The following is a 461,373-nucleotide window of genomic DNA, read 5'->3' as shown; positions in this document are numbered from 1 at the left end:
CGTATCGAATTAATTAAAAGCGCGCAAGCAATTGGCTTTACCCTGACTGAAATCAAAGACAGCCTCAATGATTATTATGATGGGCAGCTCGATATTGACTTACAGCTGAACATTACCCAGCAAAAACTGATCCAAATCAGAAAACAACAGACGACCATCAGTTTGATGATAGAGATGTTGACCGAACGCATTGATATTCTTAAGCATATGAAGGCTGATAGTGATTATAAGCTCGACATTGATGTGTGTAAAAAGACACTGCCTTTATCCTGATAAAGAAACCTCGATACCAAACCGCATTTATTATTTGTTATTGTTTTAAATCTCAAATAATAAAAGCTGCTAATATTTTTTAAGATTAATTATAAATACGCTGCATGATTAGCGCGTCGACTGCTGGTTGATGCGCTGCTTGATAGTAGCTTTTACGTGTATGAATCACAGTAAATCCTTGCTGCTCATATAACGCAATCGCAGCAGTATTGTCTGCTCGCACTTCTAATAAAAGACTCTCTACTTGATTGGCCTTTAACGCCTCATCTAGTCTAATAAAAACTCGTGATGCTATACCTTGACGCTGATAATCAGGATGAGTACCAATGCGTAAAATCTCTGCTTGCTCAAACAATAATTGGTATAAGCAGTAGCCAATCAATTCGTTTGCAGAATTATTAATAACAATCATCAGATTGATATTCTCCTGTTCTAGCAGATCACCTATTGTTTGAGATGTCCAAGGGTCGTGTAGCTGAACCATGACTTCAATAGTAGCCACTGCTTCGACCATTTCTGTACGCTTATCTGGTTCATCTAATAGCATTTTTATATCAAACATTTGCGCCCTCTATTTGTTGGCTTTAATATCAATTATATTATCGTTGATTGTCGATACTGTCATTCTATTAGCAAACCATTCACCCACAAAAAAGCCACCCTCTTTCAAGGATGGCCTTTGACTAACTTATTAACGAAGATCAGATTACTCTGACAGCGTTAATTATTAGTTTAATACGTTAGCAACAACACCAGCGCCTACTGTACGGCCGCCTTCACGAATAGCAAAGCGAAGACCTTTGTCCATAGCGATTGGGTGGATAAGCTCTACGCCCATCTCAACGTTATCACCAGGCATAACCATTTCAGTACCTTCTTGTAATTGGATTGCGCCAGTTACGTCAGTGGTACGGAAGTAGAACTGTGGACGATAGCCGTTTAGGAATGGTGTGTGACGACCACCCTCTTCTTTTGACAATACATAGACTTCAGCGTCAAACTTGGTATGCGGCGTGATTGAACCTGGCTTAGCTAGTACTTGGCCACGTTGTACGTCTTCACGCTTAGTACCACGTAGTAGTACGCCACAGTTTTCGCCTGCACGACCTTCGTCAAGCAGTTTACGGAACATCTCTACACCAGTACAGGTGGTTTTTTGAGTGTCACGGATACCAACGATTTCGATTTCGTCGCCAACGCGTACGATACCAGATTCAACACGGCCAGTGACAACAGTACCACGACCTGAGATTGAGAATACGTCTTCGATTGGCATTAGGAATGCTTTGTCGATGTCACGCTCTGGCTCTGGGATGTAGGTGTCAAGAACGTGTAATAGTTCTACAACCGCTGGTTGACCATATTTTTCTTGTGAGCCTTTTAGGGCTTCAGTCGCAGAACCATGGATGATTGGGGTGTCATCACCTGGGAAGTCATAGTCGCTCAATAATTCACGAACTTCCATTTCTACTAGCTCTAACAATTCTTCGTCATCAACAACGTCGCACTTGTTCATGAATACAACGATGTACGGTACGCCAACCTGACGTGAAAGCAGGATGTGCTCACGAGTTTGTGGCATAGGGCCGTCAGTTGCAGATACGACTAGGATTGCGCCGTCCATCTGGGCTGCACCGGTGATCATGTTTTTAACATAATCGGCGTGACCTGGGCAATCAACGTGAGCGTAATGACGTGATGGGGTGTCATATTCTACGTGTGAGGTGTTGATGGTGATGCCACGTGCTTTTTCTTCTGGTGCTGAGTCAATAGACGCGTAGTCTTTGGCTTCGCCACCTGAAGTGATTGCAGCTACGGTTGCGATTGCAGCGGTAAGGGTGGTTTTACCGTGGTCAACGTGTCCGATGGTACCGACGTTAACATGTGGTTTTAGACGTTCAAACTTGGCCTTTGCCATGGGTATTTCCTCTTTTTTTGGTGAACATTTATCAATCAAAGATCGGTAAATAACAGTTTGACGGCTTATGATGTATGACCATCAAACTGTTGGCACTGTGTTTTTTCTATTAAACTAATATCTATTAGAATACTAGCTATAACGCTATACTATCTCTGTATTCGATATTTTAGCTGTTAAGCGTATAAATAGAGGCATTATACGTGCTTTTCAATCTGTTGAACATGACAAGTTAATATACAGTACGGCTATTGCACTACTTTATCTAACTCTTATTCATTTAATTCTTTATACAGCTCATTTATCAGTCAAAAATAACACCTACCAACAAACTGACAGCGCAAAAAGGCAACACCTCAGTGTCACCTTTGAATTATTCTCTGCCACACTGTATGTATAATTTTCGATATTTTATAATTTTGATACCAATACTGAGCTATGGACAAGCACTAGCAAAGTGAATATGAATAATATAACAATAAATGGAGCTCATATTGAGAATTGAACTCAAGACCTCTCCCTTACCAAGGGAGTGCTCTACCGCTGAGCTATATGAGCATGCTTTTAACAACTACAGTAGCCAACCACTAAGTTGCACTAAAAAAAATATCACGATACAGCAATAATAACTGACTGTCGTGATGAGTATTGATGATCTGTGCAATAGTACATATATGGAGCGGGTGGCGGGAATCGAACCCGCGTCATTAGCTTGGAAGGCTAAGGTGTTACCATTATACCACACCCGCATTTACTCTTATCTGGGTTGATTCTGATAAAGAATCATTGATTGATAGAGAGTATGCTTGGCGTTAAGACGAACTTAGAAAAATATGGTGGTGGGAGAAGGATTCGAACCTTCGAAGCTTTCGCGACAGATTTACAGTCTGTTGGGTTTGACCGCTCCCCAATCCCACCTTAGGTTGCTTTAAACAAAAATGGCTTTAGTTTAAGACATATTCATAAAAAGCTACTTTGAGAGAGATGGTGCCGACTGCCGGGATCGAACTGGCGACCTACTGATTACAAGTCAGTTGCTCTACCAACTGAGCTAAGTCGGCTTGTTCTCTCAAAGTGGTGGCTATTCTATCAAATATTTTGAGATGCGCAAGCCCTTTTTTAGTATTTTTGACTTTATTTTAATAAAAAATCTCAAGCACCTGATTATAAAGGGTTTTTGTTTTTTGAAAATAGATACTTTTACTGCTCTTATTCCAACGATCTATCTTTTAGTCAAAAAACCTAGTCACTTAAATTCTGTGGGTTGGTTATTCATTGCTCCAAACATTCAATAATTATGTAAACCTGCCAAGCGCTAATACTTATCAGCGGCAGAATTTTTAAAAGATACCGTTAAAAATTGTGATTCCTGCGATGCTAAGATAAAACTTGTTCGCTATAAAATTACTATTTAAAGCGATACAAAATTTATCCTAACATAGCCCTAATCTCTTAAAGCAAAAATACCTTAAAGCCAATCAACTACAATTTTTTCCAGTTGACCAATTTATTATTTAAATAAACAAAGATAGCCCTCTTATCAAAAATTGGCTATACCATGCCTGTATTGAACAACCACAACGCTAAGCCAATAATAATAATCGCGACAAACACCCATATAAACCAATTACCACTCGGTTTCTTTTCAACTCCTCCAGTAGTGGCAGGGTTATCCAGTGCTTGATCCATCGCATTATTGCCTGTAGTACCCAAATCGCGAGATTGACCTAGATTGGCTGTGCCCGAAAACTGTGAAGTGGCTGCCTGTTTAGCACGCAGTACATCTGGATCTGCTTCTTCTTGTAAGGCCGTCTTAGTGGTTTTGTCACGCTTTGGCTCAATGGCTGCTTCAACGACTGGCGCCTCACTTACAGGAGGCGTATCTGAAAGGGTTTCGGATACAGCGTCTTTATATAGCAAAGGCTCATCAGATAAGACGGGCTGCTCTACAAGTGACTCTTGATGAGCAGAAGGCGTTGATGTAGTTTCGGTCAGCATAGTCTCTGTCAATGCGACTTTTTCTGGTGTAATTTCGGTCAGCGTAGTTTCTATTACTTCGGGCTCAGCAGCCACGCTGACACTTGAAGTTTCAGTAGGACTATATTCTACTTCGCTCAATACAGGTTCAGCTTTATCTGCGGCGGATAAGATGTCAGTGATGCCTGTTTCTTTCATTACTGACTCATCTGTTTGAGCGGCGCTAACAATCGGCTCTGCTTCGACAATAGGCGCAATCTCAATATCAGGGCTCAACATTAACGTTGGTTTATCAGTCTCTACTTGCTCATGAATAACAGTAGCAGCCACTGGCTGGCTTACCTGAAAAATAAAGCTTGCAAACCCAAGCGTATCTTCTGCTGCTAACTGCTTAGATTCATTGGCGGCGATACGCTCATCATTAATAAAAGTGCCGTTTGACGACTCTAGATCTTTTACGTATAGCTGACCGTTTAAGACACTCAGTTGTGCATGGTTGCGTGAAATTTGCTTGCTACCTAGTACCAGATCATTATCACTACCACGGCCTACAGAGAGGCTGTCAGTGACTGTTAATGTCAGATCACCAAGTGCCTCTGTCAAGGCTTTCAACTGCCATGCGTTGGTCGTTGCGGTATTCATATTATCGATATCGTTTGTCATGCGATGACTCCTTATTTATTATTAAATATTCATGATGATCATTAGCTGATCCATTCTATTGTATCTGACGTTTACAGCTATATTATTTAGGGATAAAGCGCGGTTGTATAATACCGCTAAGCTTACTATAAGGAATGCTAAGCACTGGCATACCATAGGCATAGGGAGCAATAGCATAATGCTGATAACGAATATCAACCCCTTTATCTGTCAATGTGACGTTATCACTTAAGGTAAATGGCCAATTTTTTTCGTAGTTTTTCACATCTTTATCGATCGTTTTCACCCATTCTTTATAAGTATTGTAGGCAAGTGCCTTAAACTGTGGATTTTTACCGCTTTGCAGCATATCCGCCAGTTTTATTTGCTTTCTCGTCTTTTGGTCAAACACTAGATATTCGCTATACGGCATTCCATGTGCGCCGCCAGTAAAGACATATGAGCTTATCTCGAACATCTCAAAATCATTAATATGACCCACATACTCAGGTGTCACCATTAGGCTATAGGTAAATGCACTGTCACTCGGTAGCTCATTAAATTGCGAGGCAGCAAAACCATCAAGCGCACTTTTGACAGTAGTTGAAGTGGCCTTGGTAGTGATAGGCGCAGATTCAGAGGGTCTACTATTTACAACCAGCATATTGATACGTTGATTGGTGATATCATTTATCCACTTATGATTGGTTTTAAGATATTTAACTTCAATCTCCGGACAGTTATCACGCGCCGTGCAGGTTTCTTGTAATTTTTCGGGTAACTGATAATCGAGATACTCTGTGCTACTAAAAAGGCTACCGGCATATGCTGAGAAGCTTAACGTGCCAAACAGCAACGCACTACTTACTATTGACAATAAACGCAGCCTACCCACATCCGTAGAAGATTGCTGGACTGATTGTGACTCAATAATAGGACGTTGATTAGCAGTTTTCATATAGCCTCTTTAATATATCTATAGGATTTACTGATATTCTACCGTAACCTTTATCTTATATTGTAGGAACACTGTTCGTGTTTTTTCTAGAATCATAGGGATTAAAATCAATAATACGCTATTTGATAAGCTAATAAAAAAGACACGATAACGTGTCTTTTAAGATGAACAAAGTGGAATGATGGATTTTAGTGCTCACGCGTATTGCTAAACGACACTTCTGGATAGCGATCTTGCATCAGCTGCAAGTTCACCCGTGATGGCGCAAGATAAGTCAGATGACCACCGCCATCTAGCGATAGTTGGTCATGGGCTTTTTTCTTAAACTTCGCCAGTGCCACTTCATCATCGCAATGTATCCAGCGTACCGTCGCAATCGATACCGGCTCAAAGATACACTGTACTTTATACTCTTCTTTGAGACGATGGGCGACCACTTCAAACTGTAGCACACCAACCGCGCCTAAGATCAAATCATTATTAATCTGCGGCATAAATACCTGTGTTGCACCCTCTTCACTCAACTGCTGTAGACCTTTCTGCAGAGCTTTTGATTTAAGCGGATCTTTTAGAATAACACGGCGGAATAGCTCAGGGGCGAAATGCGGGATACCGGTAAAGTTGAGCTCTTCACCTTCAGTGAAACTATCGCCGATAGAGATGGTGCCATGATTGTGTAAACCAATTATATCACCCGGATAGGCTTCTTCTAACGCTTCACGGTCACCTGCCAAAAAGGTCAAGGCATCAGCAATACGTACATCCTTACCCAAGCGTACATGCTTTAATTTCATACCTTTTTCGTACTTGCCTGAGCAGACACGTAAAAATGCAATGCGATCACGATGACGCGGATCCATGTTTGCCTGAATCTTAAAGACAAAACCACTAAACGTTGTTTCAGTCGCAGCTACTTCACGTTCATTAGTCGGATGCGCTTTTGGTGGCGGCGCATATTTGATTAAAGTATCAAGTACCATATTGACGCCAAAGTTACCCAGCGCTGTACCGAATAATACGGGTGTCATCTCACCGGCTAAAAACTCGTCAACATCGAAGTCTTCTAGCGCCATTTGTACCAACTCTAGTGACTCTTCAAACGAGGCAAACATCAAAGCGCCCAAGCGCTCACGGATATCAGGATAATCATAGCCTTCGCGCGTCTCGGCGACCGTCATATCACCGCCATGACCTTTCTCATAAAAATAGGTTTTGTTTTCGGTTAAATGATAGACGCCAACGAAATCCTGTCCCATACCGATAGGCCAAGTGATGGGAATACATTTAATCTTTAATACTGCTTCGATTTCACTCAATAGCTCAAGCGGCTCACGAATCTGGCGGTCAAGTTTATTGACGAATGAGATGATGGGCGTATCACGCATCCGACAAACCTCCATCAATTTGATGGTACGTTCTTCGACACCTTTTGCGCCATCGACCATCATCAGCGCACTGTCTACAGCGGTCAGAGTACGATAGGTATCTTCACTAAAGTCAGCGTGACCCGGTGTATCTAGCAGGTTGACCATATGTTCTTTATAAGGGAACTGCATGACCGAAGTGGTAATAGAAATACCACGCTCCTGCTCCATACTCATCCAATCAGATGTCGCATGGCGGTCGGTTTTACGACCTTTGACCTCGCCCACTACTTGAATCGCTTTACCCCATAACAGCAGCTTTTCGGTCATCGTCGTCTTACCAGCATCAGGATGCGAGATGATGGCAAAGGTGCGGCGTTTGGCCACTTCTTTATTTAATTTCTTTGGATCTACGCTCATAATGAATAACTTATCGTTAAATTTTGGAAGAAAAAACAAGAATTTATAAAAGGTTTAACAGTAAATGTGATGGATTTTGGTGCACGTATTGTAGCGGATTTATGGTTAAGATACTATTCATCCCTTAGCTTGCAACAGCCTTATTTACACCGTTTATCTAGATCCATGATTTTTACAAAACACTCATTTAATTGTATAAGAAGCCTGTTTGACAATCAAAACACCATCATACAACATTGATTAATCAAAGATTTTTATTAAAAGAGATAAACACAATCCTATGTTAGTCATTGTAAAACTATTAGAAGGAAACGGTTATGTTGATTGAAAAGATTAAGACACCTGGGCTTGCCCATCTATCTTATCTGGTAGGGTCAGGTGGTCAAGCTGCAGTGATAGATCCTCGCCGTGACTGCGCGATTTATGTAGAAAAGGCACGGGCACAAGGGTTAGAGATCACTCATATATTCGAAACTCATCGTAACGAAGACCTTGTTTCCGGTGCTCCGATTCTAGCAGAAATGACCGGCGCCAGTGTTCTTCACGGTCCGAACCCAGAACAGCCTATCGTCTATGCCCAAACGGTGCGCGATGGTGATTGCTTTACCATTGGTCAGCTTGAAATACGTGTTTTAGAAACGCCCGGTCATACTGATGACCATCTTGCCTATGCTCTATTTGACACAGCTTACCCCGATAAAGCTGTAGCGGTCTTCACCGGAGATGCCCTATTCGTCGGTGACGTCGGCCGTACTGACTTCTATCCTGATAGAGCTGAGGAAGTCGCAGGTCTACTCTATGATTCGCTACAAAAAATCTTAGCACTAGGTGATCAGGCAATTATACATCCTGCACACGGCGCGGGCTCTGTCTGCGGATCAGGTATAGCAGAGCGTGAATTCTCTAGCGTCGGTCACGAAAGATTGAATAACCCACGTTTACAATTCACAGATCGCGACGCCTTTATCCGCTTTAAGATCAGCGAAAACCATTATCAGCCGCTTTATTTCAAACTGATGGAGCGCTTGAACATGGAGGGTGGTACTGCACCTCCGTCTGTCATTCGACCGCGCAGTCTTTCGCTACAGCAGTTGAAAAGCTGCGATGCCGATCATCTGATTGATATTCGAGAACCGATGGCTTATGCTTCCGGCCATTTACCGGGAGCGATGAGCCTACCTGTGAGCATGATTTCCGCCTTTGCCGGGTGGTACATCCGTGAAGGCGAAAGCTTGGTATTAGTTGCCTCCGATGAGGCACAGCTCGCTACTGCTATGGAACATCTGGTGCGGATTGCCCTTGATAACGTATTAGGTGGCTATGTCGGCGTGGTTCCCGCTGCTGCGAAAGGTGAAAAAATGCAGCAAACCCCTATGGTTGATACTAGCGAGGTTGAATCTCGTCTAAAGAATAATATTGAAGGTTGGACACTTCTCGATGTCCGTGATGCCGATGAACGAGCGACTGTTGCAATCGAGGGATCACAGCACATATATGTTGGTCATCTTAATAAATGTTGGCGTGAACTTGATAAGAAGCATCATTACACCTTGATGTGTGCTAGCGGAGCGCGGGCCACAATAGCCGCAGGATGGCTTGCAAGTCAAGGTTTTGAAAACATCGATATTTATCTTGGTTCGATGGGCGCATGGCAAGCGGCTCATAAATAAATCTATAGATACAAGCTATTTTTATGAGCAACGATTTGTTTTGACTCAATCAGTCTTATCGCTTTCACTTTACCGTAACGACTATTGATAGAAAGTTAGTTATAATCTAATTTTACTGAAAAAACTAACTTACAAATTCACAGCATACTTTTACTACCGCTATATCAAGCGTGCCTATTGCTCTGTTATGCTAGATGGGCTATTTAGAAGTTAGCTATAACAAGACTTACAAAATACTATCTAGAAATGATAGAAAACAATTTATATAAAAGGATACATTATGGAAACCCTATATTCGACTAAAGCCTCTGTCACTGGCGGTCGTGCAGGTTGTGCTAGCGTGCAAGACAGCGATTTAACGATCAATATGGTGGCACCTGGTTCTGGTAAAGACGGTAATAACCCAGAGCAACTATTTGCTATGGGCTATGCTGCTTGTTTTGATGGTGCACTTGGTGCCGTCAAAGGGGTAGAAAAAGCAAAGTTTGATTCTACTACTGAAGTATCAGTAGATTTAAAGAAAGGCGAAGGCCTAGACTTTAAATTGGCCGTTAAAATCCATGTCATCGGTGAAAACACAGAGCTGTCAGCGGATGAATTCCAGCAATTGGTTGAGAAAGCCAATAAGGTCTGCCCATATTCTAAAGCTACACATGGTAATGTTGATAGCGAAGTAACCTCAGAAGTAAAATAAGCTGTTAATAACAACGACAGTTGCCATAAAAAAAGAACTCAGTTGATCTGGGTTCTTTTTTTTATAGATTATCATTAGAGCGCAGACAACGTGGCTTCTTATTACGTTATTCATTCTATTGGTTCATCATCCATTCGGCACGTGGTAGTTTTATCGTTATAATGAAGGTATCTTTTTACCCAATACTTGCTACCCCACATTTAATAAGTGACTTTTTATGACTGCCAACGATCACAACTCTCACTCGCCTATTAATCCCAATACGCTACCGAATTTTGCAACGATGCCCAATGTGGCGACAATGGACACCGCGCATGTGGACAAAAACCAGCCACCTTTTATCTTGGTCGATGGCTCTTATTATCTGTTTCGTACCTATCATGCGCTGCCAAAAACCATGCAAAACTCGCAAGGGCTAGTCACCAATGCAATACGTGGCACCCTCAATGCGCTACTAAAGCTCATGCGCCGCTATCATCCAACCCATATGGCAGTTTGTTTTGATACCAAGTCCCCGACCTTTCGTCATGCGATGTCAGAAGAGTACAAAGCCAATCGTCCAAAAATGGATATCGAGCTTGCCGAGCAGATTCCTTATATCCACAGTTTGGTTGCTGCCCTAGGAATCCCGTTATTACGTATCGAAGGCGCAGAAGCGGACGATATTATCGGTACGCTCGCCTATCGTGCAGTTGCCGAAGGTCATCATGTGGTTATCTCAACTGGCGATAAAGACATGATGCAGCTGATTAATGACTGCGTGATATTAGAAGACAGCTTCACGGGCAAGATTACCGATAGTGCTGGTGTGGTTGAAAAATTCGGTATCAACCCTGAGCAGATGATAGATTTTTTAACCTTGATGGGCGATTCCTCTGACGGTATCAAAGGCGTGCCCGGTATTGGTAAAAAGACCGCCAAAGACTTGCTAAATGAATATGGCACTATCGACAATATGCTCAAAAATGTCGCCAATATCAAAGGGCGTGCTGGCAAAAACTTGCTCGAATATGCTGATGATATTCCGATGAACGCGCAGCTGGCAACCATTGTCACTGATTTAGAAGTGGGGCAAGACTGGCAAGATTTAAAAATAAACACTGATCCTTGTGCCTACATCGATGAGCTACGTGAGCTATATAGTGAGCTTGAATTTAGAAATGAGCTAGCCTCGCTCGATCACCCTAATCATCCCGCCAATGGTAATGGGCATGGTACACAAAGTGTTGCTCATAGTCAGGCTGATGCTGAGTCGCAAGCGCAAATCGCTAAATCCCTACAATCAAGCACCATCGGTGATATTACCGATAGCAAAAGTCGTGATAGAGCATGGCATACTATCTTAGACGAGCCTGCCTTTGACAACTTAGTTCAATTATTAGCCTCTGCACCGCATTTCGTCATTGATACTGAAACCACTAGCGTTTATTGGCGTCAGGCTGAATTGGTTGGCTTATCTTTTGCTGTGCAAGCACACGAAGCTTATTATGTTCCGCTGACTCATGCGCTAGAAGGCGATGAATTAACAGCAAAACAGCTAGACCGCGATACCGTATTAGCGCGCTTAAAACCCCTTCTGGAAAACCCAAACATCGGTAAAATCGGTCAACATTTAAAGTACGACGCCCATATTCTCAGTCATTATAATATCGACTTAGTAGGCAGCATTCATGACAAGCCCAATAATTGGGCGATGGATACCATGCTTGCCAGTTATGTAATTAATGCTGCCATTACCCGTCATGGTATGGATGATTTAGCACGGCATTACCTGCAAACGCAGACCATCAGCTTTGAAGATGTCGCTGGTAAAGGCGCTAAGCAAGTGAGTTTCGATCAAGTGGCGATTGATATTGCTAGCGACTATGCTTGTGAAGATGCTGACATTACTTATCAATTATTTGAGCTGTTTAGTCAAAAGCTTGTTGATGATACCAATAACGCTAAGCTGCTACATGAGCTTGAGATTCCAACTGCAGAGATACTGTGCCAAATGGAAGCAAACGGTATCTTAATTAGGCGTCCATTTTTAAACGAGCTGTCTAAACGCTTTGATGAAGAAATCATTGCCCTAGAAAAACGTGCGTACGAAGTCGCCGGTGAAGAGTTTAATCTTGGCTCCCCTAAGCAGCTTGGAGAGATGTTATTCGATAAGCTTGGCGTCGTGGGTGGCAAAAAAACCAAAACCGGTCAATATTCTACTGGCGAAGCCGTCTTATCAAAAATCGACCATCCTTTGGTCGATATTACTCTAGAATATCGCGGACTCTCTAAGCTTAAAAGCACCTATACCGATGCGCTGGATAATGTGGCAGATGGCAAGACTGACCGTGTGCATACCAGCTACCATCAAGCATTGACCAGTACTGGGCGTTTATCGTCTACCGATCCCAATTTACAAAACATCCCTATTCGTACCGCCACTGGTCGCTTGATTCGTCAAGCATTTATCGCACCAGAAGGTCGGGTGATATTGGCCGCCGATTATTCACAAATTGAGCTGCGTTTGATGGCGCATTTCTCAGGCGATAAGAACTTAACGCATGCCTTTAATGAAGGTTTGGACATTCATGCGGCCACCGCCGCTGAAGTGCTTGGTAAAGAGGTTGCAGAGGTTACAGCAACCGAGCGCCGTAATGCCAAAGCCATTAACTTTGGTCTGCTCTATGGCATGAGTGCCTTTGGACTTGCCAAACAGTTACAGATGAGCCGTAGTGAGGCGCAAGACTATATCGATATGTATTTTGAACGCTATCCTGGCGTCAAAGACTATATGATCAATACGCGTGCCAGCGCTTATGAGCACGGCTATATCGAGACGATATTGGGTCGTAAGCTTTATACCCCTGATATCAATCACAGCAATCGTATGGTCAAACAAGGCGCTGAACGCGCTGCGATTAATGCACCTCTCCAAGGCTCAGCCGCTGATTTGATTAAGCTTGCTATGATTGCCGTCGACAAAGTACTGCCTAAAGAGCAGGCAAAAATGCTACTGCAAGTACATGATGAGCTAGTGTTTGAAGTCGATGCAGATAAAGTTGATGAAATCAGCCAACTGATTACCGATGCTATGCAAGATGTGTTGACAATGACAGCTGCCCAAAAAGGCTGGCACGTTGATTTTGCTGTGCCGTTATTGGTTGAGACTGATAGTGGTCAGAATTGGGATGAGGCGCATTGATTGCTGACCTAAATTGACATAGAAGTGCAATGAGCAGATTTTCTAAGTTCTCGTAGAGTACAAAGATAAAACGAATCTGCCCATTTTCAAACGGTATTGCCCACATTAACACTCACTTGTAACCAACAATCACTTGTAACCAGTTGAACAAATTAACTAAACACCTAAAAGTAAAATTGGCGTTATAATAGCTTATCATTAAACTGTGTGTGATTGGACTGTGCATGTTTGGATAGTATCGATCTACTTACTGTGAGCCTTAGCGCTCACTTTTTTGTTTTTTAAAAATGAGGAGATTTTTATCTCAACGTCATATGCCATCGCAGAAGCCCTCAGTGCTCTGATTTTATTCATCTGCCTGCTGCGTTGCGGGCAGTATGCGCTGCAGAATCCGATCAAAAACGTGCGTGTTTTCTGGTTAGCAGCCGTACTGGTGTTTTTTGCCGTGATACGCCGAGAATTAAATCATTTACCCGACTTATTTATTCCCAGTGACTTTATGTTGCTCAGCCATTCATATGACTGGTGGGAGGATGCCGTTCTGATGGTTGTTTACTTACTGATTGTTGGCTTGCTTGCTTATTCTAGACATTACCTATGGGCAGTATTAAAAAAAGTACCGGTATCGTTATACTTAATATTGGCGGCATTGGCTTTGTTGCAGTACATGGGTGAAAACGCGATTGTGTTTTCCAAAGACTTTGGCGTCATCGTCGAAGAGCTGACCGAAACGGTGATTTATGTGATTGCCTTAATATATTTATGGCGTTTCAAACCGCTTATGTTTGAAAGACGCTTGCCACCTAATAAGCACCATTCATCATGCCAAGCGTAGCAATCACTGGTCATGATAGCAACAAACTGTCACGGACTCACTATCCCATTGGCTTCCCCGCTAAAATACTGTATACAGCATCGCAAGTCGCACCTGACTCATTAATACGCTTTGTCAATAGTAAAATCGGTACTAAATAAATTTATATTATAAAGTTCAAAAGTAACATGACAATATTTAAACGGCTACCAAGATTTGGCAGCCGTTTTTTTACGGTTAAATAAGCAACCTTCGTACATATTTTTAACATCCTGTGACACCTTACTACTAGAGGCAAAGATGATAAGCGGACAAAATAGCTATACGACCACCTTTGAACCCTAATAAGCTTGTTAACTACAAAAACTAAGGAATACAGTATGGAACACTCAAAAACCCCGCTACCAGAAGAGATGAATCACATCGAAGTTGATGAAAATATTGATAATGATATCGATGAAGATAACCAAGGTAACCAAGAGGTCGATTTGGACAATCCTATGCTGCATGTTATCAACAATGATGACTTCGACGATGAGGCAGGATTTAATAATTCGCAAGTCGGAAGTGATGCAACTCAAGGTCTGACCCCCATACATCATCAAAATATCGATGAATCCCGTATTGATGAGTTGCTGGTTGAAGAGAATTTAGATGATAGCCACTACCCCAGTATTGCCGACATTGCTGACAAGGACGCAGCAAAACTAAGCCATGACAATGACTTTTAAACAACTTTTAGAAAATTATTGATAAAAAAATACCGAACGCGATGCTCGGTATTTTTTTGAATATTCATTTGATATTAAAAACGTTTATGCCCAACCATCCAAAGTCCCTGCCCAACCTTTTACCAATGGCGCACTCATGGCTTCTAACAAATCTATATGTGCTTCATCAGCGTTGAGGGCTGGAATATAATGGTATTCTTGCCCGCCAGCATGCAGGAAAGTCTCGCGGTTTTCGATAGCCAATTCTTCCAAGGTTTCTAAGCAGTCTGCCGAAAACGCAGGACTAAGAATCTGTACCGAACGCACACCCGACTTACCCCAGTCTTCAAGCACCACATCGGTATAGGGCTTAATCCACTCCTGCTTACCAAAGCGTGACTGGAAACTGATAATCCATTCATCTGATTTTAGACCAAGCTCATGAGCCACTTGTGCCGCCGTACATTTACAGCGTTTTGGGTACGGATCGCCTTTATCAGCATAAGGCTGCGGAATACCATGAAAGCTAAACATGAGCTTTTCAGGCTTGCCATGTACCGCTTGAAAACGACGGATGCTATCTGCTAATGCTTTAATATATAAAGGATGAGCAAAGTAATCTTTAACTATCGTTATATTGGGCAAATTACGCTGCTTCAGCGACCACTTAGTAATCGCATCATAAACCGCACCTGTTGAAGTCGCCGAATACTGCGGAAACACGGGTAACATGACGAAATGGTCAACCCCTTCGCTACGCAATTGATCCATGACATCAGGCAAACCCGGATTACCGTAGCTCATCGCGGCATGAACAGACACACGAAATGGCGCAGCACGGTCAGCCAAACGCTTGTCTAACATCTCAACTTGCGCGTTAAGAATATTGCGCATCGGCGAATCACCATCCCAAATACTGGCATATGCTTCTGCTACCCGTTTCGGGCGACTTGGCAACACAAATAGATTGAGGATAATCGCCCATAAGAATTTTGGGATTTCAATCACACGCGGATCGGACAAAAACTGTTTAAGATAACGACGGACGGCAGGCGCAGTCGGCTCATCTGGTGTACCAAGGTTGACAAGTAATACAGCAATACGGGGAGGCAGTTCAGGTTTCATAGCAGCACTGTTTTATAGTTGAGTTGATGAAGGAGGCTCTACAAAAAATTGTTAAGACAGTATTCAATGAGCACGCCGTTAGTGTAGCATTTTAACCCTTGATAACGCATGGCAAAAGTGTGCTTGTACAATTTGACACGCAGTTATCATTACTTTCCTACGTCGATAGCGCCTAAAACTTGTAGCAATGACCCAGCATTTTTTTCGATTGGCTTAATAACATAAAAACTAAGTATGAAAGGCTGCGCTTGAAGGTTGTACTCATATGCGCATCGCCCTACAATAGGCAAGCACATGGTCAAAAAAAACAGTGTAGATAAAACGCTTTTAGTAAACCATTTAAAAATATCGGCAAAACGAGTTGTCGATACAGTGTCCTTCTTATTTTATTGATGATTGTTGTCTTGTGAGGTAGCTTTGAACGCACGCCCTGATAATACCAGTGACCAGTCCGCCACAGATAAAAGCAATGCTAAAGGCAATGCTAAAAGCTCAATCAACACTGAGGAATTATTGAACTCAGTCGGAGTCGTCACGCCCCAGACTCTTCATTTCGCTGAGCCATTAACTCTAGAGTGTAATCGCACTTTACCATCATTCGATTTGATTATCGAAACCTATGGTACGCTTAATAGCGACAAGTCAAATGCTGTGCTGATTTGCCATGCCCTATCAGGCAGTCATCACGCAGCAGGCTTTCATAGCGATGAAGATCAAAAAGCTGGCTGGTGGGACAATATGATCGGACCCAATAAGTCCATCGATACCAATCGATTTTTTGTGGTCTGCGTCAATAATATTGGTAGCTGCTTTGGCTCTACTGGCCCCACGACAATAAATCCAGATAGCAGTCAAGCACAAGTATATGGACCTGACTTTCCTCTGGTCACTATCAAAGACTGGGTCAAGACCCAAGCCATGCTTGCAGATCGCTTGGGCATTGACATTTGGCATGCCGTCGTCGGCGGTTCAATGGGTGGTATGCAAGCACTGCAATGGTCAGTAGATTACCCAAACCGTTTAAAACGTTGCGTGGTCATTGCCAGTACGCCCAAGCTCTCTGCCCAAAACATCGCTTTTAATGAGGTGGCACGCCAGTCTATTTTATCAGATCCTGACTTTAAAGACGGGCGCTATCTGTTAGCAGGTACTTATCCTCGCCGAGGGCTTATCCTTGCGCGAATGGTAGGACACATTACCTATCTGACTGACGATGCGATGAAAGCCAAGTTTGGCCGTGATTTAAAGTCCGGCAAGTTTATGTATGGCTATGATGTTGAGTTCCAAGTCGAAAGCTATCTGCGCTATCAAGGTGAGCGCTTTAGCGAAAATTTCGATGCCAATACCTATTTGCTCATGACCAAAGCGCTAGATTACTTTGACCCGACACGGGATTATCCATTAGAGTCTGCTATAGATTCGTCGCCAGAATCTTTAGCCTCGTCCCTTACTGAGTCTGTAAAAGCGGACAGTAGCGAAGATGAGCTAGCAAATACTTTAGCGGACAGTGCGGATATCGACCACATAAGTGCAAGCAATCATCAAGAGCTGACCGCATTGAAAGCCGCCTTTGCCCATACTGAATGCCAGTATCTGATTGTGTCATTTACCACGGATTGGCGTTTTGCTCCCGAGCGCTCACAAGAGATTGTCGATGCGCTGATGGCGACTGGTAAACCGGTCAGCTATATCAATGTCGATGCGCCGCACGGGCATGATTCTTTCTTATTTGATATTCCGCGTTATATGGGCGCTGTCAAAGGCTTCCTAAACGCACCATTTATGACTGATAACCGAGACCCAAACAGCCAAAAAACATTAGGAGCGCGCTCATGAGAATGGATCATCAATTGGCTGAGCGTTGGATTGCCCCACATTCACATGTACTTGACTTAGGCTGCGGTAATGGCGAGCTGCTCGCGCATTTACAGAAAAATCGCGGCGTAACTGGGTATGGACTTGAGATTGACGAGGACAAGATCAATGAAGCCATCGCTAATGGTTTATCCATTGTTGAACAAGACTTGAATGATGGCTTGGCGCGTTTTGCTGATAATAGTTTTGATACTGTAGTAATGGCACGTGCACTACAAGCAGTCAAATCGCCCGATATACTGTTGCTTGATATGCTGCGCGTCGCTCGTGAAGCGGTTATTACTTTTCCTAATTTTGCCCATTGGCAGAACCGAATACATTTGGGTTTGAAAGGTATTATGCCGGTCTCAGAAGCGCTGCCTTATGAGTGGTACAACACCCCAAATATTCATCTATGCACCTTTAAGGATTTTGAGAAACTGTGCGCGCAGCATGATATTCATATTATCAATCGTTTTGCCGTCAGTGATTCTGAAAAAGGGCATTCACCGTTGATGACAGCATTGATAAGACAAGCACCAAACCTACTGGCAGATGTCGCTATTTATCGCGTCACCAAACAAAGACCTAAATGATATTTGCTAGCTCTTATTAAAAGGAATATTGACACCTATAAGTACAACCTTAACCTTAATAGAGTCTTAATCTATTCATACGCATAAGTAACTCTATGATTTTATTGAGGACAATGGGGTATAGATAGACAGTAAATCGTGTAATTAGTATTTGAGTTTCGTAAGTTTGGGTGTTAAGCTAGCGAAATAGTGTCAACTGCACCCTGATTAATACCGTTTGTCGGTTTTATTGGAATCTATTGGCACATGATAACGATTAATTATATTGCTAATAATTAGGTAAGTTGGTCTTGCAAGATGTCGCCTAATTGTTATCGCCGTCTAACTGTCTTTTGCGAGACAATGTTTAGCGGGACAATTTTTTTTGCTTATTAACTGCCTAATTTTGGAGCTGCTATGAAATTATTAAAAGCTGCGTTGTTTACTGCCATTTTTTCTTTTGCAGGTTTTGCCAACGCTGAGTTGATATCAAACGTACCACTTGATACGTCACGTTTTGAGCTAATGTCTGTCAGCGAGTTATCTAGTCGCGCCGCTCAAGGTAATGACCACGCTCAATTTTACCTAGCCAAGCGTTTACAAAAAGGCGAAGGTATGGCCCAAAACACTCAACAAGCCGTTCAGTGGTATACCAAAGCAGCTCAGCAAGGCGTTGCCCCTGCTCAGCTTAATTTAGCTATCATGTACTTGCGCGGTGAAGGCGTACAGCCTAACTTGCAACAAGCACGCTCTTGGTTGGAAAAGGCCGCTATGCGTGGTGATAACCGTGCCAGCTATACGCTTGCCTTATTAGATGAAAAGCAAAAAAATCTCGTCGATGCCTATAAATGGTACGACTTAGCTGCCCGTGACGGTATGCTAGATGAAAAAGTACGTAACAAAGCACGCGGTAAAATCGGACAATTGGCATTGAACTTATCAAGCTCAGACATCGCTAGCGCTCGTAGCAAAGCCGATACTTGGTTTCAGAGTAAATAAGCTTTAATTTACTTTATACAATGAATATGCAAAAAGCTCAGTATTTTACTGGGCTTTTTTATTGACTATTTTTATCATCGCCTATATCTGACTTAAGAAGGATAAAACCTCCAAAATATTCCTAAAATTTGTTACACTATGCTCGCATTAGCCAATTCCACAATCGTGCTAGTGTTATGAATCTTACCAACTCATTCTAATCGTTAATGATAAAAAGCACCTTAACCCAATGCACTAGGTTTGCGACCTAGCCAGCAGGAGAAAAACATGAGTACCAATCAAGATAGCAATGCCAAAAATAGCATCCAAGAAAGCACTGCAACTAATAGCAAAGCGGCGCCTGCTTACGACAGCGTGACCAATAATATAGTCGTTGCCGCTCTTTATAAGTTTACGCGCTTTGCTGACTTTGAAGAGTACCGCGACCCAATTCTAAATACCATGCTCGAAAATGAGGTCAAAGGCACCTTACTAATCGCCAGTGAAGGCATTAATGGGACCATTTCTGGTAGCCGTCAAGGCATCGATAACATCCTTGAGTATCTACGTGGTATCGAAGCGATTGGCAGTTTTACTTTTAAAGAATCTTATACCGATGCCCAACCTTTTTATCGCACCAAAGTAAAGCTTAAAAAAGAAATCGTCACTATGGGTGTTGAGAATATCGACCCATTACAATCGGTTGGGCGCTACGTTAAGCCAAGCGATTGGAATGCGCTTATCTCAGATCCTGATGTGATTCTAATTGATACGCGTAATGATTATGAAGTAAAAATTGGTACGTTTCAAAATGCTGTGAATCCGAATACAGAAACCTTCCGTGAGTTCCCAGCATATGTGGCAAAAGAGCTAGACCCCGCTAAGCATAAAAAAGTCGCCATGTTCTGTACGGGCGGTATCCGCTGCGAAAAATCAACGGCATTTATGCGCGAGCAAGGATTTGAAGAAGTTTATCATTTAGAGGGCGGCATTTTAAAATATCTAGAAGAAGTACCAGCCAGCGATTCTATGTGGGAGGGTGATTGCTTTGTCTTTGATAACCGTGTCTCAGTCAATCACAACTTAGAAAAAGGCAGTTATGAGCAGTGTTTTGCCTGTCGTATGCCGATTACGCAAGATGAGATGAAAAGCCCTGCCTACATAAAGGGTGAGTCATGTCCGCACTGTATCGATAAAGCGACCGACGAGCAAAAAGCACGCTTTCGTGAGCGTGAGCATCAAATGCAATTGGCACAAAAACGTGGTGAAGCCCATATCGGTAGTGACGTCATTGATGTCATCGAGAAGCGCAAAGCAGCTAAGGTTGAAGCCCGCCGTCAAGCAGACGCAGCCAATAAAACTAAAGCTGGCTAAGTTTATGCCTTAGAAATATGTAAAATACGATAAAAAAAGAGGCTCTTATGAATAGAGCCTCTCTTTTATATCATTTGCTATTTATAGCAACAATTATAAATTTAAACTATTAACACAAAACTTAAAACAAAATACGTACACGAATCGTTTCTTGAACGTCTTTTAGCTGATCTAACGCAGCGGTTGAGTCGTTATAATCGACATCCATAACGAGATATCCAACATCGCCCTCCGTCATCAAGCTCTGCGCCAAGATATTGATATTTGCTTCAGCAAACAGACGGTTAATCTGTGACAGAACACCTGGTACGTTTTTGTGTATATGCAGCAGGCGATGCGTGCCTTCTTTAAATGGAATCGATACTTCTGGGAAGTTGACCGCCGTTGCCGTATCACCTTGGTCAGAATATCGCACAAACTTATCTGCAACTTCTAGTCCAATATTTGCCTGCGCTTCTTGGGTTGATCCACCGATATGTGGAGTCAAAATAACATTATCGAACTTACGCAGTGGTGACTCAAACTCTTCATCAGCAGATTTTGGCTCTTTTGGGAACACATCAATTGCTGCACCCAAGATTTTGCCAGATTCAAGCACGGCAGCAAGATCATCAATCTCGACGCAAGTACCACGTGCGGCATTGATAAAGTAGCTGCCGTCTTTCATATGTGCAAACTGCGCCGCGCCCATCATGTAGCGTGTGCTTGGCAAATCCGGTACATGCAAAGTCACGATATCAGCAGTAGATAATAGCTCTTCTAAGCTACCTACTTGTACTGCGTTACCTAGTGGCAGTTTGGTTAAGACATCATGATAGATAACCTTCATACCAAAGCTTTCGGCTAATACAGATAGCTGCGAGCCAATGGAGCCATAACCGACGATACCGATGGTTTTGCCACGTACTTCATGTGAGTTAGTCGCAGACTTACCCCAACCACCGCGATGGACAGTGGCATTCTTTTCAGGGATGCCGCGATATAGCATGATGGCTTCAGCCAATACCAACTCAGCAACCGAACGGGTGTTTGAGTACGGTGCGTTAAAGACGGGAATACCGAATTCACGAGCAGCATCTAAATCTACTTGATTGGTACCAATACAAAAGCAACCAATGCCGATAAGCTTATGTGCATGCTGAAGTACTTCACGCGTCAGCTGCGTGCGCGAGCGAATACCGATAAAATGAGCATCTTTAATCTTTTCAATCAGCTCATCTTGATCCAATGCATGACTAATATTTTCAATATTTTGATAACCAGCATCTTTTAATACTTTTAAAGCATTGTCGTGCAGACCTTCAAGCAATAAAAACCGGATTTTGTCTTTTTGGAGTGATAACGCCATGTGAGAACTGTCCTATAATTGTCTTATAAAAATCATCTGAGGGATAAGCTTGGATGAATGAAACGAAAAGAGTCCGGATATCTTACACAAAATTGGGCAACGATGTTAGCAGATTAGATGAATTATTGGTTATCAATCCTGAAAACTTTTTATGCTATAGTGAATCTTGCTATCCAGATGAGCAAGTACCGTTTCTTTATGCTATATACGCATATACAAAGGCAAACTAATAACACTCTATGATTGCGACGACTATTAAATTGCAATAATATACATCGTTAATATTCCCTTAATAACATACACCATTAAACATGTTTAGTTATAGCCATTTGGTTATATGATAATTCCCATAATAATCCCCTCTATGCATAGCACTCACGTTGATACCGAGATTTGACCATGACTTCTTTATCTAGCCAAACCCTATCTGAAACCCATGCAGCTGCTGTTCAAACCATCCTCAGCGCTCTGCTTGCTACCCACCATTTTGATGCCAGCCAAATCAAAACTGACAGCGAGAGCTTAGAGCATTGGGGCAAAGACTGGACCAAGCATTTTGCGCCAGCTGCTTCTGCTATCGTCTTTCCAAAAACCACCGAGCAAGTACAAGCGATTGTACTGCTTGCCAATGAGCACAATGTGGTCTTGACCCCAAGTGGCGGTCGTACCGGTCTGTCTGCGGGTGCCGTCGCCGCCAATGGTGAGATTGTGGTCAGTATGGATAAGATGAATCATATCGGACAGTTTTATCCTGCTGATCGTATGGTTGAAATTGAAGCGGGTGTGGTCACTCAGCAATTGCAGCAGTTTGCCGAATCAAAAGACCTATACTACCCTGTCGACTTTGCCTCAGCTGGCTCCAGTCAAATCGGTGGCAATATTGGCACCAATGCTGGCGGCATCAAAGTTATTCGCTATGGTATGACCCGTCAATGGATTATGGGGCTGACTGTCGTCACTGGTAAAGGGGATATCTTGCAGCTCAATCGCGGTATGGTCAAAAATGCCACTGGATATGACTTACGTCAATTGTTTATCGGTAGTGAAGGTACGCTTGGTTTTGTCACCCATGCACAAATCAAGCTTGAACGTCAGCCGCAAGACCTAAACGTCATGGTGCTGGGTATGGACAGCTTTAATGATGTCATGAATGTGCTCTCTGCCTTTCAAGCACAAATCGATTTGACCGCGTTTGAATTCTTTGATGACGTAGCGATTGATAAACTGATGGCACATGGACAAGTTCAAGAGCCGTTTGAGTCACGTACCAAGTTTTATACCTTGCTAGAGTTTGAAGCGCCATACGAGCCAATCATGGATAAAGCCATGGCAATATTTGAGCATTGCATGGAGCAAGGCTGGGTGGTCGATGGTGTCATGAGTCAAAACCTCACTCAAGCGGCAGAGCTGTGGAAGCTGCGTGAATATATATCTGAGACCATCTCAGTATTTACCCCTTATAAGAATGATGTCTCGGTACTGATAAGCTATGTACCTGAGTTTATCGCTGAGATTGACCATATCGTCAGTAGCAACTACCCTGACTTTGAAGTTTGTTGGTTCGGTCATATCGGTGATGGGAATTTGCATTTAAATATCTTAAAGCCTGAAAATATGAGTAAAGATGACTTCTTTGCAGAGTGTCAAATCGTGAACAAATATGTGTTTGAAACGGTGCAAAGATATGGCGGTTCAGTCTCTGCTGAGCATGGCGTTGGTATGACTAAAAAGCCGTATCTATATTATAGCCGTAGCGAGACTGAGATTGAATATTTGCGCGAGGTTAAAAGAGTCTTTGATCCCAATAATATTATGAACCGTGGTAAGATTTTTGATATGTGATTGATTACTTATCCAATGTATTAAAAGCTTAATCACACAAAAAAGACGCTAAACGTTTAAGTCTAGCGTCTTTTTTATAAAGGCAGTTTTATCATCAATAATAAAACTATACCGTATGTTTTATGATCTTCATCATGTAGCTTATAAATATAATAACATCAGTCCTATAGCCAAAAGCACACTCAAAAAACCCTGAACAACTAAAAATGCTTGATGCGGCGCAGCGACATGGCGCACCATATTACCTAGCGCATTGTAAGTGATGCCCGCTGCATTGATATGAGGCGGCGTATCAAAATTTTTGATCACTTGTAAGAATAATTCGGTATGATCGGGTCTCCAATCGTGGGGCAAAAATGGCAAAAACGGTGCTAGCTGTGCCGCTTGTTTTTTGGTCGCAGGTGACCATAACCAACGTTCCAAAAACAGTAAGCGCATACGCCAATCAGAAAAACTGCGCTGCTTGATGACTTGCACTAATAGCACTTGAATGTTTTTATGACGTGTATCGACATATATACGCTGAATTAGCGTCAGTACTCTGGCTTTTTCACCTTCAATGCACTGCAAAAAATGCCCATTACCATAACATAGAGTACCTGTGATACCCTGCTGCTGATTATAATTACGCGCATGACTTTCCACTTCTTCGAATATCGTCGTACTAAAACGCGAACTAAGCGTCATGCTACTGACGTACACCAATTGCATCAGTGCAGTATCTTCAATTTTATCTAATGTTCTAAAAGCAGCAGTATGAATTTCAGGCGTCATTAAAAATTCCTAACGGGTTAATATCAAATATGAGCAAGGAAAAACAGCCAAATAAAATTAAGTATAAATTTATCAAATGATGTCTCAACGAGGCAGAAAGACTCACAAAAACCTAGCAAATCTTTACGACGTTTGACTGTCATTAGCTGGCGAGCTTGATATCATACCAGTCGACATGTACTTCAATAAAACTATAATCAGCAGTCAATGTACGTTAAAAGGTAGTCAAAGCACTCTTGAAGTGCGATAGAACCACTTGCAAACTTATAAAAATGCCTCATTAAAATAGATCATATGAGAAACGATCCTTATAACTTATTGTAAATACACAGATAAATGATTGTAACGATTCTCACAGCCTATTGGTATATTTTTCTCGACATTGTTATGCCGAAACCTTGTCCTTAAGTTTGCCATTATTTCGCCCACTTATATAAAAATTAATCGCAAGATGTGTCGTACTTTCATTTATCAATATCTCTTATCAACACCCGCATACAGAAACGACAGACAGGAATTTTATGAGTAAGATAGAAAAACCAGAAGACTTTCATTTAACAATTGCTGAGATTAAGAAAAAAGACTACCCGCAACTAAAAGCCTTAATGGACCGTGTGTATGTCAATTTAGGCGGTGCATGGTCAAAGACTACCATTAATACTTTGATTGATGCCTTTCCAGAAGGGCAGATTGCCTTATTCGATCATGACCAGCTGATTGGTATTGTCCTCTCTATGCGTGTTGATTATGCCAAATTCTCTAATCCGCACACGTATGATGACTTGATTGGTCATAAAGAGATTATCAGAGACAACCCTGAAGGCGATGCTATCTATGGCTTAGACGCTCTCATTGATCCTGAATATCGTGGTTATCGCTTAGGTCGCAGGCTGTATGATGCACGTAAAGAGCTTTGTCGTCAGTTGAACTTTCGCGCTATTTTGGCGGGTGGTCGTATCCCTAACTACCATAACCATCAAGATTTGACCCCGGGTGACTATATTGATGCGGTTGCAGCACGTGAAATTCATGATTCTGCGCTATCTTTCCAGTTATCCAATGGCTTTATCGTCAAGCGTATTTTGACCGCTTACTTACCAGATGACAAACAGTCTAAAGGCTTTGCAACCTTACTTGAGTGGGCAAATATTTATTATGAACCCAAAGACTATAAGCCCAATACGCGCAAATCTGAGGTGCGCATTGGCGGTATCCAGTGGCAGATGCGTGAAGTTGAGTCACCAGAAGAGCTATTGCAACAGGTTGAGTTCTTTGTCGACGTTATGGCGGATTACAACTCAGACTTTGCCTGCTTGCCAGAATTTTTTAACGCGCCATTGATGGGTTTGTGTGAGTCAACGGATCAAAACATTGCGATTCGCTTTTTGGCAGGTTATACCGAGTGGTTTAAAAACGAAATATCGCATTTAGCGGTCAGCTATAACGTTAACGTTATTATGGGCTCCATGCCATTTCTAGATGAAGACGACACGCTGTACAATGTCAGTTATCTATGTCGCCGCGATGGAACGGTTGAAGAACAGCGCAAGATTCATATTACCCCTCATGAGCGTAGCGCTTGGGTCATCGAAGGCGGTGATGAGGTCAAAGTATTTGATACGGATGCTGGTCGTATTGGTATTTTGGTCTGTTATGATGTTGAATTCCCTGAGCTTGCCCGCTTGTTGGCGCTCGACGATATGGATATTTTGTTCGTGCCTTTTTGGACAGATACCAAAAACGGCTATTTACGCGTACGTCACTGCGCTCAAGCGCGCGCTATTGAAAACGAATGCTATGTGATGATTTGTGGCTCAGTTGGTAACTTACCGCAAGTTGAGAGCTTAGACATTCAGTACGCGCAGTCGTCTATTTTTTCACCGTCAGATTTTGCATTCCCGCATGACGCGATTATGGCAGAAACGACGGCCAACACTGAGATGGTTTTCTTTTCAGATGTGAATTTAGACAAGCTCACTCACGTTCGTAACGAAGGTTCGGTACATAATCTGCTGGATCGCCGTGATGACTTGTTTAGCTTAAAATGGAAGAGAAAGTCTAAAGTATCTGCCAGTAAGCTGAGCGATGATGAGCTCAGAGAAAACTCTGGTAGCGTGCTGCTAGGTGACCCTTTACAAAACCGTGCGCAAAAGTCTTAATCATCTCGACTAAAATCTTTAATGTATTGAATAATACGGCTGACCATTCAGCCGTATATTTTTATCTATTAAAAACGACTTATAAAAACCACCGAGCAAAAAAGTAGTTCCTATGACCACCAATATTGATAAGATGAATGAGAAACCTAAAAAGACGCCTAGGCAAAAAACACTGTCAATTATTAAAACTGTGCTGCTCTACGGCTTGGTATTTGCCATTATTTATACTACTGTTAACTGGTGGCGACAACCGGTCATGCCAGTCAATCCACAGTTGAAATTGATGGATTATCAAGGGCAGAGTATTGATTTGGCAGCAATGAGTACAGATGAACCCACGCTGGTCTATTTTTGGGGAACATGGTGTCCGATATGTAGCGTGACCTCGCCAACTATTAATACGTTAGCAGCAGAAAATAACTATCCAGTCGTTACAGTCGCTATAAAGTCCGGCTCTGACCAAGAGTTACACAGCTATCTTAAGCAAAACAATTATAGTTTTAATACTGTAAATGATGAAGAAGGCGCTATCTTTGATGATTGGCAAGGGCAAGTCACGCCCTCTTATGTCATATTAAAAAATGGCGAGATGAGCCAAGGGCTTACAGGTATTCAACCACTATGGTCATTAAAACTAAGACTGTGGCTGTCGTCAGTTTTTTAGGGCTGAAACTAGCTGTAGTCTTAGTTTAGCACCTCACGCAAAAACCCTATAGCAGAGCTCACTGCTATAGGGTTTTTGTCTAAACATTTGAACAAATTAGGACATGAAACGCTGTGCAGCAGGCATCTTTAACATCAAGATCCAATAGATAGCGCCTGCTGGAATTAAGCTTGCATACCAAGAGATACTTGAGAAGAGTAGAGCGACTACAATCCCCACTACCATAGCGATAACAGCTGCCATGTTGACGCCCTTATAGGGACCATTCTCATCATATAGCTTGTCAAGATCCAGCTTTTGCTTACGTAAGAAATAGTAGTCAACGACTAAGATGGCAAAGATAGGACCCAAAAATGCTGAGTAAGTTTGAATAAATAAGTTTAGTCCCGCAGCAGATTCATCTTTTACTAACTCCCAAGGGAATGTTCCAAAGGCAAGCAACCCAACAATAACTGCAGCGGTTTTATACTTAATTTTGAAGATATCCATTAATGCATAGGCAGGCGGTACGACGTTGTTTAAGATATTGGTAGTGACCTGCGCAAAAGCAATGAAAAGCATCGTAATGATTAATAAAGGCTTGTTATCAACGGCGCTAGAAAACACCTTGATAGGATCAACTTCACCAGTCGCACTGGTCACCATCACACCAATCAGACCCATAAACAATGTTGCAGGTAGGATAGAGTTGGCATAAATGGCTACTTGACGAAAAAGACCAACATCTTCTTTTAGTTCACGCGAATAGTCAGAGACGTTAAGCATCATCGTACTGTAAACGCCTAAAAACAGCATGGTTGCACCCCAAAATGGCGCTCCCCAAGTCCCTTCTGTATTGATAAGATTGGTTGAGATCACATCACCATATTTATTAATCACACTAATAAACATGTAAATCAATGAACCAATAATAAAAATTGAGCCAATGTTCTCAAGCCATTTGATACCATGAAAACCCAAAACGGATAGACCAATTTGTAAAAACTGAAAACCAACAAAGAAAACGATTATATTGCTGTATCCAAACAAGGCATCAGACACCAGATTTAGTGCACCGGCACCAATCCAGCTCTGAAAGCCAAACCAAACAATCGCAGGTACAGAGCGCACCAATGCTGGTATGCGACTACCAGTAAAACCAAAAGATGAACGGCTTTGCACCATAAACGGGATGCCATATTTATGACCTGCGCGACCGTTAATCATGAGCGCTGCCCCAATAACCGTACAACCAATGGCGATTGCTAGCACTACTTGTAATAAGTTAAGGGTACCAACCAAACCTGACCCAACGGTGAAGGTACCAATGGAGACACACCCACCCAACCACGTAAACAAATAAGACCAAGAACCCATAATTCGTGTGGTTTGCGGCGCTAGGCTCTCTTCACCAACCCCTTTATGCTCTATTGTTTTTACACCTGCCGTAGCAACGGCTCCTTGAATATTGTCCATCACCTTCTCCTTCCTTGAGAATGTTGAATATTTATTGGTTGATAGCTGTTTCGTCCATCTCTATTTATTTAATGTGGGATAGGTGTTGCATAGGCGCCAATTTTACTGGTTTTTAGACCACAGCCAACCAGTGCCTCAATCATACGAGTAGCCACAGTCACACCATCAATCACAGGCACACCTGTTTCTGCAGTCAGCCATTCTGTTAGGTCTGCCATCCCAGCACAGCCCAAAACTACCGCTTCGCAGTTGTCTTCACGCACTGCACGTAAAATTTCATCACGAACTTTTTCACGGGCACCAGAGCCAGCTTCCTCAAGAGCAAGCACGGGTATGGCAGCAGAGCGTACTTTTCTACAGCGATGAGATAAACCATAACCATGAATCAAATCTTCAATCACAGGTACAGAACGTGGCAAAGTGGTGACCACACTAAAAGAGGTTGAAATCATACTAGCGGCTTTGACCGCCGCTTCACAAATTCCAATAACTGGACCTGAAAACACTTCGCGGCAAGCACCAATACCTGGGTCATCAAAGCAGGCGACGACGACACCATCAATTCCTTCTTGTTCCGCTTGTTGTAAGCGTTTAATCAAACCAGGGACAGAGAGCGCTTCATCATGATGCCCTTGAATAGATGCAGGCGAATCCGTTCCAGAAGCGCCAATAATGGTCGTACCTGCACTGGCTTTTTGACGCGCGCTTTCAACGATTTTATCGGTCATAGAAGTGGTCGAGTTTGGGTTCATCACTAGAATTTTCATAGAGCCTCGCTATTCATAGGTTATCGTCATTATTCACAGATCAGCAGCATTTTATATTTGTTAACAATCATTGTTAATCATTATTGTTAACAAAACAATCTATTTTTTTAATATTTGTTGTAGCGATAACAGTCGCACACTATAATTGTGTCTATGAAAATAGAGAAAACCAAACAAACAGTTCCTGCGCTCGACGAAATACCCGAGCAAACCATTATTAACTCCATCACTGCTGCGGTGTCAGAGCAACGCTTGCCTGCTGGAACAAAGCTTGGCGAGCAGATGCTGAGTGACTTGTTTAATTGCAATAGAGCCAATGTGAGGCGAGCACTCTCTACCCTTGCAACGATGCATGTGGTGCAATTACAGCCCAACCGAGGCGCTTTTGTTTCAACTCCGTCACCGAAAGAAGCCGGTGATGTGTTTGAAGCACGGCGCACGATTGAACGTACGCTTGCCCGTAAAGTAATCAAAAATGCCAGTCTGCAAGACATTGTTGACATGCGTGCTACGATAGCTGCCGAAGCTGAAGCGCGGGCGCAAGGTGATAAACCCGCGGAGCTGCGTCTATCGCGCACTTTCCATATGCAGTTGGCGATGATTTCAGGCAATACAGTTTTAGAGCGGTTTTTGAGTGAGCTTACATTACGTACCACACTAATCATTGGGCTATATAACAAAGTTGGCTCATCTAACTGCGCTGAAGACGAACATCTTGGCATGGTAAATGCCATTGAAAACCGGGATGAAGAAGGTCTGTTATTGCTGATTAATCAACATTTGAATCACTTAGAATCTAGCCTGGATTTTAAATGCGCAGCAAAACCTTTCTTTAGCTTAGCCGAGCAGCTGACTATCGTGCCTGCTTGAGTATTGGTAATAGAAATGCACTTGCAGCACCCTTTAAAGCCGTTTACATTAAAAAACCTGCCAATCATTTGACTGGCAGGTTTTTTATTTAAAATAATCAGCTGCGATAAAAACTAACCAACTAAAGCATCTATTTTTCTATACTGATAATCTAGAAATTCTGCTACGGCTTTATACGTCATATGACGTTGGGTGGTATTCACACCTTAACAAGCCCATCTTAGTCAGTGTATGTTTCATTTCTTTAAATCGAATTGAATCAGATATGATATGTGATGCAGATTGAAATCCATGAGTAAAAACAGTTAAATCAACAACGACCATCAACTACTGAAAGTAGGGATTATCTGACGATAGTGATATGATGCAGTCTTGCACATAAAGACAGCATGGACATTGATTGCTCAATTCATTATCACCTTTATTATCCTAGCAGATATAAAATAATTACCAATCGCTCGTTAAATGAATTTTGTGGCGGTTTTGGCGGACATAGAAACGATACTCGGCAGCTCTTCTTACCCCACTCTTTTTGTCATATAATAGCGAGTGTTATCTACTTTCAATCAAATTATTACTCTAACTTTTGTAGCCAGCTTTACACGCACTTTTTAATTCAATTTACCTTTTCATCACCATTCTAAAAGACGCCTTCTATGACTGATAAAAGTACTGATATGCCAAGCCAAGACTATAAAGACACCCTAAACCTTGCAGACACGCCGTTTGCGATGCGTGCAAACCTTGCCAAACGTGAGCCAGATTGGCTAGCAGCTTGGGAAGCAGATGATGTTTACGGTAAAATTCGTGCGGCACGTGCTGGGGCAACCAAATACATTTTGCATGATGGTCCTCCATACGCCAACGGTCAGATTCACTTGGGTCATGCAGTCAATAAAGTACTCAAAGACATTATCGTAAAATCAAAAACGCTATCTGGTTTTGATGCGCCTTATGTGCCCGGTTGGGACTGTCACGGTCTGCCTATCGAGCAAAAAGTCGAAGCCAAACATGGTAAAGTCGGTCAAAAAGTTTCTGCAACCGAATTCCGCGGTCTCTGTCGTGAATACGCTCGTACTCAAATTGAACTGCAAAAGGCGGATTTTAAACGACTGGGTGTGTTTGGTGATTGGGACAATCCTTATCTAACGATGAACTTCCATCAAGAAGCCAATATCGTGCGCGCCCTTGCCAAAATTTATGACAATGGTCATGTGACTCGCGGTATGAAGCCGGTCAACTGGTGCTTGGACTGTAGCTCTGCTCTGGCTGAAGCTGAAGTTGAATATCAAGATAAAGTTTCAGACGCCATTTATGTCAGCTTTGATATTGTAGACCGTGACAAAGTTGCGGCATTGGCTGAAATAGACGGCAATATCGCTGCCGTTATCTGGACGACGACGCCTTGGACATTGCCTGCCAACCAAGCTATTGCAGTGCATCCTGAGCATGACTATAGCGTGGTCGCTACTGAAAACGGCAACTTGCTACTGGCGACTGATTTGGTTGAGTCGGCGTTAAGTGAATTTAAACTTGAGAATAAAGGTGTCTTAGCTACCGTATCAGGTCGTGAGCTTGAAGGTCTACATGCTCAGCATCCACTGATTGAAGCGCGCCAAGTGCCATTAATCTTAGGCGATCACGTAACGACTGATAGTGGTACTGGCTTGGTCCATACTGCACCGGGTCATGGTCTTGACGATTATATTGTCGGTCTAAAATATAATTTGCCTGTTGAAAACCCAGTGAGTGGTACAGGTGTTTATTTAGAAAGCGCCGCGGTATTTGCCGGTGAGCACATCTATAAAGCCAACCCTCAAATCATCGCTGCCCTGCACGAAAACGGTCATCTGGTTAGCCATACCAAAATTGAGCACAGCTATCCGCACTGCTGGCGTCATAAATCGCCAATCATTTTCCGAGCCACGCCGCAATGGTTTATCAGCATGGAAACACAAGGTTTGCGTGAGCGCGCACTTGCTGATATTCCAGCGGTTCAATGGACACCAGCTTGGGGTCAAAACCGCATTGAGTCGATGATGACAGGTCGTCCAGATTGGTGCATCTCTCGCCAGCGTACGTGGGGCGTACCGATTACTTTCTTTACCCATAAAGAAACGGGTGAACTACACCCAAATACGCTTGAACTGATGGAAACAGCAGCACAAAAAATCAACGAAGGTGGCGTAGAAGCATGGTTTGATGCCAGCTGTGAAGATTTTTTAGGCGCGGAAGCTGCTGATTATGATAAAGCGACTGATACGTTAGATGTTTGGTTTGACTCTGGCACCACGCATTTTGCCGTACTTGATCAACGCGACGAGCTGACCAACCCTGCTGATATGTACTTAGAAGGCTCTGACCAACATCGTGGCTGGTTTCAGACGTCATTGCTGACCTCAGAAGCCATGTACGAGCGCCCACCGTTTAAGCAAGTTCTGACCCATGGTTTTGTGGTTGATGAAAACGGTCGCAAGATGAGTAAATCACTGGGCAATATCATAACCCCGCAAGAAGAGATCAATAAAACGGGCGCAGATATGTTGCGTTTATGGATTGCATCGAGCGACTATCGTTATGAGATGAGCGCGGGTAAAACTGTCTTTAAGGGTGCAATCGATATGTATCGCCGCATTCGTAATACCCTACGCTTCTTGCTTGCCAATACCGATGATTTTGATCCTGCTACCAATAGCGTTGATATTAATGAGCTGGTGAGCCTTGATAAATTTATCATTGAGCGTGCGCAAACAGTACAAGCACAAATCATCAGTGCTTATGATGCGATGGACTTTCACCAAGTCACGCAGCATATCACCGCGTTCTGCTCGCAAGACTTGGGTAGTTTTTATTTAGATATTATCAAAGACCGTCAATACACCACCCAGACTGACGGTCAGCCGCGCCGCTCTGCGCAAACAGCTATTTATCATATTGCTGAAGCATTGATTCGCTGGATTACGCCGATTTTATCATTTACGGCCCAAGAAGCATGGGAAGTATTGCATGGTGCTGATAGCTATGTGTTCACTGAAGAATGGTACAGCTTCCCAGAGTTTAAGCTGAGCGCTATTAGCAACGATGACTGGCAGCGTATCATGCTAGCAAAGGATATGGTCAATAAGCATATCGAAACGGCACGCGGTGAAAAAATCATCAATGCCAACTTATCCGCTGACGTCACTCTATATGCTGATGGCGCTATGCATGAAAGCTTAGATAAGCTTGGTGAAGAGCTGCGTTTTGTCCTTATCACTAGTAGCGCAACTTTAAAGCCTTTGAGCACTGCCCCTGCTGATGTAGTAAGCACAGATGAACAAGCGGACAGTAATAGTTCAGCGGCAGATTTAGTCGTCGAAGTAAATGCTGCAACCGGCACCAAGTGTGTGCGCTGTTGGCATATCCGTGATGACATTGGCATAGATAGCGCACATCCAGAATTATGTGCGCGCTGTGCAACCAACGTCAGCGGTGATGGAGAGGTGCGCCACTATGCCTAACTCAACACCTAATCCCACGAACTTACCGGATGATAAACAGCCGCCTATCGACGTCGAAAGTTCACCTAAACCGGCTCATGCCACTACGGGTAGCTCATCGACGCCGAAGAGTCGATTGAACAAGACACCAAAGATGATTGCTAATGGTCGCCTTGCGTTTAACTGGTATCTGTTGTCACTGGTCGTGATTATCCTGGATCAATGGACAAAATGGCTTGCAGAAACCAATCTGACCTTTCTTGAACCGGTGCCTGTGATTGAGCCGTTTCTAAACTGGACGCTCGCTTACAACTACGGCGCTGCTTTTAGCTTTTTGGCAGATGCAGGCGGTTGGCAAAAATGGTTTTTTTCAGGTTTGGCGCTGGTGATGTCGCTGTTTTTGATGGTGTATTTGATTAAAGCGCCTCGCCAGGCTAAGCTACTCTCTATCGGTCTGGCTTTAGTGCTTGGCGGTGCCATTGGTAATTTAATCGATCGCTTATTACATGGTCATGTGATTGACTTTATCCATGTGCACAATGCCGATGTTTGGCATTATCCGATTTTTAATATTGCTGATATGGGTATCAGTATTGGTGTCGCGATGATTATCATTGATATGCTGTTTTTAGAAAAGAAGCGTGAAGTTTAACGCGTCTCAAGGCATATCGCTTCATTAATGGAAAAGGTGGATTGCATTTTCGTAAATCCACCTTTTCTTTGGCTTTTATTCTCACCATCTAAAATCTATAACAATCCTTCTAGAAAATCCAAACCGCCACCTGCCAATATAAATAGTAACCCTGCCATGTTAATGACGACAGTCAAATAATACGCAATACGGAATTCAGGCTTTTGTGACTTATGACGCAAGTAGGTTTGTGCGACCATTGCTCCGACCCAGCCACCAAGCGCACTTAAAATATGTAATGTCATCTCAGGTGTTCGCCAGTCGTTATTTTGAGCAGCCGCTTTGTCTTTAGCATATATGGTATAGGTTATGAGTCCTAAAGCCACATACCAACCAACAACCAGCCAGCTTAGCTTATTCATGACCGCTAGTAATAGTAAGACACCATAAAAACCAATACCGAGGAACAAACGCTTCTTTTGTCCTTCCTCAAACTCTGCTTGCGCACTGCGTCTATGATTACGCTGTCTAATTTGTTTGTTTTTTTGCGCCATTTTTTGTTGGACGAAGCTTAATTCTTGTACCTCTTTTGCTTGCAAGCGTCTTTGATTATCATAGCCAACCGTAAAAACAACCTTTTCGCCGATAACAGGACGACGCTGCGCTTTGAATTCGCTGACATGAAAAAACACCGACTCGCCCGCTTCGGTTTCAATAAAGCCAAAGCCTTTATCATCTTGCCATTTTGTGACTCGACCTTGTTGTCTGTTTGCCATCAGTTTTGCCATAAATGCTGCACTCACTTTTAGATTCGCCAAATATATTACACTATTTACGTTACACTATTGGCGCTTACAACCTTTTCTAGATGACTTATCATTTCTTATATTAATGTCCACCTAACTTCCTACTCCAGTAATAGGTAAATTTTCCATGACCGACTCACAATTTATCACACCCAATGAAGATGTACGTATCACTTTTGGCAGCCTAGTTAAGCTGCATTTTGAAGTGTCGCTCGAGAATGGCACCGTAATTGATTCAACCTTTAGCCGTGATACACCCGTTACTTTAACTATAGGTGATGAGAGCTTATTACCTGGCTTTGAGCAAGTGCTGATGAATCTGCGTGCAGGCGATACACGCTCCGCTCATCTTGAGCCAGAGCAAGCATTTGGTGAATGGAATCCTGACAACATTCAACGCTTTAGCCCTACTCAGTTTGCGCTTATCGCTGACAATCCTCAGATTGGCATGCTAGTAGAATTTGAAGATAAAGGCAAAAACACTCTACCCGGTACGATTAGCGCCATTACTGATGACGAAGTAGAAGTAGACTTTAACCATCCACTTGCGGGACAATCCGTGCTGTTTAAAATTAAAATCTTTCAAGTGACGCCGCCGGGTGTCACAGGTATCAAGCTCATGTAATATAAAAAATTGCTTTAGAATAAAATAAAAAAGGAAGAACATATGCAATATCAAACACTGCCACAGCTCAATGAAAAAGTCTCCAAAATCTGCTTGGGAACGATGACATGGGGACAGCAAAATAGCGAAAGCGATGCCCATGAGCAGATGGACTTAGCACTCAGTGAAGGCGTAAATTTCTGGGATACTGCTGAGATGTATCCCTCACCGCCAGAAAAAGACAAGCAAGGCAATACTGAGCGCTTTATGGGCACGTGGTTCCAAAAGACCAAACAACGCGATAAAGTTGTTCTTGCCAGTAAAATATCGCCAATGGACTTTTTGCGTGACGGGCAGACACGGTTTAATGCCAAACATATCAGCGCTGCGATCGATGGCAATCTTGAGCGTTTGCAAACCGATTACATTGATATCTACCAACTACACTGGCCTGAACGTCAAACAAACTATTTCAGTCAGCTCGGTTATACTGAAGCAATGGCAGCACAGCCGCTCGATGATTTGACGCCTTTTTTAGAGACCATCCAAGCGTTAAATGATGAGATTAAAAAAGGTCGTATCCGTGCTTATGGATTATCAAATGATACTGCTTGGGGATTGATGCGCTACTTATGGGAAGCGGATAAACATGGTTTGATCGCCCCTATTACGGTACAAAACCCTTATAGTTTGCTGAACCGCTTATATGAAGTAGGTATGGCAGAGATTGCACATCGTGAAAATGTAGGTTTACTTGCTTATTCACCACTAGGCTTTGGTGTGCTATCTGGTAAATATCTGGACGGCAAACGTCCCGCTGGTGCTCGTTTGACCATGTATGATCGCTTTGCCCGTTATACCAATAAAGAAGCGCTATCAGCCACCGCTCAGTATGCCAAAATCGCAGATGACGCCGGTTTAGATATGGCGCAGATGGCATTGGCTTTTGTTAACTCACGCTCGTTTGTAACCAGTAACATCATTGGCGCGACCACTATAGAACAGCTGAAGTCTAACATTGATAGCATTAACTTAACCTTAGACTCAGATATACTAGACGCTATCGAAGCGGTACATACTCAACAACCTAATCCTTCACCATAATTTTGCGTGGTCATAGATTGATATTGTTCAGCTTTCAACAATCTGAAGTTCAGGTATTTGCATAGCAAAGAAAAAGGCGCAAGTCGTTAGTATTAACTACTAAGATTTACGCCTTTTTTATACACGTTTAAATAACCAATTTAAAGCGTATATAATTAAACTTTCGCTATTTTTGTCAATACACGCGAATGTAATTCAGCTAAGCCTTCTTGCATACGTGCTTGCAATAAATCTGTCAGCTGACTTTTGCTCAAACCTTTAGGATCGATCGCTTCTAGTGGTAAGACGTAAGCTGTGACATCTTTACTATCTAAAACCTTTTTCAAACTGTCTTTCATCGTCAGCTTACCGTAATAAGGCAGCTCTTCACTCAACGTACCGTCTTTATTGACATACGCAATTACTAGCGGGCGCACAGGTACATCAGCATCTATCGCCGCTTGTAGCAAGGTGCCATGAATACGTTTGATTTTTTTGCCATCTGTAGTGGTCGCTTCAGGGAAAAAGATAACCGAGAAGCCTTTGGTCAAAAAGTTAGCAATCTGCGCCGCAACTGAGCCGACATCACCGGAACCACGCTCGATAAATACTGTGCCTGCTGCGTGTGCCAGCTTACCAAAGATAGGCCATTCACCAATCTCGGCTTTGGATAAGAAAAAAGCGGGGCTCACTGTACCGACCACAGGGATATCCATCCATGATACATGATTAGAAACCCATAGCCCATGATGTTGCTCTACGCGCTCAACGGCGATAACCTTGACGCCAAAAGAGCCTGCCATTTTGCGACAAAAAGCTTGAATGTAACGCGGCAGTGTTTCGCGTGGTGGTTGTTTAAATGCCCCGATACGTTGGGCAGCGCGCAGCCCACCAGCGATGGTGGTGGTCATACCAGCAATCTGTTTGCCTCGCCCCAATTGCTGTTTGATTGAAAAGCCTGTCTTGGATTGGCTCATCTGTGTCCCTCGTAATTAAAACTTATGATTATATATGGTAAACAAACGCAATGAGTATAACAAAGTTTATGCAGTCAGTGACGACTTGTTCACTGAGTTATGGATAGGTTTTGTGAGTAATTTGCTGCTAATGTCTTTAACTGATTCAGTTTAGAAAGAATATTACGCTGCCAAGATAAAATCCTACTTAATGAACGCTGTAACATAAAATCATCGCTAATTGTGTGAATACGCTTTAATATCAACTGATAAGACCACATATAAATGGTTATCTGAACGCAACTATGCTGATTATTCTATTTAGATAAGCTTGGTAATTTATTCAATGTATTGAATAAAACCCAAATATTTAGAACTGGTATTTAGAATAGGCAGCGTCGCGATTTATTTACTTTATGGATAGGTGATACTCTTTGGAATATTTTGAAAGACATACCGGTGGCGAGCGCGCCATCATCGTACATTTAGACATCCGCCAAATTCAAGATCCTGATGATTTGGGTGAATTTGAGCTATTGGCAGACTCAGCAGGCGCAGATCGCTTGGCACTGGTCACAGGATCACGTGCCCGTCCTGATGCCAGATATTTTGTTGGTAGCGGCAAAGCAGAAGAGATAGCAGAACTGGTGCGTGAGCATGATGCAGATATTGTCCTGTTTAACCACAGTTTGTCACCTTCACAAGAGCGTAATATTGAAGCCTTGGTACAGTGTCGTGTGCTTGATCGTACAGGTCTGATTTTGGACATTTTTGCGCAGCGCGCCCGTACTTATGAAGGTAAGCTGCAAGTAGAGCTTGCACAGCTTAATCATTTGTCGACACGTTTGGTGCGTGGTTGGACGCATTTGGAACGTCAAAAAGGTGGTATCGGTCTACGTGGACCCGGTGAAACCCAGCTTGAGACGGATCGTCGCTTGCTACAAGTACGCGTTATGCAGCTCAAAAGCAAAATTGAGAAAGTCAGACAGACGCGCGCACAGGGTCGAGCCCGCCGTCAAAAATCAGATGTGCCGACTATCTCGCTTGTGGGTTATACCAATGCTGGCAAATCTACCTTGTTTAATCGCTTGGTCGATGAAAACATCTATGCGGCCGATAAACTGTTTGCGACGCTTGACCCGACGTTACGCCGCTTAGACTGGCAAGGTGTTGGACGCGTAGTATTGGTCGATACAGTCGGTTTTGTCCGTCATCTGCCGCATGAGTTGGTCGAATCGTTCCATGCGACACTAGAAGAGACACTTGAAGCAGACCTATTGCTCCATGTCATCGATTCTTCGAGCGAAGATATGCATGAGCAAATTCAGGCGGTGAAAGACGTACTGGCTGAAATTGATAACGACGTGCCTGTGCTCAATGTCTATAATAAGATTGATTTGACCGATGAGCCTGCACGTATCGGTTATGCTAGCGAAGGTCAACCCAACCGCGTCTATGTTTCTTCTAGAGAAAATTTAGGCATGGAAGAGTTGTCATTAGCCGTGCAGCAGTTACTGACTGGCACACTGACCACCTTTGATTTGACACTACCTTATAGCGCAGGGCAGCTAAAAAATGCTTTGTATGAGCTCGGCGTTATTCAAGAAGAAAGCTATGATGACAATGGTCATGAGTGCTTAACGATTCGCTTGCCAAGTGATAGACTGAGACAGTTTCTTGGTCAAGCCAACTTAGAGCCTCTAGATGTATTGCCATTAGCGCAAGCAACATTGCTGATGCCCATACTTGAAGAGTTTGAGCAGCCTGATGATGTGGAAGAACAAACGATGACGGACGCTGAAGAAAAAGCGTTTGCTGAATTTGAGGCGTTAAATGCTGAAAATGAAAGATTAGCAGCAGATTCAATGGAAGATGGTCGAACATCTGAATCACAAAAATAAGTCATCTACTTAACGTATTTTGAATAACATTAAAAATACGTTAAAAAGGACGCTACCATAGCGTCCTTTTTTGATGCCAGATCAATACAGCACAAAGGATAGGCTTGTACCAGTAACAGCTATACATCGACATATCGATTTTATTACTTACGGACTATAGGGTCACTATTGACCGATACGCTTTATTAGTTGCGACACTCTATATATAATCTTTTATATACTGCACTCGTGAGTCTCCTCTCAATCATCTTTTTACTCTTTTATTTATCCCTGACTTGGTCCACTTGCTTATGAAGTCTACCCATTCTTCAAAAATGCCCTTATGGATGGCATTGCTCCTGACGCTCACCATTGTCGTTACTGTGCGTGAGTCGGCAGTATTTGTCTGTCAGTTGGCGGGTATTGAAAAAGCGGCCAATATCGTCGGCTTACTGACCATGTTTTTTATTCTGATGATTTGGCGATTTATCAAAGGTATTCCAGGCTGGCTTACCCAAGCGAGTAATACTTTACTTGTCGATAGTGGCTTTGCTTTTTTGCCAGTTTCAGCCGGTGCAGGCTTGCTGTTATTTGCGTTAGGGGATGAGCTATGGGGCTTTATGCTTACCATCATGATTAGTACGCTGATCCCGATTTGGGGATTTGCCGTGTTATCCAATCGTTGGCTGAGCCGTAATAATGATATGAACGGCAACACTACTATCAATGAGCAAAAATGACAGACTTGAGCGGTATTAATAGAGGAATCTTATGAGTTTTGATAATATGTTTGTGGCAACCTTTGCGGCGATATTCCTGACTTTAGCAGCCCACGTAATTGCTCGCATATTGGCACGCAAACTTTCATGGTTACCGATGGTCATTACCGCACTAGTATTGGTCGTTATATTTCTATTTATTTTCCAATGGGATTACAATCATTATTACGCCGTAGCCAAACCCGTTTTTGACCATCTATTAGGGTATGTCACTGTCTTATTGGCAATACCTTTGGCTGCCATGAATTTCAAAGGTTTACCCATCAAGAAACTTGTCTTGATTGTGGCGATGGCGAGTTTGATTGGCGCATTATTACCGATGTCATTGGCATATCTATTTTCACTCAGTCACGATACGATACTAGCCTTTGCCAGTCGTTCAGTGACCACACCGATTGGTCTGAGCATTGCAGATTTAATCAAAGCACCGCTAGCGATGGCAAATCTGATTATTATCGTCTCAGGTCTCATTGGCGGGACATTAGCGCGTTTCTTATTTATTGGCATTGAAGATGACCGTGCCAAAGGCTTAGCGCTTGGCTTAGTCGCTCATGCGTTCGGCACCGTAGAAGCATGGCAAATCAGTCATACAGCAGGCAGATATGCCGCGTTTGGCTTAGCAGTGAATGGTTTGGTCACTGCTGTCTGGGTACCTATATTTGTCACAGCATTGTCTGCTTAATGGTCCTTTAATATAGCACTGCTATTCTAATACGGCTGCGAATATTTAGATTCATCGTGTATTTCGATGCTTTTTGGCAAATATTAATGATAATAGCCCTCTTCTATTTTGCCTTCATTATAAATGGTCTGTAACTAATTCTGACCTCGCACTCAATAAGGTACACTGCAATACCATATTGATTTTATTAAAAATTTTTACAATTTAAATGTTTGTTTGGCCAACTTGTCAGGGCAATCAGATGTAGTAAAAAGTTATTATATGTTATAGTAAGCAACTATTATTTTTTGTATCTATTGCAATTGGTTCTGTTAACCGTGGTTCTGCGTCGTAGCCCTTAATGTTGGTGGCTATATAGTGTTATGAAATATTGCAGATAGGATAACCGCTTTATTGCGCAAACCAATGCGTCCATAAGCAAGGCAATTTGCTACTACTCGATAAAAAGTGATAACCCTATGATAAATGTTGCACCTTTCATGACCCACTGCTTGTCTCCCGTTTTACTTACTGCCGTCGCCCTATCTAGCTTATCTATTGCTGCTCAAGCAGGCAATATGTATATCTATAAAGACAAAGGCGGACAAGTACTTCTCACCAACGTCAATCCCAGTGGCAATTTTGATAAGTTCACTAAAAAAGTAAAAGTTACTTATTATAAAGACTCTAATCTATATAATAATGGTAGCAGTAACAGCAATAATAACTATGGCAGTAGCTCAGCTAGTAACAGCGGTACTCGTAACTCTTACGATAGCTATATTTTGGCTTCAGCGCAGCGCCACGGTGTCGATCCAGGGCTTATGAAAGCCATGATGCATACTGAGTCAGCCTTTAACCCCAATGCTCGCTCGCCAGTCGGTGCGCAGGGTTTAATGCAGCTAATGCCAGCTACAGCACGTCGATTTAAAGTAAGTAACCCTTGGAATCCTGCTGATAATATTGAAGGTTCTGCCAAATATATCGCTTGGCTGATGAAGCGTTTTAAGAACAATGTAGAATTTGCCGTTGCCGGTTACAATGCGGGTGAAGGTAACGTCGATAAGTATAATGGCATTCCACCGTTCAAAGAAACGCGTAACTATGTCAAAAGTGTGATGAGCCGCTATCACAGCCTATATAAAAATGATTCAGGGTTATCTGGCAATACGATGAATGCCAATAATAGCAATACCAGTAATAGCAGTGGCATGCAAAACGTCAGTTATGGCACCAGTAGTAACAGTAATAGCGCAAGCTATGCCAACTCTGCTTATTTGGCATTGCGTTAATCCAAAATAAAAACCCCAGACCTAAAAAAGCCCGTTAAATAAATAACGGGCTCTTTTATGCTTGATTGCTTATTATGTCAAACAATCTATAAGTACTGAGCAAAAACAAACTCAGTACTTACTGCATTTTAAAACTTACTTGTTAGCTAATGCTTGAGTTGCAGCAACTTCAGCAGCAAAATCTTCTTGCTTCTTCTCAATGCCTTCACCGACTTCTAGACGTTTGAAGCCAAGTACTTTTACGCCTTCAGCTTTTAATACGTCACCAACTTTTTTCTCATTGTCCATAACGTATGGCTGACGTAATAAAGTAACTTCTTCTAGGTACTTACGTAGACCACCTTCGATCATTTTTTCAACGATGTTGTCAGGCTTGCCAGACTCACGTGCTTTTGCTTCAATGATGTCTTTTTCGCGCGCTAATAGATCAGCAGCGACGTCTTCATCAGCAACAGCAACAGGGTTGAATGCAGCGATATGCATAGCAAGGTTTTTGCCAGTTTCTGCACTGCCACCTTCATAAGATACTACTACGCCGATACGTAGACCATGGCGGTATGCAGCAATGTTAGCGCCTTCAAGTACTTCAACACGGCGAATTTGGATATTCTCACCGATTTTTTGTACCAAAGATACGCGAGCTTCTTCAATAGTCTGACCATTACCATATGGCAATTCAGCAATAGCAGCGACATCAGTCACATTGTTTTCTAATGCAAGGTTCGCTACTGTTTCTGCAAAGGCTGCGAAGTTTTCATCTTTTGCAACGAAGTCAGTTTGGCAGTTAACTTCTAACAAGAATGCTTTGTTATCGCCTTGAGCGATGATGATAGCGCCGTCAGCTGCGATGTTACCCGCTTTTTTAGCTGCTTTTGCTTGACCAGATTTACGTAGGTTATCAATGGCAGTTTCGACATCACCGTTTGATTCTTCTAACGCTTTTTTACATTCCATCATGCCAAGACCAGTACGGTCACGCAATTCTTTTACCATTTTGGCAGATACTTTTACTTCTGACATAAGAGTTACCTTTTATTATGTAGGTGAGTATTATTATATATGGGAGTGCACGATATCTAAACGCACTTAAACTCTGTATAGCGGCTTAACAACGCCACTTTAACAAATCCGCTTTAACAATAAGGCATGACGAGTAATACTACATCATGCCTATTGTTTGTCTTTATGCTGTCTATACTATAAGTCATGTTATATGGCTGTTAATAGAAAAACTATCAAGGCAGCCTTATAACATCAAACCATATCACTCAGCGATTTATTCTGCTGGAGTAGCAGCTTCTTCAGTTTGAGCATCAGCTGCTTCTTCAGTAGCAGGTGCTTCTTGCTCAGCTTTACCACCAGCTTGAGTTTGTGCGTATTCTTTACCGGCGATGATTGCATCAGCCATAGAAGTTACGTACAAAGTCACAGCACGGATAGCATCATCGTTTGCTGGGATGATGTAATCAACGTTATCAGGATTAGAGTTAGTATCAACGATACCGATAACTGGGATACCTAGGTTCTTAGCTTCTTTGATAGCGATTGCTTCATGATCTACGTCTACAACGAAGATTGCGTCAGGTAGACCGCCCATGTCTTTGATACCGCCCAATGAACGCTCAAGTTTTTGCATATCGCGAGTACGCTCTAACGCTTCGCGCTTAGTAAGCTTGGCGAAAGTACCGTCTTCTGCTTGCTTCTCAAGCTCTTTTAGACGATTGATTGACTGGCGTAGTGTTTTCCAGTTAGTCAACATACCACCTAACCAGCGATGGTCAACGTATGGCATGCCAGCGCGTGCTGCTTGCTCAGCGATAACGCCGCTAGCTGCGCGTTTAGTACCAACAAATAATACTTTGTTTTTCTTAGCTGCTAAGCCGTTTGCGAAAGTCAATGCTTCGTTAAACGCTTTTACTGTGTGTTCTAAGTTGATGATATGAATCTTGTTACGGGCACCAAAGATATATGGTCCCATTTTTGGATTCCAAAAACGTGTTTGGTGACCAAAGTGAGCGCCGGCTTGTAGTAGGTCGCGCATTTCGATTTTGGTTGGATTCTTTGTAGCCATGTTTACTGTCCTGTTGGTTGGGTTATGCCTCCACATCACAAAAACTGCCTATCTAGCGACACGCATCTGCTAGGAGTTAGATGAAATAAAGCACCTAACTGTGCAGCAAATTAATCAAGTCGCCAAACACCCAGCAATTTTTTGCCATGATGTGTGTGTCATTGGTTGATGGGTTGGTTAAAAAACTGAGCTACGATTTGAACGTACAGAATACTATATGATAAAAAATAGCTGGGCTGTATTTTATCATATAACGCTTAGAGACTGCTAGCGCTATTATAGTCAGGGAAAAGCAATATCGATACATAACGTACTGCTGATATTAATTTTTCTTGCTTGCTGTGCCTACGCAGACAGAGGCTGCAAAAAATTTATACCAGCAGTACCGTAGCGTTTTTAAGGTATTTTAACTATATAAGGTTTAAGTGGATGATAATGCATAAAAAAAACGACGTTGCGACGTCGTTTTTTTAACCATTTTAGAATAAGATTAAGCGATACTGATACCGATGACTGCTTTATAGCCTCGCCACGTAAATGGCGTGACATAGCTTTGGCGGTCTTTTGGCAGATAAGGAATACTGGGTATCCCTTCAATAATCTTAGGAGGTGAGATAATAAAATCAGCACCAAACTCGGTACGGGCATTGCCTGAAATGGTATTTGCCATCTCACCCAACAAGTCTTTCATCATCGTCATAGATGAGTCAGGCTCGCCCATCACCTTGATAACTTCACGCAACATGTTGCTTGGAGCGCTGACATAGACACAGCCTTCAAGCGGTCCAGATATTTTAATCATGCCGCTATAATCATAGCCAACAGCATTTTTATTACTGTTTAGGTAAGGCGTATCAATGACCACTGCCTCAGCATCAATCTGTGCAAAAAATGCACTGATTGAACTTAAAAAGACGCCTAATTTTTCTACATTAACCATAATTGTTCATCGTCCATAGTTATCATCACGGGGTTGTGTATTCAATCTTGCAAACAAACCACAATCTCTCCGATTTGACTGCGCCAACTCACTGGAATGATAAAAGAACGTCCACTTTTAGGCAAAATGATACTTTGCGGCGAGCCTTTAAAGACAAACGGGACAGAGATATGAAATTCTGGACCAAACTCGTGACGAGCATTACCCGAAACCGTATTGGCAACCTCGCCTGCTAAATCGACTAGATTGTCCTCACTTTTATCTATCTCGCCCATACTGTCTAAAATACTGCTCAATAGCGCCGTAGTCGCCGTAAAATAAACCACCCCTTTTTGCACCCCTGATATACCAATGACGCCCGTATAATCATGGACTTTTGGCTGTTGGTTTTCTAACAAGTAAGGCGTATCGACAACCAACTCATCATTACCAAACTGAGTAAAATAGTTGGTAATGATACTCACAAAAATTTGTAAATTTTGCTCTTTCATAATATGTGTTCTTTAATAAGGTATTTATTAAAATTATTGGACAATATTAGTCTTGTACCAACTCATACAAAGACTCTACCAGCTCTTCTTCTGAAAAAGGCTTGCACAAGAACCCACTCGCGCCCAATGATAACGCTTCAATGCCAGTAGATTTGTCAGACAAGGCTGAGACCACCAAGATACGAACGTCAGGGTCGATAGCAATGATTTTTTCAATACATTCAAGACCGTCCATTTGCGGCATGGTCAAATCCATGGTCACCACATCTGGACGATGAATATTGAACTTTTCAAGAGCTTGAACGCCGCTGGTTGCTGTAGCAACCAACATGAATTGACCTGAGTCATAAGCGCGCTGAATACGGTTTCGAATGATATTTGAGTCATCGACGATCATTAATTTATACATAGATTTTTTATTATCCTTAATTACGCAGCAGGTAAGGTGATGACAAAACGGGTCATTTTTCCAAGCTCAGTATTTACATTCAGCTTACCGTTGTGCTCTTTGACCAACGCCTTGATAACGTCTAAGCCCACACCGCGACCGCCATCTTCATCGGCATGTTCTTTGGTTGAGAAGCCAGACGCAAACAGAGTTTTAAGCAGATCACCATGAGTCATCTGACTCGCCTCTTCTTGCGTGAAGCGACCGTCAGCAATCAGCTTATGACGAATGCCTTCATAATCAATACCTTGACCGTCATCTTGCAGTGCGATGATTAAGTTTTGATCGTCACGTTGCATCTCTAAGTCGATACTACCGATGGCAGACTTGCCCGCTGACTGACGCGCTTCAGGTGATTCGATACCATGTACCACGGCATTACGTAGCAACTGAATACTGATTTCTTTGATCGGTTGTTTGAGGCGTTCAGGGATTTTTATATGGGCTAAATTATGACCGTTGAGCTGTATCTTCTTGCCTTGTCTGATAGCAATGTCTTTAGCAAAATCTTGGTAATAAGATAGATGCTCGTCATCTGATTCATCGCTCAAATCGATTTCATTACCGCCATCGACATTTATGTTAGTGGTAGCAGCATCTGCTACTTGAGCTTGGACAACACTTGGTTGTGGCGCAGTCTTTACTGGCACTACAGGTTTTGCATTATTGTTAGCTTTTGGCGCTGCCTGATTGATACGTTCACCTAGCGTTTCAATGGTATTCGATAGGCTTAATAAGTCATCCAAATGCACGGCGAGCGGTAAGAAGTTATTACCCGACAGCTTGCCTTGATTTTGCAGCGCATCAAGCTTATCTTCAGCATCTGATGCGATTTTGGTAAAGCTATGCAGTTTAAGGGCAGATGCTTCACCTTTTAGGCTATGCATTTCACGATAAATCGCTTTTAGCTTACCTTCTAACTCAAATTGCGAGCTACCAGGATTTTTCAAGATATTGTTCATTTTATCGATGTGAGCTTTAGTATTACTAATAAACTCATTAATAATTTTTGGATTCACGTTTAAGATGGTCGTCAACATCTCAATCTGCATATCATTTTGCGAGCGTTCTTTTTCTAGGCGCTGCTCTAAATAAACGGCATCTGAGACGTCATTGACGTTGACCAAAATACGAGCAATATCTTTATCTTCATAGACGCGTGAAAACTTAAAGTCTAAGAAGCGACTGGTCGTACTCTCTTCTCCAGACGCATTGTGTAGCATGACTTTATGCAAAGGATTCAAAGAATCAACCAGTTTTTCTTTTACGCGTGGGTTGTACAATTGCTCGATAAACTGACGGGTGGTTCTCAAATCCTTGTCTGAGATACGACCACGTAAGACATCGGCAAAGTTTTCCCCTGCCAATCTATCCTCACCAATAATGCCGTTTAACGCGCGCGAATGCTGCTGACCAATATTCAAATCCTTATCCAACAAGAACAGGCCGGTATTAACCGTTTCCATAATTTCTTGCGTCTCACGACGAGCGGCAAACGCTTCAGCATCGGTATCACGCAGACGACGTACAAAGAAAAATACGAAAATTAGGAAGTAAGCAAAAATAGCTGCAACCCCTAATATCTGAATTAGGCGGATAGTGTCTGCTTGGCGTTCAGCGTTAATAAACACCTCATCGGTGAGCTGGTCTAACGAATCGTTAATTAGTAGACTCGATGTTTTTGCCTGTTCAACCGCTTGAATCAATTCATCAGATGAATCGACCATGATGTTGTCAGCGTCTTTAAGGTAAGTCTGAATCTTAGGCTCTAAAAGCAACCACTGCTCATTCGCCGCAGCGACTTTGGTTTGAGAGTTATTATTAATCCTCGGTAAGTCATAGCTCTTACCATCGACATCGGTAATTTCACCACCCTGTTCAATGGCAGTGATAGAGCTAGTAATAAGCGCTGTATTTTGCTCTAAACGCTCTAATACTCGTTGTATATGCGGTGAATTGGTGTCTTCACCGTAACTGCTGTCCAAGTCAAATAAGTCTTTAATTACCGCTTGGGCGCTATTAGCAACTTGGTTGGTTTTATCAATTAAAACCGTGTTTCTTTCAAGCAAGCTTGAGGTATAAAAAGTAAACGCCAGCAAGGCGCCAATCAAAGATAAAAATAATGCAATCGAAATAATCAGACTGCGATAGCGCTTATTATCGACATTGTGTGTGGTTGCCATCTCTATAGTCCCTTAGCTCGATTGCTGATTATTTGAAGTACTTTTGGTCGCAGGCTCAGTCGCACCCAGCCATTTCTCTTCAATCTCTTTAAATGTGCCTTTTGCTTTTAGCTTGGTAATGCCTTCGTTTACGGTATTAATCAGCTTAGCATTTCCCTTTGCCATCAATACCACTTGCTGTGCCGAGGGATTATCTTCCCCCTCGTATGGTACGATTTTGACTTCATATTCTGGATGGTTCTTCGCTGTGTACTGTAGAATAGGTAAATCATGTAAGATGACATCGACTTTACCTTGCAAAAGATCTTCATATAATAAGAAAGCAGTCGCCTTGGTTGTTATCTCGCTATATTTTCCCATTTGTCTAAGCTGATCATCCTGCTTTGAGCCTTCCATAGCCGCAACATGCATACCTTGTAAATCTTCTATACTATTAATATCTACTTTGCTTTTTACATACATGATAGACGATGGATTGAAGAAATAAGGAGCAGACAGACCGTATTTTTCAGCACGATCATCTTTATAAGAGATGCCAGAGATTGCTAAATCGCGTCCGCCTGAAGCCACGCTATCAAACATATTTTGCCAAGTTTCTTTATAAAACTCGACCTTAAAACCTTGCTCCTCGCCAATAGCACGAATTGAATCGATATCAATACCTTGCATATTGCCATAATCATCTTGGAACGAAAATGGAGGCATAGTGCCGGTTGTCGCTACTTTTACCACTGGCGCTGTAGCAGGCAACTTACTGACAAAATTGTCTTTATTTTCTGTTGTTGTACTAATTGCATTGGTGTTGTCTTGAGTAGAGGAGTTACCACACCCAAACAAGCCTACACTCAATATAATCGGTAACACTCGATATAATTGCTTCATCTATTATCCTTAAGCCTCAATTTTATTCAAAAAAATCAGTTATAAAAACAATTCTGTAAGTTTAAGCAAGTGATAGAAAACACTTGATTACAGAAAATTACCTTAGATAATAATTGAGCAACTCAGCCATTGCAATCACTTTGTTTTGACGTAATAAACAATTGTTTATTAATTTTTATATATGTATATACAATATATAAATTAGCTTTGAAATTGTTATCTATAAAGCTAAGTGTAATAAGGCGTGCACCAAAAATAGAGGGTATTAACAATGAATAAAAAAAAGTGTAAAAAAGCATTCAGACGATGAATACGTACTGAATGCTCTTTTAGCGACCAATATTAATAAATAGAATTTGTCCGTTAATTAATCTGCATTATCTAAATCCAGATTACGGTCTATCTGCCAAATTAAATAGCAGCCAAGACTCATCAGTGCAAACATTGCGATACCGATTTTCAGTACTGGATTGACGGGGAATAAGTTTAATAACAATCCACCAAAGATACCTACTGAGAACATAAGCGAGCCTTGTAGCGCACTGGCCATACCAGCACGGCGCTTTTGAAAAGCGAGCGCAATCGCTGAAGCGTTGGGCTGTGTCAAACCTAGACCTGAGATACAAAAGAAAATACAGACTAAGACCAATGGCAACCAAGCATCCGTGCCAAACACAATACCGAGGGTAAATAGAGCCCCCGCTGAGATGACCTGCATCATTGCACCAAAACGTAAAATACTCAAAATACGGAAGCGATTGGTCAGCCATTGGTTAAGCTGCGTCAATGCCACAAAGCCTGCAGCATTCATACCAAAGAGCCAGCCAAAATGTGTGGCTGACATACCATAAGTATCCATGATAAGTTCAGAGGCTGAGCTGATATAAACGAACATTGCGCCCATCAATAACCCGCCACCAATCGCCGGATAGTTAAAGGTAGGATCTCTAAGCAAATCCCAATATTGACTGAGTATCTCTTTGGCAGGACGCACATTGCGGTTTTCTTCGCTAAGGGTCTCAAAAAAGAAGAATTTGGTCAGTAATAAATTTAACGTGCCAAAAGCCGCCAAAAACCAAAAGATAGAATGCCAGCTAAAATACTGCAAAAATACTGCGCCAAGTGATGGTGCTAATATCGGTGCTAACCCCATTACCAAAATCATGATAGAAAACGCTTTTGCCGTTTGCTTAGCGGTTAGACGGTCTCGAATCGCAGCACGAGTAACCACTGCCCCTACGCAAGCACCTAGTGCTTGCAAGGTTCGACCAGCGAACAACACGTATTCATTGTTGGTGGTTGCACAAATAATAGAGGCAATCACATATAAGACCATGCCGATATATAAAGGTTTGACGCGGCCAACGCGGTCACTAAAGGGGCCATAAAACAATTGACCAAATACCAATCCGACAAAGTAAGCAGGTACAGAGTTTGCCATAAAGGCTGTCGACACACCAAAGTCATCTGCCATCGATGGTAACGCGGGCAGATACATATCAATAGATAAAGGTCCTACCGCAACGATAAGACCCAGCATCATAATCCATGCGACAGGTAAATCAGCAGAGCGCACGCGGTCAGCAGCAAGCGGTTTATTAGGAAGGGGGGATTTTGGAGCAGACATAGTTAAACCATTTGATCTAGTGATTGTTATTTTATTTTTATCGACGAACCGCTACGCAGGCAGACAGACAGACAGACAGACAGACAGACAGACAGACAGACAGACAGACTTATATCGCACTGTCTGCATATATTTCAATAGAGGTATCACGTTAATAAAACAAACTTTAATCAATAAAACAATGGTTCGTTAGAGATAAAATGAAGTCATTTAAAACAATAAGCTATCTAAACTGTATTAACGGAATTGGCGCTTGCCAAATACAGTACTGGCTTGCTTCGCTTTTCTAAGGGCAAGTTTACGATTGCGCCCGAACATCATCTTTAATTGCCAGACTTTTTCTATATATAAAGTAGTCGCAGATTGTTCAAACATGGCATTGATAACGCGTTTACTTGCCAGCACGGCATCAGGTGAGCGTTCAGCAAATTCAGCGGCAAGTTGCTGCGCTTGCTCAAGTGGCGTCTCACTACAATGACTGACCAATCCTAGCTCTTTGCCCTGCTCTGCACTAACGATACGGGCTGTCATAGCCAACTCTTTTAGGATATCAGCGCGTACCACACCAAAGCCAGATTGCGTCAAGCCCATATCAGGTACTAGTCCCCACTTTGCTTCCATAATAGCCAATTTACAATCAGGATGGCTGATACGAATATCACATGCTAGCGCCAGCTGTAAGCCTGCGCCAATACAATAGCCTTCAAGCACGGCAATGACAGGTACTGGGACATCACGCCATACCAAGCACACGCGCTGAAATGAGCTTTGCCAAGGTTTGATCAGCTCCCATAGCGCAAAAACTTGGTTTTTGGGGTGATTTAAGTCGCCCAAGTCAATCCCAGCGCAAAAGGTTCCTTCAGCGCCATTTAAAATCACTGCACGTATCGTTTTGTCTTTACTAATGCGCCCTGCTACTGCTATCAGCTCTTCGACTACTTTGAAGCTCATGGCGTTTTTTTTCTCAGGTCGATTGATTGTCACGGTTAAAATAGCATCAGTCACGCTAACTTGCAGTGTTTCATATTGGTAGGTGGCGATAGTGTGCATAATCATCCTTAATAATTGAAATAAGAGCTTATATAAAGTGATATTAACAGCCTTGCCTATTTTCTACCTTATCAATAACTGACTGCCACGATATCGTTACCTCTTAGTATCATAAAACTTTTCCTTAAATCATTTTCCAAGTCATATCGTTCTCACTTAGACGATGGTAATGAAGCTGCGGATAAGCAGACAAATCAAGCGTTTGCAAATTGTTCAAAGCGGTTAATAAAGCCTCATAGTAAGGTGCTAACATCGCAAACTGCGCAGGCGTGGTATGCTGGATATTTAATAGGCACTTATCTTCTAAATCTTGGCTGGCTTGCCGCAGTTGTGGCACGCCCGTATAACGACTGCCGCCCAATATCCGATGAGCGATTTGCGCGAGCATACTGCGATTCTGTGCCGCCCACGCTTGCGTCAATGCTTGTTTTTCCTCATTAATGGTATCAATCATCATAATGATTAACTTGGCAGCAAGATCTGGCTTATTGGCTGATCGCGTCAATGCATCTTGCCAATCTAGAATATCCAATGTATTAGATACAGAAGCATTTAAGCTATTGTCATTTTGCAGATACACAGTACTGACTGATAGTTCATCTTTATTATCATCAAGCGTTTGAATAGAACGCGTGCCAAATGCCGCCTGTCCTTGTTCTTGAAAACGCAGGCTTTCATAGCGTGGCTGCGGTTCGCGCAGGTTTTCACGTCGATAGTCTTCACGTGGTTGACTGTCACGCAGGTAGTCATCACGGATTTTTTTCAGTGACAGAGGTCGCTTCACTCTTTTCTCATTGCTCATCTTGGTAGGTTTATAACTCTGAACCTGCTCGCCTCGAATCATTTGATAGGTAGGCGGCGCTGCATTTTCAGGCGCAGATGAGGAAGGTTGCAGCATCATATTTGGTACATCAGAATTTTGCGCGTCAATGGTTTTTGACTGTAATATTTGTAAGTCACCTGCTATGCCAAGACCTTGTGGATGCTCATCATTTTCTGCGGTTAATGGTGATAACGAGGCACTACGCCCAAGCCATTTTTGTAATACTTGTAGCAGCTGTGGCTGGCTAATAGGCTTACCGACATAATCATTGATACCACTAGCGACTAATTTATCCCGCTCGTCTGCCAGCCCATGCGCAGTCAGTGCAATAATGGGAATATGACTATCTGCTGCTTCAATCTTACGGATTTGTCGCGCCGCCTCATGCCCTGACATACGTGGCATTTGAATATCCATAAAGATAAGATCGATCCTATCTTTAGGTTGTGCGTTACCCTTTTCTTCTGTCGTTACGTCTTCGATATGTAACGTGCTAACCGCTGATTTACTGACATCATCGCGCGTGACCGCTTTCGAGATTTGCGTTTTTTTCGATAGGCTTTGTTCTTCAGTTTTGGCAGCTTTGATATTTTTTGCTTGTTGTTTACTGATTAGCTCTATCGCATCAAATCCGTTACTGGCTGTAATAACATGAATACCAAGCTCGCTCAGCAGCGCATCAAGCACCAGTAAGTTTGGCAAATGATCGTCAACTGCCAATACGGTGATGCCTTTCCAACGTGGTTCTGTAGTACCAGTAGGTACACTACGCTTTTGCGTATCTAGCATGGCATACAACTGCCTCTTGTCTAATGGCTCATACAAGATATTGGCATGGTAACGATTGAGTAGAGCTTGATCAGCGGCAACTTGATAACCAAAGACGGCTAGTTTACCTTGATAATGTAGACGGATTTGCTTAAGCAGCGCCATCATATCGTCTTGGGTATCATCATCAACGATGACCCAGTCCCAATAGTTACCGCGCTCTTTTAACGACTCAAGCAAGCCCGGTAATGAGTTGGCTTGGGTTAGCTTAATAGGCAAATGATGCAAGCTAGCTTTTAGTACTTGTATAGACGCGGTATGGTTAATCCAAATAAGCACATTAAATTCATCAGTCGCACTTGCCAATGGTGCCAATACGGGTAGCTCAATGGTTTGTCCTGTCGCTGCCTCTACTACATCAACATGGGCGGGCATACGAAACCAAAACGTTGCGCCTTGATTGGAGATATTCTCTTGTATATTGTCATAAAAACCAATATCGCCGCCCATCAGCCGTGTTAACTGTTTAGAGATGACCAGACCCAATCCTGTGCCACCATATTGACGCGTGATGGATGGGTCTCCTTGACTAAAGCTTTGAAAGAGCATCTTTTGATCAGACAGCGAGATGCCTTTACCACTGTCTTGCACGCTAATCATCAAATAATTGTCTTGATAGTCATCTAAACTGACGCGCACCACCACATCACCGCTATCAGTAAATTTAATCGCATTACCGACGATATTAGTCAATACTTGTTTGAGGCGCAGCGCATCACCATTGATACGCATTGGCACATCGTTGTAAAACAGTACCGCCATGCGCAGACCTTTTTCTGCAGACACCGGCGACAGCATATCGACCACATCATAGATAGTGTCATAAAGATCAAACTCATGGCGGTCTAGTACCAACTTGCCCGCTTCGATTTTAGAGAAATCAAGCACATCATTGACCAATGCCAATAAGTGCGCAGACGATTTGCGGATGGTCTGTACATACAAGTCTTGTTCGGGATTAAGCTCACCGTGACGCGCGAGCAAATTAATAAAACCATCAATACTATTGAGCGGCGTACGCAGTTCATGACTGATATTGGCTAAAAACGCTGATTTAGCTTGGCTGGTTGAGATTGCCGCATCACGCGCATTACGAATAGAGATGTTTTGCATCTCCATCTCATCAAAAGCAAGACGCAAATCATCTTCGGTCTGCTCCGCATGCTCTTTCAGCTCTTGAAAACTGACATATAAACGGCGCAACGTTCTCACCAAGTCTTGTTGTAATAGATTTAGCTCACCATCTGATTCAACCGGAATGGGCTGATAAAGATTATCGACGTGAGTACGCTGTAATTGCAGCCGCAGCTCATAAATCGGCGCAATCCAACGTTTTGAATAAATGTTCAAACTTAGTAGTAGAATTAATAACGTAAACAAACCAGTAATCACCAGTGCCATAGCGATACGATAGCGCGCAATATAAAGCGGCTCACTATCCATATCGACTAATAACCACAGTGTTTGACCCTCAAATTCACCTAATATACTGCCGTAAGCGGTACCGATAGGAGTGGATTTTTGCGCTAAAAAACGCTCTGATGGATCGATGGCAGGCCATGCCTCTTCCGTACCATAGCCAACTGTCGCGAGTATGTCGTTGCTCTGATTGACAATAGCGATACGCTGAACATGTTGCTCTGCTCGCATACGCCTGAGTTTGTCCTGGATGCCTTCTAACTTTGCAATCGCAGCTTGCGAGACTTTATTACTGTCATTAGCGTTTTCATTATTATTTTCTGAAGTCTGTATCTTGGCAGCATCTTGCTCTAACAGCTCAGGTATTAGCTCTGCAATCGTAGGAGAATAACGGATAAGCACTGCCTCAGCCAACACTGCTTGCTCTGAATTACTGGCACGCATGGTTTCATAAAACACCAAGATACCGCCCACTGCTGCGAGTAAACAGATGGGCAAAAATACCAATATGACCAGCTGACCATAGGCACTACTGGTATCAAAACGTTTTTTGTAAGCCATACTGGGCACCATCTCCACTACTGTTTTTGTTACTGGCATTTTACAATGCTTTTACTGACCGCTTAAATATCATCTATTAACGACTATATAGCTTGCAATTATCTTAACAGGATTCCATTAGCCGCTGTTAGACAATCATCGATAAAGCTATCTGCTTTAAGCGCCATCAAAACCAAGATGATACAATGTCGCAAAATTTTATTTTCCACAATAAATACCTGACAGTCACGATGTATTGACTTATTATTGACGCATTTATAAAAACATGGTTATTTAACACTTTAATACCATAATCTTATCAAATAATAAAAACGCTGCCGTTACCTCAAAATATTGCCGAATATATAGCGTTAAACTACTTTAAAAACAGATACTATTAAGGATACTTTATGTCCGCTACAGCTCAGTCAAACGCCAATTTTATTACTCAAATTACCGACCTTGCTGATTGCGTCGGTCAAACGCCGTTGGTCAAATTGCAGCGCTTACCTGAACAAGAGCAGATTGACAATGGTGCTATCATGCTAGCCAAGCTTGAAGGTAATAATCCTGCTGGTTCTGTCAAAGACCGCCCTGCTTTTAATATGATTTATCAAGCGGAGCTACGCGGTGATATTAAGCCAGGTGACATGCTGATTGAGGCAACCAGTGGCAATACTGGTATTGCATTGGCCATGGTGGCGGCGATGCGAGGCTATCCGATTACCTTGTTTATGCCAAGCAACTCAACCCAAGAGCGTAAAGATGCTATGACTGCTTATGGTGCAACTTTGATTGAAGTAGAAGAAGGGATAGAAGCCGCGCGCGACATGGCATTACAAATGCAAACGGACGGTAAAGGTATTGTCTTAGATCAGTTTAATAACCCTGATAATAAACAGGCACACTATCTGACTACTGGTCCTGAGCTATGGGCGCAAACAGATGGTAAAATTACCCATTTTATTAGCTCTATGGGCACCACCGGCACCATTACTGGCGTAGCACAATATTTAAAAGAGCAAAATCCTAATATACAAATCATTGGTCTACAGCCTGATGAGGAAGCAGCTATCGCAGGTATCCGCCGTTGGCCTGCCGCTTACATGCCAGGGATTTTTGATGCGGATTTAGTCGATGAGATTATGGATATCGATCAGCGCGTCGCTGAGGTATATATGCGTAAGCTTGCCAAAACCGAAGGGATTTTTGCGGGCGTCTCATCAGGTGCTGCAGCATGGGCAGCCACACAAGTCGCTAAGGCAAATCCTGACGCGGTTATCGCTTTTATTGTTTGTGATCGCGGTGATCGTTATTTATCGACCGGATTATATAATGTTGATGATAGCGTTGATGATGGGGCTGATGACAGCTTAGATAACGTAAAGTAAGATAATCTGTATATAATACGATAAATGCATTTAATATAGCTTTATCAACCCATAATTAGGCAGAAACCTCTATGTCACAAGCTTTTTCGTCTGACCCTATTTTGGTCTTTGATATTGAAACAGTTGCAGATACCGATGCTGCCCGCCGTATCTATCCGCAATTGGCTAAGCTCAATGATGCTGATACACTCAGTGCGTTAACTGCCATCCGCATACAAGAATCGGGGCATGATTTTATGCGTTTGCCATTACAGCGCATTGTCTGTATCTCTGTACTTTATATTAAGGATGGTACGTTTTCATTATTTTCCCTCACTGCAGACAAATTTAGCGAAGAAGAGATTCTTGCCAAGTTTTTTCGCGCCTTTAATGATATTGCAAAACTGCCTAAATTGATTAGCTGGAATGGTGCAGGTTTTGATATTCCCGTACTTATTTATCGTGCCATGCAATATGATTTGGCAGCACCTTGGTTATTTGAAGAAGGCGCGCGTATCAAAAACATGCGTTTTGATAACTATGTCAATCGCTTCCATACGCGCCATATTGACTTGATGGATCGATTTAGCCAATACGGTGCCAGTCGCCGCGAGGCTATGGATGTCGTTGCTAGTCTATATGGTTTACCCGGTAAGACAGATGTTGATGGCAGTATGGTCGGCAAGCTTGTCAGCGATAATGACTGGCAAACGCTGTCGATATATTGTGAGTCTGATGTGATGAATACTTGGCTAATATATCTGCGTTGGCTGCGCCTGACCGGTCAGCTATCTTTACCTGATTTTGCCGTTTGGCAGCAGCAAAGCCGTGAGTATTTAACCAAATTTACCCAAGTAGATGGCACACCACGTCATCAGGCGTTTTTGAATGACTGGCTTATCAGCTAGCAATTTTAGCCAGTTGATATATTGATGAACGATACATGTAAGCGGTGATTATATTTTTATAATCACCGCTTTTTTACTTTGTGAGCGCCTAATACCTGAGTCGCTTTATATGTTAAAATTGCTATTATTTTTAACACCTTCATTTTATAGGCAGGTTTATGCAACCCACCGATTCAAAGACGCTTACCAACGTAGATGCGACCGAACAGACAAATGAGACGCAAACCATTACGATTCCGCCTAATAAGAAAAGATCCAAGCCATCATCAAAGACGCGTCGTCGTCTAAAAGATACTGAGCCACTCCCCTTTACTATCGATGGCTTGTCACATGATGGGCGTGGCGTTGCTGTATATGGTAATGGCTTTGGTGAAACTGACGGTCATATCACAGACAAGCATGGCAAAAAAATCTTTGTCAGCTTTGCCCTGCCAGGTGAAAGTGCGTTGGTCAAGATTACCAATAGCCGCACAAGCTTTGAAGAAGGCGATGCGGTGAGCATCACTGCCAATCCAAACCCTGAACGCGTGGTACCACCCTGCCCACACTTTGGTGTTTGCGGTGGCTGTAATTTGCAGCATTGGCAGCCAGATGCACAAATTACATTTAAGCAATCTGTCCTTGCTGAGATGTTGGTTCATCAAGCCAATGTCGCACCTGATCACTGGCTTGAGCCAGTAGTTGGTGATCGCCTTGGTTATCGTACCAAAGCGCGACTGGGCGTACGTTATGTGGTCAAAAAAGAAACGGCTTTGGTCGGCTTTCGCGAGCGTTCAAGTAATTTCTTAGCAGAGTTAAATGAATGTCATATCTTAGATCCACGTATTGGCTTTGAGATTGAGAACTTAAAAACCCTTATTAGCACCTTAGAGAGCCGTAACAAAATTGCTCAGCTTGAGTTGGCAATGGGCGAGCATTTACCAGAACTGCCTGATGGCGATCAGCCAGTCGCGCTGATTGTGCGTAATCTTGAACCGCTATCAGATGGCGATATTGATAAGCTAAAAGTATTTTTTGCGGCGCGTAATTGGCAGCTGTACCTACAATCTAAGGGCGCTGACAGCATTCAGCGTATTGCTTTGACTGAAGCAGATGATTTGAGCGAGCAATTTGGACGCTTATACTATCAATTACCAGAGTATGATTTGACGTTTGAATTTATTCCTACCGATTTCACCCAAGTCAATTTGTCAGTGAATCGTCAGATGACCAAGCTTGCTTGTGACTTGCTTGATTTAAAAGCAGGTGAACGCGTTTTAGATTTATTTAGCGGTTTAGGTAATTTTAGCCTACCTCTTGCTCGTTTGGTTGGTGAAACCGGTTCGGTCGTTGGCGTTGAAGGCAGTGAAGCTATGACTGCACGCGCCGCTGATAACGCGCGCCGTAATGGCATTAATAACACTGAGTTTTATAGCCAAGATTTGACGCATGACTGTACGGACAAACCGTGGGCTAACCAAGGGTTTGATGCGCTGCTTATTGATCCACCGCGTTCTGGCGCGTGGGAGATTATGCAATATTTGCCTAAGTTTAACGCCGAGCGGATTGTCTATGTCTCCTGTAATCCTGCTACACTTGCTCGCGATACCAAAGCATTGCTCGAACAGGGTTATCGTTTGACTCACGCTGGCGTCATGGATATGTTTTGTCATACTGGTCATGTTGAGTCCATCGCGCGCTTTGAAAAAGTATCTGCTTAAACCCTATGTAATGGCAAAATGTCGTATTAACCTATAGTTTTTAGAGGCGTTAATAGCCGCAATTTAAGAATGATATCTGCGTTACTCGCATATCCGGCTAACGCTATCATTACAGAGCCTTGCTTGATTTGTCATCGCAACATGCGATAATAATAGTCACTGTTTTTATTATTTATAAAACATAGTGAGTCTAAGCGCTCATAATTCTATGCAAGATCCCTATAATTGATTTTATAGCTGCTAAAAAATGGATTTTTTAGCGGCTGTATTGATTTATAACTGACCATTTATCGATAGCAAGCTCATGTTTAGCTCTAGCATTGTAGATGGCGTTATCATCAAGTCAAAATAGCTAAGAGGAGTGGGCAATGGTAAAAATTCGTGAAGGATTACCGCTGGTAGATGGACAAACCACGCAAGCCGACAGTGCAGCTTTGGCAGCGCAACTGGTCGCGAGTCAACGCTCGCACCAGTCTGCCAATAGCTATGCTCAAATCCCACTAGATATCAAGTATCAACTTGCCACTCATAAACTCTATACTACCTTTGATCGCTCTGTTAATTACGCCTACTACAGTCATGACTCAAATCTTGAAAATGACTTTTTAAGGGATAAAATCCTTGATGAATCCGAGGCGTTTTCACAGCAAGAGCTTGAAGCGTTAGATTTAAATCAAATCAATATTGATGTACCTACTTGGCTTGATAATGTTGCAAAGCGTATTGGGCAAGATTCAGTGCCCAATCTTAGCGCTGCCTGTGCATTCGTCCGCAATCACATGAATACCAGTGAATCGGAGCGTTCGGGCGCCTACGTGACTGGTATCGGCATGACTGATATCTTAACTTACCTTTATCAAGATGAAGATGCCCTTGTCGCTGCCATGCTCTATCGCAGTGCGCGCAAATCGATTATTAGTCTTAGCGAAATCGAGAAAAAGTTTGGCACTGATATCTCAACCTTGGTTAAAGATACCTTGGCGATGGGACAACTGTCTGAGATTATCGAAAGCAATAAGCGCTTAGAAGATCACTTTGTAAATAATCAGCGGGATCAATTATCAAATATTTATAGCATGCTGATCTCAGTCACCAACGATGTCCGAGTAGTACTGATTAAGCTTGCTGAACGCACTTTTGCTATGCGCGAGCTGACCTTTTCCAATGAAGTTCGGCAAACTCGCGTGGCGCGTGAAGTCATGACTATTTATGCGCCATTGGCACATCGCTTGGGTATTGCCCAGCTGAAATGGGAGCTTGAAGATTTAGCCTTTCGCTATCTTGCCCCTGATCGGTATAAAGAAATTGCTAAACTATTATCAGAAAAGCGTAGTGAGCGTGAGTCTTATATCCAGCGTGTACAAGATAGACTGAACGAGTCCTTAGCAGAATCTGGTATTGAGGCCGAAGTTTCAGGGCGCGTCAAGCACATTTATTCTATTTATCGAAAAATGAAGCTTAAAGGATTGTCTTTTGATCAGCTGTACGATATCCGTGCGCTGCGAGTATTGGTGACCACTCCTTCTGACTGTTACCACGTGCTAGGATTGGTACACGGGTTATGGCGTTATATTCCTGAGCAATTTGACGATTATATTACCAATCCAAAATCTAACGGTTATCGCTCACTCCATACTGCGGTCATCGCTGAAAACAAATCACTTGAAGTACAGATTCGTACTCAAGAGATGCACTTTGAAGCTGAGCTTGGCATGTGTGCCCATGTCAACTACAAAGAAGGGCTCAAAAACAAAAAGGACAATTACCTTAATCAGCGAATCAGCTCTTTACGTCAACTACTGTCTATCAATAATCAGCCGCGTTCATCTTTATCAACCGGAGATGAATTAGAGGAAGTGGAGTATGATGACGAAGAGCAATTGGTTGATTTTGATGAGCTCGAACGTATTTACATATTTAGTCGTGATGGTGATATTACGGAGTTGCCAAAAGGCGCGACTGTGCTGGATTTTGCCTATTATGTTCATACGCAGGTCGGTAACCGCGCCCAAGCAGCGCGTGTCAATCAACGTTATGTGCCGCTGACTTATCAGCTCAAAACGGGCGAGCAAGTTGAGATTATTACCAAATCCTCACGTGAGCCCAATCGCGACTGGCTAGTGGCTTCACTAGGCTATATTCATACCAATCGTGCCCGCTCAAAACTGCGTCAATGGTTTAACAAACAAGATCGCGATAAGAATATCGAAATCGGGCGTCAGATGCTCAGTAAAGAGCTTGAACGCCTATCGGTGCATCCGAATAGCATCGATTTAAACGATTATACGCAACATTTTAATGTCAATAATACTGACGATATCGTGGTTGGTTTGGTTACGGGTGAAATTGGTCTAAATCAGCTTACCAGTCATATCTCTCGTCAGCTGCATTTAGAACCTGAAAGATCTGAAGAAGATTTTGCCCCTATTATCGATAAAAGAGATTCAAGTAAGCTTGATGCGTACAAAATCCAAATAGATGGCTTGGATAATATTGAAGTTGGCTTGGCAGGCTGCTGTCACCCTGTGCACGGTGAGCCTATTGCGGGCTACATTACTTTATCGCGCGGTGTCAGTGTCCACAATCGTGGTTGCCCTGAATATCTACGCCTGATTGAACGTGATCCTGAACGCGAAATCAATGCTGTTTGGAAGATTAAATCTGGTCGCTATCAGCCGGTTGATATTCATATAGAAGCCTATGATAGACGCGGGTTATTGCGTGATTTAACCCAAATCATTGACAAAGAAAACGTCAATATTCGTCAAGTTCAAACCCTGAGCAATGATGATAATATTGCCTTTTTAAAGTTTCATATTGAAGTGTCGGGGCTGGCACATTTATCCAAGTTACTTGCCAAGCTTGAACAGCAGCATGGTATTTTGCACGCTCGCCGCGCCGTTGCCTGATCATACATTTAATTCTTAATAGAGATTTTATAAAATATTATGCCTGAGTTGCCAGAAGTAGAAACGACAAAAACCAGTCTGACGCCTTTATTAGGACAAAAAGTCACCAACGTACAAGTCTTTCAACCAAAGCTGCGTTGGTCTATGCCTGATAATTTAGCAGATTTGATTGATTATACATTGGACAGCATTGAGCGACGGGCAAAGTATCTAATCCTAAATTTCATCCCATCAGCTGGCAGTAATACCTCTTCTACTCAATCGACAGCTTTACAGCCTAGACAGCTTTTGGTTCATCTTGGTATGTCAGGTAGCTTGCAACAACACAGTCACGCAAGCGATAAGCGCAAACACGATCATTTGGTTATGAGTTTTATCGGCGCTGACGATATTCAAACTCAGCTACATTATTATGACCCCAGACGATTTGGCTCTATCTTATGGCTTGAGGATTACGGTGATAAACTACTAAACCATTTAGGACCTGAGCCACTATCAGATGATTTTACGGCAGACTATTTGTATTGTCTTATCCAACGGAATGAACAGTCTATACAGACTCAAAGCAGCAAATCGATTAAAAACCAGTCTATCAAACGAGCCATCAAGTCAGTCATTATGGAGCAGCAAGTCGTCGTCGGCGTGGGTAATATTTATGCCACTGAAAGCTTATACCTCTCAGGCATTCATCCTGCTACTCCAGCCAATCAAGTGTCATATGAGCAAATAATAATTTTGGTCGCTCATATCAAAACGATTCTACAGAAAGCTATCAAGCTAGGTGGTTCCACACTACGTGACTTTACGGTTGCTGACGGTCAAACAGGTTATTTCCAGCAAACCTTGAATGTCTATGGTAGACAAGGTAAAACTTGCCCGCACTGTGATTCAGTTTTAGAGAATATCAAGCTCAATGGACGTGCCAGTGTCTACTGCCCTGTTTGTCAGCCAATTAACTAGATCTGGATTTTCCCATATTAATTTTTTTATTCAATATTCGCTTCAGTAGACCAGTTTGCCGCTCTTCAACTACTTGTCATTAAAATAGGGCAATTCATAAGCACATCCTGATATGCTGCGCATTTTTGTTGCTTATTGATCCACATATTGCTTTAATAGGGCGTGCACTTACATAAATAGTGCAAATCATTTGTTTATCTGTAATATATAAGCTATTTCTGGTTGCCGCGATATCTATATTTCTGTTGAGAGATAGCAACAGCCATTTATCATTCTATTTATGAGTTTTAGGATATCATTATGACTGCTCAAGCTAATACCAAACGCACCGCAAAGTATAAGCTATTAACTGTATTAATAAGTACCAGCTTAGCTTTTGCAAGTATGCAACCTGCTTTGGCAGCGATAGAGATTGATGAAACAGATTTCGGTCCCTCTTATGAGACTATGGCTGTAGATACCGTTGTCGGCAAGCCATTACAGTTAATAGCAGCTGTTGCAGGTACAGCCGCTTACATCGTTAGTTTGCCCTTCTCTTTGATCGGCGGTAATGCTGACCAAGCACAGCAGAAGCTCTTTGTTGAACCATGGAATGCCATGAGTCGCTGCTTAGGCTGTACGGTTGCCGAGGACAACTATTACAAATCGCAAATCGTTGATAATAACGTTGTGCGTATCGTCGTTGATCAACCATCAGAGATTATTATTAATACCAATGACTACGTTGTCGTTAGACCCTAAATATAACTACCATTAAGTAATTATAAAAAATCCAATAAAAAGAGGCTAACATGACGTCAGCCTTTTTTATTTTTTAATCTGACGGTCAGTAAAATGTGTTTACTTATTAATATTACCAAGCTTAGCGCTAATTTCACGAAGCAATTGCACTTCTTCTGACGGCTCTTCTATTGCTTCTTCTATTGCTTCTTCTACCTCGTCTTCACGGCGCAATCTGTTGACCATTTTTACCATCATAAAAATAATAAATGCCAAGATTAAAAAGTTAATCAATACAGTAATGAAACTACCGTAAGCCAATACAGGAATACCAGCAGCTTTGAGGGCATCATAGTTTCTTGCCACGCCTTCGGGCGCATCACCCAGTATCAAAAACATATTCTTGAAATTAATTTCGCCGCCGACGATAAAAGCAACAATAGGCATGATCACATCCTCCACTAAAGACGTTGTGATTGTAGCGAATGCTCCACCGATGATCACACCAACGGCCAGATCCATCACATTACCTTTTAAAGCAAATTCTTTAAACTCAGATACCATACTCATGATTTATCTCCTCAAAAATCTTATTGATCATAAGATAAGCGTGTAAATGATGCATCCAACTTAGGATTTTAATAATAACCGTAAGATTACTCGTTTTTTTTAGTAAGTGACATTCGACTATTGTCTTTCTATTCTATGTAAAATGCAACACAAAAAAAAGCAACATAGAACAGTGGTATACCAACTATTCTATGTTGCTCACTAGATATCTTTAATGCGAAACCAAATAATGGATAACCACTATTTATTGTTCAATATTACGCACCTTTCTTACGACCATAACGTTTACGCTCACTTTCAGTCAAGTAGCGTTTACGAATACGTATCGCTTTTGGCGTTACTTCTACCAATTCATCATCTTGGATGAATTCAAGTGCTTGCTCAAGCGTAAACTTAACCGCTGGAGTCAGTGTCAATGCTTCATCAGTACCACTAGCACGAACGTTGGTTAACTGCTTACCAGTCGTCGGGTTAACTGCCATGTCATCATTACGTGAGTTAAGACCAATAATCATACCTTCGTAAACTTCAAGCTGCGGCTCAGCAAATAATTTACCGCGTTTTTGTAGGTTAAATAAAGCAAAACCTAAGCAAACACCTTTTGCCATAGAAACCAAGACACCGTTTGAGCGAGCACCCACTTCACCAACTTTCTGTGGACCATAATGTGAAAAGCTTGACGTCATGATACCTGTACCTGAAGTCAGGGTTAAGAACTCAGAGCGGAAACCAATCAAACCACGGGCAGGCATTGTCGCTTCAATACGCATACGACCTTTACCATCAAGCTCCATATTGGTCATCTCGCCTTTACGCAAGCCAACCTGCTCCATGATAGGACCTTGATGCGCATCTTCGATATCGAAGACAACGTTTTCATACGGCTCTTGTAGCTTACCATCAACTTCTTTGACAATAACTTCTGGGCCTGAAACGCCCATCTCGAAACCTTCACGGCGCATGTTTTCGATAAGTACAGATAGATGCAGCTCACCACGACCTGATACTTTAAATTTATCAGGAGATTCTGTATCTTCAACACGTAATGCTACGTTATGAATCAATTCACGCTCAAGACGCTCACGAATATTACGTGAGGTTACAAACTTACCATCACGACCAGCAAAAGGTGAGTTGTTTACTTGGAAGTTCATAGAAACGGTAGGTTCATCAACCGTCAATGCTGGTAACGCTTCAACGGTGCTTGGATCACAAATCGTATCTGAGATGTTAAGCGCATCAATACCAGTAATACAAACGATGTCACCCGCTTGTGCATCTTCAACATCAATACGATCAAGACCATGATAGCCCATAATTTTTAGAATACGGCCATTACGGGTATTGCCATTTTTATCAATGACAGTTACTTGTGTATTTGTTTTTACTTTACCACGCTGAATACGACCAATACCGATAACACCAACGAAACTATTGTAGTCAAGACTTGAGATTTGCATGCGGAAAGGTGCATCTGCATCAACCTGTGGGGCCTGTACAACATCAACAATAGTTTTGAACAGTGGCGTCATGTCATCAGCTAAATCATCAGCTTCTAGACCTGCAATACCATTCAATGCTGAAGCATATACCACTGGGAAATCTAATTGCTCATCAGTTGCACCTAAATTATCGAACAAATCAAAAATTTGATCCATTACCCAATCAGGACGTGAACCAGGACGGTCAATTTTGTTGATAACAACAATAGGCTTTAGACCTTGCTCGAACGCTTTTTGCGTTACGAAACGAGTTTGTGGCATTGGACCATCAACAGCATCAACCACTAGAAGTACGCAGTCAACCATAGACATTACACGTTCAACTTCACCACCGAAATCGGCGTGACCAGGGGTGTCCACAATATTAATACGATATTCAGTACCGTCAGTGTTATCTGTCCAACGAATGGCTGTATTTTTCGCCAAAATAGTAATACCACGTTCTTGCTCAATATCACCTGAATCCATTGCACGCTCAGCAATATTTGCACGGTCGCCAAAAGTACCAGACTGATGTAATAGCTTATCAACCAAAGTTGTTTTACCGTGATCAACGTGGGCAATAATTGCAATGTTACGCAGGTGTTTGATATCGTTCGCCATATAAAATGCTCGTTTCGTCTTAAAAAAATGCAGTAGCAGTAAGCACCGCTGGATAAACTTTTGCCATTAACCAGATAAGTAGTATTACGCTATGATTAAGTAACCATACAATAGGTACAGCTAGATAATTAATAGAAGTAAAACATAGACTTATGGTGATGAATCCATCGTACAGATAGCTATGCTAATTACACTTTGTCAGTTTACAAAGTGTTTGGGTGGCTAGTATAGCATTATTACATCATAAATTTATGTAATAACTTACTTTTCTCGATACATAAATAAAAAAAAGCCACCCATTGGATGACTTTTTTTGTAACTAATTAGCTTATTACATAATTAGTATCTATTACTTATTGAACAACCATATCTTTAGTTTGTTCAACAGTCATTGTTTTGTCACCAGTGATGATGGCATAAACACGACGGTTCATAGCACGACCTTCTTCAGTGTTGTTGTCAGCGATTGGTTGGTCATAACCATAACCAACGGTTGATAGACGGTTTGGAGCAATACCAAATTCGTTAGTCAACATAGATTTCACAGCAACAGCACGGGCTTCAGACAGACGTTGGTTATAACGTGCTGATGGACCAGTTTTAGAAGCATGACCTTCAACACGAGCGGTAGAGTTAGGATACTCGCGCATCTTCTCTGCTACTTTAGCGATTTCAGGTTTGTACTGAGTTTTGATAGCTGATTTATCATTATCAAAGAATACACGTAATTCCATTTTCAATTCATCAGTAATATCTACTGGTACTGGGCAACCACGTGCGTCTACAACGACATTCATTGGAGTGCCTGGGCATGCATCGATGCTATCAGGTACGCCATCGCCGTCTGAATCAAGATCAGATTCTACAACAACGATCGGTGGCGTTACTACGCTAGGCTCTTCCATTGGTGGAACAGCTACTGCTGGTGCTAAGTGACCACCTAGTACTACTTCTAGACCGGCCAAAGCCATGCCTTCCCACCAGTTTTCATCAAAGTTATGAATCGCACGAGCTTCACCACGTAGGCTTAGCGCATCATTGATACGATACATAGCACCTAAACCTAGGTTACCGATAGTATCTTTAGAACCAGTAACGAAGTTACCAGCATCATTTTCAACTTCAATCTTAGACTGACCAGCACCAACCAATACATATGGCTTTAATGCATTGTCAGTGTAACCAGTAAACTGTTCAGTACCGATCAAGAAGTTACCAGAAATAGTTTCTTGTTCAGCATCACCAACTACAGTGCCAGCAGTATTTAAAGCATCAGTATTAGACACACCATACTCTACTTGAAACTGAGTAGAAGGAGTAAGCTCGATACCTAATGCGGCACCAGTATATAAACCGTCTTCTTGATAAACACCCATTGTTTCAACTTGCTCTTTATCAGCGCCTTCGCTGTAATGATAACCAAGTAATAATGGGCTGATAGTGACGCCAGCGTTAGCTGCTAATGGGGCTGCTGTGATGGCAAACAAAGCCAAAGCAATTTTATTTAATTTCATGAAACTTTCTCCAAAGGATAATTTTAGTAGTGCATTAAGCAAAACTCTTGCTCAAAAACTAACATCACTTACGAACTTAAAATTACGAAGCAAAACCAATTAAGACGTAGCTTAGCGATTATCAATTCAGTTTACAACTTTTTTCGTAAACCAGCTACACATTATTACACGATAATGTCATAACTAAAACACATTAGCCCGCTTAACTTACTGAGCGCTAACACACTTTACACTCTTTATCTTTTGTATGTTAGGTCGCAATAGATGATGAAACGATTCCTACCTATTGTTGCAACTCATTTTAATACAAGTAATTAATTTTCTCTATTGTTAAAAGCATCTATTCACGAATTGAAACATTCTTTGACAGTAGACATATATTTGGTTTATATTTACAATTACGGAAATAAACAATATTTTACTTATTCCGTTTAATGGCTCTTTTTACTCTTCGCTATATTAATAATGTAACTTGATAAAACAAATAGTGACACGAATGATAGATTTAAAATCACAATGAACATTTAAAACCATCTTAGCTATCCCTTTTACACAGGTGGCAGTGCATTATGGCTATATCATATAGAACACGTTTAATCTGCTCGAAGGATTCTAGACGCCATGATGAACATGGGTTTAATTTGGTAGAATTAATCGTAACCATTGCTATCTTAGCTATTATATTAACGATTGCCACACCTTATATTTTGACTCAACTGGCAAGCATGGAAGCCAGACGTATTGCAAGCCAGATAGACACTACTTTGACTTTGGCAAAAGCTGAGAGTTATATTAGAAGACAAGATTTGCTGGTTTGTTTGTCTAATGGTGGTGGTCTTTGCCATAGAGACAGCTTTAAAAAGTTATTATTATTCTCGGATAAAAATAATAATAACAATTTTGATGTTGGTATTGATGATTTGTTAGAAGACCAAGCGCTGAACCCAAGATACAGTACTTTATATTTACGGGTCGGTAATAAACGTCACTACACTAAATTTTGGGGCGATAGCGGCAGTCCTCGGGGGCATTTTGGACATATTAAATACTGTCCAACCTCAACCTACAATCAAACTATGTATCAAATATCATTTAGTCAAAGGGGTACTATTACCTATAAGCCCCATGAAGATCACCCAACCGGATGCGGCACTTAATGAAATAGTCATATAGGCTAAACATTAACTATCGTAACTAGCGATGCATAGCTGTTTTCATCATAATAACCGCCTGCTCTATCCCCATAAATAGCGCATCCGCTATCAAGGCATGACCAATATTTAGCTCATATATACCGTCAATTTGGGCAATCGCATGAACATTATCACGGGTCAAACCGTGACCGGCATTGACCAACAGCTTATCATCCATTCGTTTAGCGGTAATCACTGCATTTTTGATGCGTTCAAGCTCTACATTTACTTTATCTGTATTACCTTCCAAACCTGCCTCAGCGTAAGAACCTGTATGTAGTTCGATAGCGTCAGCACCACAAGTAACTGCCGCCTCAATCTGCTTGTCTTCTGGATCAATAAACAAAGAGACTTTGATACCTGCTGCTTGTAACTGACTGACATAATCTGTCAATGAAGCTAGCTGCCCTGCCACATCAAGACCACCTTCTGTGGTTAGTTCAGCACGTTTTTCTGGCACTAAACATACCCAATATGGTTTAACTTGGCAGGCTATCTCTAGCATCTCAGTCGTTGCTGCCATCTCTAGATTCATTCTCGTGGTCAACTGCCCTGCCATCTCGTATACATCGGCATCTTGAATATGACGGCGATCTTCACGCAAATGAATAGTGATACCGTCAGCACCTGCTTTCTCACACAAAAGGGCTGCCGCTAGTGGGCTTGGATAGCTCACACCGCGTGCTTGACGTAAGGTTGCCACATGGTCAACATTGACACCTAAGAGTGCTTTTTTTGAAGTATTTTGTGGATTCTGCTCTAATATAGTCGGCAAAATCTGCGCTGTATCCGTCATAAAAAATCCTTTTATTAATAGTTAGATCATTTACTAAAAATAGCTTATTGATGATAAGTAATGTATGACCATACGCTATCGTTAGATATGCTTCATAATTGATAACGCTGTTGCTGCTGCCAAAGCAGACGACTTTGTAGCGGTTGATAATCAAGCATATGATCAATCAACTGCCGATGTAAACGCGACCATACGTTCAGGGTACTAACGGACAACCCTTGCTCTACCATTATCAAAATATCATTCCCTTTAAAAACCGTATGACCTACCACACTTTCGCCATCTTCTGTATGCAAAGTCGGCACTAAGCCCATATCGGGAAAAAATCGGTAAGTCTGTTCAGGCTCAATAGGGTTTTCAAAGCTGTCTTGATGTAACGTCAGTGAAAATCCCAACTCAATAAATAGATAGCCCTCAAACTGGCGCAAGCACAAACGTAGCTCGTCAGTGGTTAGGGGTTTTTTGAGCGCATCTAGGCTATTTTGATAATGCTGCCATAATATGGGCATAGGATCTTCAGTAGGTAACAATCGCCACAATATCTCGTTCAAATACAAAGCTGCATATTGATGCTGACCTGTAATGCTTTCTTGATGTCGTATATCTACATTTGCTGCATTATTATCTTGGACAGCTTGTGTATGGACTGAACTAAAAGAAGCTATAGTGATTTGACTGAATGTTTTGAGATCACGTTTGCCAGTAGCAAAGAGTTGTAAAGGCATAAATAGTGGCGCGCCTCTTTTACCAATACCATGTATCACCCCGTGCTGCTGAGAAAATAAATAATATAAGGCACGCTTTTCTTGATAAGGGCGCTGATGTAATAAATAACCGATTAACGCTTCGTTACGCATGATTATTACCTCAGCTATAGTTCACTCAACATAAAAGAGAGTGGCTATTAATATTTTTAATAGCCTAAACTGGTCAAAGCTCGCTCGTCATCAGACCAACCACGCTTAACTTTTACCCATAGCGTTAGCATGATTTTTTTATCAAACAGTTGCTCCATATCTTTACGGGCATCCATACCTACTTGCTTGATACGTTGCCCTTTATCGCCAATCACAATCGCTTTTTGACCACTACGTTCAACATAAATAGTCGCATCGATAAAGGTACAGGCTTTACGTGGACGACCAGTTTTTGGGTCAATATGAGCCTCTTCATCTTTAAAGCCGTCAATTTGTACGGTCAAATCGTAGGGTACTTCGTCACCGGCACTGCGCATGATTTTTTCACGAATAATTTCACTGGCTAAAAAACGCTCTGAGCGATCGGTGATTTGCTCTGTATCATAAATTGGCGCAGCGACTGGCAAATGTGAGGCGATCACTTCTTGCAGACGATCTAAGTTTTGATTCTTTAATGCAGAAACGGGGACGATATCGGCAAAATCAAAACTGTCGTTAAAGGTTTCCATTAATGGTAAAACGCTGCCTTTATCTTTTAAGGTATCCGCTTTATTAATCACCAAAACCACATTTAAATTGGTATCGCCAAGCTTTTGTAGAACCAGTAAATCATCGTCACGCCATTGATCAGAATCAACAACAAACAATACTAAGTCAACATCTACCAGTGCAGAGACGGCCGCTTTATTCATGCGCTCATTGATAGCTCGTACTTCGTTGCGATGAATACCCGGGGTATCAACAAATACTGCCTGCATCTCATCATTAGACAAAATACCATGGATACGATGACGCGTCGTTTGTGGTTTACGCGAGGTAATAGACAGCTTTTGACCCAATAAATGGTTCATCAGCGTTGATTTGCCGACATTTGGACGACCAACAATGGCGACATAGCCAGTTTTAAAGCCTTCAGCAGCAAGCGCACCATTATTTGGTGAAAAGAAATCTTCGATTGCTGCATCGTTATCTACTGCATTGTTTTCTGTTTCGTTGATTTCTACTACATTGTTTGTACTTGTATTTAGGTCAGTATTTTCGGTCATATTTGTGGCATTATCTTCATTGTTTAATGGCAAGTCAGTGTGATTGCTCATAGGGTAATCCTGTGGAGTTTGTCATCAGTTAAACTGCTGTATGCGCATATGACATAAATAGCAGCACTGTTATCAAGTTATGAATATTTGATGTTGCAATACCAATCCGTTAAAGAATGAGCATTTTTTAAAATATGGAAATGATAGTCTTGAAGGCGTTACTGTCAAGTCAGCAATATAAAACTAGGGTAATTTTACAAAAATCATTGGCTGCGTTTTTTAGGGACACTTGGCAACTTATGAAGTTGATTAATCATCAATTCAGCCGCTTTTTGCTCAGCAATACGGCGGCTTTCACCGGATTCGGTAATATCAGGACAGTTAAGAATGTTTACCTGACAGCGTACCACAAATATCTGATGCGGGGCATTACCGCGTGTTTCCATCAACTCATAATGTGGTAAGTCAAATTGCTTCGACTGCAGCCATTCTTGTAGGCGACTCTTGGCATCTTTTAGAGCTTTTTGGTCATTAACATTATCAATCAAATCACCGTACCAAGACAATACACATTCTCGTGTGATATTCATATCTTGACTGTCTAGATAAATAGCACCAATCAAGGATTCGACGGCGTCCGCCAATATAGAAGCACGATTGCGTCCGCCACCTTTACGCTCACCCACACCCAATATTAGCTGATTAGACAGCTCTAGATTTTGAGCGATAATAACCAGCGATTCTTGCCTCACGAGCGTCGCTCGCATACGGGTCAGACGACCTTCATTTTGGGCTGGATAACGATGATACAGCGCTTCACCAACTATCATACCTAGCAATGCATCACCCAAAAACTCTAAGCGTTCATAGTTCTTCTTACTATCAAACGAGCGATGCGTGAGTGCCAGCTTAGGTAAACTTAAATCATTAAACACATAACCCAACTTGCGCGTTAATACTGCTAAGCGTTGAATAAATTCTGAGCTAATAATAAGCGTGTCATCAGACAGGCTATTTTTTGGTGGATTAGGAACCGCCTGAGGATACTGCGAAGTTGGTTTCATGCGTGGCTTATGATTATCCCTTTTGTTGTACTATTTAAGGTCATTAAATAGCAATGTTTAAAAATATTAAATACAAAAAACCAGCTCATAAAGAACTGTTTTCTAGCGTACTGGCTTGTTGGATCGTTGCTGCTCATATTTAGAAAACCCAATTACTCTGCCAATGTAGGATCGATATCGCCTTCAAAGCGATTCACAATATCAATATTTCCAAAGAGCGTATTGGTTTTTTCATATTTTTTATAGATAGCCAACTGACCTGCTTTTTTATCTTTAAAGCTAAATACATCCTCTGCTTTGGTATCGTAATCAGCGTTGATAGACAACTGCTTATCAACACGCTCGACGAATTGCTTGGCGGTCTCTTTCTTGTTATTAGACTCTTGAAGCTGCGCACTCAAGGTTTTAGTCAGTTGATAATCGCTAATTTGTGCTGGCACAATGGCAACAATCAATTTAACAGCAACACCCAAAGCGATGATAATAAAAACGATACTCGTGACACTAGCACCGCGCTGTGTAGATAAGCCAGATAACTGTTGCACCATAATACCTCTCAACGAAAAATAGCTATATTTGTAATGTATCTGGCTTAGAAAACACTGTTTCTTAGTGAATGTTTACAAGCTACATATCATTGCATTAAATAGCCAAAATATTAGCATAAAACGTTTGTAGGTAAATATATCTATAGAACATTGATGTCATTAATCGATAGCACCATTACGTTTAAAGGTAGGTAGCTGTAGACCTGGCGGCTTATGCATCCAAATATATACTGCTTTTCCTGCTAAATTATCATCAGGTACAAAGCCCCAAAAGCGTCCATCTGCACTGCGATCACGGTTATCGCCCATGACAAAATACTGACCTTCAGGCACATTGATACGCCATTGATTGCCTTCTGAGCTCACCACTTCTGGCGACTGTTGCTGTAAAAATGGCGCATATTGCGAGCTGTTCAGACCCTTCAAATAACGAACAACATACTCATGCTTACCTTGAGTTTCTTTAAAATATCTTGCGTCGCCTTCTTCTTGCTGACCCATCGCAGCAGCATTCTCTTCTGTCAGCATTTGACCGGGAGCAACTTCCCCTGACGAATATAACTGTGACGTCAGCTCTGCATTGGCGTCAAAATCAATGGCTTGAGTAGCAACAGGCACGTCATTAATCGCAATTGTGCCTTGGTTATAACTAACTGTATCACCCGGCAGGCCAATGACGCGCTTAATATAATAAATACTTGGGTTTTCTGGATAACGAAAAACGGCAACATCGCCATGTTCAGGCGTGCCAGTATCGATTACTTTATTATAAGCCAGTGGCAAACGGACACCATAAGCATACTTATTGACGGCAATAAAGTCGCCCGTATATAGCGTTGGCACCATCGAGGACGACGGAATATTAAACGGCTCAATTAAAAACGAGCGCACAATTAATACTACCGCCAGCACGGGGAAAAAATCATATGCCCAGCGTACCAGCAAGCTCTCTTTACCGCGACCCCGTGTTTTACGTTGTTTAAGTGTCAGCTTATCTAATAGCCAAATAATACCCAAACCTATGGTTAATGGCACTAAAATCAAATTGAAATCAAAATCCATACTTAATTGCCTATTAGCGAGCTACTTATCCAATGATGACATCCGTAAAAACAGCAATGATGATTCATTTATCAATAATCTAATCTACTTGCAATACGGCTAAGAAGGCTTCTTGTGGAATCTCGACGTTACCCACTTGCTTCATGCGTTTTTTACCAGCTTTTTGCTTAGACAGTAGCTTTTTCTTACGTGAGACGTCACCGCCATAACACTTAGCCAAGACATCTTTACGCATGGCTTTCACAGTACTACGTCCAATAATTTGGCTGCCAATTGCCGCTTGAATAGCGACATCAAACATTTGACGCGGAATCAACTCTTTCATTTTGGTCACCAGTGCGTTACCACGGTAGCGCGACTGAGTTTCATGGACAATCATAGCAAGCGCATCGACTTTGTCACCGTTAATCAGCACGTCAACTTTAACCAATTTATCGACTTGATAACGCTCAAAATTATAATCAAGTGACGCAAAACCACGTGACACTGATTTTAGGCGGTCAAAGAAGTCCATGACCACTTCACCCATCGGAATATCAAAAATAAGCTGCACTTGGCGACCCATAAAGCGCATATCGACTTGAACTCCGCGGCGCTCAATACAAAGCGTCATCACGTTACCGAGATAATCCTGCGGTACTAAAATCTGACAACGAGCGATCGGCTCACGGAATTCTTCGATATTATTCGGTTCAGGCAGTCTTGATGGGTTATCAACATAGATAATGCTGCCATCTTTTTTCGCAATCTCATAGATAACTGAAGGCGCAGTAGTAATCAGATCCAAGTCATACTCACGCTCTAAGCGCTCTTGGATAATCTCCATATGCAGCATACCGAGGAAGCCACAACGGAAACCAAAACCTAGCGCGTCTGAGGTATCCGGCTCAAAGAACAATGACGCATCGTTAATCTGCAGTTTTTGCAGTGCTTCACGGAACTTTTCAAAGTCGGTAGATTCTACAGGAAACATACCAGCATACACTTGCGGCGTAATCTGTTTAAATCCAGGGATACGATCGACGTCAGGCGTACTGGCATGAGTAATCGTATCACCAACTGGCGCGCCTGCAATGTCTTTAATACCCGCAATAATAAAGCCCACTTCACCCGCTTCTAAGATACCCGTATCTAAAGGCTTCGGAGTAAAGACACCAATTGATCCGACTAGATGCGCATCTTTAGTCGATTTGATATAAAGTTTATCACCTTTTTTTATCGTACCTTGGCGTACACGTACTAATGAAACCACGCCTAAATAATTATCAAACCATGAGTCAATAATCAACGCTTGCAGCGGTGCGTCACGATCACCCGTTGGCGCAGGAATAAATTCAACCAATGCCTCAAGCAGTTTATCAACGCCGAGACCAGATTTTGCCGATACGCGTGGCGCATCAACGGCATCAATACCAATGATATCTTCAATCTCTTGAATCACACGCTCAGGTTCAACTTGTGGCAAGTCAATTTTATTTAAAACTGCCATGACTTCAAGACCTTGGTCAACAGCGGTATAACAATTAGCAACCGACTGTGCTTCCACGCCTTGCGCCGCATCAACGACTAATAGTGCACCTTCACAAGCTGCTAAGGAACGAGAGACTTCATAAGAGAAATCCACGTGACCAGGCGTATCAATAAAGTTGAGCTGATAACGCTCACCATTTGGATGATCGTAATACAGCGTCACCGACTGCGCTTTGATCGTGATACCGCGCTCACGCTCAATATCCATCGAATCGAGGACTTGCGCCTGCATCTCACGATCTTGTAGCGCGCCACACATTTGAATAAAACGATCGGCAAGGGTCGACTTGCCATGATCAATGTGGGCAATAATAGAAAAGTTACGAATATTGGCTAATGCAGTCACAAAGCGCCTACTAAATAATGGAGGATTGAATAACGAATATAAATGCTGTCAGATGGCAACAATAGAATACTTATTCATAGTTAATATCAGTCAATACACCAATATCACTACATTAAGCAAACCGTATTGTAGCAAGTGAAGTGCCTACAGCGCTGATTATTAGTTATAACTACGCACAGGCATGTTAGGGTATTCTAGCAGTTTTCCACTATAAAGTAAGTGGATTTTGTCAGCAAGATTTGGTTTTATAAATGAAGGTAGACAAACAAGCTTTAAATCAAGAATATTTACTTCGTTAGATCTGATATAGATTCTATGAGTAGCTATTTATTTTCAGCCATAAAATAGGCAAAAAAAAACCAATCAAATAATGATTGGCATTTTTAATGTTACAGGTCTTGCTAAAAATGGTGGCGATGAAGAGACTTGAACTCTTGACCTCACGATTATGAGTCATGCGCTCTAACCAGCTGAGCTACATCGCCATTTTAGGCTCGGTATTATGCCGATATGAGTGACTTGCGTCAACCCCTAATTGGCTATTTTTGCAAAAAAAATTGAATTATATTCAAGATAAGCGCAATTTAAAAACACCAAGCCGGTACTGTTATGCTTCTTTAAAGATTGGCTAATAAAGAAACATGTTTAAAACATTGCTAAAAAGGTTGGTAAACCGATAAGCCGGGTTCTGTCGTGGACAATCATTCCTCTAGGCGTATCATCGCTAATACGCTCAAGCAACCTACCCGCATCGAACGCGGGCCGCGCCATGCCGATGCCTATTTGGTCTTGCTACGCGTGGAGTTTACCATGCCGTGAGATGTTGCCATTCACGCGGTGCGCTCTTACCGCACCCTTTCACCCTTACCGATAGTGTCAGACACTAAAGGCGGTCTACTCTCTGCTGCACTGGTCGTCAAGTTACCCTGCCCAGCCGTTAGCTGGCACGCTGCCCTATGTAGCCCGGACTTTCCTCCCCTGCATGTCTGTTACCAGTGTGCAGCGGCGATTGCCTAGTCTACCAAGCGCGCTAGTATAGCAAAATTCATATTGCTTTCGGAAAGTTTTTTTGGCTTATTTTTAGCGCTGATTTATACAAAGTTTTGAGGGAGTATAAAATCTACATGACTAAAGCCATTATCCTCTTGTATCGGTAAAGATAACCAATACGTATTTGGATAATATTGAGCCAAATGATTTTGCAAAAATTTTATCGTACTAGTTGCTATCTGTTCATCCGTCTGAGCAGCATTGTCGTGGATATGATTATAAATAACGCTATGCACGTCTAGACCACGCGATTTTATCGCCTCTAAACTGAGCAAAGTATGATTGATACTGCCCAAACGACCGGAAGTGACCAAAATAACAGGATAGCCTTGCTCAGCAATATAATCCAAGGTTAATAGCTGTTCAGTGATGGGCACAAGTAAGCCGCCCGCTCCTTCTAATAACACCACCTCATAATCCGCTTGCAGACTTAGTGTGGCGCTCGTAATAACATCAGGATTTAACACTTCATTAGCAAGCGCGGCAGATAAATGCGGTGAGGCAGGTTTCTCATAGCGATAAGCACAAGTGGTGTTATCAACATCACACGGTTGCAGCGCAATACCCATCAATTGACGATGAGTAATAATATCATCAGCAATGCCCATCTCGCCGCTATCTGCATTTATCGCCACGCCGGTCTGCACTAACTTTTGAGTAATGACATTAACGCCTTGCTGCATCATCGCTTTGGCAAGTAATCCTGTGGCATAAGTTTTGCCAATATCGGTATCGATACCTGAGATAAACAGAACGCTCATAGTTATCCTTGCTATTCTTTTGTGGTCAAAGAAATTTGACTTAAATAAGTACTGACTACTTTTAATAACGCTTGGCAAAGGGTAACCAGTTCGTCATCGGTAATCGCATATGGCGGCATGATATAAACCAATTTACCAAAGGGTCGCACCCAGATGCCGTTTTCAATCAATAAGGCTTGGAATACTGACATATCAACCGCATCGTTTAGCTCAATGACGGCAACTGCACCTAAACAACGTACCTCAGCAACACCATCCAATAGCTCTGCTGGCGCGAGCTGCTGTTCCATTACAGATTGCATATTTGTAGTACGCGCTTCTATATCATAAGATAGGATCAAATCAATCGAGGCACAAGCAACGGCACATGCCAGCGGATTACCCATAAAAGTCGGACCGTGCATCAATGCCGGATAATCACTTTGGCTAATCGTATCAGAAATGGTACGCGTACATAAGGTCGCGGCAAAAGTCATATAGCCTCCAGTCAGCGCCTTACCAATCGTCATAATATCAGGGCTAATAGCGGCATGCTCACAAGCAAATAACTTGCCACTACGCCCAAAACCGGTGGCAATTTCATCGGCAATCAATAGTACATCATGCTCATCGCACAGCTTACGTAACAGTTGCAAATACTGAGGACTATAAAAGCGCATGCCGCCTGCGCCTTGAATAATCGGCTCGATGATAAATCCAGCAAGCTGGTCGCTATTCTTGTCAAAAAATTCCGTTAATTCATCATGCTCAGCTGCCGTCAATTCGCGCTCAAACCCTAATGGCGGGGCAGGTACAAAATACTGCATCGGTAATTGCTTGCCATAGAGACTGTGCATGCCGTTGATAGGATCACAGACACTCATCGCATGCCATGTATCACCATAGTAACCTGAATGGGTCGAGGCAAACTGCTGCTTGGTTGGGCACTTGGCGGCAATTTGATATTGCAATGCCATTTTTAGTGCTACTTCTACCGCGATACTGCCACTATCGGCATAAAATATCGCATCCAGTCCGGCAGGGACAATTGACAGCAGTTTTTTGCCCAAGTTTATCGCTGGCTGATGGGTCAGACCGCCAAACATTACGTGCGCCATTTTGCCCAATTGTTTAATCACCGCTGCATTCAACTTAGGATGATTATAACCGTGTACACTCGCCCACCATGACGACATACCATCAATAAGACGTGTACCATCTTCAGTGACGATATAGATACCTTCGGCATGGTCGATTACGATATTGGGATAACTGGGTGGCAAACTGGCATAGGGATGCCAGAGATGTTGCTGGTCAAAATCGTTGGTTGATGCAGTTGTCATATTTTATTGACCAGTAATGCGTTTGTATTTTGACATCAAATCACTTTCGGTTTCGATATGATTTGGGTCATGAGGGATGCAATCAACGGGACAGATGACCACACATTGCGGCTCATCGAAATGACCGACGCATTCGGTACATAAATCAGGGTCGATGACATAGATATCATCACCTTCTGAGATGGCTTCGTTTGGGCAGGCAGGCTCACACACATCGCAGTTGATGCATTCATCCGTAATTAACAACGCCATAGACTGCTCCTTTTTTTCTATCAGGCATTTCTATTTATTAAGAAATACGCCATCTAACACAGATACGCGACCTATTTATTACCGAGCTTTTGAATAAAAGCTTCAGATACACAAGGCGGCACAAATTTGGTCACATCACCGCCAAGTCTGGCAATTTCACGAATCATCGTTGATGAGATAAAAGAGTAGTTTTGTGACGGGGTTAAGAATACTGCTTCAAAATTCTCATCAAGCTCACGGTTCATATTGGCGAGTTGAAACTCATATTCAAAGTCTGACATCGCACGCAAACCACGCAAGACAGCAGTGGCGTTTTTTTCGCGCATAAAATCGACCAACAAACCTTCAAAGCCAATCACCGAAACTTGCGGTAAATCAGCGAATACCGTTTCGACCAAAGCCACACGCTCTTCAAAGTCAAACAATGGCTTTTTATGATGTCCTGAGGCGACAGCGATGACCACCTCATCAAACAGTTTCGTCGCCCGTTTAACCAAATCGACATGACCATTGGTAATGGGGTCAAAGGTGCCAGGGTATAAAATCTTAGTATGCAGTTTTGAGGAAGTAGCAGAAAGGCTCATAACAGGGCTAATATGATTAATAATAATGGCCTATATGCTAGCAAATTTTATCCAAACTTAATACTTATCTGCTACATTTGTCCTAACAGCGCAGCTACATTTGCAGCGGCGGCTTTGTTACAATAGCCAGTTCGACTCATCCCTTTTGCTATTTGGTAAAAATAATCTCGTTAAGGGGCTAGGATGAGGAATTAGTAAGACTAGAAAACTAGGGACAAGATATATTTAAGCAGTCCTTATGGAGACGTTATGTCAAAAAAATCAAAAAAACCGGAAAATCAAATTTGTGCCAATAAAAAGGCTCGTCATGAGTACTTTATTGAAGAGACATTTGAGGCAGGATTGTCATTACAAGGTTGGGAAGTCAAAGCCATTCGTGCTGGTAAAATGACCATTACGGAAGCTTATATTATTTTTCGTAATAATGAGGCATTTCTATTTGGCGCACATATTCAGCCGCTACTATCTAGCTCGACACACGTGAGCCCCGATAGTATCCGTACGCGTAAGCTCTTGCTCAATCGCCGCGAAATCGAAAAGTTAATGGGTGCAGTCAACCAAAAAGGTTATGCCTGCGTCCCATTATCCTGCTATTGGAAAAACTCGCTGGTGAAATGTCAAATTGGTTTAGCACTCGGTAAGAAACAGCATGACAAACGCAAAACGCTTAAAGACCGTGATTGGGAACGTGATAAGCAGCGTGGTTTTAAGAAGGATTTAGATTAAAGCCCTCTTTTCAAAAGATTGGTGTTAATTCTAAAAAAAACGGACGATTCAGCATAATGCTGAATCGTCCGTTTTCATTTATTCGATTACTCTTATTTATTAATTTTCACATAACTGGTGCGATTTTTGTTATTTGCGATTGTTGATGAGCGCGGCGTAATTGACGTACACCATGCGCAATCAGACAAGCTATCCCGACCCAAATAAGACCATAACTATAAATCATCGCCGATTCAAAAGGATTGCCCAAAACGGTTATTGCTAAGATAAATAGTAACGCTGGCTCCAAATAACTCATCATACCATAAACATTCATTGGCAGCATTTGACTGGCATCGACGTTGGTTTTCATGGCCAGCACGCTCATAACGCCGAGTCCTACTAGCATCGTAATAAAGAACCCAGAGCCGCTGACTAAACTTAAACTACTTGGGGCAATGAAGAATAAGTACGCCAAAGCAAATGGGGCGAATATGGTTAAATCAACCAACAACCCAGTAACTGCACCAATACCTTGCAAACGGCGCAAAATATAATAAACAGGATAAGTACCGCACACCCATAGCGTTGCCCATGAGACACTTTGCGTACGTATAATCTCACTGCCGACTCCAACTGCAGCAAAAGCAACCGCCAACCATTGTAAGCGACTTAATTTTTCACCGAACAGTACGCATCCAAACACCACCATCATAAGCGGAAATAAAAAATAACCCATCGCTGTCTGTACGCCCTGTCCATTGACGGGTGCCCACATAAACAGCCAAAACTGACTTAAGAATATCGGTGTAGGCAATAACAACCAAGCCCATTGTCTAACAGAGCCTAATGATTTGAGCTTATCAATATGTAAACCCAAACGCCCGCTGATAAGCAAATAGCCTATCAGTGCGGCCCACATCGCAAGCATCCGCCAGATAAAAACTTGTGTCCCTGATAACGGCGCTAAAAAACTGCTATAAGCATACAGTACGCCAAACAATACGTTGGATAAGACTGCTAGCGCTACACCCATCATTAAAGTGCGCTGCTGTACGCTGCCTTTGGCCCACATTGCTGGTATCGGGAAACGCGACAAAGTCGACGCTACAGTATTGGATAGGATTGAAGTAGACATAAAGCACCTTTGTTTGCATGAGCAGTGAGAATACTATTTGATAGAGATTATTACTGTTCTCTAATGAATAAGGCTTAGTTTATAGCTAGTGATGGTGAAAAAATCTCTATATTTATCTTAATATGAATATATTTATCTTATAATTGCTTATATTACTAATAATTTATTACTTTATGATTTATAGTGATAATACTTCCATAGTAAGTGATTGTAATCATCCTCTATTAATGTCTTCAAATTAAAGCGAAAACCTATGAATCAGCCATTAGATAAGACCGATAAGTCCATTTTGAATTTGATGCAAGATGATGCGTCATTGCCTTTAAAAACCCTTGCAGAACATGTCAACGTGTCTATCGCTACGGCTCAACGTCGTGTGCAAGCGCTGATAGACCATGGGGTGATCACTAAGCAAGTCGCTATAGTAGACCCTCATAAGGTTGGTTATAGCTTGACGGCGGTGGTGATGGTAGAGATGGAGCGCTCCAATAACTCTATGCAGCATCGATTTGAGCGTTTGATGAATGCACAGTCGCAAGTGATGAGCTGCTACGAAGTCTCTGGCGATGCTGACTTTATGCTTATGGTGAGTGCTAAAAATATGAAGGATTATCATCAGTTCACTCGCAATTTGCTTACTTACGAAAATAATGTACGTAATTTTAAGAGTCAGTTTGTGATGAACTTTACCAAGTGTGGTACGAAGATTTATTTAGATTGATATCTGCTTTTTGCCTAATCACTATCCATAGATTACTCTGCGCTATCAATAACTTATCGCTAATACGTTTATTACATCATGAACGTTATTCATGTTAAAATGAGCGCCTTTAAATTAGCCATCAACTACCGTTATCTATAATGGCTATTATATATGCATTTTTTCTGATTAAGGTTATCCCATGTCTGCCGATACCATCGCCCGTACTGCCTTTAAACAAGGCACCAAACCTCTTTACGACTACGACAAACATTGGGCAAGCTGCTACGAGCCTGCGCCTTATTTGCCGATGAGCCGCAAAGAGATGGACGATCTGGGCTGGGATGCCTGTGACGTCATCATTATCTCGGGCGATGCTTATGTCGATCATCCAAGCTTTGGTATGGCCATCATCGGTCGCCTGCTAGAGTCGCAAGGCTTTCGCGTGGGTATCATCGCCCAGCCAGATTGGAAGAGCAAAGACGCCTTTATGGAACTGGGTAAACCTGTCTATGCCTATGGCGTGACCGCGGGCAACATGGATAGCATGATTAACCGTTATACGGCTGATCGTAAAATCCGTAGTGATGACGCCTACTCTCCTGGTAATGTCGCGGACAAACGTCCTGACCGTGCTGCTATCGTCTATAGTCAGCGCTGCCGTGAAGCCTATCCTGATGTGCCGATTATCTTAGGCGGTATCGAAGGCAGCCTGCGCCGTATTGCGCATTATGACTATTGGTCAGATAAAGTACGCCGTAGTATTTTGCTTGATGCCCGTGCCGATGTTTTATTGTATGGCAATGCTGAGCGCGCCATCGTCGATGTGGTACATGGTCTATCAAAAGGCTATAGCTTTGAGCAAATGAGCAATTTGCGCGGTACAGCGTACTTGCTCACGCCGACGCGCCGTCATTGGCAAGCGGGCATGACCGAAGTTGCCAGTAATGATGTCGATACCGTTGGTCGCGTTGATCCGATTATCAACCCGTATGTGATGACCGAAGATCTTGACCAATGCTCAATCGAACAAGATAAGCCTAGCGCCTCTCCTGTCGGACAATCAATGTCAGGAATGTCAGGGCAATATCCAGGATTCGTCTCTGAACCAGTAACCAATAAAATCTTGAATCCTGACCAAGTCGATGAAGAAACGCAAGTCGTACAAATGCGCGGCTTTACTAAACCGATGACAGCACGTAAGCATAAAATAAAAATGCCACCGCGTGAGAAAACCGTCATTCGCTTGCCTGATTATGAGCACGTCAAATCTGACCCTGTTCTTTATGCTCATGCTAGCCGTATCTTGCATCTTGAGACCAATCCGGGCAATGCACGCGCATTGGTGCAGCGTCATAGCAGTGGCGCCGGTAACTCACATACCTCTATCGATGTGTGGCTCAATCCGCCACCGATTCCTTTATCGACGGAAGAGATGGATTACGTGTTTGACTTGCCATACGCACGTTTGCCGCATCCAAGTTATGGCGATGCACGTATCCCTGCTTATGACATGATTAAATTTTCGGTCAACATTATGCGTGGCTGTTTTGGTGGTTGTACTTTTTGCTCTATCACCGAGCACGAAGGCCGTATTATCCAAAACCGCTCGGAAGAATCTATCCTACGTGAAGTTGAAGCGATTCGTGATACCGCGCCGAACTTTACCGGCGTTATCTCTGACCTTGGTGGTCCAACTGCCAATATGTACCGCCTCAGCTGTAAAGATGAGACAATTGAGAAGAACTGTCGTAAGCCTTCTTGCGTCTATCCTGATGTCTGCGAAAACCTGATTACCGATCATAGTAACTTGACCAAGCTGTATCGCAAAGCACGTGATATCAAAGGCGTGAAAAAAATCCTGATTGCTTCAGGCTTGCGTTATGACTTGGCAGTAAAAGACCCTGAATATGTCAAAGAATTGGTCAGTCATCATGTCGGCGGCTATCTAAAGATTGCGCCTGAGCACTCTGAAGAAGGCGTGCTATCGAAAATGATGAAGCCTGGCATGGGCAGCTATGATAAATTCAAAGCCATGTTTGAGCAGTACAGCTTCGAGGCGGGTAAAGAGCAGTATCTGATTCCTTACTTTATCGCCGCCCATCCGGGTACCAAAGATGAAGATATGATGAATCTTGCGCTATGGTTAAAAGGCAATGGCTACCGCGCTGACCAAGTACAGGCGTTTTACCCAAGCCCAATGGCGACCGCGACCACCATGTATCATACCCATAAAGACCCACTGCATAAAATCAGCCGTGACGAAGGTGATATGGATATCGTCAAATCAGGTAAGCAGCGCAAATTGCACAAAGCCTTCTTACGCTACCATGATCCAAAGAACTGGGTAATGCTGCGTAAAGCTCTGCAAGATATGGGGCGTGGTGATTTGATTGGTAAAAATCGCGGCTGCTTAATCCCGCCATTTAATGCCAGCTTAGAAGGTCGTGATGCGGCGCAAGACAGCTATCAGTCGGCGCGTAAGAAAAACAGCCGTCTAGGTAATGACTCGGTGAAACGCAGCAATAAAACAGCTGATAGCTGGTCAAATAAAGGGACTGCGGGCAAAAATACTGGTGGCAAAAAGCCAGTGAGTAAAGGCAACTTCCAAACTCAACATACCGGTCTACCACCCCGTAAAACCAAGTAATCAAATCATTATTAATCTGCTGTCATACAGTAGATCAACAGTATCTATTGGCTAATGCCTAAGTAGATAAGCGCCTATCAGCCACACGTTGATAGGCGTTTTTTTATTTGATGTTAAGGCTGCTTGCTGCTTGCTGCTTGCTGCTTGCTGCTTGCTGCTTGCTGCTTGCTGCTTGCTGCTTGCTGCTTGCTGCTTGCTGAAAGTAAGCAAATCAGAAATTCATTAAGCATCCTTAAATCAATCGTTACAGTAAACAGTGTTTAAGTAACCAAGTGAACACGTAACAAACAATTTCTAACATTCTCCCGCTATGGTTTTGGCTACCATATGCATCATATGCTTAATGCATTATTAAGAACCTATACATAAAAACGAATTTACTTTGGAGAGATCTATGAACACATTAGCCAAAATTGCGACTGCTCTACCTGCCCTTGCCCTACTAAGCGCCTGTGCGACCACCGCGCCTACCACGCCAAATGCTTCAGAAACGCCTGTCAAAGACAGTATGCCTGATGCAGCTTATGACCGTATGGCAGCAGCCCCTTACACCTGTACTGACAACAGCACAATCATGGCAAAGCAGTCTATTAATAAAAAACAAGCCATGGTGAATGCGACTTTGCCAAAAGTAAAATGGGCAGAGCAAAAGATCGTCTTAAATGGCGGTGTGCAAGGTGATGTCGCAAGCTATGTCAACGACTCAAACCCAGAAGCGACCTATGCATGGCACATGAAAGGCGACAAAGGCATCTTCGCTATCAAGTGGGCAAATGGTAAAGAGTACCAAGTAAACTGCCAAGTAGGTAGATAGTTATTTCGGTTTAATCATTCATCTATAATGATAGATGTATCATTATTAAACTGAGCATTAGCACAAACAGTCATCGAAAGAGGGCTGTTTTTTTGTGCCTCCTCTATTAAACGGTTTATAGAAAACTCGTCTTCTTATCTACCTTACTAGAATAAGAAATTGATAGAGTGAAAAACATCCTTTTTTGCATTTCGCTAGAGAAGCACACAGAAAGCTGTCAAAATAGCCCCTCTATCAGAACATCTCATGACTTATCATAAATAGGATACCTCGATGCCAAAGCGTCTTATAACTATGCTCATTATTACGACTGCCAGTATGTGGGCGCTTTCAGGTTGCGATAATAATGCGGATACTACGGCTAAAAAAACGGATGCACCAGTATCGACAACGGGCTCAGCAGTAGCAAATACTATAGATTGGTCAGTTATGGATAGTGGCGAAAAGCCAGCCGATCTCGCTAATTATCAATATCCATTTGCGCTCGATAGCCAAAATGTCCGCGATTATGCAGAGTATTTCAAGGTAGATAACGCCACCGCTCAGCACAATCTGACCGTAAGTATGGCGAGTAATGAGGCGCTATCTAAAGCCTTGGATCAGCTCAGTGAAAGCTATGTCTCGCATGAGCTGACTGATGATAAAGATATGAAGATGATCATTCATACCACCCCTGATATCGCTGCTGGAAGCTATGATTATGTATTGGCTGGTGAATTTGCAAAAGGATTGGTATTACCGATTGAGATCAAACCTGATGGTAAGAAAGGTGATGTGAAGGCGCATGGAGAGGTGGCGGAGTAGACTGTGGCTTGATGATCTTATTGGCACAAGCACATCGTAGGGTGCGCCTAGCGCACCGGATATACGTTTGGTATAGAAGATAAAATGTCACAATATATTCGCTCATATACGAAGGGTGCTACCTATTTTTTTACTTTGGTTGCATATAACCGAAGAAAAATACTATGTGAAAGCGATTTCTTACAAGCTTTTAAGGACAGTATCAGACAAGTTCAACAACAATATCCTTTTGAAATTATTGCATGGGTGCAACTACCCGACCATTTACACTGTATTTGGAAAATGCCTATCAATGACGCTAATTTCAGTATGCGTTGGTCTCAAATAAAACGTCTAACCACTCAAGCTTGTCCACAGTACCATTTATCGATAGATGAGTTGAGCTACTCAAAGGTAAAAAGAAATGAAAGGGGCATCTGGCAGCGTCGATTTTTTGAGCATCAAATAAAAGACGAAGCAGATTTTATTAGATACATGGATTATCTACATTACAATCCTGTCAAACATAGATTGGTCGAAAAAATTTCAGATTGGCCATATTCAAGCTTTCATCGTTATGTGAAGCAAGGTCTTTATGCGGAAGATTGGGGTAATGATTCAATTGGTTTTTCAGAGAGTTTTTCAGATAAATTAGAGTAATTTGTTTTTATTGGTGCGCTGGGCGCACCCTACACTGACTTTACTGAACGAAATTCACGAAACTTGCCTATAACTCATTATTAATCTTATTTATCCAAAAAGTATTATTGTTAAGATTATAGAAAGACTCGATCTGAATAGTAATATTATTAATCGTAATATCTAGGAGTTTCTCTAGTTCTTCAAATGATAAACCTCCACTTAAAATATATATAGCCTCTTCACGAGTATAATTATCCGGCATTCTTTTAAGCTGTTTGTTGTCAAGTAAGTAATGAACGAATAGGTTTCGAAGGGAGCTCTGTGTCAAAAGCCACTTAATATTTTTATTACTAAATACAGTTTTAAAAAACATTATTTCATTGTCAGTGGGTGCTCCCTTCATCACTAAGCTTTGAATTTTAGTTAAGCTTTGACACGCATGATAAATATTTATAAATTTTAATCTTATCAAAGTATGGCTATTTTTTGAAAGAAACTGGGACGTTATCATTTTGGTATAGTTTAATCGAACCAATATCAGTATTAATGCTGGCGCAAACCTCTTATTGCTCTCTTGAAAATTACTACGTTTAAATAGACTCTTGCTTTTAATATCCAATATTTGGTAATCATTTTTATTAAAAATATAGTCACTATTAATACTAACTTCATCTATTTTAAAGTTTTCAATAATAGTCTGAAGATAAATACCAATAACCTCTCCTAGACTATAGTCAGCTGACTCCAAAAATGTTATAAAGTAAATCAACTAAACGATTATCACTATAAATGACCATGACTTACTCCCTAGATTATCGCAAACAAGTCCTGAAAAGCTTAGATGAGGGCATGACCTTTGCTGAAGCTGCTGTTTTCTATGATATCAGTCCCACGACTATCCAGAAGTGGAAGAAGCGTCTTCACAGTAAAACCACTCGAGATATTAAGCCCTACAAAATAGAGGATGAAGCCTTAGCTCAAGATGTTAAGGATTACCCTGACGATTACCATTATGAGAGAGCTCAGCGTTTTAAATGTAGTCCAACGGGTATTAGTAAAGCCTTAAAGCGTATTGGTATTAGCAAAAAAAAAGACACTTGAGCATCCCAAAGCTTGTCCAGTAAAGAGAGCTCACTACCTAAAAAAACTTAACCACTTCATCTCTCAAGGCTTTGCTATTGTCTACATATACGCGCGTGGCTTTGAGAGTGAAACAATGCGCCCTTGTGGCTATGCACCCATTGGTAGCCCTTGTATTGACAGTTATAACTGGCAAGCTAAAGATCGAACCAATGTCATTGGTGCCCTATATGACAAAATGCTCTTTGCACTCGATTACTTAAAAACAAACATTAATAAAGGGATTTTCTATAACTGGTGCAAGTTCATACTAATACCAAAGCTTAAAAGAAAATGCGTGATTGTGATGGATAACGCTGCCTTTCATAAAAATAGGCGTATTCAAAAACTACTCAACAGACATGGCCATCGTATTCTATGGCTACCACCCTACAGCCCTGATCTAAATCCTATCGAGAAGAAGTGGGCTCAAGTGAAGTTCCTACGACAAGGCTGGATGGAAAATGACTTATCTAAGTTGTTTTATGATATTCATCCAAATCATAACTCTTTTGTAGTACAGTGACTATATAAAAATACTCTGATTCGATTTTTGCATCCGGCCCCATATCGAATACGGTCGAATGAGTCGTAGTAATAAAATGTCCTTTATATTTAGTTATACCCATATCAGGTTGAATAAATTGCTTTAATTTAGACAATAAGCCTGTGTGATGTATTTGAAAAAATTTTAACTGTTTAATATCAATCAAACTTAAGTCATCCAACCCTGAATTAATATCTTTTGTATATTCAAGAATTTTTGCACGATGTCTTGATTTTCTTAGCGCTTCTATTGAGATGGTGTCGAACAGTAGTTTTACTTCAGGAGCTATTTTAACCAAGCAATCATAGCTTTCAATAATGAACATTAATACTTCAGACATAAAGCCATTGATAAGTAATCCACATTCTTTCAGTTCAGAAATCTCTAAAAGCATATTTCTAAAATAAATAGCATCTGTAAAACAGGCTTTTAGTGCTTGTAACTCATTAACGGTGAACTCATCCTTCACATCACTTTACCTCTTCATAGTTAACGGTTTAAAACTGGCTACAATGAGCAGAAATCCCTGCGCTAAACTCAGACTAAATCACTATAATGAGCATCGTAGGGTGCGCCTAGCGCACCGAATGTACTATTCAAAATCTATGAATTTTTCAACATCGCCAAAAACTCTTCTTCACCCACCACTTTGACGCCCAGCTTTTCCGCTTTAGCCATCTTCGAGCCAGCTTTATCACCTGCCAGTAGCGCCGTGGTTTTTGCTGAGATGCTGCCCGAGACTTTGGCACCGAGAGCTTGTAGTTTAGCTTTCGCTTCATCACGCGCCATGCTATCAAGTGCGCCCGTGATGACCCACGTTTGCCCATCGAGCGGTAATCCCTCTGATGCGACTTGTTCGACATTATCCCAATGGATACCAGCCTCTCGTAATGCGGTGATAACTTCGATATTGTGCGGTGCGCGGAAGAATTTATAGGCAAGCTCAGCAGTAATAGTGCCCACATCTGGCGTAAGAAGCAGTTTTTCGATATCCGCTGTCATTAGGCTATCAAGGTCGCCAAATTGCTGCGCCAGATTCTGCGCCGTCGTCTCACCGATACCGCGAATACCAAGCGCATAGATAAAGCGCGCGAGTGTCGTCTGCTTACTGGCTTCAATGGCACTGAGGATATTTTGTACGGATTTTTCGCCCAGTTTCTCAAGCGCAATCAGCTCATCCGTATGCTTGTGCAATTGATAGATATCAGCGACTGTCTTCACCAAGCCATGCTCAAAAAAGCTAATCAGCCAACTCGCGCCAAGCCCATCGATATCCATCGCGCGGCGCGAGACAAAGTGAATAAGCGCCTCGACCTGCTGCGCGGGACAAAATAGCCCGCCGGTACAACGCGCCAACGCTTCATCTTTGGGTAATACCACAGGCGAGTCGCATACTGGGCAGGTCGATGGCAAAGTGACAGGTTCAGAGTTTTCTGGACGCTGATCTGTCCAAACGCGTGTGACTTTGGGAATGACGTCGCCTGCACGGTGGACGCTGACCATATCGCCTGCGCGCACGTCAAGGCGCTGAATCTCACCAAAGTTATGCAAGGTGACATTACTGACGGTGACGCCACCGACTTTGACAGGTTCTAATTTGCCAACAGGCGTAATCGCGCCAGTGCGTCCGACTTGCCAGTCAATGCTATGCAAACGCGTCATGACGGTTTCAGCAGGGAATTTATAAGCCGTTGCCCAGCGCGGCTCACGCGACAAAAAGCCTAACTGCTGCTGTAATACAAGGCTGTTGACCTTCATCACCATGCCATCAATCTCATAGGACAATTGGTTGCGCTCTTCAATCGCCTTCTCGTAATAAATCTGTGTCTCTCGTGGAGTATCAACCACCCTTAATGCGCTGACCGTAAAACCAAGGGTTTTTAGCCACGCGAGCGCTGCGGATTGGGTCTCAATAGTCTCAGGCAAACCTTGATTGACCGAATAACCATAGAACGCCAACGGTCGACTGGCGGCGATGGCGGGATCAAGTTGTCTTAAACTTCCAGCGGCAGCATTACGCGGGTTAGCAAAGACTTTTTGGTTCTTTTCACGGGCGATACGGTTTAAGCGCTCAAAACCTCTCTTTGTTATCAAGACTTCCCCACGCACTTCTAATAGCGCAATATCAGCCGCTTCGGGTAGCCACTTCGGTAGGTTGTGAATGGTTTTGACATTTTTAGTAATGTCTTCACCCGTTTGCCCATCACCACGCGTGACCGCTTGCACAAACTTGCCGTGTTCATATTTCAATGATACCGCCAGACCATCCAGCTTTTGCTCCATTACATACTCAGGGTTTTGCTGCGAGACGCTGAGACGGTCGTTAATGCGGCGCATAAAATCGCGCAAATCATCGTACTCAAAGACATTGCCCAGCGACAGCATCGGAATGTCATGCGTCACTTGGGTAAAGGCCGATAGCGGCATGTCGCCGACTTGGTTGATCGGACTGTCGGGCTGTACCAAATCTGGATATGCCTCTTCCAACTCAATCAATTCCTGACGCATTTGGTCATATTCGCTGTCTTCCACAACTGGTCTGTCCATCACATAATATTGATGATTTAGTATTTTCAGAGCGTTGATGAATGAACGCATTTGCGCGACAATCTCTGTACTATTATTAGTACTATCATCGGTCGAACTGGATATATTAGAGGTCGCAAGTGCTTGGATTTCTACTTGAGCAGATAGGTTTTTAGAATTATTTGGTGAGGTAGAGTCAGTCATAATCGGCGTCTTTTTTTGCAATTCAAGATGTCGATATGATAACAAGTTTACAAGATACTCGGATAAACTTTTACCAAAAATCAGGACAATTGAAAAAGCAAAAAGGCAAATAACCTCATCGCTATTTGCCTTTTTCAGTACTGATATTATTTATCGATTTTAATCAACTTTGGTAGCGATCAACCTGCATAATCGCGCACTTGGTTGCGTAATTGTTGCTTGTATTCAGGCGTGATTGGGTCGTTCTCTTCATCTAGCATCACAGCGTCCAAATCGCTTGCCATCATGTAAGCGATGCTCATCATACTGTCAAAACTGCGCAGCGCTTGAGGATGCGGCAACGATAAGAAGACCACCACGCCGTTATAGTTATTGGTCGCCACGCTATGCGGATCAAAAGGCGCGATACCACTATCGGTAATCCCCATCATACTAAACCAGAGCATGCCGGTACCGTCTTTTTGCTCATAGCGATGGAACATATTCATCGCGCCATAACGCAGACCATATTTATCGATCAATGCCAATAAATCACGACCGCGAATCAACGCTGCCGGACGGTCACGGTATTGGTGCGGCAAAATGGTGATATTGATATTGTCTTTGGCATTGATAAGTGGTGCATTTTGCGTATCATCGACCGGCTCTGATAAATGCTGATCAAGTATTGGGCTATTATCATTGAAACTTGGCTCTTCTGCCGTATCAATGGATGGCATCAGGCTGTCAGTTGCCGATACCAAGCTTGAAAACGCATCAGGCTCTTGTTCGATATTCATTTGCTCAGCAACAGAGGTAAATTCGCTATTATCGTTATGCTGCTCTGCCTGCCAGCGCGCATAATCTTCATCATTTACTTGGCTATAGCTATCGTTTACATCGCTGCTGACATTATCGTATCCAGACATCAACTGTGCATCGTCGTCTTGCTGACGCGCTTCACTCAAAGGTGCATCTTCAACGACTGCATTCAGATAACTGCGGTCAGGCGTGATACTGGTTTTACCAGCGATCGTGTCGTCTAAATCTGGCTGGTCGACGATATTGCGCTCATGACGCGGTATGATAGGAATACCGTTTTTGTCATAATTGATCGCGGCAGCTTCTGCATTTTTGCGCCGCTTAAAGCTACGCATGACCATAATTAGCCCGGCAAGCACAATCAATGCAGCAATGGCGATCAATATAAACTGAATAGCGGTCATGAGAAATAATCCTAATCTACGACAAAAGAGAATACATAAGGGGGAATAAATGGCAATAGTCTAGCATGGCTAATTAACGTCGTCACCATATAGTCATCGTTTACCGCGAGGCTGACACACTTGCGTGACCTTCTACCCTGACCCCTAACTATACCACTGACAATCGCTGCCAGTTATCACTATTTTTGCGACTCAGTCATGCTTTTAATCAGCAAGGTAACCTGCCGCCTCATCGAGCGAGACGCTGACCAAGGTAGAGACCCCTGCGCTTGGCATGGTAACACCTTTTAATTCATCAGCAATTTGCATGGTTAATTTATTATGGCTAATAAAGATAAACTGCAAATCGTCTGCTAATTCATGAATGAGACTGGTAAAACGAGCGACATTAGCATCATCAAGCGGCGCATCTACCTCATCAAGCACGCAAAATGGTGCAGGATGCTGCTTAAATATCGCAAAGATTAAGCTCAGCGCGGTCAGGGTTTTTTCACCGCCTGATAACACGGCTAATCGACTATTACGCTTACCTTTTGGCTGTGCCATCAAAGTCAGCCCTGCCCGCCATTGTTCTGATTTTGGCGCATTAGCAGGCATATCGTCAGTATTTAGGGTTAAGCTTGCTTGCCCGCCGCCAAAGACTTTGGCAAATAAGTTGGCAAGCTCGCTATTGACCGCATCAAGCGTCTGCATAAATAGTGTTTTAGTCGTTTCATCAATCGAGGCAATCGCTTCTGTCAATGTTTGCATACTAGCCGCAATATCTGCGGTCTGCTGCGCCAGTGGCTCTAAGCGTTCATTCACCTCCGCCAATTCTGCCACCGCGGCGAGATTAACTGCGCCAATTTTGCTTAATTGCTGCTCAAGCTTATTACGCTCAGATTCTAATTCTGCGATTTTGTCTGGACGTACACGGCGATCATGAGCGATAAAATCTGCCAATAAGTTTGAGACGCTCATCGTTTGTGGCTGCTGAGATATATCCGACTGCGCTTTATATTTATGACTTGCATTAGAGTACGCATCTAGCGCTTCTTGTGTATGGCTGCTAGCATCCTCTAACCTCGCCGCGCTTAGTGCCAGTTCAGTGGCAAGGCGAGCAAGCTCACTTTGTTGAGTTTGCAATTTATGTTGCAGCGTATCTAGCTCGACCTGCTGCTGATTATACTCTTGCTTAAGCGCCGTTAATGCTGTCTCACGCCCTGTTAATAGTAACTGCTGCTCATCACGCGCCGTTTGCACTGTTTGCAGGGCTGCTTGCAGTGCTGGCAGCTTACTTTGATGCTGTTTATAATTTGTCTGTAAAATCTTCTCGCTTTGTAGCGATTTATCAAATTGCGCGCTTGCCCGTGCAAGGCTGCTAGCACTATGTTCTACACGTATCTCGCTCTGCTGGATACGAAGCTGCAATGCTTGCCAATCATCATCGTCTGCCTGACGGGTGCGACTTAACTCACTACGCTCAGCTTGTAATTGCTGCGTTGTTGCTCGAGCATCGATGATTTGTGGCGTTAGCGCCGCTATTTCGCTTTGGATGTTCTGTAGCTCATTATTAAGCGTTTGTTGTTCTTGCTTAAGCTCTTGCTGCTCTTGCTCAAGGGCTATTTTATCAGTGCTTAAGCGTTGGCTGTCCGCTTGTAGGCGCTCAGCATTAGCGCGTTGAGTGGTGAGCTGCTGCTGATATTTATGCTGGTCACGGGTCAATTGCTCAGCTTGCGCACGGGTTTCTTCTAAGCTGACCGTTAGTGCAGCATAGTTACGCTGGTTATTAGCAATAGCCGCTTGCTTATCTTTTATTTTGACCTCAAATCCATCAAGCATATCTTCTAATACTTGCAAACGGTTACGCTGCTGCAAACGCTGGGTTAGGAATTGACTATTGCTATCAGTTTGACCATTTTGCGCGCCAGCAAACTTACTTAGATTAATCGTCCCCTGACGACTAATGAGCCAACCATCAGACGTTAGCAAAATGGCTGATAGCGGCAATGCCTTTAAAATATCAGCAAGCACTTCTAACATTTGCTTATTATTTGTCTCAGGTTGCGCAGTATATAAATAACAGTGCTGCCAAAGCGCTAAGTTCGGTGCGCTAATCAGCTCTGATAGAGGTATTACTTCATCACTTAGAGTATCTGCCAATTTACTGGTAAATGGCTTTGTAGCTAACTCATTTTGCGTAGCAGATAGCCATAAGCTGTGACCCGTATCTACTGACGATTTATCTTCATTAGTGATAAGCTGGTTCTGTGCCATTTGATAAGTAAATAGATTATCCAAATCGTATTCAAGCGCTTGCCATAAGCTTTTCGCTTCTTGAAAACCTCTGGTGTGTTGCTGATTAGATACCTTATCAGGCAGCACATGACTATCCAACCATAATGCCAATACGCTATCGAGTAGTTGCGCATGTTGTTTGCCTTTCTCGCTTAGCTCAATCTGCTCGCGCAAGGTAGTAATGGTCAATTGGTTATAGTCACTGACTATTTTGCTTCCTAAATCACTTTTAACATCAGCAGTTTTTGCATGAACAAGCGGTTGCGATTTTGGAATAGGTTTAGGATGCAGTATCTGGTGTAGGGTATCGTACTCACTTGCCAATACGGCATGACGTTTTTCATATTCATTCAACTCGCGCTGCTGCATGTTTAAACGCTGTTGTAAATCATGCGCTTGCGGTTGTAGCTCTGACAGACGTTCATCAACGCTATCTTGTTGACGCTCAGTCTGTTGTAGCTGTTTATTTAGCTCAGTCACTTGCGTGTCTAATGTGTGCTGTAAATTGTTTGCATCAGCCGATTCTTGCTCGTCAGCACTATTATTTAGAGATACAGACTGTTTTAATTGCTGCCAGAGATTTTGCCAATTTTGTTGGCGGCGCTGCCACTTATCCTGGTTTTGCTGCTGCCGTTTTTGTGCTTGGCTATTGATCGCTTGCTGCTGTTCAAGCGAGCGCGCAGTATCTTGCAGCCTTAATAGCTGATTTTGCGCGTCATGGTAGGCGCGCTGCAATGGTTGCTCGTTGCGTTTATGCGCTTCACGTTTATTCGTTAATTCAATAAGCTTCGGACGCAATAATTCTAGCGCCTTCTGCTGCCCATCTTCATCAGATTTTAAGCGCTCAATCTCCTCGACTAATTGCTCACGCTGTTGTTCCAAGCTGGCTAGTTGCTGGTCAATGGTGGTCAGCTGTGACTTGACATCACTGAGCTGGTGCTCTACTTGTTGCAGCTCAAGCTGCTGTTGATAATGGCTGCTTTGGGCATCGTCTTTGAGCCATTGCTCCTGATTGATATGGGCAGCAAGCTTATCTTGTTTGGCTTTTAGAGTGTCATAGCTTGCTTGTAATGTGGCAACCTCAGTGGCACTACGCTCATGAGCGATTTTCTGCTGCTGTTGATTGTGTTTGGCTTGATATAATTGTTGAATGGCAAGTTGTTGTTTAATATCAACAAGTGTTAACGCCAGCTCTTCGTAACGCTCAGCACTGGCTGCTTGTTTAGACAAGCGTTTTTGTTGGCTGACCAGCTCGCTTTGCATATCATACAGACGTGCCAAATTATCTTGTGTTTTCTCAAGCTTTTTTTGCGTCTCTTCACGGCGCGCTTGATAGCGCGAAACACCCGCCGCCTCTTCGATAAACTCACGTAGCTGCATGGGGCTAGACTCGACAATCCGCCCAATCATACCTTGTTCAATAACCGCATAACTGCGCGCGCCAAGACCCGTACCCAAGAATACATCGACCACATCACGACGACGGCAGCGCGTGCCATTGATAAAATAATCCGAACGCCCATCCTTATTTATCTGACGGCGAACAGACAACTCTTGATATAAATTAAACTCATGGCGAATGCCCGTCTGCTCGTCTTGGGTATGCTCAAAAGTCAGCTCAACACTGGCGACACTCTTAGCGGCTTTATCTTGCGTACCAGCAAAGATAACATCACTCATCGCCCCGCCGCGTAATTGCTTGGCTGAGGTTTCTCCCAGTACCCAGCGAATGGCATCGATGACGTTGGATTTGCCGCAGCCGTTTGGCCCGACAATGGCGGTGATGCCATGACGGAAGGTAAAAGTCGTGGGATTGGCAAAGGATTTAAAGCCTGCCAGCTTGAGAGATTTTAGGCGCATGAAGAATCGATAAACTTAGCAAAAACAGGCGGCTATTCTACCTGAAATTGTGCGGCTTGTGGTTGTGATATGAGCCTGTTAAATCACCCTAACCCCACTCAATAATAACTGCTCACCCACGCGCAGTCTTGCAATCAAAAACCATACATATCACATTATAAAATCTACCTTTTATCGTGTGCTTAATTGCATTTGCCAAATCGCACACTGACCTTTATCCTATCTACTCTGTATTGACTACTTGTGACCCTTGCTCAGTATATCAAAGATTACCCCTGCCACATTTATCACATTTGCTCTATTAACCACAGCGAAAAAACCTATGCTGCCACTCGACTCTTTATCTGCCTGCGCCTCTAAGTCATACCTACTTACTCATTTGCCAGAGCTTAACCATCGGCATTTATCTAGCAGTGTCTCGACCAACAGCGAGCTTATTGCAGCAGTACAGGATGGCACGCTCAATGCCCGCGAGATGCATCTACTGACTGCCAAAACCCAAAGTGCAGGTCGTGGACAACATGGGCGTTCATGGCAATCACCACGTGGTAATGTTTATCTGTCGTTATATTATCCAGTGCACATGCCCATTAGCGGTTTATTGTCTTTAATCATTGGTGTTGAGCTGGCAAAAATGCCTATTATTCAAACATTAAATGAACAACTAGATGCGCAAGGATTGCCGCCTATAGGGGTAAAATGGGCGAATGATTTGGGATTTTATCAATCTCTCTCTGAAGCAGATGAAGCCGTATCGGGTACGAAAATTATTCAATTTAGCAAGCTTGCGGGCATATTGATTGAGCCGGTTACCCAAGCGGGAAAATTGGTCGGCGTGGTGATGGGGGTGGGACTAAACGTACAGGCAACGCCCACCCTTACCGCCCAAACCTGTGAAGGTATGAGCTATCAAGCCATTAGCTTGCAAGATATCGAGCAGCTGTTAGCGCCAGATAAATCCGCAAGTGCTGTGCCAACTCTACGAGCGCTTTATCAACAAATGAGCAAAGCACTCATGGCGGCGATGACACGTTTTGAGCACTTAGGGTTAGAAAAGCCGACCGGTCAAACCTATAATTTAGACAGTTTTTTGCAGCAGTTTGACGCGATGGATGCCCTAGCGGGTCGGCGCTTACGCATTAGCCAAGAACACAACGGTCAGTCAGAGATACTGACGGGCTATGCTTGCGGTATTGATACACATGGATGTTTGCAATTGCGTCAAGATAACGGTAATATTTCTGCGCTTTTTACCGGACGCATCGACGTTATTGATAACGCTTAAAGCATTTACTGAATGCGCTCTATCTAAAGGGAATTTTATGCTTTGGCTTGATCTCGGCAACACCCGCCTTAAATACTGGCTGACCGATGATATCGGACAGATAGTCTCACATGATGCCAAGCAACATTTGCAAGCACCTGCCGAATTACTCATGGGTTTGACTGACCGCTTTGAGCGTTATGCCCCTGACTTTATCGGTGTCTCATCAGTGCTCGGTGATGGTCTCAATGTCAAAGTCTCAGAGACGCTCAGCCGCCTGAATATCCCCTTTGAATTTGTCCATGTCGATGCCAATCATCCGCTGATGAAAAGCGCTTATAATGACGAGCAGCTCGGCTGTGATCGCTGGCTACAGATGCTCGGCGCAGTGGATAGAACCAAACGTCAATGTGTGATTGGCTGCGGTACAGCAGTGACGATTGATTTGATTGACCATGCGACGCATTTGGGCGGTTACATTTTCCCTAGTATTTATCTGCAGCGCGAGTCGCTATTTTTAGGCACTAAGCAAATCACCATCTCTAACGGCACCTTTGATAGTGTCAGTCAGGGTATCACCACGCAAGATGCGGTACATCGCGGCATATTACTGTCTATCGTTGGTGCTATTAATGAGATTAGCACACGTCATCCTAATTTTGAAGTCATCATGACTGGCGGTGATGCAGCTATTATCGCCCAACACGTCAACCGCCCCGTGCGCCTGCGCGATGATTTATTATTAAATGGTCTGGCACGCTATTTTGATCATAGCAAACAGACATATAGTTAAAATATCTCAAAAACGCTACAGTGCTGCTGGTATAAATTTTTTGCAGCCTCTGTCTGCGTAGGCACAGCAAGCAAGAAAAATTAATATCAGCAGTACTTGATGTATCGATATTACTTTTCCCTGACTATAGTAATTTTCACGGCTTCATCAGTTAGAAACAAAAAAGGCAGGACGTTTAAAACGTCCTGCCTTTTTTATTTTAGTAACTACTGGATAAACTTTACAGTATTTTTTACTTAGTCTCATTAAACAACTCACGACCGACTAGCATACGGCGAATCTCACTGGTACCTGCGCCAATCTCATACAGCTTGGCATCACGCCAATAACGACCTAGTGGATACTCGTTGGTATAGCCATTACCACCAAAGATTTGAATACCCTCGCCTGCCATCCAAGTGGCTTTTTCAGCACACCATAAAATCACACTGGCACAATCTTTACGCACTTCACGGCTATGACCAGCACCGCGTTGATCCAGCATATCGAGGTTTTTGCCAACGGTGTATAAGAAGCTGCGCCCTGCTTGCAGGATGGTATACATATCCGCGACTTTACCTTGGATAAGCTGAAACTCACCAATCGCTTGCCCAAACTGCTTACGGTCATGGATATAAGGAACAACATTATCCATGACCGCTTGCATGATACCGATAGGACCTGCGGCTAATACTGCACGCTCGTAATCCAGTCCACTCATCAACACCTTAACGCCTTCGTTTAAGCCGCCTAAGATATTCTCTTTAGGTACTTCAACATTATTAAAAATCATCTCACCGGTGTGGCTACCACGCATACCAAGTTTGTCGAGCTTTTGCGCCGTCCCAAAGCCTTCCATGCCTTTTTCGACGATAAAGGCGGTCATACCTTTGGCACCTAGCTCTGGATTGGTTTTGGCATAAACCACCATCACATCAGCATCAGGACCATTGGTAATCCACATTTTGCTACCATTTAGCACATAATGACCGTCTTTTTCTTCGGCTCTTAGCTTCATGCTGACCACATCTGAGCCTGCACCGGTTTCACTCATGGCTAGAGCACCGATGAACTCACCACTGATAAGTTTTGGCAGATATTTTTGTTTTTGTTCCTCTGAACCATTACGTTTGAGCTGATTGATACACAAGTTAGAATGTGCACCATAACTAAGTGCCACAGAGGCAGAAGCACGGCTAATCTCTTCCATCGCGACCATATGGGCGACATAGCCCATGTCAGAGCCGCCATATTCTTCAGGTACGGTGATACCATGTAGACCAATATCGCCCATCTTTTGCCACAAATCCATTGGGAACTCGTCGCTACTGTCAATCTCGCTTGCACGTGGGGCAATTTCATTAGCCGCAAACTGTTGTACCATGTCACGTAAGGCGTCGATATCTTCGCCAAGCTGAAAATTCAATCCAGGTAAACTCATAACCATTCCTTGTATTTTGATGTTTAATTTTTTACTAGCGCTGTGTCAATTTAAAAATAGATGTATGGCTGGGACAAATTTTCCTCGCTTGCTGTGCGACTTCGTCACTCCAGAGGCTTCAAAAAATTTGTCCCAGCCATACATCTCTGTATTCCCTTAGTTTATGACTCACTATATTTTCGTGTAGTTAGTTAAGACTAACGTTTATGAATCAGTGCTCGTGCTACGTTTGAGCCATTAGGACGACCTAAAAATTCACTGATACGCTCACCTGCCATCACCAATTTATCCAAATCAATACCAGTACTGATACCCATGCCATGCAGCATATAGACGACATCTTCAGTAGCGACATTGCCCGTTGCGCCTTTGGCATAAGGACAACCACCAAGTCCAGCGACTGAAGTATCAAATTCACTCACACCCATTTGTAGTGCTGCTAAGGTATTACTTAACGCTTGACCATAAGTATCGTGAAAATGTCCCGATAGCATACTGATATCAGCGTACTCTAACGCTGCTTGTAACGCACGCTGTACCTTAAGCGGCGTACCCACGCCAATGGTATCTGCAATACCAATTTGCTCAGCACCAATCTCAATTAATCGCTTGGTAACATACGCTACTTGGCTTGGATCAATTTCGCCTTCATAAGGGCAACCGACGGTACAAGAAATAACGCCGCGTACTTTGATACCTTTTGCTTTGGCAGCAGCGGCAACGGGCGCAAAACGTTCGATACTTTCATCAATACTGCAGTTGATATTCTTTTGGCTAAAGGTTTCGCTTGCTGAACCAAAAATAACGATTTCATCAGGACGATGCACGATAGCATTTTCAAAACCGCGCATATTAGGCACGAGTACCGAGTAACAAATGTCCGCTTGCCGCGCTGGCGCTAACGCTTCGAGTAGCGCGCTATTATCACCCATTTGCGGCACCCATTTAGGCGATACAAAGCTAGTAGCCTCAAGTTTTTTAATCCCTGCGGCAATCAAGTCATCGATAAGCCTTTGCTTAACCGCAGTCGGCACTGTCATGGCTTCATTTTGCAAGCCATCACGTGGACTGACATCGACGATGGTAACGTGTTTTGGGTACGAGATGCTCATACTGATTGTCCTTTTTACTGATTATCTGCACTGTCGATACGCAGCAGCTCATCACCATCAGCAACCAAGTCACCCGCGCCAAATAACAACTCTGCCACCACGCCATCAGTCGGTGCGGTAATAGTATGTTCAATTTTCATGGCTTCGATGATGGCAAGCGGCTCGCCTTTTTTGACGCTGTCACCCACCGCCACTTTAAAGGCCACTACCTGACCGGGCATGGGTGATTTTAAGCTACCAACCGCTGCCGTATCCTCGCCCACATGCGCCATGATATCAATGAGTGTGATCTCATCACGTCCGCTATTGGTGAACACATAGACCGTTTCATTGTGTGTCCAACTTTGGGCACTGATGCGCGCGCCATCTAGCCATAGCGTATGATTGTGCGCATCACCGCTGTCATAGCTGACCTGCCCTTCATAAACTGTTTCGGTTTGAGCCGCGACATTTACATTATCTTGACTGTTGTCATTAATAATTTCTTGTTCGATAACAAGCTCAAACTTACTGATATTATCACTACCTTTTTTGCCATTGTTACCACTGGCATTGTGCCAATTGCTGATACGTGCACGGTAAGAGCGTTCATCATAAACCAAGCTAAATGATCTGGTATAGTCGCTATAAGCACGGAATCCTGTCGCTTTACCAAAAGGATCTGCATTTAAATGCTCTGCTGCCGCTTCACTGGCAAGCTGCTGGACAATAGCGGTCACGCCCAGCGTCGATAAGCTAAGCGGATGCTGATTGAACAGCACTTCACTTTCGCGCTCAATCAATGCGGTATCCAGATTGGCTTGGCTAAACGACTCAGTATTAAGAATATAACGCAAAAATGCCACGTTATTTGGTAGACCGACGATACGCGTTTGAGCGAGTGCACGGTCAAGTTTGGCTAACGCTTGCTCGCGAGTAGGCGCATGGACGATAAGCTTGGCAATCATAGAATCATAGAACGGGCTAATCACATCGCCTTCACGTACCCCGTCATCAATACGCACACCTGTACCATCTTTATTGATGATAAAGGTGCTATGCTCAGGCTTTTGATACGTGAATAAAGTACCCGTGGCTGGTAAAAATCCATTGTCAGGATTTTCAGCACAAATACGCGCTTCAATCGCATGACCGTTTATCGCTAGCTCGTCCTGTTTTTTCGGTAGTGGCAAACCTGCCGCGACCAATAACTGCCATTCAACCAAATCTACACCAGTGATGGCTTCGCTGACTGGATGCTCCACTTGCAAGCGCGTATTCATTTCCATGAAATAAAAATTCATGGCACCTTCGCGCTGCTCAACGATGAACTCGACCGTCCCTGCACCGACATAATCAACCGCGCGTGCGGCTTCAATCGCCGCTGTGCCCATCGCTTCACGCATGGCGGTGTCTACACCGGGCGCGGGCGCTTCTTCCAATACTTTTTGATGGCGGCGCTGCACGGAGCAATCACGCTCAAACAGATGCACATAATTGCCATGCGTATCACCAAACACTTGGATTTCGATATGGCGCGGTTTTAAAGCGTATTTTTCGACCAATACTTGATCATTACCAAAACTGGTAATCGCTTCACGGCGGCATGAGTCTAACAAGTCCATAAAATCGCTACTTTGCTCAACGATACGCATGCCTTTACCGCCGCCGCCCGCGCTCGCTTTGATTAAGACTGGATAACCAATAGCATCTGCTTGCTGCTGCAAAAACGCCGCATCCTGATTGTCGCCATGATAACCCGGTATCAATGGCACGCCAGCAGCTTCCATCAAACGCTTGGATTCAGACTTGCCGCCCATGGCACGAATAGCGTCAGCTGAGGGACCGATAAAGACCAAACCAGCATCCTGACACGCTTGCGCAAAGTCCGCGTTTTCACTTAAAAACCCGTAGCCCGGATGGATCGCCTGTGCGCCAGTCGCTTGAGCGATGGCAATGATAGCATCGCCTTTTAGATAGCTGTCTTTGGGCGCTGAACCACCCAAATATATGGCTTCATCACAGACTGCCACATGCTTGGCCTCGCGGTCAGCATCAGAATAAACCGCGACGGTACTTACACCTAAACGCTTGGCAGTCGCGGCAACTCGGCAAGCGATTTCACCACGGTTGGCGATCAAAATTTTAGAAAACATAACTATCCCTGTATCTTGTCGTTTTATCGTTGATAAATAATCAAACGGTAAGCTGATATTCACGTATGACTGTCTACGCTAAACTGGTTTTATTACTAATTGGCAATTTAGCAAATATATTTTTTATCTATATTCTTTATTGCTACTCTGCTACTAGCCAATTGGGCTGACGCTTTTGCAAAAAAGCTTGTATGCCCTCGCGACCTTGCTCTGATGAGCGTATATCAGCGATGCCTTTGACGGTATCTGCAATCAGCTCATCGGTAATGGCTGCACCCGCAACTTCATGCAATAAACGCTTGCAGGTTTTGACGGCCTCAGGGCTATTTTTAACGACTTTTGCGCAAAATTCCGCAATCGCATCATCAAGCGACTCTTCACTGACGCGCTCATGGATAAAACCAAGCTGACGGGCTTTTTTGCTATCAAACACCTCAGCACTGAGAAAATAACGCTGTGAGGCTCTGGCACCTAAGGCTTTAATCACATAAGGGCTGATAGTCGCTGGTGCTAAGCCCAAACGTACTTCACTAAGACAGAAATTGGCAATTCTCACCGCGATTGCTACATCACAAACCGCAACCAAACCCATGCCGCCTGCATAGACGTCACCTTGTACCGCCGCTATCGTTGGTTTTGGACACTCATAAATAGTCTTGAGCATTTGTGCCAGTTTATCCGCATCCGCTAGGTTCTCCTCATAGCTATAATCCGCCATGGCGCGCATCCAATTCAAATCTGCACCCGCGCAGAACGCTTTACCGGCAGCCGCTAAAACGATAACGCGTACTTGCTCATTATCTCCAAGTGTCTTGAAGGCATGGGTCAACTCAGCAATCATTTCATCATTGAAAGCATTACGTATCTCAGGGCGATTCAAGGTGACTGTTGCAACGTGCTGTTCAACGTTAACCAATAGACTTTTATAATGATTCAAATTTTGTTGCATAACCTTCTCTATATTTTATGTATTTACGAGCGCCAAATGACTGGCGATATATCGTTCAATACTACATTCTAAAGACACCAAAGTTTGTCTCTTCAATCGTCGCATTATGAGCGGCGCTAAGTGCTAATGCCAACACATTACGAGTATCAGCAGGGTCAATCACGCCATCATCCCATAGACGAGCGGTGGCATAATAAGGATGACCTTGCTCTTCGTACATCTCACGAATCGGCGCTTTAAATGCAGCTTCGTCTTCATCACTCCATGCTTCGCCTTTACGGTCAAAGTTATCACGCTTCACAGTTGCCAATACTGAGGCTGCTTGCTCACCGCCCATCACAGAAATGCGTGCATTTGGCCACATCCATAAGAAGCGCGGACTATACGCACGTCCACACATGCCATAGTTACCCGCACCGAATGAGCCACCAACGATAACGGTGAATTTAGGTACTTTAGCATTCGCCACTGCCATCACCATCTTAGCGCCGTGACGAGCAATACCTTCGTTCTCATATTTACGACCGACCATAAAGCCGGTGATGTTTTGTAGGAATATCAAAGGAATTTTGCGTTTACAACACAGCTCAATAAAATGCGTGCCTTTTTGTGCAGATTCACTAAATAAGATGCCATTATTGGCAATAATACCCACTGGCATACCTTCAATATGAGCGAACCCACAAACCAGCGTCGTGCCAAAGCGTGCTTTAAATTCATCAAAGGCACTGTCATCAACGATACGGGTAATAATCTCTCTAATATCAAATGGCTTGCGCTTATCAGTTGGAATAACACCATACAGCTCTTTGGCATCATAGCGCGGTGGAAGTGGTTTGATTTGATTCGGAATCTGTTTAGCAGGACGATTTAGATGGCTGACGATATTACGCGCTATTGATAACGCATGAGTATCGTTTTGCGCCAAATGGTCAACCACACCTGACAGACGCGTATGCACATCGCCGCCGCCCAAATCTTCTGCTGTGACTTCTTCACCTGTTGCGGCTTTCACCAATGGCGGACCGCCCAAAAAGATGGTTCCTTGATCTTTGACAATAATAGATTCATCGCTCATCGCTGGCACGTATGCACCGCCAGCGGTACAGCTACCCATAACCACCGCAATCTGTGGAATGCCAGCGGCACTCATATTCGCCTGATTAAAAAATATACGCCCGAAATGCTCTTTATCAGGAAATACTTCATCCTGATTGGGCAAGTTTGCACCGCCAGAATCAACTAAGTAGACACAAGGCAAGTTGTTTTCTTGCGCAATTTCTTGGGCACGTAGATGTTTTTTCACCGTCATTGGATAATAAGTGCCGCCTTTTACGGTGGCATCATTACAGACAATCATACACTCAGTGCCGTTAATACGACCGATACCAGCAATCACGCCCGCCGCTGGAATATCTTCACCATACATGTCATGCGCCGCCATCGGAGCCACTTCTAAAAATGGCGTACCGACATCAAGCAAACGCTCGACACGCTCGCGAGGCAAGAGTTTGCCACGAGCTAAATGCTTGGCGCGTGCACGCTCTGAGCCACCTTGGGCGACTTTACGCAGGTGCTGATACAAGTCATCGACGACCTCTTGCATGGCAGCACGGTTTTGCTGAAAGTCGCTTGCGTTTGGACTCAGTTTACTGGTTATGATAGCGCTCATGATATCCCTTCTCTTTAATGCGTAAATGCGAGTAGCTTGTTATGCGAATTATTTTGACTACTGGTTATTTTAGTTTTTACCAATATGAGTTATTAGTAAAATAAGAAGTAAAACGGCTCAATTTTTATAAGCCTAACTCTTCTCTCATTTGCTCGATAATCTTATATTTTTGAATTTTACCAGTAATGGTCATTGGGTATTCGGTCACAAAACGATAATAGGCTGGCACTTTATAATGGGCAATATGCTCACTACAGAACTGACGTACTTCTTCTTCCGTTAAGCTGCCCTCTTCCTTGGGGATGATCCAAGCCGCCAATACTTCACCATACTTTTCATCAGGAACACCAACAATTTGCACATCACGAATTTTTGGATGACGGTATAAATAGTTTTCAATTTCTACCGGATAGATGTTTTCGCCGCCGCGAATGACCATGTCTTTACTGCGCCCAACGATTTTGACATAACCATCTTCGTCCATCGTTGCCAAATCACCCGTATGCATCCAGCCATCTTGAATGGCTTCGCGCGTTTTAAAGCGACTGCCCCAATAGCCTTTCATCACTGAGTAACCGCGAGTGAGCAACTCGCCCGTCTCACCTAACGGTACAATCTCACCTGTTTCTGTGTCGATGACTTTTACTTCAAGTGCTGGCTGCACCAGACCCACGGTCGCTACTTGCTTTTCAAGAGGCGTATGCTCATTGGTCTGGCAAGAGACCGGACTGGTCTCTGTCATGCCATAAGCAATGGTCACTTCACTCATGTGCATCTTATCAATGACGCGGCGCATGACTTCGATTGGACAACTAGAGCCTGCCATTATGCCGGTACGCAAGGTCGATAAATCAAAATTATCAAATTCAGGATGGTCAAGTTCGGCAATAAACATCGTCGGCACACCATGCAAACCAGTACACTTTTCGTCTTCGACTGCTTGCAAAACAGTCAATGGTTCAAAGCCATCATTCGGATAGACGATACAACCACCGTGCGTTAGGATGGCCAAATTACCAAGTACCATACCAAAACAGTGATACAACGGCACAGGAATACAGAGTCTGTCCGTCTCACTGAGGTTCATTGCCTCACCAATAAAATAGCCATTATTTAAAATATTGCGATGGCTTAAAGTTGCCCCTTTTGGCGTGCCCGTCGTACCACTGGTGAACTGCACATTGATCGCATCCGTGTTTTTAAGCTGGGCTTGACGCTCCGCTATTCGTGGATCATTGGCATCGCCCTCCGCCATCCATGCCGAAAACTTTTGCATAAAGCTAAACTCTTCATCGCTGTTTGGCTCATCAATCCAAATAATACGCTCAATAGTCGGAATCTCGACCAAATCTAACTGCGTGTAGTTTTTATGATAAATCTCAGGACACAGCTCGCGTATCAAACTGGCGTAATCACTGCTTTTAAAGTGACGCATCAGAACCAGTGCTGAGCAGCCCAGTTTATTTAAGGCATATTGCAGCTCAAAGACACGGTAAGCTGGATTAATATTGACTAAAATAATACCAACCTTGGCCGTTGCCAATTGCATCAATAGCCATTCAGCATTGTTGTGCGACCAGATACCGATACGATCACCAATCTCAAGCCCCATCTCAATCATACTGCTTGCCAGCTGATTGACTTGCTGTTGCAACTCTCGGTACGTCCAACGGATATTTTGATGGCAGACAACCAGTGCTTCGCGTTCAGGATATTTGGAGACGATGGCATCAAAGAAATCACCGATGGTCGCTTCAATCAGCGGCACCTCAGGACCTTTATCATAGCTTTGAGTCAATGGCGCATTTGCTGAGCGCGCGCCCATATTGATAGAGGGAATATTATTTAGAATGCTATCAAAATAGATATTTTGAGTCATAACGAGTCCTTTCGTTTTACTTTTTATAATGCTTATTAGTCGCCTGCCACCCATTCATTCTTCCTTGAACAGGTCTCGACTAGCGTTAGCTACTATACCGCCTTAAATCGAATGCTGTCAATAATAGTAATACAATATGTATCATTTAATTAGGATGTAATGGTAATGATTTATTAAAGATAGCATAAAAATATGGCAGATATTTGACACAAAAAAGCCAGTCACGCTATGTATAGGTGGCTGGCTTTTTTCAGCACTAAATTTTAGAGTGTTTTCAATTTAAAAACATGATGCATGTTTAGCAATCTAAGACCATAAACTACAGGCAATTTAATAATTACTATGCTGATACAATTGGCGGCGCTTTAATAGTCACGGTTGCGCTGACCTCATTATTATCATCGAGCAAATTCATAATAAGCTCATCATCCGTTTCGGTGGCTACTTGCCAATTGCCGTTTGCTTGCGGCACGCCTGTTACCATCACCGAAATCGCTTTATTTTTTAGGCGAATCATCGGTGGTTTATGCTCATAACCGCTATGCTCTAAACCTAATACATCATCAGCAATCGTCGCTGCCTGCGCACGTAGTGGCGCTACATAGCGGCAGGCAACACCATTGATAGACATACAATCACCAATCGCATAGATATTATCGGTAGTGGTACGCAGCGTTGGTGCATCTACCTCGATACCCGTACGGCGATTAAAATCAACCCCAGCGGCACTTGGTAATGTAGTGTCAACGGTCAAACCCGTACTGGCAATCACATGGTCAACGATCAGTACGCCAGATTGCTTAGATTCTGTAGGTTCTGTAGGTTCTGCGTTAGAAGCAAATGGCTCATAGCTGACTTGCAACTTACCAATAGTGTTTTCCTCTTCATTACCCTCACTGATACGAACAACATCCGTAACCAGATAACCGCCTAAAAAGTTAATACCTTGTGATTTAACGGCCGCTGCAATACGCGCTGTCGCTTTTGGCGGTAGCATTTGTGATAGTGGTGCATCGTTCAAATCAATGAGTGTCACCTGATGACCAGCTTTAAGTAAGTCTTCTGCAATCTCCGTCCCAACCATGCCCGCGCCAACAATGGCAACGTGCTGACTGCCTGTTGCTAGCTTTTCTTGTAGCTGTCCAAAACGCTCAATATGATTGACATGCCATACCAAATCTTGTGGCAAGCTCTTAGGGAAAATAGGGTGAGCGCCCATGGCTAAAACCAGCTTGTCATAACTGATGTTCGCATAATTGGTATAAACAGGATCTGAGCGTAGCACTGAGATAAGCTGTACCGTTTGGGCAGCAGCATCGATATCCGTGACTTGTGTATTTGCAAGTAAGGTCACTTGTGCCGCTTTTGCTGCATCAGCGCCAGTCGCGCGTACCAAGTCTGATGCCTGCTTGTTTTGGCTGATTGCCATGGTAAGCATCGGTTTATGATAACGATCGCCATTGTCTGTGGTGATCAAAGTAATCAACACGTCTTTGTCTTTGGCGCGAATGGCATCAATCACGTGCCAGCCAGCCAAACCTGCACCAATGATGACAATACCTTTGGCGTCTGTCGCTGTAGTAATAGGAAATGTAGTTTCTGTGCTCATACTGACTCCATAATAGATGAGAGATTATATTGTTTTTATGATAGTGGCTGCCATTGTATCAGTAAACAGGTATTCACTCACGTATTCAGTCACATAGGCGTTTATAGAGTCGCTTATATGGTCGCTCAAATAAAAAAAGCGCCTACTAAATAGGCGCTCTAGATACATCAATTCTAAATGACTGCCTTAATGATTGAGAATCTTTGATAAGAACATTTGCGCGCGGTCACTTTTCGCGCTTTCAAAAAACTCATCCTTGCTACAGTTTTCAACGATATGACCTTCATCCATAAAGATAATCCGATTGGCAACCTGACTGGCAAAGCCCATCTCATGGGTAACACACATCATCGTCATGCCCTCACGGGTTAGCTCAACCATAACATCAAGCACTTCTTGAATCATCTCAGGGTCAAGTGCTGAAGTTGGCTCATCAAAGAGCATTGCCACTGGATCCATTGCTAACGCACGTGCAATCGCGACACGCTGCTGCTGCCCACCGGACAGCTCAGCTGGATACTTTGCTGCTTGCACCGTTAGCCCGACGCGGTCTAGATATGCCATGGCTTTTTGCTTGGCTTCCGCTTCTTTACGTCCCAATACTTTGATTTGTGCGACAGTCAGATTATCGACAATCGTCAGATGCGGGAACAGCTCAAAGTGCTGAAAGACCATACCGACACTACTACGTAATTTTGGCAAGTTGGTTTTTGGCGCGCCAACGGAGATACCGCTGACTATAATCTCGCCTTTTTGAAAGGGCTCTAGCCCATTAACCGTTTTTATCAAGGTCGACTTGCCGCTGCCTGATGGACCACAAACGACGACGACATCGCCTTTATGCACATGGGCACTACAGCCGGACAGTACTTGAAAGTCACCATACCATTTACTCACATCACTCATTTGGATGACGATTTCATCGCTTGCATGACCAGTGTTAGTGACCAGTCCGCCAAATTCATTTATATACGTGTCAGTATTATTCCTTACTGGCTCATTCATCACTGGCTCCTAACCACATTATTTTCATCATTATTAAATAAAGCTCTTAACGTACAGGTGTCGATACGAATTTATTGAAGATCATTAGAATCTTAAACGCTTTTGTACTTGTTGTACGCCAATAGAGGCACTCAAACTGATAATAAAATAAACAGCGCCTGCTCCTAATATATAAGGCGTTAATAAACCCATGAGCTCACCGCGTACATAAGCGGCACGGAAAAAATCCGTCAAGCCGATTGCAAAAACCAATGTCGTATCTTGGAATAAAATAATACATTGCTGCAAAATCAGCGGTAGCATCTTACGAAATGCCTGCGGCAAAATAATCAAGCGCATCGTTTGTCCATAGGTCATACCGAGCGCTTTGGCAGCATTGACCTGCCCACTACCGATAGATTGGATACCCGCACGTACCACCTCTGAAAAATATGCCGCTTCAAACATCATAAAGGCGACCACACAGGAGGTAAAAGCTGTATCGAGTTGCAGGTATTTGCCAGCAACCCAAAAATAAATCATCGGTACGGCAAAATAAAACCAGAGCAACACCAGTAGCAATGGCACAGAACGGAAATAATTGACGTATAGTTTTGCAGGTATCTCAAGCGCTTTGATACCAGACAAACGCATCAAAGCCAATACCGTCCCTAAGCTGAGACCGCCTAAGATTGCTAAAAACAATACTTTTAAAGTCGTCAGCATGCCACCCATCAAACCGGGATAGGCAGTTGCAAGTTCGGTCATATTCATTTTTGACTCCCTGCAATTAGCCCAGGCACACGCAATTTACGTTCAATTAGCCCCATAATGGCAATTAAAGACAGATTAAACACCAGATAAACAATGGTCGCATAGGTATAAATCTCAAGACTGTTTTGGGTATATTCACTGATGGTTTTGGTCTGACTGATCAGCTCCATTACCCCAACCAAAGACGCAACTGAGGCGTTTTTAAAGCAGTTTGTCAGCTCTGAGCTCAGCGGCGGTAAGATAATCCGAAACGCTTGTGGCAGCAGTACTTCTTTATAGGCTTGCGGGATACTAAAGCCAAGCGCATAGGCAGCATTGATTTGTCCTTGAGGTAGTGACTCGATACCAGTACGTACTTGTTCAACAATACGAGCTGCGGTAAATAAACCAAGACCGATACTGGCTGACAGCATGGCTGAGGTATTAGGAGACAAGTCTTTATACCACCACTCTTGTATGGATGGTGTGAGCCAGCCTGGGGCGATATAAAACCAGAAAAATAATTGTACCAATAAGGGAATATTACGGAAAAACGTCACATAAGCAGTACCGATAGCACGTGCGCCTTTATTCGGTAAGGTACGCATGATGCCAAAAATAGTACCAACCACCATGGCGATTGCCCATGCAATACTGCCAATCAATAACAACCAACCAAGACCAGTAATCATCCAATGGATATACAGCTCGCTACCGATACCGGTCTGCTCAAAGAGCACACCCCAGTTCCAGCTATAATTCATAATTGTCTCTCCGAGCAACGGTTGAAAAGCCCACGCGTTCAGACTGCTATCAAACTATTTGACAAACAATCTGAACGTATGAGCATGCTATGTTGAGGGACAAGAAGCGTTATTGCGCAGTCGCTACTTTTGGCTGATCGCTATCATGTGGATTGGCAATCAATGCTTTTAAGTTATCTGACATCTCAAAGTTTAGATTGACATTTTTTGGTGGAATTGGATTTAAGAACCATTTGTCATAGATGCTATTGATCTCGCCTGACTTAAAGACATTGACCAGTGCTTCGTCGACCACCGCTTTAAACTCTGGATCGTCTTTACGCATCATACAACCATAGATCTCAAACGATTGTGGCTCACCAACAATGACCCATTCATCCGGATTTTTTGCTTTGGCTTTTTCACCTGCTAACAATACATCATCCATCATAAAGGCATCGGCACGACCGTTCTCTAGCATCAAAAAACCTTCGCCATGGTCTTTTGCTGAGATGACATTGATATCCATCTTTTTGTCAGCGTTATATTCACGAATATAACGCTCTGAAGTTGTACCCGCAGTCGTGACCAAGGTTTTACCCTTTATATCATCAAAACCCTGGATACCTGAATCTTTTTTGGTCAATAAACGCGTACCGATTTCAAAGAAGCCGTTAGAAAAAGCGACTTGTTTCTGACGTTCTTCATTATTGGTTGTTGAACCACACTCAAAATCCACTGTGCCATTTTGTACCAATGGGATACGTGTTTGTGAGGTGATAAGGTTATAACGAATTTTTAAGTCCGGCATATTGAGCTTTTCTTTTACCGCTTCAACCACTTTCATCTCTAAATCGTGTGCATAGCCGATTGGCTGATTTGGGTTATCAGCGATATATGAGAACGGAATAGAGGAGTCACGATGACCGACGACGATGGTGCCTGATTCTTTGATTTTATCTAAGGTACCATTGGTATTTGCGGGCGCTTCAGCGGTCGTACCATCTGCTGATGTCGCCTCGGTGCTGGTTTGACTGCTATTATTACAGCCTGCTAGAGCTAGTGCCATAAAAGCAACTAACGTTAATGGTTTGGATATAGAGGTAGAAAGAAAGTAAGTCATGAGATATGTCCTTTTATCACATTGCCACAAGATTGGAATGACATTTAAGTGCGATGGAAACCGTAAAAAAACGCTATAAATTTGCGTTTATAGGCCCTATTGCTATGCATCCTTGCTGTTGCTGTTGCTGTTGCTGTTGTTTATCACTATGCAACTTAATGTTACTGTACAACAAATTGACTGACGAAAGTAAACTTTTTTTACTCTCTTTACTCTTTTCGATTTTTAATTTATCTAAGACAATAATCCCTAAATAAAACAAGCTCTAACGTCATTAATATAGGTACATATTTGATAAGACTGATAGAGAAATTCATTTTTCATAAACGTCATTTCTTACGTCAAAAATCTACTATAGTCAGTTTTAAATACAAAAAATACAAAAATTATATGGCGCTACTGGTATCAATTTTGCTTGCTGACTGTGCCTATGTAGACAGAGGCTGCGAATATTAATCCCAATAGCGTTGTATTCTTTTAAAAGTGTATCTACTATAGATACGATTGATAAATCCGAACCCATCCCCATAAAGCTAGCAACTTCTTAATCTTATAAATGACCTATGACCCAAGATACCCAGACTCCGAATGCTCCTGAACAAAATACTGATCTGATGCAAGATAACGACATTCGCCAACGCTTTTTTATTGAAGACTCTCCGGTGCGCGGTGATGTGGTACGCTTATCGCGTAGCTATGCGATGACCATTGCGCAAAAGCCTTATCCTGAAGCACTAAAACGCTTACTCGGCGAGATGTTGACGGCTGCAAGTTTGCTGATTGGTACTGTTAAAATCAATGGTCGCTTGTCGATTCAATTGCAATCATCAGATAGCGATAGTTTGCTGAACTGGGCGATGGCTGAATGTGATCAAAACGGTATTATCCGCGCTCTTGCCAGCTGGAAAGCTGATACTGAAGAGCACGTGCGAGCATGGAGTAATATGCTGCATGCTAAAGAAGCGTTTGCTGAACTCGGTGCTACTGGTCAGGGCGTATTGTTTATCAATATCCAACCAGATGGCGGCGAGCCGTATCAAGGTATTGTTGAACGTAGCCATGACAATTTGGCAGATTGCTTGGCGCATTATCAAAAGCAATCGGCACAGATTCCAACGCTGATTAATTTGGCATCTGATGGTTTACAAGCGGGTGGCATCTTGGTGCAAATGCTGCCACGTACCGCTCAAGAAACCTACGAAGTTGAACAAAATGAAGATGCTGGTATCGATGATGACTTGTGGACACGGTTGTCTGTATTGACGCGTACACTGAAAGCAGAAGAATTGACCACGCTTGATACCAATGAGATTTTGTATCGCTTATATCATGAAGAAAAAGTCGTTGCTCCTGAGCCTATCTCGCTATCCTTTGGTTGTACGTGTTCACGTGAGAAGTGTGAGATGGCAATCGAGCAAATCGGCGAAACAGAAGCATTGGATATCGTTGCAGAGCAAAACGGTACCTTTGAGATGGATTGCGGATTCTGTGGTGAGATTTACAAGTTTAATAAAGACGATGTGGCAGCGATTTTTGCTGAGTAGTCTTTTATCTGATTGATTTAAGCTTTTAGTCATAAAAAAACCCTCAAGTGTGATGCTTGAGGGTTTTTAGCATTAGTCTGATTATTTTGTATCTCTTATTCTAAACCTCATAGGTTTCTGGATAAGAATAAATACGCGGGTTCAGCGCATATTTTGCTTCATGTGCATCGCCTAATCCATCATCCAAAAGCCAAGCAATGATTTGCTGATGCACTCTATCGCTGTAGATTAAGTTCATATGGTTTACCCCATAAAAAATAGCTTTGTGTCCCTCTGGTACTGCCAGCGTATGCTCTTCAGTATGCTCACCCAGTGCTGACTCTACCGAAACCAGTCCATCACCCAATAAACTTGTGGTCTTAAATTCAAAATGGGTCTCAACCATCACTGCTGCTACCAGATAGGTATTCACATGCAATGGCAAGTGCGTAGGATGACGAAAATCTGCTGGTAGCACACTACGCCCCTCTAACGCTTGCCAGTCAGCATCTCGAATACTACCGTAACGCAGATCAATGATACCCGCACTGCGCATATCACCAAGCTTTGCCAATGACCCAGCAAAGGGCAATTTAGCGATTTTATCTTGGACAAAATGCCCAATCTGCTCCAAACTTGCGCCATGATGCGGCGACCCTAAAGTCACCAGATTACTCACCCTTTTGACCCAGCTAAAACCTTGCTCTTTGCCATAAAACAGTGCGCTACGGCTTACCAAACCGCCCATACTATGACCGACCAAATCAATCTGGGTGATGTCAGGATTTTTTTCAACCAAATCTTGCAACACTTGAGCAAAGCTACGTCCATTACTTGAGATACGTCGACCTGTATTATAATTTAAGTACAAGACAGTCGATGATGGCAAGCTACACATGAGCGCTTTTGCCAGATTATTCTCACCAGATATCGTCCAGCTTAAGTGGCTTAAACAAAGTCCATGGCATAAAATAATAACGCGCCCTGACAACACAGCGCTTTGCACCCGATTATTGGTATCATACAGCACCATCGATACTGCTAATGGATTTTGATGCGTAATCAGATGATCGCCCATCACTCCGTTTAGGATATTGACCATGCGCCGCAAGTTCTTTGGTAATAGTCTGACCTTTTTGGGTTTTAAAACAGTATTATAAAGGTGCAGACCTGAGGCTAAATTATTACCAATCAGCTGCATCGCCTGACGTACCGTACCATAAATGCGTCCCGTGATACCCTGTTGCCAGCGCTCGACATTTCCTTTATTAAACCGCCCTAAAGGACGCAGTAATATCTCACGGTGGATGGCTTCTACAATGTCAGTCACCTCGACCACACCCGTAGTCGCAAGCTGTGCCAATCCTTCAAAAAAACCAACCAATGAGAGCGGCTGATACGATTGAACGTCACTATGATTCACGCTTTTTTCAGTCAGCTCATCCACATAGATATAGTCAAGCTTATCCAGTTCCTCATAGACATCGCCTTGAAATCCTATATCGATAGCAGATTGCTCATCAGAAGGACGCCGAGTCGTTGCAAATAAATCATGGATAGTTTCTAAAGGTTTTGGACTGAGCATAATATTGACATATCAAACAGTTAAAGGAATTTTCCATACTATCCTGTAATGGTCATAAACAGAAGAGAATGATTTAACTATCAAGTATCTTTATTGTCAAAAAGACATGTAATTATTCAATATCAAAAATTGCACACTAGTAACTACCGCCTAAAACACAAAAATCCCAAAGCCATGACCTAGGATTTTTATGTTTGTTAAGACGCATCATTACTAATGCAGATGTCTATCTAGACAAAAGACTCTGCCAATATGACACCGCCATCTTCTTTAGTAATCATCACCGTCGCTGAGCGCGGTGTGCTACCACCAGCGACCGCACCCCAATTTTCTGGATGTTGAACGTTGATAAATAGGGTTTTAAAGTCAGGAGTCAAGACGATACCCGTCACTTCGCAGCCTTTAGGGCCAACAAAAAAGCGTTTGATATTGTCGTTACTGGCAGGCATACCGACGCGTGTTTGTTGTCCTGCTGAGGTAGTCACAGTTGTGCCATCGCTGACTTTACCTGGTAGTGCGGCCAGTAACATACAGCTGCTGGTATCAGTATAAGCGCCGTCATCCGTCTGAATCCACAGCACGCCACGTGGGTCGAAATACAGACCGTCAGGAGAAGAGAAGTCATTATTTTGACTCAATTGTGATAAATTTTCTGCTGATAAGTCATTGGGTGCGGCAAACAGATAAATGTCCCACTCAAAGCTTGTCGCTGCGTGATCACCGCCCGCTTCTGCCCAGCGAATGATATGACCATTTTCATTACCGCTTCGTTTGCCATTCTCCTGATAACTACGTGGGTTAGAGGCTGAAAGTGGTTGATCCTCTCTGACACCGCGATTGGTATTGTTGGTTAAGGTTATATATACCTCGCCTGTAATAGGGCTCACTGTTACCCATTCAGGACGGTCCATCTTAGTTGCCTTAACCTTATCAGCAGCAGCACGGGCAAAGACCAATACCTCATCTTGTCCATTGAAAGGAAGTACGCTATTAGAAGCGTCCAAGCCATTTTGACCATGGACGAGCGCTTTCCATTCGCCACTACCATCTTCATTGAAAATAGCAGCATATAGTGTGCCCTCATTTAGGTATTTGTCACCCGCTTTTAAACCACCACCGATATCACTGTTTGACCACATCGCTTTGGAAACAAACTTGTAGATATATTCGCCGCGAGCATCATCACCCATATAAAAGACCACGGGTTTGCCTTGTTCAACTGGTGCATAGGCACAGTTTTCATGAGCAAAACGTCCCAACGCTGTACGCTTTTGTGAAATAGATTTTGGGTCAAAAGGGTCAATCTCTGTGATATAACCAAAAGTATTGAAACCATTACGGTAATCGTCAGTGGCATCTGCCCCAACAGCGGTCATATCCCAGCGTGAAAACTCATCTGCTGTTGTGGCATCTTTGGCATCAGGAGTATGCCATAGATACTCCCAGCCAGGGAAATCCAGTTTTGCCCCGTAGCGCACCCGACCGTAGTTTTGCCCAGCGCTTAATTGACTGGCATCTTGGCCACGGGCAAATACGCCTAAAAAGTTTTCTTCGCAGGTCAAGTACGTGCCCCAAGGCGACAGTCCTGCGCCGCAGTTATTATTGATGCCGCGAGTCTGGTAGCCTGTCGGATCAAACTTGGTCTTCACCAAATCAGAGCCAGCAACAGGCCCTGTCAGCTGCGCGAGCGTACTACTGGTAACACGGCGATTATATTTGGAATTTAGCACCATCTCATAGCCCATGCCATCTGCTCGGCGGGTCATCTCAACCACCGAAACGCCATGACAGTTGACTTCACGGCGCACATCACTGGCAAGACGACGATTTTTAAAGATAGGCGCGGCATCAGCGTCTTGAATGACGTGATAACCAAATGGGCTTAACTCTTTACTGTTCACATATTCATGATTCATCACCAGCAGACCGTTATCTGCGGCTTTGACATCATAGGCATTGCCTTTTTTGCCAAAGAACCACATGCCATCATGATTGTCACCCATGCGCCACTCAAATGACTCTGCCGATTGCTCACGATTGTCTTTCCAATCCTCAATACCAGACATGAGTGGCATGCCTAGCGGTAAGATCATTTCCGCTTTATAGCCTTCTGCTACAGTCATCGTATCGGCAGTTGAGTGCGCCACTGCCTTGAACTTCAAAGTTTCAGGACGTTTTAAATCACCTTGTGCAGGGATCGCAGCATCATTGCCATTCTCTACAATAGGACTGCTATTATTGTCATCATCGTCACTACAACCAACCAACGGCAGCGCACCAAAAAACGCCGCCGCCGTCAATCCAGTGCCACCTTTTAAGATGCTACGGCGATTTAGACGACGACTAATGATGGTCTGAAAGTCAAGATTATTGGTTGGGTTTGAATCTTCAACGATTTCGTGAGCAAGTTCTTGCTTTTTATTTAATAATGTCATTGTCAGTCACCTTGCTGTTAGGCTGGATTGGCATAAAAGGTCTGGTTATGGCTATATAGCTCTAACCACCAGTGTACGAACTATGCCTAAGTCTAATGCCAGTTTGTGACAGTACGTTGACATTTTGAAATTGTGCTAACGAAAAGCGATACGAGGAGAAATGCGTTGACATAAAAAATCCCAAACGCTCATTGGAGACATTTAGGATTTTTGATCAGATTTGTTTGAAACCATAGGGTATTGAGAAGCTAGAAACTTATCGAACCTGTGCTTGCCACTCATGCTCACCCAACTTTAATGTCAGCTTATCATCTGCTTGCAATATACCAACGCCGCTTGGCGTACCAGTCATAATCACATCGCCTGCTTGTAAGCTAAAAACATGACTAATCTCTGCCAGTAACTCATAAACTGGAAATAACATCAAAGCGCTATCACCATCTTGTCGTAGTTCATCATTGATGATAAGTTGATATTGAACATGGCTAAAATCCCCAAACGCTTGTGGCTCAAGCCAATCCGCCAGTACACAAGCACCATCAAAACACTTAGCGCGCTCCCACGGATGGCCTTTTGCTTTGAGCTGACTTTGCAAGTCACGTAAAGTCAAATCAAGCCCCAACGTCACACCACCAATTGCCAGCTTTGCTTGTTCAGCAGTGGCCGCCGATAGATCCGCTGCCAGCTGAATACACAGCTCCGCTTCGTAATGGGTATCACCATATACCGCTGGATTGGGACGAACAATATCGTGGCGTACACTGACCACTGACGAGGCAGGCTTCATAAATAAGATGGGTGAATTGGGGATTTCATTTCCCAATTCGCGAGCGTGCTCAGCATAATTACGGCCAACGCAGACCACCTTGCCGATGGAAGCTCTGACACTATCATCAAAATTGGCGATACTCGCGTCATCCTTGACGCTGGCAGCAATTGTATCGACTAAGGATTTAGATGGTGATTGGCTCATACTAGGCGCTCACAACAAATGATTGATATTTTAAAAAGCGAAACATACTGCACTATTTATCACAACGTTTATAATAAGTTTTATTCATGACAATTCATTAACCGACGGTATGCGTAGTCACATCTGGTGGTACATAACTTGCGTGACGATTCATGCGCTTTTCAAACATTCTAAAGCTAAATAAAATCACCCACGACAATAACAGATAAACGATACCGGCAGCGAAGAACAGCTCCATTAAGGTATAGGTCCGCGCACTAATAGTACGAGCGACACCTGTGATGTCCATCAGCGCAATGGTTGACGCCAGCGCACTGCCTTTTAGCATAAAGATAACTTCATTACTGTATGCTGGAATCACAATACCAAAGGCACGAGGCAAAGTGATGCGCGTCAGCTTCTGCCACTTCGACATACCAATCGCGTCCGCAGCTTCCAGCTCGCCCACTGGAATCGTTTGAATCGCGCCGCGAATAATTTCTGCCAAATAAGCACTGGTATTTAGAGTAAAGGCAATGATAGCACACCAGTAAGCTTGGCTAAGAACTGGCTCCCATAAGAACGAATCACGTACCGCTTCGAACTGCCCAAGACCATAGTAAATCAAAAATATCTGTACCAGTAGCGGTGTACCACGGAAAAAGAAGATATACAGAAAAGGGAGTATCTGTACCAACCAGTTTTTTGACAGCCGTAACAGCGCCAAAACCAAACCAAAAAATAAGCCAATAATACCCGAGAACAAAACCAATTGTACGGTCAATACCGCGCCACCGAGTAAGTCTGGGATATGATCAAAAATAACCTGCCAATTCCAATCCATAGTATCTTCCCCTTTATCCTATGGTCGATTGACGGTGAGTGGTTTGACGACTGAGCTTTTTAGCATAACGCGCCGCCGGATTGGCACGCCATTCAAGCCACATCATAAAACCAGTAATCAGCATGGTCAAACCTAAATAAATTATTGCCGCTGCCATATAAAAGGTAAATGGCTGCTGTGTTGATTGCGCGGCGCGCGAGGACTGGTACATGATATCTTTGAGACCTACAACCGACACCAGCGCCGTATCTTTAAGCAAAACCAAAAATAGATTACCCAAACCTGGCAATGCAATCTGCCATACTTGCGGTAATGTTATGCGATAAAAAGTCTGAAAAGGACGCATACCAATCGCCTGCGCCGCTTCTCGCTGCCCTATAGGAATCTCTTGAATCGACATACGGAAGATTTCAGTCGCATAAGCACCAAAAGCGATAGACAGTGCCATCACGCCGCCCCAAAAAGCGCTAATCTCGACATAGTTGTTATAGCCGAACTTCTTGAGGATGCTCATTAGCAGTATAGAGCCGCCATAGTAGATAAACAGTACCAATAACAGCTCAGGAATACCGCGCATCGTGGCGGTATAGACAGTCGCAATTTTGCGTAGCAGCCAGATATTAGACAGCTTTGCTGTGGCACCGAGCAAACCTAAGAACATGCCGATGATTAGACTGGTCATGGCAAGCTGTATGGTGACGGTAGCGCCGCTCAATAAAAGCGCGCCAAATCCTTGTAAGTCAAACACGATTATCCACTCAGTCTCTTTATATTAGCAAATTGCAAAATATGAGTTAAAAAAATCAGCATCAATAGCTGAATACAGTTAATAAACGTACTTTAGATCTAATAAATATGAGTCATGTGCGTCATATACTGACGCTAGATTGATACGATTATTTTCGCGATACTTGACACAGTAGAAATGAGCGCTGATTTTATCATATTCATTCGCCGCTATGTTAATACTGACGTGTAAAAGCACCGCCTAAATAGACATTTATCTCTTTAAAAATTTGATAATTTGGTCAAATAACAGCAAATCTGCTGGTTGATAATGCCCACAATAATAGCGTGACTGTAAATCAGGACGCAAGAAAAAGGACATCACCATAATGGCGATGTCCTCATGCTTATTAACACAATATGAATGCAGTCGTGAAAACAGACATACTACTGAGCCTTTACTGTGTAGCACTATCTATAGCTGGTGCTTCTGTTAGTGTCGCACTTGCTGGCACAGCAAAATATTGTTGATTGATCTTATCATAAGTACCATTGGCTTTAATATTGCTCAATGAGGTATTAATTTTTGCTTGTAGAGCTTTATCATTCGGACGGATGGCAATCGCAAAGTTATCATTGATATCAATCTCCGCGCCTTTCAACACATAATTGCTACCGGACGTCGAGCTGAGCCATTCAATCGCTGGCAGTTTATCCGATATCATGGCATCGACGCGACCGGCACCCAAGTCTAAAAATGCATTACTCAATGTATCATATAGCTTCATATCCGCTTTTGGATAAGTATTTTCTAACCACTGTGATGAGATAGTGGACCGCTGAGCGGCGATAGAGTTGGCATTGATATCAGTTACCTTAGCAGGGTCAAAAGTGCTATCTTTTTTGGCCAAAAACACTAGCGCATTGCTAAAATACGGATCCGTAAAAGCTACTTGTTGAGCACGCTCAGGGGTGACCGACATCGCAGCGACAATAGCATCATATTTACCAGCCTTGAGACCGGGGATGATACCGTCCCAATCTTGCGCCATAATCTCACAAGTTACTTGCATATCTGCACAGATAGCATTAGCAATTTCAATATCAAAACCGCCAAGCGTGCCATCTGCATTGGTATAGTTGAAAGGTGCATACGCCCCTTCAGTAGCAATACGCAATACCTCACCTGTCGCCGCTGTATCTTGAGTGACCGTATCATTCGCATCATCCTGACCATTACTACAACCTGTCAACGCCAAAAGCATCGACACCGCCATTACAGGTACTGAAAAACGGTGTGCCTTTGCCTCATTACTGACTGTGTTATTAGTGATTGTACGGTATTGGTCAAAAGATTGGTTCATGATCGTCCTTGGTGTTTACCTGTGAAAATAAAGCCCATCGCTTTGGTTGGGGCGTGTAGTTTAGGTTGATCTTGTTACTTTAATTAACGGCTATAGATAAATACCCATAGCCGTTAATCCCATCGTTTACAGCAATAAACTGTACTATCAGTTAGTGGCTGTTTCTGCTTGCTCTTCTGTGGTGCTGACGGCATCACCTTCAACTGCCACGACTTCTTTTACGTCAGTGGTTGCCACGGCTTTTTGCGCAGCAGTGGTTGAGCTGGTACCAAAATAGCTACCCGTGATTTGATCATAAGTGCCATTGTCTTTTAGCTCAGCCAAGGCTTTATTAAATTTGGCAACCAATGGATCACCTTTACGGAAAGCGATACCCATCGCATCATCATTGGTGCTGATTTCTTGACCTTTGACTTCATAGTCTTTACCAGCTTCTGTTTTTAGCCAGTCAATACCAGTCACTTTATCAGACATCATTGCCCGCACACGACCTGACGTTAGATCTAGATACGCATTGTCTTGGGTATCATAAAGTTTGATATCAGCATCAGCATGTTTATCTTGTAGATATTGCGAGGCAACGGTCGAACGCTGTGAGGCAATTGGCTGACCTTTTAGAGCGTCAACACTAACATCGTCGCCTTTTTTACCGATTAAGATAATGCCGCTATGAAAATAAGGTTCGCTAAATTCGACCACTTCTTTGCGCTCAGGGGTGATTGACATACCAGCGATGGCAGCATCAAACTTCTGCGCATTTAAGCCTGGAATCAAGCCATCCCAATCCTGGGAGATCACTTCGCATTTGGCTTTCATTTGCGCACATAGTGCATCAACCAATTCAATCTCATAGCCGATTAACTTGCCATCAGCATCGGTATAACTAAAAGGTTTATAGCTTGATTCTGTCGCGATTTTGATATTTAAAGGCGTATCAGTTGCAGCAGCTGTTTCAGTGCTTTCTGTCGGTGCAGAGCTGTTGTTACAGCCAGCTAGCATCAGCATGGCAGCGCTTAGTGGCGCTAACCACAAGGCTTTTTTGGTGATTGACGAGGTCATTGAAATGATCATAGTGGTTATTCCTTAATATATTTATCAGCCGTATATATATCCGCCACTTAAGACGGATATAAACAATCGACGCTAATGATTACCGATTATTGACCAAAGTTTTGCTGCTCAAGACGGGCAAGCTCACCGTTACTGCGAATTTCACTCAGCGCTTTATTAAAGTCTTCTTTGATGGCATCGCCTTTACGGACGGCAATCGCAATATTGTCATCATTGTCAATCTCATCACCCACGATACCGAAGCCTTCAGGGTTGTCTGCTAACCATGATTTTGCTGATACTTTTTCAGCCAATACGACATCACTACGACCAGACTTTAGGTCCAAATAAGCATTGTCATAATTGTCATAAAGCTTAACGGTATTGCCGTCTTTGCCTTCATAATTGTCTTGTAAATAAGCACCCGGTGTCGTCGAACGTTGACCACCAAGCGTCAGATTTTTGATGACTTTAGGATCAAAGCTACCTTTGGTATCGGTCAGCCAAACCATCGTATTGGCAAAGTAAGGCTCGCTGAAATCGACTTTTTCTTGACGTTCAGCGGTAATAGACATACCAGCGATAACAGCATCGTATTTTTGCGCCAATAAACCCGGAATAATACCGTCCCAATCTTGAGCGACAATTTCACATTTGGCTTGCATCTGCTCACATAGAGCATTGGCAACATCGATATCGAAACCTGCCAAACTGCCATCGGCATTGGTATAGTTAAAAGGAGGGTATGCACCTTCAGTCGCAATACGAATGGTCTTGCCAGCGGTTCCTGTTGCCGGTGCATCTGCATTGGTATCAGCAGCGTCATTGGCAGGCTGACTACAAGCACCTAATATGAGCGCGGCAGTAACGGTCATCGATGACCACAATAGGCGAGAATTCGACATCATACATTCCTTAAATTCTGATGGATTTTTAAGATGATTTTTAATCTCTAATTTTTAATACAGCGTTCTGAAATATTTTCTCTGACGTCCCTGCCAGATAAGTCGCTCAGATTCAGGCAACTGGATATTCAAGCTGTGAGATATTTAGGCTGTGAGATATTTAGATATATGGATAAGTGCTATGCATACCCGCTCACAGGTCTTTTGATAATACCTGAGTGGAATATCAAAAACAAACGTTTTGCATACTGACTGTGATTATTGAGTAATAAAAGTATGAATAGACTTACTGATGTGCAATCTTAGCGTTTTAAACAATGATTGCTAAGATTGCCATTCTACTAGATTGAAGCAATGGATCAATTTTGACGATGTGAGGCCATAAAATCTTTGACGCGTTCAGACTTAGGGTTATCAAAGACTTGTTCAGGTGTACCAATCTCTTCAATAACGCCTTGGTGTAAAAACACCACTTTACTGGAAACGTCACGAGCAAAACGCATCTCATGGGTCACAATCAACATCGTGCGTCCCTCTGCTGCTAGCTCGCGCATAACGGCAAGCACCTCATTGACCAGCTCAGGGTCCAAAGCAGAAGTCGGTTCATCAAATAATAATACCTGTGGCTGCATAGCAAGAGCACGTGCAATAGCAACACGCTGACGCTGACCACCAGACAAATTGGCAGGATAAGCGTCTTTTTTATCGAGCAAACCCACTTTATCAAGCAGCTTCTCAGCATCGCTAATGGCTTGGTCTTTTTTTATTTTTAAGACTTGTATTGGCCCCTCGATGATATTGTCAATAATCGTTTTATGTGGCCATAGATTGAAATTCTGAAAGACAAAACCCACGCGTGCGCGCAAGTGTTCTAGCTGTTTGATATCAGCCGCTTGCAATTCGCCTGACTTAGCTGGCTTTAGCATCAGCTCATCTTTACCGATGATGATGCGACCTTGATTGGGCTTTTCAAGCAAATTGATACAGCGCAGCAAGGTCGACTTACCTGAGCCAGACGAGCCTAAAATAGAGATAACATCGCCATCATAGGCAGTTAGAGATACGCCTTTCAGTACGGCCAATGAGCCGAAACTTTTATGGATATCTTGTAAATCTAAAGCGATAGGTCGAGTCGGATTATTTGCAGTATCAAGCATGGTTTAGCAGACTTCCAATAAATATGAATGAAAACATGACGTAAGAGGGCGCTTAGAATTAAAAAGCGTTTGGCAATAAATTACATTTATAAAATAAGGCCCATAATATACAGTCAATTATGGGCCTTATTTTATCATCTTAATAGCGTGAGCGCTGTTTTATCTGCTACATTAGTAGCTTGAGATATGCTCTTCGCTTTCAGTACCGTCCATCATCTCTGCATCATCCGCAGTTGCTACGGCCACATCATCCGTGGTCTTGACAGCCATATCATTATCAGCGGTTGCTACCGCAACATCATCAGCACTGCCGGCAGTAGCCACACCCGTTGCTTCATCTTCTACTGCAGTCTGCGCATCGACTACTGGCGCGGTCTCTACCGGTGGCTCGTCTTTTTTACCACAAGCACTTAGCGTCAATGCCGCTGCAACCAATCCAACGCCCAACCAGTTTTTGTAAGCGCCAGATTTTTGAATTTGTTGTTGATCAATGGTCATGTTTATTCTCCAATATTTTTATTTACTATCATTAATTTCTACTATGAATAGTTATCATGTGGCCGAGCGAATTTAAAAATAGCGTATTAAAGCTAAAACAAAACTCTTGCTGCTTAGCGCTCACTATACAGACGATGCATAGAGACTACCTTAGTAATTGCAGTCTATTTCTGTTAAAAATACGTAACCATCAATTCAATGCTCAATCATGACTCTATATAGAAAGACAAACGACTTCTATTCAAAAAATCGGCTTTACTATCGACCTAATCTCCTCTATGTTAAATAGCAGAGTGCCATTAGAGCACTAATGAACCCTGATTGTTCTCTATTTATAACTATAAGGAAGAATTTTTATGAGTCAAACCAATACTATAGACATAACTGCCTATATGCAAAATGTCGGTAAAGAGGCGCGCGCCGCATCCAGAGCACTGGCTGCTGCCAATACGGGCGATAAAAACGCCGCACTGATGGCGATTCACGATGTATTAAAGAACGCTAAGCAAGATATCTTAGCCGCCAATACAGTTGATATGGACAATGGAAAAAAGAACGACCTAGATGCTGCGCTGCTTGATCGCCTGGAGTTAAATGACGCCCGCTTTGATGGCATGTTACAAGGTCTAAAAGACGTTGCGGCATTGCCTGACCCTATTGGAGAGGTTACAGACATGAGATATCGTCCGTCGGGTATTCATCTGGGCAAAATGCGCGTGCCACTTGGTGTGGTCGGTATGATTTATGAGTCGCGTCCTAACGTTACCCTTGAAGCCGCTTCTTTGGCACTAAAATCAGGTAACGCCATTATCCTACGTGGCGGTTCTGAAGCATTTGAGTCCAATCAAGCAATTGCCAAATGTATTTTAGAAGGACTAAAAAACGTTGGTATGTCTGAGTATAGTGTCCAAGTACTAGAGACCACTGATCGTGCTGCTGTCGGTGAGCTTATCACCATGACAGAGTATGTCGATGTCATCGTACCACGCGGCGGTAAAGGACTGATTGAGCGTATCAGCCACGATGCACGCGTGCCTGTGATCAAACATCTAGATGGTAACTGTCATACCTTTATCGATAGTGATGCTGATCCCAAGATTGCCATTGACGTGAGTGTCAATGCCAAAACCCATCGCTATGGGACTTGTAATACCATGGAAACCTTGTTGGTCGATGAAGCCATCGCTGATGAGCTGTTACCAAAAATTGCCGAAGCCATCGTTGAAGCCGATAATGCGATGCAACTACGCCTTGATGATAAAGCGCAGGCTATTTTAAGTGATAATGCCATTCTTAAAGGTCATCTCTCAGCTGCCACCGCTGAAGACTGGGATACCGAATATCTTGCCCCTATCCTCGCGATTAAAATCTTATCAGGCTTAGACGAAGCAATTGAGCATATCAACACCCATGGCAGTCATCATACCGATGTCATCATTACGGATAACTATACCAAGTCGCAGCGATTTATTCGCGAGGTTGACTCGGCAAGCGTGATGATCAATGCTTCTAGCCGTTTTGCTGATGGTTTTGAATACGGTCTTGGTGCCGAAATTGGCATCTCAACCGACAAGATTCACGCGCGTGGACCAGTCGGACTTGAAGGTTTGACTTCACAAAAGTGGATTGTTTATGGTCATGGCGAAACGCGTGCCTAATTTATTACGTCTTCACTACAATCTATAATGTTGTCTGCAGTATAATTGTTACAGAACGTCAGCTTAATTGCTGACGTTTTTTTATTAGGGCGTGTTGAACATTCATAATTTGAGCCAAATATAAGCACAAGCGAGCGCCACCGTATTCTCATAACTCTGCTTGAGCTTATCAAATCTAGTGGCAACCGCCCTATACTGCTTTAGCTTAGCAAAGGCATTTTCTACTAAGTGGCGTACTTTATACAAGTCCCAGTCCATATGATCATTAGAGGACTTCGTGTTTGATCTTCTAGGGATGTTATCATGCGTCCCTGCTTGTTCAATATGGGCTCGTAGTGCATCAGAATCATAGCCTTTATCGGCACATAAAACCTCTGTATCGCTTAAATCTATCTTGTCTATTAAATCAGGTGCGACCTTAACATCATGGGTGGTACCATCTGATAAAATAAAGGTCAGTGGATTGCCATGAGCATCAACGGCTAAGTGAATCTTGGTCGCGCGTCCTGCCACACTTTTACTAATGGCTTGGGTGTTCTCATTACCACCACTACTGTGCTGATGCGCTTTGATATGAGTACCATCAATAAATACCCATTCACAGTCAGCGTCTTTGATTAATAAAGCAAACAGCGCAATCAGCTTATTACTCTTAAACCAGCGCTGGTAAGCTTTGTATATTGTATTAGGCTTGCCAAAGTAAGCTGGCAGATCCCGCCAAGGACAGCCAACACGCATACGATAAAGCACGCCTTCAACTGTATTTCTAAGATTTTCTTTGTCATAGATCTTAAGTTCTAGTAAGATAGGTTTCAGTCTTGTCCAGTGTTCATCTTTGAGCATAGTGCGAGGCATAGCGAACGATATCTTTTTTGTGTCAGAACTTAAAGATTAACCGTTCGCTATTTTTTTTGCCATCAATTTCTATCCAATGTTCAACACGCCCTAACCGTTCGCTATTTTTTTTGCCATCAATTTCTATCCAATGTTCAACACGCCCTATTAATAAATATGTTGTATACCAAATATAGCCATTATTTTACGTGATAAAAACCTATCGATAGGACGAGGATGCTCATGCAAAGTGGCAAGATTAAGCATTGGAATTCCGATAAAGGCTATGGCTTTATCGACGTCGACAATCAAAGTGAAGATGTATTTTTTCACATAAAATCCGTGCGAATGACGCAGCTTATCAGCGAAGGGCAACGTGTCTATTTTAATAGTGAACGCAATGACAAAAACCAGTTGCGCGCCACCGAAGTCACATCAGATGAATTGAGTATTTTAGAGACGCCAGCATCCAATTCAGTGGCAAATTCAATGCATCGCAGCTCAGATAATGTTAGTCAGAAAAACAATCGAAACCACATTAGCAAAAATAATCGTAGCAGCCAAAATAAGAAAAGCAGCTTCTCTACCCTATTCAGTTTGATTGCCATTATCGCTGTTGCGGTTTATTTCTTTGCTGATTTGAAATCCAGTTTTTTTGCCGATAGCGCGCCATCTACCACTCTATCGCACAATCATATTGAAACTGCCAGTAATTCAAATGCAGCAGCTATCACTGGTGATGCGCAAATAGATCAGACGCTTATGCTTATTCAGCAAGGTGGACCCTTTCCTTATCCTAACAAAGACGGAACCACTTTCTATAATCGCGAAGGCAAGTTACCAGCGCAGTCGCAAGGCTACTATCGCGAATATACTGTACCCACACCTGCCGTTTCGCATCGCGGTGCACGGCGTATTGTCACTGGTGGTCATCCACCGACCATTTATTATTTAACCCTTGATCATTACGACAGCTTTCAAGAACTGGAGGTGAAATAACATGACTCAAGCTATTTATTATGTGAATCAAAGCAGCACTAGGCAAAACCTTGTTAAAGGTAAAAGCAGCAGAACGTCTGCTACTATTCCTAAACAAGCAATCGCTATACCTATAGAAAAGCGATTAGATAAAGAAACACTCTTAAGTAGCTTAGCGCAAGCCTGCGATTTCCCAAATTGGTTTGGTCATAACTGGGATGCAGCGTGGGACTGCTTAACAGACAGTGATATCGAGCATTTGATACTTGATTTAACAGCGGTTAAAAATATTAACACCGAAGATTTTAATGTCTTCAAAAGTATTATAGAAGATGCTTTTAAAGAATTTGGCAAACCACAACTGTGGATTGTCGTGGCGTCTGATGATTTGTCTTAGTCGCCAGTAAGAGAAGAATCTAAATTCGAGATAAAAACAGATTTATCCCGAATTCAGGTTAATTACTATTTATAGAAAGGATTAACATATGGAAATCACCCTAAACGGCTATTACACCCTGATATTAGCCACATTAGTACTTTTGCTTGGACGCTTCTTAGTCAAAAGAATTAAGTTTTTAGAAGATTTCAATATTCCAGAACCAGTCGCAGGCGGTTTGGTCGCAGCGATTGTCGTTTATATTCTTAATATGGTTTGGGGCTATAGCTTTAATTTCCATCAAGGACTGCAAACAGCGACCATGCTAATGTTTTTTGCCTCTATTGGGCTTAGCGCTGATTTTGGTCGGTTAAAAGCAGGTGGCTCACCCTTACTGATCTTCACCATTATCGTGTCTGTTTTTATCATTTTGCAAGACATCCTTGGTGTTGCAATGGCAAGTGCACTTGGGCTTGATCCTTTGCTTGGCTTGGTGACCGGTTCAATCGCTTTGACTGGTGGACATGGTACTGCTGGTGCTTGGGGCATTACTTTGGAGGAGCAGTATGGTGTCGTTGGCGCGACGACTCTGGGTATCGCAGTTGCCACTTATGGTTTAGTGGCAGGCGGTATTATCGGTGGTCCTGTTGCCCGTCGCTTGATTAAAAAGCTCGGTCTCAAGCCTACTGCAATCAATCCAAACCCAAGTGATGTCGAAAAACTGGCAAGTGAGCAGTCGCTCTATAGCACCAAGCACAGCGAAGAGGAAGTTCACAGCAATAAGGAGATGTTTGAAAAACCGGATAATATCCGTCTGATTACGGCATCGTCTACCATTGAATCATTGGCACTGTTTGCCGCAGCATTGGCATTTGCTGATCTCATGACTTTGATAGCACAGGATACATGGTTTGAGTTACCGACCTTCGTATGGGCATTAGCAGGTGGTGTGATTTTGCGCAATACATTAACTATGGTATTTAACTTTGATATGTTTGACCGTGCGATTGACGTCATCGGTAATGCTTCTTTGAGTCTTTTCTTAGCGATGGCATTATTGTCATTAAAGCTGTGGCAATTGACAGATTTGGCAGGTCCGGTATTGATCATCTTATTGTCACAAACTGTTCTAATGATTGGCTATGCTTACTTTGTGACCTTCAAACTCATGGGCAAAGACTATGATGCAGCTGTCTTGTCAGCAGGACACTGTGGTTTCGGTATGGGTGCAACCCCTACAGCGATTGCCAATATGCAAGCAGTCACTGATCGTTACCTACCATCACATAAGGCATTTTTGATTGTACCTATGGTTGGTGCATTCTTCGTTGATATCGTTAACGCAACAGTCTTGCAGATATTCACCAAGTTGCCATTTATGTGATTTGATAAATTAAAAAGCTGATTCATATACTCGCAAAAAAAACCGCTTAGTAAAAGCTAAGCGGTTTTTTCATATCTGACTTTTAAAACCAATTAATTAGAATTACTGGTTTTTAGCATAGACAGGAAGCTCTTTGCAGATTGCTTCAACTTTGCCACGGACTTCAGCAGTCACTGCTTCATCGCCACGGCTATCTAGTACGTCACAAATCCAACCTGCCAAGTCACCTGCTTGTGCTTCGTTGAAGCCGCGAGTGGTAATCGCTGGTGTACCGATACGGATACCAGAAGTCACGAATGGTGATTTTGGATCGTTTGGTACGGCGTTTTTATTGACCGTAATGTGTGCGTCGCCAAGCCATTTATCCGCTTCTTTACCGGTCATTTCTTGCTTCACTAGGCTGATAAGCATCAGATGGTTTTCAGTGCCACCAGAGATGATTTCATAGCCGCGATCTTGAATGACTTTTGCCATGGCTTGAGCGTTTTTAACCACTTGCTGCTGATAAGTTTTGAAGTTATCTTCTAATGCTTCTTTAAAGCAAACTGCTTTTGCCGCGATAACATGCATCAACGGACCGCCTTGGTTGCCTGGAAATACTGCTGAGTTTAGCTTTTTAGCAAGCTTCTCATCACGAGCAAGAATCATACCTGAACGTGGACCACGTAAGGTTTTGTGCGTCGTCGTGGTAACCACATCAGCAAACGGTACTGGGCTTGGGTAAACGCCACCAGCGATAAGACCAGCAACATGTGCCATATCCACTAGCAAGTAAGCGCCTACTTCGTCAGCGATTTCACGGAAACGTGCCCAATCAACTACTTGTGAATACGCTGAAAAACCAGCGATGATCATTTTAGGCTTATGCTCTTTTGCCAAGCTCTCAACTTGGTCATAATCGATAAGACCAGTGCCTTCAACCAAACCATACTGCACTGCATTGTAGTTTAGACCTGAGAAGTTGATATGTGCGCCATGCGTTAAGTGACCACCAGCATCTAAACTCATGCCAAGCACAGTATCATTGGCTTCAAGCAATGCTAAAAAGACAGCAGAGTTTGCTTGGCTACCAGAGTGTGGCTGTACGTTCACATATTCTGCACCAAACAATTCTTTTGCACGGTCAATAGCCAGTTGCTCAACGACGTCAACATGCTCACAACCACCGTAATAGCGCTTACCAGGATAGCCTTCAGCGTATTTGTTGGTCAAATCAGTACCCTGCGCTTCCATCACTGCTTGTGAGCAGTAGTTTTCTGAAGCAATAAGCTCAATATGGTTCTCTTGACGAACGCTTTCAGCAGCCATAGCTTCAGCAAGTACTGGATCAAAATCTTTGATAGAGATATCTTTAAACATAGTAAAGTCCTAAGTGGTGACATTTATTAGTAATAACGGTCGTTGAAAGAAGCGAGTAGCAAAAGAAGTTTGAAATAGGCAAGCAAAAGGCGTGAGCTTATCATTAGCTTGCAGTTTTAAGGATAAATTCGATACTCTTTTGCATCGATATTCTCGCTAAAGTTTAAGTGTAACATGAAAATTTATGTTGCGAGCGCAAAAAAATATCGCCTTATATTGAGTGGACGAAAGGGCAAAACTCTCTACATTTAAATCTATTTTTTTCAGTAACTTATCAATGTATCCTCTAAATAGAAGGAGTAAATTCATTAAAATCTATTCACTAAAAACTTATCTGAATAATAAAGTGGAAAATAGTTGGCTAATTAATTGGTTGTTTTAATTTTTTGATAAAGCACTTAAATATTCAATTGTTTTTCACATAACCGTGGCAAAAAGGTCTCACTAATGAGTAAAGGACGACCATGCCAATCATAAAGCGTCTGCCGTTGCCAGCCATCTGCCGTATATTTGATACAGCGCTGATTGGGCAAGGTACGACTGCGATTAAACAATACATAGCCTATGGGTGTGCTTTTTAGTTGCTGTAGACGTCTGGCACTGCCTTTTAGACTTGATAACGGAAACAGGCTTTGCGCTTGCACCCATGGTAGCTCATCATTACCGTATAGATATACCTCACGGACCCACGCCAGCCGTGGACGACTAAGCGTTGCCCCTTTGATACCCAATTGCTTTTTTTGTGCTAAAGACAATAATCGATAACCCTCAAAACTGCGCTTGACGCGTAGCGGCTGCCCGGCTTTTACCTCAAGCAAGGCAGTAAGAGAGCCTTCGGTATTTAACCAAGGTAATAGCTCAGTTGGAGGTAATGAATTGGTTGCGCAAGAAAAATGAGAGGTCATAGTTTACGGCTAATATGTACTTTATTAAGTAGAAGATGGTTAAAAGATAAGGTTATTCATTATTATCAAACATTGGCATATTATCAATATTAAACGGCAAAGCTTCAAACGCTTGCTCTCGATATTGCGACATCTGTAGCCGATCTTTGCGGCAAAAATCAGCAATCGCTGGCACAAAACGCGCATCATAAATACGGTGCAAAGAGTGAGTAGCTATTGGAATAAAGCCACGAATCAGCTTATGCTCGCCTTGCGTTCCTGGGTCGAAATAGTGCAAGCCTTGCTCGATGGCAAACTCAATACCTTGATAATAGCACAGCTCAAAATGCAAGCTATCATACTCACCAAGAGCGCCCCAATAACGACCGTACAAAGTTGCCGTTTTACTATCAGACTTATCATATAAAAACAAACTGCTCGCGATAATCTCACCGTTAGCATCAAGTGCTTGTGCGAGCATTAAATGCTCAGCCATATGTTGCGCTAATGCTTTAAAAAAATCCATGGTCAAATAAGGCTGCTGCCCACGTACCGCATAAGTCATTACATAGCAATGATAAAAAGTCTTCCAGTCGGACTCGGTAATATCATCACCGCATTTTCGCTGGCACATGATACCTTGCTCAGCAACCTTACGGCGCTCAGCTCTGATGGTTTTGCGTTTTTTGGCTTTGAGCGTGGCCAAAAATGCTTCAAAATCTGTAAACAGCTGATTATTTTGAGTTAAATTTTTATTTTGCCATAAAAATTGGCAACCTTGACGCTCAAGTATCGGTAACTCAATCGGTTTTGACGCTACACTATTTGCTTGGTTTTTAAGCGCCATTTCTATATCAATATCAGTCGGCAGTGATGCGTTAGCCATAGCAGCCATCTCAGGTGTGACAAATAGCCCATGCCAACCTGAGGCATCTACTTGCTGCGCAATATCATCAACACCAGCGATGGCGGTCTTTATAATGTCAGCATCGAGCGTCACACCCTCTGCCAACCATAAACGCTGCCCAGTAATAGGCGTATAAGGGGCGCTAGTTACCAAACGCGGATAATAGTCGAGACCATACTGCGCATAAGCTTGCGCCCATGAATGGTCAAATACAAACTCCCCTTGGTGATGACCTTTAATAAATACGGGCATTACGGCAACCGGCTGCTTCACCTTTATAGAAACTTCTACAGAAGCCAAATTTTGCTGTACGACAAAATCATCATCGGCATCTACACGGTGTACCAATATATAAATAGGTAGCCAGCCAGCCTCCTCGCCAATCGCACCAGTGTCACTAAGCGCTTGCCAAAAGTCAAATGACATAAAAGGGGTGTCTGGCGTTTGCCACTTGCTTAAGCTTTGCCAACTGGTATCGTTCAGTAACGCATATTGTAAATTCATAATCAGTACACTGTTTTTTGATGACTTTTCTTGATCATATAGCGTATCAAATTGGCATTTTTTTGCTGTCACAATTTGCAAGAATTTTACATAACCGTTATAGGATCAGTGATATCGTTTAAGAAACGATGCCGTATAGTGTGATAGAAAAAAATTTTGATGCCATACGTAATAAAAACTGCCATTAAAAACAGGTAAATTGCATGGAAAAGATGATATCAATCTTGATGACTGATAGAATAAGAGTATTATTAGCTTAATATAATTCATATAGATGAGATATGAGCGAAATAGTATACTTAGTTCAACATACGAGATTGACATCATATCGGATTTATAGTGGATGAACTATAATATATCGACTGTCATGTATCGTCAGGCGATGTTACCCAATCGTTCAACCCCTCTTTTGGCGGTAAGTTTGTCATAAAGGTTAAAACAGCTTCCAAAAGATAGTTTTGCAAAATAAGGTCAACAGGCAGTCTCAAAACTATTTAAATGCGTCAAACTGTTTAAATATATCTTTGTATGATTGCAAAAGTGATATTTGATGTGCTTAATTTAGCGCCATCACTCATTATGGTATGAAGGCTATATAAAGCGATTAAATAAGATCCGAGCCTTACTCCCCTTATTAATGACAACATAAAGGAATACTCTACTACAATGTCAAAAATTATTTATACAAAAACCGACGAAGCCCCAGCGCTTGCAACCGTATCATTCTTGCCTATTGTCAAAGCATTTACTCAAACAGCAGGCATTGAAGTTGACACCAGTGATATCTCAGTTGCTGCGCGTGTATTGGCTGAATTCCCTGAGTTTTTAAGTGAAGAGCAACGCGTTCCTGATAACTTGGCTGAGCTAGGTCGTCTGACACAAGATCCAAACACCAACATCATCAAACTGCCAAATATCAGTGCTTCTGTTCAACAGTTGAAAGCAGCTATTAAAGAACTACAAGGTAAAGGCTACGCTATTCCTGATTTTCCAGATGACCCAAAAACTGACGAAGAAAAATCGATTCGTCTGCGTTATGGCAAAAGTTTAGGCAGCTCAGTAAACCCTGTACTTCGTGAAGGTAACTCAGATCGCCGCGCACCAAAAGCGGTCAAAAACTACGCACGCAAACATCCGCATTCTATGGGTGAGTGGAAACAATGGTCACAAACGCATGTATCACATATGCACAGCGGCGACTTCTATGATGGCGAGCAATCTATCACTTTAGATAAAGCACGTACTGTACGTATGGAGATTTTGTCTGATGATGGTATCACCAAAGTATTAAAACCTAAGGTTTCTTTACTTGATAAAGAAATCATTGATTTGATGGTGATGAGCAAACAAGCGCTATTAGAATTCTACGAGCGCGAAATGGAAGATTGCCGCGAAGCTGGTATCTTATTTTCATTGCACGTAAAAGCCACCATGATGAAAGTATCGCACCCTATCGTCTTCGGTCATGCGGTCAGAATATATTATAAAGATGCTTTCCAAAAGCATGGCGCATTATTTGATGAGCTAGGTATCAATGTCAATAACGGCATGGCAAGCCTATACGAAAAAATTGCCGAATTGCCCGCCAGTTTGCGTGAAGAGATTGAGCGTGATTTGCATGCTTGCCAAGTACATCGTCCACGTTTGGCAATGGTTGATTCATCAAAAGGCATCACCAACTTCCATTCGCCAAGTGACATCATCGTTGACGCATCTATGCCAGCCATGATTCGTAATGGCGGCAAAATGTGGGGTGCTGATGGCAAACTATATGATTGCAAAGCCGTCATGCCTGAATCTACCTTTGCCCGTATTTACCAAGAAATGATCAATTTTTGTAAATGGCATGGCAACTTTGACCCAACGACGATGGGCACGGTACCTAACGTTGGTCTAATGGCACAAAAAGCGGAAGAATACGGCTCGCACGATAAGACTTTTGAGTCTAGCGATAGCGGTATTGCCCGTATTGTTGACATCGATACTGACGAAGTATTACTCGAAAAACGTGTTGAAAAAGGCGATATCTGGCGCATGTGTCAGGTTAAAGATGAACCTATCCAAGATTGGGTCAAGCTTGCAGTACGCCGTGCACGCGAATCAAATACACCAGTTATCTTTTGGTTAGACCCGTATCGTCCACACGAAAACGAGCTGATCAAAAAAGTAAAAATGTATCTAAAAGATCACGATACCACTGGTCTACATATCGAAACCATGTCACAAGTTCGTGCCATGCGTTATACCTTAGAGCGCGTTGCTCGTGGTCTTGATACGATTTCTGCTACTGGTAATATCTTACGTGATTATCTCACTGACTTATTCCCGATTTTAGAATTGGGCACCAGTGCTAAGATGTTGTCAGTGGTTCCATTAATGAAGGGCGGCGGTTTGTTTGAAACAGGCGCTGGCGGTTCAGCACCAAAGCATGTACAACAACTGGTTGAAGAAAACCATTTACGTTGGGATTCTTTGGGTGAGTTCTTGGCATTGACCGTGTCGCTAGAGCATTTAGCACAGAATGATAACAACCCTAAAGCTCAAGTATTGGCTGATACCTTAGATAGAGCAACTGAAAAGCTGTTATTGAATGACAAGTCTCCATCACGTAAAACCGGTGAGCTTGACAATCGTGGCAGTCATTTCTATCTTGCTATGTATTGGGCACAAGAGCTTGCTGCTCAAGATCAGGACAGCGAGCTAAAAGCGCAATTTACCGCACTTGCGCAAAATCTTGAGAGCAATGAAGCAGCTATTATCAAAGAGCTAAATGATGCTCAAGGTAAGCCTATGGATCTCAAAGGATATTACCTAGCGGATGAAGCATTGGCTGAGCAAGCAATGCGACCTAGCACTTTGTTCAATAACGCCATTGCTTCATTATAATTAACTCATCTTATAAAAGTTAATTTATAGAAGTGACATTAGTGTAAACAAAACACCCCAAATATCTTAGATTTTGGGGTGTTTTTTGTCTTTTATTAATGAGGAATTTTTATGTCAGAAACTATTTATAGTTAAAATATTTCAAAAACGCTACAGTGCTGCTGGTATAAATTTTTTGCAGCCTCTGTCTGCGTAGGCACAGCAAGCAAGAGAAATTAATATCAGCAGTACTTGATGTATCGATATTACTTTTCCCTGACTATACAAGACAGCATTTTCTTACCCATTCATATGTTTGATGATTGCTTTACCAAACTCAGAGGTACTTAGTAAGGTGGCATCCGGCATCAAGCGTTCAAAATCATAGGTCACGGTCTTATTTTTGATAGCATCTTGGATACCTTCGATGACCAAGTCAGCGGCCTCTGTCCAGCCCATATCACGTAGCATCATCTCAGCTGATAAAATAAGCGAACCCGGATTGACTTTGTTTTGTCCGGCATACTTTGGCGCTGTACCATGTGTTGCCTCGTATACAGCAATAGCGACTCCTTTATTAGCACCCGGAGCAATACCGATACCACCGACTTGTGCAGCTAACGCATCAGAGATGTAATCGCCGTTTAGGTTTAATGTCGCAATCACTGAGTAGTCAGCTGGACGCATCAGGATTTGCTGCAAAAACGCATCCGCAATCACATCTTTAATCACAATCTTATGACCTGTTTTAGGATTTGTTATCGTCATCCAAGGGCCACCATCTAATAATTGAGCACCAAAGTACTCAGTAGCAACCTCATATCCCCACTCTTTAAAAGCGCCTTCAGTGAACTTCATGATATTGCCTTTATGCACAAGCGTCACATTGGGCAAGTCATTATCGATGGCGTGCTGAATGGCTTTACAAATTAAACGCTGTGAGCCCTCTTTTGATACTGGCTTAATACCAATACCACAATCTTCTGAAAAGCGAATCTGTGTCACGCCCATCTCTTCTTTTAAAAACTTAATGACTTTTTTGGCATCCTCACTGCCTGCTTTCCACTCGATACCGGCATAGATATCTTCTGAGTTTTCGCGGAAAATAATCATATTAGTCAATTCAGGATGTTGGACAGGACTTGGAACGCCTTCGAACCAACGTACAGGACGCTGACAAACGTACAAATCAAGCTCTTGTCGCATTGCCACGTTCAGCGAGCGCATACCACCGCCAACTGGCGTGGTCAGCGGACCTTTTATACTGATGATATAATCACGCAACACATCAAGCGTCTCTTCTGGCATAAATTCGCCGTCATAAATTTTAGAGGCTTTTTCACCGCAATAGGTCTCCATCCAAACGATGGACTTTTTGCCTTTATAAGCTTTTTCAACTGCTGCATCAATCACTTTAATCATGACAGGTGTGATATCAACGCCGATGCCATCGCCTTCGATAAAGGGAATGATCGGATGGTTTGGAATATTGAAAGATAAATCAGCATTTAGGGTTATTTTTTCGCCGTTTATTGGTACGATAACCTTGTTATAGGACATGAGGTGATACTCCTTGATATATATTATGTGTTTTAAGCGTCCTTGGCATTCTGTTATGCTAACTGTTTTATCATGGTGATGACAGCGTTATAACTATTTGTACAATACGATAAACTTAAGGTAGAACACACCTCTACCTTTAGTCTTTGCTCGTATATGTATTCTTATAATATATGTCCTGCTATCCGCCATTTTATTCTTGGGAAACGCTATTTTATGTCCAGCTCTAGCCTGATTTTGTTTAATAAGCCTTACGGAGTACAAAGTCAATTCCGTGATGACAGCAATAATGACCATACTACTCTATCAGAATATTTCACGGATAAATCACTCCGTATCGCTGGTCGGCTTGATGCTACCTCAGAGGGGCTGCTGATTTTGACCAGTGATGGACGTATCAATAAAGCCATTACGCAGCCACCATCTGCAAAGGGTTTTGCGCAAAACAAACAAAAACAAGGTAAGACTTACTTGGTGCAAGTAGAAGGCATGGTCACTGCTGTCCAATTAAAGACGTTGGCGTCAGGCGTGGTGTTGAAAGACGGTAAGACATTGCCTGCCTCTGCAGTATTGGTAGATGAACTCGACTTGCCGATTACACTATGGGAGCGCGATCCGCCTATTCGTGAGCGTAAAAATATCCCAACGTCATGGTTGATGCTGACTATTTATGAAGGCAAAAATCGCCAAGTGAGGCGTATGACTGCGCACGTAGGGCTGCCTTGCTTACGCTTGATACGCTGGTCAGTAGCAGGATTTGAGCTTGGAGAATTGGGCGTTGGTGAGTTTGTACGCATTCATTTAAATAGTGAGCAATGCCGCAAACTTGGTGTCATAGGTTAGCTATCATAATACCTAAGTAAAGCTATACTTAAGATAGCTTCTTTTATTTAAGCTCACTATATTACGACATCTTAAATATAGCGTCTCGAAAGAATAATATTTATCTGTTAACATTTAGCTATGTGCTCTATATACTTTTCGCTAAGCTTCTTGTTCGATTTATGGTAAGAATATGTCATGACTGCTGATACAGCCTTTGCAAAAAGTATGCTTGGGCATCATCGTGGTGCAGTAGACATGGCATTTGCACGTGGTATGCTGCCTTATCATCGCGGTGCGGTAGATATGGCAATGGTACAGCTCCAATATGGGACTGATAAGGCAATGCGTAAATTGGCACAAGCCATCATTGATGCCCAGCAGCCTGAAATTATATGGTTATAAGAGTGGATTACAAAAACGTTAGTTAATGCAGAAAAAGATGTAGGCAATGCTACCGATCAAGATACTTCTGCAAACGAGAAAGAAGCCGTAGAGGTTGCCAAAACCACAAAACCTAATGCTTAAATTTTAAGCGTACAACACAAAGCCCATACTAAACATCATTGTTTAGTATGGGCTTTTTAATAGTTACTAATTTTATAGTAGCCACTGTCTTTGTAGAGCACTCGGATGGTCTCCAACTACGTGTGATAGCCAAATGACTATGACTGAGCACCCTTCATCACATCTAACCAAGCACTTTCTGTTTTTAAGTTACTTATCTTACCTTCACGATCTTCATTAGTCCTCGCCAGACGCAAGCTAATACTATATGGAAATACTTGATCCGAACCATAAATATCGTCTGTATCAACTTTCGGTACGACCTTGACCGTCATCAGCTCATCACGGCGAAACAGATGGCACTCAACATCGTGTGATGCACCATTAAATAGTGCTAGTTGTTTATTATCTGCTTTGATACCATCAATTGCGATAATAACATCATGTGCTGAGAGTCCAGCTTTGGCAGCGGCGCTCGCTCGCGCTACCTTACTGACCTTGAGTCCCATTGGCGTTTCAGTACATCTCATGCCCCACGGTACATGTTTGTCAGCAGTCTCTTTGGTATTGCTATGTAACTGAATACCGTTAGCAGCTAACAACGATTTCAGAGGCAATTCTTTAACGCCATTAACATAGCTGCGCTCAAAATCTTCCCAATCCGTTACTGGCATAAACTGCCCGATGACAGTCCCCATATCCACACTATTGATCCCGACGCGCTGATTATCATTTTGCTTCGCTTGCTCATAAAAAGCTTTGACCACATCAAATAAACGATAACGTCCCCCGCTCTTTTCTAGTAGCGTTAAATCCAGACATAACGCCACTAAAGCTCCTTTATTGTAGTAACTGATACCAGCATTGCCAGTATTTTCATCGTTGCGATACAGCTTAATCCACGCATCAAAGCTCGATTCTGCTACACTTTGCTGCGCGCGACCCGGCGTTTGGTGATAGCGATTAATTTGTTCTGCCAATAACTTCAGATAGCTTGCCTTATCAATAACCCCTGAGGCTTGCAGCATAAAATCGTCGATATAGGAGGTAAAACCTTCAAACACCCAAAGCAGTGGTGTAAAAGCTTCGCGGCGTAAATCCACATCTAACATCACATCGGGACGAACTGTCTTGACCCACCACGCATGAAAATACTCATGACTACACAAGCCTAAAAATCGCTGATAATCACTACTTGGCACTGCAGGCTCATTGATACGAGGTAAATCACGTCGCGGGGTAATCAAACTGGTCGAATTGATGTGCTCCAAGCCGCCATAATCTTGCCCACTAGCGTAAGTCATAAAAGTATAATCATTAAATGGCGCGTCACCCAACCAGTCAAGATACGTCTGGCAGATTCGAGTTAGGTCTTGCTGCAATCGTCCCATATTGGCATTATGCTTACCTGCGAGGAAAAATTGATGGCTCAGCGTCTGATGCTGATTATCTTGAATGATAAAATCAAATTTCTCTTGTATCGCAATCTCAAACGGATAATCAATCAGTTCATGATAGCTGTCCGCTTGCAAACCATATAAATCTTGCTCATCGCTTTGTAAATTTGTGGCTTTAAGTCCGCACGCCAGTAATACTTCTTCTTTATTTTTATCCATAGAAAAAGCTTTAGGTACCATCAAACTGACTTGGACTGGTGATTGCTCTTGCCCAGCAACTGCCAATGCCAGTGAGGTAAAATTGCCGTACAAGCGCTGCTGATCGACATAAGCGGTACGTACAGATAAATCATAACAATATACTTCGTAATATACGCTTATCGTTTGCCCTACTTTTGCGTGTGGCAATTGCCATGTGTGTTTATCAGTTTTTTGCGCGCGATAACACTTAGGATCTTTATGATTCGTAAGCTGGTCATCCGATAACTCTTTATCCAATATCTCGTAATGTACAGCGGTGATATTTCGAGCAAATTCACGCATCAAATAACTGCCCGGTATCCATGCTGGCAACCATAAGCTTGGCGAGTCTTTATCTGCTGTAAACCTAAGCGTAACATCAACCAGATGCTCTAAAAAACGCTCAAAGTCGAATTGGTAGTTAATATTAGATGGGTTATTATCAGCAGCATGAGCGATAGAAGTCATATTTTTTATCCTTATAGTTATTGCTATGGTAGAAGTCATTGCTCAAAAACGCAACTGGCGAACACAAGATAAGCAAGACGGTATTTAGTAAATATACTAAAAACATGGATTATTCTGTTCAATTACACGATTAATTGGCATTTTTTGTTGTTTTAACCTTGAAAGTGATGTGAGTTATCGCAATTAAAGAGGCTAACTGCTAAAGTTACCCTAATAAACTGATGATAATTAACTGATGACGTAGCTATTTGGCTGGCTGATTGGCTTTTTTAGGTTTATTGCAACCGTATTTAATTTTTAATATCAACATATTTAGGATAATTTATGACTACTATCGCAAAAGACACTGCCGTCAAGTTCAACTACACGCTAAAAGACGACGAAGGTAATATCCTTGACCAATCTCCAGAAGGTCAACCACTTGCTTATTTGCATGGTCACAGTAATATCATCCCAGGTCTAGAGCAACAACTAGAAGGTAAATCTGCTGGCGAAAGAGTCAATGCTGTTGTTGAGCCTGCTGATGGTTACGGCGAATACCAAGAACAAGCGGTACAACATGTACCACGTGACAACTTCCAAGGCGTTGAAGATATCCAGCCTGGTATGCAATTTCAGTCAGAAGCTGGTGGTCAAGTGATGCTGGTTACTGTGACTGCCGTCAGTGACAAAGAAGTGACTGTTGATGCAAACCATCCACTAGCTGGCAAGCGTTTGACTTTTGATGTTGAAATCCAAGAAGTACGTGCTGCTACTGAAGATGAACTAAACCACGGTCATGTACATGGCGCAGGTGGCGTTGAACACTAATCTCTTAGAGATTATTGTGCTAGATGCATAAGCAATGAGTGATGAAGTCCATCCTTTGTTGCAGAGGGTCAGTAGATTTTTCTATTGACCCTTTTTTATGGGCGAAGTTAAAGGTTTTTATCTGCACTTACTTGGAATTAAGACCTTTTAAATATCACAAAGCCCAGACGTAACAAAGCCGCATAATGACTAGCATTAAGCGGCTTTTATTACCAACCATCCATGTTACTGTCATTCAATACTTAATCCCGAAGTATTTTATAACGGTCGGGCATCCAGCCCTATCATCCCTAATCAGCAAACTACCCATCCCTTATGCGACTTTCCAGATACCAATCCCTAGTACCTCTGAACCTTTCAGTTCAATCGTGCCGTAGATGTATAATCGCAGATTGACCCATACTAAGTAAGAGGTCTAAACGTCAATCCTTGTAAGCATATGCTTACGTGCAATTTGCGTAGGGTTTGCATAGCTAAATAAATAATAGTTTACAATAACTTTTATAGCTCTTCCTCAGGACTGCTTAGCTTTGTTGGCTCAGCACTGAGCATAATATAAGCCGCTTCATTAATAAAAGCTTCATCTTCTGGTAGCTCTGGACGCTCAGCAGCCTTCATCTGACTCCGCTCTTCAAACTTCGCATCCATTGCCGCTTGATAAGTATTCCAGTTGGCATAAGGACGCTCACCAGTTGCAATCTGACGCTTGTTCTCAGCCTCTAGGGAGCGTTTTTCTATTAACTGCATTTTGGCGCGACGTTTGTTGATATCGAGCGCAACTGGTTTTTTCTCATCTTCAATATTACGGATATCATTGAGCGTTGATAAATAAACAAATTGCGGATTTTTTTGTTGACGGATTTTTGATTGCTGATTCAGTGTCGCTAAGGTATCCGACGTAAATTTACCTTCAGGCTTATAAGGCGCCGTCTTTATGGTATCCCAAGGCAGCGCTTTTTTCTGCGCGCGCTCGCCAAAGGTTGCATCGTCATAGATATTGACCAGTTCAACATCTGGTACCACGCCTTTATTCTGCGTACTGCCACCGGTAATACGATAGAATTTACGCTGCGTTAATGTCGCAGAACCAAGCGCCAAGCTGTCTAATTGGATTTGCGCTGAGCCTTTACCTGTTGTAGTACTACCGACTACCAAGCCACGTCCATAATCCTGAATAGCGGCGGCAAAAATCTCACTTGCTGACGCAGATGCAAGATTGGTCAAAACGACTACCTTGCCATCATATAGCTGCTCACCACCGTCCTCATCACGGTAAACTTGAATATTGCCACGATTATCACGAATCTGTACTAGCGGACCACTCTTAATAAAGAAGCCAAGCATTTTGGCAACTTCATCTAGTGAGCCCCCTGGATTATTGCGCAAATCAACGACCAAGCCATCGATATTCTTTTTATTTAACTCTTTCAATGCTTTTTCGGTATCGATACTGACACTACGATAATCTTCACCATTACGGCGGGCTCGGTAGTTCAAATAAAAGCTTGGTATTTCAAGAACACCGATACGTTTCGGAGTTTTATCGATATTTGGACGCTGAACTTCAACGACACGATGAGTGACGCCTGATTCTTCTTGTGCAATAATATCTCGAACCACAGTCACATTACGAGCACTGGCATCAGGGGTATTAGGCTGACGAACTTTAATCGTCACCGATGTACCGCGTTTACCACGAATCAAACTGACGATTTCACGCGTTGACCAACCAACCACATCGGTCATGGTCTCGCCATCTTTGGCAATACCAATAATTAAATCGTTAGGCTTAATTTGACCGGATTTTGCTGCCGGACCGCCATCGACTAGGGTCACAATACGGGTATAATCTGGGTTTTTACGGTCAGGGCGGATAGATACCCCTATCCCTTCTAACTGTAGGCTAGACTGTATTTGCAGCTCATTTGCTTGAATGGGCGCATAATAATTACTGTGAGGATCGTAGGTCAGCATCGCCGTGTTTAAGATGGTTTCCATAATCTCATCATCTTTGAGACGGGTAAACTGCTCTTGCTGACGAGACAATCGATTCAATAGAATCTCACTTGGCGTGCGTTCATCATTACGGACTAAATCTTGACCGCGCGTGATATCTGGATTGTCTAAAAAGACTTTTTCTTTTGCCTTCTCATCTTCTTTACCCAAGGTGATGCTCATCAGCTGAAACTTTAATTGTTTCGTCCAATAGTCACGCTGCTCTTTTTTGGTCTTAAAGTGATTGAGCTTTTCGCGGTCTAACACAATGGTATCTTTGCTGGTCAAATCAATATCGGTTTTTAGCATCTTCTTTGCCATGGCAAAATACTCATTTGAGCGTTTACGATAGCGCTCAAATACTTCTACCCCAGCAGATAAGTCACCACGCTTTAGACGCGCACCAAATTCATCGGCATACTTTTTCTTAAACTCATCGACATCAGATTGCAAAAACAACGTATGATTTGGATCGAGGCTATCGATATACATAGACAAAATCTCGCTACCAGTCGCTGTATCCAGTGGCTGATTAAGATAATGACTGCGATCCAGCAATGCCGCTACTTGGCGCGTGGTAACCTGTTGCTCAGGCGTCTGTTTAAAACCTTCGGTATTGGTATCAGCTACTGCGGTGCCATAGCTTTGGGTAAGAATTAAACCTGCGATGCCCACTGACGCTGCACTGAGTAACCACTGTGCTGGTTGTTTTTTCATCATATCTACCTAATTATTTTAAGTGAAAAGTATGCTCTGTTTTTAGCAAAATTAGAAAACTCTATAAATGGCTGTCCATAAAATCCAGCTATTTTTACTCTCTTATATTTAACACTAAACCATGCGTTACGCTAGCACTAAAAGCCTATATCTGCATAAGCACTATGTTGGCTTTATCGTTAAAAAACCGTTCAATATTAGCATGGTCATAAATATAGCTCTGTCTCAAACTGTATAAACAATCTTACACGCGGCGCATGCTCATACCAAGTTTCTTACTACATAAACCAGACGACTGTATTTAACGAATCTCGGTCAATGTATTAAAATATCTTCAAATGAATTCCCGTGATACATTATGCTGGACTCGCAATTACTGTCATAATAAGCCTCTGATAGCGATGAATAATAGATGTCATGTCTTATGACTTTTTAGTTTACCGTAGCATATAACAATATATAACCTCATAAGGATCACCCAATGTATGGCGTTTTAATGATTGATATCGATAGTACCGTGCTGACGGCTGAAGATGTCAGCTTAATTAGACAAGCACAAGTTGGTGGGGTCATTTTATTCGCCAGAAACGTCGCCGATGCGGCCCAAGTGCGCGCGCTGTGTGACGATATACGTTGTCACAATGCGGACATTCTGATTGGGGTCGATCAAGAAGGCGGGCGCGTTGCCAGATTGCGTAATGGTTTTACGCCATTGCCAGCGATGGGAAGACTTGGTGAGTTATTTAACCAAGACCCCAATCGCGCTCTAGACTGTGCCTATGATTGTGGCTATTTGATGGCAGCCGAAGTATTGGCTGTTGGGATTGATTTGAGCTTTGCACCGGTGCTCGATAGGGATGGTATCAGCCAAGTTATCGGTGATCGCAGCTTCCACCATGAACCGCAAGCTATCATTGCTTTGGCAGCACAGTTTATGCGTGGTATGAAAGCCGCTGGCATGGCAACCACGGGTAAGCATTTCCCTGGTCACGGTGCAATAGCCCCCGACTCGCATGTTGCAGAAGCCATCGATGATCGTAGTTTAGATGAGATTATGAACAGTGATATGCAGCCATTTGCGCAAACGTTGCCTTGGCTTGATGCTTTGATGCCAGCGCATGTAATTTTCTCGCAAGTAGATAATAAACCGGCAGGGTTTTCTAAGACTTGGCTCAAAGACATCATTCGTGACCAGCTGAATTTTGACGGGGTATTGTTTTCTGATGACTTGTCTATGGCAGGGGCAAAAGCTGCGGGTGATGTCAGTGCACGTGTCAAAGCAGCGATCGAAGCCGGTTGCGATATTGCTTTGGTTTGTAATGATCGCGTCGCGGCTCATGAAGCAGCAAAAGCGGCGCAAGAGCTGCCCTATCCCAATCAAAAACGCATCAAAACCATGTGTGGACAGATACCCGCTTGGCAAGGCGACCTTGAATCGACCTGTCAGCAGTTTGACTATTGGCAACAAGCAAAAGAGAATATCTCACAGACGTTTTTTCCTATTCAATTAGACTCTAAGGCATCCGCTAATCTTGAGTTAAAAGACCCAACCAGTTACATCTAATAAATGGCAATCAAGTTAATTTAATATAGAAGAACAGACAAAACAAAAACCGCACCTTGATTAAGATGCGGTTTTTCTGATTTATAGTTTAATTCAATGTATCTTAACGCTTCGCTTAATTGGTTGCAGCTGGATCCAATGCCGTACCACGGCTAGCATCATCAGCATCTGGCATTAAATCATCGTTGTCGCTGTCTAATGGATTTAGGTCTGGATCAAGCGCATCACTATTAATCGCTAAGCCATCATTGGCCGTAGTCGTTTCGTCATAGACCACAAACTCGATACGGCGGTTACGGAAACGACCTTGGTCTGTCGTATTGTCCGCTATAGGATCAGTCTCACCCATACCTTTGGTCATAAGCTTACTCGGATCAACACCTTGCGCGACCAAATACGCCTTCATAGCCTGCGCACGCTCTTCTGATAGCTTTAGATTATAAGCAGCATCCGCTGTTTTGTCAGTGTGACCAATAATCATCAGTGTCATATTGGGCACTTGCTCCATTAGCTTCACAGCGCGATCTAATAGCGGTTTATTGACGTCAGGAATCACCGCTTTATCTACTTCAAAGTTGACCACTTGTAGACTTAAGGCGCGAGCGACATCACGAGGATCTGGGTTCTGACCCAAGTTATCCATTGCCGCCTCAGACGCTGTTAAGCTATCAGCAATCTCAGTTTGCTCATTCAGTGGACCTTCTGCAATAACTGTCATCGCTGGCGCAGCAGCTTGTAAATCAGATACCAATTTGGTTAAGGCGGCAGTATCAGCAGCATTGACCGTAATGGTATCGCCTTTGACCAACATACTGGCATTTGGGACATTTTTAAAAATAGGTAAAATAGTGGCAAGCTGCGCAGTCGCTGGCATATCTATTGAGAAATTATCATCGACATCTGCACGGCAATTATTGGCGGCATCACCAAACACGCCAGTCAGCGCAGTCATGACAGTGCTCTGTAGCGTGTCATTACCCACATTCATACGGCATGCATATAGCTCACTGTTTTCACCAGTAGCAATACGCAAGGATGCTGGTGTAATATCACCTGCAACTGCCTGCCCATCACTATCCGCGGCTTGCTGCTCTGTCACAACAGGCTTGCCAACCGGCTCAGGCTTATCTTGACAGCCTCTTAGTAGCGCCCAAGCTAAAGCCCCTAAAATAATCAATCCAATAATAGGTAACAGCGCCTTCATAAAGCTGCCATCTTTTTCTGCTTCGCGCTGTAGCGGCGCGGTGCTCCCAGTATCTGATATATGCGTACCAGCAGAAACAGGAGCAGCAGCAATCACGCCAACAGGCAATACAGCCGTTGCCCATACAGGAATATGATGCTGATAACTGTCAATATTTTCGTTTAAAAATTGCGGTACTGGCGTCGTACCTGCCAAACTTTTGATTTCATGATAAGCAAGCGGTGCGGCCGTAGCAATTAAGCCACGAGCAGCCGCAACATCGACGTTATGCTTACCGGCAAGCTCGCGAGCGATTTGATCGCGATGTGCGTCTTCTGTCCATACACGATCATAAAAACCTTGATCATCACGAGCAATCGTTTCATTGGCAAAACGGTCATGGGTCTGATTGTCTGCTAGACGGGCCGCAAAAATGGCATAAAACTGTTCAAGTAAATTTTTCTTGACAGGATTGTAATCGTCTCCAAGTACCGCTGGACTGACTGTCCGTGTCAAATGACTAATAATATCCATAGCATCCTTCCTCAATTCATCATTATTTTATGTGGCTTGTTTTATATCGTTTACGCACTCAAAAAAAAGCGCATTATGTTAGTGCTAATCTACAACAGTAGTAATCTAAAATTTAATCGTCTGAAATAACACCTAGCCACGCCATAAAGTGAGCAATGACCAGATTCAGCTTTCGTCATTATAAAAGTATTAAGAAGGCGTTCACAATCAACGCGCTGTTGTGCAAATGCTACAATAGGTAATATTTCAGTTGTTACTCGTAACTACGATGCCTATAAAGTAAAAATTGTGAATCTATAGTCGGTGAAAAGCAATATCGATACAACACGTACTGCTGGTGCAAATTTTTCTTGCTTGCTGTGCCTACGCAGACAGAGGCTGCAAAAAATTTACACCAGCAATACTGTAGCGACTTTAAAGTATTTCAACTATATATTCAGCTCAACGTTAAATCTCAATATTAGAACAGTACCAATCAAATATTGCCTAAAAAACTGATTATTATGGGAAACAAAAAAGTGCCTTATAAAATATAAGACACTTTTTAACGTTACACAGTCTTTAAAAATATTGGTGGCTTATCATCTGACTTGAGCAGGTTCAACCACAATGACATTGTTTGCCATGTCGTCAACTTCAGATAAAGAAATAGAGCCATTTGAACTTGAAGGCGCGCTATTAAAATTATTAGTATTATTATTTCTGACAGGTGCTGGCATCACACTATCGTTAGTCTCATCGTCTGGCGCTTGATATTCCACATTATTAGCATTGTTATTGGCAGGCGCATTCTCAAATTGATTATTAAAATTATTGGTCGACATACCTTGTTGCTCCACGATACCATTATTCATATCATTAGGGTTGCTAGGTAGTGGTAGTGGTGCAGTACTCTCAATCATCATCGATGGTAGCAATGTACGCATATCTGTCGTTAAGCGCTGTAGCTGCATAGCATCAGGCGCCTCTACTGTGATGCGATCATTCTGTAATTGTAAGCGCGCAAACGGCGCTGCTCTCAATAATGTCAGCACATTAGGTAATATCTCTATTGGCATATTGGCAACGCTGCTTGCAACGCCTTCTTTGACTGTTAACTGACACATCCCTGCCTGCTCACCAAAGCTAGTATTGAGCGCCTGTTGTAATAGGCTTTGTAGCGCGACATCGCCCACTGACCCACTACAAGTATAAAGACTGCCATTGTTATCCACCCCAACTATGAGCTCAATTGGCGTTACCACTTGTACGGGCGGTTCAATCACAGGCGACACGACAACAGGCGTTGTCACCGCAGCTTCTACTGGCGGCGTGTCGTTTGGCTTGATTAATAATGCCCACACAAGTCCAATAGCGGTCACTGCCCCTAGTAATACAAATGTCCATAGCAACATGTCATTACGTTGATTACGGGTACGTGTTTTTTCTCGGCGTAGGCTGCTATTTTCTGCCAAATAATGCTCTGCTGGACTGACATGAATCGAATCGGTGCTGAGACGCTCATCCAAAGTTGGTATCGGCGATTCTGCTGTGAAACTCGGTGAAGCGATAATATCGACAGCGGCGGGCTTGTAATTATTTAAAGCAACAGCTGGTATCACAGCCCCTGCCAATACTCTCTGGCTCCGAAACAGCTCATCATCAGTATGCTGCGGCGCACCAATGATAGGTGCGGACCATATCGGCAAATAAGGGCGTAATGAGGCTTGTTCACCTTGCAAAAAGGCTGGCAAAAATTGTCCATTTGCCAGTATTTTTAACTCTTGATAGGCCAATGGCGTGGCATTTATCAGCAGCTGCATCGTCGTAAACTCATCAATATGATGGGTCGATGCCAGCTCCTGAATCATCAACCGACGTAAGCTTGCGGTTTGCCAAAGTTGCTCAAATAATGGCGGTTGTGCGACATTTTCAGTGATAACGGTGGCATCAATACGCAATAACTGTGAGTAGATATGTGGCAATGCCAAACGCGATGCCAAAATCGCATAAAATTGTTCCAATAAGCTGACATGGGAGACGCTACCATTGTTACCCAATATAGCTGGGGTCACCGTTTGCTCTAGTTGATCGATGATACTCATAAGTTACTGCCTCTGTCAGCGTTAATGTTACATATATAGTCGATATATTTTGATTGGTAATAGCATCAGTCGTTACTGTCAGTATACGAAGCATTACTCACTGTCACTCGTACGATGTTATATTATTCAATATAAACAAGCATTAAAGCACAATTTTGTCGCATATTGGTTTTTGCATGATAATCGCTGCTACTATTGTTAAGATGAATACGTAACTGTTTATTATTCATATTTGGATGACAATAACCAACACAACCTATGGTATAAGTATTGCCTTACTTATCATTGCTATCTATCAGACCCAACCTAAGGACTATTCTTTGTTTAACCAGACGACGCTTATCATTATTATTACGGTTATTGTCAGTCTATTGGCGTGGCAAAACAAAGCAGTGTTTAATCGACTGATTTTTTATCCCCCAGCAGTGAACAATGGTCAATGGGATCGCTTTGTGACTCATGGATTTATCCATGCTGATAGCATGCACTTACTTTTTAATATGTTCACTTTATACTTTTTTGGTCGTGCCATTGAGGGCTTATACCAAAAGTTTTTGTTTGGCTATGGCTTTTTGCTTTTTTATATACTGGCTATTATTGTTGCGATGATTCCAAGTTATATTAAGCACAAGCAAAGTGCCAGCTATTTAAGTCTTGGCGCATCAGGCGGTGTCTCCGCTGTATTGTTTGCGTTTATATTGCTTGCTCCTTGGGAAAAAATCTATCTGTTTGCGATCATTCCTATTCCCGCTATCTTATTTGCGGTGGCCTATGTCGCGTACAGTATCTATTCTGATAAACGCGGCGGCTCAAACATCAATCATATGGCCCATATGTGGGGCGGCGCGTTTGGAGTGATAGCCACGATTGTTCTAGAGCCGCAAGTCCTGCCGCATTTCCTAAATGCGCTGTTGTCACCTGGATTTTAAAAATACTTGACGGAAAATAACAGTAACGAATCAGGAAAACACGGACAACAGTGGCTATCATTTTCACAAAACCGCTTTTTACGCCCTTTTGTATTTAAGATTTGAAACTTTATTATGATTATAGATGTTATCGGCGATATTCATGGCTATGCAGACAAACTGGTTGGGTTGCTACAGCAATTGGGTTATATGCATAATGGTCAGTACTTTGTGCCGCCAGCCGGTCATCGTGCGCTATTTATTGGGGATTTGATTGATCGCGGCTCACAGCAGGTAGCGACATTAGAAATCGTTTTTGCTATGCTCGATGCTGATGTCGCTGATGCGGTGATGGGCAATCATGAATATAATGCTCTCGCCTTTGCCACCCTCGATCCTGATGATACCAGTCAATATCTGCGCTCACATAATGAGATACATACCCGCCAGCATGAGGCGTTTTTGGCAGAAGTGCCATTTGGTTCAGAAGCCCATCAGTACTGGCTACAGCGCTTATATGAGATTCCTTTGTGGCTTGAAACCGACTACGCCTGCTTTGTGCATGCTTGTTGGGATGTCGATAGTATGGCGATACTACAGCCATTCTTAACAGAGAATAATTGCCTAACAGCACATGGGCTTATTGCAACCTCTAGAGAAGGTACTGCAACGTTTGATGCATTAGAGCGCGTGTTAAAAGGCGTTGAAACGCCGCTGCCTAATGGCTTAGTGATGGTCGATAAAGAAGGCACCAAGCGTACGCGCGTACGAGTACGCTGGTGGCTTGATAAGTTGAATACACGCAGTCTTTATGAAGTAGCGCGCGCACCTTTATTGGCATTGGCACAAATCCCTAAAGATGTATTGGCTGAAAATATTGACTTCACTCTGAAAACCCACAAACCTATATTTGTCGGACATTATTGGCTAACGGGTGACCCTGAGCCGCTAAGTTCACAAGTGGTCTGTACCGATTATTCAGCAGCCGTCGATAGCGGTTATCTGACCTGTTATCAGCTCGATAGTGAGCAGCCTTTACCGTTAAAGACCATTCGTTTTGTACAATATCATCATGATTAAGAGGCTCGGATACTTGGCTATCTCTGAGATGTATGATGTTTTATATGCATGATTTGGCATTAAAGGGCAAACTTGGCTTTACGAATACAGCAAAATTTTTGTATGATGGTCTTTTTGAGGATATCAAAGCATGAGCATCATCTCAGCGCCGGTTAAAGCTACTGATCAGAACGCACCTATCACCTCCCCTGTTGGTCAACCAAAAGTTGGCATTATTATGGGTTCGCAGTCTGATTGGGCAACCATGAGTGCAGCAGCGCAATTGCTTGCAGACTTTGATATCGCCTTTGAATGTGAAGTGGTTTCAGCACATCGTACGCCAGACAGATTATTTGATTATGCCAAAAGCGCAAAAGGTAATGGCTTGCACGTGATTATCGCTGGCGCTGGCGGAGCAGCTCATTTGCCTGGTATGTGTGCCAGTCAAACGCCATTACCTGTCTTTGGTGTCCCTGTAAAATCCTCTATGCTGAGTGGTTGGGACAGCTTACTGTCTATCGTTCAGATGCCCAAAGGCGTGGCAGTTGGCACATTAGCCATTGGCTCAGCAGGCGCTTATAATGCTGCACTGCTTGCGATTCAAGTGTTGGCATTACATGATGAGTCGATTGCGACTAAGCTGGACAATATGCGTCAAGCGCAAACTGACATCATTCTTGCCAGTCCAACGCCCGGTATCATTAATGCTTAGTATTTAAGTTAAGCGACTGAAAAATAATTATTATATTTATCGTTCATTTTAAATATAAGCGGGTTTCCTTGATATTTATTTTTAGATAAGTTTTACTAAATACAAGGTGCATACAATGCACCTTTTCCTATTTTAACTCGTTAGACTTTTATACCCTTATGCCTTTATATTTTTATATATTGAAGTATTTAACCCCTTGTTTATTTGAATCAAAGAGCCTGCCATGACCATAGCGAACGCTTACCCTGTTACTCAAACCATCCGCACCATTGGTATTTTAGGCGGTGGTCAGCTTGGCATGATGCTGGCACAAGCGGCTATGCCATTGGGCTATCACTGTGTGTTTTTGGAAGACAGCGCTGACTGTCCAGCCAGTCTATATGGGCGCGTTTTTAGCAGCGAGCAATTGGACGCCTTTATCGAAGCGGCTGATGTCTTTACCTTAGAGTTTGAAAACACTCCGACTGCTACCGTTGAGCAACTAGCAAGCTTATCAAAATCTGGCAGCAAACAAGGTATGTTTCCGCCAACGATTGCCCTAGATATCGCACAAGATCGCCTAAAAGAAAAGCAGATGTTTAATACGCTTGATATCGCAACAGTACCCTTTATGTCTGTTAGCTCAGAGACGGAGTTACAGCAAGCTTGTCATGAGCTTGGATTGCCTATTGTCCTAAAAACCAGCCGAGGCGGGTATGATGGCAAAGGTCAGTTTGTGATCAGACAAGACGGTGATATCAAAGCCGCTTGGCAAGAGCTAAAAGATGCAGTTAGTGGTAAAGGCACGCTGACGCAAACGCCAGCGCCATTGATTGCAGAAGGTTTTATTCACTTCAGTCGTGAGCTTTCTATCATCGCCGCACGAGGTCAAAACGGTCAGGTACGCTGTTATGATTTGGTCGAAAACCATCATCATCAAGGTATTTTAGCCAAAACCCAAGCGCCAGCTATTGGTACCAGTCATTTATTTACGCAAGCGACCGATGCTATTACCAACGTAATGAATCATTTGGGCTACGTTGGCGTGATGGCACTTGAGCTATTTGTGACCAAAGATGCTCGCGGCAATGACACTTTACTTGCTAACGAGATAGCGCCGCGCGTGCATAACTCTGGTCATTGGAGTATTGAGGGTGCTGTCACCAGCCAATTTGAAAATCATATTCGTGCTGTGGTTAATCTGCCACTAGGCGACACTGACAACGTCTATCCAGCAATTATGATTAATGTCTTAGGGCAATATCCTGATATCAGCGAAGTGCTCAATATTGATGGCGTTCATTATCACAGCTATCATAAAGCGGAGCGTAACGACCGTAAAATTGCCCATATTACCTTAATGCCAAACGATGTCGCAGACTTAGAGCCTGCATTGGCAAAGCTTGTCGCCATACTACCTAATAAAGTCGGTCTTGATAAAAAGGTAACGCTCATCAATGATTCGGTAACGGCAGAAGATAACTTAACGACTGCTGACATAAAAGCTGATGCTGCAAATAAAAAAAACTTAATCAATGATGATAATGAGCCGCAAATCACTGAGTCAGCCGACATAAAAGCTGAAAAGGCTCAGAAATAATGCAGATTTGGGTAGATGCAGATTCAGTGCCTTTGATCGCCAAAGACTTGATTATTAAGACCGCTGAGCGCACACAAACGATGGCGATATTTGTCGCCAATCAGCCAATCAAACTGCGTAAATCGCCGTTACTGGTGATGACTGTCGTGCCCTCTGGCTTTGACAAAGCCGATGATTATATCGTTGAGCAGATTCAAGCGGGTGATTTGGCGATTACCAGTGACATCCCTTTGGCAAATGATATTTTAGACAAAGGCGGTATGGTGCTGACAACACGCGGCGTGGTCTATGACAAAAATAACATTAAGCAGAAGCTTAATATGCGCGATTTTATGGATACCATGCGTGGTACTGGCGTGCTTGAGCTGCAAGAGATGAGCGGACAAAAACCTTATGGCGATCGTGATAAAAAAGCCTTTGCTGATGGGCTAAACAAGTTAGTACGCTAAGTCCAAACAGTTTATTTTTGGTTTTGTATCTTTTATCACCTTGCAAATCGGATACACTCTATAACCAAATACTATGCAATCGGCACGCTTCATAACGAAGCGTGCCGATTTTTCTTGTTACGCTATATTCGATGTGTAAAAAAGTCCGTTTTTCAAACGACGATAACGTAAATAAAAACAGGAATAATTATGAAGATTTTAGTAATTGGCGCAAGTGGTCGAGTGGGCAGTGATTTGGTTAAACAGCTATTAGCAGATAACCATCAAGTGATCGGCACTACCCGTCAAGAAGAAAAATTATTTCAAGATAATAATTATAGCCAATTAGATTTGGATATCACTGCGAACAAGGATGCAATTCAACAGCAAATTAATCAAGATATCGATGCTGTGTATTTCGTTGCTGGGTCTGGCGGCAAAGACGTCTTAGAAGTAGATTTACATGGGGCAGTTAAGACTATGCAAGCCGTACAAGATAAAGGTATCAAACGCTATATTATGCTAAGCACCGTCTTTTCATTAGACACCAGCAAATGGGACAATCCAAATATTGAAAATTTAAAAGAATACTATATCTGTAAGCATTACGCTGATCAGTGGTTGATTAATAACAGCAGTCTTGATTACACCATCGTACAAGCAGGGGCGTTAGAAGAGCGAGCTGCTACTGGCAAGATTACGGTAAATGATGACAATTCCGGGGAGAACTCAATCGAAGATGTCGCAACTACGCTAGCTGCTGTACTTAATGCAGACAATAGCATTAATACCATATTTAGTATGCATAATGGTGAGACAAACATTGCTGAGGCTATTGCAAAATTATAGTGGCTACCCGTACTACCTAGAGTTAAAATACCTTAAAAATGCTACGGTACTGCTGGTATAAATTTTTTGCAGCCTCTGACAGCAACGGCACCGCAAGCAAGAAAAATCGATGTGAGCAGCACGTTATGTGTCGATATTGCTTTTCCCTGACTATAGGTGGCGCCTACGTTAAGTCTGTCGAAGAGCGACTAAGCCAAACCACTAGGGAAAGGTATTGCTTCTTCTAAGCTCGTTGCACCTGTCAGCACCATCAGCAGCCTATCTAAACCGACCGCAATCCCGCTACAAGGTATCAAATCATCAGACGCTGCTATTAAGTGCTCATCAATAGGCATTTGTGGCAAGTTATGACGCGCTCTCAATTGGTTGTCCTGCTCAAACCGCCCTCTTAACGCCTGCCCGTCTGCTAGCTCATCATAAGCGTTGGCAATCTCGATTCCTTTTATATACAGCTCAAAACGTTTGGCGACTGTATTACCCTCTTTATCAAGAGCGGTTTTTGCCAATGCGGCTGTCGCAGGCGGATATTCAATCACCAACGTCGGTAAATCATGCCCCAAATTTGGCTCAACAGCATGGCTAAACAATAAATCTAGCCAGCTTTGACGACGGTCTTGTTCGCTATCGCAGCTCTCTGCACTATTAAAATCAAATCCTATCAGACCTTTGTCTTCTGCCACGGCTTGTAATGCTGCTAGACTGGCGGTCAGCGGATGAATACCAACAAAGTCCATAAAAGCATCAACGTAGCGATAATGACTCATGATTATCGGATGACCATAGAGCAGCTCTAATAGCTCGCCAAGCTCAGCCGCCATCTCATCCAGACTATAATTTGGCTGATACCATTCAAGCATTGTGAATTCGATATTGTGCCGCGTCCCGATCTCATTATCTCGAAAGACTGGGCAGATTTGATAAATGGGTACCTGCCAGCTTGCAAGCAAACGCTTCATGGCAAATTCAGGTGACGTATGCAGATAATAAGTACAAAGTTTGTCTTGATAAGTGACCTGTGCGGCTACAGATTGCAAAAAGGTATCGGTATTGCCCGCTTGCGATAATAGCGGCGTTTGCACTTCTAATACTTGACGCGTGGCAAAGAACTGACGAATGACATTTATTAATTTCGCACGCTGCTGCGCCATTGCAAGGGTCATCGTTGGGCCATAGCTCGGCTTAGACAAAGGCTGATTATTGGCTTTACTCATGACTGGTTACAGTGCCTCATAAATTATAAAAACAAATAGTTAAATAGTCACACTGATTGTTTGTGCTTGCCACTCACGGCGTAGATGGTAATCACGGCGTAATTGATCAAAATCTACCCCTTTAACTTTACCGTTGGTTACTTTATCTCTTAATGCCGCATCGTCTTTTCTAATATCATAAAACTTTTGCAATCGGTCTGGATGTTCTTTTAACTCAAACCATAGATAAGTATTGAGTGATAGTAACTGATGCATCGATAATACAGGTAGTACTGCCAATTTTTCACACAAGGCATCATAAATAATTTGCGTGCCACGCAGCTTGCCTTCTAAGGTATAACCAGCAATATGCGGAGTGCCAATAGCAAGCCTAGATAGCAAACTCTCAGAAATCTGCGGCTCATGTTCAAACACATCCAATACCACTTGGCGTTCAGTCGCATTGATATCGGCTTCGAGGGCAGCGGCATCAATCACAGGTCCGCGCGCACTATTAATCAGCATAGTATGCGGCGACATGAGTGTCAAAGTTTCTGCATTAATTAAATGACGCGTTGGATAGTCGCTGACATTATTGCTAATGCTAATGCTGTTGCTAATTGCACCTTGCGCATCCGTATCTTTTTTATCCGTTAAAGGTACATGCAAGCTAATCACATCACTTTGGCTCAATACCTGCTCAAGACTGGCATTATTGATATCGGATGTGGCCAACAAAGGGTCATAACCCAATATTTTCCAGCCTAAATCATTGGCATACTGAGCTAGCGTACTACCGATATTACCAAGTCCGATGATGCCTAATGTTAATGGCTTTGTGGATTGCTGCCAATACTGTGGACGTAAAGTTAATATAGCAGTCACTACGTATTGTGCGACTGAATGCTTGCTACAGCCAGCGGCATTGGCGAAGGTAATATTGCGTTCTGCCAAATATTCTTGATCGACATGGTCAGTACCAATGGTCGCAGAACCAACGAATTTGACGCTATTATTATCACTTAATAGTGACTCATTTATTGAAGTGACAGAGCGTATCAACAAAACGTCAGGCTGCACATCTGCCATTAATTGTGCGTTGATATCACGACCAGCAACACGTATGACCTGCACCTGTTGCTCAGTATTTTGACCCAGCGCTACAGGATTAAAGAACTCATCAAGGCTTGCGATATTACTATCAGCCACAATAGTGAGATTTTTCATCGTATCTACCTTGTTTTTCATCGTATTCGCTACCGTCTCATTGAATATGGATAATCTTATATATAATTTTAAGCACTCTAGATGATGGCTTTACTATAAAAGCGCTTATAAAAGTGTGTCCTGGCTCGGCTGATCCACTTTAATCAAATTTTTACCTTGATCCAGCTCTTCTTGTTGGGCAAACAGATCATTTTTATGCTGTGATATCCATTCACGCCATACCGCAAGTCCGATTGCTAGTACCACAGGACCAATAAATAAACCAACAAAACCAAAAGCTGTCAGACCACCCAATACCCCAATGAAGATAATAATAAAAGGAATTTTGGTCGCACCACTAATAACGATCGGACGGATAAGGTTATCAACCCAGCTAATCACTAAAATACCCCACAGTGCTAAGCCGATACCTTCAACCGTATGCCCTTGGCTTAATAACCAAAGTGAGACACCGCCCCAAACAAATGGCGTACCAAATGGAATGAGAGCAATGATAAACGTTACAATCGTCATTAAGATAGGACTCGGTGCACTGGCAAAATAATAGCCGATACCAGCAAGCAATGCCTGTGCTAATGCTGTCAGACCGATACCGTAAACCACCGCACGCGTGGTAGTGCCGACAGAGTCAATATAACCGTCGATACGATTACCGATAATATTACGCAGCGCTTGTCGAATTTGGCGAACCAAACTGGTGCCATCGCGATAAAAGAAGAACAACGTCATAAGCGCCATACCAAGTTTGGCAAGACTGCTGAACACGACGTCAAAGGCAATTTTTCCGTAGTACAGATGCGACTGTACCCAAAGACGAAAAGCCTCTAGCGTCCCTTCAGGATTTTTATTGATGCGCCAAAGCACATCTTTGACCTGCTGTCCTATTATCGGCAAATCTTTGACAGAGTCAGGCACGTCCAGATAACCCACTTTAATACGATAGACCAAATTACTGATCAGGCTTAATGCTTCTTGCTGTAAGATAAAAATACCGGCTACCAAGGGCACGCCTATCATCAAAGTAATACTGACGGTCATAATCGCTGCACTAAAATTTGAGCTAAATCTGACTCTTTGATGAAAAAAGTTATAAATAGGAAAAGTCACATACGCCAAAATCGCTGCCCACAATGCCGGTACAATAAAAAACTGCACCACCTGAAAACACAGCACAAACAGCACGACCAATAACGTAATTGCCAGCAAACGCTGAATAATAAATTCTTTTGTCCAGTTTTCAATCATAGCGTGCAAACCAAGGGTGACCAGCAGAAACCTAATACGGCTCCACTATAAAATTTATAAATGGGTTGTTTAAATCACAGATTATGTTTGTAATTTTCATCCATTAGCGAAGATTTTGAGCCGTACAGATTTGGATAAAATATCTGCTTTTATAAGGTTAATTAGGCTAACAGCAAAAAACTATTATGCAACAAGATTATCCAAATAAATAACGCTATGTTGTAACCTTTACTTACAACTTTCTTGGGAGCAAATTTGTTAGTGCCTGTATCGTCATGACTGTTGATTGCTAAAACCTATGGAACATAATTATCTTAACAAAAACATCATCAATATGCGCTTTTTAAGCAATTTTATATCTGCCATCTAGAAGGCTAAATCACTGGCTGGTTCTATTAGTAACATCAATTGATGTTATACTAAAGGGATTGATTTATGCTTTTAAATGACGCTCTGTTGGTTTGGCTTTATTACTTTTATTAAGGTAAACCCTTAGCGTCTATAAAACACCTCTCGTCTGTGATCTTACTCTAGATGGTATTTAGCAGTATTTTTAGAGCAGTTCTGCATCAATTGAGAGGGCACATCTGCATGACATTCATGCCTATACATGTTTGATGCTCATGATACTGATGCACTATTTAAGCACCTTATTTTGAGTAAATGATTTTAAATACCTATTTTGAGTCGTTTTCGGAAACATATTTTTATTTGGTTTTATTTGAAACCAAAAAATATATAACAGATTTAAATAACCTATTGATAGGAACAATAACAATGTCAAAAGATACTGACAACCCCAACCTTACCACTTCCAATAAGGGCAACCAAGCTTCAAAATCGCAAGATAGCGTCACCTTTGCTTTAGCCCAATCACACTTCTTAGTAGGCGATATCAAGGCCAACGCTGAAAAAATGCGCACTTTGGCATTACAAGCTCGTGAGCAAGGCGCCGATGTGATTGTCTTTCCAGAGCTTGGATTATTGGGCTATCCGCCACAAGATTTATTGCTGCGTCCAAGCCTATCAGGTCGTATCAAAAGCGCATTATCTGCGCTAAGCGATATTGATGACATCGTCATGATTGTAGGCTACCCGCATGTCGACCATCATGGCACCTTTAACTCCGCTGCTATCTTGCATAATGGTCATCAAAAAGGCTTTTACCATAAGCAACTCTTGCCGAACTATGGTGTGTTTGATGAGCGCCGTTACTTTGACAAAGGTCGCAACCAAGTCTTATTTGACTATAAAGGCATAACCATTGGTCTGCTGATTTGTGAAGACTTATGGGAAAAAGGTCCTATTTCTGAGCTCAAAAAACAAGGCGCTGACTTGATTGTAAGCTTAAACGCCTCACCATTTGAGATTGAAAAGCAAGATGCTCGCAAAACTATGCTGGCCAAGCGTAGCCGCGAAAACAATTTACCGATTATTTATGTGAATGCCGTTGGTGGTCAAGATGACTTGGTATTTGACGGTGGTTCTATGGCGATTCAAGCTGACGGTAGTGTCGCGCATGAAGCTTCACGCTTTATGAATCAGTTGCTACTCACAAGCTTCGATGTGAAGACGGCAAAATTTGACAGCCAAGCAAAAGCACCACTGTCATTGAGCCGTGAGTCTGAGATGTATCAAGCATTGGTCGTTGGTTTGCGCGATTATGTCAATCTTTCAGGCTTTACTGGCATCATCGTTGGTCTGTCAGGTGGTATTGATTCAGCATTGACACTCTGTATCGCAGTCGATGCACTAGGTGCTGACAAGGTCTATGCAGTCATGATGCCTTATGAATATACCTCTCAAATCAGTTTAGAGGACGCGCAAGCCCAAGCACGCCGTCTCAATGTCTCTTATACTGTTTGTCCTATCTTTGATGCGGTCGAAGGTATCCGTCATACACTTGCGCCACTATTTAACAAGTCTCCTGCTGATACCACTGAAGAGAACATCCAAGCACGTGCACGCGGTGTGGTACTTATGGCGTTGTCTAACAAATTTGGGCATTTGGTCATCACGACTGGTAATAAATCAGAGCTAGCTGTTGGCTATTCAACCTTATATGGCGATATGGCAGGCGGTTTCGACGTCCTAAAAGACGTGTATAAATCACAGGTTTATAAATTGGCCAGCTATCGTAACCGTTTAGAAGATACGCCTGTTATTCCTGAGCGCGTCATTACGCGTCCACCATCTGCTGAGCTACGTCCTGATCAAAAAGACCAAGATAGCTTGCCTGATTATGATGTATTAGATGGTATCTTAATGTCATATATCGATGAAGATATGAGTTATCAAGATATTGTCGATAAAGGCTTCGATGCTGATTTGGTCGCCAAAGTCATCAAAATGGTCGATGGTAGCGAATATAAGCGCGCACAAGCACCAATTGGTACTAAGATTAGCCATAAAGCCTTTGGTCGTGAGCGCCGTTATCCGCTCGTCAATAAATGGTCAATAAAAGGCTAAGCCTTGATACTGAATTTATCAAAAAACCTTTTAGAGCCCTTTTTTAAAGGCTTGATAAATTTAAGTTTTTATCTAATATCATAAAATTGCTTTATAATTAGCTGGGTGCTTGCCCAGCTTTTTTAGTTTTTGTGCCTAAATAAATGCTAATAACTCAATGTCTTTTACCTCAAAACCTACCAATTATTATCTTCAACCATTACTGTAAATCTATCTACCTTACCTATTTCTATCCGAGTATGTCATGAGCTTGCTAACCGCTGGTGTGTTTATTTTTATATTAATTGCGCTAAGCGCTATCGTTTCCAGTTCGGAGCTGGCGCTTGCCTCCGCTCGCAAAATCAAGTTACAAGTCATGGCCAAGGAAGGCGAAGTACGGGCACTCGATGTGCTCAATATGCAAGAGCAACCTGGCAGCTTTATTACCGTGGTACAAGTGGCGCTCAATGCGGTGGCTATCTTAGCAGGGGTCATTGGCGAGTCAGCCATTAGTCCATATTTACAGCAGCTTTTTGGCAATGACACTGCCGCGTCCGTGGTGTCATTTATCTTAGTTACCAGTGTGTTTGTGTTGTTTGCAGACTTGATGCCCAAGCGTTTGGCCATGTCCAACGCTGAACCTATCGCGGTCAAGATGGTTCGACCTATGATTTTCTTTATTTTCATCTTTAAACCGATTATTTGGATATTTGATGGGGCGGCAAACCTACTATTCAAACTCATAGGCGTGTCAACCGTACGACAAGATGAAATGACGTCAGAGGATATTTATGCGGTGATGGATGCAGGTGCAGAAGCCGGCGTCATTAAGCATCAAGAGCATCATTTGATCGAAAATATTTTTGAGATGCAAGAGCGAACCGTAACCTCAGTCATGAATCCGCGCGAGCATATTGTCTATTTTGATACTAAAGCCAGCACCGAAGAAGTGGTTGCTGTGATGATTAAGCAGCCGCATAATAAATTCTTGGTCTGTAATGACGATGACTTGGAACATATCATCGGTTATGTAGAGTCGCGCAGCTTTCTAGCCTCAGTACTTGAGCAGCAAGAAGTGTGTTTAACAGACAAAGCTTTACTAAAACCTGCCTTGTTTATTCCCGATACATTATCCTTGTTTGAAGTACTGGAAACATTTAAATCAACGGGTGCAGATTTTGCCGTTATTGTGAATGAGTATGCATTAGTGGTTGGGGTCATCACGCTCAAAGACGTAATGAGCATCGTGATGGGCGAGCTTGTAACGTTAGAAGAACAACCGATTGTCCAGCGTACTGACAACTCTTGGCTGATTGATGGTATGACGCCCATTGAAGATGTCATTCGTTCGTTGGGCATGGTCAATTTACCACATAGCCAAAATTACGAAACCATTAGTGGTTTTATGATGTATATGCTGCGTAAAATTCCTAAAAAGACAGACTGTGTCGAGTATGCCAATTATCGTTTTGAGATTATCGCCACTGACAATCTTAAAATAACTCAGCTACTGGTGACAAAGTTTGATGATGTGATTTAATTTATTTAATACGTAATATAATTTATGAGTACTGTCAGGGTTGGCTTTATAATAATTTTTACCCTCAAGCATGCATACTATATTCAATTCCAAATAAAACAGATACGTTATATTCCAACGCAGTACTGGTATAAATTTTTCTGGCGTGCTGCGACTACGCTGACAGAGGCTGCGTAAGATTCATCCCAGTCCTACTGTATCGTTTCAATACTGAGTTCACTATACATCAAGCACGTACACCAAATATCGCAGTACCAACACGCACCATGGTCGTGCCACTAGCAATCGCATCAGTCATATCAGCACTCATACCCATACTCAGCGTATCCCATTGACTCAGCTCAGGATGGGTACGCTTAATGTCGTCAAATAGTTGTTTGGTGCGCTTAAAAGCATCTGTGTTTGCCTTAGCAGGAATAATCATCAATCCGCGCAATTGCAAACGCTCATAATTTTTAATTGCTGTTAACAATTCTGGAAGCTGCTCTGGCAGACATCCCGACTTACTGTCTTCATTATCAATGTTAATTTGGATCAAGATGTTTAAAGGTGGTAGCTCAGCAGGACGTTGGTCGTTAAGACGCTTGGCAATAATGTCACGCTCAAGCGTTTGTACCCAATCAAAATGCTCAGCAATATCACGGGTTTTATTACGCTGAATGCTTCCAATATAGTGCCAGACAATATGCTTACATTCTACTTGCTCACGTAGCAACTGTATTTTTTCAATGGCTTCTTGTAGATAATTTTCACCAAAATCATGCTGGCCTTGACGCGCCAATGTCGCCACCATCTCAGCAGATTTGGTTTTGGACACCGCAAGCAAAGTTACACTGCTCGGCGCTCGCAACGTTTGTTCGCATGCCTGTACCACTTGCGTCTTTACCTGCTGCCAGTTTTCAGTTAGATGTTGAACTTCTGCTTCATCATTATTGCTAAGATTGATTGCGACATTTTTAAGTACTTGCTGAGAAGACATATTCATAAAAACTCTTGTTGATATAGTGAGTTCGAAATAAAAGACAGCTGATTGTATCGATGCTTTATCACTATGCGAAAAACCAGTCAGTCTATTTTTGCATTTTACGCAGTTAGTAGATGGTTAAATCAGTACAGTCTTGTTATGATATTGTTACATGGTTTAACATATGCTACTAAAAGCTCTAGTAATAGTAACAATTATGGTGACGCCTAACCTATTTTAATGAGGTTGGCTCCAACAATGTCATAGAACCTAGCTTATCGCCTGCTTTCTATGTTGATTTTGGCACACTTTATTTATTAATAGGAATATCTGATTATGGCTGAACAAAATTTAAGCATTGAAGACTTGCTGCGTTTTACTGTCAAGCATAAGGCTTCAGATTTACATATTTCAGCCGGTATGCCTGCGATGATTCGAGTTGATGGTGAGATGACTCGGATTAACATGCCAGAGATGAGCCATAAGGTAGTTCATCAGCTCATTTATGACATCATGAATGATAGACAACGTGCCGACTTTGAAGAGTTTTTTGAGACGGATTTTTCTTTTGAGATTCCAAATCTAGCCCGTTTTCGGGTAAACGCATTTAATCAAAATCGCGGTGCAGGCGCCGTCTTTCGTACGATTCCCTCCAAAGTTCTAACGATGGAAGATCTAGGTATGGGCGAAGTATTTAAACGTGTTTCAGACTTTAAACGGGGCGTGGTATTGGTCACTGGTCCAACCGGCTCAGGTAAGTCGACCACGCTAGCTGCCATGATTGATTATATCAATGAAACCCGTAAAGAGCATATCTTGACTATCGAAGACCCGATTGAATTTGTTCATGAGTCCAAAAAAAGCTTGATTAACCAGCGTGAAGTCCATCGCGATACCTTGGGGTTTGAGCCAGCATTGCGATCAGCGTTACGTGAAGATCCGGACGTTATTCTGGTTGGTGAGCTACGAGATCTTGAGACCATACGCTTAGCGCTCACTGCCGCTGAAACCGGTCACTTAGTTTTCGGCACTTTGCACACCAGTTCCGCTGCCAAAACCATTGACCGTGTTATTGACGTCTTCCCTGCTGCTGAAAAAGACATGATTCGAGCGATGCTATCAGAGTCACTACAAGCCGTTATCTCGCAAACATTGTTACGTCGTCAAACAGGCGGGCGAATTGCCGCCCATGAGATTATGTTAGGTACGCCCGCTATTCGTAACTTAATACGAGAAAATAAAATCGCTCAAATGTACTCTTCTATCCAAACGGGTGCTGGTGATGGCATGATTACCCTTGATCAAACCCTTAAAAATCTTGTAGCGAGAGGCACAATTAGTAAAGACGTTGCAAGACCTTACGCTAAACAGCCTGAAGCATTTTTATAATGTAAATGATATCAGTAATTCTTTCTAAATGAATATAGTACTAATTGCAGATTTTGAGTAACCATCTTTTACATTAACTGTCATTTTTCGAAAAAAAGTTTATTGAAGCAGGTTTCACTCTATTTATTGCACATTTTATTGCACATATAGGTACGTTATGGACATTGATAAACTTTTACAATTGATGATTAGTAAAAATGGCTCTGATCTTTTTATTACTGCCGATGTTGCCCCTTCCATGAAAATCAATGGCAAAATACTGCCGGTTGGTAAAACGCCTTTAACTGCTGAGCAGACTATGAGGCTGGTTAAAGGCGTCATGACAATCAATCAGCAAAAAGAGTTTGATGAGACCAACGAGTGCCAGTTTGCGATTACTGATCAGGCGCAGCAAGCACGTTTTAGGGTCAGTGCCTTTATACAACGTGATATGGCAGGGATGATTTTACGGAAAATCGAAAATAATATCCCTACTGTCGAGGAGCTACGCCTGCCCCCCTCTCTAAAAGAGCTGGCAATGAAAAAGCGTGGTATTATTTTATTAGTAGGTGCAACCGGTACGGGTAAATCAACCACCCTTGCGGCAATGATAGGACACCGCAATCAAAACTCGCATGGTCATATTATTACCATAGAAGATCCTATTGAGTTTGTCCATAAGCATCGTGGCTGTATTATTACTCAGCGTGAAGTTGGTATCGATACCCACTCTTTTGAAGCCGGCCTGAAAAACACTCTACGCCAAGCGCCAGATGTGATTTTGATTGGTGAAATTCGTAACCGCGAAGTCATGAGTTACGCGATTCAATATGCTGAAACAGGGCATTTGGTATTTGCAACCTTGCACGCAAATAATGCCAACCAAGCAATCGACCGTATTATTCACTTTTTTGAGACCAGTCGCCATAATCAATTGTTTATGGATTTATCGCTCAACTTACAAGCTATTATTGCGCAGCAGTTAATTCCAACGCCTGACGGCAAGGGACGCCGCGCTGCTATTGAAGTTTTATTGAACTCACAACTGATTAGCGATTATATTCGTAAAGGCGATGTGCATGAAATCAAAGATGTGATGACGCGCTCACGTGATAGCGGTATGCAAACCTTTGATCAAGCGCTGTTTGATTTATATGAGCACGGTGAGATTACATATAAAGAAGCGATTCTTCATGCGGACTCTCCCAATGATTTGCGCTTAAAAATCAAACTCAGCAGCAAAAATGGCGTGGCAAACTTGGATGAAGGCGCGGACAGTTTATCGTTAGATATTACCTAACGACGTATTTTTAACCATAATTATTATTCTTTATGCCCAAGAAACCGTTATAAAAAAGCCCTCATCATATATAAGGGCTTTTTTAATTTTATCTCATCGATAAGTTAATGCTTACTTGACGCTGTCCCTACAGGCTTGGTCATCACAGATACCATATAGTACCAATGAGTGACCTGATAACTTAAAGCCATGCTCTGCTGCTACTTTAAGCTGTTCTTCTTCAATCACTTCATTATGAAATTCGATAATCTTACCGCAATTGTCACAAACCAGATGGTCGTGATGCTCTTCTTGAGTAATTTCAAACACGGATAAATTGTTTTCAAAGTTGTGACGCTCGACAATACCTGCCTGCTCAAACTGAGTTAGCACACGGTAAACAGTCGCTAAACCCACATCTTCGCCTTGCTCAATTAGCGCCTTGTAGACCTCTTCTGCGCTCATATGATGCAGCTTTGCACTCTCAAGCAGCTCTAGAATTTTGATACGCGGTAACGTTACTTTTAGACCCGCTCTACGTAAGTCTTGATTGGTAAAAGAAGCCATAATATCCCTTCTGACTATGAAAGTCTTAGCAAATAAGTTCAAAAAACATAAGGTAAATAATCATTAGTAGTGATGAATAAGTAATTGTAAAAAATCATCCTCATACAAAATCAGTCACTATCAAATGTATTTCCAGTACATTTTTTCTAAAAAATATGATTATAAGTATATGAATTTAAAATATTAATAATAAATGATGCCAGCGCACATTTGGTAAATAATGTCGTAAGTGGTAGGCAATTGCAAGTAAATGACGTATCATTTATCCAAGATTGTCGGTAAGACCAGTATCTACTGTGCTTAGCCGTACCTAACCCATTTTTTATGAGTCATCTTATCATGATAAAGACCCTAAATTTACGTCCGTTTCATTCTTCAAGCGCATTACGCAAGATTGTCATTACCAGCATATTGGGCGCCGCTGTTACCATGTCTGGCTGCTCGTTACTAAGTGTTTATAAGATTGATTTGCCACAAGGGACGCCCATTACTCAAACCCAAGCACAAAAATTACAAGTGGGTATGAGTCAAAATCAGGTACTTTATCTTCTTGGTAGCCCAGCCATTAGAGATACCTTAGAGCCGAACCGTTGGGACTATATTTATGACTATCAAGCAGGGACTGAAGGTCAACGTAAAGGTATCGCTGATGTCAAAAACGCCAGTCAACATCTAAAAGTCTACTTTGATAATAATGGCATAGTGACTCGCATTCAGGGTTTAGAGTCTCTACCTAAATAATCGCTTCGATAGCGAGCTTTAACCCTCAAACTCGAGATTTGCTTTTGCGCTGAGACATAGGATCAGCGCTTAAGCTTCTATATACCTCTATCCGATCAAAAGGCTGCAATTGATAGTTAAGTGGCTGTTTTTGCGCATAGATGCCGACATGCCAACGTTTGGCTGTCGGCACTGCCACATCAATCACCTCATCGCACCATTTTGCTAGTCCTTCAAACTGTATCAACCAACCAGCTTGCTTTAATGCTGCATACAAAGTTGTGCCATCAGCTACTGACAAGGTTAGATAATGCTGACTCTGTGCATCTTCAGCATAGGCTAAGTATACCGTTATCATGGCACCTTGTGGGGTAACAGTGTCTTGGAGCATGTTACTCTTATCATCAGCTGTTAGCTTAACCACTGCATCACCCAACCTATCAAGGCTAATAAAAGTGCTACTGGCACAATCAAACGTATCGCCACACGCCATAAATTATAAAAAGCTTCATTGCCAAAATTCAAAGACTTGCGCAAGTGACTGATTTTCATCTGCCATCCTGCAAAAACTGACAATAACAATACAGCTATCGTACTGATAATAACCAGTATACCTACCAGCCAAATAGTCGGTATGGCAATAACCAACACTATCGCTATGACAGCCGTTATGACCAAACTGACTAGCAGTCCAAACTTATGCGCGAGCTGCTGCGTACTATAATGTAGCAAGTAACTGGCGACAAAGATTACCCCTGCCCAATACAGTAGCTGTCCGATTGGTGGTAGCGTCATACCACTGATAAATAAAGCCACCATCCCTACCAATAATTGTAATATCCAAATCGGTAGCACCAACTTGGTTGCTCGATATTCGCTTGACGCCTGAGTACGAGAGGCATTTTGAGCATAATGATTGTCTACGCCTACTGCTGTTACTGCTTGCTTAGTAATACGGTTTTGACCAAACCAATATAAGCCTGTACCTGCGCCAACACTGACAAGTGCTAGTGCAACTGCTCGTGCCCATTCTCCTAAGCTGATATTGGTCATCGCAAAGGTAATATTTGGCAAACCGTTTGCTACCCCAAACATCAATCCAATAAGCATTAATCCCAAACCAATCGGTAAGGGTGTCACACCTAACAAGCTTAACAATGCGGCAATGACCATCAAGCCTGCGGCAACCGCAAAGCTTGGCACTTCAGGTGCGCTATTTAAGTCTGTAAGTGCAGTCAACATACCAGTGCTAGCACCGGATACCACAAGCGCTGCAATGATTATGGCTACGAAGGCAGCAAGCCAACCAAACCCACGCCATAAAGCGCTAGCATCTGCTTCTCGGGTGAGCTTTTGCATACCCGCCAAAGGTGCCTCAGCGCTACGATAAGCCAATGCTATCTCAGCATAAATGACCGGTAGCGAGACCAGCACCATAGCCAATAGCCACAACAGCCAAAAATCAATCTCGCCTATCGATGCCGGTGCAAACCAGCGAAATAGCAATAATGGTAGCAGCGCTGCAATAAAATAAGAAGCATAGCGAATCATCATAATTTACATCCAAGCGATTCAAGGTGAATAACATTGAGTCATGCTAGTTAAGCATAAATAGCTTTTAAGCTGTTAATCATCAAATTGATATATAGTCGATTTAGTTTGAAAAAATAAAGTATTAACAATATGCCATTATATAAGGACTGACAGTTATAAAAAAACCCCGAAATCGGGGTTTAATAGTTTAATCAAAATGAATGTAAACGGCACTTTTATTAAGAATAGCAATAAAGAACACCGACTTTATCTGATATTAGTGAATAGCACTCACATAATCTGACAAGATACGGATATCACGATCTGACAGTTTAGAAGCAACGGTCTGCATCATGCCCATTTCGCCTTCTTTTGCCGCATCGTTGACACGCTTTTGCTCGTCGCTATCAACATCATCTACGCGACCAGCGGCACGGAAAAGCTTGAGCTGGGTGGCAATATATTCAGCATGCTGTCCACCTAAACGTGGAAATGCTGCCCATACGTTACCCGCTGCGTCTGGACCATGACAGCCCGCACAACCGATGACACCGCGCGACTTATCACCACCTAAAAACAACTTGCTAGCTTCTTGCGTGGTTGCAGGATTACCAAACGCCACACCCCAAGGTTTCTGGCTTGAATAATAACCTGAAACGTTGGCTAAATCTTGCTGCGACAAATTGGCCACTTGCGACTGCATGATACCGTTTTTGCGGTAGCCTGCTTTAAAATTGACCAACTGCTTATATAAATACTTAACATTTTGACCACCAAGATTTGGCTGGGCAGGCACAGGGCTCACACCATCAACACCATGACAAGCAGCACAGACAGTTTCTGCAATTTGTTTGCCGGCATTAAGATCATATTCAGGAACAGTGATAGCAGCTTGTACGCTGAAACTTGCAACACATAAGCTGGCGGCAGCGATTAACTTTTTCATTGATACAAATCCTACTAACTCGATGTAAGCATTGTTTAGAGTGATTGCATTATGTAGACGCATGATATTTACAAAGCCATTATTTAGTCGCTAAGCCGTATATTCTATCGTCTTTATCACAAACAGCACGAAAGTACTTACTAATATCAGGGTTTATTTTGGATTATTATAGCAAGACTTTTTACTATTTGCCTACTTAATCGTAGCATTGGGTAGTTTTCCCTCTCACTGACTCAATCTCTGGTTTATAAAGGGCAAAAAGCGCAAAAGATTCTAGACCCTTGCGCCTTATTTATATGTCTTAGCAAATAACTAATAAAGATTTAATAGATATTTAGTTAATTATTCGCTCATATACTCAATCAGCTTACGATAGTCATCATTGCTACAATCTTCGCACAACCCACCAGCTGGCATCTGAATCATACCATTTTTGACCGAACTAATAAGTGCAGGCATGCCTTTTTGTTTTATTAGCTGCTGCCATTTGGCACTATCGCCTTTTTTAATCGCATTCAAGGCACCGCTGTCATGACACGCAGCGCAGGACTCATTATAAGTCGTTGCAGTACTAGCCGCCCCTGCACCAGTTATCATAGCTGCACTAATGATGAGCGCGCTAACACTGCTGGCTAAAAAGCGATTGCCTTTGGCAAAAATCATGGTCATTGATAACATAAGACACCTCCATTGGCTCATTCGTCCAGACGTTTGCTTCATTGCTTCTGTGCCTTAACATCTGTGAATAAACCTATTCTGATAGAGATTGTAACAATATATGTCAAATTAATATATATGAATATAGTTTAACTTTGTTAATACGCTTGAATAAAGAATCGAAAAATGAGTTATTAGCCGCATATCAATTACATCTCTACTGTAATTAATATGCGGCTAATAACCGTTATTTCAATAACTAAGCGCATTAATAGTATAGAATAGTCAGTAATTTAAAGCCCTTATTTTATGAAAGATTGATAGTTGGTTATTAGTAGCCAAAGACGCTGTGCTATTGACCGAGCAATTGCAAAATCTTTTACTATTCTATCTAAATTTAAGTATCTAAATTTTAACCGTAATGAGTCATTTATGAGTACCCCGTTCAACGATGTCGCCGCCAAGCATGCGGCTTTTAATACCAAAGCCCGTCAGCGTATTCAGCAAACTGAATTTATGATGTCAGCACCAACCTTTCGCCTGTGTCCTGCAGATATAGGCTTAGAGGTGGCATTTGCTGGTCGCTCAAACGCTGGTAAGTCCTCTGCCATTAATGCGCTTACCAACCAGCGCCAATTGGCACGCTCATCTAAAACGCCTGGTCGTACGCAGATGATTAACTTTTTTAATGTTGGTGATGCTGATAGACGATTGGTAGATTTGCCAGGTTATGGCTATGCCGCTGTACCGCTTGAGATGAAAAAAGAGTGGCAGGTTGAGCTAGAAGAATATTTGGTGTCGCGCTCAAGCCTTGCAGGTCTGGTGCTGATGACTGATATCCGTCATCCATTGAAGTTCTTTGATGAGCAAATGCTACGTTGGGCAAAAGATGGTGAACTGCCCGTTCATATCTTATTAACGAAAGCAGATAAGCTAAAGTATGGTGCCTCTAAAAATGCGTTGCTTAATACCCGTAAAAGACTGAAAGAACTGGGTCTGAACTGTAGTATTCAGCTGTTTTCAGCCTTAAGAAAAGAAGGTCTTGATGAATTAGCAGGCGTTATGGGTAACTGGTATGAGTATCAGCTTGAAGCCGACAAAATTATCGAGTCCTCTTTTGCGTTGCTAGAAGGCGATGAGTTAGAAGACGCAATCGAACAGGATGCGCTTCAAAAAGACAGCTCTCAAGAAGACAGCTCTCAAGAAGACAGCAAGTAAATCTCACATCCTTCAATAAAAAAGGGTTTATCGTTATTATCGATAAACCCTTTTTTTGTTATCATTTTTTACCATTTATGAAGATTATCATTTACGCCGATTTATATTTGAGCGCATAATAATTGTGCTAACGCTTGTGGCGTGTCCACCTGATATGTAGGCTGCTGCGCGGCAAGCTCGTCGCTGCTGGCGGTACCATAATTAACTGCAATACTGGTCATGCCCAGACAGTTTGCCATTTGAATATCATAAATGCTATCACCGATAAATACGGCGTCAGAGATTTGCTGTTTGGTATATTGCAAAATATCCGTCAGCATTTGTGGGTTAGGTTTGGAGCCTGCTTCATCCGCACATCGCGTCATAACAAAATAATGATGGCTATCTGAAGCGTCCAAAACACGATCTAGACCCTTACGTTTTTTACCTGTCGCAATTGCAAGCTGACGATTTTGCTGCTGCAAGGTTTGTAGCATATTTTCTATGGGCGCAAAGAACGGTGTACGCTGGCTGTTAGCAATATAATAATCTGCGTAACTTTGTTGAATGAACAGTTTTTGCTCATCGCTTGAATGCGGATATAAAATCTCAATGCCCTTCATTAAACTTAACCCGATAATATCTTTGACTGCCTTATCGGTTGTCTTGAAGCCATGTGCCTCACCTGCTATATGCATAGCCTCAACAATCAAGCCAATCGAATCCATTAGCGTACCGTCCCAATCAAATATGATTAAGGTCTTATCGGCTAAATGATGCAGGTTTGCTGACTGAGAACTCTGAACAGGGATCATTGTAGTAGTTTGGCTCATAAATAGACCTTCATGAATAATGATAATAAATGGCAGATAGCAAAACGTCACGACGTCTTATTATTTATAGGACATCGTGACGTTTTGGATGAAGGCTCAATCTATATAGATGGCATCTACTGTAAAGCGCGTATCACTAGCCGCTTATTTAGGTAAATTGGCTTTAATATCTTCTGGCATCCAATCGAGCATCTCATCTGGTAAAGGCGCAGTGATGGTCTCATAACCAGGAATATCCAAACGCCACGCATGTAAGCACAGACGATGAACGCCAGATTTGTCATGTACATGATACTTATCATCACCCAAGATAGCATGACCAATGTGCGCCAAATGTACACGAATTTGATGGGTACGTCCGGTGCGCGGCTTGGCTTCAATCAAGCTAACAGGCTGCTCAGCAATCATAAAACGACCATGAACGACGATATCAGTCTGACTCTCTTTGGTTTGCAGGTCTTCTACATCCACCTTGACGCGGCGCTCACCGCTTGCCAGTGTATAACGCAACAATGGCGCATCGATACGTTGTTCGTTAAGTGCAGGCTGACCTTTTGCAATACATAAGTAATGCTTTTGAATGGTTTTGTCAACCAGATGCTGCTGCAATACTTTAAGCGCAGAGCGTTTTTTAGAGATCATCAATAAGCCTGAAGTATCTTTGTCGATACGATGCACCAGCTCTAAATACTTCTTACCTGTGACTTCACGCATGGCTTCAATGACACCAAATGCAAGACCACTACCGCCATGAACCGCAATACCTGATGGTTTATTAAGTACGATCAAACCTTCATCTTCATAAACCACACGCGCCAATAAGCTTTTGGCAAATTCGGTACTGATGATAGGTTTTTCACGAGTGGCAAGTACCACTGGCGCAATACGTACCACGTCTTCACGCTGCACTCTATCATGAGCCTTGCAGCGCTTATTATTGACGCGAATCTCATCTGAGCGAATCATTTTATAGATATGCGGTTTTGGCAAACCTTTTAAGCGATTAAGCAAAAAGTTATCCAAGCGCTGGTCGTGCTGATGACGCGTGACTTCAAGGTAATTGACCTTGCTAAAATTGCTAATCTCATCGTCAGCGCTTTGTGGGCGCGTTTTACTATTAAAGATAGCTGGCGCTTCGTGGATAGGTTCGTCGTTTGTCATTTTTGAGTTCGTCATTTTTAGTTAGGCAATTACATAAAGATTTGCTATAGTTTAACATGTTGAGCGCCAATTAAGCAGAGGTTGAGACAATAATTCATTGCTAATTGATTGTTGTTTTAGGTGGAAAATATCGATTTTATGACTGGCTAATCACTTGTCAATACAATCGGCTGATTCATACAACCTATGCAAGCTCGGCGCTTCATCTGATTTTAAAGGTGTTATAGCAACAGATATACTTTATAATACCTAATAAATTTGAAGAACATGACTGATATTTATCAGTAAAAAATTATTTTTTAGTAAAAACTATTTATTCTTATAAAGCATTTCTTACAGAATATTATGACAATAGATAGTATCGACTTGATAAATATGGCATTAGCCTTTTGTTAAGCGATAACCAACCATATACCTTTTACTCACTACCCGCATGATAACGACTTGATTTGATGATTTATTATCTAACAGTCCTTTAGTCGCGTGCAGTTGAGCAAGTATGGGTCGTTGAGAGTGCAATCGAGTATTACCCTGTAAACCTCGATAACTGCCTGAGTATTGGCGGTCAAACAGAGGACGATAAGTAGAATAGACATGAGACACCGTGCCGATAAGCCGGTCATTTATTCTGTTTGCCAAGTACGCCCCGCTGATGACTAACGCAGCAAGAACTCGCTTTGAGACGCCCAAGATATTATTAACATTATATCCAAAAGAACGATAAATAAAGAATGACTAATTGCTTAATCTGGACGGATAACCGCTGAATTGTAATTTATACAGTCAACAGCGATATGATTGCTAGACCTTGATTGATTATGTGTCAGCACGATGCTTTTTTGGCATCAGTAATACCTTTATATATCAGTAACCATCCGCCACTATGACGAAATGACAAAGTGCGCTGACCACCAATATGGTTCAAAATACTGATAATAAACGATCACTAACCTGCTTATGTATTAATCGCTATAACAAGCCTGCTTATATTAAGACATAGACTTACACTCTATGCCTTCTATATTGAAGTTACTATCACTGGTCCAAAGTTAAGCTTTCAAAACGCGTTTCTGCGCTTTATTAATGCCATGCTTTATGTTCTTTCGTTAATTTATATCTGCTTATGCTGATTTTGTTATTAGCAAGTACTTGCCACTTTACCCTAAAGCCTGTCTTTTCGTTATTATGCGTACTCATAGGATACTATTATGAAACGCATTTTAATCAACGCCACCCAAAACGAAGAGATTCGTGTTGCCCTCTGTAAAGGCAATCATCTATACGATTTCGATCTCGAAAACCGTACCCGCGAACAAAAAAAATCTAATATCTATAAAGGTCATGTGACCCGTGTCGAGCCCTCGCTTGAAGCGGTATTTGTCGAATATGGTTCACAGCGTCAAGGCTTCTTACCGATTCGTGAAATCTCTGCCGAATATTTAAGTGGAAATCCGCGTGATGAGAACATCAAAAAGCTAATCAAAGAAGGTGACGAGCTCATCGTCCAAGTTGAAAAAGAAGAGCGCGGCAATAAAGGCGCTGCCCTTTCAACTTATGTGTCATTGGCTGGTCGTTATCTGGTATTAATGCCAAACAATCCTCGCGGCGGTGGCATCTCGCGTCAAATCTCAGGCAAATTGCGTGAAGATATGAAACGTATGCTCGGCAGCTTAGATCTGCCAAAAGGTATGAGTGTTATCATTCGTACTGCTGGTATTGGTAAAACCCAAGAAGACTTGCAGCACGATTTAAATCATTTGCTAAACATCTGGCAAGCCATTCAAGAACAAAACCAAAAATATCCATCACCGCGCCTAGTGCATCAAGAAGCGGGCGTCGTTACGCGTGCTGTGCGTGACTATCTACGTGATGACATCTCTGAGATTTGGATTGATAACGAAAACGCTTATATTGAAGCGGCGGGCTTTATTGATGCTGTGATGCCAAAACAGGCTGAAAAACTACGCAAATATACCGATTATGAGCCGATGTTTTCGCGCTTTAATATTGAAAAACAGATTGAAACTGCTTATCAGCGTGAAGTTCGCCTACCATCAGGTGGTTCAATCGTTATCGATCAGACAGAAGCATTGGTATCTATCGATATCAACTCTGCTAAGTCTACCAAAGGTTCAGACGTTGCTGAAACCGCTTACCACACCAATTTAGAAGCCGCCGATGAGATTGCCCGTCAATTGCGCCTGCGTGATATGGGCGGTTTGATTGTCATTGATTTTATTGATATGAATGACAACAAGCATCAAAAAGAAGTTGAAAAACGTCTGATTGATGCCACCAAATATGACCGTGCCCGCGTCCAGTTTGGTGATATTTCTAAGTTTGGTTTGATGGAAATGAGCCGTCAGCGCCTGCGTCCGTCATTAGAAGAGTCAACCGGTTATATCTGCCCACGCTGTCATGGTAATGGCATGATTCGCGACCTGCGTTCATTGTCATTATCTATCATGCGTCAGATTGAGCAAATCGCGTTAAAAGAACGTCAAGGTGAAGTTCAAGCAGAAGTACCGACTGATATCGCAGCATTCTTACTAAATGAGAAACGCGACAGCTTGGTCTATCTTGAGCAGGACAGTGGTACACGTATTACCATCTTGCCGCACGCGCATTTAGAATCGCCAAACTTTAAACTTCACTTTAATCGCGATGGCTTTGCCCCATCAAGCTATGAGCGTATCACTGATACTCAGCTGCAAGAACATAGCGAGCTTGGCTACAACGTTGACTGGCAAACGGCTGAAAAAGAGCGCCCTGAACAGCAGCCAACTCGACAGCCACGTCAAGCTGCGGATAAAAATAGCAGCGATCAAGTGCAGGCTCGTCCTAACGTCCAGCAAAGTACGTCTACGCAGCAGCAACAGAATAGCACCAGTCATAGCAATGAACATCGCAGTAATAACAATAATAGCAATGTAACATCAGCACGTGCGCCACAAGCTCAAGAGACTCCAAGCGCTCAAAACCCTCAGAGCCCTCAGAGCCCTCAAAACATTGTGACCCCATCAGCGCCAGTAGCACCACAGCCTGCGGTTATTGCCGCTGGGCAGCCGCAAGCAGTTGCTTGGTTGTCTAATTTATTTGCGCAAGCGCCGCAAGCTCAAACCACATCAAGTGTTAGTAGTCGTGACGCTGCTGAAGCTATCGAAGCATTGGTTAATACCGGAGCGCAAAGCCTAGGCTCATTTGGTCAAGTGGATAGTACAGCTTTAGCGAACAATGACAATAGCCAGAGTACGGCAGCGCCTCAGCCAGCAACTAATCAGCAAAGTAGTAATGAGCAGAATCGTCAACTGACACGTTCTGCTGAGAGTAGTACTGATGATAGCAGCGACGCTGAAGAAAGAAGAAGACGTAAACCGCGCAAATCAAGACCATCTAAGCCGCGTCAAAGAAAAGATCAGGCAGATGATGTTGATAGTAACGCTACTAGCAATACAACTGACGGCAGCGCGACGGTCACTGAAGATAAAGCCAACAACCAAGATAAGCGTCAGCAAGATAACAGACGTCATAGCGACCGTAATCGTAACAACCGTCAAGACAATAATCGTAATACAAATGAAGACAACGCTAATCCGACCAGTGTTAATGCAACCAGTGTCAGCGACAGCAGTCGTTCTGACAGCTCTGATAATGTAGTAGAAGAGCAAACTCGTACTAAGCGCAAATCGAACAGTCAACGTGGATCACGTGGCAAGCTTGAGCGTGGTGAAACTTTAACGGCAGCTGACTCTAAGCAAAATAATCAGCAAGCCTCTAAAAATGCTAACGGTAGCAGAATCCAGTCTAATGCGCGCCGTAATCAAGATCCTAATGAAGTAGTATTACAGGTGAATGAAGCGGTCAGTGAGCTCAAATCGCCAGAAGTGGTACATTTGTCATTAGATGATAGCAAGTCTGCATCACGCCAAGCGACTCACAAGCAAGCAGTAATTGAAAGTGATACTGATGCTGAAAAGGAGCGTTCAGAGAATAATAATGAGCAACGTGCGGATAAGCAAAAGTCAGTCGATAACAACCCAGTTCAAAAAACTGCTAAAACGATCGATACCAGCAGCGATGCATCTGATAACACACAACAAAGTAGCCTCCAAGCTGAAACTTCTGAAAAATTCTCTGCACAAGTCAATGCTACTCAGATCGATCAAGTAGAAAAAAGCGCTAATTCCGATAAAGTGGATCAAACTACTTCGAAAGAAAATGATAAAAGCGGCGATAAAATTAGTAGCCACAAACCTGCTGTAGATGAAAGAGCTAGTAAAAAAAGTAGCATGGGCAGTAAAGCCGAGAATACTGCATCAACTCAAGAAGTGGTAGCGGTACAAGTAGAAAAGGCAGCGGCAATCGAAACCACTCAGAAGGCTTATATTTCTGAAAATACTGCCGAAGAAAATGTGGTCGTGGATCCTAACGAAGTTGCTGCTGAGGATAGTAGCAGTCAGGCAGTACTTGAGCTTAGCCGTGATGCTTTATTTGCTGAACGCTACGTTGCGGCAAATAAGTTTGGTCAAGCCAGTAATGATCCACGTGTCGTACGTCTTCAACAGATCCAAGCATCATTTGCTAAAGCGTCTCATGCAAATAAGCAAGATGCGCAAGTTAGTAAGCACGCGTCTACCATTCGTGGTACGGTTGGTGAATTTATCCGTGCAACGTTAACAGAGGCAGAAAACCGCTTAGCGACAGACGGTGTCATCAGCTGCTTTAATGCTGCTATCGCTAAGCATCTAGAGCAGACGCTAGTTAAAGACAGCGCTGACAAGCAAGTGGCTATTAAACCAGTTGCTCATAGCGACTTTGATTTTAGCAATTATGGCTATCAGCCTTTAGCAGCGGACTACATTGCACGTTTTGAGTCGATGACAAAAGCGGTCAGTCAGTTTGCAGCGGTCCAAGGTAAAACATCAGTTGTGCCTCGTGCTATCAGTAAACGTGCTAGCAATGATCCACGTGGTCAGCATCCTGATTATAAGGAATCAGCGGTATTGGCGGTTACTGATACGGCAAATAACGAGCCCGTTCAAACGGGCGTCGATATTGATGTGCATGAAGTAGAAGCCGATGCTCTGACCACTCAAGCTCAAACAGAGGCTGTCAGTGATCAAAGCAAGCACTTATTAGATGCTGAGCAAACATTAGCAGAAGTAGATATAGTGCAAACTAATATCGAAAGCACTGATATCGAAAGTATCAAAAGTGTCGAAAATGATGTAGCTGAAATCAAAATGACCGACATCGACGCTGCTGATGTTGCAAACGTTACTGTCGAGCAAAGTGACACTGTACAAGATGCTGAATCAATAGTAGCGCCTTCTCTTAAAGACGACAGTCAAGCAGCCAAGTCAAAAACGACCATAGCCAGTTATAAAAACATGATTGAAAATGTGGCAGAGCAATTATTACCACAAAAAGGCATGTTTAATTTAACCACACCAAAAGTACCAAAAGCACGTAGCCGTAAGCCAAAAGCTGACCATAAAAAGCCGACGCAAGCTGAAAAAATTGAGTCAGATGATACTGATAGTGAAAGCTAGTCCATAAGCCAAAAGCAAAAGCCCCAAAGTTGCAATCAACTTTGGGGCTTTTTTTGGATTTAATATAAGACGTATTAACTGTAGTCGGTGAAAATGAATATCGATACAACACGTACTGCTGGTGCAAATTTTTCTTGCTTGCTGTGCCATTGCTGCCAGAGGCTGAAAAAAATTTGCACCAGCAGTACTGTAACGACTTTAAAATATTTCAACTATAGAATAAACAAAAGCCATCGGTCAGTTAGTGTGCAGAAGACGCTTTGTCGTCTTTACCACCAATCTTGCCAATGACAGTCAAAATAGCCACGACTGCGGCTCCAATAATAAACCCAACAACACCATTCAAAATCGCGGTAGTCACGCTCTCAAAAATACCAGTTAAATGGGCAATATCTTCTACTCCGTGATGTAAAAAGCCAATGCCATGTACCAAAATACCACCGCCGACTAAGAACATCGCTAATGTACCAGCGATCGACAAAAACTTCATTAGCTTAGGCGCAGCAGCAAACATAAATTTACCAAGATTTTGTTTGAACTGCCCTTCTTGTTCCATCAGATGCAGACCTGCATCATCTATCTTGACGATACCAGCCACCAAGCCATAAATACCAATAGTAATACCAATGGCCAAAATAGACAGTACCAAGCTTTGCTCTAGCAAGGTGGCACTTGCCGCTGAACCCAGTGCAATCACAATGATTTCAGCTGACAGAATAAAATCGGTACGTATCGCACCTTTGATTTTTTCCTTTTCAAATGCCACCAAATCGACCGTCTCATCAGCATTGGCTTTGCGGCGCGCATTTTGTTCTTCATCATGCGGCAAAGCATGTGGCCAAAAGCGGTGAATGACTTTTTCAGCGCCTTCATAGACCAAATAGAGACCACCGCACATCAACAAAAAAGTGACCAGAGGGGGATAAATAGCACTAATCAATAACGCCGCTGGTACTAAAATAAGCTTATTAATGAATGACCCTTTGGCCACTGCCCAAATGACTGGAAGCTCACGATTGGCTTTTACACCAGAGACTTGCTCCGCATTCAACGCCAAATCATCGCCCAATACGCCAGCGGTTTTTTTGGCAGCGACCTTGGTCATGACGGAAACGTCATCCAATATCACACTGATATCATCAAGTAGGGCTAATAAACTGGCACCTGCCATAGTTGCTCCTTAAGCGAACATTGCTTCAATAAGTAAATTTTCAAATAACAGATAACTCTGTCATACAAGTGGGTCTAGCAAAAAATACAGTTATAAGCAGTAGCCTACCTAGACATAAAATGATATGAAATAGTACAAATGTATTTTATTTATATTTTATTAACGAATAGCTACAAACTGTGTATTTAATAAGACCGTTATACAGGCTTTCACGGTTATTTATAAAAATATGCTAATATGAGGCTGATTATTAGTTATCTTTTGTTATCAATGAACTGTAATAATTTATTACCTCTTACGGGTCGATCTAGTCATTATGTTAGATCAAAATTCCAAAAAATCTTCATTACCTTTTTGCTATCAAAATATTGACTAGGCATGACTGCCTAAAGGAAACATCCTATGTTCTTAGCGCCTTTTTCTAAAACCCATCTCAACCGTGATGCCTTTTCTCGCAGTCCTCTTACCCGTGTTATGAGTGCTGCCTTGCTGGTTGTCGTTGCAGCTGGCTGCTCTAATAATGCCGCAGATGCGACCAGCAATACAGATCTTGTCAATAGCAGCAAAGCCAAAATGAGTACTGCTGCGGTTTCTAAGGACAGCGACGCTAAAGTAGTAAAGTCTTTGCAAACCAATTTAGAGGCTTCTGGTATTGAAGAGACTATCCTCTCAGCTGTACCAACCGATATGACTGGTATTTATTGGGTGACAGCTGAAGGGTTGCCTTCTTTTTTTACGGATAAGGCGGGCAAACATATTATTCAAGGTCAAATCATCGCGGTTGGTGCAGCCGAACCTGTGGATATTAGTGCCGCGTTGTTGGCCAATACTGCCCAAGAAGCGTTAAAAGCAGTCGACAAAAAAGACATGATTATCTATCCAGCAAAAGGTGCGACTAAAGCTGTGGTTTATGCCTTTACAGATGCAGACTGTGGCTATTGTCGTAAATTGCATGAAGAGATGGATGATATTAATACACGTGGCATTGAGGTACGTTATTTGGCATGGCCACGTAGCCAAGAATCAGTGCCAAAAATGGAAGCTGTTTGGTGTAGTCAAGATCGTAATGCCGCCATGAATCAGGCAAAAATAGGCGACAATGTACAAGCACCTAGCTGTGTCAATCCGGTACAAGAGCACATGGCTTTAGGGGCAAAACTTGGTGTGCGAGGTACGCCCGCTATCTTTACTGAAGCAGGACAGCAAGTAGGCGGCTATCTACCTGCAGCTCAATTGGCAGAAGCTGTTGGGGCTAATTAAAGACGGTTATATGATTTAAGTATTCTTGATATGTATGACGTTGGCGACATTGTGTAGACGTCACAACTGCTTATCGGTATGATAGGATAAAGCGCTAGGCAGTCTTAGCCATATAATTTCTATATAAGCGCTTATTTATGTTAGTGATTCTTGTAGTTTCAAGATCTTTCATAGCAGCGTTTTTTATCCCACTATTCAATCTCTTGAGGATCCTGTGAGCAAATCCATCAAACTAGCGATACTTGGTTTAGGCACCGTCGGAACGGGCGTGGTCAATCTAATCAATGATAATTTAGATGAACTAAAACGTCGTAGCGGCCGCGACATTGTGATTACCGAAGTCGGTATTCGTCGTCAGCGTGATGACATTAATCCTAATATTATGCAAAACAGTGATCTGATGGCAATCGCTGCCAGTGACAATGTCGACATCGTAATCGAATTAATTGGCGGTACGACCCTTGCAAAAGACGTTATTATGCATGCCATCAAAAATGGCAAGCATGTCGTGACGGCTAATAAAGCGTTACTGGCTGAGCATGGCAACGAGATTTTTGCTTTTGCTGAGCAGCATAACGTCCATGTCGCCTATGAAGCGGCTGTAGCAGGTGGCATCCCGATTATTAAAGTCATGCGCGAGGGCTTAGCTGCCAATAAAATTGATTGGCTAGCAGGTATCATTAATGGTACGGGCAACTTTATCATGACAGAGATGCGCGATAAGGGTCGTACGTTTGCCGATGTACTGAACGAGGCGCAAGCGCTTGGCTATGCTGAAGCTGATCCTACGTTTGACGTTGAAGGTATCGATGCCGCGCACAAGCTGGCGCTCCTTGCCTCTATCGCCTTTGGTATTCCATTGCAGTTTGATAAAGTCTACTGTGAAGGTATCACGGGTATTACTTTGCAGGATGTCAATTACGCTGAAGAGCTTGGCTATCGTATCAAGCACTTGGGCTTTGCTGTTCGCCGTGCGGGCAATGGCAGCGGTGACGACAGCGCTGGTATTGAGCTACGTGTACACCCAACGCTCATTCCACAAAACGCCCTACTTGCTAATGTTAATGGCGTAAAGAATGCCGTACTGGTTAACTCTCACCCTCTCGGTCAGACGTTATATTGCGGTGATGGCGCAGGTGCAGGCGCAACGGCTTCTGCAGTGATGGCAGATGTGATGGATTTAGTGCGTGTATTAGGGTGTAAAGATGCTGATCAACAAAACAGCAATGGTCATCATGTCCCGCACTTAGCTTTTATCCCTGAAAAATTGTCAGATACGCCAATATTGCGTGCTGAACAAATGATTACCGGATATTATTTACGTGTACATGCCTATGACAGTCCTGGAGTATTGGCAGATATTACCCGTATCTTGAGTGATGCCGGTATCAATATCGATGCTATTTTACAAAAACCGGCGCATAAGCTTGGGCAAGTGCCAGTGATTATTTTAACGCTTCCTGTGGTTGAGAGTCAGATGAATCTTGCCATCGAAAAAATCGAGAAGTTAGACACCATTACTGATAAAGTAGTACGTATACGTTTAGATGAGCTGGCATAAATACGCTCTTTAAACAGACCCTCTTTAATCAGTCAAATATATTGGATTAACATACTCAAAAAAGGAAATAATAATGACACATGATGCAATTGTAATCTTAAACGGCGCTCGCACCCCAATGGGCGGCTTCCAAGGCGCGCTAACAGACGTAAGCGCCACAGATTTGGGCGCAGCGGCTATCAAAGCAGCCGTTGCGCGTTCAGGCGTTAATATTGATAATATTGATGAAGTCATTATGGGTTGTATCTTAACCGCAGGTTTGGGTCAAGGTCCTGCGCGTCAAGCGATGCGCAAAGCTGGCTTGTCTGATGCAACGGGTGCGGTTACCATCAATAAGCTGTGCGGCTCAGGTCTAAAAGCAGTTATGCAAGCTCATGACGGTATCAAAGCCGGAAGCTTTAAGGTTGCCGTTGCTGGTGGTATGGAGTCGATGACCAATGCGCCTTATATCATGCCAGGTTCGCGTGGTGGCTATCGCATGGGACATAAAGAAGTCAAAGATCATATGTTCTTAGACGGTCTAGAAGATGCCGATACTGGCAAGCTAATGGGTCAATTTGCACAGGAGATGGCGGATGAAAAAGGCTATACGCGCGAACAAATGGATGATTTTGCTATTGAGTCTCTAAATCGCGCACTTACAGCGATCAAAGACAATCATTTCAAAGATGAGATTGAACCAGTTACGTTCAAAACTCGTAAAGGCGAACAAACCGTTGATACCGATGAGCAGCCTGCCCTTGCTAATGCTGAGCGTATCCCTACTTTGCGTCCTGCCTTTGCAAAAGACGGTACCATCACCGCCGCAAACGCCAGCTCTATCTCAGACGGTGCTGCAGCTGTTGTATTGATGAAAGAGTCACAAGCCAAAGAAGAAGGTCTAAAGTATCAAGCGCGTATCGTCGCGACCGCCTCTAATTCTCGTCATCCAAGCGAGTTCACTATTGCTCCTGTTGGCGCAATTGAAAAAGTATTGGCAAATGCTGGCTGGTCAGTCTCTGATGTCGATTTATGGGAAATCAATGAAGCATTTGCTATGGTTACGATGGCAGCAATGGATGAGCTAAACATTGAACATGCTAAAGTAAACATCGAAGGCGGTGCTTGTGCCCTTGGTCATCCAGTGGGCTGTTCAGGCGCTCGTATCCTAGTGACGCTTATTAACTCTCTAAAGCGTACTGGTGGCAAAAAAGGCGTTGCTACACTATGTATCGGTGGCGGCGAAGCAGTAGCAGTAGCAATCGAATTGGCTTAAGTTATTTTAAAATAATCGGTATGCTACAAAGTTTTAGCTTATTATTAGAATTTAGAACCGCGTCGCTTTGAGCAATGCGGTTTTTTTATGTCAAAATATTAATACCCGTCTGCTTAAATGTATTAGCGTAGGAAAGCCTTAACTTAAAGGTTATATAGTGATTATGCTCTTTACAGCCTATTACACATTTTTACGTCAAGCGCACACTTTGCTACCTTGCTTATATATCTCGTGCCAGATCGTCCTGTTACGATAACAACAAGTCGAGATAGCGACTGGCTATAATAAATACTATTGCTTGAACCGTTTATGTAATAACAGTTCATATAAAATATCAATAAATCATTTTATAAAAAGAAATTTACTCATACAAAAGGAAGATAATAATGAGCCAACTTATTCGTTTAAGAGATATCCAAGCAACTCACCGTGATCTGTTCAGTGATGATTATTATGACCCAACTGGCAAGACTGCTTTTGGTGTCAATGAAGAAAAAATCGGTAAAATCGAAGGCGCATTGGTAGAAGATACTACTGGACGTATTCGTTACTTAATCGTCGATGCAGGTGGCTGGTTTAGCTCAAAAGAAGTATTGGTACCAGCAGGTTTAGCACGTATCGTTGGTGATGACGTATTCTTTGATAGCTTGACCAAATCGCAGGTTGAAGCCATGGAAGTTTATGACCATGATTATCAATATAGCTATAAAGAACAATATGAAAGAGACCGTCAGTCATTTGTGGCTGACAGCATTCCAGAATCTGAGCGTATGGAAATTGCCGATCATAATTACGATGCACCAAATACGTTAGAGCTGTTAGAAGAACGTCTGACTGTTAATAAAGATCGTATTGTGGCAGGTTTGGTAAAAGTCGGTAAGCATGTCGTGACTGAAGAACGTAACGTCAATGTTGACTTGGAAGAAGAACATGCCAACATTGAACGTACCAACGTTAATCGCCCAACTGAACGCCGTATCGGTGATATCGATGGCAATCAGACGATTGAAGTTGAGCTAGAAGCTGAGCGTGCTCATGTCAATAAAGAGACCTATGTTACAGAAGAGGTGAATGTTGGTAAAACGACAGAGCGTCATACTGAGACTATCGTAGATACCATTCAACGTGAAGAGCTAGATGTCGATAACAATGGTAACGTGATTGATCGTGATGGCAATTTGTTTACTCGTGATGATATCAATGCTGAAGATGTACGCCGCGCTCGTGGTATGTAATAGGCTAGGCATTCGTATGGTTTTATAATCTAAATAGTATTTTTGATATTGTTATATACTATTTAAATCAATACTATATGATAGCCATTAGCCACTGAGTGATTTGCTCAGCAGATAAGACCAGAGCTCGTCTCTGGTCTTTTTTTATATACAAAAATAAGGACAATAACCATGAATGCTAATAATGAAAATAACTATCCTAATACCAACTATCCTAATACCAACTATCCTGACTTTACCAATAATACCGCTATTGGCACGCAAAATGATTTAACCTCATCTGACTTATTATCATCTGATCATAGTCAAAAGCAAGCAACAATAAGCAATCAACAAGAAAATATGTCAGAAAATCTAAGTGATATCAATAGCAATAATGGTGGTTATCTAGAATTATTAGAAGAGCGCCCAGTGGTCAATAAAGAGCGCTTGGATGTTGGTAAAGTAACTGTCACTAAGCATTTTCGGACCAAAACCATTCAAGTGCCTATTGAGCTAGTAGAAGAGTACATCACGGTACGTACCGATTATCAGGATGCTGAAAGTCAGGATCTATTGTCAGGGAACTATGACGATAAAGACATATTGCGTCATGTGGAGCCTTCATTAGACAGTAAAGCCGTCGTTACTATCAATGGCACACAAGTTGAGATTGGCGATGCGCCTATTGAGATTGTTTTATCGCGTCAAATCGCAACCATTACGAAGGACACTTATGTGATCCAAGAAATAGCCATTGAAAAAACCACACACACACATACAGATAGCATCGAAGTCGAACTCAAACATGAGGAACTCGACGTTATTGAAGAAGGGTTTTTGGCACATGAGCAAAATACGGCTCATAAGAGATAAGCTGTCGAATTCCTGATTTTATGGCAATCTAATATAAAAAAAGCAACGCGAACGTTGCTTTTTTTATATTAGATTGCCATCAACGTGTTAGCCATTATTGAGTCTTTTTACATTCATAAGTAGTGACGTTAGTGGTGTCAGTGCCAGCGGTACGCATTACACCTGTTTCGCGGTCTTTATGGGCTACGCGCCATTGTACGAAGCCTGTCGTACCATCGATAGCCGTTGCGCCCTCAAATACTTCAGGATTGCTGGCTTCATTGGTTTTTGTCAAAGTGACTGACCCTTTAGCAGTCGCAAGCATCACTTGGTTAGTATCTTTATAAGTCGCTTCGACTTCTAGCTCAGGAGAGCACAAGTACGTTATTTGATTGACGCCAGTATTGACCGTAGCTACGGTATCATCTGCGACTTCGCTGGCGGAGGCATCTACGACCACATCACTTGGCTCGGCAGGTTCGGCAGACATAGGCACTGCCTGCTCTTCACTGATACTCTCTTCTAAACTTGGCTCTGTTTCTTGCTTTGGCTGACAGGCTGTTATAGACAAGGCTCCTGCCAATAATGCCGTAACAACCAAAGAGTGACGCCACTGTTTTAATAATGCTACATTCATCATGCTCTCCCAAATAATTATGCTAAACACTATAGCCTGTCCACAAATGCGCGCCTACATTGAATTTGTAAGTAATCAATATAATGTAGATGATAGTTTTATTCAACCATCAATCCCCAGTGCATAAAAAAGTCCCTATCTATGATAGATAAGGACTTTTTAATTAGGGAATGTTAGCTAGGTTTATATTTTGCCATGACATTGCTTATACTTAAGTGCTGAACCACAAGGACATGGGGCGTTACGGCTGATGTTCATACCAGCATATGGGTTTGGCTCATTTTCATTATTGCCATTACCTGCCATAGCACCAGCTGCCGCAGCACCGCCAACGACATTACGACTTTGCGCTGCTGCTCTTTCCACACCGCCATCCATATTATCGATATCACTGTGTTCAAACTGCATTTGCATATGGGCTGCGTTTTCACGTTGTTGAATTTCTAATGCTTCTAGTTCTTCTTTGGTCGGGATATGCACACGTGATAAGTCTTGTACCGTTTCAGACTTAATCGCGCCAAGCATCATTTGGAACAGCTCAAATGACTCGCGCTTATACTCTTGCTCAGGATTTTTCTGCGCATAGCCACGCAGATGAATACCTTTACGTAACTGATCCATCTGAGTTAAATGCTCTTTCCAATGCTTATCTAAGCTTTGTAGCATAAAATGACGCTCAAGCTGGGCAGCATCTTTTTCGCCCATCTGTTCACGGCGACTGTGATAGCGATCGATGGCCGTTTGGATAATTTTGGCGCGTAAGCCCTCTTCATCTAAGCGACGATCTTCATCAAGCCAATCATTAATCGGCATTGCAATCTTGAATTCGTTCTCAAGCTCATCCTCTAACCCATCGACATTCCATTGGTCATCGATAGAGCCTGGTGGAATAAACTGGTTAATCATAGCGTTGTAGACTTCTTGATGCATGATGTTGATAGCTTCAAGCAAATCCATCTCTGCTAATAAATCATCACGCTGACCATAGATAACCTTACGTTGATCATTGGCCACATCGTCATATTTCAATAGATTCTTACGTGCATCAAAATCGCGGCTTTCTACTTTACCTTGGGCGTTTTCAATCGACTTTGAAACCATCTTATGTTCAATAGCTTCGTCTTCTTTTAGTCCCATTGCACGCATCATATTCACCACACGATCACCGGCAAAGATACGCATTAAGTCATCTTCAAGTGATAAGAAAAAACGTGACATCCCAGGGTCACCTTGACGACCCGCACGACCACGCAACTGGTTATCAATACGGCGTGATTCATGACGCTCAGAACCAATAATGTGCAAACCACCAGCCGCCACGACTTGGTCATGCTTGATTTGCCATTGGGCTTTTAGGCGCTGCATCTCTTCAGGACTGACCGACTCTGGATCTTCGATAAATGACTGCCAGTTACCGCCAAGGATAATATCGGTACCACGACCCGCCATGTTGGTAGCGATGGTGACCGATTTTGGACTGCCTGCCTGTGCGATGATTTCTGCTTCACGCTCATGCTGCTTAGCGTTTAGCACGTTATGCTTCACGCCTTCTTGGTCTAGCAGATAAGACAATTCTTCACTGGCTTCAATGGTCGCTGTACCGACCAATACTGGCGCGCCTTTTGCCTGAATCTCTTGAATCTCGCGGATGATGCCTTTATATTTGCCTAACTTCGTTAAGAAAATTTGGTCATCCATATCGACACGAGCAATTGGCTCATGCGTTGGAATCACAATGACATCTAAGTCATAGGTTGACTTAAATTCTGCTGCTTCAGTATCAGCGGTACCTGTCATACCAGATAGTTTGTCATACAGACGGAAAAAATTCTGGAATGTGGTGGTTGCAAGCGTTTGATTCTCTGCTTGGATCTCAACGTTTTCTTTGGCTTCGATTGCTTGATGCAGACCTTCTGACCAGCGACGACCAGGCATGGTACGCCCAGTGTTTTCATCAACGATGACGACTTCACCATCATCAACAATGTAATGGATGTTTTTGACAAAGACATGATGGGCGCGAATCGCCGCTTGTACATGAGCCAATAATGGCAAACGACTTGGGCTATAAAGACTTTCGTTTTCGCCAAGCTCACCCACTTCGATTAAGAAGCGCTCAATTTTCTCATAGCCTTTTTCGCTAATCTCAATCTGGCGGTTTTTTTCATCAATCCAAAAATCTTCTTCTTCGTTATTCTTATTGGCTTCTTCGTCTTTTGAGCGAATTAGCACGGGAATAATGGTATTAATCAGCGCATACATGCGTGATGAATCTTCAGCTTGACCCGATATAATCAATGGCGTACGAGCTTCATCGATTAAAATAGAGTCAATTTCATCGATGATACAGAAGTTTAATGGACGCTGCTTTTTCTCTTTTAAACTAAAGACCATGTTATCGCGTAGATAGTCAAAACCGTATTCGTTATTGGTGCCGTAAGTGATATCCGCTTGATAAGCATTGATCTTTTCTTGTGGTGGCTGCTGCGAGTAAATCACCCCAACGGTCATGCCCAAAAAGCCAAATAAGGGACGGTTTAATTCCGCATCACGTGCCGCCAAATAATCGTTGACTGTCACCAAATGTACGCCTTTGCCGCTGATGGCATTAAGGTACATGGCCAAGGTGCCCATCAAGGTTTTACCTTCACCGGTCTTCATCTCAGCGATTTTACCTTCGTGCAAGGTGATACCACCGATCAGCTGCACGTCATAGTGACGCATACCATTCACACGTAGCGACGCTTCACGGCAGACCGCAAACGCTTCTGGCAACAGGGCGTCTAAGCTTTCGCCATTTTGGTGTCTTGCTTTAAATTCTTCGGTTTTTTGCTGTAATTGTTCATCAGATAGAGCTTGTATCGCAGCCTCGTATGCGTTTATTTTGCTGACCACTTTGCGCATGCGTTTAAGCTCACGCTCATTTTTGGTGCCAACGACACTGCCTATAATCTTTGATAACATAATTTTTTGACCTATGGAAATATTCGATAATTAGTGCGCATGACGACGCTTTACTCGCTGTTTTTTTAATTATTTGGCTGGTTACTGTCCAATTTAAGACAGTCCAATAAAATATCGCCCAATTAAGTGTGACGTCATTATATATGGTTATGACGGCGATGGATACAAGGGCAGTTAGCAGTTATTTGCCGACATAAAAAGGGGATAGGACGTGTTAAAATAACAGTTACAAACCTATGTTTTTCAATTCTTTTGCTTGTTATCAACATGCTTTTTAGGTGACCTACTTTATTTTGAATCGATTATTATTAGCCCCTATATCTAAAGCCTTTTATCTAGCCAAACTTATTTAAACACCCCTATCCAATAAATAAAAAAGACAACTTAAGAGATTCTGCATGCCAGTTAAACCTTTTGCTCAAAAGAACAATCTTAGTAAACCCACTTCAAAATCTGTGCCAGTTGACTCTGACTCATTGGTCATAGGTGATGCCATTTATCACTTGGCAGATCATACGCCGATGATGGTGCAATATCTCAATATGAAGGTTAACTATCCTCAAGCTTTACTGCTGTATCGGATGGGCGATTTTTATGAGTTGTTTTTTGATGATGCCAAACGTGCGGCGCAGATATTGGACATTACGTTGACCCGCCGTGGGACGGATAAAGCGGGCAACACGATTGCGATGGCAGGTGTACCCTTTCATGCAGCCGATAGTTACATGGCAAGATTAATTGCCGCTGGGCAAACAGTGGTGGTCTGCGAGCAAATAGACGAATCAGCCACTGGTAATGCGAGTAACCCATCCAATACTCCTACAATGGGCGATAAGCAGAAGAAAGATAAGAGCAAATCGGCTGCTGGCACTATTATGCGCCGTGAAGTGGTTAAGACTCTAACTGCTGGGACGATTACCGATGATGCACTCATTGCGCCCAATCACACCCCGACCGTTGTCGCTATTGATATCGAAACTCCTAAATCGAACAGCAAGCAATCTGTGCAAGCTGCCATTAGCCAAATGGACTTGGCTGCTGGCACGTTGACCACACAAACACTTAGCGCAAATCATAGTGATATTGAAGGTTTGCAAACTCAAATGCTCACGGTGCTGGCACGCTTTGCGCCCAGTGAATGTATCATTAGTGAAGCACTGAGTGACAGTAGTGATGATATCAGCGCAGACTGGCTACTGTGGTTACGTCAAAATCTCGACTGCCCTATTATCGAAGTGGCGGCTAATGACTTCCATCGTGAGCATGCCAGCGCAACCCTTTGCCAACAGTTTGAGGTTCAGCGTCTTGATGGGCTTGGTATTAGCGATGCACCACTTGCCCAGTCTAGCTGCGCGGCGCTTATTCACTATGCACGACAAACCCAGCAGCGCCATGTACCACAAGTTAACCAGCTCATCGTCGAATATAATGATGACTATTTAATCATCGATGCCAATAGTCAGCAAAATCTTGAGCTGTTTACACCCGTTAGCAGCAATGGTACGTCATTGATATCTGTCCTCAACCATTGTCAAACGCCGATGGGTCGACGCTTACTTATACAGCAAGTGAAACGCCCACTGCGTCAGCATTCGCGTATTAATTTGCGCCTAGACGCGATAGCCAGTTTGTTAAATATAGATAATTACTTTGTCGAAAACAAAAATATTAATCAAAATCTAGAAAATAACTCATTGATTACAAGCTTACGTGAGACTTTAAATGCCATCGGCGATATTGAGCGTATCAGTAGCCGTATCGGGCTGATGAGCGCCAAGCCGCGTGACCTGCGTAAGCTTGCAGACGGTATTGCTAGTAGCGCCCAGCTAACTGCCCTACTGACGGAGGCTGGCATTGATCATGAGCAGGCAGGACTTTTGCCCATGCTGATGCAGCAATTGCCTGCCCAGCTACCAGCCGTGCAATCCATAGCCGAGCTGATTGAGCGCGCCATTATTGTAGAGCCACCGGCACATATCCGTGATGGCGGTATGCTCGCTGCTGGCTATGATGCAGAGTTTGATCGCTTGACTCATTTGCATGACAATATCCAAGTGACATTGGATGAAATGGTAGAGCGTGCGCGTCAAGAGAACCAATTGCCCAGCTTAAAAGTCGGCTTTAACAAGGTCAGTGGCTTTTATTTTGAATTGCCCAAAATGCAGGCGAAAAATGCCCCTGCTCATTTTATCCGTCGGCAAACGCTCAAAAGCAGCGAGCGCTTTATCACGGACGAGCTAAAGGAAGTCGAGACCGAATATCTAAGTGCGCAAACCTTGGCGTTGACTCGAGAAAAACAGCTGTATCAGGAGTTGATGATATTATTAAGCAGTCATTTAGCCGAACTGCAACAGCTGAGCGCTGCTGTCGCACAAATAGATGTGCTGAGCAACTGGGCACAGCTTGCTCTTACTTACAATTGGCAGCGACCAGTGATGAGTAATGACTCAAAAGATAATAGGAGCTTAGAAAAAAGTAGCTCAAAGAATGACAGCCAAACCAGTATCGACATCAAACAAGGTCGTCACGTTGTCGTTGAAGCGGCGTTAAATCCAGTGAATGCAAGCAATACCGTTAAGCAAAATAGTAATAATATGCATAACAGCCATTTCGTTGCCAATGATTGTACGCTCGGCAGCGATGTACATCCTGAGCGCTTATTAATGATTACTGGTCCCAATATGGGCGGTAAATCAACCTATATGCGCCAGACAGCATTGATTGTCCTGCTTGCCCATTGCGGTAGCTTTGTCCCAGCAGCGCAAGCTCGTATCGGTGATATCGATCGCATCTTTACGCGTATTGGCTCAGCGGATGATTTGGCAGGTGGTAAATCTACCTTTATGGTGGAAATGATTGAGACTGCTAATATCCTCAATCAAGCAACAGCCAAATCGCTGGTGCTGATGGATGAAGTCGGACGCGGTACGGCGACCACTGATGGCTTGGCAATCGCTCATGCTTGTGTCAATCGGCTGGTAGAGATTGGCTGCCTGACATTATTTGCCACCCATTATTTTGAGCTGACAAAATTGGCGCAAAACCCTAAAGAAAATCGTGGCAGCAATGACAAATCTATACGTAATGTGCATGTCGCTGCTAGCGAAGTCGACGGTCAACTGCTATTACTGCATCAAATCTGGGAGGGTGCAGCAAGCTCTAGCTTTGGACTACATGTGGCAAAAATGGCAGGTATACCGATTCAAGTGCTTAATGATGCCAAGCGCTATTTAGCAGATAACTTAAACATCGATAACCTACAAGCAGGCAACCGAACAACGGATAATGACAAAACCCTTGATGACAAAAATGAATTAGCTAAGTCAGTAACGGATAAAAGCCAACAGGCGACTCAAAATACGCCAGAAAAAACTACTATCAGCCATGTTGATAAAAATCAAAGTACTGCCGATATTCCACAACAAAATCAGTTGTTTAGCCTACAAGACGAGCTACAGGCTATCGATCCTGACAGCCTAACGCCCAAGCAGGCACATGATTTACTCTATCATCTTAAGAAAATCATTAGTTATTAAAGGGAATTGTTAAATTATCTCAAAGGCGTTAAAATACGCCTTATTATAAATCTATTTTATTCAGCCTTAAGCCAATAACAGGTAGACAGTACTATGACCTTTGTCGTTACAGATAACTGCATTCTTTGCAAATACACCGACTGTGTGGAAGTCTGTCCTGTGGACTGCTTTTATGAAGGACCAAATTTCCTCGTCATCGACCCTGATGAGTGTATCGACTGCGCGCTATGCGAGCCTGAATGTCCCGCTAATGCGATCTTCTCAGAAGATGAAGTGCCAAAAGGGCAAGAGATGTTCACTCAGCTAAATGAAGAGCTGGCGCAAAAATGGCCAAACATCACTGAGATGAAAGAGCAAATGCCAGAAGCGGCTAAGTGGGATGGCGTCGAGGGTAAGATTCAGTATTTAGAGAAATAACCTTCTCTTTGAAGTATCTATATATCATTTCCATAAAAAACCACCTAATAGCGAGATGCTGTTAGGTGGTTTTTTATGATGCCAACTTCTGTCAAGGTCGTAAATCGACTATTCCTATAATGCGCTGCTCAGTTTTATTAAGCAGTACTACTGCATCTGACTCGTAGCCTTTTAAGGGTAACCAGCTGTCCGCTTCTGAGTGATTAGCGATTATATTATCAACCTCGTTTTCTTTATTATTCTTCTTGAGTTGATTTAATGGCTTTGCTTGCTTGCTCATAATTGACCATTGATTATCTAATGGTTCATATAAATTCGGCTGCATACTTGGCGCAACGCCAGTTTCCAGCTCTACGAATAATCTATCGTTTTTTTGCTCAATACTTGTTGTAGGTTTGACTGCTATAAGTTTTGGCTTTCCCCACCCTAAGCTATTGTAATCAGCTGACGCTTGCTCCAGACTTTCTACAGGTATGTTATTTGCCTGCACTACTTCAAAGCGACTGGTGTCAAAAGCGATATATACGGGTCTACTGATAGCGATATTATAGATGCCGTAGGTGAATGCAGCGAGCTGCAAGACAACAATCACTCCCAAATCTAACTTTAGAGATTTTTTGCCTTTTTTAGCAATTATTAATGTTAATAAAGGTCCTAAAACAGCATCGATACCTAACATCATCATAAATATATGGGTCACGCCTACTGCTTTAGCTAAAGGCGCTGGGTGCCAAACCATGAAGACTATATATAAGCTGACTAAAGCAATGAAAAGAGAAACGACCAAATGATAGCCAAAGGCTCTAAGACGAAATTTTAACGATGAATTTAGCATGGTTTATATCAATTTTTTGGGTGCGTCTAATTCAAAGATAGAACGCTTGTATACAGTTTATGAAAGTCTCAAACGAAGATGTAGTAGTATAATTAGTTTTAATCCTGACAACTTGCTGGCAGTCTATCCGCCCCGACCGACCCACTACACACCCATTTAGTAACTTGCTCATTAGTATTAAGATTAATCTCAGGAGTGAGTATCAATGTTTTACCAGCGATATTCCCTGAGTCAAAAGTAACCGTAATGACGCCTGTGTTAGCAGCGACACTAACGCCATTTTGCTGAACATACTTACCGTCTAGCTCGTTTGCTTGCTTGCCAATATTACCAGTGGTTGCAACTGTGGCGGCACCAGGAAAGGCTTTATGCTCCCACACCCATATAGCTATTTCACTACGTAGTCCCTCTGATACCGCAAGCCCTTCAATCGTTTGTGTGCGCCCGACATAGCTCATATAGTTAGGTATTGCGATAGCTGCTAGTATACCAATAATAGCAATGACGATCATTAATTCAATCAAGGTAAAGCCTGAATGAGAGCTACTAATAGTATTAGAATGGGCTATGGTATGCATAATGGTTCTCTCATGGAACAATATAAGTACAGGACTATAGTCTGTGAAAAGTAATATCGATACAACACGTACTGCTGGTGCAATTTTTTTCTTGCTTGCTGTGCCTACGCAGACAGAGGCTGCAAAAAATTTAAACCAGCAATACTGTAGCGAATTTAAAGTATTTCAACTATATCTATAAATATGTTATTGCACACAACGTACCATTATATCCGATGGACAAAAATGCACAGATAGGAGGCACTACCCATAAAAAAATCATAAATATAGGTCAAAAACTGACAAAAAAAAGCCCTAACATAAGCTAAGGCTTTAAAAAATTTTACTTATTAAACGAATAAACTATTACTGACAGCTAGAAGGTAGACGTGACTTATCGATACCGGCAGTTGTATGTGGAGCACATTTCCAACCAGAAACCTGACCTGTTGCTGCAATAACTGTTGGTGTCAATGTCATCGCTTTAGCAGCGTTAGCACCAGCATCAAATGTAATGTCAATAACAGATGGAGCTGTTGGCGTAGTAACACCAGCTGCATCTCCACCCGTAATTTTTACGCCGCCTGGCGCAAAGTATTTACCATCAAGCAGTAAAGCCTGAACACCAACACTATCAGCAGCTTGTGGGAAACGACTTTGATCAGAGATAAATGTAGCAATATCAGACTGTACGCCTGAAGTTGCTTTAAGACCTTCTGATGCTTGAGCACGAGCCGTATAGTCTTGATAAGCAGGTAGAGCGATCGCAGCTAGGATACCGATAATAGCGATAACGATCATTAGTTCGATTAAGGTAAAACCTTTTTGAGCAGTGTTCATATGAACTCCTTTTGGGGTATATAAAGATAAATGCTAATAGTGCATTTTATCTTTAGGGATATAATCTATTTTTCTCTTACTATAGATATTGCATTTACCATGCCAAAATTACAGTTAGCATTATCTTTTTAGCTAAATATCTAATTATCATCGCTATTTATTATTAACCGTTCTCTGCTTTTATTTTATCTAACCTTAAATGTTACGCCCAAGCCACTAAAAACTGTCAGTCTGCCTATCTTGAGTAACGAAAGGTAAAGATAACTGACGTTTTTTGTCAGATTCTCAACATTTCTATTTTATTTATCTTATTTTGTCCATTCTTCACCAGTACCACAGACACTGCCTCGACATTTAATACCTTGATAATTAAGACTCAGATCACCATCGCTTGCCATCTGTGTGCCTGTTTTTGGGCTAGCAGTGATTTTCCATTTAGCAGTCAATGTATTATTAGGCGGTGTTAAAGGTTCTGGGTTAATAGTTACATCATATAGCTGAGTACCCTGCCTTGGATAAGCGATAGCAAAGTCTGTTTTGACACTTGCACTAATATTACTATAGCTGCCTTGTGCCAGTTTACGACTCTCAATCTCTGAGGCAATGTTTTGCATCTCAGTCATCATATCAGTACGTTTTGTCTTAATGACATATCTTTGATAACTGGGATAAGCAATCGCCGCAAGTATGCCAATGATGGCAACGACGATCATCATCTCTATAAGGGTAAAGCCGCGCTGCTGTATCAACGGCTTGTTTAATACATTGTTAAAAACTAACATTACCAGTCCTCTTGTCCAGTGCCACAGTTAGTAGAAGCGATGGTAACTGTCCTATCCTTACTTTTACATTTCACACCCGTACTACTTATCATCACAATATGAGCATTTGAATTTTTAAATGAAGTATTTGGCTCTGCCAGCATCCGCCATGAGCTGCCTGCGGTAGAATAGCCAGTGCCTGTAGGCGCTAAGGTATTACCTGTACTACCATCTACCAACGTAATCATATAACGGTAATTAGTGCTATCGCTACCTTTAGGGACGTAGATAGTCTTATTGTCAGTTGCATCGTATGCGTAACTGATATCGCCATTACTTGCTATCTTTTTGGGTCTGAAGCCTTTATAAGTTAGAGCACTAGCGCGCCAGCGGTTCAGCTCTATATCAAGCTCTTGCATTCGTGCCTGTGCTTGTGATTCAGCATTACGCACGACGAACTGCCGATAAGATGGGATCGCAATCGTTGCTAAAATAGCCACTATCATAATGACTATCATCAGCTCTATGAGCGTAAAGCCTACTTGTCGTTTTAACGCTTTTATATTCATGCGACCATCCTATCAGTCTACTTCGTACCACGTTTTCGGCTGTAGCGTAAAGCGCTCATTAAATATCATATCAGGCGCTGTACCGCTACCCAAAATTAGGTCAGCAGCTGATAATGATTGATTCAAACCTTCAGGTTTCGTCACTGCATTAAACAGGCCTTTATCACTATCAGAACCAAAGTTGACTCGATCATTTGCACGCTCAGCTAACGTTCTTGTGCCGATTAGTAAACGTTGATTGGAGAGCGTTGAGCTACGTGGACCAAGCGTAAGCTCTTGTATCCCTTTACCTGCTCTAATGAAGCCCCCCAAGCCATTCTTAGAGGCATTATCAGCACAAATACCATAAGGCAAACAATACAGTTGACGCTCTGAACCACCGGTGATCTTAGCAGAACAAGAATCCACCGTTCCATAATTCATATCTGGATTATAGACGGTAGTATATAAGAAGCTATCGATCACTGCAGACTTGCCCACACCTTTGGTATACCTGACATTGCCGTAACCGTCAAAGTTCGTCAGAGGAACGTACCAACCATGTTTTGTGCCACCTTGTAATACTGATATGGTCGCGTTTTTTTGTACTGATGTATAACCAGCAGCGCTTGAAGCCCCGATAGCATCAGGCAGCTTGACTAGATTGCTGTTTGCTGAATCATTGGCTGTCAAGTTGGCGATTTTTTGACCGTTAGCATTACTTGCTGTGGTAAAGTTGCTCGCATAAAAGATGTTATCAGCCTTTGTGACATCGGTATCCATTATGCCATACAGCCTATCAGCCTTATTAAGATCGCGTATCTTAGATAAGGGTGAGCTGCGATCCCCTGATATAACATTTACGAGTGCAAATAAACTATTACTAACGGGGTTTCGATAGAAGCTGACGACTGGGCGCTCATAAAAACGGTGGTTATATCTGGTATCAATGCCAGTATAAGTACTTTGAAGAACTTGAGTGACTCGAGTATTAGTAAAAGAGGTTTCAGGTGCGGTATTTGCCATTGCCGTTGCAGAAGGCTTTACAAACCCTGCATTGGTAAAATCAGCACGGAACACTTGACCCCCTAAATCTGCAAAATAGATATGATCCATAAAGCCATCATTGTTGCGATCAAGCGTGGTCACCTCGGCGACGATACTATTTTTTATAGTAGGTACTGTAGTTGAGGCGCTCAAGTCACTAGAAGCCGACCAGATTAATGCACCTGTTTTGGCATTAATGATGTAGACGGCGTTACCTTTTGCCGGTGATGTCGCTGTCAGCGCACAGCCACCCAATATAGAGTCAACCAAACCCACTTGAAAACTTTCATTTTCATAGCACATATCATAGCCACCACCGAATACCAATACATCAGTACCAACATCTGAAGTACTTGTTTTTATTTTAGCTTTGGTAGGTTTTGCCCAAATTTGCCCCATACGACTAAAGCCTGCAGTGGCTGGCGTAATCGTAAACATCATACTCGGATTATCATTATCATTGAGGTTTAGCCCGTAAAATGCTTCACCGCCCATACGCAGCCCACCATAAGCGAATACACCCTTACCCCCTGTCTTATTGACGTTTACCCTATTATTGGACAAATCGTACTTATAGTCAGCAGTGACTAACCAAGGCGCATCAACGCCAAAGTTCGGTGAGCCTACATTAATCTTGGTAGCATCTTTGACAAGAGCTGCTGATTTTTCTGGATCTATCAGCATCTCTCTTGGAATAATAACAAACTTCTCTTTACCCCCATTACCGTTGGTAGTAGGGTCATCCGCATTAACCAAATGCAGACCGCCCTCTGATGAACCAAATAGCACATAGTCATCACGGGTATTGTTGACTCTACCATCAGCATCTAAGTTTGCTGAATAGGACACTGAAGCTGGAGTTGAATGTATCGTCGCTCCTAATACCTTGATAGGTTGGGTCGCATTGGCACTGGTCAACGTCATATCTCTAACACTGACAGTGGTCGCGGGAAGATTGGTAAAACCTAAGAAATTGAGTAGCTTTCTTAGCGTCTCTTGATTGTAGGTAGCCGTATCATTGAAAGAGGTAATATTCAATATGGCATTGTTTACCAACATCTTACCTGCACCATTGACGCTGACTTTTTTCAAGACAGGCGATCTGTCTGTTGTACTGGCCCAATCCTCTACGTATAAATTTCTAACAGAAGCAATGCCAGTAGTAGGCGTGCTCAGTTGCGAGTAGAAACCACCAGATTCTACCTTATCGTTGGCTCCAGGATAGTTTTGATCCGACCACAGATCTTGTGCCGCTGGGTTCAACTCCCCTGCTATATTTTTGAAGAGTTTGGTATTATTCTTACCATAGAGGGTGCCTTCATTTAGGCTGTATTTTTTCATATTGCCTTCCCAAATCACAGCATTGTCAGCGACTTTGGGTTGTATAGTGGGGTAGTAAGCAACAGCGAGTTGACTGTCTGCACGATAAGGATCATCTGGGATGATAATAGTCCCTGACGGCGTAGACGGTAATGTTTGATTCAAGTCACTAACGAAGGTTGTGATACTACTCACAATGTCCTCTGTAGACTGCGCTGAATAAAAGCCGCCTTCACCGAAGCCACCTACCCCTGGCAATGCAGCAGTTGACTTCTCCCCCCAGTTACAGGCGTTTTTTGCATCGGTATTATCAATCTTTTCACAATTATAGAAATCACGATTGGCAGTGATCCCTGTTCTTGGGTTGGTATAAGGCAGATTACGGATGACACGATCGGCTGGAGATCTTTCTGCATCTGCCACTCTATTAACATTAAAGACTGAACCAAATCCAACAACAGCGGTATAAATTTCTCTATCTGTACCTAGAGGATTGATCGTAGGGTCACGCAATGCTTTGGCAAATGCGCCAACTTCAGCCATACCATTGCTATTTTGGCTCCCATTCGGCAGCGTGGCTGTAGGCACACTAAAGGAGGCAGACCCCAAAGCTGACCTCATGAGAGGCAGAGGATTAGGAGAGCTGTTTGGTTCACCATCGGTTAAGAAATAGATACCACGTCCATCACAGCTAGAAGGCGAGGAAAGTGGACTGATATAATTGGGTAGGGATTTTGAGCCAGTGACAGATTTAGTAAAGCCACTAAAACCCCATTCCTCTGAACTTTGGGTTAGATTACTTACTAGGCAGTTATTATTGCTATATACTCCGCATCTTCTAAACGTATAGCCAAGTATTGAAGGAATAGATATTGTGTTATCAGTAAGACCGCTACATCTAGACACATCGGTTGTCTCATTCCAAGCGTTACACACCCGATATGAGCTTCCTCCTACACTGACGAATAATTCTCTTGGGCGAGTAATGGACGTCACTGTATTTTTGCCTAGCATATAGGCGCCAGCCTCGGCATAAGCATTGGCTGTCGGTGTGCCATTGTCCCCTATTAAGGGTGCAACGGCTGCTTTGATGGCGTTACGTTGGGTCTGATCAAGCAGTCTTGCAGGTACCAGTATCTTGCCACTCCTACCATCGGCACTAGTGGGGAGATTATTGCCACCACTTTGACTAGAGAACTGACCAATACCAATGGCCACTTTACTAGAGTCTATTTGGGTATTGTCCATCAACGTAAAAATGGCATCTTTGAGACGAGTTAAGCGATCATAGAATTTATCTTTATAATAATATCTATTGCTAGTACCGGAGGTTACCACGCTGTAATCGTTGCCGATATTAGGGTTATCTATCGCTGTACCGCAAATAGCAAAACTATAATCATTATTACCAGACCCATCGCTGTTGCCACAGCGATACCATTGATTATCAGGAGACAAACGATAAAAGTATCTATTACTAGTCTGACAATATCTTCTAGGATAGACTTGCGTAGAAGGGTCTTCAACCCTGATGGCAGTAGAGGAAACGCCAGATGGTAAATCACAAGCCGTGGCGCCAACAAAAGATATTGCTGAAGACATACTACCGGATGTATCTAACATCATTGTGATGGTCGTCTTACCACCTTCAGCTGCTTTATAAATCTCCAAATCACCGATTTTTTTGCCAGCTACATCAGCTTGCGCGACTGGCAAAGCAAACATAGTAGCCATGGCAACGACTAAGGGCTTCAAAGGTAACGTAACTCTGCCATTAATTGACGATACATTATTTAGTCGTTTCATGACCTTAATCCTCTGTATAATGATTGAACTGTTTAGGGTGTAGTTCTAAGTACGCATGCTGTATTTAGTGATCCTTTACCGAATGGCGTACATTTTGTAGAAGAAGAAACGTTTTCGACATCTGCTTGCTCATATAACATTTTACTAGGTGTACTGGCCTTTAGCAGACATTCGCTCAACGACCTACCCCCTACTGCCACGTTTAACTTGATACTGGTTTGTTCAAAGCATTTACTACTCCCTACTTTAGGCTCTTTATAAGCTGGTAGAGCAGACGTTGCTCGAATATCGAATTTAAACTTTTTGCTTGTTCTGTCCTCAACTTCTTTACCAATGACAACATGTTCAAACGCTTCTGCATTGGCACTAGGAGGAGTAATCGCAATACTCACCTGTGTCATAACCGCCTGCCTGGCACTAGTGTAATCAGCGGCATTTTCATAATTACATACACCGTTATTAATCCCATCGACATACCCACCAGCAGGCACCCTGACTGTTGCACTATTGGTTAAATATCTCTGTGTACGCGGATTAAAACAATAGATAAATTCATTAGCTTTATTATTTTCAAATAATAAAAAATGACCGAGTGCCCCTGTTGCACTTGTTACATCTCGGTATCCATTAGATGTTGGGCTACCATTTACCATGGTCTCTATTTTTTGATTAGCACTATCTGCTGATTGCAGTAATACTGTATTTATCTGATCACTTGTCGCAATCTTAAGATCTGTCGTACTTTGTCTAACTGCAATAGCACCTGCCAACATAATCAGCACTAAAAACAATAACACCACTATTAGCGTTGCTCCCTGCTCCGCTCTCCCGTATGCCAAACCCATATTGATATTTTTTTGTGTCGAACTTGATAAGTCACGATAGTGAATCACTTTTAGTCTCCTTACCAATAGGTTATAGGCTGGTATTTATATTGACTACACGAGCATTACGTAACAACGTTGTGGTTTCATAAGTACTACGGACTTTCTTTTTGCTACTAGTATCTGTCTTTAATTTATTCTCTGTTGACGATTGCCCTAACAAAGCAAATTCTGACTGTTCAGCACTTCCTATAATAGGTGTACTGCCATGAACAATTAAACCGATCTTGACAGAAGTGATTGCTGGCTTATCAGTTGTTAATGAATAGGCACTGCTCGGAAGATAAATGATTTGTCCTGCGTTAGTACCAGTCGTGTACTGAGCGCCTAATAACACCTTGAATTGATCGACATTGACAATAAATTCCTGCCCAGCCTGACCAAATTTTCTTGAATCAGTTGCTGGCATCGTATCGTCTACGCCGCCAGTTTGCTTAATACGCCCTGCATCACAAGCCAATACTAATTTTTTGATAGCGCCAGCACTGGTATCTCCTGTTGCCTGACGTATAAAATAACGCTCAATCACAATATCATTGACAGCAGCAACCGCCCCTTCACAATCTGTCATTGGAGCGCCTGTTATGTTGATATATTGAATCGTCAACTGATCGCTATTGGTATTGGTATTAGATATTCCTGTCCACCCATTCGCACCAACGGCACTATCTCCTGCACGTCTTGTCAGATATCCCGTATTAGGATAAGGATTCGGTTCATTCGGATTCGGAACGCCAATATTAAGACCCGTTAAGACAATTCCGCCATTGGGAGTGGTACCATCAATTCTGGTGGTTGGATTACCAAGGTTTGCTAGGCGAATACTTTTTTCTAATTGTTGTAATCCGAACACACTGGCATCCTGTAGCTCACTACCACTTGCCTGAATACTGCTTGTTTTTACATTGATAAGATATACTTGAATAGCGGCTGCAGATACGATCAAGCCAAGCACTAAAGAAATCATCAGCTCTATTAACGTAAAGCCTGCTTGATAATCATTCATATACTTATTTTTATGACTATATGACATCAGTAAGCCTCCATAATAAAGCACTCTGCGCCGTTTTTATAACTGCCATTTGCATTGGCACAAGCTTTAGCTTCAGTATCACTTAAACCAACTGTGGTGTCTCCCCAACTTGCTACAAAACACTGAAGTTCTTGATTACCTGATGTACCAGGACAGCCATTTGGAACCATACCAATATTGATGTCATTGGCGCTTGCATATGACTTTAATAACAATCCGTCACGTGTTGCAAGTTGGTCAATAGTACAACTGGCTGATGCTGCAGGTGCGGCATTATCACTTGTCAGACAACTGTCTTTAGTTATGCTCTTACTGTCAACACTAACCGTGTCTGAAGATCCATTTATTGCCGTCTTAAAAGCAGCAATACCGCTAGGGTTAGTACGCATCGTCTCTGCACCGCCTCGCATAATAGCTAAAGAACGAGTACGCATCAAACTTTCGTCTGTCGCTTTTATAGCGGACATTTGCATGGCGCTGAACCCTAATACAGCCACTGCTAATAATAGCAATGCGACCATCACTTCAATTAGGCCCACACCCTGCTGTGTGTTAACTGAAGTCATGAGCATACTCCTTCTAATCTTTTGCTAATAATGCCAATAGTACTTACGTTAATAGTTATAGGACTGGATGCATTATTGCTATCACAAATAGTAAAAACTCGCTCATCAGCAGTTTTATTGGGTTTAAATTCAATCTTGGTCACAGTCGCAGCATAACTATCAACTGAGCTAATCGTACTCTTAACATCATATTTATAACTTGCTATATTACTTTCCACCATACCTAAAACAACGAACTCAATTCTGATTACTTTCTTAATGTCATCAAAGCTTAGGGTTAATGGTTGACGCCGAATAACACTCTCAACTCTAGCCTCTTTTAAAGCATTCTCTAACGTCGCAGCAGTCGACTTTACTCTTTGATTGGCAAGCTGAGTACTGATACTAGGCGCGGCAATACTGACAATAATAGCAAGCACAGCAATCGTTACCATCAGCTCAATCAGAGTAAACCCTGAGCTACTTCTATGCAATTTCTGTGGTCGATGGTTAACCGATGCGTTCACGTCAGATTCCTATATAGCTGCTGGCATATTCAAGCAGGGCGGGCTTTACAGTTGTAGTGAATACCTAATATTTAAACAGGCTTTAATATAAAATAGTCAACTATAGCCATGCAATTTTTGTTCCATAAAACAAGTTGTCTAATCAGCTTAAACACTTTACTTTTCTATCTTTAAAGCAGGCTAGCTATTGCCTATTAACCGCCTATGTTTATAGTCTAAGTTATTGTCAATATAGCGTGGGAGTAAAATATTAGCAACATAATAGCAACATAATAGTAATTGCGAATAGATAAAGCTATGTATTAGGACTGGCTACCATGCGCCAATGCATAAGCACATAGATGATATTTATTATTGGAGTTAGAAGTTGTGGAAGGGTAAATTGATAGAATGCGAGCTAAGGCTTGTAAACTTGCTCCTGTAGTTGCCACATCATCAAATAAGATAAGGCGTTTAACAGGAGAAGTCTTTAGTAAAGTAAAGGCATTGTCTAAATTACTCAAGCGTTCGGCACGGGTGAGTCCTTGCTGACTGACCGTATTATCAATACGCTTGATACCTTGCCACAAAGGAATGTCCCAATGCTTAGATAAATGCGCGGCCAAAATACTGACAGGATCAAAGCCACGTTTAATGAGACGCTCATCGGTCGTTGGCATAGCGACAATCACACTATTATCATGATGGTAACCATGAGGCCGTGGTAGTTGACGTATCACATGCAACAATAACGGCAGCTTTGTCATATCCTCATGATGCTTAAAGGCTCTAATAGCTTGACGTATAGGATAGTCATAGTAAGTTGCTGCTTGAATGGTGAGCGTCATGCCAGTAGTAATATCAACTTTAAATGGCTTGGGCAACCACGCAATACTGTTATGGCAGCTGGCGCATAGTAGTCCACTACCAAAGCGTTGATGAAATTTCTCAATTATCTTGGCAAAAGATGAGTGCTGATTTGATAAGGAAGGACGTAATGATGAGTGACTTGGTGAGAGCTTTGCTTGGGAAGTACTACGATAAACGGCACATAACTGGCAGCGTAAGTTTATATACTCTGCCAGCCATAGTCCGGCTTGATAAGGCACTAAGTGACGCATGACTTGCTGTCACTATAGGCACCGATATTTAAAGCGCTAATATTACAACCCTTTCCAATCATTGAGTACGATACCAAAGCCGATAGAGGTATTCTCATAGTTATAATCTACGATAGATTCGCCATACCCTTGGAATACCTGCACAAAACCATTAACATTTTTCGATAACGGATAAATATAATCGATTTGCGCAGCGCCTTTATTGGTGCCTGGATTATAGCGCAACGTACCGCTTAGGCTTTGTTGACTCGGTAAATCATATAAGAACTTGATATCGCCATAACCCATGAAATCTTCGATATCTGAATTGTCTTCACTGCTGTCATTTTCATTGTTCACTCGTAACCAGAATCGCGGTATGACAGATAGCTTGCCCCACTCTGCCCCTGCCATCACATAGGCACGGTTCCACGAACGCGATAATGGATCATCTTGACCATTTGAATGATGAATAGCACCTGCTCCAAGCATGCGCAGTCGCCCACCAAAAGGCAGGTTTGCTGTCACAGGCTGGGTCAAAAATATCTCTGGCTGATAATCGGTTGCACGAAATGGTCGTGAATTGTCTTCATTATAAACTTGCCAATGCGACTCTTGAGTATAACCAAACCATAAGTCAGCATTGGTATCAAACAAATCTTCTGCAACTTTGGTCTTTAATGACAATTGAAACTTTAAATCCGTATTACGAGTGTCATTAGATGTAAAAGGCTTAGGATCACGTGATGGCGTACTAGGATTTAAATTGGGATCAAAGGTATAAAACAGCGGCATAAGATAAGTTGGACGATAAGATCTGACTGTCCATGTACCCCGTTCACTGTTTTTATCAAGATCATACGCCAAGCTTAGCGGCGTATATTTTTCAATATCTGCCTGAGTCACCCCAACACTTTCTAATACCTCCGCTTCTCTTTGCGTCAATCCAACCGTATCCAAACTTTCAGTCTCAGCGGGCGGGTTAGTTTCAATATCTTGAGGATAATTGCTCGAAACCTTTTTAGCAATGACATTGTCATTGGCAGTAATGGTACTGGTTTCTTCAGCCAGTATGACTTGAGGGTTGCCTGACAGCGTACTGATAACCGTTTTTGCCAAATCTACTGGCTGTTTACTTGTGACATAACTTGGCGTCTTGCCTTGTTCTGCAACCTTATCAAAGCACGCCAAACGGGCAGAACTGGTCTGTACTTGAGTACATTCAAAGAACAGAGCCGCCTGCTGAGCGATAAAATCTTTGCTTACTGCATCGCTATTTTGCACAGCGATACTGGTATTTATAGGCTGTAAGCTCTTAGCCTGATCTGTATCAGCAGCCTGAGCTTGTACTGTGAAACAAGTGAGCGCTATACCAACAGCGATATGTAGAGAGCACTTAGTCGCTTGAAGTGTTGTCTTTTTTGACATTTTAGGTTTATCTACCGATGGGCGCTGCGAAGTAATATGGGAAAACATAAATATCCTTTATTCCACTGATCATTACTGTCAATAGAATATATGAGATGATTGATATAACCATTAGCATCGACGCTAAACTGGCATAAAAAATCAATATAACTTGGAGATAAAGGGTTACTATTACGCTGAATAATGCGCATTTGGCAATGTTGCTTTATTGTAATGAAAACGTACATACTATACTAGCTTTATTGCTGCATAATATAGCGTTAAATAGATATAAGTAGCATAAAACCAAATGCTTATAATAAGCCTTTTTCTGAGAAAAAATTAAAAAAGCCAACATACTATGACAGTACGTTGGCTCTTTTATAGGAATTATATCAAGGCATTTAAAAGGATAAAATAATATTTCCGATACAACTATTATTTATTTAATGCCGTCAAAGTCTGTTCAAACTCTGCACGACCAATCTCACCCACTTGTTTTTGTACCAATTGCCCATCTTGGTAATACAATAAAGTTGGTGGTCCAAACAACTTATAACGCGCTAAAATTGCCTTAGAATCCGCTGTGGTTTCCGTAATATCGAGCCGTACCAATTGCCAGTCTTGCATTTGTACGGGACGATTGGTAAATAAATTCTTATCCATAATGCGACATTCAATACACCAATCAGCGGTCAAATCGACCAAGACTTTAGGAGTGGCAGCAGTGATAACATCCAATTCTGCCAACGTAGTGATATGCTCATCTGAGTTATTCGTCGCGTTATTTTGAGCGCCAGCTTGACCGTTAGCTGACTGCACTAACATAGGGGCGGCACTTAATGAAGCTAACGGATGTAAGCTATCATCATTACCAAGTGCGGCACCAATCACTAAAGTAGCAGCCCAAATACCAGCTATCAAGCCGATGGCTTGCGATAGCATTCGACCTTTACCACGCCAGCTCCATGCCCATGTTGCCACAACCATAAACCATAATGCCCATACCAGTAACATTACCGACGATATAAAGACGCGCTCTATTAATAGTAACGCTACGGCAAATAACAATAAGGCAAAACCTTGCTTGACCCAGTTCATCCACTCGCCCGCTTTTGGTATAATTTTGCCTTGGGTCGCACCAATCAAAATCAGTGGCGCTGACAAGCCAAAGCCTAGCATAAATAGGGCAGCAAAACCCAATAGCGGATTACCAATCGTTGAGACAGCAAGCAAAGCGCCAAATAATGGTGCAGAAACACAAGGCGATACTACCAATGCTGATAAAAATCCAGCAGCTAAACTGCCACCAGCGCTACCTAGTTTACTATCGCCTGCTTGGCTTAAGCCCTGCATCTTACTACTGATAAAATGCGGCAAACGAATGGTAAATACTTCAAGCATGTAAAGGGCTAACAAAACAAAAACGATTGCAAAACTAATGAGAATAATGGGATTTTGTAACCAGCCGATAATACCGAGTGACTCACCAAATATAGCAATGACAGCACCAAGTATTCCGTAAGCAATCGACACCCCAATCGCATAACTCGTCGTTAAAATGACACCTTTTTTAACCGTTGGATTTTGCTGACGGGCGACAATATTTGCAACGATAGGTAACATCGGTAGAACACACGGCGTAAGCGCTAAGCCAAGCCCTGCCAAGAATAGTAACCCTAATGCCAACCAAGGATGCTTGGCTAAGCCAAACGGATCGCCATCAGCCAAATTATCTGCGGTAGCTGGCGTATCATTTGTCGGAGCAACATTGTCTGCTAACGGTGTATCAGCGCCAGAAATCGTATTGGTGGCGCCAAGCTCTCCATCTAAAGCCTCATCTTCTAACAACGCATAATCAATCACCTCATCATCAGTCGGCGCTTGTTCTGCTGCCAGACTATCAGCAACCGCTGCATTTGACTCGGCGGTGTTTTCATTATCGATCAGACTATTGGTATTAGCAGCCTGTTGCTCAGAGGTACTGCTGCTATTTCCTGCCATTTGCGGCGTTGTAGCTGCGATATCAATCGTCGTTTTTATTTTTTCAGGTGGGTAGCAAAGTCCTGCTTTGGCGCATCCTTGCCAACCAATCACCACCGCTGCATTATCGATATTTTCGCCACTGCTTAGAACAGTCGTGGCTACCATATTAGCTTGATCAAATACTGGCACTTTACCAAAAGTGGGGTCATCAATTAGGACAGGCGTTTGACTAAAAGTAAATGGTGCTGCGCTAACGCCGGTAGGTAAAGTAAGTTTCAGCTGATTTTTATAAACATAGTGCTTTGGAGTGATATCAAAATTAATCGATAACTGAGTGCCAGCTTTGACAGCTTTACTGCTACTCGTGACTTGGAAGGCTTTATCCACTGACAGAAATTTCGATTGTCCAGCGCTTTGATTGCTACTAAAAAGATCGCCCAATCCTGCTGCCTGCGTTGCAGTCAATCCTACAAATAACGAACTACTCGCAATAGTTAGCGCCAGTAAATAAGACTTCTTTGGTACTTTATTTACAACTGATGACAAATTCTTTGAAGACTGATTTCTTGTGGAGACTGTTTTGAGTGACGAAATGCTTTTTGCTGTCTTAATGGACATAAAGGACTACCTATTATAACGACTATATAAATCAACCTACTTGCGCTATCTATTGGTGGCTAACGTTTGACTGCAATGTTTAACGTGGTTTTGATTTTTTCTGGCGGATAGCATAGTCCAGCTTTAGCACAACCTTGCCAGCCAATCATGACCGGCACATTCTTTGCCGCTTTACCATTTTTAGTCGTCATTATAGTCGTTGCTACAACGGTCTGTTGCGTAAATACGGGTACCTTGCCAAAGGTTGGATCATCAATAGAAACCGGCGATTGGCTAAAGGTAAATGGCGAAGCACTGATACCTTTTGGGAAACTCAAGATCAGCTTATCTTTATACACATAATGACCTGGTGTGATATCAAAAGCGATCGATAACTGCGTGCCTTTAGCCGTCGCTTTGGTACTACTAGTCACTTGAAATGCCTTGTCAACGGGCAAAAATTTTGATTGCTGAGCACTATTATTACTAAACAACTCTCTCAGACCTGCAGCTTGAGTCGCAACAGACGTCATTGACAAAGTAGTCATCAAAGCAGTCGCTGTTATAGCAAGCAAACAAGGCTTTTTAGTTGATTGTTTATTCATGTTGGTTGAGTTCGATTTTGATGTTTCGATAGACATATGATTACCTTAGATTACTAGAAGAACAGCTGTTTTTTTACAATCAATAGAAAATAGTCAATCGTTTTAATAATAAATAGTAGGGTTAAGATTCCGTTTATCTGAATTTAAAGTTAGTGATATTTATAGTTAGCGATAGTCATAAAAAATATCAACCAATAACGTCTTATTGGTTGATATATTAGTCTCATTAAAGATGCTTTTAGCGCCAAGGTATTTATCATGGTATCGCTTACAAACAATACCTAAATAACTGAGTAGACTAGAGCTTATAGCTGAGCATAAAGATCAGCATCCTGCCCTTCTCCGCCCTGTTCACCATCAGCCCCTAGAGAAAATAAATCATAAGGTCGACCTTCACTACCTGGAGCAACATATTGCAGCTCGTTTTCCCAGCCATCCGTTGGATACCCGCCTTTAATATAACCACCATCAGGATAGTTCTTAGCTTCCGCTGGTGGCGTGGTAAGTGCTTCTAGACCTTGAGCTGTCGTCGGATAGCGCGAATTATCTACTTTATACATATCTAGCGCATTTGATACTGTTGATAGCGCTGTTTCAGTGGTTTTAACCCGTGCTTTATCACTTTGTCCGACCACCTTTGGCACCACTAGACCAGCAAGAATGGCCAAAATCACAATCACCACCATAATTTCAATCAAGGTAAATCCTGATTGGAGATGGCTTACGCGCTGAGTGCTTGATAAAGCAACAGCTTTCTGACTTCGCGCTGCCGCTAAACACTCTGGCGTATCATCCATATCACTTGGTGAAATCGTACTTACTCGAATATTATCAGTCATAGTCATCGCTTCTGGCGTCGCTTTTCGCGTCAAGGTTATATAAATAATGAAAATGGCGTTTAAGTTACCTTTATCGTCACATTCACAATAGGCATATTTACAGTGTCTTAAGGAGCACTGAAACGATTATTACTATAAACCATGGTTTTACTTTTATCCAGCATTGAAGGCAGGTTGTCATTTGGATCAATGTGTTATTGATAATCTAGGATGACCAAACTTTTGAAATAGCGTTTGACTGTTACTTATAACGGATACTTACTATAATGCAAGGTTATATTTGACAACAGCAAAAGCGTTGGTCAGTCAATAATATACAACAGTAAGCAAAACTTAAGAAACGTAGTCACATTTGAAGTCACATTGTTAGAATATAAGTAAAAAAATAAACCAAAGCATCAGAAGTATATAAGCTGTATTTGAAAATAGAAAGTATGGGAACAGAAATGCCGTTAAGTATACGGATGATAAAACAACTGTTACTAACAGGACCATATATTTAAGGTTAATAAAAACTAGCCAGCCAAGTCATTCATATTCACAATTGGCAGCATCACCGCCATTACGATAATCATAACTACCACACCCATCAGTACCAGCATCAAAGGCTCAAGTAATGACAACAAGGTACTGATAAAATTGGTGGCTTCTGCCTCTTGCATATTGGCAGCACGGCTAAGCATGTTTTCAAGCTCGCCCGAGTTTTCACCACTTTTAATCATTTGCACCATCATCGGTGGAAAATAGGGTGATTTGTCTAATTGACTCGACAGACTTGAACCTTCTGTCACTCTATCCGCAGCGGTAATGATGGTTTTTTGAATATGCAAATTGGTGGTGACCGCAGCACCGATATGGAGCGCCTCAATCAATGGCACACCTGAGCGCACCAATATCGCAAGCGTACTGGCGAAGCGCGCCGCATTCAACCCTTTCGATAAGCGTGCCAGTATAGGCAATCTTAGCACGGCACTATCTATGGCAAGTTTGCCCGCTTGCGTCTGAGCGAAGCGATAGAATAAAAACGCTGTTCCTGCCAACACCAGCAGCATCAGCAACCACCACTGGGTGATAATATTTGATAAGCTAAGGACAATTTGGGTAATTAAAGGCAGAGCTTGTTCGGACTGCTCAAACACTTTGACAATTTTTGGTACTACAAAGCTCATTAGTCCCATAATTACGCCAACTGCCATCACCATCAGCACGATGGGATAAACCATAGCGCCTTGTATTTTTTTCTGTAAGGCAAAGCGATTTTCGGTGTAATCGGCAAGCTGGTTTAAGATCAAATCCAAATGACCAGATTTTTCTCCAGCTGCAATGGTAGCAATATATAGTGGCGGAAAGCTCGCCGCTTGCTGCAAAGCGCGCGCCAAACTGAGACCTTCTAGGACATGCGAGCGCACGGCAAGCATCAAAGATTTGATATGGGTTTTTGGCGATTGTTTGGCGACAGCTGCCAAAGTTTCCTCTAACGGAATACCAGCAGCAAGTAACACAGATAGCTGGCGGGTAAGTAGTGCCAACTCATAAGCAGAGGGTTTTTTATAGCGGCTTTTATGTTGACTTTGCCTATCATTGACGGCGTTGACTTCGACAGGCGTCCATTGTTTATCACGCAGCTGCTGCCGTACTTGCCGCGCAGAATCACCTTCAAGCAAGCCTTTTTGGATGCCGCCGCGATCGTCAAGCGCTTTATAATGATAAGCGGGCATAGCAGCGGATATCCTAAGACGGTCAAAAGTAAAAGAGGATGGATCAAGATTTGAAAAGTTGGCTTATTAAAAGAATAGACGACTTAAAGAAGCGGCGTAGAATCGTTACTATCCGGCATCAAGCCTTGCAATAATAGAACATCTAAATGCTGTTGTTGTAGCTTTTTATCAAAATCATTGACTTCAGCGATCAGCATACGCTCAATGCGCTTATCACTGGCAAACACACTGAGACGTGCACAAATGACCGCCAATTGATAAATGCGTTTTTTACAGTAACCGTCTAAACCTTGTAGCAATCTGACCATGTGCGGGGTTTCAAGGCTGGCATAATCATAGTCACTCACCACATCCTGACCAAGTGCTGTCACGCCATAAGTAATAGATAAATGGGCGCAAAAATAACAGCTGAATAAATAGCCAACCACATGTCCGATATAATAGCCACGATCGTAAGTAAAGCTACTGACGCCAAAGTGCCCGAGCACATAGCTGTTCAAACTGCCTTGATCAAAGATAGGTTTATTATGCTTCAGCTTGCCGACGGTGGCAAAGCATAATGGATTATGTCCATCCTGTGTTGTCAACTGCCAACCTGCAGGTTGCTGAGCTGGCATATGGCGTACAATATCTTCGATGATGTCATCGACCACATGTAGCTGCTGCCATAAGCGCTCAATGGCATCCGTATCCATCAAACCGCGTTTATCAAGCTGCTGTGCAAGCAAATATTGCTGGTATTCGGCAAATTGTGTTTTGAGGGTATGTACAAGATAGGTCGGACGGATAGCAGCAGAAGCCAAATATAATTGCTGCGTGCGCTCATGCTGAGCCCGATAAAGTGTCACGCGCTGAGTAGCAATACTACTGTCACTTGCAGAGATAGATGAGCTTTGGTTTATCAGAGTATGATTAGCAGTATTTATATTAGCGGGGCTGGCCTCTGTCAAGCTGCCCTCAGCATTTGGCAAAACAAATAACGCTAATAATGCTGCTTTATCAAGCCGAGTAGTCATACCTGCCTGTGCGCTAGTTCCCTGCTGAAGATTTGAGTCGTACTGATTATTGTTAGCTTTGGCTCTGCTATTAAGTTTGTCTTTATGATTAATGGACGCAGAAGAATCTTGTAGATCGTTTGATTCTACGCTTGGTTTTGCGGTCGGTTCAGTCATAAAACACCATCAGCTGCAAAAATAAACATCACCTAAGTCATACTATATTCTGGATAGACCATAATATATAAGCATAAAAGATAGGTCGCTAAAACACGGTCGCAACTAGGCGACTTATTACGTCATTGTCATTCCATAGTACCTGAACCTACACTCATTGTCAGCTGTGCAAGATCGAAATGCTAATGATGAAAAATTATTATCAAATAGATGCTGTTATATCACTGACTCAATTTAGAAAATATCACGCAGCTTGGATGACTATTTATGTGTGAAGTAGCAGCTAAGCAAGGTTTTGTTTTTGATATTGCTGGCGGTACGCTTTTGGCGATATGCCATACACGCGCTTAAAGGCTTGGCTAAAGGTTGAGTCTGAGGCATAACCCACCAGCTCACTAATACGGCTAATACTATTTTGCTGCAAGCGCAAATAACGTGCCGCCAGACGCAAACGGTAGTCAATCAGATAGGTCAACGGTGGCATACCAACCACGTCTTTGAAACGCTGCGCAAAACTCGAGCGTGACATACCTGCAACTTCAGCAAGCTCATGAATGCTCCAGTTTTGGCTTGGATTTTCGTGCATGGCAACCAATGCCTTGGTTAAAAACGGGTCTTTCATGGCTTGTAGCCAACTGTCCGTGGCTTCAGGTAAACTTTCGATATAAACCCGCAAACACTCAATCATCATAATACTTGCCCAATGATTGATGATCGCTGTCTTACCCATCCGCTCATGCTCAGCTTCTAACGTCAGCAGTCGAATCTCAACATCAATCACCTCAAACCGACCATCAGATTCATCGTTAATTTCAGGCAATATCGTTGGTAGCACTGATAATAAAGGACGAATCATCTCTTTATCGTACTTGCATTCAATCAGTATCAAAGATGATTGAGCATCACCATCGCCCTGAATATCAAGCACTTGTTCCATGCAATTAGTAAGCAACTCATCCAAAGGTTTGGCACTCTCACCATGATGGTTAAGCGCGTAACTGACATGATTGTGCGCGCTAGGTATCATGATAATATCGCCAGCATGCGCTTCTCTGAGTCCACTGCCCATATCAATACAAAAGCTACCGGACATCACCAAATAAAACACAATCGTATCTTGTCTAGTGAGTGAGTAAGACCAATTGCCTGTACCATTTAAGCGATAGTATTTCGTATCGAATAAATGTACATTTTGTAGTAACACACTTAATGCGTCCATTAACCATTTCCTCAATAACAGCTGCTCAATAACGCGCCACTTTAATAAAAAAATCGCATTACTATGAGGATCGATTTTATTTAAAAATATAGTACTACTGAGATGAATTTTTCTTTGACAGTACAGCCAATGTACCTTTATAAAGCCCTTACTACACAAGACATATCATAAGAAAAAATGATAACAAATGCCAGTAGACTGTTAGATCATGGACGATTGAAAAGCTTTAGGACTATCACAGAGGCAAAAGACATAAAATAGACAGGTACAAAAAAATGCCAAAAATGGCAGTGGCTTTTTTTAGATGATTTTAATATAGATATAGAATATAAACGGAAGGGATACAGCAAAAAAAATGGGGCGACTGATGGGACTCGAACCCACGACAACCGAGATCACAACCCGGGGCTCTACCAACTGAGCTACAACCGCCATAACTGTTGCCAAAATTCAGCAATATATGCAGGCTAAATGGTGCGCCTGGCAGGATTCGAACCTGCGGCCACCTCCTTAGAAGGGAGATGCTCTATCCAACTGAGCTACAGGCGCTCTTAGAGGACTTTTACATACTTTGGTCCGCTTAATATACGAGAAACCAAACTATTATACATAAAAAAAAGCCTGTAAGGCTCTTAAATAGATGGTCGGAGTGATAGGATTCGAACCTACGACCCTCTGGTCCCAAACCAGATGCGCTACCAAACTGCGCCACACTCCGAAATTCTCTATTAACACGATAGTTTGTTGATTAACAGGTTGTTGGCAATGCCACTAACTGGTTAACGTTCCTTGCTATCGAGGTGCACATATTAAGGGGAAACGCCGATGGTGTCAACACCTATTTTCAATTAATTTGAAATAACCGCTAAATTATTTCAAAAGGCTTATTTCTTATAAACTGAGTGTCGACAACAAGCGCTACTTAACATAGTGCCTCATGAGCTAGGCGCATATTATACTAAATCTTATGTTGGAAGCAAGTCAGTGTTTATCGTACCTGTGCGCACATTAAAAGGTATCAGCCATAACTGAGCATAGAGTGGATTTTCACTATTGTATATGTCCTGAGTATCTTGCTTTAATACAACCGCTCGTCTCTGATTGTCTTGTACCGGATATACCAGCCAGACTTGCTCTGCTTGATAAGCCTGCGCATAGCTGCTCAGTTGATAAGCATCGCTGGCACTAATGGCACTGGCATGCGCTAAAGGCTTCCATTTAATATCGATCACGTGACTATACTGACCTGCTTGTGTTTCTGGTGATGGATTTGCTCCCAAACTCTTTATTGGTAAAGCATCATCATGCTTGTCTTTACTTTCAGCATTCGAACGCACTTGGCGATAAATCAATAAATCAGGACGAATAGACAAACACGCCCGCCCTTCTGCATCATTAAGCCAAACACGTTGTGCTTGGAATAATGGTTTATAGTCGTCGCTCAATTGCTGAAAAGACAACGCGATACGCTGACTTGCCCATTGCTCAAATGCTTGATTCATATCTATCAGTAAACATAAGCGTGGCGGTGTAGACCTACTACCAAATGGTTTTGATGAATCAACGCTATGACCGATTTCCATATTTGATTGACTAAGCAGCCAATAAGCGAAATCTACCAGTTGCTGAGCGGCTTGTAATTGCTTTGCTTGCAGCGGCTGAATGGCAAGCTCACGCTTTGCTTGAAGGTATATCGACTCTAGCTGGCGTATTTCATGCTGATTTAGGACAGACACTTGCTGCCACGGCTGTAAATATAAAAGCAGATTTGATTGCGACCACAAAGGCATCAGCAGCGTTAATGCGCTCTTAATGACTCGATTGCCTAGCATGTCTTGACTCAGCATACTGCGCTCACAAACGAATTTATGTGGCTGCATACTGTTATGACGTAATTGCTCTTTTATGAGTAAACGTCCTTGAATTGCTGCTTGGTTATGGATTTGGGTTTGATACTGTTTGGTCGGTTGATAATTCGTTAAACGCTGCAAAATCTGCATACTGAGCCAATCGGATAAAGGCAATGTGGCGACTGGTAGAGTGGTTAACTGATTGCTGAATTGCCCAAAATTTTTGCTGTGAGGCGATTTGTTATCGTTACTATTCATTAGGTCTGACAGCATATTTTGTACCCAGTGACGGGTTTGTAAAATATCCGCATCTACTGGTGATACATTTGACTGATATAGCTTCTTAATAGAGTGGCTAGCAGTGTCTGCTATAAATTTTGGCAGTATCTCAAGAGTCATGCCACTAGGCAGTATAATAACGCCAATATAGTGTCCAACCTTGAGTTGCCACTGTCCTTGCTTGCGTTTAATACTAAATACTGACAGCTCTTGGGTTATCAGCCACTGAAAATCAGAGCCGTACAAGAAATTAGACGCTATTAAACGCTGATGTTCAAATACCGTCATGATATTCATTTCGGAGCTTTGAGTGTACTTATACTTATTTACCACCGATTAACATCCTCATGAATATAAGCGCTGATAGACGGCAGGCTGGGTGAACTTGCCAGTCTTGGCAATAAGGTCAGTATTAATTGCATAACTGCCGGCATTTATAGATTGAGTAAAATAAGATTGCTGTCCTGCAAACATGGAGTTTTGAGAAGCCATACCATTCTCGCTAGCCATTTGAGTGGACATACCGTTATGTATTAACGTTTGACTATCATGAATAAATTGCGCCGATATTGGCTGCTGTTCATCTCTAAAAATATACTGCAAGACAGCCACTTGCCCGCCAGCTGCTTGGGCTAATTGTGGAATAATTTGCTCAGTAAGTGCCATTTGTAACTGCTCAAGACTATGCACGGAGAATAAAAACGCATGACCCATTTGCGCCTCAATCCCTAACGTTTGGCTAATACGATGATTTAAACCCGTTAATACTTTGGCTAAATTGATAGACTCTGCTTCGTCGACTATTTCTAATCCTTTATTGAGGTTGATAATCGGTAATAGCTCAGGCTGCGGCGGACAGTTAATAAAGCGAAAACGACGACGCAGTGCCATATCTAGTGGTGCTAACGAATGATCTTGGGTATTCATGGTGGCATAGATATCAACATTGGCAGGCACGCTAAATGCTCGCCCAGAGTATGCCAAATTAACTGCCATCGCATTGGGGGTGTCCGCACGTTTATCAGGTTCAATAAGGCTGAGCAATTCACCAAAAACGCGTGAGACGTTGGCACGGTTAATCTCGTCAATCAGCATCGCATAACGCTGCTGAGGATTATTTGCCGCACGCTGACAGAGCTTTAAAAAGGCGCCATCAGTAATGGCGTAGCTCATTTGAGATGAGCTGTTATTCGACTGATTAGACGCTGCCATTACCGGACGAATGCCCTCGACAAACTCTTCATAGCCATATGCTTGATGGAAACTGACCATACTAAAGCGCTGTTGGCTGAAGCGTTGGGGTTGGCTGGCACTATTATCACGTTGCGCCTGCTGAAATTCTGACAATTGCTCTGACAATTCGCCTAATAGCATCAAGCTGTCAGGCAGTAAATACCACGCACCGCTAGGGTCTTTATCAAAATACGCTTGGCTGGCTCTATTCTTATATGCAACCGTCTGAGAGTTGGTTGGACTGTGCATTTGCAGTACAGACCACGCTGTATTACTTAAATTTTTCTCACGTGCGTTTTGTAATGCTTTGGCGATAAAAAACTCATGATTGACGATTTCAGGTACTTTTACTAAGTCCTGCTGTTGCGATTGAAAATCTAAAAATATCAAACACACCACATCACGCCAGTTCAATTCTTGCAATAACTGCTTGAGTAAATCCTCATCATTGGCTCTAGGCAGATAGTCCGTATATTCTTTAGCAATTTGGAGCAATCGGTAGGTTTTACCGGTACCCGCGACGCCCGTATAAATAATATTGGTCGGCTTATTATCGCACATATCAGGCATAACATTATCCAGCAAAAAAGTATAAAAAAGCGCTCACATTTTATCATTATAGTTACTCGCTCTACAGGGTATCAGTGCTTAAGGTACTAACGCCTAAGATGCCGTTACGTCACTGTTATTTTGTAAGCGCAGCAGTACATGGTAATAATAGTAGCGACTGAGCAGTTAATGTACCATAACTAAAATAGCTGCTAGCATAAAGCCTATTCGGTGACTCATTTATGACATGAGCCTTTTAACCCTAGTATCATTAGCATTGTAAATCCCACTTATATGAGGAATATTGTATGTCAGGATTATTAAAAAAACTCCCGATCAAACGGACCAATAAACTGCCAGCCAAAGTCTCTGAGAACACAAAACCTGCAGTCGAAAAAACCAATAGCACGCTTAAACCAATCAGCAATCAATTTAGCAAACTGTTATCTATCACCAAATATTTACCTGCTGGTGCACGTTCGAGCATTTTATCGAAAGCATTTGGTAAGGTGGTACCTTATGTGGGCACAACAGGTATCTACTATGAAATGGTCGAGCCAAACCAAGTGGTGGTCAGTTTAAATAATACCAAAGCGGTGCAAAACCATATCGGCTCCATCCATGCAGTTGCCATTACTTTGCTTGCTGAAACGGCAACGGGATTCATTTTAGGCTTAAATTTACCTGCTGATCGTGTACTATTGATTAAGTCTTATTCGGTGAATTTCTATCGACCGATTAAAAAAGGACAAATGGCTGCCATCGCAAGCTTATCTGATAAGCAGCGTTTAGACATTTTAAATACTCCGAAAGGCGAAATGGTTATTCCATGTGTCATTCATGACCGTGAGTCGGACAGTGATCGCGACCCAATCGTAGTCGAGATGACATGGGCTTGGATACCCAAGTCTGAGCTAGAAGCGCGTCGTCAAGGCAAAGCTAATGAAAAGTCGGCAGAGGCTGATACTGATACCAAAGTAGTAGAAGTAGAAACAGACGCAAAAGTAGAAACTGAACAAGACAATCAATCAGCTGATAATGATGAGGCTGTTTAAGATAACTCATATTTTAAGACTATGTAAAGTAGTGCGCTATCCATGTTAAAGCATTTTTATAGCGCTTTCTTTGGTCACGCGTAGCACTTCTTCTAACGTCGTACGTCCCGCGATTACCTTATGCAAACCATCAGCACGAATCGATGGTGTCTTTTGGCGGGCGTACTCTTCTAGCTCATACTCGGCGGTATTGCTATGAATCATGCGGCGCAGCGCATCATCAACGGGTACCACTTCATATATCGCTGTTCGCCCTTTAAAGCCTGATTGGTTACACTTATCGCAGCCGACTGCCCTAGGTAGCTTGATAGCTTTATCTGTCAGATTATCAGCAGCATTGTTAACTGCAATATTGTCAGACATTGATTGAATACCAATCTCAGTAAACAATTTGGCTTGTTCAGGGTCAGCCAGCTGCCAATCATGACAATGTGTACATAACGTACGTACCAGACGCTGGGCGACCACGCCTATTAATGATGATGATAATAAAAACGGCTCAACGCCCATATCTTGCAAGCGCGTAACCGCTCCAATAGCGGTGTTGGTATGTAGGGTTGATAAGACCAAATGCCCTGTCAAAGATGCTTGCACAGCGATTTCTGCTGTCTCTAAATCGCGAATTTCACCCACCATGACCACGTCTGGGTCTTGACGTAACATTGCACGCAAGCTCTTAGCAAAGGTCATATCGACTTTGTTATTGACCTGCGTTTGCCCAATACCATCAAGCTGGAACTCGATCGGATCTTCAGCCGTCAAGATATTACGGGTTTGATCATTTAAATCAGTCAATGCAGAATATAGCGTGGTGGTTTTACCCGAGCCTGTCGGTCCTGTCACTAAAATAATGCCATGCGGACGATGAATTAAGCGCTTAAGCTCACTATAATCATTATCAGATAGCCCCAAATAGGTCATATTCAGGCGACCTGCTTGCTTATCTAGTAAGCGCATGACCACACGCTCACCAAAACTTGACGGCAATGTCGATACCCGTACATCAACCTCGCGCCCCGCTAAGCGCAAGCTAATACGCCCATCTTGCGGCACGCGCTTTTCAGCGATATCCAGTTTTGCCATCACTTTAATGCGCGATACTAATAACGGCGCTAATTGACGTTTTGGTGTGATGATTTCTTTAAGCTCACCATCGACGCGAAAGCGTACGACCAAACGTTTTTCAAAGGTCTCAATATGAATATCCGAGGCGTTTAGACGTATCGCTTCGGACAATAATGCATTAATCAGACGGATAATAGGTGCATCGTCTTGTTGGTCCATCAAGTCTTCAGTTTCAGGCACGCTATCTGCCAAGCTATCAAGATCAGGATGGTCTTCAAGGCCAGCGGCGATATGCTGTGACTCGCCAGTGTTACCTGCATAAGCGGCATTCATGCGTTTGTCAAAATCGTCCGAGCTGACGCTTTCATATATTGGCACACCACGTATGCCTTGCTGCTGTAAAAATCGCACCGCTTCATTGATTGCTGAAAGCGGCGTCACCTTGGTCAATAGCAATGTCGGTGGCAGCTCAGAATCAATGGCTAGAATAACCAAAATCTGATGGCGTTTTGCAAAACTGTACGGCAGTTGCATCATAAAAACGACCTAATAGATAAAGAAAAACTCAGAAAAAAACTTGTATCAAAGCATGGTAAATGTATTATTCTTAGCTGGCTCAGCTCAAAAAGACTGCAAGTAAGATTGCCTGATTTTGTTATAATAGCATTTTGTTTTATTCGCCATTAGGATTTTCAGTTATGTCAGATAACACTAGCACTGCCACTCAATCGATACCCCTTTTGCAAGATACTTTTACGGTAGGCAGTCGTACTTTTTCTTCTCGATTATTGGTCGGTACGGGTAAGTATAAAGATATGACTGAAACGGGTGCCGCCATCGGCGCGTCAGCAGCAGAGATAGTGACGGTCGCTATTCGTCGTACCAATATCGGTCAAAATAGCAATGAGCCCAATTTGCTTGATGTTATTTCACCAGATAAATACACTATTTTGCCAAATACAGCGGGCTGTTTTGACGCAGAAACAGCGATTCGTACTTGTAAGCTTGCTCGCGAGCTATTAGGTGGGCATAATCTGGTTAAGCTTGAAGTATTAGGGGACGAAAAGACCTTATATCCTAACGTGATGGAAACACTCAAAGCGGCAAAAGTGTTGATTGATGACGGTTTTGAGGTCATGGTGTATACGTCAGATGACCCTATCATTGCTCAAGAATTAGAGAGTATGGGCTGTGTGGCAATTATGCCACTTGGTAGTCTGATTGGCTCTGGTCTTGGTTTGCTCAATCGTCATACATTAAGCTTAATTATTGAAAATGCGAAAGTACCAGTATTGGTTGATGCTGGTGTCGGTACGGCTTCTGATGCTGCGATTGCTATGGAACTTGGCTGTGATGGCGTACTGATGAACTCAGCCATTGCCAATGCGCAAAATCCTGTGCTGATGGCTCAAGCGATGAAGCATGCGGTATGGGCAGGTCGTCAAGCTTTCTTGGCGGGTCGTATGCCGATGCGCAAAATGGCAACTGCCAGCTCGCCACAGACGGGATACTTTTTTCAGTAGCATTAAAGGTTAGGTGATTATATTTTTCATTATAAAAGGATTTATTATGCGACTTCTTACAGCAGTCGACCAGTTGTTTTTACTTCTTGAGTCGCGGAAACAACCCATGCATGTTGGAGGTCTATTTTTATTTGAATTACCAGAAGATGCAGATATCAGTTTTGTTCATCAGCTTGTAAAGCAGATGCAAGACTCTGATGTACCGCCAACGTTTCCGTTCAACCAAGTGCTTGAGCACATGGTATTTTGGAAAAAAGACAAAAATTTCGATGTCGAGCACCACTTGCATCATGTCGCCCTACCCAAGCCCGCCCGTGTGCGCGAACTTTTGATGTATGTTTCAAGAGAGCATGGTCGTCTATTGGACCGTGCTATGCCTCTGTGGGAATGCCATGTGATTGAAGGTATTCAGCCAGAGAGCGAAGATAGTCCAGAGCGCTTTGCGCTGTATTTCAAAATCCATCACTCGCTGGTTGATGGTATCGCTGCCATGCGTTTGGTCAAAAAATCCTTATCACAATCGCCCAATGAGCCGGTTACTTTGCCTATTTGGTCATTAATGGCACGCCATCGCAATCAGATCGATGCTATTTTGCCCAAAGAGCGCTCCGCTTTACGCATCCTGAAAGAGCAAGTATCTACCATTAAACCTGTGTTCACAGAATTACTGGATAATTTTAAAAATTATAATGACGACAGCTATGTCAGTACCTTTGATGCGCCGAGAAGCATTCTAAACAGACGCATCTCAGCATCGAGGCGCATAGCGGCACAATCTTATGATATTAAGCGCTTCAACGATATTGCTGAACGTATTAATATTAGCAAAAACGATGTAGTACTAGCCGTTTGTGCTGGTGCTATCCGGCGTTATTTGATTTCGATGAATGCCCTACCTAGCAAGCCTCTTATTGCGTTCGTGCCCATGTCTTTACGAACTGACGATAGCGTCGCGGGCAATCAGCTGTCATTTGTCCTTGCCAATCTAGGTACTCATCTGGATGATCCATTGAGTAGAATCAAGCTAATTCATCGCAGTATGAACAATGGAAAACGCCGTTTTAGACGTATGAATCAAGCGCAAGTTATTAACTACAGTGTGCTATCTTATGCATGGGAAGGGATTAATCTGGCGACTGGTTTGTTTCCTAAAAAACAAGCCTTTAACCTGATTATCTCAAATGTTCCAGGCTCCGAAAAACCATTGTATTGGAATGGCGCGCGCCTACAATCTTTGTATCCTGCCTCGATTGTCTTCAATGGGCAAGCGATGAATATTACGCTGGCAAGTTATTTGGATAAGATTGAATTTGGTATTACTGCCTGTAGCAAGGCCTTACCTCATGTGCAAGATATGCTGATGCTGATAGAAGAAGAGTTGCAGCTGCTTGAAAAGGTTAGTAAAGATCTTGAATTCAATGGTATTACAGTTGAAGATAAAAGTGGCTACAAAGGTAATCGTAAAACAAAAAAGCTGGCTCCGTAACGGAATCAGCTTTTTATTTGTCATACTTAGCTATCTAAAAGGGGAGGATTAAAGCGCATCGCCCCATGCTGGCACAACCACTTGCATCAAAGGTTTTAGCAGTTTTATATTACAAGCAAAGATAGAGCCTGATGTCATCGAATTGTGTGCGCCGGTATGATCAACGACCACGCCACGTGCTTCGGTGACAATAAGCTCGCCTGCTGCGATATCCCAAGGCTTGATTGACATCTCAAAGTAGCCATCAAAACGACCAGCAGCCACATAACATAAATCAAGAGCAGCTGAGCCTAGACGACGGATTTGACCGCCCGCTTCAGTGATTTTTTGTAGGCTTTCGTAGTGCTCTTTGGCATATGAGATAACTTCGCCATTTCGCTTACGCTCAAGAGGATGTCCAGTAGTAAATAAACCACCATCGATCGTTTTACGCTCACTGACACTGATACGGCGTTGGTTTAAACGCGCGCCTTTACCACGGCTAGCAGAGAACATCTCATCACGAACAGGATCATAGATAACACCATGCTGAGTCACGCCTTTATGCTGTACGGCGATAGACACACAAAACTGTGGTACGCCATGAACGAAGTTTTTAGTGCCATCGAGTGGATCGATAATCCAGCACCAGTCAGCATCTTCACCGCGACCTTCCTGCATACCAAACTCTTCACCCAAATATGAATGATTTGGATAGCTGGCTTTTAGCGTCTCAATCGTCAGCTCTTCACTAAAGCGATCAATACGAGTAACCAGACCATCTAGTCCTTTTGACTCGATATCTAGCTCAATTTTATGACGGTTTTGATGCGCGTACAAAATTTCTTTACCGACTTTTTCAGCAGCACGCGCTGCGATGACGACCATGGGTTCCATACAATAACCTGCTTGTTTGATAAATGGATATTACTAGATAAATATTAATTGATAAGTACCAATCGATAGATACTTATAGCACCAACACTAATTATAAAATCAATGAAAAATAAAGCCACATAGCAAACCATAATATATGGTTGCTAATAGTCGCACCGCTCAAGTTGTCAAATAGTTCACACCTACGGCAAGCAGGCGATATCTTGGTACAAAAATACAGCTTTATTTTTTACCCAGCTATTTTATCAACTTTTTACGGACTATGGGTATTTATTATTTTTATAATGTAGCAGATAGAGGATTAATCGTTTTTTAAACCTTCATCCACATCAGTTAAGATAATAAGTTTTGGAGCTGATTGAACACACCTTCCACATCTAGTCCAATATCTGCTAGCTGCTCTGCTTGAGAGCCATGCGCAACAAACCGATCAGGGATACCTATATTACAGATAACTGGACGATGGATTTTAAAAGCAGCCGATTCATTTAATAAGTATTCATTGACCGCACTACCCGCGCCGCCCATGATCATATGCTCTTCTAAAGTCGCTATATGAGTAACACCTTGCTCAACTAGAGTTTCAAGTAAGTTAGTATCTAAAGGCTTCACCCAGCGCATATTGACCACATGCAGCTGATAGCTTGATGCTAATAACGGGAGTTTCGCTATCATTTCTGCGGCTTTCTGAGCGGTTTCGACCATAGTACCGAATGCTAATAATGCCAGTTTCTTGGGTGCATTGTCTGCCCCAAATACCGACTCTATAACCGCTTTACCAATGTTATAAGTTTGAGCAGGCTGCGTAATAGCAGCACCAGTACCGACACCGCGCGGATAGCGCACTGCGGTACAACCTTGATATTCATAACAAGTATTGAGGAGATGATAGCATTCGTTTTCATCTTTTGGTGCGGCAATCAGCATATTGGGCACGCAGCGTAAAAAAGCAAAATCGAATACGCCAGCATGGGTCGCGCCATCTTCACCGACTAAGCCAGCGCGATCAATAGCGAACATCACATCAAGATTTTGTAAAGCAACATCATGTATCAGCTGATCATAGCCGCGCTGTAAAAACGTTGAATAAATCGCTACGATAGGCTTTACGCCTTGGGTTGCCATGCCACCCGCCAACGTCACAGCGTGTTGCTCAGCAATTGCCACGTCAAAGAAACGCTCTGGAAATTGACGAGCAAACTCAATCATCCCCGAGCCTTCTTCCATCGCCGGAGTGATAGCGAGCAGCTTATTGTCCTTTTGCGCTTTATCACATAAAAACTGCCCAAATACTTGTGAGTACTTTAAGAAAGACTTAATCGCTATTATTTCTGGTGTCTCAGTTTTTGGTACGTTATCTTCAGCAGGTAAGCTATTAATAGCATGATAGCCGACTGGATCTAATTCAGCAGGCGCAAAGCCTTTACCTTTGGTGGTATAAAGATGGACTAAAACTGGACCTTTGACTTGCTTTGCAAGCGACAACACCCGTAGCAGCTCAGGAATACTATGACCATCAAACGGACCAAAGTAAGTAAAACCAATCGCCTTAAATAAATTGTCTTCTAGTTGCGGTACATCGCGCTGCTCTTTGTGGCGCTTACGTCGATCAAAAGCCTGCATATCAGGACGTTGACATAAGATTGGCTCGCCTGCATCAGAAATATCGACCTGATACCCCGACTCCCACAGCATCGCCAAATGTCGTGAGAATCCCCCAATTGAGCAGGATATCGACATGTCATTGTCATTTAGAATCACCATCAAATCAGCGTCTTGTTGCACCGCGTCATTCATTGCTTCAAACGCCATGCCACCTGTCATCGCCCCATCACCGATAATGCAAGCAACCGTTTGCGCGCGCCCTTGAGAGCGTAGCGCTAAACTCATGCCCAAACCGGCTGATATGGACGTTGAAGAATGTCCAACACCAAAGGTATCGTAGACAGATTCAGCCCGTTCTGGAAAAGCCGTTAAACCCGCTTTAGAGCGAATAGTTCCCAACTGCTCACGGCGACCCGTCAGTACTTTATGGGCATACGCTTGATGACCCACATCCCAAACGATCTGATCGTGCGGGGTGTCCAGCAAATGATGCAGCACAATCGTCAATTCAATCACGCCCAAATTGGCACCGAAATGACCACCGCTTTGACCGGCTGAATACAAGACAAACAGCCTCAGCTCATCGGCTAATGTAATCAGATCAGCACGGCTAAAAGTCTTGAGATCAGCAGGGCTATCTACTCTATCAAGCAAGGGTGTGTATGGACGCTCACGTGGGATTACTGCATACGTCTGTTGCAGGTTTGATAGCGGTACAGCAGAATCAACAGCTGACGCAGATAATAACTGAGACTGTGGGGAATGAGGTGACTGCTGCATAAAACGTACGATACCTACCAATCTGCTGACCAGATGCTACCTTAGACAAGGTCTAGCAATAGCAATAGTCTAAGTGGCTTTAATAATAGTCGATGCCATCCATTGTATCATTGCTAATACAATGGATGGCATCGACTATACAATTAGTGATACAGCTTTTGTCGCTGCAATAACCCAAAATACGCTATTTGATATAAAGATAATAACGTTCAATGACAACCCTAAAGACGGCTCTAATAGCTGTCTCAAAGGTCATAATAATGGCTATTATGCCTTATTATTTTGTATCCATACCGGACGTTAGTGACGACATAGTAATGTAAGGGCAAAGACTTGTCACTGTATCCATCAAAATAGTATGGCATAATAGCATTTATTTTTAATTGTCGCTTTAATCATCGTGCGTCGTCTGTGAACTTTGTGTGTTTTTATAATTTGTGGTTTTTATAACAAATATAATTAGCATACTATCTTGCAAACCCGCTAGCTTACAAGAACTTAGCCATTATAATAAAGCTATGTCAGACAGTTAGCACCACGATGATCAGCTTATGCAGGGCATTAATGTCATATCAATTTATTACTAGCGCCAAATTGCCTACTCGTCACGGCGAGTTTGATATTCATATCTTTGAGAATGATGAGGGTCAAGAGCATGTGATGCTGACGGTAGGTCTGCCTGTGTTTGATCAAACAGATATTGCCGACAGCATCTTAAATCAAAAAGATGATGCTTTAACAGAACGTCCTATTCCTTTGATAAGGATTCATTCTGAGTGCTTAACTGGTGACGCTTTTAGCTCCTTAAAATGTGATTGCGGACCACAGCTAAATACCGCTATGGATGCAATACAAAAGACGGGCTGTGGGGCGATTTTATATCTGCGCCAAGAAGGGCGTGGCATCGGTCTGACCAATAAAATCCGCGCTTACGCCTTACAAGATCAAGGTCACGACACTCTAGATGCCAACCTTATGTTAGGACTGCCTGCCGATGCGCGTATCTATGATATGTGTGGTCCTATGCTTGCTCATGTAGGCGTTAATGCTGTGCGCCTTATTACCAATAACCCCAGCAAAGTCGCTTACTTAACCGAGCATGGCATCGATGTCATTGAGCGGGTACCATTGGTCGTTGGGGTGAATGATATGAATGCTGAATATCTAGCGACCAAGCGCGATCGTATGGGTCATCTATTAGACACAGATTTTAATACCACCCTACACTTTAATAAATAGCAAATAATCAGATATTTTATGAGTATCCCAAAGATAGATAATGATATCAATGTGTCAGCGACCGATGCGACAATGCCAAGTCATCATGACATTATGCGTGTGCGTGAATTTTTAGTCGATTTACAAGCGCATATCTGCCAAGCATTAGAAGCTCAAGAGCAGGGTGGCTGCACTGATGCGCAAAAAGCTGCTACCTTTGTTCCTGATGATTGGGAGCGCCCTGAAGGCGGCGGTGGTCGCTCATGTGTGTTAGCAGATGGTCAGGTGATTGAAAAAGCCGGCGTGATGTTTAGTCATATACATGTCCAAAACCTGCCTGCCTCAGCTACGGCGCGTCACCCTGACATAGCTGGTCGTAAAGCACAGGCGATGGGCGTATCTCTTGTTGTACACCCCAAAAACCCCCACGTTCCCACTAGTCATGCCAATGTCCGCTTATTTATTGCTGAAGCAGAAGGCAAAGATCCTATTTGGTGGTTTGGGGGCGGTTTTGATTTAACGCCATTTTATCCTGTGCTTGCTGACTGCGTGCATTGGCATCAAGTCTGTCATGACCTCTGTGCGCCTTTTGGCGACAGCGTTTATCCCGATTTTAAGCAGTGGTGCGACGAGTATTTTAATTTGCGTCATCGTGATGAGCAGCGCGGTATCGGCGGCTTGTTTTATGATGACGTCAATACTGAAAGTCGCGGTTGGGATTTTGAAACTTGTTTTGAGCTCATGCAAGCGGTCGGTAATGGCTACCTTGAAGGTATCTTACCTATTTTTGAGCAGCGTAGAAATGTGCCCTATACTGAAGCAGAACGTGAATTTCAGCTCTATCGCCGAGGTCGCTATGTTGAATACAACCTCGTTTATGACCGTGGTACTCTATTTGGTCTGCAAAGTAATGGGCGTATCGAATCCATACTAGTGAGTATGCCACCACTCGCCAGCTGGCATTATCGTTTAGAACCCGCTGAAGGCACTCCTGAGTTTGAATTGACAGACTATTATCTAAAACCACGTGACTGGCTAGCGCTATAGTTTTATTGGCGCGATAGTTTTGTGAGTTTACTGCGTATAAATCTAGGGCGTGTCATCAATTAGATTATGAGCATTAAAATGAGATACATTGATGCTAAACAAGGAAAAATTCGCAGTGAATATGAACATATTGACAAGAATTTTGACACCGTTTAGCGAAAATTTAGCCATTTTAAGGCCATAAATTGCATCAATGTGCTAATTGATGACACGCCCTAATTACGTTAGAGATTGTTTTAAAGGTCAGCTATCATTGCTGGCCTTTTTCATGTCAGCGTTAATAATCTCGATAAATCTACAACTGCTGCAAATTTTACGAGGATATAACAACTATCTTAACTATTGTTGCGTAAATAATGGTTACAATGACATATATTTTTTGAAAAGTAGTTTAGGAGTGACTGCACTTCTAAATTAGGTTTAAGCGGTATTTTTATAATAATATTTTGAGATGAGGCCAGCGCTTCATAGCCAGCCTATCATCAGTCAAATTTAAAGGAGTAATTCACATGGCACAGGTTCATACCAAACAATCACTAAAGTCTATTTTCGGTATCACATTGATGGCAGCAGCTCTCGGTCTAACCGCCTGTAGCAGCCCTACTGATACTGATGTAAAAACGCGTCAAGACAGCATGAAAAGCTGGGGTGATGCCATGGGTGTCATGGGTGATATGGCTAAAGCACCTGATACGTTTGATGCTGCTGTGTTCAAAGAGCAAGCGGCATTTTTAGCAGAAGATGCGGCCTCCCCTTGGAGTCATTTTGAAAATCAAGAAGCCATGGGTAATGCCACTGAAGCGGTCTGGTCTAATGCTGATGGTTTCCGTGCGGAAGCAGACAATTTTCAAAAGGTCACTGCTGAACTAAACGCGGCGGCACAAAATGCGACTAGCATCGATGATGTTATGCCAGCCTTTGGTCAGGTGGGTGAAAGCTGTAAATCGTGTCATACAGAGTTTCGCGCAAAATCTGAGTAAATGATAATAGGGTGTGTGTGCTATTTAACACGTCCTACTTTGATGACATAAAAAAACCGCCCTATCGTTTGATAGGGCGGTTTTTGCTTCTGACACTTAGAGAATGTATAAAGTTCTATACAACCCTAACCCATCAAATCGGCTTGCACAATTTCAATCCAGTAGCCATCGACATCTTTGATAAAGGCAATATTTTTCATGCTGCCCTCTTCTGGACGTTTTTTAAACTCGACCTCATTTTCGTCAAACCAAGCGACCGCTTCTTCTAGATTTGGCACATTAAAGCAAATATGACCAAAACCTTGTGGCTCTTGATTGCCATTGTGATAGCTAAAGTCTGCTTTTGTTTCAGTGCCATAATTGTGGGTCAACTCCAAGATACCGCGCTGACGAAAGGCAAATATTTCCAAATCATCACCCCCAGGCAAGTTTTCGCGCTCGCTCTCAGTTAACTTCGCCAAAAAGTACAAATCAAAACCCATATCAGGGAATTTTTTGAGCGCCAGCAAAGTCATACCGAGCACACCTGTATAGAACGCCAAAGATTTTGCAGGGTCTTTTACACGTAGCATGGTGTGATTGAACGTAAAGCCTGTTGTCTGTGCAGAAATAGATTGAACGCCCTCTGCCTTAATGCTGCTATCAGGCTGAGTGATGATTGATTGTTTATTATTGTCGGTGGTTGCGTCCGTATTTGAAGTAGACATAATGATGGTTATCCTATTTTTTACCGCATATAAAAGTGAAAAACGAGCGAGCCATGAACGTCACGACTCGCTTGACCTCTCATCATAATAAAAATTGGCGCAATCATTGAGAAGGTTTTGTAAGAAAATGCGGTTGAAAACGTTAATATAAAACACAGACTAGCTGTCTAAAAATCGCACTTTTCCTGTCTCTAGATCATACTCTGCACCAACGACCAGCAATTGACCGCTATTGGTTAAGTCCTCTAGCGCCCGTGAACCATGTTTGAGCTGGCTCACTGACATACGCACATTGGCACGGATAGCACGATCAACCAACTCATCTGCATCGACGTCTTGACCATTGGCGGTCGCCAATTCGTGCAAGTTATAAACGCTAGGACGGATACGATCAACGATTGATTGCAAGTTGGGTGAGTAGTTTTGTTCAGGATTAATCAGTGTTTCTACGCAAGCCGTAACAGCACCGCAATGCGAATGACCAAGCACCACCACCAATTTGGTGCCGAACTTTTCGGCTGCAAACTCAATTGAGCCAATCTGAGAGGGTGCAACCACGTTACCTGCGACTCGAATGACGAATAAATCACCCAAGCCTTGGTCAAATACAATCTCAACTGGTACTCGTGCATCTGAGCAACCCAGAATGATGGCCAAAGGGTTTTGGTCTCTGACCAACTCTGGTCGCTTTTGCATCAAATCATCAGTACTGGTGAGGCTATCAACGTAGCGGGTATTGCCTTCTTTTAAAAGCTCAAGCGCTTCTTGACCTGTTTTTGGGCGTGTACCATGAGACATAATAAATCCTTTATCATTGATAATGTTAGGTTTTTAAGCGGCTTAAAATATATGAATGCAAATGTAGATTGGCTGAATAGTGTCCTAGCCATTTCTCAATAGTCAGGCTCACTATACGTATCAGCCACCGTGTAATTGTATAGGAATCAGGGTCAAAAAATGATAAAAAATTTTGTTTTCATATCATGGTACAAAGGCAACTATTATTAATAAGACAGAATTATAAGAATGAGAAAAATGTTAAAAAAGTCGCTATTACCCACAAAAAGTATAAATAAAGCTCGTTGTTAAGAATCCATCTGTACCATCGGATACTAATCGCGTAACTCATAACGAACTTGCACGGATTTATATTGAGGGTTTGTTATAATACGCAGCGACCAGACTGGTTTATATTCAGCGCTGATGCTCATCCCAAGCCACCTTGACAACCGTGTCTTAAATAAACAGCTGTAGTGAGATGTTGGACACCAATGTTGGATACCTAGGAATACATATTATGACCAACTCACCGCCAACCACGAACAGTAGCTTTGCTTCACCTCACAACGAACAAGTACTGCTGCAATTGACGGGTCTCAAAAAAACCTACGATCAAACTGACGTACTCAAAGACATCAATCTCGACATCAAGCATGGTGAATTTATAACATTGCTTGGCCCATCGGGCTGCGGCAAGACAACTTTACTGCGCCTCATTGCTGGTTTTGAGCAGCCAAACGCTGGGGCGATATATTTGGATGGCTTACAGATGGCGGGTTTGCCAGCGGATAAACGTCCGGTCAATACTGTCTTTCAGCAGTATGCTTTGTTTCCGCATATGACGGTCGCGCAAAACGTCGCGTACGGGCTGAAGCTGAAAAAAGTACCCAAAGATGAGATCAATACTCGGGTGCGTGAAATGCTCGCCATGGTACAGCTAGAGCATTTGGCCAATCGTAAGCCGCAAGATTTGTCTGGTGGTCAGCAGCAGCGCGTTGCGATTGCCCGCGCGGTGATTAATCGTCCCAAGCTACTGCTGCTCGATGAGCCACTGTCGGCACTCGACCATAAGCTGCGTCTAAAAATGCAGTCTGAGCTCAAACGCCTGCAACGTGAGCTTGGCATTACTTTTGTCTTTGTTACCCATGATCAAGAAGAAGCGCTGTCGATGTCAGACCGCATTGCAGTGATGAAAGACGGCAAGTTTCAGCAAATTGGCACGCCTATTGAAATTTATGAAACTCCTGCCAATTTATTTACTGCTAAGTTTATTGGCGAGACCAATTTATTTAAAGCGGAAGTCAAAGGTGTCTATCCTGAACAACCCGACCGTGATGGTCGCGTGACCAATGGTCGTATTGAGGTTGAAGTCTGTGAAGCACAAGCGCAAGAAGGCCCAACCACCTTACGCAATCTACGTCGTCCTGACTTTGCCAGCGACGTACAAGTGGGTGATATCGTTAACCTACTACTCCGCCCCGAAGATTTACGGGTGTATGACCCAAAAGATACAGAGCATCAAGGATTGCTTGGCCGCGTCATTGAAAGTAACTATAAAGGCAGCACGTTAGATTCGATCATTGAGCTGGCAAACGGACATGTTATCAAAGCCTCTGAGTTTTTTGATGAAGATGATCCCAGCTTTGATTATAAATTGAACGAAGCGGTTAAAGTGTCATGGGTTGATGGCTGGGAATGGGTGTTGCCAGAAGACCCTACGGCAGCACAAGATGGCACTGCGCAAAAGGATGCTAGCTGATGGCACGTCATAGCTTGAGCAATAAAAGTCCTTTTCGTACGGCAACGCTTTGGTTGATTTGGGGTTGGTTACTGATATTTGCCTTGTTGCCCAATATATTGGTCATCGCTGTCAGTTTTTTGACCCGTGACAGTAGCGCCTTTGTCAGCTTGCCAGTCAGCATCGATAGCTATGTACGGATGATTGATCCGCTGTATTTTGAGGTGTTTGTCCATTCATTATGGATGGCGGGTATTACGACGGTTATTTGCTTATTGCTCGGTTATCCTTTTGCGTGGCTGGTCTCTAAGGCGCAAGTACGCTGGCAGCCACTGCTGATGATGCTATTGATACTGCCCTTTTGGACCAACTCTTTGGTACGGACTTACGCCCTCAAATTGTTGTTTGCCAATAACGGTTTGATTAATACATCCTTATTAGCAATTGGTATCATCGATGCACCCATTGATATTTTATATACTCAAGGGGCAGTGATTGCTGGTCTTACCTATTTATTATTTCCATTTATGGTATTGCCGTTGTATGCGGTATTTACGGATTTGCGCAATGATATGTTGCTCGCCTCACAGGATTTGGGTGCATCGAAACCGCAAACCTTTTGGCATGTGGTACTACCATTAACGACACCTGGTATTATCTCAGGGGTGCTGTTGGTACTATTACCAGCAATGGGTATGTTTTATGTTGCCGATATTTTGGGCGGTTCACGCAATTTACTCGTTGGAAATATTATCAAGAACCAATTTTTAGATGCTCGAGATTGGCCATTTGGCGCAGCGGCTAGCGTGCTGCTGACACTGGCGATGGCGGTACTGTTACTCGCTTACCGTGCCAGTAGTCGCCGTATTGGCAAGACTGATTTTAATGAGGTGGCATAATGTCCAATCATCCACCGAACCATTCATCTACGAGCACACCGATCAAGCGCAAACGCTCTATTAAGATGGGTAGTATGATGGCTAAAGGCTATCTGGGACTGATATATGCGCTGTTGTATATACCCATTATTGTCTTGGTCGTCATGTCATTTAACAAATCAAAAATCGGCTATAACTGGGGCGGATTTAGCTTAAAATGGTATGAGTCGCTATTTAATAACCAAGCCATGCTTGATGCTTTTTGGCATTCTATTGTGCTGGGCTTGGTCGCGGCAACTGTCTCGACCTTGATTGGAACGCTGACCGCCCTTGCCTTACATCGCTATAAATTTCGCGGTAAAGGCTTGCTCAATGGGCTGTTATTTGTGTTGATGATGTCGCCTGAGATTGTTCTTGCTATCTCGTTATTGGCATTGTTTTTATTAATTGGTCTGCAATTGGGTTTTGTCTCGCTACTACTGGCGCACATTACTTTTTGTCTGCCGTTCGTGGTTATCACGGTCTTTGCTCGCTTGAGTAGTTTAGACGAGCGCTTGATGGAAGCCGCGCGTGACTTAGGCGCCAATGAATCAACGATGGTGCGTACGGTATTGATCCCTGTTATTTTGCCAGCGGTAATGGCAGGTTGGTTACTCGCCTTTACCTTATCGCTAGATGATGTGGTGGTGTCAACCTTTGTCACAGGGCCTAGCTATGAGATTTTACCACTGCGTATTTACTCTATGGTGCGAGTCGGACTCAAGCCAGAAGTCAATGCCATCGGTACGTTGTTACTGGTTGCCTCTTTGATATTGGTCATCATCTCGCAGCTGTTATTACGTCGGCGTTAGCTGACTAACGTTTATTCATCGTAATATTTGAATGAAAATCAGCGCTAGATTGATTATAATGAATTTTTCTCACCTTAGTGGTTAGGTTATATTATGCTAGAGCTTCGTCATCTCAATACGTTAACCGCACTACGGGCGCACGGCTCACTAGCGGCGGCAGCTGATGAGCTACACGTCACTGCCTCTGCGGTCTCACATCAGCTAAAAGAGCTGGAGAATTACTACGACATTAGCCTAGTCAATCGCCGCACACGCCCGCTCACTTTTACGCCAGCTGGCAAAACGGTTCTGGCATTGGCTGATAGCATCATGCCACAAGTGACTCGTACCAAATCTAACCTGAAACGCTTGGCGCATGGTCAAGCTGGCAGATTGCGCCTAGCTTCTGAATGTCACAGTTGCTTTGACTGGCTCATGCCCATACTCAATCATTATCGCCGCGAGTGGTCGGATGTGGAGCTGGATTTTGCTACGGGTTTTGAGCCTGAGCCGCATCATTTATTGATGGAAGGTGATATTGATCTGTTGATTACCACCAGTGATTTGCCCATAGAAGGGATCAGCTATCAGCCATTGTTTGAGTACGAAAGCCGCTTGGTGCTGTCACCCACGCACGATTTGGCCGCACAAGAGAGTATTAAGCCCAATGACTTGACTAAGGAGACGTTAATTGCTTATCCAGTTGAAGCTAAGCGCCTTGATATTATTGCCAATTTTATGACGCCAGCGCAGGTGAGCTTTCAGAGTATTCGTACGACAGAGTTGACAGCGATGCTCATTCAATTGGTTGCTAGTGAGCGCGGTGTGGCAGCATTGCCCGACTGGGTCGTGGCGGAATATGAGAAAAAAGGCTGGGTCGTCTCGCGGCCGCTAGGCACTGGTGTGCGCTGTCAGCTTTATGCCGCGACGCGCACCGCTAGCCAAGATACGGCTTATCTGCAAGGGTTTGCCAGTTTATTAGAAAGCATTGTAAAACCTGTATGACTAGGAATTGTTAGAAAAAAGAGCGGTATTAAAAACTAATATCGCTCTTTTTTATTACTGCATTTTTATTATTATAAAACCAACTTAAAGAAGTAAAATCCAAGCGCGGTTGCCAATAATGTCAGACCTACGTGTAGCCCAATCAGTCCTAAGCCCGCCAGCAACCTTCCTTGATGAATAAAGGTAAATACTTCAGCGCTAAACGTACTAAACGTGGTTAATCCACCCAAAAACCCAGTAATCACAAACAGCCTAATATTGGGAGACAGTTCACTACCCATACGCTCAAACCACACCAGTGCCAATCCTATCAGCAGTCCACCCAATATGTTGGCGCCAAGCGTTCCAAGCGGTATCCAGTGATGCAGCGGATTAAAACGTGCCAACCAGCCTCGCAGGCATGCACCAAGAGCAGCACCTAATCCAATCGCTAGCCACTGCATAAATCATCCTTATCAGGTGAAAGTTACTATAATAGATATTCGCTTATTAGTGACGATAATTTAAACCGCTGGCAGCTCAGTCATTGGCCAACGTGGCACGCAAGTGACCGCTAAATCATCGAACTGCCCTGCTCGCAAACGCTCGTAACCGGCATACGCAATCATCGCACCATTATCAGTACATAAAGCAGGAGGTGCATAATGCACAGTGGCATTTATTTTAGCAAGCTCCCGCTCGAGAGTTTCACGCAAATGACTATTGGCACTGACACCGCCTGCGATAACCAATCGGCTCATATTCACTTGCTTAAGCGCTTTGACGCATTTTTTCACCAAAGTATCAACGACGGCATGCTGAAAACTGGCAGCAATATCAGCACGGACTTGCGGGTCGCTATCAGAGCCATTTCCTGAGCCACCTGAGAGTGGCGTGTCTTTAATCAGATTATGTACCGCTGTTTTCATACCACTAAAAGAAAAATCCAAGCCGCGATGTAACATGGGACGCGGTAAGTCGTAGGCATTTGGATTGCCAGTTTCGGCCAATTTGGCGATATTAGGACCACCCGGATATGGCAAGCCCAACATCTTTGCCGCTTTATCAAAACATTCACCTGCCGCATCATCAATGGATTCGCCAAGGATTTCATATTGACCAATACCATGGGCAGCAATGAGCAGCGTATGCCCACCAGAAACCAGTAAGGAGACAAACGGAAACGCTGGTGGATTCGCACCCATCAGCGGTGCCAATAGATGCCCTTCCATATGATGAATACCAATCGCTGGAATATCTAACCCATAAGCCAAGCTACGACCAAACAATGCACCCGTCATCAAGGCGCCGATAAGCCCCGGACCCTTGGTATAAGCGATCGCATCAATCTCATCTTTAGTGATGTTGCATTGCTGCAAAAGCTCGTTAAATAAAGGCACTAACTTACGAATATGATCGCGACTAGCAAGCTCAGGCACCACGCCGCCATAAAGGGCGTGCAGCTCTATTTGTGAATACAATACTTGCCCAAGCAGACCTTTATTGTCGCTTGTCATCTGTTCGCTATCAAAAATCGCTAGACCCGTCTCATCGCAAGAGGTCTCTAAACCCAATACTTTCATCTATGTGCCTTTATATTTTGCCTTGTAGCGTGAATAAAAAACCGCCACTGTAAGCTTACAATGGCGGTCAGTTTAGCAAATTTCAATCAATAGTATTTAGCTAGCTGCAGCAACCATATAATCCACAGCCGCATGAACTTGCGCTTCACTGACTTCAGCGCTTGCCTGCGCGGGCATTTTGTTAAAGCCCTTAACAGAGTGAACATGTAATGTATCGATACCTTTGGCGATTCGTGGTGCCCACGCTTCTTTATTACCGAATACTGGCGCGGCTAATAAACCTTTTTCATGACAGACTTTACATTGTTTTTCATACAATGTAGCACCTGCATCAGCAGCCAACACTTCAGGCTCATCGGCAGCAGTACTTACTTCTTCCGCTTTTACTTCTGACACCTCAACTGCTTCTACTTCAACGACAGGCTCAGCTTTAGCAGGCGCTGCTGGCTCCCCAACCACAATTTCGGTTTCATTAACCACTGCAGGCTCATCTGTGGGAGTGTTATCACCACCGCTACAGGCGCTAAGTGTCAATAACATACTAAGACTTAGACCAGACAGCGCTAACTTAACAACTGATTTTTTCTTTATTACAGCTTGTTTAACAGTCATGGTTGTTTCCTCATCTATAGATGGTTAGTAACACCGCTCATTATTGAATACTGCCTTCAAGCAAGATTAATTGGTTGCAGGTTCAGCTGAATCCGTCGCCGGCACTTCAGTACTATTGGCAGTATCGGCAGTCGCCACAGCGGTATCAGAACTATCGGCGCTTACCGTTGCATCAGCTGCTGTTCCCTCTACTGCGACAGCCCCTTCTTCAGTACTCATCGTCGCATCTGTTGTCGCATCAGCTGCTGGCATTGGAGCTGTTACTGGGAAATCTATCTTTTCTGCTGCAGGTGCATTCGCGCGAGCAATTTCTGCTGCCTCATCAACACGATCGATGGCTAAAATGTGATCTGAATCTTCACCTTCTTTCTCACTACTACAAGCACTGACACCGAAACCAAGAGCGGCGATAAATGCTGTACTTAGCGCCGTATTGAGTACTGATTTTTTCATTCCAACATCCTTAATAAAGTGCACATAAAACGATTGATATTATGCAAATTATCATAGCATAAATTTGGCCCAAACCGTTATAGACAGTAGGGGGTTTATTTATACTGATGCTATTTAGTAAATATCCCGTTTATTCTTCCTAAAGAACGTTTAGCTATAAATAACTTACGACCCTTATTGCTGACAGCAGTTTGCAACTTAATGATAGTTATAGATTAATGAGTAAAAGCCTTTGACTTTATTGCGATTTTTTATTAAAATAGGCGCCCTTGTGCTATTGCGCAAGATTGTCCTAGTTTGAGCTGATGCCGGTAATCTTGAGATATTACGGCTAAATACTAACATACAGCCAAATTAATGCCCTTATATCTCATCCTAATCGAGGAGTCTTCATGCCTGCAGTTAAGGTTAAAGAAAACGAACCAGTTGATATCGCTATCCGTCGTTTTAAACGTGCTTGTGAAAAAGCTGGCGTATTGTCAGATGTACGTAAGCGTGAATTTTATGAAAAACCAACGCAAGTACGCAAGCGCAAAAAAGCTGCTGCAGTAAAGCGTTATAAAAAGAAATTACAACGCGAAACTATTCGTACCACTCGTATGTACTAATCGATCATACGATTAGCTAAGTACCAGCGCTACACTAACGCCACTGTTATCCAATGATATCAGTGGCGTTTTTTATGCTACAATTTTTGTTATTACTATCATTGGTTCTAACACTTTCTATTATAAAGCTTGCTCTGATTAATAGACTTTTTATACAAACTTTTTACCTATAATCATAAGGAATAACAACAATGAGCCAAATTAAACAGACGTTAACTGATACCATTAAAGTTTCTATGAAAGCACGTGAGATTGAACGGGTCAAAGTACTGCGTAACGTACAAGCGGTTATCAAACAAATTGAGATCGACCGTCGAATAGAGCTTGATGATGCACAAGTATTAGAGATATTACAAAAACAGCTCAAACAGCGCCATGAGTCATTGACTATTTTTACCGAAAACGGTCGTGATGACTTGGCAACCAAAGAGCAGTTTGAGATTGATATTATCAATGAATATATGCCAAAACAAATGGATGATGCGGAGATTACGGCCTTAGTAAACGCAGAAATCGCCGAGCAAGGCGCAACGTCAATGCGTGATATGGGTAGCGTGATGGGTATATTAAAAACGAAAACTGCGGGTCGTGCTGACCCTGCATTAATCTCAAAGTTGGTCAAAGACGCGCTACAAGGGTAATCGCTACAACATATTGATAAAATCAATGCCTTTTCTATATAGTGCTTTATAGCAGTTAGTTATCAGAGAACCGCCTAAGGCTTAAAGTCTTTGGCGGTTTTTACGGCTTTGATTTCGGCATTGATATTGGCAAGAAGTGGGCGAGCGCTATTGGCTTGAGCCGTATTTTGCAAATTTTCTGTCAATTTTTTGGCTTGCGTCAAAGAAGTCAGCGCGCCCTCGTAGCTTCCACTCCATAGTTGGTCATGACTGCGGTAGCGTAGTGCATTAATAGTGGCGATATTTTTTAGCGCTGCAGAATCAGTGGTCTTTGCCAATTTTTCATTGGCCAATTGCAAACTTTGCCAAGCATAGCGATCACTTGGTTGCTGCTCGGTTAAGGGCTTAAGCAATGCCTGCGCTTTGGTTGGTTGATTGCTATTGGTCAATGCTTCCGCCAAATACAGACGCAGGTCACGGCGCTCAGGATACAAGCGCTGCTGACTCTCTAATATTTCAGCAGCTTGTTGCCATTCATTTTGTTCTGTCAAAATCTGGCTTTGGGTAATGGACAATAATGGCTCGAGTACTTCGCGCTTTGTGACCGGCAATGCAGACAGCTCGGCAAACAAATCATTTGCCTCTTTAAAGCGCTGCTGCTCGCCATACCAATGCATCAGCGCAAGCTTTGCCCCGACGCTGTTCCTTGCTGCAGTCGTTAATGCGGTCTCTGAGGCATGCTTGCCAGTACTTTGTACCCGCCAATAGAGCAAATCAAACAAGGCTTGATGGCGCTGCTGTTGATTTAACGGCAATGTATTATAACGCTGCGCGCGGCTTTGAGATTCGCTCAAGCGCTCATTACTTAAGGGATGCGAGCGGATAAAACTTGGCAAAAACTGATTGGCGGTTTGATTCATCTGACTTTTTTGGTTCATGGTCGCAAAGAAGCGCGGCATCGCTCGTGGATCATAGCCAGCTTGGTTCATAATTTGCATACCGACCCGATCCGCTTCTCGCTCATTATTGCGACTAAATGCCATGCTGCTATTCATTGTCGCAGTCTGGCTACCCATCATGACTGCTGCTGCCGCATCACCATCGACGGTCGATGCAGCAATCGCGGCGAGCATGCCACCTATTTGCACCAGCAAGGCTTTTTTGCGCTCATCAGCGCCGCTTTCATAATGACGCTGACTGATGTGCGCAACTTCATGAGCCACAACGCTTGCCAGCTCATCCATGCTATTGGCAGCCAATATAGTGCCAGTATTGAGACCAATAACGCCGCCTGGTGCCGCAAACGCATTGATACTTGGATTGTCAATAATCACCAGACCAAGCGGTGCTTGCTGGCGCGCTTGGGCATTGAGCCGCCATGTCAGCTCTTTGAGAGTTTCTTGAATCCAAGGGTCGTGCTCCATCTTTACACGACCATTGATGTTTCTTAATGACCATTCACCAAGCAATTTATTTTGATATTGCTCATCAAAGCTCAGCCCCTGCCCGCGTAAACTGGGCAAATTTAGCTCTTCTGTACCAGTGGTTTGCCATGAATCATAGCTCAATGGCACCGCTTGGCTTTTGCTATAGGCGGCGCTTGTACAAGCCAATAGTATCGTTGACAGGGCTACCTTTAGTGCAAGCATTGGCGACAGATGATAGTTTACCTGCTTAGAGAATAACCCTGTCTGTATGCTTGCATAGTGAGTGATAGCACGTTTATTCCGTGAATTTATTAGCGGCTTATCAAGCATTGATTGTCTTTTAGAATAATCCAAGTGCGTACCCTATATGCATAATCATAACGTGCTTTGACTATACGACCTTGTCTATTGAACGTCAATTGCCGTCTGCCTATCGCTACCAATAGCTCCGCAGAGCGTCACTATTGCGCAACATGGTTATGTGAACCTATTAGATAACTCTAATATGAAGATCACTACTATTCAGTTGTTCTGATTGATCAAACGCAATGATGACCATATTCAACTGCAATTGAATACAGGCAATTTGCTATAATGGTTGCTTATAAAACCGTCGGCGTCGCAGCACAATCGCCATGTTGTATTAAGATAGTATTATCCATAAATATTGCAATTCTAAGCATTAGGCTGACACACAAAGTTTAATGCTAAATACGTGAAAGGTTTATTTTATGTCTGTTGATAGCCCATTCATCATGGTGCGAGCCTTTTATCTAATATCTTTGGGAGAGACCTTGTCTAAGAGCGAGCAGCAATCAATCAGGCAGCTCCTAGACTTATTACCAGCAGATAACAGTAACTTAAATGATAAAACAGATTTGAGTAAACCAGTACTTGTTATCAAAGATATGGTCGATGGTCGTGGACTTGCCTGCCCGATGCCACTGTTAAAGACTAAGGTTGCGTTACGCAGTGTCAATGCTGGTGAATCCTTGTATGTTGTGGCAACCGATCCGAACTCGCAAGCGGATATCATGGCTTTTTGTCAGCAAAGCTCACAAACAAAAGCCACTAACCCGCTATGGCTTAGTATTAATCAAGCTACTGTATCAAACAGTGAAGAATTGAGCGCCAGCCAATCTAAATATTCTGTTGATACAATATATCACTTTATCATTACCAAAACTGATAGCAACTAAGCGGCGCTATCCTTTACAATTACAACTATAAAGATTTTTATCTGACTGTTTGCTTATCTATTTAACCAAGGTCAAGAATATGGCTAATACCACTACTAACGCTGCAAATAATCGTGAAAAAGACAGCGCTGTTCCTGAAATAAACGAAGCGCGCGATGCAGCCCTGAAAGCGGCAGCTGAGCGTCCGCCTTATGATGCCAGTACGCTTGGCGATACCAGTACCCGTGATTTGGTACCTGCCATGCCGACGCATTTGTCCGCACCTGGAGTGAATTTGGGTGCTTATATTAATACCGTGCATCAAATCCCTATCTTGACTCTGACGCAAGAGCAAGAGCTTGCACATCGCTATTATGATGAGGGCGATGTAGAAGCGGCGCGTTTACTGGTCATGTCTCATTTGCGTTTTGTCATTCATATTGCTCGCAGTTATTCAGGCTATGGGTTACCGCAAGCAGATTTGATCCAAGAAGGTAATTTGGGACTTATGAAGGCAGTAAAGCGTTTTGATCCTAACAAAGGCGTACGTTTAGTATCATTTGCAGTGCATTGGATTAAAGCAGAGATTCATGAATTTGTCATCCGTAACTGGCGTATTGTAAAAGTTGCTACAACCAAGGCGCATCGTAAACTGTTCTTTAACTTACGCAGTTTAAAAAAGACTAACAATCAGTTGACCCTCGAAGAAGCCGATGCGATTGCCAATGACTTAAACGTTACTCGTAAGCAAGTGCTTGAGATGGAGTCGCGCTTGACTTCTTATGATGCGTCATTTGAGGCGCAATCAAGTGACGATGATGATGGACGTTATGCGCCGCAGCTATTTTTGGAAGATGGCATTGACCCTGCCGAGATCGTCGAAGAATCTGACTGGGAAGAAAATAATTCATCAGCCTTGATTGCTGCAATGGAAACCTTGGATGATCGCTCACGTGATATTGTTGAGCAGCGCTGGTTATCTGAGCAAAAATCAACCTTACATGAGTTGGCAGCGGTTTACTCTATCTCTGCTGAACGCGTACGCCAAATTGAGAAAAACGCCATGGATAAAATTCGTGAAGCGATGACCATCGACAGTGTGATTTTACCTGATGATATTCAATAAGGTGCCTATCGATAAGACGACTGTCTTTGCCTAGTAAGCATTTATTCAACAATACGAGTACAACCATGTTCAATTGGATAAGTATCGCGGCGATCAATATGGCTATCGCCGTTGCGTTAGGTGCATTTGGCGCGCATGGTCTCAAAGCTATGGTCAGCACTCAACAGCTAGAATGGTGGCAGACGGCAACCCTATATTGGTTTGTCCATTCGCTTGGATTATTACTTGTTGGTATTCTTATTCGCTTAAACTATGCAACCCAAACCGCCGCATGGTTATTACAAATTGGCGTCATTGTTTTTTCGGGTAGTTTATACGCCATGACACTTGGTCCGCCACGTTGGTTCGGTGCCATTACGCCTATTGGCGGTATGCTGATGATTGCAGGTTGGTTATGGCTTGCACTATCTTCTGCACGCTTAACAAATAACTGATTGCTTGATTTTAGTAGGAAATAATCTTATTTTATTCAGCTACGTTAGTGCTGGTAGTAGTGAAAAATAGTAAGGCTAAATAGGAATTTTGGATTATTAGGGAGCATGATTTATGAGCAGTATTAGTGTCAATGGTAAGAAGTTACAGACGACTCATCAAACGGTACAATTGGTTGTCAATGAGCTTGGGCTTAGTAGCGGTCGTTATGCGGTGGAAGTCGATGGTGAACTGATTCCTAAAAGTGAGCTTGATAAGCTACATATTGTTGAAGGCATGACCATTGAAGTAGTACAGGCTGTAGGCGGTGGCTAAGTTTTTTAGCCATTGAAATAGACAGTCGTTTTTGATACATAGCACTTTAGAAAATTACACTGTAAAACCTAATGTTTATAGCAGTTTCCTTTTTGAATTCATTATAAAAAAGACCTCAACGATTATTCGTTTGAGGTCTTTTTTTACTTAGCGTCTTAAATTTGCTGATTTTGAGCATGTTACGTATTCAAGTTACTTAGGAATACTGTCCAATTTAATAACCTTGCTATTTGTGCATTAATTTGTTGGCTAATAATTATTAAAATTTTATGTCACAGCAAGCTATCACTAAACTGCAGGCTCAGCTTCAGCCGTCATCAAATCTTCATAACGTGCATCACGCCCTGCACCCTGTGTTTTTTTGCTCTCCATTTTTGTTTTATACTTGCGTACTTGTCTATCAAGTTTGTCTGCCATCTCATTTATGGCTTTATACATATCATCATCAAGAGCTTGGACAAACATCTCTTTACCCGAGACTCGCATGATAGCTTCAGCCTTATGGCTCTTTTTAGCACCGCTGTTATCTAGCGATAGAATCACTTGAATACTTTGAATCTGATCAAAGTGACGCTCGACTTTTTCAAGTTTTTCGCGAACTGCGGTGTTCATGGCATCGGTAATACTGATATGGTGACCACTGATAGAAACATTCATATTATTGTCCTCTTATTAGTACTTACAATCAACAGATGAGGTCGCATCGCTGCTTTTATCATCCTGCCTTACCACAAAAAAATCTTGTATCTTTAGCCTTAGTGCCTTTAATAGCAGTGATTTTAATAAAATATCGACGTATCCTTTTATCGTCTTTTATCTCTTATCCCTAATGACTGACTACATAAATTTGCTAAATCGACACTTTGATTTTGTTGTTGGTATGACTCTAATTTGTCATGAAAACCCGCTAGTAGCAAGGCTTTATATTGTAAGTAAATGTAATAAAATCGGTTGTTTCTTTAATGTTTCTATATAATCAAAAAATTTTATTTTTTATATTTTTTATAAAATATTTTGATTACTAATCACCTCGTTAGATAACTTATTGAATTCAGAGCATTAATATTTTTGTTTGCGCTGTGTAGATGAGCCAATATTCATTGCTTCACGATATTTGGCGACTGTTCTTCTGGCAATATCGATACCTTCTGCTAACAAATAATCTTTTATCTTGCTATCAGACAATGGCTTTTTGGGCTCTTCATCAGCGATAAGCTGCTTAATCATCGCGCTGATAGCAGTTGATGAGATATCGCCATCGCTGCTGCTAACATGTGATGAAAAGAAATGCTTGAGCGAAAACAGTCCTTGCGGTGTCAAAATGGTCTTGCTAGTGGTCAGGCGCGAGACCGTTGATTCATGTAAATCGACTTCGTCTGCAATCACCTTTAAAATAAGCGGTTGCATAGCAGTGGCGCCATACTGCAAAAAAGATTGCTGGTAGCGCACGATGCTAGTGGCCACCTTTAAAAGGTTCTGATTACGCTCTTCGATACTGCGAATAAATAAGCGCGCATCGGTGAGGTTTTCACGTAGATATTGATTATCAGGGCTATTATCGCCGCGCTTAACAAGATTGGCATATTCTTGGTTGACTCGTAGTTTTGGCAAGGTTTCAGGGTTTAGACGTACCTGCCAGCCATCTTCTTGAGTAGAGGTGGTGGTGTTTTGATGAGCATCATGGCGACGGATAGGCGTCACCAATACATCAGGGATATCATAGCTGTCGGGCGACTGAGTATAATCCGGTTGGCAGCTTTGAAATAGCAATCCTGGTGAAGGATTTAAAGTACGCAACAGCGTAAGCGCAGGAGTAATCTCATGAGCCGTAAGTCCTGTGCGCTCAGTTAAGGCTTTAATATTATTACTGACCAGATACTCACTGGCAGATAAGAGCGCTTGGGCTTGTTGTAGATAAGGCGTGTCAGTGTCGAGCTTAGATAACTGAATCGCTAAGCATTCACTTAGATTTCGTGCACCAACCCCCAGCGGATCACAGGATTGAATCATGCGCAGTACTGCCATCACTTCATCCTGCTCAACGCGCTCATCCCACTGATAAAAGCTTGCAATGGTATCAAAGCTCTGTAGCAACTCCTCGATATCGAGCCGTACAAAACCCATGTCGTCCATAGAATCCATCAAATATTCAGCGATAAGAGTATCTGTCTCTGAGAGACGTTTAAAATTCAGCTGCCAACGCACATGGTCTTGAATCGTCGCATTGGTACTACCCTGATAGCGCTCAAAGCCCTCAGAATCTGGACGTATGCTGCTTGAACCACTACTGGCGGTGTTAAAACCGTCATAATCTGCATTAGGTCTATCATAATTTGAGCTTTCATAGCTTGAGCCTTCAAAGTCTTCAAGCGTATAACTGTCGATGGCATCCGTATCGAAACCGTCTTGCTGCAATTTATCTAGACTATCATGAGTAAAGCTATCGCTAGTAATGTCATCATAGTCAAATCCATCTTCATTATTTGATGAAGGAGATATAGAAAACGTGTCAGAAGCAGTACTCTGATTCCAGCTGTCTAACGTTAGTGGCTCGCCAAATTCATCTAATGCGTCTTTATCCATACTTTCATACTCATCTTCATCGTTTTCGATGCGTTCTAGTAATGGATTACTGTCCAGCTTCGCTTGAACCTCCTGCGCCAGCTCAAGACTAGAGAGCTGCAGCAATTTAATGGCTTGCTGCATTTGCGGGGTCAGTTTTTGTGAGATGCTTAGCGTGGTCGCCAATCCGAACGACATACTCATGGGCAGTTTATTACACTCCAGTCTTGGTAATATTGTCTTTGTAATGCTGATTAGTGAGCGGTTTACCCTTAACAGGACATGACGATAGCATTTTTTGCGACAATTTTGCTATGATAATTTATGCCCTTGCCAAATAAGTGAATGACAAACCTCTGTCCGTAGCTTTCTGGTAGCTTCTAAAGAATACTTTAATAAAAATTTATACCTGTGCATAGTTGCATAAAATGATTTGCGGAGTAAGGTTCAAGTAAACCATTAATAATGACAAACCTGAAAACGTTTTATGAGATATATAATATTAACAATATTGAGAAGCCTACTATGAATGAACATCTACATAACATACAGCTGACCGTTGCTGCCATCCAAATGAATAGCCAGCAGAGCATTGAAGACAATCTGTCGGATATAAAAGCCGCTATTATGGATGCTCGTGCGCAAGGTGCACAGCTTGTCGTATTACCAGAAAACTGCTGTAGCATGGGTAGACAGTTTGCTACCGCAGAGCAGTTCGATGCGCTGTCAGCGATGATAGCAGAGTATGCACGTACGTATGGTATATATGTACTAGCAGGCTCTCTGCCCTGCCCATATCGCCCTGACGGTATGATTGTGCCTGATGGTAGATTGCGTCAGGTCAGTCAGTTATTTGCGCCGGATGGTACACAAGTGGCGCGCTATGACAAGATTCACTTATTTACTGCGACTGTCGCCGATAAGCAAGGCAGTTATAACGAAGCGGCGACGTTCGAGCCAGGTACGCAGACGGTCGTGGCAGCGCTCGAAGTAAATGATGGTATTTATCAGCTCGGTATGATGGTTTGCTTCGATTTGCGCTTTCCTGCATTGGCGCAGCGTCTGCGGCAAGCAGGCGCAGAACTATTAAGTGCGCCATCTGCTTTTACGCATCTAACCGGACAAGCCCATTGGTCGCTCTTACTGCAAGCACGAGCTTTAGACAGTCAATGTATGGTAATTGGAGCAGCACAAGGCGGTGAGCATGCGTATAAAGACGGTCATACACGTCAGACGTGGGGACATACGACGATTAGCGCTTATGATGGAACTGTAATGAACAGCTATAATGATAGCGAATTGAACCCATCTTTGAATAAAGACCATAAAAATTATGCTTTGGTCTTAGCGACGTTAGATAGACAAGCGCAAAATCAGGGACGACAAAAGATGCCTATCTTTGATTGTCATCGTTTGGCATAAAATAATTTTTATACAAGCATTTTTAATAAAAGGTTTTTTCAATCAAATCAATTTGCGATGAAAGACACTTTTAAAATTAAAGGGTTGAATCGCAGTCTTTGGATGCGTGAGTGGCTCGGGGATGGGCGCGGTCGTAGACTTGGGTCAATTTAGCAAAATCGACATGGGTATAAATTTGCGTGGTACTGATATCGCTGTGTCCAAGCATCTCTTGGACAGCGCGCAAGTCGCCACTTCCTGACAACATATGTGATGCAAAGCAATGGCGCAATAGATGCGGATACATGTTTTGAGCAATTCCAGCACGAGTAGCAGCAACTTTGAGACGCTGCTGCACAGCCCGTGTTGATAAACGCGTACCCAGTTTTTCACTAATAAATAATGCACTGTCCATCTGCTCTACCCACAGATTACGGTGCGGTAGATAACGACGAATGGCGTCAGCCGCTTTTATTCCTAAGGGTACTAGGCGTGTCTTATTACCTTTGCCGATCACGCGAACGCGCAGATCAGCTAAGTCGACATCTACTATATCTAGCGCGACTAGCTCACCGACACGTAGACCACTGCTATAAAGCAATTCAAACATCGCCTTATCACGTAGCCACAAGCGTGCTTGTTCAGGTGTATCGGGTATTTCTTGGTCGAGCAATTGCGTCAATAAATCCACATCAGCGATAGAGGGTAAGGGTCTAGGGCTGCGCTTGAGCTGATAGCCTGTGGTTGGATTGATACGTGCCAAATCCTCTTCTATCAGCCAGCCATAAAAATGACGAATAGCTGATAACTCTTGCTGAACGCTGGCAAGGGCCAGCTTGTCTTCATCAAGGCGTTGGCTGATATGCTGGGCTAATTGGCGTTTATCACAACGCGTCCATGTCAGGCGTTTACCTCGCAGGAATAACGCTAACTGATTTAAGCCAGCAAAATAAGCCAGCAATGTATGCGGCGAGTGATTACGCACAGACAAGACACTTAGCCAACGATGTACAGGGGCTAATAATTTACTTAATGTGGTATCTGCTTCTATGGTGATTGCCAATTCTGCTGATAACCATGACGGTGAAACGGATTGTTTATCAGATTGTGCGTCTGTCACTTGAGATTTTTTATAAGACATCACCATATTGAAAACAACCCCATTACATATCCAATAAAAATAACTGTCATTTATGTTTTACTATTAACTTTCTGAATTGGGCTTGATACCGGCTTGTGCCATCAAGCCATCTGGACTAAAGACACCTTCATACACAAATGCGGTTGGTCCGGTCATCATGACTGAATAGCCCGGCTGCCATTTAATCACCATGCTGCCGCCATAGAGCTGAGCACGCACATCTTCGCCTTCGTCAAGCCAGCCTTCGCGTATCCCAATGGCAACGGCTGCACAAGCGCCCGTACCACAGGCTTGCGTCTCACCGACACCGCGCTCATACACTCGCAGACGAATATGACGCTGATTCATTATTTGCATAAAACCGACATTGACACGCTCTGGAAACGCTGGATGCGACTCGATGGCTTTACCCAAGGTTTCAATGTCAGCATCAAGCACATTGTCAACTTTTATCACCGCATGCGGATTGCCCATATTGGCAACATAAAGCTGCACCGGCGTACCATTCACGTCCAGATGATAAGCATTTTGGATTTTGGTGATGGCTCTTGGGGTAAATGGAATCTCACTTGGCTCAAACTTGGGCTTGCCCATATCAACCTCTACCCAGCCATAACGATCGGTCGTCAGCGAAATAATGCCGCTTGCCGTCTCAACACGGAGACGCTGTTTAAAGGACAACTTGCGCGCTTGCACAAAACGGGCAAAACAGCGGGCGCCATTACCGCATTGCTCAACCTCTGACCCATCAGTATTAAAAATACGGTAACTAAAATCGACGTCAGGGCGCATTGGCGGCTCAACGATGAGCAACTGATCAAAACCAACACCTAAATGACGGTCACCCAATAACTGCACCAAATCCTTGGTCAAATCCAAACGCTGAGTCACCAAATCGATGACCATAAAGTCATTGCCCAACCCATGCATCTTAGTAAATTCTATTAGCATATCCCTGATATCCTATCCTATTTTTATGTATGTCTTATATTAGCACGCTGTCAGTTACAATCATAACTATCACCGTTATCAAATGCCAAGTTATACTCCGCACTTATTATTCAGGTTTTTGATCAAAATTTGCCATAAAAAAACCCACTAGCATTACGATAATGGGTTAGATTTTTGAGATACTTTATGCTGCTTAGCAATTAACCTTGCCACAATACTTCGTCTTCATATAGCGCTTCGACGGTTTCGCGTTTGCGAATCAGCTGGTGGCGATCATCAGCTATCATGATTTCACTAGCGCGCGGGCGTGAATTATAATTGCTACTCATAGTAAAGCCATAAGCACCAGCACCCGTGATTGCGAGAATATCGCCTGTCGAAAGCGACAACAAACGATCTTTTGCTAAGAAATCACCCGTTTCACAGATAGCGCCAACGATATCCCATGGCTCAGTACTTTCTGTATTAATACCATTACTAGGTAAAACGTTTGGAATTACTGCCATTTCTGCTTGATATAAAGCAGGGCGAATTAAGTCGTTCATTGCCGCGTCAACAATCGCAAAATTCTTATGCTCAGTTGGTTTGAGCACGTCAACCTTGGTCAATAACACCCCAGCATTTGCCACGATACTACGACCCGGCTCAAAAAATACCGTCAAGCCAAGCTCACTAAGTTTTGGCAATAAAGCATTGGCAAATTCATCAATAGACACCGGTGTCTCATCAATATAACGCACACCCAGACCACCGCCCAAATCGATATGACGCAGCTCAATACCTGCTTTACGTAAGCTATGCACCAGCTCAATCACTTTATCCAATGCCGCAACGAATGGCTCAACTTCAGTCAACTGCGAGCCGATATGACAATCAATACCGACGATATCGATATGAGACAATATGGCGGCTTGTTGATAAACGACCAGCGCATCCTCGTGCGCAATACCGAATTTATTGTCTTTGAGACCTGTTGAAATATACGGATGGGTTTTGGCATCCACATCAGGATTGACACGTAGTGATATCGGCGCTGATTTATCAAGCTGCGCGGCAACTTCATTGATTAGAGTCAGCTCGCTAATCGACTCAACATTAAAGCAACCAATACCTTGGTTAAGCGCGTACTCAATATCGCCATAGGTTTTGCCGACGCCTGAGAATACCACACGTGCAGCTTCGCCCCCTGCCGCCAATACCCGCATTAGCTCGCCACGTGAAACGATATCAAACCCTGCGCCTGCTTGCGCCAATACACCAAGTACCGCAAGGTTTGAGTTTGCTTTTACCGCATAGCAAATCTGATGATTTAAGCTGGCAAAGCTATCGGTATACGCTTGGTAGACCGCTAAAATCGCCTTTTTTGAATAAACATAACATGGTGTACCATAGTGTTTAGCCACTTCGGTAATGCTGACTTGCTCCATATGTAGCGTATTATTTTGATAATGTATTTCAGGTAAATGGGCGGTTAAGGCTTCAGGATTGATGTACAGGCCTTGCTCAGTGTGGGTCGTGACTGACTGACTCATATAAATATCTCTAATATAATCAAGGTAACAATAAAGTATTGGGCTTGCTCAAAAATCGTTTGAACATTTACATTTTAATAATCCATGATTACTTATTAGTAATCGTTAGGATCGTTACTCGGTTCAGGCAGCTGAAAATTCTCTGTATTTTGTTGGTCGCTGTCAATCTTAGCAAAGGCGGTATCTTGTGGATTACTGCCACTATCTAATATTGCCGTGCTATCTCGCACTGCTTTACTACCAGCGTCTATAAGGTATAAATCGCCTTTTTGTCCGCAGCCAACCAACAATGCCGCTGAAGCTATCGTGATCGACGTACCAAGCATGATGTTACACATACTATGCCGAATAGTACTGCCCACTGTCTGAGAGTGCTTGGGTTTTGAGGTATATCGTGTCGTAAACATAGGATAGATAACCTGTAATCTTGCAACGGTGTACGCGATAAAAATCACTATCAGCGAAAACAACCAAGGCTGCAATAGGGAAAATAGGAAGATTTTTTAATCATAGCATTATTCTATAAAGCTGTGCGCCTATAGAATATGTTTGCGTAGTAAATTTGCTGAAATACAGTGATAATGAATCCAATATAAATATAAAACAATGTTATTGATTTAAAGGTAGACAAACTTACTTACAATTTTTATAAAGGCAAATTTTTACTTATTTTGTCTCATAAGCCCTCACTGTCTTCGGTGCACACCTGTAATCATCAATCAAGAACTGGCTGATTAAAACCTTAGAGTTACGTGGTGTCACTGCTAAAATATGATACATTATAGTCAACCCTTGTAGCTATAAGGCAGCGCTAGCAGGCGTTTGCTTTACATTTGACCCCTGCTAGACATAGGGATGGCTCAAGCATAACGAAAATCAGCGCGATAATGGTTTATGTTTCCAAACCGTGCCACCTATACCAGCACCGATATCGCTGGTTTTCGTTTATTCAACAGGTGATCGTCGAGATACGGCACCTTTTATAAAAGACAATCTAAGGATAGAGTATGAGCGCTGGCGTAAGCACCACTTTTGATGACAAACACCCTGAAGCATCGACCCTGACCAATCCTACTTTAGTATTGAACTGCGGCTCCTCTTCAATCAAATACGCTTTAATTAGTGAGGATGAAGGCACTCGTATCACAGGTCTTGCCGAAAACTTAGGTCTCGATACTGCCCGTATTAAACACACCACATTGAATGGTGAAAAGTTAGAAATTGCAATCGCTGGTGGTCGTCATGAACTTGCCTTACAAAAAATCCTTGAGCTACTTGAGCAGTATCACTTTATTGCTGTTGGGCATCGAGTGGTACATGGCGGTCGTGAGTACTCAGAAGCGGTGCGTGTCGATGCGCATGTGTTAGCAGAAGTCAAACGTCTAAAAGTCCTCGCCCCATTACACAATCCGGCAAACGCACTAGGTATCGAGGCGGTACAAGCGATCTATCCTGATATTCCGCAAGTGGTGGTATTTGATACTGCCTTCCACCAGACCATGCCACCCGTTGCTTTCCGCTATCCGCTACCAAAGGCACTCTATTCAGAACACAAAATTCGTCGTTATGGCTTCCATGGTACCTCGCATGCTTATGTATCAGAACGCGCCAGCCATATTACTAGCGCAACAGGACCACATGGTTGGTTAACTGCGCATCTGGGCAACGGCTGTTCAGCAACGGCTGTCTACGACGGCAAAAGCCTTGATACCAGTATGGGTCTCACCCCGCTTGAAGGTCTTATGATGGGTACGCGTAGTGGTGATGTCGATCCAAGCTTACATATTCATCTTAAGCGACAACTTGGTATGAGCTTAGAAGAAATCGATAAAATGCTCAATAGCGAAAGTGGTTTACTTGGTATCTCAGGCTTATCGAATGACTTGCGTACCATCGAGCAAGCAGCTAATGAAGGCCATGAAGACGCGAAGCTGGCTATCGAGATGTTCTGCTATCGTGTTGGTAAATACCTTGCCAGCTTAAGCTGCGCGCTCCCTGACTTTACCGGTATTGTCTTCACCGGTGGTATCGGCGAAAACTCTGTGACTACGCGGACGCGTATTTTGGAAGTCATGCGTCATTTTGGTATTAAAATAGATGCCGATAAGAACGCTGGCTTGGTCGGTGGCAATGAAGGCAGTTTTCATACTGACGATAGCAGTGTTGAGCTGTGGGTTATCCCAACTGATGAAGAATGCCGTATCGCACAAGAGACTCGTGCAGCCTTAGGTCTAAAATAAAACTAGGTCTACAATAAGGCTCATATGCCTGCGATAGGAATCACAAGTCGATTCTTATACGCTCAAGGATGACAATCTCTCTAAAAATATAATAAACAGTAGGATACATTATGCAAACTATTTTACTTGTGCCCGTTAGCCGCGGTATCGGTGTGACGTCAGCGGCGTTAGGCTTGATTCGTGCTCTTGATTACAACGGTATCAAAGCGGGTTTTATGAAGCCGTTTTTACAAGACGATACGCTGGATAAGCAAAACAGTCTAGACAGCTCAAGCGCATTAGCCATGCATGCCTTTGGTCTAAATCCACCTAAATCAATCAGCCGTCAACATGTTGAGCGTATGATTGGTGATGACAATCTTGATGACTTGATGGAAGAAGTGGTCGTTAACTACCATACTCTTGGTGATGATTACGATGTGGTGATTTGCGAAGGCTTAGTACCGACAACTGAAACATCTTATGCCTCACAGATCAACCGTGCGATTGCTCATGCGCTAGATGCCCGAATCATCTTTGTGAGCACCGCTGATACCAGCAAACCTGCCTATTTGGCCGATAAGCTTGATGTGCATGCACGTGAATTTGGTGGTATGGCAAGTGATCGCACGCTTGGCTGTATCTTGATGCGTATGCATGACTTGCCGAATACGCAAAGCACCTTAGAAAATCAAATCGTTGCTCCTGGTGAAGCGATTGTGAGCCTGAATAGTGGCTTTATACAAGAAGTGAAGCGCCTATCGCCGCACTTTAATACCGAACAATTCCGCTTAATTGGTGTCGTACCATTTAGTGACTCATTATCGGTGCCGCGTACGTGGGATATCGCTGCTGAACTTGATGCCACTTGGCTCAACGTTGGTGAGGCAAAATCACGCCGTATCAATCGCATTAGCTTGACTGCACGCTCAGTTGCGCGTGTCGATGAAGTGTTCAAACGTGGCACGCTTATCGTGGTGCCGGGCGACCGCGACGATTTATTATTGGCGGCGGGGCTTGCCTGTATCAATGGTATTCCACTAGCAGGATTGGTATTGACTGGCGGCGTTGTCCCCAGTCCAACCGTCGCTGAGCTTTGGCAATCTGCACTTAAAACTGGTATCCCTGTGATGAGTGTCGAAGATGACAGCTTTGAGACGGTACAAAGTCTATTACACATGAGTGCTGAAATTCCAAGTGATGACACCGAACGTGCTGAAGAAGTGGCGCGTTATGTTGCGGCGCATCTAGATCTTAGCTGGATTAAAGCGTATTTTAGCCAAAATCATGAGCCGCGCTTGTCACCGTCAGCATTTCGTCATCAAGTGGTTAAAAAAGCGCAAATTGCCAAAAAACGTATCGTACTGCCAGAAGGCTCTGAGCCGCGTACGGTAGAAGCTGCCTGTATTTGTCAAAGCCGCGGTATTGCAAACTGTGTACTGCTCGCTAAGCGTGCTGATGTTGAACAAGTCGCTAAAAACCGCGACTTAGTATTACCTGAAGGGCTTGAAATTATCGACCCTGATAGCTTAGATATGAGCAAATATATCGCCGCTGTGGTCGAACGCCGTAAAGGTAAAACCAGCGCAGAAGTGGCTGCTGAATATCTGCAAGATACCGTTTATTTGGGTACGACCATGCTGCTAATGGACGAAGTTGATGGTCTGGTCTCTGGGGCAATTCATACTACGGCGAATACTGTCCGCCCAGCGTTTCAGTTGATTAAAACGGCTCCTGAGTATTCACTTGTATCGTCAGTCTTCTTTATGCTGTTGCCTGAGCAAGTGGTGGTCTATGGTGACTGCGCCATTAATCCTGATCCAAATGCAGAAGAATTGGCTGAGATTGCCATTCAGTCTGCGCAGTCTGCTGCCGCCTTTGGCATCGATCCAAAAGTGGCAATGATTAGCTACTCGACGGGCTCATCAGGCACTGGCGCTGATGTCGAAAAAGTCGCCCGTGCGACCCAAATCGTCCGTGAACGTGCGCCGAATCTAAAAGTCGACGGACCGCTACAGTATGACGCGGCTTCTGTCATGAGCGTCGGTAAGCAAAAAGCGCCGGATTCACCTGTTGCTGGGCAAGCCAATGTCTTTATTTTCCCTGACCTAAATACAGGAAACACCACTTATAAAGCGGTACAACGTAGTGCCAATGTGGTCAGTGTTGGACCGATGTTGCAAGGCTTAAATAAACCGGTCAATGACTTGTCACGTGGTGCCTTGGTCGATGATATTATCTATACCATCGCCCTCACCGCCATTCAAGCACATAGCAACGTTATTTAAAATTTAAAAATGTATTCAAAAAAACCGTTCTTGAGCCGATTATCATAATGATAGTCGGCTTTTTTATGGCTTTTAAACGCTATAATTAGGCATAATATAGTTAAAATATCTCAAAAACGCTACAGTGCTGCTGGTATAAATTTTTTGCAGCCTCTGTCTGCGTAGGCACAGCAAGCAAGAAAAATTAATATCAGCAGTACTTGATGTATCGATATTACTTTTCCCTGACTATAAAATCGATAATCAGGATAAGTAAATAGTCACGTGCTATAGTCGATTTTAAATAAATCAACCACAACGTTCATCTGCATCAGTTTTTACTCACTCATTTATGTCAAATACTTCTAATAGTCATCAAAGCCAAATTTCTAAATCTGCCATCCGTGCTTATTTGGGTGGCTCATTTGATCCTGTACATAATGGTCATTTACAAATGGCAATGTACGTTTACCAGTGTTTGTTACCAATAGCTGAGCAGCAACAGCGCCCGCTGTATGTATCGTTACTGCCCAATGCGCGCTCGCCTTTTAAAGAAGATAGCACCGATCCTAAGCATCGTCTGGCGATGCTAAAGCTGGCAACACAAGAGTCGCCCTTACATATTAACGAGCTTGAACTGTGGCAAGCACCGCCTGTCTATACTATCGATAGTGTGCAGACACTGCGCGCACGCTACCCGCATGACAGTCTGATATTTGTCATGGGGATGGACAGCGCGCGTAGTTTAAAACACTGGAAAAATGGGCTGCAACTGACTGATTATGTCAGTCTATGGGTGTTTGTCCGTGAAGAAAATTTTGATAGCGATATAGATATTGATATCAAAATTGATAAAAACTTCTCTAACACTGAGTTGCACCACTCTCTAATACCCCAACTTCCAAAACTGCTACAACCTTTAACCATCGATTCTATAACTGAATTATTAGCCGCTAACCCCCGATCTTTAACAAACAGTTTTTGTGTAAAAAATAGCCATCAAGGTCATATTTATATCGACCCGCGCCCTGTGACAGCAATATCAAGCACACACATACGTCAGCAACTGCCGCAAGTGCCTCAATCATTAAATATAACTCACAGCACTGACATGCAAATTGCATCTTTACAACCAATAAATGATATCATAGGCAATACTGCACCCAATTCATTCGCTAAATGGCTAAATCCTGCTGTTTATCAATATATTATCGCCCATCAGCTATATTCTGCTGCTCAATTCCGTTAAAATCGCCTTATACTTTTAATTTTGTCCACTTTGATCATTTTTCCTCAAAAAACGTCTGCCCCTATCTGGCTCGTTAGAGAATGCATTGTGACGATTTACCATTTTATTTTTAATATTTACGATTCAAGAGATTAAAATTTATGACCAACACCATGACTGACGAACGCTTAAAAGAATGTTTAGATGTAGTCGAGAACGCGCTAGACGATATGAAAGCAAAAAACATCACCGTAATGGATGTAGCAGCATTGACAGACGTGATGGAGCGTATCGTCATCGCTGACGGTACCTCAAAGCGCCATGTACGCGCGATGGCTGATAGTGTAGGCGCTGAAGCGAAGCAAGCAGGCTTTATGCCACTTGGCCGTGAAGGTGGTATCGACTCTGACTGGACGTTGATTGATTTGGGCGCTGTTGTCGTGCATATAATGACGCCACAAGCCCGTGAGTTCTATGACCTAGAAGGTCTATGGTCATCACCTGAACAATTGGCTGAGCTGGTTGCTGTGCCGCGTGAGAAGAAAACTGCCGGTCGCCGCAATAAAAATAAATAAGATTATTTATTGCCAAAGCTGCTTAAGAAAAAGACCAGATATCTATTCTGGTCTTTTTTTGTTTAAAGTTTGGCAGCGCTAAACTTTAAAGCGCTAAGCCATATAATCCGGCGAATGATTAAGCTAATATATAGTTAAAATATCTCAAAAACGCTACAGTGCTGCTGGTATAAATTTTTTGCAGCCTCTGTCTGCGTAGGCACAGCAAGCAAGAAAAATTAATATCAGCAGTACTTGATGTATCGATATTACTTTTCCCTGACTATAATACCCGTTGATAATACTAACATTGCACCAACTATTCCCTAATAAATTAGAAAGTTCAATGAACATAGAACCTATAAACATAGAACCTATAAACATAGAGACAATAGAGTCCATCCTCCAAAAAAACGCAGCTGACTTTAACCAAACCTTGCCACTGCATATCGCCACTCTAACCTGCGTCCGTGCTGGCAAAGCCATGCCATTTACCCGTGAAGAGATGAGCGCCATTGATAAAGCACCAATTAACGCGCCCGTCGCTGTCAACTTTATGGGTCTCACAACTGATGAGCAAGCCGATAGACGTCATCATGGTGGTCCATTAAAAGCAGTACATCAACTAGCGACGGCGACTTATGACAAGATTAATGCAGAGTTTAGCTTAAAAGTGCGTGTTGGCACATTGGGTGAGAACCTCACTACAGAAACAGTAAATGGTTTGCTAGAAATGACGGAAGCGACGGTTTGTATTGGTGACGTTTTTCAGTATGGTCAAGATGAAGGCATTGATAAGAATGGTGGCGACAGCGTGCAATTACGTATCGTGCAACCGCGCCGACCGTGCTACAAAATTAATGACCAAATCGGACAATTTACCAAAGTGCCCAATATCGCGTCTTGGGTCAGCAAACAAGGCATCGCTGGTTGGTATTTTGAGGTCGTTCGTGATGGCATGATCAGCGCTGATTTACCGGTATATTTAATCGAACGCCCCTATCCTTTTGCGACACTTGAGAAACTGTGGCAGTTATCAAACTCAAAAGAGACATTTGCAGCAGAAGTTATCGAACCTTGGTTTGCGATTGAGTGTTTGGAAGAGAGCTGGAAGAAGATTTTGGCAAAGAAGATTAAAAAGGGTTAGCATTTCATGGCAAAAAATATCTTTTTAGCATTAGCGTGTGCCTTAACGCTGCCTTTAATTGGCTGCGCGACGACCACATCTCAAATAGCCAGCACTGAGAGCTACATTATAGATAGCGAAACCTACCAAGCCACTGGCAAGAGCGAGCGTATTAAATCCATCGTCCTGCACTATACGGTCTCAGATAATGCCAGATCGATAAAAACACTGACTACTGGAAATGTGAGTGCCCACTATCTGATCTTGGATAATAACGATAATAAGATTTATAACTTAGTACCGGAGGACGAACGCGCTTGGCATGCAGGCAATGGCGGCTTTGCTGGTAGAACCATACTCAACGATACCTCTATCGGCATCGAGATTGTCAATGCAGGCATTAAGCCTGAATATCGAGACGCCTTAAAAAACGGCGCGCTCGACTACCATCCGTATGAGCACTATGTTGAATTTGATGAGTTGCAGATTAAGAAAGTCGCGCAGCTGGTACAAGACTTGGCAAAAAGATATAACATCTCAGCAAAGAATATCATCGGTCATGCGGATATGGCACCCTCGCGTAAGATTGACCCCGGTGCGAAGTTCCCTTGGCAGCGACTGTATTTCGATTACGGCATCGGCGCTTGGTATGATGAGTTTGACAAGCAATTCTTTATGAATCAAGACGCGTTTGCAGCGGCAACGATACCTGAGATTAAGCAAGCGTTACGCGATTACGGTTATCAAATCAATGACACAAACGCGTGGGATAAAGCCAGTCGTAATGTCGTCTATGCGTTTCAACTGCATTTCAGACCGCAACATCCAACGGGCGAGCTGGATTTAGAAACTTATGCTATTTTAAAGGCGCTCAATAAGAAGTATGCTGGTCGTGATGACTTTTATTAATGGATAAAAATATTAGGAGACATAAGCCATGAGTGACTCACAATACAATGAGCAAAATGAGCAAGATGAGCTTCAAAAATACTTAGAAGAAAAAGCCAAAAAGGAGCAAGAAAAAGAGCAGGAACCTGAGCCGCTCTCTGCATATGAGGCTTGCGTGTTAAGAGAAAGTGCTAAGATTCATGAGTTGATTGCTGAGGCTCAGAAAGAAGGTAAAAAGTAACTATGGGCAAATATTATGATAAAACCCAATTTTGAGGTCATGGCAGCGTACAATGCACTTATGAACCAAAAAATATGTGACAGTATTTTAGCGGCTTTTAATGATCTCTTATGGGAAGACAAAAAGGCATTTTTTGGTTCTATACTCGGTACGCTTAATCACCTCATGGTTGGCGATTTAATTTGGCTGAGCCGCCTAAACCAGCATCCTAGTTATCCAACAGGGTTTGAGGCTTTAGATTCGTTAAAAAATTTCCCACTCCCCACCAAGCTCACTCAATTTTTATACGATTACAGACAGAGTTTTAGCGCAAATAGATAAACGCTAGATCAGATGATCATCGGATTAGTTGAAGAAACAGACGACAGCGACTATTTAAAAAACCTGACATATAAAAATACCAAGAATAAGACCTTTAATAAAGAGACCATCCCAGATTCTGTGTAACTGCCATTTAGATTAAATGCTTACTGATACGATCATCAAACATAATCATAAAGCGATTAAGAGCAGACGTCCAGTTACGAATGGGCATCGACCACTTTCTGGATGCCTGCTGGGTTGCTAAGTACACCACCTTAAATGCCGCTTGATCAGACGGGAACACCTTACGCTTATTCACCGCCGTCCGAATCACACTGTTTAGCGACTCTATTGCATTAGTGGTATAAATGGCTGAATCTAGTACAGAAGGCTGCTCATCTATCCGCTTAAATACTACCCAATGCCAAAAATTGATACCATCTTTCTCATGATACTTAATTGATAATAATGCAACATCGGGGGTGTAATGGACAAAATTCATGCTAAAAAGTAGAAGGTAGTCGCTAATGGACATAATTCATGCTATTTGAGAGACTTTGATGCTAAAAATTCTTTAATAAACCGTAACTTACGCTGCTCATTTAGACCGTGATGACTGTGTAATTGTCGCTTTAACTCACTGAATAATCCTTCAAGAGAATTGGTGGTGTTTGGTATGTCTAACTGCTCACATTCTTGATAAGTGAATAGCCAATCGCTATTGGTTCTGAGACTACGATAAGCACTTCTAAGACGCTTGTGGGTGTACCAACTTCTACCAGTATCTTCATTGATGCTACGCTCACTAATGTAGTCATCATGAGTCAAATACCACTGATCTAAGCGCTTCATGAAGTCCGCTTTCTCAAGCTTAGTTAAGTCTAAAGCAAGCCCTCTAAGCTCAATACTAGCGATATTCTTAGGTCGACGAGTGAGATAGCGAGTTACTATTTGTATTTGATGAAACTGGCACATCTGGCAAGGGGTGTGGGTAAATAACGTCCGCAGTCCTCGTCTACCATCGCAGGTAATGCTTTGTATATCAACGCCTAACGATGCTAGATGATCCACTCCTTGTTTGTAGGCACTGTTGGTTTCATGACTGACTATCGCGTAGTAAAGAACGGCTTTAGTGGTATTGTCCATAAAGACCATTAAACCGAACTTGCGACCAAAGTAGGTGGTGTCCATGATGATGTTAGCAGTCGTAGGACGTTTAATTTGATAGTCAATACTGATTGTGTCTAAGCGTCTTTGAATGGTTTTAAGACTACAGCTATACTTGTCAGCCAGTTGTTTGTAGGTCTGTTTTCCTTGGGTGTATTCAGTCCAAAGGGTTTGGTTATTGAGTCTTTTACCACCTAAAAACTGCCGTCTGCAAGCTAGACATTGATACTGTTGTTTACCAAGCTTGCGTCCATTCTTTTTGATGTGTTTATCACGACAAAAAGGGCAGTTTTTTGATTCATGGCGTTGATTCCTTGCAAATATAGACAGTATATAGCTTTAGGTCCTATCCCAGCATGAATTATGTCCATTACACCACATCGGGCAATATCTTCCAAGATTCAAAGGCAATCTCATTGTTAGACGTTTTAAATCCTTCATGATAGAGCATCTCTCGGACATACTGAGTATCTGACCATAGCGACTCATCAGAAGCGTAGATGTTCATGGTATTGGCTATTGTTTTCATTTCTGCATAGGTTTTGCCAACGATATTAGCCACTGAGGCTATGCCGCACCCTGTCGCTTCTTCTTGTATTACTGATATAAGCATTACAGTTCTCTCATTGTTCGCGCTAAAACGCTTTAGATATACCTATTGATTACTCAGCGCTTTTAACGCCAATAAAGCCTGTTCTGCTTGCTCGCTGGGCACAAAAACATGGTCATGATAGTAAGCAGCAATCACATTAGCACTGATACCTTTTATGGCAAGTGCGGTGGACACGGCTGCGGTCAGACCTACTGCCTCTAAACTCGAATGGACGGTTAACGTAATTTGTCTAAACACGCCCTCATAGTATAAACCTGCCTTATCTGCCTCATGTTTTGGTAAAACCAACGTCACTCCTTCAATCTCTCTAAATATTGCTATTGGCGCTAAAGCTACATATTCATCTAGTTGCGCTTTGACGGTACAAAATACAAATAACTCATCAATCAGTGTCGGCTGCATAGAGCCCAGCAGCTCGTTTATATCTGTGATACCTGACATATTTTTACTCCTAAGTGTATTTTGCGCTAGCGCTTAATGGTTATAAGGGCTATATTATCCCTTGATTGCAATGATAAGTCCGTAGAGTGCGCCCAGCGCACTAATAATACTAAATTAAAGTTCAGACTAATTTATCATAAAATGGTCATTCAAAAGCGCGTTTTAGCCCTGACTGTAGCGGTATATAGTTGAAATACTTTAAAGTCGCTACAGTGCTACTGGGATAAATTTTCGAAGCCTCTGGAGTGCAAAGTGCACAGCAAGCGAGAAAAATTGATACCAGTAGTACAGGACTATTGATGTATCGATTTTACTTTTTATTGACTATACTGCTAATTCGGGCCAGTTGCGATATCTAGGTTTTGGGGTGGAGACACGGAGCAAGCGACGACCCAAACCGTAGCTAGTGCCTCGCCCAGACTGGCAGATACAAGCAAAAAGCAAGATCAGCTCCCCTACTTTTAAAAAATCCAAACCCCAAGCACAAAAAAGGTGAGCTTTGAGCCCACCTTTTTTTATTTTTAAGACAATAGTCTAAACGAACTTAGTCTATCGCAACCAAGCGCGAGCGTTACGGAACATACGCATCCACGCGCCATCCTCGTCCCACGCTTCTGGTTTCCAGCTATGATTGTAGGCACGTAGCGTACGCTCAGGGTGTGGCATCATGATGGTGACGCGACCATCAGTGCTACACAGACCCGTGACACCGCCGACCGAACCGTTTGGATTGAGCGGATAGGTCTCGGTTGGATGACCTTGGCTGTCGACAAAGCGCATGGCGAGCTGACCATGTTTTGCCATACCATCGATTTCTGTGTTGTCTAGCGTGGCATAGCCTTCACCGTGCGCGATAGCGATTGGTAAGATACTGTCTTGCATGCCTTTGAATAGGATAGACTTGGTACGCTCGACTTTTACGTTGACCGTACGCGCTTCAAAGCGAGCCGACTTATTGGCGATAAAGCGTGGGAAGTTTTCCGCGCCTGGGATTAAATCTTTTAACTGTGCCATCATCTGGCAACCATTACAGACACCTAAGCTAAAGGTATCTGGACGGGCAAAGAAGCGCACAAACTGCATGCGCAATTCGTCATGGAACAAGATAGAATTTGCCCAGCCAGAGCCTGCGCCGAGTACGTCACCATAACTAAAGCCACCACAAGCGACCAAACCATCGAAGTCACGTAGATTGATGCGACCTTCTAGCAAGTCGCTCATGTGCACATCGACCGCTTCAAAGCCCGCTTGGGTAAAGCCTGCTGCCATCTCTGTCTGACCGTTGACGCCTTGCTCACGCAGGATTGCGACTCTTGGTTTAGTGTCACGGCTATTTAAATATGGCTCTTCAACTTTTTGATTGAGATCAAAGTTTGGCGCAGCGATAAGACCTTGATAGCTAGCGTCGCTAATCAAGTCATACTCTTGCTGGACGCAAGCTGGATTGTCACGGCGACGGGCAATTTGATAGCTGACCTGCGTCCATGCTTGCTGTAATTCAGCACGGCTAAAGCGTAAGGTGTCATCACCCATGAGCGTTGGCGTTTGGATTAGTAAGCTATCTTCTTCACTGCTTTGACCGACGAGGCTTAGCATCTCGCTGACGTTAAACTCTTCTGCCAATTGCATAAGAGCGGCGACGTTTTCTGGCAAGACTTGAATCACTGCGCCCAGCTCTTCACTGAACAGTTGACCGAGTAAGTTATCATCAGTCAATGACAGCTTGATGCCTTGACGGCTAGTGAACTGCATCTCTGCGATAGTTGCAAGCAAACCACCATCACCGATATCGTGATAGGCGCTGATGACGCCTTGCGCGTTGCCCGCTTGGATAAAGTTAAAGAAGTCGATCAAGTCGCTTGGCTGTGCTAAATCTGGGCAGTCGTTACCTAATTGGCTAAGCGTCTGCGCAAGGATTGAGCCGCCTAAACGTAGCTTGCCTTTAGATAAATCAATACGATAAAACGCGCTATCACCATTGATAAGCTCAGGCGTTATGGTTTTTGCCACATCGACAACTGGCGCAAAGGCAGTAATCACGAGGCTCATTGGTGAAACCACTGATTTGGCTTGGCTGCCGTTCTCGTCTTGGTCTGTCCAATTTGCACGCATCGATAGCGAGTCTTTACCAACTGGGATAGCAATACCGAGTGCTGGACATAATTCTTCGCCAACGGTATAGACCGCATCAAACAATGCTGCATCTTCGGTATCATCACCGCACGCTGCCATCCAGTTCGCTGACATGGTGATGTCAGATAGCTGAGTAATACGTGCGCCTGCGATATTGGTAATCGCTTCACCAACCGCCAAGCGTGCAGAAGCTTTTGGACTAATAAGGGCAACTGGCGACCGTTCACCGACACTCATCGCTTCACCAGTCATTGGCTGACCATCTAGCGCAATCAAGCCTGAAGCAGTAACGGCGCAATCAGCAACGGGTACTTGATAGCGACCAACGTATTGATCACGTACGACCATACCCGTGATAGAGCGGTCACCAATGCTAATGAGGAATGATTTACTGGCAACGGTCGGATGACGTAGCACGTCTTTGATTGATTCAGCTAGATTGACTTCGCCAAGCTCTAATGCTGGCAAAGTAGTTTCTTGACGCTCGAAGCTACGCTTCATCTGCGGTGTACCGCCAAGCAATACTTGCATCGGCATATCGACTGGCTGCTCAGGGAGCAATTCGTCATTAACAACTAACTGACGTACTTCCGTTGCTGTACCCAAAATCGCATACGGGCAACGCTCACGAGCACAAATCGCATCGAACTGCGCTTCACTTTCCGGGCGAATTGCAAGGACATAACGCTCTTGTGCTTCGTTTGACCAAATCGCCATTGGCGACATGCCCGCTTCTAGCGACGGAATTTTACGTAGATTTAGTATCGCGCCCATCTCATGGTCATTGACCAATTCTGGCATCGCATTAGACAGACCACCAGCACCCACGTCATGCAATGAGACGATTGGGTTGCCATCTTTGCCATTGTTGCTCGCATCGACGTCATTACTAGCTAAGGCCCAGCAGCGATCCATCACTTCTTGACAGCGACGCTCCATCTCAGCGTTATCACGCTGCACTGAAGCAAAGTCTAAGCCTTCATCTAGTGAACCGCTATCGACCGAAGATGCCGCACCGCCGCCTAGACCAATTTGCATGGCAGGGCCACCAAGGACGATTAATAAATCGCCTTGCTGAATGGCATTTTTTTCAATCAAGTTACGTTTGATATTACCGTAACCACCTGCCAACATGATTGGCTTATGATAGCCGCGCATTTCACTACCATCTTTTGCCGCTGAAGTATCTAATTGGAAACTACGGAAATAACCGCATAGATTCGGGCGACCAAATTCGTTTGAGAAATTGGCTGAGCCTAATGGTGCCTCAGTCATAATCTCAAGACTGGTTGCCATACGATCCGGCGTACCATAATCCTGTGTACTTAATTGACCTGACTGCTCCCATTTTTCCGCAAGCTCTGGAATGTGAAGATGTGAGACATGGAAACCCGTTAAACCGGCTTTTGGCTTACCGCCACGACCGGTTGCGCCTTCATCACGAATCTCACCGCCCGCACCCGTCGCTGCACCCGCATAAGGGGCTATCGCCGTTGGATGGTTATGAGTTTCGACTTTCATTAAGATATCGATTTCTTCTTGATGAAAGTCGTAAGGATGAATTGAGTTGGTATCCATCGCATCAGTAGGAATTGGATAAAAACGCATCCCTTTAGAACCTGCCATCACTGCAGCGTTGTCTTTATAAGCAGACAAGATGCCTTGAGGATTGGACTGATAGGTATTCTTAATCATTTGGAACAGTGACTTTGGCTGTACTGCGCCATCTACGGTCCACTGGGCATTAAAAATCTTATGACGGCAATGCTCTGAGTTTGCTTGAGCAAACATCATCAGCTCAACGTCGGTTGGATTACGCCCTAGCTCATTGACGTAGGCATTCATCAGATAGTCGATATCTTCGCTTGATAGCGCAAAACCAAATTCTGTATTGGCTGCTTCTAACGCTGCCTGACCTTGTCCGATGACATCGATATGATTCAGTGATGCGGGCTTTTCATCATCAAACAGTTTATTGACGTCATTCAAATCATAAACCAAGCTTTGCGTCATGCGGTCAAATAATAGTTGCTCAGCGGCTTTAGGTAACGTTGCATTCACTTCGCCGTCTGCTTTTCCATCGACGGTTAGCGTATAAACAATGACACGCTCAACACGATTAATGGCAATTTCACAGTTATTAAAAATATCGGTCGCTTTACTTGCCCATGGCGATATCGTACCAAAACGTGGACCAACGATAACTTGTAGTTGATTACTATTTGGGACTTCAAGGACAGTGCCACTGTCGACAGCAAGTAAGTCTATCGCTTTTTTATGCTCATCACCCTCAAGTTCTCGTGATAACACATATACTTGCTGGGTATGAATTTGGCTGACATTTAGCTCGGTTTTTTGCTGAAACTGACTGATGAGTTGCTGCGTCTGAAAATCGGTAAGAAACGGTTGTCCGGCGATGGTCATCATAAAGGCATATTCCATAGGATATAGGCAATAGCAGGCATCTCTGCCATGCTAAGTAAATGGTTCGCGTATTATAACAAGAAGCCCTGTAATAAGCAGGACAAAACCAAGATAAATTGCCACTTGCTTCGGTAATGTTATCCTAAAGCATTGAGCAAATACTGACGATTTGCTATCAAAACAGCAAGGTTAACAGCACAGCGTCACAATTTTTACCTAAAGCTTATAATCCTTACAAACCCTCACATCGCCTTACGGGCAACCTATATAAATAGCGCATCAGAAATCGCTATTCTAGATAGCAGTTATTGACGAGCCAGTTTTTATAAAACCAATTTTTATAAAATAAACGCTTTGTATGCGTTAACCTGTTAATGAGTATTTCCCTAACAACTATAAATTCATAATTTATTTACAATAATGAAAAAGGATATCCACCATGAGTAATATCAGTAAACAAGAGCAACTCGACAAAATCCAAGCCGTCATCAAAGACGTGAAATTTGCCATGATGAGTACCAGCAATAAAAAAGGCGATATTCATGCGTGGCCAATGACCACAACTGAGGTTAACCTTGATCATAAAGAAATTTGGTTTATCGGCGATAAATCCTCAGACGTCGTCAAAGATATTCAGGATGATGCAAGAATTGGGTTGACTTATGCCACTCAAGATGAAAAGAACTTTGTTTCTATTAGTGCTAACGCTGAATTACCGACAGACAAAGCTAAATTGGATGAGCTTTGGTCGCCAGTTTATAACGCCTTTTTTGCTAATGGCAAAGAAGATGACAACATTCAATTGATTAAAGTAATTCCTCATGGTGCAGAATGCTGGCTTAGCGGTAGTACCGTGGTGAATATGTTTAAGATGGCAGCGGCAGCCGTACAAGACGGCAAAACTGCTGAAGATATGGGCGAGACTTTTTCCGTTTCTTTATAATTTATCATTAAACTATCAAGTAGATAAAAGCAAAATTTTTATCATAAAAAACGCCAGTGGCTGATGCGACTGGCGTTCTTTATTGACTGGGCTTTATAGTTTTAGAATAATCTAATAAGATTTAACCGCTAGCTTTTAGCCGCTTTGCTTTAAATACGGCCACGCAGCTTTAAGATAAATCATCATCGACCATAACGTTAGAATCACTGCCGCTACCATCAATACATAGCCGATGGTTTCAAGCGATTCCCAATTTAACAAAAGCACTGTAATCGCTATCATCTGAAAGGTAGTTTTCAGTTTACCAACATAAGAGACCGCCACACTGGTACTTTTACCCAGTTCTGCCATCCATTCACGCAATGCTGATACAGCGATTTCACGTGAGATAATCACAATTGCTGCTATCGCCATGATGATATTGGGATGCCATTGCACTAAGATAATCAGCGCGGCTGCTACCATCAGCTTATCAGCAACTGGGTCTAAAAATCGCCCAAAGGCTGATACCACATTGAGCTTACGGGCAAAATAGCCATCAAGCCAATCGGTAATGGCTGCTAGTATAAAAACACCTGTTAATAACAAATGGCGTAATAGACTGTCGCTAAAGTCACTCATACCAACCTTTGCAATTACGTTGTCAGAGATTGCTGGCATGCCGATCCCCATGGCAGGTGGCCAATAGGCAATCGCAACAAATAGCGGAATCATCAAGATACGCGCAATCGTCAGGTTATTGGGCAAATTAAAAATACTTTTGTTATTCTGCGTACTTGACGGCTCCTGCGGATGCAAATGCGTGCTTTCAGTCATGGCAAACCCAGTTTAATGTTGACCTAATAATGACGGATAGCTTAGCATTTTTCAGCCAAGTCGTCATGCCCTCTATGTAGGTATCGTTTATGCCAAGCGTATATTTTTCTAATCGAGCAATTTTTATCCTAGGTGTAGCATATAGTCGATTCTAAATAAAACAGATACATTATATTCCAACGCTGAACTGGAATAAATTTTTCTTGCTTGCTGTGCCTTCGCAGCTCGATGCTGCAAAAAATTCATTCCAGTCCCGCTGTATTATTTTTATACTGAACTCACTATAGTTAGCCATTTTAATGAGTAATAGCTGGTTTTTATCACTGTTCTTTATCGCCATTTTTTGTAAAAATACCTCAATACTGTTGAATGCTCGCTGCCGTCGCCGTCCCTTTTGAGCCTTGTTCATTTTTAAATATCGCGCTGCCACCGATAAAACCCATGCCTGTGATGATGGCATACATGATTCTTGCCTCACCGGCTGAATCATAAATATCCATGCCTACGAGCATAAAAGCACACGAAGCAATGGTCACTAAAGGAAAAGTTCTAAGTCCAGCGCCGTTGTCTTTCATTTCACGGTTAAGTGCAATCGGCAAAGAGAGAATAAAAGCAATACTCAATTGGAAAAAATGGTATTGCATCAAGTCGATATCAATATCAAATTCAAACATCGCGTGTTACCTCCTCTGTATAGCACTTAACATGTTAATTTTTAATATCGGCTATGAGCGCATTTCATCAGCGCAAATCCTTGCTACTGTTTGTGCTGCCATTTGATAGCAGCTTTCGATGTTACCTTGTCCGCACCAATCGCCACTGACAATCCATTGATGCTGCTCATCCACTAAAATACCAAACTCTGTATTATCAAGCTGACTAAGGGTTGCTGCATAACGCCAACGATGACAGTCGATTTGGCTTGGCGTACTATTTTCATCCCAATTCAACGCATGCTTTGCTGCTTGTAGCAAGGTTGCCTTTACAGCTTCTATATTGTCATCGACATACTGCTCCGACCAATCGTTGCGAGCATGAATAGTGATACTGGGTAATAGACTGCTATGGTCAGGTTTTTGATGTTCAATAAAGATACGATCGAGCACCGAATCCTGCACATAAGCCACATCCCATAAAGGGGGTGACATGTTTAATGCAGGAGGTAAAAGCTGCTCTTTATTCCACCCAAGCATCAAGGTATAACAAGCCTGCATCTGTGCTTCGCTAATTTTTGCAAGCTCTTTAAAATTACTATCTGCCATCAGCTCTACAGCCTGACCATTGGGCGCTGTACAAATTACCCAATCATAGCTGCCAAGGCTGTTACCATTCTCATCAAACAGCTCAGTTTTATTATTAGCCTCATTTTGTTCTACAGAATCTTCTTTGCGTAATGGCGCCACACGAGTTTTAAAGTTTATAGTTGTATGCTTTAATTCATCAGCCAAGGCACGACCCCAACTGGTCATTTTGGGCGCGCTGATATAACGCGCTTGGGTACTGCTCCATTGCTCCTTGGCTTGTATGTCAGCATTCTGAGCGGCATCGTCAGAAGGGATTAAGTCCACCACATTGGCATACCATGGCTGCAATAAATCACTCTTTAGCCAAGGCTTGATAAACTGCTGAAAGTCAGTACTTTTGGCAGTAAAAAACTGGGCGCCAAATGCCCATTGCCAGTTTTTATGCGTTGCACTGTCCGTGCGATAGCGGGTTGCCAAACGACCAACGCTACGGGATTTCTCAAAAATAACAACGCTTGGTACGATCGACTGGTTTTTAAAATTAGCATTGTCTTGAGTAAACGCGCGCTCCAATAAAGTAGCCGTAAATAAACCAGTCAAACCCCCGCCAATAATCGCAATTTTAGGCATTGATTGTTCAGTAGTATGCAAAGCAAAATCAGTCATGATGACAATAAACCTTGTAAAATATTTGGCAAAATAATAAGAAATCAGATGATTATTTAAAAAAATATTAGACCTCTAAAGCCTACTAATATCAATGATATCTCGGTAAAAAGCCATGCTACCTTTATAGCATGGCTTTTTATTTTATAGCTTAGCGTACGATCATCTTCAAATACTGGTCATATTCAAAGCCCATTTATATTGAACCAGCACTGTTACTTTGTCCGTTCAGTTTTGACCACTTCGACCAGCTCATTGATGACAGAGCTATCAGCAAGGGTGGATAAATCACCCAGTCCAACATACTGCCCTGCCGCCAGACTACGCAAAATACGGCGCATGATTTTGCCAGAGCGGGTTTTGGGTAGTACATTGACCATATAGATGGCATCTAGATTGGCAATCGGACCAATCTCAGAGCGTACGTGACGGTTTAACTCCGATTTTAGTGATTCAGTTGCCGTTTCACTCGATTTTAAGATAACAAAAGCGCAAATTCCCATGCCACGTATGTCGTGCGGCATTCCTACAACAGCTGCCTCTGCCGTCGCTGGGTGTGCAACGATCGAGCTTTCAATCTCTGCCGTGCCCAGTCTATGTCCTGACACATTGAGCACATCGTCGACACGACCGGTAATCCAATAGTGACCATCTTCATCACGCTGTACCCCATCACCCGTAAAATAATAGCCGGGATACTCGGTAAAGTAAGTCGCTAAAAACCGCGCATGGTCTTGATAAAGGGTACGCATCTGACCGGGCCAGCTACTATTAATCACCAAATTACCCTCAGCCGCACCTTCAAGCGCAACGCCATCGGTATCAATGACTTCAGGGACGATACCATATAGAGGATTCATCGCCGAGCCCGGCTTCATTGCGACCGTCCCCGGTATTGGCGCGAGCATGATACCGCCAGTTTCTGTCTGCCACCAAGTATCGACAACCGGACACTTGCTGCCACCGACGACATGATAGTACCAGTCCCATGCTTCAGGATTAATTGGCTCACCAACTGTCCCAAGTAAGCGCAGACTTGAACGATCTGACTCACGTACAAAAGTATCGCCTTCTTTCATCATGGCTCTGATAGCGGTCGGTGCAGTATATAGAACGGTAATTTGGTGCTTATCGATAATATGCCCAATGCGCGCCCATGTCGGATACTCTGGCACGCCCTCAAACATCACTGTCGTGGTGCCATTGGCAAGCGGCGCATAAGTAGCATAAGTATGACCCGTCACCCAACCGACGTCTGCGGTACACCAGTACACATCCTCCTCTTTAATATCGAAAACATCACGAAACGTGGACAGCGCATAAGTGATATAACCGCCTGTGGTGTGCAACACGCCTTTGGGCTTGCCTGTTGACCCTGATGTATATAATAAAAATAGCGGGTCTTCTGCATTCATGACTTCAGGCTCGCAGTGCTGCGACTCACCATCGACCAAGCTGTGATACCAGATATCACGGCGACCACTCATCGGCACTGAGTTACCCGTACGATGGACGACGACAACATTGCTGACGCTGTCTGTGCCATCCATATCTAGAGCACGATCGACATTGGCTTTGAGCGGCGTACGCTTGTTACCACGGATACCTTCATCAGCGGTAATGACAAGTTTGGACTGACTATCAATGATACGATTACCCAAGCTCTCTGCAGAAAAACCGCCAAATACCACCGAATGTACCGCGCCAATACGCGTACACGCCAGCATAGCAACCACCGCTTCTGGTATCATCGGCATATATAAGGTAACGCGGTCGCCCTTTTTGACCCCAAGCTTGCGCATGGCATTACCTAAGCGACAAACAGCTTCATGCAGCTCTTTAAATGAGATTATTTTATGTAATGAAGGATGGTCCCCTTCCCAAATAATGGCAGGCTTATAGGGATTATTTTTGACATGGCGATCCAGACAGTTGACTGAAATATTCAGCTCGCCATCCTCAAACCACTTAATATGAAAGTCTTCTAAGTCGTAGCTGACATCGCTGATTTTGGTGGGCTTTTTTATCCAATCAATCAGCTCGGCACGCTCCGCCCAAAAGGCATCTGTCGCCTCAGCTGATGCAATCGATTGCTTATATTGTTCAGCATACTGCGCGGCGGTGATATTGGCTGCGGCGAGGAATTCAGGCGCAATGGGAAATGATTTTTGAGTCATGAGCTTCATCCTTTTTTAATCATTATGACCGGTAGCAAACATCGCTGATAGCGAGGAGTGGCACAGGCAATAAGGGTCATCTTCCATAATGGTGACACTCACAGACAGTTTGACAAATATGCCGAATGGTTGCAAGGCATCAACCACTAATCGCAACAATTGCATAGCACATCAGTATGTTTAACAGTGCAGATTCTATGGCAGATATTTTTTACCGCTATTTTTTTAAATGCAGTTGCAACCATGCTATTTAATCCTTGTAACCTGTTATAAAACATGGACAATAGCAATCTGATATCAAGCGCTATAATTGATATCGCCATTCTTTATATGACCACAGGCTCTATGAGCCTTATTTGCTCTTTTAAAATCAGGAACTACCGACCATGGACAATCACCGCACTGCCTCACAATACGCGCATTATGATGTCATCATCATTGGTGCTGGTGCGTCAGGATTATATTGCGCATTAACCGCCGGTCGCCGTGGTCGACGTGTATTGGTACTTGACCACGCCAATAAAGCTGGGAAAAAAATCCTCATGTCTGGTGGCGGGCGCTGTAACTTTACCAACTACTTCGTTGAGCCTGAGCATTTTATCGGTAGCAACCCGCATTTTTGTAAATCAGCACTGAGCCGCTATCCGAGTTGGGAGTTTATCGCTATGGTTGAGCAGCATAAAATACCCTATCATGAGCGCGAGCATGGTCAGCTATTCTGCGATGATTCAGCGCAAGATATCTTGACGATGCTGCTTAATGAATGTGCGGCGGTCGGTGTACAAGTTCGGCTCAATACCCAAATCGACAGCGTGCAAGCACTCGAAAATGATAAAAAGGCACGCTTCCAATTATTAACCAGTAAAGCACTGAGCAAAAAAGACAAACAAGAGCAAAAAGATTCGCCAAATCAAACCAAGCCTGTGCAATCCGGCTTTCGCTGTGAGTCACTGGTGGTGGCAACGGGCGGACTGTCCATTCCAACCATGGGTGCGAGTGGTTTAGGCTATGAGTTGGCACAGCAATTTGGTCATAGCCTGATAACGACTGACGCCAGCCTAGTACCTTTTACCTTTACCGATAAAACTGGCGAGTTGATTCGTACGCTTGCTGGTATTAGTATCCCTGTGATTGCCAGTAATGATCGTATCTCATTTAAATTACCACTACTATTTACCCATCGCGGACTCTCTGGTCCTGCCATGCTGCAACTGTCCAACTACTGGCATACAGGCGAAACCATCAGTATCAATCTGCTCCCCGATATTGATATGAACGAGCTATTGCTTGCACATAAAAAATCACACCCAAGACAGCTTATCCGTACGGTATTGGCTGATTATACGGATAATGCATTACCCAAAAAATTGCTTGCAGCTCTACAAACGACTCTGTGGGATGACATTAAAGACAAAGAGCTTGCCAATATTAAAGATGAGCGTTTAATTGAACTTGGTGAAACACTTAATGGTTGGCAGCTAAAACCTTCTGGCACCGAAGGCTATCGTACTGCTGAGGTCACGCGCGGCGGCGTTAAGACCGATGAAGTGTCGTCAAAAACCATGCAGAGTAATTATCAAGAAGGGCTATATTTTATTGGTGAAGTGTTGGATGTGACAGGCTGGCTTGGTGGTTATAACTTCCAATGGGCGTGGGCAAGTGGCTTTGTTTGCGGTGAGATAGCTTAAATCATATTGACCAAAACATAAAAAGCCACCTTGCTAATCATAGCAAGGTGGCTTTTTTATTGACCGTCAAACCATTATGCTTGGTTTAAAAACGGATAATCGGTATAGCCTTCTGTGCCGCCGCCATAAAAACTCTCTGGGTGCTGCTCATTGAGTGTCGCGCCTTCTCGGATGCGCTCAGCCAAATCAGGATTGGCGATATAATCACGGCCAAACGCCACAGCATCGATGTAGCCTGACTTGATGTTTCTTTCAGCCTTTTCCGCTGTATAACCACCTGCGGCAATGATTGTCTGATCAAAGGCATCGCGAACACGCTGACGGAACGCATCGCTATAAGGCGTTCCACCTGCCCAATCAGGCTCAGATAAATGCAGGTACATAATAGCGCGTTGATTGATTTGCTCAATCAACCAAATATTTTCGTCTTCGTTATATCCAGCTTCCACATTATTAAACGTACCAAGCGGCGAGATACGAATACCAACATGGTCAGCATCCCATGCGTCGACACAAGCATCAATCACAGCCAGCATCAAGCGCGCACGGTTCTCACGGCTACCGCCATATTCATCAGTGCGCTGATTGGTATGCTCAACCCAAAATTGATGTAATAGATAGCCATGTGCACCATGAATCTCTACCCCATCAAAGCCCGCTTCTCTGGCGTTTTTGGTCGCAAGACCAAAGTCAGCAATAACTTGCTCTATCTCTTCGAGTGACGCAGGACGCGGTGTGGTCGCTTCAACTCGAATGGCTTGGTTATTGCTATCGCGCAGTGAAGTACGTACTCCCACATGAACATCGGAGGCAGAGATCGGCGCCTTACCATCAGGCTGAACGCTTTCGTGCGCTACAAGACCAGTGTGCCAGAGCTGTACGACTATCTTGCCGCCTTTTGCATGGACATTATCGACAATGGTTTTCCACGCTGTCGTCTGATCTTCGGTATGGATACCAGGCGCGCCCGCATAGCCTTTTGCCTGAAAAGAAACCTGTGTCGCTTCAGCAATGACAAGCCCAGCACCGCTACGCTGTGAGTAATACTCGCCAGCAAGCGCTGTAGGAATATCACCGGGCTCGACAGAACGCAGACGCGTCAAAGGTGCCATAATAATGCGATTTTTTAGGGTTTGGGTGCCCATTTTGACGGGTTCGAATAAATTATCATGTGCCATAAAAATCCTTGTTTGCTGTTATAAAAACCTATTGCTAGATTTATTAAAATAAGTGAATAGCGCTTGATAGTGCGTAAACAACCTAATACAAGTTGCTCAGCCGCTATAGGTAAGTCGTGTTCTTTATAGGGGGCTAAGAAAGCGATTCCAAGCAAAATTTACAAACAAAAACACCAATATAGCGACTTCTTAAATTTTTCAATCACTATTATTCATGCAGTCTTATAGGCTTATTAAGGTAATAGAGATGGTCATCTTAGGCACATTGTTATAGTCATAACGATAGTAGAGTTTAGTAAATCAACAATTAGTCAGTTTAAAGTAAAAAGGATGTCTTAGGATTTAAGCATTTTTTTGATGGATAGCTCTAAAGACAAATACGTCCCAAACAGTATCACCATTGAGCCAATAATCGCAGGCGTATCCAATGCCTCACCAAGCAATAAATAACCCAAAATAATGGCAAAAATCGGAATCACCAAAGTAATACTAGTCGCCCGTACTGGACCAATGCTTTTAATCAACTGATTCATAAAAATCAGCGCAATTGCAGTCGAAAACACACCGATACAAATAACAGAAATCCAAGCAGTGAGACTGATGTTCTTGCCATAAGGGAACTCATAAACTGCCACAGGCAACATAATCACACTGGCAATGATAAGCGAGCCTGCGGTAATCGCTACTGGTGAAACATTTTCCAAATAATTTCGAGTGATATTTGCCCCAAGCGCGTAGCCAACACAGGCCAGTAATGCGTAGCCCATCGGCAATAACCTAGAACCTGACCCAACGCCCTGCCCGCCAAATAAGTTCTCGCTCATTAGAATCATCACGCCGATCACACCGATGACCAAACCGAGAATTTGCTTTTTTGACAGTCTGTCTTTAAAAAATACACTGGCAATAAAGCCGCTTATCATTGGCACAGATGCATTAAGCACTGCCAATACGCCAGCGTTTACCGAGCGCGCTGAAAATGCGAACAGGATAAAGGGCACTGCTGCGGAGAACAGCCCAACCAACGTTAATACTTTCCAATTTTCACGAATGCCTACTCTGTTTTTCTTTTTTAGTATTACAAACACCAACATCGTCAGCCCAGCCAAGACCACACGAAGGCTGGCGAAAGCCAGTGAGCCAAACTCAGGCACGCCAATACGATAAAAAATGAAAGACAGCGACCACATAAAGGATAAGGTGATAAAAATAATGAGGTCGCGGTTAGACATGAGGGTATCCTATCGAGCAGAAGACAGTAAAAAAACCTCGATGATAACTGCTTCATGGCTCAATAGGTGTTGTTTTTTCTATATTTACCTTACATTTTTCTATAAATCGACCTTATCCAAAATAAAATCGATGTTTTTATCGCCACGCCCTGACAAATTAACCAAAATCGTCTCGTCTACTGACATGTCTTTGGCGACTTTCATCGCATAGGCAATGGCATGTGCCGACTGTAAGGCAGGAATAATACCCTCAAGGCGCGACAATGCTATAAACGCTTCTAAATATTATGCATAAGTCGCCAGTTTTAAATCTCGCAGATGCGAATGCTGTGGTACAACCCTCGGATAATCAAGCTTTGAGGCAATCGAATGTACAGGAGCTGGCTCACCTTTTTCATCGACCACATCCCCATTGAAATCCAACCTCGCATCGGCAACAATGACAGTATCTATTTATGACATTCAATCTATAAAAACCATTCGAAAAAAAGGATAAATAATGAAACTGCGCATCTTAAAATCTAGCGTTACCAACCCTTGGTTTAACCTCGCGACCGAAGATTGGATATTTACTACGCTCGACCCTGACTCGCACACGCTATTTTTATGGCGTAATAGCGAGACCGTGGTCATTGGGCGCTCGCAAAATCCATGGGTAGAATGCAAAATCGATAAGATGGAAGCCGACGACATTTTTTTGGCGCGGCGTCAGAGTGGCGGTGGCGCGGTGTTTCATGATTTGGGCAATACCAACTTTACTTTTTTATCACCCAAAGACGACTACGACCAAGAAGCGAACTTTACCATCATCATTAATGCTTTAAAAAAACTAGGTATCGACGCAGATTTATCTGGTCGTAATGATATGCAAGTCGGTGATAAGAAAATATCAGGCAGCGCCTTTAAACATACGGCTGATCGCAGCTTTCATCACGGGACCTTATTGGTCAATGCCAACATGCAAAAGCTGGGCGACTATCTTAATCCGCATCCACTTAAGCTTAAAGCCAAAGGCATCAAGTCTGTACGCGCGCGAGTCGCTAATCTGGTTGAGTTTAATGAAGACACCAATCACGAGACTTTATCCGATGCGATTATCGAAGCGTTCTGTGAGTATCATGGCGACACTGCTCCTGTAGAAGAATTGGATGAAGCAAGCTTTGCCAAGCAGCCTACGTTGAATAAATACTACCAACAAATGGCAGATTGGGATTGGCGATTTGGCAAGACCCCTGAATTTAGCCATCATATTGAGACGCGCTTTGATTGGGGCATTATTGACTTGCATCTTGATGTAAAGCAAGCGGTGATACGCGATGTGGTCATTTTCTCTGATGCACTAAACGTTGAATTGATTGAGCTGTTAAAAGAGACGTTGACTGATATTAAATACGACAAGTATGAGATTAAAGCTAAGCTTGATGAATTAAGCAACGCATATACTGAATTGGCAGCGCAGATTGATAATGTATCTAAGTGGATGATTAGTGAAATGGAAGGTTAGATTTTCTACAAGAAAGTTAGGAGGCAATTAACCGCACTTTGGTAATTAATTGTCTGGTTGAGCAGATATAAAAAAACGGTAAGATAATTAATCTCACCGTTTCTATATTTTATCTAAACCATTCAAACTTTAAATCGCAGCCGCAACCTCAGCACCATCTCTTATAGCACGCTTAGCATCCAGCTCAGCCGCCAGCTTAGCACCACCGATAAGATGATACTGTGCATCAGGCGCATCACCGACATTTGGCATCAGCTCAACAACCGACTCTTGACCAGCACAAACGACGACGCTATCGACACGTAGTAACTGGCTTTGACCTTGGTTATTGGTGATCCAAATACCTTCATTGGTGATTTTATCGTACTTCGCACCTGATACTTGGATGACGCCGTGCGATTTAACATGAGCACGATGTACCCAGCCAGAGGTTTTATTCAGACCACTACCCAAGCGACCTTTGGTACGCTGAATCAAGTACACTTGGCGGATAGGTTTAATGGCTTCAGGCTTGATCAGTCCGCCCTCGGTTTGATAGTCGGTATCAGAAGTTACGCCCCACTCTTCACGCCACTCGCTAACTGACTGCGCTTTTGGACGATAGCTTGGGTCTTTTAGGAGTTCAGGAGCTAGCTCATCTAATGGCTGACCATGTTTGGCGGTCAGATATTCACTAACGTCAAAACCGATACCACCCGCTCCAATGACTGCAACGGTGTCACCGACGGATTTCTCACCAGAGAGCAGTTCAGCATAGCTCATTACTTGTGGTAAATCCGCGCCTTCAAGCTTGCCTGCGAGGCTTCTTGGAACAACACCAGTTGCGACGATAACGTGATGGAACTTGGCTTTTTCTAGCATGGCTTTATCAACTTTGGTATTTAGTTTTATCTCAACACCTAAATGCTCAAGCTCATTAATATAGTAGCGAATGGTTTCAAAGAATTCTTCTTTACCCGGGATGACCTTGGCATAGTTAAACTGTCCGCCTAAGATGTCTTTTGCTTCAAATAATGTGACGTCATGACCACGCAACGCTGCAACATGGGCGGCTGACATACCAGCGACACCGCCACCGATGACAGCAACCTTTTTCGGTTTTTTGGCTTTCTTATACACCAATTCCGTCTCATAGCACGCTTGCGGATTGACCAGACAAGTCGAGCGTTTATTTTCAAAGGTATGGTCGAGACAAGCTTGGTTACAGGCGATACAGGTATTGATGCGATCTGCCTGACCATTTTTGGCTTTATTCACCCAATGGGCATCAGCTAAAAATGGACGCGCCATCTGAATCATATCCGCTTGACCACTAGCGACGATGTCTTCTGCCGTTTCTGGCATATTAATACGGTTGGCCGCCATCATTGGGATACTGATATGTTTTTTAATTTCAGCAGTGAAATCAACAAAGGCCGCACGCGGCACACTGGTGACAATCGTTGGTACACGCGCTTCATGCCAGCCGATACCGGTATTCATGATGGTCACGCCAGCTTCTTCGAGCGCTTTAGCGACAGTGATGACTTCATCCATGACGTTACCGTCTTTGACTAAATCGATCACTGACAAGCGGAATAAAATAATAAAATCTTCACCAACAGCTTCGCGTACGGCTTTGACCACATCGACCGCAAACTTCATGCGATTTTGAATATCACCGCCATATTCATCAGTACGCTTGTTCACATGACGGGATAAAAACTGATTCAGTAAATAACCTTCTGAGCCCATGATTTCCACACCGTCATAACCAGCTTGCTTGGCAAGTTTAGCCGAACGGGCATAATCTTTTACCGTTTGTTGGATGTTTTTAATACTCATCTTACGCGGTTTAAATGGTGAGATTGGCGATTTAATCGGGCTCGCTGATACCGCAAATGGATGATAGCCGTACCGACCACTGTGCAAGATTTGCATGATTATTTTGCTGTCATATTTATGCGCAGCACGGGTCACGCGTTGATGGTTAATCACGTCAGCACGCGTATTCATGGTGCCACCAGCAGGCAGTAACCACCCTTCACGATTGGGCGAAATACCGCCCGTAATCATCATCGCTACGCCACCTTTGGCACGCTCTGCAAAATACGCCGCTAGTTTGCCATAGTTATAAAAACGGTCTTCAAGCCCAGTATGCATCGAGCCCATCACCATGCGGTTTTTAAGCGTGGTAAAGCCCAAATCTAATGGCTCAAATAAATGCGGATAGTGTTCGTTGGTGCTGGCGGTCTCAATAGCATTGGTAGGACGGCTGGCGGACATATCATTTTCCTTATGAATGGTTTATGAGAATATTTGTTAAGAGTGCTTTGTAAGAGTGCTTATATTGCTCGTGCTATAGGATTTAGCGTTACGGTATCGTACCACACCGCCATTATTATCAGCTATGCAGACAAGCGACTGATGAGTGAACACTAAATTCCTAATAGTGAAGAAACGCTTTTTCTAGAAAGCTGATTTTTTTACTGGATTAAATAAACGCCACAAAACCTGTCCAAGTTTTGCCTGCGACTGTCTATAATCATCAGACCCTGATACAGTTGATTGGCGACAGCAAAGCACCATTACTGCGTCATCGACTATAACAACATATGATAAAGGACTATCTAAATGACTGACTTCCACACCGGTCTTGGCAAAAATGCTGCCAACCATCAACCGCTTACCCCTATTGATTTTATTATCCGTAGTGCTCAGGTCTATCCTGACACAACCGCTATCATCTATGACGACTTAGAACATAATAACCTCACCCAAACGTGGCAACAGACTTACGATCGTTGCAGACAACTGGCGGATGGACTACGCAAATTAGGCATCGATAAAAATGACACGGTTGCAGTCATGCTGCCAAACACCCCAGCGATGGTTGAATGCGCTTTTGGCGTACCCATGTCAGGTGGCGTGCTTTGTACGCTGAACACCCGCCTCGATATCAATGCGCTTACCTTTTGTCTACAGCATTCAGAAGCAAAGGTCTTAATTTTAGACAGCGAGTTTGCTGAACATGCTGAAATGATCGATGAAACCTTTCCAAATCTAATTGTGATTCATGCGACAGATGCGGCGCTCGGTATTGAAGGTTTTGGACAAATGAGCTACGAAGCACTAATCGCTAGCTCTGATAATTTGGACAATTGGGAAAAACCATTAGATGAATGGGATGCTATCGCGCTCAACTATACCTCTGGCACGACGGGTAAGCCCAAAGGCGTGGTCTATCATCATCGTGGTGCAACACTCAATGCCGTCTCCAACATTCTAGATTGGGACATGCCCAAGCACCCCATGTATCTATGGACGCTGCCATTATTTCACTGTAATGGTTGGTGCTTTCCGTGGACGATTGCCGAACGTGCGGGCATCAACGTCTGCTTGCGTAAGATTGATGCTGATTTGATTTTGCAGCTGATTGCCAAGTATAAAGTCAGTCATTATTGCTCAGCACCCGTGGTGCACAATATGATTGCTGGCGGCAAGTCTGAATATAAAGACGCCATCAATCATGAAGTCAAAGGCTGGGTTGCTGGTGCGCCGCCGTCTGAAACCATGCTCGCTGCTATGGAAGCTATCGGCTTTCATATCTCGCACGTTTACGGTCTTACCGAAGTCTATGGTCCGGTCACCGTCTGCGCTGAGCAGCAAGAATGGGATGAGCTGGATGTCGCTACTCGTGCGCAAAAGAAGTCGCGTCAGGGCGTGACCTCGCATTTGATGACTGGCTTTGAGCTGTTTAAGCAAGGCACGACCGAGCCAGTTGCTGCTGATGGCGAAGAGATGGGCGAGCTGGCACTGCGCGGTAATATGGTAATGAAAGGTTATCTAAAAAGTCGTAAAGCCACCGAAGAAGCTTTTACTGATGGCTGGTTCCGCACCGGTGATTTGGGTGTCAAATACCCTGACGGCTATATCAAAATCATGGACAGGCTTAAAGACATTATCATCTCAGGTGGCGAAAACATTTCTAGTATCGAAGTCGAAAACGTCCTATATAAAATGCCAGAAATTCAAAGCTGTGCGGTCGTCGCCGCGCCGCATGATAAGTGGGGCGAAGTGCCGGTGGCATTTATCGAGATTCATGAAGGCAGCACCTTGCAGCGCGACCATGTGACGGAGCATTGCAAGCAGCATTTGGCTGGTTTTAAAGTGCCGAAATATATTATCTTTGCTGAAATTCCAAAAACCAGTACTGGTAAAGTGCAGAAATTTGAGCTGCGTCAAGTGGCTAAATCACTGGCGCATGAGACACCAAAAGTCACCGCTAGTATGAAATAAGTCTTTAAAATATGAGAGCATTTTGAATTATTAAATATAAAAAAGGTCAGTCTAACGAATGTCAGCTGACCTTTTTATTTAGGTTAATATGGTAAAAGCACACTATTTATCAATTAAGTTTAGGCTCAAGCCATTGATAAACTAGCATGCCGACTATCATCGCAGGAATAAAGACATAAGCCTGCCATTGTCCTGTGCCGAGCAGCACGATACCAGGACCTGGGCAAATACCCACCAAACCCCAACCGATACCAAACAACATCGCACCGATTAGCAGTTTTTTATTAATCACTGTTTTAGTTGGCATATCGATTGACGTGCCAATCCAACTGGTCTGTTGACGCTTGGCTAATTGGACACCAACGATGGCAACTATTAAGCCGCCACCCATTACTAATGCAAGGGAGATATCCCATGCACCAAAGACATCCAAAAAACCCTGTACTTTAACAGGATCAGTCATGCCTGAGATTAATAACCCAATACCAAATAGCAGACCTGCCAGTAACCCAATTATATTTTTTAGCATTATTGTGTCTCGCACTTCATTCGTGGATATAAGCTTTTATGAATCATATTCAACGTTGTCTTAGCAATATGTTGTTTAAATTAAGCCCAAGAGATGTCGACCAATATAAACCGTCACAATACCAAATAACATAAAGGTCACTGTCGCTGCCATCGACCGTGGCGACAGTCGCGCATTACCACAAATACCATGTCCGCTGGTACAGCCTGAACCCAAACGCGTCCCAAAACCAACCAGCAATCCTGCGCCAATAAGTAATGGCAAAGAGGTGCTAATCTCTATATCAGGCAACGGTCTAAATAAACTATGTAATAATGGCGAGAGGATCAGACCTGCAATAAATAACACCTGCCACATCTCGACGCGCTTGGGTTTAAGAAGACTTGAGAAAATACCACTAATACCCGCAATACGACCAATGCCCAATAGCAAGATAACGGTCGCTACACCTAGCATCAGCCCGCCTACCAAGGAGATCGGCGTAAAGGCTTGCCAGTCTATTTGTATACCCATAATGATTACCTAAGCTGATTTTTTACTAAAAATGGTTTTATATCTTCAATTGAGTTTAACAATGATATCTTACTACACATTAATTTATATAAATACATTATATCATAAAACATAATGAAAAAGTAAAAAAATACTGAACATTGCGTCACGCATTGCTCAGTATCTGTTTATTTGATGGCTGACTGGCTTAGTAAATATAGTCGTTAATAAACGAGTCAGCCTCTCAAATCATTTTGCTAAGACTGCATCAAGCGCTTTTTCAAAACGCTCTACCGCGCCGTCGATATCGGTCAATTTATCCAAACCAAATAGACCTAAACGGAACGTTTTGAAGTTCTCAGGCTCACCGACTTTTAACGGTACGCCAGCAGCGATTTGCAAGCCGGCTTCTGCAAAAGCACTGCCTTTATGGATGTCATCACGGTCGGTATAAGATACGACAACACCTGGAGCTTGAAAACCTTTGGCAGCAACGCTTTCAATACCTTTATCTGCCAGTACCTTACGGACGCGGTTGCCAAGCTCCCATTGTGCATCACACAATTTATCAAAGCCAATATTTTTTGCTTCCAAGATAGTATCACGGAATTGACGCAAGCTATCGGTTGGCATAGTCGCATGATAAGCGTGACCGCCGTTTTCGTACGCACGCATGATGGTTAACCATTGCTTTAAATCAAGGCTAAAAGAATTAGATTTCGTGGTTTCTACTTTTTTGATGGCAGCGTCACTGAGCATAACCAGACCTGCACATGGTGTGCTACTCCAGCCTTTTTGCGGCGCACTGATGAGCACATCAATGCCCAACTTTTTCATATCTAACCATACGCAGCCTGAAGCGATACAGTCAATAACCAATAAACCGCCAACGCTATGTACGGCCGCGCTTAATGCTTTGATGTAGTCTTCTGATAAGATAATGCCCGACGACGTTTCAACGTGCGGCGCATACACGACAGCAGATTTGTCTGCTTTAATTTTGGCAACGGCCGTTTCGATATCTACTGGCGCAAATGGTTTTGGCGCTTCCGTCTCTTCTGTACGCTCAGCCGTTAGTACCGTGGATGATTTGGCAAATTTTCCTTTTTCTAATATTTGCGTCCAGCGATAGCTAAACCAACCGTTACGGATGATGAGGCAATCTTCATCAATGGTCAATTGACGAGCGACTGCTTCCATACCATAGGTGCCAGAACCTGGAATAATAACCGCGGCTTCAGCGTTATAGACTGTTTTTAGGTTGCTGAGCAAATCATTCATCACCTCTTGGAAGGCTTTTGACATATGATTAAGGGCGCGATCGGTATAAACCACTGAATATTCTAATAAGCCGTTTGGATCAATATCCTGACGTAATGCAGTCATGTGACGCTCCTGTCTGTTGTAATATTTTTTAAGTATGAGTGATAACAAAATCTAGATACTGTCTTAGTCAATTTAGGTCAGCTATTATTTTAATCAAACATTTTTTGACCAACGTAATGTGATAGCCAGATACGTTTACAGATAGCATTCACTAAGTGCGAATATCGAGTAATAATTGAGAATATGACGCAGGGTGGACGATGTAGCACTTTATCCTAGCGCTATTGCCGTTGACGGTGGTATCTTTTACGTCATTGATGTCATCAGATATTGAGTGAAAGCGCTTAAGAGACGCAAACCGTTATCGTTGCTACGCGGCAGTAGGCTGATAACGGTAGTGATTGAAAATGATTGACTGGATAGATAAAATTTAAATAGCAGAAAGACGCTGATGTTGTAACGAATACCGTTCGAGTATCCTATAAACAGTCCCTATTCATCAATCAAGCATCATCACTTAATATTGTCATAACAGCTCGATATTAGCACTGATAATGCAGGTTGACAATGCTATGTTTGCGTTAAAACCATACTGATACAATTTCTTATTTTTAATGATAAAAGGCAACTATCAGTGATTCCGATGGGCGTCTTGTAAACCTGATACGACAAAATCGAGTAACTCATTGTCACCTTCGCGTGCCGCCTTACGCATGAGCTTGGAAGGCGCATGGGTCAAGTTTTGCGTTAAGCGCCGCGCGAGCTCAATTATAATATCTTCAGGGTTAGCACTATCGCTTTGCAGCTCTGCAATAGACGCCTGCAACAGTTTATTTACCTGCTCATGAGTACGCGCGCGATATTGCTGGATATCCTTGCCTACTTGGCGTACTTGAAAGCGGCGATCCATCTCAACCACCAATTGGCTAACGAGCAGCTCAGCGTCTACTGCCGCTTGCCGACGTTGTTCGATATTACCGGCTATCACATGTTGTAAGTCATCGACAGAATATAGATAAACGTCGTCTATCCGGCTGACAGTCGAATCAATATCACGCGGAACCGCCAAGTCAATCATCAGCATCGGCTGATAGCGACGGCTTTTCAGTGCCCGCAACGTCATGGTTTTATCAATCAATATGTCCATGCTACCGCTACAGCTGCTCACAATATCAGCTTCTGCCAATACTTGTGGCAGCTCTTGCAGCGTTCTGACTTCGATCCGGCGATTGGGATTGCGCAGCTCAGCCGCCAACGCTTCTGCGCGTTCAGGATTACGGTTGCAAATAATAATGCGACCGACTCCAAGACCTGCGATATGCGTCGCTACCAAGCGGTTCATCTCGCCAGCAGCTACCACCAGCAAAGTACGACTTGGCAAATCATCAAAGATTTGCGTCACCAGTTTGGCAGCAGCATAGCTAAGTGACACAGCTTGTGCGCCAACTTGGGTCTCATTACGTACTCGTTTTGCCGCTGCAAATACCTGATCGACAATCCAACCTAGCTGATTGCTCAGCGCTTTTTGATCTTGCGCCATATGCACAGCGCGCTTGATTTGACCCAGTATCTGCGGCTCACCCAATATCATAGAGTCAAGACCTGAAGCCACTCGTAGCCAATGGGTTAAGGCATGCGTATCTCGATGGAGATACAAATAAGGGTCAATCTCATCCAGTGATAATTGCTTAAAACCTGCAAGCCAAGTTTTAATTTTTAGGATGTGAGCGCTGATGATAGTCGATGAGAGGTTGGTGCTATTGTTAGCCGTCATACTAGACTCTATAACTGAAGTCTCTACAACTGCTGAGGCTGAATTTGGCAATAATGTGTTTGGTAATAATATGCTTTCTGGGACCAATGCATAAATCTCTGTCCGATTGCACGTGGAGACTATCACACTACCATCGCTAAAGCTTTGTAGCTGCGCAAGTGCGATATTGACCTCGTCACCGACAAGCGCCAAGCGCTCTCGTAGAGCGACTGGTGCAGTTTTGTGATTGACCCCAATGACCACTAATCTCATTATTGACAGACCATAAATATGATATTCACTCGCCAACCAAACACCTTTAGCGGTTTTTAAAAAGATTAAAATCCCGTTTTTCAAAGAAAACTTTCAACAAGATTTCTTTGAAAAACAGTTTTTAATAGGCAACTTTGAAAGTAAAATAATAAAAAGCGCTTATTATATCATTATTGATAGCTTTATTTAACACTCACCTCTATAAGCCAGCATTTTGTCTGTATCTGGGCGCAGTGCTTACAAATCAACTGCGATTACTGGCTTAACATTCAAACACTTGCATATAATTTTACTTAAAGCTAACAATGTTACCCTTAAATTCGGGTGCCGCTATAGTTGATCTACTTTTAAAACAATACAGAACTACTGGGGTTGATTATTCGCAGCCTCTGTCTGCGTAGGCACAGCAAGCAAGAAAAATTAACCCCAGTAGTGATTGATAACATTTGTATTTCTTTTATTTAGGACTGTCAATAGGATAAATTTGCCCTATTGCTGATGCCTGAGTAACACGGCTGCTATTGTGTATCCCTTCATGCTACTCTTATAATGTCTGACATCATTATTCGTCACAGATATCTGTTTTTAAAACGATTATAATACACCCAGCCTTCTATGCTACAAATCCTTTTACTAGGCATAGAAACAAGGTCAGAATAGGTGAATACTGCACGCTATGGTCTTTTTTGGCTCATCATTTAGACTACAATCCATGCATAATGCTCAATCTAGCCTTAGCGCTTTATTGCATGCTCTCATTGAGCGGCTATGCCAACGTTATAAGCTAGCGTTTTCGTTGGCGGTTTGTTTGTGCCTAGGATTCCCTGCCCATGCTGACCATGCCATTGTCTCACCAACCATAGCTTTGCCCAAAGTCTCTCTTGTTGACACTAGTAGTGCCACCATTACCAGAACCATTAATGCCTCTAGTCAAGTTATTAACAGTCACACACCAGTGACTAAAAGTATGGCTAATAAAAATTTGATAACTGATGCCTCGATAACCGAAAGTAGTCCGTCATCTGACCTCAATAAAACAAACGATGAACCAAGCTTGTATGCCTTATTAGATGCAGAATTTTCTGCAAATCGTGATGATACTGAGCGTGCGCTGGTCATCTATAAGCAGCAATCTTTTAAACAAGATGCCACAGCCGTATTTGAGCGCGCGCTGAGCTTATCATTACGTAATGACAAGGTCGAAGAATCTTTACAATTTGCTAAAGCATGGCAAGATGAAAACCCAGACCATGTGCCGGCATGGTTTTATGTTGCTCATTTGGCACTGCGAGCGCACGACTATGATTTGGCAGGCGAAACTCTAAATCGCATCTTGAGCTATGATCCTCGCGCCGACCTTAGCGAAATTCTGATTGGCATTTACCCAAACAGCGATGATGATAAGCGTGAATTACTCGCCGCTCTGCAACCTATCGCCAGTGAACAAAACGCCTCGCTGTCAGTCTTAAAAGCTGGCTTGCTTTATCAATTTAATGAACCTGAGATCGCCATCGTTCATATCAATCGAGCAGTTGAGCGCCAGCCGGATTATGTGCCTTTTATTACCTTAAAAGCAGATATCTTGCGCAAAATCGAAACGCCAGAAGCAGTCATTGAGTATCTCAGCCAAGCACGCTTGCGTAATGCTGACAGTAAGAATCTATACTTGTATGAGATTCGCTATTTGCTTGATTTAAAACAGAACGAGCAAGCGTGGCAGCTGTTGTTAGACGCTCATCAGCGCTTTACCGATGATGCTGAGATTACCTTGTTGGCGGCGCTGGTTAGCTTAGATATTGAAAAATATACTAGTGCCGATCAACTGCTTAATACGCTTGCCAAAAATCCCGCTTATTTAGATCAATCTTATTATTATCGGGGCATCAGTGCCGAGCGTCAGCAAAACTTTGAGCAAGCCAAATACTATCTCAATGCTGTCATGCAAGAGGACTTGGTATTGGAAGCCCGACGAAAAGTAGTCGCATTAGACTTACTCAATAATAATATTGATGCCGCTATCGCAACGCTAGAAAAGCTGCGTAAAGACTTTAGCGTCTTCGCTCCTGATAGCTTTGTGCTACAAGCCGATATCTTATGGCAACAGAATGAATCGGCAGAAGCCTTACGCCTATTAACTAAGGCTGCTCGTAAATACCCTGATAATGAGATGCTGCTTTTTGCACGCGTCCAGCTCCTTGATGATAAAGAAGACTATATCGTCAAGCGTACCTTGCTCAACCACTTGCAAGCGCTTGACCCCAGCAATCCTGCTTATCAGCTGAGTTACGCCCAGTTATTGCTGGCCAATGAGCGTGGTTCTGAGCAAGGATTGGCGTTGGCGATGACGATTATACAAATACGCTACGATAACCCTCGCTATGACAATGAGCTGCACTTGCAAGCCCTCAATGTACTGGCCAGTAATTCATTAGCCAATGAAGACTATCAACAGGTCATCGACTACCTACAAACGCCTTACGATGTGCTCCCTACTTTACGCTCAGGTACGTTGCTATTACGCGCTTATCAAGGCTTAGGCGACAGTGAAAAAGTTGACGATTTACTTGCCGACTTGCAGCAGCGTTTTTCGTTCGGACAAAGCAATATCAGTGACCGTATACAATTGTATTAATAATAAACAATATAATTAATAAGCAGTGGCATAGTGCTTCTCAGCCCTCAAATATTACGTCGTATTATTACAAGTCACTTATAAGAAGCTAACAGCCACGCATAACTGAGTAACAAATAACACTTAAGCTAACCTGCTCTCGAAACAATAATTTTGCAAATTTGTCCATTTTTGAGGAAACATCATGTCTACCCTGCGATCTTTTTATAAACCTAATAAATTGGCCCTATTTGCCGCTATGACAGCAGCAATGGTAGTTACCTCTGGTTGTCAATCTATGAAGACCGCCAACGCGACCAACCAGCCTAGCACAACCATTCAAGGTCAAAACGCTGATCAACCACAGAAACTTGAGAGCTTTAATATTACAGGTAAGATTGGTGTTACAACGGCTGCGAGTGATACAACAGGGGCTCAAGGCGGCAGTGCATTTTATGCATGGGGTCAACAGAATGATCGCTTTGCCATTGAACTCATTGGTGCGCTAGGCATTGGTAAAACCAATATCGAATACAATGGTCAATCTGCGACTTTAGTGAGCGAAAAAACTGGTACTTTGAATGCGGCTGACCCTGAAACCCTGCTTAAAAAAGCCACTGGCTGGCAAGCGCCTATTTCTCAGATGCCTTACTGGATTTCTGGACGCCCAGCGCCTTCAGACAGCGCACCGCAGCTTGATGCCCAAAACCGTCTAATTAGCTCAGTCAATGGCGAATGGCGTGCAAGCTTTAGCTACAAAGGCAATGATAAATTACCAAATAAGATCAGTGCCGTTCAATCGCAAGGTAATAAAGTTATTATGACAATCGATCATCAAAAATAATAGCGCCAATTAGATTTGATCGCCATTGCAAATAGCCATTTTTATAAATGGCTATTTGCATTTTAAAATTGCACCTGAGAATTGTGACCAGCATTTATGATTAAAAACGCTAAGAATTCATCTGTCATCACGCGCTTATCACCAGCAAAGATTAATTTATTTTTGCATATTACCGGTAAGCGCGCTGATGGTTATCATAATTTGCAAACGGTGTTTCGCCTACTCGATTGGGGCGATTATTTGCATTTTTCAGTAGCAAATGAATTAATGATTACTATTGATAGCGTAGCAGACAATGGCGCTGTAGATACTAGTAGCCTGTGTGGTCAGCTGCTCACGCTAAGTGGTGCCGACACCATAACCAGCAGCATAGAGGACAATTTGATCTTTAAGGCGGCTGATGCCCTACTGGCAGCTGCCATAGACTCAAATTCACTCCCTAAGAAACTACCGAAAGTATCAGTGAGGTTAGATAAGCACTTACCTATGGGTGCAGGCTTAGGTGGTGGCTCGTCCAATGCCGCGACGACATTATTAGTTTTAAATAAAATATGGCAGATTAATTTTGATCAAGATAAGCTTATAAAAATTGGCGTAAGCATTGGTGCTGATGTGCCGATATTTATTTTTGGACAAGATGCTATTGCGATGGGCATTGGCGAAGAGCTGACAGCCATTGATTTGCCTGAGCAGCAGTATTTAATATTGACTCCTAATACTCACGCTAATACTACCAAGCTTTTCGCGCACCCCAAGCTACAGCGAGATATCGCTCCGCTATCAATTAAGGCCATTAGAAACCAGACCAATGACTATGTGCAACATTTAAACACCCCTTATCAAAATGTCTTTACGCTAGTGGTCACTAGCCTTGCTCCTGCCGTCGATGAAGCATTACGTTATTTACAAGAGTTAGAGACTCAAGCACTTGGTACAGCACGTATGACTGGCTCAGGTAGCGCGGTATTTTTACCCTTGGATGCAAGTATGGCGACTGATAAGGCGATTTTGGCAAAGTGGGTAAAAGATGCGCCCTGTCCTGCCTACTTAGTTCGCAATTTATGAGTTAGATTTGAGCGATAATGTAAAAATAAGAGGACTATAAATACAGCATAAAAAGTTTTATGAATCCGATACCCGTTTTATTTTTGATCTATTTTTTAATAAAAGCTATAAAAAGGCGCAAATAGCTTGCAAAATCCAAATATTTATTTATAATAGGTCGCCTCAATAGGGGTATAGCCAAGTTGGTAAGGCATCAGGTTTTGATCCTGACATCCGTTGGTTCGAGTCCAGCTACCCCTGCCATTTTTCAGCTCAAAGCATTTGATGTGTACTTATTATAAGCAGTGTATAGACAGCCGCTTATCTTATTGACATTGACAATGTTATCCCAGTTTCGGTATAGTTCGCAATGAACACCGTTAGGGAAAAGTTATATTTTAGACGGTTTTTCCGTTTATCAGATAACGAACAGGTCGTGACGCTATTCTAATAATGACTGTTCAAAAAGTTAATTTTAGATATCGACGTACACAGCCTAGACATTACAGGGGTATAGCCAAGTTGGTAAGGCATCAGGTTTTGATCCTGACATCCGTTGGTTCGAGTCCAGCTACCCCTGCCATTTTATACTGTAATAGTAGTCATCAATACTTTTCACCACTCTTTTCTGAATTTGAGCAGTTTGACACTGCTTAGCGGTCGCTGCTTGAGTCAATCAATAGGACTTCTGTCATGCCTTATTTGGCGATTTTTACGGGCAATGCCCACCCAGAATTAGCAAAAACCGTAGCCGATCATCTCCATATACCTCTTGGTAAAGCTGACATCACGCGTTTTTCTGATGGCGAAATTGCCGTGGAAATCAAAGAGCACGTGCGCGGTAAAGATGTATTTATCATGCAGCCTACTTGTGCACCAACCAATGACAATTTGATGGAAATCATGATGATGGCGGACGCCTTGCGTCGCTCTAGTGCTGGTCGTATTACCGCAGTCATGCCGTATTTTGGTTATGCCCGTCAAGACCGTCGCCCTCGTTCAGCTCGCGTGCCTATCTCTGCCAAAGTCGTCGCTGACATGCTAAACATCGTCAGTATCGATCGCGTAATGACCGTTGATTTGCACTCAGATCAGATTCAGGGTTTCTTTGATATCCCAGTTGATAATATCTATGGCACGCCTGTGCTATTGAACGACCTACAAAAACAAGATTATGACAACCTCATGGTCGTCTCTCCTGACGTCGGTGGCGTCGTACGTGCACGCGCAATGGCTAAGCAATTGGGCGATACTGACATGGCGATTATCGATAAACGCCGTGCCCGTGCCAATGAGTCGCAAGTGATGCACATTATTGGTGATGTCCGTGACCGTGATTGCGTCATCGTTGATGACATGGTCGATACGGCTGGCACGCTATGTAAGGCTGCTGAAGCACTCAAAGCAAATGGCGCACGCCGCGTAGTGGCTTATATCACGCATCCTGTGTTATCTGGTAATGCGCTGAAAAATATCAGCGAATCGGAGCTGGATGAGATTGTGGTTACTGATACCATTCCATTGTCTGATGCTGCCAAAGCTTGTAGCAAGATTCGTCAAGTGAGCATCGCGCCAATGTTGGCTGAAAGCTTACGCCGTATTAATAACGAAGAATCTATCAGCGCGATGTTTGACGCTTAAGAATTATCGTAGATTGAAAAAAGCGCTAAGTTTCATTACTTGGCGCTTTTTTTGTTTAATGATTTTAATTAATGGTTTTGCGCTGTTGTTTGCATATAGTCAGGGAAAAGCAATATCGATACATAACGTACTGCTGATATCAATTTTTCTTGCTTGCTGTGCCGTTGCTGCCAGAGGCTGCAAAAAATTTATACCAGCAGTACCGTAGCGTTTTTAAGGTATTTTAACTATAGCCATTTTACGCAGGTCTTTCTTATTATTAGCTAATCACGTATAATGCGCGCCTGTGCCGACCGTTTTTATGATTTAAGACAGTAGGTATTATTAAAAGTGCTGATCACGTTTAAAATAATGATTTTCTTGATAATTTTTATGAAGGCAATCATTAGGTTAAGCACATGGCTAGATTTGATTATCGGCGTTTATCACGCACGACAAATATTAGCTATCATCACGTATTAGTGGATTGGTCGCAAATCCACTTTTTTATGACCAGACACTTCATCATTTTTTTATAGGATTACATCCATGACTATTAATCATTTTGCATTAAACGCAGTTGATCGTTCTGCTGAGCTTCAAGGTAAAGGTGCGAGCCGCCGCCTACGTAAGCAGAACCTAGTTCCTGCTATCATCTATGGTGGTGGTGAGCAGCCAACAGCTATCTCTATCAAAATCAATGAGCTAGTAAAATCACTTGAATTCGAAGCGTTCTTCTCACACATTTTGACTTTGAATGTCGACGGCCAAGAGCATCAAGTCGTTATCAAAGACTTGCAGCGTCATCCTGCCAAAGGCTTCCCAATGCATGCTGATTTCCAGCGCGTTGTAAAAGGTCAAAAAATTCACATGAATGTTCCTGTGCATTTTACTGGTAAAGAAGAAGCTCCAGGTACTAAAGCTGCTGGCGTTTTGTCAACATTAGTAACGGACATCGAAATCATCTGCATACCATCTCAACTGCCTGAATATTTAGAAGTAGACGTATCTGGTATGGAAATCGGTGATTTGTTCCGTCTATCAGATATCACTCTTCCTGAAGGCGTGGTTATTGCTGAGCTTGAATTAGAAGATGGTCATGACCGTACGATCGTAAACATGATGCCACCGACAGTTGAAGAAGTTGACGCACCTGTTGAAGTTGATGCAGCTGACGTACCTGCGACTGAGCAAGGTACTGACGAAAGCAAAGACGGCGAATAATAAACCAGCTTTACCTAGCGATCTATAGTCCGCTAGGCAATACCAGGTTCATTTAGTCGAAAAAAATAGCAGGTGATGCATATCTCCTGCTGTTTTTGTAAGTAAGGTTTGAGAAATCAGACCTTACCACTTATTTATTATAGACAAGCAGGGTGTTTTTATGGCCATAAAGCTTATAGTCGGTCTGGGTAATCCGGGTCAGGAATATATGTTTACGCGCCATAATGCAGGATTTTGGTTCGTCCTTCATTTGGCTCAGCAGTTTAATATCACTCTCGCCCCCGACAAAAAATTCCATGGAGTGACAGGACGCGGGCAAATTCATGGGCATGACGTACGTCTATTGATGCCGTTGACTTTTATGAATAAATCAGGTCAGTCGGTCGTGCCAATGGTTAAATTTTATGGCATTGATAATGACGAGCTGTTAATTGCCCATGATGAGCTTGATATTCCTGCTGGTAGCATCAAACTCAAAACTGACGGTGGTCATGGCGGTCATAATGGTCTGCGTGACATAACCCCCCATATTGGCAATGACTTCCACCGCCTGCGTGTAGGTATTGGTCATCCGGGTCACAAGTCTAAAGTCAGTGGTCATGTGCTATCAAAAGCTGCGCCAGATGAGCAGATTGCTATTGATAGTGCATTATCTGCTGCTTTTGACGCCCTGCCTTTGTTATTAGGCGGTGATGTCGAAAAAGCACGTTCGCAAATTAATGGTTTTAAATTACCTGAATGAATGGTGTTTCAATTATAATAGCCTTTTATTTTAGCAAGTTAATCCCCATTAACGTTTTGATTTGACTCATTTATATCCGTTACACCAAGGAAGCAATCTATGCTACTTAATATGCTCAAGTGCAAATTACATCGTGCCCGTGTTACTCATGCCGAACTTCACTATGAAGGCTCATGCGGTATCGACGGTGATTTGTTAGACCTTGCCGGTCTGCGTGAAAACGAATCTATCGACATCTATAATGTCACCAATGGCAAACGTTTTCGTACCTATGCTATTCGCGCTGAAGCGGGCTCTGGTATTATCTCCTTAAACGGGGCAGCGGCTCATATGGCAGACTTAGGCGATATCGTTATCATCTGTGCCTATGCCCATTTTGATGAAGTTGAAGCGTCAACGTATCAGCCAAGACTGGTCTATTGCAACGAAGACAATACGGTTAAAGACACCGCAAATATCATTCCAGTACAAGTGGCCTAAGAAAATTATTTAAGAACTTGTTACATAAACTATGAGTAAATACGTGGTCATATGGTTGCCATTTCTGTCAAAATCCCATTAAAATACTTGTACTTATATCGAAGCTGAATCCAGATTGTGATTCAGCTTTTTTTTATGCCATTTTTATATGACATAAGCTTGCTCAAAATCCAATATCTGGTTTGTATCTCTAACGAAGGAGTTATCTAAATGTGGTTAGCAGTTATTGCAATATTGATTGGTCTTGCGATTCTTGTTTGGAGTGCCGACATTTTTGTCGATGGCGCGACCGTCTTAGCAAAAAAACTAAACGTCCCTAGCTTTTTGATAGGTGTGCTGATTTTAGGCGTAGGAACCTCGGCACCTGAAATGGTGGTATCGGTCTTGGCAGCGCTAGAAGGCAGCCCTGATCTGGCATTAGGCAATGCCTATGGCTCAAATATTATCAATATTGCTTTAATTCTGGGCGTCACGGTATTAATCAGTCCCATTATTATTCATAAGAGTATTGTGAAGCGTGACTTACCTTTATTACTATTCATCACCGCTTTATCAGCGTGGCAGTTGCGTGATGGCGTTTTGAGCCAGTCTGACGGTATTATATTGCTAGTAGTCCTGGTGGCGGTATTAGGACTGCAAATCTTTATGAGCTTACGTGAGGGCAATCATGAACATGAAGATGATAACGTGATAGCAGATAGCAGCACTCATTTGCAGCACAGCTTAACTCGTGGATTGGTCAGCTTATTTATTGGACTATTGATGCTGGTTGCTAGCTCACGTGCGATTGTTTGGGGCGCTATTGAATCGGCGACATTTCTTGGCATCAGTGAGCTCGTCATTGGCTTAACGGTGGTGGCGGTTGGTACTTCATTGCCAGAATTGGTCTCAAGCTTATCAGCGGCGCGTAAGGGCGAGCATGATATGGCACTCGGTAACATTATTGGCTCTAATGTTTTCAATACATTAGCAGTGGTGGGACTGGCTGCTATTATTGCTCCGATTAACGCCAATCCCATCGTGTTAACACGCGATATTTTGGTAATGAGTCTGATTACTCTACTACTCTTTGCAATGTGCCTGTTTGCTTTTGTCTCCAAGCACAAATTTGGGCGCGCGTCAGGCGCTACCATGATATTGTTCTTTGTTGGCTACACTGTATGGCTGATCAAAACAGCTAATATGTAGTGTTTACTCTTTAGAGTAGCAAATGCTAAGCCCATGAAAATTTTTAAGCTTAGCTCATTAATACATTGATACATTGATACATTGATAACGTTATTGGTTTTTCTTGCGACTTTTAAAGCCACGCCATAACCCTTCATGCGCTACTTTTGGCATCTTTAGGGTAATGGTGTTGGATAGCATGTCTTGCACCGCTAAGCCGCGACGATTAAACAAGCAAAACACGTAGTTAAATATCAAACCCAAAAAAGCACTGGTTAATAATAAAGCGCGTGAGCCACCGATCAAACTGCCAATAATGCCAAAAAGTAACGGCATCAAACAAGCCGCCAATATCCGTTTAAAAGATTGTCCCCATGTCAGTAAGTGACCTGAGTTATTGACGGTTTTTAATCGCCATGTCTGCATACCTAGCGTTTGCCCACCGCGTCGCCAAAACAACCCATAGAATGCCACCAGCGTCAGTACAAAAGATGGCGTCATAACAGTGTTCTGATACCATGTTGGCAACGACTGTGCTTGCGATGACTGCGTGCCCATCTGCATAGTTAGCAGCGTACCAATCACGGTTAACACCGTCCCTACCAAGAATAACAAGGCCAAAATTAACATACCATCATAGAGAATAGCCACAACGCGAGTCGTTGGCTTGGCAATCGTAGGCTCTTCGTCAGGGATTTGCTGCATAGAGGGATTTCGCTGAGACTTTGACTTAATGGCAGATTTTGACGGGCGTTTAGGTAAACTCTTTGACATGTTACAAGCTCATAACCAGCAATGAATAATAGCGCTATTGTACCGTAATTCAGGTACTTATCGTACACTATACTCAGGATAGTCGATTGGACATGAAGAAATCGCAAACGTAAAAAAACCGCCAAATTGTCATAAGACAGGCGATTGATTTAGTAAATAAGTGATGATGTAAAATGGTGCGCTTGGAGAGATTCGAACTCCCGACCCCTTAGTTCGTAGCCAAGTGCTCTATCCAACTGAGCTACAAGCGCGTACTTTACACATCATTTACTGCCTTGTTAATAACAATTACAGTAAATTAGGTTGGTTATTATATAGATAATTTCGCTTGTGTCAACATCTTTTTTCGTTAAAATCAAATTAATTTTTGATTTGAAAAAACAGAAGATAATTAACGTTATTTTTGCGTGATTACTCTAATAACAACGAATAAATGGCGGTGAAGGAGGGATTCGAACCCTCGATACGCTTACACGTATGGTTCCTTAGCAGGGAACTGGTTTCAGCCACTCACCCACTTCACCTAACGATTTAAGACACTTATCAAAGTATTTTTTATAAAAACACCTCTTTAAACATAGTATTGATGCTAACAATACGTCTTATGCCGTGGGCGAGTATTATAGCAAAGCCAAAACGAATTGCAAGCATTGTCTGTCATTTTAATCATGCTTTTTGCATAATTATCGATTTATCGGTCTTTATGGCTTTTTTGGCAGAGGATGGCTATAGTATTTGCTACTTACTATAAAAGATCTCAAAGGATATGTTATGCGACCAGTCGTATTGTGCTTTTCAGGCTTAGACCCGTCAGGTGGTGCTGGATTACAAGCGGATATAGAAGCCATCGGTCAAGCAGGCGCTCATGCTGCTATCGCTTGTACGGCTATTACCATACAAAACTCACAACAGGTATTTGGCTTTGATGCGTGCGCGGCAAGTTTGGTCAAGGATCAAGCCAGCGCTGTACTTAATGACTTATCTGTCAGTGTCATTAAGTCAGGTATGCTTGGCACCACTGACAATATTGCTATGCTGACGGATTTATTTGCTGATGAGAGTGTCACTAAGGATACACCTTTTGTCTTAGACCCTGTCCTAGTCGCAAATAATGGGGGCAGTTTGGGTGATGAGCAGACGCTGGTCGCAGCCTTTAGACACCTGTTACCCTATGCTACCTTGATTACCCCTAACACTCATGAACTGCGCGCCTTGAGTGCTGAACAAGACTTACATATAGGTGCTCAGAAGTTATGTGCACAAGGCACTCATGCTGTACTGGTCAAAACCTCACACGACTTCGATAGCGGTGATATTGAGCAGTATTTATACATAAAAGGCGAGATGGTACATAAAAGTATCTTACCACGCCTAAAAGGCGAATTTCACGGCTCTGGCTGTTCACTAGCAAGCTTTATCGCCGGGCGCTTAGCGATGGGTGATGGGCTTATCGAGGCGGTAAAGGCGGCGGATAGCTGGATTATCAAAACACTGCGTGCCGCTGATGTACCGCACCCTGAAGATGCTAAAGCGCAATTGATACCCAACCGCTTTGTCCGCTTTTATAGTTAAAATACCTTAAAAACGCGACGGTACTGCTGGTATAAATTTTTTGCAGCCTCTGGCAGCAACGACACAGCAAGCAAGAAAAATTGATATCAGCAATACGTTATATATCGATATTGCTTTTCCCTGACTATAGTATTTAACTTTATATACACGACAAACATGAAAAAGGCGCTCTATCTTTGATAGAACGCCTTTTTGCTTGAATTTTTTATCACACAGTAAATCTTTTTAACTTAACTGGCTTAACCCAACATCGGCATAAAGCTTGATGCCAAACCACCGATGAAAATCTCAAGTAGATAAAAGGCAAAAAAGGCAATCATTGGCGATAAATCAATCATCCCTAAGTTTGGCGTAATACGGCGAAACGGTGCCAAAATTGGCTCTGCCAAATTAACAATAATACCGATAAGCGGATGCTGAGACTGTGTAAAAACTACAATCCAGCTAACGATGATAGAACCAATCACCAAGTAGCGACACATACGTAAAAAGTCTAAAACCAAGCTGATAGTACCGGTAAAAAACAATGGGACTGGCGCAATACCCTTATGCGTTAATGCTGCTTTTCCTGCGATATCAATCAGACGAATCAAAAACATCAGCACGATGGCAGCGATACTAATACGACCTTGTGCAACGGTTGGAAAAATACGTCCAAAGACATCGACGATATAAGTCGCTTTATAGGCAGGCGCAATCATAGGATTGCTAGCATCCATCCCTGCAAACTGCAGCATAAAACGAATAAATACCAACATCATGGCGAAGGTGGTGACCAAATCAAAAATTTGCAATAATATATTGTTCATGAAGCGCTACTCAATGTGACATTATTAACAGTTTCTAGGATGACGAATGTCATTATTAGGCATTTATTGTACCCAGTCAAAGGCAGCATTTTATAAAATACCGCTTCTATTATAAAGATGATTATTTGCTCATCTCTTCACTCAAGGCTTGGCTGCGATCGTAACACGCTTGCATGGCTTCACCAATTTGACGCCCAATGTCATTGGCTTGCATTGATTCAATCGCAGCTTGGGTTGTGCCATTTGGTGAGGTCACTTTATGACGTAGCTCGCTTGGCGCATCTTCGCTACCCATTGCCATTTTTGCCGCGCCCAACATGGTTTGCATTGCAAGCGCGGAGGCTTGCTCTTTATCCAAACCTAAAGCCACTGCCCCATCAATCATGGATTCAATGAAGTAAAACATATACGCTGGCGCTGACCCTGATACAGCAGTTACCGCATGCATGTGTTCTTCATTATCAACCCACATGACCAATCCTGATGCTTCCATGAGCGCAGTTGCCAATTGCTTCTGTTCAGCAGAAATATTATCAGTACCGTAAAGACCCGTTGCGCCCATCTGAATCATCGCAGGTGTATTTGGCATCGCGCGGACGATATTGTCATACCCACCCAACATGTCAGATAAAAGCTCAGTTGACAAACCTGCTGCCACTGAAATCACCAGCTGATTGTCTAAGACATCCGCAAAGCTACTGACTACCGCTTTCATCACTTGCGGTTTGACTGCCAGCACCACAATGTCAGCATCGATAACGGCAGCTTTTGCATCAACAGTTGGATCAACCGTGTTCAACCCTTTAGCAGCCAATTGCTCACGCGCCTCCCTACTAGGATCAGCAACAGTAATTAAACTCGGTTTGATGCCGCAGCTGACAAGCCCGCTAATCAAGGCCTGCGCCATATTACCGCCACCGATAAAGCTGATTTTCTTATTATCTAGTACTGACATACATGTCTCCTACTCAAAAAATGCAAAGGCATTCAAACTAACATAATGATAGGTAAAATGACACTCAGTTTACCATACTGCTACTGGTGCTGTTCAGGAAATTCAGCAAGGGAACCGTCGAATTTAGCTGCTGATAACCGCAATATCACACATCACTTCTCTATTATTTAGAGGAGATTACTTGATCGTAAATAGCTGTTCACAGTTGCAGCAAGATGCTTACTATCAGTATTAAACTTAGGATCTGATTTATCTGAGCCTAACACCCAGCGTTCAAAGGGCGATAATAACAATAAAGGCAGCTCTATCGTTATCTCGTCTTCTGCATTTCTAAACGTAACATGCACCACTGCCAAACTCTCACGCATCCATGATGGAATACCTAAGGTTTGATAGAGCTTTTTGCCCGATTGTGGACGCGACGCCAATGCGGTTTGCACACGCTGATTGCGATCTAATGACGCAAAAGTGATCTCAATCTTATCTTTATCGCTTTCCAATAGTGGTGTTACCTCATTTGGCGTAATCTGCACGTGCCAAGTAAATGTATCATCAATACGTAAGGTCATTGAAAATGATTCACTATCCGCTTTATAAGTATCAGCCACAGTAAGATTGAGTAAGGTTGGCTTTTGTTCAATAAGCGGGATTTTGAGCCATGCTAGCCAGTCATTACTAAGCCGATAAAGCTGCTGACGATAACGGCGAATAGTATATGACTGTTTGCGTCCTTGCCAAAGCAGTTCCGTTTGATGATCATGATCATGACGCTGGCTCAAGCTTAATGCGTTATCGACAAGCTGCTTAGCAGGCGGTAATGGCTCATCTTGACCAAGCCAATGATGCAATAATTGGCGCTGGCGATAAAGCGGCAGCTTTTGTAGTTCATCTATATTTAGCACACGCTGGGCAGATGATAGCTGTAATGATATTACCTCTATCTGCTTCAAATCCTTTGCCGCTTGAGCATTAACCGTTAATTGCGCATCGCCTAGTATCTGCGCGCTGCGCGCTATATTATCGATAACGTTAGGATTGTATTTCGCTAATACTGGCATGATGTCACGGCGCAGTCCACTACGCACATTATCACCGCCGTCATTGGTGGGATCATCGATATAAGGCAGCTTTAGGCGCTTAGTATATGAGCTAATACTGGCGCGCTGTATGATGAGCCAAGGGCGCCATAATATGATTCGATGTGCGTCTTGCGTTTGTACATGCCACGGCTGCATACCCGACAGACCATTTACTCCTGCACCTTGAATCAACCGCATCAACACAGTTTCAGCTTGGTCATCAGCATGATGGGCTAATAGTAATACATCATCTTGATTGAGTTGCGCACGCATCACATCATAACGTGCTTGCCGTGCGGCTTGCTCATCATGTCCATTTACGTGTGCTTGCAAAATAGTGCATGGTATCTTTTGAGCCTTTGCCCAGTTAGCAACATGCGCAGCCCAAATAGCGCTATCCGCTTGCAAGCCATGGTTGACATGCAATAGTTGCGGTAAAAATGGCAGTCGACCTTGCTGATAGAGTTGCACACATAGCGCTGCCAGTGCCAATGAATCACGCCCACCACTACAGGCCAGCCAAATTCGCCGACCCTGTAGCTCGCCATACTCAGCCATACTGGTCACTAATGCCTTTGCCAAATTATCGTCAATCGGCAGTTCAGCTATTGGCTCAATAGGATATGGTAGGATTGCACTGCTGCTCATCATTGACCTTATCTCATTAGTTATAGTCAAAGAACTCATAAATCGCCACACAGCCATAAGAAATAGAAGAACAAAGTATCAACACAATCTAACCGCCACTCTTTACGTTTTTGTTTGACCCAAGCCCACATCTGCTCGATAGGATTTAAGTCAGGACTATAAGGTGGTAACCATAAAATAGCGTGACCAGCACTTTCTATGAGTTCAGTTATGTCTTTTCGCTTATGGAATGTTGCGTTATCCATAATGATCACGCTGTCTTTCGGTAGGCTTGGTAGCAGCAGTTGTTCAATCCAACTATGGAATACATCACTATTGACACTGCGATCATAGAGTCCAACAGCGAACAGCTGGTTATTGTAAATAGCACCTATTGCATTGGTTTGGTTTTTAAGCTGCCAGTTGTATTGTCCAAAGCATTTTTTACCTCTCTCAGAGTAACCATGAGGTCTGTTCTCATGAGACTTAAAGCCACTTTCATCAAGGTAGATGACGGGTCTGCCCTCAAGCTCAAACTGTCTTAAGTGTTCAAGAAATATAAGACGTTTTTCATCATCCGCTTTTGGATGCATTAAGCTCTTTTTTTTGAGTGATGCTGATGCGCTTCAAGGCGATGCCTATCGCTCTTTGAGTGCAGTTAAAACGCCGAGCTCGCTCGTGCTGATAGTCATCAGGATGAGCGGCTACATCGGCTCTCAGTAACTCATCGTTTATCTTAGTTGGGGTAAATTGACGTTTTTTACGCTCAGGATATGTTTTCCAACGCTGGATGGTGTTGGTGCTAATTTGATACGCCTCTGCAAGTTGTCGAATGCTATAGCCTTCTTCAAGCTTGCACAGTATCAGTTGTCGGTAGTCTTTTGAGTATGCCATATTATATACTGTAGCGGATTTATGTTTCTTTTACTATAGTATATGAATTAATTGACACAAAAAAACGCGCCATAACATGACACGTTTTTATTTTAACATTAAGCGTAAGCCTCTAGTGCTAAAAGCTGATTGTCACCTATTTAGCCATGGGACATACTAGCAAGGCAACATGACTTCTGAGTTAAATGATTTGAATTTCTCATAACGTAGTTCACAACGCGTATGGGTATCTAAATCTTTCAGCTCATCCAGTTGCTCAACCAATAGAGCTTTTAATGCCGTCATTACTGGCTGTGGCTGAATATGAGCACCTTCACCTTCGTCGATGACCGCATCAATCAAGCCCATTTGATACAGATTGATAGCATTTAACTTTAAGGCTTCACTGGCATCTTGCGCTTTTTCGGCAGTTTTCCATAGAATAGAAGCGCAGCCTTCAGGAGAGATGACTGAATAAATACTATTTTGTAGCATATTCACTTTATCACCAACGCCAATCGCCAATGCGCCACCTGAGCCGCCTTCACCAATAATGGTGACGATGATAGGCACTTTTAAACTAGAAAACACAGCAATGCTTTCAGCAATGGCTTGTGCTTGTCCACGCTCTTCTGCGCCAATACCCGGATAAGCTCCTTGGGTATCGACAAAGGTCATAACCGGAATATTAAAGCGCTCAGCCATTTTGACCAAACGAATGATTTTTCGATAGCCCTCAGGGTTTGCCATACCAAAGTTATGCTCAATACGCTCGCGTGTGCTGCGACCACGGTGTTGACCAACAACCATCACTGGCATACCGTTTAGGCGCGCAAGTCCACCTAGGATTGCCTTGTCATCAGCAAAAGCGCGGTCTCCGTGCAACTCATCAAATTCGGTAAACAGCTGATTTACATAGTCCATAAACAATGGACGTTTGGCATGCCGTGCAAGCTGAACACTATCCCAGACGGTACTCATAGACGATTCCCTTTCTTAGTTATACTTAATAGAGCTATGTTCAATATGGTTATATTTAATAATAACATCGTTATCGGTTTTAGGATAATGAAAGTACAGTTGTAAACTGAATAAAAACTATAATAGCACATCTTATATGCCATAACATTACCGACAACACCGCTTTTGTTATGTTATTTCTAACCGCATTAATCAACCAATTTACTTACTAATAGTCTTAGCTAATAAAAAATTAAACCTCAATGATGCTTAGTTTGACGCCCCATTTGGCAAATTGTTCTATTTCAGTCTGCAAATCAGACAATAAGAAAGCATAGTGCTCGATACTATCACCAACCATGAGTTGCCAGTGATTGTCATCATCTACTTTTAATTCTAATGTCGGTAATTCATAATCACTGCGACTGTGATGTGCCAGTACTGCCAAACGTAGTAGCAGGCACAGATAAATCAGCTGATCGCCGCCGATAGTACACGTCTGCTCTAACATATCTGCTTTGAGCTTACGGCGATGATTGAGCATCAGCTGTGCCATACGTTTTTGGTCGACTTGTGAAAACCCTGGAATATCAGAATGCTCCATCAAATACGCACTGTGTTTGTGATAGCTACTATGAGCAATCGCCAGCCCTATCTCATGTAAAAATGCAGCTCGCCTGAGTAGATCGCCATCTTCTGTACTGAGTCCAAGTTTAGTTTGCACTTGCTCAAAAAGGTGGCGACTGGTTTTGACTACTTGTTTAGCCTGCTTTTTATCGCCTGAATAGCGCTTAATCAGTGCCAATACACTGCGGTCACGTACGTCTTCACTGGCAAATCGTCCAAGCATATCGTACATGACACCTTCGCGTAGCGCGCCATCTGAATAAGTAATAGTATCTACGTCCAACACCTTCATAACTGCTCGTAATACCGCAACGCCTGCTGGAAATACGGCTTTACGGTGCTCTTTGACGCCTTCTAAATCAATGTCGTCAATATTGCCAATTTTAAGCAATAATCTTTCTAACTTTTTAACACCTTTATAAGTGATGCGCTCTTGCTCGTCTGCCCAGCCTTTTGAAACAAGGACGTTACGTACCGCTTTAATCGTACCACTCGATCCAATGGCGCTGCTCCAGCCTACTTTCTGGTAGCGACCATTGATCGCAAGTACTTCTTTGCGCGCAGCCGATATAGCGTTGTTAAAGGCTTCTTTGGTAATTTGTCCATCAGCAAAATACTTCTGGGTAAAGGCAACACAGCCCATCTGTAAGCTCTCGGTCAATAAGGGATCAAACTCTTGCCCAATAATAAATTCTGTTGAGCCACCACCAATATCGATAACCAGACGCTTGTCACTACTGGCATTGGTATGTGAGACTCCTAGATAAATCAAACGCGCTTCTTCTCGTCCCGCAATAATCTCAATAGGCTTGGGTAAGATTTTATTGGCACGGCTGATAAAATCATTGGCATTTTTGGCTTGGCGTAAGGCGTTGGTTGCAACAATACGAATACGCTCCGGAGGCACCGAATCTAGACGCGCCACAAAGCGGCTGAGACAGTCTAAACCTCGCTGCTCCGCTGCTGCACCCAAAATATTATGCTCATCCAGCCCTGCAGCTAACTGAACTTTTTCAGACATAGACACCACTTTTCGCACTTCACCATGATCGAGGCGAGCAATGGCTAAATGAAAACTATTGGAGCCAATATCAATAGCTGCCATCAGTTCATCTTCTGCAAGTGGTGGATTTTTTAGGTTGTCTTTGGGCATAAGTAAGGTCGTTACCGTGTCAGATCAAAAGATAATTAAAAGGGTTTAGGCTTTTAAAATAGAAAGTACATTGGATTAAAGTAAGGACTACCATATACAAAAAAGATAATAATCATATAAACGATGGCAAGTTTTGCCATTAAAACATTTATGCCAAACGCTGGCAAGTAAGGCAGTACAGTAGCCAAGCCTCGGCTAACAACAGAATAGGCAACCTGTAAACTAAAAAAATATAGTCGGTGAAAAGTAATATCGATACAACACGTACTGCTGGTGCAAATTTTTCTTGCTTGCTGTGCCTACGCAGACAGAGGCTGCAAAAAATTTACACCAGCAATACTGTAGCGACTTTAAAGTATTTCAACTATATTGGCTTGCTACTCACGCTATTGTCTATATTATAATAGAGAACAGCTACTTACCAATGAGCTTTATGGTATCAAGCTATTTCATCCTACAAAACAGTCTCATCACGGATAGATGAGACATAATCTGCAAGGAAGTCAAATCGATGAATAACAGCACCACATCAACATCACCAGCTAAAGTCCCAGCAGCTAAAAAACTCAGCCAAACCAATCTGCTAACAATGGCCAGCTTAAACAAACCATCATTTTACGACTTTTATCTTGATGAGCATCAAAACATGGGGTGTCGTCGATTACATTTTGCAGGCAGTAGTTTTGGGTTAATCGGACTGGCAAAATCTGTTAAGAGCCGTTCAGTGAAGCCTCTGCTTAAAGGCGTTTTCGCAGGATATGGCTGTGCTTGGATTGGACATTTTTTCTTTGAAAAGAATAAGCCCGCCTCTTTTAAATCCCCATTAAAAAGTTTTGCCAGTGATTTTCGTATGTATGCGGATGTGCTGCGCGGTAATTTAAGCTTAATAACTAAGAAGCTCGATAAAATACGGACACACTAAGACTCGTATTTATTATCAATAAAAAAACCAGCATGATCTCTCATACTGGTTTTTTTAAGCATGTGAGTCTTAGATAAACCCGTTACGCTTTTGCCATTTCTGCAAATATCTCATCAGCGGCTTTAATAGACGCTTCGATATCTTCGTCACTATGCTTGATAGACATAAAGCCGGCTTCATAAGCAGACGGTGCAAGGTAGATACCGCGATCAAGCATACCGTGGAAGAAAGTGTTAAACACATCCATATCACACTCAGTCACGTCATCAAAGTTTTGCGGTACTGCTGTGTCAATGTCTTTGACAAAGAACATACCAAACATACCACCCAATTTATTGGTACGCATATTGATGCCATGCTTGTCAGCAGCCGCTTGGAAGCCCTCAACCAAATGATCTACTTTCGCTGCTAGCTCTTCATAGAAACCCTCGGCAGTTAAGTCTTCAAACATCGCTATACCAGCGCGCATCGCTAATGGATTACCAGATAACGTACCTGCTTGATACACGCCGCCAAGTGGCGCGATACAAGACATGACGTCTTTTTTGCCACCAAAAGCACCAACAGGTAGACCCGCACCAATGATTTTACCAAAGCAGGTTAAGTCAGGGTCGATACCAAAATGCGCTTGCGCACCGCCAAGTCCGACACGAAAGCCGGTCATCACTTCATCAAAAATCAATACTGCGCCATTCGCTGTACACTCTGCACGCAACGTATCATGGAACTCTTGGCTCGGAATCACCATGTTCATGTTACCAGCGATAGGCTCTAAGATCACGCAGGCAATCTCATTACCCCATTTCTCAAAACAATCTTTAATCGCTTGTGGGTCATTATAAGGAATGGTAATCGTGTGCTTGGCAAAATCTGCTGGCACGCCTTTTGATGTGGGCTCACCAATATCCAGCATGCCTGAGCCTGCTTTTACTAGTAGACTATCTGAATGACCATGGTAGCAACCTTCGAACTTGACGATTTTGTCGCGCTGAGTATAACCACGTGCCAGACGAATCGCACTCATGGTCGCCTCTGTACCTGAGCTGGTCATACGGATCATTTCAACACTCGGAACGATTTCACAAATCTTATCGGCAACGGTGGTTTCAAATGGCGTTGGCGTCCCAAAGCTTAGACCGTCATCAGCGGCTTTTTTGACCGCATCAATGACTTTTGGATGGGCATGACCCAAAATCATTGGGCCCCAAGAGCCAACATAATCGATATAAGCATTGTCTTCGGTATCATAAATCTTGCTGCCATTGGCGCGGTGCATAAAAATTGGCGTACCACCGACCCCTGCAAAAGCACGGACAGGCGAGTTGACACCACCAGGGATATGTTTACGGGCTTGCGCGAATAGCTGTTCGTTTTTAGTGCTCATCGTTATTCTCTACTTAATTATTTTTTATTTAGTGATTTGTATTATTTTATTAAGAGTAAATCTGCTGCGTCATTATTATCAGCTTTTAAATCAAGCTTTGTCATTTATGCCTTTTTAACCACAGATGATTTAAGCTTCATCGGACCATAGCCATCAAGTTTACAGTCGATATCGTGACCATCGGTAGCGTCTGGCAATAGACGAATGCTTTTTGCTTTCGTTCCTACTTTGATGATGGTTGAAGAGCCTTTGACTTTCAAATCTTTAATGACGGTCACGGCATCGCCGTCTTGCAATTCATTTCCAACGGCATCGCGAATGACCATATCTTGATCTTCAGATTGTGCTACATCGGTTTCTGCCGCTGTCCATTCATGAGCACACATTGGGCATACTAGTAACGCACCATCTTCATACGTATATTCAGCATCACATTTCGGACAATTTGGTAAGCTCATAATTCCCTCGGCAGCCATCATACATTAGGTTTATTCCAGAGCTTATATTGTACCGTAACTCGTCATCTTTAACCAATTTGTGCGCTTGAAAACCGCTGGCTGTGCCCAATTTAACGCGTGATAGCCATCTTAACGATGACGTTTTTTATGAGGGTGTTTTTTATGGTACTCTTCTTAACCTTATATGATTTTATAGTTGTCTGTCTTCTTACAAACATCTGATATACCACTTTAATCACCCTTACTTTCAATCTTTAACGATTTATAAAAAACCTCTTATTAGAAGGGTAATAACAATGACTCAATCTATCAATGCAGCGGTATTGCCGCAGTTTTCCCAATTGACTATCCAAGGCGAGGATGCTGAAAAATTCTTACAAGGACAATTAACTTGTGACGTCACCAAGCTCGGACTTAGTTATCAAGCCACAGCCATCTGTAATTTAAAAGGTCGCATAGAATTTGGTATCTGGATTAAAAAACAGGCTGAAAAGCATTTTGATGTGGTCATCAGTGCCGATTGCGCTGAAGCTTTCCAAGGACATTTAAAAAAATTCGGTGCCTTTTCAAAGTTTGATACCAGTGCTCCGACCCCTATTTATCCTTGTGTTATTGATAAAGTGCCGACTTTTAGCCATCAGGACGACCTCAATACATCTAAGAATAATCAAGCTTGGATGCAGTCTAGTATCACGACTGGTAACTATTGGATAGTAGCGGCAACGCAAGGCGAATTCCAACCACAAGAGTTGCGTCTGCATCAACGCGGCGGCATGGATTACGATAAAGGCTGTTATTTGGGTCAAGAAGTCATCGCACGTATTTATTTTAAATCAGCCCCGAAAGCGTTTTTGCACTATGTAAAAGGAACAAGTGTAAAAGGCTCAGGTATGACTCCTGCCGCTGGTGAAAAACTGGATAAAGTACAAGTGGTCAATGCGATTACTACTAGTGAAGGCTTTGAGGCATTGGTCGTGGCTCGTCCAGAACTGTTGGCTGAAAGTAGCCTGACCATATTGGATTTACCGCCAGCGTTACAAGCGGATGTTGCTCGCCCCAAGTAATACCAGATAACAACGCTCTCATCTAATTTCATCAATCGTAGCAGAGTAATCTATGACCCATATTGCGATACTCGGAGCAGGCGTGGTGGGTGTGACCACCGCATGGTATCTACGCCAAGCAGGCTATGATGTGACCGTGATTGAGCGTGAGTCAGCGGCAGGTATGCAAACCTCATTTGCCAATGGCGGACAGATATCAGTCTCGCATGCGACCCCTTGGGCAAATCCTACTGTACTGATAAAAGCACTCAAATGGTTGTTTCGCGAGGATGCACCGCTGCTTTATCGATTGCGTGCTGATAAGGCGCAAATTAAATGGGCGATGCAGTTTTTGCAAGAGTGCCGTGCAGATCGTGCTGATGCAAATTTGGTACAAATGGTACGCTTAGGATTGTACTCACGCGATGCTTTACAACAATTACGTACTGATATTGGCATTGATTATGAACAGCAAACGCGCGGTATCATGCATTTTTATACCAATCAAGCTGAGTTTAATGCTGCGATAGCACCTACAGAGCGTATGCAGGCGCTCGGCTGCGAGCGTTATGTGATTGACATCAATAATGCCGTTAGTCTCGAGCCAGCACTTTATCCCATTGCGCATAAGCTCAAAGGCGCAACGTATACCAGCCATGATGAGTCAGGCAATGCCCATTTATTTACCCAGCGTTTAGCGGAACGCTGCGCCGAGGCTGGCGTTAAGTTCTTATATGACACTGAGATTTTAGCAATTAATACGGATGCTGACTCTGCGCGTCCGCACGTACATAGCATTACCATTCGACCCAAAGGCGAGAACGCTCAAACCTTTAGCGCTGATAGTCATGTATTGGCGCTTGGTAGTTATAGCGTCGCCTTAATGAAACCCCTTAATATGCATCTGCCTATTTTCCCTGCTAAAGGCTACTCAGCCACTTATCAAATTAATCCACGAGCACCGCATCTAGCGCCCTTTGTCAGTCTGATTGATGATGAGTTTAAACTGGTGACTTCACGTCTTGGTGATAAATTACGAGTGGCGGGGACAGCAGAGTTTAACGGCTACAACTTAGATTTGAATACCATACGCTGTGAGGCCATCACTCGCCGTGTGCAGCAATTGTTTCCCAAAGGCATTATTGCCGACTCTGTACAATATTGGACAGGGTTACGACCAATGACGCCCTCAAATGTACCCTTAATAGGACGCGCGCATATGGGTAAAGTCCGACATGGTAGTCGAAATATTGACGCCACTTTTGATAATTTATGGCTCAATACTGGTCATGGCACGCTTGGCTGGACGCATGCATGTGGTTCGGCTAAAGCGATGAGCCTATTGATACAGGGTGAGACACCGCCAGTCGATTTTGATTTTGTTGGTGTAGAAATGCCAAAAAAGGCACTGATATAAGCACCTTTTTTATTTATATGTAAGACTTTTATTCTAGAACTATTTTATGCAGCGCTACCCGACTCGGCTTTTGAATGTGACGAAGAGTTTGAACTGTCTGACCCAGCATTTTCTGCATGTATAGCTTCCAATTGCACAGGGACGCCATTTACAGCGGCATTACCGCTTAGCTCATCAATCAACGTATCATCTGTCAGATCATTCACACTGACGCCTGCATGCGCTTGAGCGATTTGTTGCTTAACGCCTTTACGACCGTGACCAAAGCCATGTGGGATACTCACGACATTTGGCATCAACTCATCAGTGATTTCTGCTGCAACAATCACGCTACCGACGCGCGAGGTGACTTTCACGTCTTGACCATCCTCAATACCATATTGTGCAGCAGTGTCAGGATGCAGCATGAGCGTACAGCGCGGCTTACCTTTTACCAAGCGATAGCTGTTATGCAGCCACGAATTATTACTACGTACATGGCGACGACCTATCAATAAAATCTCGCTGTCATTATAATCTTGCATACTCGCTTGCACGCGGGCAAGATCTGCTTGGTAAAAATCGACATTCAGATGAATCTGCTGATCTTTATGTTGTAACGCTTGCGGCAACATGGTTTTAAGCGGTCCTAAATCAAGACCATGAGCATTTTTCTTGAGCTTGTTCAGTGTCATGCCAGCATAAGGTCCACGCCGCAATCCTTGATCGAGTATAAATTTTGGTCCTAACCGCTTTATGAATAGCCGTTCAGCTTTGGTTGCTAAAGACGCTTTTTTATCCAAGCGCTTTGCCAGCTCTAGATAAATTTGCCAATCATGCTTTGCGTTCTTATTTTTACGAAACAAAGCTTTCGAATATTTAGCAACGTTATGTATGGCAAAATTATTAAAGGTAACATCATAATGGTCGCGCTCTAGCGGTGAGACTGGCGGCAAAATAATATTAGCATGGCGACTGGTTTCATTGACAAAATAATCAATGGCGACCATAAAATCCAGCTTTTCAAAGGCTTGATCTAATTTTTCGCCATTGGGTGTACTCAAGACAGGATTACCTGCTACCGTCATAAAGCCTTTTAATTGCCCCTCACCTTCGATCAATATCTCATCACTCATGGCAACCACGGGATATTCACCATTAAAGTCAGGTAGCTTGCTGACGCGACTATGACGCTTACCTAAATACCCCGGACCAGAATTACTCACCACATCGACTGCAGCATTCGGGAACATCAAACCACCCACTTCGTCCAAGCGCCCTGTCACGATATTAATAACCATAGACAAATACTGGCTTAATAAACCGAACTCCTGCACGGATATACCCATCCGACCATAGCAAACCGAGCTTTTTGCTTCACAGAATTCTGTGACCAGTCGCTTGATGTCAACCGCAGTTATGCCCGTAATAGCGGCAACTGATTCTGCACTATAGTCTTTGGCAAAATCTGCCAGTTGCCCGATTTCTGGCGCGAGTGCTGCGGCTCTATTATTGGTGCTAGCTTTATCAGCATAGCCTTGCAAATAAATCTCATTGAGCATCGCTAATAATAGCAACACGTCAGTCGCTGGACGAATAAAGTGATGCTCGCTTGCAATATCAGCGGTTTCGGTACGTCTTGGATCGATGACGACGACTTTGCCACCACGTGCTTTAATGTCTTTTAGCTTTTGGCGCATATTTGGTGCTGTCATGATACTGCCGTTAGACGCTAGCGGATTGCCACCGATGATGAGCATATACTGAGTACGGTTGACATCAGGTACTGGAATGCGCAGCATATGCCCAAACAGATGCATGCTAACGATATGGTGCGGTAATTGATCGACCGAAGTGGCAGAGAAGCGACTGCGCGTTTTAAGACTGCCTAATAAATGCTTGATCGTCAGCATATTGCCCAGATTATGTACGTTGGGATTTCCCAAATAAACACCAAAAGCATTTTGGCCATGTTGTTTTTGCACTGCGCCAATACCAGCTGCAACTTTATCTAATGCTTCAGTCCAGCCAATTTCTTTCCAGCCTTTAGTCATTCTTTCAACAGGATGACGCAAGCGGTCAGTATCCTCATGCAAATCTTGCAAGGCAGTCGCTTTTGGGCAAATATACCCTTTAGAAAATGGATCGCTCTTATCCCCTTTAATCGATAAAACCTTTTTGCCATCGTGCTTTATCTCGATACCACACATTGCCTCACACAGAGTACAGGTTCTAAAATGCGTCTGCTCTTTGGATTTGGTTTGGTCAGTCGCCACGGTCACGCTCCCTGTTTTATATTGTCATTCTCAATAAATCGATACTACATTCCTTTTCAAGACTTTGATTACTGACAGTCTATTCTCTACTATATCTCGCTGATACCATAACTCATAGTCAAATGTGTGCACTGTAGTTATGCCCCTTGGTTACGTACCTCACTGACAAAACATCCTCATGATTACATAACTAGCCTGCTCATAACATAGTCATGATTTTTTTTATAATTGAGCAACAGTATCAACATTGTCCATACAGACAAAGCATTTTGAAATTCATATATTAGTAGCACAAGTTAGCCATTGGCTATTTGTAATATAGTTAAGTCATTTATAATGCACTATATAAGAAATAAGCTATTTAACAGCAATACTGTACTAGCAATAAGAATCATAGATAATAATTTGGATACTAAAGCGTGATGCAACCTGTTGAATTAATTTTTAAATAACAGCTACTGTAAAAGACGCAATAACTAAAACAAGGATAATAGCAATGAATGAACATACTCTAAAAGGCGAATGGAACCAAGTAAAAGGCTCAGTAAAGCAGAAATGGGCTGACCTTACTGATGACGATTTATTACATGTTGAAGGTAGTCGTGATAAGCTCGTTGGTAAAGTACAAGAGCGTTATGGTCATAGTAAAGATGATGCTGAGCGTGAAGTAGATGCATGGCGTACTGAAAATAAATACTAGTAAATAGTGATTCTTGTAGAAGAATTAAGATTAAACTTTTATAGGCAAATTATTTAAACGAAAACCGCATTAGAAACTAATGTGGTTTTTTTATGCTTGATGCATCAGCAGATACCTATCATGGACAAACCTCAGATACGATAAAACCGCATAGCAATTAATTGTTATGCGGTTTTATCGTTAACTATCCTTGTTACCCATCACGGCTCTAATCGCTGCATCCTTGCAAGATATTGAGCATATTGTGACAGTTGGGCATCCTGCCCTTTTTACTACTAGTGGCATTATCTGCCTGCAACACGGGTTATGTGTCCTTAATCCAATTGCTATTATCATCCTGATGCCAGCCGTTGAAATATTATCCTTAATACGGTCAACTCAATCCTTGAGTCACATTCCCTTATGCCGTGTATGTATAGTGTCAAATTATTGGGCTACTGTTAAGTCGCGTAAACGTCATTGAGTGTAAGCATATGCTTACATCGGTTTAAATTTAGTAGAGCAATACGCTTAACCATATGATATTAATAACTTTTAATATAAATAACCTTTTTAAGCTAGAAAAAATTAACACAAACCGCCTAAGTATTAGCGATATTCGCTGTTCTAAGTAACACCTTAGTCACCCAAAGTATCGAATGCTTACGCAATTATTTGCAAAACTTACAACTTCTTAACACCAACGACACGCATTAATAAGTTTTAAGTCTTACTATGTGTATGTAAGAAAATATTTCAAGAATAACGATAATTAAGAACAAACATCCATAGTTCATAAGCATGTTTTGCGTATTATTCATGATTGTTAGCGTTATTCTACATTATATATTGACAAAATTTCGCAACTGTATATAAGCACTTTTTAAGTCAACTTATATCTTAGGAGACTCCATCATGAAAACGTTAAACTCTTTTTCTTTTAAAACCATCCTTTCTGCCTCACTTGCATTTTCACTCATTGGCGTTGCTGCTGGTTGCGCTGTCGCCGGTTCAGGTTATGACAATTATCCGATATACAATGACAATAGCGGTTATGGTCATGCTGAAAACAACCGTGCCATTCAGCAGCTGCGTCAGGATTTACGCCGTAAAGGTTATAACGTGATGGACATCAGAACAGAAAGCTATCGCGGTAACCGTGTGCTGACGGTTCTTGCTAAGAAAAATAATCAAGCGTATGAACTAAAATACAGCTCACCAGATCTCAGGCTGATCGGCTCGACCAAAAAACCTTGGTCTAATGCTTGGGATGATAAAAACGACTATAAAGATAGTGGCAAATACAAAGATAAACATCATAAAAATGAAGACAGCATCAAAAACGAATCACGTTATCCAGCGATTAAACGCCGCGCTATCAATAAAGTTGAGGGTATGGGTTATCGAGTCAAAGATATCGAGTTTGAACAAAAAAACAAGCGTAGCGTGTTTGAGATTGAGGCCAAACGTGGCTCACAAGAGTATGAGATTACACTTGGCTATCCAAACTTGAATGTAATCAAGATTAAAAAAGATTAATGTTAAAGACATAGCATCCGAATAACATTTATTCGTTTCATTATTTATCAAATTTTGACATCGTTTAGTATTTGATGACCACGGTCAAATAAACCAGCCCTTGGTTTATTTGACCATTTTTTTATCGCTCTTTTTTATCCTATATTCTCTATTTATCGTCGTTTCAGACTTAACTTTCATATTATTACTGAGATCATCTTATGAATATTAATTCTCTATTAAAAACCACGGCATCGGGCAGCATAGCAGCAGTGTTACTAGCAGCAACCACGGGTTGTATGACCACCCCTAGTTATAACCCTTATGGCGATCTTTATAAGGACAGTAGCGTCTATAAGAAACACAAGAAAGCCATCAACACTGTTGAAAAAGATATTTATCGTCCTGCTATCGAGCAAAGGGCGGCAAATAAAGTCCGTAGCATGGGTTACCGTGTCGAAGACGTTAAATACAAAAAAGGCGACAACAAAATAAAAGTAAAAGCCCACCGCAGTAGTGAAGATTATAAAATCGAGCTTGGCTATCCCGGCTATAATGTCTTAAAAATAAAAGAAGACTAAAAGTCTGTTTTAATAGCCATTGAAAACTGCGATCAAAAATCTAAGACTTCAATCACATCATAAGCAGGTGTTTCATAAGGATGTGCCTGCTTTAATGCGATAATGACATCACCAATATTAACCACCTTTGCAACCACCATCTCGACCCGCCATTCATCCACTTTCTCTAAGCTGTCCTGTGTACCAATATGTGGCGTGCTACCTACCAGTGGCATGAATTGCCCTATTCCCTGCACTTGCCAACAGCATTGCTCATAATCACCGATTCTGCCAGCACCAGCCGCAAATAGCGCCGACTTTACCTGCTGTAATGCTGAGTCTGGTACAAAAACAGTGAGTTTATACATATCCTAGCCCCATTAAATAGCAACCTTATTAAATTAATCGCCTCATCAAATATTTGAAAATTAAATTAAAACTATAAAAAATCCTCTACTTTTTTGATAAAGAAGGGTGATCAGTCCATATATAACGCAGCAACCACTCTTTTGCGTCGCCAGCATAATCAATGCCGATACGGGGGCGTAATGATATTAGTGGCTGACAACCATCATCCTCCACCCAAACTTTTGAAGCAGGCGTGATTGGCTTACCGTATAACGTTCTATCTATCTGTAAGCCCTTGGTCAGCTTACCAGGACCTGCCAGCTGTTTGATATGATTAAGTTGTTTATTAATGTCTAATAGTTGCTCATTCATTAAGCGAGCGCTATCCTCTATTAAAAATCCGGCACGTATTAAAACAGCTTCTGGCGACTCTGCTGGTCCACTGACCAAATTGAGCATATGATGAATACCATAAGTCAGGTATACATAAAAAACGCCACCTATATGGTACATAATCTCTGTACGCGGCGTACGTGTGCCTGCATGCGCATGACATGCAGCATCCCCTTCGCCAATATAGGCTTCTGTCTCTGAGATACGCATACGTAAGATTTTTTGTTGACCATCACTGTCTGTGAGCTCTCGACACAATACCTTGCCAATTAAGTCGGCAGCCACCACGCAAGTGGGACGGGCAAACCAAGATGGCTCCAAAACACTCGATACAATTTGAGACGCTAACATCAGTCATAACCTTTTTATAAGGGTTTGCATTTACACTCTATTATCACAGCAGCATAAATTTAACATAAAAAGCCATCAAAGGCTGTCTGATAGCGACCACTATTACTTATTGCAACTGATGTTATACAGACAGTTAACTCAATATGATAGTAATCTTAATCCCAGATACACCACACTAAAAAACATAATGAAATTAATAGGATATAACAATGAGTAACTCTAATAGCCAAGGCAATAAGCAGCAAAATGGTAGTGATAAAGCAGAAGACAAAAAAAATGATGTAAAAGACAACAACACTGCCAATGACACTAAAGATCAGAATACTGATAAAGGTTCTGATAGTAAGAATTCAAATAATAGCTCAGACAACAAAGACAACAAAGACAACAAAGCATCAGATAGTAAGTCTTCAGATAAAGATGCTAAAAGTAAGGGCGATAAAGACTCTTCTTTAGCTGATACTGCTACTACAAAGGCAAAAGAAGTGGTCGGTACATTAGCGGACAAAGCGGCAGATGCCATGGAGTTTGCTGCTAAGAAAATCAAAGACGCTCGCAAAGAAAGCTAATAAATTTAAGTGCAAAAAAAACTGAGCCATGGCTCAGTTTTTTTATGTTTTAACGGTTTTAATTTTCTACATTTAGCTCAGTGGTACACCGATACGGCTTGCCACTTCTTCATAAGCTTCGATGACATCACCTAATGACTGACGGAAGCGGTCTTTGTCGAGCTTCTTCTTGGTGGCTTTATCCCAAATGCGGCACCCATCTGGTGAGAACTCATCACCTAAGACGATACGGTCGTGAAATACACCAAACTCTAATTTGAAATCCACCAGTATCAAATCACCAGCATCAAACAAGGCAGTCAATACTTCATTCACTTGATGACTCAGCTCTTTCATTTTAGCCAGCTGTGTGTCAGTTGCCCAGCCAAGAGAAATGGAGATTGCCTCATTAACCATCGGATCGCCAAGCGCATCATCTTTATAGAACAGCTCGTAAGTCGGCGGCGTCAAAGCTTGACCTTCTTCTAAGCCTAAACGTCGTACCAAACTGCCTGCAGCAAAGTTACGTACCACGCATTCAACCGGAATCATATCCAAACGCTTAACCAACACTTCGTCATCAGACAATTGCTTTTCAAAATGCGTCTCGATACCAGCGTCTGCCAGCTTTTGCATGATAAAGGCGTTAAAGCGATTATTAACCACGCCTTTGCGGGCAAGCTGTTCAATACGCTTACCATCAAGCGCTGAGGTGTCATCACGGAAATGTAAAATCAGCAGGTCGTTGTCTTCTGTTTCATAAACAGATTTGGCTTTGCCTTTATAGAGCAGTTCTTGCTTTTGCATTAGGAGGTTTCCTGTTCGTTCAAGCTTACGTGGTAAAAACGCGCAGCGACCGCTGATAACTTACAAAACCAATGAGATACATTGGTATTGATAAAAGCATCAGCGGCATAGATAAGGTTAAAAAAGATTTTATTCAGTACGACTCGCAACAGCGCGTTGCGGTTTTGGTAGCTGGTACTGTTTACCAGACTCGTTCTGTAATGTGAGTGTATTGGCGCCTGCATTAGGGGTTGGGTAAAGCGGTACAAAGGGTGCAGTCTCTTGAGCAGCTGGCAGCTGTAGCGGCGCCAACTTTTTACTTTGCTGATACTCTAGGCTACCATTATCACGCTTACCAATAAATTCTTTTGTCGCTTGGCAGCCGCTTAAGACTAACGTACTACCCAACACGACCGTCATTACAGCAGGGAACATTTTTGCAGTCATTGATGATACTTTCATCATATTATCTCTCTGAGTTAGCATTTACACGCATCATTTTATAATAAGTTTGCACGAACCAAAGCACTATCAATCGTCGCGTGATGTTGCTCGGCTAGCCATACTAGCGGCAGGCGAATACCTTGATCTATCATACCCATTTTGTGCAAAGCGTACTTGGCTGGAATAGGGCTTGATTCGATAAACAAGTCACGATGTAGATGTTTAACAATATCATGTATTTGATTGGCAGTATCAAAATCACCGCGCAAGGCTGTTGTAAAGGTTTCACTCATGGCTTTTGGTGCAACGTTGGCAGTCACAGAGATATTCCCTTTACCACCAAATTTCATCAGCTCAAGGGCACTACCATCATCACCAGACAAGACAACAAGACGATCGCCAACTGTTTTTATTAATTGTTCACCGCGAGCTACAGAACCTGTCGCGTCTTTGATAGCAACAATATTGTCGATATCCGCTAAACGCTCGACTGTTTCTTGCGCGATATCAACGACGGTGCGTCCAGGGACGTTATACAGCATTTGTGGGATATCGACCGCTTCAGCAATGGCTTTGTAATGTTGATATAAGCCTTCTTGTGGCGGCTTATTATAATAGGGGGCGACCAATAATGCACAATCTGCACCGGCATCGGCGGCATCTTGGGTCAGCTTAATAGCTTCCACCGTATTATTCGCACCAGTACCTGCAATCACCGGCACACGACCTTTAACATGCTGTACAAAATAGTGAATGACATCGCTGTGCTCTTGCATTGATAAGGTTGCAGATTCGCCAGTCGTACCAACAGCGACAAGGCAATGTGTGCCTTGTTCAATCTGCCAATCTATGAGGTCTGCCAGACGTTTATAATCGACCGTGCCGTCACGAAGCATGGGCGTTATCAAAGCTACCATTGAGCCTTGTAGTCGGGTTTTAATATCGTCGTATGCTGTGCTCATAACTGTGCCTTACTCTCGTATCCTAGCTTTGACTAAAGCTATCACATGATAGGTCATTTGCAAGTACCAATGCATATTTTGAGATATTCATTGTCAAATAGCTGCATGGATACTATAAATAATATGCATGCTCATAAACATCATTGGTAAGATCTTGCTCGAGGTTAATACTGAATGTTTGTATGTCTTATACCGTCCTTGACGCCATTTTATCTGACATTAATAGGATGATTATCTCACTATAAAAACGCCTGCTAGTGTAGCATATTTTGGATTGACCGCTATCAATCAATTAATGCCAAAGCAAGCCATTCTGAAAATAATTGCCCAGCTGCTTCAATCTCATTGCGCCATTAATAGACAGTGAGATTGAGTACGTTTGGTTTTAAAGCAAACCGTCAGTTTAGCGTAATTGCCAAGGGTCGATAAAACCTTTTTAAGCCTTTTAACCAATCGTCAACACATCGTTGGCTAGCCGATACAAGCAAACAAACGCTTATGTCCTTTTGTGCCACAAGTAATAGCAATATCTTTAACTACTCTATCCGTAATCCAATAATACCGGGGATACCTTGACGCATAACTTCGATCGTCACCACTCCCTTTTTAGGCAATACCGATACCGCACTCGAAACATCATTAACGGTTTTAATCGGTTTTTGATGCAGGTTGGTAATGATATCGCCTGCTAAGATACCTGAGCGTGCTGCCAATCCAGTTGGTTCAATCGCTGTGACCAAGACACCCGTTTTATTATCAGAGGCCAGCTCTGCTTGTTCCTCTGGAGTCAAATTACGTAAGGCTAAGCCTAGACTTATTTCGTTATTTTGCTGACCACGGCTTTGTGATTGCATGTCATTTGAGGCATCACTCAGCTTGCCAGTGACAAGCGATTGCTTACCATTACGCTGAATTTGCATGCGAAAGCCATCATTGGGACGCGCGCGATTAATCAGGTTCAATAAATCAGAGGCTTCCATAATTTGGACATCATTGTATTGCAAGATAATATCGCCTGATTTTAGTCCTGCTTTTTGGGCAGGTGAATCAGGCGACACGCGTGTCAGCAACGCCCCTTGCGGACGCGCTAGGTTATAGGCTTCAGCGAGATTGCGATCGATATCTTGCGGATAAATACCCAAGTAGGCACGCTCAACCTTCCCATTGGTTTTGAGCTGCTCATAAACATCCATTGCCGCATCAATCGGGATAGAGAACGACAATCCCATATAACCACCGGTGCCACTAAAAATACGTGAGTTAATGCCAATCACTTCACCGCGCTGGTTAAATAAAGGTCCGCCTGAGTTACCAGGATTCAATGCCACATCGGTCTGTATAAAAGGCACGCTGGTTTCACGCGAAAAATTGCGTGATTTGGCACTGACAATCCCAGCTGATGCCGAATAATCAAAACCAAATGGCGAGCCAATGGCCAGTACTGGTTCACCGACTTTTAGGCTATTAGAATCACCAATCGGTAGCGCTGGGAATTTTTTGCCTGTGACCTTTAATACTGCCACATCCGAGCGCTCATCGCTGCCAACTAAGGTCGCATCCAGCTCAGTTCTGTCATTGAGAGTCACTGTAATTTTGTCTGCACCCGCCACTACATGGTGATTGGTCAGCATATAACCATCATCGGTCACAAAAAACCCCGTACCATATGCATGCTCAATCGCTGGCGTCGCGGCTTGATCAGGGATACGTAGGCGATCACCAAAGAATTTCCGTAACAGCTCAGCCGTTTGGGCTTTTGCAAGCTCAGCCTCACTCACAGTTTTGGTCACATTGACGCGTGCCACCGCTGGCGTGACTTGCTGTACCAATCCTGAAAAATCCGCTGTGGTGACAGCAGCTTGTGCACTTGGCATAGTGTTGATACTAATACCAACACCCATGGTCGTAGCGACAACGATTGCCAAGGTGCTGCGTTGCAGCAAACGCTGCATGGTGGCTATAGTTGCTATGGTGGTTTGCGATTTAGATATATCGATTGGCATCTTATCCCTCATCCAAGTGATTTTTATAATTTTTGTGAGTGCTATGCTATCAATGTACAGTAAGACTGTTTTATTTACATAACTCATGATTGATAGCTAGCCATTTTATCTTAGTTTATAGAGTATTTTTACTGACTGCAGTTTAGTTTGTTATCTATTGAGCATCTATCTCAATACGGTAAGTTAACTTGAATATGCTAATTGCACTATATACTAAACCACACACTGCAAATTCATATTCATCTGAATACAATTATGACTTGCGACGTCACTTAAGGACTTCATCGAGCTATCATACTAGCTATTAGAACCACTGACCAACCATAGCTAGAGAACAATATCGTTGCAGCATTCAGTCGCTAGTTCATAACCAAAATGACTTATGCCGTCTGTCTTTTTAAGAGTCTTGTAACGCTTTGGGTGACAGTGAGCACGCAGTTATAGTCGGTGAAAAGCAATATCGCTATCGTATCGCTATCGACGTATTTGCTCTTTGATATCGACCTTATTATTGCCTTATTGTTTGGCGCATTTAGATAGTGTTTATTAGACCTCTTGCAAAAGTAGCAGAGGGAATTAAAATAACTAATACATTCATAACTGGCTAGGAACCATGCCAAACATAGATAAGCTACTCAAACAAAGTGACGCTGGTTTTAAACGCTATACTGGCATCCATAAAGCCACCTTTCATGAAATGCTGGATGCTATGCAAGAGCATGAATTATCTAAGACCAAATCAGGCAGACCCAGTGCGCTTAGTCTTGAGGAACAAATATTACTGGCCCTTACTTATTGGCGTGAATACCGAACGCTATACCACATCAGTATGGACTTTGGTATTCATGAGTCTTCTGCCAGCCGCATTATTCGTAAAGTAGAAGACGTACTGGTTGATTCAGGCAAGTTTGAACTGCCCAAAAAGCTGCCATGTCGCGTCGATGACGATATCAATTGGCGGGTAGTCATCGTTGATGCGACCGAAACCCCAATTGAGCGTCCAAAAAAAACCAAAGCGACTACTACAGCGGTAAGAAAAAACAGCACACATTAAAAGCGCAGGTTATCGTTCATTGGCAAACAGGCTTGATACTTGATGTGCAAACCTGCAAAGGGTCAATCCACGATTTTAAGCTCTATAAAGATACTTGTCCTGACTGGTTACCTGAAAATACTAACTATCTAGCAGATAGTGGTTATCAAGGTATAGCAAAACTACATAACCAAACCTTCACGCCATTTAAAAAACCTCGTGGTGGTCAGTTATTAGAGATATGCAAACAGGCGAATCATTATCTGGCAAAGTTCCGTATTATGGTTGAGCACAAAATAGGCTTAATCAAATTGTTCAAAATCGTGGCTCATAAATATCGCAACCGTCGTCAGCGCTATGATCTTAGAATGAAGCTGTTTGCTGGTATCGTTAATTCCGAGCTTAACCTATGACTTTCGCAAGAGGTCTATTAAATACCTATCAATAAAAAGCCCCAACTAGTTATTGGGGCTTTTTACTGGAGCAAGATTATTTCTTTATGAAAATGTCTATTAAATATCCAACTTCTCTTCGATCGTCTGCCATATTCGTGCGCTGACCTCATTCGTGCTGCCCGAGGCATCAATACGCTGGATACGTTCAGGCTGCTCGCTAGCAAGGACACTAAAACCTTTATGTACTCTAGTAAAAAATTCCGTCGCTTGCTGCTCAAAACGGTCAGCGGAACTGCGTTTATTAGCACGTGCCATGCCCTCTAATACCGGTAGATCTAGCCACAGTGTAAGCTCGGGTAATTGCACCACAAATTGCTCGATAAGCATGTCAATTTTGGCACGGACAATCGCATCGCCATCTGCACGTCCAAAGCCTTGATAAGCCACTGTTGAGTCGGTAAAGCGGTCACATATTACCCATGTACCACGTTGCAGCGTTGGCAAAATGACTTGCTGCATATGATCACAGCGCGCAGCAAACATGAGTAGTAACTCTGTATCATCATTGATAGCGGTATCCGGGTCTAACAATATCTCGCGCAAGCGTTCAGCAAATGGACTGCCACCTGGTTCGCGGGTGCGCAGATAATCAATGCCGCTCGCTTGCAGACGCGCACATAGTTGCTCAATCGCCGTGGTTTTACCAACGCCTTCAGTGCCCTCAAAACTAATAAAACGCCCTTGAATGGACGTAATGGTGGTTTGAGAAAAAGACGCTTGTATGGATGCTGACATGATATGACCTTATGTCATTGTTGAGCGTTATCATTACTTTAATTATTATAACGATAATGCTCAATAAATGATGCTTTTTTAAAGCAATATAAATAGCAACATAAGATAGTGTTACTGCGGCGGCTTTTGAGCTTTCTTCTCACGCATGACACCGAGATACTCTTTAACTGCTTGATTGTGCTCAGCTAAGCTATTGGTGAATTTATGCCCGCCATTGCCTGTCGCCACAAAATACAGCGCTGTGCTATCGGCAGGATGTAAGGTTGCTTCGATAGAAGCCGCTGACGGCAGTGCAATGGGTGTCGGCGGCAAACCATCGATTTGATAGGTGTTATAACCTGTTTTTTCATCAATGTCTTTACGGCGAATATTGCCTTCATAGCGGCTGCCCATACCATAGATAATGGTAGGATCTGTCTGCATACGCATGCTTTTGTTCAAGCGATTTCTAAATACTGCCGAGACCAAAGGACGCTCCTCTGCCACGCTGGTTTCTTTTTCGATAATTGACGCCATCACCAGCGCCTCATAAGGCGTATTATAAGGGAGGTTTGGCGCACGGTTTTCCCATGCCTTGGTCAGCGCTTGCTGTTGGCGCTTATACAAGTCGGTCAATACCTTCTTGTCGGTGGTGCCTTCCCCATAATAATAGGTATCAGGGGCAAACCAGCCCTCAAGATTGTGATTAACGATAGGGTCATTACTATTAATCACTGCATCCGGCAATATGGCAACCAAATCTAATGCTCCTGCGATGCTAGCATTCGTACTGTCAGCGGTCAGCACTTCTTTCTTGATGCCTTTGTTATCACGTAGCGCCTGATACAAATCTTTTGAGGTTTTGCCCTCGATAATTTGTACTTTAACCATCGCCGCTTTTACCCCTTGCCCAAGCACGTGTAGCGCTTCAGCAATGGTAGGGTTTTCCGGTAATTGGTAAATGCCTGCATGCAATGGACCATCGACTTGCGTCTTCATATAAAGCTTGGCAATCGTGGCAGAAAATAGCGGAATTTCCTGTTGCCACTGCGGTAGCAACCCGTAATAGGTCTGACCCTTTTCAATCGTCACCATTTGCTGTGGCTGTTCAATACGTCCAAATAAAGTCTGATAAACCATGACTAAGAAAAATGCAGCAATCAACCCAAGTACCAACAACGCTTGATAACCGCGCTGCATAAAGAATGAAGGATTGTCGGCTTTATAATGGCGTGGTTTATTATTACCGCTTATGAGCGAGATATCGGTAGGCGGAACTTCTTTTGCACCTGTCTCATCGACTGGTTTTGAGTTCAAAGGTGCCCCATCGACATGCTCGTCAGCAGTGCCTTTTTGGTTATTCGATAGCGTATCATCAGGACGTTCAGGAGGCGTTTCAGGGGTTGGCGTGCTCATGGTCACTCGCGAGGCAGAAGTTTGCTAGAATTTAGCATTGAACTGCCTATTTTTCAATGGTATTTGCTTAGCTTATCCATTAACTTAGCGTTTAAGCTCATTTATATGGCTTAATACTCATATCGCTTATTTATCACTTCAAATCTTTCCTGTAATAAGAAAACGGGCTATGAACCTAAATTTCAATCAAAGTCTTGCCAAAAAGTATAAATCTGAACCTCAAAGAATTCGTGTGCTTAGCGAAGATTGGGTAGCTAAGCAAAGTTATTGCCCTAATTGCAGTGCTGAACCGTTGGCTGAATTTGCTAATAATCAACCAGTCGCTGACTTTTATTGTGCAAACTGTGATGAGCAATATGAGCTAAAAAGTAAAAAGGCGACATTAAGTAATATTATCAACGATGGCGCTTATGACACTATGATTGAGCGCATCAATAGCGAGGATAATCCCAGTTTTTTCTTTTTAACTTATTCTCAAGCATTGAGTGTAAATAATTTTTTAATTATTCCCAAACAGTTTTTTAAACCAGACATGATTATAAAACGTAAGCCTTTATCCGTTACTGCCAGACGCGCAGGTTGGGTTGGCTGTAATATTGACTTGCGTAAAGTGCCCGAATCAGGAAAAGTATTTTTAGTCAAAGACCAGCAGGTCATGCCACGAGATAATGTCACTGAGCAATTTCAAAAAGCCTTATTTTTACGTACACAATCTATCGCCTCACGCGGCTGGACACTGGATGTATTGCAATGTATTGATAAGCTAGAGGCTAATTTCTCTCTCCATCAGATTTATGCATTTGCGGAAGAATTACAGCTTAAACATCCTAAAAACAACCACATCCAAGATAAAATCCGTCAGCAATTACAAGTATTACGTGACAAAGGCATTATTGAGTTTATCAGCCGTGGTCACTATCGAAAATTATATTAAACGCTTTTCGTTATAGCGCTCAGCTCTGGGCTGACCTTTTTAAATACGATTAAATCGCTTAAATTTCACTCCTTCACCCGACAGTAACGTCAGACTGGTCATTGGCATAATACCGCGCAGCGCATTACAAAAAAACAGTTGGCTTACATGGGGTAAATCCTCATCTTGTAACGACCTGATGATAACGGGATTTTCGGTAGTCGATAGCTCATCGATAAGTACTTGCCGCATCACGCCAGCGACGCCCGATTGCGCCATAGATGGCGTATACCATTGACCTTGCGTTAAATAATTCACGTGGATTTTATCAGCACGACCTTTATCAATGTTGACGGCATTAGTCATCTCTGACGACGGTGACTCTACTAAACGTGAATCAGATAATTGATAAAACATATTGCTCATCGTGCCCTCAACCCAGCACCCAGTCATATCACGTAGCAAGCCCTCACCGATATCTTGCGAGCCATTAGAGTTTAATGAACGAGCTTTGATATCCTGCAACTCCGCACTCGCCAACACATTATCCAGACGATTTAAGCTTTTAAGTCCGGCAAGTGACGGCGGCAGACAAGCGATTTGCGAAGATAAACAAACAGCAGTGCTCATAGGCTGTATCGGAACAAAAATATTACCAGCCAACGGCAATTGCTCAATAGTGGTAACCTTCATCGCTAAGGATTTTAGCCAAATCTCACACGCGCTACCACACTCACCTGGCAGATAACCATAACCACGGATATCTTGCGCGGCGCGTGTGATGACAAGCTTTAACATACCTTGTTGTAGCTGCTGCGCATGCACTTGCAAGGCAGATAATAAAGAGCAGTGGTCTACATCAAGCTGCAAGGCAGTCGCATGAGAGATGAGACGCTGATGATGATACTCCGCCCACAGTATCTGCCCATTAATAACGCCCATGGTGGTAAAAAAACCATCGGCGTATGCCAAGCCGCGATTGTCCAAGGAAGCGGTCGCGACGGTGGTCTGCTTGTCTAATGCCGATAAACAGACCCAGCTATTTAAAGGCTGCATGACTTAGTTGTTTTGGCTGGCAGATTTATTGAGAATGAGCATACAGCTGTAGAATTCACATTTTGCCAGCTCTACTTTTTGTCCGCCAATGACTGTATTTTTGACAATTTGACCATTTAGCATATCAGCCAGCAACTTACCGCCCTCATCACCCATCAATTGACGAGCAAGCTGATAGGATTTTTTGGCGTGGTTTTGACTCAGCTCTTTTTCTTTGTCAGAGTCGGTAGGATTGGCAAAATACCAACCAAGCTCGAGATACTTTTCAGAGTCAATGAGATCTAGATAAGGCGCTTCGGTATTCATAAAGCGGTATTTGGACGCAGGGTTACTGGCATAATCCAAGCTATTTTCATCGGTGCTGACCACTTTACCAAGCGTTGATTTGATATCGTCTAGTTGATCGACACGAAGCGACTCGACTTTCTTAGTACCCCATGACGCGACATCATATTTGACTGGGGTGCCCTCTTGGGCAGTAGCACCATCTAAATCAGCATTTGGCGCAGGGGCTTTTGGCGTATCGGAGACGGTCTGCTTATCAGCACTTACCTCCTCTGTTGATACTTTGCTGCTTTTATTGTTATCACAGGCGCTTAACGACACGCCAACTGCCATTATCGTACTGACCATAAGGGTCTGTAGGGTGTTATTCCACATGGGCAACTTACTCACACTTTAAGATAGTTCTGAAAATGGTATTAACAAGCAGCTAGATATGCCGCTGATAATGAATAGTGTCTGTTATTAAAGTCTTGCTATCACTGAATTTTATACATACGCTTTTTCTATTTAAATATTCTACAAATCACATTAAAAAAGCACAGAGAAAAACAATATGGTTACTTTTTCATGCCCTCTAGTTTACCCAACTGCTTAGCGCTTGACCACCCTTTACCTTACGGATAACACTCGCAGAGAGTACAGATTTGTTAAGACGCTAACGTCATAAAAATTCACCCCGACTCAGTTAGCTATATCCATAGCTTCAGGTTTGTCAAACGGCGCGTTATCCCTTATGATAAGTACGCTTTGACACCCTTACTCTGTCACCCTTACTTATACCCTGTACCGCCAGCGGAGCCTTTATGACCCAGCACTTTATCGTTATTGGTAATCCAATTGCCCACAGCAAGTCTCCTGAAATCCATACGTTATTCGGCACACAAGCTGAACTTGATATCTGTTATCAACGACAATATTGTCCAAATGATGCGGCAAGTTTTACGGCAGTGGTAGAAGCGTTTTTTCACGGTGGCGGCGTGGGTGCTAATGTGACTGTGCCTTTTAAACAAGTCGCATATGAATGCTGTGCGGCACGAGGCGGCTTATCTGAACATGCCAAAGTGGCTGGTGCGGTCAATACTTTACTATTAGATAAAAGACTATTGGCAAAAGGTGTGTCACCAGTAGAGGCATTATTTGGTGACAATACTGATGGTCAAGGATTGGTCAATCATATGCAGCGTTTAGGCTGGCCGTTGAGCGGTGCACGCGTGGCAATCATTGGCGCAGGCGGCGCAGCGCGCGGCGTGGTATTGCCACTGATAGAGGCTGGCATTGAAACGCTGACCATCGCCAATCGTACAGTGAGTAAGGCAGAAATTTTAGTTGATGAACTTAGCACCGCAAACGAAAAGATAAATCAACATACTATTCAGACTTATGCGACGGCTGATTTAAGTGGTGACTTTGATATCATCATCAATGCCACATCCATCGGACTATCAGGTGAAACCTTGCCATTAGCCGATAAGCTAAACTGCCAATATGCTTACGATATGATGTATGGACGTGAGCTGCCATTTTTACAACATTTTTCTACCCGTGGCGCTCAGACATCGGATGGTTACGGCATGCTGATCGGGCAAGCGGCGTTAAGTTTTGAGCGTTGGACAGGATGTGTTATTGATGTTGCGCAAGCGACTGCAGCATTAGAGAAAACATCAATATAAGAAATATTACTTAAGTGCAGCCACTAGCTAATATAAAAACAATCTACGTTTTTATATTAACCAAATCGTATCAGTAGCCATTTTTCTATACGGCGCAGCGGTACACGCAAATTCGTTGAATGCATGACAACCCCGCCGCCAAGACCCACCATGCAACCAAGTAGTGTATCCAACAAGCGTGTGTGCGTGACCTCTTGATAGACCGCTGACGTAAGCGGCAACCCACTGCCATATTCTGCAATAAATATCGTCAGCGGCGTGATAAATACAACGGCTAGTCCATAATGACGATCTACCAAGGATTCAATACAAAGCATCATAACCAATATTGAAATAGCAATACCCCATATCGACAGCCCCCAAGATAGCATCCAACTCGCCAGACCCGCGCCTACCAATGTCCCTAGCAAACGATGTAGTTGCTTAATCCACATCGTCCGTAAGTGGATACCCTGAATGATCAGAAAACAGCTGACCGCTGCCCAGTACGGATTAGACATATTTAGCATTAAGGGAATCAAGAGTGCCAAACTGACAAAACCTGCGACAATAATGCTTTCACTGATGGTATCAGGCTCATAACTATAAGTTGGCGTAGGCGTAGCAGGACTCGTCGCTAATAAAAATAGCGAATACAGTAGCCCCATGATGAGGGCAAAGCCACTGCCCAGCATCACAAGCCCAGTGGAAGACATGATTTTCTCTAATGGCAAGGGTATAAATAATGCTAGCGCCCCAGCCATCATCACAAACAAGCCAGCTGGCGGCGGCGGCTGGCGATAATAACGTCCAAATATAACCACACCAAAGGCTATCAGCATAAACACTGGCAGCCTAAGAATAGGCACTTGCTGTGCCGCCAAGCCGAATGCAAAGCATAACGACATGGCAAAGCCCCATGCCATCAAAGTCACTAAACGATAAGGCAGCTTGCCTATTAGAGGCAAATTCAAGATGACCATTGCCCCTAAAGACGCCTTGATACCTGATGGCAAAGCCTCAAAGTAAGCACCCACGAATACGGGGAAACTGATGGTAATGGCAGCGATAATGGGCATATGCCACGGTCTCTTGCTTTGATTGACTGTCAGCAAATGAGCAAGCTCCCCCTCTAGCAAAAACTTCAGGCGAGTCAACAGTATTGTGAGCCAAGGCATCCGCTTTGCCTTGGACTTTGATGGAGTCATACAAGGCCTTCCTTATATCGTAAATGCATTAGAATAATGGGCTTACCGTTCGCCTTGATCATACGGCTATTCTTATAGTGGATAATGGTTTAGCAAGATATGAGGTTAAAAAGCTCATTGACACAGTAATAACTTAATGTTGTAATTATACTAATAAACTATGAATATTAGTTATTAGTTATATATTTGTCGCCATATAAGATTTATACTGCATCAATGCGTAATGACTGTTTTTTATCAAGGATAACTTAACAGTTTCCAAAATAGACAAGCTAGCCTTAACATATCCACCCATTGACTCAAGATATTCTCTGTTTTTATTCCAAATAATTAAAATCGTTTTCATAAACTCTGGCTTAAAAACTGAGTCAACCGTCTATGATAGCGAACAACTAAAGAGAACGACTATGTTAACTTACAAAGCACCTTTACGTGATATCAAGTTTTTAATTAATGATGTATTTGACTACCAAACGCATTATAAAGATTTGGACAATGGCGAAAATGCAGATCCTGAAACCGTTGATATGATTCTTCAAGGGATGGCAGATTTTGCCGAAAACGTTTTGGCACCTTTATATCAGCCAGCGGATGAAGAAGGTTGCCATTTTGAGAATGGTGTAGTGACTACGCCTAAAGGCTTTAAAGAAGCATATCAGCAGTTTATTGATGGTGGCTGGCAAGGTATTTCTTACCCTGAAGAATACGGCGGTATGAACTTACCGACCTCATTGAACCTTATCAAAGCTGAAATGATCGGTACGGCTAACTGGCCTTGGGCTATGTATCCTGGTTTATCAACCGGCTGTATCAATACCATCATGCAGTATGGTACGGATGAGCAAAAAGAGACGTATCTACATAAATTGGTCGAAGGCGCTTGGGCAGGTACTATGTGTCTAACTGAGCCACAATGTGGTACAGACTTGGGTCAAGTAAAGTCAAAAGCTATTCCACAAGACGACGGCAGCTATAAGCTTAGTGGTACTAAGATTTTTATCTCAAGTGGTGAGCATGACTTAACTGAAAACATCATTCATATTGTTTTAGCACGTCTGCCGGATGCGCCAGAAGGCACCCGCGGTATTTCATTATTTATCGTACCGAAATTTTTGCCAAATGCTGAAGGCGAAATTGGCGAGCGCAATGGCGTCTCTTGTGGATCTATTGAACACAAAATGGGTATCAGCTCATCAGCGACTTGTGTCCTAAACTTTGATGATGCCGTTGGTTACTTAATTGGTGAGCCGAACAAAGGTCTAAAAGCCATGTTCACCTTTATGAACACTGCCCGTATTGGTACTGGCATCCAAGGTCTGGCGCACACTGAATTGTCATTCCAAAATGCCCTACCATATGCCAAAGATCGTCGCTCAATGCGTACTTTATCAGGCACGAAAGATCCTGAAAAAGTTGCTGATGCGATCATTCATCATGCTGACGTACGCCGTATGCTATTGACCCAAAAAGCCTTTGCTGAAGGCGGTCGTTCAATGATTTATCATTCAGCACGCTATGCAGATAAAATGGCCCAAGGCATCATCAATGGCGATGATGAAGAGTTTGAAAAATGGGATGATAAGCTTGGCTTTTATACGCCTATCTTAAAAGGCTTCTTGACTGAGCTAGGTATTGAAGCCGCTAAACACGGTCAGCAAGTCTATGGCGGTCATGGCTATATCAAAGAATGGGGTATGGAGCTTATCGCTCGTGATGCTCGTATCGCGACCATGTACGAAGGTACGACTGGTATCCAAGCATTAGATCTACTAGGTCGTAAAGTGATCTTGCAGTCTAAAGGTAAAATCATTCGCGATTATACTTCAAGCATCATGAAATGGTGTGGCGAGTACGCCTTAGACAAAGACATGCGTAAGTTTGTGTGGGCATTGACCAAGCTTTGTGCTGAGTGGAACACCCTGACAGTACGCTTGATGCTGATGGCACGTAAAGACCGTGAAATCATCTCAGCAGCATCTGATGATTTCTTAATGTACTCCGGTTATGTGATGATGGGCTATCACTGGGCACGTATGGCAGCGGTTGCTTATGACAAGCTTGAAAATGGCGGTACAGAATCACCAGAGTTCTACAAAGCTAAAATCCAAACGGCAGAATTCTATTTTGATAAGCTGTTACCACGTACTTCAGGTCACGCCGAAGGCATGGTTGCACCAAGCAGCAGCATGACAGCAATGGACATTGATAACTTTGCTTTCTTAGACTAGGATTGATTAAAAGCTAGTCTATAACTGCTATAAATAAAAAAGCGCTTAGTTAAATCACTAGGCGCTTTTTTTATTGTATTAGCAAGTAACTGATAAATTCAGTTACGCATTTAACATTTTCTTATGATACACCGCGCTAATCTCTTCAACCTCTACGCATACTTGTAACGATGCGCGTCCTGATTGCTCAGCGCCCAGCGTTTGCTCTATAATAGTCACCAATTGCTCAGCAAGCTGATTACGGATACTTATATCACGACCGCTCATGATTTTTAGATGTGCATAAATAAAGCCATTGACTGGCTCATCATCTTCAACGCCCACCAAAAACGTTTCAACAGGAATAATGCGCGCTTTAATATCTGTTGCTTTACCAAAGTGTCCACTGTCCCACAGGATCTTATTCAACGCTTTAAGGAATGATTCTTCGTGAGCAATACTGACATTGGGTGTCATTTGAATGGTTAAATGCGGCATGATTATATCCTTATACAATATGGGTAAAAAATAAAAGTAAGTAGCTTTAAAGGCTGAATATATCTGACAATCAGCAGTTTTCAATCATCGGTAATAGAGGCAAAACGCGCTGTAAGTGTCGTCGCTAATTGTGCTGGCGGCAGTTCAATCTCTAGACCACGGCGACCACCGCTCACATAGATGGTTGAATGTGTTTGCGCTGACTCATCTATAACAGTTGGCAATCGTCTCTTTTGTCCCAATGGACTGACGCCGCCCAGCACATAGCCGGTACTACGCTCGACCTGTTTAGGATCTGCCATTTGGACTTTTTTGCAGACCAGCATTTTATTAATAGATAGCGCCTTAGCCATTTTTTTAAAGTTTAAGGTTCTATCCACTGGCAAGATAGCAACGGCGAGTGCTTCTGTATCGGTCAATACAACCAAGGTTTTAAAAACTTGTGTCACATCAACACCCAGTTTTTCGGCCGCTTCTAACCCAAAAGAGGCAGCGTTACTATCATGGATATATTCGTGTAGTTGATAATCGAGAGCGCGTTGTTTGGCGAGATTGATAGCTGGCGTCATAATACTCTCACTGAATTAAGTGACGTTAATAAGTAAGCAGAAATACAAGATAGTATGTTTTGTACAAAACCATTTTGACCCTAAATACTTTACTTTTCAAATCATTGAATAGCTTATGCAGCGCATATCTTACCGCACAGTAACCAGAGCTTATTAATATTGGTAGTATCTACAGACACTATATATCGCTTTGATGGCTTTTATGGCATTATAAGGGCAATATATTTGACTAATTTTGATACCGATTATGATACCGAAGTTCTTAAAAAAACGGATTTTTAAAGCACCAGTGGTCAGCGGTAATACGCCAGACACTGAACCGTCAGACACGCCAAAAATTGATGGCAGCCCTGTTATATCCACGCCTTATACTAACGCACCAATTAATCAATTGTACCGTAAAATCTCAGGGCAGATGCTAGATGTAGCAGTAAAACCAAAGCTTTTGGGCGAATTGCCAGAGTTTGATCATGATGATCAGACGTTAAGATTTTATGTGCTGCAAGATTATTCGCGCTCCAACAGTATTTTGATTGACCTGCAAACGCAAGAACATAAATTACCGCCAGCATTGGTTGGGGTAAATGACAGTGCTCATAACATCAAAGAAAATGCTGCCATTATATTTTTACATCACCCACATGCCAAAGAAAACCAACTATCGCCCCGCCTATCACGTCTGGTCTCTGCTGTTTTGCAGTATCCAGAATTAAAAGTACGCTTAGTACCAGTATCTATTCTCTGGGGACGTGCGCCTGAAAAAGAGGATTCTTTATTTAAACTGCTAACGGCTGATAACTGGCAAGATCCTAGCATTACCAAGCAATTATTCAATATTGGTGTGATGGGACGCGATACTTTTATACAGTTCCATCCTCCGCAAGATTTGCGTACCCTTATTAATGATAGCCTTAAAGACGATGATGATGAGCCTACTGACTTAAATTCCGTGATCTTTGAATCTGCTACTCTTGATACGAATGCCAGTGATGCTAAAAATAGCGCCACTGAAAATACAATTGGTGTAGCGCCAAATTATACTGTGGTAGCTGCGGCTGATGGCAATCGTGAGCTTGTACGCTCATTGCAACAGCAGCTGAATATTTATTTGGACAAACAGCGCGCCAGTATGCTGGGTCCTGACTTATCAGACAGACGTAACTTAGTAGATAAGCTGGTTTACTCGCCTGCCATTAGACATGCAATAGAGGCAGAAGCGGCAGAGACCGGTACTAGCCCTCGTGAAGCGCGACTACTTGCAAAGAGCTATGCTAATGAGATGGTCAATGATTACTCACATGCCATCATCCGTGGTTTTTATAAATTTTTAACGTGGTTATGGACGCAACTGTATGATGGTGTAGAAGTCCATCACTTCGAGCGCGTACGTGAACTGGCAGCAGATTATGAGCTGGTCTATGTACCTTGTCATCGTAGCCATGTTGACTACTTACTACTGTCTTATGTCATTTATAAACGCGGCTTGAGTATTCCTTATGTCGCGGCGGGTGATAACTTAGATGTGCCAGTTTTAGGTCCAATATTACGCGGTGCAGTGGCTTTTTATATACGTCGTAGTTTCCGTGGTAATGCGCTTTATACCGCAGTTTTACGTGAGTACATGCACACGCTTATTACTCGTAATACGCCGATTGAATACTTTATCGAAGGCGGGCGGTCACGTTCAGGACGTTTGCTACCACCGAAAATGGGTATGCTAGCAATGACCGTGCACAGCCAATTGCGTCAGAGTAACAAGCCAGTAGTCTTTATTCCGACTTATATCGGTTATGAGCGCATCATGGAAGGTGGCACCTATATCGGTGAGCTAAAAGGTAAGCCAAAAGAGTCTGAATCATTACTTGGACTCCTCAAAGTCGGTCGCAAGATTGAACGTATTTTTGGTAATGTACACCTAAGCTTTGGTACACCGCTACATTTAACCGATTTTATGGCCAAATTTGATGTACCAGAAAATAGCTTACCTGCTGATCGCACCGATACGCCGCTCGATGATAAAGCCAGCGCCATGGTTGATAATATCGGCGTCAAAGTCATGCAGCATATCAATAAAGCAGCAGTGGTTACTCCGGTATCCTTACTGTCACTGGTGTTACTCTCTGCACCAAAATCGGCGCTCGATGAAGATATTTGCCGCGAGCAAATTGCCCTTTATCAAGGTTTGGCTCAACAGCTGCCATATTCAAGTGATACGGTCGTCACCGACATGTCGCCGCAGCAAATTATTGATTATGGCATTAAGTTAAAACTTATTGAACGTATTCCTCATATCTTGGGCGATATCATTCAGATTGCAGGTAAACAAGCAGCACTGCTGAGTTATTTCCGCAATAATATTTTGCATGTCTTTATTCTCCTGTCTTTCTTAGCGGCTTTAGTTGCCCGTAATGGTCGTATCGAACGTAGCCGTCTAGACAATATCGCCATGCAGCTCTACCCATTTTTACAAAGCGAGCTGTTCTTATATTATCCTGCCCATGGCTTGGCGGATATCCTGAACAAAAAAGTTGACAGTTTAATTGCTCACGGTTTGGTTGTAAAATTGGGCGAGGGTATGCTCAGCGTCCCTGAAGCCAATAGCAGATGCTACCAGCAGCTACAAGTGCTTGCCACGCCGGTTGAACAAAGTCTTGAACGCTACTTTATGACTTTGGCTCTACTCGCTCAACAAGGCTCAGGCAACTTAACCGAAAATGAAGTGGTTGATTTATGTCATCTGCTTGGTCAACGTTTATCAGTGCTATACGCTGATGATATTCCTGACTTCTTTGATCGCGCGCTATTTACCAGTTTCCTCGGTGCATTGACTCGTTTAGATTATCTGCAAAAAGATGTAGAAACCGGCATTTTAACCTTTGATCAACGTATCAATGATATTGCTCATCATGCAAAATATGTGTTGAGACCTGAAATGATGCAAATTTTGCATCAAGTTGCCAGTCTCAATGAAGAAGAAATTGCCCATGCCATTACTGAAATCAGTAATAAAAAGCAGCGTAAATTCGGGCGTAAGCGTTAATTTTTAAATTATTTAATAATAATACACAAAAAATGATAACGCATAAAAAAGACCTCTAACGATTAGAGGTCTTTTTTTATTACTTAAAATTTGAAATTTCTAAGTAACTGTCTTTTTTAAGTAATTATCTTCTAAACAACAGTTTTAAGTTGAAATTTTCTTATACTTCATACGCTTAGGATTGGCATCATCACCCATCGTCTTTTTGCGATACGTTTCAAACTCAGAGTAGTTACCATCGAACCAAACTGGGCCTTCTTCTTCAAATGCCAAGATGTGGGTCGCGATACGGTCAAGGAACCAGCGATCATGCGACACGACCATGACAGTACCTGGGAAGACCTGAATCGCATCTTCTAGCGCACGTAAGGTTTCGATGTCCAAATCGTTTGATGGTTCATCAAGGAGCAATACGTTTGCGCCTTGCTTCAATGTCTTAGCTAACTGCAAGCGATTACGCTCACCACCAGACAATTGACCGACGTGCTTTTGCTGGTCTGAACCTTTAAAGTTAAAGCGTCCAATATAAGCGCGGCTTGGCGTCGTATAGTCGCCAACGGTAATAATATCAAGCCCATCAGAGATTTCTTCCCAAACCGTTTTGCTATCATCTAAGTTGTCACGTACCTGACCAACATAAGCGACTTTTACGCTTTCGCCCAAATCAACTGAACCAGTGTCTGGCGTATCGCGTTCGGTAATCATGTTAAATAGCGTGGTTTTACCCGCACCATTTGGACCGATAATACCGACGATAGCACCGGCTGGGACGTTAAAGCTCAGGTTCTCATAAAGTAAACGATCACCAAATGATTTGGAGATATCGTTCACTTCGATAACTTTATTACCCAAACGAGGACCCGGTGGAATATAAATTTCAGAGGTTTCATTGCGTTTCTGGAATTCTTGCGAGTTCAACTCTTCAAAACGCTGCACACGAGATTTAGACTTGGCTTGTTGACCTTTTTGGTTTTTACGAATCCAATCAAGCTCTTTTTTCAGCGCTTTAGCAAACGATTCTTCTTGCTTGTTCTGCTGCTCTAAACGGGTGTTCTTTTGCTCTAGCCACTCAGTATAGTTGCCTTCATACGGATAGCCATGACCACGGTCAAGCTCCAAAATCCACTGCGCAACGTTATCCAAGAAATAACGGTCATGGGTAATGGCAACGATTGTACCACTATAGTTCTGCAGGAACTGCTCTAACCATGCCACTGACTCAGCGTCCAAATGGTTGGTTGGTTCGTCAAGTAATAACATATCAGGGCGTGATAAGAGCAAACGGCATAGTGCCACACGGCGTTTTTCGCCACCTGATAGTTTACTGACATCCGCGTCCCAAGGTGGCAGACGAAGTGCATCAGCCGCTTTTTCAAGCTGGGTATTTAAGTTATGCGCATCCCATGCTTGAATGATGTCTTCCATCTTACCTTGCTCTTCAGCAAGCTTGTCGAAGTCGGCATCAGGCTCAGCATATTCGGCATAAATAGCATCCAGACGAGCAAGCGCATCTAATGCCTCACGCATACCGTCTTCAACGTTACCACGGACATCTTTGCTGTCATCGAGCTGCGGTTCCTGTGGCAAATAACCAATTTTGGTACCCGTTTGCGCACGAGCTTCACCACTAAACTCAGTATCCACGCCCGCCATGATGCGTAGCAAGGTTGATTTACCTGAACCATTGATACCCAAAACACCAATTTTGGCGCCAGGGAAAAAAGATAAGTTAATATTTTTTAAAATTTCACGCTTAGGTGGAACAAGTTTTGACACGTTGTTCATCGTGTAAATATATTGAGCCATTAACACTCCGATAGACTGCATAAAAGAGATAAACAAGCAGACTTAACAATACTGTCAAGTACGCTGTACCTCAAAATCAGGGGTATTCATTGATTGTCATTATCGCATTGTGGCGCAACCCCTGCAAGCTAACTGGCTGTTTTATAGCTTGTTTCATGCCTTTTATCACAAAGCTGCAAGCATTTTGCATAAAAGCTTCTACTAAAATTATCGTTCAGCTTACTGCTGTATCTTTCTAATTCATTGCTGTTTTATAAAAACCACAAAAAACAGCATCAAATACTTCGCAAAATTAATCAATAGTCTCTATTATATTAGTTAATCTTAATAAAAATAGTTTTATAAAAAGGCATTCCATGACGACTGGCTATCGCCCTGAATTTATCCAACAAGCGTTTGTTGATTTTATCAGTACGCGCCTGCACCCATTTTGGTCATTAACCGTGCCTAAGTTGCGTCTTATAGCACGCCGTACACTCAGTGATGACTTGATTGCGCTACAATTTGAGCCTAACCGCGCCTTTAAACAGCAAGCTTTTAGTTCAAGTGATAGCTCACACGATGGCTGGCATGGCGGACAACATATTAATTTAAGCGTACTTCTTGATGGTGTTTATCATCAACGCAACTATTCATTGGTTGGTCTACCACAGCAGACATTATGGTGGCATGAGGACAACGATAAAAACTCTAATGGAAATAAAGATAACTTTAACAATAGCTTCGATAGGGATAGCTTTGATGAAAAGTCGCAACCGCAGGCTGTTACCTCGACCATAACTATTGCTATTAAGCCTCAAGGTCTAGTCTCAGATTACTTAAGCAAATATGCAGCACTGGGTACTATATTTAATAGCAGTTTACCCATTGGTGAATTTACTCTAGCTCATACAGTATTAGAACAGCAAGTACAGCAGATAAGCAAACCGTTATCTCTTACCTCTGTACCAGTACCACTATTATTTATCGCTAGCGGCAGTGGTATTACGCCAATGCTAGGTTTGATTACGCAGGCGCTGCAAAATGGGTATCAAGTAACGCTGCTACATTATAATCGTACAAATTTCTATCAATCATTATTACAGAATCAATGGCAGCAGCTAGCTGCTAAATATCCAACATTTATTTATCATCTTATTAATACTAAAGACCCCAATACGTATCTGGCAGGCTCGCGACATTTGAGCATGCAAACTTTAATAGCATTAAAATTACCATTGATAGATACACAGATATTTGCCTGTGGTTCGCCAGCGTTATTAGCAGCTTTGTACCGCGCTTGCGATGAAATTAACTTGCCACATGGCAAGCAGCTGCGTGACAACGTTACGATAGAGAGCTTTAGTGCGATAGAAAGCTTCGATTATATGTTTTCTACTAGAGATAAAGCAGACAAAGAAGCCGCTACTAGCGAAGCAAAAACCATCTATTTACGTGGACGACAACGTCAATATAACAGTAGTACCACGTTATTACTGGGTGCTGAGAGCGCTGGTATTCGAATGAGCCACGGCTGCAGACAAGGTATCTGTCAGCTGTGTCGCTGTAATAAGGTCAGCGGTAGGGTCAAAAACATTCAAACCGGTAAGATAAGTAATGATGGCTATGAGTCTATCCAGACCTGCATTAATGTACCAATGACTGATGTCATATTGGATATTTAAGAAATATGATCAAGGATAAGACAGCCTTGCATAAACATTTATTTGTAATGTTTACTAAAACTGACACCGATGATTAAACCGAACGTTGTGCTTACGATTTATTGATGCACCTTCGGATAAGGACTATCTATGCGCTTGTTACCCCCTATTCTTAAGGCTATATCTGCAGTCTCTACTATAACTTCATTAGTCGATGCACCATTCAAAACCACGCGATATCCGACGTTAACAGCTGCGCCACTACCAAAAGCACAGACCGAAGCCTTGGCTAATGAATTGAATGCACTGTATCAAAGCGTAATGGACTCACTAGGTGGCGATGATGCGCGCTATATTCAGCGTATTTATGGGACCGTGGTATATAGCGAGGTCATTTCACGCGTACTGCTTGCATTCGCTGGGCAATTATCATCAAAACGTAGCAAACTTAGCGTTTGGCTACTTGGCACATCCTTACTGAGTTTTAGTAAAATTTTAAACAATATGGAGCTTGGGCATAACGTCATGCATGGTCAGTATGATTGGATGCAGCACCCTCACCTTAACAGCCAAAAGTTTGATTGGGATATCGTTTGCCCTGCACCCCTATGGCAGCATTCGCATAACTACTTACACCATACTTTTACCAATATTGTCGGTCGCGACCATGATGTCGGCTACCATTTGATTCGCGTTACTGATGAGCAGCCTTGGACGCCAAGCGATCGCTATAACTTATTTAAGACGATGATATTGGCATTAGGCTTTGAATGGGCCGTCGCCTTCCATGATATTCAAATCAGTGTCGACGAGTACGCAGACGTACCAAAACTGACAGACGTAATGCAGCCAAAAGCTCGTGCACTATTTGGCAAAATCGCCCGGCAAGTTGGTAAAGATTATATTGCTTTTCCTACGGTGGTAGGTCTGACATTAGGTCGTGGTAGTGCTTTGACGACTCTAAGCGGTAATATCACTGCCAATATCGCTCGCAATCTATGGACATGGGCAGTGATATTCTGTGGTCACTTTACCGAGCAGGCGCATATTTATACGCATCTCGATGCCAATGAAAGCAAAGGCGACTGGTATGTGCGTCAGATCCTTGGCTCTAGCAATATTAAAGGGAATAAATGGTTTCACATTTTGACAGGCAATTTATCCCATCAGATTGAGCATCATATCTTCCCTGATATGCCAGCCAGACATTATGCGAGTATCGCCCCGCAGGTAAAAGCCATCTGCCACAAATACAATCTGGCTTACAATACTGGGCGCTTTGGGACACAATTTCGACAAGTATTGGAACGCATTCACCATTTTAGTAAGCCAAGTGCCGATGAATGGCACGCTTACACACAATCGCTATCAAATAATAATAGCAATGCTGACAAAGGCAATAATAACTTTGCCTCTAACAGCACTGCTGAGATATCACATGGTTTTAGAAGGTTTCTCCCTCAAGTTGTGCGCCAAGCTATGTTTTACGCCTGATGCTTTATAGTTGGCATTTTATACGTGATGAGCGCTTATATACGATGGCAGTAGCATTTTTAAACTTAAGTAGACACTCTAAGGTAGAAACCATAAAATAGAAGCCCGTTAAAAATGTTAACATTTGCCCTATCTACTCTTACGCTAGCAGCCTAGAGATGGAAACTAGAAAACTGCACAATAACAAAAGTAGAAATAATTATAATATTTGAAAATAGGGAGTTTTTATGAGTAACGTCGGTACAAAATCAGATATGAATATCGTCCATAATGAGGCAGCGAAACGCTTTGAGACTTCGATTGATGGGCAGACAGGTTATATCAGTTACAAAGAGCGCGAGGATAAGCTGGTATATGATCATACTATCGTCCCACAGGAGTTAGGTGGTCGAGGGGTTGGCTCAGCATTGGTAAAACATGCATTGGATTATGCTCGTGAAACCAATAAGAAAGTAGTGCCGCAATGCTCGTTTGTAGCCTCGTATATTGATAAAAATCCTCACTATAAAGATCTACTATAGTTCAAACTATTGAATAAGTGAGTATGTTTAACGATAACTAGCTACGATAGTTTGCTCTATTAACCGTTATAATAGCGCTATATACTCTCACTAATAACGTCATTGCCCCCCTATCTTCTTGATACTTCTATTATATTTTTTTAGCCAAATATATAATAAAATATCAGTAGCGGGTGGGGGTTTTTCCCTATGGCTTTTATAAGCGTTTATTGCATTCGGGAAGACAAATAAAAAGTACAGTAGTTGCCATGCTATTTTGTCGTTAATAATGATTTTTCTATCCACCATAATAATAAAGGATATCACCATGAGCAGTTTATCTAATCAACAAGTCGATTTGCAGCTAGAAGAACTACCAGGCTGGCAGCGCGAAGGTAACGCGATCGTAAAAACCTATCACTTTGGCGATTTTGTTGAAGCTATGAGCTTTATGAATCAAGCCGCTTTTCATGCTGAAGCGTTAGAGCATCATCCTGAATGGAGTAATACCTATAACGTAGTAGAAGTTCGCTTGACTACAGGCGATACTGGCGGTATCACCAGCCATGATGTTCGTTTAGCAAAACGTATGGAACATATCGTCCAGCCTAAACGCCTATAAATATTAAGCTGTGCGCTTACTATGTGTCATATAGCAGACAGCTATGTTTTAGCCATAAAAAAAGACCTCAGATAGTATCTGAGGTCTTTTTTACTAGCCAGTTTTCTAACTGGCTAATGGCTTTATAGAACGAGTATACTTTTCTTATTACATACGGCGGCTAACAAATGCCACGATAAATAGAATGACTGCTAATGCTAACAAGATATAGGCGAAGTTTGCAGACAATCCAGCAACACCACCAAATCCTAAGAAACTTGCTAACAATGCGATGACGGCGAAAATAATAGCCCAACGAAACATAATAATTCTCCTAAAATAGTAATTGAAAAGTCAAATAATAAGGTTGCTATATAAATGATGTACAGCTAACGACTTACACTACCGATCTCAATCATCTGATATTTTGCTTTTATTTTTTTACAGCTTTTAGTGCTCAGGAATATAGAGTAGCAATGATTTTCAATCTAAAAGGTTCATTTTGGTAATAATGTCGATAGGTTATGTAAACTTTGTAGCAAATCTTACCATTTGCAGATATTTTCAGTATTTATGTGTGGAAACAGTAAATAAGCACTTAAGTACTACTAGGTATATGAGAAGATTATCCAAAGATATTACGTTTGATTTGATAAATATTATTTGTGACGCCTTTTTTTTAATCTAAATTAATCTTAACCATCATTTTCATATAACACTCATTTGACAAAGCACATTAACAAGGAAAATAACGATGAATACGGATATATCAAAGAGTACCAACTCATCAGGTGATAACAAAAAATCTAATAGTGAAAAACGAGCTTATGCGGTGGTTTTATATGGGGCAACCAGCTTTGTTGGGCAAATCACTGCCCATTATCTTGCAGAGTTTTTGTCTGCTAACAAAGATAAGAGCGGCGCGGAGATTACTTGGGCGATAGCAGGTCGTGATCAAGAGAAGCTCAACGAGTTGCAGTCCAACCTTAATAGTAAAGTAGACATTATCATTGCCAATAGCGATGATGCGGCAAGCCTTGATGCAATGACCGAGCAGACGAAAGTCATTATCTCAACCGTTGGACCTTATCTTAAATACGGCGAACCGCTTATCAAATCGTGTGTTGATAATGGCACAGATTATGTTGATCTCACTGGTGAGGCAATATTTATCAAGGACATGATGGATAAGTATCAAGAGGCGGCAAAACAAAGCGGCGCCCGTATCGTCAACTCGTGTGGCTTTGATTCTATCCCATCAGATTTAGGCGTTTACTTTACGCAAAAGCAATCAGAAGCGAAGTTTGACAGTGCTTGTGATGTCATTCAAATGCGTGTGAAAGCTGCTAAAGGTGGACTATCAGGCGGTACGATTGCCTCAATGGCAACCATCTTTGAGGAAGTTGGACAAGATAAATCTCGTCGTAAGCAAGTGGCAAACCCTTATTTGCTGAACGATGATCAAGATGCGCCAAACGTACGTCAGAGCAATGTCAGTAAACCAGAATACGATAGCGAACATAAGCGCTGGCTTGCACCTTTTGTGATGGCAAGTATCAATACGCGTATTGTGCATCGCAGTAATCAGTTGCTTGGTTATGAATATGGACGCGAATTTAAATATGATGAAGCAATGTGGATGAAAGATGGTCTCAAAGGTAAGCTGACGAGTTACGCCTTGAGTGCAGGCTTGCTCGGCTTTTCCACTGCCATGATGATTACGCCAAGCCGCGAGTTATTATCCAAGCACGTATTGCCTAAATCAGGCTCAGGACCTTCTAAAGAAGAGCAAGAAAACGGCTATTTTGATATTCGTCTCTTTGGACAAACAGCTAACAAAGACAGTATTACTATCAAAGTAACAGGGGATAAAGACCCAGGCTATGGCAGCACTTCACGTATGTTGTCGCAAGCGGCATTATGTCTAGCGCAAGATATCAGCAAAGAAGAAGTGAACGGTGGTTTTTGGACACCTGCTTCAGCAATGGGTGACAAGCTACTTGCTCGTTTGGAGAAACACGCTGGTCTGAGCTTTGATGTGATTGATAGCTAAACTTATGCCTAAAAAGCAGTTTCTATACTATTCAACTAATAGTATTAAAATAACTGCGTTTTGGTCACAAGGTGCGATTTTTATCTAACAATAATACTACAATAATTGCACGACATCACTTATTAGTAGGTCTCCGTTAGATTGTTCATGGATGTACCACTGAATATTTAGTATTTAAATTGTTATTATCGTGCCTAGTGTTTACGACGTCTTTTATATTTATAGATAACGTTGTACGCTGACCAAAATTTTTATACGAATAAATCATGATAGTCGCCTATTGATTATCATGATTTTATTTTTTCTATAGATTATATGTTAGTTATTTTAAATATATAGATTCTGTATTCTACATAGATAAGTACTATATTAGACTGCATTTAATCAAAGTTATCTCTACGACCATTTTATAGTCAATGAAAAGTAAAATCGATACATCAATAATCCTGTACTACTGGTATAAATTTTCCTCGCTTGCTGTGCGCCTTGCACTCCAGAGGCTTCGAAAAATTCATCCCAGTAGCACTGTAGTGTTTTTAAAGTATTTTAACTATAGCTGACATTATAAAAATATAAATTGAGGATTAAATAAATGAAAAACCATACTCTAGCTTTATCATTACTGATTGGCGCAGCCCTTACTGTTCCGACATTGGCAATGGCAGCTCCAGCTGATACTAAAGCCGCTAAAAAGACGACCGCCACTGCTGAGATGGCTATTGAAGCCAAAACTGAAAGCACAGGCAATGAGACTGATGCAAATACTTCTAAAACAAACAAAATGTCGCCGTTTGCGATTAGCGAAACTCAAACAATTTCGCGCGCACGCGTCAATAGCAATATTGGTCAACAGCCAATGACTACTGAGATAAAAGCACCCAACGTTCAACAACCGATGACTACCGAAATAAAAGCGCCAGTAGAATCTTTACAAAATTCGGAATTACAAACAACGGAAATTATCTCTGAAGATGTAGTGCTAGATGTAGAAGAAGACTTAGCAGAAGTTTCAGAAGAAGATGAGCTATAAGTAAATACCTAAGTAATTATACTAAAGCGATTATTGAAATAAATATAGTAATTAGAAAGCATCATTAATATATTTGATTGAGTAAAAAAGGCAGCCATTAGGCTGCCTTTTTTGTTTCTAGTTAGAATAAGACGTCTTATTTCTTAGCTTTAGTCACGCCTGCTTCTTGCAATAGCGCACCGAAAGTACCCATTTTGCTAGGCGCTTCTGCTTTTTCTGCACGAGGCGCCTTGCTGCGACTGTCGCTACTATTGCTGCTAGGTTGACGCTTAGGCTTAGACGGACGCTTATCGCCAGCTGGACGATTGCTGCGCGGACGACTGGTACTCTCATTATTATTAGTAACATTTGCCGTCGCAGGTTTCGCTGCTGGTCGTGCAGCTTTTTCAGCTTCAGGTTTCATACTAAAACCAATACGACCACGTTTTTCGTCAATAGAGATGACACGGACCGAGACAATATCACCGGGCTTGACGCGGTTCATCGGGTCTGCGACAAAGTCATTGGCCATTTGCGAGATATGAACCAGACCATCTTGATGCACGCCAACATCGATAAAGCAACCAAAGGCAGTCACGTTAGTAACAACCCCTTCTAGTGTCATGCCTTCGCTCAAATCTTTAATACTGTTCACATCATCACGGAAGTTAGCCGTCTTAAACTCAGGACGTGGGTCACGAGCGGGCTTAGCAAGCTCATCTAAAATCGCTTTTACGCTAACATTTTCATCATTAGCTGCTAGCGCTGTGGTATCGATACTGTTTAACACACCATCGTTACCGATAACTTCTGGCAAGGCTTTACCTGTTTGTGCAAGTAAATTATCAACTAGCGCATAGCTTTCTGGATGTACACCAGTTGCATCAAGCGGATTGCTACCATCATGTATGCGTAAGAAGCCTGCGGCTTGCTCAAAGGTCTTAGCACCTAATCGCGGCACATTTTTCAATGACTCGCGGCTATCAAAAGCGCCATGCTCTTTGCGATAGGTAACGATTTGCTGCGCAACATTCTTATTTAAGCCAGCAATGTGCGCCAAAATAGCGGGGCTTGCCGTATTCACATCAACACCAACGGCATTAACGCTGTCTTGTGTGACTTTATCAAGACTATCTGCCAACTGAGCTTGATTGACATCATGTTGATATTGACCAACACCAATGGCTTTTGGATCTACCTTGACCAGCTCTGACAATGGGTCTTGTAGACGACGAGCAATAGATACTGCCCCACGTACAGAGACATCTAAATCACCAAGCTCATCAGAAGCAAGCTCACTGGCAGAATAGACTGACGCGCCAGATTCATTCACAATGACTGCTTTGGCTTTTAATGACTCGTTAGCCACCAAAATCTCTTTAATCATTGTGTCTGTTTCGCGGCTTGCCGTACCATTACCGATAGCCACTAAATCCACATTATAAGTACTTAATAACTCATCGATAACTACTTTGGCTTCAGTCATTTTATTATCAGGCGCAAATGGATAAACCGTTGCGATAACAGGTTTGTCTTCGGCATCTAACATTACATGACCTTGAGCATCGACAATCGCCATTTTTACGCCATGACGGATACCGGGATCAACACCTAAAATAACTTTGCGACCAGCAGGTGCTGACATCAGTAAATGCTGTAAATTATTGGCAAAAACATCAATCGCAGCCGCTTCTGCAGTCAGACGCTTTTCAGTTAATAAACGATGCTCGATATGCGGACGCCATTTGTCTTTCCATAAGCTGCTCGCCGCTTCTGTCAAAAATTCTTGACGCTCGGTTGGCGCTTTAGCATCAACCTCAAAATGCTTAATAATTTTTTCAATAAAAGGAGTATCTTCGCCTTCAATTTTTAGACCCAAGACGTTTTCTTGACGACCACGTAGCATCGCTAATAGACGATGATTTGGCAAACGTGCAAGGCTTTCACTATGCTCAAAGTAATCTTTGAATTTTTCACCGACTTCACGTTTTTCTTCACTGGCAACGCTCGATATGATACTGGCTGTTTTGGCAAAACTACTGCGTAAATGATCTAACAAGTCTAGCGCTTGTGTCCATTCATCTACGATAATGGCTTGTACACCAGCAACTTGCTTCTCGATATCACTAAAATCAACTTCAATCTCATTACCGCTTTCATCAGTAATACTTGATTGTACTTGATAGTCTGCTAATGCATCGGTTGGCGTCACGTTTTGCGTTAACACTGCTTGTGCCGCAATATCAAGACCAGCAGCACGTGCTTTGGCAGCTGGTGAACGGCGACGCGGACGATATGGCAAGTAGATGTCTTCAAGCTCAAGTTTTGAGGTTGCATTATCAATACGTGTCTGCAGCTCGTCAGTCAAATTGCCTTGTGTGCTCAGTAATTCAATAATTTTAAGGCGACGGGTTGCCATATCACGTTCATAATTGAGAGACTTCTCTAGCGCGCGCAATTGCGCATCGTCGAGATTCTGTGTCTTTTCTTTGCGGTAACGGGCAATAAAGGGAACAGTCGCGCCTTCATCATACAGTTTGACAAACGCATTGACTTGAGCAGTCTTAATGCCAAGCGCGCGAGCAAGCTTGTCGTGAATATTCGCGTGTGTGGTTGCATCCAAAACCTGTGCATTTGTTGAGGTTTGAGATGGCGTTAAGGTATCAGTGCTACTCATAGACGTATCAATCGTTGAGAAATGTAGTTTTGCATTATAGCAAAAGCTGCATGAATAGAAATCCTTTTTATCCTTTCGTTATTTATCATGTTATTTATCGCAAAAATCGTTTAATGAGCACACTCTTGACGCTTTATTAAACAAACACCTACAGCATTTGCCTTTATCAGTGATGCAATTATGACTGCAATCTTATACACTAAAGTCTCATCAGCACAGATATGGCTGTGTACCAACGTACTGAACAATAGTTCTCATTTTTATATTTTTTTGCCAATCGATGGAATGATGCTCAAGTAGTTGCACTAATAAATGGTAAAAGTGGTATTCACACTGTTTTTATTGAGAGTAAATATACTGACTGGTGCGTTTTAACAATAATTTTGCTAATAATAATTTTTATAAGAGGATGCCTGTATGTCTGAAAATAACAGCCCCGATACCTTAACTCAGCGTATTCTAGTCGTTGATGACGATGCACGATTGCGCTCTTTGTTACAGCGCTTTCTAGAAGACGATGGTTTTGTTGTCCGTACTGCCCATGATGGCAATCAAATGGATAAGCTGCTGCAGCGTGAGCTTTTTTCATTAGTGGTACTTGATTTGATGCTACCAGGCGAAGACGGTATCAGTATTTGTAAGCGTCTGCGCGAAGACAATGGCGACATCCCTATTATTATGCTCACGGCTAAAGGTGGCGACGCTGATCGCATCGCGGGTCTAGAAGCGGGTGCGGATGACTACTTACCAAAGCCATTTAATCCAAAAGAGCTATTGGCACGTATCAAAGCAGTACTCCGTCGTCAAAATCGTGAGCTACCAGGGGCACCAAGTCATCAGCTTGAAGTAGTAGAATTTGGTCCATGGACACTTGATTTATCGACACGTACGCTCAAACGTGACGGCAATGTTGTCACCTTAACGACCGGTGAATTCTCGGTACTGAAGGCATTGGTTCAGCATCCACGCGAGCCATTGACCCGTGATAAGCTGATGAACCTTGCCCGTGGTCGTGAATGGGGTGCGATGGAGCGTTCAATTGACGTTCAAGTATCACGTCTGCGCCGCTTAATTGAAGACAATCCTTCACAAGCACGTTATATCCAGACTGTCTGGGGCGTAGGCTATGTATTCGTACCTGATGAAGCAGAAGTCGAAGCAGCTAAGAGCGAATCACTTTAAATTTCTAAGTATTGCTTGTGTCCGTTGATATATCATACTATTAATGGGTAATCCTATTAATACAACGGGCGCAACATTGAAATCCTCTATTATTCATCAAAATATACCCTGCACTTTGGTGACAGGGTTTTTGGGTTCTGGCAAAACCACACTTATTAATCAATTGATTGCCGATAAATCCACTGATGAGCGTTGGGCATTATTGATTAACGAATTTGGTCGGATTGGTATCGATGCAGCATTGGTTGCAAGCTCACAAGATAGCAATTCCGCTCAAAATGATATCGCTATTCGTGAAGTTAGCGGCGGCTGTATTTGCTGTACCAGCCAGTTACCTTTACAAATCGCTATTAGTCGCCTGCTGAGTGACCATCATCCGCAGCGCCTGCTTATTGAGCCAACAGGGCTTGCTCATCCACGTGAGCTTATACGGCAGCTTAGCGTGCCGCATTGGCAGACGGCTCTAAAGATGCAAGCGGTCATAACTGTACTTAATGCTCTGCAGTGGCAACAAGACAAATATCGTGCTCACGAAGGGTTCCAAGCGCATATTCGTGATGCCGATGTCTTGATCATTAATCGCTATGATCAACTGAATGCTGACGAAAAACAAATGTTGCAATTATGGATCGCCAAGCTAAATGCACAGGTTTTTATTATTTGGGCAGATTCCGATTATCAAACGACTTCTAATGATATAGCCACAGTAAATACTTATTTAGCAACTTTAAGAGCGCAGCTGACCAAGCCTAGCCAGACCATCTCACAACAGCGGACAGTCAATATCGCTCAGCCGAAAAAATCTGTGATTAGCTTGCAGCCGCTGAGTCATTCATTATCGAATAACTCATTATTCGACCCTTCCACAAACGATCATGATATTCAGGTAGACAAAGACATCGAGCTGCCCTATCGTTATCATGAATTACAGCAAGATATCGTAGTTGCAGGTTGGCGACTACCAGCGGACTATATATTAAATGCTGATAAGTTACAGGATTGACTGCTAACGCTACCAAACTGGCAACGCATCAAGGGCGTATTGCATACGTCTAATGGCTGGCTACAAATCAATTTTACGCCTGATAGCTTGTCCACAAAGACAGTGAGCGTACAAGCCGACAGCCGACTAGAAATTATTTTGCAAACAAGTACTGGGCAAGAAGATGCGATAGAGGTTAAGCTAGATTGGGAAGCCTATGACCATGAACTCATGGCGTTGATACTATAGCTAATGATTGCATAGCCATCTATTGCAGTGATAGAAAGATTGTTGATAAAAATAGAACCAATAAAAAAGCCCACACTATCGAAATAGTGGGGGCTTTTTTATTGAGCAGCATTGGTTTTATTAGCGTAACTGACTGTCTTTACTGCCACGGCGATTAAACAATTCCGCAGCTTTTGCTTCTTGCTCAAGCTCAGATTGACAGCCCACACAATGCTGTACACCCGGTACTGCGATACGGCGAGCTTCTGGAATCGCCTTACCACATTCATCACAAAACTCTGCGCTTTTACCTGTCGGTAATGCACGGCGTGCGCGCTCTAGCGCATCATTAACGGTCGCATCCATTTGCTCATGCTCAGCACCATCTCTTGACCAACCACCTGCCATATTATTATCCTATTTACTTTTATTCATTATGCGTATTTTTAATCGAGCATAAAGGTCTTTGATAACAAATAGATGGGGTTAGATATCAGCAATTTCAATCTACCTGCGCAGACAAATTTTCGCTCAATCCTTGGGTTGTAACTCAACCACTTGTCCACGTACCCCGATACTTTCATCACTCATCAAGCACACATAACCTGCCATAATATCTTCAGGAGTTTTCAGACTCATCGGATTTTCACCTGGATAAGCGTGAGCACGCATATTGGTGCGAGTACCACCCGGATTGATACAGTTAAAACGCAGGTTGGTGGTGTTTTGCGTCTCTTGAGTAAAGATATCGCTCATTCCTTCTACCGCTTGCTTAGACAGCGCGTAAGCACCCCAAAATGCGCGAGGATGCGTACCAACGCTGCTCGAGGTAAATACGATAGAACCATGCGGTGCATCTTTGAGTAACGGCAGTAGCGCTTGGGTAAGCATAAAGGTCGACGTGAAGTTAATCTTCATGACTTGAGCAAACATATCTACATCGTACATCTCAAGTGGGGTCAATGGACCAAGCATCCCCGCATTATGCAATATCCCATCAAGCTGACCAACTTCTCTATGAATCAAATTTTCTAGCTTTTGCATTTCTGCATAGGTAGCCCCTTCTAGATTCATCGGTAACATAGCAGGCTGCTTGCCACCAAAGCTCTCGATTTCATCATAGACATATTCAAGTTTACTGCTAGTACGCCCCAATAACAGCACAGTCGCACCATAGCGAGCATAAGTTAATGCAGCGACCCGACCAATGCCATCACCTGCGCCTGTGACTAAAATGGTCTTGCCATCTAAGCAGTTTTCAGAGGGTATAAAGTCACGAATATCATCGTGGGTTAATTCGTTTGCAGACGATTGCAATTCAGTCTGATGGCTTTCAATATTATTGGCTATATTGTCAGCTGAATGGTTTGCCGACTGATTCGCTAATGGGTTGATATGGTCACTCATGGCGTTACTCACTGCTTATCGTTTAATAATTGGGATGGTTAACCATTATGCTATGTTGTCAAATACTGCCTGATAACACCCTAATCTTATGGCTCATTGAAGTTACAAATAGTCAAACTTACCAGAAGAGAGCAGTAACTTACTCAACTGCTCAGGGGTTTCCGTAATATAATCTGCGCCCCATTTCTTCAGGTTGTTTTGATCTTCAGGCGGAATATAACCATAAGCGGCCAAAATAGTGGGCATACCAGCGGCATTGCCAGCTTCGATATCACGGATATGATCGCCAACATAAATCACGCTTGCAGCAGCGCCGCGAGGGATACCAAGCTTCTCTAGCGCCGCGTACATAGGCTCCGGGTCAGGTTTAGGGCGTGACACATCATCAGGACAGACCAAAACCGCACAGCGCATATCTAGTTGCATTTTTTCTAATAACAGCTCTGACAAATAGCGCGGTTTGTTGGTCACTATACCCCAAGGTACACCTTTTTCTTCAAGGGCACTTAAAACGCCCTCAAGCGTGTCAAAAACATGACTATCCACACAAATATCCGCTTCATAATCGTCTAAAAACTGCTGACGAAATTCAAGTAACGTCTCTTCGCTAAAGTCTGTCTGCTCATTATGACGTAGCATAAGCTGCACCATCGCTGAAGCACCTGCCGATACTTGCTCACGAATCTCTGTCTCAGACGGCGCTTGCCAGCCGTTTTCTTGGCTCATTTTGCCAATAATACGTACGAAGTCGGCAGCAGTATCTATCAATGTCCCATCTAGGTCAAATAAGACCGCTTTTACAAATTGGCTCATTACGAAGGCTCTTATTTAAGGTGGTAAAAAGGATATTAAGCGAGAGGTTTCTGTACTGCTATCATATAGTTAACATCGACGTTTTGAGCCAACCAGTAACGCTTGGTCAATGGATTATAATGTAGTCCAATGATATCTTGGCGCATAAAACCGGCGTCAATCGCCATTTTATCGAGCTCAGCTGGGGTGATAAACTTGGCATAATCATGCGTACCGCGATCCAGCAAGCGCAGGACATACTCTGCACCAACGATAGCAAACAGATATGATTTTGGATTGCGGTTAATCGTTGATAGTAAGCATACGCCACCTGGCGTCAACAGCTTAAAACAAGCATCTACAATAGCGGCTGGATCTGGTACATGCTCTAGCATCTCCATACAGGTGACCACATCAAACTGACCAGCATAGGTAGCCGCCAATTGCTCAACCGGAATATGCTGATAGCGCAAGGTATCTTGTAAGTTACTTTGTTCAGCATGGAGGCTTGCTGCTTTGAGATTTTCTGTCCCAAGGTCGATACCTGTCACATCTGCGCCGCGACGTGCCATTGATTCTGATAAGATACCACCGCCACAACCGACATCAAGAACCTTTTTACCCGCCAAGCCCATCTCTGCCATTTTTTGACTATCAGCACTCACGTAGCCACGCTTCACATTTTCCTCTATCCAGTTTAGACGCAGCGGATTGATTTCGTGCAAGGTAGCAAAGGCACCGGTTTTATTCCACCACTCACCCGCCAATTTATTAAATTTTTCAACTTCGCTTGGATCCACATTGATAGCGTTTATGGAATCGTCAGCCATGCCACTATCATTTGCTTGAGTGTGCAAAGGCTGCCCAGAAAATAAAGCTTGGCTCATGGTTTTTCCTTTATTGTTATAGTATGTGAATAAAGACTCAATATTAACATGCGAGCTGCAAAACTGCCGTAAGTACATCGTCACCGATTGTGAACTGCTTTATTGATGCTTTAAAGGTCAATAAAAATAGAATAACAGGCTATAAGTAAGATACCTTAAATAATGACTGACAGCATTACAACCATTAGTTAAGAATCCAGTTCACAAACTGCCGCATTTTACGCTATTATAGTTGCTATTCTATAGTAGGTCGACTCAGTCGACCTATCGTCGTCTATTGACTTTGTCATTGCTTATTTGCTTTGGTACTTATATGACTATCAAAGCTATAACTATTAAAGCAAACTTCTGAATGTCGTTATTTCAAGGAATAAGTATGAAACGTATCATCGCATTAACTGGTTTGGCTTGCGCTATTGGATTTGCCAATATGGGTGCACAAGCTGCCAATTATGTCGCAGGAAAAGACTATCGTGTATTAGATAATCCAGAAAAAATCAGCGGTGATGCTATCATTGTGCGTGAGTTTTTTTGGTATGGTTGCCCGCATTGTAATGTCCTTAATCCACACATGGAAAAATGGGCAAAAAACAAAGATAAAGATGTGGCCTTCTTTAAAACACCCGCAGCGTTAAACCCTGTTTGGGAAGCCAGTGCCCGTGGTTTTTATGCCGCGCAATTACTGGGTTTTGAAAACAAGACCCATGACGCTTTATTTGATGCTGTACATAAAGATGGTAAGCAGTTATTTGACCAGTCTTCATTAAGTAAATGGTATGCCTCAAAAGGTGTGAACGAAAAGAAATTCAATAGCCTTTATAACTCTTTTGCTGTTGGTACCAAAATCGGTCGGTCGCAAGCAGGCGCTAAGCGTTACCAGTTATCAGGTGTGCCAGCCGTTGTTGTGCAAGGCAAGTACGTGGTAACCGGTGAAAGTGCTACTGTACCTAAAGTAGTTGATTTCCTAGTCGACAAAGTACGTGCAGAGAAAAAGTAGCATTAGTTTTTTAAAAAAATATGAAAACGCTATTTCTGATCAATTAAAAAAGCCAATCTTTACTGATTGGCTTTTTCGTATTTTAGTATTCTATCTTTAGTATTTTATAGGTATCCACTAAACCAAATTCGCTTGCCTATGTCTCTCATCGCTATTTTTTTAGATTCGTCAAAATAGCAACTTCACGGATATAACTGGCCAAATCTGCTTTTGACTCTGCCATTAGCTCCTCATCATTTGTATGCTTAGCGTACTCAATCCAGAGCAATAGCTGATACATACTATGCTGCTCAGACGCTTTATATTGTTTGACAAACTGCTTAAGCGTACCTTCATCATTAATATTTAGACGCTCATACCAGCTCTCTATTTTAGAAACTTGCTCTTTAGGAAAATAGGCATCAAATAATGCTTTTATCAGCTCATGGCGGTTTTCTTCAATCATAAGCTTACCAACACGTTTGGTCTGACGATTACGGGCATTAGCGCTGGTGATATCGGCAAGCGCCATTAATTCCGCCATAAAATAATCGCTGGCAGGTAAAGCTTTAAGTTGTTTCTTCGACAAGCTGGCAAGCGGTATCGACAACTGCTGCAAGCGCTCATGAGCTTTTTTGAGCTCTGTGCGTGAGACGCGCATATCTTGTTCTGACCAGTCAATCATAAAAGCTTTCCATGTTTAAAAATAAATAATAGGTATAAAAAATTAAGTATAAAAGGTTTAGCAAACACTACCAGCGATGCTTTTCACGGTGTTTCGCCGTCACGGTTAAGCTTTCTGGCAAGCTATTTTGCAACCTGTCTTGCAAGTGTTTGGTAATAAATACCGAGCGGTGCTTGCCACCAGTGCAACCAATGGCAACCGTTACCGTATGACGATTATTATGTAAAAAATCAGGTAACCAACGATTCAAAAATGTAGCGATATCTCTCGTCATCTCAGCGACCTCTGGATAATCCGCAAAAAACGCACCCACTTCGGCGTCAAGACCTGTCGCCGAGCGCAGTGTCGGATTCCAATGTGGATTGGGTAAGATGCGTACATCAAAAACGAAGTCTGCATCGATAGGGCTGCCATACTTGAAACCAAACGACAGCAAATTAATCACGATTTGATTGTCTACACCCACATAATCACGCAGACGCTCTTTTAGCTGATGGATATTGAGCATACTGGTATCTATCTTGATATCGGCATGCTTGAATATCGGCTGCAAAAGCTGTAATTCTTTCTCAATAGCTGCTGGCAGATTATAAACGTTATTTTCTACGCCTTTGGTATCTAGCACCATCAACGGATGGATGCGGCGGGTGGCATTAAAGCGTGCAACCAGCGTCTCTTCTTGCGCCGTCACATACATCACCGTGACCGCCTCTTCGCCATAGGTCTGCTTTAAACTCTCATGGATTGCATCAAAGTTAGATAGATCTGCGCGCGGCGTACGAATATCCACCCCAAGAGCAATACGTTTAATTCCACTATCACAGACCAGCTTTTGCGCCGCTTCAGGCACAAGAGACAAAGGCAAATTGTCAATAGAATAAAAACCCAGATCTTCAAGGATATTTAGTACCGAGGTTTTCCCTGACCCTGAACGTCCTGACACTACCAATATACTCAGTTTATCTCCAGTAGATTCGTTAGAATCTGTTAGCTTTGGTTGAGCATTATGGGTGTCTTGATTTACCTGCATGTTCCGTCATCCTTATAAATTGCATCCCGCAAATAACAATATTATAAATAGCAGTGTGATCAAACTTTATTAATCGTGACCAATCGATTGTCTAGCAAGCGTGCACGACCTAGCCATGCCGCCACTAAAACAACCAAGTTTTGATGGTTATTGATACTCTCATCATCAACAGCCATCAGCTCAGTTGTTTTTACTTCTAGATAATCAATCATAAATCCTGCACTAGTAATACGCTCGTGAGCTGCTGTCAAAAGTACCTCTAACGGTTGCTTATTATCGCTAATCTGTTTGGCTAAATACTGCAACTCCTGCTGTAAGATAGGCGCTGTTTGGCGCTCAGCCTCGCTTAAATACTGATTGCGTGATGATAACGCTAAGCCATCAGTAGCACGAATAATAGGCGCGCCAATAATATCGATTGAATAGCTCAAATCACGAACCAACTGCTTAATAATAGCTAATTGCTGGTAATCTTTTTGCCCAAATACGGCTATGTTAGGTTGCACGATATTGAAGAGCTTAGAGACAACAATACCGACGCCATCGAAATGATTGGGGCGGGTTTTGCCACATAGTTGCTCAGTGATAGTCCCAGCGAGAATAGTAGTCATCGGCGGTAGTACCGGATACATCTCATCAATAGTAGGAGCAAAAACATAATCAGCGCCAACGGTGATAAGCTTCGCGACATCTTCATCTAAGGTACGAGGGTAGCTATCAAAGTCTTCGCCAATCCCAAACTGCGTTGGATTGACGAAAATACTAACCACCACGATATCTGCATGCTGTTTGGCAATTTTTACCAGCTCCAGATGACCATCGTGTAGATTACCCATTGTAGGTACTAAGGCAATGCGCTGCGCTGTTCGGTAAGGCTGTAGAGCAACGCGTAAGTCTGAGATATGGTAATGAATCGTCGGCATGGTTAACTGCTCTTTTACTGATGGACCTAATTACTGAAATTCTATATTTGCTTAGCTAAACTGGTGCTGCTCGGCTGGAAAACTACCTTCCTTTACTGACTGCTGATACAAGGCAAATGCGCCTTCGATACTGTGCTCAGTGTTACGCTCATCAGTCAGAAAATCATGGATGAAACGCGGCGCGCGACCATGAACCATACCGAGCATATCGTGCATGACCAATACCTGACCATCAGTATCAGCACCTGCCCCAATACCAATCACTGGCACAGCAACGGCTTCCGTTACTGCTTTAGCAAGCTCAGCAGGCACACATTCCAGTACCAAAAGCGCAGCACCAGCATCAACCACAGCTTTTGCGTCTTCTATTAACTTATTGCCCGCTTCATCACCGCGACCTTGGACTTTATAACCACCAAAAATGTTTACCGACTGCGGTGTTAATCCCAAATGTACGCACGTTGGCGTACCTGCTTGCGCCAATGTTGTAATCAACTCGCAAAGCTCACGACCACCTTCAATTTTAATCACATGAGCGCCTGCCTGCATCAGCTTACGGCTATTGGCAACGGCTTCAGGCAGCGTCACATAGCTCATAAAGGGTAAGTCCGCTAAAATAAGCGCTTGCTTATTGCTACGGGCAATATTAGCAGTGTGGTAAGCCATATCATCGACGGTAACAGGCAAGGTTGAATCATGACCCTGCACCACCATACCCAAGCTATCACCGATTAAAATCGTATCAATCTGCGCTTTTTCCATCATGCGCGCAAACATGGCGTCATAACAGGTCAGACAAGTAAATTTGGTACCGTCTTTTTTAAACTTATTTAAAGTAGATAACGTTGTCATATCGTTATATCATCCTCAATACTTCTGAATATCAATCAACTGTCATTCACTTTAAATGAATGTCTCTTTATTTATGACTTGACGCATCATGTTCTAACAACTTCAAGCCTACCCAATCGTTGCTTTGAGGATAGTCGATTATCGACTTTCCTACAATCATTAGCTCAGGTGCGAGCTCTCGTAACGGTATCAAAACAAAATTACGCTCATGCAAACCTACATGCGGTATCGTTAATGTTGGCTCAGAAATCCGCTCATCACCATATAACAATATATCCACATCAAGACTACGCTCACCCCAATGACGCAGGCGGGCACGTTTTGCTTGCTGCTCCAACTGTTGGCAAAATGTTAGCAGCTCAAACGGTGTAAATATAGTTTCAAAGCCAGCAACGGCGTTCACAAAATCTGGCTGATTTTGTGGTCCCATCGGTACCGAGGCATAAAATGAAGAAATACGCACAGTGCGTATCTTTTCTTGCGCTTGCATCATCTCAAACGCGTGCTGTAAATGCTCAACAGGCGTCCCAAGATCATTTGCCAGATTGCTACCCAAGCCAACATAACAAGTGATCCAAGAGCAAATGGCGATAGATTTTCTATCAAAATCAGTATCATTAAAGCGCGTGTTCATCGTTATCACTTTACTCTTATATTCGCCGTCAACGTTAAGCGTCATTGACACTTGGCTGACGACGGCGACGTTTCGATGGCACAGGGCCTTTATTGGCATTCATGTTACTGTTAGCTACTTTATCAGCATCTTGCAGTTCGTTAGAACTTTGATTAGTAGCACTTCGACTACTAGCGTCTCTTTTAGCTTTAGTAGACTTAGTACTTGATGCTTTAGCAGGTTTCGGCGCTTTATCAATGGCATTATCAGTAGAGTGAACAGCTGATTTAGGCACTTTTTTTGCGTACTTCCCAGATAATATCTCATTACTAGTGTCTATTGTCGTTGCTTCTTTAGCACTACTAGCCTCTGCGACAATATCACTATTTTCAATCACAGTAGGCTGACGACGACGGCGCTTGTGCGGTATCGGCTCATTATTCATACTAACAAGTGCTGGAGACTGAGCAGCGTTGCGTTCTTTATAAATAGTACTACGAGCATTGTTTGAAGACACCTGAGTATTCACTGATTCTTTTGGTGCATGCGATCTATTATTTAAGTCACTCGCTTTATTAACAGCTTTTTCTTGCGGCTGCGACTGACTATCAGCTGATGCCTTTTTACTAACTGTTGCTTGCCCAAGCACTTTTCGAATAGACGCTTTAGGCAGTGCTTTATCTGAATCAGATAGCTGCTTTTTCAAAGGCGGTACAACGTTGCCGTGTTCTATGACAAACAATGGTGCAGGTTTTGGCGTATGCTGCTGATTGCTACCATTATTACTGCTCGCCAAAGACAATTGCTGCAACTGTGCCAGCTCATTATTGTCTTGTGTGAGTTGCTGCGGGCTATAACTTTTACTATTAGCAGAAGTATGCTGACTGGCACGGCGACGATGTGATGGCACATTTGAGGCATCATTAGCCATTGCTGGTTTTGCATGACCATTACTCAGCGCTTTCCCTTGATAATCATTATCCAACTGACTGACCTTAGCATTGCCATCCGAGTTCTGCTGCTTTTGACGATTGCGTCCACGACCACGCTGACCTTGTTTATAAGCACCACGGCGGATATTTTCATCAAAGTCATCAATCGCTTGAGCCTGCTGTTGCACAGTCAAGGTTTGATAGGTCTGCCACCACTCGCCCATATCATTGGTCGATTCAGAAAGTGGATGCTCTGCATCGCCGCACTGCTCGCGCAATAATAAGAAATCAAAACCGGCACGAAAACGTGGATGCTCAGATAGCTGTACAATCTGTTTGCTACGCGGTGCGGCCAGTTTTGGCTGTAATATCCAGATATCACGAATAAACTGTTCAGCAAATTTTGGAATGGCAGTCTTGATACGTTGACGATCAATCACTTTGCCTGCTGCATGCATTTGTGCATCCGCAAAAGGCATATTGCGCTTTTTGGCTTTTTCTAGTTGATGTAAATAGTTCTCCCACAGCAAAGCGGCATAAAAGAATGCTGGGTTGATACTTTTGCCAGCAGCAATACGTTTGTCGGTATTGATAGCGACTTGCTTAACTAAGGCACTTGGCTCAGAAGGCGGATAAATGATGAGACTATCAATCGCGCCTGAATCGAACAATAAGGGTAATAATGGTACTAAATAACCACCGGTAAACATCTTTTGCGTTTCATCATACAGACGGTGCGGAGAGATTTGTTCAAGTAATGACCAGTTGCCATCATGGAACTGTGCGGCTAATTCGCTATCAAACTCGAAACCCAATTTTGCTTTGAAACGCAAGGCACGCAGCAATCTGACCGGATCTTCTTCAATACGAATCGGTGCATTGCCTAATAAACGGATAATTTTATTGTCAATATCTTCAAGCGCGTCGCAAAAATCATGAACTATGCCTTTAAGCGGCTGATAATACAGGGCATTGATAGAAAAATCACGACGGGCAAAGTCTTGTTTGATATCACCCCATACATTGTCGCGTAGAATCATACCGTCTTGATTGGTATTAGAATCATTGATAGGTGGACCACGGAAGGTGGCTACTTCGATAAGCTCACGCCCAGAGTACACATGCGCCAACTGAAAACGGCGACCGATAATACGGCAGCGCTTACCAAAGACATCTTTAATCTCATGGGGCTTAGCATCAGTGACCGCGTCAAAATCTTTTGGACGCAGTCCTAGCAAGGTATCACGCACGCCACCACCGACGATATAGGCGTCAAACCCAGCTCGGGTTAGGGTTGCGATCACTTCGGTAATAGAATTGGGTAATTCAGATTTATTAAGTTCTAACTGCTTGGCGGCACGCTCGGCCATGCATCTACTCCTTGCCTTTTTTCTTAACCACCCTGACGAACACAGCGTCAATCAGGCGGATGTACGTGCTAGTTTAACAAATTTTGGCCATGGTGGGTGTATTTAGACAGTTACTTACATGCTATTTTGTCAATATTGGGGTTAATTAAAGTAAAATACAGCGATTAATCTTGCACGGTCAAACGTCCTCGATTTTTATCAACGGTTTTTGCGCCAATACCCTTTACCTTTGTCAACTCATCAACCGTTCTAAAACTGCCAAACATCTCACGATATAGGATAATGGCTTGCGCCTTATTGCTACCGATACCATGTAGCAACGTAAGCTCACCTTCTGTTGCTCGATTAATATTAATGATTGACTGCATACGTGCTTGAGTTTGCACGGTCTCTTGCGTCAGTAAGTAGTTATAAGCACTTCGGGCATTATCAAAACACGGTGCTGAATTAGCAGCATTAATTGACGTAAAAATCATAGCAAACATGCCCACTAAATAAAAACTCCTTTTTTGGAATAATTTAGGGAGCAAGGTAGCGAGTAAATACTTACTAGGTGCATTCATATTGTTTAGCCGCTTCCCATAATGCGTCCATTTCATTAATATTGCTATCTTCTAAGCGCTTGCCAGCAGCGGCTAGTTGATCTTCAATATAGCCAAAACGCGATTTAAATTTATGTACACAGGTCAGCGTTGCTGTTTCCGCATCAAGGTTTAATTTGCGTGCCACATTAACCAGCGCAAACATGCAATCACCAAGCTCTTTTTCAATCTCTCTGATATTGGCTTTGATTTCGATATTGGATTTATCTGTCAACTCACTTTTTAGCTCGGCAATTTCTTCATCGAGTTTATCAAATGCACCGCTGACGCCTTCCCAATCAAAACCCAGTTTTGCCGCCTGTTTTTGCACATCTTGCGCTTGCATGAGCGCGCTGCCTGCTTTGGTGTTGTCTAAACGATGTTTGGGCTTACCACGCGCTTCGCGTACTTGTTGCTCTTCTGCTTTAATCTCATCCCAGCGTTCTTTTACCGCTGCTTCATCTTTAAGCGTTTCTGCTTCAAACACATGCGGATGCCGACGAATCAGCTTTTCTTGTAGAGTGGTAATCACATCACTAATATCAAATCGCTCTTGTTCAGCGTAAATCTGACAATGAAAAATCACTTGCAGCAGCACATCGCCAAGCTCGCCTTTGATGTCTTCATCATCATTACTTTGTACCGCCTCCCCTAGCTCATAAGACTCCTCAATTGCGTAGGGAATAAGGCTGTGGTTGGTTTGCTTTTTATCCCATGGACAATCTGCTCGCAGCCGTGCCATTAAGGACAACAAATCTGCTAATTCGCCACTTGCTTCTGGCGTTCCTTGTACTGGTGTTGGTATTTTAACTTTATTTTTCGGGTTAATCATAAGAAAACACTCTTATACTTTTATTGATTATTGAATAAAACCATATTAAGTTTATAACGATTTTGTCGTTAGTGTAGCATTGAACATTGATTAGCTTATAATTGAGTAATCTACTTAATCATCATCTCACTGCTTAAACGCAAGGATTTTATCGTTATGCCCACATCCGATACGAATAATGCCAGCTATGCGACTCAAACCCAGTTCGCACCGATTAAAATTGATTCATTTAAAGCTTACGATATTCGCGGCGAGCTTGGCGTCAATCTAGACGAAAACATCGCTTACCGTATCGGACGTGCTTTTGCCCAGATTTTATTCGAGCGTTATAACACAGCTGATACCCCCACTGACTTACAAGACGTAAAAGCAGCTATCGTGATTGGTAGCGATATCCGTCATTCAAGTGAACAGTTAAAACAAGCCTCCATCAAAGGTATGCTAGATGCTGGCGTCGACGTTATCGATTTAGGCATGACAGGAACGGAAGAGGTCTACTTTGCTACTAGCTATTATCAGGCGTTGGGCGGTATCGAAGTCACGGCAAGTCATAATCCGATTAACTATAACGGCTTGAAACTGGTCAAAGAGCACTCAAAACCGATTAGCGCCGATGATGGCTTGGCAGAGATTCAAGCATTGGCAGAATCAGGGCAATTCACCACTGACAATACGTTAGGAAACCTACAATTACTGACGGATAAAAGCGCCTATATCGATCATGTGATGACTTTCATCGATATTGATAAATTAAAACCACTTAAGCTGGTTATCAATTCAGGCAATGGTAGCGCAGGGCCAGTGGTTGATTTGTTAATCGATAAGTTAGCACAAGCTGGCGCACCGATTGAAGTCATTAAATTGCATCATGCCCCTGATGGCAGCTTTCCAAACGGCATCCCTAACCCAATGATTTTGGCTAATAGAACTGCCACTCAGCAAGCTGTGTTACAGAATAAAGCCGACCTTGGCATTGCCTTTGATGGTGATTTTGACCGCTGTTTCTTATTCGATGAATACGGGGAATTTATCGATGGTAGCTATGTCGTCGGAATGCTAGCGCAAGCCTTTTTAAATAAGTATGTGGACGAGTCGATTGTTTATGATCCACGGGTAATTTATAACACCGAAGCGGTCATTCATGAGCATAATGGCAAAGCGGTTATTAGTAAATCTGGGCACTCATTTATTAAGCAAGTCATGCGTGATTCTGGCGCAGTGTATGGCGGCGAGATGTCAGCGCATCATTATTTCCGTGATTTTTTCTACTGTGATAGCGGCATGATTCCTTGGCTGCTAACCATTGAGCTATTATCGATTACTGGTAAAACCTTGTCAGAATTGGTCAGCGGTTATATTAAAGCGTATCCAAGCTCAGGCGAGCTGAACTTTCATCTGACCACGCATGATGCGCAGGCGATTATTAAAGCAATCGAAGAGAAGTTTAGTGCCGACAATCCAGTTAAATCCACCCTTGATGGCTTAAGCCTCAACTTTGGCGAATGGCGTTTTAACTTACGTGCCTCAAATACTGAACCATTAGTTCGGTTAAATATTGAAAGTCGCGGTGATAAGGATTTATTACAAGGCAAAACCCAAGAGATTCAACAATGGCTTGCCAGTAAAGGTGCTGTACCTGCTTAATATGAATAGCTGCCATACTGAATAAAGTAAAGACATTCTGAACTTATAAGAATAAAAAAAGCGCTGATTAATATAAAAATTAATCGGCGCTTTTATTTAGCTTTAGTCTAATAACTGTTTGTCTACTGAGCTTATTTTACACCTGATAGAAAGCCTTATTTGGCGCGACCAATCCCCATATAGTCGCTGACTAGACCATCTATCTGCGTTCGTGACAAGGCATTTTGCGCATCGAATATGGGCATCGCTTGCTCATTAAGCTTCGCAATATCTAGTCGGTTCTCTGGCAACCAGCTGATAATAAAGATTGCCTGCGCCTCATTAAGCTGTTGATAAGGATTGTTTATCAACTGAAGTAATGGCTGCTGCTTATAAAGCACGGCAAGCTCCGTTTGCGCTTTATCGCTATAAACCAACGTGCGAATATTATACGACCATAATAATGCCAATAATGGATGAATCGCTGATTCTGCCGTCCGTCCTGAGCCCGCCTTATAACTACCGCCCCAAATCATGACCGTTTTATTATCGATAAAACCATCAAAATATTGCCAAAATTTACGGAATATCAGCTCTTTTTGGTCTTCATTAATATGAATGACCGATTGCAATAGCGGCATGGCTAGGCTCTGCGCCTCACTTGACTGCTGCAGCTGAAGCAATTCCGTCGGTAGCGTATTACCACCAAACCCCCAGCCCGCCTGCAAGTAGCTACTGCCCACACGCTCATCGAGCCCCATGATATGACTGACTTGCTGGATATCAACTTGTTGACTATCCGCCAAGCGCGACATCTCGTTCATAAAACTGACCCGAGTTGCGAGCATCGCCATGATGCTACTACGAGCAAATTCGATAGTCGCGATATTGGCATAATGAGTAGCACGCGCATGCTGCATTAATGGCTGTAGCATACCCAAATGATGACGACTATTAGAGGTTTTTTCACCGAGTAGCCATAGTGACGGATTTAACATCGAGCTATAAGCATCCCCATCTTTTAAGAAAACGAACGGTAGATAATAGACCCAAGCACGCTTTAAGCGCTGAGACAATGCATCTATAGTGCCAAGCTGCTTAATACCACTCATCATGAGCGGTTGTGTCTGCTGTTGACTGTGATTAAAAGCGGTAAGCCAATCATTCTCTACCCATACCGAATCGATACTGTCTAAAAACAACCAATATAGGATTACTGATTTTCTCTCACCATTATCATTCACTACTTCATAAAGCTGTATAAGCTTATCAGCGGTATTAGGCAGTGCAAAATTCATAATGTGCTGTTGCTGCGTATACATTTGCCATAGTGCCTGCAAATGATGCTCAAAGCCATACTGATGTAGCTGCTGCGCCAATATCTCTTGGTCTGCGTATAAATGCACTTGCTGACCAAGACTTGCCAGTACGACAGCACTGGTCACCGCCTCAATACTATGACCAATAAGTACGCAGACAGCAGTTTCTTTTGCCAAATAGCTAAACGAATTGGATTCAGATTGGGGCATGTTTTTATCCATAGTCTCGGCGCTCATGAGTGTACCTTTAGTCGTTATTAATATAGCAGCGCTCTCAAGAAAGCTGTTTGATGTGTTTTAATAGCTGATTGGTTGAGGTATCGAATGGTGCGTTGCCCTCTTGCTGCATCGCATCATGAACGGACTCTGCCATCTGCTTACCCATCTCAACGCCCCATTGATCAAATGGATTGATATCCCAGATACTGGCCATGACATAAACCTTATGCTCATAAAGCGCGATTAACGCCCCTAAGCTATGCGGAGTAAGTTCATCAATTAGCAAGGTTGTAGAAGGCTGGTTGCCTCGGTAGTATTTATATTTATCAGCATCACAAGCAATTTGACTATCCGTTTCAGCGATAGCAGCATTACCAAAAGCCAGTACACGGCTTTGAGCCAAACAATTGGCTAAAGACAGTTCATGCTGCTGTTGTAGTGGCGTATTTTTTGCCTCATCACTGTAGCGACGTACACAAGCGATAAAATCACAAGAGACTTGCTGCGTTCCTTGATGTAGCAGCTGATAAAAAGCATGTTGGGCATTGGAACCAATTTCACCCCATAAAATCGGACAGGTATCATAATCAATACGATCACCATGCTGGGTCACCGATTTACCATTACTTTCCATCTCTAGCTGGGTTAGATAACTGGGTAAATAGCTCAAGCGCCCATCATAAGGCAGCACAGTATGAGCATTTACCTGCAAAAAGGTACTATTCCAAACTGCGATTAAGCCCAATAATACTGGCAAGTTTTCTGCAAAATCCGCCTGCGCAAAATGCTCATCCATACTATGCGCGCCTGCCAACAGCTCTCTAAACCCAGACATACCGATACGAATAGCTATGGCAAGACCAATCGCTGACCATAAAGAAAAACGACCACCTACCCATTCCCAAAGTTGCAACTGGTGCTCAGGGTGAATACCCCAATCACTCATTTTTTCACTATTGGCCGAGATACCGATGAAATGACGACGTAATACACTGTCTTCAGTGCCCGCACGCAGCTTTGCGGTTGCAAGCAGCCATGATAGTGCCGTTTTGGCATTGGATAAGGTATCAATGGTACCAAAGGATTTAGATGAAATAATAAATAAAGTGGTTTCAGGATTTAGATGTTTTAGTAAATTATCCAGCTGCGTGCCATCCATATTGGAGACAAAATGGACCTCAACACAGGTATCTGCCCACTCATCAAGGGCAGTGGTTGCCATCAGTGGCCCTAAGTCAGAACCCCCTACACCGATATTAACAACATCTGTAATCGCTTTACCTGAAAACCCGCGCCATGTTCCACTGCGTACACGCTCAGATAAGCGTTCAACTTGCCCCAAACTTTGATGGACATCAGCGACCACATCTTGCGTATCAAGTTGTAAGTTTGCTGTGGTGGGCAATCGTAGTGCAGTATGCAAAGCGGCACGTTCTTCGCTGGTATTTACCATCGCCCCTTGTAGCAAGGACTGAATACGAGCAGACAATTCACAACTATTTGCCAGATTTAATAAACTTTCTAGCACAGTATCATCTAGACATTGCTTGCTATAGTCCATATACAGCGCCCCACTTTGCGCACTAAAACGTTGGGTACGTGTATTGTCTTGTGCAAACAAGGCAGCTAATGACCACTTCGACTCAGCTGCTGCTTTCAGCTTATGCCAATATTTAGAATGGCGGGCACTGCTATAGACTTTATTGTGTTTTGTATCGTTCATTAACTACTCTTCATCGGCTAATTGCTGCTGAGCAAAATATATAAAAGCTTGCATATAAGAGCGCATATCGCCAGCATCATAACTGTTACCACGCATGGTCGTGACATTGACACCATACTCACTGATAAGCGCATCAATAGCATCCGTCAGTTGAATTTCTCCGCCAACTGAGGCTTGGGTATTCGCCAGATAATCAAAAATATGATGACTAAAGACATAACGACCAACCACAGCGAGTCTGGATGGCGCATCAGAGAGATTTGGCTTTTCTACAAAACCTGCCACTTTAAAACTGACATTCTTATCTGTTTTATCATCTATATCGCCCTTATCCATAAGCGCTTCACTTAATTTAGCGATACCGTATTTATGTACGTCTTCATCGGCTACTTTATCGACCAATATTTGCGAATGGTTGTCATTGGCGAAAGCATCAATCATAAAAGCTAAATTATCAGCAGACATATCACCATTAAAAGGATCAAGCACCACATCTGGCAGCAGTACTGCAAAATCATGCTCACCAATAATTGGACGGGCGGCAAGCACCGCATGCCCCAAACCCAATGGTTTACCTTGACGTATCATCGATATGGTTACATCATTTGGTAGCCAATTTAAGCTATCTGCTAGCTCGTTCTTACCTTTAACACGCAATTGATTGTCAAGCTCGGCATTAAGATCAAAGTAATTTTCAATAGCACTTTTTTGTGCATGACCAACCAAGACAATATGCTTAATGCCGGCAGCAATGGCTTCTTCCACCACATAATGGATGGCAGGACGATTACCAAGCGGCAATAGCTCTTTGGGTACTGACTTAGACAATGGCAACATACGAGTACCAAAGCCTGCAACGGGTATCACGGCGTGAGTAATTTTTTTCATAAGGATTAATACATACTTAATAAGAGTGGATAAGGGTTTGTTTTCTATAATACTTATATTGAGTTATAACCATTTGGATTTATGCTCTGCCAACGCCATGTATCTTGGCACATATCAGTAATAGACAAGCTTGCCTTCCATCCTAGTAACTCTTGTGCTTTATCAGCACTAGCATAGCAACTGGCAATATCACCAGCTCGTCGCCCAACGAATTGAAAAGGAATATCTTTAGCTGATACGGCAGAGAAAGCTCTAACCAACTCTAATACAGACGTTCCCTTACCTGATCCTAAATTGATCGGAAGAAAACCTAAGCTTTTCTTTTGCTGTTTTAGATAATTGAGCGCGGCGACATGACCTTGTGCGAGGTCCGTGACATGTATAAAGTCGCGCACCCCCGTACCATCGACAGTAGGATAATCATTGCCAAAAACACTTAATTGATCAAGCTTGCCGACCGCAACTTGTGAGATATATGGCATTAAATTATTTGGGGTATCATTGGGATCTTCGCCAATTTGTCCAGATGGGTGTGCGCCTACTGGATTAAAGTACCTTAGAGGAATCAGGCTCCAGCTGTTATCTGATAGCGCTAAATCTTCTAGAACATGCTCAACCGTAAGCTTACTCTGTCCATAAGGGTTGGTAGAGGAACGCGGTGATTCCTCAGTAATGGGTAACACCTCAGGATCACCGTAGACCGTAGCTGATGAAGAAAAGACCAGACTGCTAACCTCATATTCAGCCATGATTTTAAGTAAGGTAATCGTACCATTCACATTATTATCATAATACATCAAGGGCTGAGCTACAGATTCGCCAACCGCTTTTAAGCCAGCAAAATGAATCACGCCAAAAAATTGATGCGCGGCAAATACTTGCCTGAGTGAATCAGCATCACGAATGTCGCCTTCGATAAAGTCAATAGGCTGCCCAATAAGGGTTGAGACACGATTTACTGCCTCAAAACTGCTATTGGATAAATTGTCGTATATCACCACCTCGTAGCCTGCTTCATGCAGTGCAATACAAGTATGTGAACCGATATATCCTGCGCCTCCAGTCACTAATATTTTATTTTTATTATTTTCCATATTGATATCCAAAGCTATTTTTAAACAAAAAAAGACACCCCATTGTAGGGGTGCCTTCATTATTTTTCAACGTCATTTGAGTATTAACAGTCAGTTAGCTGCTGATACTACCAGCCTGTCACGTCTTTTAGCTTCTCGCCCAATTTTGATGGGTCACGCGTGTAAGCAATACCTGCCGCTTCGAACGCTTTAAATTTATCTTCAGCTGTACCTTGACCACCAGAGATGATAGCGCCGGCATGACCCATACGCTTACCTTCAGGAGCAGTTACACCAGCAATATAACCAACCACTGGCTTAGTTACATGGTCTTTGATATAAGCGGCCGCTTCTTCTTCAGCAGTACCACCGATTTCACCGATTAGGATAATTGCTTCAGTTTGTGGATCTTCTTGGAACAATTTAAGCGCATCAATCTGGTTCATACCAGGGATCGGATCGCCACCGATACCGATACAGGTTGATTGACCAAAACCAAGTTTAGTGGTTTGAGCAACGGCTTCATAAGTCAAAGTACCAGAACGTGAGATGATACCCACTTTACCTGGTAAATGGATATGACCTGGCATGATGCCGATTTTGCACTGACCTGGGGTGATAACGCCTGGGCAGTTAGGACCGATTAGACGTACATCGCCTGCTGTTTCAAGGTAGCGTTTGGCTTTTAGCATATCAAGCGTTGGTACGCCTTCAGTGATCACAACAATTAGCTTCACACCAGCGTCAATTGCTTCGATGATAGAATCTAGTACAAAAGGGGCTGGTACATAGATAACAGAAGCATCTGCTTGGGTGGCTGCCATTGCTTCAGACATAGTGTTGAATACTGGCAAACCTAGATGCGTTTGACCGCCTTTACCAGGGGTTACGCCGCCAACAACTTTAGTACCATATTCGATGGCTTGTTCTGAGTGGAACGTACCATTTTTACCGGTAAAACCTTGCACCAATACTTTGGTGTCTTTATCAATTAATACACTCATTATCTTATCCTTGTATGCGGTTGTCTTGTCGGCGCTTGCCTATCCTGCCACGTTAAATGTTAACGTCGGTAGAATAACAGCAAACGCCTTATACTCTTGAGCAATTAAGCTTTAACAGCGTCAACAATTTTTTGAGCGGCGTCTGATAAACCTTGAGCTGAGATCAATTTCAGACCAGATTCTTCTAGAATTTGTGCGCCAAGCTCAGCATTGTTACCCTCTAGACGGACAACAACTGGTACTTTAACGTCAACTTCTTTGATCGCAGCGATGATGGCTTCTGCAATCATGTCACAACGTACGATACCACCAAAGATGTTAATCAAAACACCTTCAACGCTGCTGTCCTCAAGAATGATCTTGAATGCTTCAACAACGCGATCTTTGGTTGCACCGCCGCCAACATCCAAGAAGTTAGCAGGCTTGCCGCCGTACAATTTGATGATGTCCATCGTAGCCATTGCAAGACCAGCACCGTTTACCATACAACCGATATTGCCTTCTAGGGCAACATAGTTTAGATCAAACTCAGCCGCTTTCAGCTCACGCTCATTCTCTTGTGATTTGTCTTGTAGCGCAGCAATTTTTGGCAAACGATACAAAGCATTTGAATCGATGCCAATTTTACCATCAACACAAACGATCTCGCCATTTTCACGAACCGCTAATGGGTTGATTTCAAGTAAGTCAATGTCGTTTTCAACGAATGCTTGATAAGCGCCAGTCATTAGTTTAACGAACTGATTGATTTGTTTGCCTTCAAGACCCAATTTAAACGCCACTTCACGCGCTTGGAATGGCAATAAACCAACCAATGGATCGATATTTACTTTAAAGATTTTCTCTGGCGTCTCTTCTGCAACTTTCTCAATCTCAACACCGCCTTCAGTTGATGCCATGAACGTCACGCGACGTGAAGAGCGATCAACAACAGCGCCAAGATATAGCTCAGTTTGTACTGGGTACATATCTTCTGCAACCAAAACGAAGTTAACTGGCTGACCAGCGGCATCGGTTTGATAGGTTACAAGGTTTTTACCGATAAGCTCTTCTGCTACTTGCTTAGCTTCTTCACGTGTCTTAACCAGTTTCACACCGCCCGCTTTACCGCGACCACCAGCATGAACCTGCGCTTTGATGACAGCGATATCCGTTGGGGTTTTGTCAAAAGCTGCTGCTGCTTCGTCGCCACTATAGGCAATGATGCCTTCTTGAATTGGCAAGCCGTAGCTTTTTAGTAGCTCTTTTGCTTGATACTCATGTAAATTCATTGATTGAATCCTTTATTTTTACCATTAATAAAAAATGAAAACCCATACATTGTAGAGTGTTCTACGGTACTTAAAACCAACGCCTTACTTAAATAGTTATTTAAAAATAGTAACTCAAAACAGCTATTTTAATAGGGCGATGGTCATGTCATCATCTAATAACCATTTAATACACTTAAAATATTTTTATACAAAACACTTTAAGCGGTTAAAATTATTTACGTTTTTTACGCTGAATGGCGTGAATAGCACGACCATCTGCTGACAATGCTGCTTCATGGACAGCTTCAGAGATCGTTGGATGCGCAAATGTCATCAACTGCAAATCTTCGATACTAGAGACAAATTCCATCGCAATCATACCTTGATGGACGATATCACCGGCACCAGCAGAAATCGCATGCATGCCTAATAAACGGTCTGTTTTGGCATCAGCAACGACTTTGATAGAGCCTTGAGCTTCACTTTGAGCAAGAGCACGACCGTTTGCAGCTAGGTTAAATGAACCTGTTTTGACTTCATAGCCGGCGGCTTCTGCTTCTTGCTCAGTCAAACCAACCCATGCGATTTCTGGATGCGTATAGATGACGTTGATGATAGTATCGTAATTCACTTGTGCTTTTTCGCCATGAATACGCTCAACAGCCATCATGCCCTCTTCCATGGCTTTATGCGCAAGCATAGGACCACGTACCAAGTCACCAATTGCATAAACACCATCAAGATTGGTTTTGCACTGATCATTGACATCAATCAAACCACGTTCGGTCAATTGAATACCACTGTCTTCGCCAAGTAATTTTTCAGAATAAGCACGGCGACCGACACAAACGATCAGCTTATCAAAGCTTTCTTCACTAGATTCACCTTTGGTTTCACTAGTAACGATGACTTGATCGCCTTTCACTTCAGCATTGGTCACTTTGGTATCAACACGGATATCAAGACCTTGCTTTTTCAGCATTTTTCCCGCTTCTTTAGCGACATCTTTGTCAGCCGCAGCCAAAAAGCTAGGTAGTGCTTCATATACGACAACTTCTGCACCAAGGCGGCGCCATACTGAACCAAGTTCAAGACCGATAACACCGGCACCGATTACGCCTAAACGCTTAGGTACAGCAGTGAAGTCAAGCGCGCCAGTAGAATCAACGATGCGATCGCCATCAGTTTTGGCAACTGGAATATCAATCGGTACTGAACCGGCAGCTAAAATAACGTTTTTAGCGGTAATCATGGTTTCACTATCATCAGCAAGGGCGGTAAATTTCACTTTTTTATCAGCGCCCTTGCCATCTTCTAATGTGCCCCAGCCTTGTAGCCAGTCAACCCCATTACCTTTCAACAACGCAGCAACACCGCCAGTTAGCTGCTTAACAATGCCTTCTTTACGAGCAATCATTTGCTCGATATCGATAGCAACTTCACCAGTAGTAATACCATGCTCATTAAGGTCGTGCTTAGTGGCTTCATAGCGATGTGAGCTGTCAAGCAATGCTTTCGATGGGATACAACCGACGTTTAAGCAAGTACCCCCAAGTGCAGGCTCGCCTTTATAAACGCGTTTTTCGATACAAGCGACACTCATACCAAGCTGTCCTGCACGGATTGCGGCTTCATAACCACCAGGTCCGCCGCCGATGACGACTAAATCGTAATTGTCTTTCATAATACGTTCCTATTTTAATTTTAGTTTAATGTTAGGTATCATATAAACCAATTTTATCTCGTTAGTAAACCATCGACTTATCCATTCGATAACTAAATGCTAGATAATAGATGCGTTTAAAAAGATGATAAAGATGGCTGCTGAGTATTCTTAGCTCATTGCTCATAAGATAGAACTGAAAAAGCTAAAAGGCATTAGAAGATAATCTATACAAAGCTAAAAAGCTTGTATCAGTTATGACTGATACAAGCCTAAAAACTTAAAGATCTAAAAGTAGCATAGTAGGGTCTTCAACCAATTCTTTCAGTGTTACTAAGAATTGTACCGCCTCTTTACCATCAATCATACGATGGTCATAAGACAGCGCAAGATACATCATAGGCAAGATTTTAACTTCACCGTTAACTGCCATAGGGCGGTCATTGATGGCATGCATACCCAAGATAGCAGTTTGTGGTGGATTCAAGATAGGTGTTGACATCAGTGAACCAAATACACCGCCGTTTGAGATAGTGAACGTACCGCCCGTCATCTCATCCAAACCAAGTTTGCCTTCTTGTGCTTTACCACCAAATTCACGAATCTTGGCTTCAACATCAGCCATGCTCATGCGATCAGTATCACGCAATACTGGAACTACTAGACCACGGTTAGAAGATACGGCAACACCGATGTCATAGTAACCATGATAAACGATATCATCACCGTCTAATGACGCGTTCACAGCTGGATAGCGTTTTAGGGCTTCAGTCGCCGCTTTTACGAATAACGACATGAAGCCTAAACGTGTACCATGACGCTTTTCAAACTGATCTTTATATTTAGTACGCATATCCATCAACGGTTTCATGTTGACTTCGTTAAACGTGGTTAGCATTGCTGTTTCTTGAGAAGCAGCTAGCAGACGATTCGCAATTGTTTTACGTAGACGTGTCATTGGTACGCGTTTTTCAGTACGCTCACCAACTGCTTCAGCAACAGGACGACCACTATCAGAAGTGATTGAGCTGTCCGCTTTTAACGTTGGATTTGACATGTCAGTTTTAGTCACACGACCGCCGCGACCACTGCCTTCGACGTTTTTAGGATCTACGCCAGATTCTTTGGCTGCTTTACGCACTGCAGGGCTTTGATCTTTATGATCAGATTCAGCAGAGGCTTGTGCTGGCTCGCCACCATCTGTTGCTTGCTTAAGTTGTACTGGTGCAGCTGGTTGATCTGGATCAACGGCAGGAGCCGCTTCAGCACTGGCGCTAGCACCGGCTTCAAATTCAGCAATCAGCTCATCAGACAATACCGTGTCATCTACTTGCTTAACAATTCGGGTTACAACACCGTTGTCAGGCGCGACCACTTCTAATACAACTTTATCAGTTTCGATTTCAGCTAATAGGTCATCACGGTTTACTTGCTGACCTTCAGTGACATGCCATTCAACGATTGTACCATCGGCAACCGATTCTGGAAAAACGGGGGCTTTAATTTCAGCCATCGATATACTCCTTAGATTTGGATATTACTATTTATAATTAAGTCGTGATAGGCAGTCAGTACCATTTAAAATGTGATATTTACATTGGCTCACTAGGTACTGACTGTCATCGCCTGATTCATTGATTACATACAATCTGTTATTTAGATAAGCTATTAAATAGACAGCTCATCTACACTGATACCAAGACCACCAGCGATCAAATCTTGTTGTTGCTTAACGTGTAATTTTGCTGAACCCGTCGCAGGTGCTGCACTGGCAGGACGTGCAACTGGCTCCATCACTTTTGCTCTGGTTGGATGCGGTACAACGATACGGAACATATGTGGAGCTAAGTAATACCAAGCGCCTTGATTCAACGGCTCTTCTTGCGTCCAAACGATTTCTTTTAAGTTGCTGTATTTTTCAATTTCAGCAATTAAACGTTTTTCTGGTAAAGGATAGAGCTGTTCGATACGAACGATTGCCACATGGTCTAGGCCTAAAGCACGGCGCTGCTCAAGCAAATCATAATAGACCTTGCCGCCACATAGCACCATACGAGTCACGTTGTCCGGATTTTGCTGATCCATCTCTGGCAATACCGTTTCAAACATGCCATTTGCCAATTCTTCTAATTGAGAGGTCGCAAGCTTATGACGTAGCAAGCTCTTTGGCGACATCACGATCAACGGTTTACGAATCGGGCGAACCGCTTGACGACGTAGCGCATGATAAATCTGTGCAGGCGTCGTTGGTGTGATGACTTGCATATTGTCTTCAGCACATAACTGCAAGAAGCGCTCAAGACGGGCTGATGAATGCTCAGGGCCTTGACCTTCAAAGCCGTGTGGTAACAACATCGTTAAGCCGCAAACACGCTGCCACTTAGTCTCGCCACTGGCAATAAACTGGTCAATAACTACTTGAGCACCATTAACAAAATCACCGAACTGCGCTTCCCAAACAACCAATGCATTTGGCACCGTGGTCGCATAACCATATTCAAAAGCTAATACCGCTTCTTCTGATAGCAATGAATTGTAAGTGGCAAAGCGTGCTTGATCTTCACTCAGGTGAGCAAGTGGCACATACATGCTGCCATCTTCGATATTATATAGTTCGCTATGACGATGTGAGAACGTACCACGTCCTACATCTTCACCAGTAATACGTACCAGCACTTTATCGTTATCTACCAGTGATGCGTATGCCAATGTCTCAGCTGCACCCCAGTTCAAAGGCTCTTCGCCAGTTTGCATCGCTAAGCGCTGCTCAACCACTTTTTGTACTTGGCGCTGTAGCTTGTAACCTTCAGGCATTTGTGCCATGCGGCGACCATAGCCTTTCAAAACTTCGATATCAACACTGGTATCCCAATCATCAACCAAATCGTGACCCAAGTAAGGTTTCCAATCTACAAATAGTTGCTCATTCGGCTCATTAACCAATGCATTAGCAACATATTCACCGCGGTCTAATGATTCACGATACTCGTCTTCTAAACGCGTCTCATCTTCTTGACTCAGCAAACCTTCTTCGATTAACTGTTTTGCGTAAATAGTACGAGTCGTTGGTAGCTTTTTGATCACTGCATACATGAGTGGCTGAGTAGCTGAAGGCTCATCCGCCTCATTATGACCGTTACGGCGATAACAGAAGAGATCTATAATAATATCTTTGTCAAACTCATGACGATAATCTAACGCCAATTGCGCGGCAAATACCACAGACTCAGGATCATCACCGTTAACATGTAAAATTGGTGCATGAACCATTTTTGCCACATCAGTACAGTATTCAGTTGAGCGGGCATCTTCTTGACGGCTGGTAGTAAAACCAACTTGGTTATTAATCACAATATGGATGGTGCCGCCCGTCGTATATGCACGGGTTTGTGACATCTGGAATGTCTCTTGTACCACACCTTGACCGGCAAACGCTGCATCACCATGGATGACGATTGGCAATACTGAGTTGCCACGCTTGTTTTCATACATCGGCTGATCATTACGACGTACTTGACGTGCACGTACTGAGCCTTGTAGTACCGGTGCAACGATTTCAAGATGTGACGGGTTAAATGCCAAGGCTAAATGCGCCTCGCCACCTGGTGTCATCACGTTCGATGAAAAACCATTGTGGTATTTAACATCACCTGAACCTTTTTCTGGCTGAACTTTGCCATCGAACTCATCAAACAAATCAGCAGGGTTTTTACCCAATATGTTTACCAATAGGTTTAAACGCCCACGGTGAGCCATGCCAATGACCATCTCTTTTGTACCGTAACCGCCAGCCCGTTGGATGATTTCATTGATCGCTGGAATAAAGCTCTCGCCACCTTCTAGACCAAAACGTTTCACACCCGTATATTTACGAGCAAGATATTTTTCTAAACCTTCAGCAGCGGTTAAACGCTCAAGAATAGCCAAACGCTTTTCTTTGTCAAACTTGATATAGCCCAAATTGGTTTCTAAATACTTTTCCATCCAGCGCTTTTCTGTGCTGGTGGTCACGTGCATATATTCTGTGCCGATATAACGGCAATAGACACGCTCCATGATTTCAATGATTTCACGTAACGGTGCTTCATTTTTACCAATATTTAGATCATTAGTCGGAAATACTGTATCAAGATCCGTTTCAGAAAGATTGTGATAAGCAAGCGTTAAGTCCTCTACTTCCGCACGTGGGTGCAGACTTAATGGGTCTAACTGCGCACGGCGATGACCGCGACGACGGTAAGCTGAGATGAGTTGCTGTACACCCATTTGCTTATTGTTACCAACATTATGGCTAGGACTGTTAGCCGAGCCATTGGTATCAGTACTGACCTTATTAGCCGTCTGATTACGGGCTAATAATAAAAACTGGTCTTTAATGGCGTTGTGCGGTGCATCATTTGGCGATTTGTACTGTTCAAAATACGTTTGCCAATCGCTGCCAACACTATTAGGATCTTCTAGGTATTGCTCGTAGAGGATATCAATATAATTGGCATTATCAGCGGCCAATTCTGTTTGATCTACGCTCGCTGCTTCTTTAGTTATACTATTCATAATAATCGTCTATTTGATAGATAAATGAATGGAATCGTGCTTATTATTGTGAAATCTATTGTATACAGGCGGCTCAGCTATTAAATAAATAGCCTTTTAACAATGAACATAGAACACCATTCGAATTATTTGTGAACGTTCAGTTTTCTTATGTCACTCGTTGCAAAACATTAATTTATATATAATGCTATAGTTTATAACTAAATTGTTATTTATAGCATTTTTCTAAATTTTTTTTGTTCAGCTGGCTAATTTGCAAACCATTTCTGCTGAATAACTTGGCTATTGTAGCTCTGCAATGGCTTGCAAATGATACACTGCCGTATAGCGTAACATGGCAACGATTGCTGACATAGTTTGTTTGTTTAATACTAACTATTTACACAATTCACAGGTGATTGACTTCCTGCATGTTCATACATCACTGCTACGCATCTGTTTTAACCTCAGTATTATATACCTTCTATCATCGTCATTCACCCCTATAATCTTATAATAACCAAGCATTTTTTATGTTTAGTCATTACTACTTATAATTATATAGGCAGATGGACCAGATAACAGGTTGTCTTACATATAAGCAACGTATTGTTAGTATGGCCTTACTTGCCATGATTATTCTGATGCAAATTCAAATATTATTCTAAGACGACTTAACAAGCATGGTTACTTTATGCTATTTTTTTGCTTATTTTAACGAATAAAAAACACCACCTTATTTCAGGTGGTGTTTTTCTATAGCACTATTATAAAGCTAATTTAGGCTAAAAGGTATATTAACCTGCTTGATCAAGCAACAAATTACGCAGATGACCGATGGCTTTGGTTGGATTCAAGCCTTTTGGACATACTGATACGCAGTTCATGATACCGCGGCAACGAAATAAGCTGAATGGATCGTCTAAACGAGCCAGACGCGCGCGCGTATCACTGTCACGGCTATCAGAAACAAAACGATCAGCATGCAGGAGTGCTGATGGTCCTAAGAACTTATCAGGATTCCACCAGAATGAGGGGCAGCTGGTTGAACAGCAGGCACATAAAATACATTCATATAAACCATTTAGCTTGTCACGTTGCTCAGGTGACTGCAAGCGTTCAGTCGCAGGCGCTGGCTGATCGTTAATTAAGAATGGATGTACTTTTTCGTACTGCTCGTAGAATTGGTTCATATCAACGACCAAATCACGAACCACTGGCAAACCCGGCAGAGGGCGAACGGTTACTTTTTCTGGCAAAGTATTCATGTTGATCAAACATGCTAGACCATTTTTACCGTTAATATTCATGCCATCAGAGCCACAGATGCCTTCACGGCACGAGCGACGGAAGGTAAGAGTTTCATCTTCCTTCTTTAGGCGTAATAACACGTCAAGCAACATACGATCTGAGTCTAATAGCTCAATCGTATAAGTTTGCATACGCGGCGCTGCGTCCAGATCAGGATCGTAGCGATAGATTTCGATGGTGCGAGTACCTCGGCTCATAATGCTAAACTCCACACGTCGGTGATGGCGGGCATACAAGGATTGCAACATAGTCGCGCTGGCTATCAATCTGTACTAACAAGAATAATCAAATACTGATTAATAGGGCGCTGGCATGAGCTTGTAGCTGGCGGTCACCTTTTTAATAAATGAATAAAGGATAAAACGTTTATGCTGTCTATACACATCAGGCGCAAGGCGTCTGACTTAGTAGACACGAACCTTTGGCTCGATATAATCAACCGTCAATGGCACTTTACGAACTGGCTTATAGATAATCTTATTGCCTTCAGAATACCATAAGGTATGCTTCATCCAATCATTATCGTTACGACCGTTTGGTGCGTACTCATCATCTTCAGGACGATCATAGTCAGAGACACTGTGCGCGCCGCGGCTTTCATGACGCTGGGCTGCTGATATCATCGTCGCTTTCGCCACTTCATAAAGATTGCCTACTTCAAAGGCTTCGATACGTGCGGTATTAAAGACTTGTGATTTATCAGCCAAATGAATCTGATCAATCTTATCGCCTAGGGCTAGGATTTTCTTAACGCCTTCATCCATCATCGCTTGTGTACGGAATACACTGGCATGCGTTTGCATGATTGCACGAATTTCATCGGCAACGTCTTGCGCATTATATCCTGAAGTTGATTGTTGCAGCTTGTCTAAACGACCAACTGTATAATCAAGGACACGAGGATCAAGTGGCTTATAGTTATGATCCGCATGATGGAATTCATCAACGATGTGCTTACCTGCAGCGCGACCAAATACCAATAAATCAAGCAATGAGTTGGTACCTAGACGGTTGGCACCGTGAACACTGACGCACGCACATTCGCCAATTGCATAAAGACCTTTAACTACGTTGCCTTTCGCATATAGACCCTCTTCATCCGTACCTGCTTCTAGATCTGGTACAATCACTTGACCATGAATCGTAGTTGGAATACCGCCCATCATATAATGAATGGTTGGAATAACAGGAATTGGCTCTTTCGTGATATCGACGTTGGCAAAGTTTTTACCAATCTCAAAGACTGATGGCAGACGCTTCATGATGGTTTCAACACCTAAATGGGTCATATCCATCACAATATGGTCAGCATTTGGACCACAACCACGACCTTCTTTGATTTCTTGGTCCATAGAACGAGAAACCAAATCACGTGGTGCCAAGTCTTTAACCGTTGGCGCGTAACGCTCCATGAACGCTTCGCCATCTTTGTTACGTAAGATAGCACCTTCACCTCGGCAACCTTCAGTCAATAGTACGCCTGCACCATGAACGCCGGTTGGGTGGAACTGCCAAAACTCCATATCTTGTAACGGAATACCAGCACGTACTGCCATGCCAATACCGTCGCCCGTATTGATGTAAGCATTGGTAGATGCTGCAAAGATACGACCAGCACCACCTGTCGCTAGGACAGTAATTGGTGACTGGAATACGGCAACCGTACCAGTTTCTTGTTCAATTGCCACAACACCGTTGATGTTGCCTGCTTCATCTTTGATCAAGTCAAGTGCAATCCACTCGATAAAGAACTCAGTACCTTGCTGCAGGTTTTTTTGATAAAGCGTATGTAATAGTGCATGACCGGTACGGTCAGCAGCAGCACAGGCACGTTGTACAGCTTTTTCGCCATAGTTTGAGGTATGACCGCCAAATGGACGCTGATAAATTGTGCCATCTTCATTACGGTCAAACGGCATACCCATGTGCTCAAGCTCATAGACTACTTTTGGTGCTTCACGGCACATGTACTCAATCGCGTCTTGATCACCCAACCAATCTGACCCCTTAACGGTGTCATAGAAATGGAAATGCCAGTTATCGTTGCTCATGTTACCGAGACTTGCACCAATACCGCCTTGGGCTGCAACCGTGTGTGAGCGGGTTGGGAATACTTTGGTTAAGACTGCAACCTTCATGCCGGCTTCAGCTAGGTGCAATGATGCACGCATACCTGAACCACCACCACCAACGATGACCGCGTCATAGTTTAGGGTTTTGATATTGCTAATGGTATTGTCTTGTCTAGTTGCCATTACGGTTTTCCTAATGCCTGTTAATACGTGCGAAGTAAATACAAAGACTGCTTAACCAGTCATACACTCCAAACTGAATCATCGACTCAAAGCACGGATATGGATGGTAAAATTATACATAACTGGGTATCTAAGCCGCCTTCAACCACTTACTAAAATGTGCATATCTATCTGAGCGCTAAACAGCAACGACACCGAAGCCGTTACCCCAAAAAATCATGATGCCCCAGAATAAAAATACAAAAACGGCAATAATCATTAATGTCTGTAACACCAAGCGTAGGCCAGCTGCGCTCGCACCCAATTTACTGGTAGTGATATAGTCTGTGAATACGGTCCACATGCCAATCCATGCATGACCCGCAAGGGCTAGAACTGCTACTAAGCTAAATAGACGCATCGGTAAGCTGGTCATAAAATTTGACCATTCTGTGTAGCTCACATCGCCATGGGTCAAAAAGAAGCCCAGCAGCACCACACTATAAACTGCTAAGACCACCGCACTGATACGTTGGACTATCCAATCACGTGAGCCTGAGCCGGTTAGACTGGTTGCGCTTTTGATTCCTGAATCGTTTTTCATTAGAACATCACCCATACAAATGACGCGACAATTAAGATCGCTGCAATCACAAAGCTGATCATAGAGGCAGCACGGCCAGATTTCAGCTCTTCATTCATGCCCATATCAGCAAATAAATGCTTCATACCCATCACAAAGTGATAAGCGATGGCGGCGACGAAAATCCATGCCAAAAAGCGTACCAAAACATTATCAAAAACGGTTTCAAAACTCTCAGGTGAAGCCAAAGAATTCTGCAATAACCACAGCATAACTGGAATAAGTAAAAATAAAATGATGCCAGAAATACGATGCAAGATTGAAGCAATCGCAATCGGTGATCGATTAACACTAATCACTTGGCTGAGGGGCAGATCAATAGGTCGGTTGCTTTTCACAGCGGGCATCCTTTTTGCGGTTATACCTGGTAGTTACTTATGATTTAGCAATCATCTGCCAAATACACTGAGCACCACACAAGACGAATAAAGTAAGGAAGGGCTAGCTGACGTCATTTAATTTGCGCTAAATCTGAAAGCATACGAAGATTGACAAGGTCATTATGGGTATTCAACTATCGCTCAATAAACCAACATACCCTTTCAATAATAAGCTTTCTACATATTAACAGACCACAAAACGAAGCACGGGATAAATCGATTAACTATTCTATTTTTACTGGTTCCCATTAACAAAAAAAAGACAACGCCATGGAGTCATCTCTAGGTTATCCTTTTTTGTTAAGGTAAACTTCACTGTAGGCTATTTAAAAATAGAACAGTTAACAAGAATATTCAAGCGATAAGCTCGGTCTTGGTCTACAAAGTGATTATTCAATCGTAACAAAGTATGAGTGGAGAAAAGCTCCTCAACTACTTTATTAGTACAAGTCATCAATTTGCGCAAAGCTAGTGCCAGTTAAATCCCTCTAATTATAAAATGACTGAGCCCTAATTACAAATTTATCCCCTAAATAGTGGTTATTAGAGATTTATTAACAAAAAACTGGCTATTTGTAATATGAATTCATTAGTATTACTTAGGCTTAAGGACCTATAAAGTCAAACGGATGTATCAGCTAATGATGCTCTGTCTGTTTTATAGTCAATATTAGAAGATATCTTAAAAGAGTACTTGTTTAAAACTGCCTCTTTATATTTAGGTTAATAATAATCATTACGCTATGATAAATAAGACGATTTACAGTCAAATTACTTACTAGACATATTTTGATACAAAGTTTACAACCGATAAGCACTATTACCGCACGTCTATTGGTGGTCTGACAAGTAAAAGTCTTTTCAAAACTTAAGTAATAACTGCTAATATAGCCTGCATATTAAATAGGTCACATTCATTTTGACCATTTGACTATTTATGACGCGAGGGTGTGCGTCACTATTATTTTTGTTCTAACAAGTTAAAACAATGGAGATTAAATTATGGCTGATAATCAAGCCACATTGACCGTAGATGGTAAGGACTACCAACTTCCTATTACTGAAGGTACTTTAGGACCTTCAGTTATCGAAGTTGCCGCTTTCCAACAAGCTGGCTACTGGACCTATGATCCAGGCTTCATGGCAACTGCTCCTGTCGAATCAAAAATTACCTTCATTGATGGCGGTAAAGGCGAGCTACTGCATCGCGGCTATCCTATTGACCAGTTAGCAAACAATGCAGAATATCTAGAAGTGGCTTATGCACTGATTCATGGTGATCTGCCTAACGCTGAGCAAAAAGCCGATTTCTTTGAGAAAATTCGTAAGCATACTGGTGTTCATGATCAATTGCGTAAATTCTTTGAAGGTTTCCGCCGTGACGCTCACCCGATGGCCATTATGGTCGGTGTCGTTGGTGCACTATCAGCGTTTTATCATGAAGATTTAGACATCAGTAATGAAGAACATCGTGAGATTACCGCGATTCGTCTAATCGCTAAAATGCCTACACTTGCGGCGATGAGTTATAAATACTCACAAGGCGAACCGTTCATGTATCCACGTAATGATTTCAATTATGCGGAAAACTTCTTATACATGATGTTTGCAACCCCTGCTGATGTTGATTATAAAACCAATGACGTCATCACCCGTGCGATGGACAAAATCTTTACCTTGCATGCTGATCATGAGCAAAATGCTTCAACGTCTACTGTACGTTTAGCAGGTTCTACTGGCGCAAATCCTTATGCTTGTATCGCTGCTGGTATCGCCGCCCTTTGGGGTCCATCACATGGCGGCGCCAACGAAGCCGTACTTGAGATGCTAGATGAAATCGGTTCGGTAGAAAACGTGCCTGAATTCATGGAAAAAGTAAAAAGCCGTGAAGTGAAGCTGATGGGCTTTGGTCACCGTGTCTACAAAAACTTTGACCCACGTGCACAAGTACTGAAAAAGACGTGTGATGAGGTATTACAGGCGCTTGGTATCGATGATCCTAAGCTTAAGCTTGCTATGGAGCTTGAGAAAATCGCTTTAGAAGACCCGTTCTTCATTGAGCGTAACTTGTATCCAAACGTTGACTTTTACTCTGGCATTATCCTTAAAGCCATCGGTATCCCAACGTCAATGTTTACCGTTATCTTCTCACTAGCTCGTACCTCTGGTTGGATCAGCCATTGGCTTGAGATGCACAGCGCACCGTTCAAGATTGGTCGCCCACGTCAGTTATATACTGGTGAGAAACAACGCGAATTCGTTAAAGTTGAAGACCGTAAGTAGTTATTAGGCACTCGTAAAAATAAAAAGTCATAAAAAAATCTCGCCATGTGCGAGATTTTTTTATGTTCAAATTTAACAGATTATTGATTATTGGAACTCTTTTAGCGTCTGCTCGTACTTGGCAATCTGTTCATCATAACCTTCGATGGTTTCATTGAATTTTGCCATCAGCATCTCAAATTCCTGCTGCTGGGTTTGTTTCATTTTCTGCATATCCAGTACTTGCTGAGCTTCTATTTGCTCCCATACTTGATGCTGAATAATTAAACGCGCCAAAGCAGGACTTTTGGCGCTCACTCTGCCAGCAATTTCTGCATCTTCAAAAAGCTGTGGCACTAAGGTGGCGATATTAATCAAAGTATCCGTATCCTGCGCATTCAGTGGCGTAGTCACTGGCTGATAAAGCGCTTCCATTGCTTGCTCATAGCGTTCTATAATCTGCTTTTCAGTTAATATCACAGGCTTACGTGGCTCTAAGCTAATACGCTTTAACACCGTTAAATCGCGCTCACCAACTTCGGTACTGGTGTTAATTTCATCGTTTATGTCAGTATCTGTCGCAGAGTTGCCATTTGCTGCATCCTTTGCAGCTGCTGCCGGATCTTGTACTAGTTGTGGCGTAGCAGCTATAGCTACTTGACCGCTGTTAGCTGGCTGATTATTGCCAGTTGCAACAGTAGGCTCATCGACTAATAAAGCGTTTTCACTGTCTGCGATATCAGCAGCTTGTAGTGACTCGTACTCTGCTTGCAGACGCCCTTGCAATGCCTGAAACTGGGTAACATATAAAGGCTGGAACTGCTCAATACGTGCAGCAGCAGAATTACTTTGCGCCATCGGTTGGCTGTCTTCTTCACTTGTTTGCTCACTGATTTGGGGCTTATCCGCTACATTTTCTTCTGCTGCTTGCTGCTGACATCCGCTTAACAATAAGACACCAGTCAATGCCGTCGCCAGTAAGGCATTTGAGTGCTGTGGACACTCAATATCTTTATTGGTAAGGTTACCATAGACACCATTATCATGTTTTACTAGCCAAAATTTAAACATCTGAATTTATTTCCTGTGTTAAAAACAAAAATATCACATAGCTATATAAAGTTTAAGAATCAGTCGCAGCATGGTTTACTATGCTCAAGATTAGTTGCTAATTAAGCCACTAAAAATGGAATACAGCCTGCAAGATCTTGACAGTATTGTCCGCGCTGACGACGAACAAAATAGTCTTGTACCATGCGTGCCTGCTGCTCGATACCATATTTAAAAAAAGGCTTACCTGTCTCTAGTACATAATTATAGCGACGATCGATAATAGCACCGCGTACCACCTTCAAGCCTTGTTGCAGCTGCCACACATGCGTTAACTCATGTATCAGCCAACCTTGTTTGCCCAATGGCGCTTGGCTGAAATCATCTATCCAATCTGATGCATGAAAATAAATATGTCCATTAGGACTCACAGCGTAATGTTTGAGTACCCACCATGCTGTTCTCAGCTGAACGTCATCAAGTCTGAGGCTGTCACCAAAAACCGAACGTGCAAGAGTAATTTCACCCTCAGTAAGAGACCGAGCTTGTTGTTTAGCCGTTACTAAGTTAGCAGATACCGAACTACGATTTAATAGACGCTTAAAAATCGACTGAAACATGGCTACTATCATCCTTTATCTGTGATCTATCATTTTCGTAAAAAGTGAGTTAATACCTTAATAGGGATAATATAGATATAAATAAAGCGTTAAAGACATAAGCTGTACATTTAGCTGACTTTTATTAATGTGAATCTGCGTTAGTCTAGCTTTTATAATAATGTTAAAGACATCATGAATTATTATCTTATTTATGATTAATTGCTTAATCCCAATAAGGACAGCATTATAAAGGCAAATATGAAGAACAGTAATAGGACTTTGAATTTTATCTACAAATGTTTAATTTTATAATAACAAGCCTTGAATAATAGAAGATATAGAGAATTTTATGCCACCTAATTTTCATGCTGATATCCCCCTCGCCCAGCGCATGCGCCCTGCCACACTTGACGCTATTATTGGTCAAGAGCACTTATTAGCAGTAGGTGCTCCGTTACGACGCTTGGTAGAGCAAGGACACCTGCCGTCTATTATTTTGCATGGAGAAGCAGGCATTGGCAAAACAACCATCGCTATGCTTTTGGCGGATGCCGTTGAACGACCCTTCCATGCATTATCTGCTTTGAATACTGGGGTTAAGCAGTTACGCGAAGTATTAGATAATAAGGATTCATTGAGTTTTGCGTCGCCGGTGGTTTTTATTGATGAGATTCATCGGTTTAATAAAGCTCAGCAAGATGCGCTACTTGGTGCAGTAGAGTCTGGCGATATTACCTTGATTGGCGCGACCACCGAAAATCCTTCTTTTAGTGTCAATAATGCGCTGTTATCACGTTGCCAAGTGTATCGCCTAGAGCCATTGACACCTGAACAAATCAGTGCCGTATTACAACGGGCGCTTTTAGAAGATAATATACTGAAAAACCTATCGGTCGATTTGCAGGCGCAAGATACGATTAGCCAGTTGGCACATGGTGATGCACGCAAGGCCCTTAATTTACTAGAGCTAGCGATTCAAACGGCTGATACCAAGCAATCATCGATCGTTATCGATGATACCTTAGTCGCTCGCGTCGCACAAACTGCACTCGTACGCTATGATAAAGATGGGGAGCAGCATTACGATATCGTATCAGCAATGATAAAATCAGTGCGCGGTTCAGACCCTGATGCGGCACTATATTGGATGGCGCGTATGCTAGTGGGCGGTGAGCCAGCTGATTTTATTGCACGGCGCTTGGTAATATTGGCCAGTGAAGATATCGGTAATGCCAACCCTAATGCCCTACTCCTTGCTGATGCGGCATTGCGCAGTGTCCAATCTATCGGCATGCCAGAATCACGTATTATCTTGGGGCAAGTGGTGGTCTATCTGGCAACCAGTGCCAAGAGTAATAGTACTTACAATGCCATCAATGCCGCGATGAGCTTAGCAGAAAAAGACGCCTCACCTGTGCCGCTACACCTACGTAATGGCGTGACCAAATTAATGCGAAATCAGGGATATGGGCAAGATTATATTTATCCCCACAGTTATCCTAACCATTATTATGCGCAAAACTACTTACCAGACAATTTAATCGGTACGCGTTTTTATGAATTTGCGGACAATCAACGTGAGCAGCATAGTAAGCAGTTTATCGGTTGGCTGAAAGACCAAGCGGCCAGTAATGACTAATCACTCAAAATATGACTGATTATATGCACTGATCTATCAATTGTCGTTACCATTAGGGATACTAATCACGATTTTAGACAGACTGGCCTATATAGTTTCGAGATGAGGCAGCACAGTGGGATGAAAAGCGTTAAAATGTCCTCATAATGATATATAAGAGAGGGTTAGATAACGTCTACAGTTGATCAATCTGATCCAGCGCGTTTTGCTTAGCCGCAACAGCGCTTTGTCGCATCTACTGCTACAATAGACAGACAACGCTTTATATCCCATGTTGACACCTATTTATATAATAAAATATTGAGACATCCTATGAGTTTAAATACGATTCCTGAGATTATTGAAGACATTCGTGCAGGTAAAATGGTCATCTTGATGGATGATGAAGACCGCGAAAACGAAGGCGATATTATCATGGCAGCGACCCATGTGCGCCCTGAAGATATCAACTTTATGATTACTCATGCACGTGGCCTGGTCTGTTTGACCTTGTCACAAGAACGTTGTCAGCAGTTGGCACTGCCACTCATGTCTGACCGTAATGAGGCAAAATTTAGTACCAATTTTACCGTTTCTATTGAAGCGGCTGAAGGCGTGACTACGGGCATCTCAGCCGCTGACCGCGCGCGTACCATTCAAGCAGCTGTCTCCTCTTCGGCAAAGCCAGAAGACATCGTTCAGCCTGGGCATATTTTCCCAATCATGGCACAGAATGGCGGCGTCTTACATCGTGCCGGACATACCGAAGCAGGTTGTGATTTGGCACGTCTTGCCGGACTTGAGCCAGCAGCGGTGATTGTAGAGATTATCAATGCGGATGGTACGATGGCACGTCGTGATGATCTTGAAGTATTTGCAAAGGAACATGATTTAAAAATTGGTACGATTGCTGATTTGATTAACTACCGTATTGCTAATGAGCAAACCGTCGAAGAAATTGCATCGCATCCGTTTGAAACCGAGTATGGCACTTTTACCTTACATCGTTTCCGTGAGTTCGGTGCAACTGAAACCCATTTAGCCTTGGTTAAAGGCGATGTGAGCCAAGGTATTAGCACTGTTCGCGTCCATGGTTTCCATCCTCTACGCGATTTATTCGCTGCCAAAAATGATACTACTGGTCGTAGCGGCTGGAGCGTACGCTCAGCATTAGAAGAGATCAGTGCATCAGAGCGTGGTGTCTTGGTTTGGATTGGCAATCATGAGCCAACTGACTTGGGCGACGCCTTAGATAAAGCGGCATTGAATGAAGCTCTGTCTACCATCACACAGCAACCATATCGCAGTATTGGTGTTGGCGCACAGATTTTGCGTCATTTGGGGGTACGTGATATGCGTCTATTATCATCACCGATGAAGTTCTATGCCTTATCTGGTTTTGATTTAAATGTGGTTGATTTTGTCCATGCACCAAAGCAAGATTAATAGGTTTAACTAATATAGTCAATGAAAAGTAAAATCGATACATCAATAGTCCTGTACTACTGGTATCAATTTTTCTCGCTTGCTGTGCGCCTTGCACTCCAGAGGCTTCGAAAAATTTATCCCAGTAGCACTGTAGCGACTTTAAAGTATTTCAACTATAGCAACTTATGATTAATAAAAAGGCGCATGAGCTTAGATTGATGCGCCTTTTTACTGTTTGCTCAAAGCTAATCACAAAGCATTTTACTTAGAGTTGTGGGGTATGACCGAACGTCGCTTCTAATACTAGCAGTCGTTCACGCTCCTCATTCGTCCATGGCTTTTTATCTTGACCGTTGCTATCTAAGCGCACCACCACTGCTTCAGCGGTCGCAACGATAACAGCCTGTGCCGTACTATAATAGCTGTATTCCATCACAATGCTGGTCGTGCCCAAACGCTGGCAACGCACGCCTAATAACAAGGTATCAGGATAAATCACTGGGCGTAAATACTGGCAGCTTGATTGTGCCAATACCGTGACCATATTACTATCAAACATGCCAAGTGCCTGCAAATAGCCAATACGGGCTGACTCAGCGTAACGATAGTACACCACATTATTTAAGTGATTAAAGGCATCCATCTCACCCCAATGAATCGGCTGCTGATGAATAATAGGATAATGCGATAGCTCGTCAGGAAGATGATTGTCCAAATTATTAACGATAGATGCTTTATTAAAAAGTTCCATAGCTGCCTGTCTCTTGTTTTTACAATACTTTAAAATAATCTCATAAATCAGTAGTACATTAACGTTGCGGTTTATTTAAAATCTGTGAGGTTAATAATGGCGATTTTTTTGGCGCATTCGCAATCAGTTTATCCAAATCTTCTATCACTTCTGTCATATTTCTAGGAGAGGATTTGGTCTGCAAGTCATTTTTGTCTGACTGTTGCTTGTTATCGATAGAAGCCTGTGATCCTGCTTGTTTAGGCATCAGCGTTTGCAGCCGCTTACGTGCTTGATTTAAATACATGATTAACTGATCACGATCATGCATATTGCTGGCTTGGCTGGCTAGATTTAAGGTCATGATGGTTTCATGAATCGTCAGCTGCCGACGCGTTAAACGGCTATTGTCAGCAGATTGTATCGTCGCTGTGTCTTTCTGTGGTGCACTGTTGAGCTCAGTATCAGCAGCACGCTCATAGTGATATAAAAAATCTTGGATATTTTGAATCGCAAGGTTTTGCAGCTGCCAAGAGCTTGGCTGAGCACTTTTCGCCTGTAAGCGCTCAATATCTTTAACCAAACTCTGCTTAATGACAACCGTTAGCGCAGGCGCAATCTCATTACTTTTTTGTGAAAGCTGCCAATGTAGACCTTGCAATAAGTCAATCGCCGCACTGCCATTACTGTCTGCCAACAACCTATCAGCAGCTTGTATCTGGATACGTAATAAATCCAGCTGGTTTTGAGCTTGGCTATTGACCGCTGCACTAGTCGCTGGCAGCGTTTGTTGACTCATCGCAAATAAGCGGTCGTCCATCTCATTTAAACGGCTGACAACTTGCTCATTACTTTGCAAGCGCTCATTGACCGTATGCTGAAAACGCTGCTGACTGATATATAGCCACAGTAAGACGCCTATCAACAATAAAATAGCCACCCATTGCAAGCGCAACAAGAACATATTTGCTTGCCGGCGCTGCTGAAGAGCAGAAGGATCTTTCGATAACGATTCAGAATTCATTGGCATAAGGCCACACCGTTCATGATTGATAAGGTTAAGCGTAAACAGTTGAGCAAGTAATTTAAGTAATTTTAGAGTAGTAGCACGTTACGCTAAACGTCTCTTTTTTATCTCAAATTAACTATATGTTAAATATTATAAGCTGGTTGTCTTAATAGCAGTAAGAATGGTTTCTGGCGCCAAATCCTCTACGCGCCAATAACTTAAATTCTGCTCAGCAACCATATTGGCTAAACGCTCACCCAATACCACATAAGAAAAGTCTGATAGTTTAAGTGGCGCATTGACTGACATTACTTGGTGTTCTGCTGCTACATCGAATGTTGTGGCAGCCTGAACGATACTTTCCCAATGCTCAAATGCAGTACCACTACTCACGATGACAATGGGTTTTGCTTGCTGTGATACGGTTATGCCAGATGTTGCATTCTGACTATTAAAACCTTGTAGCCATTGCTGATAATGCACCATGGCATCGATAGGCATTTTACGCTCGTACCAAGCAATACTATCGATATGCACACCGCGCGCCTGCAAAGTATCGACCAATAATCGTCGTCCACCAAGACCCCGCCACACAAGCAGATTATCCCCTACCTGCAGGCTATCAATCTCAGGCATCGCCAGCATACCTTCGTTATTAGCAATAGCTGGCTGTAGTACTTGATAGCTAGCAGATGGCAATTTTGCCTCATTTAACACCGCAGCAGTCGCTTCACCAACCGCAATCAGATGGCTTGGCGCTACTAAAATATTAGAGCTACCTTTTATACCCTTTACTTCTTTATCAGTCGCGCCATTAGCTTGGTGCTCACGCTCAAGCAACTGCCAAATAGCCAAACCTGAGGCTGCCGCTGTCGGACTCACGATGACCAATGCTTGATACTTGCCTGCTAGCCATTGGCGCATCACTATCATATCACTATCAGTGGTCAAACACGGTTGCAGTGTCAACATCGGCATATCAATGACCGTTAAACCTGCCGCTTGTAAATGTTGCGTCAGTAGTGCAGCACGCTCGACTGGGCGTGTATTGATGACGATCTGCGTCAGTAATAATGGCGTATTAATTGGTTGATATGAATCCGTGGACTTAGATGATGACCAAGACATAAATATACCGTTAAAAAAGCAAATAGAGTTAGCACCATCGTAGAGTCATCTAAACTATGATAACTCTATGACTGAGTTGATAATGGTGATCCAGTTTTATACAGACTAGCTATTATTCAGGATGATAGATTGCTGATAAAATCTCACCAGCACCAGCTTGCAATAACATCTCAGCAACTTCGATACCCAACTGGTTTGCTTGGGCTTCTTGCTCAGCTTGACTGCCTGTTAACGTCTGGCGCTTATCTACCTTAAGCAGCTCGCTACCATCTTCTTGACCAACGCGACCACGCAGCCATAAGGTATCGCCAGCATCGTTGTTTCCATTATCATTGCTATCATTGCCACTGTCAGCATTATTAGCAGCCAATGCATCTGCCTTTTGTAATACAGCATAAGCGGCGATAGGTACTTGGCAACCACCTTGCAGATGACGATTTAATGCGCGCTCAGCGATTAAGCGGATACGAGCTTTATCGTCATTGAGTGGTGCCAATAATTTTAAGACGTCGGCATCATCTTCACGACATTCAATCGCTAGTGCGCCTTGCCCAACCGCTGGCAAGCAAATATTGATATCTAACTCACTACGAATACGTGCATCAAGCTCAATGCGTTGTAGACCACTAGTCGCCAAAATAATCGCATCATACTCGCCTGCATCTAACTTGCTTAGTCGCGTGCCGACATTGCCGCGTAGGGTTTTAATTTGCAAATCGGGACGATAAGCTTTTATTTGACACTGACGACGCAAACTTGCAGTACCGACTACCGCCCCTTGCGGCAACTCATCGATACTATGATAAGTATTCGATACAAAAGCGTCAGTTGGTGAAGCGCGCTTGCAATAAACGCCTAGCGTCAACCCTTCTGGTAAATCCATCGGTACGTCTTTGAGTGAGTGCACCGCAATATCTGCCTGCCTATCATACAATGCCTGTTCAAGCTCTTTAACGAATAAACCTTTCCCGCCAATTTTAGCCAGTGGCGTATCCAAAATTTTGTCACCTTTAGTGACAATTTTTAGCAGATTAATGGTCATCTCAGGATACAAAGCTAGTAATCGATCACGAATATGCTCAGCTTGCCATAATGCCAGTGGGCTCTGGCGCGTAGCGATATTTAAGGTAGTCAAAGCAGGTTGCTGCATGGTGCTCATAAAAGGCCTCAATAATTTTAATACTAAACGGTCATTGCTCGACGATAATGTGAGTTTTTTGCCCACGATGGGGCGTAAAAATGGTTTATAACGATAATAATGCAAAAAAATACCCCTATTTAAGCATAAATAAGAGTTTGATGATATGGCGTGATTATTTTAGGAGACAAAGTGAGGCATGCTTAGATGTTTTGAATCTTTTCGCGCAGCCCTGGTAGATGGCGGCGGCTCACTGCCAAAGTTTCATCAATTCCTTTAAAATGTAGCTGATATTGGCCGGCATCTAAAGTCTCTAAAAAATCTAAATATTTGATATTGATGATAGCGTTACGATGTACCCGGAACAGCTTGTCTTCAAACTCTTGCTCAAGCTCTTTTAAGGTGTCATCAATGAGCACAATGCCATCCTTGTGCCGTACTTTGACGTACTTCTGATCTGCTGTAAAATAGTAGATGTCTTTGAGTTTTATCAGCTCAACACCTCGATGGGTACGCGCTGCAATATGTTCGCGCACTGGCCGCGACGTTGGACTTTCAAGCTTACGAATCTCATTGAGCTGCGCCGCATTGAGATTGGTGGCTTTTTGCAGTGCTTCGAGCAACTCGTCTTTATTGGCAGGCTTTAGCAAGTAACCAATGGCATTGGCTTTCAAAGCAGCAATGGCATAATGATCATATGCCGTCACAAAGATAATTGCGGGCGGATGTTGCAGTTTAGCAAGCTCTTGAGCACACTGTACGCCATCCATCTCAGGCATACGAATATCTAGCAATATGATGTCTGGCTGCTGAGATTTTACGGCATTAATGGCTTCGATACCTGTCTTTGCTTGGGCAACCACCTCATGACCCGACTCTTTAACAATCCTAACCAAACGCTCACGAGCTAATGGTTCATCATCACAAACTACGATCCGCATGCAAGCTCCTTTCAAGGGCATACTTTGAACATATATTTAAAAATATCAATAATATATTAGCACTTATAACCTATCATCTATAGTTGAAATACTTTAAAGTCGCTACAGTATTGCTGGTGTAAATTTTTTGCAGCCTCTGGCAGCAACGGCACAGCAAGCAAGCAAGCAAGAAAAATTTGCACCAGCAGTACGTGTTATATCGATATTACTTTTCACCGACTATAGTATAAGGAAATAATGGTTTTTGATAATAGATTTACCTTAATCATACTTATCATCTGTCCGTACTATTCATGCGATATAATAAATACTGCAATAAATATGCCACGGTTAAAAAAGCTATAAGCTAACGTCCTGTAGCGGATAATCGATCGTGGTCACAATCTGTTTGCTTGTCACCCTACTTTGGATATCTGCACTCTGACCAAAATACGCTTGTAAACGCTGCGCTTGAATATGAAAATCCATATGTTGGCGCAAATCATGATGAATCATTAAACTATTTTTAGGTAATTGCACGTTAATGGTGATTGTCACACGGTGCTGCAGCCACGTAACATGAATATCGATATATACAGTTTTAGTGCTCCTCTCGACCACATTCAGCAGCATTTTTTCAATCACACTCTGTAAACTCAAAGCAGTGATGACCATGTCATACATGATATTTTCATCAGGTAGCTGCCAACTTACTACCAACTTATCTGCCAATCGAATCGTCTCAATGGCCAAATAATGCTCACAAAGTGCCACCTCTTCTGCAAAACTGATCTCGCGCGCGCCATTAAAGCTGGCACGAAATAATACTGAAACGTGTTGTAATAAATCGGCAGCGCGAGAAGGATTGGTCTCAATCAGTGACATTAAGGTATTAATGGTATTAAAAAAGAAATGCGGTGCCAAACGAGCTTTTAATACATCATTTTGTGCGGCAAGCTTCTTTTCAAAAGATTGCTTCAACGCCGTCATTTCACGATAACGACGTAAAAAGATCAACAATCCCGTAATAGTAAATCCTGCAATAATTAAAGTATTAAAGATAACGGTTGAAATAAAAGCAGTGAGAGTAAAGGTAAAGGCGCCTGTATTGATCATCAATAACAGAACCAGTATCAACGTGATAATGGCACTGATAGTAATGATGAACAGAACATATAAGCTCACCTTCAATGTACGCATACGTTTAAAAACAGGGCGTAGATAGTCAATGAGATAAAAGGAAGGCAGTAGTGTTAAGGCAGTCTGGAAAAATCTTGCCGTCATTTTTATGGCAAATTGTGTTTCATTGACCACACTATGACGATCGACAATCGCTAAAAAAAGCGACCAAAAAAAGATTGCCAGCAGCCATTGCCAAGGTTTCATGATTTCCATGAGCCTTGGTATAAAAAACTCTAAGCGCTCCGCTAGTAAGGCAACCTCATCATTTGCTATACTTGAGTTCTTATTCTCTTGACTTGTCTTAGACTGATATGAACGCCAACTCTTCAAACCTTAGTAATCCCGATTCAAATAAAAATTCATCTGCTTCTGAGTTTAGCACAGATGCTTCTATAACAAACACTGCCGCACAAAACAGCCCTGCAAGCTCTCAGGGTCAGCAGATGTGGGGGGGACGCTTTAGTGAAGCGACCGACAGCTTTGTGGCTGCCTTTACCGCATCGGTTGGCTTTGACCAACGCTTTGCCCGCCATGATATTCAAGGCTCGGTTGCTCATGCGACCATGCTCAGAGAATGCGGTATCTTGGAAGCTGACGACGTTGCGACCATTATCGATGGTTTACAACAAGTACTGCGTGAAATCGAAGCCGGTGAGTTTAACTGGTCGATTGCCCTAGAAGACGTGCATATGAACGTCGAATCACGCCTGACCGATATCGTCGGTGCAGTTGGCAAAAAACTGCATACGGGTCGTAGCCGTAATGACCAAGTAGCAACCGATATCCGTCTTTGGTTACGCGAAGAGACCGATAATATCATTGCGCTATTGGTGCGCTTGCAAAGTGGCTTGTTAGATTTGGCTGAGCAGCATACCGATACTATTATGCCAGGCTTCACCCATTTGCAAACCGCGCAGCCGGTGAGCTTTGGTCATCATGTGATGGCATGGTTTGAGATGCTATACCGTGATACCGAGCGCCTAGTCGATGCCCGTCGCCGTATCAATCAGATGCCGCTTGGTAGTGCCGCCCTTGCTGGTACGACGTTCCCAATTGACCGTACCATTACCGCTGAGCTATTAGGTTTCGAAGGCATTTGCCAAAACTCGCTAGATGCGGTATCAGACCGTGATTTTGCCATCGAGTTTACTTCTGCAGCATCTATTTTAATGATGCATATGTCACGCATGAGCGAAGAGATTATTCTTTGGATGTCAGCACAATTTAACTTTGTGCAGATTCCTGACCGCTTTTGTACCGGCTCATCTATCATGCCGCAAAAGAAAAACCCTGATGTACCGGAATTGGTTCGTGGTAAAGCGGCACGGGTATTCGGTCAATTGATGACGCTACTTAGCCTCATGAAAAGTCAGCCGCTTGCATATAATAAAGACAATCAAGAAGACAAAGAGCCTTTATTTGATTGTGTTGACACTTTGACCGGTTCATTACTAGCATTTGCTGATATGCTACCAAATATCACACCGAATAAAGAAAATATGCGCGCTGCCACTATGAAAGGCTATGCAACTGCGACTGACTTAGCAGATTACTTGGTACGCCGCGGCGTGGCATTCCGCGATGCTCATGAAGTTGTTGGTAATGCGGTCGCGTTAGGCATTGCTGAGGGCGTTGATTTAAGCGATTTATCATTAGCTCAATTACAGCAGTTTAGCGATGCTATCGGTGAGGATGTGTTCGAGTATTTAACCTTAGAAGGCTCACTTGCCGCGCGTGACCATTTGGGTGGCACTGCACCCAATCAAGTTAAGCAAGCGATCAGCCGTGGTCGTACTCGATTGGAATTATTCGCTTAATATCTGTTTAATAGTATTAGCGCTTTATTATTAAAAATACCCGCTTTCGTTGCGGGTGTTTTTTTGAGCATAATCAGGTACAGTATTAGGCACTGTCATTTATTATCAACCCCATTAAAAAAGCTATTTAAAAAACCATTATAAACAGGAGTCATTCATGACCGAAACTTTTAACCCACAAGCCAATACCGTTTTTTGCCGCAAATATCAGCAAGACTTACCAAAAATGCCACATCCACCTTTTCCGAATAAAAAAGGTCAGGAGCTACAAGAAACTGTTTCTGAAAAAGCTTGGAAAGAGTGGCTTGAGCAGCAAACCATGCTGATTAACGAAAATCATCTCAGTATGCTCGACCCTGAAGCGAAGCAATTTTTGACCGAACAGCGCGATAAATTTTTGGATAATGAAGATTATGAGCGCGCGCAAGGCTGGACGCCAGAGAGTAAAGGTTAGAGAATTTTTCAACCTTGACATATAGCCAGTTGGCCACAGTGAATAAATACCACGCTAGAAAATAAAGCCGTTAAATGGCTGGGACTTGCTAGTGAAGTTTGCTAGTATAAGGAAGATTTACAACACTGACAGACTCGGGGTGCGATATATATTGACTGCTTAATGTGCAGTGAATGTATGGTCGCTGAGAAACCACCCGCCGAACCTGATGCGGTTAGTACCGACGCAGGGAAGTCTTAAGCCTATGTTGTATCGTGCAAAGGGCGCGCAGAAATGCCTTTTTTATTATTACCAACATGAAATAGAACTTTATACTACTAAATGCTGTTTTAATAAAAATGATGCCTACCAATCCTTTATAGATGACTTATCAAGATTTATTTTGATAAACCGTTATCTTGCGATTGAATTTGTCGGTATGAGATAGTCTTGCCCCGCAGCTACTGGCGGTGTTGATTTTACTCAAAAACCAACACGCTAGGACAGCATATGACTACTTCAGATATCGGCTCGCAAGCCACCACGCATACCCCAATAAAAGCAAGCAAAGCAGACGCGCTAAAAACCCCCGCCCATCGCAGCGAAACTGACGCCCGTTTTGAAGAAGACGCACGCGACTTGCATCGCATTTTGCCTGCCTCTCGTAAAGTCTATATCGAAGGCTCACGCCCTGACATTCAAGTGCCGATGCGCGAGATTACCTTAGACCCCACTCCTATCCAAGGCGTGTCCGAGTCCGAGTGGGAGCAAAATCCACCGTTTTATGTCTATGACACCTCAGGCGTCTATACCGACCCCAATGCCGTGATTGACTTGACCAAAGGTCTGCCAAAACTACGCGAAGGTTGGATAGATGAGCGTGGTGATACCGAACAGCTAGCGGGTTTATCAAGCTCATACGGTCTGGCGCGCGCACGTGATATCAGTACTGCAAACTTACGCTTTGCTCATATTGACAAGCCTCGCCGTGCTAAAGCTGTTGATGGGAAAGTAGGTAACGTGACTCAATTGCACTATGCTCGCCGTGGCATTATTACCCCAGAAATGGAATATATAGCCATCCGCGAAACCCAAAAACAGCATGAGCTGACTGATATGCGCCAGCACGAAGGCGAGACTTTTGGTGCGCACACGCCAGCGATTATCACTCCAGAATTTGTACGCAGTGAAGTTGCCGCGGGTCGCGCTATTATCCCTAACAATATCAACCATCCTGAATCTGAGCCAATGATTATCGGGCGTAATTTCTTGGTAAAAATTAATGCCAATATTGGTAACTCAGCGCTCGGCTCCTCTATTGATGAAGAAGTATCCAAAATGACGTGGGCAACGCGTTGGGGCGCGGATAACATCATGGATTTATCCACTGGTAACCATATTCATGAGACTCGCGAATGGCTGATTCGTAATTCACCCGTACCGATTGGTACGGTGCCGATTTATCAAGCGTTAGAAAAAGTCGATGGCGTGGCCGAAGATTTAACGTGGGAGATATTCCGCGATACCTTGATTGAGCAAGCCGAGCAAGGCGTTGATTACTTCACCATTCACGCTGGCGTATTGCTTGAATACGTACCACTAACTGCAGGACGCTTAACTGGTATCGTCTCGCGTGGTGGCTCTATCATGGCACAGTGGTGCATGTTTCATAATAAAGAAAGCTTTTTATATACCCATTTTGAAGACATCTGCGAGATTATGAAACAGTATGATGTGGCGTTTAGTTTGGGCGATGGCTTACGTCCGGGCTGCTTGCAAGATGCCAATGATGAAGCGCAGTTTGGTGAGCTGCGTACCCTTGGCGAGCTGACCCAAGTGGCATGGAAGCATGACGTACAGGTCATGATTGAAGGTCCGGGACACGTAGCGATGAACCGTATTAAAGAGAATATGGATTTGCAGCTTGAAGTTTGTGCTGATGCGCCCTTTTATACTTTGGGGCCTTTGACGACTGATATCGCTCCCGGTTATGACCATATTACCAGCGCCATTGGGGCGGCGATGATTGGCTGGTTTGGGACGGCCATGCTCTGTTATGTCACGCCAAAAGAGCATTTGGGTTTGCCGAATAAAAAGGATGTCAAAGACGGCATCATCACTTATAAAATCGCCGCTCATGCTGCTGACCTTGCTAAAGGACACCCCGGTGCGCAGGCACGTGACAACGCGTTATCCAAAGCGCGTTTTGAATTCCGCTGGGATGATCAGTTTAATCTAGCGCTTGATCCTGATACGGCGCGCGAATTCCATGATGAAACCTTACCCAAAGACGCTCATAAATCCGCACATTTTTGCTCCATGTGTGGTCCAAAGTTTTGTTCAATGAAAATCACTCAGAATGTCCGTGAGTATGCCAAAGGATTAGATGCCAAATAAACTGACAGAAAAACCTCACAAAGAAGCTCGGCAGTTATATAAAAAAGTATAGAAATACAATGCTAACAATTATTGTTCAAGTATAAAAAAAGCCCCTGTTATGTGCAGGGGCTTTTTTTATACTAATAGGTGAATGCTTTCAACTTAAAATTTCAAATTAGACTCTAAAAGTTAAACCTTAGAAGCCTCATAAATCTCATCAATCGAAGTGTTAATAGTATCAGCAAATTCTTGATCGCTTTGCTGCTTGCTCAAGCCTTCAGTAAAGGCACGCGAGAAACTGGCAATCATACCTGGGTTTTGCTTCAATTTTGCACAGGCATCCGTGCGACTATAGCCGCCTGATAATGCGACGACCTTGAGTACTTTTGAATGGTCAATCAGTTCTTGATAAAATCCGGCTTCTTCAGGCAAGGTCAGCTTGAGCATCACTTGTTGCTCATCATTTAAGCGCTCAAGATTACGTAAGATACTGGTTTTAAGAATCAGCTCACACTCATGCTTTTGCTCACTATTGATATCAATTTCTGGCTCAACGATCGGCATTAGACCCTTTGATAAGATTTGCTTTGCTACGTCAAACTGCTGCTGGACAACCAACTCAATACCATCAACACTTGGCTCATAAATCACGGAGCGCATTTTAGTACCAAAGACTGGATAGTTTTTTGCTTTGTCCAATAATAGATCTAGTTTTGGCATCGGACGCATGACTTGCACGCCATTCATACGCTCTGCTAAGCCTTTGTCCACCTTTAAAAACGGGACGATTTGCTTGTCTTCCCATAAATAGTTGGCAGTGGGCTTACCATTAACTGCGCGCTCCATAGTATCTTCAAACAAAATCGCCCCAAGTACTCGCTCATTATCAAAGCAGTCGCACGTCATGATACGCGCTCGCATCTCATGCACTTGGTCAAACATAGCTTCGTCATTGTCATAGGCATCGCCCATGACCCCATAGTTCTCTAGCGCTTTGGGCGTGCTGCCACCACTTTGGTCAAGGGCTGCGATAAATCCTGAACCATTTTTGATACGTTGTAGCTGTTTGTTATATTGGATTTGATATTCCATGGAAAGAGCATCCTATTTTATTTATTGAGGTCAAGTGTCACAAATGATGTTGTTAGCTGATATTAGTTTGATTGTTCGGCTATAACCTTACCATAGGATGCTATATGTGCCTATAACTGAACGGCAAAAGCATTTATAAAAAATTTTTCATACCTGTATTACGCCAAAAATATCTACGGCAAAAACAAGACTGCCACACAAAAAATTGCCAATAATAAGCCCAATATCTTGATACGGTTGAGTGATTCTTTAAATACGCCAACGCCTATAAGGGTAGCGACAGCGATGACACCTACGTTCATACCCGTAAAGACGATACTTGGCGATTCTGACAATACTTGATGAGCGCGAATATAAGCATAAATATTACCCATATTTAGCGCACCAAGTAATATCCCTGCCGTAAGTGCCTTACCCTGCCAGCGTACGCGCATGATGAGCAGATAAATCAACAATAGCAGACCTGCCAGACCAAAACTGACAAAGAGTGTCAGTGGAAAGGCAGCACCTTGCTTGGCAACTTGTTTGAATAGAATATCAATAACGCCGTAGCCTGCCCAGACGCCAAATAACCATAGCGGTGTCTGCTTGGCTTGTTTGCTAACAAGCCCTTGTTGCGGACGATAAACCAGCGCTCCGAGCGCCAAAAAACCAAGCACTAAGCCAAAAATGCGTGTGCCTGTCAATACTTCACCAAACAATAAAAAAGCGGCGACAATAGGAATAATTAATGACAATCGCTGAGCAGCATCAGTAGCTACCATACCGACTGCTTCAATCGCGCGCCCGAGTATAATAAATACCGCAGGCAGTAGTACACTAAGAGCGATAATAATGGTCCATGCTCCATTAATGGCACTCATGTCACTGATGTCTGGATTGAGTAAAAACCAAGTCAATAAGAAGGCGACTGGATAACCAGCAACGATGGTTTGACGAATATCAATATGGCGCTGACGCAATATTTTAAGTAACACAGACACGGCAACGCTACACAGCACCGCTATCGTTAAATACATCATAACTCTTTGCCTTAGTCATCCCTCATGTCAAGGATGTCTCTATATCAATGTTAATTTAAAAGGAGAGAAAGCCGTAGAATGTAACAATATATTTCTTATGCAGCAAGCTATTTATGCCCATGTATCATAAGATGGTTCTATGAATGTCTGATGCGTTCAAATTACAATTAGCCTGTAAGCGTGAGGGTTAAGATTTGCTAAAATAGCACACTACTTACTCACTTATATAATGGCTCAAGATGGCGTCTATTCACGCTTATCTTGACGTATTGCTATTGCCTATGAACGCTCTATTTCGCTTTTTTGAAAATCGCCTACCCGCCTTCCCTGAAACCCCAATGCCGCTGCCTTCACCTCGTGATGGCATGCTAAAGTTTTTGTGGGCATGTACTAATGGTCTACGCGGCTGGCTACTGCTGTTTATGATTTTGTCAGCCGGTATCGGTATTTACGAGGCCATGCTCTTTGCTTGGATTGGAAATATCGTTGACTGGCTTGGGGTTTATACCCCGCAAAATCTGTGGCTAGAAAAAGGCGATATGCTGCTCTTGATGCTAGCAGTGATGATTGTCAGCCCATTGTGGATTGCCTTATCCTCATTTATCCATTTTCAGACTTTGCAAGGGGTATTCCCAATGCAGATGCGCTGGCGTTTTCACCAGCGTATGCTTGGTCAATCGATGCAGTTTTATCAAGATGAGTTTTCTGGGCGCGTCTCTGCTAAAGTGATGCAAACCGCATTGGCAGTACGTGATACCGTTATGACAGTTACTGACATGTTCATGTATGTCGCTGTCTATTTTATTACTTCAGGTATCATTCTCTTCAATCTTGATAGTTTGCTACTGATTCCCTTTATCGCGTGGTTTGTATTAGTTTGGCTTGCGATGTGGTATTTCATACCCAAACTCAAACAAACGGCTATTGTACAAGCAGATGCGCGCGCCTTGATGACGGGGCGCATTACTGATGCCTACGCCAATATTATGACCGTCAAGCTGTTTAGTCACTCGCGCCGTGAGCTCAGTTACGCCAAAAACGCCATGGGGCAGTTTTTGGGTACTGTCCATGCACAAATGCGCTGGGTCAGCTATCTTGAGTTTTCAACGCATTTGATTAGTGTGATTTTGGTCAGTAGTACTGCTGGTATCGGCTTGTATTTATGGCAACAAGAAGCCATTGGTGTCGGTGCTATTGCTGCTGCAACTGCCATGGCGCTACGCTTGAATGGTTTAACGCGTTGGATTATGTGGCAAACGGCAAGTTTGTTTGAAAGTATTGGTACGGTACAGGACGGTATGCGTACCTTATCTGCACCGCAAACCATCATTGACAAACCCCATGCACCAGCGTTAAAAGTCACAGAAGGTCGTATCGTCTTCGATCATGTTGATTTTAGTTATGAGAATGACAACGATGATGCAGACAATAGTGATGGTGAAAATTTAAACGACGGCAATCTATCAGCCACGTCTACTATCAAACTTCTCGATAATTTTTACTTGGACATCAAACCCGGCGAAAAAATCGGTCTGGTCGGGCGTTCAGGTGCCGGTAAATCCACCTTGGTCAATCTACTCTTACGCTTCTTTGATGTCGACAAAGGTAAAATTCTCATTGATGGTCAAGCGATTGATGAGGTGACCCAAGAGTCCTTGCGTCAGCAAATCGGTATGGTGACTCAAGATACCTCTCTATTGCATCGTACCGTACGCGAGAACATCGCTTATGGTCGTCCTGATGCTACTGACGAGCAGATTATCATCGCAGCAAAACAAGCTCAGGCATGGGACTTTATTAAAGAGTTGTATGATGATAAAGGTAACATGGGGCTTGATACTCAAGTGGGTGAACGCGGCGTCAAGCTCTCTGGTGGGCAACGTCAGCGTATCGCTATCTCGCGTGTCATGCTAAAAAATGCGCCTATTTTGCTATTAGACGAAGCCACCAGTGCGCTCGATTCTGAGATCGAATTTGCAATTACTGAAAGCCTGAACGATATTATGACTGGCAAGACAGTTATTGCTATCGCCCATCGCTTATCAACCATTGCCGCTCTTGATAGACTGGTTGTGATGGATAAAGGTCAAATTATTGAGCAAGGCAGCCATGATGAACTGTTAAATCTACAGGGTGTTTATGCTCGCTTATGGCATCGCCAAAGTGGCGGCTTCTTAGGTGAAGACAGTTAATTAAAAGCGCTTTATTAAGAACAATTTCTCACAGGGACGTGGTTATTTTATGGAAGCCTATACACATCGCATCAGCCTTGCGGGCAGACAGGCTCGCTATTATGACTTACAGCAACTAAGTTCAGCCAATCAAACTGATTATAAACGTGTGCCTGCCCATTTTTATGGGGGTAATAGCTTTACCGTTGGTACTTATACGCCATTATTAAATGAGCTGGCAGCCAGCTTTGAGCTTAGCTCATTGGCATTACGCGGCTATTGGTACGATAAGCCGCAGAGTCGTCGCCTGACCCGTGAGCAAGACGCTGAGATGCTGATTGAATTTTTAGAAAAAACCCAAGATAAGCCAGTTGTTGGCATTGGACACTCTCAGGGTGCAACTGCTACTGCCATAGCGGCAGCTCAGCGTCCAGAGCTTTTCTCAGAGCTCTATCTTATCGAGCCTGTTACCTTTACCAAAAAACAAGCAAGAATATATAATCTGTTGCCGCGGCAGTTTTTACTAAGCCAAGAACCCTTTAAAAGCACATTAACTAAGCAGACCACTTGGGCAAGTATTCAGGAATATTATGAGCACTTGAGGGCACAGCGGGCATATCAACGTATTAGCGATATAAACCTAAGAACCTTTGCTACACAAAACCTGAGCGCTAATAATGACGGTAGCTATACTCTGCTATTCTCACCAGAACAAGAATTAGCTAATTATTTTGGTGCCCCTCATATTGATGCTGCACTCAAGAAATTAAGCTGCCCTTACACTTTGATTACTGGCAAACCCACCTTATTTATCAATCCAAAAGTGCGTAAACAATGGCACAAATTTGTTCCTGATAGCAGTATTATTTCCTTACCAGAGTATGGACATTTATTACCCATGGAGGCGCCAGAAGTCTGCGCTCAAATTATTAATGAGCATTATCAGAGCAATAAATAAGCTGACTTATGACTGACCTTTTTGCGCCCAAGCTGACTGACAATCTACTGCCTTATGACGGTCAGGTAAATGACTTAGGGATTGTGATCGATTATCCCAGCCCCTTATTTTATAACTTGGTGACTGAGTTACCTTGGCAAGAAGATATCGTTACTTTATTTGGCAAGACACATGTCACAACGCGTCAAATCGTTTGGATGGGTGATAGCGATATCGATTATCAATACTCTGGTCATACGCGTCAAACCATACCTTGGACAGATACTGTGTTTCATGTGAAACGTCATATCGAACAGAAATTAACAGATCTTGGAATTGGTGTTAAATTTAATTCCTGCTTACTCAACTATTATCCTTCTGGTGAGGATGGTATGGGCTATCATGCCGATGATGAACAAGAGCTTGGTGAGCAACCAGTTATTGCTTCATTATCTCTTGGCGCTACGCGTAAATTTGTCTTTAAGCATAAAAAAACTCAAGATAAAGTTGAGCTTTATCTTGAGTCAGGTCAGCTAATTGTCATGCATGGAGATACTCAGAGCTTTTGGAAGCACAGTATTACCAAGACTAAAAAGGTAGCCACAGGACGCATTAGCCTAACCTTTCGGCAAATGTATCCAAGTAATTAAGATTAGCCATTAGCTAAATCTGTTATCGAATCAAACTCGGCTCAACTGACTTTCAATACCAATTTACCAAAAGCATCGCCTTTTTGCAGCTCATGATGGGCGATAACGACTTCTGATAATGGATAAGTCTTTTGCAAACGTAAAGTCAGTTGACCATCTGCTACCAGCTGTAGCACTCGTGCCATATCCTCCCCATTACGCTGAGCCGCATAACCTTCAACGCTTAGATTTTTTTGATTGCCTGCTTCTTTGAGTTTATCTACCCAAATTGTTGGTAGCACATATACACGTCCAGACTCTTTGACAACATCTAGCGCCCTTACACCCGCTTCATCACCGACCAAATCCAATAAGACGTCGGCTTGCAGCTCAGGGAACGGATCATTTTTGGTGTAATCAATCCAGCCTGTAAGCTGGCTCGTATCTATCAGGCTATCCAGTTTTTTATACTTTTCTGCTGAACAAATAAGCGTGACTTTGATATTATTTTTGGCAACTTTATCCATCAATAGCTGTATCAACAGATGACCAACACCGCCTGCTGGGGCATTCATCACTATATGCTCGCCTTCTTTGATATCAGCAAACTCAACAAACTGTAGCGCCGTTTGTCCGATACAAGGTAGTGCACCTGCCTGCTCTAGGGTGACCGCTTCAGGCACACGTGCCAACAGTTTGGCATCAACAGCGACGTATTCAGCATAGCATCCACCGTTAAAAGTTAATGCTGCAACTTTATTGCCAACAGCAAATTTTGTACTTTGACTGTCAACCACTGTGCCTGACATATCAAAGCCCAAAATCGCTAGTTGATTATGATCAAATCTGTCTTTTTGAATATTGGTGGCGCCCCAGCCTTTACCTTGACGAGTTTTATAATCAACTGGATTGATACCGGCGTAAGCAATTTTTACCAGTACTTGCTCATCTGTCAACTCAGGTACGGTAACATCATCTTGGTATATCATGACTTCAGGTTCACCAAACTCACGTATGAGTACGGCATTTTGAGTAATTATGCTTTTATCAGACATTGTTTATCATCCTTGTTTATTTTACGATTTAACATTATTTCTTCCATTAATAATTTTTACTCTATAGCAACGCCAATTCTGCACTCAAAGGCAGATGATCAGACAGGGTTGACCACGGTTTACCCGTATGTACCCAAGCATCTTTTATTCTGAGATTACGGACATAGATACGGTCTAAGCTCAATACAGGTAGCTTTGCTGGAAAGGTAGGCAGCAGCTTACCGTGACAATGTTTAAAAGCTTCCGTCATACCCAAGCTTGATGCCAATCTATCACAAGACATTTTTTTCCAGTCATTAAAATCGCCTGCCAAAATCAGTGGCTGGTCAGGGGCAATCTCATCTCGGACATAGTTAGAAATCGCTTCATATTGCTTGATACGATCGCGCTCAAATAAGTTTAAATGGGCGCATAAAACCACCACTGGCACCTCCCAACCTACTGGCTGCACTTCACAGTGTAAAACCCCGCGCTGCTCAAGCTTATTGACCGTAATATTGACGTTGTGCTTGGGATCAAGTGGAAATCGACTCAATACGGCATTGCCATGATGGCCGTTATCGTACTCTGAATTTTTGCCATAACTGTTTTCTAATTGCAGATATTCACCAAACCATTCGTGCTGAGACTGGTCAGGGTATTCATTATATTGAATATTGCGCTTAAGGTTTTGCCCTTGTACTTCTTGTAGACAGAGTATGTCTGAACCAATAATACCAAGTGCTTGGGCAATACCCTGAACTTTGACTTGGCGGTTCATCGGCGACATGCCTTTATGAATGTTATAACTTGTCAGTACAAAAGAGGTGGTATTAGTCATCATGGTAGTAGTCATAAACTCAGTATTTATAGAATAGATATTGGGTATTGAATATGGTCAGCTCAAAATAAAAAATAATCGTTTGAAATAGAATCGAGGCAATATAAAACCATACATGTAAGAAGAGCATTGGCTCATACCTAACCAATGCTCTCATACTATACCTATGTGCTATCAATGACCAATGGCTAATTCGTTACTGAGCCTATGTCATCTATTAATAGCGGGTGACAAGAGCAATCGGTTGGTCTGCATTCATAATATCTTGTGGCATGAAGACCGCTTTACCACCATTATGAATGACATGCTCAATGATTTCACCAATAGCATCATCAGTGATACCTTCTGCACTTGAATCATCCGCAAGACTTAGCGTTTGCGCTTTTTCATCAATTTTAGCTGGTTGAATATAGCCACGGCGGACATACAAAGTATCGCCTATACCCTGAAAAGCACTGCGATAGACTTCTTGCAAATCAGTCTGTAGTTTGTTTGCCCCACGCGCTTTATCAATCTCGCCCAGTGCCGCTTGGTGTAAGGAGGTACGATAACCTTCTACCGCTTCTTGTACACTGTTGATAACATGCTGCGCACCACCCTCATCTAGATTGGTGGCATTTGATACCGTAGCGATAATATTGTCCGGACGGTCACAAACATCTTTATAGTAGCCAATATTTTTGCTATCACCGACTACGACTAGCGGCATTTTATGCTCGCCCCACAGCTCTTGTACGCTTTTATCTACTTGGTTAAAGAACTCTTTTAACGCACTACTCTCATTGTTCGCTGAGCGATCTGATCCGCCATCGCTTGTCGTATGAAGTCCATTATTGTCGATAGGAAAAGGAATGTTTTCCATATTATTTTGGGCAGTATCGTCTAGATCAAACTCTCGTATCACGCGATCATTAGAGGCTTCAATCAAACGTGCCTTATCACGAGTCAATACCAAAGTATAATAATGCACAGCGCTTGCCATATCACGCACTAAATCACGGGTCGCAAAACGATGTGAGATAACCACACGCTCGGTGGTATCAATAGGCATACGGATCACTTGCACATCATCAGTACTAGCAAAAATAGCTAAGGTATCTAGATTAAGATTATGATTCAGCTCTTTGGTCTTGGCATGAATATTGTCTAAAATAGTCGCCGCGGTACGCTTATCATATTCATTGGTTAAGCGTTCTTCTACGACTTTTAATTGGTTTTTTAAGGCAATAGGGTCTTTGTCATTGGCAGGGTGTTCGCGGTGCGTTTTGACAAAAATACTGACTGCTGGATTCGCCTTTGTCTCGCGTAAGCTTTTGAGAGTTGCTTTCATTTATTGCTCCTTGTTTTATGACTATAAATTTCCAGTATTACTTTTAGTAGGCCTTGCCTGTTATTTATTTTAGATTTTTGCACTCAAGCAACGACATACTCTTAATAACATAGCATGCTTAATACGCTATTCATACTACAACACTATTAACGCCAGCTACCCTACAACCCTACCAACACGACCAAGCAAGCTATAGGGTTAATTTGCAAGCAAATGATGATGCTTTGTAAATAATATCAACGCTTGCCACAATAACCTTAATAACAGTAGCCTTGATAAATGTCTCTTGATTCACAGCTTAGCAGAGCTCAAGCTTTCAGCTTGTATTTTCACCGATGAAGACCCATCATTTAAATATTACAATGCTGATTATTAACAATGGTTGTCCATACCCCATAATGACTAGCCTCATATTAAGCTATTTAACTTTGAGAAACCTTGATATTAATATATCTTTAAAATATAAACAGTAACGCCTGTTAATCATTTGAACGATTTGAATAATTACGCCAAATTAAGCCCTTTTATCTATCAAACTCATTATTTATAACGGAACCTTTTATGACTTCTATTTCTTCAGACTTACACCTTGTCGATTTTGCCGATACTGCACCAAGTACTTTACAACAGCAAGTAATTAATGCCATTGACTTGGCTAATGCATTTTTAGATGAATTGACGGTATGTAAAGATAGCAAGGATACGTCTACCCCGATAGACGCTGGGCAAGCGCTAATTGATATAAAAAACTTTGACCATATCAATTTGGCATTGGATCGAAGTTGGGGCATTTTGTCGCATCTGAATAGTGTCATGAGCAATGATGAGATTCGCCATGTCCATCATGAGCTGTTACCAAAACTGTCTGCCTATGGTACGCGCGTTGGGCAGCATCAGCCGCTATTTAGTCGTTATCAAGCGATTGTCAATGATAAAGCATTCTTTGCAGCGCTTGAGCCAGCACGAGCACGAGCTACTGAGCTTGCGCTACGCAGCTTTGAGCTATCAGGGGTTGCACTCCCAAAAGCAGAGCAAGATAAATTTGCGGCTATTCAAAGCAAGCTGTCTACGTTATCAGCCACTTTCTCAGACCATGTTTTAGATGCCACTCAAGCTTATGCGTTGCCGCTTCAAAATGAGCAGTTAGCAGGTTTGACTAAAAGTGGTTTGGCATTAATAGCCGATGCTGGTGAGCAGTATAAAACAAGCCAGCTTGCAAATGGTTCGCTCACGCAAACAGAGATTGATACCTTACCAACGCCTTATTATGTGGCAAGCTTAAATATTCCTGTGTATCTTGCCATTATGACCCATGCCGATGATCGCAACTTGCGCGAGACATTATATCGAGCCTATGTCACTCGCGCCTCTGAGTTTGATGAGCATACTAATGCTAAAGGTCAGTCTCTAAATAACGCAAATATCATGAGTGAGATTTTGCAACTGCGGGAACAAAAAGCCAGACTATTGGGTTTTGATAACTACGCAGAGGTATCGCTATCGACCAAAATGGCAGACAGCGTGGCAGAAGTAGAAACCTTTTTACGTGATTTAGCAGTGCAAGCAACGCCAACTGCTGCGCAAGATTTGGTGCAATTGCAAAAATATGCGCAAGATTACGGTATTGAAGATTTGCAGCCGTGGGACAGTGCTTATATCGCCGAAAAGGTCAAACAAAGCGAGTTTAGCTTATCGCAAGAAGAGATTCGCCCGTATTTCCCATTACCAAAAGTGATTAGCGGGTTATTTGCTATCGTTGAGCGTTTATACGGTATCAAAGTACAAGAGCAAAATGAATCCGTATCACGCTGGCATGATGAGGTGCGTTTTTATCAGTTATTTGATGCTGATGATAACTTGCTTGGCGGTTTTTACTTTGATTTATTTGCCCGTAGTGGTAAACGCGGCGGCGCCTGGATGAGTGGCTTTCAGTCACGTTATAGTTATGCAGAGCAAAACCATCAACAACTACCAGTGTGCTTTATGGTCGGTAACTTCACCCCAGCACTCGATGGTAAGCCAAGCTTATTGACTCATGATGAAGTTGTCACCTTATTTCATGAATTCGGTCACGGTTTACATCATCTGTTGACTCAAGTAACGGTAGGCGATGTTGCTGGCGTCAATGGCGTAGAATGGGACGCCGTCGAGCTGCCAAGCCAGTTTATGGAAAACTGGGCGTGGGACGCGGAAGGTATTGCTCTTATTAGCAGGCATGTCGAAACTGGCGCCCCATTACCAAAAGAGAAACTCGATGCGCTATTGGCAGTCAAAAACTTCCAAAGTGGTTTACAAACGCTCCGTCAAATCGAATTTGCTTTGTTTGATTTAATGATTCATGCGCACACGCCGGCGCTCGATTATGAAGGTATTTTGACTACGCTTAACAGCGTACGTAATAATATTGCCATTTTACAGACGCCTGATTACAACCGCTTTGCCAATGGCTTTAGTCACATTTTTGCTGGTGGTTATGCCGCTGGTTATTATTCTTATAAATGGGCAGAGCTGTTGTCTGCTGATGCTTTTAGTAAATTTGAAGAAGACGGTATTTTTAACCCCATCGCAGGTAAAGCCTTCCGTGAGAGTATTTTATCAGTGGGCGGTAGTTTTCCAGCTAAGGTGAATTTTGAAAACTTCCGTGGTCGTAGCGCCAGTATTGATGCTTTGCTACGTCATAGCGGTTTTTCTGATATTAAAGACCAGACAAAAAGTAGTACGGCTGCCAATGCGTCAATAACACGCGAGGTGATTTAAATGCGCTATCAATCAACGCGTCCAAAGCGACAGTTTTTAGCAGGCGTTCGCTGCCCGAAATGTCAGGTCATGGATGCGGTAGTACAAGTCAATATCGTTGTGCCAGTGCCTGATGAATATATTGAATGTACGCTATGCGGGCATACTGAACATCGCCCTGATCCTGATGAAATCAGCGCAAAGAACCATCTTGAAGACCAATTAACTCGTGACGCCATGATTACCGGAACCAGTGGGACGGTCAAATTCAAAGAATAACCCTTTATATTTGACGATCAGACAGTCATATCTCATGATTGCTATAAACAATGCTGTATTTAATCGCCCTTCTATCAATAGATGGGCTTTTTTATTTCGAGTTTGCTATAGTATGGCAGGATATCTTTCACCTAAATTGAACGTAGTATGAAAAGCAAAAAAATGCGTCCTTTCTCCCATAAAGTCTCAAAAAAAACCACCCATTCTGCTAAGTCACGCCAAAAATGGTGGTTTGGTATTTTATTAATTGTGCTGTTAATCGGTTATTTCGTTTGGAAAGGCACGGCACCTCAATCTAATCAGAGCTCTGCTGAAAATTTGCCGGTGACTTCCGAACAAGATAAGCCTACACAGATTGCCTCTGTACCATTAGAAGATGACGTTAATAATATTATTGATGATGAAAATCAAGGTGGCGCTAGCATGACGGATTCTGATATCTCAGATCCTAAAGCCATCTTAGAAGCCCCATTACCAAAAACGAACAGCTTAGCCAAAGAAGAGATTGATCGTTTAGAAGATGAACGTAAGCGCTTAGCCGAACAAGAAAAGCTCGCTGCTGAACAGATTGCCATGACCAAACAATTAACTGAACTAAAAGCTCAAGAAATCGCATTACTTGAGCAACAAATTGCCCAATTAGAGACTGATACTGCGGTTAAAACCAACACTAATTAGCAGTTATCGCCAAATAATATATGCTTTTATTCAGGGGTTGATGATGGCATCTTTGCAACTCATTCATAATCCTATTCTAAATAGCAGCGCTCAGCTGCTCATACTTCCTGTTAATAGCGCTGGTATGCTTTTAGATCCTATTTTGACTCGCGCAAAAACCCTATATCCTGATAATTATCAACGTTACTATCTTGCGTGCCGTGATGGTAGCTTAATGGTTGGTAGCTGTTTGCTGCATAAACGTATACGTGAACAGGCTGGGCTTAGTGTCAGTAATAATGGCAACCAACCCAGTTATATTGCTAACCTTGTTATATCAGATCACCCTTATCATCCAATAAGAGTACGCTGGTTGACGGCAGCTTTAGTAGATTTGCGACAACAACTGACAACACTGATACGCTATCAAGGTGTCCGTCACATCGCTCTACTTGCCCGTCCCCTTATTTACAACCATTCACGCAATGAAGCCAATCCTTCGACCAATGAGCCTTTTATAACAAACGCACTTCCATTGGATTGGCATATTGATATATTGCCTCTCATAACCCATTATTTAGCAAATTTACTTAAGCTTCGCATTGATATCCATGTACCTAAAGACGTTACCATATAGCAAATTTTCTAATTTTAATTATATTTCACATCCATAAAAAAACCGCCTTGAGCACTCATAATAAGTGAGTCAAGGCGGCTTTTTAAATATTAACGCTATCAAATATCAAGCATTAGCTCTGCTCAATACCTTTCATAGTCAACTTAATACGGCCACGATTATCAACATCTTGAACCAATACTTTAACGATTTGACCCTCAGTCAGATAGTCAGATACGTTTTCTACGCGCTCATCAGCAATTTGCGAGATATGCACGAGACCATCAGTATTTGGCAATACGTTAATAAAGGCACCGAAGTCAACGATACGAGCAACCGTACCTTCGTAAGTTTTACCTACTTCAACTTCTGCTGTGATTGCTTCGATTTTAGCAATCGCTGCTTTAGTTGCTGCTTTGTTTTCACCAAAGATACGAATCGTACCGGCATCATCGATATCGATAATCGCGCCAGTTTCTTCGGTTAGCTGACGAATCGTTGCGCCGCCTTTACCGATAACATCACGGATTTTGTCCGGATTGATTTCAATTACGGCATAGTTAGGTGCATGAGCATTAATTTCAGTACGACTTTCAGGCAATACTTTGTTCATCGCATCTAAGATATGGATACGACCAGCATGAGCTTGCTTTAACGCTTGCTCCATGATATCTGGGGTAATACCTTCGATTTTAATATCCATTTGTAGTGCAGTAATACCATCTTTAGAACCAGCGACTTTAAAATCCATATCACCAAGATGATCTTCATCACCTAAGATATCAGACAATACCGCAAAGCGCTCGCCTTCTTTAACCAAACCCATGGCAATACCAGCAACCGGTGCTTTAATTGGCACACCAGCGTCCATCAATGCCAAACTTGCACCACAAACAGAAGCCATAGACGATGAACCATTTGATTCAGTGATCTCAGATACCACACGGATAACATATGGGAAGCGATCGCTATCAGGCAGCATCGCTTGTACACCACGGCGTGCTAGACGACCATGACCGATTTCACGACGTTTAGGAATGCCTTCACGTCCCGTTTCGCCTACTGAGAAATGCGGGAAGTTATAATGCAACATGAAATGGTCACGAATCGTACCCGCTAGTGAGTCAATCATATTGACGTCACGAGTATTACCAAGGGTAGTCGTTACCAATGCTTGTGTTTCACCACGTGTAAACAATGCTGAACCATGAGTAAATGGTAATACACCAACCTGTACATCAAGCGCACGAACCGTCTCTAAATCACGACCATCAATACGTGGCTTACCTGACAAGATATTGTCACGAACGGTACGATATTTTAGATCGTTATAGATTTCTTTTAGCTCAGATACGGTATCACTATAGCCTTCTGACTCAGCATCACCAGCAAGAGCAGCAATAGCGGCGTCTTTAATTTCATCAAGCTTGCTGTAACGAGCTTGCTTATCAGTAATGGTATAAGCGTCAGATACTTGCGTACCAAACTGCTCTTTCATACCAGTCTCTAACGCTTGATCGCGTACAGGAGCGGTATATTGCTGCTTAGCAGTACCAATTTCTGCTGCCATTGAAGCAATGTTATCGATAACGATTTGCTGTTGCTGATGACCGTATAAGACCGCACCTAGCATTTGATCTTCTGATAGCTCTGCAGCTTCAGATTCAACCATCAATACCGCAGATTTAGTACCAGCGACAACCAAGTCAAGATCACTTTTTTTAAGCTCTTCAATGGTCGGGTTTAGTACGTATTCGCCATTGATAAAACCAACACGCGCAGCAGCAACAGGACCATTGAACGGGGCATCAGAGATAGCTAGCGCTGCTGAAGCACCGATTAGTGCTGCGATATCTGCTGATTGAGTTTTATCAGATGATACAACCGTTGCCGTGATTTGAATCTCGTTGACATAGCCTTCAGGGAATAGCGGACGAATTGGGCGGTCAATCAGACGCGAGGTTAGCGTTTCAGACTCGCTCGCACGACCTTCACGTTTACCGTAAGCACCTGGGATTTTACCCGCAGCATACATTTTTTCTTGATAGTTAACGGTCAATGGAAAGAAGTTTTGACCTTCTTTAGCATCAGACTTTACAACCGCTGCTACCAATACAGTAACACCGCCCATATGGACTAAAATAGAGTTGGCTTGACGCGCAATACGTCCTGTTTCGATAACAACTTGCTGGTTACCGTATTGGAATTCACGCTTAATGGTATTAAACATTGTCATATAATTTTCCTAATATTGACTGACGAAATAATATCAGCACAAAAAACACTGATATCTGTCATTAAAATTCTTTGTATATAGCTTCTAATCGACCATCTTTACAGTTATAAATTCTGTCTATCGAAGCTATTATTATCAAATACTTATCTTATGCTACTGGCTTGTCTGGCTCGCTTAGCCCTGCCTATTGATTGCTGCTGAAATTCGGTTTTCTATGAACATCATTTAGATTTTTATAGCATCAAAACCACTCCATTTATGGAGCTTCTTTATTACTTTACTTATGCATACTTATCTATCATAAACAGTGAAAAAACCGACTAAGGCATTATTTTACAGTGATTTATGGTCATTGACCAATCAAATACCGTACTGCTTACTTCTTAATAATACTAACTATTCAGTTAAATACGAGCTTATATTTACGTACTTCAGCTCACACCATACTGATAAGCATAAAAAAACGGCGTGAAACTATTCCACACCGTTTTTAGAAAAATCTATTTTATCGATCTCAACAAGCAAGTTCCAAACAGCGGCTTAAAAAACCTAAAATATTTCTTAATTAAGGCATATCTCGTTTTAGCAACTATTCGTACTACTGTCGTCAAATTAACGACGTAGACCTAACTGGCTAATAAGGGTGGTATAGCGACCAAGATCTTTACCTTTTAGGTAATCAAGCAATTTACGACGGGTATTAACCATACGGATAAGACCACGGCGGCTATGATGATCCGCTTTATGTGCTTTAAAATGATTTTGTAAATCGTTGATACGGGCGCTTAACAAAGCTACTTGAACTTCTGGTGAACCAGTGTCATTTTCGCCACGTTGGTATTGAGCAATGATTTGTTCGCGATCGGCATTAGTTAGCATAAATCTCTCCGGCAATGCTAAGAGCGCCAAGATACTCTTAAAATTTAAGTATCGAGGAGCAATAGAATAGTCAATAAAATAGCCTGTACGTCATTCAGGACAACCCTGCATTACTAGAGTTGACCTAGTGTATGACAAGCTTAATGAGTCATAACTGTCATTTAAAACCATTTAGAATAATCTAAACCGTATTTAAATATGACGCCAATTATAACAAAAAACTGCTGGGCTAACAGCAGTTTTTTGTTATGGTTTTAAGAAAATATGATTATTGTTAAATAAGTTGAGTAAATTGTTAGTACCCATCAAAAGTAAACATGAAATGTAGATACCAGCCTTATAAGCTAAGACTTATTATTTTTTTGCACATCATCCTCACTAGTCGTACCGCCTAGCTCATCGTCTGCTAAAGGCACAGTCGTAGCTTCTGCTAAACTATCAGGAGAGTTATCAGCACAAGGAGTGATATCTTCTACAAGTTGATTAATCTCTTGTTCTTGCTCATCCATATCTTTTACTGAATTGCTCATAGTAACTCCTATTTATATTTAACTCATCTATTCATACTTAAGAAGCTATTTATCTTTGTTCGTTTCTAAATTATCAGCGATACGCTCTGCGGCAGCTTCAGTGTCTTCTGTATGATTATCTTCCGTCTGACTTTTAAGCGCTGCTGTTGAAGAATCAGAACGTTGCTGCTCAAATTTGGTATCGTTTGGATTAGGCTGTGTCATCGTATTACACCCTTATAGATAGCGAATGAAGATTATTCTAAATTAAAACGATTGCAGCTTATGCTAAAGCTTTATCAATCGCTGCGACAAAATTATTAATATCATCTGGATTGCGTGAGGTAATCAAATTACCGTCTATTTGCACGCTTTCATCTACGAATTTTGCCCCAGCATTTTCTAAATCAAGTTGTAAACTATGGTAAGCCGTTAACGTCTTACCCTTAGCTATGCCAGTATTGATCAATATCCAAGGTGCATGGCAGATAACAGCAAGGGGTTTCTCAGCCTCATTTATAGCAATAATAATACTATGTGCATCCTCGTTACCGCGTATGGTATCAGCATTAACCGTCCCACCCGGCAAAACCAAAGCATCATACTCCGCAGGTTTTGCATCTTTTGCAAATATGTCCGCAGTAAAAGTATCACCTTTGTTGACGTCTTGCTGCATACCTTGAACTTCTTTTTCTTTATTGGTCGTTATTAGAAGTGTACTGTAACCTTTAGATTTTAGTTTGTTATTAACCTCTTCATATTCTGCTTGTTCAAAGTTGTTATGAAGTAAAAAAGCAATCGTTTTCATAGTACTTCCTATTATTTTTAAATGACATTTATGACTAAATAATTTTCTTATAATTGTAAAAGTTAATTTATATGAATTAATGTCTTGTTATTTTTATCTGGTTTTACTGTTCAGATTTATCGTTATTATTATTTTATTCAACGAAATTTATAGTAAGTCCATCTTGTATTATTATTGCCCTTGCTTCTATTTTGATTTCTTATTATGGCTTCCCTAGCTGACTTAATTAAGATACAAAAAAAGCAGGTTTCACTATAGGTGAAACCTGCAATAAAATGTGACGATATGTGATTTATGTGAACTCTTAGTAAGTTTTGCGGTTTTTGAGTTATAAATGCTCCCAGGTTTTCACTTGGTCAAATTATAACTGAATCAGCTTTTTAGGTTGCAATCGACCATTTAAGCTCACTGCCCCCAGCCCAATAAATGCGCCCTGCTCATCGATAAGACGAATATCTACCGGTATTTCATGTACTAATTGCTGCTCTTTATCATCGTTAGCATCTTCAATATTTTGATTACTAGTAGTGCTTTTATTGTCAGTAGATAAATGCTGATCGATAGCTGTTGTGATATAACTTTGCAAATCATCAGTCAACTGATCGATAACATTCAAGCGTTGTCCCATTTGTACGCGCTCGCACTGCTCTGGCAATAATGTCAACTCAGCATTAATATCGATGCACGCATCTACTGGCAATAGATATGTCTGACGTTGTTCTAATGCTAATGCTTCTAAATCTGCAAGCGTAATGGTCTCATCGATTTTGAAGTCACCTACTTGTAGACGGCGCAATGTCGTTAAATGTCCAAGTGTACCCATCGCTTTGGCAATATCTTCTGCCAATACACGCACATAAGTGCCTTTTGAGCAGGTTACTGTTAAATGGATTTGCTGCTCATCGATCACTTTTAAATCAAGGGCTTTAAGGAAAATGTCTCTTGGTGGACGGTCTATCTCTATACCAGCACGAGCATATTCATAGAGTTTTTTGCCATCTTTTTTTAAGGCAGAATACATCGGTGGAATTTGCTGCTGGGCACCTAAAAACTGCTGGACAACTTTGTGTAGCATTGCATCATCAAACGCTGGAATCGATGCCTCAGCAGTAACTTGCCCATCGGCATCACCGGTATCAGTTTGACTACCAAGTAGAATAGTTGCTTGATAAGATTTATCCGCATCAAGCTGATAGTGACTGAACTTGGTCGCTTCACCCAAACAGATAGGCAATAATCCCGTTGCCATTGGATCAAGTGTGCCAGTATGACCTGCTTTTTTGCTGTCATGGTTAGGCGATTTAAATAAATATTTTACCTTTGAAACCACTTGCTGAGAAGTCATACCTTGAGGCTTATCGACTAAAATAACACCCGAAACTTTCATCTTTTTAGGGTTATTACTAGACTTTTTATCCGCTTGCGTAGATGCGATAGACATAGTGGCTTTTACCTTTTATTCTTCGTTTTCTTGCTCGTCAGACTCATTTTCTTCAGTTTTAATAACCGCTTTACTGATTAAATCCATCATGTAATTACCACGAGCGGTCACTTCATCATAATGAAAGCGCAAACGCGGTGTTGTACGAGTTTTTAAGCTATGACTCAGTTCAGTACGCAAGAAGCCTGCGGCTTTATTCAGCACTTTAATGCTTTCTTCATGATTTGACATGGTCATGGCATCATTGAGCTCAGGCTCCATAATGGTCACATACACATCGGCATAGCCCAAATCTGGACTGACTTTAACACTAGATATAGTGACAAAACCTGTCAGACGCGGATCATTGACCGCATCACGGATAAGGACAGCAAGCTCACGCTGAATCTGATCAGCTAAACGTTGTAAACGTTGGTTCATGTTATTACCCTGTTTTTAATATGACTTATTTTTATTGATCAATATAATCATTTATTAATAAGTTTAACGACTAATATTTGTTAAAAAAGGCCTAGCAGGATGTACCTGTTAGGCCTAAGTACAGCTGAATATTTATAAGATAGTTAATCCATCATGCCATGCGCAGTTAATAAAGCGAATTGCATGATGCACCATCCTAATTTTACCAGTGACTTTAGATAGTACGTGCGAACTCTTGAATCTCAAAGACTTCGATTTTATCACCCGCTTCTACATCGTAACCGCGGACGGCTAGACCACATTCCATGCCCGTACGTACATCATTAACGTCTTCTTTGTAGCGACGTAATGATTGCAATTGACCAGTAAAGATAACTTGGTCATTACGTAATACACGGATAGGTTTGTTGCGATAAATTGTACCCTCAACCACCATACAACCAGCAGCTGCACCAAACTTACTAGAGCGGAATACTTCACGAACGTCTGCAACACCCAAGATTTTCTCACGATGTTCTGGCGCAAGCATACCGCTCATAGCTGCTTTCACATCATCAATCAAACCATAAATAACGCTGTAATAGCGAATATCCATGTTGGCAGAATCTGCCTTACGACGTGCGGTAGCATCTGCACGAACGTTGAAGCCTAACAATACCGCTTCACTAGATTCTGCTAGCGTCACATCTGACTCAGAGATAGGACCAACGCCTGAGCTGATCACACGGACTTTAACTTCATCCGTCGATAATTCATTCAATGCAGCAAGCAGTGCTTCAAGCGAGCCACGAACATCGGTTTTTAGAACGATATTTAAGTATGAAACATTGCCCTGTTCCATCTGATCAAACATACTCTCTAAACGCATCGCGTTTTGACGCTCAAGCTGACGATCGCGCTCACGGTTGGTTCTAAAGTCCGCAACTTCACGGGCTTTTTTCTCGTCTGTTAAGACTAAGAATTCACTACCAGCTGCTGGCGTTTCAGGTAAGCCTAATATCTCTACAGGGATAGAAGGTCCAGCTGATTGAATACGTTTGCCATGTTCATCAGTCATAGCACGAACTTTACCGTAATATTCACCGGCTAAGACTAAATCGCCTTGTTTTAATGTACCTTTTTTGACAAGGACACTAACGACAGGACCACGACCTTTTTCGAGTCTTGACTCAATAACCACACCTTGAGCAGGGCCATCTAGTGGTGCTTCTAATTCCATTAGCTCAGCTTGTAAGCTAATAAGCTCTAGCAGCTCATCAATACCATCACCTGTCTTGGCTGAGATACGAGCCATTGGAGTATCGCCACCCCAATCTTCCGATACCACTTCTTTTGCAGTCAACTCGTTAAGAACACGATCAGGATCAGCACTTGGCTTATCCATTTTGTTGATAGCAACAATCAGCGGCGTACCAGCAGCACGGGCATGATCAATCGCTTCTTCAGTTTGCGGCATCATCCCATCATCAGCGGCAACGACCAATACAACGATATCTGTCGCTTGAGCACCACGTGAACGCATTGCACTAAAAGCAGCGTGTCCTGGGGTATCAAGGAAAGTAATAACACCACGTGCTGTTTTCACATGATAAGCACCGATATGCTGAGTAATACCACCTGCTTCGCCCGTAGCCACTTTCGTTTCGCGAATTTTATCTAGTAATGATGTCTTACCATGATCAACGTGACCCATGATAGTGACTACTGGTGGACGCGTTTGTACGTTACTGCTGCGCTCATCAACCGCATCTTGTAGATCGTCTTCAACTTTAGTATCACTCACGGGTACTGGATTGTGACCCATCTCTTCTACGATTAAACTAGCGGTTGCTTGATCAATCATGTCTGATTCGCGAGCAATCTCGCCCATTTTCATGAGTAGCTTAGTCACTTCACGAGCTTTCACTGCCATGCGCTGGGCAAGATCAGAAACCGTGATTTGCTCACTGATTTCTACATCATAAACAATTTTTTCAACAGGTTTTTCGAATTTATGCTGTAAAGACTGGCTTGAACGTAGACCATTTTTGCGATTCTTAATTTCACGCTCATCTTGATTTTTACGACGACCACGGCCACGGGCACTAGTAGTACTGGTGCCACGCTTGATTTCACGACGTTCTTTCTCAAACGACTCTTCTAATGCGTCACCGACCAAACCTTCTGCCAATGGCTCATCTTTACGAACTTCAGTTGCCGGCTGATCAGTATATTGACCAGCCATTTTACGCATTTGCTCAAGCGTACGCTTTTGCGCTTCTTCAGCTTGGGTACGGCGTGTTTCAGTTTCGATCTCGCGTAAACGAGCTTCTTCCTTTTCACGCAATTCACGAGCTTTACGCTCAACTGCTGTCTCAACTTTTGGTTTCGTCGCTGTAACTTTCTTCTTCGGTTGCTCTTTAGGCTTAACCTCAGCGGTTTTACCACCTTTTTTCACAACCACTGACGTTGAAATATCGTCATTCTTGTCGTCTGACTTTTTGCTAGAGCCAAGGCTTGCACGCATCGCAGCTAAAGTAGCAGCTTGACGCTCTTCAGATTTTTTCTTAGTAGCAGCACGATCTTCGGCATCTTTAGCAGCACGCGCTTGCGACTCAATCATTGCTTGCTCACGTGCAGCCAATTCTTCAGCCATCTTTTCTGGATCAGGCTTCTCGAACACTTTCTTTTTACGCACTTCAACATTGACACTCTTAGATTTGCCTGAAGAGCCAGTCACACGCGCAGTACTAGTCGTTTTAGACTTCAGACTAATACGACGCTTTTCTTCCTGACCATGACTTTGCTTTAAATACGTCACCAACTTTTCCTGCTCAAGCTCAGTGACTAAGTCACCCTCTGCACGCGCAGGCAGTCCAGCATCTACCAGTTGCTGTTGTACAGCACTTGCGGTTTTGCTTACCATATCTGCCAGTTCTTTGACGGTCTTATCTGCCATTTATTATCACCTACTGTCTATTATTTGCTATATGTTCAATTCAGTTGTTGGCTACAAATGATTGGGGTAAGGCTGATATAGATGTTGCTCATACCAGCACTTTATTATCGATAGCATATCACCAAAAGACAGCGATATGCAGTTACCGCTTATTCATTGAACCAAGATTCCCGAGCTTTCATGATGAGTTTTCCTGCAGCTTCGCTATCTAAGTCTTCGATATCTTCTAAGTCGAAGACAGCTTGTTCTGCCAAGTCATCAACGGTAATGATGTCTTTTTGAGCCATTTTATAAGCCCAGCTGACCGTCATACCTTCAAGATCTTGTAATTCTTGACTTGGCTCTTTCATGTTTTGTTGTTTGACCAGCTCATCAGCGATGACCACTTCTTTTGCACGCTCTTGAATGATATCAATCGCTTCATCATCTAAGCCTTCGATATCATAAAAGGTCTCGACGGGTACATAAGCCACTTCTTCAATACTAGTAAAACCAATATCGACCAGCGCTTGGGCCAGATCTTTATCCACTTCTAAACGTTCATAGAATAATTCAATAAAGGCTTTAGATTCGTTTGCTTGACGCTGCTGATACTCTTCTTCTAGCATCATATTCAGCTTATAGCCGGTTAGCTCAGAAGCTAAGCGTACGTTTTGACCTTGCGAGCCAATCGCACGTGCTAACTGATCATTGGTGCTAAAGATAATATCAGCCGTTTGCGTATCTTCATCTAAGATGATACTGCTTACGTCTGCAGGCTCTAAAGCGCTGATGATAAATTGGGCAGGATCATCTGACCAAACCACTACATCAATACGCTCGCCATCGAGCTCTTGCTGTACTGCTTGGATACGTGTACCACGCATACCAATACAAGCACCAACCGGATCAATACGATGATCATTGGTTTTCACCGCTATTTTAGCACGAGTACCTGGTAAGCGCGCGACGTTGCGGATTTCAATAATTTGTTCTGCAATCTCAGGCACTTCTTTTTGCATCAATGCCGAGAGCATTTCAGGATGGGTACGTGATAGAAGCAATTGTGCGCCGCGGTTTTCACGGTTCACATGATATAAGATGGCATTGATACGTGATTTTGCGCGCAATTGCTCACGTGGCAGCATCTGATCACGTGACAAATAACCCTCAGCATTATCACCTAAGTCAATGATGTAGCCATCACGGGTTTGTTTTTTGACTTCGCCATACATCATCTCGCCAACACGTGGCTCAAAAGCATCTGCTACTAAATTACGCTCAGCTTCACGAATCTTTTGGATGATAACTTGTTTGGCTTGAGTGGCAGCAATACGACCAAACTCGATTGACTCAATTTGCTCTTCTTTAATATCACCGATTGACCATTCTTCTTGATCAAGGTCAGTAATCGCAAGCTGACAAGCAGGCATTTCATGGTCTTCATCTGCAACCACTGTCCAATAACGATAAGTATCATAATCGCCTGTTGTACGGTCAATTGAGACCCGCACTTCTACTTCCGGCTGATCGGTATATACTTTTTTCTTAGTCGAGACGACCAAAGCATCTTCGATTGCTTCAAAGATGTCTTCAGGATTTAAGCCCTTCTCGTTACTGACAGTTTCTACTACCGTTAAGATTTCACGACTCATACTATGCCTGTCCTATCATTTTTTAATTGACTTAAATTTTATAATTTTTGACTTACTCTATATTTTCACCATCAGCCATCAACTTAATTAACAGCTATTAGACTAACTGCGTTTATACACTAAAAGTGTCTAATAGCGAATAGATTAAGCATCTTCATAAATCAAATTGGCTTTATCAATATTGCTTAATGCAATCTCAAACTGCTCACCATCAGTGGCAGTCAGCTTTAAAGAGGTGGCATCGATACTATTTAAAGTACCAGTTGCTTTACGGCGTTTTTTATCACCTTCACCAATTGCCTGTATCAAACGCAAGCTCACTGTCTGACCGACATAAGCATGCATTTGCTCATCTGAAAAGAACGCACGGTCAAAACCAGGTGAAGAGACTTCTAAAATAAACTCACCGGAAATCGGGTCGTGAACTTCAAGAATACCGCTGACTTGGTGATTCACTGCGGCACAGTTCTCAATCGTTACTTGCTTATCTTGGGCTTGATCTTCTGGTAATGCCTCAATATAGATGCGTAACAAAGAGCGATTGCCTTGTGGTGCAAACTCTATACCCCATAGTGCCACATCGCAAGCCGCAACGGCAGGTGCAATGATATTGGTCAATTCTGTAACCTTGGTCGAAAGCTTCATAATCTATTTATATTTTCCTATTCACTTATCTAACTTACTTAATCCTGCTGAAGTTTTTCTTCATCATTATTTAATAAGAACCTATCGTTATTTAAACCACAGTGATTGTCTTATGCTTAAAGCATAAACACAAATGATATCTACCGGGTATTTATATCAAGGCAAGCTTGACAAATATCAAGCTCAGCCGCGCTATGCTTTTATTACTTATAAAGCAGTACTATCGATAAAAGAGTGAGGAATAAAAGATAGTGTGCTTAAGTATCATCGCGCCATAAATGGCATGTGATGACAAGCTTCTATAAATGGTATTGCACTCTATAGACATAGAGCTTAGCATAAGTAGGATAGATATCGCGATTACACAGACCGCCAGATACAAAAAAACCCACAAGCATGATGGTGGGCTAATTGTTACTGACAAATTTAGTGTGCAAAACATCAGTATAAAAAGTGGTAGCGGGGGCTGGATTTGAACCAACGACCTTCGGGTTATGAGCCCGACGAGCTACCAGACTGCTCCACCCCGCATCAATCTAGAACGCATATTATAGGGAGGTTTTATAGTAGTGTCAATCTTTATTTAAAAATAATTTAAATTAAAAATCTTAGCTATTTACAAATGACTCACTTAATACGATACAACTTTAAAAATTGGTGCGATTGGGGGGACTTGAACCCCCACAGCTTGCGCCACCACCCCCTCAAGATGGCGTGTCTACCAATTCCACCACAATCGCATTACTCTAACTGTTCTCTCTATATTCTCAATACCCACTATAGTTGACGCGTAAGGTAAGCATCAAAGGTCCAAGACTTGTAAAAACAGAAAAAGCATTGTAAATGTAACGCCTTCAAATAGCAAGGGCTGCCTACTTAAAAAATAGAGTAGTAGCAGCTACTGAGGATTTTGTGTCAAAGGCCGCGGTGTTTGTGGTGCTGAAACCGGTGCATCTAGACGAAACTGATCTTCTGCTTGCTTACGAGCATGGACCGCAAGGGTCATACTTGTTATAAAAAAGATGGCGGTCAATACGGCTGTCGCGCGTGTTAAGAAGTTGGCAGTTCCCGCTGCACCAAATACTGTACCTGATGAGCCGGCACCAAAAGAAGCCCCTGCATCTGCCCCTTTACCATGCTGTATCAAAATCAAGCCAATCATGGCTATCGCCACGATAATATGCAGGGCTAATATAAACGTAAACATGGTGGCCTCTTTTGCCGCGTAATGACGACTGATAACGAAAAACAAATCGTATGGTTTAATAGTGATAAAGATTGGCGGTAAATGTTGCCATATCGATGATATAAATAGGGCGTATTGTACACGATTGCAAGGGCACTGTTAAACCCACTTTTGCCAACTGATAAAGACATTTTTTGAATCAGAAATAAAATAAAGACTCACACCTTTATACTATCTATCAAGAACCTACTAGATACTGGCTTGGCTAAAAGCATCGGTAATTGCCAAAAAGCTCTCTGCCTTTAATGAAGCACCGCCAACTAAAGCGCCATCAATCATAGGATCAGCAGCAAAGCTATTAGCATTATCAGCATTGACACTACCGCCATACAATACCGTCATATTAGACAATGAGTCGGCAAATCCTGCCAACGTTTGCTTGATATGCTTATGAGTGGCGCTGACTTCTGCTACCGTTGGAACTCTACCTGTACCTATTGCCCATACTGGCTCATAGGCAATAATAAGACGAGTCGGTAATGCCTCAATAAGTTCTGGCTGCCGTGCAATAAATTCTTTGATAACCGCTAACTGATTATCAATGACTTCAAGCGTTTGCTTGATATCGTATTGCGCTTGGCTTTCACCAATGCAAAATACCACGCCTAAATCTTGTGACAACGCATGAATCATTTTTTGCAATAAAGTATCGTTAGATTCTTGATGATATTGACGGCGCTCTGAGTGACCAATGATTGTCCAAGTCGCTCCAGCATCGACTATCTGCTGCGCTGAACATTCACCTGTATAAGCACCAATACTGGCACTATGTCCACTAATGTCTTGAGCTGCACACAGTATTGAGGTGTCTTTTAGGCGACCATTCACTGCTGCTAGATGTATCAAGCTTGGTGCTACCATTATTTGACAAAACGTGGAGTTATCGTGGCTCATTTGCTTGGTTGTACTAATAGCAGCACATAAGTCGTCCAGTAGTACATTTACGTCATGGCTCGTTGCTGGATTCTGCTTCCAATTTCCAATTACCCAAGCTTGCATTCTTCTCTACCTTGTCTTATATATGGCTGCCAATATGGCTAATATGCGCGCAAGTATAACAAATATTTCACAAGTGCTATAGTATAGTACGTCCCAAATCAAAACTGACTTTTCAACCGTTGCTTTAGTAACTATTGTTAAATAATCATTTTTGATTTGCCAATCGAGCCCTACTCTCTATAAAACCTTTGCGCTCACGTAAATTCCTATATGATTTTCTGAATATAGGATAAAGTGCAGACAATTTATTTTTTATCTTAAACCCGTATTTAAAATAACTATTTTAATAATTAGCTTAACTATCAACGATAAAATGGCAATAAGTAGAACACGGTGAATAGTCTGCTATTTAGGGAAATATATCGCCTACCAGATATCGAGTAAGGAGAAGTCTTAATGTCTATCACAACCAGTAAATACGGTGGCTTAGCACAGCAGCTGATTAGTGAAGGTGTCGTAAGCGAAGCACATATGAAAGCGGCGCAGACGGATTCGCAGCAGCAGCAAGTAGGACTGGTCTCTTATCTGGTAGAGCATAAACTCGCCAATGCCTATCAATTGGCTCAAATGCTATCGCAAGCATTCGGCGATCCTTTGTTTGATCTCGATGCGCTCAGCTCAGATGTTATCCCAAAAGACTTGGTCGACGAAAAAATCGTCCGTAAGTTTAATGCCTTACCCATGTTTAAGCGTGGGCAACGCTTATTTGTGGCACTGAGTGATCCGACGCGTATTGATGCAATTGATGCGATTGCCTTTAACTCGCGGCTATCCATTGAAACAGTCGTGGTTGAAGAAGACAAGCTTAAAAGGCGTATTGAGAATCTGTATGCTGATACTATGCAAAGTTTTGATAGCTTTTCTGATAGCGATTTAAATGTAGACTTTGATGATGGCAAAGAAGAAGATGACGGTGAGACCAAAATCTCTGATAGCGTCGAGGAAGCACCGGTCGTCAAGTTTGTCAATAAAATGCTGGTTGATGCCATTCGTATGGGTGCGTCCGACTTACATTTTGAGCCCTATGAAAAAAGCTATCGAGTGCGCTTTCGAGTCGACGGTGTGATGCAAAAAATGGCCAACCCGCCCGTACAACTTGCGGGGAAAATTGCTGCGCGTTTAAAAGTGATGTCACAAATGGATATCTCAGAGCGCCGGGTGCCACAAGATGGTCGTATTAAACTGAAGATATCTAAAAATAAAGCCATCGACTTTCGGGTAAGCTGTCTGCCCACCTTGTTTGGCGAAAAGCTGGTTTTGCGTATCTTAGATCCTTCATCTGCCATGCTTGGTATTGAAGCGTTGGGCTATGAGCCTGACCAACAAGATATGTTCTTGGAGGCATTACATAAACCGCAAGGCATGCTCCTAATTACCGGTCCCACTGGCTCTGGTAAAACCGTCTCACTTTATACTGGTATTAATATCTTGAACACGGGTTCGACCAATATCTCGACTGCTGAAGATCCTGTCGAAATTAACCTTGAAGGTATTAATCAGGTCAACGTCAATCCAAAAGTGGGACTGACGTTCTCCACAGCCCTTAAGTCTTTTTTACGCCAAGATCCTGATATTGTGATGGTTGGTGAAATTCGTGATCTCGAAACTGCTGAAATTGCGATTAAAGCCGCTCAAACAGGGCACATGGTACTTTCAACCCTACACACCAACTCAGCGCCCGAAACATTGACGCGACTACGTAATATGGGTGTCGCTTCTTTTAATATTGCCACTTCTGTTAACTTGGTCATTGCTCAGCGACTGGCACGGCGCTTATGTAAAAACTGTAAAAAACCTATCAATATTCCACGTCAAAGTCTGCTTGAGCTTGGTTTTACAGATGCTGACTTAGACAATACAGACAATATCATCTATGAACCAGTCGGTTGTAATGAGTGCCGTGAAGGCTATAAAGGACGTGTTGGTATTTATGAGGTGATGAAAGTCACTCCAGATATTTCACGTATTATCATGGAAGATGGTAACGCGATAGATATCAAAGATGCTGCACTTAAAAATGGTTTTAGAGACTTACGGCGCTCTGGTGTTTTAAAGGTCTTACAAGGGGTGACCAGTATCCAAGAGATGATGCGCGTAACTTCTGAATAGCCTAGTTGATTGAAACGTTCGGTACAGATATTGCTTTGAGTAAATTTTATTATGTTCGTACAGCCTGTTGTTTAATTGCTATTAAAAAATAAGCAGTAGGAAAAATAAAACAGATAAACACTGGTTTTTTGCGCTAAAATAAAGTATATCCGATTAAAACAATGGGTTAACTATATTTTATAGCAGGCACTATCTATATCGGACTATATCAGACCATTTTTTGAAGGAAGGGACATGGCAAAAGCTAAGACCGACATGCTATTAGACTTTGTCTATGATGGGGTAAATAGGCGCGGACAGAAGGTAAAAGGTGAGACGACCAGCCGTAGCTTAGAGCTTGCCAAAGCCACGTTGCGCAAACAAGGTATTACGGTTAAAGGTATCAAGAAAAAGCCCAAACCTTTATACACCTTTAAGAAGTCTATCAAGCCTATCGATATTGCTATTTTTGCGCGGCAGTTGGCAACCATGATGAAAGCTGGGGTGCCATTGACTCAGTCCTTTGAGATTGTCGCTGATTCTCTCGATAATCCGAGTATGAAAGACTTGGTGTTACAAATAAAAGCCGATATTGAAGCAGGTGGTACTTTTGCATCGGCATTACGCAGGCATCCCCGCTATTTTGACGATCTTTTTTGCTCCCTTGTTGATTCTGGTGAGCAGTCAGGTGCGTTAGAAACCATGCTAGAGCGGGTTGCGACTTATAAAGAGAAAAGCGAGCTATTAAAAGCTAAAATTAAAAAAGCTATGAAATATCCTATCGCGGTCGTTGTAGTTGCTATTATTGTGACTATGATTCTACTGATAAAAGTAGTTCCTGTCTTCTCAGATTTATTTGAATCTTTTGGTGCAGAGCTACCTGCTTTCACCCAGATGGTGGTAGGGATGTCTGAGTGGATGCAAGCATGGTGGTTCATCTTAATTGTATTGATTGGTGGTGCTATTATTGGGTTTTCAGAAGCTAAGAAGCGTTCAAAGAAATTTCGTGATGGCCTAGACCGTGCGGTATTAAAAGCCCCGATATTTGGCAATATCGCTTACCAAGCGGTGATTGCGCGTTTTGCTCGTACGCTGTCTACGACTTTTGCTGCCGGCGTACCGCTTATCGATGCGCTAGATTCTACTGCCGGTGCAGCAAATAATGTCGTGTTTTATAACGCTATTCAGCAAATCAAAAATGACGTCTCTACGGGACAACAATTGCAGTTCTCCATACGCTCAACCAATTTATTTCCAAGCCTTGCTATTCAAATGGTTGGTATTGGTGAAGAGTCTGGTAGCTTAGAAGAGATGCTCGATAAAGTAGCAGTCTATTATGAAAACGAAGTTGATAACGCTGTTGATGGTTTGACCAGCTTGATGGAGCCGCTTATTATGGCGGTACTTGGCGTATTAGTTGGTGGCTTGGTCATTGCCATGTACTTACCAATCTTCCAGATGGGCTCAGTAGTAGGCTAAAAGCTAATTAAAGGACAGCTAATTCATGCAATTTATACAGTTACTACAAGAAAATATGACAATTGCTTTAGTCGTATTTGGTCTCCTAGGGCTGTGCGTCGGTAGCTTCTTAAACGTGGTCATTCATCGGACTCCATTGATGATGGTATCGGCTTGGCGACAAGAGTGTAGCCAGTTTATGTATGAGCAAGCAGATATGCCGCTTGAGCATACGACACCGTTGGTCAATATTGTTAATAATGATACGCCTATTACTTTAAGCTGCCCTGCTTCACGCTGTCCGCACTGCACCCATAACATTAAATGGTATGAAAACATTCCTTTAATCAGCTGGATAGTACTACGCGGACGTTGCTCAGATTGCAAAGCTGCTATCGGGCTTCGATATCCTATCGTTGAGCTGGTCACCGCTCTGCTATCTGCACTAGTCATTTATCATTTTGGCGTTGGCATAGTAGGGTTGTCAGCATTAGTTTTAGTCTGGACACTCATCGCTTTAACTGGTATCGATTTTGATACACAATTACTACCTGACCGCTTAACTTTCCCATTAGCAGGGCTAGGACTGGCTGTAAACTCACAAGGTTGGTTTGTGACCCCTACTCAATCGATATGGGGCTTATTATTGGGATTTTTATCGTTATGGATAGTGGTTAAGATATTTTATTTAATCACCAAAAAGCATGGCATGGGACAAGGCGACTTTAAATTATTGGCAGTACTGGGTGCGTGGCTTGGACCTATGATGTTACCCTTGATTATTTTATTGTCATCATTGCTCGGCTCAATCGTTGGGGTTATTTTGATGAAAAAACAAGGTGAGAGCAAGCCTTTTGCCTTTGGTCCTTATATTGCGATTGCCGGTATCGTGGCGTTGTTATACGGCTCAGATATCGTTAATTGGTATTTAGGTATGTATGCTTAAGCAGTAGCCATTTCCCGATAATTATGTTTAACCTTTCATTGATTACAGTCATTATCCTTCTATCAGTCAGATAAGTCATCATTATGTCAAAATACGCAGCAGCACCTTCACCTTATTCGCATCAGCCGCAAACGCCTGAGCATAAAAGTAAAACATTGGTAGTGGGTTTAACGGGTGGTATCGGCAGTGGCAAGTCAGCCGCCAGCGACTGGTTCGCACAGCAGGGAATCGATATTATTGATGCAGATGTCATTGCACATGAAGTGGTGGTCAAAGGCAGCTCAACGTTGCGCAAAATCCAGAGGAAATTTGGAGATTGGGTGCTAAATGCTGATGGCAATATGGACCGCGCCGCTGTACGAACCCATGTGTTTACTTACCCTGATGCTCTAATTGAGCTTGAAGCGATTACCCATCCCGCGATACGTGAAGCCGCAAAAAAGCAGTTGGCGGAGAGTACCTCACCGTATGTAGTATTGTCAGCGCCGCTATTAATCGAAGCAGCAGAAGCCGGGCTTGCCAATTTATGTCAACGTATTTTGGTGATGGATGCCACAGAAGCTACCCAGCTTGCGCGTGCCAGTCAACGTGATGCGCTAAGTGTGCAAAAAATTAAAGCCATTATGGTCAATCAGCTTAGCCGTGAACAGCGCAATCGTCATGCGGATGATGTGGTATTAAATGAGAGTGATCTTGCGGCGCTATATGTACAATTAGAGCCGCTCCATCAAGACTACCTTAAGCTTGCCCAGCAGCTAAAGTTCGCTGCCGATTAATCTCATACAAAGCCATACCTGTCGCCACACTGACATTTAAGCTTTGCAAGTTGCCATGCTCATTGCCTGACATCGGGATATAAACCAGCTCATCGCAGCTCTCCATAGTCAGGCGACGCATCCCCTCACCCTCTGAACCCATGATAATAGCTGTCTTACCAGTCAGATCTGCGGTATGGATTGGTTTGGCATCGGCATTAAGAGCGGTACCAAAAACAAAGACACCGGCATTTTTGATTTTTGTCAATGTACGCGCCAAATTAGTCACGCTCACAATCGGCATCATCTCTGCGGCACCCACAGAAACTTTGGCAACCGTTGGGGTTAAGCTAGCTGCATGATGCTTTGGACAAATAACCGCATCTACGCCCATTGCCACCGCTGTACGCAAACAAGCGCCAAAATTATGTGCATCCGTAATTTGGTCTAACACCAGTAACAAACAATCATCGCGACCAGCAAGGGTATCTAGCAAACCTTCATCAGCGAAGCCTAACGGACGAGCGTTCAGTACTACGCCTTGATGTTGCGGGCTACCACATAGCTGAGTAAGTTTGTCTTTTTGCGTTGGTTGAATACTGATGCCATTATCACGTGCTTGCGCCATAATAGACTGTACATGACTGTCAGTCTCGCGCCCTTGCTGTACAAACAAGCTCAGTCCATCAAGAGGACGGTATTCGAGTAAGGCATCAATCGCATGAATGCCATAAAAATAGGTAGGTTTTGCCATAATAGGCCTATTGATTATAAAGTGGGTATCGCACTGTGTCATACAAAACATGCGATAAAAAGAGAAGTGTGTAATTGTAGCAATTAATGACCAGCTTCATCTAAATAATGTCAGCAAAAAAAAGAAATAAACCTGATGAGATTTATTTCTTTGGAATCATTGGATTTTTGGCGTCATCAATTATCTAACGACACTTTGAGGCATATTAGCCTTCTAAGTGACAGATATACTGGACGATCTGTTCTGTACGCAAATTGAAGCCGCTATTGCCTTCGACTACGAAAGATTGTCCTGCACGGTAGTAGCTGAACTCCTCTTCCCCATTTATTTTGACTTCGCACTCACCGCTAGTAATTTCAATACGTTCGGAGGTATTGGTACTAAAGTGATAATGCTCGACCAAATTATCACAAGGTAAGATAACACCTAATGTTTTATGACGACCGTCCTCGAACATAATCGTATGGCTTGAGCAACGACCATCGTATGATATCGTGGCTTGAGCAATGACTGTTACATTGGTAAATTGCACCGCTGTCATAGTGGCTTCCTTATCAAATAATTATTGCCAAACTAAAAAACCAAATTAAAAATTAAGCAACTGTATAAATGACAGTTATCCTACTATCTATCAAAATCTGGTGGTAAGAGTTTATCATTATGTGAGATTATGCTACCACATTATATCTATAAAGTTTGTTACAGCGGCAGGAAAGTTCAGCTTATTAGCACGGCTGCAACGGATGTCATTGATTACCTTTATAATTTGTATTTAAGATTATTTGCCACCATACTATCTCTAATTTTGTCCCTTAACTTTTTACTTTAATTGGCTTAGAGATGATGTTTTTGCATTGCATGCAAGATTCATTGTCGGTCATGAGAGGCGTTGATGCTAGTATCATTAACTTTACATCAGTTTGCGTTGATCGCTCAGCACGAGCTGAGTGTGGCTGAAGGCTTCAATGTCATCACTGGTGAGACGGGGGCTGGCAAATCGCTATTACTCGATGCGCTGTCTTTATGTATCGGCGAGCGCGCAGACAGTGCGATGGTCCGGCATGGCGCGACGCACGCGGATATCTACGCGCAATTTGATGTAGAAAACAATAGCGTCATTGCTGAATGGTTTGCCAAAAATGAGCGGGTGTTAGAAGAGCCAGATGTATTGATTCGCCGACAACTCAGTAATACAGGGCGCTCAAAAGCATGGTTAAATGGCATACCTGTCAGTTTGGCTGAGCTTAAGAGTTTGGGTGCATTGCTGGTCAATATTCATAGTCAACACGCTCAGCAGGCGCTACTCAAGCCACAATTTGTAGTGCAATGGCTGGATGAAATGGCACAGATAACTTCTCTTGCTAAGCAGACCTCAAGTAGCTATCAAGTTTATCAGCAACTTAAACGCCGCGCTGACGAACTCGCTAGCCGTGAAGCTCAGCGCCAAGATCGTATTCAACTGTTGCAAAGCCAGCTAGCAGATATCGCACCGTTATTGATCGTTGATTATGCAGAAGTAGAAGCAGAACACGAAGAGTTATCTAATATTGAGGCACTAATGATCGAGGCCAGTCATGGTTTGCATTTACTCGATAATGATACCGATGAGCCCGATGTCATGACCTTGCTCGGACAAGTAATTAAACTATGCGATAATCAAATGAGCGTGAGCCAAACCTTTGAGCAAGCCTCAGAGCAGCTACATTTGGCGCAGCAGCAAATCACTGAAGTGACTGGCTTATTGTCAGATTATGCTGAGCAGCAATTGCCTGACCCTGAGCGTTTGCAGTCATTAGACAGTTTAATCAGTTTAGGTCATCGCCTATCACGTAAGCATAACTTGCCAGCGAGCGACTTGATTAATGAAGCAAAAGACTGGGAAGCGCAATTAGAACAATTAGAAAACGAGCCAAGCAGTGATGCAATGGCGGCACAAATTGAGCAAGCATGGCAAGAATATATAGCACTAGCAACTGAGCTAAATAAAAAACGCGCCAAGGCTGCACCGATTGTCAGCAAACAGCTGATTAAGCAACTACAGCCGCTTGCCCTACCCAATGCACGTTGTGAATTCGTGTTTACCAAAAAGACCGATGTCAGTCAATATAATGGACAAGGCTGTTATGATATCGATTTATTATTCAGCGCCAACGTCGGTATGCCGATGCAGCCGCTACACAAAATCGCTTCAGGCGGTGAACTATCACGTATGGCGCTAGTGATGCAGGTTCTGCAAGCGACTAATGCAGATAATAATGCGGCAAAACCTATGCTGGTCTTTGACGAGGTTGATGTCGGTATCAGTGGCGGTACGGCGCAAGTGGTGGGTGAGCTGTTGCGCGCCCTCGGGCAAACGCAGCAATTACTAGCCATTACCCACCAAGCCCAAGTCGCTGCGCAAGCGCATCAGCATATCTTGGTACAAAAACATCATGACGAGCAAACTGAAAGTGAGCTTGTCATCTTAACCGAGAGCGCGCAAGTAGATGAGCTGGCACGTATGTCTGGTGGTGTTATTATCACCGATGTCACTCGTGACCATGCGCGTAGTTTATTGAGCGATGTTAAATGATCGTTGATTGACCACCATAAACACCTTTTTATTGCTAAATCCTTGCTTTAGTTGATTTTTTACTCGTTATCGCCATATAGTGGTGTCAGCTCTGTTATTTTACCTTTATTAGTAGGTTGCGTTTGTCTCTATGTCCAAAGCCAATTTGACCCATCATTTTTTAATCGCGGCGCCTGAGCTGTCAGACCCACGGTTTGAGCAGGCGCTGATTTATATCTGTCGTCATGATAAACACGGCGCCCTCGGGCTGATGGTAAATCGTCCATTAAAGCAGGCACGGGTAGGAAAACTGCTAGAAGATCTGGATATTGAGGTTACGGACGCACAGGTGATGGAATGTCTGGCATTAGAAGGTGGACCTATGTACCCTGAGGTTGGCTTTGTACTGCATACAGGGCAGCCAGAATGGGCATCCTCATTTGCCATCTCAGAAAATGTCTGCATCACCACCAGCCAAGATATTCTCAAACGTATTGCAGCCGGTCAAGGCGTTGGTCATTATCAGCTCTGTTTAGGTCATGCGAGCTGGGGTAAAAAGCAGCTTGATCGTGAGCTTGCTAACGGCGACTGGCTGGTCTGCCCTGCTGATTTGAACTTATTGTTTGATACGCCATTTGAGGATCGTTGGCAAATGGCCGCCGATAAGATCGGGGTTAATTTTGATTATCTAAGCAGCGATATTGGTCATGCTTAATCTCATATGTTTAGCGAATACAGCAATAAAAACAGGAAATCCCCCTTATTATGGTAGATAGCACTTTTATAGAAGATAGTACTGATACTAGCGATGCTGAACCTGCAATTAAGCCGCATCTTATTTTAGCCTTAGATTATGGGGTTAAAAAAATGGGCATGGCACTCGGTAATAGCTTGACAGAAACGGCGCGTGCCTTTGATATCTTGGCGATGAATAATGGACAACCTGATTGGGATAACTTACTCGGTATTATCAAGGTTTGGGGCGTGGCAAAGGTAGTAGTTGGGCTGCCACTAAATATGGACGGTAGCAGCTCTATGCTATCAAAACGGGCACATAAATTTGCCCGTCGTCTGGCACATAGAATTATGGAGCAGCATTTACCTGTGATCGTATCTCTATGCGATGAGCGCCTGACCTCAGTGGCCGCACGTGAAATTGCGTGGGATAATGGCTGGATTAAACATGAGCGCGCTCCGATTGATGATATTTCTGCCTGTATCTTGATGTCGACCTACTTTGCTGATCCTCATAGCAGTATCGCCATCGACGCCATCAAAGCAGATTAATAAAGAAATACAAATGTTATCAATCACTACTGGGGTTAATTTTTCTTGCTTGCTGTGCCTACGCAGACAGAGGCTACGAAGAATTAACCCCAGTAGTTCTGTAGCCTTTTCAAAGTGAATTAACTGTACCTCCTCAATCCAAACGAATAAATGACTGATTATTATGACCTCTGTCTCAGACCACTCTCCGCACAATAGCTCGCGACACGGTTTTGCACCGCTTGCTATTGCGCGTATCAAAGGTGCCCAACGTGTCAACCAAATAGCCGTTTATCTCATTTATGCCGCTATTATCGCTTTTATGGTTTTTGGCACCATTGCTAGTATCAAAGCTTTTCATGACAATCAGCTCCTTTATCAACTATTCTATAACTTACCTTATGCTTTAGTGGCGCTGACCATTCCACTGACGCTATATAATGCCTTTATTATCTACCGCTATCGTCTCAATCAAACCTCGATGGTTATCATGACCATTGGTGTCTCAAGTATTATCCTGCTCGGTGGGCTGTTATTTGCCGATACAGCTTGGTTAGGATTGGCATCGTGGCTCGGTGTGGCTTTTTTATTTAAGGTGAGCTTTAAGCGCTTCTTTAATTTCTTAGCTCTAGCCGACTTACCTGAGAATAATAATAGCACTGAAAATAATAAAATTATTACCCCTACTGATGCAGAAAATGTGCCCTTACAAGATCAGTAACAAACAAGTATTCAGCTACCAAACTTATCTATTAGGTTTACAAAACAAAATATGACGACTTCAATATTAGACACGACTATTCACCATCATCTAGATACCCAAGGACTGATTTGTCCTGAGCCGGTCATGATGCTGCACAAGACGATTCGTAAAGCGGATGGCGGCGATGTGATTGAGATATTAGCCACTGATCCTGCCACTACGCGAGACATTCCTAATTTCTGCCGGCACTTGGGACATACCCTTGTCCACCAAGAAACGCTAAACAATGCGCCAACCTATCGTTATTTAGTCAAGAAAAAGAGCGCTTAGCGCAATATATAATGCAAAAATATCTTTACGTTATAAAAAATACATCATTCACATCTGAAAGGTAGGTCGCGTGTTAGCAACAGAAATACAGTACGTGCAATGGCACGAAAATGAAACCTTACGTCAGGCCCGCTGGTTGTCTCAAAGCAATCATATGCCGCCTGCGCGTATTGTTGTGGTCGACGACAAAACGACAGCCGATGAGGCTTATCGCTTGGCTTGTGCTGGAACGTCAATGTTGTGGCGTGGTGATTTTAATAATGCAAGGCAACTACTGCAAGCCATTACTCGACGCATTGACCGTGCGAATGAGCGTTCTGAGCAGCGTAAAATTAATAAATCTGCTAAGTCCGCTAAATCTACAGATGAGGCTTCAGCATCCTCTAAAGTGATCCCTAGCTTGTTTCATCAGCAACGACAAGTCCAATCACAGCGTTCGCGCTTGTTAAGCCGTTTATTATTAGAGCTTGATGCCGGTTATGTCAGCCTGTTACGCCGCGCCCCTGATGTCAGTGATGCTTGTACCGCTGCTTTTGGTGAGTTGAATGAGTCATGTCTAATATCATTTCGTGACTTGCAAGGTGCCTTAGGTGCGGCAGGGTGGCGTGTAAAAGGCGTGGCAATCGAGAATTTGGGTTTATCAATTTTCCCACATTATGGCGTCTTTGCACCGACTCGTCATGAGTATGTGCAGCTGTTGCTCGCTGCACCGTTGCCAGCCGTTTATGATGTCGCCTTTGATATCGGTACCGGAACCGGTTTGCTTGCTATTATTCTGGCGCAGCGCGGTGTGAAACAGGTGATTGGAACGGACTTAAATCCGCGTGCATTAGCCTGCGCTAGTGACAACCTTACACGTTTAGATTTACCTGCAGTGCAGTTGCAGCAAGCGGACTTGTATCCGACTGATGCGCCACTGGCGAATTTACTGGTCTGTAATCCACCTTGGTTGCCCGCCAAGCCAACCTCGCCCTTAGAATTCGCCGTCTATGATGCCAATAGCACGATGTTGCGTGGGTTTTTGCAAGGCGCAAAGCAGCATTTAGCTGAACAAGGAGAGGTCTGGTTGATTCTGTCAGATTTGGCAGAACATTTGCAGTTGCGCAGCCGCGATGAATTATTGGGCTGGTTTGCTAATGCTGGTTTAGAAGTAAAATACCGTCTCGATACCCAACCTAAACACGGTCGAAGCCAAGACGATACTGATCCACTATTTGCAGCGCGTAATGCGGAAGTCACCTCGCTATGGTGTTTGGTAGCTGTTAATACTTAAAGGGTGAAAATGACTTTGCCAAATTTTATTAACGGATAATCAGCTTACTATAAAAAATATCATTTATATCCACTTGTAATTTCTTATACCACTACCGAGTATGTCTTATGAGCCGCGACCGTGCCGTACAGCAGCGCCAACCAAAAGCGCTGGCCGTAGATGATGAACCGGCTTATATAACCGAATTTCGTCAAGCAATGCTGGCTCGTGGTTTGGCGACACGTACCCGTAACGCCTATGTGCGTGATTTGCGCTCTTGCGAATTAACCAATCATTCGGCTTTAACGCGTTGGCAGCCCGAAGATGTGCTGCATTGTCTCTCTCTCCTCACTCAAGACGGCAAAACGCCCCGTACTCAAGCGCGTATGCTCTCAAGTTTGCGTCAATTTTATCTGTGGATGATTGCCAGCAACTTACGTGAAGATAATCCTTGTGAGCGCATTAAAAGCCCCAAACTTGGTCGTCCCCTACCAAAAGATTTGGCAGAAGCTGACGTCGATAATCTCCTTGCCGCGCCTGATACCAGCACAACGCTCGGACTGCGTGATAAAGCCATGTTAGAGGTACTTTACGCTTGCGGTTTGCGCGTCAGTGAACTGGTGAATTTGTCTCTTGAGCAAGTAAATCTAAACGCTGGCTGGCTACAAATCACGGGGAAAGGCAATAAAACGCGACTGGTGCCACTCGGCGAATATGCAAACGATGCGCTAGAAGATTATCTGTCGCATGGACGTGGGGATTTGATTGCGCATCTGAAATCGGGCAACTGCCAAGCAGTGTTTTTGACCGCACAAGGCGGCTATATGACGCGGCAGAATTTTTGGTATTTGCTCAAAAAGTACGCCAAAGTCGCCAGTATCGATAAAGAGCTGTCACCCCATACCCTGCGCCACGCTTTTGCCACGCATCTACTGAATCATGGCGCAGACTTACGTAGCGTGCAGTTATTGCTTGGACACAGTGATTTATCAACGACGCAGATATATACCCACGTGGCTACGGCGAGACTGCAGCAATTGCATGCGGCGCATCATCCACGTGGTTAACGTTAACACCAAATATTTATACATCATATTCAGAGGACTATACCGTGTTGCAAGCTCAGCCGTCTCCCGTGCCCGCCCTAACCAAAGCGCAAAACTTTGCCCTCAAAAAACTGACCATTATGGGTTATTTAGAAGGCACGTCTTTTTTATTACTGCTGGGTATCGCCATGCCTCTCAAATATATGCTGGACATGCCTGAAGCGGTGAGCTATGTCGGCATGGCACATGGGGCGCTATTCGTGGCTTATATCTTGGTGCTGATCATTACGGCGAGCAAAATAAAAATGCCACTTTGGGCGTTGCCTGCAGGCGTGCTTGGCTCGTTTTTACCATTTGGACCGTTTGTGTTTGATCATGTGTTAAAGAAGCGGTTAGGAAAGTAAGATCAAGAGTTTTTCGGAAACGTGAACCTATCCCTATGTAGTGATGGGGAGATTGTAGTAATTACGTGCAGAGCATCATCCGAGGGGTTGAGAACGGTTAAAAAGAAGCACTGCTTCGTTAGGTTCGCAAGAGAAAATCATTAAAGGGAATTTTCTGTATAAGATTTGAAAAACTACATCGAAGATTCAAAAGGTATTTTTTATTCTTATTAAACTTGATAATTCCTCGGAAAATAGGTATTGATCTTATCATTATCAAGCACTCTATCTTTGGTAAAATCTAGAGTGTCTGAAACGGCTATACCGTGCCAAAGCTCTTGTGGAAAGTCCTCAATAGAAGCATAGACAGTTGGCACAAGATAACGAAAATAATCACCCATTTTGGTATCGCCCTCATACCCTACAGGGTAATCCTCGCCTTTGTTATACCCTTCTACCGCATGGTATAAAAAGTAACCTTTATTTACTGACAAATTAGCATCACTATAATTTTTAAATTGATTAAGATCAGCAGTTAAACTTCTAGTGATTTTCTTGCGATTCATTTTTTTATTTGTCCAATAAGTATATGATTCAACAATATAGTCCTTTAATTCATCGATACCAGCATTCAACCTTATAGCACTTTTCTTACGGTACATATTCTTGTTTGCCCAGTAAGAATATAAATCAACAATTAACTTTCCTCCTTTATTCTGAGGATAGTCAGTGTACTTATTCGACTCTTCCCACATATAATCGTTTAAGTCATCCAATAATAGCTCAGCATTATTAATATTTAAGACTGACTGCGGTAGGTCTCCCCAGCAGTTATTTACCATAACGGTAATTCGTCCATTTTTATCCATTGCAAACCATGTGTAAATAGTACCAAAACCAGGTGTCCAGTCTTTATTAAGATCACTCATATTTTTTCTCGATAAACAATCCCATATTCCAATGATGTTGTTTTATTACGCTAGCCCACTTTATTTAACTACGAAAGATACATACAAATCTTTTCTTCCAAACTGTCTTAGATAATTTTTAGCCTTATTTATACTATCCTCGATATCGTCTCCTTCGTAGAACCAATCTGCATAAAACAACTCGAAACCTTTCTCTAGTTTTTTAACGTAGAGATCACCACCTAACACAAGGACGTTATTAGAAAGATATAGATCTAAAATTGCGTTTGCTTCACTAATTGGTAAAACTTTTTCGTCAATACCATTGTTTTCTAAACTTTCACCTAAACGTGAGTAAAACTCCAATATCTGAATCAAATCTACTCTTCCTTAACTGATAGTGATAGATCGAAATCTTACCTTTCTTAACGCAAAATTATAACTTAGCATAGAAATTTAATCTCTGTATAACTGCTTAATCGGTTTCTGTTAGCTATATAGCTACCCCTAAAAAACTTTATCAACGTCACTTATAATCCCTACCATACAATTCTATCAATCCATAGCTGCAAACCGCCCTTTTTCTCGTTACAATACTCGTCATACGATGAGCGCTGTCTATTTGGACAACGCACCTCCTTTTACCTATCCATTATTCGAGAATCTCATGAGCCATAAACCACCTGCTGACCTCCTAAAAAATGCCCGACACTGGCGCGACGACATTAACTTTCGCCAAGAGGTGCTGGGTAAACCGTTTGATTTTGCGACCACGTGGGGTATTTTTTCACCGCAAAAGCTCGATGACGGTAGCTTAATGCTACTCGATTATGTGGATTTTCAAGCGGATGATGACTCGATAGATTTGGGCTGTGGCTATGGCGTGCTTGGTATGACGGCAGCGCGTGAATGCCCAAATGGTCTGCATACTTTGATTGATAAAGACTTTATGGCGGTGGAATATGCGCGCTTGAACTGTGAAAAAAATGGTCTGAAAAATGTCGATGTGCATCTATCCAATGGCTTTAATCATGTAGATAAAGCAAAAGATTTTAGTTTGGTCATGTCGAACCTACCAGCCAAGGTCGGTAAAGAGCAGCATTACCTTTATTTCCTTGATGCCTATGCACGCATGCGTCAAGGTGGCCGTTTTTATGTGGTAACGATTAATGGCTTACGTCAGTTTATGAAACGCTCGTTTACCGAAGTATTTGGCAACAGCGAAAAGATCAAACAAGGCAAAACCTATACCATTACTATGGCGACCAAAGATTAATTCCTAGAATCAGATAAATAAAAAACACGCTAAACCCTGATGATTTAGCGTGCTTTTCTATGCCCAAACATTGTCATTTACATTTGCCGTTTCAGTAAATAGCCACCCAAAGCTGCACTGGCAACGATTGGTAATATCACCATCAGTAGTGGCGAAAAACCAGTCGCCAGCGAGACAAAACCAACCAAATCCTGCACATAACTAAATAGCAGTCCAAATAGTAATGCCACGACGATACGTAAGCCGAGACTGTGCGTACGTAGTGAGCCAAAGACGAATGAGCAAGCAACAATCACCAGCGATAAAATCGATAATGGTGATAGCAGCTTTTGCCAAAACGCCAGCTCGTGACTCAAAGAGCGCGTGCCTTGTTGACGCATAAATTGACGATGCTCATAAAGTTGCGTAAGAGATAAATCTTCAGCTTGACGCGTGAGCAAATACACAGACTCAGGGGCAAACGGTAAACTCAATGTGTCTGTGGGCGATATGGCTTGGCTACTTTCAAAGCCTTGATTAATCATCAGCTTGGTCATATTGTTCAGCTGCCACTCATAGCGATATTGCTCACTTGGCTTGCTGCTAGCAGTCGCAAGCACCTCACGCCCAATGTATTTACCGCCCTCAGCATGAATCGCCGTTTGCAGATTGCCTTTATTGTCCAAGTGCCAACGTTTTACTTGACCGATATTACCTTTGACGTCAGCATAATCGATATACAAAATATCGCTACCATCTGGCTTGGCACTGCCGTCTTTTGTACTCTCAAAGCGTGGCTGCACTGTCCAATAACCGCGTACCGATGTGACCAATGAACTGCTGTCTTCATCGTTGATTTCTTTTGCCAATTGATTAGAGTGCGGCAGCACGAACTGATTGATACTCAATGCGAGTAACACAAAAATCATGGCGGGCTGTAATACCCAGCTGACGATTCGATAAACACTAATACCAGCCGCGCGCATGACGACTAGCTCGCTGTTATTGGCCAGCAATCCTAAACCAACGACCGCACCCAATAAGGCACCAGTCGGAATAAATTGCTCTAAAAAATAGGGTGAACGATAAAAGATATATCTGATTGCCTCTCCCATCGTATAACTATCATCTAGCGAATCAAGCTCAGATAAATAAGAGAATACCAGCTGTAATGCCCACAGCCCTATGACCGCAGCGATAATCGCCAGCAAGGCATTTAGTTTCACATAGCGGCTAAGCACTTTGAGGTTAATCAGTTTTGGACTAAGTAGCGATTTAGCATTTGGCGAATTCGGCTTCGATGATTTAGAGAATAGAGCACTCATTAAGACTGCCCTCCTTGTGAGCTACTATTTTGATTGTCGGTAACTGTCAAAAGCTCATTCTCTGGCTTGCGAAAGCGCAATCGGTGCTGCACGCGGCTACCCCAATTCATATATAGTGCCAATACCATAAATCCTAAGATAAGCCATGCATAGGCCCACACGCTTACACTGCCTTTACCGACAGCATTTTTGAGTGAGATGATACCGAGCGCACAGCTGACAAACAACAAAATAGAAGGAAATAGACGCAGCCAGCGACCTTGACGCGGACGTACTTGCGCCAGTGGTACGGCGAGCATCGGTGCGATAATCATCAGCCAAGGTAGCGCTAAACGATAACCAAGCTCGCCTTGCGCCGCGCGCATGGCGTTATTACTGCCCACTTGCGTATTGCCAGTCGCCGCTTGCCACAATGGTCCAATCGCTTGCGTCTCAATATTGTCTTCAGTGATGACCTCTTTAGAGGATTCGGTCAAAGTAATACGGTAGCGATCAAAACCCACTTGATTGTATTTTAAGCTGCCAGCCCCGACTTCATAACGGCGACCTTGGAACAAATCCAATTGCGTGACGCCGCTATTGCCGGTGTCAACTTGTTCAGCGCGTTTGGCAAGCGTGATGGTATCCTTACTAATATGGGTATTATTGGCCAAGGCTACGGGCAATTCTGGAATATTAAGCTGCTCAGCAGTTTTAGCACCGATGTTATTTTCAACATTCATAGCACTACTGTTAGCAGTATTATTGTTCGCTACGCCGCCCTTTTTTTCAGGCTCACTTTGAATCAATATCACATCTTGCAATTGTCTTTTATCATCACTCAAACTGCCCACATACAGATGATAATTGCCACTGCTAATAAACTGATTGGGGCGAATCAAATCAAAGGCACTGGTCAACGCTTGCTGCTGCCAGACATTCTCAGATGAACGCACACCCCACGGTTTACCGACGATAGATAACGCCGCCTCTCCAACGAACAATGCCAAAATCAATGGCGTCATCAAGCGCCCAAGCCGACCTCGCGACACACCACTGGCATTAATCACTGCCATTTCTTGGTCAACATACAGGCGACCAAACACCAGCATTAGAGCAATAAAGAACGCCAATGGCAGGATAAGCTCTAAGAAATAAGGTAAGTTATAGCCAATGATGGTAAACAGCAATCCGATGTCCAAATTACCTTCAGCTGCGATACCAAAATAGCGGATCAAGCGACCGCCGAGCATCATCACCACTAAAAACCCCAAGACCAATGCGGTCGTTGAGGCAACTTGTTGGGTCATATAGCGGCGTAATATCACAATAGGCACTCTTAGCGGTTAGCATGGATGCGAGTTATCGCATTCTTATAAAGAATTTGAGTCATTAAAAGTCGACTGTATAAAGACAAAATCAAGATAAAAAGACTGACATAAATCCCCCTGTCAATCCTATATAAAACGTAATAAAGACCGAGCGCGCTTATGCAACAAGCCGTGTTTACTATAACCGATAATGCTAGCATATTTTGGTAAAAAATGACGGTGAAATGTGTTTGAAAACATTACCTATACCTTGCTCACTGCTCAGGTGTCAAACGATATGCTACACTACTGCCACAGCTCTAATAACACTATAAGCTAACTGATTTAACAGGATAAACTGTTTTAACAGACCCTGTATTGTCATCATTCTAATAAGGATAATTATATGAATATTAAATTAACGCAAAGTTTACCGAAAACCCATACGCAAAAAATTCTCAAAAAAGAAGCCAAAAGTAAAGACGCGGCTTGTCTTGTCGTTTTAGTCGATGATAAGAAAAACATCTTAGCTGAATCGGTATTGAGCGACTATCAAACCCGTATTGAGCAATTGATTGAAGTATCGCACTTTAACGGCAAAGCTTGTGAAACCGTTGCTGACTATGCTTTAGCCGGTGATAAGAAAACCACCAAAGAAAATCCAGTACAGCTGTTATTGGTCGGTGTGGGTAATGTTGATAAATTGCGTCATAGCGTTCTAGAAAAAATTGCTAATACCATTTATAAGAGCACGCAAAAGCGTGTTGACTCTATCACTGTCGCGTTAGGCGATGCTTTAGAAGAAAACCATTTTAGTCAATTTGCCCTAAGTCTGCTGGCAGCAAGCTATCGTTTTGACAAGTACAAATCTGAGCAGCAAACGCCTGTTTTAACGGACATCTATTTATTGGCAGAGCCATCTTTGGAGGATTCGTTAAACTTTGCACAAGCGGTCTTTACTGGTCAAAGTTTGACCCGTGATGTCGCCAATGAGCCAGGTAATATCTGTTTCCCAGCGTATATGGCTGAGCAAGCACAGGAATTGGCAGCCACTTATCCTGACCTATTAAAAGTCACTGTATTAGGTGAAAAAGAGATGTCAGCACTGGGAATGAACTGCTTTTTATCGGTCGCGCAGGGCTCTACCAAAGAAGGCAAGCTGGTGTTAATGGAATATCGTGGTCAGTCTAATTTTAGCGTCAATGCTGATGGCGATACTAGCAAAGCCACTACCAACAGCGCAAAAGTAGCTGGCGGTCTAAAAGCATTGGCTGATAAGTTACCAACCAAGGCTGCCAGCAAAAAAGCCGCTAAAAACGCGAAACAAGATAGTAATGACGATGTGCAAGTTGCAAATGACGACTCGCCTATCGTTCTTGTCGGTAAAGGCGTGACCTTCGATTCAGGTGGTATCTCAATCAAACCAGGTGCGGCGATGGATGAGATGAAATTTGATATGGGCGGTTCTGCTGCGGTACTCGGTACCATAAAAGCCCTATGTGAAGCGCGTCTACCTATCAACGTAGTCGGTGCGCTGGCTTGTGCTGAAAATATGCCATCAGGAGAGGCAACGCGCCCAGGCGATATCATCAGAGCAATGAACGGTAAGTCAGTTGAAATCCTGAATACTGATGCTGAGGGTCGTTTAGTATTGTGCGATACCTTGTGCTATGTACAGAAGTATTATCAGCCCAAAGCCATCATTGATGTCGCAACTTTGACTGGTGCTTGTGTAGTCGCTTTAGGTCACGTGCGTTCAGCGGTCTTTAGTAATGACGAAGATGTGTTGTTTGACTTAGAAAATGCCAGTCATTTATCGGGTGATCTTATCTGGCATATGCCAATGGATGACGAGTATCAAGTACAGATTGACTCGCCTATTGCTGATATTCAAAATATCGGCGGTAAAGGTGCTGGCGCTGTGACTGCTGCCTGTTTCTTATCACGCTTTATAGAAGAAGGTCAAGCATGGGCGCATTTAGACATCGCTGGTACCGCATGGATTTCAGGTCAAGACAAAGCTGCAACGGGTCGTCCCGTGCCATTATTTATGCAATACTTAAAAAACAGTGCAAATATGGCATAATTTATTAACGAAAACCAATCTATGAAAATCAGTTTATGAACGTTAGCTTCTATGTATTAACTGAGAAGAAAGCCCGAGATTTCTTGGGCTTTATTTGTCAGCTGACCCAAACCGCGCTTAATAAAAGCAATCAGTCGTTGTTAATTCTTATCGATGATGATGAATTGCTATCGACGCTTGATAAGGCATTATGGGGACAACAGGCTACTAGCTTTATCCCCCATCAACGCCTTTTGAATGCTGATACTGCTATCAACCATATAGCGTTAGCGCCTGTACTTCTTAGCAATTATATGCCTGCTAACTTTAAAGGTATGGTTATTAATACCACTATACATCCAGTAAGCAGTTTTATGACAGCTACTATCAATGCGACACCTACTCGCGTCCTTGAGCTGATAAAACCTGATGCAGCTAGTGTGCAAGAAGGTCGTCATAAATATAAAAGCTATCAAAAGCTTGGCTATGAGCTGACTCATTTTAACGTCTAAGCCATCACCCCTGCTTATCTGCTACGATACAATCATTCTTTTTGCCACATATAACACCTTGTCGTTAACCCTATCAGCCCAGTCAGATGCGGGTTAAAGGTAGGCGCTTATCCCAAAAAATGCTACCATCCTCCGATTGTTTTTCTGTTTTCGCTATAAATATCTTATTTATTGACAAGGTTGAGGGTGTATAGATGCGTTCATTGATTGCGATGTACCAGCGTATAGGACTGGTACCGCTTATTATTATCGGTTTAGTATTAGGGGTATTAATAGGTTGGTTGGCACCAAATGTTGGTATTGCATTAGGGTTACTTGGTACCTTATTTGTGGGGGCACTAAAAGCCGTCGCGCCGATACTGGTCTTTGTCTTGGTTATGGCAGCCATTAGCCAACATCGCAGCGGTAATGAGGTCTATGTTAAACCAGTGCTGATCATGTATATGTTCGGCACTTTTTTAGCAGCACTAACAGCTGTAGGGGCAAGCTTCTTATTTCCAACTGAGCTGGTCTTAGTCAATGCCGTTATTGAGCAAGTCCCACCGGCAAACTTAAAAGAAGTGTTGACCAACTTGCTAATGAATCTGGTTGCTAATCCTATCAACGCTATCGCAGAAGCCAATTATATTGGTATTTTGGCATGGGCAATCATTATTGGTTTTGCCTTACGTCAAGCAAGCGATACCGCTCGTACCGTGGTCGGTGATTTTTCTGATGCCATCTCACAAGTGGTCAAATGGGTTATCGCCCTAGCACCTTTTGGTATTTTAGGTCTGGTTGCCAATACCATTGCTGAAACAGGTTTCGCAGCTTTGGCAGGTTATGCCCGTATCTTAATGGTATTGGTTGGTTGTATGCTATTTATCGCTCTAGTCGTCAATCCGCTTATCATCTTAGTTAAGACAGGAAAAAATCCTTATCCACTCGTTTTCATTTGTTTACGTGAGTCTGGTATCACCGCCTTTTTTACTCGCTCATCAGCAGCAAATATCCCCGTCAATATGAACCTTGCGCGCAAATTAGGTCTACACGAAGACACGTATTCAGTGACTATTCCACTTGGCGCAACCATCAATATGGCGGGCGCGGCAATCACTATTAACGTTCTAACGCTTGCTGCTGCACATACCCTCGGTATCGAAGTGACGTTTGCCTCAGCGCTGCTATTAAGCTTGGTTGCAACGATTAGTGCTTGCGGCGCATCCGGTGTTGCTGGCGGCTCATTGTTGTTGATTCCACTTGCAGCGAGTCTATTTAGTATTCCAAATGACATTGCCATGCAAGTGGTTGCTATTGGCTTTATCATCGGTGTCATACAGGACTCGGCTGAAACCGCTCTGAACTCATCAACAGACGTCTTATTTACCGCTGCTGCTGATCCAAAATATGCCCGTTAATTTGCTATAAAATCGTATTATCAAACACTAAAGAGTCCAATCAATGATTGGACTCTTTTTTATTATCAGCTTTTACTGTTTATTTAACTATTTTAAATGGTCAATCGTGACTTCAATAACAGGTGCTTGCATATCCAATTGGCGTTTTAATTGGCGCAGTTGCTCTATTTCATTTAACAGCTCAAGTATCAAACCAATGGCTGGGACACTGGCTTCAAAGTCGCGGCTTAGGCGGGACGCACGGCGCACAGTCGTCAGCTGATAGCCAGTAAACTGCTCGCGGTCTGGTACATCATATTCGATGATGTTCTCTTCAATCAGCTCGATCACCCACTGGCGCTCTTGACCGCAGGCAGATATCAGCTCATCTAAGCTCATGATAATGTCATTAAATTCAGGCGAGTGTTTCATAGCGATTATCCTCGTTTTTCTTTATTTTATCGTCTACATCTCTATTAAGGTATTAAACAGCTTTTATAAATCTATTTGTTTATCGCTCAATGGTTGTGTCAGTGAAGGCTTGTTTTAGTGCTTCATAGGCGTTGGTTTGCGCTTCACTATTGGTGTCTGGATTGACAATATTTAGGGTTAAGTATAAATCGCCTGCTTCTTTAGCAGGAATACCTTTGCCTTTTAGACGTAAATTACTACCTGACTTGCTGTTTTTAGGAATCGTTACACCCAGTGTGCCTGTTGGCGTGCTGACAGTAATCTTTTCACCCAGTGCCGCTTCCCATGGCACTATATTGACCGTCTGATAAACATCTGCCCCTTCGATACGGATATTTGAAGCATGACTGATTTTAACCTTTAAAAACAAATCACCATTTTTACCATTACCACTGCCAGCCGCTCCTTGTTCAGCTAATCGAATTTGCTTGCCATCCGTAATGCCTTTAGGGATTTTTATCTTAAGGGTCTTATTATCGTAGCCCACACTGCCATTTGGCTGGCGCACCGGAACATTTAACTTAATACTGTATTCATCGCCCTGATAAACAGATACCAAATCAACGGTAATCTCGGCATGTTGGTCTTGACCCTTACTATCTTGCGTTCCAAAGCCACCATATTGCGACTGACCACTTGCTTGTCCACGTGCGCCGCGTCCAAATGCCGAAAAAATATCATCGAAGCGAAAACCCCCATCGCCATAGGCTTCGCCAGCACCGAACTGATCTTTAATATCTTCCCAGCGGAAGCCGCCCTGACTAGCACTTGCTTGCCCGCCAAAACCACCAGCGCCACCTTGACCAGCAAAAGGATTGTTTAGCATCGCATCATATTCAGCACGCTTGTCCTTATCTCTGATGGTTTCATAAGCATTATTAATCTCAGCAATCTTATTATCGGCATCTGGGTCATCACTGACATCCGGATGATATTGACGGACGAGCTTACGATATCTTTTTTTTATATCAGCGTCTGAGGCGTCGGTTTTGACCCCTAAAATGTCATAGTAGTTTTTTTCTGCCATGTTATTTTCCTCAAAATAAGATCTATTAATAATAATGAAACGCCAATTGTAAACGCTAGTAATCGAAAGTAGGTTGGCGATATAAAAGATTGTGACCCTAGTCCACTTATAATGATAGCGCTAAAAAAACCAAATACCATTATAGAAATATTACCAATATAGGGGATTCAACTTAAAAACGATACCGTGCGCGCGCTATAAATTATTATCGTCTCTGCTAGGCAGATAGTAGTATGCAAGGGATATTTTTATCTGAAACATACTGTTTACTATGAAAAATTTTTACTTTTCACTGATTTTATAATGAGAGAATCGAGCAAGAAATTGTTTATATTGACAGCAATCTAAACATGGCAAAATAGGTATATATATATCATAACTTCCTGTTAAAAAAGCGTTTTTGACCTAAAGAGTTTTTTTACAGAGCTGTAAGAATGTGAAAAGTTATTTCTTGTATGATGTTTTTTATTATTTGTACTCATAGGGAGTATGCATAACATAGGCAAGAGTATCTGTCTATTTCTTCAATAGCGAAAAGGTTTTAAATGTCTTATTTAATCAAGTCTTTAGTCATCACTTTATCACTACTATTGAGCGCCACTGCTTTCGCCGGTAATACCAGCTACTACGGTAGCAAATTCCATGGTAAACGTACGGCAAGTGGTAGTATCTTCAATATGAACTCCCTGACAGCCGCACATAAAACGCTGCCGTTTGGTACGAAAGTACAAGTGACCAACAAAAAGACAAAGCAGAGCGTGATTGTAAAAATTACAGATAGAGGACCTTTTACACGAGGTCGCATTCTTGATTTATCTAAAGCCGCTGCTGGTCAAATAAACTGTCAGCTTTGTACTACTACGATGGAAATCCTATCTTATGGTGATGGTCGATATCGTAGAGAGTAAGGCAATAAAGTAAAAAAAGGGAAGGCGTAAGCCTTCCCTTTTTTAATGACTGAGTTTTATTACTTGGTTTCGATTAAAAACTAATTGATAAAAACCTCACGGTATTAGCCGATATTGGCTTCCATTTCTTCCAAGGTTGTCATTGCTAGTAGCAATTTTTCTTCATGTTGACTATGTTGCTGCTGTAACGTGGTTTGCTCATTCAGCAATATCATCAAATCAGCCTTACGACTTTCTTCATAAAGATTCGTATTCGCCAGCTTTTCTTCTAACACCAGCAGCTTCTCGTCAATTGCAGCCAAGGTCTTTTCCGTGTTTTCGATATCACGGCGAATAGGCGCGGTTAATTTGCGTTGTTCAGCGGCCAGCTTGCGCTGCGCATCTTTACCCACTTGCTTGCTTGCTTGGCTACCTACTGCATTAGCATCTGTTTCACGTGAAACAAACTTTTTACTCTCTTTTTTGCTTTTCTTCTTACTGGTATTTTTATCTTGCGAATTTTCTTGCTTACGCTTTTCAGCAAGCCATTTACCATAATCACTGATGTCACCATCGAACTCATCGATTTGCCCATCATGTACCAAAAACAGCTCATCACAGACATTGGCAATCAATTCGCGGTCATGCGAGACCAGTACCACTGCCCCTTCAAACCCTTGCAAAGCAATCGTCAACGCCTGACGCATTTGTAAATCCAAATGGTTGGTTGGTTCATCGAGTACCAGCACGTTCGGACGTTGCCAGACGATCAAAGCTAGCGTCAAGCGCGCACGTTCGCCACCAGAGAATAGCTCACTGATAGTATCGATACGGTCGCCACGGAAATCAAAGCTACCTAAGAATGACCGTAGCATTGCATCAGACGTTTTGCCTGCTAGGCGACGCAACATCTCTATCGGCGTTGCCTTCGGATCAAGGATATCCATTTGATGCTGGTTAAAGTAGCCAAGCTTTAGCGTGTCTGAAACATTATAACTGCCCTTTAATACGCCAAGCTCACCGACCAAGGCTTTAATCAAGGTCGACTTACCAGCGCCATTCATTCCAAGCAAACCGATACGAGTATCAGGAGTGACTTGCACATTGGCGTTATAAAGTAGTGGGGTATCGCTATAACCAATATCGGCATCGGTCAATTCAATCAGCGGCGAGCTCATATTCGCCGGCTCATAAAAGCGGAACGAAAACGGGTTGTCTGCCATCATCGGCGACAGCTCAGCCATGCGCTCAAGCTGCTTGATACGGCTCTGTGCTTGTTTTGCTTTACTGGCTTTAGCGCGGAAACGACGAATAAAGTCATCCAAATGTGCTTTGGTCGCTTCTTGCTTCTCAAACGCTTGTTGCTGCTGCGCCATACGCTCATGACGGGTGCGAATAAACTGTTGATAGTTACCGGTATAAAGGGTGATTTTTTGCTGCTCAACGTGCAAGATATGACCAACGGTGTTATCTAAGAACGTTTGATCATGTGAGATCACGATGACCAGACCGGTAAAGGCATTAATCCAAGTCTCAAGCCAAAGAATAGCATCCAAATCCAAATGGTTGGTTGGCTCATCAAGTAGCATTAAGTCAGCACGGCTCATCAAGGTCTTAGCAAGGTTTAAGCGCATACGCCAACCACCCGAAAAACCTTCCACCGGTAGCTCATGTTGATTGGTATTAAAACCTAAACCCGCCATAATTTGCGCGGCTTTGGTTGGCGTACGATAGCCATCAATCTCATCAAACTGCTGGTGTAGCACACCAATCTGCTCATCACTGACACGGCTTAGGTCATTTAAAGTGGCGTTAATTTCGTACCATTGCTCATCACCGCTTAGCACATAATCAATCGCCGTCTGTGTGGTCGCGCCAACTTCCTGCGCCATGTGCGCCACATGCCAGCTATCAGGGATACTCACTTCACCCCTATCAAGGGTCACTTCGGTGTCACCGGTACCCATTCGTGTCAATAATAAGGCAAATAAGGTCGATTTTCCGGTCCCGTTATTGCCCGTTAAGCCAACTTTGTGGCCCGGATGTAGCTGGAAGCTTGCCCCTGCAAACAACTCACGACCATCACGGCGAACACCAACGTCTTTAAATTCGATCATATAATTTCTTCATCTCAGCGGTAATATAAAACATAAGGCAATAGGAAAAACACTTATCTGGCGTGTTTACTGGCGGCTATTATTTCAAACGCCTAACCGATAGGCAAACAATTAAATAAGTATTTTAAATTCAAACCTTTATACTGCTACTAATTCCCTTGTATTAACAAACAACAAAGGGCATATATAAGTACGTTATAATAGCAAACGCTACTGTTACCCTTGACAAATTAATCATTAACCCAACTATGTTATACTAGCAAAATACTATTGACATCAGGCAGTTAAGTGCTGATATTCACCATTAAAGTCTAGTTACTATGCTGTCTATCTCGCAGTGGTTGTCCAAAAATAGCGATGCCTTGCATAAAGAATAGTGGAGTTGCCTGTAGGTCATGAATAGCAGCTATGAAAAGCTACTGGCAAGTCATCTGAGCCTGTAACAGTAAACGACCTCGCATACGTAAAAATAATAACATCTGATTTTAGCAATTGAGGTAGATATGAACCAACCAGCCAACCAATTTAATCCAAGTTCAAGCCAATCAGTAGACCCAACAGTACTGAACCTGACTGATAGCGCGGCGCAAAAAGTACGTCGCCTGCGAGAAGAAGAAGGCGATAGCGACCTTATGTTACGAGTGTATGTCACTGGCGGCGGCTGTTCGGGGTTTTCTTACGGTTTTAACTTTGCCAATGATTTGAACGAAGATGACGCCAACTTTGATAATGGCGATGTGACGCTGGTTGTAGATTCACTTAGTTATCAGTACTTACAAGGCTCGACCGTCGATTATACTGAAGGTTTGGAAGGCGCCCGCTTTATCGTAACCAACCCTAATGCGACGACCACTTGTGGCTGCGGCTCGTCATTCTCGATTTAAATACTCGCTTTGGTACATCTTAATATCCAATAACTGTATGAAGAATTGTTTTGCTATGGCACTTACCCGATTGGTAGGTGCTTTTTATTTCAGAT

At 42.8% G+C, this 461,373-nt stretch carries 388 protein-coding genes, 14 tRNA genes, 1 other RNA gene, 2 pseudogenes and 1 riboswitch (1 of these 406 cut by a window edge); of the genes and pseudogenes, 165 read left to right on the top strand and 240 right to left on the bottom strand.

What is annotated here, in order from left to right:
* Window positions 1–273 carry the 3' portion of a MerR family transcriptional regulator gene (locus AC0J5Y_RS02240; RefSeq protein WP_475131342.1) on the top strand. 162 nt of this gene lie to the left of the window's left edge, so 273 of the gene's 435 nt are visible here — the last part of the coding sequence; the start codon falls outside the window, past its left edge; it ends in the stop codon at window positions 271–273.
* A gap of 85 nt (window positions 274–358) precedes the next feature.
* Here AC0J5Y_RS02240 and rimI read toward each other — a convergent pair whose 3' ends face one another.
* From rimI to AC0J5Y_RS02195, 9 genes are all read right to left on the bottom strand, one after another.
* Window positions 359–835, bottom strand: coding sequence for a ribosomal protein S18-alanine N-acetyltransferase (gene rimI / locus AC0J5Y_RS02235; protein WP_475131341.1), 477 nt, complete (start codon window positions 833–835; stop codon window positions 359–361).
* Between the two features lie 165 nt (window positions 836–1,000).
* Entirely contained in the window at window positions 1,001–2,191 is a 1,191-nt protein-coding gene (tuf, locus tag AC0J5Y_RS02230) for an elongation factor Tu (RefSeq protein ID WP_475130697.1), read from the bottom strand.
* 483 nt (window positions 2,192–2,674) lie between these two features.
* Window positions 2,675–2,749: transfer RNA gene (locus AC0J5Y_RS02225), tRNA-Thr, on the bottom strand.
* A 117-nt stretch (window positions 2,750–2,866) separates the two neighbouring features.
* Window positions 2,867–2,940, bottom strand: a tRNA-Gly gene (locus AC0J5Y_RS02220).
* Window positions 2,941–3,025: 85 nt separating this feature from the next.
* Window positions 3,026–3,109, bottom strand: a tRNA-Tyr gene (locus tag AC0J5Y_RS02215).
* Window positions 3,110–3,176: 67 nt separating this feature from the next.
* Window positions 3,177–3,252 (bottom strand) — tRNA-Thr (locus AC0J5Y_RS02210).
* A 490-nt stretch (window positions 3,253–3,742) separates the two neighbouring features.
* Window positions 3,743–4,831, bottom strand: a complete 1,089-nt coding sequence (locus AC0J5Y_RS02205) for an FHA domain-containing protein (protein WP_475131340.1) — start codon at window positions 4,829–4,831, stop codon at window positions 3,743–3,745.
* A gap of 82 nt (window positions 4,832–4,913) precedes the next feature.
* A complete protein-coding gene (locus AC0J5Y_RS02200; protein ID WP_475131339.1) occupies window positions 4,914–5,768 on the bottom strand; it encodes an RsiV family protein in 855 nt (284 codons plus the stop codon).
* Between the two features lie 188 nt (window positions 5,769–5,956).
* On the bottom strand, window positions 5,957–7,552 hold the full coding sequence (locus AC0J5Y_RS02195) for a peptide chain release factor 3 (RefSeq protein WP_475131338.1): 1,596 nt from the start codon (window positions 7,550–7,552) through the stop codon (window positions 5,957–5,959).
* 317 nt (window positions 7,553–7,869) lie between these two features.
* On the opposite strand from AC0J5Y_RS02195, the gene AC0J5Y_RS02190 reads away from it, so the two are divergent.
* The 6 genes from AC0J5Y_RS02190 (at window position 7,870) to AC0J5Y_RS02165 (ending at window position 14,645) form a co-directional block, all read left to right on the top strand.
* On the top strand, window positions 7,870–9,222 hold the full coding sequence (locus AC0J5Y_RS02190; RefSeq protein ID WP_475131337.1) for an MBL fold metallo-hydrolase: 1,353 nt from the start codon (window positions 7,870–7,872) through the stop codon (window positions 9,220–9,222).
* A 280-nt stretch (window positions 9,223–9,502) separates the two neighbouring features.
* The gene (locus AC0J5Y_RS02185; RefSeq protein WP_475131336.1) at window positions 9,503–9,916 is read left to right on the top strand and encodes an Ohr family peroxiredoxin; all 414 of its coding nucleotides are present in this window, start codon (window positions 9,503–9,505) and stop codon (window positions 9,914–9,916) included.
* A 217-nt stretch (window positions 9,917–10,133) separates the two neighbouring features.
* On the top strand, window positions 10,134–13,100 hold the full coding sequence (polA, locus tag AC0J5Y_RS02180) for a DNA polymerase I (protein WP_475131335.1): 2,967 nt from the start codon (window positions 10,134–10,136) through the stop codon (window positions 13,098–13,100).
* A 274-nt stretch (window positions 13,101–13,374) separates the two neighbouring features.
* The gene (locus tag AC0J5Y_RS02175; RefSeq protein WP_475131334.1) at window positions 13,375–13,935 is read left to right on the top strand and encodes a hypothetical protein; all 561 of its coding nucleotides are present in this window, start codon (window positions 13,375–13,377) and stop codon (window positions 13,933–13,935) included.
* Window positions 13,923–14,075 carry a hypothetical protein gene (locus AC0J5Y_RS02170; RefSeq protein ID WP_475131333.1) on the top strand — a complete coding sequence of 51 codons (153 nt, stop codon included), beginning with the start codon at window positions 13,923–13,925 and terminating at the stop codon, window positions 14,073–14,075. Before AC0J5Y_RS02175 ends, AC0J5Y_RS02170 begins: the two co-directional genes overlap by 13 nt.
* 219 nt (window positions 14,076–14,294) lie before the next feature.
* Entirely contained in the window at window positions 14,295–14,645 is a 351-nt protein-coding gene (locus AC0J5Y_RS02165; protein ID WP_475131332.1) for a hypothetical protein, read from the top strand.
* Between the two features lie 84 nt (window positions 14,646–14,729).
* Here AC0J5Y_RS02165 and hemH read toward each other — a convergent pair whose 3' ends face one another.
* Complete coding sequence (gene hemH / locus AC0J5Y_RS02160; protein WP_475131331.1) at window positions 14,730–15,749, bottom strand: ferrochelatase; 1,020 nt, start codon at window positions 15,747–15,749, stop codon at window positions 14,730–14,732.
* 513 nt (window positions 15,750–16,262) lie between these two features.
* On the opposite strand from hemH, the gene metX reads away from it, so the two are divergent.
* From metX to trhO, 4 genes are all read left to right on the top strand, one after another.
* Window positions 16,263–17,585, top strand: coding sequence for a homoserine O-acetyltransferase MetX (gene metX / locus AC0J5Y_RS02155; RefSeq protein WP_475132055.1), 1,323 nt, complete (start codon window positions 16,263–16,265; stop codon window positions 17,583–17,585).
* Window positions 17,582–18,199: a methionine biosynthesis protein MetW gene (gene metW / locus AC0J5Y_RS02150; RefSeq protein ID WP_475131329.1), complete on the top strand. Its 618-nt coding sequence runs from the start codon at window positions 17,582–17,584 to the stop codon at window positions 18,197–18,199. The genes metX and metW overlap by 4 nt, the downstream gene beginning before the upstream one ends.
* A gap of 396 nt (window positions 18,200–18,595) precedes the next feature.
* Window positions 18,596–19,177: a tetratricopeptide repeat protein gene (locus AC0J5Y_RS02145; RefSeq protein ID WP_475131328.1), complete on the top strand. Its 582-nt coding sequence runs from the start codon at window positions 18,596–18,598 to the stop codon at window positions 19,175–19,177.
* 267 nt (window positions 19,178–19,444) lie between these two features.
* The gene (gene trhO, locus AC0J5Y_RS02140) at window positions 19,445–20,530 is read left to right on the top strand and encodes an oxygen-dependent tRNA uridine(34) hydroxylase TrhO (protein ID WP_475131327.1); all 1,086 of its coding nucleotides are present in this window, start codon (window positions 19,445–19,447) and stop codon (window positions 20,528–20,530) included.
* A gap of 121 nt (window positions 20,531–20,651) precedes the next feature.
* Here the strand turns inward: trhO and serA are convergent, their stop codons facing one another.
* Window positions 20,652–21,878 (bottom strand): phosphoglycerate dehydrogenase, encoded by a 1,227-nt coding sequence (gene serA / locus AC0J5Y_RS02135; RefSeq protein ID WP_475131326.1) that lies wholly within the window; start codon window positions 21,876–21,878, stop codon window positions 20,652–20,654.
* Window positions 21,879–22,277: 399 nt separating this feature from the next.
* Between serA and AC0J5Y_RS02130 the strand changes: the two genes are divergently transcribed.
* Window positions 22,278–23,720, top strand: coding sequence for an FAD-binding oxidoreductase (locus AC0J5Y_RS02130; protein ID WP_475131325.1), 1,443 nt, complete (start codon window positions 22,278–22,280; stop codon window positions 23,718–23,720).
* Between the two features lie 141 nt (window positions 23,721–23,861).
* Here the strand turns inward: AC0J5Y_RS02130 and AC0J5Y_RS02125 are convergent, their stop codons facing one another.
* The gene (locus AC0J5Y_RS02125; protein WP_475131324.1) at window positions 23,862–24,494 is read right to left on the bottom strand and encodes a BLUF domain-containing protein; all 633 of its coding nucleotides are present in this window, start codon (window positions 24,492–24,494) and stop codon (window positions 23,862–23,864) included.
* Between the two features lie 521 nt (window positions 24,495–25,015).
* Between AC0J5Y_RS02125 and AC0J5Y_RS02120 the strand changes: the two genes are divergently transcribed.
* On the top strand, window positions 25,016–26,653 hold the full coding sequence (locus AC0J5Y_RS02120) for a nitrilase-related carbon-nitrogen hydrolase (RefSeq protein ID WP_475131323.1): 1,638 nt from the start codon (window positions 25,016–25,018) through the stop codon (window positions 26,651–26,653).
* 112 nt (window positions 26,654–26,765) lie between these two features.
* Window positions 26,766–27,317, top strand: a complete 552-nt coding sequence (locus AC0J5Y_RS02115) for a protein disulfide oxidoreductase (RefSeq protein WP_475131322.1) — start codon at window positions 26,766–26,768, stop codon at window positions 27,315–27,317.
* 96 nt (window positions 27,318–27,413) lie between these two features.
* Here AC0J5Y_RS02115 and AC0J5Y_RS02110 read toward each other — a convergent pair whose 3' ends face one another.
* Both AC0J5Y_RS02110 and AC0J5Y_RS02105 read right to left on the bottom strand, forming a co-directional pair.
* The gene (locus tag AC0J5Y_RS02110) at window positions 27,414–28,772 is read right to left on the bottom strand and encodes an NCS1 family transporter (RefSeq protein WP_475131321.1); all 1,359 of its coding nucleotides are present in this window, start codon (window positions 28,770–28,772) and stop codon (window positions 27,414–27,416) included.
* 68 nt (window positions 28,773–28,840) lie between these two features.
* Window positions 28,841–29,539, bottom strand: coding sequence for an aspartate/glutamate racemase family protein (locus AC0J5Y_RS02105; protein ID WP_475131320.1), 699 nt, complete (start codon window positions 29,537–29,539; stop codon window positions 28,841–28,843).
* Between the two features lie 153 nt (window positions 29,540–29,692).
* On the opposite strand from AC0J5Y_RS02105, the gene AC0J5Y_RS02100 reads away from it, so the two are divergent.
* The 3 genes from AC0J5Y_RS02100 to lspA all read left to right on the top strand — a co-directional run bounded on the left by AC0J5Y_RS02100 (window position 29,693) and on the right by lspA (window position 34,540).
* Window positions 29,693–30,409 carry a GntR family transcriptional regulator gene (locus tag AC0J5Y_RS02100; RefSeq protein ID WP_475131319.1) on the top strand — a complete coding sequence of 239 codons (717 nt, stop codon included), beginning with the start codon at window positions 29,693–29,695 and terminating at the stop codon, window positions 30,407–30,409.
* A gap of 656 nt (window positions 30,410–31,065) precedes the next feature.
* Window positions 31,066–33,909, top strand: a complete 2,844-nt coding sequence (gene ileS, locus AC0J5Y_RS02095) for an isoleucine--tRNA ligase (RefSeq protein ID WP_475131318.1) — start codon at window positions 31,066–31,068, stop codon at window positions 33,907–33,909.
* On the top strand, window positions 33,902–34,540 hold the full coding sequence (lspA, locus tag AC0J5Y_RS02090) for a signal peptidase II (protein ID WP_475131317.1): 639 nt from the start codon (window positions 33,902–33,904) through the stop codon (window positions 34,538–34,540). Before ileS ends, lspA begins: the two co-directional genes overlap by 8 nt.
* Before the next feature lie 95 nt (window positions 34,541–34,635).
* Here lspA and AC0J5Y_RS02085 read toward each other — a convergent pair whose 3' ends face one another.
* A complete protein-coding gene (locus tag AC0J5Y_RS02085; protein WP_475131316.1) occupies window positions 34,636–35,322 on the bottom strand; it encodes a DUF1294 domain-containing protein in 687 nt (228 codons plus the stop codon).
* A 130-nt stretch (window positions 35,323–35,452) separates the two neighbouring features.
* Between AC0J5Y_RS02085 and AC0J5Y_RS02080 the strand changes: the two genes are divergently transcribed.
* Together AC0J5Y_RS02080 and AC0J5Y_RS02075 are read left to right on the top strand one after the other, a co-directional pair.
* The gene (locus tag AC0J5Y_RS02080; RefSeq protein WP_475131314.1) at window positions 35,453–35,950 is read left to right on the top strand and encodes an FKBP-type peptidyl-prolyl cis-trans isomerase; all 498 of its coding nucleotides are present in this window, start codon (window positions 35,453–35,455) and stop codon (window positions 35,948–35,950) included.
* 42 nt (window positions 35,951–35,992) lie between these two features.
* Window positions 35,993–37,033: an NADP(H)-dependent aldo-keto reductase gene (locus tag AC0J5Y_RS02075; RefSeq protein ID WP_475131313.1), complete on the top strand. Its 1,041-nt coding sequence runs from the start codon at window positions 35,993–35,995 to the stop codon at window positions 37,031–37,033.
* Between the two features lie 155 nt (window positions 37,034–37,188).
* Here AC0J5Y_RS02075 and AC0J5Y_RS02070 read toward each other — a convergent pair whose 3' ends face one another.
* Entirely contained in the window at window positions 37,189–37,989 is an 801-nt protein-coding gene (locus tag AC0J5Y_RS02070) for a lysophospholipid acyltransferase family protein (RefSeq protein ID WP_475131312.1), read from the bottom strand.
* 413 nt (window positions 37,990–38,402) lie between these two features.
* On the opposite strand from AC0J5Y_RS02070, the gene hflX reads away from it, so the two are divergent.
* The 4 genes from hflX to AC0J5Y_RS02050 all read left to right on the top strand — a co-directional run bounded on the left by hflX (window position 38,403) and on the right by AC0J5Y_RS02050 (window position 42,580).
* Window positions 38,403–39,869: a ribosome rescue GTPase HflX gene (gene hflX, locus AC0J5Y_RS02065; protein ID WP_475131311.1), complete on the top strand. Its 1,467-nt coding sequence runs from the start codon at window positions 38,403–38,405 to the stop codon at window positions 39,867–39,869.
* Window positions 39,870–40,159: 290 nt separating this feature from the next.
* The gene (locus tag AC0J5Y_RS02060; RefSeq protein WP_475131310.1) at window positions 40,160–40,588 is read left to right on the top strand and encodes a CidA/LrgA family protein; all 429 of its coding nucleotides are present in this window, start codon (window positions 40,160–40,162) and stop codon (window positions 40,586–40,588) included.
* Between the two features lie 31 nt (window positions 40,589–40,619).
* Window positions 40,620–41,309 carry an LrgB family protein gene (locus tag AC0J5Y_RS02055; RefSeq protein ID WP_475131309.1) on the top strand — a complete coding sequence of 230 codons (690 nt, stop codon included), beginning with the start codon at window positions 40,620–40,622 and terminating at the stop codon, window positions 41,307–41,309.
* Window positions 41,310–41,767: 458 nt separating this feature from the next.
* Window positions 41,768–42,580, top strand: a complete 813-nt coding sequence (locus AC0J5Y_RS02050) for a lytic transglycosylase domain-containing protein (RefSeq protein WP_475131308.1) — start codon at window positions 41,768–41,770, stop codon at window positions 42,578–42,580.
* Between the two features lie 135 nt (window positions 42,581–42,715).
* Here AC0J5Y_RS02050 and tsf read toward each other — a convergent pair whose 3' ends face one another.
* From tsf to AC0J5Y_RS02000, 10 genes are all read right to left on the bottom strand, one after another.
* A complete protein-coding gene (tsf, locus tag AC0J5Y_RS02045; RefSeq protein ID WP_475131307.1) occupies window positions 42,716–43,600 on the bottom strand; it encodes a translation elongation factor Ts in 885 nt (294 codons plus the stop codon).
* 256 nt (window positions 43,601–43,856) lie between these two features.
* Window positions 43,857–44,651, bottom strand: coding sequence for a 30S ribosomal protein S2 (gene rpsB, locus AC0J5Y_RS02040; protein WP_475131306.1), 795 nt, complete (start codon window positions 44,649–44,651; stop codon window positions 43,857–43,859).
* 490 nt (window positions 44,652–45,141) lie between these two features.
* On the bottom strand, window positions 45,142–45,591 hold the full coding sequence (locus AC0J5Y_RS02035) for a chemotaxis protein CheX (protein ID WP_020442731.1): 450 nt from the start codon (window positions 45,589–45,591) through the stop codon (window positions 45,142–45,144).
* 41 nt (window positions 45,592–45,632) lie between these two features.
* Entirely contained in the window at window positions 45,633–46,082 is a 450-nt protein-coding gene (locus AC0J5Y_RS02030) for a chemotaxis protein CheX (protein ID WP_011512756.1), read from the bottom strand.
* A gap of 46 nt (window positions 46,083–46,128) precedes the next feature.
* Window positions 46,129–46,491: a response regulator gene (locus AC0J5Y_RS02025; protein ID WP_011512755.1), complete on the bottom strand. Its 363-nt coding sequence runs from the start codon at window positions 46,489–46,491 to the stop codon at window positions 46,129–46,131.
* Between the two features lie 20 nt (window positions 46,492–46,511).
* Window positions 46,512–48,713 (bottom strand): ATP-binding protein, encoded by a 2,202-nt coding sequence (locus AC0J5Y_RS02020; protein WP_475131305.1) that lies wholly within the window; start codon window positions 48,711–48,713, stop codon window positions 46,512–46,514.
* A 12-nt stretch (window positions 48,714–48,725) separates the two neighbouring features.
* Entirely contained in the window at window positions 48,726–49,595 is an 870-nt protein-coding gene (locus AC0J5Y_RS02015; protein ID WP_475131304.1) for a substrate-binding periplasmic protein, read from the bottom strand.
* A gap of 367 nt (window positions 49,596–49,962) precedes the next feature.
* Window positions 49,963–51,222, bottom strand: a complete 1,260-nt coding sequence (locus AC0J5Y_RS02010) for a multidrug effflux MFS transporter (RefSeq protein WP_149493167.1) — start codon at window positions 51,220–51,222, stop codon at window positions 49,963–49,965.
* Window positions 51,223–51,459: 237 nt separating this feature from the next.
* Complete coding sequence (locus tag AC0J5Y_RS02005; RefSeq protein ID WP_475131303.1) at window positions 51,460–52,272, bottom strand: crotonase/enoyl-CoA hydratase family protein; 813 nt, start codon at window positions 52,270–52,272, stop codon at window positions 51,460–51,462.
* A gap of 124 nt (window positions 52,273–52,396) precedes the next feature.
* A complete protein-coding gene (locus tag AC0J5Y_RS02000) occupies window positions 52,397–55,903 on the bottom strand; it encodes an ATP-binding protein (protein WP_475131302.1) in 3,507 nt (1,168 codons plus the stop codon).
* Window positions 55,904–56,292: 389 nt separating this feature from the next.
* Here AC0J5Y_RS02000 and cysM point away from each other — a divergent pair, with 389 nt between their 5' ends.
* From cysM to AC0J5Y_RS01970, 6 genes are all read left to right on the top strand, one after another.
* The gene (cysM, locus tag AC0J5Y_RS01995; RefSeq protein ID WP_475131301.1) at window positions 56,293–57,273 is read left to right on the top strand and encodes a cysteine synthase CysM; all 981 of its coding nucleotides are present in this window, start codon (window positions 56,293–56,295) and stop codon (window positions 57,271–57,273) included.
* Between the two features lie 71 nt (window positions 57,274–57,344).
* Complete coding sequence (locus AC0J5Y_RS01990) at window positions 57,345–58,160, top strand: 3'-5' exonuclease (RefSeq protein WP_475131300.1); 816 nt, start codon at window positions 57,345–57,347, stop codon at window positions 58,158–58,160.
* 158 nt (window positions 58,161–58,318) lie between these two features.
* Window positions 58,319–59,860 carry a 23S rRNA (uracil(1939)-C(5))-methyltransferase RlmD gene (rlmD, locus tag AC0J5Y_RS01985; RefSeq protein ID WP_475131299.1) on the top strand — a complete coding sequence of 514 codons (1,542 nt, stop codon included), beginning with the start codon at window positions 58,319–58,321 and terminating at the stop codon, window positions 59,858–59,860.
* A gap of 368 nt (window positions 59,861–60,228) precedes the next feature.
* Window positions 60,229–62,769, top strand: coding sequence for a RelA/SpoT family protein (locus tag AC0J5Y_RS01980; protein ID WP_475131298.1), 2,541 nt, complete (start codon window positions 60,229–60,231; stop codon window positions 62,767–62,769).
* A 39-nt stretch (window positions 62,770–62,808) separates the two neighbouring features.
* Window positions 62,809–63,729, top strand: a complete 921-nt coding sequence (gene mutM, locus AC0J5Y_RS01975) for a bifunctional DNA-formamidopyrimidine glycosylase/DNA-(apurinic or apyrimidinic site) lyase (protein ID WP_475131297.1) — start codon at window positions 62,809–62,811, stop codon at window positions 63,727–63,729.
* A gap of 300 nt (window positions 63,730–64,029) precedes the next feature.
* Window positions 64,030–64,470 (top strand): hypothetical protein, encoded by a 441-nt coding sequence (locus AC0J5Y_RS01970; RefSeq protein WP_475131296.1) that lies wholly within the window; start codon window positions 64,030–64,032, stop codon window positions 64,468–64,470.
* Between the two features lie 99 nt (window positions 64,471–64,569).
* On the opposite strand, the gene mscL is transcribed toward AC0J5Y_RS01970, so the two are convergent.
* From mscL to AC0J5Y_RS01955, 3 genes are all read right to left on the bottom strand, one after another.
* Entirely contained in the window at window positions 64,570–65,019 is a 450-nt protein-coding gene (gene mscL / locus AC0J5Y_RS01965) for a large conductance mechanosensitive channel protein MscL (protein WP_475131295.1), read from the bottom strand.
* Between the two features lie 257 nt (window positions 65,020–65,276).
* Window positions 65,277–67,124 (bottom strand): translational GTPase TypA, encoded by a 1,848-nt coding sequence (gene typA / locus AC0J5Y_RS01960; RefSeq protein ID WP_475131294.1) that lies wholly within the window; start codon window positions 67,122–67,124, stop codon window positions 65,277–65,279.
* A gap of 353 nt (window positions 67,125–67,477) precedes the next feature.
* The gene (locus AC0J5Y_RS01955; protein WP_475131293.1) at window positions 67,478–68,638 is read right to left on the bottom strand and encodes an OmpA family protein; all 1,161 of its coding nucleotides are present in this window, start codon (window positions 68,636–68,638) and stop codon (window positions 67,478–67,480) included.
* Window positions 68,639–69,207: 569 nt separating this feature from the next.
* Between AC0J5Y_RS01955 and AC0J5Y_RS01950 the strand changes: the two genes are divergently transcribed.
* Window positions 69,208–69,795: a prepilin-type N-terminal cleavage/methylation domain-containing protein gene (locus AC0J5Y_RS01950; protein ID WP_475131292.1), complete on the top strand. Its 588-nt coding sequence runs from the start codon at window positions 69,208–69,210 to the stop codon at window positions 69,793–69,795.
* Window positions 69,796–69,832: 37 nt separating this feature from the next.
* On the opposite strand, the gene AC0J5Y_RS01945 is transcribed toward AC0J5Y_RS01950, so the two are convergent.
* From AC0J5Y_RS01945 to coaD, 13 genes are all read right to left on the bottom strand, one after another.
* On the bottom strand, window positions 69,833–70,627 hold the full coding sequence (locus AC0J5Y_RS01945) for a pyridoxine 5'-phosphate synthase (RefSeq protein ID WP_475131291.1): 795 nt from the start codon (window positions 70,625–70,627) through the stop codon (window positions 69,833–69,835).
* Between the two features lie 92 nt (window positions 70,628–70,719).
* Window positions 70,720–71,484 carry a DNA repair protein RecO gene (recO, locus tag AC0J5Y_RS01940; protein WP_475131290.1) on the bottom strand — a complete coding sequence of 255 codons (765 nt, stop codon included), beginning with the start codon at window positions 71,482–71,484 and terminating at the stop codon, window positions 70,720–70,722.
* A 56-nt stretch (window positions 71,485–71,540) separates the two neighbouring features.
* Window positions 71,541–72,590 (bottom strand): GTPase Era, encoded by a 1,050-nt coding sequence (gene era / locus AC0J5Y_RS01935; RefSeq protein ID WP_475132054.1) that lies wholly within the window; start codon window positions 72,588–72,590, stop codon window positions 71,541–71,543.
* A gap of 254 nt (window positions 72,591–72,844) precedes the next feature.
* Entirely contained in the window at window positions 72,845–73,645 is an 801-nt protein-coding gene (gene rnc, locus AC0J5Y_RS01930; RefSeq protein WP_475131289.1) for a ribonuclease III, read from the bottom strand.
* Between the two features lie 152 nt (window positions 73,646–73,797).
* Window positions 73,798–74,193, bottom strand: coding sequence for a DUF4845 domain-containing protein (locus tag AC0J5Y_RS01925; protein WP_475131288.1), 396 nt, complete (start codon window positions 74,191–74,193; stop codon window positions 73,798–73,800).
* Between the two features lie 159 nt (window positions 74,194–74,352).
* On the bottom strand, window positions 74,353–75,255 hold the full coding sequence (lepB, locus tag AC0J5Y_RS01920) for a signal peptidase I (RefSeq protein WP_475131287.1): 903 nt from the start codon (window positions 75,253–75,255) through the stop codon (window positions 74,353–74,355).
* Between the two features lie 79 nt (window positions 75,256–75,334).
* Window positions 75,335–77,131 carry a translation elongation factor 4 gene (gene lepA, locus AC0J5Y_RS01915; protein WP_475131286.1) on the bottom strand — a complete coding sequence of 599 codons (1,797 nt, stop codon included), beginning with the start codon at window positions 77,129–77,131 and terminating at the stop codon, window positions 75,335–75,337.
* 408 nt (window positions 77,132–77,539) lie between these two features.
* A tRNA-Met gene (locus AC0J5Y_RS01910) sits at window positions 77,540–77,616 on the bottom strand.
* Window positions 77,617–77,792: 176 nt separating this feature from the next.
* Window positions 77,793–78,156: RNase P RNA component class A (gene rnpB, locus AC0J5Y_RS01905), an RNA gene on the bottom strand.
* A gap of 66 nt (window positions 78,157–78,222) precedes the next feature.
* Complete coding sequence (bioD, locus tag AC0J5Y_RS01900; RefSeq protein ID WP_475131285.1) at window positions 78,223–78,942, bottom strand: dethiobiotin synthase; 720 nt, start codon at window positions 78,940–78,942, stop codon at window positions 78,223–78,225.
* Window positions 78,943–78,953: 11 nt separating this feature from the next.
* A complete protein-coding gene (gene bioA / locus AC0J5Y_RS01895) occupies window positions 78,954–80,264 on the bottom strand; it encodes an adenosylmethionine--8-amino-7-oxononanoate transaminase (RefSeq protein ID WP_475131284.1) in 1,311 nt (436 codons plus the stop codon).
* Window positions 80,265–80,267: 3 nt separating this feature from the next.
* A complete protein-coding gene (locus AC0J5Y_RS01890) occupies window positions 80,268–80,516 on the bottom strand; it encodes a YfhL family 4Fe-4S dicluster ferredoxin (protein ID WP_011512730.1) in 249 nt (82 codons plus the stop codon).
* 71 nt (window positions 80,517–80,587) lie between these two features.
* Window positions 80,588–81,100, bottom strand: a complete 513-nt coding sequence (coaD, locus tag AC0J5Y_RS01885; protein ID WP_475131283.1) for a pantetheine-phosphate adenylyltransferase — start codon at window positions 81,098–81,100, stop codon at window positions 80,588–80,590.
* Window positions 81,101–81,349: 249 nt separating this feature from the next.
* On the opposite strand from coaD, the gene smpB reads away from it, so the two are divergent.
* The gene (gene smpB / locus AC0J5Y_RS01880; protein WP_011512728.1) at window positions 81,350–81,826 is read left to right on the top strand and encodes an SsrA-binding protein SmpB; all 477 of its coding nucleotides are present in this window, start codon (window positions 81,350–81,352) and stop codon (window positions 81,824–81,826) included.
* A gap of 106 nt (window positions 81,827–81,932) precedes the next feature.
* Here the strand turns inward: smpB and rarD are convergent, their stop codons facing one another.
* On the bottom strand, window positions 81,933–82,943 hold the full coding sequence (gene rarD, locus AC0J5Y_RS01875) for an EamA family transporter RarD (RefSeq protein ID WP_475131282.1): 1,011 nt from the start codon (window positions 82,941–82,943) through the stop codon (window positions 81,933–81,935).
* A 253-nt stretch (window positions 82,944–83,196) separates the two neighbouring features.
* On the opposite strand from rarD, the gene AC0J5Y_RS01870 reads away from it, so the two are divergent.
* Window positions 83,197–83,664, top strand: coding sequence for an Lrp/AsnC family transcriptional regulator (locus tag AC0J5Y_RS01870; RefSeq protein ID WP_475131281.1), 468 nt, complete (start codon window positions 83,197–83,199; stop codon window positions 83,662–83,664).
* A 181-nt stretch (window positions 83,665–83,845) separates the two neighbouring features.
* On the top strand, window positions 83,846–86,293 hold the full coding sequence (locus AC0J5Y_RS01865; protein ID WP_475131280.1) for a YgiQ family radical SAM protein: 2,448 nt from the start codon (window positions 83,846–83,848) through the stop codon (window positions 86,291–86,293).
* Between the two features lie 51 nt (window positions 86,294–86,344).
* On the opposite strand, the gene AC0J5Y_RS01860 is transcribed toward AC0J5Y_RS01865, so the two are convergent.
* Window positions 86,345–86,503 carry a hypothetical protein gene (locus AC0J5Y_RS01860; RefSeq protein ID WP_475131279.1) on the bottom strand — a complete coding sequence of 53 codons (159 nt, stop codon included), beginning with the start codon at window positions 86,501–86,503 and terminating at the stop codon, window positions 86,345–86,347.
* Between the two features lie 184 nt (window positions 86,504–86,687).
* Between AC0J5Y_RS01860 and AC0J5Y_RS01855 the strand changes: the two genes are divergently transcribed.
* From AC0J5Y_RS01855 to AC0J5Y_RS01835, 5 genes are all read left to right on the top strand, one after another.
* Complete coding sequence (locus tag AC0J5Y_RS01855; protein WP_475131278.1) at window positions 86,688–87,107, top strand: hypothetical protein; 420 nt, start codon at window positions 86,688–86,690, stop codon at window positions 87,105–87,107.
* A 273-nt stretch (window positions 87,108–87,380) separates the two neighbouring features.
* The gene (locus AC0J5Y_RS01850; protein WP_475131277.1) at window positions 87,381–87,911 is read left to right on the top strand and encodes a hypothetical protein; all 531 of its coding nucleotides are present in this window, start codon (window positions 87,381–87,383) and stop codon (window positions 87,909–87,911) included.
* Between the two features lie 84 nt (window positions 87,912–87,995).
* Entirely contained in the window at window positions 87,996–88,550 is a 555-nt protein-coding gene (locus tag AC0J5Y_RS01845; RefSeq protein WP_475131276.1) for an REP-associated tyrosine transposase, read from the top strand.
* Window positions 88,551–89,321: 771 nt separating this feature from the next.
* Entirely contained in the window at window positions 89,322–89,633 is a 312-nt protein-coding gene (locus tag AC0J5Y_RS01840) for an IS630 transposase-related protein (protein ID WP_475130346.1), read from the top strand.
* Window positions 89,605–90,177, top strand: coding sequence for a transposase (locus AC0J5Y_RS01835; protein WP_475130347.1), 573 nt, complete (start codon window positions 89,605–89,607; stop codon window positions 90,175–90,177). Before AC0J5Y_RS01840 ends, AC0J5Y_RS01835 begins: the two co-directional genes overlap by 29 nt.
* Here the strand turns inward: AC0J5Y_RS01835 and AC0J5Y_RS01830 are convergent.
* From AC0J5Y_RS01830 to AC0J5Y_RS01815, 4 genes are all read right to left on the bottom strand, one after another.
* Window positions 90,125–90,667 carry a hypothetical protein gene (locus AC0J5Y_RS01830; protein ID WP_475131275.1) on the bottom strand — a complete coding sequence of 181 codons (543 nt, stop codon included), beginning with the start codon at window positions 90,665–90,667 and terminating at the stop codon, window positions 90,125–90,127. The two genes, AC0J5Y_RS01835 and AC0J5Y_RS01830, sit on opposite strands and share 53 nt — an antisense overlap.
* Before the next feature lie 134 nt (window positions 90,668–90,801).
* Window positions 90,802–92,928, bottom strand: a complete 2,127-nt coding sequence (gene ligA / locus AC0J5Y_RS01825) for an NAD-dependent DNA ligase LigA (RefSeq protein ID WP_475131274.1) — start codon at window positions 92,926–92,928, stop codon at window positions 90,802–90,804.
* A 179-nt stretch (window positions 92,929–93,107) separates the two neighbouring features.
* Window positions 93,108–94,133 carry a cell division protein ZipA gene (locus AC0J5Y_RS01820; protein ID WP_475131273.1) on the bottom strand — a complete coding sequence of 342 codons (1,026 nt, stop codon included), beginning with the start codon at window positions 94,131–94,133 and terminating at the stop codon, window positions 93,108–93,110.
* A gap of 204 nt (window positions 94,134–94,337) precedes the next feature.
* Window positions 94,338–98,270 (bottom strand): AAA family ATPase, encoded by a 3,933-nt coding sequence (locus AC0J5Y_RS01815; RefSeq protein ID WP_475131272.1) that lies wholly within the window; start codon window positions 98,268–98,270, stop codon window positions 94,338–94,340.
* Window positions 98,271–98,592: 322 nt separating this feature from the next.
* On the opposite strand from AC0J5Y_RS01815, the gene AC0J5Y_RS01810 reads away from it, so the two are divergent.
* Window positions 98,593–99,555: a biotin--[acetyl-CoA-carboxylase] ligase gene (locus tag AC0J5Y_RS01810; protein ID WP_475131271.1), complete on the top strand. Its 963-nt coding sequence runs from the start codon at window positions 98,593–98,595 to the stop codon at window positions 99,553–99,555.
* A gap of 37 nt (window positions 99,556–99,592) precedes the next feature.
* A complete protein-coding gene (locus AC0J5Y_RS01805) occupies window positions 99,593–100,327 on the top strand; it encodes a pantothenate kinase (RefSeq protein ID WP_475131270.1) in 735 nt (244 codons plus the stop codon).
* Window positions 100,328–100,559: 232 nt separating this feature from the next.
* Here AC0J5Y_RS01805 and AC0J5Y_RS01800 read toward each other — a convergent pair whose 3' ends face one another.
* From AC0J5Y_RS01800 to AC0J5Y_RS01750, 11 genes are all read right to left on the bottom strand, one after another.
* Complete coding sequence (locus AC0J5Y_RS01800) at window positions 100,560–101,747, bottom strand: isovaleryl-CoA dehydrogenase (protein WP_475131268.1); 1,188 nt, start codon at window positions 101,745–101,747, stop codon at window positions 100,560–100,562.
* Between the two features lie 197 nt (window positions 101,748–101,944).
* Window positions 101,945–102,859, bottom strand: coding sequence for a hydroxymethylglutaryl-CoA lyase (locus tag AC0J5Y_RS01795; protein WP_475131267.1), 915 nt, complete (start codon window positions 102,857–102,859; stop codon window positions 101,945–101,947).
* 14 nt (window positions 102,860–102,873) lie between these two features.
* Window positions 102,874–104,994 carry an acetyl/propionyl/methylcrotonyl-CoA carboxylase subunit alpha gene (locus tag AC0J5Y_RS01790; RefSeq protein ID WP_475131266.1) on the bottom strand — a complete coding sequence of 707 codons (2,121 nt, stop codon included), beginning with the start codon at window positions 104,992–104,994 and terminating at the stop codon, window positions 102,874–102,876.
* Between the two features lie 142 nt (window positions 104,995–105,136).
* Entirely contained in the window at window positions 105,137–105,943 is an 807-nt protein-coding gene (locus AC0J5Y_RS01785; protein ID WP_475131265.1) for an enoyl-CoA hydratase/isomerase family protein, read from the bottom strand.
* A gap of 61 nt (window positions 105,944–106,004) precedes the next feature.
* Window positions 106,005–107,615, bottom strand: a complete 1,611-nt coding sequence (locus tag AC0J5Y_RS01780) for a carboxyl transferase domain-containing protein (RefSeq protein WP_475131264.1) — start codon at window positions 107,613–107,615, stop codon at window positions 106,005–106,007.
* Window positions 107,616–107,739: 124 nt separating this feature from the next.
* A complete protein-coding gene (locus AC0J5Y_RS01775) occupies window positions 107,740–109,494 on the bottom strand; it encodes an AMP-binding protein (RefSeq protein ID WP_475131263.1) in 1,755 nt (584 codons plus the stop codon).
* A 340-nt stretch (window positions 109,495–109,834) separates the two neighbouring features.
* The gene (locus AC0J5Y_RS01770; RefSeq protein ID WP_475131262.1) at window positions 109,835–111,103 is read right to left on the bottom strand and encodes an FAD-dependent oxidoreductase; all 1,269 of its coding nucleotides are present in this window, start codon (window positions 111,101–111,103) and stop codon (window positions 109,835–109,837) included.
* Window positions 111,104–111,289: 186 nt separating this feature from the next.
* Window positions 111,290–112,009 (bottom strand): amino acid ABC transporter ATP-binding protein, encoded by a 720-nt coding sequence (locus AC0J5Y_RS01765; RefSeq protein ID WP_475132053.1) that lies wholly within the window; start codon window positions 112,007–112,009, stop codon window positions 111,290–111,292.
* A 183-nt stretch (window positions 112,010–112,192) separates the two neighbouring features.
* Window positions 112,193–112,861 (bottom strand): ABC transporter permease subunit, encoded by a 669-nt coding sequence (locus AC0J5Y_RS01760; protein WP_011512706.1) that lies wholly within the window; start codon window positions 112,859–112,861, stop codon window positions 112,193–112,195.
* Window positions 112,858–113,604, bottom strand: coding sequence for an amino acid ABC transporter permease (locus AC0J5Y_RS01755; RefSeq protein ID WP_475131261.1), 747 nt, complete (start codon window positions 113,602–113,604; stop codon window positions 112,858–112,860). The genes AC0J5Y_RS01760 and AC0J5Y_RS01755 overlap by 4 nt, the downstream gene beginning before the upstream one ends.
* Window positions 113,605–113,713: 109 nt before the next feature.
* The gene (locus AC0J5Y_RS01750; protein ID WP_475131260.1) at window positions 113,714–114,706 is read right to left on the bottom strand and encodes a glutamate/aspartate ABC transporter substrate-binding protein; all 993 of its coding nucleotides are present in this window, start codon (window positions 114,704–114,706) and stop codon (window positions 113,714–113,716) included.
* Window positions 114,707–115,269: 563 nt separating this feature from the next.
* Between AC0J5Y_RS01750 and hslO the strand changes: the two genes are divergently transcribed.
* Window positions 115,270–116,250: an Hsp33 family molecular chaperone HslO gene (gene hslO / locus AC0J5Y_RS01745; RefSeq protein WP_475131259.1), complete on the top strand. Its 981-nt coding sequence runs from the start codon at window positions 115,270–115,272 to the stop codon at window positions 116,248–116,250.
* A 100-nt stretch (window positions 116,251–116,350) separates the two neighbouring features.
* Here hslO and AC0J5Y_RS01740 read toward each other — a convergent pair whose 3' ends face one another.
* From AC0J5Y_RS01740 to AC0J5Y_RS01695, 10 genes are all read right to left on the bottom strand, one after another.
* Window positions 116,351–117,814, bottom strand: a complete 1,464-nt coding sequence (locus tag AC0J5Y_RS01740) for a PGAP1-like alpha/beta domain-containing protein (protein WP_475131258.1) — start codon at window positions 117,812–117,814, stop codon at window positions 116,351–116,353.
* A 230-nt stretch (window positions 117,815–118,044) separates the two neighbouring features.
* Window positions 118,045–120,249: a PhoX family protein gene (locus AC0J5Y_RS01735; protein ID WP_475131257.1), complete on the bottom strand. Its 2,205-nt coding sequence runs from the start codon at window positions 120,247–120,249 to the stop codon at window positions 118,045–118,047.
* 256 nt (window positions 120,250–120,505) lie between these two features.
* Window positions 120,506–121,222, bottom strand: coding sequence for a fumarylacetoacetate hydrolase family protein (locus tag AC0J5Y_RS01730; RefSeq protein ID WP_475131256.1), 717 nt, complete (start codon window positions 121,220–121,222; stop codon window positions 120,506–120,508).
* Between the two features lie 97 nt (window positions 121,223–121,319).
* Window positions 121,320–122,045, bottom strand: a complete 726-nt coding sequence (locus AC0J5Y_RS01725; RefSeq protein WP_475131255.1) for an ABC transporter permease — start codon at window positions 122,043–122,045, stop codon at window positions 121,320–121,322.
* A gap of 13 nt (window positions 122,046–122,058) precedes the next feature.
* On the bottom strand, window positions 122,059–122,793 hold the full coding sequence (locus AC0J5Y_RS01720) for an ABC transporter permease (RefSeq protein WP_475131254.1): 735 nt from the start codon (window positions 122,791–122,793) through the stop codon (window positions 122,059–122,061).
* Window positions 122,794–123,229: 436 nt separating this feature from the next.
* Window positions 123,230–124,048, bottom strand: coding sequence for an ABC transporter substrate-binding protein (locus AC0J5Y_RS01715; protein ID WP_475132052.1), 819 nt, complete (start codon window positions 124,046–124,048; stop codon window positions 123,230–123,232).
* Between the two features lie 234 nt (window positions 124,049–124,282).
* The gene (locus AC0J5Y_RS01710) at window positions 124,283–125,206 is read right to left on the bottom strand and encodes a transporter substrate-binding domain-containing protein (protein WP_475131253.1); all 924 of its coding nucleotides are present in this window, start codon (window positions 125,204–125,206) and stop codon (window positions 124,283–124,285) included.
* Between the two features lie 86 nt (window positions 125,207–125,292).
* Window positions 125,293–126,093: a transporter substrate-binding domain-containing protein gene (locus AC0J5Y_RS01705; RefSeq protein WP_475131252.1), complete on the bottom strand. Its 801-nt coding sequence runs from the start codon at window positions 126,091–126,093 to the stop codon at window positions 125,293–125,295.
* A 356-nt stretch (window positions 126,094–126,449) separates the two neighbouring features.
* The gene (locus AC0J5Y_RS01700; protein ID WP_475131251.1) at window positions 126,450–127,247 is read right to left on the bottom strand and encodes an ABC transporter ATP-binding protein; all 798 of its coding nucleotides are present in this window, start codon (window positions 127,245–127,247) and stop codon (window positions 126,450–126,452) included.
* 171 nt (window positions 127,248–127,418) lie between these two features.
* Window positions 127,419–127,745 carry a hypothetical protein gene (locus tag AC0J5Y_RS01695; RefSeq protein WP_475131250.1) on the bottom strand — a complete coding sequence of 109 codons (327 nt, stop codon included), beginning with the start codon at window positions 127,743–127,745 and terminating at the stop codon, window positions 127,419–127,421.
* 356 nt (window positions 127,746–128,101) lie between these two features.
* Here AC0J5Y_RS01695 and AC0J5Y_RS01690 point away from each other — a divergent pair, with 356 nt between their 5' ends.
* Entirely contained in the window at window positions 128,102–129,403 is a 1,302-nt protein-coding gene (locus AC0J5Y_RS01690) for a glutamate-5-semialdehyde dehydrogenase (RefSeq protein ID WP_475131249.1), read from the top strand.
* Window positions 129,404–129,505: 102 nt separating this feature from the next.
* Here the strand turns inward: AC0J5Y_RS01690 and AC0J5Y_RS01685 are convergent, their stop codons facing one another.
* A complete protein-coding gene (locus tag AC0J5Y_RS01685; protein ID WP_475130150.1) occupies window positions 129,506–130,258 on the bottom strand; it encodes an IS5 family transposase in 753 nt (250 codons plus the stop codon).
* Between the two features lie 222 nt (window positions 130,259–130,480).
* On the opposite strand from AC0J5Y_RS01685, the gene AC0J5Y_RS01680 reads away from it, so the two are divergent.
* The 3 genes from AC0J5Y_RS01680 to gltS all read left to right on the top strand — a co-directional run bounded on the left by AC0J5Y_RS01680 (window position 130,481) and on the right by gltS (window position 132,975).
* On the top strand, window positions 130,481–131,236 hold the full coding sequence (locus tag AC0J5Y_RS01680) for a ribonuclease domain-containing protein (protein WP_475131248.1): 756 nt from the start codon (window positions 130,481–130,483) through the stop codon (window positions 131,234–131,236).
* Between the two features lies 1 nt (window position 131,237).
* Window positions 131,238–131,612, top strand: coding sequence for a barstar family protein (locus AC0J5Y_RS01675; protein ID WP_475131247.1), 375 nt, complete (start codon window positions 131,238–131,240; stop codon window positions 131,610–131,612).
* An 88-nt stretch (window positions 131,613–131,700) separates the two neighbouring features.
* Window positions 131,701–132,975, top strand: coding sequence for a sodium/glutamate symporter (gene gltS, locus AC0J5Y_RS01670; RefSeq protein ID WP_475131246.1), 1,275 nt, complete (start codon window positions 131,701–131,703; stop codon window positions 132,973–132,975).
* A 102-nt stretch (window positions 132,976–133,077) separates the two neighbouring features.
* Here the strand turns inward: gltS and glyA are convergent, their stop codons facing one another.
* The 3 genes from glyA to AC0J5Y_RS01655 form a co-directional block, all read right to left on the bottom strand.
* Window positions 133,078–134,334: a serine hydroxymethyltransferase gene (gene glyA / locus AC0J5Y_RS01665; RefSeq protein WP_475131245.1), complete on the bottom strand. Its 1,257-nt coding sequence runs from the start codon at window positions 134,332–134,334 to the stop codon at window positions 133,078–133,080.
* Window positions 134,335–134,732: 398 nt separating this feature from the next.
* Window positions 134,733–135,239, bottom strand: a complete 507-nt coding sequence (locus AC0J5Y_RS01660) for a chorismate--pyruvate lyase family protein (protein ID WP_475131244.1) — start codon at window positions 135,237–135,239, stop codon at window positions 134,733–134,735.
* Between the two features lie 52 nt (window positions 135,240–135,291).
* Window positions 135,292–136,629, bottom strand: coding sequence for a GNAT family N-acetyltransferase (locus AC0J5Y_RS01655; protein WP_475131243.1), 1,338 nt, complete (start codon window positions 136,627–136,629; stop codon window positions 135,292–135,294).
* Window positions 136,630–137,295: 666 nt separating this feature from the next.
* Between AC0J5Y_RS01655 and AC0J5Y_RS01650 the strand changes: the two genes are divergently transcribed.
* Complete coding sequence (locus tag AC0J5Y_RS01650; RefSeq protein WP_475131242.1) at window positions 137,296–139,515, top strand: NADP-dependent isocitrate dehydrogenase; 2,220 nt, start codon at window positions 137,296–137,298, stop codon at window positions 139,513–139,515.
* A gap of 279 nt (window positions 139,516–139,794) precedes the next feature.
* On the opposite strand, the gene icd is transcribed toward AC0J5Y_RS01650, so the two are convergent.
* Window positions 139,795–141,054, bottom strand: coding sequence for an NADP-dependent isocitrate dehydrogenase (gene icd / locus AC0J5Y_RS01645; protein WP_475131241.1), 1,260 nt, complete (start codon window positions 141,052–141,054; stop codon window positions 139,795–139,797).
* 216 nt (window positions 141,055–141,270) lie between these two features.
* Here icd and AC0J5Y_RS01640 point away from each other — a divergent pair, with 216 nt between their 5' ends.
* Entirely contained in the window at window positions 141,271–141,897 is a 627-nt protein-coding gene (locus tag AC0J5Y_RS01640; RefSeq protein WP_475131240.1) for an rRNA large subunit pseudouridine synthase E, read from the top strand.
* A 177-nt stretch (window positions 141,898–142,074) separates the two neighbouring features.
* Complete coding sequence (locus tag AC0J5Y_RS01635; protein WP_475131239.1) at window positions 142,075–142,281, top strand: DUF305 domain-containing protein; 207 nt, start codon at window positions 142,075–142,077, stop codon at window positions 142,279–142,281.
* Window positions 142,282–142,541: 260 nt separating this feature from the next.
* Here the strand turns inward: AC0J5Y_RS01635 and AC0J5Y_RS01630 are convergent, their stop codons facing one another.
* Complete coding sequence (locus AC0J5Y_RS01630; protein WP_475131238.1) at window positions 142,542–144,488, bottom strand: M61 family metallopeptidase; 1,947 nt, start codon at window positions 144,486–144,488, stop codon at window positions 142,542–142,544.
* A gap of 324 nt (window positions 144,489–144,812) precedes the next feature.
* Between AC0J5Y_RS01630 and AC0J5Y_RS01625 the strand changes: the two genes are divergently transcribed.
* A complete protein-coding gene (locus AC0J5Y_RS01625) occupies window positions 144,813–145,298 on the top strand; it encodes an FKBP-type peptidyl-prolyl cis-trans isomerase (protein ID WP_011279591.1) in 486 nt (161 codons plus the stop codon).
* Window positions 145,299–145,799: 501 nt separating this feature from the next.
* On the opposite strand, the gene AC0J5Y_RS01620 is transcribed toward AC0J5Y_RS01625, so the two are convergent.
* The gene (locus AC0J5Y_RS01620; RefSeq protein WP_475131237.1) at window positions 145,800–148,010 is read right to left on the bottom strand and encodes a carboxy terminal-processing peptidase; all 2,211 of its coding nucleotides are present in this window, start codon (window positions 148,008–148,010) and stop codon (window positions 145,800–145,802) included.
* A 481-nt stretch (window positions 148,011–148,491) separates the two neighbouring features.
* On the opposite strand from AC0J5Y_RS01620, the gene nagZ reads away from it, so the two are divergent.
* Window positions 148,492–149,574 carry a beta-N-acetylhexosaminidase gene (nagZ, locus tag AC0J5Y_RS01615; protein ID WP_475131236.1) on the top strand — a complete coding sequence of 361 codons (1,083 nt, stop codon included), beginning with the start codon at window positions 148,492–148,494 and terminating at the stop codon, window positions 149,572–149,574.
* 115 nt (window positions 149,575–149,689) lie between these two features.
* On the opposite strand, the gene AC0J5Y_RS01610 is transcribed toward nagZ, so the two are convergent.
* Window positions 149,690–151,291, bottom strand: coding sequence for an OmpA family protein (locus tag AC0J5Y_RS01610; RefSeq protein ID WP_475131235.1), 1,602 nt, complete (start codon window positions 151,289–151,291; stop codon window positions 149,690–149,692).
* 581 nt (window positions 151,292–151,872) lie between these two features.
* Window positions 151,873–153,375: a hypothetical protein gene (locus AC0J5Y_RS01605; RefSeq protein ID WP_475131234.1), complete on the bottom strand. Its 1,503-nt coding sequence runs from the start codon at window positions 153,373–153,375 to the stop codon at window positions 151,873–151,875.
* Between the two features lie 320 nt (window positions 153,376–153,695).
* Here AC0J5Y_RS01605 and AC0J5Y_RS01600 point away from each other — a divergent pair, with 320 nt between their 5' ends.
* The 6 genes from AC0J5Y_RS01600 to AC0J5Y_RS01575 all read left to right on the top strand — a co-directional run bounded on the left by AC0J5Y_RS01600 (window position 153,696) and on the right by AC0J5Y_RS01575 (window position 158,910).
* A complete protein-coding gene (locus AC0J5Y_RS01600) occupies window positions 153,696–154,304 on the top strand; it encodes a rhomboid family intramembrane serine protease (RefSeq protein WP_475131233.1) in 609 nt (202 codons plus the stop codon).
* A 114-nt stretch (window positions 154,305–154,418) separates the two neighbouring features.
* Entirely contained in the window at window positions 154,419–155,363 is a 945-nt protein-coding gene (locus AC0J5Y_RS01595; protein WP_475131232.1) for a metallophosphoesterase, read from the top strand.
* Between the two features lie 130 nt (window positions 155,364–155,493).
* Window positions 155,494–156,054 (top strand): 5-(carboxyamino)imidazole ribonucleotide mutase, encoded by a 561-nt coding sequence (purE, locus tag AC0J5Y_RS01590; protein WP_475131231.1) that lies wholly within the window; start codon window positions 155,494–155,496, stop codon window positions 156,052–156,054.
* Between the two features lie 223 nt (window positions 156,055–156,277).
* Window positions 156,278–157,633, top strand: a complete 1,356-nt coding sequence (locus AC0J5Y_RS01585; RefSeq protein ID WP_475131230.1) for a 5-(carboxyamino)imidazole ribonucleotide synthase — start codon at window positions 156,278–156,280, stop codon at window positions 157,631–157,633.
* The gene (locus AC0J5Y_RS01580; RefSeq protein WP_413518830.1) at window positions 157,633–158,082 is read left to right on the top strand and encodes a YaiI/YqxD family protein; all 450 of its coding nucleotides are present in this window, start codon (window positions 157,633–157,635) and stop codon (window positions 158,080–158,082) included. Before AC0J5Y_RS01585 ends, AC0J5Y_RS01580 begins: the two co-directional genes overlap by 1 nt.
* A 189-nt stretch (window positions 158,083–158,271) precedes the next feature.
* Window positions 158,272–158,910 carry an NAD(P)H-binding protein gene (locus AC0J5Y_RS01575; RefSeq protein WP_475131229.1) on the top strand — a complete coding sequence of 213 codons (639 nt, stop codon included), beginning with the start codon at window positions 158,272–158,274 and terminating at the stop codon, window positions 158,908–158,910.
* A gap of 188 nt (window positions 158,911–159,098) precedes the next feature.
* Here AC0J5Y_RS01575 and epmA read toward each other — a convergent pair whose 3' ends face one another.
* From epmA to AC0J5Y_RS01560, 3 genes are all read right to left on the bottom strand, one after another.
* On the bottom strand, window positions 159,099–160,121 hold the full coding sequence (gene epmA, locus AC0J5Y_RS01570) for an EF-P lysine aminoacylase EpmA (protein WP_475131227.1): 1,023 nt from the start codon (window positions 160,119–160,121) through the stop codon (window positions 159,099–159,101).
* A gap of 39 nt (window positions 160,122–160,160) precedes the next feature.
* Window positions 160,161–161,327 carry a 4-phosphoerythronate dehydrogenase gene (locus AC0J5Y_RS01565; protein ID WP_475131226.1) on the bottom strand — a complete coding sequence of 389 codons (1,167 nt, stop codon included), beginning with the start codon at window positions 161,325–161,327 and terminating at the stop codon, window positions 160,161–160,163.
* Window positions 161,328–161,432: 105 nt separating this feature from the next.
* A complete protein-coding gene (locus AC0J5Y_RS01560) occupies window positions 161,433–162,572 on the bottom strand; it encodes an AI-2E family transporter (protein ID WP_181209503.1) in 1,140 nt (379 codons plus the stop codon).
* A 777-nt stretch (window positions 162,573–163,349) separates the two neighbouring features.
* Here AC0J5Y_RS01560 and AC0J5Y_RS01555 point away from each other — a divergent pair.
* On the top strand, window positions 163,350–165,041 hold the full coding sequence (locus tag AC0J5Y_RS01555) for an NAD+ synthase (RefSeq protein WP_475131225.1): 1,692 nt from the start codon (window positions 163,350–163,352) through the stop codon (window positions 165,039–165,041).
* 244 nt (window positions 165,042–165,285) lie between these two features.
* Complete coding sequence (gene paeA, locus AC0J5Y_RS01550; RefSeq protein ID WP_475131224.1) at window positions 165,286–166,560, top strand: polyamine export protein PaeA; 1,275 nt, start codon at window positions 165,286–165,288, stop codon at window positions 166,558–166,560.
* 226 nt (window positions 166,561–166,786) lie between these two features.
* On the opposite strand, the gene AC0J5Y_RS01545 is transcribed toward paeA, so the two are convergent.
* Entirely contained in the window at window positions 166,787–167,545 is a 759-nt protein-coding gene (locus tag AC0J5Y_RS01545) for a YggS family pyridoxal phosphate-dependent enzyme (RefSeq protein WP_475131223.1), read from the bottom strand.
* A 315-nt stretch (window positions 167,546–167,860) separates the two neighbouring features.
* Here AC0J5Y_RS01545 and AC0J5Y_RS01540 point away from each other — a divergent pair, with 315 nt between their 5' ends.
* Window positions 167,861–168,913 (top strand): type IV pilus twitching motility protein PilT, encoded by a 1,053-nt coding sequence (locus AC0J5Y_RS01540; RefSeq protein WP_020442648.1) that lies wholly within the window; start codon window positions 167,861–167,863, stop codon window positions 168,911–168,913.
* Window positions 168,914–169,070: 157 nt separating this feature from the next.
* The gene (locus tag AC0J5Y_RS01535; RefSeq protein ID WP_475131222.1) at window positions 169,071–170,192 is read left to right on the top strand and encodes a PilT/PilU family type 4a pilus ATPase; all 1,122 of its coding nucleotides are present in this window, start codon (window positions 169,071–169,073) and stop codon (window positions 170,190–170,192) included.
* 111 nt (window positions 170,193–170,303) lie between these two features.
* On the opposite strand, the gene fur is transcribed toward AC0J5Y_RS01535, so the two are convergent.
* Window positions 170,304–170,738: a ferric iron uptake transcriptional regulator gene (fur, locus tag AC0J5Y_RS01530; protein ID WP_475131221.1), complete on the bottom strand. Its 435-nt coding sequence runs from the start codon at window positions 170,736–170,738 to the stop codon at window positions 170,304–170,306.
* A 324-nt stretch (window positions 170,739–171,062) separates the two neighbouring features.
* Here fur and AC0J5Y_RS01525 point away from each other — a divergent pair, with 324 nt between their 5' ends.
* Window positions 171,063–171,479: an outer membrane protein assembly factor BamE gene (locus AC0J5Y_RS01525; protein WP_475131220.1), complete on the top strand. Its 417-nt coding sequence runs from the start codon at window positions 171,063–171,065 to the stop codon at window positions 171,477–171,479.
* 25 nt (window positions 171,480–171,504) lie between these two features.
* Here AC0J5Y_RS01525 and AC0J5Y_RS01520 read toward each other — a convergent pair whose 3' ends face one another.
* The 4 genes from AC0J5Y_RS01520 to AC0J5Y_RS01505 form a co-directional block, all read right to left on the bottom strand.
* Window positions 171,505–171,849 carry an RnfH family protein gene (locus tag AC0J5Y_RS01520; protein ID WP_475131219.1) on the bottom strand — a complete coding sequence of 115 codons (345 nt, stop codon included), beginning with the start codon at window positions 171,847–171,849 and terminating at the stop codon, window positions 171,505–171,507.
* 20 nt (window positions 171,850–171,869) lie between these two features.
* Window positions 171,870–173,012 (bottom strand): hypothetical protein, encoded by a 1,143-nt coding sequence (locus AC0J5Y_RS01515; RefSeq protein ID WP_475131218.1) that lies wholly within the window; start codon window positions 173,010–173,012, stop codon window positions 171,870–171,872.
* 256 nt (window positions 173,013–173,268) lie between these two features.
* On the bottom strand, window positions 173,269–173,937 hold the full coding sequence (locus AC0J5Y_RS01510) for a c-type cytochrome (RefSeq protein WP_475131217.1): 669 nt from the start codon (window positions 173,935–173,937) through the stop codon (window positions 173,269–173,271).
* A 342-nt stretch (window positions 173,938–174,279) separates the two neighbouring features.
* The gene (locus AC0J5Y_RS01505) at window positions 174,280–174,615 is read right to left on the bottom strand and encodes a c-type cytochrome (RefSeq protein ID WP_475131216.1); all 336 of its coding nucleotides are present in this window, start codon (window positions 174,613–174,615) and stop codon (window positions 174,280–174,282) included.
* A gap of 411 nt (window positions 174,616–175,026) precedes the next feature.
* Between AC0J5Y_RS01505 and yihA the strand changes: the two genes are divergently transcribed.
* Window positions 175,027–175,812, top strand: coding sequence for a ribosome biogenesis GTP-binding protein YihA/YsxC (gene yihA / locus AC0J5Y_RS01500; protein WP_475131215.1), 786 nt, complete (start codon window positions 175,027–175,029; stop codon window positions 175,810–175,812).
* 101 nt (window positions 175,813–175,913) lie between these two features.
* Here yihA and AC0J5Y_RS01495 read toward each other — a convergent pair whose 3' ends face one another.
* Both AC0J5Y_RS01495 and AC0J5Y_RS01490 read right to left on the bottom strand, forming a co-directional pair.
* Complete coding sequence (locus tag AC0J5Y_RS01495; protein ID WP_475131214.1) at window positions 175,914–176,624, bottom strand: HAD family hydrolase; 711 nt, start codon at window positions 176,622–176,624, stop codon at window positions 175,914–175,916.
* Window positions 176,625–176,768: 144 nt separating this feature from the next.
* Window positions 176,769–177,785, bottom strand: coding sequence for an RluA family pseudouridine synthase (locus AC0J5Y_RS01490; RefSeq protein ID WP_475131213.1), 1,017 nt, complete (start codon window positions 177,783–177,785; stop codon window positions 176,769–176,771).
* Window positions 177,786–178,993: 1,208 nt separating this feature from the next.
* Between AC0J5Y_RS01490 and AC0J5Y_RS01485 the strand changes: the two genes are divergently transcribed.
* Window positions 178,994–183,337, top strand: coding sequence for an Rne/Rng family ribonuclease (locus AC0J5Y_RS01485; RefSeq protein WP_475131212.1), 4,344 nt, complete (start codon window positions 178,994–178,996; stop codon window positions 183,335–183,337).
* Window positions 183,338–183,578: 241 nt separating this feature from the next.
* On the opposite strand, the gene AC0J5Y_RS01480 is transcribed toward AC0J5Y_RS01485, so the two are convergent.
* Complete coding sequence (locus tag AC0J5Y_RS01480; protein WP_475131211.1) at window positions 183,579–184,508, bottom strand: DUF808 domain-containing protein; 930 nt, start codon at window positions 184,506–184,508, stop codon at window positions 183,579–183,581.
* A 402-nt stretch (window positions 184,509–184,910) separates the two neighbouring features.
* Here AC0J5Y_RS01480 and AC0J5Y_RS01475 point away from each other — a divergent pair, with 402 nt between their 5' ends.
* The 5 genes from AC0J5Y_RS01475 to AC0J5Y_RS01455 all read left to right on the top strand — a co-directional run bounded on the left by AC0J5Y_RS01475 (window position 184,911) and on the right by AC0J5Y_RS01455 (window position 190,674).
* On the top strand, window positions 184,911–185,768 hold the full coding sequence (locus AC0J5Y_RS01475; protein ID WP_475131210.1) for a DsbC family protein: 858 nt from the start codon (window positions 184,911–184,913) through the stop codon (window positions 185,766–185,768).
* A gap of 214 nt (window positions 185,769–185,982) precedes the next feature.
* Window positions 185,983–187,329 (top strand): homoserine dehydrogenase, encoded by a 1,347-nt coding sequence (locus tag AC0J5Y_RS01470; RefSeq protein ID WP_475131209.1) that lies wholly within the window; start codon window positions 185,983–185,985, stop codon window positions 187,327–187,329.
* A 73-nt stretch (window positions 187,330–187,402) separates the two neighbouring features.
* A complete protein-coding gene (locus AC0J5Y_RS01465; protein WP_475131208.1) occupies window positions 187,403–188,584 on the top strand; it encodes a thiolase family protein in 1,182 nt (393 codons plus the stop codon).
* A 386-nt stretch (window positions 188,585–188,970) separates the two neighbouring features.
* The gene (locus AC0J5Y_RS01460; RefSeq protein ID WP_475131207.1) at window positions 188,971–189,819 is read left to right on the top strand and encodes a DUF2382 domain-containing protein; all 849 of its coding nucleotides are present in this window, start codon (window positions 188,971–188,973) and stop codon (window positions 189,817–189,819) included.
* Between the two features lie 171 nt (window positions 189,820–189,990).
* Window positions 189,991–190,674, top strand: coding sequence for a YsnF/AvaK domain-containing protein (locus AC0J5Y_RS01455; RefSeq protein ID WP_475131206.1), 684 nt, complete (start codon window positions 189,991–189,993; stop codon window positions 190,672–190,674).
* Window positions 190,675–190,768: 94 nt separating this feature from the next.
* Here AC0J5Y_RS01455 and AC0J5Y_RS01450 read toward each other — a convergent pair whose 3' ends face one another.
* On the bottom strand, window positions 190,769–191,290 hold the full coding sequence (locus tag AC0J5Y_RS01450) for a hypothetical protein (RefSeq protein WP_475131205.1): 522 nt from the start codon (window positions 191,288–191,290) through the stop codon (window positions 190,769–190,771).
* Between the two features lie 183 nt (window positions 191,291–191,473).
* Window positions 191,474–194,254, bottom strand: coding sequence for a preprotein translocase subunit SecA (secA, locus tag AC0J5Y_RS01445; protein ID WP_475131204.1), 2,781 nt, complete (start codon window positions 194,252–194,254; stop codon window positions 191,474–191,476).
* A gap of 398 nt (window positions 194,255–194,652) precedes the next feature.
* On the opposite strand from secA, the gene mutS reads away from it, so the two are divergent.
* Window positions 194,653–197,790 carry a DNA mismatch repair protein MutS gene (mutS, locus tag AC0J5Y_RS01440; protein ID WP_475131203.1) on the top strand — a complete coding sequence of 1,046 codons (3,138 nt, stop codon included), beginning with the start codon at window positions 194,653–194,655 and terminating at the stop codon, window positions 197,788–197,790.
* A 93-nt stretch (window positions 197,791–197,883) separates the two neighbouring features.
* Window positions 197,884–198,207, top strand: a complete 324-nt coding sequence (gene fdxA / locus AC0J5Y_RS01435; RefSeq protein ID WP_011279554.1) for a ferredoxin FdxA — start codon at window positions 197,884–197,886, stop codon at window positions 198,205–198,207.
* A gap of 91 nt (window positions 198,208–198,298) precedes the next feature.
* On the opposite strand, the gene tfpZ is transcribed toward fdxA, so the two are convergent.
* The 23 genes from tfpZ to AC0J5Y_RS01320 form a co-directional block, all read right to left on the bottom strand.
* Window positions 198,299–199,042 carry a TfpX/TfpZ family type IV pilin accessory protein gene (gene tfpZ / locus AC0J5Y_RS01430; protein WP_475131202.1) on the bottom strand — a complete coding sequence of 248 codons (744 nt, stop codon included), beginning with the start codon at window positions 199,040–199,042 and terminating at the stop codon, window positions 198,299–198,301.
* Between the two features lie 98 nt (window positions 199,043–199,140).
* On the bottom strand, window positions 199,141–199,620 hold the full coding sequence (locus AC0J5Y_RS01425) for a pilin (RefSeq protein WP_475131201.1): 480 nt from the start codon (window positions 199,618–199,620) through the stop codon (window positions 199,141–199,143).
* Between the two features lie 345 nt (window positions 199,621–199,965).
* Window positions 199,966–200,439: a pilin gene (locus AC0J5Y_RS01420; protein ID WP_475131200.1), complete on the bottom strand. Its 474-nt coding sequence runs from the start codon at window positions 200,437–200,439 to the stop codon at window positions 199,966–199,968.
* Between the two features lie 308 nt (window positions 200,440–200,747).
* Entirely contained in the window at window positions 200,748–201,221 is a 474-nt protein-coding gene (locus tag AC0J5Y_RS01415) for a type IV pilin protein (protein WP_475131199.1), read from the bottom strand.
* A complete protein-coding gene (locus AC0J5Y_RS01410; protein WP_475131198.1) occupies window positions 201,221–201,769 on the bottom strand; it encodes a type IV pilin protein in 549 nt (182 codons plus the stop codon). The genes AC0J5Y_RS01415 and AC0J5Y_RS01410 overlap by 1 nt, the downstream gene beginning before the upstream one ends.
* 12 nt (window positions 201,770–201,781) lie before the next feature.
* Window positions 201,782–205,921 carry a pilus assembly protein gene (locus AC0J5Y_RS01405; RefSeq protein ID WP_475131197.1) on the bottom strand — a complete coding sequence of 1,380 codons (4,140 nt, stop codon included), beginning with the start codon at window positions 205,919–205,921 and terminating at the stop codon, window positions 201,782–201,784.
* 32 nt (window positions 205,922–205,953) lie between these two features.
* Entirely contained in the window at window positions 205,954–206,814 is an 861-nt protein-coding gene (locus AC0J5Y_RS01400) for a PilX N-terminal domain-containing pilus assembly protein (RefSeq protein ID WP_475131196.1), read from the bottom strand.
* A 22-nt stretch (window positions 206,815–206,836) separates the two neighbouring features.
* Window positions 206,837–207,838: a prepilin-type N-terminal cleavage/methylation domain-containing protein gene (locus AC0J5Y_RS01395; protein WP_475131195.1), complete on the bottom strand. Its 1,002-nt coding sequence runs from the start codon at window positions 207,836–207,838 to the stop codon at window positions 206,837–206,839.
* Window positions 207,838–208,404 carry a type IV pilus modification protein PilV gene (gene pilV / locus AC0J5Y_RS01390; RefSeq protein WP_475131194.1) on the bottom strand — a complete coding sequence of 189 codons (567 nt, stop codon included), beginning with the start codon at window positions 208,402–208,404 and terminating at the stop codon, window positions 207,838–207,840. Before pilV ends, AC0J5Y_RS01395 begins: the two co-directional genes overlap by 1 nt.
* Window positions 208,401–208,910 carry a pilus assembly FimT family protein gene (locus AC0J5Y_RS01385; protein ID WP_475131193.1) on the bottom strand — a complete coding sequence of 170 codons (510 nt, stop codon included), beginning with the start codon at window positions 208,908–208,910 and terminating at the stop codon, window positions 208,401–208,403. Before AC0J5Y_RS01385 ends, pilV begins: the two co-directional genes overlap by 4 nt.
* Before the next feature lie 302 nt (window positions 208,911–209,212).
* Entirely contained in the window at window positions 209,213–210,010 is a 798-nt protein-coding gene (locus AC0J5Y_RS01380) for a ComF family protein (protein WP_475131192.1), read from the bottom strand.
* A 42-nt stretch (window positions 210,011–210,052) separates the two neighbouring features.
* Entirely contained in the window at window positions 210,053–211,465 is a 1,413-nt protein-coding gene (locus AC0J5Y_RS01375; RefSeq protein WP_475131191.1) for a phospholipase A, read from the bottom strand.
* A 369-nt stretch (window positions 211,466–211,834) separates the two neighbouring features.
* A complete protein-coding gene (locus AC0J5Y_RS01370; protein WP_475131190.1) occupies window positions 211,835–214,000 on the bottom strand; it encodes a cytochrome c biogenesis protein CcdA in 2,166 nt (721 codons plus the stop codon).
* Between the two features lie 59 nt (window positions 214,001–214,059).
* Window positions 214,060–214,620, bottom strand: a complete 561-nt coding sequence (locus AC0J5Y_RS01365; protein ID WP_475131189.1) for a protein-disulfide reductase DsbD N-terminal domain-containing protein — start codon at window positions 214,618–214,620, stop codon at window positions 214,060–214,062.
* 269 nt (window positions 214,621–214,889) lie between these two features.
* Window positions 214,890–215,423 carry a type II secretion system major pseudopilin GspG gene (gene gspG, locus AC0J5Y_RS01360; protein ID WP_475131188.1) on the bottom strand — a complete coding sequence of 178 codons (534 nt, stop codon included), beginning with the start codon at window positions 215,421–215,423 and terminating at the stop codon, window positions 214,890–214,892.
* Between the two features lie 515 nt (window positions 215,424–215,938).
* Window positions 215,939–217,141 carry a type II secretion system inner membrane protein GspF gene (gene gspF / locus AC0J5Y_RS01355; protein WP_475131187.1) on the bottom strand — a complete coding sequence of 401 codons (1,203 nt, stop codon included), beginning with the start codon at window positions 217,139–217,141 and terminating at the stop codon, window positions 215,939–215,941.
* A gap of 83 nt (window positions 217,142–217,224) precedes the next feature.
* Window positions 217,225–218,313 carry a hypothetical protein gene (locus AC0J5Y_RS01350; RefSeq protein ID WP_475131186.1) on the bottom strand — a complete coding sequence of 363 codons (1,089 nt, stop codon included), beginning with the start codon at window positions 218,311–218,313 and terminating at the stop codon, window positions 217,225–217,227.
* A 283-nt stretch (window positions 218,314–218,596) separates the two neighbouring features.
* Entirely contained in the window at window positions 218,597–219,532 is a 936-nt protein-coding gene (locus AC0J5Y_RS01345; RefSeq protein WP_475131184.1) for a helix-turn-helix domain-containing protein, read from the bottom strand.
* A 356-nt stretch (window positions 219,533–219,888) separates the two neighbouring features.
* A tRNA-His gene (locus AC0J5Y_RS01340) sits at window positions 219,889–219,964 on the bottom strand.
* A 40-nt stretch (window positions 219,965–220,004) separates the two neighbouring features.
* Window positions 220,005–220,081 (bottom strand) — tRNA-Arg (locus AC0J5Y_RS01335).
* A 92-nt stretch (window positions 220,082–220,173) separates the two neighbouring features.
* Window positions 220,174–220,250 (bottom strand) — tRNA-Pro (locus tag AC0J5Y_RS01330).
* Window positions 220,251–220,497: 247 nt separating this feature from the next.
* The gene (locus AC0J5Y_RS01325) at window positions 220,498–221,949 is read right to left on the bottom strand and encodes an McrC family protein (protein WP_475131183.1); all 1,452 of its coding nucleotides are present in this window, start codon (window positions 221,947–221,949) and stop codon (window positions 220,498–220,500) included.
* Window positions 221,950–222,006: 57 nt separating this feature from the next.
* Entirely contained in the window at window positions 222,007–223,464 is a 1,458-nt protein-coding gene (locus AC0J5Y_RS01320) for an McrB family protein (RefSeq protein ID WP_475131182.1), read from the bottom strand.
* Between the two features lie 287 nt (window positions 223,465–223,751).
* Between AC0J5Y_RS01320 and AC0J5Y_RS01315 the strand changes: the two genes are divergently transcribed.
* Window positions 223,752–224,498, top strand: coding sequence for a DUF4442 domain-containing protein (locus tag AC0J5Y_RS01315; RefSeq protein WP_475131181.1), 747 nt, complete (start codon window positions 223,752–223,754; stop codon window positions 224,496–224,498).
* Between the two features lie 45 nt (window positions 224,499–224,543).
* On the opposite strand, the gene gspE is transcribed toward AC0J5Y_RS01315, so the two are convergent.
* Window positions 224,544–226,100 carry a type II secretion system ATPase GspE gene (gene gspE, locus AC0J5Y_RS01310; RefSeq protein ID WP_475131180.1) on the bottom strand — a complete coding sequence of 519 codons (1,557 nt, stop codon included), beginning with the start codon at window positions 226,098–226,100 and terminating at the stop codon, window positions 224,544–224,546.
* Between the two features lie 203 nt (window positions 226,101–226,303).
* On the opposite strand from gspE, the gene AC0J5Y_RS01305 reads away from it, so the two are divergent.
* Together AC0J5Y_RS01305 and AC0J5Y_RS01300 are read left to right on the top strand one after the other, a co-directional pair.
* Window positions 226,304–227,086 carry a thiazole synthase gene (locus AC0J5Y_RS01305; RefSeq protein WP_475132050.1) on the top strand — a complete coding sequence of 261 codons (783 nt, stop codon included), beginning with the start codon at window positions 226,304–226,306 and terminating at the stop codon, window positions 227,084–227,086.
* 46 nt (window positions 227,087–227,132) lie between these two features.
* Window positions 227,133–228,572: a WS/DGAT/MGAT family O-acyltransferase gene (locus AC0J5Y_RS01300; protein ID WP_475131179.1), complete on the top strand. Its 1,440-nt coding sequence runs from the start codon at window positions 227,133–227,135 to the stop codon at window positions 228,570–228,572.
* 48 nt (window positions 228,573–228,620) lie between these two features.
* Here the strand turns inward: AC0J5Y_RS01300 and AC0J5Y_RS01295 are convergent, their stop codons facing one another.
* Both AC0J5Y_RS01295 and dxs read right to left on the bottom strand, forming a co-directional pair.
* Window positions 228,621–229,448, bottom strand: coding sequence for an inositol monophosphatase family protein (locus AC0J5Y_RS01295; protein WP_011512618.1), 828 nt, complete (start codon window positions 229,446–229,448; stop codon window positions 228,621–228,623).
* A gap of 333 nt (window positions 229,449–229,781) precedes the next feature.
* Window positions 229,782–231,833, bottom strand: a complete 2,052-nt coding sequence (gene dxs / locus AC0J5Y_RS01290; RefSeq protein WP_475131178.1) for a 1-deoxy-D-xylulose-5-phosphate synthase — start codon at window positions 231,831–231,833, stop codon at window positions 229,782–229,784.
* Window positions 231,834–232,397: 564 nt separating this feature from the next.
* On the opposite strand from dxs, the gene ribA reads away from it, so the two are divergent.
* The 3 genes from ribA to AC0J5Y_RS01275 all read left to right on the top strand — a co-directional run bounded on the left by ribA (window position 232,398) and on the right by AC0J5Y_RS01275 (window position 235,078).
* A complete protein-coding gene (gene ribA / locus AC0J5Y_RS01285) occupies window positions 232,398–233,072 on the top strand; it encodes a GTP cyclohydrolase II (RefSeq protein WP_475131177.1) in 675 nt (224 codons plus the stop codon).
* Window positions 233,073–233,144: 72 nt separating this feature from the next.
* A complete protein-coding gene (hemF, locus tag AC0J5Y_RS01280; protein ID WP_475132048.1) occupies window positions 233,145–234,098 on the top strand; it encodes an oxygen-dependent coproporphyrinogen oxidase in 954 nt (317 codons plus the stop codon).
* Window positions 234,099–234,607: 509 nt separating this feature from the next.
* Complete coding sequence (locus AC0J5Y_RS01275; RefSeq protein WP_475131176.1) at window positions 234,608–235,078, top strand: c-type cytochrome; 471 nt, start codon at window positions 234,608–234,610, stop codon at window positions 235,076–235,078.
* 125 nt (window positions 235,079–235,203) lie between these two features.
* Here the strand turns inward: AC0J5Y_RS01275 and gloA are convergent, their stop codons facing one another.
* Complete coding sequence (gene gloA, locus AC0J5Y_RS01270) at window positions 235,204–235,785, bottom strand: lactoylglutathione lyase (RefSeq protein ID WP_475131175.1); 582 nt, start codon at window positions 235,783–235,785, stop codon at window positions 235,204–235,206.
* A 159-nt stretch (window positions 235,786–235,944) separates the two neighbouring features.
* Window positions 235,945–236,583, bottom strand: a complete 639-nt coding sequence (locus AC0J5Y_RS01265) for a carbonic anhydrase (protein ID WP_475131174.1) — start codon at window positions 236,581–236,583, stop codon at window positions 235,945–235,947.
* 499 nt (window positions 236,584–237,082) lie between these two features.
* On the opposite strand from AC0J5Y_RS01265, the gene potA reads away from it, so the two are divergent.
* From potA to AC0J5Y_RS01245, 4 genes are all read left to right on the top strand, one after another.
* Window positions 237,083–238,324 (top strand): spermidine/putrescine ABC transporter ATP-binding protein PotA, encoded by a 1,242-nt coding sequence (potA, locus tag AC0J5Y_RS01260; protein WP_475131173.1) that lies wholly within the window; start codon window positions 237,083–237,085, stop codon window positions 238,322–238,324.
* A complete protein-coding gene (gene potB, locus AC0J5Y_RS01255; RefSeq protein WP_475131172.1) occupies window positions 238,324–239,202 on the top strand; it encodes a spermidine/putrescine ABC transporter permease PotB in 879 nt (292 codons plus the stop codon). Before potA ends, potB begins: the two co-directional genes overlap by 1 nt.
* The gene (gene potC / locus AC0J5Y_RS01250) at window positions 239,202–240,032 is read left to right on the top strand and encodes a spermidine/putrescine ABC transporter permease PotC (protein WP_475131171.1); all 831 of its coding nucleotides are present in this window, start codon (window positions 239,202–239,204) and stop codon (window positions 240,030–240,032) included. The genes potB and potC overlap by 1 nt, the downstream gene beginning before the upstream one ends.
* A 93-nt stretch (window positions 240,033–240,125) precedes the next feature.
* Window positions 240,126–241,016 carry a LysR family transcriptional regulator gene (locus AC0J5Y_RS01245; RefSeq protein WP_475131170.1) on the top strand — a complete coding sequence of 297 codons (891 nt, stop codon included), beginning with the start codon at window positions 240,126–240,128 and terminating at the stop codon, window positions 241,014–241,016.
* 71 nt (window positions 241,017–241,087) lie between these two features.
* On the opposite strand, the gene crcB is transcribed toward AC0J5Y_RS01245, so the two are convergent.
* The 4 genes from crcB to AC0J5Y_RS01225 form a co-directional block, all read right to left on the bottom strand.
* On the bottom strand, window positions 241,088–241,459 hold the full coding sequence (gene crcB, locus AC0J5Y_RS01240) for a fluoride efflux transporter CrcB (protein ID WP_475131169.1): 372 nt from the start codon (window positions 241,457–241,459) through the stop codon (window positions 241,088–241,090).
* Between the two features lie 60 nt (window positions 241,460–241,519).
* On the bottom strand, window positions 241,520–242,578 hold the full coding sequence (gene tsaD, locus AC0J5Y_RS01235) for a tRNA (adenosine(37)-N6)-threonylcarbamoyltransferase complex transferase subunit TsaD (RefSeq protein WP_475131168.1): 1,059 nt from the start codon (window positions 242,576–242,578) through the stop codon (window positions 241,520–241,522).
* A gap of 96 nt (window positions 242,579–242,674) precedes the next feature.
* Entirely contained in the window at window positions 242,675–243,190 is a 516-nt protein-coding gene (locus AC0J5Y_RS01230; RefSeq protein WP_475131167.1) for a c-type cytochrome, read from the bottom strand.
* A 66-nt stretch (window positions 243,191–243,256) separates the two neighbouring features.
* Window positions 243,257–243,643, bottom strand: coding sequence for a hypothetical protein (locus AC0J5Y_RS01225; protein ID WP_475131166.1), 387 nt, complete (start codon window positions 243,641–243,643; stop codon window positions 243,257–243,259).
* A gap of 392 nt (window positions 243,644–244,035) precedes the next feature.
* Here AC0J5Y_RS01225 and rpsU point away from each other — a divergent pair, with 392 nt between their 5' ends.
* Together rpsU and AC0J5Y_RS01215 are read left to right on the top strand one after the other, a co-directional pair.
* Entirely contained in the window at window positions 244,036–244,251 is a 216-nt protein-coding gene (rpsU, locus tag AC0J5Y_RS01220; protein ID WP_010195908.1) for a 30S ribosomal protein S21, read from the top strand.
* A 191-nt stretch (window positions 244,252–244,442) separates the two neighbouring features.
* Entirely contained in the window at window positions 244,443–244,892 is a 450-nt protein-coding gene (locus AC0J5Y_RS01215; protein WP_475131165.1) for a GatB/YqeY domain-containing protein, read from the top strand.
* A 74-nt stretch (window positions 244,893–244,966) separates the two neighbouring features.
* On the opposite strand, the gene AC0J5Y_RS01210 is transcribed toward AC0J5Y_RS01215, so the two are convergent.
* Complete coding sequence (locus tag AC0J5Y_RS01210; protein WP_475131164.1) at window positions 244,967–246,628, bottom strand: M48 family metalloprotease; 1,662 nt, start codon at window positions 246,626–246,628, stop codon at window positions 244,967–244,969.
* A 401-nt stretch (window positions 246,629–247,029) separates the two neighbouring features.
* Here AC0J5Y_RS01210 and AC0J5Y_RS01205 point away from each other — a divergent pair, with 401 nt between their 5' ends.
* From AC0J5Y_RS01205 to thiS, 4 genes are all read left to right on the top strand, one after another.
* Window positions 247,030–247,497, top strand: a complete 468-nt coding sequence (locus AC0J5Y_RS01205) for a sulfurtransferase TusA family protein (RefSeq protein ID WP_475131163.1) — start codon at window positions 247,030–247,032, stop codon at window positions 247,495–247,497.
* Between the two features lie 241 nt (window positions 247,498–247,738).
* Window positions 247,739–248,602 (top strand): RNA polymerase sigma factor RpoH, encoded by an 864-nt coding sequence (gene rpoH / locus AC0J5Y_RS01200; RefSeq protein WP_475132046.1) that lies wholly within the window; start codon window positions 247,739–247,741, stop codon window positions 248,600–248,602.
* Window positions 248,603–248,667: 65 nt separating this feature from the next.
* Window positions 248,668–249,036 carry a DUF423 domain-containing protein gene (locus AC0J5Y_RS01195; protein WP_475131162.1) on the top strand — a complete coding sequence of 123 codons (369 nt, stop codon included), beginning with the start codon at window positions 248,668–248,670 and terminating at the stop codon, window positions 249,034–249,036.
* A 112-nt stretch (window positions 249,037–249,148) separates the two neighbouring features.
* Window positions 249,149–249,349, top strand: a complete 201-nt coding sequence (gene thiS, locus AC0J5Y_RS01190; protein WP_475131161.1) for a sulfur carrier protein ThiS — start codon at window positions 249,149–249,151, stop codon at window positions 249,347–249,349.
* Between the two features lie 288 nt (window positions 249,350–249,637).
* Here the strand turns inward: thiS and hpf are convergent, their stop codons facing one another.
* Window positions 249,638–250,006, bottom strand: a complete 369-nt coding sequence (hpf, locus tag AC0J5Y_RS01185) for a ribosome hibernation-promoting factor, HPF/YfiA family (RefSeq protein ID WP_475131160.1) — start codon at window positions 250,004–250,006, stop codon at window positions 249,638–249,640.
* A 402-nt stretch (window positions 250,007–250,408) separates the two neighbouring features.
* Window positions 250,409–252,115 (bottom strand): RNA polymerase factor sigma-54, encoded by a 1,707-nt coding sequence (rpoN, locus tag AC0J5Y_RS01180; protein WP_475131159.1) that lies wholly within the window; start codon window positions 252,113–252,115, stop codon window positions 250,409–250,411.
* 321 nt (window positions 252,116–252,436) lie between these two features.
* Here rpoN and AC0J5Y_RS01175 point away from each other — a divergent pair, with 321 nt between their 5' ends.
* Window positions 252,437–253,333 carry a nitrilase-related carbon-nitrogen hydrolase gene (locus AC0J5Y_RS01175; protein WP_475131158.1) on the top strand — a complete coding sequence of 299 codons (897 nt, stop codon included), beginning with the start codon at window positions 252,437–252,439 and terminating at the stop codon, window positions 253,331–253,333.
* Between the two features lie 76 nt (window positions 253,334–253,409).
* On the opposite strand, the gene AC0J5Y_RS01170 is transcribed toward AC0J5Y_RS01175, so the two are convergent.
* From AC0J5Y_RS01170 to lptM, 4 genes are all read right to left on the bottom strand, one after another.
* Window positions 253,410–254,459 carry a tyrosine recombinase XerC gene (locus AC0J5Y_RS01170; protein ID WP_475131157.1) on the bottom strand — a complete coding sequence of 350 codons (1,050 nt, stop codon included), beginning with the start codon at window positions 254,457–254,459 and terminating at the stop codon, window positions 253,410–253,412.
* 57 nt (window positions 254,460–254,516) lie between these two features.
* On the bottom strand, window positions 254,517–255,404 hold the full coding sequence (dapF, locus tag AC0J5Y_RS01165; RefSeq protein ID WP_475131156.1) for a diaminopimelate epimerase: 888 nt from the start codon (window positions 255,402–255,404) through the stop codon (window positions 254,517–254,519).
* 200 nt (window positions 255,405–255,604) lie between these two features.
* Window positions 255,605–256,936 carry a diaminopimelate decarboxylase gene (gene lysA, locus AC0J5Y_RS01160; RefSeq protein ID WP_475131155.1) on the bottom strand — a complete coding sequence of 444 codons (1,332 nt, stop codon included), beginning with the start codon at window positions 256,934–256,936 and terminating at the stop codon, window positions 255,605–255,607.
* A gap of 95 nt (window positions 256,937–257,031) precedes the next feature.
* Complete coding sequence (gene lptM / locus AC0J5Y_RS01155; RefSeq protein ID WP_475131154.1) at window positions 257,032–257,343, bottom strand: LPS translocon maturation chaperone LptM; 312 nt, start codon at window positions 257,341–257,343, stop codon at window positions 257,032–257,034.
* Window positions 257,344–257,943: 600 nt separating this feature from the next.
* Between lptM and AC0J5Y_RS01150 the strand changes: the two genes are divergently transcribed.
* The 8 genes from AC0J5Y_RS01150 to AC0J5Y_RS01115 all read left to right on the top strand — a co-directional run bounded on the left by AC0J5Y_RS01150 (window position 257,944) and on the right by AC0J5Y_RS01115 (window position 265,780).
* Window positions 257,944–259,176 carry an acetate/propionate family kinase gene (locus AC0J5Y_RS01150; protein ID WP_475131153.1) on the top strand — a complete coding sequence of 411 codons (1,233 nt, stop codon included), beginning with the start codon at window positions 257,944–257,946 and terminating at the stop codon, window positions 259,174–259,176.
* Between the two features lie 110 nt (window positions 259,177–259,286).
* Window positions 259,287–261,443, top strand: coding sequence for a phosphate acetyltransferase (gene pta, locus AC0J5Y_RS01145; protein WP_475131152.1), 2,157 nt, complete (start codon window positions 259,287–259,289; stop codon window positions 261,441–261,443).
* Between the two features lie 331 nt (window positions 261,444–261,774).
* Window positions 261,775–262,671 (top strand): nicotinate-nicotinamide nucleotide adenylyltransferase, encoded by an 897-nt coding sequence (locus AC0J5Y_RS01140; protein ID WP_475131151.1) that lies wholly within the window; start codon window positions 261,775–261,777, stop codon window positions 262,669–262,671.
* A 140-nt stretch (window positions 262,672–262,811) separates the two neighbouring features.
* Window positions 262,812–263,225 (top strand): ribosome silencing factor, encoded by a 414-nt coding sequence (rsfS, locus tag AC0J5Y_RS01135; RefSeq protein WP_475131150.1) that lies wholly within the window; start codon window positions 262,812–262,814, stop codon window positions 263,223–263,225.
* A gap of 325 nt (window positions 263,226–263,550) precedes the next feature.
* Window positions 263,551–264,351, top strand: coding sequence for an MOSC domain-containing protein (locus AC0J5Y_RS01130; RefSeq protein ID WP_475131149.1), 801 nt, complete (start codon window positions 263,551–263,553; stop codon window positions 264,349–264,351).
* Window positions 264,352–264,357: 6 nt separating this feature from the next.
* The gene (locus AC0J5Y_RS01125) at window positions 264,358–265,239 is read left to right on the top strand and encodes an N-acetylmuramoyl-L-alanine amidase (RefSeq protein ID WP_475131148.1); all 882 of its coding nucleotides are present in this window, start codon (window positions 264,358–264,360) and stop codon (window positions 265,237–265,239) included.
* A 28-nt stretch (window positions 265,240–265,267) separates the two neighbouring features.
* Window positions 265,268–265,459, top strand: coding sequence for a hypothetical protein (locus AC0J5Y_RS01120; protein WP_475131147.1), 192 nt, complete (start codon window positions 265,268–265,270; stop codon window positions 265,457–265,459).
* A 15-nt stretch (window positions 265,460–265,474) separates the two neighbouring features.
* The gene (locus AC0J5Y_RS01115; RefSeq protein ID WP_475131146.1) at window positions 265,475–265,780 is read left to right on the top strand and encodes a DinB family protein; all 306 of its coding nucleotides are present in this window, start codon (window positions 265,475–265,477) and stop codon (window positions 265,778–265,780) included.
* Window positions 265,781–265,913: 133 nt separating this feature from the next.
* On the opposite strand, the pseudogene AC0J5Y_RS01110 reads toward AC0J5Y_RS01115, so the two are convergent.
* From AC0J5Y_RS01110 to purL, 5 genes and pseudogenes are all read right to left on the bottom strand, one after another.
* Window positions 265,914–266,135, bottom strand: a pseudogene (locus AC0J5Y_RS01110) (transposase); the annotation flags it as partial.
* Between the two features lie 170 nt (window positions 266,136–266,305).
* Window positions 266,306–267,253 (bottom strand): IS256 family transposase, variant Zn-binding type, encoded by a 948-nt coding sequence (locus tag AC0J5Y_RS01105; RefSeq protein WP_475132045.1) that lies wholly within the window; start codon window positions 267,251–267,253, stop codon window positions 266,306–266,308.
* A 46-nt stretch (window positions 267,254–267,299) separates the two neighbouring features.
* Window positions 267,300–267,542: a hypothetical protein gene (locus tag AC0J5Y_RS01100; protein ID WP_475131145.1), complete on the bottom strand. Its 243-nt coding sequence runs from the start codon at window positions 267,540–267,542 to the stop codon at window positions 267,300–267,302.
* Between the two features lie 42 nt (window positions 267,543–267,584).
* On the bottom strand, window positions 267,585–267,983 hold the full coding sequence (locus AC0J5Y_RS01095) for an ACT domain-containing protein (RefSeq protein WP_475131144.1): 399 nt from the start codon (window positions 267,981–267,983) through the stop codon (window positions 267,585–267,587).
* A 549-nt stretch (window positions 267,984–268,532) separates the two neighbouring features.
* On the bottom strand, window positions 268,533–272,543 hold the full coding sequence (gene purL / locus AC0J5Y_RS01090) for a phosphoribosylformylglycinamidine synthase (RefSeq protein WP_475131143.1): 4,011 nt from the start codon (window positions 272,541–272,543) through the stop codon (window positions 268,533–268,535).
* 436 nt (window positions 272,544–272,979) lie between these two features.
* Here purL and AC0J5Y_RS01085 point away from each other — a divergent pair, with 436 nt between their 5' ends.
* Window positions 272,980–273,483 carry a pyridoxamine 5'-phosphate oxidase family protein gene (locus tag AC0J5Y_RS01085; RefSeq protein ID WP_475131142.1) on the top strand — a complete coding sequence of 168 codons (504 nt, stop codon included), beginning with the start codon at window positions 272,980–272,982 and terminating at the stop codon, window positions 273,481–273,483.
* A 135-nt stretch (window positions 273,484–273,618) separates the two neighbouring features.
* Here AC0J5Y_RS01085 and pgsA read toward each other — a convergent pair whose 3' ends face one another.
* From pgsA to AC0J5Y_RS01060, 5 genes are all read right to left on the bottom strand, one after another.
* Window positions 273,619–274,299: a CDP-diacylglycerol--glycerol-3-phosphate 3-phosphatidyltransferase gene (gene pgsA, locus AC0J5Y_RS01080; RefSeq protein ID WP_011512579.1), complete on the bottom strand. Its 681-nt coding sequence runs from the start codon at window positions 274,297–274,299 to the stop codon at window positions 273,619–273,621.
* Window positions 274,300–274,655: 356 nt separating this feature from the next.
* The gene (locus tag AC0J5Y_RS01075; RefSeq protein ID WP_475131141.1) at window positions 274,656–274,973 is read right to left on the bottom strand and encodes an MgtC/SapB family protein; all 318 of its coding nucleotides are present in this window, start codon (window positions 274,971–274,973) and stop codon (window positions 274,656–274,658) included.
* Between the two features lie 51 nt (window positions 274,974–275,024).
* Entirely contained in the window at window positions 275,025–276,209 is a 1,185-nt protein-coding gene (locus tag AC0J5Y_RS01070; RefSeq protein ID WP_475131140.1) for an NAD(P)/FAD-dependent oxidoreductase, read from the bottom strand.
* Between the two features lie 215 nt (window positions 276,210–276,424).
* Entirely contained in the window at window positions 276,425–278,386 is a 1,962-nt protein-coding gene (acs, locus tag AC0J5Y_RS01065) for an acetate--CoA ligase (RefSeq protein ID WP_475131139.1), read from the bottom strand.
* Between the two features lie 15 nt (window positions 278,387–278,401).
* A complete protein-coding gene (locus AC0J5Y_RS01060; RefSeq protein ID WP_475131138.1) occupies window positions 278,402–278,551 on the bottom strand; it encodes a hypothetical protein in 150 nt (49 codons plus the stop codon).
* A 221-nt stretch (window positions 278,552–278,772) separates the two neighbouring features.
* On the opposite strand from AC0J5Y_RS01060, the gene AC0J5Y_RS01055 reads away from it, so the two are divergent.
* Complete coding sequence (locus AC0J5Y_RS01055; RefSeq protein WP_475131136.1) at window positions 278,773–280,074, top strand: BaiN/RdsA family NAD(P)/FAD-dependent oxidoreductase; 1,302 nt, start codon at window positions 278,773–278,775, stop codon at window positions 280,072–280,074.
* A gap of 74 nt (window positions 280,075–280,148) precedes the next feature.
* Here the strand turns inward: AC0J5Y_RS01055 and nemA are convergent, their stop codons facing one another.
* The 4 genes from nemA to AC0J5Y_RS01035 all read right to left on the bottom strand — a co-directional run bounded on the left by nemA (window position 280,149) and on the right by AC0J5Y_RS01035 (window position 282,907).
* Entirely contained in the window at window positions 280,149–281,252 is a 1,104-nt protein-coding gene (gene nemA / locus AC0J5Y_RS01050) for an N-ethylmaleimide reductase (RefSeq protein ID WP_475131135.1), read from the bottom strand.
* Between the two features lie 335 nt (window positions 281,253–281,587).
* On the bottom strand, window positions 281,588–282,484 hold the full coding sequence (locus AC0J5Y_RS01045; protein ID WP_475131134.1) for a DMT family transporter: 897 nt from the start codon (window positions 282,482–282,484) through the stop codon (window positions 281,588–281,590).
* Window positions 282,485–282,583: 99 nt separating this feature from the next.
* Window positions 282,584–282,748: a hypothetical protein gene (locus AC0J5Y_RS01040; protein ID WP_475131133.1), complete on the bottom strand. Its 165-nt coding sequence runs from the start codon at window positions 282,746–282,748 to the stop codon at window positions 282,584–282,586.
* A gap of 21 nt (window positions 282,749–282,769) precedes the next feature.
* Window positions 282,770–282,907 carry a hypothetical protein gene (locus AC0J5Y_RS01035; protein WP_475131132.1) on the bottom strand — a complete coding sequence of 46 codons (138 nt, stop codon included), beginning with the start codon at window positions 282,905–282,907 and terminating at the stop codon, window positions 282,770–282,772.
* Between the two features lie 76 nt (window positions 282,908–282,983).
* On the opposite strand from AC0J5Y_RS01035, the gene AC0J5Y_RS01030 reads away from it, so the two are divergent.
* Complete coding sequence (locus AC0J5Y_RS01030; RefSeq protein ID WP_475131131.1) at window positions 282,984–283,988, top strand: lipoate--protein ligase; 1,005 nt, start codon at window positions 282,984–282,986, stop codon at window positions 283,986–283,988.
* A gap of 129 nt (window positions 283,989–284,117) precedes the next feature.
* Here AC0J5Y_RS01030 and AC0J5Y_RS01025 read toward each other — a convergent pair whose 3' ends face one another.
* Window positions 284,118–286,253, bottom strand: coding sequence for a 2,4-dienoyl-CoA reductase FMN-binding domain-containing protein (locus AC0J5Y_RS01025; protein ID WP_475131130.1), 2,136 nt, complete (start codon window positions 286,251–286,253; stop codon window positions 284,118–284,120).
* Window positions 286,254–286,601: 348 nt separating this feature from the next.
* Between AC0J5Y_RS01025 and AC0J5Y_RS01020 the strand changes: the two genes are divergently transcribed.
* Window positions 286,602–288,266 carry an AMP-binding protein gene (locus AC0J5Y_RS01020; RefSeq protein ID WP_475131129.1) on the top strand — a complete coding sequence of 555 codons (1,665 nt, stop codon included), beginning with the start codon at window positions 286,602–286,604 and terminating at the stop codon, window positions 288,264–288,266.
* A gap of 109 nt (window positions 288,267–288,375) precedes the next feature.
* On the opposite strand, the gene AC0J5Y_RS01015 is transcribed toward AC0J5Y_RS01020, so the two are convergent.
* From AC0J5Y_RS01015 to hemA, 4 genes are all read right to left on the bottom strand, one after another.
* The gene (locus tag AC0J5Y_RS01015; protein ID WP_475131128.1) at window positions 288,376–288,795 is read right to left on the bottom strand and encodes a DUF6691 family protein; all 420 of its coding nucleotides are present in this window, start codon (window positions 288,793–288,795) and stop codon (window positions 288,376–288,378) included.
* 75 nt (window positions 288,796–288,870) lie between these two features.
* A complete protein-coding gene (locus AC0J5Y_RS01010; RefSeq protein ID WP_475131127.1) occupies window positions 288,871–289,308 on the bottom strand; it encodes a YeeE/YedE family protein in 438 nt (145 codons plus the stop codon).
* Between the two features lie 228 nt (window positions 289,309–289,536).
* Window positions 289,537–290,673, bottom strand: a complete 1,137-nt coding sequence (locus tag AC0J5Y_RS01005) for an aminotransferase class V-fold PLP-dependent enzyme (protein ID WP_475131126.1) — start codon at window positions 290,671–290,673, stop codon at window positions 289,537–289,539.
* Between the two features lie 571 nt (window positions 290,674–291,244).
* Window positions 291,245–292,639, bottom strand: a complete 1,395-nt coding sequence (gene hemA, locus AC0J5Y_RS01000) for a glutamyl-tRNA reductase (RefSeq protein ID WP_475131125.1) — start codon at window positions 292,637–292,639, stop codon at window positions 291,245–291,247.
* A 712-nt stretch (window positions 292,640–293,351) separates the two neighbouring features.
* Between hemA and AC0J5Y_RS00995 the strand changes: the two genes are divergently transcribed.
* The 10 genes from AC0J5Y_RS00995 (at window position 293,352) to AC0J5Y_RS00950 (ending at window position 302,392) form a co-directional block, all read left to right on the top strand.
* Window positions 293,352–295,271 carry a tetratricopeptide repeat protein gene (locus AC0J5Y_RS00995; RefSeq protein ID WP_475131124.1) on the top strand — a complete coding sequence of 640 codons (1,920 nt, stop codon included), beginning with the start codon at window positions 293,352–293,354 and terminating at the stop codon, window positions 295,269–295,271.
* 184 nt (window positions 295,272–295,455) lie between these two features.
* A complete protein-coding gene (gene lolB / locus AC0J5Y_RS00990; protein ID WP_475131123.1) occupies window positions 295,456–296,094 on the top strand; it encodes a lipoprotein insertase outer membrane protein LolB in 639 nt (212 codons plus the stop codon).
* Window positions 296,095–296,190: 96 nt separating this feature from the next.
* Window positions 296,191–297,159: a 4-(cytidine 5'-diphospho)-2-C-methyl-D-erythritol kinase gene (ispE, locus tag AC0J5Y_RS00985; RefSeq protein WP_475131122.1), complete on the top strand. Its 969-nt coding sequence runs from the start codon at window positions 296,191–296,193 to the stop codon at window positions 297,157–297,159.
* 167 nt (window positions 297,160–297,326) lie between these two features.
* Window positions 297,327–297,402 (top strand) — tRNA-Gln (locus tag AC0J5Y_RS00980).
* A gap of 243 nt (window positions 297,403–297,645) precedes the next feature.
* Window positions 297,646–297,721, top strand: a tRNA-Gln gene (locus AC0J5Y_RS00975).
* Window positions 297,722–297,831: 110 nt separating this feature from the next.
* The gene (locus AC0J5Y_RS00970) at window positions 297,832–298,779 is read left to right on the top strand and encodes a ribose-phosphate pyrophosphokinase (RefSeq protein WP_372844875.1); all 948 of its coding nucleotides are present in this window, start codon (window positions 297,832–297,834) and stop codon (window positions 298,777–298,779) included.
* 528 nt (window positions 298,780–299,307) lie between these two features.
* On the top strand, window positions 299,308–299,982 hold the full coding sequence (locus AC0J5Y_RS00965) for a 50S ribosomal protein L25/general stress protein Ctc (protein ID WP_475131121.1): 675 nt from the start codon (window positions 299,308–299,310) through the stop codon (window positions 299,980–299,982).
* 160 nt (window positions 299,983–300,142) lie between these two features.
* Window positions 300,143–300,724: an aminoacyl-tRNA hydrolase gene (pth, locus tag AC0J5Y_RS00960; protein ID WP_011512556.1), complete on the top strand. Its 582-nt coding sequence runs from the start codon at window positions 300,143–300,145 to the stop codon at window positions 300,722–300,724.
* A 99-nt stretch (window positions 300,725–300,823) separates the two neighbouring features.
* Window positions 300,824–301,204, top strand: coding sequence for an aspartate 1-decarboxylase (panD, locus tag AC0J5Y_RS00955; RefSeq protein ID WP_011279481.1), 381 nt, complete (start codon window positions 300,824–300,826; stop codon window positions 301,202–301,204).
* Between the two features lie 210 nt (window positions 301,205–301,414).
* On the top strand, window positions 301,415–302,392 hold the full coding sequence (locus AC0J5Y_RS00950; protein WP_475131120.1) for a calcium/sodium antiporter: 978 nt from the start codon (window positions 301,415–301,417) through the stop codon (window positions 302,390–302,392).
* Between the two features lie 90 nt (window positions 302,393–302,482).
* On the opposite strand, the gene AC0J5Y_RS00945 is transcribed toward AC0J5Y_RS00950, so the two are convergent.
* The 3 genes from AC0J5Y_RS00945 to AC0J5Y_RS00935 form a co-directional block, all read right to left on the bottom strand.
* Window positions 302,483–303,145, bottom strand: coding sequence for an RDD family protein (locus tag AC0J5Y_RS00945; protein ID WP_475131119.1), 663 nt, complete (start codon window positions 303,143–303,145; stop codon window positions 302,483–302,485).
* A 174-nt stretch (window positions 303,146–303,319) separates the two neighbouring features.
* Window positions 303,320–303,396, bottom strand: a tRNA-Arg gene (locus AC0J5Y_RS00940).
* Between the two features lie 183 nt (window positions 303,397–303,579).
* Window positions 303,580–303,669 (bottom strand) — tRNA-Ser (locus AC0J5Y_RS00935).
* 247 nt (window positions 303,670–303,916) lie between these two features.
* Between AC0J5Y_RS00935 and AC0J5Y_RS00930 the strand changes: the two genes are divergently transcribed.
* Complete coding sequence (locus AC0J5Y_RS00930) at window positions 303,917–304,717, top strand: hydroxymethylpyrimidine/phosphomethylpyrimidine kinase (protein WP_475131118.1); 801 nt, start codon at window positions 303,917–303,919, stop codon at window positions 304,715–304,717.
* Between the two features lie 239 nt (window positions 304,718–304,956).
* On the opposite strand, the gene AC0J5Y_RS00925 is transcribed toward AC0J5Y_RS00930, so the two are convergent.
* From AC0J5Y_RS00925 to ppx, 7 genes are all read right to left on the bottom strand, one after another.
* Window positions 304,957–305,526 (bottom strand): YggT family protein, encoded by a 570-nt coding sequence (locus AC0J5Y_RS00925; RefSeq protein ID WP_475131117.1) that lies wholly within the window; start codon window positions 305,524–305,526, stop codon window positions 304,957–304,959.
* Window positions 305,527–305,647: 121 nt separating this feature from the next.
* Entirely contained in the window at window positions 305,648–306,481 is an 834-nt protein-coding gene (gene proC / locus AC0J5Y_RS00920; RefSeq protein WP_475131116.1) for a pyrroline-5-carboxylate reductase, read from the bottom strand.
* Window positions 306,482–306,648: 167 nt separating this feature from the next.
* On the bottom strand, window positions 306,649–308,208 hold the full coding sequence (tilS, locus tag AC0J5Y_RS00915) for a tRNA lysidine(34) synthetase TilS (RefSeq protein ID WP_475131115.1): 1,560 nt from the start codon (window positions 308,206–308,208) through the stop codon (window positions 306,649–306,651).
* 35 nt (window positions 308,209–308,243) lie between these two features.
* Window positions 308,244–308,780, bottom strand: coding sequence for an IS630 family transposase (locus tag AC0J5Y_RS00910; RefSeq protein WP_475130061.1), 537 nt, complete (start codon window positions 308,778–308,780; stop codon window positions 308,244–308,246).
* Complete coding sequence (locus tag AC0J5Y_RS00905; RefSeq protein ID WP_475130059.1) at window positions 308,761–309,081, bottom strand: IS630 transposase-related protein; 321 nt, start codon at window positions 309,079–309,081, stop codon at window positions 308,761–308,763. The genes AC0J5Y_RS00910 and AC0J5Y_RS00905 overlap by 20 nt, the downstream gene beginning before the upstream one ends.
* A 156-nt stretch (window positions 309,082–309,237) precedes the next feature.
* A complete protein-coding gene (locus AC0J5Y_RS00900) occupies window positions 309,238–310,041 on the bottom strand; it encodes an acetyl-CoA carboxylase carboxyltransferase subunit alpha (RefSeq protein WP_011512548.1) in 804 nt (267 codons plus the stop codon).
* Between the two features lie 232 nt (window positions 310,042–310,273).
* The gene (gene ppx, locus AC0J5Y_RS00895) at window positions 310,274–311,800 is read right to left on the bottom strand and encodes an exopolyphosphatase (protein WP_475131114.1); all 1,527 of its coding nucleotides are present in this window, start codon (window positions 311,798–311,800) and stop codon (window positions 310,274–310,276) included.
* 511 nt (window positions 311,801–312,311) lie between these two features.
* Between ppx and AC0J5Y_RS00890 the strand changes: the two genes are divergently transcribed.
* Entirely contained in the window at window positions 312,312–312,722 is a 411-nt protein-coding gene (locus AC0J5Y_RS00890; protein WP_475131113.1) for an Mpo1-like protein, read from the top strand.
* Window positions 312,723–312,804: 82 nt separating this feature from the next.
* Here AC0J5Y_RS00890 and hemL read toward each other — a convergent pair whose 3' ends face one another.
* The gene (gene hemL / locus AC0J5Y_RS00885) at window positions 312,805–314,106 is read right to left on the bottom strand and encodes a glutamate-1-semialdehyde 2,1-aminomutase (protein WP_475131112.1); all 1,302 of its coding nucleotides are present in this window, start codon (window positions 314,104–314,106) and stop codon (window positions 312,805–312,807) included.
* A gap of 104 nt (window positions 314,107–314,210) precedes the next feature.
* Complete coding sequence (locus AC0J5Y_RS00880; RefSeq protein ID WP_475131111.1) at window positions 314,211–314,564, bottom strand: zinc ribbon domain-containing protein YjdM; 354 nt, start codon at window positions 314,562–314,564, stop codon at window positions 314,211–314,213.
* A gap of 296 nt (window positions 314,565–314,860) precedes the next feature.
* Between AC0J5Y_RS00880 and ygfZ the strand changes: the two genes are divergently transcribed.
* Window positions 314,861–315,628: a CAF17-like 4Fe-4S cluster assembly/insertion protein YgfZ gene (ygfZ, locus tag AC0J5Y_RS00875; RefSeq protein WP_475131110.1), complete on the top strand. Its 768-nt coding sequence runs from the start codon at window positions 314,861–314,863 to the stop codon at window positions 315,626–315,628.
* 52 nt (window positions 315,629–315,680) lie between these two features.
* Window positions 315,681–317,024, top strand: coding sequence for a D-amino acid dehydrogenase (locus AC0J5Y_RS00870; RefSeq protein ID WP_475131109.1), 1,344 nt, complete (start codon window positions 315,681–315,683; stop codon window positions 317,022–317,024).
* Window positions 317,025–317,068: 44 nt separating this feature from the next.
* On the opposite strand, the gene AC0J5Y_RS00865 is transcribed toward AC0J5Y_RS00870, so the two are convergent.
* On the bottom strand, window positions 317,069–319,279 hold the full coding sequence (locus tag AC0J5Y_RS00865) for a molybdopterin oxidoreductase family protein (protein ID WP_475131108.1): 2,211 nt from the start codon (window positions 319,277–319,279) through the stop codon (window positions 317,069–317,071).
* 496 nt (window positions 319,280–319,775) lie between these two features.
* On the opposite strand from AC0J5Y_RS00865, the gene AC0J5Y_RS00860 reads away from it, so the two are divergent.
* The 3 genes from AC0J5Y_RS00860 to AC0J5Y_RS00850 all read left to right on the top strand — a co-directional run bounded on the left by AC0J5Y_RS00860 (window position 319,776) and on the right by AC0J5Y_RS00850 (window position 322,057).
* On the top strand, window positions 319,776–319,979 hold the full coding sequence (locus AC0J5Y_RS00860) for a CsbD family protein (RefSeq protein WP_325243167.1): 204 nt from the start codon (window positions 319,776–319,778) through the stop codon (window positions 319,977–319,979).
* 894 nt (window positions 319,980–320,873) lie between these two features.
* Window positions 320,874–321,497 carry a PepSY domain-containing protein gene (locus AC0J5Y_RS00855; RefSeq protein ID WP_475131107.1) on the top strand — a complete coding sequence of 208 codons (624 nt, stop codon included), beginning with the start codon at window positions 320,874–320,876 and terminating at the stop codon, window positions 321,495–321,497.
* 200 nt (window positions 321,498–321,697) lie between these two features.
* Window positions 321,698–322,057, top strand: a complete 360-nt coding sequence (locus AC0J5Y_RS00850) for a hypothetical protein (RefSeq protein WP_475131106.1) — start codon at window positions 321,698–321,700, stop codon at window positions 322,055–322,057.
* 32 nt (window positions 322,058–322,089) lie between these two features.
* On the opposite strand, the gene AC0J5Y_RS00845 is transcribed toward AC0J5Y_RS00850, so the two are convergent.
* Window positions 322,090–322,404: an NGG1p interacting factor NIF3 gene (locus AC0J5Y_RS00845; protein WP_475131105.1), complete on the bottom strand. Its 315-nt coding sequence runs from the start codon at window positions 322,402–322,404 to the stop codon at window positions 322,090–322,092.
* A gap of 85 nt (window positions 322,405–322,489) precedes the next feature.
* Window positions 322,490–323,128 carry a DNA-3-methyladenine glycosylase gene (locus AC0J5Y_RS00840; RefSeq protein ID WP_475131104.1) on the bottom strand — a complete coding sequence of 213 codons (639 nt, stop codon included), beginning with the start codon at window positions 323,126–323,128 and terminating at the stop codon, window positions 322,490–322,492.
* Window positions 323,129–323,337: 209 nt separating this feature from the next.
* Between AC0J5Y_RS00840 and AC0J5Y_RS00835 the strand changes: the two genes are divergently transcribed.
* Entirely contained in the window at window positions 323,338–323,697 is a 360-nt protein-coding gene (locus AC0J5Y_RS00835; protein WP_475131103.1) for a hypothetical protein, read from the top strand.
* Between the two features lie 72 nt (window positions 323,698–323,769).
* Here AC0J5Y_RS00835 and purC read toward each other — a convergent pair whose 3' ends face one another.
* The 4 genes from purC to AC0J5Y_RS00815 form a co-directional block, all read right to left on the bottom strand.
* A complete protein-coding gene (gene purC, locus AC0J5Y_RS00830) occupies window positions 323,770–324,483 on the bottom strand; it encodes a phosphoribosylaminoimidazolesuccinocarboxamide synthase (protein WP_475131102.1) in 714 nt (237 codons plus the stop codon).
* Window positions 324,484–324,612: 129 nt separating this feature from the next.
* Window positions 324,613–324,948 (bottom strand): hypothetical protein, encoded by a 336-nt coding sequence (locus tag AC0J5Y_RS00825; RefSeq protein ID WP_011512533.1) that lies wholly within the window; start codon window positions 324,946–324,948, stop codon window positions 324,613–324,615.
* A 14-nt stretch (window positions 324,949–324,962) separates the two neighbouring features.
* On the bottom strand, window positions 324,963–325,868 hold the full coding sequence (gene dapA, locus AC0J5Y_RS00820) for a 4-hydroxy-tetrahydrodipicolinate synthase (protein ID WP_475131101.1): 906 nt from the start codon (window positions 325,866–325,868) through the stop codon (window positions 324,963–324,965).
* 536 nt (window positions 325,869–326,404) lie between these two features.
* Complete coding sequence (locus AC0J5Y_RS00815; protein WP_475132043.1) at window positions 326,405–327,820, bottom strand: Do family serine endopeptidase; 1,416 nt, start codon at window positions 327,818–327,820, stop codon at window positions 326,405–326,407.
* A gap of 664 nt (window positions 327,821–328,484) precedes the next feature.
* Between AC0J5Y_RS00815 and AC0J5Y_RS00810 the strand changes: the two genes are divergently transcribed.
* Both AC0J5Y_RS00810 and AC0J5Y_RS00805 read left to right on the top strand, forming a co-directional pair.
* Window positions 328,485–328,925 carry a transposase family protein gene (locus AC0J5Y_RS00810; RefSeq protein WP_475130068.1) on the top strand — a complete coding sequence of 147 codons (441 nt, stop codon included), beginning with the start codon at window positions 328,485–328,487 and terminating at the stop codon, window positions 328,923–328,925.
* An 8-nt stretch (window positions 328,926–328,933) separates the two neighbouring features.
* A pseudogene (locus AC0J5Y_RS00805) lies at window positions 328,934–329,317 on the top strand (transposase family protein); the annotation flags it as partial.
* A gap of 99 nt (window positions 329,318–329,416) precedes the next feature.
* On the opposite strand, the gene tmk reads toward AC0J5Y_RS00805, so the two are convergent.
* Together tmk and mltG are read right to left on the bottom strand one after the other, a co-directional pair.
* Window positions 329,417–330,094 carry a dTMP kinase gene (gene tmk, locus AC0J5Y_RS00800; RefSeq protein ID WP_475131100.1) on the bottom strand — a complete coding sequence of 226 codons (678 nt, stop codon included), beginning with the start codon at window positions 330,092–330,094 and terminating at the stop codon, window positions 329,417–329,419.
* Between the two features lie 111 nt (window positions 330,095–330,205).
* Window positions 330,206–331,489, bottom strand: coding sequence for an endolytic transglycosylase MltG (mltG, locus tag AC0J5Y_RS00795; protein ID WP_475131099.1), 1,284 nt, complete (start codon window positions 331,487–331,489; stop codon window positions 330,206–330,208).
* Window positions 331,490–331,658: 169 nt separating this feature from the next.
* Between mltG and AC0J5Y_RS00790 the strand changes: the two genes are divergently transcribed.
* A complete protein-coding gene (locus AC0J5Y_RS00790) occupies window positions 331,659–332,423 on the top strand; it encodes a DpnI domain-containing protein (protein ID WP_475131098.1) in 765 nt (254 codons plus the stop codon).
* Between the two features lie 39 nt (window positions 332,424–332,462).
* On the opposite strand, the gene AC0J5Y_RS00785 is transcribed toward AC0J5Y_RS00790, so the two are convergent.
* Together AC0J5Y_RS00785 and AC0J5Y_RS00780 are read right to left on the bottom strand one after the other, a co-directional pair.
* A complete protein-coding gene (locus AC0J5Y_RS00785) occupies window positions 332,463–333,458 on the bottom strand; it encodes an aminotransferase class IV (protein WP_475131097.1) in 996 nt (331 codons plus the stop codon).
* Between the two features lie 3 nt (window positions 333,459–333,461).
* Window positions 333,462–334,118: a hypothetical protein gene (locus AC0J5Y_RS00780; RefSeq protein WP_475131096.1), complete on the bottom strand. Its 657-nt coding sequence runs from the start codon at window positions 334,116–334,118 to the stop codon at window positions 333,462–333,464.
* A gap of 428 nt (window positions 334,119–334,546) precedes the next feature.
* Here AC0J5Y_RS00780 and aroE point away from each other — a divergent pair, with 428 nt between their 5' ends.
* Window positions 334,547–335,413 (top strand): shikimate dehydrogenase, encoded by an 867-nt coding sequence (gene aroE, locus AC0J5Y_RS00775; RefSeq protein ID WP_475131095.1) that lies wholly within the window; start codon window positions 334,547–334,549, stop codon window positions 335,411–335,413.
* A 56-nt stretch (window positions 335,414–335,469) separates the two neighbouring features.
* Here the strand turns inward: aroE and AC0J5Y_RS00770 are convergent, their stop codons facing one another.
* Window positions 335,470–336,600, bottom strand: a complete 1,131-nt coding sequence (locus tag AC0J5Y_RS00770; RefSeq protein WP_475131094.1) for an FUSC family protein — start codon at window positions 336,598–336,600, stop codon at window positions 335,470–335,472.
* A 407-nt stretch (window positions 336,601–337,007) separates the two neighbouring features.
* Here AC0J5Y_RS00770 and AC0J5Y_RS00765 point away from each other — a divergent pair, with 407 nt between their 5' ends.
* Entirely contained in the window at window positions 337,008–338,828 is a 1,821-nt protein-coding gene (locus tag AC0J5Y_RS00765; RefSeq protein ID WP_475131093.1) for an acyl-CoA dehydrogenase C-terminal domain-containing protein, read from the top strand.
* Window positions 338,829–338,930: 102 nt separating this feature from the next.
* Here AC0J5Y_RS00765 and AC0J5Y_RS00760 read toward each other — a convergent pair whose 3' ends face one another.
* The gene (locus tag AC0J5Y_RS00760) at window positions 338,931–339,305 is read right to left on the bottom strand and encodes a 5-carboxymethyl-2-hydroxymuconate Delta-isomerase (protein WP_475131092.1); all 375 of its coding nucleotides are present in this window, start codon (window positions 339,303–339,305) and stop codon (window positions 338,931–338,933) included.
* Window positions 339,306–339,385: 80 nt separating this feature from the next.
* Window positions 339,386–339,874 (bottom strand): Cys-tRNA(Pro) deacylase, encoded by a 489-nt coding sequence (gene ybaK, locus AC0J5Y_RS00755; RefSeq protein ID WP_475131091.1) that lies wholly within the window; start codon window positions 339,872–339,874, stop codon window positions 339,386–339,388.
* A gap of 247 nt (window positions 339,875–340,121) precedes the next feature.
* On the opposite strand from ybaK, the gene plsB reads away from it, so the two are divergent.
* Window positions 340,122–342,914 carry a glycerol-3-phosphate 1-O-acyltransferase PlsB gene (gene plsB, locus AC0J5Y_RS00750; protein ID WP_475131090.1) on the top strand — a complete coding sequence of 931 codons (2,793 nt, stop codon included), beginning with the start codon at window positions 340,122–340,124 and terminating at the stop codon, window positions 342,912–342,914.
* A gap of 144 nt (window positions 342,915–343,058) precedes the next feature.
* Here the strand turns inward: plsB and ettA are convergent, their stop codons facing one another.
* The gene (gene ettA, locus AC0J5Y_RS00745; RefSeq protein WP_325243654.1) at window positions 343,059–344,720 is read right to left on the bottom strand and encodes an energy-dependent translational throttle protein EttA; all 1,662 of its coding nucleotides are present in this window, start codon (window positions 344,718–344,720) and stop codon (window positions 343,059–343,061) included.
* 356 nt (window positions 344,721–345,076) lie between these two features.
* On the opposite strand from ettA, the gene AC0J5Y_RS00740 reads away from it, so the two are divergent.
* The 4 genes from AC0J5Y_RS00740 (at window position 345,077) to AC0J5Y_RS00725 (ending at window position 348,979) form a co-directional block, all read left to right on the top strand.
* A complete protein-coding gene (locus AC0J5Y_RS00740) occupies window positions 345,077–346,384 on the top strand; it encodes a flavin reductase family protein (protein WP_475131089.1) in 1,308 nt (435 codons plus the stop codon).
* A 129-nt stretch (window positions 346,385–346,513) separates the two neighbouring features.
* A complete protein-coding gene (locus AC0J5Y_RS00735) occupies window positions 346,514–347,857 on the top strand; it encodes a fatty acid desaturase family protein (protein WP_475131088.1) in 1,344 nt (447 codons plus the stop codon).
* A gap of 227 nt (window positions 347,858–348,084) precedes the next feature.
* A complete protein-coding gene (locus AC0J5Y_RS00730; protein ID WP_475131087.1) occupies window positions 348,085–348,378 on the top strand; it encodes a GNAT family N-acetyltransferase in 294 nt (97 codons plus the stop codon).
* Window positions 348,379–348,685: 307 nt separating this feature from the next.
* Window positions 348,686–348,979, top strand: coding sequence for a 4a-hydroxytetrahydrobiopterin dehydratase (locus AC0J5Y_RS00725; protein WP_133103928.1), 294 nt, complete (start codon window positions 348,686–348,688; stop codon window positions 348,977–348,979).
* 147 nt (window positions 348,980–349,126) lie between these two features.
* Here AC0J5Y_RS00725 and AC0J5Y_RS00720 read toward each other — a convergent pair whose 3' ends face one another.
* Window positions 349,127–349,282 carry a DUF1328 domain-containing protein gene (locus tag AC0J5Y_RS00720; protein ID WP_011512513.1) on the bottom strand — a complete coding sequence of 52 codons (156 nt, stop codon included), beginning with the start codon at window positions 349,280–349,282 and terminating at the stop codon, window positions 349,127–349,129.
* Window positions 349,283–349,712: 430 nt separating this feature from the next.
* Between AC0J5Y_RS00720 and AC0J5Y_RS00715 the strand changes: the two genes are divergently transcribed.
* Window positions 349,713–351,011, top strand: a complete 1,299-nt coding sequence (locus tag AC0J5Y_RS00715) for a saccharopine dehydrogenase family protein (protein ID WP_475131086.1) — start codon at window positions 349,713–349,715, stop codon at window positions 351,009–351,011.
* 592 nt (window positions 351,012–351,603) lie between these two features.
* Window positions 351,604–352,041, top strand: a complete 438-nt coding sequence (locus AC0J5Y_RS00710; protein ID WP_475131085.1) for a hypothetical protein — start codon at window positions 351,604–351,606, stop codon at window positions 352,039–352,041.
* 136 nt (window positions 352,042–352,177) lie between these two features.
* Here AC0J5Y_RS00710 and AC0J5Y_RS00705 read toward each other — a convergent pair whose 3' ends face one another.
* The gene (locus AC0J5Y_RS00705) at window positions 352,178–354,697 is read right to left on the bottom strand and encodes a Tex family protein (RefSeq protein ID WP_475131084.1); all 2,520 of its coding nucleotides are present in this window, start codon (window positions 354,695–354,697) and stop codon (window positions 352,178–352,180) included.
* Window positions 354,698–355,114: 417 nt separating this feature from the next.
* Between AC0J5Y_RS00705 and ompR the strand changes: the two genes are divergently transcribed.
* From ompR to AC0J5Y_RS00690, 3 genes are read left to right on the top strand one after another with little or no spacing between them, the layout of a single operon-like run.
* Window positions 355,115–355,879 carry an osmolarity response regulator transcription factor OmpR gene (gene ompR, locus AC0J5Y_RS00700; protein ID WP_413519508.1) on the top strand — a complete coding sequence of 255 codons (765 nt, stop codon included), beginning with the start codon at window positions 355,115–355,117 and terminating at the stop codon, window positions 355,877–355,879.
* A gap of 43 nt (window positions 355,880–355,922) precedes the next feature.
* Window positions 355,923–356,882, top strand: a complete 960-nt coding sequence (locus tag AC0J5Y_RS00695) for a CobW family GTP-binding protein (RefSeq protein WP_475131083.1) — start codon at window positions 355,923–355,925, stop codon at window positions 356,880–356,882.
* 39 nt (window positions 356,883–356,921) lie between these two features.
* Complete coding sequence (locus AC0J5Y_RS00690) at window positions 356,922–357,110, top strand: hypothetical protein (protein WP_475131082.1); 189 nt, start codon at window positions 356,922–356,924, stop codon at window positions 357,108–357,110.
* 120 nt (window positions 357,111–357,230) lie between these two features.
* Here the strand turns inward: AC0J5Y_RS00690 and AC0J5Y_RS00685 are convergent, their stop codons facing one another.
* The 4 genes from AC0J5Y_RS00685 to ubiG all read right to left on the bottom strand — a co-directional run bounded on the left by AC0J5Y_RS00685 (window position 357,231) and on the right by ubiG (window position 360,175).
* Window positions 357,231–357,497 (bottom strand): DksA/TraR family C4-type zinc finger protein, encoded by a 267-nt coding sequence (locus AC0J5Y_RS00685; RefSeq protein ID WP_011512508.1) that lies wholly within the window; start codon window positions 357,495–357,497, stop codon window positions 357,231–357,233.
* Window positions 357,498–357,620: 123 nt separating this feature from the next.
* Window positions 357,621–358,496: a YciK family oxidoreductase gene (locus AC0J5Y_RS00680; protein ID WP_475131081.1), complete on the bottom strand. Its 876-nt coding sequence runs from the start codon at window positions 358,494–358,496 to the stop codon at window positions 357,621–357,623.
* A gap of 102 nt (window positions 358,497–358,598) precedes the next feature.
* Window positions 358,599–359,309 carry an HAD family hydrolase gene (locus AC0J5Y_RS00675; RefSeq protein ID WP_475131080.1) on the bottom strand — a complete coding sequence of 237 codons (711 nt, stop codon included), beginning with the start codon at window positions 359,307–359,309 and terminating at the stop codon, window positions 358,599–358,601.
* A 35-nt stretch (window positions 359,310–359,344) separates the two neighbouring features.
* On the bottom strand, window positions 359,345–360,175 hold the full coding sequence (gene ubiG, locus AC0J5Y_RS00670) for a bifunctional 2-polyprenyl-6-hydroxyphenol methylase/3-demethylubiquinol 3-O-methyltransferase UbiG (RefSeq protein WP_475131079.1): 831 nt from the start codon (window positions 360,173–360,175) through the stop codon (window positions 359,345–359,347).
* Window positions 360,176–360,551: 376 nt separating this feature from the next.
* Between ubiG and AC0J5Y_RS00665 the strand changes: the two genes are divergently transcribed.
* On the top strand, window positions 360,552–361,172 hold the full coding sequence (locus AC0J5Y_RS00665; RefSeq protein WP_475131078.1) for a thiol:disulfide interchange protein DsbA/DsbL: 621 nt from the start codon (window positions 360,552–360,554) through the stop codon (window positions 361,170–361,172).
* A gap of 151 nt (window positions 361,173–361,323) precedes the next feature.
* Here AC0J5Y_RS00665 and yjgA read toward each other — a convergent pair whose 3' ends face one another.
* The 8 genes from yjgA to mazG form a co-directional block, all read right to left on the bottom strand.
* A complete protein-coding gene (gene yjgA / locus AC0J5Y_RS00660) occupies window positions 361,324–361,836 on the bottom strand; it encodes a ribosome biogenesis factor YjgA (protein ID WP_011512503.1) in 513 nt (170 codons plus the stop codon).
* Window positions 361,837–361,903: 67 nt separating this feature from the next.
* Window positions 361,904–362,866, bottom strand: a complete 963-nt coding sequence (gene rapZ, locus AC0J5Y_RS00655; RefSeq protein WP_475131077.1) for an RNase adapter RapZ — start codon at window positions 362,864–362,866, stop codon at window positions 361,904–361,906.
* A gap of 59 nt (window positions 362,867–362,925) precedes the next feature.
* Window positions 362,926–363,789 carry a pantoate--beta-alanine ligase gene (gene panC, locus AC0J5Y_RS00650; RefSeq protein WP_475131076.1) on the bottom strand — a complete coding sequence of 288 codons (864 nt, stop codon included), beginning with the start codon at window positions 363,787–363,789 and terminating at the stop codon, window positions 362,926–362,928.
* 51 nt (window positions 363,790–363,840) lie between these two features.
* Window positions 363,841–364,641, bottom strand: coding sequence for a 3-methyl-2-oxobutanoate hydroxymethyltransferase (gene panB / locus AC0J5Y_RS00645; RefSeq protein ID WP_475131075.1), 801 nt, complete (start codon window positions 364,639–364,641; stop codon window positions 363,841–363,843).
* Window positions 364,642–364,708: 67 nt separating this feature from the next.
* Window positions 364,709–365,275, bottom strand: a complete 567-nt coding sequence (gene folK / locus AC0J5Y_RS00640) for a 2-amino-4-hydroxy-6-hydroxymethyldihydropteridine diphosphokinase (RefSeq protein WP_475131074.1) — start codon at window positions 365,273–365,275, stop codon at window positions 364,709–364,711.
* A 34-nt stretch (window positions 365,276–365,309) separates the two neighbouring features.
* A complete protein-coding gene (pcnB, locus tag AC0J5Y_RS00635) occupies window positions 365,310–367,556 on the bottom strand; it encodes a polynucleotide adenylyltransferase PcnB (protein ID WP_475131073.1) in 2,247 nt (748 codons plus the stop codon).
* A 164-nt stretch (window positions 367,557–367,720) separates the two neighbouring features.
* Complete coding sequence (locus tag AC0J5Y_RS00630) at window positions 367,721–368,032, bottom strand: ComEA family DNA-binding protein (RefSeq protein WP_475131072.1); 312 nt, start codon at window positions 368,030–368,032, stop codon at window positions 367,721–367,723.
* 73 nt (window positions 368,033–368,105) lie between these two features.
* The gene (gene mazG, locus AC0J5Y_RS00625; protein WP_475131071.1) at window positions 368,106–368,969 is read right to left on the bottom strand and encodes a nucleoside triphosphate pyrophosphohydrolase; all 864 of its coding nucleotides are present in this window, start codon (window positions 368,967–368,969) and stop codon (window positions 368,106–368,108) included.
* A 156-nt stretch (window positions 368,970–369,125) separates the two neighbouring features.
* On the opposite strand from mazG, the gene AC0J5Y_RS00620 reads away from it, so the two are divergent.
* The gene (locus AC0J5Y_RS00620; RefSeq protein WP_475131070.1) at window positions 369,126–370,613 is read left to right on the top strand and encodes a phosphohexomutase domain-containing protein; all 1,488 of its coding nucleotides are present in this window, start codon (window positions 369,126–369,128) and stop codon (window positions 370,611–370,613) included.
* Between the two features lie 155 nt (window positions 370,614–370,768).
* On the opposite strand, the gene AC0J5Y_RS00615 is transcribed toward AC0J5Y_RS00620, so the two are convergent.
* The 13 genes from AC0J5Y_RS00615 to sdhC form a co-directional block, all read right to left on the bottom strand.
* Complete coding sequence (locus AC0J5Y_RS00615) at window positions 370,769–372,148, bottom strand: UDP-glucose/GDP-mannose dehydrogenase family protein (RefSeq protein ID WP_475131069.1); 1,380 nt, start codon at window positions 372,146–372,148, stop codon at window positions 370,769–370,771.
* Between the two features lie 37 nt (window positions 372,149–372,185).
* Window positions 372,186–373,853 (bottom strand): glucose-6-phosphate isomerase, encoded by a 1,668-nt coding sequence (gene pgi, locus AC0J5Y_RS00610; protein WP_475131068.1) that lies wholly within the window; start codon window positions 373,851–373,853, stop codon window positions 372,186–372,188.
* Window positions 373,854–373,856: 3 nt separating this feature from the next.
* Window positions 373,857–374,741: a UTP--glucose-1-phosphate uridylyltransferase gene (locus AC0J5Y_RS00605; RefSeq protein WP_475131067.1), complete on the bottom strand. Its 885-nt coding sequence runs from the start codon at window positions 374,739–374,741 to the stop codon at window positions 373,857–373,859.
* A 53-nt stretch (window positions 374,742–374,794) separates the two neighbouring features.
* Window positions 374,795–375,835 (bottom strand): UDP-glucose 4-epimerase GalE, encoded by a 1,041-nt coding sequence (gene galE, locus AC0J5Y_RS00600; RefSeq protein WP_475131066.1) that lies wholly within the window; start codon window positions 375,833–375,835, stop codon window positions 374,795–374,797.
* 107 nt (window positions 375,836–375,942) lie between these two features.
* Complete coding sequence (gene sucD, locus AC0J5Y_RS00595) at window positions 375,943–376,818, bottom strand: succinate--CoA ligase subunit alpha (protein WP_475131065.1); 876 nt, start codon at window positions 376,816–376,818, stop codon at window positions 375,943–375,945.
* A gap of 104 nt (window positions 376,819–376,922) precedes the next feature.
* Window positions 376,923–378,089 (bottom strand): ADP-forming succinate--CoA ligase subunit beta, encoded by a 1,167-nt coding sequence (gene sucC, locus AC0J5Y_RS00590; protein WP_475131064.1) that lies wholly within the window; start codon window positions 378,087–378,089, stop codon window positions 376,923–376,925.
* 214 nt (window positions 378,090–378,303) lie between these two features.
* Window positions 378,304–379,755 carry a dihydrolipoyl dehydrogenase gene (gene lpdA / locus AC0J5Y_RS00585; protein ID WP_475131063.1) on the bottom strand — a complete coding sequence of 484 codons (1,452 nt, stop codon included), beginning with the start codon at window positions 379,753–379,755 and terminating at the stop codon, window positions 378,304–378,306.
* A gap of 259 nt (window positions 379,756–380,014) precedes the next feature.
* Window positions 380,015–381,247, bottom strand: coding sequence for a 2-oxoglutarate dehydrogenase complex dihydrolipoyllysine-residue succinyltransferase (odhB, locus tag AC0J5Y_RS00580; RefSeq protein ID WP_475131062.1), 1,233 nt, complete (start codon window positions 381,245–381,247; stop codon window positions 380,015–380,017).
* A gap of 155 nt (window positions 381,248–381,402) precedes the next feature.
* The gene (locus AC0J5Y_RS00575) at window positions 381,403–384,288 is read right to left on the bottom strand and encodes a 2-oxoglutarate dehydrogenase E1 component (protein ID WP_475131061.1); all 2,886 of its coding nucleotides are present in this window, start codon (window positions 384,286–384,288) and stop codon (window positions 381,403–381,405) included.
* A 776-nt stretch (window positions 384,289–385,064) separates the two neighbouring features.
* Window positions 385,065–385,775, bottom strand: coding sequence for a succinate dehydrogenase iron-sulfur subunit (locus AC0J5Y_RS00570; protein ID WP_011512485.1), 711 nt, complete (start codon window positions 385,773–385,775; stop codon window positions 385,065–385,067).
* Window positions 385,776–385,982: 207 nt separating this feature from the next.
* Window positions 385,983–387,833 (bottom strand): succinate dehydrogenase flavoprotein subunit, encoded by a 1,851-nt coding sequence (gene sdhA, locus AC0J5Y_RS00565; protein ID WP_475131060.1) that lies wholly within the window; start codon window positions 387,831–387,833, stop codon window positions 385,983–385,985.
* A 178-nt stretch (window positions 387,834–388,011) separates the two neighbouring features.
* Window positions 388,012–388,398: a succinate dehydrogenase, hydrophobic membrane anchor protein gene (sdhD, locus tag AC0J5Y_RS00560; RefSeq protein ID WP_475132041.1), complete on the bottom strand. Its 387-nt coding sequence runs from the start codon at window positions 388,396–388,398 to the stop codon at window positions 388,012–388,014.
* Window positions 388,399–388,415: 17 nt separating this feature from the next.
* The gene (gene sdhC, locus AC0J5Y_RS00555) at window positions 388,416–388,802 is read right to left on the bottom strand and encodes a succinate dehydrogenase, cytochrome b556 subunit (protein WP_011512482.1); all 387 of its coding nucleotides are present in this window, start codon (window positions 388,800–388,802) and stop codon (window positions 388,416–388,418) included.
* Between the two features lie 1,035 nt (window positions 388,803–389,837).
* On the opposite strand from sdhC, the gene gltA reads away from it, so the two are divergent.
* The gene (gene gltA / locus AC0J5Y_RS00550; protein ID WP_475131059.1) at window positions 389,838–391,118 is read left to right on the top strand and encodes a citrate synthase; all 1,281 of its coding nucleotides are present in this window, start codon (window positions 389,838–389,840) and stop codon (window positions 391,116–391,118) included.
* Between the two features lie 87 nt (window positions 391,119–391,205).
* On the opposite strand, the gene AC0J5Y_RS00545 is transcribed toward gltA, so the two are convergent.
* Both AC0J5Y_RS00545 and AC0J5Y_RS00540 read right to left on the bottom strand, forming a co-directional pair.
* Window positions 391,206–392,168, bottom strand: a complete 963-nt coding sequence (locus AC0J5Y_RS00545) for a hypothetical protein (protein WP_475131058.1) — start codon at window positions 392,166–392,168, stop codon at window positions 391,206–391,208.
* A 101-nt stretch (window positions 392,169–392,269) separates the two neighbouring features.
* Window positions 392,270–392,767: a type IV secretion protein Rhs gene (locus AC0J5Y_RS00540; protein WP_475131057.1), complete on the bottom strand. Its 498-nt coding sequence runs from the start codon at window positions 392,765–392,767 to the stop codon at window positions 392,270–392,272.
* A gap of 331 nt (window positions 392,768–393,098) precedes the next feature.
* Between AC0J5Y_RS00540 and AC0J5Y_RS00535 the strand changes: the two genes are divergently transcribed.
* Both AC0J5Y_RS00535 and ribBA read left to right on the top strand, forming a co-directional pair.
* Window positions 393,099–394,388: a replication-associated recombination protein A gene (locus tag AC0J5Y_RS00535; RefSeq protein ID WP_475131056.1), complete on the top strand. Its 1,290-nt coding sequence runs from the start codon at window positions 393,099–393,101 to the stop codon at window positions 394,386–394,388.
* Window positions 394,389–394,700: 312 nt separating this feature from the next.
* Window positions 394,701–395,813, top strand: coding sequence for a bifunctional 3,4-dihydroxy-2-butanone-4-phosphate synthase/GTP cyclohydrolase II (gene ribBA, locus AC0J5Y_RS00530; RefSeq protein WP_475131055.1), 1,113 nt, complete (start codon window positions 394,701–394,703; stop codon window positions 395,811–395,813).
* A gap of 247 nt (window positions 395,814–396,060) precedes the next feature.
* Here ribBA and AC0J5Y_RS00525 read toward each other — a convergent pair whose 3' ends face one another.
* The 6 genes from AC0J5Y_RS00525 to AC0J5Y_RS00500 all read right to left on the bottom strand — a co-directional run bounded on the left by AC0J5Y_RS00525 (window position 396,061) and on the right by AC0J5Y_RS00500 (window position 402,106).
* On the bottom strand, window positions 396,061–396,546 hold the full coding sequence (locus AC0J5Y_RS00525) for an acyl-CoA thioesterase (RefSeq protein WP_475131054.1): 486 nt from the start codon (window positions 396,544–396,546) through the stop codon (window positions 396,061–396,063).
* 58 nt (window positions 396,547–396,604) lie between these two features.
* Entirely contained in the window at window positions 396,605–397,555 is a 951-nt protein-coding gene (locus AC0J5Y_RS00520) for a hypothetical protein (protein WP_475131053.1), read from the bottom strand.
* Window positions 397,556–397,684: 129 nt separating this feature from the next.
* Window positions 397,685–398,662 carry a uroporphyrinogen-III synthase gene (locus AC0J5Y_RS00515; RefSeq protein WP_475131052.1) on the bottom strand — a complete coding sequence of 326 codons (978 nt, stop codon included), beginning with the start codon at window positions 398,660–398,662 and terminating at the stop codon, window positions 397,685–397,687.
* 112 nt (window positions 398,663–398,774) lie between these two features.
* On the bottom strand, window positions 398,775–399,821 hold the full coding sequence (gene hemC, locus AC0J5Y_RS00510; protein ID WP_475131051.1) for a hydroxymethylbilane synthase: 1,047 nt from the start codon (window positions 399,819–399,821) through the stop codon (window positions 398,775–398,777).
* A gap of 182 nt (window positions 399,822–400,003) precedes the next feature.
* A complete protein-coding gene (locus tag AC0J5Y_RS00505; protein ID WP_475131050.1) occupies window positions 400,004–400,741 on the bottom strand; it encodes a LytR/AlgR family response regulator transcription factor in 738 nt (245 codons plus the stop codon).
* Between the two features lie 339 nt (window positions 400,742–401,080).
* Entirely contained in the window at window positions 401,081–402,106 is a 1,026-nt protein-coding gene (locus tag AC0J5Y_RS00500) for a histidine kinase (RefSeq protein WP_475131049.1), read from the bottom strand.
* A 239-nt stretch (window positions 402,107–402,345) separates the two neighbouring features.
* On the opposite strand from AC0J5Y_RS00500, the gene argH reads away from it, so the two are divergent.
* From argH to thiC, 3 genes are all read left to right on the top strand, one after another.
* A complete protein-coding gene (gene argH / locus AC0J5Y_RS00495) occupies window positions 402,346–403,719 on the top strand; it encodes an argininosuccinate lyase (RefSeq protein ID WP_475132039.1) in 1,374 nt (457 codons plus the stop codon).
* 157 nt (window positions 403,720–403,876) lie between these two features.
* The gene (locus AC0J5Y_RS00490) at window positions 403,877–404,173 is read left to right on the top strand and encodes an oxidative damage protection protein (RefSeq protein WP_475131047.1); all 297 of its coding nucleotides are present in this window, start codon (window positions 403,877–403,879) and stop codon (window positions 404,171–404,173) included.
* Window positions 404,174–404,298: 125 nt separating this feature from the next.
* A riboswitch (TPP riboswitch) is annotated at window positions 404,299–404,422 on the top strand.
* 240 nt (window positions 404,423–404,662) lie between these two features.
* Complete coding sequence (gene thiC / locus AC0J5Y_RS00485; protein ID WP_475131046.1) at window positions 404,663–406,549, top strand: phosphomethylpyrimidine synthase ThiC; 1,887 nt, start codon at window positions 404,663–404,665, stop codon at window positions 406,547–406,549.
* A gap of 171 nt (window positions 406,550–406,720) precedes the next feature.
* Here the strand turns inward: thiC and AC0J5Y_RS00480 are convergent, their stop codons facing one another.
* Window positions 406,721–407,611 carry a fructose bisphosphate aldolase gene (locus tag AC0J5Y_RS00480; protein ID WP_475132175.1) on the bottom strand — a complete coding sequence of 297 codons (891 nt, stop codon included), beginning with the start codon at window positions 407,609–407,611 and terminating at the stop codon, window positions 406,721–406,723.
* Window positions 407,612–407,796: 185 nt separating this feature from the next.
* The gene (locus AC0J5Y_RS00475) at window positions 407,797–408,645 is read right to left on the bottom strand and encodes an EamA/RhaT family transporter (RefSeq protein WP_475131045.1); all 849 of its coding nucleotides are present in this window, start codon (window positions 408,643–408,645) and stop codon (window positions 407,797–407,799) included.
* 281 nt (window positions 408,646–408,926) lie between these two features.
* Here AC0J5Y_RS00475 and AC0J5Y_RS00470 point away from each other — a divergent pair, with 281 nt between their 5' ends.
* From AC0J5Y_RS00470 to AC0J5Y_RS00460, 3 genes are read left to right on the top strand one after another with little or no spacing between them, the layout of a single operon-like run.
* On the top strand, window positions 408,927–410,837 hold the full coding sequence (locus AC0J5Y_RS00470; RefSeq protein ID WP_475132174.1) for an ABC transporter ATP-binding protein: 1,911 nt from the start codon (window positions 408,927–408,929) through the stop codon (window positions 410,835–410,837).
* A gap of 49 nt (window positions 410,838–410,886) precedes the next feature.
* Entirely contained in the window at window positions 410,887–411,774 is an 888-nt protein-coding gene (locus tag AC0J5Y_RS00465; protein WP_475131044.1) for an alpha/beta fold hydrolase, read from the top strand.
* Between the two features lie 8 nt (window positions 411,775–411,782).
* Window positions 411,783–412,403 (top strand): alpha-ketoglutarate-dependent dioxygenase AlkB family protein, encoded by a 621-nt coding sequence (locus AC0J5Y_RS00460; RefSeq protein WP_475131043.1) that lies wholly within the window; start codon window positions 411,783–411,785, stop codon window positions 412,401–412,403.
* A 41-nt stretch (window positions 412,404–412,444) separates the two neighbouring features.
* Here AC0J5Y_RS00460 and AC0J5Y_RS00455 read toward each other — a convergent pair whose 3' ends face one another.
* The 3 genes from AC0J5Y_RS00455 to AC0J5Y_RS00445 all read right to left on the bottom strand — a co-directional run bounded on the left by AC0J5Y_RS00455 (window position 412,445) and on the right by AC0J5Y_RS00445 (window position 415,587).
* Window positions 412,445–413,437 (bottom strand): NADP-dependent oxidoreductase, encoded by a 993-nt coding sequence (locus AC0J5Y_RS00455; protein ID WP_475131042.1) that lies wholly within the window; start codon window positions 413,435–413,437, stop codon window positions 412,445–412,447.
* A gap of 61 nt (window positions 413,438–413,498) precedes the next feature.
* Window positions 413,499–414,257: an endonuclease/exonuclease/phosphatase family protein gene (locus AC0J5Y_RS00450; protein WP_475132173.1), complete on the bottom strand. Its 759-nt coding sequence runs from the start codon at window positions 414,255–414,257 to the stop codon at window positions 413,499–413,501.
* A 217-nt stretch (window positions 414,258–414,474) separates the two neighbouring features.
* The gene (locus tag AC0J5Y_RS00445) at window positions 414,475–415,587 is read right to left on the bottom strand and encodes an AOC03_06830 family ribosome hibernation factor (RefSeq protein ID WP_475131041.1); all 1,113 of its coding nucleotides are present in this window, start codon (window positions 415,585–415,587) and stop codon (window positions 414,475–414,477) included.
* 561 nt (window positions 415,588–416,148) lie between these two features.
* Between AC0J5Y_RS00445 and AC0J5Y_RS00440 the strand changes: the two genes are divergently transcribed.
* From AC0J5Y_RS00440 to AC0J5Y_RS00425, 4 genes are all read left to right on the top strand, one after another.
* Entirely contained in the window at window positions 416,149–418,344 is a 2,196-nt protein-coding gene (locus AC0J5Y_RS00440; protein WP_475131040.1) for a M3 family metallopeptidase, read from the top strand.
* Window positions 418,345–418,602, top strand: a complete 258-nt coding sequence (locus AC0J5Y_RS00435) for a YheV family putative zinc ribbon protein (protein WP_475131039.1) — start codon at window positions 418,345–418,347, stop codon at window positions 418,600–418,602. It abuts the gene before it with no gap.
* Window positions 418,603–418,749: 147 nt separating this feature from the next.
* On the top strand, window positions 418,750–419,280 hold the full coding sequence (locus AC0J5Y_RS00430; protein ID WP_475131038.1) for a hypothetical protein: 531 nt from the start codon (window positions 418,750–418,752) through the stop codon (window positions 419,278–419,280).
* Between the two features lie 43 nt (window positions 419,281–419,323).
* Entirely contained in the window at window positions 419,324–419,896 is a 573-nt protein-coding gene (locus tag AC0J5Y_RS00425; RefSeq protein ID WP_475131037.1) for a macro domain-containing protein, read from the top strand.
* 112 nt (window positions 419,897–420,008) lie between these two features.
* Here the strand turns inward: AC0J5Y_RS00425 and pnp are convergent, their stop codons facing one another.
* The 14 genes from pnp to tpiA form a co-directional block, all read right to left on the bottom strand.
* On the bottom strand, window positions 420,009–422,111 hold the full coding sequence (gene pnp, locus AC0J5Y_RS00420) for a polyribonucleotide nucleotidyltransferase (RefSeq protein WP_475131036.1): 2,103 nt from the start codon (window positions 422,109–422,111) through the stop codon (window positions 420,009–420,011).
* A gap of 612 nt (window positions 422,112–422,723) precedes the next feature.
* A complete protein-coding gene (gene rpsO / locus AC0J5Y_RS00415; protein WP_079690572.1) occupies window positions 422,724–422,990 on the bottom strand; it encodes a 30S ribosomal protein S15 in 267 nt (88 codons plus the stop codon).
* 344 nt (window positions 422,991–423,334) lie between these two features.
* On the bottom strand, window positions 423,335–423,520 hold the full coding sequence (locus AC0J5Y_RS00410; protein ID WP_475131035.1) for a hypothetical protein: 186 nt from the start codon (window positions 423,518–423,520) through the stop codon (window positions 423,335–423,337).
* A gap of 45 nt (window positions 423,521–423,565) precedes the next feature.
* Window positions 423,566–423,724 (bottom strand): hypothetical protein, encoded by a 159-nt coding sequence (locus AC0J5Y_RS00405; RefSeq protein ID WP_475131034.1) that lies wholly within the window; start codon window positions 423,722–423,724, stop codon window positions 423,566–423,568.
* Between the two features lie 58 nt (window positions 423,725–423,782).
* Window positions 423,783–424,307: a type 1 glutamine amidotransferase domain-containing protein gene (locus AC0J5Y_RS00400; RefSeq protein ID WP_475131033.1), complete on the bottom strand. Its 525-nt coding sequence runs from the start codon at window positions 424,305–424,307 to the stop codon at window positions 423,783–423,785.
* A 361-nt stretch (window positions 424,308–424,668) separates the two neighbouring features.
* Window positions 424,669–425,748, bottom strand: coding sequence for a tRNA pseudouridine(55) synthase TruB (gene truB / locus AC0J5Y_RS00395; protein WP_475131032.1), 1,080 nt, complete (start codon window positions 425,746–425,748; stop codon window positions 424,669–424,671).
* Window positions 425,749–425,763: 15 nt separating this feature from the next.
* On the bottom strand, window positions 425,764–426,168 hold the full coding sequence (locus AC0J5Y_RS00390; RefSeq protein WP_011279383.1) for a ribosome-binding factor A: 405 nt from the start codon (window positions 426,166–426,168) through the stop codon (window positions 425,764–425,766).
* A 214-nt stretch (window positions 426,169–426,382) separates the two neighbouring features.
* Complete coding sequence (gene infB, locus AC0J5Y_RS00385; RefSeq protein ID WP_475131031.1) at window positions 426,383–429,106, bottom strand: translation initiation factor IF-2; 2,724 nt, start codon at window positions 429,104–429,106, stop codon at window positions 426,383–426,385.
* Window positions 429,107–429,255: 149 nt separating this feature from the next.
* Window positions 429,256–430,740 (bottom strand): transcription termination factor NusA, encoded by a 1,485-nt coding sequence (nusA, locus tag AC0J5Y_RS00380; RefSeq protein WP_475131029.1) that lies wholly within the window; start codon window positions 430,738–430,740, stop codon window positions 429,256–429,258.
* A 144-nt stretch (window positions 430,741–430,884) separates the two neighbouring features.
* Complete coding sequence (rimP, locus tag AC0J5Y_RS00375) at window positions 430,885–431,385, bottom strand: ribosome maturation factor RimP (protein ID WP_475131028.1); 501 nt, start codon at window positions 431,383–431,385, stop codon at window positions 430,885–430,887.
* Window positions 431,386–431,839: 454 nt separating this feature from the next.
* Window positions 431,840–431,916, bottom strand: a tRNA-Met gene (locus AC0J5Y_RS00370).
* A 124-nt stretch (window positions 431,917–432,040) separates the two neighbouring features.
* Window positions 432,041–432,125 (bottom strand) — tRNA-Leu (locus AC0J5Y_RS00365).
* A gap of 158 nt (window positions 432,126–432,283) precedes the next feature.
* A complete protein-coding gene (gene secG, locus AC0J5Y_RS00360) occupies window positions 432,284–432,592 on the bottom strand; it encodes a preprotein translocase subunit SecG (protein ID WP_011512446.1) in 309 nt (102 codons plus the stop codon).
* A gap of 228 nt (window positions 432,593–432,820) precedes the next feature.
* Window positions 432,821–433,630 (bottom strand): triose-phosphate isomerase, encoded by an 810-nt coding sequence (tpiA, locus tag AC0J5Y_RS00355; protein WP_475131027.1) that lies wholly within the window; start codon window positions 433,628–433,630, stop codon window positions 432,821–432,823.
* 396 nt (window positions 433,631–434,026) lie between these two features.
* On the opposite strand from tpiA, the gene pilB reads away from it, so the two are divergent.
* The 4 genes from pilB (at window position 434,027) to coaE (ending at window position 438,898) form a co-directional block, all read left to right on the top strand.
* Window positions 434,027–435,739, top strand: coding sequence for a type IV-A pilus assembly ATPase PilB (gene pilB / locus AC0J5Y_RS00350; protein ID WP_475131026.1), 1,713 nt, complete (start codon window positions 434,027–434,029; stop codon window positions 435,737–435,739).
* Between the two features lie 234 nt (window positions 435,740–435,973).
* The gene (locus tag AC0J5Y_RS00345; RefSeq protein ID WP_475131025.1) at window positions 435,974–437,197 is read left to right on the top strand and encodes a type II secretion system F family protein; all 1,224 of its coding nucleotides are present in this window, start codon (window positions 435,974–435,976) and stop codon (window positions 437,195–437,197) included.
* Between the two features lie 25 nt (window positions 437,198–437,222).
* The gene (locus AC0J5Y_RS00340) at window positions 437,223–438,122 is read left to right on the top strand and encodes a prepilin peptidase (RefSeq protein WP_475131024.1); all 900 of its coding nucleotides are present in this window, start codon (window positions 437,223–437,225) and stop codon (window positions 438,120–438,122) included.
* Window positions 438,123–438,205: 83 nt separating this feature from the next.
* Window positions 438,206–438,898: a dephospho-CoA kinase gene (gene coaE, locus AC0J5Y_RS00335; RefSeq protein WP_475131023.1), complete on the top strand. Its 693-nt coding sequence runs from the start codon at window positions 438,206–438,208 to the stop codon at window positions 438,896–438,898.
* On the opposite strand, the gene rlmB is transcribed toward coaE, so the two are convergent.
* The gene (gene rlmB / locus AC0J5Y_RS00330) at window positions 438,861–439,631 is read right to left on the bottom strand and encodes a 23S rRNA (guanosine(2251)-2'-O)-methyltransferase RlmB (protein ID WP_475131022.1); all 771 of its coding nucleotides are present in this window, start codon (window positions 439,629–439,631) and stop codon (window positions 438,861–438,863) included. The genes coaE and rlmB overlap by 38 nt on opposite strands.
* A 205-nt stretch (window positions 439,632–439,836) precedes the next feature.
* Window positions 439,837–440,172, bottom strand: coding sequence for a pyrimidine/purine nucleoside phosphorylase (gene ppnP / locus AC0J5Y_RS00325; RefSeq protein WP_475131021.1), 336 nt, complete (start codon window positions 440,170–440,172; stop codon window positions 439,837–439,839).
* A gap of 351 nt (window positions 440,173–440,523) precedes the next feature.
* On the opposite strand from ppnP, the gene recN reads away from it, so the two are divergent.
* From recN to AC0J5Y_RS00285, 8 genes are all read left to right on the top strand, one after another.
* Window positions 440,524–442,203, top strand: coding sequence for a DNA repair protein RecN (recN, locus tag AC0J5Y_RS00320; protein ID WP_475131020.1), 1,680 nt, complete (start codon window positions 440,524–440,526; stop codon window positions 442,201–442,203).
* A gap of 130 nt (window positions 442,204–442,333) precedes the next feature.
* Window positions 442,334–442,897: a YqgE/AlgH family protein gene (locus tag AC0J5Y_RS00315; RefSeq protein WP_475131019.1), complete on the top strand. Its 564-nt coding sequence runs from the start codon at window positions 442,334–442,336 to the stop codon at window positions 442,895–442,897.
* Window positions 442,898–442,947: 50 nt separating this feature from the next.
* Window positions 442,948–443,469, top strand: a complete 522-nt coding sequence (ruvX, locus tag AC0J5Y_RS00310; RefSeq protein ID WP_475131018.1) for a Holliday junction resolvase RuvX — start codon at window positions 442,948–442,950, stop codon at window positions 443,467–443,469.
* Between the two features lie 163 nt (window positions 443,470–443,632).
* Complete coding sequence (locus tag AC0J5Y_RS00305; protein ID WP_475131017.1) at window positions 443,633–444,169, top strand: hypothetical protein; 537 nt, start codon at window positions 443,633–443,635, stop codon at window positions 444,167–444,169.
* A gap of 51 nt (window positions 444,170–444,220) precedes the next feature.
* The gene (gene tusA, locus AC0J5Y_RS00300; protein ID WP_475131016.1) at window positions 444,221–444,481 is read left to right on the top strand and encodes a sulfurtransferase TusA; all 261 of its coding nucleotides are present in this window, start codon (window positions 444,221–444,223) and stop codon (window positions 444,479–444,481) included.
* A 70-nt stretch (window positions 444,482–444,551) separates the two neighbouring features.
* Window positions 444,552–445,754 carry a methyltransferase gene (locus AC0J5Y_RS00295; RefSeq protein WP_475131015.1) on the top strand — a complete coding sequence of 401 codons (1,203 nt, stop codon included), beginning with the start codon at window positions 444,552–444,554 and terminating at the stop codon, window positions 445,752–445,754.
* Between the two features lie 107 nt (window positions 445,755–445,861).
* Entirely contained in the window at window positions 445,862–446,800 is a 939-nt protein-coding gene (gene xerD, locus AC0J5Y_RS00290; protein ID WP_475131014.1) for a site-specific tyrosine recombinase XerD, read from the top strand.
* Window positions 446,801–446,844: 44 nt separating this feature from the next.
* Window positions 446,845–447,183 (top strand): DUF3817 domain-containing protein, encoded by a 339-nt coding sequence (locus AC0J5Y_RS00285; protein WP_475131013.1) that lies wholly within the window; start codon window positions 446,845–446,847, stop codon window positions 447,181–447,183.
* A 209-nt stretch (window positions 447,184–447,392) separates the two neighbouring features.
* On the opposite strand, the gene AC0J5Y_RS00280 is transcribed toward AC0J5Y_RS00285, so the two are convergent.
* On the bottom strand, window positions 447,393–448,091 hold the full coding sequence (locus tag AC0J5Y_RS00280; RefSeq protein ID WP_475131012.1) for a hypothetical protein: 699 nt from the start codon (window positions 448,089–448,091) through the stop codon (window positions 447,393–447,395).
* Between the two features lie 60 nt (window positions 448,092–448,151).
* A complete protein-coding gene (gene imm40 / locus AC0J5Y_RS00275) occupies window positions 448,152–448,448 on the bottom strand; it encodes an Imm40 family immunity protein (RefSeq protein WP_475131011.1) in 297 nt (98 codons plus the stop codon).
* A gap of 289 nt (window positions 448,449–448,737) precedes the next feature.
* Here imm40 and AC0J5Y_RS00270 point away from each other — a divergent pair, with 289 nt between their 5' ends.
* Window positions 448,738–449,346 carry a class I SAM-dependent methyltransferase gene (locus AC0J5Y_RS00270; RefSeq protein ID WP_475131010.1) on the top strand — a complete coding sequence of 203 codons (609 nt, stop codon included), beginning with the start codon at window positions 448,738–448,740 and terminating at the stop codon, window positions 449,344–449,346.
* Window positions 449,347–449,423: 77 nt separating this feature from the next.
* On the opposite strand, the gene lptG is transcribed toward AC0J5Y_RS00270, so the two are convergent.
* Both lptG and AC0J5Y_RS00260 read right to left on the bottom strand, forming a co-directional pair.
* Window positions 449,424–450,650, bottom strand: a complete 1,227-nt coding sequence (gene lptG, locus AC0J5Y_RS00265; protein ID WP_475131009.1) for an LPS export ABC transporter permease LptG — start codon at window positions 450,648–450,650, stop codon at window positions 449,424–449,426.
* The gene (locus AC0J5Y_RS00260; protein WP_475131008.1) at window positions 450,650–451,939 is read right to left on the bottom strand and encodes an LPS export ABC transporter permease LptF; all 1,290 of its coding nucleotides are present in this window, start codon (window positions 451,937–451,939) and stop codon (window positions 450,650–450,652) included. Before AC0J5Y_RS00260 ends, lptG begins: the two co-directional genes overlap by 1 nt.
* 406 nt (window positions 451,940–452,345) lie before the next feature.
* On the opposite strand from AC0J5Y_RS00260, the gene AC0J5Y_RS00255 reads away from it, so the two are divergent.
* The 3 genes from AC0J5Y_RS00255 (at window position 452,346) to sstT (ending at window position 455,913) form a co-directional block, all read left to right on the top strand.
* Window positions 452,346–454,025 (top strand): leucyl aminopeptidase, encoded by a 1,680-nt coding sequence (locus AC0J5Y_RS00255; RefSeq protein ID WP_475131007.1) that lies wholly within the window; start codon window positions 452,346–452,348, stop codon window positions 454,023–454,025.
* A 35-nt stretch (window positions 454,026–454,060) separates the two neighbouring features.
* Window positions 454,061–454,516: a DNA polymerase III subunit chi gene (locus AC0J5Y_RS00250; protein WP_475131006.1), complete on the top strand. Its 456-nt coding sequence runs from the start codon at window positions 454,061–454,063 to the stop codon at window positions 454,514–454,516.
* A 194-nt stretch (window positions 454,517–454,710) separates the two neighbouring features.
* Entirely contained in the window at window positions 454,711–455,913 is a 1,203-nt protein-coding gene (gene sstT, locus AC0J5Y_RS00245; RefSeq protein ID WP_475131005.1) for a serine/threonine transporter SstT, read from the top strand.
* A gap of 87 nt (window positions 455,914–456,000) precedes the next feature.
* On the opposite strand, the gene AC0J5Y_RS00240 is transcribed toward sstT, so the two are convergent.
* Window positions 456,001–456,324, bottom strand: coding sequence for a chaperone modulator CbpM (locus AC0J5Y_RS00240; protein WP_475131004.1), 324 nt, complete (start codon window positions 456,322–456,324; stop codon window positions 456,001–456,003).
* A gap of 79 nt (window positions 456,325–456,403) precedes the next feature.
* Window positions 456,404–457,390: a DnaJ C-terminal domain-containing protein gene (locus tag AC0J5Y_RS00235; protein ID WP_475131003.1), complete on the bottom strand. Its 987-nt coding sequence runs from the start codon at window positions 457,388–457,390 to the stop codon at window positions 456,404–456,406.
* 545 nt (window positions 457,391–457,935) lie between these two features.
* Here AC0J5Y_RS00235 and AC0J5Y_RS00230 point away from each other — a divergent pair.
* A complete protein-coding gene (locus tag AC0J5Y_RS00230) occupies window positions 457,936–458,298 on the top strand; it encodes a septal ring lytic transglycosylase RlpA family protein (RefSeq protein ID WP_475131002.1) in 363 nt (120 codons plus the stop codon).
* 104 nt (window positions 458,299–458,402) lie between these two features.
* Here AC0J5Y_RS00230 and AC0J5Y_RS00225 read toward each other — a convergent pair whose 3' ends face one another.
* Entirely contained in the window at window positions 458,403–460,394 is a 1,992-nt protein-coding gene (locus AC0J5Y_RS00225; protein ID WP_475131001.1) for an ATP-binding cassette domain-containing protein, read from the bottom strand.
* A gap of 503 nt (window positions 460,395–460,897) precedes the next feature.
* Between AC0J5Y_RS00225 and erpA the strand changes: the two genes are divergently transcribed.
* A complete protein-coding gene (gene erpA / locus AC0J5Y_RS00220) occupies window positions 460,898–461,278 on the top strand; it encodes an iron-sulfur cluster insertion protein ErpA (protein WP_475131000.1) in 381 nt (126 codons plus the stop codon).
* The last annotated feature ends 95 nt before the right edge of the window (window positions 461,279–461,373 follow it).

The organism is Psychrobacter sp. TS_SC_6 (assembly GCF_056156305.1).
This window is presented reverse-complemented; position numbering and strand designations above follow the sequence as displayed.

Excerpts from the sequence above, each read along its gene's own strand:
- thiC (WP_475131046.1), top strand. The coding sequence starts at position 404,663 with ATGACTACTTCAGATATCGGCTCGCAAGCCACCACGCATACCCCAATA.
- AC0J5Y_RS02020 (WP_475131305.1), bottom strand. The coding sequence starts at position 48,713 with ATGGCAACCACACACAATGTCGATAATAAGCGCTATCGCAGTCTGATT.
- gltS (WP_475131246.1), top strand. The coding sequence starts at position 131,701 with ATGGAAATCACCCTAAACGGCTATTACACCCTGATATTAGCCACATTA.
- AC0J5Y_RS01780 (WP_475131264.1), bottom strand. The coding sequence starts at position 107,615 with ATGAGCGCTATCATAACCAGTAAACTGAGTCCAAACGCAAGCGACTTT.
- AC0J5Y_RS00475 (WP_475131045.1), bottom strand. The coding sequence starts at position 408,645 with ATGATGTATTTAACGATAGCGGTGCTGTGTAGCGTTGCCGTGTCTGTG.
- AC0J5Y_RS00685 (WP_011512508.1), bottom strand. The coding sequence starts at position 357,497 with ATGGCAGGTGGTTGGTCAAGAGATGGTGCTGAGCATGAGCAAATGGAT.
- AC0J5Y_RS00710 (WP_475131085.1), top strand. The coding sequence starts at position 351,604 with ATGAAAAACCATACTCTAGCTTTATCATTACTGATTGGCGCAGCCCTT.
- metW (WP_475131329.1), top strand. The coding sequence starts at position 17,582 with ATGAGAATGGATCATCAATTGGCTGAGCGTTGGATTGCCCCACATTCA.
- AC0J5Y_RS00260 (WP_475131008.1), bottom strand. The coding sequence starts at position 451,939 with ATGACCCAACAAGTTGCCTCAACGACCGCATTGGTCTTGGGGTTTTTA.
- AC0J5Y_RS01690 (WP_475131249.1), top strand. The coding sequence starts at position 128,102 with ATGAGTCAAACCAATACTATAGACATAACTGCCTATATGCAAAATGTC.
- tilS (WP_475131115.1), bottom strand. The coding sequence starts at position 308,208 with ATGAGCAGCAGTGCAATCCTACCATATCCTATTGAGCCAATAGCTGAA.
- AC0J5Y_RS01890 (WP_011512730.1), bottom strand. The coding sequence starts at position 80,516 with ATGGCGTTGTTAATTACGGATGAATGCATCAACTGCGATGTGTGTGAG.
- AC0J5Y_RS00905 (WP_475130059.1), bottom strand. The coding sequence starts at position 309,081 with ATGGCATACTCAAAAGACTACCGACAACTGATACTGTGCAAGCTTGAA.
- AC0J5Y_RS00425 (WP_475131037.1), top strand. The coding sequence starts at position 419,324 with ATGGCATCTTTGCAACTCATTCATAATCCTATTCTAAATAGCAGCGCT.
- AC0J5Y_RS01735 (WP_475131257.1), bottom strand. The coding sequence starts at position 120,249 with ATGACATTATTAAATAAAAAGCAAGAACTTGCTCACGAAATCGTTGAA.
- AC0J5Y_RS01760 (WP_011512706.1), bottom strand. The coding sequence starts at position 112,861 with ATGAATATGACCGAACTTGCAACTGCCTATCCCGGTTTGATGGGTGGC.
- AC0J5Y_RS02100 (WP_475131319.1), top strand. The coding sequence starts at position 29,693 with ATGAAAATAGAGAAAACCAAACAAACAGTTCCTGCGCTCGACGAAATA.
- pgsA (WP_011512579.1), bottom strand. The coding sequence starts at position 274,299 with ATGACTGAAAGCACGCATTTGCATCCGCAGGAGCCGTCAAGTACGCAG.
- AC0J5Y_RS01005 (WP_475131126.1), bottom strand. The coding sequence starts at position 290,673 with ATGACTGCATTACGTCAGGATATTGATCCAAACGGCTTATTAGAATAT.
- hemA (WP_475131125.1), bottom strand. The coding sequence starts at position 292,639 with ATGAGATTAGTGGTCATTGGGGTCAATCACAAAACTGCACCAGTCGCT.
- AC0J5Y_RS01150 (WP_475131153.1), top strand. The coding sequence starts at position 257,944 with ATGAGCGCTGGCGTAAGCACCACTTTTGATGACAAACACCCTGAAGCA.
- AC0J5Y_RS00455 (WP_475131042.1), bottom strand. The coding sequence starts at position 413,437 with ATGTCTGATAAAAGCATAATTACTCAAAATGCCGTACTCATACGTGAG.
- AC0J5Y_RS02165 (WP_475131332.1), top strand. The coding sequence starts at position 14,295 with ATGGAACACTCAAAAACCCCGCTACCAGAAGAGATGAATCACATCGAA.
- rpsO (WP_079690572.1), bottom strand. The coding sequence starts at position 422,990 with ATGCTAACTAATGCCGATCGCGAACAAATCATTGCTCAATACCAACGT.
- AC0J5Y_RS00815 (WP_475132043.1), bottom strand. The coding sequence starts at position 327,820 with ATGCAGCGTTTGCTGCAACGCAGCACCTTGGCAATCGTTGTCGCTACG.
- AC0J5Y_RS01785 (WP_475131265.1), bottom strand. The coding sequence starts at position 105,943 with ATGCAACAAAATTTGAATCATTATAAAAGTCTATTGGTTAACGTTGAA.
- AC0J5Y_RS01045 (WP_475131134.1), bottom strand. The coding sequence starts at position 282,484 with ATGTCTAACCGCGACCTCATTATTTTTATCACCTTATCCTTTATGTGG.
- AC0J5Y_RS01370 (WP_475131190.1), bottom strand. The coding sequence starts at position 214,000 with ATGTCCATTAAGACAGCAAAAAGCATTTCGTCACTCAAAACAGTCTCC.
- AC0J5Y_RS01010 (WP_475131127.1), bottom strand. The coding sequence starts at position 289,308 with ATGGGTATACAAATAGACTGGCAAGCCTTTACGCCGATCTCCTTGGTA.
- AC0J5Y_RS02170 (WP_475131333.1), top strand. The coding sequence starts at position 13,923 with ATGCCAAGCGTAGCAATCACTGGTCATGATAGCAACAAACTGTCACGG.
- dapF (WP_475131156.1), bottom strand. The coding sequence starts at position 255,404 with ATGCTAATAGAATTTACTAAGATGCATGGGTTGGGCAATGACTTTATG.
- AC0J5Y_RS01030 (WP_475131131.1), top strand. The coding sequence starts at position 282,984 with ATGAAACTGCGCATCTTAAAATCTAGCGTTACCAACCCTTGGTTTAAC.
- AC0J5Y_RS01365 (WP_475131189.1), bottom strand. The coding sequence starts at position 214,620 with ATGTCTATCGAAACATCAAAATCGAACTCAACCAACATGAATAAACAA.
- AC0J5Y_RS01815 (WP_475131272.1), bottom strand. The coding sequence starts at position 98,270 with ATGCGCCTAAAATCTCTCAAGCTGGCAGGCTTTAAATCCTTTGCCAAT.
- ribA (WP_475131177.1), top strand. The coding sequence starts at position 232,398 with ATGTCATATCAATTTATTACTAGCGCCAAATTGCCTACTCGTCACGGC.
- AC0J5Y_RS00785 (WP_475131097.1), bottom strand. The coding sequence starts at position 333,458 with ATGCAGCCTTTAAATAGCTGGGTCTGTTTATCGGCATTAGACAAGCAG.
- AC0J5Y_RS01455 (WP_475131206.1), top strand. The coding sequence starts at position 189,991 with ATGAATGCTAATAATGAAAATAACTATCCTAATACCAACTATCCTAAT.
- AC0J5Y_RS01680 (WP_475131248.1), top strand. The coding sequence starts at position 130,481 with ATGCAAAGTGGCAAGATTAAGCATTGGAATTCCGATAAAGGCTATGGC.
- acs (WP_475131139.1), bottom strand. The coding sequence starts at position 278,386 with ATGACTCAAAAATCATTTCCCATTGCGCCTGAATTCCTCGCCGCAGCC.
- potC (WP_475131171.1), top strand. The coding sequence starts at position 239,202 with ATGTCCAATCATCCACCGAACCATTCATCTACGAGCACACCGATCAAG.
- pilB (WP_475131026.1), top strand. The coding sequence starts at position 434,027 with ATGTCTATCACAACCAGTAAATACGGTGGCTTAGCACAGCAGCTGATT.
- AC0J5Y_RS02145 (WP_475131328.1), top strand. The coding sequence starts at position 18,596 with ATGAAATTATTAAAAGCTGCGTTGTTTACTGCCATTTTTTCTTTTGCA.
- sstT (WP_475131005.1), top strand. The coding sequence starts at position 454,711 with ATGCGTTCATTGATTGCGATGTACCAGCGTATAGGACTGGTACCGCTT.
- ubiG (WP_475131079.1), bottom strand. The coding sequence starts at position 360,175 with ATGAGCCAAGCTTTATTTTCTGGGCAGCCTTTGCACACTCAAGCAAAT.
- hpf (WP_475131160.1), bottom strand. The coding sequence starts at position 250,006 with ATGAATGTTTCTATCAGTGGTCACCATATCAGTATTACCGATGCCATG.
- AC0J5Y_RS01950 (WP_475131292.1), top strand. The coding sequence starts at position 69,208 with ATGGCTATATCATATAGAACACGTTTAATCTGCTCGAAGGATTCTAGA.
- AC0J5Y_RS01450 (WP_475131205.1), bottom strand. The coding sequence starts at position 191,290 with ATGAATGTAGCATTATTAAAACAGTGGCGTCACTCTTTGGTTGTTACG.
- fdxA (WP_011279554.1), top strand. The coding sequence starts at position 197,884 with ATGACCTTTGTCGTTACAGATAACTGCATTCTTTGCAAATACACCGAC.
- pta (WP_475131152.1), top strand. The coding sequence starts at position 259,287 with ATGCAAACTATTTTACTTGTGCCCGTTAGCCGCGGTATCGGTGTGACG.
- paeA (WP_475131224.1), top strand. The coding sequence starts at position 165,286 with ATGAGCTTGCTAACCGCTGGTGTGTTTATTTTTATATTAATTGCGCTA.
- AC0J5Y_RS01375 (WP_475131191.1), bottom strand. The coding sequence starts at position 211,465 with ATGTTTTCCCATATTACTTCGCAGCGCCCATCGGTAGATAAACCTAAA.
- bioA (WP_475131284.1), bottom strand. The coding sequence starts at position 80,264 with ATGACAACTGCATCAACCAACGATTTTGACCAGCAACATCTCTGGCAT.
- mltG (WP_475131099.1), bottom strand. The coding sequence starts at position 331,489 with ATGAGCACGCCAACCCCTGAAACGCCTCCTGAACGTCCTGATGATACG.
- serA (WP_475131326.1), bottom strand. The coding sequence starts at position 21,878 with ATGGCGTTATCACTCCAAAAAGACAAAATCCGGTTTTTATTGCTTGAA.
- AC0J5Y_RS01640 (WP_475131240.1), top strand. The coding sequence starts at position 141,271 with ATGTCCAGCTCTAGCCTGATTTTGTTTAATAAGCCTTACGGAGTACAA.
- AC0J5Y_RS01700 (WP_475131251.1), bottom strand. The coding sequence starts at position 127,247 with ATGCTTGATACTGCAAATAATCCGACTCGACCTATCGCTTTAGATTTA.
- AC0J5Y_RS01425 (WP_475131201.1), bottom strand. The coding sequence starts at position 199,620 with ATGCATACCATAGCCCATTCTAATACTATTAGTAGCTCTCATTCAGGC.
- AC0J5Y_RS00315 (WP_475131019.1), top strand. The coding sequence starts at position 442,334 with ATGTCCAAAGCCAATTTGACCCATCATTTTTTAATCGCGGCGCCTGAG.
- mutS (WP_475131203.1), top strand. The coding sequence starts at position 194,653 with ATGCCAGTTAAACCTTTTGCTCAAAAGAACAATCTTAGTAAACCCACT.
- AC0J5Y_RS00770 (WP_475131094.1), bottom strand. The coding sequence starts at position 336,600 with ATGACTCCATCAAAGTCCAAGGCAAAGCGGATGCCTTGGCTCACAATA.
- AC0J5Y_RS00540 (WP_475131057.1), bottom strand. The coding sequence starts at position 392,767 with ATGTTTCAGTCGATTTTTAAGCGTCTATTAAATCGTAGTTCGGTATCT.
- AC0J5Y_RS01300 (WP_475131179.1), top strand. The coding sequence starts at position 227,133 with ATGCGACTTCTTACAGCAGTCGACCAGTTGTTTTTACTTCTTGAGTCG.
- yihA (WP_475131215.1), top strand. The coding sequence starts at position 175,027 with ATGAGTACCCCGTTCAACGATGTCGCCGCCAAGCATGCGGCTTTTAAT.
- AC0J5Y_RS01350 (WP_475131186.1), bottom strand. The coding sequence starts at position 218,313 with ATGACTGAACCGACCGCAAAACCAAGCGTAGAATCAAACGATCTACAA.
- AC0J5Y_RS01740 (WP_475131258.1), bottom strand. The coding sequence starts at position 117,814 with ATGCTCAGTCCAAAACCTTTAGAAACTATCCATGATTTATTTGCAACG.
- mazG (WP_475131071.1), bottom strand. The coding sequence starts at position 368,969 with ATGATTAACCCGAAAAATAAAGTTAAAATACCAACACCAGTACAAGGA.
- AC0J5Y_RS00970 (WP_372844875.1), top strand. The coding sequence starts at position 297,832 with ATGCCTTATTTGGCGATTTTTACGGGCAATGCCCACCCAGAATTAGCA.
- AC0J5Y_RS01805 (WP_475131270.1), top strand. The coding sequence starts at position 99,593 with ATGCTTTGGCTTGATCTCGGCAACACCCGCCTTAAATACTGGCTGACC.
- AC0J5Y_RS00880 (WP_475131111.1), bottom strand. The coding sequence starts at position 314,564 with ATGAGCTTACCAAATTGTCCGAAATGTGATGCTGAATATACGTATGAA.
- tsaD (WP_475131168.1), bottom strand. The coding sequence starts at position 242,578 with ATGAAAGTATTGGGTTTAGAGACCTCTTGCGATGAGACGGGTCTAGCG.
- AC0J5Y_RS01055 (WP_475131136.1), top strand. The coding sequence starts at position 278,773 with ATGGACAATCACCGCACTGCCTCACAATACGCGCATTATGATGTCATC.
- aroE (WP_475131095.1), top strand. The coding sequence starts at position 334,547 with ATGACCCAGCACTTTATCGTTATTGGTAATCCAATTGCCCACAGCAAG.
- AC0J5Y_RS01775 (WP_475131263.1), bottom strand. The coding sequence starts at position 109,494 with ATGACTCAAAATATCTATTTTGATAGCATTCTAAATAATATTCCCTCT.
- AC0J5Y_RS00240 (WP_475131004.1), bottom strand. The coding sequence starts at position 456,324 with ATGAAACACTCGCCTGAATTTAATGACATTATCATGAGCTTAGATGAG.
- truB (WP_475131032.1), bottom strand. The coding sequence starts at position 425,748 with ATGTCTATCGCATCTACGCAAGCGGATAAAAAGTCTAGTAATAACCCT.
- hemH (WP_475131331.1), bottom strand. The coding sequence starts at position 15,749 with ATGAAACCTGAACTGCCTCCCCGTATTGCTGTATTACTTGTCAACCTT.
- AC0J5Y_RS00965 (WP_475131121.1), top strand. The coding sequence starts at position 299,308 with ATGACTATTAATCATTTTGCATTAAACGCAGTTGATCGTTCTGCTGAG.
- glyA (WP_475131245.1), bottom strand. The coding sequence starts at position 134,334 with ATGTTTAAAGATATCTCTATCAAAGATTTTGATCCAGTACTTGCTGAA.
- AC0J5Y_RS01970 (WP_475131296.1), top strand. The coding sequence starts at position 64,030 with ATGACTGCTCAAGCTAATACCAAACGCACCGCAAAGTATAAGCTATTA.
- polA (WP_475131335.1), top strand. The coding sequence starts at position 10,134 with ATGACTGCCAACGATCACAACTCTCACTCGCCTATTAATCCCAATACG.
- AC0J5Y_RS01545 (WP_475131223.1), bottom strand. The coding sequence starts at position 167,545 with ATGAATATGTCTTCTCAGCAAGTACTTAAAAATGTCGCAATCAATCTT.
- AC0J5Y_RS00890 (WP_475131113.1), top strand. The coding sequence starts at position 312,312 with ATGAATAACAGCACCACATCAACATCACCAGCTAAAGTCCCAGCAGCT.
- AC0J5Y_RS01130 (WP_475131149.1), top strand. The coding sequence starts at position 263,551 with ATGAACATAGAACCTATAAACATAGAACCTATAAACATAGAGACAATA.
- AC0J5Y_RS00845 (WP_475131105.1), bottom strand. The coding sequence starts at position 322,404 with ATGTATAAACTCACTGTTTTTGTACCAGACTCAGCATTACAGCAGGTA.
- rpsU (WP_010195908.1), top strand. The coding sequence starts at position 244,036 with ATGCCTGCAGTTAAGGTTAAAGAAAACGAACCAGTTGATATCGCTATC.
- AC0J5Y_RS00950 (WP_475131120.1), top strand. The coding sequence starts at position 301,415 with ATGTGGTTAGCAGTTATTGCAATATTGATTGGTCTTGCGATTCTTGTT.
- ygfZ (WP_475131110.1), top strand. The coding sequence starts at position 314,861 with ATGACTCAATCTATCAATGCAGCGGTATTGCCGCAGTTTTCCCAATTG.
- secG (WP_011512446.1), bottom strand. The coding sequence starts at position 432,592 with ATGTTTACGTTTATATTAGCCCTGCATATTATCGTGGCGATAGCCATG.
- gspG (WP_475131188.1), bottom strand. The coding sequence starts at position 215,423 with ATGACTGATAATATTCGAGTAAGTACGATTTCACCAAGTGATATGGAT.
- lptG (WP_475131009.1), bottom strand. The coding sequence starts at position 450,650 with ATGAGTGCTCTATTCTCTAAATCATCGAAGCCGAATTCGCCAAATGCT.
- lptM (WP_475131154.1), bottom strand. The coding sequence starts at position 257,343 with ATGTTTACGACACGATATACCTCAAAACCCAAGCACTCTCAGACAGTG.
- AC0J5Y_RS00225 (WP_475131001.1), bottom strand. The coding sequence starts at position 460,394 with ATGATCGAATTTAAAGACGTTGGTGTTCGCCGTGATGGTCGTGAGTTG.
- AC0J5Y_RS01840 (WP_475130346.1), top strand. The coding sequence starts at position 89,322 with ATGACCATGACTTACTCCCTAGATTATCGCAAACAAGTCCTGAAAAGC.
- AC0J5Y_RS00410 (WP_475131035.1), bottom strand. The coding sequence starts at position 423,520 with ATGAGCAATTCAGTAAAAGATATGGATGAGCAAGAACAAGAGATTAAT.
- AC0J5Y_RS02035 (WP_020442731.1), bottom strand. The coding sequence starts at position 45,591 with ATGGTTAATGTAGAAAAATTAGGCGTCTTTTTAAGTTCAATCAGTGCA.
- AC0J5Y_RS00705 (WP_475131084.1), bottom strand. The coding sequence starts at position 354,697 with ATGAGTAGCACTGATACCTTAACGCCATCTCAAACCTCAACAAATGCA.
- purL (WP_475131143.1), bottom strand. The coding sequence starts at position 272,543 with ATGATGACCATCGCCGGACAACCGTTTCTTACCGATTTTCAGACGCAG.
- AC0J5Y_RS00435 (WP_475131039.1), top strand. The coding sequence starts at position 418,345 with ATGCGCTATCAATCAACGCGTCCAAAGCGACAGTTTTTAGCAGGCGTT.
- AC0J5Y_RS00340 (WP_475131024.1), top strand. The coding sequence starts at position 437,223 with ATGCAATTTATACAGTTACTACAAGAAAATATGACAATTGCTTTAGTC.
- AC0J5Y_RS01770 (WP_475131262.1), bottom strand. The coding sequence starts at position 111,103 with ATGAGCACAGAAACTACATTTCCTATTACTACAGCGACAGACGCCAAA.
- AC0J5Y_RS00930 (WP_475131118.1), top strand. The coding sequence starts at position 303,917 with ATGCGACCAGTCGTATTGTGCTTTTCAGGCTTAGACCCGTCAGGTGGT.
- AC0J5Y_RS00515 (WP_475131052.1), bottom strand. The coding sequence starts at position 398,662 with ATGTCTTGGTCATCATCTAAGTCCACGGATTCATATCAACCAATTAAT.
- pgi (WP_475131068.1), bottom strand. The coding sequence starts at position 373,853 with ATGAACGATACAAAACACAATAAAGTCTATAGCAGTGCCCGCCATTCT.
- ppx (WP_475131114.1), bottom strand. The coding sequence starts at position 311,800 with ATGCCCAAAGACAACCTAAAAAATCCACCACTTGCAGAAGATGAACTG.
- AC0J5Y_RS00995 (WP_475131124.1), top strand. The coding sequence starts at position 293,352 with ATGCATAATGCTCAATCTAGCCTTAGCGCTTTATTGCATGCTCTCATT.
- tpiA (WP_475131027.1), bottom strand. The coding sequence starts at position 433,630 with ATGCAAGCTTGGGTAATTGGAAATTGGAAGCAGAATCCAGCAACGAGC.
- AC0J5Y_RS00765 (WP_475131093.1), top strand. The coding sequence starts at position 337,008 with ATGTTAACTTACAAAGCACCTTTACGTGATATCAAGTTTTTAATTAAT.
- AC0J5Y_RS00615 (WP_475131069.1), bottom strand. The coding sequence starts at position 372,148 with ATGAGCGCCGAGACTATGGATAAAAACATGCCCCAATCTGAATCCAAT.
- purE (WP_475131231.1), top strand. The coding sequence starts at position 155,494 with ATGAGCATCATCTCAGCGCCGGTTAAAGCTACTGATCAGAACGCACCT.
- AC0J5Y_RS01020 (WP_475131129.1), top strand. The coding sequence starts at position 286,602 with ATGACTGACTTCCACACCGGTCTTGGCAAAAATGCTGCCAACCATCAA.
- AC0J5Y_RS01475 (WP_475131210.1), top strand. The coding sequence starts at position 184,911 with ATGTTCTTAGCGCCTTTTTCTAAAACCCATCTCAACCGTGATGCCTTT.
- AC0J5Y_RS00850 (WP_475131106.1), top strand. The coding sequence starts at position 321,698 with ATGAATATTAATTCTCTATTAAAAACCACGGCATCGGGCAGCATAGCA.
- AC0J5Y_RS02125 (WP_475131324.1), bottom strand. The coding sequence starts at position 24,494 with ATGACGCCTGAAATTCATACTGCTGCTTTTAGAACATTAGATAAAATT.
- potA (WP_475131173.1), top strand. The coding sequence starts at position 237,083 with ATGACCAACTCACCGCCAACCACGAACAGTAGCTTTGCTTCACCTCAC.
- AC0J5Y_RS01630 (WP_475131238.1), bottom strand. The coding sequence starts at position 144,488 with ATGACTTCTATCGCTCATGCTGCTGATAATAACCCATCTAATATTAAC.
- lspA (WP_475131317.1), top strand. The coding sequence starts at position 33,902 with ATGCCTAACTCAACACCTAATCCCACGAACTTACCGGATGATAAACAG.
- AC0J5Y_RS01635 (WP_475131239.1), top strand. The coding sequence starts at position 142,075 with ATGACTGCTGATACAGCCTTTGCAAAAAGTATGCTTGGGCATCATCGT.
- AC0J5Y_RS00735 (WP_475131088.1), top strand. The coding sequence starts at position 346,514 with ATGCGCTTGTTACCCCCTATTCTTAAGGCTATATCTGCAGTCTCTACT.
- AC0J5Y_RS01100 (WP_475131145.1), bottom strand. The coding sequence starts at position 267,542 with ATGCTTATATCAGTAATACAAGAAGAAGCGACAGGGTGCGGCATAGCC.
- AC0J5Y_RS01795 (WP_475131267.1), bottom strand. The coding sequence starts at position 102,859 with ATGAGCATCTCGTACCCAAAACACGTTACCATCGTCGATGTCAGTCCA.
- AC0J5Y_RS01245 (WP_475131170.1), top strand. The coding sequence starts at position 240,126 with ATGCTAGAGCTTCGTCATCTCAATACGTTAACCGCACTACGGGCGCAC.
- AC0J5Y_RS00860 (WP_325243167.1), top strand. The coding sequence starts at position 319,776 with ATGAATGAACATACTCTAAAAGGCGAATGGAACCAAGTAAAAGGCTCA.
- AC0J5Y_RS01410 (WP_475131198.1), bottom strand. The coding sequence starts at position 201,769 with ATGAATATAAAAGCGTTAAAACGACAAGTAGGCTTTACGCTCATAGAG.
- AC0J5Y_RS01650 (WP_475131242.1), top strand. The coding sequence starts at position 137,296 with ATGTCAAAAATTATTTATACAAAAACCGACGAAGCCCCAGCGCTTGCA.
- ispE (WP_475131122.1), top strand. The coding sequence starts at position 296,191 with ATGATTAAAAACGCTAAGAATTCATCTGTCATCACGCGCTTATCACCA.
- AC0J5Y_RS02115 (WP_475131322.1), top strand. The coding sequence starts at position 26,766 with ATGACCACCAATATTGATAAGATGAATGAGAAACCTAAAAAGACGCCT.
- AC0J5Y_RS00675 (WP_475131080.1), bottom strand. The coding sequence starts at position 359,309 with ATGAGCCAATTTGTAAAAGCGGTCTTATTTGACCTAGATGGGACATTG.
- AC0J5Y_RS01675 (WP_475131247.1), top strand. The coding sequence starts at position 131,238 with ATGACTCAAGCTATTTATTATGTGAATCAAAGCAGCACTAGGCAAAAC.
- AC0J5Y_RS02000 (WP_475131302.1), bottom strand. The coding sequence starts at position 55,903 with ATGGCTTACAAAAAACGTTTTGATACCAGTAGTGCCTATGGTCAGCTG.
- AC0J5Y_RS02200 (WP_475131339.1), bottom strand. The coding sequence starts at position 5,768 with ATGAAAACTGCTAATCAACGTCCTATTATTGAGTCACAATCAGTCCAG.
- pth (WP_011512556.1), top strand. The coding sequence starts at position 300,143 with ATGGCCATAAAGCTTATAGTCGGTCTGGGTAATCCGGGTCAGGAATAT.
- AC0J5Y_RS01125 (WP_475131148.1), top strand. The coding sequence starts at position 264,358 with ATGGCAAAAAATATCTTTTTAGCATTAGCGTGTGCCTTAACGCTGCCT.
- pnp (WP_475131036.1), bottom strand. The coding sequence starts at position 422,111 with ATGACAATGTTTAATACCATTAAGCGTGAATTCCAATACGGTAACCAG.
- AC0J5Y_RS02120 (WP_475131323.1), top strand. The coding sequence starts at position 25,016 with ATGAGTAAGATAGAAAAACCAGAAGACTTTCATTTAACAATTGCTGAG.
- AC0J5Y_RS01820 (WP_475131273.1), bottom strand. The coding sequence starts at position 94,133 with ATGACCGCTATTCAGTTTATATTGATCGCCATTGCTGCATTGATTGTG.
- bioD (WP_475131285.1), bottom strand. The coding sequence starts at position 78,942 with ATGAGCGTTCTGTTTATCTCAGGTATCGATACCGATATTGGCAAAACT.
- AC0J5Y_RS00440 (WP_475131040.1), top strand. The coding sequence starts at position 416,149 with ATGACTTCTATTTCTTCAGACTTACACCTTGTCGATTTTGCCGATACT.
- AC0J5Y_RS01115 (WP_475131146.1), top strand. The coding sequence starts at position 265,475 with ATGATAAAACCCAATTTTGAGGTCATGGCAGCGTACAATGCACTTATG.
- sdhA (WP_475131060.1), bottom strand. The coding sequence starts at position 387,833 with ATGGCAACTAGACAAGACAATACCATTAGCAATATCAAAACCCTAAAC.
- AC0J5Y_RS00525 (WP_475131054.1), bottom strand. The coding sequence starts at position 396,546 with ATGGAACTTTTTAATAAAGCATCTATCGTTAATAATTTGGACAATCAT.
- dxs (WP_475131178.1), bottom strand. The coding sequence starts at position 231,833 with ATGCAGCAGTCACCTCATTCCCCACAGTCTCAGTTATTATCTGCGTCA.
- AC0J5Y_RS01580 (WP_413518830.1), top strand. The coding sequence starts at position 157,633 with ATGCAGATTTGGGTAGATGCAGATTCAGTGCCTTTGATCGCCAAAGAC.
- folK (WP_475131074.1), bottom strand. The coding sequence starts at position 365,275 with ATGAACACGCGCTTTAATGATACTGATTTTGATAGAAAATCTATCGCC.
- AC0J5Y_RS02060 (WP_475131310.1), top strand. The coding sequence starts at position 40,160 with ATGAAGTCTACCCATTCTTCAAAAATGCCCTTATGGATGGCATTGCTC.
- AC0J5Y_RS00445 (WP_475131041.1), bottom strand. The coding sequence starts at position 415,587 with ATGAAAGCAACTCTCAAAAGCTTACGCGAGACAAAGGCGAATCCAGCA.
- rarD (WP_475131282.1), bottom strand. The coding sequence starts at position 82,943 with ATGTCTACTTCAATCCTATCCAATACTGTAGCGTCGACTTTGTCGCGT.
- AC0J5Y_RS01560 (WP_181209503.1), bottom strand. The coding sequence starts at position 162,572 with ATGATTGAAAACTGGACAAAAGAATTTATTATTCAGCGTTTGCTGGCA.
- AC0J5Y_RS01230 (WP_475131167.1), bottom strand. The coding sequence starts at position 243,190 with ATGACTGTTAAACAAGCTGTAATAAAGAAAAAATCAGTTGTTAAGTTA.
- AC0J5Y_RS00695 (WP_475131083.1), top strand. The coding sequence starts at position 355,923 with ATGGGTAATCCTATTAATACAACGGGCGCAACATTGAAATCCTCTATT.
- ybaK (WP_475131091.1), bottom strand. The coding sequence starts at position 339,874 with ATGACGCCAGCTATCAATCTCGCCAAACAACGCGCTCTCGATTATCAA.
- ribBA (WP_475131055.1), top strand. The coding sequence starts at position 394,701 with ATGAGTTTAAATACGATTCCTGAGATTATTGAAGACATTCGTGCAGGT.
- smpB (WP_011512728.1), top strand. The coding sequence starts at position 81,350 with ATGTCAAAAAAATCAAAAAAACCGGAAAATCAAATTTGTGCCAATAAA.
- trhO (WP_475131327.1), top strand. The coding sequence starts at position 19,445 with ATGAGTACCAATCAAGATAGCAATGCCAAAAATAGCATCCAAGAAAGC.
- typA (WP_475131294.1), bottom strand. The coding sequence starts at position 67,124 with ATGGCGAACGATATCAAACACCTGCGTAACATTGCAATTATTGCCCAC.
- panD (WP_011279481.1), top strand. The coding sequence starts at position 300,824 with ATGCTACTTAATATGCTCAAGTGCAAATTACATCGTGCCCGTGTTACT.
- ppnP (WP_475131021.1), bottom strand. The coding sequence starts at position 440,172 with ATGACAGCGGTGCAATTTACCAATGTAACAGTCATTGCTCAAGCCACG.
- AC0J5Y_RS01325 (WP_475131183.1), bottom strand. The coding sequence starts at position 221,949 with ATGACGGTATTTGAACATCAGCGTTTAATAGCGTCTAATTTCTTGTAC.
- AC0J5Y_RS01800 (WP_475131268.1), bottom strand. The coding sequence starts at position 101,747 with ATGAGTTTACCTGGATTGAATTTTCAGCTTGGCGAAGATATCGACGCC.
- AC0J5Y_RS02025 (WP_011512755.1), bottom strand. The coding sequence starts at position 46,491 with ATGTATAAATTAATGATCGTCGATGACTCAAATATCATTCGAAACCGT.
- AC0J5Y_RS00740 (WP_475131089.1), top strand. The coding sequence starts at position 345,077 with ATGACGACTGGCTATCGCCCTGAATTTATCCAACAAGCGTTTGTTGAT.
- AC0J5Y_RS01075 (WP_475131141.1), bottom strand. The coding sequence starts at position 274,973 with ATGTTTGAATTTGATATTGATATCGACTTGATGCAATACCATTTTTTC.
- AC0J5Y_RS01685 (WP_475130150.1), bottom strand. The coding sequence starts at position 130,258 with ATGCCTCGCACTATGCTCAAAGATGAACACTGGACAAGACTGAAACCT.
- AC0J5Y_RS01345 (WP_475131184.1), bottom strand. The coding sequence starts at position 219,532 with ATGGACGCATTAAGTGTGTTACTACAAAATGTACATTTATTCGATACG.
- yjgA (WP_011512503.1), bottom strand. The coding sequence starts at position 361,836 with ATGATTGACTGGTCAGAACAAGATATGCGCGTCTCACGCACAGAGCTC.
- AC0J5Y_RS01810 (WP_475131271.1), top strand. The coding sequence starts at position 98,593 with ATGCTGCCACTCGACTCTTTATCTGCCTGCGCCTCTAAGTCATACCTA.
- AC0J5Y_RS01705 (WP_475131252.1), bottom strand. The coding sequence starts at position 126,093 with ATGATGTCGAATTCTCGCCTATTGTGGTCATCGATGACCGTTACTGCC.
- AC0J5Y_RS01625 (WP_011279591.1), top strand. The coding sequence starts at position 144,813 with ATGACTACTATCGCAAAAGACACTGCCGTCAAGTTCAACTACACGCTA.
- proC (WP_475131116.1), bottom strand. The coding sequence starts at position 306,481 with ATGTCAGTACTAGATAATAAGAAAATCAGCTTTATCGGTGGCGGTAAT.
- AC0J5Y_RS00825 (WP_011512533.1), bottom strand. The coding sequence starts at position 324,948 with ATGCTAACTCAGAGAGATAATATGATGAAAGTATCATCAATGACTGCA.
- era (WP_475132054.1), bottom strand. The coding sequence starts at position 72,590 with ATGACCGAAAATACTGACCTAAATACAAGTACAAACAATGTAGTAGAA.
- AC0J5Y_RS02015 (WP_475131304.1), bottom strand. The coding sequence starts at position 49,595 with ATGAAGCAATTATATCGAGTGTTACCGATTATATTGAGTGTAGGCTTG.
- AC0J5Y_RS01465 (WP_475131208.1), top strand. The coding sequence starts at position 187,403 with ATGACACATGATGCAATTGTAATCTTAAACGGCGCTCGCACCCCAATG.
- AC0J5Y_RS01085 (WP_475131142.1), top strand. The coding sequence starts at position 272,980 with ATGAGTAATATCAGTAAACAAGAGCAACTCGACAAAATCCAAGCCGTC.
- panC (WP_475131076.1), bottom strand. The coding sequence starts at position 363,789 with ATGCCGACGATTCATTACCATATCTCAGACTTACGCGTTGCTCTACAG.
- AC0J5Y_RS01060 (WP_475131138.1), bottom strand. The coding sequence starts at position 278,551 with ATGCAATTGTTGCGATTAGTGGTTGATGCCTTGCAACCATTCGGCATA.
- AC0J5Y_RS00280 (WP_475131012.1), bottom strand. The coding sequence starts at position 448,091 with ATGAGTGATCTTAATAAAGACTGGACACCTGGTTTTGGTACTATTTAC.
- tusA (WP_475131016.1), top strand. The coding sequence starts at position 444,221 with ATGACGACTTCAATATTAGACACGACTATTCACCATCATCTAGATACC.
- AC0J5Y_RS00305 (WP_475131017.1), top strand. The coding sequence starts at position 443,633 with ATGACCTCTGTCTCAGACCACTCTCCGCACAATAGCTCGCGACACGGT.
- AC0J5Y_RS01955 (WP_475131293.1), bottom strand. The coding sequence starts at position 68,638 with ATGAAATTAAATAAAATTGCTTTGGCTTTGTTTGCCATCACAGCAGCC.
- AC0J5Y_RS00570 (WP_011512485.1), bottom strand. The coding sequence starts at position 385,775 with ATGAGCCGAGGTACTCGCACCATCGAAATCTATCGCTACGATCCTGAT.
- AC0J5Y_RS00605 (WP_475131067.1), bottom strand. The coding sequence starts at position 374,741 with ATGAAAAAAATTACTCACGCCGTGATACCCGTTGCAGGCTTTGGTACT.
- AC0J5Y_RS00665 (WP_475131078.1), top strand. The coding sequence starts at position 360,552 with ATGAAACGTATCATCGCATTAACTGGTTTGGCTTGCGCTATTGGATTT.
- AC0J5Y_RS01655 (WP_475131243.1), bottom strand. The coding sequence starts at position 136,629 with ATGAATTTACAATATGCGTTACTGAACGATACCAGTTGGCAAAGCTTA.
- AC0J5Y_RS00620 (WP_475131070.1), top strand. The coding sequence starts at position 369,126 with ATGCCCACATCCGATACGAATAATGCCAGCTATGCGACTCAAACCCAG.
- AC0J5Y_RS01415 (WP_475131199.1), bottom strand. The coding sequence starts at position 201,221 with ATGTTAGTTTTTAACAATGTATTAAACAAGCCGTTGATACAGCAGCGC.
- AC0J5Y_RS02130 (WP_475131325.1), top strand. The coding sequence starts at position 22,278 with ATGACTTCTTTATCTAGCCAAACCCTATCTGAAACCCATGCAGCTGCT.
- AC0J5Y_RS00520 (WP_475131053.1), bottom strand. The coding sequence starts at position 397,555 with ATGCCAATGAATTCTGAATCGTTATCGAAAGATCCTTCTGCTCTTCAG.
- AC0J5Y_RS01495 (WP_475131214.1), bottom strand. The coding sequence starts at position 176,624 with ATGAGCCAAACTACTACAATGATCCCTGTTCAGAGTTCTCAGTCAGCA.
- rlmD (WP_475131299.1), top strand. The coding sequence starts at position 58,319 with ATGCAACCCACCGATTCAAAGACGCTTACCAACGTAGATGCGACCGAA.
- AC0J5Y_RS00250 (WP_475131006.1), top strand. The coding sequence starts at position 454,061 with ATGAACGTTAGCTTCTATGTATTAACTGAGAAGAAAGCCCGAGATTTC.
- AC0J5Y_RS02205 (WP_475131340.1), bottom strand. The coding sequence starts at position 4,831 with ATGACAAACGATATCGATAATATGAATACCGCAACGACCAACGCATGG.
- AC0J5Y_RS01265 (WP_475131174.1), bottom strand. The coding sequence starts at position 236,583 with ATGTCTCATGGTACACGCCCAAAAACAGGTCAAGAAGCGCTTGAGCTT.
- AC0J5Y_RS00535 (WP_475131056.1), top strand. The coding sequence starts at position 393,099 with ATGCCACCTAATTTTCATGCTGATATCCCCCTCGCCCAGCGCATGCGC.
- AC0J5Y_RS00840 (WP_475131104.1), bottom strand. The coding sequence starts at position 323,128 with ATGTTAGCGTCTCAAATTGTATCGAGTGTTTTGGAGCCATCTTGGTTT.
- AC0J5Y_RS00465 (WP_475131044.1), top strand. The coding sequence starts at position 410,887 with ATGGAAGCCTATACACATCGCATCAGCCTTGCGGGCAGACAGGCTCGC.
- AC0J5Y_RS00835 (WP_475131103.1), top strand. The coding sequence starts at position 323,338 with ATGAGTAACTCTAATAGCCAAGGCAATAAGCAGCAAAATGGTAGTGAT.
- AC0J5Y_RS01585 (WP_475131230.1), top strand. The coding sequence starts at position 156,278 with ATGACCATAGCGAACGCTTACCCTGTTACTCAAACCATCCGCACCATT.
- AC0J5Y_RS01095 (WP_475131144.1), bottom strand. The coding sequence starts at position 267,983 with ATGTCAGGTATCACAGATATAAACGAGCTGCTGGGCTCTATGCAGCCG.
- AC0J5Y_RS01605 (WP_475131234.1), bottom strand. The coding sequence starts at position 153,375 with ATGAGTATCATCGATCAACTAGAGCAAACGGTGACCCCAGCTATATTG.
- AC0J5Y_RS02010 (WP_149493167.1), bottom strand. The coding sequence starts at position 51,222 with ATGTCTGCTCCAAAATCCCCCCTTCCTAATAAACCGCTTGCTGCTGAC.
- AC0J5Y_RS02110 (WP_475131321.1), bottom strand. The coding sequence starts at position 28,772 with ATGGACAATATTCAAGGAGCCGTTGCTACGGCAGGTGTAAAAACAATA.
- AC0J5Y_RS01295 (WP_011512618.1), bottom strand. The coding sequence starts at position 229,448 with ATGGAACCCATGGTCGTCATCGCAGCGCGTGCTGCTGAAAAAGTCGGT.
- tuf (WP_475130697.1), bottom strand. The coding sequence starts at position 2,191 with ATGGCAAAGGCCAAGTTTGAACGTCTAAAACCACATGTTAACGTCGGT.
- AC0J5Y_RS01510 (WP_475131217.1), bottom strand. The coding sequence starts at position 173,937 with ATGAAAAAGTTAATCGCTGCCGCCAGCTTATGTGTTGCAAGTTTCAGC.
- AC0J5Y_RS01070 (WP_475131140.1), bottom strand. The coding sequence starts at position 276,209 with ATGACTGATTTTGCTTTGCATACTACTGAACAATCAATGCCTAAAATT.
- lpdA (WP_475131063.1), bottom strand. The coding sequence starts at position 379,755 with ATGAAAGACAATTACGATTTAGTCGTCATCGGCGGCGGACCTGGTGGT.
- AC0J5Y_RS00790 (WP_475131098.1), top strand. The coding sequence starts at position 331,659 with ATGAACCTAAATTTCAATCAAAGTCTTGCCAAAAAGTATAAATCTGAA.
- infB (WP_475131031.1), bottom strand. The coding sequence starts at position 429,106 with ATGGCAGATAAGACCGTCAAAGAACTGGCAGATATGGTAAGCAAAACC.
- AC0J5Y_RS01175 (WP_475131158.1), top strand. The coding sequence starts at position 252,437 with ATGAATGAACATCTACATAACATACAGCTGACCGTTGCTGCCATCCAA.
- AC0J5Y_RS00450 (WP_475132173.1), bottom strand. The coding sequence starts at position 414,257 with ATGACTAATACCACCTCTTTTGTACTGACAAGTTATAACATTCATAAA.
- lysA (WP_475131155.1), bottom strand. The coding sequence starts at position 256,936 with ATGAGTCAGTCAGTCACGACCCACACTGAGCAAGGCCTGTACATCAAT.
- xerD (WP_475131014.1), top strand. The coding sequence starts at position 445,862 with ATGAGCCGCGACCGTGCCGTACAGCAGCGCCAACCAAAAGCGCTGGCC.
- AC0J5Y_RS01205 (WP_475131163.1), top strand. The coding sequence starts at position 247,030 with ATGTCTGTTGATAGCCCATTCATCATGGTGCGAGCCTTTTATCTAATA.
- AC0J5Y_RS00430 (WP_475131038.1), top strand. The coding sequence starts at position 418,750 with ATGAAAAGCAAAAAAATGCGTCCTTTCTCCCATAAAGTCTCAAAAAAA.
- AC0J5Y_RS01565 (WP_475131226.1), bottom strand. The coding sequence starts at position 161,327 with ATGAAAAATCTCACTATTGTGGCTGATAGTAATATCGCAAGCCTTGAT.
- fur (WP_475131221.1), bottom strand. The coding sequence starts at position 170,738 with ATGGCTTCTTTTACCAATCAAGACTTACGTAGAGCGGGTCTAAAAGTA.
- AC0J5Y_RS01725 (WP_475131255.1), bottom strand. The coding sequence starts at position 122,045 with ATGGATTGGAATTGGCAGGTTATTTTTGATCATATCCCAGACTTACTC.
- AC0J5Y_RS01225 (WP_475131166.1), bottom strand. The coding sequence starts at position 243,643 with ATGAAAAAATCAGTACTCAATACGGCGCTAAGTACAGCATTTATCGCC.
- AC0J5Y_RS00500 (WP_475131049.1), bottom strand. The coding sequence starts at position 402,106 with ATGAAACCTTGGCAATGGCTGCTGGCAATCTTTTTTTGGTCGCTTTTT.
- AC0J5Y_RS01505 (WP_475131216.1), bottom strand. The coding sequence starts at position 174,615 with ATGTTATCAATGACCATGATTTTTGCCAAAGGCAATCGCTTTTTAGCC.
- rpoN (WP_475131159.1), bottom strand. The coding sequence starts at position 252,115 with ATGAGTATGTCGTTCGGATTGGCGACCACGCTAAGCATCTCACAAAAA.
- AC0J5Y_RS00270 (WP_475131010.1), top strand. The coding sequence starts at position 448,738 with ATGAGCCATAAACCACCTGCTGACCTCCTAAAAAATGCCCGACACTGG.
- AC0J5Y_RS02055 (WP_475131309.1), top strand. The coding sequence starts at position 40,620 with ATGAGTTTTGATAATATGTTTGTGGCAACCTTTGCGGCGATATTCCTG.
- AC0J5Y_RS00715 (WP_475131086.1), top strand. The coding sequence starts at position 349,713 with ATGAATACGGATATATCAAAGAGTACCAACTCATCAGGTGATAACAAA.
- mutM (WP_475131297.1), top strand. The coding sequence starts at position 62,809 with ATGCCTGAGTTGCCAGAAGTAGAAACGACAAAAACCAGTCTGACGCCT.
- tsf (WP_475131307.1), bottom strand. The coding sequence starts at position 43,600 with ATGTCAGAAGTAAAAGTATCTGCCAAAATGGTAAAAGAATTGCGTGAC.
- AC0J5Y_RS00490 (WP_475131047.1), top strand. The coding sequence starts at position 403,877 with ATGACCGAAACTTTTAACCCACAAGCCAATACCGTTTTTTGCCGCAAA.
- AC0J5Y_RS00400 (WP_475131033.1), bottom strand. The coding sequence starts at position 424,307 with ATGAAAACGATTGCTTTTTTACTTCATAACAACTTTGAACAAGCAGAA.
- AC0J5Y_RS01750 (WP_475131260.1), bottom strand. The coding sequence starts at position 114,706 with ATGACTTACTTTCTTTCTACCTCTATATCCAAACCATTAACGTTAGTT.
- AC0J5Y_RS01395 (WP_475131195.1), bottom strand. The coding sequence starts at position 207,838 with ATGTCATATAGTCATAAAAATAAGTATATGAATGATTATCAAGCAGGC.
- AC0J5Y_RS00810 (WP_475130068.1), top strand. The coding sequence starts at position 328,485 with ATGCCAAACATAGATAAGCTACTCAAACAAAGTGACGCTGGTTTTAAA.
- AC0J5Y_RS01140 (WP_475131151.1), top strand. The coding sequence starts at position 261,775 with ATGTCAAATACTTCTAATAGTCATCAAAGCCAAATTTCTAAATCTGCC.
- pilV (WP_475131194.1), bottom strand. The coding sequence starts at position 208,404 with ATGACTTCAGTTAACACACAGCAGGGTGTGGGCCTAATTGAAGTGATG.
- nemA (WP_475131135.1), bottom strand. The coding sequence starts at position 281,252 with ATGGCACATGATAATTTATTCGAACCCGTCAAAATGGGCACCCAAACC.
- AC0J5Y_RS00900 (WP_011512548.1), bottom strand. The coding sequence starts at position 310,041 with ATGAGTACCGTCTGGGATAGTGTTCAGCTTGCACGGCATGCCAAACGT.
- AC0J5Y_RS01730 (WP_475131256.1), bottom strand. The coding sequence starts at position 121,222 with ATGAGCCAATCACCATCTAAATCCTTAGTCGATACAATTGCTGCCAGC.
- AC0J5Y_RS00470 (WP_475132174.1), top strand. The coding sequence starts at position 408,927 with ATGAACGCTCTATTTCGCTTTTTTGAAAATCGCCTACCCGCCTTCCCT.
- nusA (WP_475131029.1), bottom strand. The coding sequence starts at position 430,740 with ATGAGTCGTGAAATCTTAACGGTAGTAGAAACTGTCAGTAACGAGAAG.
- AC0J5Y_RS00945 (WP_475131119.1), bottom strand. The coding sequence starts at position 303,145 with ATGTCAAAGAGTTTACCTAAACGCCCGTCAAAATCTGCCATTAAGTCA.
- gspF (WP_475131187.1), bottom strand. The coding sequence starts at position 217,141 with ATGCCCGCTTATCATTATAAAGCGCTTGACGATCGCGGCGGCATCCAA.
- AC0J5Y_RS02185 (WP_475131336.1), top strand. The coding sequence starts at position 9,503 with ATGGAAACCCTATATTCGACTAAAGCCTCTGTCACTGGCGGTCGTGCA.
- coaE (WP_475131023.1), top strand. The coding sequence starts at position 438,206 with ATGTCAAAATACGCAGCAGCACCTTCACCTTATTCGCATCAGCCGCAA.
- AC0J5Y_RS01485 (WP_475131212.1), top strand. The coding sequence starts at position 178,994 with ATGAAACGCATTTTAATCAACGCCACCCAAAACGAAGAGATTCGTGTT.
- argH (WP_475132039.1), top strand. The coding sequence starts at position 402,346 with ATGTGGGGGGGACGCTTTAGTGAAGCGACCGACAGCTTTGTGGCTGCC.
- AC0J5Y_RS00720 (WP_011512513.1), bottom strand. The coding sequence starts at position 349,282 with ATGTTTCGTTGGGCTATTATTTTCGCCGTCATCGCATTGTTAGCAAGT.
- AC0J5Y_RS01525 (WP_475131220.1), top strand. The coding sequence starts at position 171,063 with ATGAGTCATCTTATCATGATAAAGACCCTAAATTTACGTCCGTTTCAT.
- AC0J5Y_RS01320 (WP_475131182.1), bottom strand. The coding sequence starts at position 223,464 with ATGCCTGATATGTGCGATAATAAGCCGACCAATATTATTTATACGGGC.
- ileS (WP_475131318.1), top strand. The coding sequence starts at position 31,066 with ATGACTGATAAAAGTACTGATATGCCAAGCCAAGACTATAAAGACACC.
- AC0J5Y_RS01595 (WP_475131232.1), top strand. The coding sequence starts at position 154,419 with ATGATTATAGATGTTATCGGCGATATTCATGGCTATGCAGACAAACTG.
- AC0J5Y_RS02105 (WP_475131320.1), bottom strand. The coding sequence starts at position 29,539 with ATGAAAATTCTAGTGATGAACCCAAACTCGACCACTTCTATGACCGAT.
- AC0J5Y_RS01120 (WP_475131147.1), top strand. The coding sequence starts at position 265,268 with ATGAGTGACTCACAATACAATGAGCAAAATGAGCAAGATGAGCTTCAA.
- AC0J5Y_RS01025 (WP_475131130.1), bottom strand. The coding sequence starts at position 286,253 with ATGTCCGCCAGCCGTCCTACCAATGCTATTGAGACCGCCAGCACCAAC.
- thiS (WP_475131161.1), top strand. The coding sequence starts at position 249,149 with ATGAGCAGTATTAGTGTCAATGGTAAGAAGTTACAGACGACTCATCAA.
- rapZ (WP_475131077.1), bottom strand. The coding sequence starts at position 362,866 with ATGCAGGTAAATCAAGACACCCATAATGCTCAACCAAAGCTAACAGAT.
- AC0J5Y_RS01170 (WP_475131157.1), bottom strand. The coding sequence starts at position 254,459 with ATGGTGATGTCTTATAAAAAATCTCAAGTGACAGACGCACAATCTGAT.
- AC0J5Y_RS01460 (WP_475131207.1), top strand. The coding sequence starts at position 188,971 with ATGAGCCAACTTATTCGTTTAAGAGATATCCAAGCAACTCACCGTGAT.
- AC0J5Y_RS00405 (WP_475131034.1), bottom strand. The coding sequence starts at position 423,724 with ATGACACAGCCTAATCCAAACGATACCAAATTTGAGCAGCAACGTTCT.
- AC0J5Y_RS00760 (WP_475131092.1), bottom strand. The coding sequence starts at position 339,305 with ATGCCGCATTTAACCATTCAAATGACACCCAATGTCAGTATTGCTCAC.
- icd (WP_475131241.1), bottom strand. The coding sequence starts at position 141,054 with ATGTCCTATAACAAGGTTATCGTACCAATAAACGGCGAAAAAATAACC.
- crcB (WP_475131169.1), bottom strand. The coding sequence starts at position 241,459 with ATGCAGTGGCTAGCGATTGGATTAGGTGCTGCTCTTGGTGCATGCCTG.
- AC0J5Y_RS01610 (WP_475131235.1), bottom strand. The coding sequence starts at position 151,291 with ATGGATATTATTAGTCATTTGACACGGACAGTCAGTCCAGCGGTACTT.
- sucC (WP_475131064.1), bottom strand. The coding sequence starts at position 378,089 with ATGAATTTACATGAGTATCAAGCAAAAGAGCTACTAAAAAGCTACGGC.
- potB (WP_475131172.1), top strand. The coding sequence starts at position 238,324 with ATGGCACGTCATAGCTTGAGCAATAAAAGTCCTTTTCGTACGGCAACG.
- AC0J5Y_RS01520 (WP_475131219.1), bottom strand. The coding sequence starts at position 171,849 with ATGCTCCAAGACACTGTTACCCCACAAGGTGCCATGATAACGGTATAC.
- AC0J5Y_RS01420 (WP_475131200.1), bottom strand. The coding sequence starts at position 200,439 with ATGAACACTGCTCAAAAAGGTTTTACCTTAATCGAACTAATGATCGTT.
- AC0J5Y_RS01850 (WP_475131277.1), top strand. The coding sequence starts at position 87,381 with ATGCCAAAGCGTCTTATAACTATGCTCATTATTACGACTGCCAGTATG.
- AC0J5Y_RS02080 (WP_475131314.1), top strand. The coding sequence starts at position 35,453 with ATGACCGACTCACAATTTATCACACCCAATGAAGATGTACGTATCACT.
- AC0J5Y_RS01015 (WP_475131128.1), bottom strand. The coding sequence starts at position 288,795 with ATGCTAAAAAATATAATTGGGTTACTGGCAGGTCTGCTATTTGGTATT.
- AC0J5Y_RS01980 (WP_475131298.1), top strand. The coding sequence starts at position 60,229 with ATGGTAAAAATTCGTGAAGGATTACCGCTGGTAGATGGACAAACCACG.
- AC0J5Y_RS00230 (WP_475131002.1), top strand. The coding sequence starts at position 457,936 with ATGTCTTATTTAATCAAGTCTTTAGTCATCACTTTATCACTACTATTG.
- dapA (WP_475131101.1), bottom strand. The coding sequence starts at position 325,868 with ATGAGCACAGCATACGACGATATTAAAACCCGACTACAAGGCTCAATG.
- rpsB (WP_475131306.1), bottom strand. The coding sequence starts at position 44,651 with ATGGCTACAAAGAATCCAACCAAAATCGAAATGCGCGACCTACTACAA.
- mscL (WP_475131295.1), bottom strand. The coding sequence starts at position 65,019 with ATGAGTATGGTATCTGAGTTTAAAGAATTTGCTTTAAAAGGTAATGTG.
- ruvX (WP_475131018.1), top strand. The coding sequence starts at position 442,948 with ATGGTAGATAGCACTTTTATAGAAGATAGTACTGATACTAGCGATGCT.
- AC0J5Y_RS00345 (WP_475131025.1), top strand. The coding sequence starts at position 435,974 with ATGGCAAAAGCTAAGACCGACATGCTATTAGACTTTGTCTATGATGGG.
- AC0J5Y_RS01380 (WP_475131192.1), bottom strand. The coding sequence starts at position 210,010 with ATGCGTCACTTAGTGCCTTATCAAGCCGGACTATGGCTGGCAGAGTAT.
- ettA (WP_325243654.1), bottom strand. The coding sequence starts at position 344,720 with ATGGCTCAATATATTTACACGATGAACAACGTGTCAAAACTTGTTCCA.
- AC0J5Y_RS01855 (WP_475131278.1), top strand. The coding sequence starts at position 86,688 with ATGAACACATTAGCCAAAATTGCGACTGCTCTACCTGCCCTTGCCCTA.
- hslO (WP_475131259.1), top strand. The coding sequence starts at position 115,270 with ATGACCCAAGATACCCAGACTCCGAATGCTCCTGAACAAAATACTGAT.
- AC0J5Y_RS01315 (WP_475131181.1), top strand. The coding sequence starts at position 223,752 with ATGTCAGGATTATTAAAAAAACTCCCGATCAAACGGACCAATAAACTG.
- coaD (WP_475131283.1), bottom strand. The coding sequence starts at position 81,100 with ATGAGCCTTTCTGCTACTTCCTCAAAACTGCATACTAAGATTTTATAC.
- lepB (WP_475131287.1), bottom strand. The coding sequence starts at position 75,255 with ATGGATTTTGATTTCAATTTGATTTTAGTGCCATTAACCATAGGTTTG.
- AC0J5Y_RS02195 (WP_475131338.1), bottom strand. The coding sequence starts at position 7,552 with ATGAGCGTAGATCCAAAGAAATTAAATAAAGAAGTGGCCAAACGCCGC.
- purC (WP_475131102.1), bottom strand. The coding sequence starts at position 324,483 with ATGCAAAAGCAAGAACTGCTCTATAAAGGCAAAGCCAAATCTGTTTAT.
- AC0J5Y_RS01660 (WP_475131244.1), bottom strand. The coding sequence starts at position 135,239 with ATGACCTCTCATTTTTCTTGCGCAACCAATTCATTACCTCCAACTGAG.
- AC0J5Y_RS01990 (WP_475131300.1), top strand. The coding sequence starts at position 57,345 with ATGTCACAAGCTTTTTCGTCTGACCCTATTTTGGTCTTTGATATTGAA.
- AC0J5Y_RS01575 (WP_475131229.1), top strand. The coding sequence starts at position 158,272 with ATGAAGATTTTAGTAATTGGCGCAAGTGGTCGAGTGGGCAGTGATTTG.
- AC0J5Y_RS01480 (WP_475131211.1), bottom strand. The coding sequence starts at position 184,508 with ATGGCAGGTGCCAGTTTATTAGCCCTACTTGATGATATCAGTGTGATA.
- AC0J5Y_RS00780 (WP_475131096.1), bottom strand. The coding sequence starts at position 334,118 with ATGTGGAATAACACCCTACAGACCCTTATGGTCAGTACGATAATGGCA.
- plsB (WP_475131090.1), top strand. The coding sequence starts at position 340,122 with ATGATACCGAAGTTCTTAAAAAAACGGATTTTTAAAGCACCAGTGGTC.
- AC0J5Y_RS01945 (WP_475131291.1), bottom strand. The coding sequence starts at position 70,627 with ATGACGGATACAGCGCAGATTTTGCCGACTATATTAGAGCAGAATCCA.
- sucD (WP_475131065.1), bottom strand. The coding sequence starts at position 376,818 with ATGAGTGTATTAATTGATAAAGACACCAAAGTATTGGTGCAAGGTTTT.
- AC0J5Y_RS00925 (WP_475131117.1), bottom strand. The coding sequence starts at position 305,526 with ATGAACAATATATTATTGCAAATTTTTGATTTGGTCACCACCTTCGCC.
- AC0J5Y_RS00575 (WP_475131061.1), bottom strand. The coding sequence starts at position 384,288 with ATGAATAGTATAACTAAAGAAGCAGCGAGCGTAGATCAAACAGAATTG.
- rimP (WP_475131028.1), bottom strand. The coding sequence starts at position 431,385 with ATGAAGCTTTCGACCAAGGTTACAGAATTGACCAATATCATTGCACCT.
- AC0J5Y_RS01870 (WP_475131281.1), top strand. The coding sequence starts at position 83,197 with ATGAATCAGCCATTAGATAAGACCGATAAGTCCATTTTGAATTTGATG.
- AC0J5Y_RS02190 (WP_475131337.1), top strand. The coding sequence starts at position 7,870 with ATGTTGATTGAAAAGATTAAGACACCTGGGCTTGCCCATCTATCTTAT.
- AC0J5Y_RS00505 (WP_475131050.1), bottom strand. The coding sequence starts at position 400,741 with ATGCGGATCGTAGTTTGTGATGATGAACCATTAGCTCGTGAGCGTTTG.
- AC0J5Y_RS01515 (WP_475131218.1), bottom strand. The coding sequence starts at position 173,012 with ATGATGATTCGCTATGCTTCTTATTTTATTGCAGCGCTGCTACCATTA.
- AC0J5Y_RS01215 (WP_475131165.1), top strand. The coding sequence starts at position 244,443 with ATGAGCCAAATTAAACAGACGTTAACTGATACCATTAAAGTTTCTATG.
- AC0J5Y_RS02075 (WP_475131313.1), top strand. The coding sequence starts at position 35,993 with ATGCAATATCAAACACTGCCACAGCTCAATGAAAAAGTCTCCAAAATC.
- AC0J5Y_RS01275 (WP_475131176.1), top strand. The coding sequence starts at position 234,608 with ATGGCACAGGTTCATACCAAACAATCACTAAAGTCTATTTTCGGTATC.
- AC0J5Y_RS00630 (WP_475131072.1), bottom strand. The coding sequence starts at position 368,032 with ATGATTTTTACGTCAATTAATGCTGCTAATTCAGCACCGTGTTTTGAT.
- AC0J5Y_RS00545 (WP_475131058.1), bottom strand. The coding sequence starts at position 392,168 with ATGTTTAAATTTTGGCTAGTAAAACATGATAATGGTGTCTATGGTAAC.
- secA (WP_475131204.1), bottom strand. The coding sequence starts at position 194,254 with ATGTTATCAAAGATTATAGGCAGTGTCGTTGGCACCAAAAATGAGCGT.
- AC0J5Y_RS01710 (WP_475131253.1), bottom strand. The coding sequence starts at position 125,206 with ATGATCATTTCAATGACCTCGTCAATCACCAAAAAAGCCTTGTGGTTA.
- AC0J5Y_RS01765 (WP_475132053.1), bottom strand. The coding sequence starts at position 112,009 with ATGAGTGATGTGAGTAAATGGTATGGTGACTTTCAAGTACTGTCCGGC.
- AC0J5Y_RS02030 (WP_011512756.1), bottom strand. The coding sequence starts at position 46,082 with ATGAAAGAGCAAAATTTACAAATTTTTGTGAGTATCATTACCAACTAT.
- AC0J5Y_RS01715 (WP_475132052.1), bottom strand. The coding sequence starts at position 124,048 with ATGGCGGTGTCGATGCTTTTGGCGTTGACAGGTTGTAGTAATGGTCAG.
- ligA (WP_475131274.1), bottom strand. The coding sequence starts at position 92,928 with ATGACTGACTCTACCTCACCAAATAATTCTAAAAACCTATCTGCTCAA.
- AC0J5Y_RS00870 (WP_475131109.1), top strand. The coding sequence starts at position 315,681 with ATGACCCATATTGCGATACTCGGAGCAGGCGTGGTGGGTGTGACCACC.
- AC0J5Y_RS00235 (WP_475131003.1), bottom strand. The coding sequence starts at position 457,390 with ATGGCAGAAAAAAACTACTATGACATTTTAGGGGTCAAAACCGACGCC.
- nagZ (WP_475131236.1), top strand. The coding sequence starts at position 148,492 with ATGTATGGCGTTTTAATGATTGATATCGATAGTACCGTGCTGACGGCT.
- AC0J5Y_RS01555 (WP_475131225.1), top strand. The coding sequence starts at position 163,350 with ATGTCAAAAGATACTGACAACCCCAACCTTACCACTTCCAATAAGGGC.
- AC0J5Y_RS02005 (WP_475131303.1), bottom strand. The coding sequence starts at position 52,272 with ATGCACACTATCGCCACCTACCAATATGAAACACTGCAAGTTAGCGTG.
- AC0J5Y_RS01535 (WP_475131222.1), top strand. The coding sequence starts at position 169,071 with ATGGACATTGATAAACTTTTACAATTGATGATTAGTAAAAATGGCTCT.
- AC0J5Y_RS01195 (WP_475131162.1), top strand. The coding sequence starts at position 248,668 with ATGTTCAATTGGATAAGTATCGCGGCGATCAATATGGCTATCGCCGTT.
- AC0J5Y_RS00460 (WP_475131043.1), top strand. The coding sequence starts at position 411,783 with ATGACTGACCTTTTTGCGCCCAAGCTGACTGACAATCTACTGCCTTAT.
- AC0J5Y_RS00255 (WP_475131007.1), top strand. The coding sequence starts at position 452,346 with ATGAATATTAAATTAACGCAAAGTTTACCGAAAACCCATACGCAAAAA.
- AC0J5Y_RS00725 (WP_133103928.1), top strand. The coding sequence starts at position 348,686 with ATGAGCAGTTTATCTAATCAACAAGTCGATTTGCAGCTAGAAGAACTA.
- AC0J5Y_RS01865 (WP_475131280.1), top strand. The coding sequence starts at position 83,846 with ATGTCTGCCGATACCATCGCCCGTACTGCCTTTAAACAAGGCACCAAA.
- hemF (WP_475132048.1), top strand. The coding sequence starts at position 233,145 with ATGCCAAGTCATCATGACATTATGCGTGTGCGTGAATTTTTAGTCGAT.
- gspE (WP_475131180.1), bottom strand. The coding sequence starts at position 226,100 with ATGATGCAACTGCCGTACAGTTTTGCAAAACGCCATCAGATTTTGGTT.
- panB (WP_475131075.1), bottom strand. The coding sequence starts at position 364,641 with ATGACAACGTTATCTACTTTAAATAAGTTTAAAAAAGACGGTACCAAA.
- cysM (WP_475131301.1), top strand. The coding sequence starts at position 56,293 with ATGTCCGCTACAGCTCAGTCAAACGCCAATTTTATTACTCAAATTACC.
- lolB (WP_475131123.1), top strand. The coding sequence starts at position 295,456 with ATGTCTACCCTGCGATCTTTTTATAAACCTAATAAATTGGCCCTATTT.
- ompR (WP_413519508.1), top strand. The coding sequence starts at position 355,115 with ATGTCTGAAAATAACAGCCCCGATACCTTAACTCAGCGTATTCTAGTC.
- odhB (WP_475131062.1), bottom strand. The coding sequence starts at position 381,247 with ATGGCTGAAATTAAAGCCCCCGTTTTTCCAGAATCGGTTGCCGATGGT.
- gloA (WP_475131175.1), bottom strand. The coding sequence starts at position 235,785 with ATGTCTACTTCAAATACGGACGCAACCACCGACAATAATAAACAATCA.
- hemC (WP_475131051.1), bottom strand. The coding sequence starts at position 399,821 with ATGAGCACCATGCAGCAACCTGCTTTGACTACCTTAAATATCGCTACG.
- rlmB (WP_475131022.1), bottom strand. The coding sequence starts at position 439,631 with ATGGCAAAACCTACCTATTTTTATGGCATTCATGCGATTGATGCCTTA.
- AC0J5Y_RS00730 (WP_475131087.1), top strand. The coding sequence starts at position 348,085 with ATGAGTAACGTCGGTACAAAATCAGATATGAATATCGTCCATAATGAG.
- tfpZ (WP_475131202.1), bottom strand. The coding sequence starts at position 199,042 with ATGCTAAATTCATCGTTAAAATTTCGTCTTAGAGCCTTTGGCTATCAT.
- AC0J5Y_RS01405 (WP_475131197.1), bottom strand. The coding sequence starts at position 205,921 with ATGAAACGACTAAATAATGTATCGTCAATTAATGGCAGAGTTACGTTA.
- AC0J5Y_RS00390 (WP_011279383.1), bottom strand. The coding sequence starts at position 426,168 with ATGAACCAACGTTTACAACGTTTAGCTGATCAGATTCAGCGTGAGCTT.
- AC0J5Y_RS01845 (WP_475131276.1), top strand. The coding sequence starts at position 87,996 with ATGTCACAATATATTCGCTCATATACGAAGGGTGCTACCTATTTTTTT.
- tmk (WP_475131100.1), bottom strand. The coding sequence starts at position 330,094 with ATGTCAGCATCCATACAAGCGTCTTTTTCTCAAACCACCATTACGTCC.
- pcnB (WP_475131073.1), bottom strand. The coding sequence starts at position 367,556 with ATGGCCGAGCGTGCCGCCAAGCAGTTAGAACTTAATAAATCTGAATTA.
- AC0J5Y_RS01790 (WP_475131266.1), bottom strand. The coding sequence starts at position 104,994 with ATGTTTTCTAAAATTTTGATCGCCAACCGTGGTGAAATCGCTTGCCGA.
- rimI (WP_475131341.1), bottom strand. The coding sequence starts at position 835 with ATGTTTGATATAAAAATGCTATTAGATGAACCAGATAAGCGTACAGAA.
- AC0J5Y_RS02050 (WP_475131308.1), top strand. The coding sequence starts at position 41,768 with ATGATAAATGTTGCACCTTTCATGACCCACTGCTTGTCTCCCGTTTTA.
- recO (WP_475131290.1), bottom strand. The coding sequence starts at position 71,484 with ATGCGTAACGAAGCGTTAATCGGTTATTTATTACATCAGCGCCCTTAT.
- erpA (WP_475131000.1), top strand. The coding sequence starts at position 460,898 with ATGAACCAACCAGCCAACCAATTTAATCCAAGTTCAAGCCAATCAGTA.
- AC0J5Y_RS01755 (WP_475131261.1), bottom strand. The coding sequence starts at position 113,604 with ATGAATTATAGCTGGAACTGGGGTGTGCTCTTTGAGCAGACCGGTATC.
- AC0J5Y_RS00680 (WP_475131081.1), bottom strand. The coding sequence starts at position 358,496 with ATGAGTGACCATATCAACCCATTAGCGAATCAGTCGGCAAACCATTCA.
- sdhC (WP_011512482.1), bottom strand. The coding sequence starts at position 388,802 with ATGCCCGCTGTGAAAAGCAACCGACCTATTGATCTGCCCCTCAGCCAA.
- AC0J5Y_RS01490 (WP_475131213.1), bottom strand. The coding sequence starts at position 177,785 with ATGACAAACGACGAACCTATCCACGAAGCGCCAGCTATCTTTAATAGT.
- AC0J5Y_RS02070 (WP_475131312.1), bottom strand. The coding sequence starts at position 37,989 with ATGAGCCAATCCAAGACAGGCTTTTCAATCAAACAGCAATTGGGGCGA.
- rpoH (WP_475132046.1), top strand. The coding sequence starts at position 247,739 with ATGCCGACGCATTTGTCCGCACCTGGAGTGAATTTGGGTGCTTATATT.
- rsfS (WP_475131150.1), top strand. The coding sequence starts at position 262,812 with ATGACCAACACCATGACTGACGAACGCTTAAAAGAATGTTTAGATGTA.
- AC0J5Y_RS01620 (WP_475131237.1), bottom strand. The coding sequence starts at position 148,010 with ATGAAAAAACAACCAGCACAGTGGTTACTCAGTGCAGCGTCAGTGGGC.
- AC0J5Y_RS01540 (WP_020442648.1), top strand. The coding sequence starts at position 167,861 with ATGGCTGAACAAAATTTAAGCATTGAAGACTTGCTGCGTTTTACTGTC.
- AC0J5Y_RS00910 (WP_475130061.1), bottom strand. The coding sequence starts at position 308,780 with ATGCATCCAAAAGCGGATGATGAAAAACGTCTTATATTTCTTGAACAC.
- AC0J5Y_RS01695 (WP_475131250.1), bottom strand. The coding sequence starts at position 127,745 with ATGACCATTGATCAACAACAAATTCAAAAATCTGGCGCTTACAAAAAC.
- epmA (WP_475131227.1), bottom strand. The coding sequence starts at position 160,121 with ATGAGTAAAGCCAATAATCAGCCTTTGTCTAAGCCGAGCTATGGCCCA.
- AC0J5Y_RS01925 (WP_475131288.1), bottom strand. The coding sequence starts at position 74,193 with ATGGTGCAACAGTTATCTGGCTTATCTACACAGCGCGGTGCTAGTGTC.
- galE (WP_475131066.1), bottom strand. The coding sequence starts at position 375,835 with ATGGAAAATAATAAAAATAAAATATTAGTGACTGGAGGCGCAGGATAT.
- rnc (WP_475131289.1), bottom strand. The coding sequence starts at position 73,645 with ATGAAACCAACTTCGCAGTATCCTCAGGCGGTTCCTAATCCACCAAAA.
- recN (WP_475131020.1), top strand. The coding sequence starts at position 440,524 with ATGCTAGTATCATTAACTTTACATCAGTTTGCGTTGATCGCTCAGCAC.
- AC0J5Y_RS00855 (WP_475131107.1), top strand. The coding sequence starts at position 320,874 with ATGAAAACGTTAAACTCTTTTTCTTTTAAAACCATCCTTTCTGCCTCA.
- AC0J5Y_RS01210 (WP_475131164.1), bottom strand. The coding sequence starts at position 246,628 with ATGCTTGATAAGCCGCTAATAAATTCACGGAATAAACGTGCTATCACT.
- hemL (WP_475131112.1), bottom strand. The coding sequence starts at position 314,106 with ATGAGCACTAAAAACGAACAGCTATTCGCGCAAGCCCGTAAACATATC.
- gltA (WP_475131059.1), top strand. The coding sequence starts at position 389,838 with ATGGCTGATAATCAAGCCACATTGACCGTAGATGGTAAGGACTACCAA.